This is a genomic window from Janthinobacterium rivuli, from assembly GCF_029690045.1.
Taxonomy (GTDB): Bacteria; Pseudomonadota; Gammaproteobacteria; order Burkholderiales; family Burkholderiaceae_D; genus Janthinobacterium; species Janthinobacterium rivuli.
Window position 1 is genome coordinate 1,823,886 of sequence record NZ_CP121464.1, and the last position, 457,570, is coordinate 2,281,455.

Below are 457,570 nucleotides of genomic sequence, written 5' to 3' on the forward strand. Positions count from 1 at the left end.
ATGTCGAGGATGCGGGCGCGCTGCGCCAGGCTGCGTTCGATCACATCCTGCAGCTGGAATTCATACGACAGCTGGATGTAGGTGCGCACCAGTGCCGTTTCCAGCGCCAGGCGGGCCATCTGCGATTCGGCCGACGCCATCTGCACGTCGCCCAGGGCGGCGGACAGGGCGGCGCGGTTGCGGCCCCACAGGTCCAGGTCGTACGAGGCCGTGACGGTGGCCTGGTTGCGCCAGGCGTAATTGCCGGCCAGCGGCGCCGGCGTGCTGCCGTGCTGGGAATACAGTTCGCGGTTGATGGAGATGGCCGCGTCGGCCTGCGGGCGGGTCTTGTCCTCGGCTGCGCCGGCCAAGGCCTCGGCCTGGCGCACGCGCGCCTGGGCGCCGCGCAGGGTGGGGCTGTCGGCCAGGGCCTGGTCCATCAAATGGTTCAATTGGGGGTCATGCAAGTCTTGCCACCATTGCGTGCGCGGCCATTCGATGGCGGCGCTGGCGGCGGCATCCATGGCCTGGCTCGCTTGCAGCTTGTTGGCGTCGAGCATGGCCGATTGCGGCGCGATATGGCCCATGTCGGCGCAAGCGCTCAAGGCAAGGATCAGGCTGGCGGCAAGCAAGCGGCGGTGCAGGGACATGCAGGAACTCCGGAAGGTGGTATTGGGGCGATGCTGACAGCTCGCCGCGGTGAGCGCCGGGAGTGGCCCGGCCGGGGTAGGCCCGGGTGCTGCGCCGCAACTGAGGTGTACTACTGTGTGACTGAAACCGGCTGACTGGTTTCTTATTGCACGACCTGCTTGATCGTATGCGCGATATCAAAGTCCGCTTCCGTTTGCGGGATCAGGCCTGCCTTGCGGGCGGCGTAGAACTCGGCCATGACTTGTTCGCGCGTCACCTGGCTGGCGGCGGTGGCCGGCGTTTTCGGATAGTCGACTTCGCTGGTGGCGATTTCGCCGGCGTTGCGGGCGCGGATGTATTCGGCCGTGACTTGCTCGCGCGTCAGTTGCTTGTCCGTTGGGGCAGGTGCGGCGCTTTGGGCGAAAGCCGAAGTGGCGGTGGTGATGGCAAACAATGCTGCGATGAGTGATTTGGCTTGCATGATAAGACTCCAAAATGTGCATGATGGCTGGGTGGATGGGCCGGATCGCCACGTACCGGTCGGTTCGTCGGCATGGCGCTGGTGGGCGCCGTGCCGGCGATGAAGCAGTTTCTGGATGAGAAGATGCTTACTTGAATTAACTATAGCAATGAATAGTACATTTGTGAAGTAATTTATGAAAATAGTTGTGCGCCGCCGCATTTGCCCCTTGGAAAATGCGGTGCAGGCGTGCGCCGCTGGCCGGGCCAGGGGAGTAAGCTGGTTTTTTGTTCAACGGGAGTCAACCATGAGCGGCAGCACACTCGATCCGGACAATTTGCCCGTCATCCCCGACCGCGTCCTGGGCAGCGGCCATGGCAAGGGCGCGCTCGGCCCCAGCGACAGTTCCGACAGCGGCAGCGACATGCAGGGCGTGCCCGGCCAGGATGCGGAAGCGCTCGACAACGACAGCGATGCGGCCGGCACCGGTGAGCGGGCCGGCGTGGAGCCGCGCAATACGGCGCCCGATGGCGGCGACATCGACGTCGACCATGTAGAAAGCATGGCGCCCGTCCGGCCGGCGGAGGAAGGTGGTGGCGAATCGCCCCCATGAATTACCGCCTCTCCTGCGGCATCAGCGTAAAATGCGGGCAAGGCGGCGTGCACGCCGCCATGGCCAGCCGGCCGGCACAGGATAGGATGTCAGAGGATGCAAACGCAGATGTCGGAAGAGAAAGAAAAAGACTTGATGTCGATGTACCGCGAGACGCGGCCGCGCGAGTTTTTTGGCGAAAAAAGTAACACCAATCACCTGGCCTGGAGCTTGCTGGTGATCTTGCTGGCGCTGGGATTCTGGCTCGTCGTGGCCCTGGCAGCGGCGGAAAACCAGCGCTATGCCCTGGAAACGAAGGCATGCCAGGATCATGTGTTTCCTGCGGAAATCGACACGTCTTGCCTGAAACAGGTCAAGTCGCGCGATCACTGGTGGCAGCACGTGGGTCACGCGCTGGTGCGCATGGGCGCCTGAGCCTGGCGCAAGCTGGCAGAACGGTCTGGCTGACCCTGCGGCGGCAAGTGCCGCTGCGGTGATTGTGATGGGTGATAAAGCGATAGTGCGGGAGGCGCCATGCCACGCGATCACTCGCGCGAGCAGCCGCAATGGCTGCTGGCGCGCCACAGTGCCTTGACGGCGCGCCAGTTGCTGCGCGCCTACGGCTTGCTATGCCTGTTTTCCCTCGTCATTGCCGCCGCTTTTGCACTGCGCGGCCTCTGGTACATCCCCGTTTTTTCGTTCGCCGAATTGATCCTGGTGGCCGCCGCCCTGCTGCATTACCTGCGCCACGCGCGCGACTATGAGCACATCGCCTTGCGCGACGGCGAGCTGGTCATCGAACAGGTCAGCGCCGGGCAGTGCCGGCGCCACCACTTTGCGCCTTGGTGCACGCGCATTGCCGTGCCGCAAGGGCCGCGCCAATTGATACACATCAACGATATGCGTGATGCTACCCGGCATGTGGCGGTGGGCGTCTTTGCCACGCCGGAACGGCGCCGGCAAGTCGCGCAGGAACTGGGCGCGTTGCTGCCGCCTTATTTAGGCCCGTAAAACTGGAAAGTCTTGACCACCAGCAAGGTGGCGGGGAAGCCCGTGAGGGTCTTGAATTCCTTGATGCCGGTAATCTTGTAGGCGCCGGCCTGAAACGCTTCGCCTTCCTCCCAGCTGTGGTCCTGCATGGCAAACTGCAGCAGGCGCTGGTCGTTGTAGCGGTAGCTGAAGATGGTGTAGGCGCCGACGCGGCTGGTGACGACGAAACGTTCATCCTGCGCGTCGGCGATCAGCAGGATGCCCGGATAGCGCCCGATGCCCGCCTCCTCGTTCTGGATTCTCAGGATCACATCGGTAAAACTGCATTCGGCGTCGCGGATCTTGTCGCGCTTCGTGGCGATCTTCATCACCTCGTCGTAGCTCTTGTTGTGCACGATCGACCAGCGCGGCGAGTCGCAATAATTGGCTGCGCGGACGTTGGCCGCGCAGGACAGCAGCAGGCAGAGGGCGATGGCGTGGATGGCTTGCATGGAACCTTGTGGTAAATGTTGAAAGGCGGCGGCAGTCTACCTGCCCGCTGCCGCCGCCACAAGCGCAGGACGGGTGATCAGGTGGCCCGCGACGGACCTTCCCACAGATTGATATGGCCTTCGCGCGCCTGCACGTCGATGGCGGCCAGCTCGTCGGCCGTGAACGACAGCTGCTGCAGCGCGGCCACGTTTTCGCGGATTTGCGCGCTGCTGCTCGCGCCGATCAGGGTCGAGGTGACGCGGGGATCGCGCAACACCCAGGCCAGCGCCATTTGCGCCAGGGTTTGCCCCCGCTGCGCGGCGATCTGGTTCAGTGCGCGCACGCGGGCCAGGTTTTCCGCGCTCAGGTGCTGTTGCGTCAGCGAACCGCCGCCGGGGCGGTTGACGCGCGCATCCTGCGGCACGCCATCGAGGTACTTGTCGCTGAGCAGTCCCTGCGCCAGCGCCGTGAACGTGATGCAGCCCATGCCTTCTTGCTGCAGGGTATCGAGCAAGCCATCCTCCTCGATCCAGCGGTTGAGCATGTTGTAGGCCGGCTGGTGGATCAGGCAAGGCACTTTCCATTCCTTCAGCAGGGCGGCCGCTTCGGCCGTCTTTTGCGGCGAATACGAGGACAGGCCCACGTACAGCGCCTTGCCTTGCTGCACGGCGGTGGCCAGCGCGCCCATGGTTTCTTCCAGCGGCGTGTCGGCGTCGTAACGGTGCGAGTAAAAGATGTCGACGTAATCGAGGCCCAGGCGCCGCAAGCTCTGGTCCAGGCTGGCCAGCACGTATTTGCGCGACCCGCCGCCCTGGCCGTACGGGCCCGGCCACATGTTCCAGCCCGCCTTGGTGGAAATGATCAGTTCATCGCGGTAGGGCAGGAAATCGTCGCGCAGCAGCTTGCCGAAATTGCTTTCCGCACTGCCATACGGCGGGCCGTAGTTGTTCGCCAGGTCGAAATGCGTGATGCCCAGGTCAAACGCCGTGCGCAGCATGTCGCGCTGCGAGGCCAGGCTGTTGCTGTCGCCAAAGTTATGCCACAGTCCCAGGGACAAGAGCGGCAGTTTCAACCCGCTGCGCCCGCAAGTGCGGTATGGCATGCTGTCGTAGCGGTTCTCGGCGGCGTGGTAGGTCATGGCATCTCCTGGTTGAATGAAGCGCTTATTTTCGCGCAAAATCAAGGTCCGTGTGCGTGCTCCTTGCGAGCGGCCGGACGCGCCTTACAATGGGCGTTCAGGAGTCTCGCAAGGAGCGGTCATGGAAATCGAATTGAAATTGTTGCTGGCACCGCAAGATGTGCCCCGTTTGCGCGCGCACCCGCTGCTGGCGCAGTATGCACAAGGTGAGCCGCAGCTGCTGCGGATGCACGATATCTATGTCGACACGCCCGATTTGCAGCTGTGCCGCCAGCAGGCGGGCTTGCGCGTGCGCCAGGTGGACGGGCGCTGGGTGCAAACGCTGAAGGCGGGTGGTACCGTCAGCGGCGGCTTGCACAGCCGCCATGAATGGGAAGGCGAGGTGCCCGGGCCGCAGCCGGACCTGGCCGCGCTCGATGCGGCCATCGGCCGCAAGCAGCCCATCCGCGCGCTGCTGCGCCAGGACGGCATCCGCGACGCTTTGCGGCCCGTGTTTACCACGCGCATGGAGCGCACCGTATGGCAGTTGCGCACGCCGCAGGGCGACGAGATCGAATGCGTGCTGGACCAGGGTGTCATTGAAAGCGGCGCGGACGGGGCGGATAGCGTCGTCCGCACTGTGCCCGTCAGCGAGATCGAGCTGGAGTTGAAGCAGGGGCAGGCGGCCAGCCTGTTCGACGTGGCGCTGGCCTTGTTGCAGGACGTGCCGCTGCAGCTGGGCCACATGAGCAAGGCGGAGCGCGGCTACCGGCTGGCCGCATCGCATCCCTTGCAAGCGGTCAAGGCGCAGCCTTTGGCGCTCGACGCGGCCATGTCCGTGGAGCAGGTATTCCTGGCCATCGCCGGCAATTGCCTGGAGCAAGTCAGCGGCAACCAGGATGGCGTGGCGGGCGGCGAGGACGTGGAAAGCGTGCACCAGATGCGCGTGGGCCTGCGCCGCTTGCGTTCGGCGCTGGGTATGTTCAAGTCCCTGCTGGCCTTGCCTGACGCCTTGAAGGGCGAACTCGAGTGGCTGGGCGGCGCGCTGGGCGAGGCGCGCGACTGGGATGTGTTGGCAGGCAATACCCTGGCGCAACTCGACGGCGAGGCGCAGGCGGATGCGGCGGCGCTGGCCGAGGCGGCGCACGCGCAGGCGCGCCTCAAGCACGAGCAAGCGGCCCAGGCCGTCACCTCGGCGCGCTACACGGCCTGCATGCTGGGCTTGCAACGCTGGCTGCAGGCGCGCGCCTGGCGCGACAATTGCTCCGTGCGCCAGTTGCGGCGCCTGGACGCGCGCGTTTCGCCGTTTGCCCGCGCTACGCTGCGCAAGGACCAGCGGCGCCTGATGAAGCGCGGCAAGGGCTTGCTGCATGCCACGCCGCCGCAGCGCCACCGGGTGCGCATCGCGGCCAAGAAGACGCGCTACGCGACGGAATTTTTTGCCTCGCTGTTTGCGGGCCGGGCCGTGAAACCGTATGTGGGACGCTTGTCGGCCCTGCAGGATGAACTGGGCTGGCTCAACGATGTGCAGGTGGCCGACCGCTTGCTGCAGCAATTGCCCGAAGTTCAGGCTGACCAGGCTGGCCAGCTTGATCAGTCGACCCAGGACGGGCTGCGGCTGCACGCGGCCTTCGTGCGCGGTTATCTGGCGGCACGCGCGCAGGCGCAGGGCAGCGATGGCCGCATGCACAAGGCGTGGCGGCGTTTCAAGGCGGCACGTTTGCCGGCCTGAACCTGGCTAAGCCAGCGGACGTTGCAACTGGCGCTCGAGGATGGCCAGCGGCGACTTCTGCGGGGCGGCCATGGCGTGCACGGGCAGCAGCCAGGTTTGCTCGAGCGCATGCTGTCCCCGCAGGGCCGCGTGCGATACGGCGTCGCTGAAGACGATCCACGTCTGGCCCGGCGCGAACGCATGGGTGTGCTGTTCCACCTGCGCCTGGTAACCGAGGTCGGCCTTCATGGCGTCGTGCAGTTGCAGCATGTAGTGATCGTAGGCCGTGCGCCGCGACTTGGTGATGCGCAGCCATTGCAGCAGGGCTGCCAGCACCGGTTGCGGACGCTTCGCGACGGGCAAGAAATGTTGCGCCACCTGCTCGAATGGCGCGCCCAGTTTCCACACGCGGGGCATGTCGCGCGGATGAATGTTGGTGAAGACGCGCAGGATGCGCCGGCCCTGCGTGGGCGAGGAGGGAAAACTGTCGACGTGCAGGCGCGTATCGTCCTTGCGCCAGGAACTCACGCGACCGGCGATTTCCACGGGACGAAAGCTGCCCTTGCCTTGCTGCAGATGGGGAACATAGCCAGGCAGCAAGCCGCCCAGCAGGCGCTGCGTGTGCCGCGCATAGCGCTGCATCAGCGCGGCCAGCAGGACCGCATCGCAGGCGTCGCCGTGGCCGCGCACGCCGCGCGCTGCTTCCCAGCTGATGTTCTTGGCGCTGCCGGCGCTACCCGCCGCGCCGTTCAGCAGGGCATGCTCTTCCTGTCGTAGCGAGAAGCCCAGGCGGGGCAGCAGCAGCACTTGCCCGTCTTCGAGTGCCTGCAGCGCCGCCGCCTGCTGCGCGGCGCTGCCGCTGGCGTCCCACTGGTCCAGGGAGATATCGATGAGTTTGCTCATGGCACAAACGGGAAAGACATCGGAGCGGTCAGTATGGGCGCTTGCCGCCCGCTCCCGTTTGCGCTGGCGCAGGTTCAGCTCACAGTTTGCTGTTCTGGCAGCCGGCGCTTACGCATTCGCGCACGCGGTCCTGCAGGAATTGCGCGCGTTCGATGGTGGTCTGGGTGGCGCAATCGAGGTTCACATAAAAGCCCGACGATTCGCGTTTGGAGCAATTCTGGTTGCGGTTGCTTATCCACGCCAGCTGGCCCGATTTCAGCTTTTGCTTGCCGCCGGCATCGAGCTGGGCGGCGAGTTTTTTGTAGTTGGCGTTAAGTTCCTTGTCCGCTTCCTGATACACCTTGTTGAGGCAATACAGACCGTCGAAGTCGTTGCGCGGCGTGTCGCAGGCCGAGTTGGCGAAGGCGGAACCGGAGGCAAACACGAGCAGGGCAAGCAGGCATTTTTTCATGATGTACTTTCAGACAGAGTGGTGGCGGGATCGGCGCAAGGCAGCGCTCTTGCGCATCCTACAACACTTCCCTGCCAGCGACGTCAATAGGCCAGGCGGCCCGGCACGCTCACTTCGATCTGCGTGCCGGCGCCGGGCCGGCTGTCGATGCGCAGGCTGGCCCCGATGCCGGCGGCGCGCTCGCGCATGCCGACCAGGCCCCAGTGGCCGGGCCGCTGGCCTGCCTGCGCCACGGCGTCGTCGAGGCCGCAGCCGTCGTCGCGCACGCGCAAGGTGAAGGCCTGTTCCGCATAGTCGAGTTCCAGCACGATGTTGGCCGCCTCGGCATAGCGCGAGGCGTTGAACAGCGCTTCGCGCGCGATCGCATAGATTTCGTCATGCACGCGCGGTTGCAGGCGCCGGCAGGTGCCGCTGACATGCACGGTGAACGCGTGCGCGCGGTGCTCGGCCAGGCCCTTGCCGAATTGCTGCAGCGCCAGGCGCAGTTCATCCGGTTCGGCCGAGGCGCGCAAGTCCATGATCTGGTCGCGGCCTTCGATCAGCAACTGGTCGGCCAGGTTGAGCGTGCCGTCGAGACGCGCCCGTTCGCGCGTGCCCTTGGGCAGCATGTCCGCATGCGCATGGAACGACAGGATCAAGCCTTGCACGCTTTGCAGCAGGGTGTCGTGCAGCGAGCGGGCGATGCGCGAGCGTTCGGCCAGGCGCTCCTGCAAGCGTTCCTGCAGCCGTTCCTGCATATTGCGCGTCAGGCGGCGGATGCGCAGCACATAGCCGCCATACAGCAGCAGCGCGGCGCCCAGTGCCAGCAGCACGATGAACCACGGCGTTTGCACGAAGGCGGGCGCGATGACGATGTCTAGCCCAGTCCCCTGCGTGTTCCACACGCCGTCTTCGTTGGCGGCCGTGACCTCGAAGCGGTAACTGCCGGGCGCAAGGTTGGTGTAGTAGGCTTCGCGGCGTCCCACGGCTTCCTGCCAGCCGGCGTCCACGCCCGCCAGCCGGTAGCGCAGGCGCACGCGTTCCGGCATCGACAGGCTCAGGGCCGTGAAGCCGATCTGCAGGGATTTGCTGCCCTGCGGCAGGTGCAGCGGCTTGGCATCGTCCAGCGCGTAACGCGCGCCATCGGCCAGCAGGCTGTGGATCTGCACGGGCGGCGCCAGGGCGTTGCGGCGGATGTGCAGCGGGTCGAGCATGCCGATGGTGGCCGAGGTGGAGAACCACAGCTTGCCATCGGGCGCATGGATCAGCGACGGCACGGGGCGCAGCTGCGAGGCATGGCCCTGCAAGCCGTCGAGCGCGTCGAAGCGTTCCGAGGTAACAGCGGTACCGTCGCGCATCCATGCGGCCAGGCTGGCGGCGCCGATATGGGCAATGCCTTCCGCGCCATGCAGCCACAGGTCGCCGTCCGGCAGCCGAACGATGCCCGACACGCCGCGAAACGCCGCGCCGCGCGCGCCGCGCAAGGTGTGGAAGCGGCCGGCGCGGTACAGCGCCACGCCGTTTTCGCCGCCGGCCCACATCGCCTCGCCATCGCGGTACAGCTGCAACACGGTGCCCACCTGCAGACCCTCGGGCGCGCCGAGCCGTTTGACGGCGCCCGCGCGCTGGCCATCGGCCACCAGGCTGACCGTATTGTCGGCATGGCCCAGCCAGACGGTGCCGGCGCCATCGATTGCCATGGCCGTCGTCAGCACTGCGGGCAGGCCGGACAGGCCGCCGTTGGCGATCCATTTTCCTTCGTTCAGGCGAAACAGGCCGCCGCCGGAAAACGAGGCCCACAGTGCGCCCGAGCGATCCTGCTGCAGCGCCTGCGGATCGAGTCCCTGCACGGGCGTCATCACGCGCGTCATGACGCCGTTGCGCGCGCGATGGTGCAGTTCCTGCTCGTTGCCCAGCCATAGCGTGCCGTCGGGCGCCCAGTGGCTGGCCGCCAGCGCCCCCTTCAAGATCACTTTTTTCATCCCGTCGGCCGTAAAGCTGCGCACGTCGCTCACGTAATCGCCGATCCACACGTCGCCATCGGGCCCCGGCAGCATGCCGGGATGGTCGAAGGGCACGGCAACGCTCAGGGTTGTCAGGCGGTTCGGCCGCAGCCGGTCCAGGCCCGTCGAGGTGCCGAACCACAGATTGCCTTCGCGGTCCTGGAACGAGGTTTGTGGTAGCGGGCCGCTGATGCCGTTCTGGCGCGTCAGGCGCTGGGACGGCAGGCTGGGGCCGGAAGGGTCGAACTTGCGTTCGATGCCATCGGGCTGCATCAGCCACATGGTGCCGGCGTGGTCGAAGCGGATGCTGTTGCCCCTGGCATCGGGCCGGATGGGTGCATCGCCGCGCGGCGCGCTGGTGCGCACGCGATAGTAATTGCTTTGCGCGTCGACGGCCCAGATGGCGCCATCGGGCGCTTCATCCATGCCGGTGAGGATGGTGCGCGGCCAGGCGTGGGAAAAGTGCGTCTCGCCCGGCCTGCGGAAATAAGCGCCGTGCATGGTGCCCATCCACTGCGTGCCATCGCGGGCGAACAGGATCTGGTAGACGCGCTTGTCGGGCAGGCCGACGTTGGCCGCCTGCGCAACGAAGCGGTCCGCGCCGGGCGCCAGGCGCGCCGCGCCATCGCGCGTGCCGACCCAGATGGCGCCGTCGGGCGCTGCCTCGATATGGAACACGGCGCCCGGCGGCAAGCCGTCCGCCTCGCGGTAGGTGCGCGCGCCATCCTTGCGAAAGACGCTGACGCCGCCGAGGCGGTAGCCGACCCAGACGGCGCCATCGGCCGGCGTGGCCAGGCCCAGCACATTGCTCGACGGCAGGCGGTGGCCGTACACGCTGTCGACCCTGTCGAAGCGCACGCCGTCATAGCGGTACAAACCGGTGGCCGTGGCGATCCACAGCCAGCCATCCTTGCCCTGGGCGAATTTCAGCACATCGACGGGCGCGCCTTGCAAGGCGCCCCAGGCGTTGTGGGTGTAGTCGGACAGCAGGGGCGATGGGGCGGCCGCGCACGCGTGCAGGTGGCACGCCAGCAGGGGCAAGATCAACAGGCGGCGCAGCAGGCGAGCGGACATCGGGGCAGGGGAGATAGCGGTGGCGGGGCAGTGATTGTAGCGCAGCGCCGCGCCTTTCAGCAGGCGAAAAAAAACCTGCGCGGGGTGGCGCAGGCTTCTTTTCGCCCTACGTTGACAGGAACTGGCGCTTACGCGAAGTTCTTGGCAACGAAGTCCCAGTTGACCAGGCCCCAGAACGTTTCCACGTACTTGGCGCGCAGGTTGCGGTAGTCGATGTAGTAGGCGTGTTCCCAGACGTCGCAGGTCAGCAGCGGCTTGTCGCCGGTGGTCAGCGGGCAGCCGGCGTTCGAGGTGTTGACGATGTCGACGGAGCCGTCGGCTTTTTGCACCAGCCAGGTCCAGCCCGAACCGAAGTTGCCCACGCACGACTTGGTGAATTCTTCCTTGAACTTGTCGAACGACGACCATTTCGCGTTGATCGCGTCAGCCACGGCACCGGTAGGCGCGCCGCCGCCGGCCGGCTTCATGCCGTTCCAGTAGAAGGTGTGGTTCCATACTTGCGCCGCATTGTTGAAGATGCCGCCCGACGATTTCTTGATGATTTCTTCCAGCGACAGGTTCTCGAACTCGGTACCCTTGATCAGGTTGTTCAAGTTGGTGACATACGCCTGGTGATGCTTGGCATAGTGGTATTCCAGGGTTTCTTTCGAAATATGCGGCGCCAGAGCGTCCATTTCATACGGCAGTGGTGGCAGAGTATGTTCCATGTGATGTCCCTTTATGGTGAGTGTTCGGAGTCTTCCAGCCTGTGGCCGGAGGGTTGAGCCTTGCGTGCTTGAACCAAGCATTCTTGCTGAACGAGCCACTATTGTAAAGCGGATGCGCCATTGCTGCAGATTCCCGCACGCGTTGCGGATGCCGTTGGCGTAGTGATTCTCGTTCAGCGCCAGGCCTAGCGAATACGCCGCGTGGTTTCCCGCACGATCAGCTCCAGGGGCGGTATTGCCGCCTGCACGGCTTCGCCATTGATCAGCCCCAGCAGCGCTTGCGTGGCGATGCGGCCGATGTCGTACAGGGGCTGGTGGATGGTCGTCAGCGGCGGCGTCGTGTAGGACGAGCCGGGCAAGTCATCGAAACCGACGAGCGAGATATCGTCGGGCACGCGGATGCCCTTGCGGTACAGGCACAGGCGCACGCCGTAGGCGGACAGGTCATTGGCGGCGAAGACGGCGCTGAATTGCTGCTGCGTATCGAACAAATGGTTCATGGCCAGCATCCCGCTTGCCTCGTGGAAATCGCCTTCCACCATCAGCTTCGGGTCGATGGCGATGTCCGCTTCGCGCAGCGCGCGCTGGTAGCCCGTCAGGCGCTCGGCCGCATCCGTGTTGTTGGCGGGGCCGGCCACGAAGGCGATGCGGCGGTGGCCCAGTTCCACCAGGTGGCGCACGGCCAGGTAGGCGCCGTATTCGTTGTCGAGCTTGAAGCCGATGGCGCTTTTCGTGGCCAGCAGGCGGCCCGTCGAGACGATGGGCCGCTGTTGCGAGAAATCGAGCACGCTCTCGTCCGAAATGCGCCCCGACAGCAGGATGATGCCGTCGACCTTTCTCGCCAGCAGCAAACGGATGCGGTCGGCCTCTTCCTGCGCATTCCAGTGCCCGCTGACGATGACGGAGGCATAGCCCGTGTCCTTCAATCCATCGTCCACGCCGCGCAGGCTTTCGTCGAAGAAGGGGCTGGAAATATCCTGCACCACGATGCCGATGGTCATCGAGCGGCCCTTTTTCAGACCCTGCGCCATCTGGTTCGGCGCGAATTTCATGTGCGCAATGGCCGCCAGCACGGCGTCGCGCTTGTCATCGGACACTTTGGCCGTGCCATTGAGGATGCGCGAGACGGTGCTGGGCGACACGCCGGCCTGGCGGGCCACGTCGAGCAGGGTGGAAGGGGGAGCAGCGTGGGCGCTATCGTTCAAGGTGATTCCTGGGTATCAAAATGGCTGGTTGTCAGTGCTCTGAAAACCTTTTCATCGAAAGATTACCATAAATGCCGAAAGGGCCGTGGGTCGGCGCTTGAAAACGTTTTCACGAAAAACAACAGCATCTTGAAATGGCGGATTTTTGCGTCTTTTCATAGGAGAAAACGCGCCATGGCATGCATCCCGCCACGCTGTCTTCAATAAAAATGACAACTTTTTCGATTGACTTGATTTTCTTTGCGGTGTTAAATGGACACATGTTGTGAAAACGTTTTCAAGATAGAAGACGCTCAATAAACGGAGATGAAATAATGAAGTCAAGCATCCTTGGCGCCGCCCCACTGGCGGCGCTGACCCTGGCCGCCAGCGTGGCCGCCGCGCCCGCAGCCGTTCCGCCGGCCGCCGTCCCGCCGGCGCTGGCCCCGGCCACGATTACCGTCGCCTCGTTCCCCGACCTGGACCGCGCCGTCAAGACGGCCTTGCCCCTGTGGGAAAAGCTGTATCCGCAAGTGAAGGTCAAGCTGGTCAGCCTGCAGATCGACGACCACCATAACTCGATGACGACGGCGCTGGCGGCCGGCGCGCGCCTGCCCGACGTGATGGCCATCGACTTCCGCTATGTCGGCAGCTTCGCCGAATCGAAGGGCATGGAAGACTTGCTGCAGCCGCCGTACGGGGCAGGGCAGTACCGCGCCCAGTTCGTGCCATTTACCTTTGTGCAGGCGACCAGTTCGCGCGGCACCCTGGGCGCCATGCCGGCCGACCTGGGACCGGGCACCCTGTTCTACCGCAAGGACCTGATGGACAAGGCGGGCATCAAGGAAACCGATCTGACGCAATCGTGGGAATCGTATATCGCCGCCGGCAAGAAGCTCAAGGCCGCCACCGGCACCTATCTGTTGGCCGGCGCCAGCGACCTGGCGGACATCGTCATCCGCGCCAATCTGAAAGATGGCGAAGGCATCTATTTTGGCGACAAGGGCCAGGTGCTGGTCGACTCGCCCCGCTTCGTGAAAGCGTTCGAACTGGCCAAGGCGGCCAGGGTCGCCGGCATCGATGCGCGCACCGTGGCCTGGACGGGCGAGTGGGCCGAAGGTTTTAAACGCGACAAGGTGGCCAGCCAGATGATGGGTTCGTGGCTCAGCGGCCACCTGGCCAAGTGGCTGGCGCCGGCGTCGTCCGGCCAGTGGCGCGCGGCGAACCTGCCGGCCGGCGCGCTGGCGTCCTACGGCGGCTCCTTCTATGGCATCCCGAAGAAAGCCGCGAATAAAACCCAGGCCTGGGAATTCATCAAGTTCATGACCGTCAACAAGGATATCCAGCTGCATTCGCTCAAAGAGATTGGCGCCTTCCCGGCCCTCAAGGCCGCGTACGCGGACCCGATGATGGACGAGCCGCAGCCGTATTTCGGCGGCCAGAAGACGCGTCTGCTGGCGCGCGACACGGCGGCGAAAATCCCCGTCATCCGCGTCGACAAGTTCGACGCCGTGGCGCGCGACATCGTCAACATGGAACTGGAAAGCGTGCTGGCGCAAAACAAGGATATCAAGACGGCGCTGGCCGACGCCAAGGCCCTGATCACCCACCGCGCGCGGCGCTAGGAGCAGCATGACTACCTCCATGCCTTGTACCGAGGGCGCGCCCGCTGCCGCTGCCGCGCGGCCCGCCAGGAAACGCTACAACATGAAGAAGTGGGCGCCGTATATTTTCATCAGCCCCTTCTTCATCCTGTTCGCCGTCTTCAGCCTGTTCCCGCTGCTGTTTTCCATCTATCTGTCGTTCAACCAGTGGGAAGCGGCCAGCGGCGTGGAAGCCATGCAGTGGGTGGGCCTGGACAACTACAAATACGCCTTGAGCGATCCGTGGTTTCTGCGCTCGCTGGGCAATACCGTGTGGCTGGCGCTGGCCTCGGGCGTGCCGCAGCACCTGGTGGCCATTCCGCTGGCAGCGTTCATCCACAACAGCTTCAAGCGCTCGCGCAACCTGGTGATCGGCATTTACTTTTTACCGTTCATCACGTCCAGCGTGGCCATCGCCATGGTCTTCAACACCCTGTTCTCGCGCGACTATGGGCAGATCAATGTGCTGATCCAATGGTGCGCCAGCCTGCCGCTCGTCGGCGGCCTGTTCCCGGCGGAATCGATCGACTGGCTGGGCAGCTCGCTGTTCATCAAGCCGGCCGTCGCCTTCGTCATTTTCTGGCGCTACCTGGGCTGGAACCTGGTGCTGTATCTGTCCGCGCTGCAGGTGATACCGAAGGATTTGTACGAGGCGGCCACCATCGACGGCGCGTCGAAACGCCAGCAGTTCTGGTACATCACCCTGCCGCAGCTGCGCCCGATGATCTACCTGGCCGTGACACTGACCATCATGGGCAATCTGCAGCTGTTCGAGGAGCCGTTCGTGCTGGTGGCCGAATCGAGCGGCGTGAGCCAGTCGGTGATGACGACGGCCATCTTCGTCTACAAGACGGCGTTTTCCTCGGGCGACTTCGGCACGGCGTCGGCCATTTCCTGGCTACTGTTCCTGATCATCGCCAGCACCACCTGGGTCAACAACCGCATTTTCAGCCGCAATGAACGCAACGAGCGCAAGGAGGTCCGATGAAAACCACCCGCTGGACGGCCTACGCCATGGTGGCCATCGGCGCCCTGATCATGGTCGCGCCGTTCTACTTCATGTTCGTCTTCGCCACGCACACGAGCGCCGAGATCTACAGCCTGCCGCCGCCGCGCTGGTTCGGCACGGCCCTGCTCAACAACATCGAACTGCTGCAGGAGCGCCTGCCGTTCTGGCGCAATATCGGCATCAGCCTGTACGTGGCCCTGATGACGACGGCGCTGACCTTGTTCTTTTGCTCGCTGGGCGGCTATGCCTTCGCCATGTACGAGTTCCGCTTCAAGCGGCCCTTGTTCACCCTGGTGATGGCGTCGATGATCATTCCCTCATTCATGAACATGATCCCGACCTTCATGCTGATGGATTTCCTCGGATGGCTGGACCAGCCGCGCGCCCTGTACGTGCCGGGAGCGGCCGGCGCGCTGGGCATCTTCCTGATGCGCCAGTACATCGGCACGGCCATTCCGAAGGACCTGATCGAGGCGGCGCGCATTGACGGCTGCGGCGAATTCGCCATCTACTGGAGAGTCGTGCTGCCGCTGATCGGTCCCGCCATGGGCACCCTGGGCCTGATCACCTTCATCAACTCGTGGAACAATTTCATCACGCCGCTGGTCGTCATGCGCTCGGTCGAGAACTACACGATCCCGCTGGCTCTGCGCAGCATGCAGGCGCCAAACAACACGGAATGGGGCGCGCTGATGACGGGCGCCGCCATCGCCGTGCTGCCGCTGCTGCTGATGTTTTTTGTCGCCTCGAAGCGTTTAATTGAAGGACTGACCCAGGGCGCCGTCAAAGGCTAGCACTTTTTTCATCCACTCACACTGACATGACCACCATGCATAACGACGACACCGATATCAACTTCCCCGCCACCTTCACCTGGGGCGTGGCCACCAGCGCCTACCAGATCGAGGGCGCCGCCGCCATCGACGGCCGCGGCCCCTCCATCTGGGATACCTTCAGCCACACGGACGGCAAGATCATCGACGGCAGCAATGGCGATGTGGCCTGCGACCACTACCACCGCTACGCGGAGGACGTGGAACTGATCGCCAGCCTGGGCGTGAACGCCTACCGCTTTTCCATGTCCTGGTCGCGCGTGCAGCCCACGGGTTCCGGCGCCTGGAACGAGGCCGGCTTCGATTTCTATGGGCGCCTGCTCGACGCCCTGGCCGCCAAGGGTCTCGATGCGCACCTGACCCTGTACCACTGGGACTTGCCGCAAGCCTTGCAGGACGAGGGCGGCTGGCTCAATCGCGCCACCTGCTACCACTTCGCCGCCTACGCTGCCGAAGTGGCGCGCCGCTTCGGCCACAAGGTCGCCAGCATCGCCACGCATAACGAACCGTGGTGCACGGCCGTGCTGGGTCACGGCACGGGCCAGTTCGCGCCCGGCATGGCCGACCCGGCCGCCGCCGTGCAAGTGTCGCACCATCTGCTGCTGTCGCACGGCCTGGCCATGCAAGCCATGCGCGTCGTCAATCCGCCCGCGAAACTGGGCATCGTGCTCAATCAATGGACGGCCACGCCGGCCACCGACAGCGCCCAGGACCGCGAACTGGCCGAACTCGAATATGCGCGCTCGGTGCAGTGGTATATGGACGCCATCTTCAAGGGCCGCTACCCGGCCCTGGCCCTGAAACACGTCGACGCTTCTGCTTTATCCATCTTTGAAAACGATTTCATAGATATCAAGCAGCCCATCGATTTCCTCGGCGTGAACTATTACACGCGCGCTTACATGAGTGCCGAGACGCCGCCGCGCAAGCCGGAATGCAAGCTCGGTGTCAACGACATGGGCTGGGAAACCTATCCGCAAGGCTTGACGGAACTGCTGGTCGGCCTGCACCGCGAATACCGATTGCCACCCGTCTACATCACGGAAAACGGCATGGCCGTGGCCGACAAGCCCGTCGACGGCAAGATCCACGATGCGCCGCGCATCGAGTACGTGCAGCTGCACCTGGACGCCTTGCGCGCCGTGATCGCGCAGGGCATCGACGTGCGCGGTTATTTCTACTGGAGCCTGATGGACAACTTCGAGTGGAACTCCGGCTACGCCAAGCGCTTCGGCATGCTCTACGTCGACTACGCCACGCAGCAGCGCAGCTTCAAGGACAGCGCCCTGTGGTACCGCGATTTCATCGCCGCGCAGCGTGCATCCCACGCCGCCGTCCTGGTCGAGGCGCACTGACATGGCCGCCATCTCCCTGCGGGGCATCCGCAAGACCTATGGCGATGGCCCGGAAATCGTCAAGGGCCTGGACCTCGATATCCACGACGGCGAATTCATGGTCTTCGTCGGACCGTCCGGCTGCGGCAAGTCGACCCTGCTGCGCATGATCGCGGGACTGGAAGACATCAGCGCGGGCCAGCTGCGCATCGGCGACTTGCTGGCCAACGATGTGGCGCCGGCCGAGCGGGGCATCGCCATGGTCTTCCAGAGCTACGCCCTGTATCCGCACATGACGGCGCGCGACAACATGGGCTTTGCCTTGAAACTGGCGGGCAAACCGGAAGCCGAAGTGCGCGCGGCCGTCGGCAAGGTGGCCGAGATTTTGCAGATCACGCACCTGCTCGACCGCAAGCCGAAAGCCCTGTCGGGCGGCGAGCGCCAGCGCGTGGCTATCGGCCGCTCCATCGTGCGCCAGCCCAAGGTGTTTTTGTTTGACGAACCGCTGTCCAACCTTGACGCCTCCTTGCGCGTGCAGACGCGCATCGAACTGGCCAAGCTGCACCAGGAACTGGGCACCACGATGATCTATGTGACGCACGACCAGGTCGAAGCCATGACACTCGGCGACCGGGTCGCCGTCTTCCATGGCGGCCACCTGGAGCAGGTGGGGGCGCCGTTGGACCTGTACCGCCATCCGGCCAGCCAGTTCGTCGCCGGCTTCATCGGCGCGCTGCGCATGAACTTCTTGCCGTGCGCCGCCGTCCCCGCGCTGGCCAGCCAGCTTGGCGGCGAGGCGGGCATGCTGGTCGGCATACGTCCCGAACACCTGCGCCTGGTGCCGCGCCACGAAGGCTATGGCGCCACGGTGACCCTGATCGAGCAGCTGGGCGATGCGCAGATCATCCACGCGACCCTCGATAACAGTCCGCATGCGGTGGCCATCAAGCTGCATGGCGAGGCGCGCCACGCGCTGGCGCAGGGCAGCGCCATCGGCTTCGCGCCGGAAGAGGGCCATGCCTTTCTATTTGACACGGCCGGGCGCGCCGTGGCTACCCATTGACCCCGCACGGAGGCGACATGACTTCAGATTGACACCCAAAAAATGTGCAGCAATAGCCAAAGAGCTATGTGATCATCAATCAACCAGCGGTACAGGAGACAACAACAATGCAACAGCTCAAACGCAACACCATCGCCCTCAGCCTCGCGCATGCGACCTTCGCCCAGTTCATCTTGCTGGGCAGCGGCGCCGCCATGGCCCAGGAGGCTGCAGCCACCGACGCGGCAAAACCGGCCGCCGAACAGATGGACCGCATCGTCGTCACGGCCACGCGCCGCAATACCTTCGTGCAGGAGACGCCGCTGGCCGTCACCGCCTTCAACCAGGACACCCTGCAAAACAACCAGGTCAAGGATCTGGCGTCGCTGGCGACCATGGTGCCGAGTCTCGTCGTCGAGCAGCATGGCGACTCGGGCGGGGTGCACGTCTACATGCGCGGCGTCGGTTCGGCCAACCACACGGAGCTGGGCGACCCGGCCGTCGCCTTTTATGTCGACGGCGTGTATTCGCCGCGTCCCCAGGGCGCCACGGCGCTGATGTATGACCTGTCGCACGTCGAGGTGGCGCGCGGACCGCAGGGCACCCTGAACGGCCGCAATTCGACGGCCGGCGCCGTCAACCTCGTCTCGGCCGCGCCAAGCACGGCCAAGTTCATGGGTTCGGCCGGCATCACCGTGGGCGACAAGCGCCATCTGCAGACGCAGGGCATGCTCAATATCCCGTTTTCCGACGACGTGGCGCTGCGCATCGCCGCCATCAAGGATAGCCATGACGGCACGGTGGACTTCCGCCGCGGCTCGAACGTCATGCCGGGCACGGCCAAGTATGGCGCCGGCGACCAGATGGGCGTGCGCGCCTCGCTGCTGTGGAAGTTCACGCCACAACTGCGCGGCACCTTCATCGCCGACTACTTCCTCGACCAGGGCGCCGGCAACGTCTACCTGGCGGCCGAACCGAAACGGGGCGAGAAGCTGCGCTCGGCCCTGATCGATACGCCGGGCACCCTGGACCAGTCGATTCTGACCTACAAGGGCAAGCTCAATTACAAGCCGACGGATGCGCTGGACTTCACCTACCTGGGCAGCTGGAGCCGCTACAAGCGCCAGAACAGCAACGATTCCGATGCCGGCCTGTTCCCGGGCTTCAAGTCGGAAAACCGCACCGACTGGGCGCAGTTCGACAGCTATTCGCACGAGTTGCAGGCGCGCTCGGACGACGATGCACCGTTCCAGTGGGTGGCCGGCCTGTTCCTGTTCAATGAAAAGAACAAGGTGCGCTTCGATATCGACCGCAGCCAGATTTCGCAGGCGGCCGTGCAGCAGGATATCGCCAACGGCGCCGTGATCTTCGTGCAGCCGACCGTGGGCCAGTATGCCTCGTCGATGTCCTTCATCCAGGGCGACCGCCAGCTCAAATCGAAGGCCGTGTTCGGCCAGGTCAGCCAGCAAGTGACGGACCAGATCAAGCTGACGGCCGGCGCGCGCTACACGAAAGACCATAAATTCGACGTCGGCGGCAAGAACTGGGCCTGCCCGAACTGGCCCGCGAACGCGCCGCTGGGCACCACGGTGCTCAATCCCGATCAGCTGGCGCAGCTGGTCAAGCCGGGCACGGGCCTGGCCAACACGCACAATATCGGCCCTGGCGGCGCCATCACGGCCGCCACCTGCGGCAATACGCCGGGCGACAACACAGCCGACCTGAAATACGGCCAGGCTACCTGGCTGGGCCGCATCGAGTACAAGCTGCGCCCGGACATTTTGCTGTTCGGTTCCGTGACGACGGGCTTCCATTCGCCGGCCATCGGCGATGGCGGCGCCACCACCAAGCCGGAAAAGCTGACCAGCTATGAAATCGGCTTCAAGTCGGACTTGCTGAACCGCGAACTGACCCTGAACCTCGACGCCTTCCTGATGAAGTACAAGGACAAGCTCGAGTCGCAGGTGGTCAACAGCGTGCTGGCCAACTTCAACGCGGCTGGCGCCACCGTCAAGGGGCTGGAAGCGGAATGGGTGTGGCGGCCAACGAAGGTCGACCGCCTGACGGGCAACGCCACCTGGCTCAAAGCCGTGTACGACGACTTCATGTCGTGCGACGTCGATGCGGCGCGTGCGAATGGCCAGTCCTGCGGTTCGACGGCGCCACTGGTGAACGTGGGCGGCAGCACCATGAAGCATGCGCCGAAGTTTTCCACGACCGTCCAGTACGAGCATGATTTCAGTGTCGCCGGCGGCCAGCTCACGCCGCGCGCCTCGGTGCACTATGAAACCATGTCGTATGTGGGTGCGGGCGCCTTCAACGGCGACGTGCCGGGCCACGCCGGCGTCAAGCGCCAGGAAGCCTACACGACCCTGGACCTGAGCCTGCGCTTCCAGCCGGCCAACAAGGCGTACACGGTTGAAGCGTTCGTGCAGAACGCCACCGACAAGGCGGTCAAGCTGGACGTCAATGAAATCTGCACGGACGTCGGCATGCCATGCCAGCCCACGCAGCAGATCTACGGCGCCTTCTACAACGCGCCGCGCACCTTTGGCGCGCGCGTGTCGATGAAGTTTTAATCAGGCCGTGTGAAAGAGCAGTTGCAGTAGCAGTCCACTCAGTAGGGAAGGTGTTGGGCCGGGGTTCTTCCCCGGCCTTTTTTATTCCAGCGCTTATTCCAGACTCGCCTGCACGCTGGCGATGCCGATCTGCGCGCTGCCTTCGGCCAGGCGCACATTGACATTCTGGCGCGCCTGCAGCTGCGCCGGCGAGCGCACGATATTTCCCTTTTCATCACGCAGGATGGCATAGCCGCGTTCCAGCGTGCGCTGCGGATTGAGCAGCTCCAGCTGCGCCGCCAGGCCGTCGAGGTGGTGGCGCCGCTGGCCCAGTTGCTGTGCCATGGCCGCGCCGCTGCGCCGCTGCATGTCCGCCAGGCGCGCGCGCAGCACCGTGACGTCGGGCCGCAGGTTGGCCCAGCGCGAGCGCAGGCGTTCCAGCGCGTACTGCGACTGGTTGATGGGCGCGCGCGCCGCATGCGTCATGGCCGTCGACAGGGCCAGCAGCTGCAAGCGCTGTTGCTGCAGCTGCGCTTTCGGGTTGAGCAGGCGGCGGCTGTGGCGGTCCAGCGTCTGCGCCGCATCGTCGAGGCTGCGGCGCATGGCGCGGCGCAGGTCGGCCGCATCGGCGCGCAGGGAAGCCATCCAGTCGGCGCGCGGCGTGGCCGCCAGTTCGGCCGCCGCCGTCGGCGTGGCCGCGCGCAGGTCGGCCGCGAAGTCGGCGATGGTGAAATCCGTCTCGTGGCCCACGCCGCTGATCACGGGCATGGAGCAATCGGCGATCGCATGGGCCACGGCTTCATCGTTGAACGACCATAAGTCTTCGATACTGCCGCCGCCACGGCACACCAGCAGCACGTCGCACTCGGCCCTTGTGGATGCCGTGCGGATGGCGTGCGCGATTTTTTCCGGCGCCTGCTGGCCCTGCACGGGCGTGGGATACAGGATGATGTTGACGTGCGGCGCGCGGCGCTTGAGCGCGATCAGCACGTCGCGCAGGGCTGCCGCCTGCGGGCTGGTGACGATGCCGATGCTGCGCGCGAACATGGGGATGGCGCGCTTGCGTTCCTGGTCGAACAGACCTTGCGCGGCCAGCTTTTCCTTCAGGCGCTGGAACGCTTCATACAGGGCGCCCACGCCGGCGCGGCGGATGGCTTCCACGTTGATCTGGTAATCGCCGCGCGCGCCGTACAGGGTGACGAGGGCGCGCACTTCCACCTTGTCGCCTTCGCGCGGCGTGAAGCCGGCAAACTGGGCGCGGCCGCGGAACATCACGGCGCGCACCTGGGCGCCATCGTCCTTCAAGGTGAAATACCAGTGGCCGGAAGCGGCGCGCGTGAAGTTGGAAATCTCGCCGGCGATCCAGGTCAGGGGAAACGAGCGCTCGAGCAGGCGCGCGACGGCCTGGTTCAGGGCGCTGACGGTCAGCACGGGCGGGGCGGCAAAGCCGCTGTCAGTTGGGGTATCGGTCATCATCTGGTGCTATGGGGGAGGGAACTGTCCACATATTATCGGCGAGGTCATGCTTATGTCATATATCGTGCAAAACAACAAGTTCTATTTCTAAGTATTTGATTTCATGATGAATTCCCGTATGCCTGATTTGCGTGCACGGGGAAAAAAACCTTTAATATCAAGCACATCAGTTCAGCCCCTGCCACTTACGCACAAAGTTATCCACAGAAAGTGTGCGGAACTTTTTGCCTGGAACAAACATGGCCCGGCAAGCCCACATCGACCGATAAAAGTGCCTTGCTACATTTTTGCGCACGGAAATAAAGTGTATAGGAATCAAGCGCTTAGTATGCCATGCATGGCCTTGCGCACAATCTTATCCACAAAAAATGTGCAGAACTCTGGCGCGGCGCCGGATTTATCCACGGGAAGGCCCATGGCATCGCTTGCCTGAATTTTGCGCAGCATAAAAATAGCCATATAAATCAAGGATGTAGCGTAAGGCCGTGCGCCTTGCTCACAATCTTATCCACAGAATGTGTGCAAAACTGCATAAACCGTTTCGTGGCTTGTCCGGGTTTTCCACCGCGTGAACACGCCGAATTGCTGCCTCATTTTTCAGCATGGAAAAAAACCCCTTTAAAATCAAGGCACTTGCATGGAGTCAATCGGCTTGCTCACAATCTTATCCACACTTTATGTGTGGAACTGCGCTGGCGGTGGAAAACTGCCGTTTGGAAGTGCAATCGGACGTGGAAAACCCCGCTTTCCGACCTCTGCCACATTTTTATGCATGGCAATAAAAACGATATAAATCAATGTACTTGGCGCGTATCCTTGCGCTTGCACACAATCTTGTCCACAGATTGTGTGCAGAACTTTGACCGCCTGTTTACCGCCGATTGCGCGCCGGCTGCCACTTTTTTACGCATTGATTTAATCTCCTTTAAAATCAATGACTTGATTGAATTCCTCGGCTTTGCGCACAATCTTGTCCACAGTAAATGTGCAGAACTCTTGAATGCTTGATTTTGTGACATTGACTAATGGCGATGAGCTGCTATGCCTGTATTTTTCGCAGTGCAGTAATTCTCATGTAAATCAAGGACTTGCATGCTGGACTTCATGCTTGCTCACAATCTTATCCACACAAAGTGTGCAAAACTGTGCGGCGGCAGCGTGCGCCCGACGCGCCGTGTGGACAAGTGCCATGCGGGCGCCACTTGCCGCCGGCGCGGCAACGCGCTACATTGCGCCATTCCCGCGCGCGCGCACCATCGCACTTCGGCGCTCGGTACAATACAGGCTGTTCGGGCGATTCACCGCCTTCCCTTTACCAGGAGTTCCTTTTGCTCGCTATATTTCAAGCCGCTGGCTGGCCCATCTGGCTGTTGTTGATTGCTTCCATCGTCGCCCTGGCCTTGATCATCGAGCGCCTGCTGTATTTGCGCCGCGCCAAGATCCTGCCCCGCAAGCTGTTTGATGAAGTGGTGCAGGTGTATCGCAGCGGCAAGATCACGCCGGACACGGTGGCCAAGCTGGAAGACAATTCGCCGCTGGGCGTGGTGCTGGCCGCCGCCCTGCGCAACGTCGACGCGCCGCGCGAGGTGATGAAGGAATCGATCGAAGAGGCGGGCAGCGGCGTGGCCCACACACTGGAACGTTTCCTGACCACCCTGGGCACGATCGCCACCCTGGCGCCGCTGATGGGCCTGTTTGGCACGGTGATCGGCATGATCGAGATTTTTGCTTCGCCCGGCGCCACCGCGTCGAACTCGGCGCTGTCGCACGGTATTTCCGTCGCCTTGTATAACACAGCGTTTGGCCTGGCCATTGCCATGCCGGCCCTGATCTTCTACCGCCACTTCCGCGCCCTCGTCGATAGCTTCGTCATTGACATGGAGCAGCAAGCGGTCAAATTCGTCGACATCGTCCACAGTGGCCGCAAATGAACTTCCGCAAAGGCAAGGGGCGTGAAGACCCCGAAATCAACCTGATCCCGTTTATCGACGTGCTGCTGGTGATCCTGATCTTCCTCATGGTCAGCACCACCTACAGCAAGTTTACGGAGTTGCAGATCACCTTGCCGACGGCCGACGCCGAGCAGGCCAAGGACAAGCCGCGGCAGATCGACGTCACCATCGATGCCAAGGGCAACTACACGGTCAACCGCGAACCGGTGTCGTTCCGCGACGTGGCCGGCCTGGCCGATGCCTTGCAGGACGCGGCGAAAGCGGCCAACGGCGGCAAGGCGCCGGCGCAGACGCCCGTCGTGGTGGTCAACGCCGATCAGTTCGCCATGCACCAGATGGTCATCCACGTGATGGAAGCGGCCCGCCTGGCCGGCTATGAAAAGCTGACCTTTGCGGCGCAAGCGGGTGGCAAGTAGGTCGGCTTAGCCGGCACGGCGTAAGCCGACACAAGCTGCAGCCAAGCATGTCGGATTACGCTGCGCCTGGCGGCGCAGCTAATCCGACCTACACCATTTTTACGTCTTCCTTCATGCCCACATCCTCCCCCGCCAAGCTTGAATCCACATTGACCCGCGCCTGGCTGACGCGCGGCCCGCTGGCGTGCGCGCTGTGGCCCGTGTCGCTGCTGTTCGGCGCCCTGAGCGCCGTGCGGCGCGGCCTGTACCGGGCAAACATTATCAAATCCGCGCGTCTGCCCGTGCCCGTCGTCGTCGTCGGCAATATTTTTATCGGCGGCACGGGCAAGACGCCGCTGACGATCTGGCTGGTGCAAGCCTTGCGCGATGCGGGCATGCGCCCGGGCGTCATTTCGCGCGGCCATGGCAGCGCCGACCGTTCGCCGCGCGCCGTCAGCGCCAGTTCCACGCCGCAGCAGGTGGGCGACGAGCCGCTGCTGATCTTCCAGCGCGGCGGCTGTCCCGTGATGGTGGGACGCGACCGCGCGCAAGCGGGCAGGGCGCTGCTGGCCGCGCACCCCGACGTCGACGTGCTGGTGACGGACGACGGCTTGCAGCATTACGCCTTGCAGCGCGACGTGGAAATCGTGCTGTTCGACGGCCGCGGCGCGGGCAATGGCTGGTTGCTGCCGGCGGGACCTTTGCGCGAATCGCCGCGCCGCCGGCGCGACGTGACGGTGATCAATGCGCCCGAGCTGGCGCCGGCACTGGTAGCCAGGGTCGCGCCGCAGGGCGGGCTGGTGGTGCAGATGCTGCTGGCCGGTGGCGTGGCCGAACGCATGGTGAACCGCAATGAGCGCATGCCGCTTGAATCCTTGGCGGCCAGCGGCCAGCGCATCGTGGCGGCGGCCGGCATCGGCAATCCCCAGCGCTTCTTTGCCATGCTGCGCGGGGCCGGACTGGACTTCATGGAACTGCCCTTGCCCGACCATCACGACTTCCTCGACCAGCCATTTGCGGCGCTCGACACGGATGTGATCTTGATCACCGAGAAGGATGCAGTAAAATGTGCGCAAATTGAACATCTCAAAGATGACCCGAGACTGTGGGTCGTCCCCGTCAGTGCGCGCATCGATAGCGCGCTGGCCCAACAAATTGTGGAGAAATGTCGTGGACGCTCGACTGCTTGATATCCTGGTCTGCCCTGTTTGCAAGGGTCCGCTTGAACACGATAAGAAGGCGCAGGAACTGATTTGCCGCGCCGACCGCCTGGCCTATCCTATCCGCGATGGCATCCCCATCATGTGGGCGGACGAAGCGCGCACCCTGCAAGACGCAGTGGAATAACGATGGCGTTCATCGTCATCATCCCGGCCCGGCTGGCCTCGACGCGGCTGCCGGGCAAGCCGCTGGCTGACCTGGGCGGCAAACCCATGGTGGTGCGCGTGGCCGAGCAGGCAGCCCTGTCGGGCGCCGCGCGCGTCATCGTCGCCACCGACCATGACAGCATCCGCGTAGCCTGCGCCGCGCATGGCGTGGAAGTGTGCATGACGCGCAGCGACCATCCGTCGGGCACGGACCGCATCGCCGAAGTGGCGCGCACGCTCGGCTTGCCGCCGGACGCCGTCGTCGTCAACCTGCAGGGCGACGAACCGCTGATCGATCCGTCCCTGCTGGCTGCCTGCGCGGCGCAGATCAGCGCCGCCGTTCCCATGGCCACGTGCGCGCATCCGCTGCACGACGTGGTTGACGCGTTCAATCCGAACGTGGTGAAGGTCGTGCTGGACAAGAACGGCCGCGCCTTGTATTTCTCGCGCGCGACGATTCCCTGGCACCGCGACGGCTTCGCGCAGTCGAAAGACAGCTTGCCCGCAGGCTATGTGCCGCTGCGCCATATCGGCCTGTATGCGTACAGCAATGCGTTCTTGCAAGAGTATCCGCAATTGTCCGCCTCGCCGCTGGAAGCCATCGAGGCGCTGGAGCAGCTGCGCGTTCTGTGGCACGGTGTTGCCATCGCCGTGCATGTCACGGACTCGGCGCCGGCCGCCGGCGTCGACACGCCGGAAGATCTTGCCCGGGTGCAAGCACACTACGGCGCCCTGTAAGCGCTACCCGTAAAACGGCAGGCGTGCAAATAAAGTTTTGTGCGCCTGCAGTAAAAACCACATTTTGAAACGTCTGCCGCGCGAATTGCTGGCTTTGATCAATCAGGGCATAGCAATTCGATAGCAAACTGGCGTTCCAGGGATTTTTTGTGGTAAGTTTCGTACGGAAAGATAGCCTTGGCAACACCATCTAAAAATAATTACACATACCACCATCCAAAATCTGTTTTTTAGGAACTTTTCAATGCGTCTGATACTTTTAGGAGCACCCGGTGCCGGCAAGGGCACCCAAGCTAATTTCATCAAAGAAAAATACAACATTCCACAAATCTCCACGGGCGACATGCTGCGCGCGGCGATCAAGGAAGGCACGGAACTGGGTCTGGCCGCGAAAAAAGTCATGGATGCGGGCGGCCTCGTGTCGGACGACATCATGATCGGCCTGGTCAAGAATCGCCTGCAGGATGCCGATTGCGCCAATGGCTACCTGTTCGACGGCTTCCCGCGCACCATCGCGCAAGCGGACGCCATGAAAGACGCCGGCATCAATGTCGACTACGTGCTGGAAATCGACGTGCCTGACGCTTCGATCATCGAGCGCATGGACGGCCGCCGCAGCCACCCGGGTTCGGGCCGCGTCTACCACGTCAAATTCAATCCGCCCAAGGTCGACGGCGTCGACGACATCACGGGCGAGCCGCTGATCCAGCGCGACGACGACAAGGCGGAAACGGTCAAGAAGCGCCTGGACGTGTACCACAACCAGACCAAGGTCTTGCTCGGTTACTACAATGACTGGGCAAAGTCCGGCCTGCCAGGCGCGCCGAAATACCGCCGCATCGCCGGCGTCGGTCCGGTCGAGCAAATCCGCGACAGCGCATTTGCCGCCCTGGCGGAATAAGCAGTATTGAAAAGCGGACCTGAGTGTCCGCTTTTTTTGTGCCCGCGCTTGAGGCGGGCGCCGTATCGTTTTCGTGGTTCAGGTTTTTTGCAGGTCGTGTTTTCCTGGCTGCGCGTGCCTACCCGGTGCGGTCTGCAGCTGTTGGCAATGACGTCGGATAAAAACAGAAGGGGACGATATGGCAGCCAGTTTGTGGTTTGCGGTAGCCTGCGGCGTGGTCGCAGTCATTTATGGTTTGGTGTCGCGCAGCTGGATCCTGCGGCAGGATCCCGGCAACGCGCGCATGCAGGAAATCGCGCTGGCCATCCAGCAGGGCGCGGCCGCCTACCTGGCGCGCCAGTACCGCACCATCGCCATCGTCGGCGTGGTGCTCCTGATCGCCATCTATGCGCTGCTTGGCCTGCATACGGCGCTGGGCTTTCTGATCGGCGCCGTGCTGTCGGGCGCCTGCGGCTTCATCGGCATGAATGTCTCGGTGCGGGCCAATGTGCGCACGGCGCAGGCGGCCACGCTGGGCATCAACCAGGCCTTGAACGTGGCCTTCAAGGGCGGGGCGATCACCGGCATGCTGGTCGTCGGACTGGGCCTGCTGGGCGTGACCCTGTTCTACTGGCTGCTGGTGACGACGGGCGCGCCCGGCCTCACGCAGCATGACCTGATCAAGCCTTTGATCGGCCTGGCCTTCGGCGCCTCGCTCATTTCCATCTTCGCGCGGCTTGGCGGCGGCATCTTCACCAAGGGCGCCGACGTGGGCGCGGACCTGGTCGGCAAGGTGGAGGCGGGCATACCCGAGGACGATCCGCGCAACCCGGCCGTCATCGCCGACAACGTGGGCGACAACGTGGGCGACTGCGCCGGCATGGCGGCCGACCTGTTCGAAACCTATGTCGTGACCCTGATCGCCACCATGCTGCTGGGCGCCCTGTTGATGGCCGAGGCCAGCGGCACGGCCATCATCTACCCGCTGCTGCTGGGCGCCGTTTCCATCCTCGCGTCCATCGTCGGCTGCTCGATGGTCAAGACCAAGCCGGGCGCGAAAATCATGTCGGCCCTGTACACGGGCCTGTGGTGGGCGGCCGGTCTGTCACTGGTCGGCTTCGCGGTGGTGACGTGGCTGCTGTGGCCCGACGACGCCATGCGCTACAAGATGCTGGGCGCGACCGTCGTCGGCATCGTCCTCACGGGGCTGATGGTGTACATCACCGAGTACTACACGGGCACGGACTTCAAGCCCGTGCGCCACATCGCTGAAGCGTCGACGACAGGCCACGGCACCAACATCATCGCCGGCCTGGGTGTGTCGATGAAGTCCACCGCGTATCCTGTGCTGGCCGTCTGCGTCGCCATCCTCGTCTCGTACCAGCTGGCGGGCCTGTACGGCATCGCCATCGCGGCCACGGCCATGCTGTCGATGGCGGGCATCATCGTCGCGCTCGACGCGTATGGCCCCATCACGGACAACGCGGGCGGCATCGCGGAAATGTCGGGCTTGCCCGACTCCGTGCGCGCCATCACCGACCCTCTGGACGCCGTCGGCAATACCACCAAGGCCGTCACCAAGGGCTATGCCATCGGCTCGGCCGGGCTGGCCGCGCTGGTGCTGTTTGCCGACTACACGCATGCGCTCGAATCCGTGGGCCAGCACATCACGTTTGACCTGTCGAACCCCATGGTCATCGTCGGCCTCTTCATCGGCGGCCTGATACCGTATCTGTTCGGCGCCATGGCGATGGAAGCCGTGGGCCGCGCGGCCGGCGCCGTGGTGGTCGAGGTACGGCGCCAGTTCCGCGACATCAAGGGCATCATGGAAGGCACGGCGCGGCCCGAATACGACAAGGCCGTCGATATGCTGACGGCGTCGGCCATCCGTGAAATGATCGTGCCGTCCCTGCTGCCCGTGGTCGTGCCCATCGTCGTCGGCATGCTGCTGGGGCCAGCGGCGCTGGGCGGCTTGCTGATGGGGACCATCGTCACGGGCCTGTTCGTGGCCATTTCCATGACCACGGGCGGCGGCGCCTGGGACAATGCCAAGAAATACATCGAGGATGGCCATTTCGGCGGCAAGGGTTCGGACGCGCACAAGGCGGCCGTCACGGGCGACACGGTGGGCGACCCGTACAAGGACACGGCCGGCCCGGCAGTCAACCCCTTGATCAAGATCATCAACATCGTGGCCCTGCTGCTGGTGCCGCTGCTGCCGGCCACGGGCTGGCTGGCGGTCAAGGCGCCGGCGCCCATCCACGCGCCCGTGCCGCCCATCCTGGCGCCAGCCACACCGGTGCAAAGCTTGCCGGCGCAATAAACTGGTCACTCCCTGCAGCCCCGTGGCCCGCGCCGCGGGGCTGTTTGCGTTTGTATGGGGCGCAGCTCCCGGTTGCCCTTGTTCCCGGCGTCTAAAAGGTGAGCAATTGTTACGGCAGCTTGGCTTGCGTCGCCCGTTTGCCAACAATAATGGAGAGAGGATGATGAAAGTCTTGCACGGCAGGAGGATGTCATGGACAGCAAGCACAAAAGACGTGGCCTATGGCTGGCGCTGCTGGTAGCGGGCCTGGTGCTGGCAGGCGATGCCTGGGCCACGCCCGGTGGCCATGGCGGCCACGGTCATTTTCACGGCCGCGTGCATGGCGGCGCATGGGCCGGCCATGGATGGCACCATGGCCACGGACCGCGCTGGTATGGCAATCCCTGGCATGGCTATCCCCGTGTTGGCTACTACGGCGGCACGGTCATCGTGCCGCCGCCCGTGTATCCGGAACCGGACGTGTGGTATTACTGCGCGCGGCCACGCGGGTACTACCCGTACGTGGCGCGCTGCATGACACCCTGGCGCGCCGTGGTGCCGGCCAGCGTGCCCTGAACGTCAGAAGCGCGACGTCAGGCCGACGAACATGCGCCGTCCCGGCACATAATAGTCGACCAGTCCATCGGCCATCGGGCCCTTCTTGAACAGGTTCTGCACGCCGCCACGCACGGTCCACTGCGGCGTGACCTTGTACGACACGACGGTGTCGACGATGGTGTAGGCCTTGTCGGCCAGCTTGCCCGCATCGAGTTCCTTGCCCGTGTACTGGGCCGACACTTCGCCGAACAGCTGGTCGTTGACTTGCCAGCCCAGCGCCGAGTACCACGACAGTTTTGGCGTGGAGAGCAGGTTGGCGCCCGTCGTCAGGTTTTTCGCTTCCGCCATGTAGGTGACGTTGTTACGCCAGTTCAGGTTTTTCGTCAGCGGGATGGTGGCCGTCGCTTCCAGGCCGCTGGTGCGCGCCTTCTGGATATTCGTCATCTTGGTCCACCAGCGCTGCTGGTAAAAGCCCAGCGGCGCATAGTCGATCTTGTTCTTGAAATCCGTGTGGAAGTAAGTCAGGCCCACGTCCCAGCCATTCTGTTCCCACGCCACGCCGATCTCGCCGGCCGTGCTCGTTTCCGGCTTCAAGTCCGCATTGCCGGCCATGTAGCAGGAACCGGTGACGTAGCCCAGCGGTTTCAGGCTGCCGCAACCGCGTCCGCCCGAATTGGTCGCCGCCGCCGGCGAGTTTTCCTTCAGGCTCGGGGCGCGGAAGCCTTGCGAGACGCCGCCCTTGATGGTCCAGGCGGGAGCAGGGTGGTACACCAGATACAGGCGCGGGCTGTAGTGGTTGCCGAACTTGCTGTGGTGATCGAGGCGCAGACCGGCCGTGGCCGTCAGGTTGTCGCGCAGGAACAGCTGATCTTCCGCAAACAGGGCCGACGTAGTGCCGGACAAGGTCGCGCCACTCACGGTGTTGCCCAGGTAATCGGTGGGCACGGTGCCGATGGTATTCGTGTTCGTCAGTTCCTGGTGCTTCCACTGGCCGCCCATCACCAGCATCTGCTCGATACCGCCCCAGCCGACCCGTTTTTCCAGGCTGGCATCGAGCGTGCTGTCCTTGGACTTCGCCACCGTGCCGACGTCCTGGTTATCGAAGTCGTTGTGATACAGGTTGACCGTCGTCTTGCCGAAGTCCCAGCGGCCTTCGTAGCCGAGGCTGACGCTCTTGCGTATCAGCTTGTTGGCGCCCCAGCTGTCGACCAGCGGTTCACCGTCCGCATCACGCGCGCTCGAAGTGCTGGCTTCCTGCCTGCCATAGCTGGCGTCCAGCGACAGGTTCTGTTTCTTGCCCAGCGCCCAGGTCAGCTGGCCCGAGACAGTCTGGTTGCGTTCGCCGCCCATGCTGCCCGCTTTATCGAAGAATTTTTCATCGGGATTCTGGCGCGTCTGGCTCACGCCCAGGCGCATGCCGACCGTGTCCGACAAGGGGCCAGCCAGGTTCACGCCCAGCTGGTGCGCCGTGCCGCGGCCGCTGTCCTGCGGCTGCGTGTAGTTGGCCGTGGCCGAACCGTTCCACTTGCCAGGCACCTTGCGCGTGATGATGTTGATCACGCCGCCCATGGCGTCCGAGCCGTACAGCGAGGACATGGGGCCGCGCACCACTTCGATACGTTCGATCATGTCGGGCGAAATCCAGTTCAAGTCCTGGCGGCCCAGGTCGGGACGGTACGCCGTGTCGGCCGAGCTGCCCACGCGCTTGCCATCGACCAGGATCAAGGTGTATTTGTCGGGCAAGCCGCGCAGCTTGATCTTCGACGCTTCGTCTTCGGTGCCGGTGCCGCCCGTCACGCCGGGGATGCGGCGCAGCAGGGTGTTGAGGTCATACACGGGCTGGCGCTCGATTTCCTCGCGCGTGATGACGCTGATGCTGGCCGGCGCATCCTTGATGTCGATGGCCGTGCCGGAGGCGGTGACGACCACCGTGTTCATGGTGGGATCGGCGGCCACATTGCCTTCGGCCCAGGCGCTGCTGACGGCCAGCGACAGCAGGCAGGGCAGGAGCAGGGCGGCGGAATGCATGGAGCGGACGGGAGTGGAAACGGGGGCTGCGAAGGTTGCAAAAGCGGGACTACGCTTGGTCATGGTGAACTTTCCGGATGTTGTTATTTCCTGGCTGCCTTCCGGGTGGCTCGGGTATGAATGAAAAGAGAATAAACTGCGCTCGAATTCTGATAATGAGAATAAGAATCGTTCTTATTGTAATGCCATGCTGGCAAGAAGGAAAGTGATGAGAGGAAATAAAACACCGTTGCAACATGTGCATGGTATCTGGCGCCGTGTGTGCCAATAATGAAAGCGGTAAGATCGATGCTTGGGGAGGTGGCATGAAGACGATGATAAAAACCATACCGGCGCTGGCCTGCGCCATCGTGCTCGCTGGCGGCCATGCATGGGCGCAGGAGCCGGCGGCGCCTGCTGAGTCCTTGCCTGAGCCTTTGCCCGTGTGCCAGCTCGACCCGCGCGACAGCGGCAAGCTGGCCGTGGAGCCATGCCGCCCGGCACCGCCCGTGCAGCCGCGCCGTTCCGTGGCACAGGTGATCGGCCGCATGCCGGCCCAGCCTGCGCCTCCCGTCGTGCCCATGGCGCCTCTGCCGCCCAGCCCGGCCGTGCCGATGCCGCGCGCGCCGCAGCCCATCGGCGCATGCGACACGGGCGGTTGCCGCGATGCGGCCGGCGCGCGCTACAACGGCGCGGGCAACGCCACGCTCGATGCCAACGGGCGCATCTGCCACCGCAATGGCGCATTCATCCAGTGTTTTTAACCCTGCCACTGGCTGGTGTTGCAAGTTTTCGCTCGGTGAGCGTAAAAATGGCTACAATTGTCGCTGACATTACGTTTACGTAAACGTAATGATGGCATCATGTGCCATGCAACTATCAGGCGCCGGGAACACGGCACTTATTACTCAGGAGATTTCATGCAGATTCAGGACAATGTATTCATCATCACGGGCGGCGCATCGGGCCTGGGTGCGGCCACGGCGCGCATGCTGACGGCGGCCGGCGGCAAGGTCGTGCTGGCAGACGTGCAGACGGAGGCGGGCCAGGCGCTGGCAGCGGAACTGAACGGCGTGTTCGTGCAGTGCGACGTGACGTCGGAAGATGACGGCCTGGCCGTGGTGGCGGCCGCGACCAAATTAGGTACCTTGCGCGGCCTGGTCAACTGCGCCGGCGTGGCGCCGGCCGTGAAAACCGTGGGCAAGGATGGCCCGCATCCGCTGGCCCTGTTCCAGAAAGTCGTCAACATCAACCTGGTCGGCACCTTCAATATGTGCCGCCTGGCGGCCGACGCCATGGCCAAGCAGGATGCCACCGCTGAAGGCGAGCGCGGCGTCATCATCAACACGGCGTCCGTGGCGGCCTACGATGGCCAGATCGGCCAGGCCGCGTATGCGTCGTCGAAGGCGGCCGTGGTGGGGCTGACCCTGCCGATGGCGCGCGACCTGTCGCGCAACGGCATCCGCGTGATGACGGTGGCGCCCGGCATTTTCGAAACGCCGATGTTGCTGGGCATGCCGGCCGAAGTGCAGGATGCGCTGGGCAAGATGGTGCCGTTCCCATCGCGCCTGGGCAAGCCAGGCGAATACGCGCAACTGGTGAAAGCCATCGTGGAAAACGTCATGCTCAATGGCGAGACTATCCGCCTGGACGGCGCGATCCGCATGCAGCCAAAGTAAGTTGGGCATGATTTGATGTAGGATACCCCCGTATGGGGCGTACAGCCTTGCTCGGCTGTGCGCCCTTTTTTTATCGGAGAATCCATGATCACATTGAAGCCGCTGGCGCTGAGCCTGACCTTGCTGGGAGCCCTGGCTGCCAGTCCCGCATTTGCCGAGGTGCCGCAAAAGGCGCCGGAAATCGCCACCGCGTATGCGGAAAAATCGGGCTGGGCGGCGCAGAAATTCATGGTCGCCGCCGCCAATCCGCTGGCCGCCGATGCTGGCTACCAGATGCTGAAAAAGGGCGGCAGCGCCATCGACGCGGCCATCGCCACGCAGCTGGTACTCACCTTGGTCGAGCCGCAATCATCGGGCATCGGCGGCGGCGCATTCCTGCTGTACTCCACGGCCAAGGGCGTGCAGGCGTTCGACGGGCGCGAAACGGCGCCGGCCGCCGCCGATGAACACCTGTTTCAGAATGCGGACGGCAGCCCCGTCTCGCGCGCCACGGGCGTGGTGGGCGGACGTTCCGTGGGCGCGCCCGGCGTGCTGCGCATGCTGGAACTGGCGCACAAGGAACACGGCAAGCTGCCGTGGGCCACCCTGTTCGGCCCCGCCATCAAGTTGGCGTACGGCGGCTTTCCCGTCAGCCAGCGTCTCAACGGCTTGCTGAACTGGGACCAGGCCCTGAAGCGCGACCCCGTCGCCGCCGCCTATTTCTATGACAAAGAGGGCAAGGCCTGGCCCGTCGGCCACGTGCTGAAAAACCCGCAGCTGGCGCGCACCCTGCGCGAGATCGCCCGTGGCGGCGCCGACGCCTTTTACAACGGCCGCATCGCGCGCGACATCGCCGCCAAGGTGGCGTCGCACCCGACCAATCCCGGCAAGCTGACGGCGCAGGACATCGCCGGCTACCGGGCCAAGGTGCGCGAACCCGTCTGCAGCGATTACAAGGCCTGGACCGTGTGCGGCATGCCGCCGCCATCGTCGGGCGGCATCGCCATCGCGCAGATGCTGGGCATCCTGGAAGTGAAGGATATCCGCCCGTATGCACCCGTCGACGGCGTGCTCGATGCGCAAGCGATCCACCTGTTCTCGGAAGCGGGGCGCCTGGCCTACGCGGACCGCAACCGCTACGTGGCCGACACGGACTTCGTGCCGCTGCCCGGCAACGGTATCGCCTCGATGCTCGATAAAACCTATCTGGCGCAGCGCGCCTCGCTGATCGGCGACAAATCCATGGGCAAAGCCAAACCCGGCACGCCGCCCGGCATGCAGGTGGCGTGGGGCATGGATAACGCGCTGCAGCGCCCGTCGACGTCGCACCTGGTGGCCGTCGACGCGTTTGGGGGCGGCTTGTCGATGACCACCAGCGTGGAAGACGCCTTCGGTTCGCGCCAGATGGTCGACGGCTTTTTGCTCAATAACCAGCTGACGGATTTCTCGTTCGATTCGCGCGATGCGGACGGTCCCATCGCCAACCGCGTCGAAGCGGGCAAGCGTCCGCGCAGCGCCATGTCGCCCACCCTCGTGTTCGAGAAGGGCACGCACAAGCTGGTGCTGGCGACGGGTTCGCCCGGCGGCTCGTCCATCATCAATTATGTCGCCAAGGTCCTCGTCGGCACCATGGACTGGGGCTTGAACGTGCAGCAGGCGATCAGCCTGCCGAACTTCGGCAGCCGCAACGGTCCGACGGAACTGGAAAAAGGCCGCGCGCCGGCCGCGCAAGTCGAGGCGCTGCAGGCCATGGGCCACGAGGTGCGCGTCATCGAACAGAACTCGGGCTTGCAGGGCATCATGCGCCTGAATGCGCATGGCAAGGATTTCTGGTTTGGGGGGGCGGATCCACGGCGTGAAGGCATGGTCAGGGGTGATTGACTTTTTGATTGCTACTGTTTAGCCCAAAGGCAAAAGCTGGGGTCAGACCCGACGGGTCTGACCCCGAATCTTTTCCACAAAGCATCCAGACCCTGCTAATCTGCCGGCATGGGAATGCAAAATAAAACAGGCTTGATATTGACGGGAGGAGGCGCCCGTGCCGCCTACCAGGTGGGCGTGCTGCAGGCGATTTCGGCGATACTGTGGGAAGCGGGCTGGGCGCCGGCGCGCAACCCGTTCGACATCATCTGCGGCACCTCGGCTGGCGCCATCAACGCCACGGCGCTGGCCTGCCGCGCCGACAATTTCGGCGAAGGTGTGCAAAAGCTGCTCGACGTGTGGCAGCACATCGAAGTCGAGCAAGTCTACCGCGCCGACTCGCTGGGCGTGATCCGCTCGGGCGCGCGCTGGCTGTCGTTGCTGTCGTTCGGCTGGCTGCTGCGCCAGTGGCATGCGTCGCCGCCCAGTTCCCTGCTCGACAATACTCCGCTGGTCAGCCTGCTGCACCGCATGCTCGACCTGCCGCGCCTGGACGCGGCCCTGGCCGACGGCTTGCTGCATGCGCTGGCCGTGACGGCGTCGTCGTATTCGGGCAGCCGCCACATGACGTTTTACCAGACTGCTGAGGATATCGCGCCATGGGTGCGCACGCAGCGCCTGGCCCTGCCGGACCAGATCGGCGTGGAGCACTTGCTCGCCTCGGCCGCCATCCCCTTCATCTTCCCCGCCGTGCCCCTGTACGTGGGCGGCCAGCGCGAATACTGCGGCGACGGTTCCATGCGCCAGCTGGCGCCGATCTCGCCGGCGATCCACCTGGGCGCGAACAAGGTGCTGGTGGTGGGCGCGGGGCGCATGACGGAACCGGCGCCGGCCGCGTCCGAAGCGGCGCGCTACCCGAGCCTGGCGCAGATCGCCGGACATGCGCTGTCGTCGATTTTCCTCGATGGCCTGGCCGTCGACATCGAACGCCTGAACCGCATCAACCTGACTCTGTCGATGCTGCCACCCGAGTTGCTGGGCAAGACGGCCTTGCGTCCCGTGGAGTTGCTCGTCATCGCGCCGTCCGAGCGCCTCGACGCCATCGCCAGCCGGCATATCGGCAGTTTGCCGCGTCCCATCCGCACCATGTTGTCCGGTATCGGCGCGGCCGAAGCGCGCGGCGCGGCGCTGGCATCGTATTTATTGTTCGAATCGACGTATACTAACGAGCTGATCCGTCTTGGACAGCGCGATACGCAAGCCCGCAAGGATGATGTCCTGGCGTTCTTTGGTTCCTGAGACGGCCCTTGGAGCGGCGTGCGGGTTTTTCGCGTTTTTTTTGACAGGACGACTGTGCTGGTATTTCGACGTGTTTGCGATGTGGTGTTGTTATTCAGTCTACTGTTGAGTGGCTGGGCCGCGGCGGCGCCCGCGCCCACCCTGCGTTTCGACCAGCTCAGCGTCGACCAGGGCCTGGCGCAGGAATCGGTGCTGGCCATCGCCCAGGACCGGCAGGGCTATATGTGGTTCGGCAGCCAGTCTGGCCTGAGCCGCTACGATGGCTACCGCATGGTCGTCTACAAAAATATCGAAGGCGACAAGACCAGCCTGGCCGACAACTGGGTGGGCGAGCTGCACGTCGATAGCCAGGGCCAGCTGTGGGTCGGCACCGACAATGGCCTGGACCGCTTCGACGCCGCCAGCCAGACCTTCATCCACTACGCCCCGGCCGAAAAGAGCAAGCGCGGCAATGGCAACCGGCATATCCACGCCATCCTCGACGATGGCGCGCGCGGCTTCTGGATCGCCACCTCGGACGGCTTGCAGCATTTCGACCCGGCCACAGGTACCTTCCGCACCTGGCACCATGAAGAAGGCAAGCCGCACAGCCTGGGCGACAATGAAATCAAGGCGCTGGCGCTGGACGCGCAGCAGCGCCTGTGGATCGGCACGGTCACGGGCCTGGACATGCTGGCGCCGGGCAGCGACCGCTTCGAGCACTTTGCCGTCGACACGGATCCTGGCTCGAAGTACAACGTCATCCAGTCGCTGCTGATCGACCGCCAGCAGAACCTGTGGATCGGCACCATGGCCGGCGCCGAGCGCTGGCGCCTGGGCGCCGCCGGCCAGGCACCGCAGTCGCGCCTGCGCCTGAATGAAAAACAGGGCTTTTCCGCCATCCGCGTGGCCAGCCTGTATCAGGATATCGACGCCACGGTCTGGCTGGGCAGCAATGCCGATGGCCTGTTCCGCTGGCTGCCCGAGAGCGACACCTTCCTGCAGTACCGGCACCAGATGGGCGACAAGTTCAGCGTCGCCGACAACCAGCTGTCATCCTTGTACCGCGACCGCGCCGGCACCTTCTGGGTCGGCTCCTGGTACAACGGCGTGAGCCGGGTCGACCTGGGCAGCGGCGGCTTTTCGCGCATGGCGCGCGCGCCCGGCGACGTGGGCGCGCTGGCGGACAAGAAAGTGCGCGCCGTGGCCGACGCGGGCAATGGCAAGCTTTGGCTGGCCACCAAGGGCGGCCTGAAACTGTACGACACGCGCGACGGCAGCTCGCGCCTGTTCGACCTGCGCAGTTCGCCCGGCATGTCGCGCGACGAGCAGGTCACCACCCTGTACAAGGCGCCGGACGGCGTGCTGTGGGTGGGCGGCTCGACGGGCTTGCACCGCTTCGATCCGGCACTCGGGCGTTTCTTTACCATGCGCTTTGCCGCCGGCGATCCGAACAGCGACACCATCCGCAATATCGTGAGCGACCGCAGCGGCATGCTGTGGGTCTCGACGCGCGGCGGCGTGCACCGCTTCGACCCCTCGACCAAGCGCTTTACCACCTACCGCCATGACCCGGCCAACCCGAACAGCCTGTCCGACAATATGGTGCGGCCCGTGCTGGAAGACGGCAAGGGGCGCTTGTGGATCGGCTCCTTCCACGGCCTGGACTTGCTCGACCGCGCCACTGGCCACTTCCGCCATTTCCGCCACGATCCGCAAAACCCGCAGAGCCTGAGCCACGACGAAGTGCATTTCCTGCACGAGGACAAGCGCGGCGTGCTGTGGGTGGGCACGGCCAATGGCCTGAACCGCATGGACGTCGACGCCAAGGGCGAGATCCGATTCCGGCGCTTCGTGCGCAAGGATGGCATGGCCGACGATGCCGTCGCCAGCATCCTCGGCGACGACAACGAGCAGCTGTGGCTGAGCACGAATAGCGGCATCACGCGGCTCGACATGCGCAGCGGCCTGTTTCGCAACTACGACAGCGCCGACGGCACCGTGGAAGGCTCGTACTTCGATGGCGCGGCCCTGCGCGCGTCCGACGGCACCATGTACTTCGGCGGCTTTAACGGCATGACGGCGTTCGTGCCGCAGGATATCCACGACAACCGCGTGCCGCCGCTGGTGTCCATCACGGAGCTGCAGATCTTCAACAAGCCGGTGGCCATCGGCCGCGGCGAGTTCGCGCACGTGCTCAGGACGGCCATCGACCATACGCGCCAGCTGGTGCTGACCAGCCGCGAAAGCGTCTTTTCGCTGGAATTCGCAGCCCTGCATTTCGCCGCGCCCCAGCGCAACATGTTCGCCTACCGGCTCGAAGGCTTCGACCAGGAATGGGTCATGACGGATGCGGGCCGGCGCTTTGCCACCTACACCAACCTTGATGCCGGCAATTACGTGTTTCGCGTCAAGGCGGCCAACAAGGACGGCGTGTGGAACGAGAGCGGCGCCACCCTGGCCATCACGATTTTGCCGCCGTTCTGGAAAACCTGGTGGTTCCGCACCCTGATGGCGGCGCTGCTGCTGGGCGCCATCTATGGCGCGTACCGCCAGCGCGTACGCGCGCTGCGGCATCAGCAGAATGAACTGGAAAAGCAGGTCAGCGAACGCACGGCCGAGTTGCAGAGCAAGGAAATCGAAGTGCTGGCCCAGTCGGAAAAGCTGGCGCAAGTGAACAGCAGCCTGACGAAAAACGAGGAAAGCCTGCGCCAGGCCAAGCGCAAGGCCGAGGATGCGACGCGCCAGAAGTCGGAATTTTTGGCCAACATGAGCCACGAGATGCGCACGCCGCTGGCCGGCGTGATCGGCATGCTGGGCTTTGCCCTGCGCGACGAGCAGCTGCACGACGCCACGCGCGAGCAGATCCTGCGCGGCCAGGCCAACGCCCAGTCGCTGCTGGTGATCATCAATGACTTGCTCGATTTTTCCAAGATCGAGGCGGGCAAGCTGAGTATCGAAAACATCGACTTCGCGCTCGGCGCGGCCATCGAGACGGTCGTCAGCCTGTTCGAGGAGCAGGCGGCTGCGCGCAGCATCGGTTTCTCCATCGATTTCGCGCCCGACCTGCCACCGTTCGTGGTGGGCGACCCGACCCGTTTGCGCCAGGTGCTGGTCAACCTGGTCGGCAATGCCTTCAAGTTCACCCAGCGCGGCGGCGTCAGCGTCTGCGTCGAGCGGGCCGGCGTGGCCAGCGGCAGCGGCGGACGGCGTGTCAACCTGATCCGCTTTACGGTCAGCGACAGCGGCATCGGCATCGATGCGGACGCGATGGCGCGCCTGTTCCAGAAGTTCGAGCAGGCCGACGCCAGCACCACGCGTCGCTACGGCGGCACGGGGCTGGGCCTGGCGATCTGCCGCCAGCTGGTCGAATTGATGGAGGGCGAGATCGAGGTGGCCAGCACACCGGGGCAGGGCAGCACCTTTGCCTTCACCTTGCCGCTGGCCGACGGCGTGGCGCCGCCGCTGGTGCCGCAGGTGGCGCTGGCGCCGCACAGCCACCAGTTGCGCGTGCTGTGCGCGGAAGACTTCCCCACCAACCAGATCATCATCCGCGTCATGCTCGAGGAACTGGGGCACCGGGTCGACGTCGTCGCCAACGGCGTGCTGGCGGTGGCCGCCTGCGTGCATACGCGCTATGACCTGATCCTGATGGACGGGCGCATGCCGGAGATGGACGGCGCCACGGCGACGCGCTTGATCCGCGTGGGCGGCTGGCCGGACCAGCCCGTGCGCGACCAGGAACTGATGATCGTGGCCCTGACGGCGAACGCCAGCGATGAAGACCGCAACCGTTATCTTGGCGTCGGTATGGATGATTTCCTCAGCAAACCGGTGGACGAGGCGGTGCTGCATGGCTTGCTGGCGCGCGCCATCGAGCGCCAGCTGCAGCGCGGTTTCATGTTGCCGCGCATGCCGTCGGATGCGCCGCGCGCCGCCGCGCGCGGGCAGGCCGAACTCGACGCCCTGTTCGGCATCGCGCCGGCGGTTCCCGTGCCGGCGCCTGCCCAGTCCATCCGCAGCGGCGAACTGCAACGGCGCATCCGCGTCGCCTTCCTCGCCGACCTGGAGGGGCGTTTGCGTGAACTCGACGCCGCCCTGGCGGCGCAGGACAAGGACAACGCCGGGCGCCTGCTGCACGGTTTGAAGGGCAGCGCCGCCTATCTCGATGAAACGCAGCTGCACATGCTGTGCACGGAAATGGAGGAGGCGGCGGACGGCGGGCGCTGGACGCAGGTGGCCCTGCATTTGCCGCAATTGCGCGCACTGTTGGCGCAAATAGCCGTTTCTGGCAAGGAAATGTAAAATAGGCAATGCCGGCCATCGAGCGCGCGGCCAAACTGGGTAGAATATGGCCAGGCACCGTGACGCTGCCGCCTATGGAGAAAGCAATGAAAGTACTGGTGGTTGACGATGATGTCGTGTCGCGCATGGTATTGATGCATCTGATCGACAGCTGCGGCGTGCACGATATCGTGGAAGCCGAAGATGGCGCGGCGGCGTGGGAGCAGCTTGAAGGCGGCTTGCGTCCGTCGCTGTGCTTCTGCGATTTGCGCATGCCGCGCCTGTCCGGCATGGAGCTGCTGCAGAAAATCCGCTCCGACAGCGCGCTCGATGCCATGCCGCTGGTGCTCGTGTCGTCGGCGAATGACCAGGACACGGTGCGCGACGCCGTGCAGGCCGGCGCCGCCGGCTACATCGTCAAGCCCTTCCAGCCGGAGCAGGTGCGCCAGCATATCGACGCCTGCTTCGACGTTTCCGCCTTGCCGGCCGAGGCGCCGCGCGACACCTTGCAGCGCCTGGGCATCGACAGCGAACGTCTGCTGGCCTACCTGACGGGCTTCCAGGGACAGATAGTCGCCGCCGGCGAACAGGTCGACGCCTTGCTGGCGCGCGGCGAACCGGCTCAGGCGCGCCAGCAGCTCGAACGCCTGCACCTCGGTTGCCGCACCCTGGGTCTGCACGGCGCGGAAGCGGGCATGATGGCCCTGCTGCAGGCCGCGGTGCTCGACGGCGGCCAGATACAAACGGCCCTGGCCGCGCTGGCGCGCAGCGTGGCGCAGCAGGCGCGTCTGGCACAGAAGCCGGACGGCGCTGGCTGAATCCGCTGTTTTCCGCTTGCCGGGAAAATACTTTAGGTTTAAAGTATCTTCTTCCGGGCCTTTGCACGCGCCCGTCACCAGCCAGGACGAGCATGAGCAGCGACCCTTCGCCTACCACCGCATCTCCCCGGGACGACTTCGCGCGCGCGCACTTGCCGCCGCGCGCGCTCTGGCCGCAGTTGTGCCTGGACTTGCCCGAGCTGCAGTATCCGGCGCGCCTCAATTGCGTCGCCGCGCTGCTCGATGCGGCCGTGGCCAATGGCGGCGGTGGACGCACCGCCATCCTCGCCGACGGCCAGCGCTGGACTTACGCGCAGCTGGCGCGCCAGGTCGACCGCATCGCCCACGTGCTGAGCGCAGACCTGGGCCTGATCCCCGGCAACCGCGTGCTGCTGCGCGGCGCGAATACCCCCATGATGGCCGCCTGCCTGCTGGCCGTGCTGAAGGCCGGCTGCATCGCCGTGCCCACCATGCCGCTGCTGCGCGCGCGCGAACTGTCCACGATTATCATCAAGGCGGAAGTGAACGCCGTGCTGTGCGCGCAAGGCTTGCGCGCGGAGCTCGATGGCGTGCCCGGCTTGCCGGCCATGCTGTGCTTTGGCGCCGATGACGCGGAACTGGAGCAGCGCATGGCGGCCCACGCTGCACCGTTTGCCGCGTGCGATACGGCGGCCGATGACGTCTGCCTGATCAGCTTTACCTCGGGCACGACGGGCGTCCCCAAAGGCACCATGCACATGCACCGCGACTTGCTGGCCATCTGCGACTGCTTTCCCCGCTCCATGCTGCAGGTGCGCGCCGGCGATATCTTCATCGGCACGCCGCCGCTGGCGTTCACCTTCGGCCTTGGCGGCCTGCTGCTGTTCCCGCTGCGCTTTGGCGCTTGTACCGTGCTGCTGGAAAAACTCACGCCCGAGGGCCTGCTGCGCGCCATCGGCGCCTATCAGGCCACCATCTGCTTCACGGCGCCCACCTTTTACCGCCAGATGGCGCCCCTGGCCGCGCAGCACGACGTGCGCAGCCTGCGTTTGTGCGTGTCGGCCGGCGAGGCGCTGCCGCTGGCCACGCGCGACGCCTGGCAGGCGGCGACGGGCCTGGCCATGACGGACGGCATCGGCGCCACCGAAATGCTGCACATCTTCATTTCCGCCACGGGCGAGGGCATCCGCCGCGGCGCCATTGGCAAGGCCATTCCCGGCTACCAGGCATGCATCGTCGATGAGGCCGGCGTGCCGCAGCCGCCCGGCGTGACGGGCCGCCTGGCCGTGAAAGGCCCCACCGGTTGCCGCTACCTGTCCGACCCGCGCCAGCGCGAGTATGTGCAGAACGGCTGGAACCTGACGGGCGACACCTTCGAGATGGATGCCGACGGCTATTTCTATTACCGCTCGCGCAGCGACGACATGATCGTCTCGGCCGGCTACAACATCGCCGGCCCGGAAGTGGAAGAGGCGCTGCTGCGCCACCCCGCCGTGGCCGAATGCGGCGTGGTCGGGCGCGCCGATGCCGAGCGTGGCCAGATCGTCGAAGCGCACATCGTGCTGAAAGACGGCTGCCAGGCCAGCGATGCGCTGGCGGCCGAACTGCAGGACTTCGTGCGCCAGCAGATCGCCCCCTATAAATACCCGCGCGCCATCCGCTTCCTGCCTTCCCTGCCGCGCACGGAAACGGGCAAGCTGCAGCGCTTCAAACTTCGCACGGATACGCCATGAATATTGTCTGCATCGGCGGCGGCCCCGCCGGCCTGTATTTCAGCCTGCTCATGAAAAAGCAGAACCCGGATCACCGCATCACCGTCATCGAGCGCAACCGCCCGTATGACACGTTTGGCTGGGGCGTCGTGTTTTCCGACCAGACCCTGGGCAACCTGGCCAACGCGGACGAGCCGACCGCGCGCGCCATCCTGCAGGCGTTCAACCACTGGGACGATATCGAGATCCACTTCAAGGGCCAGACCGTGCGCTCGGGCGGCCATGGCTTTTGCGGCATCGGCCGCAAGCGCCTGCTCAACATCCTGCAGGCGCGCTGCGAGGAACTTGGCGTGCAGCTGGTGTTCGAGACGGAAGTGCAGGACGACCAGGCCATCGCGCAGCAGTACGGCGCCGACCTGGTGATCGCCAGCGACGGCTTGAACAGCCGCATCCGCACGCGTTATGCGGCCAGCTACCAGCCCGAGATCGAGCAGCGCCAGTGCCGCTTCGTCTGGCTCGGCACGCGCAAGAAATTCGAGGCATTCACGTTTGCCTTCCGCCAGACGCCGCACGGCTGGTTCCAGGCGCATATCTATCAATACGATGGCGACACCTCCACCTTCATCGTCGAAACGCCCGAACACGTGTGGCGCGCGGCGGGTTTGGATGCCATGAGCCAGGAAGAGGGCATCGCCTTTTGCGAAGCGCTGTTCGCCGAGGAGCTCGACGGGCAAGGATTGCTGAGCAATTCGCCGCACTTGCGCGGCTCGGCGCAGTGGATCACCTTCCCGCGCATCGTTTGCCGCCAGTGGGTGCATGTACAGGACGGCGTGCCCGTCGTGCTGATGGGCGACGCGGCCCACACGGCGCATTACTCGATTGGCTCGGGCACCAAGCTGGCGCTGGAAGACGCCATCGAGCTGGCCCGCTGCTTCGGCCAGCATGCGGAAGCTGGTGCCGCGCTGGGCGCCTACCAGCAGGCGCGCGCGGTCGAGGTGCTGAAAATCCAGAGCGCGGCGCGCAATTCCATGGAGTGGTTTGAAAACGTCGAGCGCTACAGCGCCATGGAAGCGCCGCAGTTCGCCTATTCCATGCTCACGCGCAGCCAGCGCATTTCGCATGAAAACCTGCGCCTGCGCGACCCTGCGTATGTGTCCGATTATGAACGGTGGCTGGCGCGGCGCGCGGGCGAGCAGGCTGGAGTGGCGATGCGGGACGAGGCCCTGCCGCCCATGCTCACGCCCTTCCGGCTGCGCGGCGTGCTGCTGAAAAACCGCATCGCCGTCTCGCCCATGGCGCAATACAGCGCCGTCGATGGCGTGGCGGGAGATTACCATCTGATGCACCTGGGCGCGCGCGCCATGGGCGGCGCGGGTCTCGTGTTTGCCGAGATGACGTGCGTGTCGGCCGATGCGCGCATCACGCCCGCCTGCCCCGGCATGTACAGCGAAGCCCACACGCAGGCGTGGCGCCGCATCGTCGATTTCGTGCATGCGAACAGCGATGCGAAGATCGCCCTGCAACTGGGCCACGCAGGGGCGAAAGGCTCGACGCAGCCCATGTGGGACGGCATCGACCTGCCCTTGAAGAAAGATAACTGGCCGCTGCTGGCGGCCTCGGAACAGCAATACCTGGCCGGCGTGTCGCAGGTGGCGCGCGCGGCCACGGAAAGCGACCTGGCGCGCATCGAGCAGGACTTCGTGCGCGCCACCCTGGCCGCCGCCGTCGCCGGTTTCGACTGGCTGGAACTGCATTGCGCGCATGGTTATCTGCTGTCGAGTTTTATCTCGCCGCTGACCAACCGCCGCACGGACGACTATGGCGGCAGCCTGGAAAACCGCTGCCGCTATCCGCTGCGCGTGTTCCGCGCCATGCGCGCCGCCTGGCCGCAGGATAAACCGATGAGCGTGCGCATCTCGGCCCACGACTGGGTCGAAGGCGGCATCACGCCAGATGACGCGGTGCGCATCGCGCGCCTGTTCAAGCAGGCGGGCGCCGACCTGATCGACTGTTCCTCGGGCCAGGTGAGCAAACTCGAACAGCCCGTATACGGGCGCATGTTCCAGGCGCCGTTCGCCGACCGCGTGCGCAACGAGGCGGGCATCGCCAGCATGGCCGTCGGCTCGATCTTCGAGGCGGATCACGCCAACAGCATCATCGCCGCCGGGCGCGCCGACCTGTGCGCCGTGGGCCGGCCGCACCTGGCCAACCCCGCCTGGACCCTGACGGAAATGGCGCGCATCGGCTACAGCGGCGCAGGCGCAGCGTGGCCGAAACAGTACCGGCCGGGCCAGCAGCAGCTGGAACGCAATCTGCAGCGCGAGCGCCAGCTGGCCGCCGCCAATACGGGCCTCACCCCGCAACAGGTGGCCGCGCGGCTGCTGGAAGGATGACATGAGCAAGGAAGCATTGATGGACACGCTGTTAGAAAAACACGCGCTGGTGACGGGCGCCGGCAGCGGCATCGGCTTCGCGTGCGCGGGCGCCTTGCTGGACGCGGGCGCCAGGGTCACCCTGGCCGGGCGCGATGGCGCGCGGCTGGCGCGCGCGCGCATGCAGCTGGAAGAGGCGGGCCACGCGGGCAGGGTCGCCGTCTGCGTGCTCGACGTGGCCGTGGAAGCGTCCGTGCAGGCGGGCTTCGCGCAGGCGGCCGCGCATTTCGGCCGCATCGATATATTGATCAATAACGCGGGCCAGGCGCATGCGGCGCCCTTCGGCAAGACGGATGCCGCCATCTGGCAGCAGATGCTGGCCGTGAACCTGACGGGCGTGTATCACTGCTGCCATGCCGCCATGCCGGCCATGCTGGAAGCGGGCTGGGGCCGCATCGTCAACGTGGCGTCGACGGCGGGCCTGAAGGGTTATCGCTACGTCAGCGCCTATGTCGCCGCCAAGCATGGCGTGATCGGCCTGACGCGCGCGCTGGCGCTGGAAGTGGCGCCGCGCGGCGTCACCGTCAACGCCGTCTGCCCCGGCTACACGGAAACGGACATGGTGGCGCAGGCCGTGCAAAACATCGTGCGCAAGACGGGGCGCGGCGAAGACGCGGCGCGCGCGGAACTGGCGGCCAGCAACCCGCAGCAGCGGCTGGTGCAGCCGCGCGAAGTGGCCGATGCGGTGGCGTGGCTATGCCTGCCCGCGTCGGCCGCCATGAATGGACAATCGATCGCCGTCGCCGGCGGCGAAGTCATGTAACTGAGTGAAGACCATGGATAAAGAACCCGAAAATTTGCAGGACGAAGCCGTACCGGAAGAGCCGGTGCTGGACCTGGCGAGCCGGCTGACGCAGGACCACCACCAGTCGCTGAAATTGTGGCTGCGCATGCTGTCATGTACGGTCAAAATTGAAAACGAGGTGCGCACGCGCCTGCGCGCCACCTTCGGCATCACCTTGCCCCGCTTCGACTTGATGGCGCAGCTTGAACGCTTTCCCGAAGGCTTGCGCATGGGCGAACTGTCCCGGCGCATGATGGTCACGGGCGGCAATATCACGGGCATCACCGACCAGCTGGAACAGGAAAAGCTGGTGGTGCGCGTGGTCGACCCGAAAGACCGTCGCTCCTACAGCGTCAAGCTGACGCCGGCGGGCCGGCGCGCGTTCGACGAGATGGCGCGCGTGCACGAAGGCTGGATCGCCGAACTGCTGCACGGCGTGACGCCGGACGACAAAACCCGCTTGATCGACCTGCTGTCGCACATGAAACAGCAGTTGAATAACACCCCCATAAAGGACTGAGCATGCGCCATCTACCCGGCCAGCCGCAAGACCTGCCAGGCAACCGCGCCAGCCTGGCCGGCTACGCCGCGCGGCATTTTCTGTTTTCCGTCGACGCCGGCGTCGCCACCTTGACTTTGCACCGGCCCGAGCGCAAGAATCCGCTCACTTTTGACTCTTATGCGGAATTGCGCGAGCTGTTTCGCGCGCTGGCGCATGCGGACGACGTCAAGGCCGTCATCATCACGGGCAGTGGCGACAATTTCTGCTCGGGCGGCGACGTGCACGACATCATCGGCCCGCTGACAAAACTCGACATGCCCGGCTTGCTGGCCTTTACCCGCATGACGGGCGACGTGGTGAAAGCCATGCGCGCCTGCCCGCAGCCCATCATCGCCGCCATCGACGGCATTTGCGCGGGCGCCGGCGCCATGCTGGCGCTGGCCTCCGATATCCGCCTCGGCACGGCGCGCAGCAAGACGGCCTTTTTGTTTACCCGCGTGGGCCTGGCCGGCTGCGACATGGGTGCCTGCGCCTTGCTGCCGCGCGTGATCGGCCAGGGCCGCGCCGCCGAGCTGCTGTACACGGGGCGCTCGCTGACCGGCGCCGAGGGTGAACGCTGGGGCTGGCTCAACCGCCTGGTCGAACCCGAGGAGCTGGCCGAGGCGGCGCAGCTGTTCGCGGCCGGCCTGGCCAGCGGCCCCACCTTCGCCCATGGCATGACGAAAAAAATGCTGCAGCAGGAGTGGAACATGGGCGTCGACGAAGCGATCGAGGCGGAAGCCCAGGCGCAGGCCATTTGCATGGCCACCAACGATTTCCACCGCGCCTATCACGCTTTCGTGGCGAAGGAAAAACCACAATTCGAGGGTAACTGACATGCGTGACATGAGCTATCTGGACTGGCCATTTTTCGAAGCGCGCCACGCCGAACTCGAACGCGAGCTCGATGCCTGGGCGACGCTGCACCTGGACGACGCGCATGGTGCCGATGTCGATGCGGCTTGCCGCGCGCTGGTGGCGCAACTGGGGCAGGGTGGCTGGCTCGCGCACGCCACCGGCACCGACGGCAAGATCGACACGCGCACCATTTGCCTGATGCGCGAAACCCTGGCGCGCCACAATGGCCTGGCCGATTTCGCCTTTGCCATGCAGGGACTCGGTTCCGGCGCCATCGGCCTGTTTGGCAGTTTGGACAACAAGGCGCGCTATCTGCCGGACGTGGCCAGCGGCAAGCGCATCGCGGCTTTTGCCCTGTCCGAACCGCAGGCCGGCTCCGACGTGGCGGCCATGGCGTGCGCGGCGCGCCGCGATGGCGACGAGTATGTGCTCGACGGCGAAAAAACGTGGATCTCGAATGGCGGCATCGCCGATTTTTACGTGGTGTTCGCCCGCACGGGCGAGGCGCCCGGTGCGCGCGGCATCAGCGCCTTCATCGTCGACGCGGACAATCCCGGCCTGGAAATCGCCGAGCGCATTGCCGTGATCGCACCGCATCCGCTGGCGCGCCTGCGCTTTGCCAATTGCCGCGTGCCCGTGTCGCAGCGCCTGGGCGAGGCGGGGCAGGGCTTCAAGGTGGCCATGGCGACACTCGACGTGTTTCGCACGTCGGTGGCTGCCGCCGCGCTGGGCTTTGCGCGGCGCGCCTTCGATGAAGCGCTGCGCCACGCGACAAAGCGCCAGATGTTTGGCCAGACCCTGGCCGACTTCCAGCTGACGCAGGCGAAACTGGCGCAGATGGCGACCGGCATCGATGCGGCCGCCTTGCTCACCTACCGCGCCGCCTGGCAGCGCGACCAGGGCCGCAAGGTGACGAAGGAGGCGGCGATGGCCAAGCTGACAGCCACGGAAACGGCGCAGCAGGTAATCGACGCGGCCGTGCAGCTGTTCGGCGGCATGGGTGTGGTGAGCGACCATCCGGTCGAGCGCCTGTACCGCGAAATTCGCGCCTTGCGCATCTACGAGGGCGCCAGCGAAGTACAGCAATTGATCATCGCGCGCGAATTGCTGCGCGAGGCGGCGGACGCATGACCCGCATCAACAACGAGGAAAGCAATATGCAAGTGTTACAACCACCGGGATGGGCCAGGCCGCGCGGCTATGCGAATGGCGTGGCCGCCAGCGGACGCACGGTGTACGTCAGCGGCATGATAGGCTGGGATGCGCAGGGCCAGTTCCATACGGATGATTTTGCGGGACAGGTGCGCCAGGCCCTGCAGAATATCGTCGCCGTGCTGGCGGAGGCGGGCGCCTTGCCCGAGCACATCGTGCGCATGAACTGGTATGTGCTCGACAAGAAGGAATACGTGGCGGCGTATCCGCAAATCGGCGTGGCCTACCGCGAGCTGATCGGCAAGCATTTTCCTGCCATGACGGCCGTGCAGGTGGCCGGCCTGATCGAGGATCGCGCCAGGGTGGAAATCGAGGTGACGGCCGTGCTGCCGCCATGATGGCTGCAGTAAACTGTTGTATTAAGTGCATTTCAATTGAAATAAATTAATGCAATTAATGCATTTCCTTGTGCTATATTGATATGCCGAAAATTCGCGGTAATCACACAGGGGGAGCGATGCAACAACAAATCATGCTGAAAATCAAGGCGGTGCGGTCCGCCACCTTGCTCGCTGGCGCCTTGCTGTGCATCGGTAGCGTGCCTGCCGCGTCGGCGCAATCCTTGCTCAACGGCGCGCAGGAAGCGCAGCTGTCCGCCTGGCTGGGCGAAGGTCCGCTGGCGCTGACGGCCATCTACACGAAGTCGGCGGGCGACACCTCGCACGATTTCCATCTGGCGGCCGATGGCAGGGGACGCACGTTTTCCGTGATGCAGGCGAGCAACAGCGCCGGCCAGACCTGGCTGGTGGGCGGCTACAACCCGCAAAGCTGGAATTCGTCGGGCAACTACAACATGACGCCGGAAGACCGCGACCGCACGGCCTTCATCTTCAACCTGACTTCGGGCCAGCATTTCCGGCAAACGCCGAAAACCTATGCGCTGGACTCGGTGGGGTCGTATCAAACCTTCAATGACATCAACGCCGGCCCCACCTTCGGCATCGGCGCCGACCTGGGCATGTCGGCGGACCTGAGCACGAACGGCATTTCTTCGCGCTACTCGTACATCGACCCGGCCAATGGCATCTTCGGCGCAAGTTTGCTCGATGGCACGCCGTACGGCTCCTATCCCAACGTCACGTTTGGCGCCATGCAAGTATTTAGCGTCAGCGCCGTGCCGGAACCGGCAAGCTACGCGCTGATGCTGCTGGGTCTGGTGTCGCTGGCAGGCTGGCGCCGCAGGGCAGCCCGTGCTTGAGGATTGATCTTCGGTGATTTGCTTCAGGATGAATCGCTGGAGCGCGGCGCGGCAGGGCGCGGCGGCAGGTGTTTGGTCCCCCCGACTGGAATCGAACCAGTATCCCACGCTTAGGAGGCATGTGCACTATCCATTGTGCTACGGGGAGGACGCTCAGGCGTGGCAAGCTGCCATGCCGGATCCGGCGGCAAGGGGCGTGCAAGACGTCCCATGTGTCGCGAATCGAGCGCAATTATAGCCGACAGTTTGCAAGATATGCCTATGCTTGCGCGAGTATCGGTACAATGCGTGCTTCATTCATCTAATCGGCGGCTGTTTTGCACACCACGCGGTGTGCGCGAGACGGCGCCCGAGCACTCTTACTCATTATGGCTGTCATTTCTCTTTCATCGGCGCAACTTGCGTTCGGTCACGTCGCGCTGCTCGATCACGCGGAATTTTCACTGGAAACCACGGAGCGGGTCGGCTTGATCGGCCGCAACGGCACGGGTAAATCGTCGCTGTTGAAGGTTATTTCGGGCAAGTTCAAGCTCGATGACGGCTTGTTGGTCATGCAGCAAGGCATCAAGATCGCGTATGTGGAGCAGGAACCGCAATTCGACCCGGACATGTCCGTGTTCGACGCCGTCGCTTCCGGCATGGGCGAATCGCAGGCGTGGCTGAAGGAATACGATGCGCTGACGGGCCAGTTTGGCCAGGGCAATGACGACGAACTGATGGAACGCATGCACGACATCCAGGTCAAACTCGATGCGGCCGATGCGTGGAGCTTGCCGAACAAGGTGGAAACCGTGTTGGACCGTCTGAACCTGACGGGCGACATGGCCATGAAAACCCTGTCCGGCGGGATGCAAAAGCGCGTGGCGCTGGCGCGTGCGCTGGTGTCGGCGCCTGACGTGCTGCTGCTCGATGAGCCGACCAACCATCTGGATTTCAGCTCCATCCTGTGGCTGGAAGGCTTGTTGCGCGACTTCAAGGGCAGCGTGCTGTTCATTACCCATGACCGCTCCTTCCTCGACAACGTTGCCACGCGCATCATCGAACTCGACCGCGGCCGCTTGCTGTCGTATCCGGGCAACTTCACGGCGTACCAGACCCGCAAGGCGGAACAGCTGGAAATCGAGGAAGTGGAAAACGCCAAGTTTGACAAGTTCCTGGCGCAGGAGGAAGTGTGGATACGCAAGGGCGTCAAGGCGCGCCGCGTGCGTGACGAAGGCCGCGTGCGCCGTCTGGAAGCGCTGCGTCTGACGCGCAATGCGCGCCGCGACCAGCAGGGTCAGGTCAAGCTGGACGTCTCGGCCGGCGAACGCTCGGGCAAGATCGTGGCGGACCTGGAAAACGTCTCGAAGATCTATGGCGACAAGGTCATCGTCAAGGATTTCAGCGCCACCATCCTGCGCGGCGACAAGGTTGGCCTGATCGGCGCCAACGGTGCCGGCAAGACCACCTTGCTGAAGATGATCCTGGGCCAGGAAGAGTCGGACACGGGCAGCATCCGCCTGGGTACCAAGCTGCAAGTGGCGTATTTCGACCAGATGCGCACGCAGCTGAACGAAGAGGCGAACCTGATGGAAACCATCGCGCCAGGCAGCGACTGGGTCGAGATCAATGGCCAGCGCCGTCACGTGATGACGTATTTGAACGACTTCCTGTTCGCGCCGGAACGCGCCCGTTCGCCCGTCAAGTCGCTGTCCGGTGGCGAGCGCAACCGTTTACTGCTGGCGCGCCTGTTCGCCAAGCCAGCCAACGTGCTCGTGCTCGATGAGCCGACCAATGACTTGGATATCGATACCCTGGAATTGCTGGAAGAGTTGCTGGAAGAATACACCGGCACCGTTTTCCTCGTCAGCCATGACCGCACCTTCCTCGACAACGTAGTCACGCAAGTGATCGTCGCCGAAGGCGAGGGCAAGTGGCGCGAATTCGTCGGCGGCTACACGGACTGGGAGCGCGTGCGCACCTTGCCGATCGCCACGGCGCCCGCCAGCAAGCCGGCCGTGAAGGTCGAGGCTGCCGCGCCGGCCGCCAAGCAGAAAAAGCTCAGCTACAAGGAACAGCGCGAACTGGAAGAGTTGCCGAAACTGATCGCCAAGCTGGAAGATGAGCAGTCGGTGCTGGCCGCCGAACTGTCCCACCCGGACTTCTACAAGAAGACGCCAGCCGAAGGCAAGCGCCTGAACGCGCGCGTGGCCGAGATCGAAGGCGAACTGTTGGAAGCGCTGGAAAAGTGGGAACTGATCGAGGCGCGCACCAATAGTTGATGCTTTTTTGCATACCCTGTTGTAATTAAGTCAGGATTATTTGCCACGGCAACGGTTCAGCTTGATATAATTATATAATTATATTTATTACATCGGGGGATGCATGTTTGTCATGAAACACATGCGCACCGGACCACCGCGTCCGGCGCGTGGTGTCACCTCCGATGCGCAGCAGCATGTCTGACCGCGCCGCCTTGCCCCGGGTAGTGCCATTCCTGGCCTATCTCTCCTTCATAGTCATTGCCGACGTGCTCGGCCGCCTGGGCGTTGCCGCGCAGGACTTGCGCTGGCTGTACGCCGTCAAGATAGCCGTCGTGCTGGGCCTGTTGTTGTACTGGCGCCGCAGTTACACGGAATTGCTGTGGACGCCGTTGGGCGCGCGTGCCATTCTCGGAGCGCTGGTCAGCGGTGTTGTTGTTTTTCTGCTGTGGATCAATCTCGACGCCAGCTGGATGCGCATCGGCAATCCGGACGGCTTCGATCCCCGCACCGATGGCCGCATCGAGTGGAGCCTGGTGGTGCTGCGCATCGCCGGCGCGGCGCTGGTGGTGCCCGTGATGGAGGAGCTGTTCTGGCGTTCCTTCCTGCTGCGCTGGATCGACAGGCCGGACTTTTTGCGGGCCGATCCGCGACTGGCCAGCGCCAAGGCCTTCGCCATCAGCGTGTTGCTGTTTGGCTTTGAACATAATTTGTGGCTGGCCGGCATGGTGGCCGGTGCGGCATATAGTTTGTTGTACATGCGTAGCCAGTCCCTGTGGTCGCCTATCCTCGCGCATGGCGTGACGAACGGCGTGCTGGGGCTCTGGATTATTTCTGGTGGGCATTGGATTTACTGGTAGTATTGCCTATCAACTGTGTGATCTTTCAAAGACAAAACCATGTTGAATTCCTTGCGTAAAAAAGCCGTTGCCGCCGCCTTCATGGCCAGCCCGCGTTTGCCGGCTGCGCTGTTCCTCCTGGGCACCCTGGCCAGCGGCGCCGCCCTGGCCGACATCAGCGACACCATCAAGCCTTTCGTTGCCACCTCGTATTCGTACGACGACAACCTGATGCGCTTGCCGGACGACGTGCCCGGTTTTTCCGGTCCCCGTTCGGATACGTCGAGGATGCTGCAGGCGGGCTTCCTGTTCAACCGTCCCATCGGCCGCCAGGTACTGACGGGCCAGGCCAAGTGGTCGAAGGTGAGCTTCAACCGCTTCAGCCAGTTCGACTACGACGGCAAGGATTATCTGGCTGACCTGGAGTGGCACATCGCCAACCACCTCGAAGGCCATGTGGGCGCCAGTTATTCGCAGACCCTGACGCCGTTCAGCGATTTCCAGAGCTCTGTGCGCAATTTGCGCACGCAGCGCCGCGAGTACGTGAATGGCGCCTGGCGCTTCCACCCCAGCTGGCGCGTGCGCGGCGGCCTGTCGCGCGACCGTTACTCGTATGACTTGCCGTCGCAGGCGTTTTCCAACTGGACGGAAGATGCGACGGAGTTCGGCGTCGACTACCTTGCGCCCAGCAATAGCCGCATCGGCCTGCAATTGCGCCACCTGAACGGCAAGTATCCGAACCGCGGCGCGCTCGATGCCAGTGTGTACGGCAACGGCTATCGCCAGGACGAGATCAAGGCCAATGTCTTCTGGGAATTGAGCGGCAACACGCAGTTGGAGTTCCTTGGTGGCTGGGTGCGCCACCGCAACAACTTGCTGGTCGGGCGCGATGAGAGCGGCACCAATGGCCGGCTGAGCATGTACTGGAAGCCTTTGGGTAAAGTCAATTTCACGGGCATGGTCTGGCGCGAATTCGGTTCCGTCGACAATTCGCTGGTGACAAGCAGCCTGAACACGGGCGCCAGCCTGGGCGCTTCATGGGCTGCCACGTCGAAGGTGCGCGTCGATGCGCTGCTGCGCAAGGAACGACGCGATTTCGCCGCCATCAGCGGCCTGGTGCTGCCGGGCGACGGGCGCGACACCACCCGCACGGCATCGCTGGGCGCCACGTATGCGCCGCACCGGAAAATCCAGCTTGGCGTGCGTCTGTTCCACGAGCGGCGCGAAGGCGTCGCCATCATCGATAGCGGCAGCTATCGGGCCAAGGGCATTTCCTTCAATGGCAGCGTCCAGTTTTAAAGATCAACATGACTGTCAATGATATACCCCTGATTTCGTTTTTTCAGCGCGTCCTCGACCCGATCATCATCATGGGCTTGCTGTACCTGATGACGGTTTTGTCGGGCTCGCCATTCACCGGCTATACGCTGGTGCTGATGATACTGGCCGTCTTCATTTCGTCGACGGTGTACCAGCACGTCGACCCCTACCGTACCTGGCGCAGCGGCCGCATGCTGGCGTATGCGCGCGATATTCTCGTCGGCTGGACGATCGTCGCGCTGATCCTCATCTTCCTGGGCTCGGCCACGGGCCTGGCCTATCATTTCGATACCGAGGTGGTGCTGGCCTGGTTTGTCCTCACGCCCTTCGTGCTGCTGGCCGGGCACCTGGCCGGGCGCAGGTTCAGCCTGCGTCCGGACAGCGACAGCGAAGTGCGCTCGGTGGTCATCATCGGCGCCAATGACGCGAGCCTGAAGTTTGCCGCCACCGTCGAGCGCAATGCCAACCTGTTCATGCAGGTACATGGCTTCTTCGACGACCGCACGGACGACCGCTGGCCGGAAAAAATGCGCGAACCTATGCTGGGGCGCATGGACGATATCGCCTCCTACGTGCGCGAACACAATATCAAGATGATCTTCATCAGTCAGCCGATTTCGGCCCAGCCGCGCATCCGCAAGATGCTCGACGAGCTTGAAGATACGACGGCTTCCGTGTATTTCTTGCCCGATATTTATATCTTCGACCTGATGCAGGCGCGCTTCGACAACGTGGGCGGCATGCCCGTGATCGCCATCCGCGAATCGCCGTTTACGGGCTTTAACAGCATGGTCAAGCGGGGCAGCGACATCGTGCTGGGGCTGGTGATCCAGGTGCTGCTGCTGCCGGTCATGCTGGTCATCGCCATCGCCGTCAAAAGCACCTCGAAGGGGCCGGTGATTTTCCGCCAGCGCCGCTATGGCCTGTATGGCGAGGAGATCGTCGTCTACAAGTTCCGCTCCATGACGGTGGGCGAAGACGGCGATACGGTGGTGCAGGCCACCAAGAACGACCAGCGCGTGACGCGCGTCGGCGCCTTCCTGCGCCGCAGCTCGCTCGATGAGCTGCCGCAATTTCTCAACGTCTTGCAGGGCCGCATGAGCATCGTCGGCCCGCGTCCCCACGCGGTGGTGCACAACGAGCAGTACCGCAAGCTGATCAAGGGCTACATGCTGCGCCACAAGGTCAAGCCCGGCATCACGGGCTGGGCCCAGGTCAACGGTTTGCGGGGCGAGACGGAAACGCTCGACAAGATGGAGGCGCGCATCCATTTCGACCTCGATTACCTGCGCAACTGGTCGCTGTGGCTCGATCTGTGGATTATCGCGCGCACGGTGAAAGTGGTGCTGGCGCGCGAGAACGCCCATTGAGCGCCAGTATGCTGCCTGCAGGAAAAAATAGCGTTTGAATATACTTTGCACGGAGTCAATACGCGTTAAAATGGAGCATCTTTAGAGTACCAGCATAGAGCACCAGCGCATCACGCGACCACTCCGCGCTCACCCTGCCACGAGTCGTGCCGGCCATGCGCCATTACTTTCCTCTTGGAAAGGGTTCGACGAAGGGTGCAGTATCCGGCCTTGCCCCTGCCGGTCGTAGCGTCAGCCTGACGGGCAGCCGTCAGGGACGGCACGCGCCAACTATCATTGTTAAAGTCAGTCTGTACCGTGCAATACATAATTTTTTGCAATGAAGTAGACTGCGGAAATAGTTGTTTTTATATCTCATTAGTAGATTTTTAAGCAAATATTTTGCTTGTTGTCATGCATTGTGTGTATTATGTTTACAATATTATTAATTATTTGACGAATAACTATTTTTCGGGGGAATCTGAGCAGTGCAGCCTGGCCATGCAGCCGGCACACCGCGCCGGATTTTTCCAGCCGTCATACCCGTCATCCGAAGGAGCACGCTTGAACCACTTTATTCATTCCCGTCCCGCGCCACGTCTGTTGTGCGCCGCCCTGGTCCTGCTGGCCGCCGCTGGTCTGTCGGCCTGCGGCAACAAGGAAAAAAAGGCTGGCCAGGCGCTGGCCAGCGTGAACGGCGAAGAAATCACCGTCCTGCAGTTGAATGAAGAGTTGCAGCGGGCCGGCGTGCAGGCGCCGCAGCAGGCGGCGGCCAGCAAGCAGTTGCTCGAGTCGCTGATCGACCGCCAGTTGCTGCAGAACGAAGCGGCGAAGGAAAAGGTCGACCGCGATCCGAAAGTCATGCAAGCCATCGAGCGCGCCAAGGCGCTGATCGTTGCCCAGGCATACATGCAAAAGCGCATCGGCGCGGCCACCCGCCCGAGCAAGGCCGAGGTGGAAGAGTACTTCGCGAAAAACCCCCTGTTCTTCAGCCAGCGCAAGCAATTCGATTTGCGCGAACTGGTCATTCCGACGGCGGCGCTGAACGATGAACTCAAGGCCGTCATGGACCGCGCCAAGTCGCTGGAAGATGTGGCGCAATGGCTCGACGAACACAAGATCGCGTTTGGCCGCACCCAGGTGTCGCGCACCAGCGCCGACCTGGCGCCCGAACTGAGCGGCAAACTGCAGTCGATGCCGAAGGGCCAGCTGTTCATCGTGCGCGAAGGCGAGCGCAGCCTGCTCATCGCGCTGGCCGATATCAAGGACAGCCCGGTGGGACTGGACGCGGCCGCGCCGCAGATCGAACAATTTTTGGCCAGCAAGAAGAACAAGGATGCGGCCGAAGCCGAACTGAAGCGTCTGCGCGCCAGCGCCAAGATCGAGTATTTCAACAAGGATGCGGCGGCCTCGGCTTCGGCCAGTGCACCGGCAGCGGCGGCACCAGCGGCAGCGGCGCCGGCGAACAGCGCGCATGAAGCCAACGAGCGCGGCGTAGCGGGTTTGAAATAAGTGACGTATCAACAAGTAGTTAAACATCAGCAATCTACCAACGGGAATCTGTAATCATGAAACGACTCGCAAACTGGATGATGGCGGCCTTCCTGGCCCTCGCCGCAGGCATGGCCGGTGCAGCCGATGTCCCCCTCGGGGCTGGTGATGTGCTGAAAATTTCCGTCTACGGCAATCCGGATCTGGGCCTGGAGACGCGCGTCAGCGAAGCGGGGGAAATCACCTTCCCGCTGGTGGGCGCGGTAGCGATCGGCGGTTTGTCCACCTCGGCAGCGGAAAAGAAACTGGGCGGCCTGCTCGAAAGCGGCGGCTTCCTGCGCAAGGCGCAAGTGAACATCATCGTCACCAGCCTGCAAAGCCAGCAGGCGTCCGTGCTGGGCCAGGTGAACCGCCCGGGCCGCTATCCGGTGGAAGGCAAGCGCAGCGTGATGGACATGCTGGCCATGGCCGGCGGCGTCAGTCCTGACGGCGCCGACCAGATCACCGTGATCCGCAAGCGCGGCGGCACGGCCACGCGCGACGTGGCCGATATCCTCGACATCGTGCGCAACGGCGACCTGAAGGGCGACACGGAAGTGGGCGGCAACGACATCATCTACGTCGAACGCGCGCCGCGCTTCTATATCTACGGCGAAGTGCAGCGCCCGGGCGCCTTCCGCCTGGAACGCAACATGACCGTGCTGCAAGCCCTGTCCGTGGGCGGCGGTCTGACGGTGCGCGGCACCGAACGCGGCGTGCGCGTCAAGCGCCGCAATGCGGAAGGGCAGATGGAAGTGCTGCCGGTCAAGCATGACGACCTGCTGCGCGTCGACGATGTCGTGTATGTCCAGGAAAGCCTGTTCTAAGAGCAACTGGCTCCCTACCTTTTTGTATTGAAAGTTTCCAAATGAACCTCACCCAACTATTGCTGATTCTTCGGGCACGCAAGAAGATCGTGCTGCTGACCTTGATGATCACCGTGGCGCTGGCGCTGGGCGTCAGCCTGGTGCTGCCGAAGACCTACAAGGCCACCAGCACCTTGCTGATGAACTACAAGGGCGTCGATCCCCTGACCGGCATGACCATGCCGGGGCAGTTGCTGCCCGGCTACATGGCGACCCAGGTCGATATTATCGGCAGCAAGAACGTCGCCCTGCGCGTCGTCGACCAGCTGGAGCTGGCGCGCAGCCCCGCCGTGATCGCCCAGTTCAATGACGCGGCGCAAGGCAAGGGCACGGTGCGCGACTGGCTGGCCGACTTGCTGCTGAAGAAACTCGAAGTGATGCCGTCGCGCGAAAGCAGCGTGGTCGATATCAGCTTCAAGGGCGCCGACCCGCAATTCGTCGCGGCCGTCTCGAACGCCTTTGCGGAACAGTATCAAAAGGTCAGCATCCAGCTGAAGGTCGACCCGATGCGCAAGGCGACGACGTACTTCGATGACCAGACCAAATTGCTGCGCGATAACGTCGAGCGCGCGCAAAGCCGTTTGTCGAAATACCAGCAAGATAACGGCATCGTCAGCGTCGACAACCGCCTGGACGTGGAATCGAACCGCCTGAACGACCTGTCGGCGCAACTGGTGCTGGCGCAGGGCCAGGCCATGGAAGCCAATTCGCGCCAGCGCATGGCGCAGGGCGGCAACCTGTCCGAATCGCCGGACGTGGCGTCGAATCCGCTGATCCAGAGCCTGAAGCTGGGCCTGGGCAACGCCGAGGGTAAATTGGCCGAGCTGGGCCAGCGCCTGGACCGCAATCACCCGCAATATCAAAGCGCCAAGGCGGAAGTGGACAAGCTGCGCCGCGACCTGGCCGAGCAGACGCGCGCGACCTCGCAAAGCGTGGGCAACAATGCACAGATCCTGCAGCAGCGCGAAGGCGCGATCCGCGCCGCACTGGCGGCGCAAAAAGCCAAGGTGCTGGAACTGAACCGGACGCGCGATGAAATGGGCGTGCTGAGCAAGGATGTGGAAAGCGCCCAGCGCGCCTTCGACGTGACCTCGCAGCGCCTGTCGCAGACGCGCATCGAAGGCCAGGCAGAACAGTCCGATATCGCCATGCTGAACCCGGCCACGGCGCCGATCGAGCCGGACAGCCCGAAGATTCCCCGCAACGTGCTGCTGTCGATCTTCCTCGGCCTCATGCTGGGCTGCGGCATCGCGCTGCTGGCCGAATTGCTGGACCGCCGTATCCGTTCCGACCAGGACCTGAGCGAAGTGCTGCAGATTCCCGTGTTCGGCGTGGTCGACTGGAAACCGAAACAGCGCCGCATGCGCGGTATGCTGCCGCGCCGCTTGCGCCTGAACTGAGATGGAACCTATCATGACTTCAAGTCCACACCTTCTGAATACCACCGCACCGCTGGTGCGCGGCGCCGATTCCAGCATAGGCGGCCTGTTGCTCGAATCGGGCAAGATCACGCCGGAAAACGCCGAACGCGTGCTGCGCATGCAAAAGGAACTGGGCATCCGCTTCGGCGAAGCGGCCCTGCGCCTGGGCCTGATCACGGAAGCCGATATCGAGCAAGTGCTGGCGCGCCAGTTCGACTACCCGTATCTGCAGCCGGGCGCCGGCAAGTATCCGCAGGAACTGGTGGCCGCCTACCAGCCCTTCAGCCACCAGGTGGAAACCCTGCGCGCCGTGCGCAGCCAGCTGATGCTGCGCTGGTTCGCCCGCGGCAGCAAGTCGCTGGTGGTGCTGGGCATGGAGCCGGGCGACGGCGCCAGCCTGTTCGCGGCCAACCTGGCCGTGGTGTTTTCCCAGCTGGGCGAGCACACCTTGCTGGTTGACGCCAACCTGCGCGCGCCGCGCCAGCAGGAAATCTTCGACCTGAAGACACGCCAGGGCCTGTCCGACGTGCTGGCCGGCCGCGCCGAACTCGATATCATCGCCAAGGTGGAATCGTTTGTCGCGCTGTCGGTGCTGGCTGCCGGCACTTTGCCGCCGAATCCGCAGGAATTGCTCAGCCGGACCTCCTTCGTCACGCTCAACAAGCAGCTGGAAAGCCGCTACGACGTGGTGCTTTACGACGTGCCGGCGTATGCCACCGGTTCCGATGCGCTGGCCGTGGCCGCGCGTGCCGGCGGCGTGCTGCTGGTGGCGCGCAAGAACAAGACGCCGATGGCGGAAGTGGCGGCCATGGCCGAGCAAATGACGCATAGCGGCGCCCAGGTGGTCGGTTCCGTGATGGTCGACTTTTGATGACTGCGCCTGGCCATGCCATGCCGCCGGCACGGGCCGGCCGGTCCGCCGTGCCGGACTGGCTGCCTCTGGCGCTGGGCTTCCTGGCCATGCTCGCGCCCAGCCTGGTCGGACTGTTCCGCGGCATCTGGTCGACCGAAGAGCAGGCGCACGGCCCCATCATCCTGGCCCTGTCGCTGTGGCTGATCTACCGCAAATGGCCCGAGATGCTGGCGCAGAGCGCCGGCGCCCGTCCGGCCCGCGCCGGCTGGCCGCTGCTGGCCGCCGCGCTGCTGCTGTATGTGCTGGGCCGTTCGCAGCACATCCTGTCGCTGGAAATCCTCGCCCTGATCGGCACCGGCCTGGCCCTGCTGCTGCTCAAGCGCGGCTGGATTGCCGCGCGCGTGCTGTGGTTTCCCTTCTTTTTCATGCTGTTCATGGTGCCGCTGCCGCTGCCGCTGGTGACGACCCTGACCATGCCGATGAAAATGGCCGTTTCGTATGTGACCGAACACCTGCTTTTCCTGGCCGGCTATCCGATCGCCCGCAATGGCGTGATCCTGCAGATCGGCCAGTACCAGCTGCTGGTGGCCGACGCCTGCGCCGGCTTGCAGACCCTGCTCACGCTTGAAGCGCTGGGCCTGTTTTACCTGAACCTGGTGCGGCATACTTCGCCGTTCCGCAACATTGTGCTGGCCCTGCTGATCGTGCCGATTTCCTTTACCGCCAATGTCATCCGCGTGATCGTGCTGACCCTGATCACATATTACTTCGGCGACGCGGCCGGGCAGGGCTTCCTGCATGGCTTCGCCGGCATGGTGCTGTTCATTTCCGCGCTGCTGCTGATCCTCAGTGTCGACAGCCTGCTGCAGTGGATCGTGCGCAAGCGCCAGGCGGGCCGCGCGCCAGCCGTGGGAGCATCGACATGAACGCGGCGCTGCGCATGAACATGCTGCTGGGCGCCTTGCTGCTGGGCGCGGCCATCCTCAGCCACGGCGTGGCGCCGGGCGTGAAGCTGGCCGACCAGCGCCCGAGTTTTTCGCTGGAAACGGCGATACCGCAAGCGTTCGGCGAGTGGCGCGTCGACAGTTCCATCGTGCCGCTGCAGGTGGATCCGGAAACCCAGGAACGCCTGAACAAGATCTACAACCAGACCTTGTCGCGCACCTACATCAATGCGCATGGCGAACGGGTGATGCTGTCGATCGCCTACGGCGGCGACCAGAGCGACAACATGGGCGTGCACAAACCGGAAGTGTGCTACGCGGCCCAGGGTTTCCAGGTCGAGCGCGACGAATACGGCGAGCTGGCCTCGGCCTACGGCAGCCTGCCCGTGAAGCGCTTGTTGGCCGTGAATGGCAACCGCAGCGAACCCATCACGTACTGGATCACCATCGGCGACAAGATCAGCAAGGTCGGCATGCAGCAGCGCCTGGAGCAATTGCGCTACGGCCTGACGGGCACCGTCGCCGACGCCATGCTGTTCCGCGTCTCGAGCATCGATACGGATTTGCCGCGCGCGTACCGCTTGCAGGCCGATTTCGTCAATGGCTTGCTGGCCAGCATGCCGCCGGCGCAGCGTGGTCGCCTGATCGGCGCGCCGTCCCGTTGAGGCGCAGCGAAGCAGACAGCGAGAATCATGAGTAGCGACATCAACAAGAAAAGCGTCAGCGCCGTCAAGTGGGCGGCGATGGGCACGGTCCTCATGTTTGGCCTGCAGCTGGTCACGCAAGTGGTGCTGGCGCGCCTGCTGGGGCCGGAAAACTACGGCTTGTTCGCCATGGGACTGATCGTGCTGACATTTAGCAACTTCTTGGCCGATTTCGGCTTTTCCTGGGGGCTGGTGCAAAACCGCACGCTCAGCGAGGAAGACGTGCGCTTTACCGTGACGTGGCAGGCGCTGACGGGCCTGGCGGCCATGAGCTTGCTGTTTTTCATGGCGCCCTGGATCGCCGCGTACTTCAAGGAGCCGCGCATCGCGCCCGTGATCGCGTGGATGAGCCTGACCTGCCTGCTGAATGCGCTGACGGCACCTGGCAGCAGCCTGCTGCGGCGCTCGCTCGATTTCCGCTGGCTCAACATCATCCAGGTGAGCAGCTACGTCGTCGGCTACCTGCTGGTGGGCTTGCCGCTCGCGTATGCGGGCGCCGGCGTGTGGACCCTGGTGGCCGCCTGGCTGGGACAGTCGGCCACGGCGCTGGTGCTGACGTATGCGCGCACGCGCTTTTCGCTCAAGCCGCTGCTGTGGTACGAGGGCGCGCGGCGCTCGACGAATGTGGGCGTGACGGTATTCGTGACGAATCTGTGCAACTGGTGCCTGAACAATATGGACCGCGTATTTCTGGGGCGCTTCCTGAATGCCCACGCGGTGGGCGTGTATGCGGTCGGCTACAACCTGGCCAATACGCCCAATTCGCTGTTCCTGAGCGCCTTGCAGCCGGCGTTCCTGGCCACGGGCGCCAAGCTGCAGGACGATTTGCCGCGCCTGCGCGACACCTATCTGTCGGTGCTGGCGACCATCTGGATCATCATCCTGCCGCTGTTCGTGCTGCTGGCGATGACGGCGCCGGACCTGATCGGCGTGTTGTATGGCAAGGTGTGGCAAGAGTCGGGCATTGTGCTGAGCATCCTGGCGCTGGCCATGCCCGCGTACATCACGTGGGGCATGTCGACGCCGATTTTATGGAATACGGGCGGCAAGCACCTGGAAAGCCTGCTGCAACTGCCGCTGATCGTGCTGGCTGGCGCGGCGCTGGTGCTGTGGGCGGGGCAGGGCGGGGCGGTGGTCGCCATGATCGCCGCCGGCACCTTGCTGGCACGGGCGCTGGTGGTGGGCACGGTGGCGTGCCTGCGCCTGCAGGTGGGGCTGGGCGAACTGGCGCCACTGGCCGCGCGCGGCCTTGCGATGGGCTTGCTGGCCGCCGCCGGCAGCTGGGGTGGCGCCATGTTGGGCGGCCTGGGCGGCAGCCATCCGCTGCCAGCATTCCTGGGCGGCGCGCTGTTCGGCGGCCTGACCCTGCTGCTGGCCGTGCTGGCCTGGCCCGAACTGCTGGGCACGCGCGCGGTGGGCATGCTGGCCCGCTTCAGCCCGCCGCTGCCGGCCAGGGTGGTCTCTTATCTGCGCGCCCGCTGTGGCGCGCGCGACAACTTACTGGATACGCGAGAACTACATGAGTGAAATACTGTTTGGCCTGTTTGCTCTGATCAGCGCGCTGCTGGTGGTGTTCGTCATCGCCTTGAGCATTCATTGGGGGAATAAACGCGAGACGGGGCTGGTGCCCTACGTGTTCTATCCCGTCATGCTGTCGATCGCGTTGACGGCCATCCTGTCGAACCGCGACATCTCCGGCAACGAGATCCTGCTGACGGCGCAAACGGTGCGCCATCCGGTCGGCGTCTGGTTTGGACGCATGACTTCGCTGTTCGTGATCTTTGCCTGCGGCGAGCGCATCCTGCACCGTTTGATGGATCGCAATACGCTCAAACCGATGCCGATGCTGCTGTTCTGGGCGCTGTTCATTTATTTCCTGACGAATATTCTCAGCCCCGCCTTCCTGGGCAGCCATACCGATGTCTCGCATGAATACCTGTACATGTTCCTGGCCGGCTATGCCGCCTTGCTGATGACGCCGAAAGAGGTGGACATGAGCATCGTGTCGATGCGCAATGCGACTTTGCTGTTCCTGCTGATCAGCGCGGCTGTCGTGGCCTGGAATCCGAACATGGTCTTCAACAAGAATTACCACGGGCTGATTCCCTTCCTCAACGTGCGCTATGCGGGCCTGGCCAGCCATGCGAACGGACTGGGGCCGATGGCGGTGGCCTTCCTGCTGTGCCTGTGGCGCAAGCCGTATTCCTGGCGCGTGCTGAACCTGTTCGCCTGGACCCTGGGCCTGGCCAGCCTGCTGCTGGCGCAGTCGAAAACCAACTGGGTCGCCTGCATCCTGTGCTTTGCCTGCATCGCGTATTTCGGTTTTCGCGAGCAGATCAAGGAGCGCCTGTTCGACTACCGCCGCCCGCAATTGTCGATCATCGGCATCTTCTGTTTCATTTTGCTGTGCGTGCTGGCCATGTTGCTGGTGATGTTCGGCAATATCGACGCCAGGCTGGCGCGCTTTGCCTCCAGTAATGAAGGCTTCGAACTGCTCAGTTTTACGGGCCGCGACGTGATCTGGCAGGTGGCGGTGCAGGAGTGGCACAAGAACCCCGTGTTCGGCTATGGCTTGCAGATCTGGGATGAGGCCTTCCGCCTGAGCATCGGCATGCCGTACGCCACGCATGCGCACAGCCAGTTCTACCAGAGCCTGTCGAGCGCGGGCACCGTCGGTGCCGTCGGCCTGGTACTGTACGTGTTCGTGCTGCTGTACGGCGCGGTGCGCACGGCCAAGGTCAGCGGCGGCATGTCGATGGCGTTGTTCGTGCTGATCATCAGCCGCTCGTTCAGCGAGGTGCCCCTGTCGCTGGCCGGTTTCGCCGCCGAGGCGCTGACGCACCTGCTGCTCATCATCATCGTGGCCGCCTACTATCCGACGGCCGACAGGCAAGCCGTCAGGGCGCGCAAGGTACGCGTGCCGGGAATGGCCTAATGCTGTGCTCGGTCATCATCCCGCTGTATAACAAGGGGCCATACGTCGAGGCGACCCTGGCGTCGGTACTGGCGCAGACACATGCCGACTGGGAAGTGCTGGTGGTCGACGACGGCTCCAGCGACGATGGCGCGCAGCGCGTGCTGGCCTGCCCGGATGCGCGCGTGCGCCTGATCCGCCAGGCGAATGGCGGCGTCTCGCGCGCGCGCAACCGCGGCATCGCCGAGGCGCGGGGCGAACTCGTCTGTTTTCTCGACGCGGACGACCTGTACGCGCCCGATTACCTGCGCACGCAGGTGGGCCTGGCGCAGGCGTTTCCCGACGACTGTTTTTTTGCCACCGGCTACACCAGTTTCGCGCCCGGCAGCACGCCGGACATGGCGCGTGCCCCCGTCGCGCCCTCCCAGGCGCAGCGCATCGATGAATTCTTCACGCATTTCAACCAGCACTGGCCCTTCTTCTGCACCAATTCCGTCGCCGTGCGGCGTGCGTCGCTGGCCGCGCTGCAACCGTGTTTCCCGGAAGGCGAGCAATTCGGCGAAGACCTGGACTTGTGGTTTCGCCTGGCCGAGCATCATCGGCTGGTGCTGGCGGCGGCGCCCCTGGTGGCCTACCGGCGCGAAGTGGGCGGCAGCCTGACGGCCATCCAGGGCCGCGACGTGGTCTTGCCCGTATTTCTGCGACTCGAAGCATGTGCGCGCGCCTGGCCAGCCGGCAACCGGGCACGCCGGCCCGCCTTGCTGCTGGCGTCGAACGCGCGCGTGGCCGTGGTGCGCGAACTGCTTGAAAATGGCGGGCGCGGCGCGGCGCTGGCCGAACTGGCGCGCGCCGCGCGCCATGGCGTGACGCGCCACTGGTGGACGACGGCCGCCATGTGCCTGCTGTTTACACCAGGCATGACGCGGCGCTGGTCCTTGTGGCGTAAATCACGCACCCCCGTTTAATTCCAACGTTGCAGTAAGGCATTTCGGTATAATTCCATGGTGCGTCCGAGTTCTTCGGGCGCAGAACCTCCCCCACGAGTGTACGAAAGAACCGTACTGTTTGCGTTACGGTAACATTTTACAAGTTAAATAGTAACCAAAAGTCATTTTTATCGACGCTTAACCTGCCGCTCCGGCAAAGGAAGCCCCTGCCATGAAATCTAGCAAACGTCCCCTGCTGCGCGCCGCCTGGCTATTGTTGTTGCCGCTGTGCGGAATGGCCCAGGCCGACTGGGTCCAGTCGAGCGAAGCCCTTGCCGTTCGTCCGCTGCCCGACAATATGCAGTCGCAGCCGCAAAATCCGCCCACCTTCACCTGGTCGCGGCATGCGACCTTGCCGTCAGCCTATGTCGTCCAGGTGATGCAGGGCAGTGTCGTGTATAAAACCTTCAATACTTCGCGCAATTGGTATTTGCCGCCGAATTCATTTCCTGCAGGCAGCTACACATGGCGCGTGCGGCCATCCACCTCGCAAGAGTGGTCGAGCCCGCGCAACTTTGTCATTAGTAGTAACTCTCAGTTGTTCGAGGTGCCGGAAAATGCCACGCTGCGCAACACCATCCTGAAGAAGTCGCGGCCGCGTGCTTTGCCTAGCGGCACCAAGCTGTTCTCTGCCTGGACGTCGGCCATGCGCACGGATCGCACCCCGGCATTGAACGGCATGACGGGCGAAGTGAAGTACAACATGACGGCGCTCAAGACGGTGGCCGACAGCGAGTGGCCGCTGGTTTCCACCGGCGTCCGCACGGCCGCGCTGGTGGCGCAGGAAGTCAGTATCATGTCGCGCGTCAATCCGAACGCGCGCCAGCTGGAGGCCGCGGCACTGATGTACCGCCTGACGGGCGAGAAGATCTACCTCGATGAAGCGATCCGCCGCGGCGACCAGTTCAGCGCGCTGAACCTGGCCGGTCCCACCAGCTTCGTCAACCAGGACATGGCCAGCCGCGTCATGGCGCAAAGCCTGATCAGGGCTGTCGACACGCTCGGTAGCGCGCTGGTCGTCAATGGCGATGCGACGCGGCGCAACAAGTGGTTGTCCGTGGTGTCGGCACGCACGAATGCGCTGTACAAGGACTTGTCGGCCAATGGCGGACGTCTCGATCAGTACCCGTACGATTCGCACGCGGCCACCAGCATGGCCTACCTGACCCTGACCTCGACCCTGGCGCTGGGCGACATTCCCGAGGCGCAAACCTGGTTCGACTTCTCCTTCCGCGCGTTTGCCAGTTCCTTCAGCATCTGGAGCGGACCGGAGGGCGGTTTTGCCAACGGCACGGCGTATGGGGAATACGAGGCCGACTTCGCGCTGCAGATCTGGCCGGCGCTGGCCCAGGCCACGGGCGTGAACATGTTCGACAAGCCCTGGTCGCGCGGCTTCGCGCAATTCTTCATGCATTTCTTGCCGCCAGGCCAGCAAACCCACGTCTTTGGCGATGGTCACGAGAGGGCGCCCGAGTACCGTTTCATGAAGGGCTTCGCCTCGCGCTATGCCACGCCGCAGGCCGCCTGGTACGTGAAAAACCTGACGCGCCCCGACGACGTGCTGGCCACCCTGCAGTCGCCTTATCCGATGCCCGTCAACACCGTGACGGCCGCCGCCACGCCGCCTGCCAACGCCGCCTACTATCCGAGCATCGGCTGGACGGCCATGCACAGCAACCTGGCCGACAGTGGCCGCACCTCGCTGTACTTCAAGTCCAGCCCTTATGGCTCCTTCAATCACAGCCATGGCGACCAGAACGGCTTCGTGCTGTTCAGCGGCGGCGTGCCGCTGCTGACGGAGACGGGCTGGTACGACTGGTACGATTCGCCGCTGTGGAATTCCTGGTACCGCCCGTCGAAGTCGCACAATGCGCTGACCTTCGACGGCGGCATCGGGCAAAACGTGGCCGGCTATGAAGAGCCGCTGGCGCGCAATGGCCGCATCACGGCGTTTTCCACCACGCCGGCCGTCGATTACGTGGAAGGCGACGCCACCCTGGCGTATGCGGGCTTGCTGAAGTCGGCCGTGCGCAAGATCTGGTATGTGCGCGGCACCAATACGGCCGTCATCCTCGACCAGTTCTCGTCGGCCACGCCGCGCGTGTTCGAATGGAATTTCCATGGCTTTGCGCCGATTGTCGCCGACTCCGCCGGCAAGATCTCGGTCACCAACCAGGGCCGCAGCGTGTGCATCGTGCCATTGACCACCACAGCGCAGCGTTTCGAGCGCCGCGTGGGTCCGCCGCCGCAAGCGGGCACCTATGAAGATCATGGCGTGTTCGTCAAGGCGGCCGCGGCCATCAGCGGCGAATTCCTCACCGTGCTCGACGTGGGCTGCAAGAATACCGCCGTCAGGCTCGACACCAGCGGCGGCTTGCGCAAGGTGATCGTCGGCACGCAAACGTTGACGTTGCCATTGCCTAAGTAAGGGCCGCGCGCATCACCTGAAAAAGCAATGCCCGTCCCGGCATTGCTTTTTTTTGCGCCGCAGCATGTCGCGGTCATGCTGTTTTTCATGTAAGATGAATAATAAATTCATATCAGTATCGGGCCGTTCGGATGCTGCCCGAGCTTTGTTCCCCCTCTGACGCGCCAGCTAGACGGTTGCCCCATGCCCTTGAAAATTCTGCAATTTGTACCGGAAAGCCTGCCCACCTTCCGCGCCGACGTCGCCGTACTGTTCGGCAAATACCTGCCTCGCCATGGCGTCGAATGCGACATCGTCGGCATGCCTTCGCCCGATGCGCCGGCAGCGCAGCCGCAACCGGCGCAGGGCTTTCGCTCCGTGCGCAGCGGGCGCTTCCGGCACAACCGCATCGCGCGCGAACTGGGGTTTCAATGGACTTGCCTGCGTGCCTTGCTGGCGGCCCGGCGCGCCAACTGCGATGCGATCCAGGTGCGCGACATGGTGCCCACCGGCTTGATGGCCCTGCTGGCGGCGCGCCTGAAGGGCATCCCCTTTTATTACTGGGTTTCGTTCCTGATCAGCGAGGGGCGCATCGAGCGGGCGCGCAGCAGCCTGGCGCAGCGCAGCACCTTGCGCGCGCGCCTGGTGCTGTGCAAGGGCCTGGTCGAGCGCTGGCTGCTGTACCGGGTACTGCTGCCGCGCGCCGACCATGTCTTCGTGCAAAGCGCTGCGATGCTCGAACTGATGCGCGGACACGGCATCGCGGCGCAGCGCATGAGCGCCGTGCCGATGGGCGTTGATACGGAAGTGCTGGGCCAGCAATCGATCACGGCGTGCCGGCCTGCCGGCTGGGAAAGCGTGCCACTGCTGGGCTACCTGGGTACCCTGGACCAGTCGCGCCAGCTCGAACGCCTGCTTGACGCCTTGCTGATCGTGCGCCAGCAGGTGCCCGATGCCTGCCTGCTGCTGATCGGCGCCTCGGACACGCCGTCCGACGTGGATGACTTGCTGGCTTACGCGCAGGGCGTGGGACTGGCCGACGCCGTGCGCGTGACGGGCTGGCTGCCGTCGAGCCAGGCCTGGCCCTTGCTGGCGGGCACGGATGCGGCCCTGTCGTACTTTCCCCGCGCGACACTCGGTGATGTCTGCTCGCCCACCAAGCTGCTCGAATACCTGGCTCTGTGTCTGCCGGCCGTGGGCAATGACAATCCTGACCAGGTGCGCGTGCTGTCGGACAGCCAGGCGGGCTGGCTGACGGCCAGCACGCCGGCGGCGATGGCCGAGGCGATGACGGCGATCCTGCGCGATGTGCCGGCGGCGCGCGCGCGCGCCCAGGCCGGCGCCGCGTATATCGAAACGCAACGCAGTTACCGCGTGCTGTCGGCCGCCCTGGCACAGCGCTACCGGGCGTTGGCAGGCGCCTGACGGTATGTGTACAGCCAGCAAGTATTTGTTGCCGATTCAAGCCGTGGCGCGCAGAATGAAGCTGGACATGCTGCGTGAAAGCAACTGGGGTGTGGCCGGATCCGGGTAAAAATAGGTGCGTCCATAGCTAAATTACAAATTTATAACATATAATGTCAATATGACTACTGTAATGTTGCTTGGACCCGCACTCAATGCGGTCAGCGGGGTGACTACCCATTTAAATCAACTGTTTTCCTCTTCCCTGTCGCGCGACTTTCAACTGGTGCATTTCCAGGTGGGAAGTGAAGGCCGGCAAGAGTCGCGCCTGCACAAGCTGCTGCGTTTTGCCTGGAGTCCCGTGCAGTTCGTGCAGGCCGTGCGCAAGCAGCGTCCGCAGATCGTGCATATCAACACGTCCATGGAGTGGCGCAGCTATTGGCGCGATATCGTGTATCTGCTGCTGGCCAAGGCCATGGGCAAGCGCGTCGTGTACCAGGTGCATGGCGGCGCTTTGCCGCAGGTGTTTTTCAATGGCAAGCCATTGCTGACGGGCCTGCTGCGGCGCGTGCTGCGCGCGGCCGATGTGGTGGTGCTGCTGGCGCAATGCGAACTGCAGGGCTATCGCGACTTCGATCCCGCGCTGGCGCTCGACGTGATCCCCAACGCCATCGATGCGGGCAGCGACCCTGGCGACAGGCCGCTGGCGCCGCAGCGTCCGCTGTCACTCGTGTACGTGGGGCGCCTGGCGGAAAGCAAGGGCCTGTTCGATTTGCTCGAAGCGCTGCGCCTGGCGCGCGCCGCTGGCGTGGAAGCAACGCTGTCACTGGCCGGCAGCGGCCCCCTCGAAGGGGCGCTGCGCGAGCGCGTCGCCAAACTGGGCTTGCAAGAGGCGGTGCGCTTTCTCGGCCCCGTCTTTGGCGCCGAAAAGGAAGCCGTGTGGCGCCAGGCCGACCTGTTCGGTTTTCCCACCTTGCATCAGGAAGGCTTGCCGTATGCGCTGCTGGAAAGCATGGCCGCGCGCACGCCCGTGCTGGTGTGCCCCGTGGGCGCGATTGCCGACGTGATGCAGGATGGCGTGCATGGCGTGTTCTTGCCGCCGCGCAATCCCCAGGCGCTGGCGGACGCCATCGTGCGCCTCGACGGCGACCGCGCCCTGTTGCAGCGCATGGGGCAAGCGTGCCGCGAGCGCATCGAAAGCGCCTATACGGTCGAGCGCCTGGCGCAGGATTTCCGCCGCGTCTACCGCGCCTTGCTGGCGCCGCCGGCGCTCTAGCCGAATTCTTTTTTAAGCGAGCCTATATGTGCGGTATTGCCGGTTTGATCTTCCCCTCGTCCGTTGCCGGCCTGCCTGCCGCGCTCGACGCCATGGGGCGCGCCATCGCCCACCGCGGTCCCGATGACACGGGCGTGCTCCAGGCGGCCACGGCCGATGGCGCCTGGCAGGTGGGCTTGCTGCACCGCCGCCTGTCCATCATCGATATCGCCACGGGCCACCAGCCGCTGGGCAATGAGACGGGCGACGTGCAAATCATCTTCAATGGCGAAATCTACAATTTCCAGCCCCTGCGCGACGAGTTGATCGCGCTGGGCCACCATTTCCGCACGGCATCGGATACGGAAACCATCGTGCATGCCTACGTGCAATGGGGCGAAGAGTGCGTGCAGCATTTCCGGGGCATGTTTGCGTTCGCCATCTGGGATGCGCGCAAGAATTGCCTGTTCATGGCGCGCGACCCGTTCGGCAAGAAACCCCTGTTCCTGTGGCAGCACGAGGGCAAGCTGGCTTTCGGCTCGGAAATCAAGGCGCTGCTGGCCTTGCCGGACGTGGCGCCGCAAGCGGACGAGGCCGCCATCTGGGATTATTTCGCCTACCGCTACGTGCCGGGCCCGGCCACCTTGTTCCAGGGCATCCGCAAGCTGGCGCCCGGTTCCACGGCCACGTGGGAAAACGGCGTGCTGCGCGAGCGCGTGTATTACACGCCGCCCGACAGCCGGCCCCGCCTGACGGCGCCGCTGCCGGCCGACCCCGTCGCCACTTTCCTCGACAAGCTCGATGAATCGGTGCGCATCCGCATGATTTCCGACGTGCCCTTCGGCGCCTTCCTGTCCGGCGGCATCGACTCGTCGGCCATCGTGGCGCTGATGTCGCGCCATGCGGGCGTGCCCGTGAAAACTTTTTCCGTCGGTTTCAAGGAGGGCGGTTTCAGCGAACTGGCGTATGCGGCCGATATCGCGCGGCAATTTTCCACCGAACACCACGAACTGGAAGTGTCCGTCGACCAGGTCATCGCCTTGCTGCCCGACCTCGTGCGCTTCCGCGACGCCCCCGTGGCCGAGCCGTCCGACATTCCCATCTACCTGCTGGCGAAAGAATCGCGCAAGACCGTCAAGATGGTATTGACGGGCGAAGGCTCCGATGAAATCCTTGGCGGCTACCCCAAGCACGTGTACGAGCGCTATGCGGGTCATTACCAGATGTTGCCGGGCTTGCTGCGCCGCAGCGTGATCGAGCCGGCCATCGGCGCCTTGCCGTACCGTTTCCGCCGCGCCAAGACGGCCATCGTCAACCTGGGCCTGGAAGCGTTCGACGAACGCATGCCGCGCTGGTTCGGCATGATGTCCGACCAGGAACGCTCGCGCCTGGTGGCCATGCCGGCGCCGTCGCGCCAGCGCGATCCCGCGCTGGGCTGCGGCAGCGCCGGCAACAGCGCCTTGCGCCGCATCCTGTGCTTCGACCAGCTGAGCTGGCTGCCCGACAACCTGCTCGAACGGGGTGACCGCATGACCATGGCCGCCTCGCTGGAAGCGCGCATGCCCTTCATGGACCACGAACTGGCCGCGTACGTGTCGAGCCTGCCGGACGAGTACCGCGTGCGCGGCCGCACTACCAAGTGGATCTTGCGCGAAGCCATGAAGCAGTTGCTGCCGGAAAATATCCTGTCGCGGCCGAAAGTGGGCTTCCGCGTGCCCGTCAACGAATGGTTCCGCGGCCCCATGAAGGATTACCTGTACGAACACTTGACGGGCGCCGAGTCGCGCACGCGCCACTATTACCATGCGCAAGCCCTGCAGCAGGTGCTGGCCGAGCACGTGGCGGGGCGGCAAAACCACGAGAAGCTGCTGTGGAGTTTGCTCACCCTGGAAATCTGGCACCGCCAGTATCTGTGAGAAGTCCATGCTGAGCAACCTGTCCTGGAAACTGAACCGCTTGCGCGCCATGGGGGCGCCCGAGGTGGCGCACCGCGTGCGCGATGCCGTGCGGCAGCGGCTGCAGGCGCGCGGCTATGGCCTGGCGACGGTGCCGCCGCCCGCCGCGCGCCAGCGTTTCGGCGCGCCATGGCTGGGCTTGCCCATCGATGCCGCGCCGCACCTGGCGGCGGCCGAACGCATCCTGGCGGGCCGCTTCGACGTGTTCGCCCTGCGCGATGCGGAGCTGGGTTTCCCGCCCCAATGGAACCGCGATCCGAAGACGGGCACCGTGGCGCCGCTGGATTTTGGCAAGACGCTCAATTACCGCGATGAAACCGTGGTGGGCGACATCAAATGCCTGTGGGAACCGAACCGCCACCTGGCCGTGGCCGACCTGGCGATGGCGTACCGCCTTGGCGGCGACCTGCGCCATGCGCACGGCGCGCAAGCCTTGCTGGAATCGTGGTGGCAACAATGCCCGTATCCATTGGGACCGAACTGGAGCAGCGCGCTGGAACTGGCCTTGCGCCTGGTCAGCTGGTCGCATGCGTGGCATTTGCTCGGTGGCATCAACAGCCCCCTGTTTGAGGGCGCGCAAGGGCAAGCCTTCCTGCAGCGCTGGCTAGACAGCATCTACCAGCATTGCCACTTCATCGCGGGACACTTTTCGCGCCACTCGTCGGCCAACAACCACCTGTTTGGCGAATTGACGGGCTTGCATATCGCCGCGCTCACATGGCCGTGCTGGCCGGAAAGCGCCGGCTGGCTGGCGCAGACAGAACGCGAACTGGAAGCGCAGGCGCTCAAACAAAACGGTCCGGATGGCGTGAACCGCGAGCAAGCCATTTATTATCAGCACACGGTGGCCGACGAAATGCTGCTGTGCGTGCTGGCGGGCCGCGCGAATGGCCGGCCCCGCTCGGACGCTTTTTTGCGGCGCCTGGAAGCCATGCTGGAATTTCTGGCCGCCATGACGAATGTGGCGGGCGAGGTGCCGATGATCGGCGACGCCGACGACGCGCTGCTGGCGCACTGGGACAAGGCAGCGGACGCCAATCCCTACACCTCGCTGCTGGCCAGCGGCGCGGCCCTGTTCGGGCGCGCCGACTTCAAGGCCAGGGCGCGCACTTTCGACGAGAAAAGCGCCTGGCTGCTGGGCGAGGCGGGGAGCCAGGCGTTTGACGCCTTGCCCGACCTTGCGCCCGATACCTTGCCGCGCGCCTTCCCCGATGGCGGCTATTACGTGATGGGCGCCGGCTTTGGCACGCCCGGTGAAGTGCGCCTGATTGCCGATGCCGGCCCGCTGGGCTACCTGGGCATTGCCGCGCACGGCCACGCCGATGCGCTGGCGCTGACCTTGTCCGTGGCGGGCCAGATGGTGCTGGTCGATCCGGGCACGTATGCCTACCATACGCAAAAACAGTGGCGCGATTATTTTCGCGGCACCAGCGCGCACAACACCGTGCGCATCGATGGCCGCGACCAGTCCGAGTCCGGTGGCAACTTCCTGTGGCTGCGCAAGGCCAGCGCGCAGTGCCTGGCGTGGCGTGACGATGCCGATGGGCAATTCTGGAGCGCCAGTCACGATGGCTACCTGGGCTTGAAAGATGCCGTGCTACACCGGCGCGACGTGCGCGTGGCACCTGGCGCCGCGCGGATCGTCGTCGACGACGTGTTCGCATGCCAGGGCGCGCATGAGGTGGAGCTGTTCTGGCACTTCGATCCCCGCTGCCGCGTGCGGCTGGACGGCCAGGTAGTGCGGGTGGCGGGTGACGCCTTCGCGCTGGACGTGCATTTACCGCCGTTGCAGGATGCCTCCGTGCAACTGGTGCGCGGCAGCGACAATCCGCCGCTGGGCTGGATCTCGAACCGCTTCGATGAAAAACAGGCTGCGCCTGTGTTGGTCTGGCGCGGGCGGCTGCAAGGCGCGGCCACCTTGCGCACGGAGTTTCACCTGAGTTTGGCTACCCCTGATCTGTCAGAAAATACGAGGAAAACATGAAAATTAGCATATTTGGTTTGGGTTATGTGGGTGCCGTCTCGGCTGGTTGCCTGGCAACGGATGGACACGAAGTCATCGGCGTCGATCCGAACAGGACCAAGGTGGAGCTGATCAACCAGGGCACCACGCCCATCATTGAAAAAGACATCGGCGAGATGATCGCCGCCACCGTGAAAAGCGGCCATTTGCGTGCCACGGCGGACGTGCGCGACGCCGTCTTTGGCTCGGACATGTCGCTCATCTGCGTGGGTACGCCTTCGCAGCTCAATGGCAACCTGGACCTGAGCCACGTGCGCAAGGTGTGCCAGGAAATCGGCGCCGCCATCCGTGAAAAGGATACTTTCCACGTCGTCGTGGCGCGCTCGACCATGCTGCCCGGCTCCATGCGCTCGCTCGTCATCCCGACCCTGGAAGCGGCCTCGGGCAAGGTGGCCGGCGTCGATTTCGGCGTGTGCAACAACCCGGAATTCCTGCGCGAAGGCACGGCCGTCTACGATTACTACAATCCGCCGAAGACGGTGATTGGCGAATCCGACGAAAAGGCGGGCGCGCTGCTGGTGCAGCTGTATGAAAAGATGGATGCGCCGCTGGTGCGCACGGACGTGGAAACGGCCGAGATGGTCAAGTACACGGACAATACCTGGCACGCCGTCAAGGTGGCGTTCGCCAATGAAATCGGCAACATCTGCAAGGCCGTCGGCATCGATGGCCACACGGTGATGGAGATTTTCTGCCAGGACACCAAACTGAACCTGTCGCCGTACTACATGAAGCCGGGCTTTGCCTTCGGCGGCTCGTGCCTGCCGAAAGACGTGCGCGCGCTGACCTACAAGGCGCGCAGCCTGGACCTCGATTTGCCGCTGCTTAACTCCATCCTGGCATCGAACCAGAAGCAAGTGGAAAAAGGCATCAAGATGATCGTCGACAAGGGCGCGCGCAAGGTGGGCATCCTGGGCTTCTCGTTCAAGGCCGGCACGGACGACTTGCGCGAGTCGCCGCTGGTCGATGTCATCGAGTATCTGCTGGGCAAGGGCTACGAGCTGAAGCTGTACGACAAGAACGTCAACCTGGCCGCCTTGACTGGCGCCAACCAGGATTACATCCTGAACATGATCCCGCACATTTCCAAGTTGATGGTGGACAATATGCAAGACGTGCTCGATTTTGCCGATACCATCGTCATCGGCAACGGCGCGGCCGAATTCAAGAGCGTGCCAGGCAGCCTGCAGCCGCACCAGCATATCGTCGACCTGGTGCGCATCAGCAAAGAACAAAGTGGAGAGCAATATGACGGCATCTGCTGGTAACACCGTGGCAGGGCAGCCGCGGCGCGTGCTGATCCTGGTGGAAAACCTGCCGTCGCCGTTCGACCGGCGCGTGTGGCAGGAAGCGACCACCCTGCATGCGAATGGTTATGAAGTGTCGATCATTTGCCCGACGGGCAAGGGCTACGAGTCGCGCTACGAAGCCATCGACGGCATCCATATCTACCGCTACAACTTGCCGCTGGAAGCGGAAGGAGCCAAGGGATACCTGGTCGAATATACACTGGCGCTGTTCCACACCTTCCGCCTGGCGTGGAAAGTGCATTTCGCGCGCGGCTTCGACGTCATCCACGCCTGCAATCCGCCCGACTTGCTGTTCCTCATCGGCGGCTTCTTCAAGTTGACGATGGGCAAGCGTTTTCTGTTCGACCACCATGACATCAATCCGGAGCTGTACGAAGCCAAGTTCGGCCGGCGCGATTTCTTTTACAAGCTGATGGTGCTGTTCGAGCGCTGGTCGTTCCAGAGCGCCGACGTGTCGATCGCCACCAACGAGTCGTACAAGAAGATCGCCATCGAGCGCGGTGGCATGCGGCCCGAGGATGTTTACGTGGTGCGCAGCGGGCCCAAGTTGGACCGCCTGCGCGTGCTGCCGCCCGTGCCGGAACTCAAGAAGGGCCGCACTTACCTGGTCGGCTACGTGGGCGTGATGGGCGCGCAGGAAGGCATCGATCTGCTGCTGCAGGCGGCGCAATACATCGTGCAGACCCTCAAGCGCGAGGATGTGCACTTCGGGCTGGTGGGCGGCGGCACGTCGCTGGAACAGATGAAGCAGATGGCGCAGGACCTGGGCATCGCCGACTACGTGACGTTTACCGGGCGCGTGCCGGACCAGCAATTGCTGGAAATGCTCAACACGTCGGACGTGTGCGTGAACCCGGACGTGGCCAACGACATGAACGACAAGTCGACCATGAACAAGATCATGGAATACATGGCGCTGGGCAAACCGATCGTTCAGTTTGATCTGGTCGAGGGCAAGGTGTCCGCGCAGCAGGCATCCTTGTATGCCTTGAAGAACGACCCCATCGACATGGCGCGCAAGATCGTCGAATTGCTGGACGACCCGGCCCGCCGCGAGCAGATGGGCGCGTTCGGCCGCCATCGCGTGATCAACGAGCTGGAGTGGGAATATGAAGCGCCCAAGCTGCTGGCCGCGTATGCGCGCCTGTTTCCCGCCGCCGCGCCCGCCGTTTCCGTAACCTTGAGCAAGGATGGCCGCTGAAGTGCGTCCCACCCTGATGGAGCATGCTAGACGATGAAAGCAATGATACTGGCGGCAGGCAAGGGCACGCGCGTGCAGCCCCTGACCTATGATTTGCCCAAGCCGATGATTCCCATCCTGGGCAAGCCCGTGATGGCTTATCTGGTGGAACACCTGGCGCAGCATGGCGTGACCGACATCATGGTCAACGTCAGCTACCTGCATGAAAAGATCGAGGAGTATTTCGGCGAAGGCCATCAGTTTGGCGTGCGCATCGGATACTCGTTCGAAGGCTATACGAACGATGCGGGCGAGGTCGTGCCGCAACCGCTCGGTTCGGCCGGCGGCATGAAGAAGATCCAGGAGTTCGGCGGCTTTTTCGACGACACGACGATCGTGCTGTGCGGCGACGCCTTGATCGACCTCGACCTGGAAGCGGCCCTGCGCGAGCATCGCAGCAAGGGCGCGCTGGCGTCCGTCATCACCCTGGAAGTGCCTTGGGACAAGGTATCGAGTTATGGCGTTGTGGTCAGCGACGAAGACGGGCGCATCCGCGCCTTCCAGGAAAAGCCGGCGCAGGCCGATGCGCAGTCCAATTGCGTCAGTACCGGCATCTATATTATCGAGCCGGCCGTGCTGGACCTGATTCCCGCCGGCCAGCCCTTTGATATCGGTTCGCAACTGTTTCCCTTGCTGGTCGCGCAAGGCTTGCCCTTCTATGCGCAAAAGCGCCAGTACAACTGGATCGATATCGGCAGCATCAAAGATTACTGGGAAGTGCTGCAAAGCGTGCTGATGGGAAAAGTGGCCAATTTGCACGTGCCGGGCACCCAGATCGCCGATGGCGTGTGGGCCGGCCTGAATACGAGCATCGACTGGAGCGGCGGCACGCGCATCGAAGGCCCCGTCTACATCGGCTCGGGCTGCCGCATCGAGGCGGGCACGACCATCATCGGGCCGGCCTGGATCGGCCATGGCAGCCATGTCTGCGGCGGCGCCGAGGTGGTGCGCAGCGTGCTGTTCGAGTACACGCGCGTGCTGCCTGGCGTGCTGCTTGATGAAATGATCGTCTTCAAGGATTATAGTGTCGACCGTGCCGGCCAGATGCGCCATGTCTCCGACTATGAGAAAGATGCCTGGGGCAATGCGCGCGACCGGCGCAGCCTGCGCCGCGATGAAACGCCGCCGGCCCTGTATGCTGCCCAATAATGCTGCCCAATAAACTGTTTGTGAAATGAAACCATGAAAATTTACCCAGTCATCTTGTCCGGCGGTTCGGGCACCCGTTTATGGCCGCTGTCGCGCGCCGTGCTGCCCAAGCAACTATTGCCGCTGGTAACGGACAAGACCATGCTGCAGGAAACGGCGCTGCGCGTCACCAGCCTGCCCAACCGCCGTGCCGGCGATAGCGGACTGGCCGGTTTCGAGGTCATGCCGCCGCTGGTGGTGTGCGGCAATGAGCACCGCTTCATGGTGGCCGAGCAACTGCGCGAAATCGGCTTGCCGCCGCTGGGCATCTTGCTTGAACCCGTGGGGCGCAACACGGCGCCGGCCGTGGCCGTTGCCGCGCAATACCTGCTGGCCATCGACCCGCAGGCGCTGATGCTGGTCTTGCCGGCCGACCATGTCATCACCGACGTGGCCGCGTTTCACCAGGCCATCGCCGAGGCGGCACTGCTGGCGGCCGATGGCGCGCTGGCCACCTTCGGCATCGTGCCGACGGCGCCGGAAACGGGCTATGGCTACATCCGCAGCGGCGCGCCCGTCAGCCCGGGCGCCGTGGGCTGCAAGGTCGAGCGTTTCGTGGAAAAGCCGGACCTGGCCACGGCGCAGTCGTTCCTTGCCGCTGGTAATTATTTCTGGAACAGCGGCATGTTCATGTTCCGCGCCGAACGCTATCTGGGCGAGCTGGGGCAATTCCAGCCCGCCATGCTGGCCGCCTGTGAAACGGCCGTGCGCGACGGCTACCGCGACCTCGATTTCTGCCGCCTGGAAGAAAAGGCCTTCGCCGCCTGCCCCTCCGATTCGATCGACTATGCCGTGATGGAGCATACGGCGCATGCGGTGGTGCTGCCGGCCGCCATCGGCTGGAGCGATGTCGGTTCCTGGTCGGCCCTGTGGGAAGTGCAAGCTGGGGACGCCAACGGCAACGTGGTGCGCGGCGACGTGTATCTCGATGGCGTGCGCAATTGCCTGGTGCGCGCCGAGCGCCGCATGGTGGCCGTGCTGGGCGTGCAGGACTTGATCGTGGTGGAAACGGACGACGCCATCCTGGTGGCGCACAAGGACCAGGTGCAGCGCGTGAAACAGGTGGTTGACCACTTGAAGCAGGCGGGGCGCAGTGAACACGTGCAGCACCGCAAGGTGTACCGCCCGTGGGGCAGTTATGAAGGCATCGATATCGGCGAGCGCTTCCAGGTCAAGCGCATCACCGTCAATCCGGGCGGCAAGCTGTCCTTGCAGATGCACCATCACCGCGCCGAACACTGGGTGGTGGTCAGCGGCACGGCGCAAGTGACGTGCGGCGAGAAAGTGACTTTACTGACGGAAAACGAATCGACCTACATTCCCATCGGCATGACGCACCGGCTGGAAAACCCGGGCAAGCTGCCCTTGCACCTGATCGAAGTACAGTCGGGCAGCTACCTGGGCGAAGACGACATCGTGCGCCTGGAGGATGTCTACCAGCGCGCCTGATGGCGCTATAATCGGAGGGCAGCCGCGCCCTTGGCCGCCTGCCTCCGATCCCTCCCTTACCGGTGCACCGACCCTTGCGCAACTTCCTTTGTCTTTCGCTGGCGCTGGCCGCCGCCGCCCATGCCGAGCCTGTCGCACCTGTCCCACCTGCGGCCCCGCCCGGATTGCAGGCGTCGCAGCTGGCCATCGTCATCAACGACGCCGAACCGAACAGTATCGAAGTGGGCGAGTACTACCGCAAGGCGCACGGCATTCCGGCCGCCAATGTGGCGCACGTCAATATTCCCAACCGCCCCCGCAAGCTCAGCATCGACCAGTTCGCGCAGTTGAAGGAGCGCATCAATGCGCAGCTGAAACCCGAGATCCAGGCCGTGCTGATGGTGTGGAGCGCGCCATATGCCGTCGAATGCAATGCCATCACCTCGGCTTTTACCCTGGGTTATGACGCGGATCAATGCGCGAAAACGTGCGATCCCGGCAAGCCCAGCGCGTATTTCAACAGCGAAGCGGCGCAGCCCTACACGCAGCTGGGCTTGCGGCTGTCGATGCTGCTGCCCATCGATTTTGTGGAAGAGGCCAAGGCCGTGGTGGACCGCGGCGCCGTCAGCGGCTTTTCCGTGCCGGCCGCCAGCGCGTACTATCTGACCACCAGCGACGCGGCGCGCAACAGCCGGGCCGGTTTCTTTCCGCCCGCCGGCGTCGTGCGCCAGCGCAAGCTGACCGTCAAGAACCTCAAGGCGGACAGCCTGGAAGGGGCGCAAGACATCATGGTGTACCAGACGGGGCAGGCCAAGGTGGCCAAGCTGGAAACCCTGCGTTTCCTGCCTGGCGCCCTGGCCGACCATTTGACCTCGTTTGGCGGCGATTTGCAGGGCAGTAGCCAGATGAGCAGCCAGCGCTGGCTGGAGGCGGGCGCGACGGCCAGCTATGGCACCGTCAGCGAACCGTGCAGCTATTGGCAGAAGTTTCCCAATCCGACCGTCCTGCTGCGCCGCTACCTGTCCGGCAGCACGGCGCTGGAAGCGTACTGGGGCAGCGTGCTGTGGCCGGCCCAGGGCCTGTTCATCGGCGACCCGCTGGCCGCCCCGTATGCGGGCTTCCGGCGTTGATACCTGATTCTTTCAGGTAATAAAAAAGGCCCTTGCGGGCCTTTTTTTATGCTGCAATGTGCAACGTTATTTGCTCTTGCGGCGGCGCGCCAGGGCGACGAGGCCCAGTCCGGCCAGCAGCATGGCATAGGTTTCCGGTTCCGGCACGGCTGGGATTTCCGGTGTCACGGGGAGGATGCTGCCGCCCGTGAAGCCGCCACCCGAACCGCCGCCGCCGACACCGTTACTGCCTGTGGGCAATCCTTCGCCCAGCGACGAGGAAACGATCAGCGGCGCCTGGGTGTCGCCGCTGCGGCCCTGATACGAACGGCCCGGGCCACGGTAGCCGGCCGCGTCATCGAAGGGGCGGTTTTCTTCGGAAGCGACGAAGTCGCGCGTGGCAAAACGGAAGTCGCGGTCGCTGCTGGCGAGCGCCTTGCGCGGTTCGCCGGCATCGGCACCGGCAGGCAACTGGCGCGTGGCCAGGCGCTGATTGCTTTCGGCCGCGGGAGCCTTGCGGAATTCCTGGTCAGACGCGATGCCGTCAAATTCCGGCGTCTTGTTCGTGCCGTCGTTGGTGCGCGTGCCTGCGCCAATGAAGCCGTTGGACAGGCTGCAAGCGCTGTAGGTGCCATCGAGGTTGGCATCTTTCGTATTGCCATTCGCCGATTGCGTGCTGGCCTGGCAATTCTTTTCATTCTTTTGCGCAGGCGCGGCCGTTTGCGCCTGGACGCTGGCGCCGAACAGCATCAATGCTGCGGCCAGCAGCAAGGGACGGGAAGAGGCTGGCGTGAAAATTGGTGTTGGCATGATCGATCTCTCAAAAAGCATGGAAGGGTGCGCCGCTCGGCGCGTGTATCCACTGCGAATGTTGCCGCTCCCGTCCAGGCTACCGTTGCGAGCAAGGTGGGAGTGCGTTTCAAGGTCAGGCATGGATGGGGCCTGCACTACTGGGTCTGGTGATGCCGTTCAATTTATTGTCACGAACTAAACTTATTTGTTTGAATTATATCATATTGTGCGGCCGTGTAACGGCCGGGATTGCTTTGCAAGGCATGGCGTTGTTGAAAGGATACTGATGGCATGCGGCCGCCAGCCGTGCTCCTGGCTGCGCATTACTCCGTTCAGCTTAATGAAATGTCATCAACTCGTCATGCGGCCTGTTTAGTATGTACATTCGTATGTAAATCATAAGTTCGTTGTCATTTTACTGACCAGGAAAACCATGACTTCCCACCTTGCCGCCGTGTCCGTTTCACCCCTGTCCCTGGGCAAACCGCTGCGCCTGACGGTCATGGCCGCCGTGCTGGCCAGCCTGTCGCTGCCAGCCCTGGCCGCCTCCGACGTCGTCATCAGCCAGGTGTATGGCGGCGGCGGCAACACGGGGGCCGTGTACCGCAACGATTTCATCGAGCTGTTCAACCGTGGCGCCAGTCCCGTCAACCTGAGCAACTGGAGCGTGCAATACGCATCCGCCGCTGGCACGAGCTGGGCCGTGACGGCCTTGCCGGCTATCGATTTGCAAGCTGGCCAGTATTTGCTGGTTCAGCAAGCCAAGGGCACGGGCGGCACGCAAGACTTGCCCACGCCGGACGCCACGGGCAGCTTGCCCATGTCCGGCACGGCAGGCAAGGTATTGCTGAGCAATGGCAAGACGGCGCAAACGGGCGCCAGCCCCACGGGCGCGGCCGTCATCGACCTGGTCGGCTTCGGCACGGCCAACGGTTTTGAGGGCGCCGTGGCACAAGCCCCCTCGAATACCTTGTCTATCCTGCGCGCGAATGGCGGCTGCGGCGACACGGACGATAACAGCGTGGATTTTGCCACCGGCAGCGTGACGCCGCGCAATACGGCGTCAGCGCTGAATGTGTGCGGCGGCCCCGTCGTGCACCAGATCATTACCAGTTGCCCGGCCAGCCTGGCGCTGGCCGTGGGCAATGGCGGCAGCGCCGTGCTGCGCGCGTCCGACGTGGATGGCGTCGTGAATGCCGCCACCTTGAGTTCGTCCGCCGTGGCCGGCATCAGCCTGGCCAATTTCAGCGCGGCCGGCGTGGCGGGCGAGAGCGCCAGCGTGAACCTGCTGGTGGCCGCCGGCGTGCCGGTAGGCAATTATCCCGTCATCGTCAGCTTCAGTAATGACCAGCAGCAAAGCGCCAGCTGCAAGATCGATGTCGCCGTGCAAGGCCTGGCCGCTATCAGCCACACGATTCCGCAAATCCAGGGCAGCGCTGCCAGCAGCCCCTACGCCAACTCCGTGCAAACGACGGAAGGCGTGGTGACCCTGAAGGTGGGCACGGGCTTCTTCATGCAGGACGCGGCCGGTGATGGCGACCCATCGACGTCGGACGGTATCTTCGTGTACACGGGCGCGACGGCCACCACCGTGCAGCCGGGCGAGCTGGTGCGCGTGACGGGCACGGTGGTCGAATACACGCCCTCGGGCGCGAAAAACTCCTATACGGAATTCAAGGATGTGACGGCCATCCTCGTGCAAAGCGCGGGCCACAGCATCGTGCCGGCGAATGTGATGCTGCCGAACGAAAACCTGGCCGCCGTGGAAGGCATGCTGGTGCGCTTTGCGCAACCGTTGACCGTGTCGCAAAACGCCTATCTGGGCGCGCGCGGCGAGCTGAGCTTGTCGGCGGGACGGCGCGAAGTGCCGACCAACCGTTATCCGGCTGGCTCCGCCGAGGCGCAAGCCTTGATCGCCGCCAATGCAAACAACCTGATCGTGCTCGATGATGGCATTTTCGTGGCGCCGGCGACGATACCGTACATTGGCCAGGACAATACCGTGCGCAGCGGCGATACGCTGGCCGACTTGACGGGCGTGGTGGATTTCGGCGCCATCGGCGGTGGCGGCGCCGCCTACAAGTTGCAGCCGACGCAAACGCCGCAATTCTCGCGCGACAATCCGCGCACGGGTAGCCCGGAACTGCCATCTGGCAACGTCAAGGTGGCCAGCGCGAATGTGCTCAATTTCTTTACGACCTTTACGAATGGCAACAATATCTTTGGGCAAACGGGGCAGGGCTGTACCGTCGGCACTTCGACCACCAAGAGCAATTGCCGCGGCGCCGACAACCTGGCCGAGTTCGAGCGTCAGCGCGACAAGATCATCGCCGAACTGAAAGCCATCGATGCGGATGTGGTGGGTTTGATGGAAATCCAGAACAATGGCGAAATCGCCGTTACTTACCTGGTCGAACAGTTGAACGCTGCCATCGGCGGCGTCACGTATGCCGTCGTGCCGAAACCGGCCGCCACGGGCACGGACGCCATCCGCGTGGCGATGATCTACAAGCCAGGCAAGCTGGGCCTGGTGGGCGGCGCCTTGTCGGACGCCAACGCCATCAACAACCGCCCGCCGATGGCGCAAACTTTCCTTGCAAGCAATGGCGAGAAATTCTCGCTGATCGTCAACCACCTGAAATCGAAGGGCAGCTGCCCGTCGAGCGGGCTGGATGCGGACCAGAACGATAGCCAGAGTTGCTGGAACGCCACCCGCGTGCAGCAAGCCCAGCGCCTGGTCGGCAGCTTCGTGCCGCAGGTGGCGGCCGCTGCCGGCGACGCGGACGTGCTGGTCATCGGCGACTTGAATTCGTATGGCGCGGAAGACCCGATCCAGGCCATCACGGGCGCCGGCTTCGTCAATGAACTCGAGCGTTTCGTGCGGCCGTCCGGCATGCCGTACTCGTATGTATTCGGCGGCCAGAGCGGCTACCTCGACCATGCGCTGGCCAGCGCCTCGCTGAGCCCGCAAGTGGCCGGCGTGGCCGAATGGCATGTGAATGCGGACGAGCCGGAAGTGATCGACTACAACATCGATTCGGCCAAGCCGCAAGACTTGTACAACGGCTTGCCCTACCGCGCTTCGGACCACGACCCCGTCGTCATCAGCCTGGACCTGCAGCCTGCCTACCGCGACATCACGGCCGGCGTGGCGCAAGCGAGCTCGGGCCTGAGCTACAACCGCGCGACGCAAAAATACACGGGCACGTTCTCGTTCACCAATACGGGCACGAGCACGCTCAACGGCCCGTTCCAGGTGGTGTTTGGCGGCTTGCCGGCCAGCGTGACCCTGGCCAATGCCACGGGTAGCCATGCGGGCGCCGCCTACGTCACAGTCAACGCGGCCAGCCTGGCGCCGGGCGCGACGGCCTCGTTTGCCGTCAGTTTCAGCAATCCGTCGAAAGTGACGATCCATTATTCCGCCAGCATTTTCGCCGGCAACTTCTAAGGACCCCATCATGTTGACAACGACACTTAATCTGACTCTGCGCCGCGCCGTGCTGGCGGCCGTGCTGGCCGCCAGCTCCAGCGTGGTACTGGCGGACCCGCTCGGCTACCGCGTGGAAATCGACACGAGCCAGTTTTCGGGCGCCGGCTTCCTCGACTTCGCCTTTATCGCCGGTAACAGCCCCGTGCCCGGCGCCAGCGCCGTGCTGAGCAATTTTTCGGGCGCGTTCGGCGCGCTCGAATCGCTGGAAGGCAACGTCAGCGGCAGCGTGCCCGGCACCTTGACCTTTAGTAACAGCGGCGCCTACAACGACTGGTTTCACAACGTGACCCTGGGTGGCAAGTTCGGTTTCAACGTCGTCTTTGGCGGCGACTTCCTGAGCACGGCCGGCAACGCGGGAACGACGTTTGGCGTAGGCTTGCTCGACTACACCGGCACCACTTACCTGGGCAATGCGAATGGCAACCTCGTGCAATTTGAACTGACGCCGCTGAACGGCGGCTTGCCCGCCAGCATTACGGGCAGCACTTACGCCAGCATCGCGACGATCTCGGCCGTGCCGGAAGCGTCGGAATGGATGATGCTGACGGGCGGCCTGGCGCTGATCGGTTTTGCCCTGCGCCGCCGCCAAGCTGTCACACGCGCCTAGTCTATTTATTCGCAATAGCTATAAATCAGGAAACTAAATTGTATTGGCCACTGTTTTACGCTTGATGCATAGTCAAAAACTTGTCGGGCAGTCTAGTTTTTCATGGACTGCCGCCAACTTTTTTGGGAGATGCATCGATGCCTGGCCATATCCTGGTGCTGGACCCTGCGCCCGCCATGCAAGCGCTGCTGGCGCATAACCTGGCGGGGGCCGGTTACCGGGTCAGCTGCGCCGTGGATGCGCGCGGCGCGCTGGCGCTGCTGGCGGCTGACCCGCCCGACGTGCTGTTGCTGGAATGGGATCTGCCGGATGCATCTGGCATCGCGCTGCTGCGCCAGCTGCGCCAGGATGGCGTGCTGTGCGACTTGCCCATCATCATGGTCAGCGCCCGCGACAGCGAGCAAGACAAGGTGCTGGCGCTGGACAGCGGCGCCGACGATTATCTGTGCAAACCTGTCGGTCCCCGTGAAATGCTGGCCCGCGTGCACGCGCTGCTGCGCCGCCGCGCGCCAGCGGTCTTGCGCGCAGGCGCAGGCACGGCCGGGGCCATCGCCTTGCGCCTCGATCCGCACACCCGGCGCGTGACGGCCGGCAAGGTGCCAGTCAGCCTGGGCCGCGTGGAATTCAAGCTGCTGCATTTCCTCATGGACCATCCGGGCAGGGTGCATAGCCGCGCGCAGCTGCTGGACCAGGTGTGGGGCCATGCGGCCTATCTCGACGAGCGTACGGTCGACGCCCACGTGGGACGCTTGCGCCACGCCTTGCAGCCGGGCGGCTGCGGCCACCGCATCGAAACCGTGCGCGGCAGCGGTTACCGCTATCTGGCGCTGGATGCCCTTGACACCGCCGTGTGCGCCTGATGCTGCTGACGGGGCGGGAACAGGAATACTTGCTGCACGCCATACTCGGCGCGCATGGCATCGCCGTGCCCGGCGATTTTTTCCTGTGGAGCCAGGGGCCGCTGCAGGCGCTGCTGCCGCATGCCGTGCTCGTTTGTGCGCAACTGGGCGCAGATGGCGGCGTGGTGCGCAGCGCGGCCTGGCATAGCGCGGTGCTCACCGAGGCCGAGGTGCTGGCGCTGAGCGACCCGCGCCAAGGGCAGGTTGCACGACTGGCGCAAGCGTGGCGCGCAGGCGGGCGGCGCGTGGCCATCCTCGATGGCGTGTTGGTGCATGGCAGCGCGGCGGCGGGCGGCGGCAGTTTTTTTGCCTTGTTTGGCGTGCCCCGGACCGATCCGGCGCGCCAGGCCTATGTGCTGGAATTGCTGCTGCCCTGCATGCACCTGCATTGGCTGGCGCTGCCGGACGGCGCGCAGGCAGCACTCGCCGGCGTGGCGCGCGCGGCCAGTGCGCGCGAGCTGGAAGTGCTGCACTGGGTCAGCATCGGCAAGAGCAATGAAGAGGTGGGGCAAATTCTCGGCATCAGCGGCGGGACCGTGAAAAGCCACTTGCAGCGCATCTACAAATTATTGGGCGTGAGCAACCGCACGCAAGCCGTGTCGCGCGGCATCTCGCTGCGCTTGCTGGCCGCCTGAAGCCGCTTAGCGCTGGGGCCGGGGTGTGGCGGTCTGGTGCGTGCCGCCACCGTTGAACTGATCCTCGGTGCCGGGCGCGACGCGCGCCACGAGCGGGCTGGCGCGCAGGCGCGTGACTTCGTCCGGCGTCAGCAGGGCGGCAAAGCCGTTCAGCGCGGCCGTGTAATGATATTGCACCGTGGCATCGGGCACCAGCGCCAGCACGGCACGCCGGCCACTTTCCCGCTGCGCCTCCCGCTGGGCTTCCCTTTGTCCTGCATCAGACGGCGGGGGCAGTTGCAGGCTCAGTTCAACAATATATGGCTGTCGCTGCGGCGCCGCCGACGCGCCGGCAGGCAGCACGCTGGCAGCGGCCAGGATGGCAAGGCTCAAGCGGATTGCAGACATGCAAGCTCCTTCGGCAGGTGGCGGCATGGCCGCTCATGCGCCGATTGTACCCCTGCCGCATGGCGGCTGGCGCGCGACTTGCGTTAGTGCAAATCAGATGGTTTCCCCTGGAATTTTGTTGTTTTCAGTACAAAGAAAAGATTGTATTAACCATAAGCGGCATGGTAGCCTGCTAGGCATCAGGCAGGCGCGCGCCGTCTGTGCGCGGCCACTAGCGGCGCACATGGCGGCAATGTATTGAAGGTAGGCAAGAAGGAGTTACCGGATGCATGCAGCACACAGGCAGAACCTTGCGGCAACGCGCCATGCGCGCGGCTTTACCTTGCTCGAATTGCTGGTCGTCATCGTCATCATCGGCTTGCTGGCGGCCTATGTCGGCCCCAAATATTTCGCCCAATTGGGCAAATCCGAAGTGACGGTGGCCAAGGCGCAGATCGAGGCGTTTGAAAAATCGCTCGATACCTACCGCCTCGACGTGGGGCGCTACCCGACCACGGAAGAAGGCCTGGCCGCGCTGCTGGTCGCGCCGCCCGCCGCCGGTACACGCTGGAATGGACCCTACCTGAAAAAGGCCGTGCCGCTCGACCCGTGGGGCCATGCCTATCAATACCGCGCGCCCGGCAGCAAGGGCGAATATGACATCGTCTCGATGGGCAAGGATGGCCAGCCGGGCGGCAGCGGCGAGAACGCCGACATCAGCTCGCAATAACGCCAGCGCATTCTTTTTCCTACGGATAAGCCATCATGCAGTTCGAAGTACGCGCGCTTTCCACGGACCAGGCCGTAACTATCTTGCAGACGTGCGTGATCGACGGCCGCGACGAAGCCGACGCGCGCCGCCAGGCCGAGGCGCGCGGCCTGTTCGTCAGCGCCATCCGCCCGCTGCGGGCGACGCCGTTCAGCGCGGCCGGCCGCCAGCGCGCGCGGGCCTTGCCCCTGCTGCTGTTCAGCCAGGAATTGCTGGCGCTGCTGAACGCGGGCCTGGGCATCGTCGAAGGGCTGGAAGCCTTGCTGGAAAAGGAAGCGTCGCCGGCCACGCGCAGCGTGCTCACGCGCCTGCTGGAAGGCTTGCGCGAAGGCAAGCGCTTTTCCGCCGTGCTGGCAGAACAAGCGGAACTGTTTCCGCCCTTGTACATCGGCATCGTCAAGGCGGCAGAGGGCACGAGCGACTTGCCGCGCGCCTTGTCGCGCTACATCGACTACCAGCAGCGCATCGATACGGTGCGCAGTAAAATCGTCAGCGCCGCCATTTATCCCGCCATCCTGCTGGCCGTGGGCGGCGGCGTCAGCGCCTTCCTGATCAGCTATGTCGTGCCCCGTTTCGCCGAGGTCTACCAGGGCGCCGGGCGCAACTTGCCGTGGATGTCGCAAGTGATGCTCAGCTGGGGCCAGTTCGTCACCGAACACGGCGTGCTGCTGTTGCTCGGGCTGGCGCTGGCCGGCAGCGTCGTGTTCACTGCCGTGCGGCGCGTGCTGCGCCATGGCGGCGTGGCGCGCCTGCTGGCGAAGCTGCCCGGCATCGGCGAGCGCGTGCGCATCTATGAACTGTCGCGCTTGTACCTGACACTGGGCATGCTGGCCGAAGGCGGCATCACCATCGTGCAGGCGATCGCCACCGTGCAGGCGATGGTGTCGCCGGGCATGCAGGCGTCGTTGCAGCAGGCGCGCGGCGCCATCGAGGCGGGCCAGCCCCTGTCGTCGGCCTTTGAGCAGCATCGACTGACGACGCCGATTTCCCTGCGCATGCTGCGCGTGGGCGAGCGCACGGGCGACATGGGCCCCATGCTGACACAGTCTGCCGCCTTTTACGATGGCGAAATCAGCCGCTGGATCGACCGTTTTACGCGCACGTTCGAGCCGCTGCTGATGGCCGCCATCGGCCTGGTCGTGGGCGCCATCGTGATCCTGCTGTACATGCCCATCTTTGACCTTGCCGGCGATATTTCATGATGCAAACCGAAACCACCGTCGCCAGCGTGGCCATCGATCCTGCGCTGCTGCAGCGCGCGCGCATCCTGAGCCGGCAATCGAAGCGTAGCCTGGTCGAGGAATTGCAGCAGCTGAGCGGCATCGAGGCGCGCGCCGTGGTGCGCGCACTGGCGCGTCCGTTCGGCCTGGACGTGCTGGAAACGGCCGACATGCTGGCGCTGTCTCCCGCCTTCGACGTGCTGCCCCTGTCGCAGGCGCTGGCGCGCCACAGCGTGCTGCTGCGCGCCGCCGATGGCCAGCTGGTGGGCGTGATCGCCGACCCTTTCGACCTTGACCTGCAAACCTGGCTGAATGCGCGCGCGGGGCAGGGCGCCTTGACCGTGCGCCTGGCGCTGCAGGCCGACATCGGCGCCTATTTGTCGAAGCAGGAAGAATCGGCGCGCGCCGTCGACAGCCTGCTGCCCGGCGCCGCCACGGACGCGCGGCGCGACGGCAAGACGGCGGCCGTGCTGTCGTTTGCCAGCGTGTCGGAAGCGGCCAGCCCCGCCGTCAAGCTGGTCAACTCGACCCTGTATGACGCGCTCAAAGCAGGCGCCTCGGACATCCACCTGGAAAGCACGGCAGGCGGCCTGGCCGTCAAGTACCGGGTCGACGGCGTGCTCGATCATGCCACGTCCGTCAACGGCATCGAAGTGGCCGAACACATCATCTCGCGCTTGAAAGTATTGGCCGAACTCGATATCGCCGAGCGCCGCGTGCCGCAGGACGGCAGCTTCCGCGTCGAATCGGGCGGACGCGAAATCGACTTGCGCGTCTCCATCATGCCCAGCATCCATGGCGAAGATGCCGTCATTCGTATCCTCGACAAGCGCGCCATGATCGAGGCCTACGGCGCCCTGACCCTGGAAGCGCTGGGTTTTGATGCGCCTTCGCTGGAAGCCTTGCGCGCGCTGGCGCAGGAAGCCTACGGCATGCTGCTCGTCACCGGTCCCACGGGTTCGGGCAAGACGACGACCCTGTACGCGGCGCTGACGGAAATCCATAACGGGCGCGAAAAGATCATCACCATCGAAGACCCCGTCGAATACCAGCTGCCCGGCATTTTGCAAATCCCCGTCAATGAAAAGAAGGGGCTGACCTTTGCCAAGGGCTTGCGCTCGATCCTGCGGCATGACCCGGACAAAATCATGGTGGGCGAGATCCGCGACCGTGAAACGGCGGAAATCGCCGTGCAATCGGCCCTCACGGGCCATTTGGTGCTGACCACCGTGCATGCGAATAATGTCTTCGACGTGTTCGGCCGTTTTACGCACATGGGCATCGACCCGTATGCGTTTGTTTCGGCCCTGAACGGCATCTGGGCGCAGCGCCTGATCCGCACCAACTGCCCCCATTGCGCCACCGATTACACGCCCGACGATGCGGAACTGGCCAGCGTGGGCCTGGCGCGCGCCGACGTTACGCAGTATCAATTCAAGCAGGGCAAGGGCTGTGGCGACTGCCGCGGCACGGGCTACAAGGGGCGCCGCTCGATCGCCGAAATCCTCGTGCTGACCGATGAAATCCGCGAACTGATCGTCGATAAAAAACCGATCCGCCAGATCAAGGCGGCCGCGTATGCGAACGGCACGCGCAGCCTGCGCCTGGCGGCGCTGGAACTGGTCAAGTGGGGCGCCACCACCATCACGGAAATCAAGAGGGTCACCCTGCATGCGTAGAGGTTTTGGACAAGCCCTGCGCCTGGGCGTGGCGGCGGGCAAGGTGAGCCTGTGGCGCAGCAGCCGCTGGCGCGCACCTGCCTGGACGCCGCTGGGCGAAGCCGCGTATGCGCCGGACGATGCGCCTCATGGCGACTTTGCCGCCCTGGGCCAGGCGCTGGAACAGATTTTGCCAGTTGGCCAATACGCGCGCTGGCCCTTGTCCGTGGTGCTCGACGATGCGCTGGCGCGCCTGTGGCAGGTGGACATGCCGCAAGGCGCCGCGCGCCTGGCCGACATCGAGGCGGCCGCCGCGCTGCGCTTTCAGTCGCTGTATGGCGATGCACCGGGTCTGTGGCGCAGCAGCGGCGCCTGGGATGCGCGCGCGCCGTTTTTCTGCGCCGTGCCGCGCGCACTGCTGGCGCAGCTGACCCGCGTGGCGGCCGAACGCAAGCTGGCATTGATCTTTATCACGCCGCAATTCGCGCGCCACTGGAACCGCTGGCACGGCGCGCTGAAGCCGGGCGCCTGGTTTGGCCAGCTGCAGGAGCACGTCCTGACCTTGGGCGTGCGGCACGAGGGCCGTCTGCGCGCCGTGCGCGCGCTGCCCGTGCCGCCTGGCGCTGGCAGGGACTGGCTGGCGCAGACCCTGGCGCGCGAGGCGCTGCTGCAAGGCGTGCCCGCGCCGGTGCTGCTGCAGTTGTGCGGCGCGCCGCCAGCGGGCTGGCTGGCGCCGGCGCAAGCGTTCCACTGCCAGGTTTTCTCCACGCCGGACGGGGATGGCGTTTTGTCGCCGGCGGCCCGGCTGGCGCATAGCGGAGGTGTGGCATGACGCGCCTCGATATCGATTTTGCGCCGCCCAACTGGCGCCGCAGCCTGCACCGCGTACCCGTCTGGGCGTGGTGCATCGGTGCGCTGGGCGTGGCGCTGGCCGTCACGGCCGCCTACAGCGGCAGCGCCGCGCTGCAGCGCCAGCAGGCAAGCGAGGCGCAGTTGCAGCGCGCGCAGCAGCGCGTGCTGGCCGCCACGCAGGGGGCGGTGAGCGCACCGCAAACACCGATCGCGCCGGCGCAGGCGGCAGCCGTGAATGCGGCCATCCTGCAATTGAATCTGCCATGGCGCGACCTGCAGGATGCGCTGGCCAGCGCCACGCCGCCCGCCATCGCGCTGCTGGCGCTGGAGCCGGATGCGCGCAAGCGCGTGCTGAAGATCACGGCCGAGACGACCAATAGCGACGCCATGGTGGCCTACATCGCGCAACTGAAGCAGCAGGAGCTGTTCGGCACGCGCGTGCAGCTGCTGCGCCATGAAATTAACGCGCTCGATCCGAACAAACCCCTGCGCTTCCAGCTCGAAGCGCGCTGGGGCACGCCATGATGGCCATCGACCTCGCAATCGTGCGCCTGCGCGCGCAACTGCTGCTGCGCCGCCTGGGCGCGCCCGCCTGCCTGGCCGTGGCCCTGCTCGCGCTGGGCGTGGCAGCCTGGGCGTGGGCCTGGCAGCAGCGCGCCGTGGCGGCGCAACTGGAAGCGCGGCCCTTGCCGCGGCCAGTGCTGGCCGTCGCCATCGCGGCGCCGCCGGCGACGGCCAGCGAGAACCTGGCGCGCTTTTATGCCGCCCTGGGACAGCAGCGCCACGCGGAGCAGCAAGTCAAGCAGCTGTTCGACCTGGCCGCGAAAAATGGCTTGCTGCTGGCGCAGGGCGAATACAAGAGTGGCTACGACAAGGCCAGCAGGGTCGCGACATACCAGGTGAGCTTGCCGCTGAAAGGCAGTTATGCGGCCGTGTCGCAATTCGCGTTGCAAGCGCTGCGCGCCGTCCCCTTTGCTTCGCTCGACGAACTGAGTTTTCGCCGCGAGCAGATCGCCGATACGCAACTCGAAGCGCGCTTGCGCCTGACTTTTTATTTAGCTGACAGCGCGGGAGAAGCTCCTTGACCCCGCGCCATCGTCTCATGCTGGCCGGCGTGCTGGGTGCGGGCGCCTTGCTGCTGTTCGGCGAGCGCCAGCCCGTGGCCGAGGTGGCCGAGGCGGTCGAGCGGGCCGTCGCGCCCGCGCGCCATGCGGCCGCCAGGGCGCCGGCCGCGCAGCCGGCCATCCTGGCCCTGCTGCCGCGCAGCGAAGTGGCGGGCGAGGAGGGCGAGACCTTTGGCGGCGCCGGCGCTGGCGCTGTTTTTCAGAGCCAGAACTGGAATCCGCCGCCGCCGAAAATGGCAGCCGTCGCGCCACCGCCGCCACCGCCGCCGATGGCGCCGCCGCTGCCCTTCGTCTACCTGGGCAAGGCGGCCGCCGATGGCGCCTGGGAAGTCTTTTTGTCGCGCGCCGACAAGACGTATATCGTGCGCGCCCATACCGTCATCGATGGCGCCTACAAGGTCGTGACGATCGCGCCGCCCGTCATGACGCTCACTTATCTGCCGTTGAACCAGGTTCAGCAGCTCAACATTGGAGTTTCCGAGTGATGCCTCGTTCCTTTTCATCGGCGCTGCTGCCGGTAATGCTGGTGCTGCTGTCCGGCTGCGCTGGGCAGCAAGCCTACCGCGACGGGCGCGAGCTGATTGCGCAAGATCAGGTGCCGGCCGGCCTGCAAAAGCTGCAGGAAGCGCTGCGGCAGGATCCCGGCAACGCACAATACCGCAGCGCGTACCTGCAGGCGCGCGAACGGGCAACCGGCAGCCGCTTGCAGCAGGCCGAGCGCCAGGCGCAGGCGGGGCAGGGCGAGCTGGCGCGTGCTTCCTTCATGAGTGTGCTGGAAATCGATGCGCAGAACGAGCGCGCCAACAGCGGCTTGCGCGCGCTCGAGCGCGCGCAGCGCCAGGGGAAATTGCTGGCCGACGCACGCACGGCGTTTGATGCAAAACAATACGACCCCGCGCGCCAGCGCCTGAACGCCATCCTGACGGAGCAGCCGAACCATGCGGGCGCGCGTGCGCTGCTGCGCGAGGTCGATGAAAAGACGGCGCCGCCCGTCGTTGAATCGGGCCTGGCCAAGTCGTACAAGCAGCCGATCACCATCGAGTTTCGCGACGCGCCCTTGAAACAGGTGTTCGAGCTGATCGCGCGCCGTTCCGGCCTCAATTTCGTCTTCGACAAGGACGTCAAGGCGGATGCGAAAACGTCGATCTTCCTGAAAAACAGCACGGTGGAATCGGCCGTCTACTTCCTGCTGGTGACGAACCAGCTGGAACAGCAGGTGATGGATGCGAACACGATTCTGATTTACCCGAACGTGGCGGCAAAATTGAAGGAGTACCAGGAAGTGCTGGTAAAGACCTTCTTCCTGGCGAACGCGGATGCCAAACAGGTGGCCAACACGCTCAAGACCATTTTGAAGACGCGCGACGTGGTGGCCGATGAAAAACTCAATCTCGTCATCGTGCGCGACACGCCCGAGGCGATCCGCCTGGCCGAGCGCCTGATCGCGCTGCAGGACGTGCCGGAGGCGGAGGTCGTGCTGGAACTGGAAATCCTCGAAGTCAAGCGCAGCCGCCTGATGGAGCTGGGCGTGGCCTGGCCATCGAGCCTGACCCTGACGCCGCTTTCCACCTCGGGCGGGATCGGGCTGACCATCAACGACCTGAATAATCTGAACCAGCGCACCATTGGCGTGAGCAACCTGGCCGTGACGGCAAACGCCAACAAGACGGATGGCGACGCGAACATTCTGGCCAACCCGCGCATCCGCGTGCGCAACCGTGAAAAGGCGAAATTCGTCATCGGCGACAGGGTACCCGTGGTGACCACCACCATTTCGCCGGGCACGGGCGGCTTCGCGTCCGAGTCGGTCAGCTACCTGGACGTGGGCCTGACGGTGAACGCCGAGCCGACCATCTATTTGAACAATGAAGTGGGCATCCGCATTTCGCTGGAAGTGAGCAACCTGGGGGCGGCCACCACCACCCGCAGTGGCTCGACCCTGTACCAGATTGGCACGCGTCAGGCGTCGACCATGCTGCAATTGAAGGATGGCGAAAACCAGGTACTGGCGGGCCTGATCAACAATGAAGAGCGCAGCTCGGGCAACAAGGTGCCGGGCCTGGGCGACATCCCCGTGCTGGGACGGCTGTTCGGCAGCAGCAAGGACGACAGCCAGAAGACGGAAATCGTGCTGTCGATCACGCCGCACCTGGTGCGCACGGTGCAGCGTCCGGAAGCGAAGGAGTCGGAGTTTTCCGCCGGTACGGAAGGCAGCTTCCGCCGCCGGCCCGACATGGCGGCCAAGGCGCCCACGCAGATGCCGGGCACGGTGATCGTGCGTTCCGGCCCGTCGGCCGTCGGCATGCAGCCGGCGCCGGCGCAGCCGATGATGGCGCCCGGCCAGGTGCCAGCGGCCTTGCCGCAGAGCGTGCCGGCGCCGGACGTGGCGCCGTCGCCCGAGCCGGCCGCCTCTCCCTTGCCGATACCGGCTGGCCAGCCCGTGCCGCTGCAGGCGGCGCCTTTGCCGTTCTCGTCCAGCCAGCCGGTGCCGGTGGCGCCGCCTCCCGCCAAATGAGACTGGCGCATGCGCAAGGCGGGCAAGGCGGCTTCACCCTGATCGAGCTGCTGGTGACCCTGGCCATCCTGGGCGTGCTGGCCACCCTGGTGATCCCCGTCACGCAGGTGACGGTGCAGCGGCGCCAGGAGCAGGAGCTGCGGCGCGCGCTGCGCGAGATCCGCCAGGGGCTCGATGCCTATAAACGGGCCGGCGACGAGGGCCGCGTCCTGCGCGCGCCCGACGTCAGCGGCTATCCGAAAAGCCTGGAACTGCTGGTCGAGGGCGTGCCGGACCAGCGCAACCCGAAGCGCAGCAAGCTGTTTTTCCTGCGCCGCGTGCCGCGCGACCCGTTCAATGGGGACGCGGGCCTGAGCGATGCGCAAACGTGGGGCAAGCGCAGCTACGCCAGCGAAGCGGCCGAACCGCGCGAGGGCGACGATGTCTACGATGTGTACTCGACTTCCAACAAGACCGGCCTGAACAACGTGCCTTACCGTCTATGGTGAACCATGCCTGCCCATGACCGCGCCGCCCGCACGCGCGGCTTTACCCTGATCGAGTTGCTGGTGGTGCTCGGCATCGTGGCGCTGCTGCTGACCCTGGCCGTGCCCCGCTATTTTCCCAGCCTGGACAAGGCGAAGGAAACCGTGCTGGCCGATAACTTGCGCAACCTGCGCGCGACCATCGACCAGTTCCACGGCGATACGGGCCGTTATCCCGATACGCTGGAGCAACTGGTGGAAAAGAAATACCTGCGCGCCATGCCCATCGACCCCATCACGGATAGCGACAGCAGCTGGCTCATCGTGCCGCCGCCCGACGACACGCCGGGCCAGGTATATGACGTGAAAAGCGGCGCGCCCGGCAAGGACCGCAGCGGCACGCCGTTCGCCGACTGGTAGCGGCCATGCAACGTCCTGCGCGCCGCCAGTGCGGTTTTACGTACCTGGGCCTGATCATCCTGGTGGCCATCCTGGGCCTCGTGGGGGCGGCCGGGTTGAAGATGGGCTCCCTGCTGCAGCGTCAGGCGGCCGAGCAGGAATTGCTCGACATCGGCGCGCAGTTTGTCGATGCGCTGCAGAGTTACGCGGGCGCCACGCCAGCGGGCCAGCCGCAGCAGCCGCCGACTCTGGCCGCCTTGCTGCGCGACCCCCGCTTTCCGCAAGTGCGCCGGCATTTGCGCAAGCTGTATGTGGACCCCATCACGGGACGTGCCGAGTGGGGCTTGCTGTATCAGCCCGGCAGCCAGGGCATCATCGGCGTGCATAGCCTGTCGTCGTCCGCGCCTTTGAAAGTGGGCAATTTTGACGCCCGCTTCACCGGTTTTGAAGGCAGGTCGCGCTTGTCCGAGTGGCAGTTTGTCGCTGGCGGGCCCGTGCCGCCGGCGGGACTGGCCCTGGTGCCGGCAGACGCCGCCGCTCCGCCTGCCTTGTTTCCACCGCCACAAGCTGTCGCGCCGGCGTCCGAACCGGTACCGGCCGAGGTGGTGGAGCCGGAGGAAGAGACCGGCGCAGAACAAGAAGCGCGCAATCTGCTTTAACCATAAGTCAACAACGAGTATCCAAGGGTAACTATTTTCACCTGGAAATTCATCTTGACTCATAACCATTTCATAGAGAAAATACTTTCAATAAATGAAATTTCGATAAAATAATTACAAGTAATTTAATGTCTTTATGCTACCATTCCGCTTGGTACTTTCAGTACTAAAGCGATGGCTGGCCCACTTGGCGGCCATAAATTACTTTTAAGGGATAATTTATGAAATTGAAATTTATCGCGGCAGGCATTCTGGCTGCAGCATCGTTCAGCGCATCGGCGGCCACCTACAATCTGGGTATCCTGGACCCGAGCGGCTTCGATACGCGGGCATCGATCACCACCAATTTCGCCGCCAATTCGGTGGTCGATGATTTGTGGACCTTCAAGCTGCTGACCCCATCGTCGACCTCGTTTGGCGCCTTGCAAACGTTTTCCGTTGCCGAAGGCGCGATCAGCAACTTCGCGGCCACACTGGTGGGTTATGGCGACCTGACCCTGACGTCGGTGGCCGGCATCCAGAGCCTGAGCTGGGCCGGTTCCCTGGCTGCGGGCAACTACGAGGTGCGTGTATCGGGCTTGAGTGGTTTGCAGAATGGCCAGTACGTGGGCACGGTCTCCGCCTTGCCCGTGCCGGAACCGGAAACCTATGGCATGCTGCTGGGCGGCCTGGCGCTGGTCGGCTTCGCGGCCCGCCGCGCCCGCAAAGCTGCCTGATTTTTATTGGTTAGAATGACAAAACCCGCCGAGGCGGGTTTTTTTGTTTCTTGTTACGTGTGCGATTACGACAACATGCGCAGGACTAGGCGCCAAGTCGAAGACAGTACGCTAGTACGGCGAGACGCAGGCAACAACGTCCTGCGCATGTTGTTACGCGTGGCGCTTGAAGTCGCGGAAGCGGAAGCCAACGAGGAACAAGGTGGCAAAGTACGCCACGCCGCACAGGGCCACCACCAGGGCCAGCGCGCCGGCCCGCAGCAACGGATGGGCTTGCATGGCGATCCAGTCGATGCGCATGGCGCCAGCATACGCCACGCCGCCCATCACGATGAGTGCCGGCAGCAGGCGCAGGAAGAACTTGGCCCAGCCCGGTTTCGGCTGGTAGATGCCGCGCTTGCGCAAGCCCCAGTAGAGAAAAGTGGCGTTCAGACAGGCGCCCAGGCCGATCGACAGGGCCAGGCCGGCCACGGCGATGTAGGGCACGAACAGCAGATTCATCAGCTGCGTGGCGATCAGCACGCCGATGGCGATTTTCACGGGCGTGCGGATGTCCTGGCGCGCATAGAACGCGGGCGCCAGGGTTTTTACCAAGATGATGCCGATCAGGCCCAGGCTGTAAGCCACCAGCGGTTGCGTCGACATGGTCACGGATTCGGCCGTGAACTTGCCGTAATGGAAGAGGGTGGCGATCAGCGGCGTGGCCAGGGTTGCCATGCCCACGGCGGCGGGCAGGGCCAGCAGGAAGGTCAAACGCAAGCCCCAGTCCAGCAGGGCCGAGTATTCCGTCTTGTCGCCATCCACGTTTGCCTTCGACAGGCTGGGCAGCAAGATGGTGCCCAGGGCCACGCCCAGCATGGCGGTGGGGAACTCCATCAGGCGGTCCGCGTACGACAGCCAGGAAATGCTGCCTTCGGCCAGGCGCGACGCGATGCTGGTGTTGATCATCAGGCTGATCTGCGCTGCCGAGACGGCGAACACGGCCGGTCCCATCTTTTTCAGCACGCGGCGCACGCCGCCGTCGGACAGGCCGATGGCGGGATTGATCGACAGGCGCGGCAGCATGCCGATCTTCATCAGCGCGGGAATCTGGATCGCCACTTGCAGCAGGCCGCCGGCGAACACGGCAATGGCCATGGCGTAGATCGGTTGCGCCAGATGGGGCGCGAGGAATAGCGAGGCGGCGATGAACGACAGGTTCAGCAGCACCGGCGTGAACGCGGGAATCTTGAATTCGCGCCAGGTGTTCAAGATACCGCCGGCCAGGGCCACGAAGGACATGCAAGTAATATAGGGGAACATCAAGCGCGTCATCCACACGGCCGCGTCAAAGGCGCCCGGATCCTTGGACAGGCCCGTGGCGATCGCGTAGACGAACCACGGCGCGCCGACGATGCCGATGGCGGACACGAGCAGGGTGGCCCAGACGAGGGTGGTGGCCACATGGTCGGCCAGTTGCTTGCTCGCTTCCTGGCCATGCTGGTTCTTGTATTCAGACAAGATCGGCACGAAGGCTTGCGAGAACGCGCCCTCGGCAAACAAGCGGCGCAACAGGTTGGGGATGCGGAAGGCAACAATGAAGGCGTCCGTGTAGGCGCCGGCGCCAAAGGCGCGCGCGAACAGGCTTTCGCGCAATAATCCGGTTACACGGGACAGCATGGTCATGCTGGAAATGGCGGCGAGGGTTTTAAGCAAGTTCATGGGGGCAGATTATAGCCGGGCGCGGTACTGGCAAACGCTTAAAATATGGTAACAAGCGGGTAACAAGCGCCGCCTATTCGCCCTTGCCAGGCCCATTTTCACGTGTTTTTGGCGTGACACACGGTTTTTTGATTTGCCCCCGCTTGAAAATATCGCTATAATCGAAGGCTGTACAGAATTCTGTTACGCAGACACTAATGTTTGACAGGCACTGGTTTGGCACACATGGTTCGGCAGACGCACAGAACGCACCGGTTGGCAAACACTAATGTTTGCAAACGCACTTTGACCCTGTTTTAGGAAATTCCATGGCAAATACCGCACAAGCGCGCAAACGCGCTCGTCAAGCAGTTAAGCAAAACGCACACAATTCGTCCCAACGTTCGACCTTGCGCACGGCTATCAAAGCTGCTCGCAAAGCGATCCAGGGCGGCGACAAGGCAGCTGCTGCTGCAATCTTCCAAGCATCCGTGTCGACCATCGACCGTATCGCTGACAAGAAGATCATCCACAAAAACAAGGCAGCTCGCCATAAGAGCCGTCTGGCAGCTGCTTTGAAAGCACTGTCCGCTTAATATTCGCCAGCAGGCAAGCCACCACGGTGGCCTTGCCTGTGCCGGTACGCCGGCACTGGTTGAAAAGCAAAAACCCGCAGATTCATTCTGGCGGGTTTTTTCGCGTTCTTTTTCGCGGTTTTTTGCGGCCGTGTCCGCAGCGGACAGCGGCCACCGCCTAGCGCGCGGCCGGCAAGTTGCCGATGCTCATGCCTGGCTTGATGTTCTTTTGCTTGAACCAGCCCAGATGCATTTCCAGCGCATAGCGCACGGGCACGGTCTTCGTCGAGCAATGGCTGTCGAGCGTGTGCGGCTGCATGTCTTCGATGTTGACGATCTTGCCGCCGGCATCGATAAAGGCCACGGACAGGGGTAGCGGCGTGTTTTTCATCCACATGCATTGCGTCGATGGATTGCCAAAGACGAACAGCATGCCCGCATTGGCCTCCATTTTTTCACGGTACATCAAACCCTGTTCGCGCTGCGCTTCCGTGGCGGCCACTTCCGCCTGGATCAAGTGCATGCCAGCCGACAGTTGCACGCTCTTTGTTTGCGCTTGGGCAATGCCGGCGCAGGCCAGCAGGGCGGTGGACAGGATCAGACGGCGTAGGGAATTTTTCATGGGGGCGTGACGGTGGCTGCGAAGCGGCGATTAAGCCATGCTGGCGGCTGCCTGGTCAAGCATGCTGCCTGTCCGCACCGAAAGCGTGGGGTTACAGCAACATGGCTGCTGCCGTAACCCCGGGAACTGCACTTACTTCACGGGCTTGCCAGCTTCAGCGGCCGGCTGCTTCGTCTTGCGCGCCTGGGGAATCAGGCGTGGCGCATCGGTTGCGGCCGAAGCCTTGGTTGATGCGCCGGAACGCGCCGCATCCGTCGCGGCCGAAGCGTTGACGGTGGCCGAGGCCGGCGGCACCGGCTTGACGGCGTCGGTGGCGGCCGACGCATGGCTGGCAGCCGAGGCGGGTGGCGGCTTGACGGCATCGGTCGCGGCGGAAGCGTGCACCTTGGCGCCCGATTGCGCCAGTGCGGCGCCAGCAAACAGGGTAGCGGCCAGGGCCAGGATTACTTTTGTCATCATCTTTCCTTTTCTGTCATGTTAAGGTTGGATGATTTTAATGCATTATCTAAAAATAAATAGTGCTTATTGGCAAAATTCGATGACGAGGCTGTTTTTTCTTGTCCCGCTCACGCTTTTCCTATGTTCTCGGCCGGCACTTCGCACCATTCGCCGGGCAGCAAGGGATGGCTGGCCAGCGAGAACGGGCCGATGGCGCTGCGCACCAGGCGCAGGGTGGGCAGGCCGACGGCCGCCGTCATGCGCCGCACTTGCCGGTTTTTTCCCTCTTTTAAAGTGATTGCCAGCCACGCGGTGGGCTTGTCGGCGCGCGCGCGGATGGGCGGATTGCGGGGCCACAGCCAGTCCGGCTCGGCGATGCGCACGGCCTTGCATGGCTTGGTGATGAAGTCGCCCAGGTCCAGCGGCGCCTGCAGGCGCGCCAGGCTGGCCGCGTCGGGCACGCCGTCCACCTGCACCAGGTAGGTTTTCGCTTCCTTGCGGTCCGGGTGGCTGATCTCGTGCTGCAGGCGGCCATCGTCCGTCAGCAGCAGCAAGCCTTCGCTGTCGGCGTCGAGCCGGCCGGCCGGGTAGATGCCGGGGATGGTGAGATGGTCGGCCAGGGTGGTGCGGCCATCCTGCGGCGAAAACTGGCACAGGACCTGGAATGGTTTATTGAAGAGGATGAGTGGCATGCTGGATAAATTGATGCAAACGATGGTGGCTGCTGGTCGGCGCCGCAAAAGCGTGGCGCCCTGTAAGATACTGGTGCATAATGTGAAACGTTAGTCTTATGTCTTATAGAAGACTATGGCGCTGCGGTTCTTTGGCGACGCGGATGGTCCGGGTGTTCTTTCCCTGCTAAAGTGCGTTGTTGCCGCCTTGTTCGGACTTGTTTTTGTAAACTCTGCAATCGCAGAGCGCGTCGCCGGCCTGTGTTGCCCGCCAGCGGTGTGTCCCACTTCGGAGATCACGATGTATCAACATATCACTGTACCTGCTGACGGCCAAAAAATCACCGTCAACGCCGATTTTTCGCTGAATGTACCAGATAATCCCATCGTTCCCTTCATTGAAGGCGATGGCACGGGCATCGATATCAGCCCGGTCATGATCAAGGTAATCGACGCTGCCGTGGCCAAGGCCTATGGCGGTGCGCGCAAGATCAGCTGGATGGAAATCTATGCGGGCGAAAAATCGACGAATGTGTACGGCCCCGACGTGTGGCTGCCGGAAGAAACCCTGCAGGTGCTCAAAGATTACGTCGTTTCCATCAAGGGCCCGCTGACGACACCCGTGGGCGGCGGCATCCGTTCGCTGAATGTGGCCCTGCGCCAGCAGCTCGATCTGTACGTCTGCCTGCGTCCCGTGCGCTACTTTACGGGTGTGCCCTCGCCCGTGAAAGAGCCGGAAAAGACGGATATGGTGATTTTCCGCGAAAACTCGGAAGATATCTATGCCGGCATCGAATACCAGCAAGGCTCGCCCGAAGCCAAGAAATTGATGGATTTCCTCGTCAATGAAATGGGCGTGACCAAGATCCGCTTCCCGGCCACGTCGGGCCTGGGCATCAAGCCCGTCTCCATCGAAGGCACGGAACGCCTGGTGCGCAAGGCCATCCAGTACGCGATCGACAATGACAAGCCATCCGTGACGATCGTGCACAAAGGCAACATCATGAAGTACACGGAAGGCGGCTTCCGCGACTGGGCGTATGCGCTGGCGCAAAAGGAATTCGGCGCCGAACTGATCGATGGTGGTCCATGGTGCAAGTTCAAGAATCCGAAGACGGGCCGCGACATCATCGTCAAGGATTCCATCGCTGACGCGTTCCTGCAACAGATTTTGCTGCGTCCAGCCGAATACAGCGTCATCGCCACCTTGAATTTGAACGGCGATTACATTTCCGACGCGCTGGCGGCGCAAGTGGGCGGCATCGGCATCGCGCCGGGCGCCAACCTGTCGGACTCCGTCGCCATGTTCGAAGCGACGCACGGCACGGCGCCGAAGTACGCGGGCAAGGATTATGTGAACCCCGGTTCCTTGATTTTGTCGGCGGAAATGATGCTGCGCCACATGGGCTGGCTGGAAGCGGCGGACTTGGTCATTTCCTCGATGCAAAAATCGATCGCCTCGAAGCGCGTCACCTATGACTTCGCCCGTCTGATGGAAGGCGCCACGCAAGTGTCGTGTTCGGGTTTTGGCGCCGTGATGATCGAGCACATGTAATAGAAGGGCAGGGTGTTGCGCACCCTGCGGGCAAAAAAAAACCCCGCTTCAAGGAAACGGGGTTTTTCACATCTGAGGGCCGGCGATGCTTAGGCTGCTTGGATGTTGGAAGCTTGCTTGCCTTTAGGGCCTTGCGTGACTTCGAATTGAACTTTTTGACCTTCTTTGAGGGTCTTGAAACCGTTCATGTTGATTGCGGAGAAATGAGCAAACAAATCTTCGCCGCCATCATCTGGAGTGATGAAGCCAAAACCTTTGGAATCATTGAACCACTTAACTGTACCTGTTGCCATAAAAAGAACTTTCAAAATTAAAACAAATCACACGAGCCATAAAAGCAAGAAGCTTCTTGCCCCCTCCTCGACGTCTCACTTCTTATCAAGCTGTACATTACTGCAACAGTCGATACAGCATTGTTGGCGGAATAAATAATGAAGTCAAGCGCTTTTCCATCGATATTGCCAAATTCTTCACGGCAACCAAAAAAGCAACTCTTGATTTTGACGGCAAGGTCGCCATCTGCGCACTATTAAGAAAACGCGTAAGATTGAAAACAATTGGAAAGGCGTAGATATTGCGCATGACAACCACTGTGAAAGCATTAGAATAAGCGTATGGCAACCAAGCACGACACAGAAACCCTGCTGGAGCGGCAAGTGCTGAAGCCGCCACCGCTCTACCAGGTAGCCTTGCTCAATGACGACTACACCCCGATGGAATTCGTGGTGGCCATCATTCAGGAGTATTTCAACAAGGACCGTGAAACGGCGACGCAAATCATGCTCAGTGTTCATCGCTACGGCAAAGGAGTGTGCGGCGTGTTCTCTAAAGATATAGCGTGTACCAAAGTGGAGTTCGTTTTAACGCATGCGCGCAAGGCGGGGCACCCCCTGCAGTGCGTGATGGAGGAAGTATGATTGCGCAGGAATTAGAAGTAAGTTTGCACATGGCGTTTGTCGAAGCTCGGCAGGCACGGCACGAATTCATCACGGTTGAGCATTTACTGCTGGCACTGCTGGACAATCCCTCCGCTGCCGAGGTGTTGCGTGCCTGCGCGGTCAATATAGAGGACCTGCGCAAGACCCTCACCAATTTCATCGGCGATAACACGCCGACCGTGCCTGGCACGGGCGAAGTCGACACCCAGCCGACGCTTGGTTTCCAGCGCGTGATCCAGCGTGCCATCATGCACGTCCAGTCCGCCTCGAATGGCAAGAAGGAAGTCACGGGCGCCAATGTGCTGGTGGCCATCTTCGGCGAAAAGGATTCGCATGCGGTCTACTACCTGCACCAGCAGGGCGTGACGCGCCTGGACGTGGTCAATTTCATTTCGCACGGCGTGCGCAAGGACCAGTCGACGGAAAGCGCGAAAGCCTCCGAAGGCGTGGAAGAAGCGCCTGTCGATGGCCAGCCGAAGGAAAGCCCGCTCGACCAGTTCACGCAAAACCTGAACAAGGCCGCTGCCGAAGGCAAGATCGACCCGCTGATCGGGCGCGAGGAAGAAGTCGACCGCGTGATCCAGATCCTGTGCCGCCGCCGCAAGAACAATCCGCTGCTGGTAGGCGAGGCGGGCGTGGGCAAGACGGCCATCGCCGAAGGCCTCGCTTACCGCATCACGCAAAGCGATGTGCCGGAAATCCTGCAGAATGCCGTCGTGTATTCGCTGGACATGGGCGCCTTGCTGGCCGGTACCAAATACCGCGGCGACTTCGAACAGCGCCTGAAGGCTGTGCTCAAGCAATTGAAGGACAATCCGAACGGCATCCTGTTCATCGACGAAATCCACACCATCATCGGTGCGGGTTCGGCGTCGGGCGGCACCCTGGACGCGTCCAACCTGCTGAAACCGGCACTGGCGAATGGTCAATTGAAATGCATCGGCGCGACCACGTACACGGAATTCCGCGGCGTGTTCGAGAAAGACCATGCGCTCTCCCGCCGCTTCCAGAAAGTGGACGTCAACGAGCCGACCGTCGAGCAAACCGTGCAAATCTTGCGCGGCCTCAAATCGCGCTTCGAAGAGCACCATGGCGTGAAATACTCGGCCTCGGCCCTGTCGACGGCGGCCGAACTGGCGGCGCGCTTCATCAACGACCGCCATCTGCCCGACAAGGCGATCGACGTCATCGATGAAGCAGGCGCGGCGCAGCGCATCCTGCCGAAGTCGAAGCAAAAGAAAACCATCGGCAAGGCCGAGATCGAGGACATCATTGCCAAGATCGCGCGCATTCCGCCGCAAACGGTCAACCAGGACGACCGCAGCAAGCTGCAGACGATCGACCGCGATTTGCGTAATGTTGTCTTCGGGCAAGATCCCGCCATCGACGCGCTGGCGTCGGCCATCAAGATGGCGCGTGCCGGTCTGGGCAAGACGGACAAGCCGATCGGTTCCTTCCTGTTCTCCGGTCCGACCGGCGTCGGCAAGACCGAAGTGGCGAAACAGCTGGCCTTCATCCTCGGTATCGAGCTGATCCGTTTCGACATGTCGGAATACATGGAACGGCACGCCGTCAGCCGTTTGATCGGCGCGCCACCGGGCTACGTTGGTTTCGACCAGGGCGGCTTGCTGACGGAAGCGATCACCAAGAAGCCGCATGCGGTCTTGCTGCTCGATGAAATTGAAAAAGCCCATCCGGACATTTTCAATATCTTGCTGCAAGTGATGGATCATGGCACCTTGACGGACAACAATGGCCGCAAAGCCGATTTCCGCAACGTGATCATCATCATGACGACCAATGCGGGCGCGGAAAGCTTGCAAAAGACGTCGATCGGCTTCACCAACTCGAAGCAGGCGGGCGACGAGATGGCCGACATCAAGCGCATGTTCACGCCGGAGTTCCGCAACCGTATCGACGCGACCATCAGCTTCCGCTCGCTGGACCAGGAAATCATCCTGCGCGTGGTCGACAAGTTCCTGATGCAGCTGGAAGAGCAGTTGCACGAGAAAAAGGTCGAAGCCGTGTTTACCGAAAAGCTGCGTGCTTTCCTCGGCAAGAAAGGTTTCGATCCGCTCATGGGTGCGCGTCCGATGGCACGTTTGATCCAGGACATGATCCGCAAGGCCCTGGCCGACGAACTGTTGTTTGGCCGCCTGGTCACCGGCGGACGGGTCACCGTCGACCTCGACGACAAGGACCAGGTCTTGCTGGAATTCCCGGAACCGCCAGACGCGGCGCCGACGGCTGCGCCGGAAACGGTGGAAGTCGAGTAATCGCCACCAGCGCCAGCCGCGATCAAAAACCCGCCCACGCAAGTGGCGCGGGTTTTTTTCGTTTTTATGGGCAATAAAGAAGGTTTTAAGAAGGTTTTCTTTGGTCATAGTTATGCCAGAATTGCTATCCGGTATCGACATGGTGTCCATACCGCCTGACCGCCATCTGGATGTCCACATGAAAATTTCCCGTACTCTCGCCTTCCTGTTGTTTTCCGCCGGCTTGCTGGGTAACGCCGCCGCTGCCGCTGTTGCCGCCGTGCCTGCCGGCAGCTATTTTCGCTTTCCCGCCGTGCGCGGCGATACCGTCGTCTTCACGGCCGAAGGCGATTTGTGGAAAAGCAATCTGCGCGGTGGCGCGGCGCAGCGCCTGACCACGCATCCCGGCTATGAAACGAACGCGGCGATTTCGCGCGACGGCCAGTGGATTGCCTTTTCCGCCGCCTATGAAGGGGCGCAGGAAGCGTATGTGATGCCGCTGGCTGGCGGCTTGCCGCGCCGTATTTCGTATGACAATGGCGGCGTGTTGGTGCTGGGCTGGACGGCGCAGGGCGAGGTGCTGGTCAGCACGCAAAATACGGATGGCCCCGCTTCGCGCCGCATCGTCGCCGCCATCGATCCCGTGAAACAGACGCGGCGCGTGTTTCCCGTCGCTGACGCCAACGACGCCGTGCTCGACGACTCTGGCAAGACGCTGTTCTTCACGCGTTTCGGCCTGGCCATGACCAACGACAATGTGCGCAACTACCGGGGCGGCGCGCATGCGACCCTGTGGCGCTATGACCTCGATGGCAAGGGCGAGGCCGTGCGCATGCATGCGGAGCCTGCTGTGTTGGCTGGCAACAACAAGCGCCCCATGTGGTGGCAAGGCAGAGTCTATTACATCAGCGACGAGGGCGGCAGCGACAATCTGTGGAGCATGCTGCCGGACGGCTCCGACCGCCGCGCGTTGACGAGCCACACGCAGTGGGACGTGCGCAATGCGCAGCTGGGCGACGGCAAGATCGTGTATCAACTGGGTGCGGACCTGCAGGTGCTGGACCTGGCGGCAGGGACGGAGTCATCGCCATTGCCGATCAGCCTCGTGTCCGACTTCGACCAGCAGCGCGCGCGCCAGATCCGCTCGCCACTGGACACCCTCTCCAATGTGCAGGTGTCGGGCAAGGATGAGCGCATCATCCTCACCGCCCGCGGCAAGGTCAGCATCGCCGGCACGGGCAGTTTGCGCCGAGTCGATATCGCCATTCCCGAAGGGGCGCGGGCGCGCGACGCCGTCTTTTCCAGCGACGAGAAATCCGTCTTCGCCATCGTCGACACGAGCGGCGAGAATGAGATCTGGAAGTACGCCGCCGATGGTTCGGGCAAGGGCGAGCAGCTGACGACGCAGGGAGATAATCATCGCTGGAAACTGTATCCATCGCCGGACGGGCGCTGGCTGGCGCACACGGACAAAAAGGGCCGTTTCTGGCTGCTGGACCTGGCGACCAGGGGCAACCAGCTGATCGACGATGCGGGCAAGGCCGGCGTGGACAAGCATGACGAAGTGCAATGGTCGCCCGACAGCCATAACCTGGCCATCGTGCGCGTGGCCAGCAACGAGCAGCGCGAGCAGATCGGCTTGTACAACCTCGCATCGAAGCAGCTGCAATTCGTCACCAGCGACCGTTATACGTCCGGTTCACCCGTGTTTTCGCCCGACGGCAAGTGGTTGTATTTCATGTCGGCGCGCAATTTCCAGCTGGCCAACGGCTCGCCGTGGGGTGATCGCAACATGGGCCCCGTGTTCGACAAGCGCATCGGCGTATATGCGCTGGCGCTGCAGCCGGGCAACCGTTTCCCGTTCCAGCCCGACGACGAGCTGAGCCGTCCGGGAGTGAAACCGGCCGAAACGGATGGTGAAAAGGCGGCCGAACAGGCGGCGGAAAAAGCATTGGAAAAGGCCGGCGGCAAGGGCGCCGTGAAAAAGGCGCCAGCCGCCTTGCCTGCCATCGTCAGCCAGGGCCTGGCCGAGCGCCTGTATGAAGTGCCGCTGGCGGCGGGCAATTACAGCGCGCTGGCCGCTGACGACAAGCGCCTGTATTTCCTGGAACGGGAAAGTGGCGAGAACAAGTCCAGCCTGAAGACCTTGGCGATTGGCAATACCGGCTCCAAGCCGGAACTGCTGGTGGCCAATGTGCGCGAATTCGACCTGGCGCAGGATAAAAAGCATCTGTATTACCGTACTGCGGCCGCCACCGGCCCGGGCGAGATGCTGGTGATCGAGTCGGGCGCCAAGCTGCCGGCGGACCTGTCGAAGGCCAAGGTCAAGGTCGACGACTGGACGTTCGTGTCGAATCCGCGCCTGGAATGGAAGCAGATGTTCAACGATGCGTGGCGTTTGCACCGCGACTTCCTGTACGACGCGAAGATGCGCGGCGTGAACTGGAAGGCGGCGCGCGACAAATACGCGCCGCTGGTCGAGCGGGTCACGGACCGTGCCGAACTCAATGATGTACTCGGCATGATGGTGGCCGAAGTGGGCGCCCTGCATTCGCAGATCCGTCCCGGCGAATTGCGCCGCACGGAGCAGGAAGGCACGCCGGCGGGCCTCGGCGCCGTGCTGGCGCGCACCGGCGAGGGCTACCGGGTCGAACATGTCTACCGCAGCGAAGCGGAATTGCCCTCGGCGCGCGCGCCGCTGTCGCGCCCCGAAGTGGATGTGAAGGCGGGCGACGTGATCACGGCCGTCAACGGCAAGGACGTGCTGGCCGCGCGCGACATCAGCGATTTGCTGCTGAACCAGGCCGACAAGCAGGTGCTGCTGCAGGTCAAACGGAGTAATGGAAAAGGGGGCGCGCCGCGCGCCGTCATCGTCACGCCCGTGAACATGGCGAAACAGACGGCGCTGCGCTATGGCGACTGGGAACTGAGCCGCGCCGAGCAGGTGGCGGCCGCCTCGCAGGGACGCATCGGCTACCTGCATTTGCGCGCCATGGGCGCCAATGACATCGCCTCGTTCGCGCGCGATTTTTACGCCAACATCAACCGCGAAGGCTTGATCATCGACGTGCGGCGCAATAACGGCGGCAATATCGACAGCTGGATCATTGAAAAGCTGCTGCGCAAGGCCTGGGCCTACTGGGCGCCGCCTGGCGTGCAGCCGTCGTCGAACATGCAGAACACCTTCCGCGGCCATTTGGTGGTGCTGGTCGATGAACTCACGTATTCCGATGGCGAGACTTTCGCCGCCGGCATCAAGGCATTGAAACTGGCGCCGCTGGTGGGCAAGCGCACGGCCGGCGCCGGCGTCTGGCTCAGCGACAATACGCGCCTGGCCGACAATGGCATGGCGCGCGTGGCGGAAAACGGCCAGTTCGGCATCGACGGCCAGTGGCTGATCGAAGGCGTGGGCGTGGTGCCGGACGTCGAGGTGGAAAACCCGCCGCACGCCACCTTCAATGGCGCCGACCGCCAGCTGGAAGTGGCGCTCGACATGCTGGCGAAAAAGCTCAAGGAGCAGCCGCGCCCCGCTTTCCAGGCGCAGCCGATTCCCGCGCTGAAATAGTTCCGCTACAGGCCGCAGGCGGCCTTGAACTGCTGCGCGCGGCGGCGCGACACCTCGACCACGCTGCCGTCCTGCAGGTGCAGGGCTAGGCCATCGGCGGCATTTGGCGCCAGCCGCGCCACCTGTGCCAGGTTGACGATCTGGCGCCGGTTGGCGCGCAGGAACAGGGCAGGATCGAGCTTTTCTTCCAGCTGGTTCAGGGTGCGCAGCATCAGCGGACGCTCTGCACCGAAATGCACGCGCGTGTAGTTGCCTTCCGATTCCAGCAGGCGGATATCGTCAAACGCCACGAACCAGCAGCGTTCCCCGTCCTTGATGAAGACCTTGCGCGGCGCGGGCGGCGGCACGGCTTGCGCCCGCGCACCGGCACGCGCCAGCGCCGTGGCCAGGCGCGCCGCCTGCACGGGTTTTTGCAGGTAGTCGAGGGCGCTGACCTCGAACGCCTGCAGCGCGTACTGGTCGAAGGCCGTGCAAAAGATGACGTCGGGCGCATCATCGAGCGCGGCCAGCAGGTCGAAGCCGGAGCCGCCCGGCATCTGCACGTCGAGCAGCAGCAGGTCGGGGCGCAGCTTGCCGATCTGCGCGACGGCGTCGGCCGCGCTGGCCGCCTCGCCCACGATCTCCACGACGCCTTGCTGCACATGCGGCGCCAGCAGCCGCCGCAGCTCGGCGCGCGCCAGGCGCTCGTCATCGACCAGCATTACCTTCAGCGGCGATCCGTTCATGCCGGCTCCGGCAAGTCGATGGTGGCATATACCCAGCCCGCCTGCTGGCGCAGTTCCAGGCTGGCGCGCTCGCCGCAGGCCAGTTGCAGGCGCTGGCGCGCATTGCGCAGGCCGATGCCGGTGGAGCCGGATGCGCCGCGCAGCTCACCCGTATTGGCCACCTCGATCCGCAGCATGTCCGTGTCGGCGCCGCGGCGCGCCGCGATGCGGATGTCGCCGCCCTCGGCGCTCGCTTCGACGCCGTATTTGACGGCGTTTTCCACCAGCGTTTGCAGGGCCATGGGCGGCACGCGCGCGTGCTCCAGGCCGGGGAGAATGTCGAAGCTGACGCGCAGGCGTTCCTCGAAGCGACTCTGTTCGATGGCCAGGTAGGCGCGCACGGCGTCCAGTTCTGCCGCCAGCGGCACCGTGGCGTGCTGGCTGGACTGCAGCGCGTGGCGCATCAGGCCGGCCAGCTGGTCGATCATGTGCGCGGCCGCTTCGCGGTCTTCGAAGATCAGTGCGCGCACGCTATTGAGGCTGTTGAAGAAGAAATGCGGATTGACTTGCGCCTGCAGGGCGCGCAACTGGGCGTCCTTGGCCAGCACTTCCAGGCGCAGCGCCTCGGCCTCGAAGCGGCTGGCGCGGCGCAGCGACAGCGCGGTGAAGTAGAACACCGTCCAGGTCAGGAATACCCCGAACCAGAACAGCAGGGCGCCGGGCAGCCAGGCGATGCCGCGAATGGTGTGCGGCGGATACATGACGTGGAAGGCGCTCGCCACGCTGGCCGTCTGGATGGCGGCCAGCACGATCAGCGACGGCACGATGCGTGTCCAGCGCAGACCTTTCGCCGCCCAGCCGCGCCGCTGCAGGACGCCATGCCACAGGTGCGACAGCAGCAGCCCGCCCAGCGAGCCCCAGCCGGCAATCGTCACGACGGTGCGCAGCTGCGTGGAGCCGCCATACACGCTGTTGAACAGGGTGAGCGCGCCCCAGCCGGCCAGCTGGAAGGTCCAGTACCAGTTGATCCTGGCCAGCAGCGGCGGCCGTTGCAAGGGCGTGTTCACTGCCTAGTCCAGGAACTGTTCGATGCGCGCATGCATCCAGTCCGGCTGGTCGTACATGATGAAGTGGCGCGCCGTGTCGGCCAGCGCGACTTGTACGCCGGGCAGCTGTGCATACTGCTGCTGGAAGGTAGCCTCGATGGCGGCGCGCGGCGCAAAGTCCTTGTAGGCGATCCAGGTGCCCAGCACCAGGGTCGGCGATTTGATTTTCGCCACGTCCTGGCGCAGGTCGCTGGCCATCAGGGTGCCCATGGCCTTGATCACCGTCTCGCGGTCCGAGCGCTGGCCCCAGCCGATGATGCGTTCCACGTCGGCCGGCGCGCTGGCCATGCTGGTCACGGCGCGGCGCTGGCTGGCGGCGTAGGTGGCGCCATCCTGCGCGCGCATGGCCGATTGCATCTGCGTCGCCATGGCTTGCAGCTGGGGCGGCGTGATGGAGGGCAGTTGCGTCGCGCCCAGCGCCGGCAGCGAGTCGACGATCACCAGCTTGCCCGTTTGCGCCGGATGGTCGATGGCCATTTTCAGGGCCAGGAAGCCGCCCAGACTATGTCCGATGATGGCCGGCTGGCCCAGTTTTTGGGTGCCGATGTAGTCGGCCAGTTGCTGCTCCGCCTGCGCCAGCAAGTCGCCTTCGATGGGCGCCGCGCCGGCAAAGCCGGCCAGTGTCAGCACGTGGCATTGGCGTGCGGCTTGTGGGCCGCACAGGCGCGCCACCGTGCCTTGCCACACTTCGCCGGACGACGCCAGGCCGGGAATCAGGATCAGCGGCCGGCCTTGTCCGGTGACTTCGACCGTGAAGGCCTTGGGGGCGGCGGCCTGGCTGGCGCCTGCCGCCAGCAGGGCACTAGATAAGATCAAGGTTTGCAGTGTTCGTTTCATGGGGTACTCCTCCTTGACGACCATGCTAGCGGCACAGGCGTGCGGCTGCCAGCGCCGCGGGATGAACGGCGGCAGGGCGGGATGAGCGGTTCATATCCACACATCCTGGTCCTGGCAATGGTCGGGAAGGTAGGTCAGGTACTGCACCATGCGCGGCGCCGGGCCGTGGTTGGGCGTTGCGCAGTGGGGCAGCGCCTGGTGCCAGATGATGAAATCGCCGGCCATGCCTTCGACGGGCACGGGCCGCAAATTGTCGACGGCCCATTCGCGCGGCTGGCGGCCCGGCGGCACTTGCCGCAGCCAGCCGGCCATGTGGTGCTGGAAGCCGGGCACGCAGTGAAAGGCGCCGTGCTGCGCCGGACAGTCGCTCAGGTACAGCATGCCTTGCAGCTTGAAGGGAATCGGCAGTTGCAGGCTGACGTCCCAGTGCAGGGCGCTGCCAGGGAAGCTGTGCTGCGGCGTTTGCGGCGGATTGAAGCTGACCTTGTCGATGCTGGCGTAGATGCCGGTGCCAGTGCCAGTGCCGATGCCGGTGTCATATAGCTGCTGACAGGCGTGGCGGATGTGCGCATTGTGGCGGTTTTCCTCGAGGGCCGGATGGTCGGAAAACTGCAGCATCAGGCCCCGCTTGCCCGGGTGCGGCCGGTACCACGACGCGGCATCATCGGGACTGGCGTCCAGATAGTCCCAGATGGCTGCCCGGGCTGCCTCGCACTGCGCGCGTGGCACGGCGCCGCGCAGCACCAGATAGCCGTGCTCCTCGAAATGGCGCAGCTCGGCGGCGGACAGCACGTCCTGGTGCGCGCTGGCGGCGTGCGCCGGGCGCACGCGCGTGCGGCCAGCCAGCCACGCCTGGAAAGCTTCCAGGGTAGGGCGCTGCTGGAACAGGAACTGCATGGCGTCTTCCATGGAAATGCCGCGCGCGTACAGCGCCTTGATGTCCTGGTGGTCGCGCGCCAGTCCCTGGTTGCCGGTCGCGCCAGCGTGTCCCGTGCAGCGTTGCCATAATTCGTGCAAGTGAGGCCAGTCGTCCATGGTGTTTTGGGTATGGTTGAAAAATCAGCCGCTGCGCAGGCGGCGCCACAGGGTGGTGCGGCTGATGCCGAGGTAGTGGGCGGCGGCATCGCGGCGTCCGCCGAAGCGCGCCAGCACGGCGCTGGCGCTTTCGTCTTCCGGGCGCGGCGCGGCGGTCACAGCTGCGGCGGCCGGCGCCAGCGGCAGTGCCGTGCCGGCAGCGTTGCCCAGTTCCGGCGCCACGCCCAGCACGAAGGCGGGGGTGAGCGCCTGCAGCGGTTCGGCGGCCAGGAACAGGGCCAGGCGCTCGGCCAGGTTGCGCAGTTCGCGCACGTTGCCGGGCCAGTCGTAGCGGCGCAGCAGCGGCGCGCAAGCCTGGATTTCCGCATGCAGGTTGGGGTGCGGACGGGCACCCAGCGCGGCCAGCGCGTTTTTCAGCGACCACTCGGCGAGGCCAGGAATGTCGCTGGCGCGTTCGCGCAAGGCGGGCAAATGCAGGCGCAGCACGGCCAGGCGGTAGAACAGGTCGGCGCGGAAGCGGCCTTCGCGGATGCGTTGCTCCAGGTCGCAATGCGTGGCGCTGATGATGCGCACATTGATGGCGATGGGCCGCGTGCCGCCCACGCGCACCACTTCGCGCTCTTCCAGCACGCGCAGCAGGCGCGTTTGCAGGGCCAGCGGCATTTCGCCGATTTCGTCGAGGAACAGGGTGCCGTGGTTGGCCGCTTCGAACAGGCCCGCATGGCCGCCCCGGCGCGCGCCCGTGAAGGCGCCGTCCTCGTGGCCGAACAGTTCCGATTCCAGCAAGGACTCGGCGATGGCACCGCAATTGATGGCGATGAAGGGGCGGTTTGCGCCCAGGCTGCGCGGGCTTTCGCGGTGGATCGCCTGCGCCACCAGTTCCTTGCCGCTGCCCGTTTCGCCCTGGATCAGCACCGTCGCCGGCGAGCGGGCATACAGCACCACCGACTGGCGCAGCGCTTCCATCGCTTCCGATTCGCCGCGCAGATCGTGCAGGCCGTGGCGCGCGCGCAGGGTGTCGGCCACCACCGCGCGGCGTCCCCGGGTCGATTCGATCTGCGTCAGGCGCGCCAGTTCCAGCGCGTCGTCGAAGGCGCGCCGGATGGCCGTGGCCGAATACACGAAGACGGCGGCCAGTCCGGCCTCTTCGGCCAGGTCGGTGACGAGCCCCGCGCCGACGACGGCCTTGACGCCGGCCGCCTTGAGTTCATTGATCTGCGCGCGCGCGTCTTCCTCGGTGGCGTAGGTGCGCTGCGCGATCTGGAAGCCGAAGGTGGCGGCAAATTCGGCCAGTTCCGGCATCGGGTCCTGGTAGGTGACGACGCCGATGTGCGGCGAGATGCGCCGCGCGCGCGCCAGCGCCTGCATCACGTCGTAGCCGCTGGCCTTGGCGATGATGACGGGGACCGACAGCCGGCCTTTCAGGTAGGCGCCGTTGGAACCGGCCGCGATGACGGCGTCGCAGCGCTCGGTGGCCATGCGTTCGCGGATGTGGCGCACGGCGTCGTCGAAACCGAGGTTGATCGGTTCGATCGTCGCCAGGTCGTCGTATTCGAGCGTGATGTCGCGGAACAGGTCGAACAGCCGCGAGACGGAGACGGTCCAGATGACGGGTTTGTCGCGGTGGTCGAGCGGAGGTTGGGGAGGGCGGCGCATGCTTTATTCTAAACGATTTGTTTCATTTTCTTGCCATGCAACGCCGTTGCAACGATCGTGTTGCAAGTGGTCTGTGGCGTTTCAGATATTGCCAATAAGGAATATGAAAAAACCCGTGGAAACTGGTTTATGATCTAGCAGCACCATGATGCTTGGAAGAATATTTTCCCAAGCGCATGTTTATCTCGTCCCTAACCGTCCCATGGTGTCCATGAACCGCGTCCCCACCAGTCCCGATTTCATTGCCGATGCCTTGCAGCTGATCGCCTTGCCGGCCTGTGCCTGCGATGCCTGCGGCATGGTGGTGGCGGCGAATGGCGCCTTGCAGGCCTTGCTGGGCACAGATATTTCGGGGCGCTTGCTGACCGATTGCTTTACGGACGCCTATCGCGCGTCGAGCACGAGCATGCTGCGCGGCGCGCTCGGTGCGGCCGGACGCGAGCGGCAGTGGGACAGCAGCCTGCAAGGGGTATCGGGCGCCATCGCCGTGCAGGTCTGGTCCAGGCCGCTTCTGGTGGACGATGGCTTGCCCGGTGCGACCCTCGTGTTTGCCGACATCCGCGTGCAGCAGCGCGACCAGCAAGCCTTGCGCAAGACCTTGCTCGAGCAGCAGGCCATCCTGGAAAGCGCGGCCGTCGGCATCGTCTTTTCCAAGGGCGGCTTCATCGAGGAGTGCAATATCCGCGCCGCCGAGATGCTCGGCTATGCGCGCCACCAGCTGACGGGCATGCCGGGCGCGGTGCTGTACCGCTCCGCCGAGCATTGCCGCGCCCTGGGGCTGGAAGCGGCGCCGCTGCTCTCGAAGGGCAAGCCATACCGCACCGAGCTGGAATTGCGGCGCCAGGATGGCACGCTGTTCTGGAGCCGGCTGCACGGGCGCGCCGTCGATCCCCTCAATACGCATGACGGCACGGTCTGGATCATCGAAGACATCAGCGACCACCGGCGCGATGAAGACCAGCTGCGCCGCGCCATGCTGGAAATGCAGGCCGTGATGGATAACGCGCCGCTGGCCATCGGCTTCCAGCGCGACAAGGGCGTGCTGCGCTACAACCGGCGCTTCGCCGAATGCTTCGGCTTTGACGGCGACAGCGGTGTGGGCATGGCCGTCGCCGACCTGTATCCGTCGCGCGCGGCATATGACAATGTCGTGCGGCAGGCTTCGCCCCTGCTGCGGCGTGGCTTGCCGTTCCAGGGCGAGATGGAGATGCGCCGGCGCGACGGCTCCACGTTCTGGGCGCTGGCGTATGGCTATGTGCTCAATCCCGAGAGCCAGACGGATCGCGGCTTGCGCGACACGATCTGGCTGTTCGACGACCGCAGCGCGCAAAAGGCGGCCGAGGAGGCGACGCGCCAGCTGATGCTGGAGCAGCAGGCCATTCTCGACAATGCCTCCGTCGGCATCCTGTTTTCGCGTTCGCGCCTGATCCTGCGCTGCAATCCCCGCTTTGCCGAAATGTTCGGCTACGCGCAGGAAGAGATGACGGGCCTGCCCGCCGCCGAGCTGTTTCCTTCGCCCGCCGCCTACGAGGCGTTTGGCGTGCAAGCGACGCCGCTGCTGGGGCAGGGCTTGCCGTACGAGCAGGATGAATCGCTGTTCCGCCGCCGCGACGGCAGCCTGTTCTGGTGCCGCATCCGCGCCAAGGCCGTCGACCAGACGCACAGCGAGCAGGGCGCCATCTGGATCCTGGAAGACATCACGGCCAGCCGCCAGGCGCAGATGGAGGTGGCGGCCATCATGACGAATGCCTCGGTGAGCATCCTGTACACCAAGAACCGCCAGATCACGCGCTATAACCTGGGCTTTGCCGCGATGTTCGGCTACAGCGGCGACGAGGCGCTGGGCTTGCCCGGGCGTGCGCTGTATGTGTCGCAGCAATCGTACGAGTTGCTGGGTGCGGCGGCCTTTCCCTTCCTGTCCGTGGCCAAGCCCTTCCAGACGGAAGTGGAAATGATGCGCCGCGACGGCACGACCTTGTGGGCGCAGCTGATCGCCTATGTCGTCAATCCCGACGATCCCGCCGCCGGCACCATCTGGATCATCGAAGACCGTACGGAAGCCAAGCGCGCCGAAGAATCCCTGCGCAACGCGCTGCTGGAAAACCAGGCCATCCTCGACAGCGCCGTGCTGGGCATCTCGGTGATAGAGGGCGGCTACAATTTGCGCGCCAACAGCAAGATGGAAGAGCTGTTCGGTTATGGACCGGGCGAGATCAACGGCCTGTCGGTGCAGGCCCTGTACCCGGGCGTGGCCGCGTGGAAGGCGGCGCGCGGCGAGACGGCGCGCGATTTCGATGCGGGACGCGTGCACATGTCGGAATACCAGCTGGTGCGCAAGGATGGCAGCCGCTTCTGGGCGCGCCTGTCCGGCCGGCCGTTCGACCTGGCGCATGCGCATGGCCGTTCCGTGTGGCTGGTCGACGACGTCACGGCGCGCCGCGAGGCGGCCGAGGCGGTGCGCCGCGCGCGCGACGAACTGGAATTGCGCGTGCAGGAACGCACGGCCGAACTGGCCGGCGCCAACCTGCTGCTGCAGGGCGAGATCGCCGAGCGGCGCCAGGCCGAGGCGCGCGTGCATCACATGGCTTACCACGACAACCTGACGGGCTTGCCGAACCGCGCGCTGCTGTCGGACCGGCTGGAGCGGGCCATGCTGGCCGCGCAGCGCTCCGGGCGCAAGCTGGCCGTGATGTTCATCGACCTCGATCGTTTTAAAACCATCAACGATTCGCTGGGCCACATGACGGGCGATTTGCTGCTCAAGGAAGTGGCCGCCCGGCTGTGCGGCGCCGTGCGCGCCAGCGACACGGTGGCGCGCCTGGGCGGCGATGAATTCGTCGTGCTGGTGCCGGGCATCCGTGGCAGCGACGAGGCGGCGCGCGTGGCCGAGAAGGTCATCGAGGCGCTGACGCCCGCCTTTCCGCTCGACGGCCACGTGCTGCACGTGACGCCGTCGATCGGCATCTGCCTGTATCCGGACGATGGCGGCGACGTCGACGCGCTGATGCGCCATGCCGATGCGGCCATGTATCACGCCAAGGGCAATGGCCGCAACAACTACCAGTTCTTCACGCAGACGATGAACCAGGCGGCGGCCCTGCATTTTGATCTGGAAAGCAGCTTGCGCACGGCACTGGCGCTGCAGCAGTTCGAGCTGTTTTACCAGCCGATCATCGATATCGCCACGCGCCGGCTGCACGGCATGGAAGTGCTGCTGCGCTGGCGCCGCCCCGGCCACGGCCTGGTGCTGCCGGACCGCTTCATTCCCATCATGGAGGAAAACGGCTTGATCGTGCCGGTGGGCGAGTGGGTGATGCGCCAGGCGTGCGAGCAAAGCATGGCCTGGCAGCGCCAGGGCTTGCAGCCGGTGCCACTGGCGGTGAATCTGTCGCCGCGCCAGTTCATGCACAAGGGGCTGGTGGCGGCCATCGGCGCCGTGGTGCGGGAAACGGGCATCGATCCGGCGCTGCTGGAATTCGAGATCACCGAGACGGCGCTGATGCAGCACGGCGAGCATACGCTGGAGATTTTGCGCCAGATCAATGGCATGGGCTTGCGCCTGTCGATCGACGACTTCGGCACCGGCTATTCCAGCCTGGCCTATCTAAAGCGCTTCCCCGTGAAAAAGGTCAAGATCGACCGCGCCTTCATCAAGGACCTCGAACATAGCGCGGAAGACCGCGCCATCGTGGCGGCCATCATCGCGCTGGCCGACAGCCTGCAATTGTCGGCCGTGGCCGAGGGCGTGGAGACGGAAGAACAGTTCGCCCTGCTGCAGGCGAACGGCTGCCGCTATGCGCAGGGCTATCTGTTTTCCGCGCCAGTGCCTGCCGTGAACGCGCAGGCCTTGCTGGAGCGAATAGCTATTAGTTAATCAATCGTCGCCACGACAGGCGCATGGTCGGACGGCTGTTCCCACTTGCGGGGCACGCGGTCGATGACGCAGGCCGTGCAGCGGCCGGCGAGGGCGGGCGAGAGCAGGATATGGTCGATGCGCAGGCCCTTGTTCAGGCGGAAGCCCAGCTGGCGGTAATCCCACCAGCTGAACGATTTGTCGGCCTGCTCGAACAGGCGGAAGGCGTCCGTCAGGCCGATGTCGAACAGGCGCTGCAAGGCGGCGCGTTCCTTGTCCGAGACCAGCACCTGGCCGGCCCAGGCGACGGGATCGTGCACGTCGCGGTCGTCGGGCGCGATATTGTAGTCGCCGACGACGGCCAGTTGCGGGTGCTGCTGCGCTTCTTCGGCCAGCCAGTCGTGCAGGGCGGCCAGCCAGCCCAGCTTGTATTCGTATTTGTCCGAATCGACGCTCTGGCCGTTCGGCACATAGGCGCAGACGACGCGCACGCCACCGATGGTGGCGGCCAGGATGCGCTGCTGCGCATCTTCATAGCGCGGGTTGTTCTTGACCACGTCGGTGATCGGCAGCTTCGACAGGATGGCCACACCGTTGTACGTTTTCTGGCCGCTGAAGACCACCTGGTAGCCGGCCGCCTCGATCTCGGCGATGGGGAACTTGTCATCCGTCAGCTTGGTCTCTTGCAGGCAGAGTATGTCGACCGGGTTGTCTGTCAGCCACTGCAGCACTTGCGGCAGGCGCACTTTGAGCGAGTTGACGTTCCAGGTGGCTATCTTCATTTAATCAGTTCTTTCCTATGAGAGTTCGGTGGCATTTATAGTATGTATCACGTCCAGCTACCTATCTAGCTACCTATTTGCGACATGCTGCCGAGAGAGTATATGCTGGCAGTGGTGATGCGTGCAGAGCCGGGGCCGAGAACCTTCTTTTCCAGCTTTCCGGTATCCGCCCAGCGATTTACGGTGGAGCGGGAAATCCTGAGAGTTTCCATTGTCTCTGCAATGGTGTGGTACATCGGCAGTGTAGGGTGTTGCGAGTGGTGCAGGGTGTTCTGTGTGGACATGTTACCTCCTAGATGCTAGTTGAAATTCTCCTTGTAGAGTAGTACGGGCGTGACTAACCCGCAGTCGATTTTACGACCATGCGCGCATTCTACTGTGCAGATGTGCTCGGTTGCAAGGGGTGATAGGGGTAGTTGTTCACGGGATCTCGCATATACTTGGGGAAATACCGTTGGTACAACGACATGACAGGATATTGCTATGTACGGTCGGCAGGAGCAGCTTGAAAATTTACAAAACGTACTGATTGCGCGAGCTACTGGCGGCGCAGACTTGCAAGACGAAGCAGAGTACGCCCGGCTTCGTACCTCGCTTCTGGCGGATGCAAAGATTGCCACCATGTTACCGTCGTGGGTTAGGACGACAAGGACGCTTGACCAGTTCTGGCCGTTCATCAAACACAAGTTCCCTAGCTATGCAGAGCGGCGACAGTACATCTGGGCTGAGTTCCGGCCTGTGTTCGATCTTTTGGAAGGTGTTGGGGCTTCGCCATCGGATGCTGGTGTCACACAGGCCATTGCGAAATTCGACGGGGCGCACATCCAAGCGGCATGGCACAAGGCGTTGGAGCGCCGCACGACCGATCCAGAAGGAGCGATAACGAGTGCTAGGACTCTTCTAGAGTCGGTATGCAAGCATATTTTAGATGCATCCGGCACGCCGTACGACGATTCACCGGACATGAACAAGCTCTACCGCCAGACAGCGGAACGGCTCAACATTGCACCAACTCAGCACACGGAACAGGTGTTCAAGCAAATCTTGGGCGGATGTACGTCGGTGGTGGAAGGGTTGGGCGCTCTACGGAATCGGCTTAGCGATTCGCATGGCAAGGGTAAGGCTGCGGTGAAGCCTGCGCCACGACATGCAGAGCTTGCGGTCAATCTGGCCGGGGCCTTGGCAATGTACTTGCTCGCCACTTGGGAAGCTAAAAGTCACTAGGCTGAAAAACCTAAAAATTTAAGGTCGAATGCGATCGTTCGTAGGATATGGCGATACCTTGCTTCTGGCGTTCCCTATGTGTCTCGTAGTTTGCACGGCACTTGTATCTGCCGCAAAGTAGCAAAGGGATTCCGTTGGAGTCAGTATAAGTAGACTTTGGGCAGAACTGGAGGAGGGATGAGCAACAAGGACAGCACGTATGGCGTTAAGCACAAGGGTAAGGTGATCGGGGAGATTCCTAAAACGGGTAACACTAAAGCTGATTCTGCTGCGGCATTGCAGATGTTGAAAGACAAAGGATTATATGTGCCGACAACGCCGTTTCAAGCGATGTTCAGACAGGCACAATCATTCTGTACGACTGCCAGTTACCTATACAAAAAAGACTTGCAGGCGCAGCCAATAAATCAACATAGCATCGTTCCGTTTGTAGTCAATGCCGCATTTGCTATTGAGGTGTATTTAAAGGCGCTTTCCTCAGTGCACAATCAAAAGCTACACGGACACAAATTGCTTGAATTGTTCGATAAATTACCTCCCAAAGCGACTGCGGAAATTGAGGCGCAAAGCGCTGATGCGGCTGCTGGACATAAGGTTGAGTCAGGGAGATCGTTCCGAGACTGCCTACATGCGGTGAACAATGCATTTGTTGACTGGCGATACTTGTACGAGAAGGAATCAGCAGATGAAATTCGCATTAATGAGGTTATCTTCTTGCTAGACGCTTTACATCATGCATGTAGTGCTCACGATCCGCTAATGCCATAGTCAAGGATGTCTGTTGTGGCCTAAGGTGGCAAAAATAAAAAATGAGCAAGCGCGAATTCGGTACTGAACAGGTAGCTCGTTTCAAAAAGGCCCGGACTAGCCTTTTTTAAAATATCTGTGGGCGTCATTGCTGGCGCTGGTGGCATCTTGGTTTATCTGCTTAGCAAAGTGCATGGCGAGGTCTCTACGTCGTTTGGCTTGGCAGTGACAGCTGGCATGTTTGCAGGTAAAGTACTTTGATTGCAGAGTTTCGCGAGGTCAGAGGTCAGGTGAAAAGCGATTGGAAGTTCTTTCTAAACGAACTGTTTTGGAAGCGCTGGTAGATAAGCATGTGGCAGGAAGTAATTTCAAGGCCGAGAAAAATATTAAAACTGCGTTGGTGGCAAGCGACGGGAGGCTTGATGCGATGACTCCATATGACACGGGTATCGCCGCCGAGGCTTTTGAAAAATGCGAAGCAAGAGGAGTGATGGTGCCCTCTTTGCTTGACCATCAACCTGCGTGAGCGAACATGAGATAAAGTCCGTCAAAAAAACGGGCTTTTTTTCAGTTACTTTGACATTGGACCGCAAGCACCTTGACTTGCCAGATGCTAGCGTTTGAATAAGCTTAGATTTTGGCCTCGCGGAACGGAATTCTGCCTCACTGGTCTTGAGTAGAAACCTTCTAGGAGTGAATTACGTTGGATGATATTAAACTGATTAAAGTTACTTCCCTTGGTGAGTACGTTACGGAAGTGTCGAAGCTAAATGCTGCGGAAGAGGACAGTGCATGGTTCAGAGGGCATTCGTCGGCAACCCATCTTCTTGTGCCAAGTGTATTGAGAGACATCGTGCCGTATATGAATCAGTATTTCGAAAAGTTGAGAGGCACTGAATATTTGATGGCGAGTGGTTACAGCCTCACCGGCATTAATCCAGAGCGTATGTTGGCAGATTTTAAGCGCAAAGCATTGCCTTTCTTGGATTACGCTCCTAAAAATGACTTTGAATGGCTTTTCTTGATGCAGCATCACGGCGTCCCTACTCGGCTTTTAGATTGGACCACCAATGCGCTTGTGGCACTTTATTTTGCCGTGACCTCTGTGCCGTCCCTTAAGGCACCCGATTTGGAAGATTTGCCAAAAGAAACGGGAAGCTTGAATGAGTTGGATGAAAATTCCGTGGCAGTCATAGCTATGAATCCGAATAAGGTGAATCAAACCATACACGGAGATGAAATAGACGAGGTAGTTGATGTCGCGAGCGACTTCGATTACTGGCGCCCCTACAGCGCTCCGATGAGCTTGCGTCCTACCGACTACGATACAAATTTCCCGATATGTATTTCTGCGCCTCAAATTTCTCCACGAATACGAGCGCAATCGGGCCTGTTCACAATTCATGGGAGAGATGTCCGTGGCCTCGACCATTTCACCGTAATTAGGCCGCTCCTTACCAAAATACTGATCCCTTATGAGCATGCACGTGTAATACGCAAGGAATTGCGCCAGTTTGGCATTACTGAATCGTTTATTTATCCAAGTCTTGAAAGCGTATCGAGAGATGTCCTTGCTGATGAAATCCTTCGTCATAGCTGGGATGAGAAGAGATATCACCGTGAACTTGACTCAGAGGAAAGCATTAAAGCAGCCTCAAAAACTGTAGTGAAGCGGAAGGTGAGGAAAGCAGCTAAGAAATAGACGATTCGAATGATGAAACCGCGAGGTTGCCCCTTTGGCGAGGTCACTGGGGGCGTTCCTATGAGGTGCAAAGAGCTGTTGCCACCGTCTACATGCATCAGTAGTTTGTGTTTGCAGCTCCTATCAGGCCTAGGCTGCAGCCTTGAGGATACGATAGACACTTGCGATACCGATTGAACAAGCATCTGCAATTTCTTGCTTCGTCAATCCCTTACTGTGCAGCGCCAATACTTTTGTGGACTTAGCTTGTGCTGTCGGTGCGCGACCTAAGTACTTGCCGGCTTCCTTAGCTGCAGCTATTCCTACCTTCTGGCGCTCTAGCATGTTCTCACGCTCAAACTGAGCGATGCTGCCGAACAGGTTGAAGGTGAGTCGTCCTTGTGGTGTACTTGTGTCTATACCCATATCCAGGATTTGGATGGAGGCGCCAGCTGCCGTCACAGCAGCTTCGATCTCAATCATGTGAATCATCGAGCGTGCTATACGTGAAAGACTAGTGAATACTAGTACATCGTTCTTCTTGAGCTTTGCAAGTACCTTGGCGAACTCAACACGGTCAGTCATCTTTACGCTGCTGATCTTCTCTTGGTAGATCGTTTGATTGGTACAACCTGCGGCCAGCAGTTGTACAACCTGATCGGCCAATCCGGCTACCTGTTCAACAGTCGATGTTCTTGCGTATCCGTACGTAGTCATGTCAGTGCAATCCAACTTTAGATTCTAGAAGTAGTGATAATATCACTGGACTCTAGAGTGAACAAGCGAATTGATAGACTTTTCAGTGGCGCTGGCTGTCACTCTCTGAACCCTGCCCATTTGATAGATATTGGGGCTACTTGCGCAACATTTCCCAGAGTTCCATGCCAACTGCCTCTGATAGGCGCTCCATGTTGTCAACCGAAATGTTTCGCTCGCCACGTTCAACTTGGCCGATGTAAGTGCGATGTAGCCCTGCATACTCTGCTAGCGCTTCCTGTGAAAGCTTCCTTTCTTCTCGTGCACGGCGAAGCACCATTCCAAAACGTACTCTGGCTGGCTGCGGGTTGGGCGAAGGTAAGGAGGGTTTTTGCACAACTAGATCGTGCAGTTTTGATGACTTTGGGTCTACAGAGTTTAAGTAGCTATGTTACGATTAGGCATGAAAGTAATGCCATCGAGTGTCTGTAGCACTTAAAAGGTTCACTGTGCAGCGTAGTTGATTTTCAAATCCCTTGAAGTAGTTGCATGTGGCTTCGCATAATCAGAACTTTTCCATATATTGCTGGCGCTTGCCGAGAATAATTCGACCATGCCTATATTGTAGTTATTGATTTAGCAGTCGATAGTATTGTTATTTATTTGAAAAATTAAATGAAAGGTAATTGTGAGGAAAATTAGTTCATCTTCAAATATTGTCACAGCGTTAGCCGTCCTTTCCGTACAGTTTCTCTTACCTGTTGCGCACGCGGATGGTGAGATTGATGTTGCTGGACTTAAGGCGTGCGGTAGCATATATGGCTCCACAATGGCAACGAAAACCTTGCAAATGCCATTAAAGGATAGTGAGGTGGAGGTTGAGATAGGTCAAAGTATTATTTATACTTATAATATCTCTATAATGAATGGGGTTGAAAGTAAGAAGTTCGCTTTTGATAAAGAAATAAAATTTTCTGGATCTGCATTGGGAGCTAAATTTGATGTTGTTGTTCAGCCTAACTCTACAGTTCTGAGTGAGAAACAGACGAAATATAATCCAAGCGAGTATACTTTCAAGTACGAAAAAGATGCGTCACCAAGTGAGGGATTCTTTAAGCAGGCTCTACATATTTATCTGGATTTGCCGAGTGGGAATGTTTATGCTAAGGCAAGTAATTTTGGTGATCCTATTAAGATAGGACTGGCATCAATAACGACATCTGAAAAATGTCTGAAAAGAAGTGTGGATTCATTTAGAAAGGAATTAGTTTATTCAGGGGTCTCCAATGGATCAATTTCAGTATTGTATCGTGAATTTTATGATGACATGGCAAGACCAGCATTTTCGCAGGAGCTTCGCTATGACTTGAAGGACGGGGATGAGATAGGCTATAAGGGTTCTCGCTTCAAGGTAATTAAGGCTAGTAATACTGGCTTAAAGTACAAAGTTTTGAAATCCCTTGATTGATATGAAAAATGTTCCTATTGTGGAATTAACTTTTTCAATTTCCCATCTGATTCAATTGTGACGTCTTCTTCTTCTTCTTCTTTCTTTGTTTTGCAGATTGAAACCCGGCAGCTTCCCATTCCTTCCTAGGTGCTGTCTTATGGCTCCACTCGGAATGGGTCGCTTGCCATTCCTTGATTAAATGAAGGGGATAGGTAACTTCCTGGCCATCTGGCGTACGTGCTATGTAGTTTATTGGCAGTCCATTTCGAGTGGCTCGACAATAGCTATTTAGCTTTGTAAATCCAGATTGGTGACACCAAAGAATACCTAATTTATTGTACAGTTTAATATTCTCATAAGTGGGCCACACTGAAAAAACAATGATTTGAGATAGTGGTGGCAATTTTCGCTGTTGTTCACTGTGTTTGTATGCGCTGTTATTCCATGAATGCAGTTGTTCAAGCCATGGAACTGTTTGACCACGGGTGCGGTAGGGGTTGTTTTTTGCATCGTGTAGTGCCTTATCTGCCTGAAACTTTGTTTTATGGGAGTTTAAGCCGGATGTTTTAAATTCAACCATGCAATCTAATGGATCATACGGTATGAAGTCAATCTTAGCCTTGAAGGGCTGGCCTGATTGGTCGTGTAGCTCTGCATTAATGAATTCATAGTTTCCTGGCCGACGGTAGCCGAGAGGTTCGAAGAATTTTGCTGCTATAGATTCTGCTTTAGAGTCGTAATTCATAATTTCCATTGTAAAAGTTGTTGGAGTACTTCACTGCAAGAAGCGATGCACTTCGTATTAAGTAATAAGCTCATGCTTGATCGGAACGGGCAGAACTTTAATGTAAGTCATTGATTTTTAATGATTATTTCAGTACTTATGGTCGGAACATAGTCAGAACGTAGCCGTAACATGGTCGGAATAACGCTGCTTTACTTCGTACAGTTCCATGCCAATTTGGTAGTAAACGCTTTTCGGGCCAGTATCAAAACGCACTTTTTTATTCTCAAAACCAAGTTCACGTAATAGGTGAGGTAGTTGGTGAGGATTTGGTTTCCCCAGCGCCTCCGAGTCAAAGGCATTGTTTACATCCTTTGTGGTAAAGACTTTATTGTCTATCGTCCATTCCTTTAGGAATTTTGTATATATATTTTCTGATAGTCCAATCATCTGCAGCAAATTTTCACTTTGAGCTATATACTTAGGATTGAATCCGTCGAGCGAATAATCCATAAACCAATTGTAAACCTTATCAAGTGAGCCATCCAGCGCCAGCCAATCTGCAAGTTCTTTAATGAAAGACTGAGTTTCTTCTTTATTGAATCGATGTACCAGAGGTGCAGGACTCCACCATCGTCTTTCATTCGCATCAAGGCGTAAAGGTCGACTATCGTTACTTGCGAGAATAAATCGTGTATAGGTGTTTGTCATGCCACCTTGTAAGCCTTTCCGTTCAGTGTAGGCCCTCTCTTCAGATAGCATTGATTTCAGCTTGGTCTGCGTGTCGTCACTGCCAGCAGCTGGATCGTCTAAAAGAACTAAGAGATTATCTTCGAGTATAGTAGAAAATTGTCCTAAAACTTTCTGAAAACTATTTACTACGCTTGTGTGATGTAGCAGAGGGTGAAGAATTGATTCTATTAAGAAACCTTTCCCTGTTCCGACGTCTGAAATTAGAAGGATATGCCAGCTTGGCCGTTCGTTTGGTTGTTGGAATGTGTGGGCGATCCATTGCACAAATATATGCCGTTCGGCATCGTCCGGGATTAGGCGAATTAGATATTCAAGGAATAAGGGAGATACTTGTTTGCTATCGATGGAAGGTTCGTAAGATTTATATGTATTTACGAAATTGCATCCTGTTTTTGGTTCTTTGTAGATGGGCAAACCTTTTGGTACGAACTTAGTTCCTATGACATGTGGTAATGTTGAGATAATGTATGGTAAGTTTCGCTCATCACACACTTTATCATTACTGCGAAGCCAATCCGTCATGTCATTATTAATATACGACAGTGGGAGTGTGGTGCCATTAAAGCAGTTATATAATTGTGTGGTATTGCTCGATGAGTTATCAATTTTGCAAAAACCGCGCTCTTTCAATGATTTCGAGTACTCTATAAGCGTTGCTTTATTAGTGGGTGATAGTTCGTTTTTCTGCATACTTAATTGTCTCCAAAGCGGCAAGGCTCATATTGATGATTGTTGAAATGTTAGTGTTTTTTTCTTTTGCTAAATAATATAATCTCGCCCAAATAGTGGGTTTGAGATACATGTAGCGACGTTCAAGTTGCATTGACATGCTTGACTTCCTTGAAAAATTTTTCCACTCGAATGAAGTTGGCAAGGCGTGGCTTATTCCATGGAAGACCTGTCGGCGTCGTGAAGCCTGCCTCGTTTAGTGCTTCTGACAGGCTGCGAAGAGTGGATACTGGTCGTAGCTTGAAGATGTACGCTAATACTTCTGAATAGTAAGTATCTGGTTGGTGTTTGCCACCGAATGAAATGCGAAAGGCCATAGGTAGTGCTCCTAAGTGAAAAAGGCAAGTGATAAGATATTTGTGGGATTAACTGCGGGAGGGGGGGCGATGCATGTAGCTGGCACTACTGTCTCAGCTACTGCGTAGTATAGCATATTCGACAACATATGTCAATAGCTGATCACACTATCTTCTGTATGTCAAGTCGTAATTTTTGATTTTGTTGGCCTGTGGCATACTAAAAAGCAGGATGTTTGATTTGATTAAAAATCCAGTTTGATGTGCTTCTGCTTAGCAATGGATGAGAATTTCTATCTCTGTCCATTGTTTGGCAGCCTTCCGGTCTTGTCGAGGTGGGCTTCGACCAATCGTAATCGGGCGTATGCGCGCTGTTTCCTTTCTAGTCCAAGTGCGCTGTGTGTGGCTGTTCAGTAGCTAGTCTGTGACTTCGGTGTTTAAGTTAGTGTCGGGCTTCGGTAGCGAGGATGATGACATGATTTTCGCTCTTCGTGAATTTCCTACTTCCTGCGTAAGCAGGTCATGGAGTTTTTCGTGACCACCTACATCTATATAGTTGCCTTCTATATAGTTGGGGTCAAGGTTAGGAGAAAATCAGCCCACTTTTGCAGGGCAAGGCGCTTCTCTGGGATTTCCTCGCGGACATCGTAAATGCCGGATACACCACCGATAGCGTGGCTTAGCGCTCGTTCTGTATCGAATTCCGAAATGCCCAGGTTTCGCATGTGGCCCTTGGCTGTAGATCGGGTGTCATGTGGGGTGAATTTAGTAATCTTCAGTCGTCCCGTATCGAATGCGCGTGTGATAGCTGCCCAGAGGGTGCGCGTGGTGATGGGCTGACCTAGCTTGCGTGTGACGCGTGCAGGTAGGACGTAAGGAGAGTTGCCAGCCAATTCATGTAGTCGACGGAACCATGCTACAACTGGCGGAGTCAGTGGGACGAGAAAGCCTGTGCGAGTCTTGGTTAGTTCGTTGGGGACGAACCAGCTTCCATTTTCAAGGTCGATGTTCTTCCATTGGGCTGTGACAAGCTCGTTCGTCCTGACGCATGTGGCAAGCAAGATGCGTAGGGCTAATCCGTTTTCTGTGCCGAGTGTGTCTATCGTGGCAAGGAGGGTGCGTAGGTCGTCTTCGGACAGCATCACGCGTTTCTTGATGGGAGGGCGAGGGCCAAGCAGAGAGGTAAGGCTGACCCCGGCGCAGGGGTTTATTGCTATGATGTGTAGTCCTGCTGCGTGATCGAACAGCTTTGATGCGGTGGTGAGTACGCGTTTGGAGATAGTCCATGTATTGTCCGCGTCGCGAAGCATTTGTACAATTTCCTGTCCGGTAACATCGGGTACTGGGCGTGAGCCAAGCTTCGGAATGATGACATTGTTTAAATCAGCGTTGCGGTAGTAGAGTGTGCTGGCGGCAAAGGAGGCTGGGGTGAGTCGTTTTACTCTATAGTCTTCAGCAAGGCGCTTGATTGACCACTCAGGTGTGGATTCCTTCTGCTTCCTGCTTGCCTTTTCTTGGGCTGGGTCTGCGCCTCCGTCAATTGCTGCTCGGTGGGCGCTGGCAAGTCTGCGTGCGTCGGATAATGTAATGTCAGGGTAGTTGCCGAGTGTCAATTCTCGGCGCTTCTTGTTCTGGTAGTAGCGCAATGTCCACGATGCAGTGCCAGCGTTCGAAAGCGTGAAGGTCAAGCCATCACCGTCAGACTTGGCTACTGGAGCGCCTTGCTTCTTCCATTGGCGAAGTTGGATGTCAGTTAGGGTGTGTGTGTTTTTTGCCATAGCTACCTATTCTACTGGCTGGCTACCTATCTAGCTACCCGAAAATGCTGCGCTGCTGTGTCTATTTATGAATTGCGGTGACACAAGTCGGGTGCCTCTATAGAGGGAAGTGGGACATTTTTGACTATCTGAAAATTACCGTGAAGCATGAATGAAAATCGCAGGTGGCGAGTTTCATGGGAAAAATCCTTGCTTGAATAGGTGGCGATAGGCGCGAATCTTACCGCATGCGTGTCGATGGCGTCCTGCACCGCTTGCCCGGTATGGGCTTTAATGACTGGCCGCGAAAAAAGAGGAGGGATAAAATATTTATACTTAACCAATCGTGGCGCATGAATATTATGTTTTTGTGTATCATTGATCAACCCCTATGTTTGATTTGGCATAAGTGGCTGGCGCGGCAGGATGCGTCCCGCCGTTTAACGCGACAAAGGTGTAAAGTTTCTCGCTAAAACGCGATAAAAACTACTAAAATGGCACCGTGTAACAACTGTGTCATACGGCTTTGTTACAGCCAAGTGAAGAACCGAACAGGAAGCAGTTGTAATTAGTTGTAATTGCTATTCCGATTACATGACCACTGTGCCGGGGACGGAGTGTCAATTCCGTCTCTGGCACCGCCAGACTTGTTATATAAATTGCAGTACTATATCTATGAGACTGTTTTGCGACATCAATAGATGGTACTATTTTGAAATGTTGCAGTTTTAATAGTGAGACTTGCGCGTAGCATTTGCAAAGGAAGAAAATGCGAACTGCATTTGAAGCGTGGGCGCAGCGTGACGGCCACATTGTGCGGCGAAGAGAAGATAAACCGGATGAGTACCTGATTTTCGAGACCCAGCGCCGCTGGGTTATCTGGCAGGCTGCTCTGACGCATGGCAAGACGGCTGCCAAGCCGCGCGTGAGCGCGGCCGAGAAGGCGGCGAAAGCCCAGCGCGCGCTGGAAATGTCTTCCGATGAAGCGACCGTGCGCAACAAGGTGCTCAATGAGGTGCTCGACGCCTTCAGCGGCGCCGATGGCGCGGCCGGCATGGAAGGCATACTGAAAGTAATCCAGGGCCTGAAGCAGAAGCAGAAGGCACTGGCCGACGACAAGAGCGAAGATTCAACGGCTTGAGGGGACGGCGATGCGTTATCGGCACTATAAAGGCGGCATTTACGAACTGGTGTGCGAAGCCACGCTGGAAGCGGATCTGACGCCGATGATCGTCTATCGCGCCGCCGACGGTTCCATCTGGACCCGGCCGAAAGACGTGTTCTTTCAACTGATCGAAGTCGAAGGCGTCATGGTCCAGCGTTTCGCTCCCATCAACTGATGGCCGCCTGCGTGCGTGCCCGGGATTCTTTCATGCGTCAATTGCTGCCTGCCGCTCTGGTGCTGGGCTTTGCCTGCGCCGCGGCGCATGCCGAAACCATCGGTTCGGTCGATACGGTATTTAAACTGATCGGCCCTGACCACAAGATCGTCGTCGAAGCGTATGACGACCCGCGCGTCGCTGGCGTCAGCTGCTACCTGTCGCGCGCCAAGACCGGCGGCATCAAGGGCGCCGTCGGTCTGGCCGAAGACAAGGCCGATGCATCCGTGGCCTGCCGCCAGGTGGGGCCGCTGCAATTCAAGGGCAAGCTGCCGCGCCAGGAAGAAGTGTTTACCGAGCGCGCCTCGATCTTCTTCAAGCACGTGCGCGTCGTGCGCATGGTCGACAGCAAGCGCAATGCGCTGGTCTACCTCGTGTATTCCGACCGCCTGATCGAAGGCAGTCCGAAAAACAGCGTCACCGCCGTCGCCGTGCCCGGCGACCAGCCGATTCCCGTCCGTTAAGCGAGCTTCCCATGCGCGTGCCATCGTCTGCTGCCCTTGCCGCCAGGACGCTGCTGCTGTTTGGCCTGGGCGGCTGCGCCACCCTGACGGGCAACACCGAGCAAATGGTGCTGGTGCAAACCATCCAGGACAACCGCGAGCTGACGGGCGCCGGCTGCATCCTCAGCAACGACGTGGGCAAGTGGTTCGTCACTACACCCGGCCGCATCACTATCCGCAAGAGCCAGGAACCGTTGAAGGTCGATTGCCGCAAGCACGGTTCACCCGCCATCGCGACGGACGACCATATCGACCCCAAGCTCAATGGCAGCGTCTGGGGCAATGTCATCCTGACCCTGGGCGTAGGCTATTTTGTCGACCGTAACACGGGCGCCGGCTTTGACTATCCATCGATTCTGACCATCGTCATGCAAGACCCCGCGCGCCTGGCGCCGCCGTCCGCGCCCGTCGCCGCGAAGCCGCAGCCGGCCGCCGTGCCGGAAACGGTGGTGCAGCCCAAGGTGGCGCCGTCGCCTTTGCCCAATCCCGTCGTCTACTGATTACTACACACGAAAAAAAGCCGCCAGGGTCAGTGACCATGGCGGCTGTCTTCTTGCGTTATCTTACACGCGGTTGATCAGGAACGTCGTCAGCAGGGGAACTGGACGACCGGTCGCGCCTTTTGCGCCGCCCGATTTCCATGCCGTGCCAGCGATGTCCAGATGCGCCCAGGTGTACTTCTTGGTGAAGTTTTCCAGGAAGGCCGCTGCCGTCACCGAACCGCCGCCTGGCGTGCCGATGTTGGCCAGGTCGGCGAAGTTCGACTTCAGCTGCTCGTTGTACGCTTCTTCGATCGGCATGCGCCATGCCGTGTCGCTCGACTGCTTGCCCGCTGCCAGCAATTCGTTGGCCAGCTGGTCATGCGCCGCATCGCTGCGCGTAAACAGGCCGCTGTTGTGGTGGCCCAGGGCGACCACGCAAGCGCCCGTCAGTGTGGCGATATCGACCACGGCTGCCGGCTTGAAGCGTTCGGCGTAGGTCAGCGCGTCGCACAGCACCAGACGGCCTTCGGCGTCCGTGTTCAGCACTTCGATGGTCAGGCCATTCATGGAGGTGACGATGTCGCCCGGCTTGGTGGCGCGGCCCGACGGCATGTTTTCGCAGGCGGCGATGACGCCGATGACGTTCAGCTTCAGGTTCATTTCGCCGATGGCGCGGAAGGTGCCCAGCACCGAGGCGGCGCCGCACATGTCGTACTTCATTTCATCCATGCCAGGACCGGCCTTGATCGAAATGCCGCCCGTGTCGAAGGTGATGCCCTTGCCGACCAGGACGACTGGCGCATCCTTGGCCTTGCCGCCCATGTGCTTCAGGACGATGAATTTCGGCGGCTGCTCGCTGCCGTTGGTGACGGACAGGAAGCTGCCCATTTTCAGCGCTTCGAGCTGTTTGCGGTCCAGTACTTCGACTTCGAACTTGTAATCCTTGGCCAGCTGCTTGGCCGTGTTGGCCAGGTAGGTCGGATTGGCGACGTTCGCCGGCAGGTCGCCCAGCTTGCGCGTCAGGTCGGAACCGTTGGCGATGGCGATGGCTTGCGCCAGCGCGCCGCGCGTCGCTGCTGTTGCGGGAGCGGCCAGGACGATCTTGCGCACGCCGGCTGGCGCCGGATCTTTTTTGCTTTTTTGCGAGTCGCAGCGGTATTCGCTGTCGTGGGCGGCTTGCACCACGCAACGGATTGCCCAATTTACGTCGCGCTCTTTCACTTCAGCCAGCGGTAATGCGATAATGGCGTCCGCAGCGCCCAGCGAGCCGAAGGCCTTCAGTGCAGCTTGTACGCCGGTCGTGAAGCTTTTTTCGCTGACAGTATCATCGCTGCCCATGCCTACCAGCAGAACACGTTCGGCGGCGACGCCATCGACTGCGCGCAGCAGCAAGGTGCTGCCAGGCTTGCCGCTGATGTCGCCGGACTTCAGCGCAGCCGAAATCGCACCCTTGCTGTCCAGCGATTTTGCCGCTGGCGACAGTTTTTTGTTTTCGAATACCGCAACCGCGATGCATCCGCTTTTGGCCGTGCCGAGGGTGCTCTTGGTATCGAATGCTTTTATGCTAAAGTCCATTTGGTTCTCCGTTTTCATTTACTAGTAACGTGTTACTCAACTAACTGACCCGAATTATAAACTCCGAATGATCTTTCAACGCGCCCTTCGACGTGAATTGGCTAGTGCCGCCGGGGCCACCTTCACAGTTTTGTTCAGCATCCTGCTCACCTGGATGCTGATCGGTATTCTCGGCAAGGCGGCGGGCGGCAAGATCGCGTCGTCCGACGTCATGTCGCTGATGGTTTTTTCCGCCCTGATGCAGCTGCCCACCATCATCATCCTCACCGGTTTCATTTCGGTGCTGATGGTTGTCACGCGCAGCTACAAGGAGTCGGAGATGGTGGTGTGGTTCGCCTCCGGCCTGAGCCTGTCGCGCTGGATCTGGCCCGTGCTCAGTTTCGGCCTGCCGCTGGTGCTGGCTACCGGCGTCCTGAGCCTGTACGCCACGCCGTGGGCGCAAAAGAAAAGCGATGAGTATGTAGCGCGCTTTGAAAAGCGCGAAGACCTGCAGAAAGTCACGCCGGGCCAGTTCCGCGAATCGGCCGGCAGCAACCGCATCTTCTTTGTCGAGGGCGTCAGCGGCGAAAAGACCGTTGTGCAAAACGTCTTCGTCAATACCGTCGATGAAAAAGGCAGCGCCGTCGTCGTCGTCGCCAAGGAAGGCGTGATCAATACCGACGCCAAGGGCGAACGCTTCCTGGTGCTCAAGAGCGGCCGCCGCTACCAGGGCGTGCCGATGCAAGCGGACTTCCAGACCATGGAGTTCGAACAGTACATCATGCGCATCGAGAGCAAGCAGCAGGAGCTGGGCGCGGAACTGGGCGTGCGCGCCATGAGCACCATGGCGCTGGTCGCCAATGCGAATCCCTACACCATGGCCGAATTGCTGTGGCGGGTCAGCGCGCCCCTGATCGGCCTGATGCTGATCCTGCTGGCCATTCCGCTGGGCTTTGTCAATCCGCGTGCCGGCAGTTCGACCAACCTGATTATCGCCTTGCTGATTTTCTTTACGTACAGCAACCTGATCAAGGTCATCGAAGCGAGCGTGAAGCAGGGCCGCCTGAGCTTTGGCCTGGCTTGGTGGCCGTTGCACCTGCTGGCGGCGCTGGCCGTGGTGGCGCTGTTCGCTTGGCGCCTGAATGTGAACCACCGCTATCATCCGCTGGTCCTGCTGGCGGCTTTCAAGCGCGCGCGCCGCGCCGGCAAACCAAGTAAAGCGGCATCGAAATGAAGATTTTACAGCGCTATTTTGCGGTCTCGATATTCCAGGCGGTGCTGTTCGTGCTGCTCGCTTTTTTGGCACTGCAAGCCTTCATCGACCTGACGGGCGAGCTGCCCAAGGTGGGCCGCAACGGCTATACCATCCAGTACGCCTTCCTGTATGTGCTGGTACTGGTGCCTGGTCATGTGTACGAGGTGATGCCGATCGCGGCGCTGATCGGCACCATTTATACGATGGCGCAGTTTGCCGCCAGTTCCGAATTTACCATCATGCGCGCATCGAGCATGTCGACGGCGATGGCGGCCGGTTTCCTGTTCCGCATCGGTATCGTCTTCGTCGTCATCACCTTCATCTTCGGCGAGTTGATCACGCCGCGCACGGAACCGCTGGCCGAACGCCTCAAGCTGACGTCGCGCGGCGCGGCCGTGTCGAGCGAGTTTCGCTCGGGCCTGTGGACCAAGGACATGGTCAAGAGCGAGGGCCTGACGGGCACCGTCACTGGCTCGCGCTTCTTCAATGTCGGCGAAGCGCGTCCGGACGGCCAGCTGAAAAACGTCAAGCTGTATGAGTTCGACACCGACATGCGCTTGCGCACCCTGACCGTGGCCAAGGGCGCGACGTATCAGGGCAATAATATCTGGCGCCTGACCGAGGTGACGGAAACCTCGTTCTCGAACAGCGCGGCCACTTCGCCCGGCTTCGAGCCGAAGCTGTCGAACTACTATGGACAGGAAACGAGCCTGGTGCACACGGTGCAAAGCGCCAGCAAGGACATGACGTCGGAAGTGACGCCGAAGATCCTGACGGTGTCGGCGTCCGATCCGGAGCGCATGTCGGCCAGCGAACTGGCCGTGTACACGCGCCACCTGGCCGAGAACAAGCAGGAAACGGAGCGCTTCCGCATCGCCTTCTGGAAAAAGCTGATCGATCCGCTGGCCATTTTCGTGCTGATGGCGCTGGCGCTGCCGTTCGCCTACATGCATACGCGCAGCGGCGGCATCAGCCTGAAGATCTTCATCGGCATCATGATCGGCGTCAGTTTCATGCTGGTCAACACGCTGTTCTCGCACCTTGGACTGCTCAGCACCTGGCCGGCCTTCCTGACGGCGGTGGCGCCGAGCGCGCTGTACCTGCTGCTGGCGCTGGGCGCCCTGTGGTGGGTGGAGCGGCACTGATGGAGACGAACGTGAAACAGGCACTGATCTTGTTTGCCCATGGCGCGCGCGCCGCATCGTGGGCCGCGCCTTTCGAGCGCCTGCGCGACCTGACCCAGGCGCGCATGCCTGCCACCAGCGTGCACCTGGCCTTCCTGGAGCTGATGACGCCGCGCCTGCCCGAACTGGTGGCGACCCTGCTGGCCGAGCTGCCCGCCGGCGCCATCCTGGACGTCACCGTGGTGCCGGTGTTCCTGGGGCAGGGCGGGCATGTGCTGCGCGACTTGCCGCTGTTGCTGGAAGAACTGCGCCAGCAGCATCCGGCACTGCGCCTGAAGGTGGTCGAGGCGGTGGGCGAGAACGCCAGCGTGCTCGCCGCCATCGCCGATTACTGCGTGGCGGCGCCAGGCTCCAGCATTCTCCCTTGAGCGGCATCGACATCGTCTACCTGTGGGTGGACGGCGCCGATCCCGCCTGGCGCACGCGCCGGCAGCGCGCTTATGCCGCCTGGGCGCAGGCGCATCCCGGCCAGCTGGCCCTGCATGGCAACGTGGCGGGGCGCTACCGCGACAACGGCGAACTGCGCTACAACCTGCGCGCGCTCGAGCGCTTCTTCCCCGGCCACGGCCACATCTACCTGCTGACGGACCGGCAAGTGCCCGACTGGCTGCGCGCCTCACCGCGCCTGACGGTGATCGACCATGCGAGCCTGATGCCCGCTGCATCCCTGCCGGTGTTCGACTCGGGCCATATCGAATCGTATCTGCACCATATTCCGGGCCTGTCCGAACGCTTCCTGTATCTGAACGACGACGTATTTTTCGGCGCGCCGTTCGAGCCCGCGTTCTGGTTCGGGGAGGAAGGGGAGGGGTGTTTGAGTGTGTTCACGGAGAGCGCGCTGCACGATGATCTGCAGGACTTGCGCGCCGATGTGGCCGCGCCAGCCAACTGCGCCACGTTGTCGCGGCAATGGCTGTCGGCGCAGTACGCCGGATACCTGCATGAACCGCGCCTGTATGCGCATGCGCCGCGCCCCATGCTGAAAAGCGCGCTGCATGCATTGGAAGGGCTGGCGCCGGCCATGTTTGCCGGCGTGCGCGCGACGGTGTTCCGCTCGTGGCAGGTGCCGGCATTGCTGCCCGACCTGGTGCCGCGCTGGATGGTGCATCAGGGGATTGCGCGCTCGCGCATGCTCGACCCGCTGCATATCGCCAGCGGCGATGTGCAGGCGCCGCGGCAGCTGGAGGAACTGGCGGCGCGTTTCGGCAGCTTGCCGTTTTTCTGCATCAACGATACCTGCGACGAGGCGGATGATGACGACCCGCGCCTGCTGCGCGTGGCCGCCACCTTGCAGCGGCTGCTGCCGCTGCCATCATCATTTGAAGGCGCTTAAGCCGATTTCTTCTTCGGCGCCAGGCTGATACGGGCGGCGGCCGAGCTGTCGGACAGTGAAGCGAGGAACAGCAGCAAATAGGCGCCCAGTTCGAAGACTTCTTCGCCGAGCAGCGCGTAAGCGTCCGGCATGCCATGGAAGACCTTCTTGTCGAACGGCCAGCCAGCCACCATCAGCAAGCCGCCGATGGCCGTCAGGATGGTGATGCGCATGCTGAAAATCAGGCCGGCATGGGCGAAGACCTTGCGCGCGCGCGGCGCGAAGAAGATCAGCAAGCGTATCAGGATCAGCAATTCCAGCACGCGCAGGGCTTTTTCCAGTTGCGCCCACGCGGGCGCCGTGCCGAACTGGTCGATATCGAGTTCGCGCAGCAGAAAGCCGAACAGCAGTGCGCACAAGCCTGCGTGCATGAGGAAGCGCAGCGACTGGCGGTCAGTCTCTTGCCAGGCGCGCACGCCGTGCACGGTGCAGGCGAGGGCCAGGAACAGCGCCTGCAGCCACTCCAGCAAATGGTTTTCGTCGTCGATATTCGGAAACACTGTCCACAGGGCGATGGAGGCGAGCATGCTGAGCAGCACAGCGCTGGCGACGCCGACATTGCTGCGGCTGAGCGAAGTCAGGGCTTCGCGCACGGAGGTGAAATTCATGTGTGATCGTAAGGCTAAAGTTGCGCGGCGCGGTATTGCAGCCTGCGGGCGCAGCTTTTTTCGGGGAGATTGCCAGTGCTTCCCGTCAGCCGGGAAACCGCATGGCAAGCGCTATGGCGGGGCGAAGCGTGAATTTATTGCTATCACGCAACAACTTCTCGAGAAAAGATGCGTCAGCATCGTATCATGTTTCCTCTGAAGACGTCGGTTACTGACTTTAAAGTCGGTAAAATACGCTGTGTTTAATCAGGCATGGCGCGCCAGAAGAGCGGCCGTTTTGTCGATGGCCTGATGCGCGCGCGCGGCCATGGCGTCGCCCAGCATCACCAGCACGGGGCCGTGGGTATCGCCCAGGCCACGCGCCAGGGCGCTCAGCGGCAGGCGCACGATGTGCTGGTCCGGGCGGCTGCAGTTTTCAATCACCACCACCGGGGTATCGGCGCGGCGGCCTTGCGCCAGCAGGCGCTGCGCCGTGGCGATGGCTTCGCGGCCACCCATGTATTGCACCAGGGTATCGCAGTCGGGAATGCGCGTCTGGTCAGGTTCGCCTGGCGCCGTGCTGGAAGTAAAGAAGGCGACGCTGCGCGACACGCCCCGCTTGGTCAGCGGCTGCTGCGTGGCCGCTGCCGCCGCCAGGGCCGTGGTGATGCCGGGCACCACTTCCACTTCGATGCCCGCCTCTTCCAGCGCGCGCAATTCCTCGTCGGCGCGGCCGAACAGCATGGGGTCGCCCCCTTTCAGTCGCACGACGACGGCGTGCTTGCGCGCGTTGTCTACTAATTGCTTGTTGATGAACGCCTGCGCCGTCGACAACTGGCCGCAGCGCTTGCCGACCAGGATTTTTTGCGCTTGCGGGCACAACTCCAGCATCTCTTCGGTGACCAGCGCGTCGTGCAGCACGACGTCCGCTTGCGCCAGCAGGCGCGCGCCGCGCAAGGTCATCAGGTCTTGCGCGCCGGGGCCGGCGCCGATCAGGTAGACCTTGCCGGGGAGAGATGGGGAGCTGTTCATGTGGCTGCCTTTCCTGGACGATGCGGGGTTAGAGGCGAACCATGCCGGCCGCGACCGTCTGGTGGGTGACTTCATCGATCAGGATGAAGGCACCGGTGGCGCGGATATCGGCATACGCGTCGGCCGCCAGCGCCTGCTGCACGTTCAGGCTGATGCGGGCGATATCGTTCAGCTTGAGGCCTTCGGCTGGATGGCGCTGCTGCGTATTGATGTCGAGGATCGATTCGATCGCCGTCACCTTGGCCGCCGTCTGCTTGGTGCCGTGCTTGATCCAGTACTTGCGGCGCAGGTCCAGCGCATCTTCCGATAGCCAGCACACGTCGGCCACCACTGTTTTCAGCAGGGTGGCAGGGCGCTCGCTGCTCGCCAGCAAGTCGCCGCGCGAAATGTCGAGGTATTCATTGAGCAGCAGGGTCACGGACTGGCCCACCACGGCGGTGCTCAGCGAGCCGTCCAGGGTGACGATATCCTTGACGGTGGCCGTCTGGCCCGATGGCTGCACCACGAGGGTGTCGCCGATGCTGACCTTGCCCGCCTCGATGCGGCCCATGTAGCCGCGGAAGTCGTTCGCTTCGTGGCCGTTGTGGCGCGCCACCAGCTGCACCGGGAAGCGGAAAGGCGTGTCGTGCGATTCGTCGTAGACGGACAAGGACTCAAGCAGCTCGATCAAAGTCGGGCCCGTGTACCAGCCCAGCTTGTCGCCGCGCTCGACGACGTTGTCGCCGGTGAGTGCCGAAAGGGGGATTGGCGTGATGTCCTTCAGGCCCAGCGACTGGGCGAATTCGCGGTAGGCCGCGACGATACGGTTGTATACCGTTTCATCGTAGTCGACGAGGTCCATCTTGTTGACGGCGACGACCACGTGCTCGATCTGCAGCAAGTGGGCGATCGTCGAATGGCGTTTGGTCTGGATCAGCAATTCCACGCTGCCGTCGTCGCCGAGTTTAACTTTCGACACGTCGATCAGGATGATGACGGCGTCAGCCGTGGAGGCGCCCGTGACCATGTTGCGCGTGTATTGCTCGTGGCCCGGCGTATCGGCGATGATGAATTTGCGTTTCGGCGTGGCAAAGTAACGGTAGGCCACGTCGATGGTGATGCCTTGCTCGCGTTCCGCTTCCAGGCCGTCCGTCAGCAGCGACAGGTCGACCGTGTCGCCCACCGTGCGCTTGTGCTTGGAGCGCGACATGGCGTCGAGCTGGTCGGCGAAGATGCCCTTGCTGTCGAACAGTAAACGGCCGATCAGGGTGCTCTTGCCGTCATCGACGGAACCGGCCGTAATAAAACGCAACATGCCGCGCTCTAAACTGTCGGTGGAGGTGGTGTTCTGGAGTGCTGCGTTCATTAGAAATACCCTGCTTTCTTGCGTTTTTCCATCGAGGCTTCGGAAGTCTGGTCATCCATGCGGGTGGCGCCACGTTCCGTGATTTGCGTGATTGCCGTCTCGGCGATGATGGCGTCGACCGTCGCCGCGTCGGACGATACGGGGCAGGTGCACGAGATATCGCCCACCGTGCGGAAGCGCACGACTTGCGTTTCCACGGTCTCTCCTTCGCGCGGCGGCGTCAGATCCGTCAGCGGCACCAATAAACCGTTGCGCGGGATCACCTGGCGCTCGTGCGCGAAGTAGATCGGCGGCAATTCCAGTTGTTCGCGGGCGATGTATTGCCACACGTCCAGTTCGGTCCAGTTCGAGATCGGGAAGACGCGCATGTTTTCACCAGGATGCACGCGGGTGTTATACAGGTCCCACAGTTCCGGACGCTGGGCTTTCGGGTCCCAGGCGCCGAATTCGTCGCGGAACGAGAAGATGCGTTCCTTGGCGCGGGCTTTTTCTTCGTCGCGGCGCGCTCCGCCGATGCAGGCGTCAAAACCGTGTTCGGCGATGGTTTCCAGTAAGGTCACGGCCTGCGCCGCATTGCGCGAATCCGTGGCCGGGTTGCGCAGGCGCACGGTGCCGCGCTTGATCGAGTCTTCCACGGAGCCGACGATCAGGCGTTCGCCCAGTTCCGCCACTTTCTTGTCACGGAAGGTGATGACTTCCGGGAAGTTGTGGCCCGTGTCGATATGCACGAGGGGGAATGGAAACTTGCCTGGGCGGAAGGCTTTCTCGGCCAAACGCAGCAGGACGACGGAATCCTTGCCGCCGGAAAACAGCAGCGCGGGGTTGGCCGATTCGGCCGCCACTTCGCGCATGATGTGGATGGCTTCCGATTCAAGGCTGTCGAGGTGACGCTGGTTCAAAATATTGCTCATATGGGTGCTTTCTTGTTCTGCTGAGTCTGTTGTGTCTGTTCAGGCTGCCACGGATTTGATGCGTATCAACTTACCGTCCACCATGTGCAGGCCGCATTCCTTCGAATCCGGGTTTTCCCACCACCAGCGTCCGGCACGCACATCTTCGCCCGGCTGCACGGCCCGCGTACACGGTTCGCAGCCGATCGACGGGTAGCCTTGGTCATGCAATGCGTTGTAGGGCACGTCGTTGGCGCGGATGTAGGCCCATACGTCTTCTTCCGACCAGTCGGCCAGCGGATTGAATTTCGTCATCGCGTGCGCGGCGTCGTCTTCCTGCACGTGCAATTCGGCGCGCGTGGTGGACTGGGCGCGGCGCTGTCCCGTCACCCAGGCCTTGTTGCCAGCCAAGGCGCGGCCCAGGGGCTCGACCTTGCGGATGCGGCAGCATTCGCGGCGCATCTCGACGCTGTTGTAGAACGCGTTCAGGCCATTTTGTTCCACGTAGGCGGCGACGGCTTCCGGCTGCGGGCGGTACAGGGTGATGTCGTGGTCGTAACGGGTCTTGACCTTGTCGAGCACGGCCAGGGTTTCCTGGTGCAGCCGGCCTGTTTCCAGGGAAAAGATGCCGATGGGCAGCTTCGCCTTGAGTATCATGTGGGTCAGCACCATGTCTTCGGCTGCCAGGCTGGACGCGAACACGGCTGGCGAAAAATCCGCGGCGATACGTGTCAGCGTTTGCTCGGTGGCGTCAATCAAAGAAGTCAAATCGCTCATGATGGGTCCTCAGATGCCGGCCGCGTTGTCGAGGTCAGGATTCTGGCCTTCGCGCTGGTGGCGGCGGAACAGCGGCGACTTCTGATCCCACGATGCCTGGTAGGTTTCCGAAAAGACCGACAATCCTTTCAGGGCGTCGTGGATGCTGCGATCCGGGCGCGTCGCATACGCGTCAAAGCCGACCCGGTGCATGGAAAACAGCTGGTCGCGCAGCACGTCGCCAATCGCCCGCAATTCACCCTGGAAACCGAGGCGGGCGCGCAGGTTGAAGGCGATGGAATAGCCGCGGCCATCCGTGAATTTCGGGAAGTCCACGCCGATGACGGGCAGTTGCGCCACGTCGGCAGCCAACTCTTCCGGGCGCTCGTCGCTGGCCAGCCACACGCCGATGTCGGGCAGGCGGGCGGTCAGGGTCTCGCGCTGGGCTTGCCATACGGGCAGCGGCACGATGACCTTGCCGGCAGGCACGACCACCGTTTCCGGCGTGTCGGTTTCATCGAGGCGCAGCAAGCCCCAGGTATTTGGCACCACGGCGGCGTTCTTGATGATTTCTTCGCGTACTTCAAACATATTCGTCTTCTCCCACCAGGTTGCCGACCGTGATCGGCGTTGCATATACGTGTTCCTTGAACGGCGCCACGCCCAGGCGCTGGGCCGTGTCGACGAAGCGCTCGCCTTCGTGGCGGTCGCGCACGTAGACGTGCAGCAGGCGGCCGATGACTTCAGGCATCTGCAGGGAAGAGAACGAGGGTCCGATGATCTTGCCGATGGCCGCGTTGTTGCCTTGCGCGCCGCCGATCGACACTTGATACCATTCGCTGCCATCCTTGTCGACGCCGAGAATGCCGATGCTGCCCACGTGATGGTGGCCGCAGGCATTGATGCAGCCGGAAATGTTCAGTTCGATCTCGCCGATGTCGTGCTGGAAGTCGATGCTGTCGAAACGTTCCGCGATGGCGGCCGCGATCGGCAAGGACTTGGCGTTGGCCAGCGAGCAGAAATCGCCACCGGGGCAGCAGATCATGTCCGTCAGCAAACCGATGTTCGGCGTGGCCAGGCCGTGCGCCTTGGCTTCCTGCCACAGTGTGAATAGTTTCGACTGTTCCACGTCGGCCAGCACCAGGTTTTGCTCGTGCGTCACGCGCAGTTCGCCAAAGCTGTAGCGGTCGGCCAGATCGGCCACGAAGTCGATCTGCTCGGCCGTCGCGTCGCCGGGCGGCACGCCCGTTTTCTTCAGGGACAGCACCACGGCCACGTAGCCGGGACGCTGGTGCGGCTTGACGTTGCGCGCCAGCCAGTTCACATACGCCTTGTTGTCCGCGTGTTCCGTTTTGTAGTCGAGTTCCGGCAGGGCCAGGTAAGCAGGCGGATTGAAGAAGTCCGCCACGCGCTGCATTTCTTCGGCCGTCAGGGTTTCCGGACCATCTTTCAAGTCGACCCATTCCGCTTCCACCTGGCGCGTGAATTCTTCCACGCCGATGGCTTTCAGCAGGATCTTGATGCGCGCCTTGTATTTGTTGTCGCGGCGACCGTGCAAGTTGTACACGCGCATGATCGCCTGGATGTACGTCAGCAAATGTTGCCACGGCAAGAAGTCGCGCACGACGCTGCCCAGGATCGGCGTGCGGCCCATGCCGCCGCCGGCCATCACCTTGAAGCCCACTTCGCCAGCGGCGTTGCGCACGGCCGTCAAGCCGATGTCGTGCACGGCGATGGCGGCGCGGTCTTCCTCGGCGCCATTGATGGCGACCTTGAATTTACGGGGAAGGGCGATGAACTCGGGGTGGAAGGTGCTCCACTGGCGCAACACTTCCGCGTACGGGCGCGGATCGATGATTTCATCGGCCGCCACGCCGGCGAACGGGTCCGATGTTGTATTACGGATACAGTTGCCGGACGTCTGGATCGCGTGCATTTCCACGGACGCCAGGTCCGTCAGGATATCGGGCGTTTGTTCCAGCTCGATCCAGTTGAACTGGATATTCTGGCGCGTCGTGAAGTGGCCATAGCCGCGGTCATACTTGCGCGCGATGTGCGCGAACATGCGCATCTGCGTCGACGACAGCAAGCCATACGGCACGGCGATGCGCAGCATGTAGGCGTGGCGTTGCATGTACAGGCCGTTTTGCAGGCGCAGCGGAATGAATTCCTCTTCCGTCAGTTCATTGGCGATACGGCGCGCAACCTGGTCTCGGTACTGGGCGATGCGTTCTTTGATGATGAGGTGGTCGTACTGATCGTAATGGTACATATCAATTCCTAAAAAAGCCGGGGTGCTGGAAGATTGCCTGGGATTATGTTCTTGATACTGCTCTTGTCGCTCGTTCGGTATTAATAGATTAGCTTTACTGCCACGCCGGTCAAGGTCATCGCCAGCAGCACTCGTAAAAACTTTTCCGGCACGGAGCGGGCCACCCAGGAACCGAGCGTGATGCCGGGCAGGGAGCCGACCAGCAAGGAGGCCAGCAATTCCCAATGGATGGAGCCGAGCCACCAGTGGCCCAGGGCGGCGATGGCCGTCAGGGGCACGGCGTAGGCGATGTCGGTGCCCGCCACTTCCGCCGAGCTCATGCGTGGATACAGCATCACTAGCAGGGTCGCACCGATGGCGCCGGCGCCGATCGACGAGACCGTCACCAGCACGCCCAGCACGGCGCCGGAAATAATGGTCGCGGCGGCAAGCTTATTACCTTGCAATTGTTTCTCAGGGTGCGCGTTGATCCAGGCCAGCATGCGGCCCTTGAAAATCAGTGCCACGACGGTCAGCAGCACGGAGCCGGCGATCGAGTAGCGGATGATCTGGCCGATTTCCGGCGACAGGGTGCCGAACGATTTCAGCGCCAGGGTCGCGATGACGGCGGCGGGCAGGGCGCCGATGCACAGGCGCTTGACGATATCCCAGCGGATGGTGCCGCGCAGGCGGTGCGTCAGGGTGCCAGCGCTCTTGGTGATCGAGGCAAAAGCCAGGTCGGTACCCACGGCCACGGAAGGCGGCACGCCAAACAGCAGGGTTAACAGCGGCGTCATCAGCGATCCGCCGCCCACGCCGGTCATTCCTACGAGTAATCCTACGGCAAATCCTGAGACTATATAAGACAAAGTCATGCTTGCACCCCCAAAGTACCCGCAATAGTAATAAACTTAGTGTTTATTCCAAACTACTAAGTACGCATTTGCTTATATGCGATATGCGTATATGCATGAACGCAAAATCATGGGTGGGGCGGAAACTCGGCAAATCACGGCAATCTAGGGCAAACCAGCAATGAATCTCCATCAACTGCGCTTCGTGCGCGAAGCGGTCCGGCAGAATTACAACCTGACGGACGCCGCCAAGGCCTTGTTTACGTCGCAACCTGGCGTATCGAAAGCCATCATCGAGCTGGAGGAAGAACTGGGCGTGGATATTTTTACGCGCCATGGCAAGCGCATCCGCGGTTTGACGGAGCCAGGCCGCCTGGTGCTGGAGTCGGTCGAGCTGGTCATGCAGGAAATCGACAGCATGAAGCGCATCGGCAAGGAATTCGCGGCGCAGGACAGCGGCAGCTTTACCATTGCCACCACGCACACGCAGGCGCGCTACACCCTGCCCAAGGTGGTGCAAGCTTTCATGCTGAAGTTCCCGAAGGTAAGATTGTCTTTGCTGCAAGGAAATCCGCGCCAGATCGCCGAGATGGTGCAGCGCGACCAGGCCGATCTGGCCATCGCCACGGAATCGATCGCCGCCATCGATGGCCTGATTACCTTGCCATGTTATCAGTGGGAGCACGTGGTGGTGGTGCCGGTCGACCATCCGCTGCTCAAGTCGAAGTCCGTGACCCTGGAAGAAATCGCCGCCTTCCCCCTGATTACCTATGACAGCGCGTTCGCCGGACGCAACAAGATCGACCATGCTTTTGTGCTGCGCGGCCTGAAACCGGACATCTTGCTCGAAGCCATTGATGCGGACGTGATCAAGACTTATGTCGAGTTGGGCATGGGGATTGGTATCATAGCGGGTATGGCCTTCGATGCCGAGCGCGACAAAGGCTTGCGCGCCATCCCTGTCGGCCACCTGTTCGGCATGAATGTGTCGCGCGTGGCCGTCAAGCAAGGCGCGTATTTGCGCAGCTATATTTATACCTTTATCGAGTTGCTGACGCCGACCCTGAACCGCAAGCTCATCGAGCAGGCGATGAGCGGTGATAAAGAGCACTACGAACTATAAACAATGCAGGAAGTCGGCCGGGCGAGTTGCCTGGCCAAGATTATTTAAGAAGAGAAGAAACAATGATTACCGATCAGCTTGCCAAATATTACGCCACCATCGCGCAGCAGTACGAGCGCGTCTATGCCAAGCCCGAACGCCAGGAAGACCTGGAAGTGTTGCGCGACAAGGTCGCCGACGTGCTGGAAGGCCACACCGTGCTGGAACTGGCTTGCGGCACCGGCTACTGGACGGAAGTGGTCGCCGAGTCTGCCGACTCCGTGCTGGCCACCGATGTCAACGATGAAATGCTGGCGCTGGCCCAGTCGCGCGGCTTGCCGGACAACGTCAGTTTCGCCAAGCTCGACGCCTTTAACTTGCCCGACGATCTGCTGGGCAAGTTCACGGCCGTGTTCGCCGGTTTCTGGTGGTCGCACGTTAAGCGCGAAGACCAGGATAAATACCTGAAGCAATTGCGCAGCAAGCTGGGCAAGGACATCATGCTGGTGTTGATCGACAATTCCTATGTCGATGGCAGCAGCACTGTTATCGCGCGTACCGACCTGGAAGGCAACACCCACCAGTTCCGCACGACGGATGGGGGCGAGCGCTATGAAGTGCTGAAGAATTTCCCATCGGACAGCCACCTGCGCAAGAAGTTTGCTCACTCGGCCCGTGAAATCCGCATGAAGCGCCTGGAATACTACTGGCTGCTGAGCTGCCGCCTGAAATAAAGCTGATCTGTCTATATGGTAGGTCGGATTAGCGGCGCAGCCGCGTAATCCGACACCGCCGTCTTGCCAACAATGTTGTCGGATTACGCGTGGCCTTGCCACGCTAATCCGACCTACGGTAAATAGGCCTTGCCGCCGCATGAGCCGCCCTCGGGCGGTTTTTTTTCGCCTGTTGTTTTTATCTGACAAGATGTTGTGCCAAAAAACAACATCTTGTCGATGTCATATTGTTGAAGTATTTGGTGGGCATGATTCGGTTCAGCAGCTGAGCAGCACCATTCTTGTCCAACCTAATGTAGAGAATCTCAAGTGAAAAAAATTACTCTGGCAGCATTGATCATCGGCACCTTCGCAGCAGCTACGGCACAAGCACAATCGAACGTCACCGTGTATGGCCTGGTTGACCTCGGTATTGCCAAGACCACTGGCCAGCCGACGGTACAACGTGAAAACAACGCGTCGCGCCTCGGTTTCAAGGGTACGGAAGATCTGGGTGGCGGCCTGTCCGCAATTTTCAACCTGGAAAGTGAATTCCTGGCTGACACCGGCGCGCAAAAAGGCGTGTTGTTCGACCGTCAAGCTTACGTGGGCTTGAAAGGCGCGTTTGGTACCGCCATCCTGGGCCGCACCAAGAACCTGGTCGATGGCACCATCGCCCGCGTCGATCCATTCAACACCTATGGCGTGGTCGGCAAGAACAATGAAACCCTGCTGCGTTCGGGCGTCGGCTCGTCGCGCGTCAACAACGCCGTGACCTACAACAGCCCAAGCTTTGACGGTTTCGTGGGCAGCCTGCAATACGTGCTGAGCGAAGTCAACAGCGCTGACGCGGGCGTGATTGGCCTGGCAACCTACGACAACGGCCCGATCAGCTTGCACGCCGGCTACGAAAAAGCCGTACAAGCAACGGCAACGGCCGCCAAGCCTGACCTGTGGTCCATCGGTGGCGGCTATAAATTCGGCCCGGCCAAGATCACGGCCGCCTACTCGAAGGGCGACACCAAGGTAGCTGCCAACGGCGAATTCAAGTCCTACCTGATCGGCCTGAACTACACGGTTGGCGGCGGCGATGCCAAAGTGTCGTATGGCAAGCAAGAGCAAAGCAACAACAAGGTCAAGGATCAGGACACCATCAAGGAATTCGGCGTCGGCTACGACTACCACCTGTCGAAGCGTACCGACGTGTACGCTTACGCTGGCCGCGAGCGCGTCAAGTCGCTGACCTCGTACCAGATCGGTCTGGCACACAAGTTCTAAGCAGTATTCGATGTGACGAAGTAGAAGGCGCCTGCGGGCGCCTTTTTTATTGCATCGCCGCTGTTGCCGCTTCCGCATGCATGGGCAGCGAGATTTCGATGCGTGTGCCGCCCAGTTCGCTATCGGCACCGATATGGATGCTGCCATTCAAACCCCACACCCGTTCGCGCATGCCCAGCAAGCCCAGGGCCGTGGCTTTTTCCAGGTCGTGCTCGGCAATGCCGCGGCCGTCATCCTGGATGGTGATGGCCAGCGAGGAATCGATGCGGTGCAGGGCGATGGTGATGTGGCTGGCCTCGGCATGGCGCGCGATGTTCGTCAGCGCTTCCTGCACGATGCGGTAGATGGCCGTGCTGCGCGCATCGTCGAGCACGAGGTCGGCCTCGTCGGCCAGCAAGTCGAAATGGATGGCGCGGCGCAACAGAAAGTCGTGGCGCAGTTTTTGCAGCGCAAAATACAAGCCCCCTTCATCGAGCGCGCGCGGACGCAGATTGCTGGCGATGCGCCGCAACGAGGTGATGGCCGTTACCAGCAAGCCATCCATGCTGTGCAGCAACGCTTGCAGGGACGCGGTGGTGTCCGTGTGCTGGCGCACCAGGGTCAGGTCAACGCGCAAGGTGGCCAGCAGTTGCCCCAAGTCATCATGCAGTTCACGCGCGATATGCTTGCGCTCTTCTTCGCGGATCGATTGCAGCGCGCTCGACAGTTCGCGCAGTTGCGAAAAGGAGCGGGCCAGTTGTTCATGCATCTGCTGGCGCGCGCTGATGTCACGCACGATGATGGTAAATACGCTCTGGCCGTCTTCCAGCATGGCCGAGAGCGAGCCTTCGAGGGGAAACATGGCGCCGTCGCTGCGCCGTCCCGTCAGGGTGTAGTCGGTGGTGCGCCGGCCCGTCAGGCGCAGCTCCAGGTTGATGTCGCCAAACGGCGGATCGCCCTCGTGCTTGCCCAGGCCGCCCAGGGTGCGCAAGTCGCGCAGGATGTACTGGCCCAGGCGCATGCCGCGCATGCCGGCCGGCGTGTCGTCGAACAATCTGGCTGCCGCCGCGTTCGCATGCAGGATGATTTGCCGGCTGTCGATGCTGATGATGGCGTCGCTGGCGCTGTCGATGATGGCCTGGCCACGCGCCTGCCGTTGCCGGCGGGCTTTCAGGGGAGGAAACAAGCACAGCAAAAGCGCCGCCGCCATGCCCAACGGCAGGATACGCAGCAGTGTGGAACTGCCTCGGTCAGGCATGGGGCTCTCCTTGCAAACGTGAGCGAAGGCAGGCAAGACAGGAATGGCGGACAGGACTTTAGCCTATGCCTGTTGGCGCGGCGCGGCTTGATGTGGCGCAGGAAGGGGAAAGAAGAGAGGCATGCGCCGCGCCGGCCAGGGCCGGGCGGCGGCGGGAGACTTACATTTGCTTGAACAGGTGCAGGAAGCTGCGGCTTACTTCGAGCTTGTCGGACTTGCCTTTGATGAGCACCAGGTGGCGGCCGCGGATGTCGCGCGTCACGCCTTCGATGGCATTCACGTTGACCAGGGTGGCGCGGTGGATTTGCCAGAACAGCGAAGGATCGAGCTCTTCGGCCAGGTCGCGCACGGGCTTGCGGATCAGCGCCTCATACTTGGCAGTTTGCACGCAGGTGTATTTCTCGTCAGAACGGAAGAACAGGATTTCTTCCACGGGGATCATGCGCAAGTCCTGGCCGATGCTGGCCTGTATCCATTGCAAATAGGTGGGCTTGGCCGTGATTTTTTCCGCCAGCTGCGACAGCATGGCCGTGACGCTGCTGTTGACGTCCAGCGCCGGCTTGTTCAGGTGCGTTTTCAGGCGCTCCACCGTGACCAGCAAGCGCTCATGCTCGGGCGGCTTGAGCACGTAGTCGACGGCGCCCCGCTCGAAGGCTTCGACGGCGTGACTATCATAGGCCGTGACGAAGACGATATGCGTCTTGCCGCCGATTACTTGCGCCGCTTCCATGCCCGTCTTGCCCGGCATGCGGATATCGAGGAAGGCAAAGTCCGGCTTGAGTTGCTCCACCAGTTCGATCGCTTCGTCGCCATTCTTGGCTTCGCCGATGATTTCCAGTTCAGGCCAGGCCTGGCCCAGGCGCAGGCGCAGCTGGTCGCGCATCAGTCTTTCGTCGTCGGCAATAATAGCGGTAGGCATAGGTCTCAAGTGTGAACAGGCGAAGATTGATTATTCAATGATTTAGCGTTTTTATCAACTACTCTGTCTTATTTGGACAATTGATATGGCACTTCGATCACGGCGCATACGCCGGACGGTTGATTTGGCGTAATGGTCAGGCTGCCCTCATCGCCATGCAGCAGCTTCAGGCGCTCGCGGATGGTGGGCAAACCGAGGCCCGTGCCATCGCTGGGCACCACGCCAAAGCCGAGGCCGTCATCGGTGACCGTGACGCGCAGCTTGCTGTGCGCCACTTCGGCCACGATGCGCAGGGTGCCGCCTTCCGGTTTGACTTCCAGGCCGTGCTTGATGGCATTTTCCACCATCGATTGCAACATCATGGGCGGGAAGGCGGCGCTGCGCAGGCCATCGGGAATCTGGAAGTCGACGGTCAGGCGTTCTTCCATGCGCATTTTCAGCAGGTTCAGGTACGCTTGCACCATGTCAGCTTCGCGGCCCAGGTTGGTAATCAGGGCGTTGTCGCGCATTTGCGGCAGCACGGCGCGCAGATACTGGATCAGGCTGCGCTGCATCTTGGCCGCGCGCGGCGGATCGACCTGGATCAGGTGTTCGACGGAAGCAAGCGTGTTGAACAGGAAGTGCGGCTCGACTTGCGCCTGCATCATCTGCATCTTTGCTTCGCTGAGCTGGCGCTGCATGGATTCGCGCTCGGCCGCCTCATTCGCCGTGACGGTTTCCGCTTCCGCACGTTTCTTGCCGCCGACCAGGGCTTTCATGGCGAACAGGGCCAATACCAGCAAGGATACAAAGCTTTTGAACCAGGTCGAGGCTTGCTGGTGATAGCGCGAGACTTTTTGTTCCGCCGCATCATCGACCGCTTCTTCGATGGCATTCGACAACTCTTCACCGATTTGTGGCGGCAATTCGATGTGGACTTCTTCGCCCGAGGCATTCGTCGTTACTGGATAGCTGGGCTTGGCAGGAGCGGCCGGCGGCTCCGGTGGTTCCGGCGGCACGGCACTGGCTTGTGCGTCCGCCTCGGCGGCATCGGCTGGCTCGCTGGCTGCATCGGCCGCGCTGCTGCGCCGGTTCTTGCTGTTGCGGGGATTGAAGTGAATCCCCGTATCGTCGATCAGGATATTGGTTTCCCCCGAACCCTTGCTGCTGCGTTTATGCGACTTGATGACTACTTCTTCGTCCGGGTTGGACGAGAACAGCTCATCTTGCAAAATGGAACCGGCGATCAGGGCCAGCGCAGCGAACAGGAAGAATTTCCACCAGGACAGTTGGGTGACCCAGGTCGTCGTCGCGTCGAATGCCCGTTGCAACCAAGCGAGGATGGTTTTCAACAAGTGGGGCAGGCTGGAAATCGGAAGCATGGGAGCACTTTCAAGTACAAGAGTTAATCGACGCGGCGGGCAAGTTTAACCCCTTGTTGAGTAGCGTCAGAGTCTGATGTTGCCACTGTGCCTAAAGACCACGAACTACGCCAGCCGATTGCGACAGGCTGCACAAAAAGGCGCTTGAAGTGAAGACTATGCTTGCTGGGCGGTGAGGGCGGGAAAATAGCGCTTGCGGGGCGCGCGGAGCAGGGCTATAATTCGCCCCCTCGCTGAACGACGCATGCAAATGCCGAGTAAAGCAGGGTGAAAAAAGAAGGTTGACGAAATGCTGCAAACGCTTCATACTCTTCCTTCTTGGCAGCTGACAAACACAACGCTTTGTCGATAGCGCGAATGCAGTAACCGAATACAGTTCTTTAACAATTAACAGTCGATAAGTGTGGGCATTTGATGTAAGTGCAGCGTCAATCTTTGGATTGGCGTCTAACTTAAAATATCAAATGTTCACAAGAAATAATGAAATAGGATACTTCTTCGGAAGTAGCCTGTCAGTTTTTTGAGTGAGCGACCCGTCGCAAGACGGTGCCAATAAAATGGCAAAGTAACAGAGATTAAACTGAAGAGTTTGATCCTGGCTCAGATTGAACGCTGGCGGCATGCCTTACACATGCAAGTCGAACGGCAGCACGGAGCTTGCTCTGGTGGCGAGTGGCGAACGGGTGAGTAATATATCGGAACGTACCCTGGAGTGGGGGATAACGTAGCGAAAGTTACGCTAATACCGCATACGATCTAAGGATGAAAGTGGGGGATCGCAAGACCTCATGCTCGTGGAGCGGCCGATATCTGATTAGCTAGTTGGTAGGGTAAAAGCCTACCAAGGCATCGATCAGTAGCTGGTCTGAGAGGACGACCAGCCACACTGGAACTGAGACACGGTCCAGACTCCTACGGGAGGCAGCAGTGGGGAATTTTGGACAATGGGCGAAAGCCTGATCCAGCAATGCCGCGTGAGTGAAGAAGGCCTTCGGGTTGTAAAGCTCTTTTGTCAGGGAAGAAACGGTGAGAGCTAATATCTCTTGCTAATGACGGTACCTGAAGAATAAGCACCGGCTAACTACGTGCCAGCAGCCGCGGTAATACGTAGGGTGCAAGCGTTAATCGGAATTACTGGGCGTAAAGCGTGCGCAGGCGGTTTTGTAAGTCTGATGTGAAATCCCCGGGCTCAACCTGGGAATTGCATTGGAGACTGCAAGGCTAGAATCTGGCAGAGGGGGGTAGAATTCCACGTGTAGCAGTGAAATGCGTAGATATGTGGAGGAACACCGATGGCGAAGGCAGCCCCCTGGGTCAAGATTGACGCTCATGCACGAAAGCGTGGGGAGCAAACAGGATTAGATACCCTGGTAGTCCACGCCCTAAACGATGTCTACTAGTTGTCGGGTCTTAATTGACTTGGTAACGCAGCTAACGCGTGAAGTAGACCGCCTGGGGAGTACGGTCGCAAGATTAAAACTCAAAGGAATTGACGGGGACCCGCACAAGCGGTGGATGATGTGGATTAATTCGATGCAACGCGAAAAACCTTACCTACCCTTGACATGGCTGGAATCCCCGAGAGATTGGGGAGTGCTCGAAAGAGAACCAGTACACAGGTGCTGCATGGCTGTCGTCAGCTCGTGTCGTGAGATGTTGGGTTAAGTCCCGCAACGAGCGCAACCCTTGTCATTAGTTGCTACGAAAGGGCACTCTAATGAGACTGCCGGTGACAAACCGGAGGAAGGTGGGGATGACGTCAAGTCCTCATGGCCCTTATGGGTAGGGCTTCACACGTCATACAATGGTACATACAGAGCGCCGCCAACCCGCGAGGGGGAGCTAATCGCAGAAAGTGTATCGTAGTCCGGATTGTAGTCTGCAACTCGACTGCATGAAGTTGGAATCGCTAGTAATCGCGGATCAGCATGTCGCGGTGAATACGTTCCCGGGTCTTGTACACACCGCCCGTCACACCATGGGAGCGGGTTTTACCAGAAGTAGGTAGCTTAACCGTAAGGAGGGCGCTTACCACGGTAGGATTCGTGACTGGGGTGAAGTCGTAACAAGGTAGCCGTATCGGAAGGTGCGGCTGGATCACCTCCTTTCTAGAGTTTGCACGAATCAGGTAACTGGTTCACGCATCAAATGTTCACACTTATCGGCTGTTTAATTAAGAAGAAACAGTAGTCGTAGTAGTTCCGCGTTGGGGCTGTAGCTCAGCTGGTTAGAGCACCGTGTTGATAACGCGGGGGTCGTTGGTTCGAGTCCAACCAGCCCTACCAGCTAATTAGTAAAATCTCAGGGGGATTAGCTCAGCTGGGAGAGCACCTGCTTTGCAAGCAGGGGGTCGTCGGTTCGATCCCGTCATCCTCCACCAAAGTTTTACTCGAAAGTGCAAATGTAAGCCTCTGGGTTTAGATTTGATCTTTTAGCGATCAAAGCTGTTTCGTTCTTTAACAATCTGGAAGAAGTAAAGATTATTTATTGATCGGTTTGCCGTAAAAAGCGAATCGATGGGTAATGATTGTATGTATCAACAAACAAGCAACAACGTTGTACTTTCTTATCCCTGTAGCGCTCTTTTCGTTTGAAAGAATGAAGAGGCTAACGTTATAGGGACAAGCGAATAAGTGCACATGGTGGATGCCTTGGCGATTACAGGCGATGAAGGACGTAGTAGCTTGCGATAAGCTGCGGGGAGTGAGCAAACACACTTTGATCCGCAGATTTCCGAATGGGGCAACCCACCCTTTTAGGGTATTGCATACTGAATACATAGGTATGCAAGGCGAACGCGGCGAACTGAAACATCTAAGTAGCTGCAGGAAAAGAAATCAACCGAGATTCCCAAAGTAGCGGCGAGCGAAATGGGAAGAGCCTGTACGTGATAGTCGGACTGATAGAAGAATCCTCTGGAAATAGGAACCGTAGCGGGTGATAGTCCCGTATTCGAAATCAGACCGGTGATACTAAGCGTACGACAAGTAGGGCGGGACACGTGACATCCTGTCTGAATATGGGGGGACCATCCTCCAAGGCTAAATACTCGTAATCGACCGATAGTGAACCAGTACCGTGAGGGAAAGGCGAAAAGAACCCCGGAAGGGGAGTGAAATAGATCCTGAAACCGTGTGCATACAAACAGTAGGAGCGGACTTGTTCCGTGACTGCGTACCTTTTGTATAATGGGTCAGCGACTTACATTCAGTGGCAAGGTTAACCGCATAGGGAAGCCGTAGAGAAATCGAGTCCGAATAGGGCGATCAGTCGCTGGGTGTAGACCCGAAACCAAGTGATCTACTCATGGCCAGGATGAAGGTGCGGTAACACGCCCTGGAGGTCCGAACCCACTAATGTTGAAAAATTAGGGGATGAGCTGTGGGTAGGGGTGAAAGGCTAAACAAACTTGGAAATAGCTGGTTCTCTCCGAAAACTATTTAGGTAGTGCCTCAAGTATCACCATCGGGGGTAGAGCACTGTTATGGCTAGGGGGTCATTGCGACTTACCAAACCATTGCAAACTCCGAATACCGATGAGTGCGAGCTTGGGAGACAGACGTCGGGTGCTAACGTCCGGCGTCAAGAGGGAAACAACCCAGACCGCCAGCTAAGGTCCCAAAGATTGGCTAAGTGGAAAACGAAGTGGGAAGGCTAAAACAGTCAGGATGTTGGCTTAGAAGCAGCCATCATTTAAAGAAAGCGTAATAGCTCACTGATCGAGTCGTCCTGCGCGGAAGATGTAACGGGGCTAAGCCAGTCACCGAAGCTGCGGATATCCTTTATTGGATATGGTAGGAGAGCGTTCTGTAAGCCTGCGAAGGTGTCTTGTAAAGGATGCTGGAGGTATCAGAAGTGCGAATGCTGACATGAGTAGCGATAATGGGGGTGAAAAGCCTCCACGCCGTAAGCCCAAGGTTTCCTGTTCAACGTTCATCGGAGCAGGGTGAGTCGGCCCCTAAGGCGAGGCAGAGATGCGTAGCTGATGGGAAGCAGGTTAATATTCCTGCACCGTCGTATGATGCGATGGGGGGACGGATCGCGGAAGGTTGTCCAACTGTTGGAATAGTTGGTTTTTGGCTCATAGAAGGTACTTAGGCAAATCCGGGTACGGAATTCAAGGGGTTGAGACGAGTGAATTTATTCACGAAGCAATCGGAAGTGGTTCCAAGAAAAGCCTCTAAGCTTCAGTCATACGAGACCGTACCGCAAACCGACACAGGTGGGCGAGATGAGTATTCTAAGGCGCTTGAGAGAACTCGGGAGAAGGAACTCGGCAAATTGGTACCGTAACTTCGGGAAAAGGTACGCCCCGGTAGCTTGATTGGTTTACTCCATGAGGGTGAAAGGGTTGCAATAAACTGGTGGCTGCGACTGTTTAATAAAAACACAGCACTCTGCAAACACGAAAGTGGACGTATAGGGTGTGACGCCTGCCCGGTGCTGGAAGATTAAATGATGGGGTGCAAGCTCTTGATTGAAGTCCCAGTAAACGGCGGCCGTAACTATAACGGTCCTAAGGTAGCGAAATTCCTTGTCGGGTAAGTTCCGACCTGCACGAATGGCGTAACGATGGCCACACTGTCTCCTCCCGAGACTCAGCGAAGTTGAAATGTTTGTGATGATGCAATCTACCCGCGGCTAGACGGAAAGACCCCATGAACCTTTACTGTAGCTTTGCATTGGACTTTGAACCAATCTGTGTAGGATAGGTGGGAGGCTTTGAAGCGGGGACGCTAGTTCTCGTGGAGCCAACCTTGAAATACCACCCTGGTTTGTTTGAGGTTCTAACCTTGGTCCGTTATCCGGATCGGGGACAGTGCATGGTAGGCAGTTTGACTGGGGCGGTCTCCTCCTAAAGTGTAACGGAGGAGTTCGAAGGTACGCTAGATACGGTCGGACATCGTGTTGATAGTGCAATGGCATAAGCGTGCTTAACTGCGAGACTGACAAGTCGAGCAGGTACGAAAGTAGGACATAGTGATCCGGTGGTTCTGTATGGAAGGGCCATCGCTCAACGGATAAAAGGTACTCTGGGGATAACAGGCTGATTCCTCCCAAGAGTTCATATCGACGGGGGAGTTTGGCACCTCGATGTCGGCTCATCACATCCTGGGGCTGTAGCCGGTCCCAAGGGTATGGCTGTTCGCCATTTAAAGTGGTACGTGAGCTGGGTTTAAAACGTCGTGAGACAGTTTGGTCCCTATCTGCCGTGGGCGTTGGAAATTTGAAGGGGGCTGCTCCTAGTACGAGAGGACCGGAGTGGACGAACCTCTGGTGTACCGGTTGTCACGCCAGTGGCATTGCCGGGTAGCTAAGTTCGGAAGAGATAACCGCTGAAAGCATCTAAGCGGGAAACTTGCCTTGAGATGAGATTTCCCAGAGCCTTGAGCTCTTTGAAGGGTCGTTCGAGACCAGGACGTTGATAGGCTGGGTGTGGAAGTGCAGTAATGCATTAAGCTAACCAGTACTAATTGCCCGTACGGCTTGTCCCTATAACCTTAGCAGGTACAGAGGATAAGACGGTACAACGTTGCGTGTGTGTTGATACAACCAGTCATTACCCCAATCTTTGCTTCTTCCAGATTCAGGCTTTGTCGTCCTACAGGAGACAAATGCCAGTACAAGTTATGCCTGATGACCATAGCAAGTTGGTCCCACCCCTTCCCATCCCGAACAGGACCGTGAAACAACTTTGCGCCGATGATAGTGCTGCAACCAGTGTGAAAGTAGGTTATCGTCAGGCTTGTTATTCGCAGTAAGAGAAAAACCCGTCAAGTAATTGGCGGGTTTTTTTTCGTCTGGTGGTTTTGTTTGACGCTGGTGGTGGCGTCGGCTTACGCGCGCAGCGCTAAGCCGACCTACGGTCAGACCCCCTCGCCCGTTAGCAATGACCTTTACGTTAGCGGCATTGAGGGTCTGACCCCGGCTGTTCATTTCGCAGTTGGGTTCAGTTCCACCGGTTTTATCCATGCTGGCGATTGCCGGGTTTTTGAAAGGGATATCTTGTCTGCTGTGCATACACTGGAACAATTACGCGCCGGCCAACTGGCCGGCCTTCGCCGTCTGAAGCTGTCCTGCGGCTTGACGGAGTTCCCCTACGAAATCTTCGACCTGGCCGACAGCCTGGAGATCCTCGACCTGTCGGGCAATGCGCTGTCCACATTGCCCGACGATTTGCCGCGCCTGCACAAGCTGCGCATCATCTTTTGTTCGGATAACCTGTTCACCGTCTTGCCGGCCGTGCTCGGTTCCTGTGCTGCGCTGGAAATGATCGGTTTCAAGGCGAACCGGATTCGCCACGTGCCGTCCGCCGCCTTGCCATCCAGGCTGCGCTGGCTGACCCTGACCGACAATGCCATCGAAACCTTGCCGGATGAGTTAGGCAAGTGCAGTGAACTGCAGAAACTCATGCTGGCGGGAAATTGCCTCGACAGCTTGCCGGCGACGTTGGCGAATTGCCATCGGCTGGAACTGGTGCGCATCGCCGCTAACCGTTTCACGGCGCTGCCCGACTGTCTGCTGTCCCTGCCACGCCTGAGCTGGCTCGCGTATGCGGGCAATCCCTTTACGGAGGCGCGTGAGCTGGCAGCCCTGGCCGGTACGGGGGCTGCGGGCGTGGCCTGGCAGCGCCTGGAACTAGCGCAGCAGCTGGGCGAGGGTGCATCGGGCGTGATTTACCGTGCCCGCCTCGATGGCGTCGATGATGTCGCCGTCAAAGTATTCAAGGGAGCGATGACCAGCGATGGCTTGCCGCGCAGCGAAATGGCCGCCTGTGTCGGCGCCGGTGCACACGCTGGTCTGATTCCCATCCTCGGGACGCTCGCTGCGCACCCGCAAGGGGCGCTGGGACTCGTCATGCCGCTCATCGACGCCGCCTACCGCAACCTGGCGGGGCCGCCGAGCCTGGCATCGTGCACGCGCGACGTGTATGCCGATGGTGCGCGCTTTGCCCCTGCGCAAGCGCTGGCCATTGCCCATGGCATCGCCTCGGCCGTGTGTCAGCTGCATGCGCACGGCATCGTGCACGGCGACTTATATGCGCACAATATCCTGCATGCGGACAATGGCGCCTGCCTGCTGGGCGACTTTGGCGCGGCGTCGATGTTTGCGCCAGGCTCGCCGCAAGGGGAGGTGCTGCAGGGCATAGAGGCGCGCGCCTTTGGCGTGCTGCTGGGCGAGCTGATCGCGCATGGTGCGACGCCCGTGCCCGCCCTGCAGGCCATGCTGGAAGCTTGCCTGCAGGAAGAGATATTGCGACGGCCCAGGTTCGACGCGATCGAACGGGCCTTGCGGGACATGCTCCCCGCATAAAAAAATGGCGCAGCCTTCGCAGGCTGCGCCATTTTTATTTCAGGCTAGCAAGATTTAGCTTGCTGCCAGGATTTCTTTTTCCGGCAGGGCAATCTGGTTGTCGACGCTGAACTGGTAATCCTTGAAGACGTGTTCGGCCGTCAGGATCTGGTATTCGCCATTCTCCAGCTTGTGCGTGGTGTCCTTCAGGCGATATGTGTAATGGCCGCAGGTCCAGCAGTTGAAGTTGCGCATGTGCGTGCACAGGCACGTCTTGTCCATCACGACGACGGTTTTTTGTTCCGGATGGGCCGCCACTTCGCGGTTGTACGAGTTGATGTAGGCGCAGTTGCCCGTTGCATCGAGCAGGTAGCCATACGATTCGCAGCCTGGACGGATGCCGGCGCCGATGGCGGGCGTGTTCTTCAGCATGCGCATCGGGTAGCCCGTCGGCGAGACGCCATTGACGATGATGTCTTCTTCCGAGGCCTTGTAGTATTCCTGCTTGACCTTGTTTGGCAAGCCGCATTCATTCGTGACGGTAAAGCGCGTCGCCACTTGCACGCCAGCCGCGCCCGCTTCCAGGAAGGAGACGGCATCGCTGCCCGTGAAAATGCCGCCGGCGGCGATCAGCGGGATGTCCAGCTGTTCGGCCTTCAGGTAGGCCAGCAGTTCCGCAGTGATCGTGTGCAAGTCGTAATTGGCCCAGTCCATGCCGAAACCCAGGTGGCCGCCGGCCAGGGGGCCCTCGACGATGATAAAGTCGGGCAGGCGGTCCAGCTTGGCGTTCTTGCGCAGGAAAATTTGCAAGGCGCGCACGGACGAGACGATGATGCCCAGCTTGGCATCACGGAAACGTGGATGGTCGGCCATCAGGGCGAACGAGCCGAAGTGCAAGCCGGCGGACAGGGTGATGCCGTCGATGCCGGCGTCCAGCGCCGCATTCAGGCGCACGCGCAAGGTTTCGCGGGGGCCGTTCATGGTCAGCTTTTCCATGCAATTGACGAAGATCAAGCCATCGCCTTTTTTTGCTTCCATGGTGCGGCCGATATGCAGGCGCTGCGCTTCCGCCAGGCGGCCCAGGTCAAACTGCACCACGGCCTTGTCACTGTTATTGATGTTGAACTTGTACAGTTTCGTCTTGTCTTTGACGAAGGTGGTGTCGAAACGGCGGTCCGACACGTCTTCCACCATGGCATCGGAAATATGGCCGATACCGTTCAGCCGGGCCGCTTCCAGGGCCAGCTCCGACGTGGAAATATCCACACCCATTCCGCCTATCATGATGGGCACATATTCTTTTTTGCCAAATCGCAGGCGGAAATCATCAACACGTTTCATTGCTATCCTTAGACTACCGTGGTTATCACTGAGCCAGATGTACGGTCAAGCCCGCTGCCGGTCGGGCGCGCGGGCGCATGTAGCTGTGCGCAGCTTCAATTCTACCCCAAGCGGGCAGACGCTCCGAGGCAGCTTGCCGCCATGCCGGCGCAAGCGCAGGCCGGAGCGTGCGCAGCATCGAAATTAATCGCGGAAATTATTAAATTCCAGCGGCATGTCGGGCACGTCCTTGCGCAGCATGGCCATGGCCGCCTGCAGGTCGTCGCGCTTGGCGCCCGTGACGCGCACGGCTTCGCCCTGGATGCTCGCTTGCACTTTCATCTTGCTGTCCTTGATGACGCGCACGATTTTCTTGGCATCATCCGATTCGATACCATTCTTGATCTTGATGATCTGCTTGACCTTGTCGCCGCCGATCTTCTTGATGTCGCCTTCGTCGAGGAAGCGCACATCGACCTTGCGTTTGGTCAATTTATTGGTCAGCACGTCGCGTACCTGGCTGAGCTGGAATTCCGAGTCCGCAAACGCGGTCAATTCGTTTTCCTTGTGCTCGACGCGGGCGTCGCTGCCCTTGAAGTCGAAGCGGGTCGTGATTTCCTTGTTGGATTGCTCGACTGCATTCTTGACTTCGATCATATCGGCTTCGGAGACTACATCAAATGACGGCATGGTCTGTTCCTTTTCTTGTTAAAGCGAGCGCACGCTCGGTACGCTGGGCCTTGGCGGCTGATTCCGCGCCATGGGACGGCCCTGTTAAAGATGCGACATTTTAACGGACAACGGACGGCCTGCCCTTGTCTTGCGCTGGTTTTTTGTCGGTTTCACTCTATAATCGAACAAAATAATCGCTATCCCATGTCTGCAGAGCTCACCATCGAACACAATTACTCCCTCCAGCGCCTGAATACCTTCGGCATCACGGCCAACGCGGCCGCCTACGTACGCATCACTTCGCAAGCTCAATTGCAGGCCGCGCTGCAAGATCCGGCCCTGAGCAGCATGCCGCGCCTGATTCTGGGCGGCGGCAGCAATATCGTGCTGACCGGTGACTTTCCCGGCGCCGTGCTGCACATGGCCACGCGCGGCATGCGCCTGGCGCAGGCGGATTTCGAGACCATACTCGTCACGGCCGCGGCTGGCGAAAACTGGCACGATTTCGTGCAATGGACCCTGGCGCAGGGCGTCGGCGGGCTGGAAAACCTGTCATTGATCCCCGGCACGGTGGGCGCGGCGCCTATCCAGAATATTGGCGCGTATGGCGTTGAAATCAAGGATTATCTGCATAGCGTGAGCGTCATGCACAGCGCCAGCGGCATCGTCTTCGACATGGACCGCGACGCCTGCCGCTTCGCTTACCGCGACAGCATCTTCAAGCAGGCGGACGGACGCGAGCTGATCGTGCTGGAAGTGACGTTTGCCTTGCCGGCCGAATGGCAGCCGAACTTGCGCTATGCGGAACTGGCGCAGGCCGTGGCCGAGCGCAATCTTGCCGAGCCGACGCCGCAACAGGTGGCCGAGACGGTGATGGCGATCCGCCGGCGAAAATTACCGGACCCGGCCGTGATCGGCAATGCGGGCAGTTTCTTCAAGAATCCGGTGGTGTCGAAGGAGCAATGTCTTGCTTTGCTGGAACGTTTCCCTGCGCTCGTGCACCATGCGCAGCCCGATGGCACGGAAAAGCTGGCGGCCGGCTGGCTGATCGATCAGTGTGGCTGGAAGGGGAAAAACCTGGGGCCCGCGGGAGTGTATCCCAAGCAGGCGCTGGTTCTGGTGAATAATGGCGGCGCTCGTGGCGCGGACATTACCCGGCTGGCGGCAGCGATACAGGATGATGTAGAGGCGAAATATGGCGTGCGCCTGTCGCCCGAGCCTGTGTTTGTCTAATTAACCGAAGTGGCAGACGTAGTCGACGGTTTCGACGGTCTCGATGTCAAAATAGCTATTGCCCGGGATACTGAATTGCGTGCCCGCGCCATAGCTGTTCCACTCGCTTGCATCGGCCAGGCGTACCTTGCACAGGCCGCCGACGATTTCCATGATTTCCGGCGCGCCCGTGTTGAAGCGCAACGATGACGCGAAAATCACGCCCACGCTTTTTTTCGTGCCATCGGCCAGGATGACGTTGTGCGAGACGCATTTGCCGTCAAAATAAATGTTCGACTTCTTGACGACGCTGACATTGTCCAGTTGTGTGCTCATGCTTCACTTTCCTTGCTGTTAAAAATCAGTCCTGGACGTCATCGGCGCTCAGCACGCTGTTGCGTCCGCCGCGCTTGGCCGCGTACAGGGCCTGGTCCGCGCGGTTGATCAGTTGCTCCACCGTCGAGTCCGGCGACGGCACGATGGTGGCCACGCCGATCGAGATGGTGACGATGCCCGCATCTGCCGCCGGATTCTCGATCTGCAAGCCTTCCAGATGGCGCCGGCACGCTTCGGCGATCAGCAGTGCGCCGGCCGCTTCCGTTTCGGGCAGGATCAGGGCGAACTCTTCGCCGCCGTAACGGGCGGCCAGGTCGTCCGGGCGTTTCAAATGTTCCGTCAGTACGGCGGCGACTTTTTTCAGGCCCAGGTCGCCCGCCAGGTGGCCGAAACGGTCGTTATAGCTCTTGAAATGGTCGATATCGCAGAACAGCAGGCTCAACGGCGTCTTGTCGCGCTGGCCCCGCTGCCATTCGAATTCCAGGGTTTCATCGAAGCGGCGGCGGTTGGCGATGCCCGTCAAGCCATCGAGGGCGGCCAGTTTTTGCAATTCAATATTCGCGTCCGCCAGGTTCTTTTGGCTTTCGCGCAGGAAACGAAAAGCCTGGTCGCGCTGCAAGCGGCTGATGTGCGCGTTGGAATGGTAGCGTATGCGCGCCAGCAACTCCAGGCGATCCGGCAGTTTCACCACATAATCGTTGGCGCCGACGGCAAAGCTGTGCGCCTTCAGTTTCGGGTCATCCTTGGCCGACATCACGATCACGGGCACATGCGCCAGCGCCGCGTTTTCGCGGTACAGCTGGATCAGGCCGAAGCCGTCGATGCCCGGCATCACCAGGTCTTGCAGGATGACGGTCGGTTGCAAGCGCAGCGCCGTGTCCAGCGCCAGGGTGGCGTCGGTCGCGTAATGAAATTCGATATCCTGCTGGTCGCTGAGCATGCGGCGGACTGCCTCGGCAATGATCAACTGGTCGTCCACCAGCAGCACGCTGACCTTGAATTCGGTCAATGCGGGCTCAGGCTGGGTGAAGCTGGAGGAGAATTCTGGCATTGCATTCTTTTCAGATGTTAGGGGAGGGCTCCCACCCATTGTTGAGTTTGGCGCCCAGGCGGCTGCGCAGGCTCGCGCCTATTCTATCCAGAGGCAGGATTTGCTGCGCCGCATCGAGTTCGGCCGCCGCGCGCGGCATGCCGTACACGGCGCTGCTGGCCTGGTCTTGCGCGATCGTCGTCTTGCCGGCGCGGCGCATGGCCAGCAAGCCGTCGCCGCCGTCGCGTCCCATTCCCGTGAGCAATACGCCGATGGCGTCGCCGCGCCAGTGCTGCGCCACGCAGTTGAAGAAGACATCGACGGACGGGCGGTAAACATACTCGCGTGGTGCTGCATCGTAACCCAAACGATAATTTTGATCTAGCAGCAGGTGATCATTGGTCTTGGCGATCAGTACCGTGCCGGATACCAGTTCGTCGCCTTCGGCGATCACGCGCACGGGCATGCTGAGCTGGTCATCGAGCCATTTGGCGAAGTGCGAGGCGAAGGTTTCATCGATGTGCTGCACCACCACGATGGCGCAGCCGGGCGGCGCCGTCCAGCCGGACAGCACCTTGGCCACGGCCGACGGCCCGCCGGTCGAGGCGCCGATGGCCACCAGGGTCGATACATGGCCTTCGCCCCGTTCGCCGCCATTGCCGTTCGTCTGGCGCGGCGGCGGTGCTTCGGCGCTGTGGCGTATCAGCTTGCCGATGGTCTTGATCTTGGCCAGCAGTTCGCTGTCGCCACCCACTTGTCCCTGCAGCACGGGTGTGGCCGTGACGTCGAGCGCACCGGCGCCCAGCGCGCGGAAGACCTGGTTGACATTGTCTTGCGGGCGGCCCGTGACCACCAGGATGGCGCACGGGCTTTGCTCCATGATCAGGCGCGTCGCCTCGACGCCGTCCATCTCCGGCATGTTCAGATCCATCAGGATCAGGTCGGGGCGGTTGCCCTCGCACATGCGCACGGCTTCGAGCCCCGTGCGGGCAATCCACAGCACCTGGTGTTCCTGCGTGCTGGCGACCACGCGGCGCAGGGCTTCGGCGGCCATGGGGACATCATTGGCAATGGCAATTTTCATGAAGTACAACTCATAAGCGGGCATCTCCTATCAGGTCGGCCACCGCGTCGAGCAAGGTCTCGTCGTGGAAGCTGCCTTTGGTCAGATAATAGTCGGCGCCGGCGGACAGGCCGCGCGCGCGGTCTTCCGGACGGTCCTTGTACGACACGATCATCACCGGCAGCTTGTGCAGGTGCAGGTCCTTCTTGATCAGCGAAACGAGTTCGATGCCATCCATGCGCGGCATGTCCACGTCGGTGATCACCAGGTCGTATTCTCCGCTGCGCACCACGTTCCAGCCGTCGATGCCGTCGATGGCCACGTCGACGTCGAAGCCGCGCGCCAGCAGCAGCTTGCGCTCCATCTCGCGCACCGTCAGCGAATCGTCGACGACGAGGATGCGCTTGGCGCGGCGCTGCTGCGCATGGCCCGCCTGCGCCAGCTGGTGCAGGCCGCCTTCGTGCAGCAGCTTGTCGATCGACAGCAGCAAATCGGGCACGTCGAGGATCAGCACCGGTTCGCCGTCGTCGAGCAGGGCGGCGGCGGAAATGTCGCGCATCTTGCCGAAGATCGGATCGATCGCCTGCACCGCCAGGCTTTGTTCGCCGCGGATGGCGTCGACCACCAGCGCATAGCTTTGCTTGCCGCGCCCGATCACCACCACCGGTAAATCGTCGGCCTGGCTGGCCGCTTCGCCCAGTTCCAGCACCTGCGCCGCCGACACCAGGCCCAGATGCTCGCCCTTGAGTTCGAAGAACTGCTTGTTTTCCAGGGTATGGATGGCCGCTTGCGGCACGCGCACCACACTTTCCACCTTGACGATGGGGATGGCGTAGGCTTCACCCTGGATGTCGATCACCAGCGCGCGCACGATCGATTGCGTCAGCGGCAGGGTGATCAGGGCGCGGAAACCCCGCCCCGGTTCCGATTCCAGGCGCACCGTGCCGTTTTGCTGGCGTATCGTTTCGTGCACGATGTCGAGGCCCACGCCGCGCCCGGACAATTGATTCGCCTTTTCCTTCAGGCTGAAGGCGGGCAGGAACAGGAATTCCAGCAGCTCGCCCGGCGACAGCGCGGCGGCCATGGCGGGGCTGGCCATCTTGCGCTCGATGACGGACTGGCGGATTTTCTCCAGGTCGACGCCGCGCCCGTCGTCGCTGATCTCGATGCTCAGCATGCCGGCGCGGTGGCGCGCTTCCATGCGTATCGTGCCCAGCGCTTCCTTGCCCGCGTCGATGCGCTCGTACGGGCCTTCCATGCCATGGTCGATGGCATTGCGCAGCATGTGGTTCAGCGGGCTTTCGATTTTCGCCAGGATGTCGCGGTCGACCAGGGTATCTTCGCCTTCGATCTCCAGCTGCACTTCCTTGCCCAGGCTGCGCGCCAGGTCGCGCACCATGCGCGGGAACGCGTGGATGCCGTCGCGGAAAGGGCGCATGCGCAGGGCCAGCACTTCGTCGACCATGCCTTGCGAAACGGCCAGCAGGCGCCGTTCATAGGTTTCGATGTCGGCGATGTGTTCGAGCATGAACTGCTTCAGGGGCTGCGTCTTTTGCAGCGCCAGCAGCGACTTTTCCATCAGGCCCGCGTCGCCCGAGCGGGCGATGGCTTCGTGCAGGTGCTCGATGGCGGAAAACAGGCTGCTCTGGTTGCGCTTGAAGCGCTGCAGCGCGCCGATGAACGGGTGCATCTGGTGCGCATTGATGCGCGATTCGCTGGCCAGCGACAGCAGTTTGTCGAAGTTTTGCGCCTGGGCCTTGGCCGGTGCGCCCGCGCGCGGCGCGGCAGCGGCAGCCGGTTCTTCGCCGGCCAGGCCGCTGGCCATGGGAGCCTGCGCTTCAGCCACTGGCGGCGGCAAGGGCGCCGCGGTCGAGGGCAGGGCCGGCAATTCGGGCAATTCCGCGATGCCGGCGATGGCGTTCAGGGTCTGGTCGATCTGCGCCGCATTGGCGGCCAGCCACGCTTCGGCGCCCGCGTCGTCCAGGCGCGACAGCTGCACGATCAGGTCGACGCCCGACAGCAGCACGTCGACCCGCTCCGGCGTGAGTTTCAAGCGGCCATGCTGGGCGGCGACGAAGCTGTCTTCCATGCCGTGCGCCAGTTGCACCACCACTTGCAGGCCGACGATGGCGGCGGCGCCCTTGATCGAGTGCGCCGCGCGCATCATTGCTTCGACGGCCGCCGCGTCGCCCGCATGGCGCTCCATGGCCAGCAAACCATCGGTGAGAATCTGGGTCTGGCTGTCCGCCTCCATGCGGAACAGGTCCAGCATGGAAAAGGCACTCAGGTCGCCGTGCTGGTCCTGGCTCATCGTAATAGTCTCGCAAGTTGAAAGCCGATCAGCGCCGTGTCGAGGCAGCCGATGCGCAGGTCGCCCTCGGTGATGACACCGGACAGAAAGCGCGACAGGCCCTTGTTGATGGTGGCCGCCGGCGTTTGCACGGCGCCCGACGCGTAGCGCACGATGCCGTGCAGGTCGGCCACGGGCAGGGCGTAGGCTTGATCTTCCCAGCGCATCAGCAGCAGGCGCGCGAACGTGTGGCGGCCCTTGGCCGGCGGCGCGCCCTGTTCGTCGATGCCCAGCAAACTGGCCAGCGACATGCACGGATACAGCTTGCCGCCGATATTGACGATGCCCGCCAGGCCGCGACCGCTACGGTGCGGCAGCACGTGCGGCTTGGCTTGCGGCGCCACGGAGTCGAACACGCGCGTGGGCAGCGCCAGCCATTCGCGGCCGATGCGAAACACCAGCACCGAGCTGTCGCGCACTTCGCCGCCCGCATCGATCTGGCGGAAGTGGCTGGCCCAGTCGCGCTGGTAGTGTTCATCCACGGGCCGCTGCAGGTTGCGCTGGGCGGCGCCCGCATACACGTCGCAATTGCGGCAATGTACGTTGGCCGGTAGCCTGGGGCAGCTCTGGTCGCCGACCACGCCGATATGGTTCCAGCAGTCGTCGATGGCGGCGGGGGACTCGGTGGCGATGAGGTTTGTCATGCTTGCCCCTTAGTTGGACGCCTGGCGGCGCTGGTAGATGCGCGCCGCACGCGCCTTCAGGGTGGCGGCGGCCGTGTGGTTGCCATTGCGTTCGGCCAGCAGCGACAGGTGGCACAGCGCTTCGTAGTGGTCCGGCTGCAGGTAGATGCAGCGGCGCCAGTAATCGTCGGCCAGGTCCATCTTGCCGGCCAGTTCATTGATGATGCCCAGCATGAAATACGCTTCCGCCGCCTCGGGCGTTCGCGCCAGGTGGGCGTGGCATTTTTCGCCGGCTTCGCGCAGCTGGCCGCGGTCGGCCAGCAGGCGCGCCTCGGCCAGCAAATCGGCCTGTGCGGCTTGCGCGGCGGGCGCCGGCGATGGCACGGACACGGGGCGCGTGCGCACGGCCGCTGGTGCAATGGGGGAGGCGGGAGCGGCAGCGCGCCTTGGCGCGGGCGGCACGCTGCGCAAGGGCAGTGGCGCCACCTGCACCGGCCCGGCCGGCGCCGCCGTTTCCTTCTTCAGGGCGAAAGCCTGGCGGAACTGCAGCGTCGCAAAGCCGTTCTGGCAGAACGACGGCACTTCCGCATAGCCAGCCAGCAGCATGCCGTCGTCGGCCAGCAGGGCGGACAAATTCTCGATGGCGGCGCGCGTGGTCGGCTTGTCAAAGTAGATCAGCAGGTTGCGGCAAAAGATGACGTCGTAGTGGCGGCTGTAGGTGGCCGTGTCGAACTGCAGCAGGTTGCCTTGCCTGAAGGTCACCTGTTCGCGCAAGGAGTCGATGATGCGGTAGGAATCATCGGCCACGTGCGTGAAATAGCGCTCGCGAAAGGCCACGTCCTGCGCGCGGAAGGCGTTGCGGCCATAGATTCCCGCCTGCGCCCGCTCGATGCAGCCGGGGCTCAGGTCGTAGGCGTCGATGCTGAACGCCTGTTTCGGCACGCCGCCGTCGCGCAGCGCCATGGCCATCGAATACGGTTCCTCGCCGCCCGCGCACGGGATCGACAGGATGCGCGTGGCGCGTCCCCGTGCCCAGCGCTCCTGCACCAGTTCGACGGTGGCGTAGAAGGCCTGCGGGTCGCGGAACAGCCACGATTCCGGCACCACCACCAGTTCGATCAATTGCGTCATTTCGGCCGGCGTGAGCGCCTGCAGGTAGGCCTCGCTATCGCTGAAGCCCGTTTGCTCCATGCGCTGGCCGACGGCCCGTTCGGCCACGGACTTGGAAACGGACAGGCCGGTCGCGCGGCGCAGCAGGGCTTGCGCCGTCATGCCGCACCCGCGTCTTGAAACAGCAGCGCGCGCACGTCCGGCGGCAGCAGGTGCTCGAGTTCGACCAGTTGCACGATGCCGTCGGCGTCGCTGGCCACCTGGCCCAGGAAGGGCGCCGTCGCCACGCCGCTATCCTCGAGCTTTTCCGCAGCGATGTCGGCGATGCCGCGCACCTGCGTGGCCATCAAGCCCAGCGCATGCGTGGCGCCGCCGGGCGCGCGGTAGTCGACGATGACGATGCGCGTGTCGAATTGCGCGGCGGCGGCCGGCAGCCCGGCCAGACGCGACAGGTCGATCACGGGCACGGGCGTGCCGTGCAAGTCCATCAGGCCGGCCACGTAGTCTGGCGTGAGCGGCAACTGTTTCAGCTCCAGCAGCGGCAGGACACGCACGATGCCGGCCAGGGGCAGGCCATAGCGGTCGCGTCCGATGTGAAAGAGCAGCACTTTCATGGGATCAGATGGTGACGGCGAAGGTCGACACGCTCGACTGCAGGTCGCCCGCCGCATATTGCAGCTGGTGCACCGCTTCGCTGGTGGCTTTCAGCGATTCCACCGTTTGCTGGGTAGCGTCGTTGAGCTGCATCATGGTGTCGGAAATTTGCGAGGCGCCGATCGCCTGCGACTGCATGCCTTGCAGCACGGCATCGAATTGCGGCGTGAGTTTTTGTACCTGGTCCATCACGGACGACAATTGTTCCGCCACTTGCCGCACTTCGCCCACGCTGCGGCGAATTTCTTCCGAGAATTTATCCATGCCCATCACGCTGGCGGACACGGCCGACTGCATTTCCTTGAGCATTTGCTCGATATCCCACGTGGAAACGGAGGTCTGGTCGGCCAGGCGGCGGATTTCCGTCGCCACGACGGAAAAGCCGCGGCCCGCCTCGCCCGCTTTTTCCGCCTCGATGGCGGCGTTCAGCGACAGGATGTTGGTCTGGTCGGCCACCTTGGTGATGGTGATCAGCACGCTATTGATATTGCTGGCTTTTTCCGACAGGGCCGCCAGCTTGGCGTTGATGGAATCGGTGGCCGAAACCATGTGCTGCATGGTCGAGTCCATGCGCTTGAGGTTATTTTGCGCTTCGGCAGTGGCATTCGTCGTGTAGTCGGCCACGGCGGTGGCGTCTTCCATTGTTTTGAGCAACTGGCTCGTGTTGGCCGAGATTTCCTTGGTGGTGCTGAGAATTTCCACGCTCGTTTGTGCTTGCTCGATGCCCGTGGCTTCCTGCTGGCGTGCCGAGGCGGCGATTTCCGTGGCGGACGTCGTCACCTGGATGCCGGCCTTTTGCACATTGTTGAGCAGGCTGCGCAGATTTTCGAACATCTTCGCCAGGCCGTTGCCCAGCTGGCCGATGGCGTCGCTGCCCGTGATGCCGACCTTGCCCGTCAGGTCGCCCGAGGCGGCCTTCGAGACCACTTCCAGCAGCGAATCGACCTTGGCCCGCAAGGTGTTGGTGGCGGCCAGTTCGTTTGCCTGGTTGTCCTGGATGGTTTGCGCCATGCGGTTGAATTCTTCCGTCACCTTGCCCAGCTCGTCGCGCGAGAGGATGGCGGCGCGCGCGCTCTGCTCGCCACCGGCGATGCGCCCGACGGCATCCGTCAGATTGTTCAGCGGGCCGAGGATGGCACGGCCGAGCAGGTAGGCAATACCCAGCGCCAGCGCCACGCACAGCAGGCCGCCCAGCGCCAGGGTCAGCATCATGGTTTCCTGCAACTTTGCCGTGGTGGCCGTGCGTTCGGCCAGCAAGCGCGATTCTTCGGCGGCGACTTCGTCGAGCAGCTTGTTGGCCTGCTTGACGGCAGGGTAGCCGCCGGGCGGCATGGTGCGCGCCACCGCTTCCGTGGCGCCCGGCGCATTGCCCAGCGCGCGGCGTTTTTCGATCAGGGGAGCGATCCACTCCTTGACCCAGGTGGCGGTCAGCGCGTCGATCTTGCGGAAGCGCTCCGACTGCACCTTGTTGTCGACCGTCATGGCGATGGCTTTTTGCGTGTGCTGGCTCAGCACCGCCATTTCATCGGTCTCCGGTGTCAGCGACGTTTCACTGCCTGTGAGGATGAAACCGCGCGCTTCCACCTGGATTTGCAGGATGGAATTGTGAATCCTGTCGATCTCGACCAGCACTTCCATCGTGTGGCGGTCCCAGGCATTGGCTTCCGACAGGCGCGAAAAGCTGTTGTAGGCCACGCCCAGCAGGATCAGGATGATGGCCACGATGGAGCCGAAGCCCAGGTACAGTTTATTCTTGATACTCAGGTCTTTGAACATGGGAGGGCTCCGGAAGCGGGAAGGTCAGCACAATTGCACTGTAGCATTTTGCCATGCGGACAGCAAAATGGGGGGCGTGCCGGGGCGTAAATCGCGGCAGAGTGCGCTGTAAACGAAAAAAGCCGCCCGTGGGCGGCTTCGGTGGATGCGGGAGGTAGTGCCTCCCGGCAACTAGTTACTTCTGGCCGCGCTTTTCGCGGGCGATGGCGGCGATGCGCATGCGCAAGGCGTTCAGCTTGATGAAGCCGCCGGCGTCGGCCTGGTTGTAGGCGCCGCCGTCTTCGTCGAAGGTGGCGATGTTCATGTCGAACAGCGAATCCGTCTTCGAATCGCGCGAAACGACGATGACATTGCCCTTGTACAGCTTGATGCGTACCCAGCCGTTCACGGTTTCCTGCGTGTGGTCGATCAGGGTTTGCAGGGCAACGCGCTCAGGCGCCCACCAGTAGCCGTTGTAGATCATCGACGCGTAGCGCGGCATCAGGTCATCTTTCAGGTGGGCCACTTCGCGGTCCAGGGTGATCGATTCGATGGCGCGGTGGGCTTTCAGCATGATGGTGCCGCCCGGGGTTTCATAGCAGCCGCGCGACTTCATGCCGACATAGCGGTTTTCCACCAGGTCCAGGCGTCCCACGCCATGCTTGCCGCCAACTTTGTTCAGTTCGGCCAGCACGGTGGCAGGCGACATGCGCACGCCGTTGATGGCGACGATATCGCCTTTTTCGTATTCGATGTCCAGGTATTCCGCTTCGTCCGGGGCGTTTTCCGGGCTGACGGTCCAGCGCCACATCGTTTCTTCTGCTTCGGCGCTCGGGTTTTCCAGGTGGCGGCCTTCAAAGCTGATGTGCAGCAAGTTGGCATCCATCGAATACGGCGCGCCGCCGTTCTTGTGCTTCATGTCGATTTCGATGCCGGCGTCTTCCGCGTACTTCAGCAGTTTTTCGCGCGACAGCAGGTCCCACTCGCGCCATGGCGCGATGATTTTCACGCCTGGCTTGAGGGCGTAGGCGCCCAGTTCGAAACGCACCTGGTCGTTACCCTTGCCGGTCGCGCCGTGCGAGATGGCGTCGGCGCCGGTGGCGTTGGCGATTTCGATCAGGCGCTTGGCGATCAAAGGACGGGCGATCGAGGTACCCAGCAGGTACTCGCCTTCATACACGGTGTTGGCGCGGAACATCGGGAAGACGAAATCGCGCACGAATTCTTCGCGGACGTCTTCGATATGGATGTTTTCCGGCTTGATGCCGAACTTGATTGCCTTGGCGCGCGCCGGTTCCAGTTCTTCGCCCTGGCCCAGGTCGGCCGTGAAGGTGACGATTTCGCACTGGTAGTTATCTTGCAGCCACTTCAGGATGACGGAGGTGTCGAGTCCGCCGGAATAGGCCAGGACTACTTTTTTAATGTCGCTCATATTGCTTCCAGTTGTCGTTGTCGATGTATGTGTTGCGATGCTGCCGGGAGTTCTGCAGTTCCAGGCGAATTATTGGATTTTACCGAGTAACAGGTATTCAATCAGCGCTTTTTGCACGTGCAAGCGGTTTTCCGCCTCGTCCCACACCACCGATTGCGGACCGTCGATGACTTCGGCGGCCACTTCCTCGCCGCGGTGGGCAGGCAGGCAGTGCATGAACAGGGCGTCGGGCGCGGCGCGGGACATCTTCGCGCCATCGACGATCCAGCCGTCGAAGGCGGCGATACGGGCCGCGTTTTCCGCTTCGTAACCCATGCTGGTCCACACGTCCGTGTTGACCAGGTGCGCGCCTTCGCAGGCGTCCGACGGGTTGGCGAAGAAGGTGTAGCGCTCGGTTTTGACTTGCGACAGGTCGATGTCGTAGCCCTTTGGTGTCGACACGTTGACGTGGAAGCCGAACACTTCGGCCGCCTGCAGCCACGAGTACAGCATGTTGTTGGCGTCGCCGATCCAGGCGACGACCTTGCCGGCGATCGAGCCGCGGTGTTCGATGTAGGTGAAGATGTCGGCAAAGACTTGGCACGGGTGGTGTTCATTGGTCAGTCCATTGATCACCGGCACGCGCGAATTGGCGGCGAAACGCTCAATGATTTCCTGGCCGAAGGTACGCACCATGATGATGTCGCACATGCGCGACATGACCTGGCCCGCGTCTTCCACCGGCTCGCCGCGGCCCAGCTGGGAATCGCGCGTGTTCAGGTAGATGGCGGCGCCGCCCAGCTGGTGCATGCCGGCTTCGAACGACAATCGCGTGCGGGTCGAGTTCTTTTCAAAGACCATCACCAGGGTGCGGTCGATCAATGGATGGTAGATTTCGTAGTTCTTGAACTTGCGCTTGATCAGATGGGCGCGTTCGATCACATATTCATACTCTTCCAACGTGAAATCGGAGAACTGGAGGTAGTGCTTGATCGGTTTTTTTGTCGACATAATGACCACTTGAAGATGCGCAGGCCGCCGGCGGCGTGCCTTTCCCGCCGGGTTGCATCAGCGTACAACATCTCGTCTGATGACTGCCTCGCCCGGCGCGCTGCTGTGTTGATCGGTGCCCGTGCCTGTTTGTCGCGCGGGTCGATGCGGTTTGCCAAGTTGTAAATCATGCAATGGCAGGGACTTCAGCCGTTCAATTATAAGGGTTTTGCTTTTAGATTGGAAAGACTGGCCGGACGCGTACTTGTATAGGCAAGCCTGCGCCCGGGCAAACGGTGGTGGTTAATAGATGCTGGCGGGCGCGGCGCCGTCCAGCTGCGGCGCTTCCAGCGGCAAGTCCAGGGTGAAGCGCGTGCCGGCGGGGCTGCTGGCCACCTGGATGGTGCCGCCCAGCAGGGCCGTGACGATGTTGTAGCTGATCGACAAACCCAGGCCGCTGCCGCCCTGGCCCAGCTTGGTGGTAAAGAAGGGGTCGAAGATGCGCGACAAATGCTGTTCGGCGATGCCGCCGCCATTGTCCTCGAAGACGATGTGCACGCGCGCCGCCTCCATCGTGGCGGACAAACGCATGCAGCCCGTGCCGGCGCCGCCATCGTTGGGCGCGGGGGCGAAGGCGTGCAGCAGGGCATTGTTGATCAGATTGGTGATCACCTGGCCAAACGGACCCGGATAGCTGTCCATGGCGATGCCGAAGGCTATCTCCACTTCGATGCGGTGGCCCGAACTGCGGATGCGGTTCATGACGGTGGCGATGATTTCATTGCTTACTTGTTGCAAGTCAAACCGGCGCCGCTGCTCGGTGGTGCGGTCGACGGCTACCTGCTTGAAACTGTTGACCAGGTCGGCCGCGCTGCGCAGGCCGCGCATCACCAGCGCCGACGCCTTGCCCGCATCGTCGATGAAGGCGGCCAGGTCCGAGCGGCGCAGGCCGGGACCGTTCATCAGGCGTTCCACGTCTTCCGTCTTTTGCTGCATGGTGCTGGCGATTAATAAACTGTTGCCGATCGGGGTATTGAGTTCATGCGCCACGCCGGCCATCAAGGAACCGAGGGCGGCCAGTTTTTCCTGCGATACCAGTTGCGCCTGGGCATCTTGCAATTGCCGGTAGGCGCTGGCGTTGTCGAGCGCGATGGCGCCATACGCGCACAGGGTACGGAAGATCAGCCGCTCGCGTTCGCCATACGCATTGGCGTGGCAAGCTTGCACCGTCATCACGCCCAGCACGCGTTCGCCCACCATCAGCGGTACGTACAGCACGCTCTGGTTATGCAGGGTGCCGGGCACCGTGTAGGCGTGGCGGCGCGGCGGCACCTGGTCGATATACACTTCGCGCCGGCCCAGCAGGCAGCGCACGGAGTAGGCGCGTGGATTGTTCAGTGGAATGGCGTTGTCGGACAGGGGCCGGCCCGCTTCCATGCCATGCGCGCGGCGCAGCGCCGTGCCCGCCGCGTCGAGCATGTAGACGGCAAAGGTGTTGACTGGCAGCAAAGCGTGCACGTGGCGGTCGAGCACCTGGAACACGGCGCTGGCATCGAGGTGGGTGGTGATTTCCTGGCCGATGGCCGACAACCGTTCCAGGGTGTCGCTGGTCTGCTGCAGCACTTCGGCGCGGCGCGCTTCGGAGGCGGCCAGCTCGCGGTGGTGATAGCCTTCCGAGCGCGCATGTTCCGTCTGGTGGTAGACCTGCATGGCGGTGGCGCGGTTGCTCGCCTGCTGGGTGTGGCTTTTTTCGCGCGCCATGCCCGCATCGAGGGCGATATCGTAGGCGCGCGCATAGTCGCCCGCATGCGCGTATTCGCGCGCCAGCGCATCGAGCAGTTCGCCGGGCGGCGAATAGCCGTCGATGGAGGCGGCCACCTGCAGCGCCTGGTGCAGGAAATGCAGGGCGGGATTACGTTCCAGCATGCCTGCGGGCGGCGGCAGCTCATGGCGTGCATGCAGCATGGACAAGACGCGCAGCGCCGCCACTTGGTGCATGGCGTCGCCTTGCGCGGTGGCCAGCTGGCAAGCCCGTTCGGCCGCCTGCAGCGCTTCGTCCGGGCGGTCCAGGTAGGACAGCGCGTGAGCGCTGCCGCGCTGGGCCATGCTGCGGAAATCGGCCTGGCCCAGCGCTTCGGCCCGCTGCGCCAGCCGGCTGAAGGCATCGAGCGCCGTGTCGTAGTCGCCCTTGTCCAGGCTCAGTTCGCCCAGGTGGAACAGGGCGTTGGCATAGGTGCGCGCGCCCGACATGGGCGCCAGCAGGTGCAGCGCCTGGCGCAGCAAGTCTTCGGCCGTGGCCAGACGTCCCAGCTTGCGCATGGTTTCGGCCGTATGCGTCTGGCAGGCGCCGATGCTGCGCGGCCAGCCGGTGGGACGCGCCAGATCCAGCGCGCACTGCATCCATTCGAGGGCCGATTCGTTGTCGTTAAGGCTGGAAAAACAATCGCCGATATTGATGGCGGCCGTGATGGCGCCGCGCAGCTGGCCGCTTTCCAGCGCCGCTTCATAGCTTTGCATGTAGTGGCCGGCGGCCGTGCCCAGGTCGCGCGAGGTGTGCGCCAGCAAGCCGCGGAAGTCATGCACCCAGGCAGCGAGCGGCGCGGGCAGCTTGCCGCTGGCGCAGTCGGCCTGGAATGCGGCGCCCCAGCGCGCTTGGGCGGCCGGCGCATCGCGCAACACGGCCCAGCGCGCCGTGGCGGCGTCGGCCAGGCTGGCGCGCATCGCATCGCCGGCGCTGCGCGCTTGTCCGGCAGCGGCCAGCAGTTCGGCATCGCAGCGGACGTGGTCGCCCCGGTCGACGGCAATCGAGGACAGCAGCCAGTGTGCATCGGCGCAGGCGGCGCCGTCGCCGTGCGCGCACAGGATGGCGTGCGCCGCCATCGCCAGGCTTTCGGCCGCATCGAGCGCCCCTTGCAGCCAGGATATTTCCGCCTGCACCAGTTGCAGACGCGCCTGCGCGATGGCCAGGGCGTGGTCCGGCAGTTGGGCCTGGGGCAGCAAGGACGCCGCTTCGGCCGCATGGTGCAGCGCCTGCGCGCAGTTGCGCTGGCGCAAATGCCATGCCAGCAGCATCAGCAAGGGCAAGCGCTCCAGGGCGCGCAATGGCCGCAGTGTGTCTTCCCACTGTGCAATGTCATGTTCGAGTGCGAACATTTCCATCCGAAATCTCCCGCAAGGCGATGGTGTTGGCCCGCGGCCAGTGACACCTTATTGGATCGCATTGTAAGCTGCATTCGGATGCAGTTGTTTGGCTGACTCGACAGTATTTTTTGCGCATACCCGTTCGGACTGCGCAAAGCAGGCGGGGCGTGCACCAGCCCCTGCCGGCTGATGCACGCCCCGTGGGCAGGCTGGCGACGGCTTGCCTGCCGGTCGCCATGTGTCTGCTTAGCGGCCGGCGAAGTGCACGCTGCCGGCCGTTTCGCCCGCCTTGGCGATGGCGCCCGGAATATTGTTCAGTCCGGTGATGGCGATGACGTCGCCATCGTTGCGAAATTCCATGCGGGTGCCGCTGGCCGTTTCAAAGACGCCAGGTGCGCGGCCGAACAGTTCTACTTCGGGCTGTCCCTTGATTTGCGTGAAATAGCGGTTGACTTGCTGGCGCAGCAGCAAGGTATCGCCCGTGTCGAGCTGGTAGCGATTGCCATACTGGCTGAATTCCTGCGGGGCCAGTTTGTAGACCTTGCCGGAGACCTGCACCTTGTCCTGTTCGCCGATTTCCAGCGCGCTGGCGCTGAGGCAAGACAGGCCGAGGACGAGGGCGGCGCTACCGAGGGCCAGGGTACGCGAGAACGATGCTTTCATGATTTCACCTTGTGATCAAATGCGGGTTGGAGTTAGACCAATGTTGTCTCCAGCAGGTTCGCTGGCGGGGACAATGCCAAGGTAGCAAGTGGATGGGCGCCATGCCAGCGCAAAGCGATGAAACGCCGGAATCCGGCGCTGAAACGCGAAATCGGGCGATGGATGGTTTTGGAATGAATGGGGGAAAGCGAGCTGTTCAGCAGAATTTAATTCTGTTTAGCTTGTAATATTGGTTTTTTTGTCGGTTTGGCGCCCGCGCCGATGGCGGGCGCCAGGCGCGTTCAATACAGCGTTTGCGCCGACTCGTGCAGCAGCTGGCCGTACAGGGTATGGCGCATCTTGGCGATCTTGCCTTCAGACAAGGCTTGCAGGATGGCGCATTGCGGCTCGATCAGGTGGCGGCAGTTATAGAACTTGCAGCCGCCCAGGTAGGGCTGGAATTCGCGGAAGGCCCGCTCCAGCATACCTTCGGACAGGTGGTACAGGCCGAATTCCTGGAAACCGGGCGAATCGATGATGGAGCTGTTCGCGCCCAGTTCATCGAGCTTGTACAGGCGCGTAAAGGTCGTCGTGTGCTTGCCCGTGTCGAGCGCGGCCGAGATTTCGCGCACGGCGATGTCGGCGTCCGGCACCAGCAGGTTGATCAAGGACGACTTGCCCATGCCCGACTGGCCGATGAGGATGGACGACTGGCCCGCCAGCAACGGCGCCAGGGTGGCCACGGCGTGCTCGGGTTCGGCGCGGGCCGACACTTCATCGACGGGATAGCCCATCGAGGAATACGGCAGCAGGCGTTCGCGGGCGCGTTCCAGCGAAGCGGTCACGTCCGTTTTGTTGAGGATGATGCGCGCCTCGATGCCGGCCGCGTCGGCCGCCACCAGCGAGCGCGAGATCAGGTCGTCGGCAAAGCCCGGTTCCGTCGCCACGACGATGAACAGCTGCGTCAGGTTGGCGGCCAGCAATTTCGATTTGTACTGATCCGAGCGGTACAGCAAGGTCTTGCGTTCCTCGATGCGGTCGATGACGGCCTGGTCGTTGGAAGTGCGCGTCAGGTGCACGATGTCGCCCACGGCCACATTGGTTTTCTTGCCGCGCGTCACGCATTGCAGCTTGGCGCCGTCCACGTCGGCCAGGTAATGACGGCCGTGGGCGGCAATGATGACGCCTGTCAACTTGCCTTCGCTCATGCGGTCACCTGGCTGCTCTGGTAGATGAGGTCTGCCTTGGCGGCGCAGATGAAGTCGTTTTCGGACAGGCCGCCGGCGCCCTGGTTGACCGAGTGCGTGTCGTAGCGCACGGCGCAGGTTTTGTAAGTAATGATGAGCTCCGGATGGTGGTCTTGCGTATGGGTCATATAGGCCAGGGCGTTCACGAACGCCAGGGTCTGGTAGTAATTCTTGAAGCCGAAGTCGCGGCACAGCTTGCCGTTTTGCACGCTCCACTGCGGCAGCAGGGCGTGCAAGGTGGCGATGTCCGAGTCGCCCAGCGCCTGCTGGCGCGGCGTGCAGCTCAGTTGGGCCAGGTCCTGCGAAGTCGATGGCGTATTCATGCGGAAGCCCCTTTCAGGTGGCGGATGCGCACGCTGGCCGGCGGGTGGCTATCGTAAAAGGCCGAGTGCAGCGGGTCGGGCGTCAGGGTCGACGCATTGTCTTCATACATTTTGACGAGCGCCGAGACGAGGTCGTCCGCCTGCGTGTGCGTGGCGGCAAAGGCGTCCGCTTCGAATTCGTGCTTGCGCGAGCTGAGCGAGGTCAACGGTCCCAGCAGGAAAGTGAAGACGGGCAAGGCCAGCATGAACAGCAGCAGGGCCAGCGCGTCCGTCGGCTGGCCAGTGAGCGCCAGCGCGACAGGGTCGACACCGAGGCCCGCGTAAAACCACGGCTGCGTCTTCAGGAAGCCCAGCAGCGCGAGGAAACCGAGCGAGATGACGAACATCATGGCGATGCGCTTGACGATGTGCTTGAGCTTGAAGTGGCCCAGTTCATGCGCCAGCACGGCTTCGATTTCCTGCGGCGCCAGGCGCGACAGCAGGGTGTCGAAGAAAACGATGCGCTTGTTGGCGCCAAAACCCGAGAAATACGCATTGCCGTGGGCGCTGCGCTTCGAGCCATCCATGACGAACAGGCCTTTCGAGGCAAAGCCCACGCGCTGCATCAAGCCTTCGATGCGGCTTTTCAGCGCTTCGTCGGCCAGCGGCGTGAATTTGTTGAACAGCGGGGCGATGACGGTGGGGAACAGCACCATCATCAGCAGCTGGAAGCCGCTCCAGACGAACCACGCGTACAACCACCACAGGCCGCCCGACTTGGCCATCAGGGTCAGCACGACCCAGATCAGCGGCAGGCCGATGACGGCGCCCAGGGCCACGCCCTTGAGCATGTCCGTGAAGAACAGCTTGCGCGCCATGGTGTTGAAGCCGAAGCGCTGCTCCAGCACGAACTGGCGGTAATAGTCGAAGGGCAGGTCGATCAGGCCGGAAATGGCGGCAAAGGCGGCGATCAGGCCGATCTGGTACAGCATGGGCGAACCCGGCCCCATCCATTCATTCAGGTGCAGCGCCAGCCATTGCAGGCCGCCCAGCAGGGTAAAACCGATCAGCACGGCATAGTTGACCAGCAGGGTCAGCAGGCCAAATTTGGTCTTCGCCACCGTGTAGTCGGCCGCCTTCTGGTGCGCGGCCAGCGGGATTTTTTCCGCGAATTCGGGCGGGACAACGGCGCGGTGCGCCAGCACGTGGCGAATCTGCCGCGAAGCGAGCCAAAAGCGCACGGCGAGGGTCAAAACGAGGACGGATACAAACAAAATCGAAAACGCGAGTGAATACATTCTGTGCCTGTGAGAAAATGGCTGATTATTTAGTTTGATTAGGCCAAGAGAGAATTATGTCACAAGCGACCGACTTATCTGCACCCACCTCTGCATCCACTCCCGCACCCACGGTGCCGGCACGTCCAAACGAGATGAACCTGGTCTGGGTCGACATGGAAATGACGGGCCTGGAGCCCGATACCGACCGCATCATCGAGGTGGCGGTGGTGGTGACGGACATGCACTTGAACCTGCTGGCCGAAGGCCCCGTGTTCGTGATTCACCAGTCGGATGAAACCCTGAACAAGATGGATGCCTGGAACAAGGGCACGCACGGCCGCTCGGGCCTGATCGACAAGGTGAAAGCGTCGACCGTGACGGAAGCGCAGGCGGAGGCGGAACTGATCGCGTTCCTGAAGAAATACGTACCGGCAGGCAAGTCGCCCATGTGCGGCAACACCATCGGCCAGGACCGCCGCTTCATGGTGCGCGGCATGCCGAAGCTGGAAGCGTTCTTCCACTATCGCAATGTCGACGTATCGACACTCAAAGAACTGTGCAAGCGCTGGAAGCCTGAAATCGCCACCGGTTTCAAGAAGCACCAGAAGCACACGGCGCTGGCCGATATTCTGGAATCGGTCGAAGAGCTGAAATACTACCGCGAGCACTTCATTAAATTGTAATGTGTTGTCGGCTTACGCGCTGCGCGCTAAGCCGACCTACGGGGCATTACCTCCGCTTTCGTAGGTCGGCGTTGGTCGGCGTAGGTCGGCTTAGCGCCCTGGCGCGTAAGCCGACACATCCACCGCCTCAAAGACAAGACTGTGCCAAGCCTCATCCTCATCCTGCCACTCCAGCGCAAACGCCCCCGTTTGCCGTAAAGCCGTGATCCAGCGCACTTCGCCAGGCTGGCGGAAATATGCCGCGCACTGGCCGAACCCCTGTTCCAGCCGGCAAATCACCAATCCTTCTCCCGCCACGGCGCACCATTGTTCATGGCCATCGATCAAGGCCACGGCAGGATCGCCATAGAACTCGCCCACGCTGGCTTGCCGGCCATCGGCCGCCGTCACCGTGGCGTGTTCGTATTCATGCTGGACACTATATTCGGCGCTGCGCGCCAATTCCTGCTGAGTCATGCGGTCTCCACTATTGGCCAGACGGTTTCCTGGTCGGCGCGCGCCTCGGCGATCAGCCATTCGCAGAAGGCATGCACGAGGGGCCGTGTTTCCGCCTGGGGCGAGCGCAGCAGATAATAGCAGTGGGGGCCGCGCACGGCGTGTTCGAACACGCGCACCAGCCGGCCCGAGCGCAGGTCGTCGCCGATCAGGGGGCTGGCGGCGATGGCCACGCCCTGGCCGCTGGCGGCCGCGTCCAGGCACAGATAGGTGTGCGAAAAGCGCGCGCCGCTGTTGCCGCTATTGCCGCTGTAGTGCACGCCGCAGCTGTGCAGCCAGCGCGTCCAGTCGATTTCGCCGGGCAGATGCACTTCCGGCTCGTCGTGCAGCAGCGGGTAGCGCAGCAGGTCGCCGGGCTGGCGCAGGCTGGCGGCGTTGGCGCGGAAATCGGGGCTGCAGACGGCGGAAAACCATTCTTCCATCAATAAATCCACTTTGAGGCCCGGATAGCGGCCCGGTCCCAGGCGGATGGCCACGTCCACGCCATCGCGCGCCAGGTCGACCGGATGCATCGACGCCAGCACGCGCAGCTCGATCTGCGGATAGCGGTCGCGCAGGCGGCCCAGGCGCGGCATCAGCCAGCGCGAGACGAGCGAGCTGGTGGCCGTCACCGTCACCACCTTGTCGTCGCCCTGGCGCCGCGCCTGCTCGGACACGTCGGCCAGCTGGTTGAGGATCGGCCCCAGCGAGGCCGCATAGCGCTGCCCAGCATTGGTCAGCACCACGCCGCGCGGCAGGCGCTGGAACAGCACGATGCCGAGCCATGCTTCCAGCTGTTTCACGTGGTGGCCGATGGCGCCGGCCGAGACGTGCAATTCTTCGCCCGCGCGCTGGAAGCCTTCATGGCGGGCGGCCGCCTCGAAAGCGTGCAGGGCGGCGAGTGGGGGCAAGGGACGTGACATGGCACTCTCAAGAGAATTGAGCCTCAGTAATATTCGGCCTATCCGTGAAGAATATTGGTTTGTTTCATTTTGCGCAAGCGAATATGATGCCGCTTATGTGTGAAGCGACCCGCAATAGGATTCACGCATGTATTTCACGTACGCATCACCTTCCAGCCTTGCTTGGCATTAATATTTACAACGCCTGGGAAAACCGTCGCGAGCGGCAGTGATTTGTGGCCGAGAAGCGCAACCGTACTTCAGTACGGTGAGCATCGCCGGCCGCAAAGCGCGACGCGCAGCAGGTTTACCCTGGCGTACTCAAAGAGGTTTAGTCATGTCTGATCGCCGCGCTGTTGCGCTGGTGTTGCTGTCGGCCGCCGGTTTCGGCAGTTCCGCAGTGTTTGCCAAGGCGGCATATGCGTCCGGGGTCAACCCGTCGACCATGCTGGCCTTGCGTTTCGTCATCGCCGCCATGCTCTTGCTGCCGCTCGTGTGGCTCGGTGGCTGGCGCTTGCCGCGCGGCCGCCTGCTGGCCGGCTACATGCTGATGGGCCTGATGTACACGGCCCAGTCGCAAGGCTATTTCAATGCCCTGATGTATGCCAGCAGCGGCCTGTGCGGCATGTTGCTGTATGTGTATCCCGTGCTGGTGACGATCCTCGCGCTGGCGCTGGGCTGGGAAAAGCTGGACCGCCGCATGCTCGTGCTGATGGCGCTGGCCATTGCCGGCATGGCCATCACCCTGGGCGGCAAGCTGCAGGGCCAACCCATCGGCATCGCGCTGGCATTGATGGCCGCCGGGGTGTATGCCGTGTACATCCTGTTTGGCAACAGCCTGTCGAAAAGCCGCGAGAATATTCACCCATTGGCCGCCTGCGTGGTGATCCTGGGCACGGCCGGCCTGTCGAACAGCGCGATTGCCTTGTGGCAAGGCGTGTCTTTGCCGGGCACGGCGACGGGCTGGCTGGCCGTCAGCGCCATCGCCCTGTTCTCGACGGCCATCGCGATTGCCGCCTTCTTTGCCGGCGTGGCGCAAATCGGCGCGGCCAAGGCGTCCATCATTTCCACGTTTGAACCCGTCATCACGATGGCGTTCGGCGTGACCTTGCTGAAGGAATCCGTGAGCGGCACGCAATTGCTGGGCGGCGCCATGGTGCTGGCCGCCGTCGTCTTGCTGGCGCAGCGTCCCACTGCCAAGCCGGTCTCCATGCCGGCCGTGCAAGCGAGCGCCTGACCTTTTTTCCCGAACTGATCGGTTGTATTGATCGGTCTCCTTTGCGCCGCGACGGGTTTCCTGTCGCGGCGCTTTTTTTTGGCCGCGCACAAATAACTCTTGATTGCGAATGATTCTCATTTATAATTGATTTCAAGATTCCCCACCACCAGCCAGCCCATGCCAGCCAGTGTTCGCCTTGAAAGGAGACACCGTGACGAGCATGCCCCCTATTTGCAACACCGAGCTGGTCGCCAGCGAATTTGCCCGCCTGCGCCGCGAAAAGAAAGCCCGCCACCGCGACATCGCCGAGGAACTGGCCATTTCCGAAGGCGAGCTGATCGCCGCGCATGCGGGCCTGTCGCTGGCCGATGGCGCCTTGCTGGGCGCCGAGCGCCTGCAGGCCGACTGGCCCGCCATCGTCCAGGCGCTGGAGCCGCTGGGCGAAGTCATGGCGTTGACGCGCAACGCTTCGTGCGTGCATGAAAAGACGGGTGTCTATCGAAAAGCTAGTCACAACAACCACGTGGGCCTGGTGCTCGGCGGCGACATCGACTTGCGCGTGTTTTACCGCCAGTGGGCGCATGGCTTTGCCGTTCGCGAGATGGGAGAAAAGGAAGTGCAGCGCAGCCTGCAATTTTTCGATGCTGCCGGCCACGCCGTGCACAAGATTTTTCTCAAGCCGCAAAGCGACGTGGCCGCCTACGATGCGCTGGTGACGCGCTTCGCCGACGCGGACCAGGCGGCCGGCATCGCCGTGACGGCAGCGGCGGCGCCGCCGGCCGAATTGCCCGACGCGCAGATCGACGTGGCCGGCTTTCGCGCCGCCTGGGCCGATTTGCGCGACACGCATGAATTTTTCACTTTGCTGAAAAAATATTCGGTCTCGCGCCTGCAAGGCCTGCGCCTGGCCGAGGCGCGCTTCGTGCAGCAGCTCGACAAATCCTGCGTGCTCGACCTGCTCAATAACGCCGCCCTCGAAAAGGTGGCCATCATGGCCTTCGTCGGCAATGCCGGCATGATCCAGATCCATTCGGGGCCCGTGCACAAGATCGCCGTGATGGGGCCGTGGATCAATGTCCTCGACACGCGCTTCAACCTGCATTTGCGCGAAGACCATATCGCCAGCGCGTGGGTGGTGAAAAAGCCGACCGTCGATGGCCTGGTGACGTCGGTGGAACTGTTCGACGCCAAGGGCGACACCATCGTCATGTTCTTCGGCGAACGCAAGCCGGGCGTGCATGAACTGTGCGAATGGCGCAACGTCGTCGAGCGCGTGCTGCAGGAGGGCGAACTATGCGCCGCATGATCGCCGCCAGCGTGGCGCGCCGCATCGCGCTGAAAAAAATGGGGGCGGGCGCGCTGGCGCTGGCCGCGCCGATGCAGGTGCTGGCCGCCGTGTCCGACGCGGCCAAGCCGGTGATCAAGGCGCGGCGCATCGTCAGCGTCGGCGGCGCCCTGACGGAAATCGTCTATGCGCTCGAGGCGCAGGGCGAACTGGTGGGCGTCGATACCACCTCGCTGTATCCGGCCGTGGCGCAACAGCTGCCGCAGGTCGGTTATGCGCGCACCCTGTCGGCCGAGGGCGTGCTGTCGCTGGCGCCCACGCAGCTGATCGCCACCGAGGAAGCGGGACCGTCGGCGGTGCTGCGCCAGGTGCGCGACGCGGGCGTGCCGGTGGCGGTGCTGAACGCGAATAACCAGTTCGAAGGTTTGATTGAACGGGTCAAACAGGTGGGCCAGATCATGGGCCGTGCCGACCCCGCCGCGCGCCTGGCGCAAGCCTTGCAGCAGCAGTGGGACGGCGCCCTGGGCAAGGTGCGCCAGCGCCAGCATGCACCCGTGCGCGTGCTGTTCATCCTCGCCCATGCGCCGAACCAGGTGATGGTGGGCGGGCGCGAGACGGGCGCCGACGCCATGCTGGCGTATGCGGGCGCCGTCAACGTGATGGGCGGGCAGGGTGGATTCGCCGGCTACAAACCGCTGACGCCCGAAGCCGTGATCGCCGCGCGGCCCGACGTCGTGCTCGTCACGGACCAGGGCTTGAAGGCCTCGGGCGGCGTGGACGGCATCCTGAAACTGCCAGGCCTGGCGCAGACGCCGGCCGGGCGCAAGCAGCGCATCGTGTCGCTGGAAGCCATGCTGCTCTTGGGCTTCGGCCCGCGCATGCCGCAGGCGCTGGCGGAACTCGACGCCGCCTTCGCGAAAGCCATGACTGCATGAACGTGCGCGCGATGACGCCGGCAGTGTCCTGGCCACGCTGGGGTGCTGGCGGCATGCTGGCTGTGGCGTTGTTTGCCGGTCTGCTCATCGCCGTGCAGGCGGGCGCCGTGTCCGTGACGCTGGCCGACTGGCTGGCGCCGTTTCAAGCGGGCGACGATGCATTGTCCGGCGGCGCGTATGTGCTGTGGCATATCCGTTTGCCGCGCGCCCTGTTCGCCATCCTGATCGGCGCCGCGCTGGCGCTGGCCGGCGGCCTGACGCAAGGGCTGTTTCGCAATCCGCTGGCCGATCCGGGGCTGCTGGGCGTGAGCAGCGGCGCCGCCTGCGCGGGCGCGGCCACCATCGTCTTCGCCGCCAGCCTGCACGTGGCGCCCGAGCTGCGCGTGTGGCTGCTGCCGGGGGCCGCGTTTGGCGGCGCCATGCTCATTTGCGTGCTGCTCGACCGGGTCGCCCGTTGGGCCACCCCCGGTTCCATCGTCGGCCTGCTGTTGACGGGCGTGGCGCTGAACGCCATCACGGTGGCCGTCATGGGCCTGTGCATCTACCTGGCCAGCGACGACCAGCTGCGCACCCTGACTTTCTGGACCCTCGGTTCGCTGTCGGCCGGCAGCTGGCGCCAGGTGGCGGCTTTGCTGCTGGTGCTGGCCGGCGCGCTGTGGGCCACGCGCTTCCTGATGCGCTCATTGAACGCGCTGGCGCTGGGCGAGGCGCAGGCGCTGCATGTGGGCATCGACGTGGGCCGGCTGCGCACGCAGGTCATCGTGCTGGTGGCCGTGCTGACGGGCTTTGCCGTCGCCTGGTGCGGCGGCATCGGTTTTATCGGCCTGATCGCGCCGCACCTGGTGCGCACCTGGCTGGGCGCCGACCAGCGCCGTGTGCTACCGCTGTCCATGCTGGCCGGCGGCTTGCTGCTGCTGTTGGCCGACACCCTGGCGCGCACGGTCGCCATTCCCGCGGAAGTCCCCGTCGGCATTTTCACGGCCTTGCTGGGCGGGCCATTTTTTCTGATGCTGTTGCGGCGCTTCCGCCACGGCACCGCCTAGAGGTGAACATGACGCCCCTGCTGGAACTCTCCTTCGCCACCACCCAACTGGGCCAGCAGTATTTCGGCCCCTTCAATGTGCGGGTGGCGCCCGGCGAACGTATCGCCATCCTCGGCCCCAGCGGCGCCGGCAAGTCGACCCTGCTCAAACTGATGGCGCGCGAACTGCAGCCGCAGGCGGGCCAGGTGGCGTTCGCCGGCCGTCCCCTGGCGCAGTGGCCGCTGGCCGACCTGGCGCGGTGCCGCGCCGTGTTGCCGCAAGGCTCGCACGTGGCCTTCGGATTGCAGTGCGAACTGGTGATCGGCCTGGGAAGAGTGGCGCGCCTGGTCGACCCGCAATTGGGACGGATCGTGCAGGACGCCGCCGCCCTGGCGCACGCCGGGAATTTGCTGGGCCGGCGCCTGGACACTTTATCCGGCGGCGAACAGGCGAGGGTGCAGCTGGCGCGTATCTTCGCGCAGATGTGGGATGTCAAAGATGGCTTGATACTCGTCGACGAACCGCTGGCGGCGCTCGATCCCGGCCTGCAGTTCGATCTGCTCGACAGCCTGCAGCAGTTCTGCACCGCACGCGGCCACGCCGTCATCGCCATCCTGCACGACATCAATCATGCCTTGCTGGGTTTCGAGCGCCTGCTGCTGGTGCGTTCGGGCCAGTTGGTCGCCGACATCGCCAGCGATGCCGGCGCCGTGCCCGCCCTGGCCGCGCTGTACGGCATCGCCCTGACGACGGCCACCAGCAGCGATGGCCACGTGTGCGTCATCCCTGCCAGAAGCGCCGTGCGCCGGGCCGCCTAGATTGCTACCACACGTCCACCGCGCGCGGCCGCGCCATCTGGCCGCTGCCCAGCAGCCACACCATCAGGGCCTCGGCCTGTTCGCGCGTGGCCGCCACTTCCTGCAGGATGCCGAAGGCTTTCATGGCGCCGGCCGCCATCGCCTGCAGGCGCGCGCGCCGTTCCGCATCCGCCTCGATGGACACGAGGCCCCGGCAAAGGGTGGCCAGCGCCACCTTGTTGTGCTTGAGCCACAGGCCGCGCCGCTTGCGGTCGACGTGCGCTTCATCGCTGCGCTCCTCTTCGAACAGCATGACGAACGGTACACCATGACGCAGCAGGGCGTCCATGTCGTTTTCCCACAGCGGGGCATAGCCGGTGACGGCCGTTTCAGGGCGAAAGCGCACGATGGGAAAGTCGCTGACGTCGTGGATGGAAAAATGGGCGGGATTCGGTTTCATGGCGTGCTTCCTTGTGAGGTGCTTGAAAAGGCTTGCCAGCCGCCGCCCAGCGCCTTGTAGACCTGGACCAGCGACAGCGAGGCGGTGGCGCGGCTGTCGACCAGCGCCGCTTCGTTGTTCAATAAGGTGTTTTGCACGTGCAGCACATTGATCAGGTCCGTGCCGCCCTGGCGGTATTGCAGCTCCGCGCTGCCCAGCGCGCGTCGTCCCTGCTTGACGGCTTCATCGAGGCTGGCCTGGCGGCGCTGGTTCGCCTGGTAGCCAGACAGCGCGTCTTCCACTTCGTGCCAGGCGGCCAGCACGGTCTGGCGGTAGGCGATGGCCGCTTCCTGCTGCTGCGCCTCGCGCAATTGCAGCTTGCCGCGCAGACGGCCGCCATCGAACAGGGGCACGCTGAAGCCGGGACCGAAGGCAAAGCGTTTGGCGTCCCAGCCGATGTCGGACAGCTGCATCGCTTGCAGGCCGATGCTGCCCGAGAGCGTGATGCGCGGATAAAAATCGCCTTGCGCCACGCCGATGGCGGCCGTGGCCGCGTGCAGCTGCGCTTCGGCGCGGCGGATGTCGGGCCGCCGCTCGGCCAGGCTGCTGGGTACGCCCAGCTGCACCTGCATGGCCACAACAGGGATCTCCTTGCTGGCCGCCAGTTCCGCCCGCAGCGACTGCGGCGGCAACGCCAGCAAGAGGGCGAGGGCATTGCCCAGGCGCGCTTCGCGCTGCTGCAGCGGCGGCAACCGCGCTTCGATGGTGGCGACATGGGCCGCCGCCTCGGCCTCGTCGAGCTGCGTCGCCGCGCCTTCGCGCAGGCGGATGCGGGTCAGGTTCAAGGTATGGCGGGCGATATCGAGCAGCTGCTGCGTGATGGCCAGGGTCTGCTGCGCGCCGCGCAGCTCGATGTAGTCGCGCGCCGTCTCGGCCAGCACGGCCAGCAGCACGCCGCGTTGCGTTTCCTGGGCCGCGTCGACGCGCGCGTCAGCCGCTTCCACTTCGCGCCGCACGCGGCCCCACAGGTCCAGCTCCCAGGCCGCATCGAGATTGCTTTGCCACAGGCTGTAGGCGGACTGGCCGTTGTTGCGCGACGGGTCGCTCAAGCCTTGTTCGCTGTTACGCGCGCGGCCATAGCTGCCATTTGCGCCCAGCGACGGGCCTTGCGCGGCGCCGATGACTCCGCGCGCGGCGCGACTCTGTTCCAGTCGGCTGGCGGCCGCCAGCACGTCGAGATTGGCGCCGGCGGCGCGCTGCAGCAGGGACGACAGAGTCGTGTCGCCAAAGCTGTCCCACCAGCGCTGCTCGATGGCGCCATCCTGTGCCGCCGCGAAGCGGGCATCTTCCGCCTGACGCCATTGCTGACCCAGGTCATGGTGCGGACGCTGGAAGTCGGTGCCGACGCTGGCGCAGCCGGCCAGACCCAGGGCCGTGATGAGTATCAGTGCTTTCATCGCGCGCTCACCTGTGTCAATGCTTGACGGCGCATGGCTGTATCGATGCGCACTTCGGCCGACATTCCCACGCGCAGGCGCTGTTCGCCATCCTGGCCCGGATCGAGCGCGATCCGCACGGGGATGCGCTGCACCACCTTGGTGAAGTTGCCGGTGGCGTTTTCCGGCGCGATGGCGGCAAACGTCACGCCCGTGGCGGGCGCGATGCTGTGCACCGTGCCGTGCAGGAGTGCGCCCGGGTAGGCGTCGACGGCGATGCTGGCGCGCTGGCCCTGGCGCACGTGCGTCAGCTGGGTTTCCTGCAGGTTGGCGACGACGAAGCTGCGGTTCAGGGGCACCACGGCCATCAGGCTGGCGCCAGGCGCCACGAGGGCGCCGACGCGCACGGCGCGGCGTCCCACGATGCCGTCGATGGGGGCGTGCAGCTGCGTATGCGACAGATCCAGTTCGGCCCGTTGCAGGCTGGCCTTTGCGCGCAGCAGGGCCGCTTCGGCCGCGCCTTGCTGCGCTTGCAAAATGTCCGTCTGCTTGCGCGTGGCGACGAGGGCGGCGCGGTTTTGCGCCAGGCGCGCGCGGCTCACGTCGAAGCGCGATTGCGCCTGCTGCGCGTTCTGCACGCTGCCCGCGCCCTGGCCGGCCAGGTGCGTTGACCGGGCCAGTTCCTGCTGCGCCAGTTTGTCTTCCGCCTGGTTGGCGTCGACCAGGGTGCTGGCTTGTTCGATCACCGATTGCTGGCGCTGCACCGTGGCGCGGGCAGTGGCCAGCTGCGCTTCGGCGCCCGCGACTTCGGCGCGGGCCGAGGCGGCGGCGGCCTGGTAATCTCGGTCGTCGATGCGCGCCAGCAGCTGGCCCGCCTTGACAGCCTGGTTGTCTTCCACCAGCACATCGCGCACGATGCCGCCCACCTTGGGCGAGAGCACGGTGTAGTCGGCGCTGACGAAGGCGTCGTCGGTGCCTTCTTCGCTGGGGGAAAACAGCAGTTGCCAGGCGCAGAAGGCGAGGGCGCCGGCCAGCAGGGCCAGGCCGAGAAGAAAGGCGCGCGAGCGTAGTATGGGTTTTTGCATGGTGAAGCTCTTTCGTAAAATGAAAATCAAGCGGCGCGCGGCGGATAGACGCGCGTCGGCAGGATGGGGATGATCACAATCATGGCCAGCGCGATGGCGGCCACGGTGAGGTACAGGTCGGACGAGGTCAGGGTGACGACTTGCGCGTGCATGCGCTGTGCCAGCCCTGGCACATCGACGGCGTCCGGCAGATTGCCCAGGCGTTCGCTGAGCACCGTCGAATGAAAATGGTTGCGGCGCGTGATCAGCGCATCGAGCACGCCGGTGGCGACGACGGCCGACATGCCCTTGATGGTGTTGAACCAGGCCGAGGCGAACGGGCCATCCTGCGGCGCCAGGCCCGTGGTGGCCAGCAGCAGCAAGGGAATCACGGCCATTGGTTGCGCGAAGATCTGCACCGCTTGCAGCAGGTAGAAATGCGTGCGGATCCAGTCGGGCGACATGCGCGCGCCGAGCACGCAGGAGACGGCCAGCATGCCCAGGCCGATGGCCAGCACCCAGCGGCAGTCGACGGCGCGCAGATTGCACAGGGCGGCCACCAGCGGCAGCGCGATCAGCTGCGGCAGCGCCACCATCAGCATCACGGGCGCCGTTTGCAGCGGGCGGTAGGCATGTACCTGCGCCAGGTAGGACGAGGGGATCAGGATCACGGCCAGCAGCACGAACAGCACGCCGCCCAGGGTCAGCAGGGCATGACTGAGGTTGCGCCGCGACAGCAGCTGCAGCTTGAAGAACGGCAGCGGATGCGACCACTCGTTGATGAAAAACAAACCCAGCAGCACGGCGCCGCCGCCCAGCAGCACGCAGATCAGCGGCGAGGCGAACCACGCCAGGCGTTCGCCCTGCAGCAAGCCGACCACCAGCATGCTGATGGCGGGCAGGCCAAGCAGCAGGCCGCGCCAGTCGAACTGGCGCAAGCGTTCGAGGCGCAGCGGGTCTTGCGGTAAGCCCCAGGACACCATCAGCAGGGCGACGATGCTGCCCGGGACGACTTGCCAGAAGGCCCATTGCCAGCCCAGGTATTCGGTCCAGAAGGCGGCCAGCGGCGTGCCCAGGCTGGGGCCGAAAGTGGCGCTCAGCGCATAGCCGCCCAGGCCATACAGCTTGATGTTGGGCGGCAGGAAGCGCAGGGCCACCGTCATCAGCATGGGCGGCAGGGCGCCGCCGGCCGCGCCCTGCACCACGCGCAGAACCATCAGCACGGACAGGTTCGGGGCGAATGGGCACAGCAGGCCGGCGGCCATGCAGACGATGATGGCGGCTGCCGTCAGGCGGCGCAGCGAGAAGGTGACGGAACACCACGGCGCGAACGCCATGGCCGACACCGAGGCGGCCGCATACAGGGCGACGAGCCAGCTGGCGTCGTCGCGCGCGATGTCCATGGCGCCGCGGATGTCGGCCAGCGCGACCTTGGTGATGTTTTCATTCAGGCCGGACACCAGCACGGCCAGCAGCACACCGGCCAGGCCGGTGGCCAGGCGCAGGCCGAAAGCAGGTGGGACGGGAGGCGCGGCCGCAGGGGCGGCGCCGGGAAGGGGTACAGCGGACACAGGGAACTCCGTGGATGAGGATCAGTCCACGCAGTATAGGTAGCCGTTAATATTGTGAAAATTGATAATTAAGGAAGTCTGAATTGCGTCTGACGCAATGATGGGTGAGTTCAGTCCCTAGGTACCTGGCAGCGCGCTGCCGCACAGCTCCTTGATCATGCGGCGCAGCCAGCGGTGCGCATGGTCGTGGTCGAGGCGCGGGTGCCAGGCCTGGAAGACTTCCACGCTGTCGACGGGAATCGGCAGTTCGAAGGTGCGCAGCTTCAGGCCCAGGCGCTCGACGATGGCCAGCAGCGGTGTGGGCATCAGCGGCAGCAGCAGGCGCGAATCGGCCACGGCGAAGATGGCGGACTGGAAGTTGGGGCTGATCAGCGAAACCCGGCGCGTGTAGCCCCGCTCGGCCAAGGCCGTATCGAACGGGCCGCGCGCCAGGCCGCGCCGCGAGACGCTGATATGTTCGTACTCGGTAAAGCTGTCGAGGTTGATGGGGCCGTCGAAGATCGGGTGGTCGCTGCGGGCGATGCCGACAAAGCCGCTGGTAAACAGCTGCTGCAGCTTGATGTCGGGCGCAAAGGCGCGCCGCGCGCTGATATACAGGTCGACGCGGCCCGCGTGCAGGGCGTCGTTTTCCGTGGCGCCATCGCCTTCGGGCACGAAGCGCAGCACCGTGTGCGGCGCGTGCACGGCCAGCAGGTCGCGCAGCTTGCCGCCGTAGGCGCCGACAAACACGTCGTTGGCGCACAGGCTGAAGGTGCGTTCCAGGGTGCGCAAGTCGATTTCACGACCGGACGTGAAGATGGCGTGCGCCTGCTCCACCACGCCGCGCACCTGCTCGCGCAATTCCAGCGCGCGCGGGGTGGGCGCCAGGCCGCGCCCGGAGCGCACGAAGACGGGGTCGCCGATGGCGTCGCGGATGCGCGCCAGGGTGCGGCTCATGGCCGGCGCGCTCAAGTTCATGCGCCGCGCGGCGGCCACGGCGCTGCCTTCCTCGAGCAGGATGTCGAGGGCGACGAGCAGGTTCAGGTCGGGGAGTTTCATGCGCCGATTATAGCCCGGGGGCCAGCGCCGGCGCTGCGCCGGCAGGACGCCGGCGCAACAGGGATGCTACTGCGCGATTACTCGGCTGCCGGCTCGGCGCCGCAGCATTTCTTGAACTTCTTGCCGCTGCCGCAAGGGCAGTCGTCGTTGCGGCCCACTTTCGGCTCTTCGCGCTTCATGGTTTGCACCGGTGCCTTGCGGCGCGGGACCCAGAAACGGTGGATGGCCGGCAGGTTCGCTTCCAGTTCCTGCGCCAGCTTGTGCGCCTTGACCGGGTCTTCCACCAGTTTCAGCTCTTCTTCCTTGATTTCGTCGGCGCCCAGCAGGTAGATAGGCTGCATCAGTTCGGCCACTTCGGAATCCCAGATCTCGTTCCACGAGCCCGGACGCAGTTCCATGCCGTCCCAGAAGCCCCAGCACCACGCTTCGGCGTCGATCAGGGTCTGGCCTTCGTAGTCGTGTTCGACGAACAGCGCTTCGAACTCCTTCGGCGCCACTTCGAATGTCACCAGCACTTCGTTCATGAAGCGCATGATCAGGTTGACGATGCGCTCTTCTTCCTTGCTGTTCTTGAATTTTGGCGCATCTTCGGCGTTTTCGCCCCACACGCGCGGCAACCATTCGGCCGGCATGATCGGTTCCGGGCCGATGGCGACGGCCGTCAGATAGCCGTGCAGCATATCCATGGTCATCGCGTCCTCGGAGCAGCGCTCCGACAACAGGAATTGGTCTAATTCGTCGAATTCTTTTTCTGATAATGGCTGTTCGAGTTGCATGGCTTGCTCTTTGATTGAATGTAAGGCGTCAGTATACGCCTTGCTGCGGCTTGCCGCCGAAGTGTTTGCACCGGCGGCCCGCGCGCGCCTTACAATGTCGCTTATGCACAATGAAAACCAGCCGCACGAGGACGACCGGCCCGTCCATCCCTTTTCCGCCCTGAGCCCTGATTGCGTGCTCGACGCCCTCGACAGCGTGGGCTTGCGCGGCGATGGCCGCCTGCTGGCCCTGAACAGCTATGAAAACCGCGTCTACCAGGTGGGCATCGAAGACAGCGCGCCCTTGGTGGCCAAGTTTTACCGCCCCGCGCGCTGGACCGATACGGCCATCCTGGAAGAGCATGCGTTCGTGTCCGAGCTGGTCGAGCGCGAAATACAGGTGGTGCCGGCGCTGTCCATCAACGGCAGCACCCTGCACCAGTACCAGGGCTTCCGCTTTGCCGTCTTCCCCCGCCACGGCGGCCGCGCGCCCGAACTGGACGACCCGGCCACCCTGGAATGGATAGGGCGCTTCATCGGCCGCATCCACGCCGTCGGCGCGCTGTCGACCTACAAGGAGCGGCCGGCGCTCGACCACCAGACGTTTGGCGTCGAGCCGCGCGAGTTTCTATTGGAAGGCAATTTCCTGCCGCCCGAACTGCTGGCCGCATATTCCAGCGTGGCGCAGCAGGCGCTCGACGGCGTCAAGCGCTGCTATGACCGCGCGGGCGACGTGGCCATGTTGCGCACGCACGGCGATTGCCATGGCGGCAATGTGCTGTGGACGGACGCCGGCCCCCATTTCGTCGATTTCGACGATAGCCGCATGGGCCCGGCCATCCAGGATCTGTGGATGATGCTGTCGGGCGAGCGCAGCGACCAGGTGCGGCAGATGAGCGACATCCTGGCCGGCTACGAAGATTTTTGCGATTTCGACCCGCGCCAGCTGTACCTGGTCGAAGCGCTGCGCACCCTGCGCCTGATCCATTATTCGGCCTGGCTGGCGCGCCGCTGGGACGATCCCGCCTTCCCCGTCGCCTTCCCGTGGTTCAACACGCAGCGCTACTGGCAGGACCGCATCCTGGAATTGCGCGAGCAGGTGGCGTTGATGGATGAAGCGCCTTTGTGGCCCATTTGACCTAAACGCCCGAAAAGGGCGGTAAACATCCTTCTTCTTGCTGCGCTGATTTGTGCATGCCTGTTCGATAATGGTGGTAATAAATTCCTAGAAGCAACGGAATTCACCCGAACAAGCGAGAAATCATGCAAGCACAGCAAAATCAGCGCCAGGCCGCCTCCCTTACCGTCGCGTATTGCGCCGACGACGAGTTCGACCAGGACAGCATGGTCTCGCTGCATGATTTCAAGGACCTGGAAAGCAAGGCGGAAGCGCCGGCCCCGGTCGCCATCGCCGCACCCCAGCCGCAAGCCGAGCCGGCAGCCGAAGCCGATGCCAAGGCGCCCGCCGCGGAACGCCAGAAAATGGAATTGAAAGCCATCCACGAGGCGATTGCCCGCGTGGAAGCGGAAGCGAAGGCCACCTGCGCTGCCGAAAGCCGCGCGCTGGCCGAAGCGCGCGTGCGCTCGCTGGCCGAGGACCGTGCCGCCATCGACGCGGCCGCCGCCGCCGCCGCACAGCAAAATGCGCAGGCCGCCGAAGAAGCGATTGCCGCCAACCGCGAACGCCTCGACACCATGCGCGCCGCCGCGCAAGCGAGCGTGGCGCGCCTGGAAGCCGTCAAGCAGGAAACGGCCGAACTGCGTGCCCGCGTGGAGTCCGATAATGAAATCCGCCTGGCCGCCGAACAGCGTTCGCGCGCCGAGCAGGAAAGCCGCTTGCGCGCCAGCGAGCAAGTGGCGGTGCAGTCTGAACTGGCCGAGCAAGCCGCCCGCGCCGCCGAGGAATTGCAGGTGCAGACGGAGCAGGCGCGCCTGCAGGCCGTCGAGCGCGTCGCCGCCGTGCAGGCAGCCAAGGAAGAAATGGTGGGCATCGCCTCGGCCGACGCCAGAGTCGCCGTGCTGGCGCGCGAACGCGAGCGCCATGCCCACGGTGCGCGCCAGACGGCGCAGATGCTGGCCGAAGCGGAAAGCGAAGCGCTGGACTTGACGGTGCAGCGCGAGCGCGCCGACCAGATCGCGCTGGAATCGGCCTTCAACCGTGCCGCCGCCGAAGTGCGCGCCCTGGAAGAAGCGCGCGCGCTGGCGCACCTGGAACAGGAACGCGAAGCCATCGCGCTGGCGCAGGCGGAATCGGAACGCCATGCGGCCCAATCGCTGCGTTTGCGCCTGCAGACGGAAAAGGAATTGCGCGACGCGGCCATCCACCGCGAGCGCCTGGAAATGGTCGCCGTGGCCAGCGCGCAGGCGCGCCGCGATGCCGACGTGCGCATCCTGGCCGCCACCGAGGCGCGCATCGAGGTGGACCGCCAGCTGCGCGCCGTGGCGCTGGCTCGCGTGACGGCCGAACAGGATGCGGAAATCGCCGGCCACGCCAAGCTGGAAGCGGAAACGGCCGCACTCGAACAGACCAAGGCACGCGAAGCGGCCGAACAGGCAGCCGCCGTGGCGGCAGCCCGCGAACTGGAAGAGCAGCAGCGCGCCGCCAGTCTGGCGCACGAACGCGCCGAACTGGCGCGCCAGACGGCGGAACTGGCCGCCAGCCAGAACGCAGCCGAGCAGGCCGAAGTCGATGCCGGTAAGGCGACCTTGGCCGCGCAGGAACAGGCATCGCAACTGGCGCAGGAAAAAGCCCGTCAGGCAGAGCAGCTGCTGCAGGCGGAGCAGGAGCGCCTGGCCGCCGAACAAGCCGCCATCGCCGCCCTGAAAGAAAAACTGGAAGCGGAAGCGCTGGCGTGCAACGCGGCGCAGGAACGCATCGCCGCCGAAGGCGCGCAAGCGGAACTGCTGCGCGGCCAGCACGCGGCCGAACAGGCTTTGCGGGAAGCGGCGCAAAAGGAAGCGGACGCCATCCGCATCCTGATGGACCAGGCGCTGGTCGAAGGTGAAAAAAAGGCCGCTGCCGCGCAAGCCGTGCAGGCGCAGGCGCGCCTGGCCGTGGAACTGGGACAAGTGCATAGCGAGCGCGCCCGCGTGGAAGAAGACAAGGCGCAAGCGGCCGATGCGCTGCTGGCGTCAGAGCGCGATTTCGTCGCGGCCGAACGCGAGTCGCTGGCCCTGATCGCGCAAAAACTGGTGCAGCAGCGCCAGACCAGCAGTGCCGAAGAACGCGCCTCGCAAGCCATCGCCGGCCGCCTGGAAGTGGAAAAGCAGGCGACGGCGGCAGCCGAAGCGCGCGCCGCCATGGAACAGCAGGCGCTCGACGCCATGCGCCAGCGCGAGCAGCTGGAACTGGCCGCGCAGCGGGCCGCCAGCGAAAAGCTCGACGCGCAGCAAGCCTTGCTGGCCAGCGCCCAGGCCCATGCCGCCCTGCAGCGCAAGGCAGCCGAGACGACGCGCGCGATGGCCGAGGCCAAGCAGCAATTGCTGGAGATGGAAACGGCACGCGCGCAGCAGCAGGAACGGGAACTGGCCGCCCTGCGCGCCAGCCTGGAGCAACCGCAAAGCGCGTTTTCCAGCTCCCTGACCGCCGCCCGCGCGAAAGCCGAACAGGTGAGCTCGGCCAGTTTGACGCGTGAAGTGATCGAGAGATTGACGCAGCCGAATGAGTCAGCCGGCGCCGTATGGCGTTCGCGCTAGGCTCGAACGTTTAAAACTTCCTGCCCACGCCCACCAGCAACACATCCGCATCGCGGTGGTAATCCGTTACCACCCGGTTCCACGCCACTTGCGCCAGCCAGTGGCGGTTGACGTGGTAGCGGGCCACGGCTGACAGCAAGCCTGTCAGGCGCGTGTCGTGGCCCTGGGTGTCGCGGCCGTCCCAGGCCACGTAGGGCCCGGCGCCCATGCCGAATTCCACCTTTTCATTGAGCGAGCGGATCAGCCACAGCTGGGCCGCCGCGCCGCGCCGGTGCGCCAGCACCGTGCTGCCTTCATCGAGCGCGCTGACCGTCCAGTCCACGTATTTTCCCGCCGCGCGCCGGTATTCCAGGGTGAACGGGCGCGAGGACTCGGAGCGCAAGCTGTTGACGATGGTGTGGCCGGTCGATAAGGTCAAGGTGTCGTCGTACGCCCAGTTCTGCAAGTGCAGCTTGGCGCCCGGCACCCCATCATAGCGGTAGCCGGCGCCGATCAACAGGTGCGTGGTGTTGTCCTTGCCATCGGGCTTGATACGGTTGAGCTGCGCTTGCGCATACCAGCGGTTGTCGAACTGCCAGCGCGCCTGCAGGCTGACGATGGAAGCCCAGCCGTGGTCATTGTCGAAATTGTGCGGCGCTTCGTCCGTCCTGGCCGTGTCGAAGAAAAAATAGCGGCCCACGCCGGCGCCCAGCATCAGCCCCTGGGCCACGTTTTTCGTGCGCAGCCAGACCTGGCCCGCCATGCCGTCGCGGTGATGGTCGTCCGGGTGCCCTTCGTTGATATATGACAGGCTCAGCGCATTGTAATTGCCCACGGGCTGCGTGTAGCTGATGGCGCCGACAAAGGTGCGCTCCCTGGTCGAGTGTACCTTCAGGGCGCCGGCCATGCCGGACAGGTCCTGTGCCTGGGCGGACAGGGGGAGTGAGGCGGCCAGCAGGGTCAGGAAGGTGGCTTGTATGCGCATGACGTTTCCAGTGACAGAGGTGAAGACACGCTAACGGTCGTCTGGCGGCGCATCATGCGATTGCGCAAGCATCTTGCGGTTTGATTACATTTGTAAATGGTTTAGCCAGAATGCGGCACACGAAGACATTGAGGGGGGGGGGAGGCGCCGGCCTGGAAAGGCTGGCCGGCGCGATGTTTCTGAAGTTACTGGACTTGCGGTATTACTGGCTCAATACGACTTTATCGGCAAAATATTCCGTCTCGCCGAAGCATTGCGTGGGCACGCCCTTGTGCTGGCTGTAGGTGACGAGAATGCGCTTGCCGGCGGCGGCCGACAGTTGCTTGGCCACCTCTTCATCGCGCACGCTGAACTGGAATTTTTCCGGGATGGTGCCCGGCAGCGCGGTGAGCAGTAATTCACCCTCCCATGTCTTGCAAATCCAGCCCCGCTTGGAGAACTTTTGCAGGTAGCCCGCCCGTTCGCCTTCCGAGTACGAGAAGCTGAGGGCCATCCACGTGTAGGCTGCCAGCAGCAGGAAGCCGGCCACGAGGAAGATGGCGAAGGCGAAGGTGACTTTTTTGGTCGTAGGGGTCATGGTAGGGTTGTTTAGGTAAAAGGATCAGTCCTTGCGGCCGGCTTTCCAGTTCAGACCAAAGTTATATCTTTCGTCCATGGCCTGGTGCGCCGTGATTTTACCTTGGCCGCCGAAGTATTCCACCAATTTTGTCACCTGCAGGTTGCCGCCGTGGTTTTCCAGCATGGCGATGGCGCACATGGCGTGCTGGCTATCGCTGTCGAGGCGCACTTCGACGGTCGGCTGGCCGGGAATTTCGATCGTCACGACGCCATCCGTGGCGGCCCAGTTCGGCACGCCTTCGTAGATGAAGGCGTAGACGAGCACGCGCTTGATCTGGTCGAAATGGGTGCCGTTGATGAAGATGTTTTCGCCGCTGCTGATGCTGCCCGTGCGGTCGTCGCCTTCCAGGTGGATATACGGCGGACGGTCGTAGGCACCCCAGCTGTTGCCCAGCGCCTGCACGGCGCTCTTGGCCCCGCCGCTCATTTCGAACAGGCAGCCGATATCGAGGTCGATGCCGCCCGAACGGCCGGCCGGTTTGTTGAACAGCTTGCCGAGGAAGCCCGTGTCCAGCTTCGAGGCGGGCGCCTGGCCTTGCGACGCGTTCTGATTCCAGTTCAGGTTGACCCGGATGCGGCCATAGCCGCCGCTGTCGCGCTTGTCGAGCGAAATCTTGTCGCCGCGTTTTTCCAGGCGAATTTTCGACAGCGAGATTTTATTCGCCGGTGGCGGGGCCGCTGGCGCAGGCACGGAAGCCGGCGCTGGCGCCGGGGACGACGAAGCCGCCTCGCTGCCGCCAAAGTGCTTCAGCAGCGCCGCCAGGCCGCCCGCGAAACCCTGGCCCACGGCGCCGAAGCGCCAGCTGCCGTCGCGGCGATACAGTTCGCCGATGATGACGGCTTTCTCGTCCTGGAAGTCATTGCCCGTGAAGGCAAACGTGGCCGCCTGGCCCAGCGCCATGCTGGAGTTGCCCAGCGCGCGCATGCTGCCCTGTTCCGTCGCCGCAGTAAACACCAGCTTGTCGATCGAGGCGGGCAGGCGGGCCAGGTCGACCTGGAAGGTGGAGCGGGGGCCGTTCAAGTCCACCGTGATGGCGTTGTCCGGCGCGCTTTTCTGGTTGAAGAAGACCATGTAGCGGTCGTCCGACAGCTTGCCGGCCGCATCGACGCCGAAGCAGCTGACGTCCACTTCCATCGAACCCGAAACGATATCGAGCGTGACGGCAAACGGGCCATTCAAGCCCAGGTCCGCCAGTTTGCCTTTTTGTCCGCGTGTGAAATTGGTCATGGTCGTGCAATCCCTTCGTCGCTTGAGAGTTGAATCAATGAGGTAGTCGGATGGTGCGCGGCGGCGCCATCGGCCGCATGGCGGATGCCGAACAGGCGCGCTTGCTCGATGATGCGCAGCGCCCAGCTACTGTGGGTCGCCACTTCGCACATCGATTCCTGCATGCGGAACACGGCCGGGCTGTCCGGGTCGATGATGCGCAGCGCCAGTTCGATGTCCGACTGCGCCACCTGGTAGTGGCGTTCGATCTGCGGCACCTGGTCCGGGTGGATGGCCGTCTTGGCGATCATGCCGTGCGCCATGTCCTGCGCCACTTCGGCATCCAGCCAGCTGCCTTGCGACAGGTGCTCGAAGACGGGCGCCGTCAGCTGGAAGCCGTGCGGCTTGAAGATGGTGACCAGGCGGCCGATGACCTGGCCCAGCGGCGTTTGATAGATGGTGCCGCTGGTGGGGCGGCGCAGTCCCAGCAGAGCCAGCAGATCGTTGCCGCCGATGCGCAGGGCCAGGATGCGGCGGCGCACTTCCGGCGCCGACAAAATGATGCGGAACTGCTTCATTTCCTCGTCGTCGAACACTTCCGCCGTTTCCAGCGTCGGCATCAACAGATGATGCGTATGGCGCACCAGCTCGAAATACGCGCTGAAGTTGTGGCGCGTGGATTTCGGCAGCACGAAGCCGCTCAATTTGTCGGCGCCGGGCATGCCCAGCACGCGCGCCAGCACCTCGAGATTGCGCACGCGCACGAAGCGCAAGGTATCCGATTCGTCGCACATGTTTTGCAGCGCCAGCGACAAATTGAACAGCGCGTAACTGAGGTCGCGTTCCGCGATGGCGTCTTCGGTGCAAAGTATGACCGAACGCAAATGGCTGAATTTGTCGCCATTGGCGATCGCCAGCAAATCCTTGTGCGTGGTCGGCACGTACATGGAGGCGCCCAGCGCCGCCTTATGCTCACTTTGTGGGTGTAGGGAGTTGTTATCCATCGACTGCGCTCCTGATAAGGGCGACCGCCTGGTAAGGCAGCGCCGGTTCTACTGTGACGGGTATGGCTTTTTCCTGCGCCAGAAGCAGCAAATGTGCCACGTCCGGCGCATTCGTGTCGCGCACGATCAGGCGCTCGGGCACGCGGCGCAGCAGCACGCGCGTCGCTTCGCCGATGCCTGGCTTGATCAGATTGATGTCGCTGATGCCGTATTCCTGCTGCGCGGCGGCCATGTAGGCTTGCGAGCGGGCCGCCATGGCTGGCGCATCGCTCGCTTCGGCCAGAGGGATGCCGCTGCTGGCGGCAATCGCCACGGCGTCGGCCACCAGGCCGTCGGCGAAAGCGCGCGACTGGTCGTGCGCTTCGAACTGCGCGTAGTACACGCAGCCATGGAAGTCGCCGGGGGCTATGGCATCATTGAGCACGGAGCGGCTGACCAGGCCCGAGACGGTGGCATTCAAGATGCTCGACGGGATCAGGTAGTCGCTGGCCGAGGCGGCGCAGGCGGCCGTGCCGGCCAGGTCGGACAGCACGAACAGACCGCCGTCGATCGCCGTGCCATGCGCCGCATTGAAGTCGTTGACCGTCTGGCGCAGTTCGCGCGAAATCACGCCCTTGCCCGTCCAGCCGTCGACGAAGACGATGGAGTCGGCCGCATGGCCGTGCGCCAGGATGTGGTGCAGGGCATTCGCGTCGATGCCGCGGTCGCGGATGATGGAGACGGAATAATGGCTGCACTCGCGCTGGAACACCTGGCGCAGCAGGTGACCCAGGATGACTCCCACGGGCGTGCCGGCGCGCGCCAGCGACACCAGTGTGATGGGGCCCGTGCGGCGCGCCGCGATCAGGGCCGCCAGGCGCAGGCAGTCGCGCGCCATTTGCAGCCGGTTGGCCGCGAACGCGCTCTGGAACAGCGCCAGGTAGGCGGGCGAAGGCAAGGACTCTGGCGACAGCATTTCGCTGTAGTGGCGCTGGCCCGACTGGATCAGGCGCTCTTTTTCGGCCAGGTCGAGGATCGGTTCAAGCGCCATGGGCGTCAGCAGAAACTCCACGTCTTCCTGGCGGTAGCTGCCGCTGAAATGCTGCTTGCCGTCGGTCATAGCGCCGCCACCGTGAGTGCCGCCAGCTGGGTGCCGTTGGGGATGATGGCGTAGTCGCAGGCGGCCATGAAGCGCGCGTCCGAGCGGCTGTCGCCCATGCCGAAGCTGACGATGGGGCCATGTTCGGCTTCCAGTTCCGCGCGCAGGTAGGCGACGGCGCGCGCCTTGTTCAAGGTCTTCGGCAGCACGGCCAGGTTGTTGCCATTGCGGTGGATGAAGTAGTCGGCGCCTTCGGTTGCGATCCACTGCTGCAGCACTTGTTCTTCGATGTCGGCCAGGCGTTCGCCGCGCGCTTCATGGTCCTTGACGACGATGTAGAACGGCGTGTTGTAGTCCTCGATCAGGCGCGCGCGCGAGGGCATGCCCGTCTTGACCTGGAAATCGTCGATGATGCGCATGGCGTCCCGCAGACCGGGCAAGGCCGTCTGCATGTCGTTCTGCATCAGGGACAGCCAGCCCGCGTCGAGCGCGCCGCCCGGCTGCAGCACGATGCCGCCGTAATCGAGCACGCTGTAGCTGGTGAACGGCAGGTCGACGCGGCGGAAGGCGTCGCCATTTCTCGCCGTGGCGGGGATCAGGGTCATGCCGCTTTGCGCGAATTCAAAGAAGGCGCGCTGGCGTGCCGTCGTAAACGAGCAGGCATCGCCATTTTTCAAATACGCGGCCGCTTGCAAATCGGTCTCGCCGGGGCATTTCTTAGGGGTCTGGAACAGTGTGTCGTCCAGATCAACAAACAGGAATTTCTTCAATTTTGGTCTCTGACTGAAAGTGGAACAGGCGGCCATTCAACTGGCCGGCGAGTTGCATGAGGGCCGGGCTGGCCGGGGTTTCATGGCAGATGAAAACGTGCTGGTACTGGCCAGGCGCCACGTTGTACAGGTAATTGGCGATGCCTTCGCCGTAGTTGTCGTCGCAGTTGACGATGTGGCTGACGGAGCCCCATGACAGGATCGGCGAGCGCGTGGTCGACTGCACCACGACGTTCTTGCCCAGCGCTTCGAGTTCGCGCGCCAGCAGGAACGACGGGTGCATGAATTCGCCCGTGCCCAGCACCAGCACGGAGTCGCCGGCGCCGATTTCCTGCGCCAGCTGCACCGCCAGGCCTTGCGGCGGCGTCAAGGCGCGTCCCACGCCGATGCGGCCGAACGCCGGGCTGGCGCCCCGTTCCGCATTCGCTTCGAAACGCTGCGCGCTGGCCGCCACGGGAGCAGGCGCAGCGCCGGCCTGGAAGGCGTAGTGGCCAGACAAGGCTGCGCCTATGCTGGTGGGCAGGCCTAAACGCTCACTCAAGCCCGCGTTGGCGGCCTGGCCCATGAAATTGGTGATCACGCCCAGGTGCAGCTTTTCCAGCTGCGGATAGCGCGCGCGGCACACTTGCACCAGGTTGGCGAAGGTGTTGCCGGTCGACGCTTCATCGTCGATCAGCACCAGGCTGCGGGCAGTGGGAAACAGCGCGCTGGCAGCGTCCGACAAATGCAGAAACTGGCGCGGCGCGTGGCTGTGCGATTCTTCGAATTCGAAGAAGGGCACCGTGCCCACGCGGTAGCGCGAGCTGTGCAAAAACAGCGCTTTTCCGTTCGGATTGGCGCGCAGCCACGCTTCGAACACGCCCTGGCCCAGGCCGACGGCCGTTTCCGCCATGGCGATGAAGACGACGGGACCGGGCAGGCTGGGAGGAATCTGCGCGGCCAGGTCGTCGTGGATGGTTTGCATGGCGCGCGGCGTGACGGGCCAGTGCTTGCCCAGCACCTTGGACAGGAACAGGAAGCCCCGCTTGGCGTTGGCGCGCGCGGCAAAGCCGATCAGCCAGTCCAGCGGAAAGCGCGCCTCGTCCACCTTCAAGGTCAGTTCGCCCGTGGGCATCTGCTGCCTGACGATGTTCATGGCAGCTCCACGGCGTAGGCGGCTTCGCCCACGCGCATGCCTTCGGCGATGGCGGGCACGGTGAGCTTGTCAAAGCCCTGGTCGAAACCGGCCAGCGCCAGGTAGGGCAGGTTGGGGCCGGCCGCGCACGCCATGCCGATGCCGCCCGACATGCGCGGATTGATCTCCAGCAGCGCCAGGCCATGCGCGCCTACACGGAACTGGATGTTGAAGACGCCATTCAAGCGGTAGTCGCGCGCCAGTTTGTCGCAGGCCGCCAGCAGGTCGTCGCGCAGTTCGATCAGCTGGCCGCTGCCGCCTCCGTTTAGCTTCTTGCGCGGCACGGCGCACACGAGCGTGCCCTGGTCGGCGACGCAGTCGGCGCTGTATTCGTGGCCATCGAGGTATTCCATCAGCAGCAGGGTCTTGAACGATGCCATTTGCGCGAGGCCCGTGCGCAGCTCTTGCGCATTGATCTGGTAGGCGGCGCCGGCCAGCAGCAGCTGCGCGCTGCTGCGTTCTTCATCGAGAATGGCAAAGCCCAGGGCATACACGGATTCGGACGGTTTGATGCACAGTTTGCGATGCAGCGGGCGCAGCTCGGCGTAGGCGGCATCGTATTCTTCGATGGTGGTCACGGCGCGGTAGTCGGCCGGGCGCGCCATGGGCAGATCGAGGCCGGCGCAGAAGCGCGCCTTGTCGTGCATCAAATTCAGGGTCTCTTCGCTGGCCACGCTGAGTACGCGCGTGCCGATGGCGGCGAAGCGCGCGCTGGCGCTGCCGATCAGGCCCGCTTCCTTGCCGGGCCAGAAAATCGTGATGTTGCGCTCGCGGCAAAATTCCAGGCACCACTCGACATAATTGAGGCCCGTGAGGCCCGATGGTTCGACCGCGTATTCGTGCGCCGACAAAAAGGCGGCCGCATGCGCGTTCGTATTGCTGCACACGATGTGGTAGCGCGGCTTGCCGCCGGTGGCGGCCATGTCGGCCTCGCGGATCAAACGCATGGCCGTGCCGACCGAGGAAAATGTTTTGTTGAACCAGACTCTTTGCATGTACGGGGACCGGGTGGAAATAGGGGAAGCCGCGCGCAGGTGCGCGCGCGGGGAGTCTAAACGACCAGACTTAACCTGGCCTTAGAGGGAAGGGGTCAGCCGGCTTTGCCCGACGCCGTCCACTTCAGGAACGCATCGCGGTTGCGCGAGCAGATGAACACCTTGCCCGAGCCGGAAAAGCGCAGCACGATGCCTTCGCCGCTGGTCACGCTATTGACGATATTGCCGAGGAAGCCGCCGATGCCGCCGCCGCTGGCACCGCCGCCCGTGGTGACGGAAATCTCGTATTTCAGGCTGTTGTCCCAGCAGACCACGTGGGAATTGTCGATCACGACATCCTTGCCCGGCTCGACGTCGAGCTGGAACATGGAGCCGAAGCCCGACACCACCACTTGTCCCGTGCCTGCCGTCTCCATGACGAAGAAGCCGCCCGACTGGGCGAACAAGGCGTTGCCGATGCTTTGCGTGCGCACCTTCATCTCCGTGCCCGAGGTGGCGGCGACAAAGGCGCCGTCGTTGAGCAGGTACTGGCGCGCGCCCACGTCGACCACTTCGATGGCGCCCGGCAGGGTGGGCGAGAGCAGGCAGTCGCCGCTGCCGCGCACCGCTTCGATGTGCTGCTGGAAGAACGATTCGCCATTCGCGAAGCGGCGCATGATGGCGCTACCCAGGCCGCCCGTCATCTTGCCCTTCAAGTCCAGCGCCGTTTCCATCATCACCATCGCATCGGATTCGCAATAGATGGTTTCGCCCTGCTTCATGCTGACGTGGAGGAAAGGATCGACGTCGCCCGTGACACTAAATACTGGCATGATAAATCTCCAAAAAAAAGCCGCCTGAATACGTCCAGGCGGCTATGTTTAGCGCATAAAACGTTTAGGCATTGACGCCGAACGAGCGAGCCAATGGGCCCAGGCCGCCGTTGAAGCCCTGGCCGATGGCCTTGAACTTCCATTCGCCGTTGTAGCGGTAGATTTCGCCAAAGATCATCGCCGTTTCCGTCGAGCTGTCTTCGGACAGGTCGTAGCGGGCGATTTCTTTTTCGCCTTCCGCGTTCAGGCAGCGGATGAAGGCTTTCGAGACCATGCCGAAATTCTGGCGGCGCGCGTCGGCGTCGTGAATGGTGACGGTGATGCTGATGCGGTCGATATCGGCCGGCACGCGGGTCAGGTCGATTTCGATGCGCTCATCGTCGCCTTCGCCTTCGCCCGTCGTGTTGTCGCCAGTGTGGACGACGGAACCGTCGGTCGACTTCAGGTTGTTGTAGAAGATGAAGTCAGAGTCGCCACGGACTTTGCCGTCGCTTTTCAGGAGGAAAGCACTACCGTCAAGGTCGAAGGTGGCGCCGTCCGTCGAACGAGGATCCCAGCCGAGGCCGACGATGATCTTCTTCAGGTTCGGTGCTTCCTTGCTCAGGTTGACGTTGCCGCCTTTTTGCAAACTGATTGCCATGTGGTGCTCCTTTAGTAATTAAGTGCAAACATTCCTTCATGGGATGAGCGCTAGGGCGCTCGTGCCATTACTCTTTCAATTGGGGGCGAAACCCCCGATTTCAAGCTTGCGCCGCGTGCCGTTTGCGATAACGCAGCGACGACCACAGCGAGACCAGGATGAAGGCCACGCCCGACAGGCCCGTGAACCACTCCGGAATATGGTACTTGACGGACGCCAGCATGATCAAGGCAAGGATGCCGATCGCATAATGGGCGCCGTGCTCGAGGTAGACGAATTCGTCGAGGGTGCCCTTGTGCACCAGGAACACCGTCATCGAGCGCACGAACATGGCGCCGATGGCCAGGCCCAGCATGATGATGACGACGTCGTTGGTGATGGCAAAGGCGCCGATCACGCCGTCAAAGCTGAACGAGGCGTCCAGCACTTCCAGGTACAGGAAGCCGCCGATACTGCCGCGCGCCACCGTTTTCACGAGGTCGCCATTGCCGTTTCTGGCTGGCGCGGCGCCTTCTTCCGCCTCATCCTGCAAGTCCGGTTCGCCTTCTTCCAGCAAGCCGCTGATCCAGTTCACGCCGATGTAGACGGCGATGCCGACGATGCCCGACGCGAGCACGCTGTATTTTTCGTCCGCAGGGCCCATGGCCACGCAGGCGGCCACGGCGCCCATGGTGATCAGCACGGCCAGGCTTTCGGTGCCCAGCGCGTTGACTTTTTCCTCGGCCCAGCCCAGCCAGTGCAACTCTTTTTCATCGTCGAACAGGAAGTTCAGGAACACCAGCAGCAAAAAGGCGCCGCCGAAGGCCGCCACTTGCGCATGGTTGTCCGTCAGGTGCTTGGCATACACATCGGGCGTCGTGGTGGCCATGGTCCACACGTCGACCAGGCCCAGGCCCGTGGCGACGGAAACGATGACCAGCGGGAACAGCAGCCGCATGCCGAAGACGGCCACGAGGATACCGACCGTCAGGAACAGTTTTTGCCAGAATTCATTCCAGTGGCGCAAGACCGAGGCATTCACCACGGCATTGTCGAACGACAGCGACACTTCCATGATGCCCAGCACGCCCGTGATCCACAGCGCCTGGATCATGCCGGCCATGCCGCCATGGCTGTAACCCCACCAGCCCGACACCGCCATCAGGATAAAAGTGACTAAAAAGGAAATTCTGAAATGCCGCATGAGGACCCCGTTGCAAGTATGAAAGACGTTTGATTATCCGCGCCGCTGTGCGCGCCGCACTCAGTGTTGATATACGTCAATTGTTGTATATGCCATGATTTTATATGATCGCCGCCGCCGGCGGCGTTTTTATGGACTGGCGATAGACAGTTCTGCTGGCGCGGATGATCTGCGATAATTGCGGCGCACCTGTCTGGCTGCCGCAGCCCCTGACACACTCTCTACATATATAAGAAGGAATACCCCGTGGATATCGCTTACCTCGTCACGCCCCTGATCGCCTGGATCCTGGTCGGTCCGATCAAATTCCTGATCAACAGTGTCCGCACGCGGCAATGGGCGTTCGGCCTGGTCGGCAACGGCGGCTTTCCGAGCAACCATAGCGCAGTCGTTTCCAGCATGGCAACTTTGATCGCCTTGCGCGAAGGTATCGGCCATCCAGCCTTTGGCGTGGCGGTGACCTTGGCCTTCATCGTCATCATCGACGCCAACAGCCTGCGCCAGCACGTGGGCAAGCAGGCGGCCGCCATCAACCGCCTGGCCGGAGAAGCGGCCAGCGCCGCGCACAAGACCTTGCGCGAGCGCATGGGTCATACCCTGGTGGAAATCGCCGGCGGGCTGTGCACGGGCGTGGCCATCGGTTTCCTGATCAACACCGTGTTTGCCCGCTAAGTTCGCTTCTCCTGAAACGCAAAACCCCGCTTGAAGGCGGGGTTTTGCGTTTCAGGGCGTAAAAACTACGTTTCATCCATTCATTAAAGCATTACAGGAAACCGCCGATTGACATGCCCGGACACGCTCATGGATACTTTGGCGCTTGTGGTTTTAATAAAAAAATTATGCCTGCTATCGCTTGCAGCCCTATCCGGGCCGCGCGGACGGTAGTGGTGCTATCTATCCGGAGAATTACCCATGTTGCGCAAAACCCTGTTTGTTCTGGCAATCGCTTCTGCCCTGGCCGCCTGCGGCAAAGAGTCCAAAGACCCCGGCAAGGGCGGCAAGAATGCCAAGGAACAGGCGAGCGCTGCCGTCAATTTGCTGGTATCCCCGGAAGACTTGCTGACCATCCAGAGCAATGCGCTGGCGTCGGGCCCCGTCATCACCGGTTCCGTGCAGCCTGAGCGCAACGCGGACTTGCGCGCTGAAGTGTCGGCCGTGGTGCTCCAGGTCCTGAAGGAAAACGGTGAAGTCGTCAAACGGGGCGACGTGCTGGTGCGCCTGGATGAAACGTCCATCCGCGACAGCCTCAACTCGGCCGAGGAAGCCAGCCGCGCCGCCAGCCAGGTGCTGGAACAGTCCGAACGCATGTTCCAGCGCATGAAAACCCTGCGCGCCTCGGGCATGACGTCGACGCAGGCGCTGGAAGACGCGGAAATTCGCCGCAACAATGCACAGAGCGATTTGTCCGCCGCGAAAAGCCGCGCCGTGCAAGCCCGTCAGCAGCTGCAGCGCACCCTCGTGCGCGCGCCGTTCGACGGCATCGTGAGCGAGCGCAAGGTATCGAATGGCGATACGGCGCAAATCGGCAAGGAATTGATCAAGGTCATCGATCCAACCAGCATGCGCCTCGAAGGCCTGGTGTCGGCCGACAAGATCGGCGTCGTCAAGGTGGGCCAGCCCGTGCTGTTCCGCATCAATGGTTATCCAGGCCAGGATTTCGCGGGCAAGGTGCGCCGCGTCGATCCTGCCGCCAATACCGTCACGCGCCAGGTGGCCGTGCTGGTCGATTTCAACGACAAGGAACAGCCGCGCGTGGCCGGCCTGTACGCGGAAGGGCGCATCGAGACGGAAACCGTCAGCGCGCTGATGATACCCGACTCGGCCCTGGTGAAGGCGGGCGACGTTACGTACACGTGGAAAGTCAAGGACAAGGCTTTACATAAAGTCAACTTGCGCATCGGTGCGCGCGACGTGCGCACGGGCCAGTGGGAAGTGCAAAGCGGTCTGGCCAGCGGCGACACCGTGCTGCGCACGCCGGGCTCGACCTTCAAGGATGGACAGAAAGTGGAATTGACGGCAGCCAAAGCCGTGCCAGCGGCCGCCGTGGCCAGCAGCAGCACCGCCGTTGCCGGTAAAGGAAACTAAGCCATGTTCCTTTCCGATTTCAGTATCAAGCGGCCCACCGCCACCATCGTCCTGATCCTGGCCATGATGTGCGTCGGCTTGCTGGCGCTCAAGAAATTGCGCGTCAACCAGAATCCGGACGTCGAAGTGCCGTTCATCGTCGTCAGCATTCCTTATCCGGGCGCATCGCCCGACACGGTCGAGCGCGAAGTGGTGAACCGCCTGGAAAAATCATTGCAAAGCATTTCCGGCGTGACCGAAGTCAACAGCGATTCGAATGAAGGTTCGGCCAGCATCTTCCTGAAGTTTTCCTTCAATACCAATTTGATCGAAGCGTCCGACAATATCCGCAATGCGATTGCCGCCGTGCGCTACAAGTTGCCGACGGAAATGCGCGAGCCCATCCTGCAGCGCATCGACCCGGCCGCCGAACCGATCATGCAGCTGGCGCTGTCGTCGAATGCGCAAAGCCATGCGGAAATTTCGCGCCTGGCCGAAGACGTGCTGTCAGACCGCTTTCGCACCGTCGATGGCGTGGCGCTGGTCAACGTGGGCGGCTCGCTGAAACGCGAACTGTCCGTGCTGCTGCGGGCGGAAAAATTGCGTGAATACAATGTGTCCGTCAGCGACGTCGTGACCGCCTTGCGCAACCAGAACACGAATGCCCCGGTGGGCAAGGTGCGCGGCACCCTGGACGAGAAAAGCATCCGCCTGGTCGGCCGCATCGAGTCGCCAAGCGACTTCGAAAAAGTGGTGATCAAGCGCCGTGGCGAGGAAATCGTGCGCCTGGCGCAAGTGGCCACCATCGAGGATGGCTTTGCCGAAGTCAACAGCCTGAGCATGCGCAGCGGCAAGCCCAACGTGGGCATTTCGATCACCCGCGTGCGCGACGCCTCCACCGTCAGCGTGGCCAACAAGATCCGCGACATGGTGGCGGAAATCAACAAGACCTTGCCGAAAGGCACGATCCTGCAAGTGACGCGCGACGGCGGCGAAAACGCCCAGCATAGCTTGAACAATGTGATCGAATCGCTGGTGCTGGGCGCCGTGCTGACGATTTTCGTCGTCTACGCCTTCCTGAACTCGTGGCGTTCGACCCTGATCACGGCGCTGAGCCTGCCGACGTCCGTGATTGCCGCCTTCATTGCCGTGTGGCTGTGCGGCTTCACCCTGAACTTCATGACTCTGCTGGGCCTGTCGCTGGCCATTGGCGTGCTGATCGATGACGCCATCGTGGTGCGCGAAAACATCGTGCGCCACATGCAGATGGGCAAGGATCGCCGCACGGCCGCGCTGGAAGGCACGGCCGAGATCGGCATGGCCGTGGCCGCCACGACGTTTTCCATCATCGCCGTCTTCATTCCCGTGGCCTTCATGCCTGGTATCTCCGGCGAATGGTTCCGTCCGTTTGCCTTGACGGTGACGTGCTCGGTGCTCGTCAGCCTGGGCATCTCGTTTACGCTCGACCCGATGCTGTCGGCCTACTGGGGCGACCCGGTCGAGGAACACTCGGCGCCGAAAAAGGGTATTGGCCGCGTGCTGGAAAAATTCAACCACTGGTTCGACCATCAAGCCGACCGCTATGGCCGCGTGATCGCCTGGGCCCTGCATCACCGCCGCTGGATGGCCGTCATCGCCTTCGGCAGCCTGGTGGGCGCCATCGTCCTGCACTCCACGCATGGCGGCACGAGTTTCTTGCCGGCATCCGATTCGGGCAACTTGATGATTAATGTGCGCACGCCATCATCGAGCAGCATCGAGTATTCGCGTCTGAAACTGGAAGCGGCGGCCGTACTGGCGCGCACCTTGCCAGAAACCAAGGATACCAACAGCTCCATCAACGCGGGCGGCGGAAGAGTGTATGTCGACATCGGCAAGCGCAACACCCGCAAGCGTTCGGCCAAGGAAATCGCGGTCGAGCTGCGCGAGAAGATGTCGCGCCTGGTGGGCGCCGAATACGTGGTGCAGGATGACTTGAGCAACGGTTCGCAAAAGCCGATCCAGGTAGAATTCACGGGCCCGGATTCGCGTAAACTGATGGAAATCACGAATGCCTACATGGACAAGCTGCGCGCCATTCCCGGTGCCGTCGATGTGGGCTTGTCCGAGCAGGATCCGAAAAACGAGCTGCAGATTGAACTGAACCGTGGCTTGGCCAACTCGATGGGCATTTCCGTCAATGACGCGGCGCAATCGTTGCGCGTGGCGTTTGCCGGTGTGGAAGTGGGCGACTGGGTCGATCCGACGGGCGAGACGCGCGACGTGGCCGTGCGCCTGCATCCCGATGACCGCGTGGCGTCGGAAAACATCGAGCGCCTGCCGATCAGCGTGACGGGCACGTCGCAAATGGTGCCGCTCGACCAGATCGCCACCATCACCATGGGCAAGGGTCCGTCCGGCATCGAGCACAAGAATGGCAAGCGCACGATTACTGTGTCGGCCAATGCGCAGGGCCGCTCAAATGGCGAAGTGACGAGCGACGCCATGAAGCTGGCCAACTCCATCGACTTCCCGCCCGGCTACGGCCTGGCGCTGGGCGGCGCCGGCCAGGATCAGCAAGAACTGTTCACGGAAATGCTGATCGCGCTGGTGATGGGTATCGGCCTGATGTATTTGATCCTGGTGATGCAGTTCGGTTCCTTCACGGCGCCGGTGGCCGTGATGATGTCCTTGCCGCTCAGTTTGATTGGCGTGGTAGTGGCGCTGGTGATCACGAACAATACCCTCAACCTGATGAGCTTTATCGGCATCATCATGCTGATGGGCCTGGTCGCCAAGAACGCCATCCTGCTGCTCGACGCGGCGCGCAAGCGCGAGGAAGAGGGCCATGGCCGCGAAGACGCGCTGATGTATGCGGGCCGCATGCGTCTGCGCCCCATCCTGATGACGACGTTCGCGCTGATCGCCGGCATGTTCCCCGTGGCGCTGGGCCTGGGCGAGGGCGGCGAGTTCTATCGTCCATTGGCGATCGCCATCATCGGCGGCACCATCACGTCGACGATTCTGACCTTGCTGGTCGTGCCGACCTTTTACGACAGCATCGAGATCGCCCGCGATGGCGCCGTGGCCAAGTTCCACCGCCGCGCCGCGCGCATGCCTGTGGCCGTGGCCATGATATTGACCTTGCTCGAATGCGTGCTGACCTTGCTGATGGTGCGCTTCGTCTACCGCATGCTGAAGAAGGCCGTGCTGTTCCTGATGGGACGCCGCACGCCGAAGGCGACATCGGTCAGCCTGCAAAAGTAATACCGGGCCAAGGCGCAGCTTACGCTGTGCCGTGGTATTTCAAGAGCCTTCCTCGGAAGGCTCTTTTTTTGCCAGGCCAGCCAGCCAGGGCGCGCTAGCTGTTGCGCGGTGGTGGCGTGGTGCCGGTCCCGGTCCCCGTGCCAGTTCCCGTACCAGTCCCGGTTCCCGTGCCGGGCGTCGTTCCTGTGCCGGTGCCAGTTCCCGTGCCGTTATTGGGCGTGGTCGTGCCATCGGGATTGGTGGTGGTGCCCGGTGTCATGCCCGGCGTGGTGCCTGGCGTGGCCGGCGTGGTGGTGTCCGGATTGGTCGTGCCCGTGGTGCCGGATGTGCCGCTGGTGGCGGGCGGTGTCGCCGGCGCGGTGGCGGCGGGCGTAGCGGTGGTGTTGGTGTCGTTGCGTTTGTTGCAACCGCCCAGCAGCGCACAGACGATGGCGCTGCTGAGGACGAGCTTGCTGGTGGTCAGGAGTGTAGCCGTCATGATGATTCCTTTTCAGTGAAAGACTGTCGTGGAAACGCATGCCTCGCCAGATTGCGTATCTGGAACAAGGCTGGCATCGCTTGCAAGAATTAGAGTAGGTGGGATGGCACAGGTTCACCCGAGTTGCCCGTGCTGGGTGCTGGCGGAGGCGGGGAGAGCGCTGCGTTTGATGTAGCGCAAACCCGCATGGGATACGAAAACGGCCAGAGCAGGATGCCATGGCCGTTTTCGGGTGGTTTATTTGGCGGCAGGGGCCTTGCTCACTTCCACTTCCCAATCCACGCCCGATTCGATGTGATGCTTGGCAGCAAAGTCACCCTGGCTGATGGCGACGGCCACGTCGAGCAGGCTGTTCAGGTAGACCAGCGGCTTGCCCTTGGCGACGCCGCCAAACGTGTGCTCGAATGGCGCCGTCACCTTGGCCACTTGCTTACCTTTGTGCAAGATGCGTACTTGCAGCGGATCGTGCAGTTTTACTTGCAATTCGTCGAGCAGCGATTTCGGAATATTCGTCCACACATTGCCATATTTGACGTCGAGTACGGGCACGATGCCGCGGATGGTATTGCCGTCGCGTACAGGTTTTTGATACGCAATCTTGACCACCGATTCACTCGGCAATTGCGGGCCTACCTGTTCATACGTGATGGCGCCTGACGCCAGGCGCGCACCGACATACGCGTACACGTCGCGGCCATGGAAAGTGTACGACTCGGCGGAGCCGGCCAGGCGGTTGACCTTTTCATCGATTTCGCGCAGTTCGGCCACGCCGTCGCGTTCGGCGATCAGGGTGAACAGGCCATTGTCCGGCCCCACGAAGTAGCGTCCTCCCTTGGTTTTCAGCACCACCGACTTGCGATTGGTCCCCACGCCCGGGTCGATAACGGACACAAACACCGTGCCTTGCGGCCAGTAATTGGCCGTCTGATACAAGCGGTAGGCGCCCAGCCAGATGTCGTAGTCGGGAATCTGGTGCGTCAGGTCCGAGATGGTCAGTTGGGGATCGACGCCATAGGCCACGCCATGCATGGCCGACACGGCACCATCGGCCGTGCCGAAGTCCGTCATCAGCACCAGCGGAGATGCGGCTTGCGCTGCGGACAGCAGAAGGGCGCTCAGGCAGGCGCCGGCGACGAGGTGGGATATTTTCTTGATGATCATGTGAGCTTTCCGTGTCTTAGAAGGTGTAGCTGAGCTTGGCGTAGAAATACGCGCCGTTCACGCCGATGGGGTTGATGAAATTGTAGGGCAGGGCGCCGCCATACGTGGCGTTATTCGTTTCACGCACGCGCTGCGGATAGCGGTCGAGGATGTTGTTGCCGCCCACGCTCAAGGTCAGTTGCTTGCTCAGTTTCAATTGGCCTTCCAGGTCCAGCGACCAGACGGCGCCGAAGCGCTGTGCGGGGATGCCGTCGATCAGGGGCGCATCGCTGTCGTACGAAAAATCTTTCAGCTCGCCAAAGCGCGTGGCGCGCGCTTGCACGCCCCAGCCGGCCGCCTGCCAGTCGGCGCCGAGTATCAATTTGCTGTTGGGGGACGCATGTTTGATGCGGAACAAACTCGTCTCCGTCAGCAGGGTCAGACTTGGATCGATATTGGACAGCGCGGCGGCACTCTGGCGTACCTTGTCGAGGCTGGTCTTGTTCAGGTTCAGCGCCGCGTTCAGGTTCAGCTTGCCTGACGTGAACGACAGGTCGTGGTTCAGCACCACGTCCAGGCCCTTTGTGCGCGTGTCGAGCAGGTTGGCCAGGTAGGCGACGGACTGGATGTCGCTGCGGCCATTCGCGGCCAGGTAGGCCGTGACGGCGTCGCTTTGCAAGTCGCTCGAGCGCGTGATGCGGTCGCGGATGCGGATCACGTAGGCATCCACCGTCACGCTGGTGGCGGCGGCCGGTTTCCAGGCCAGGCCCAGCGAGACGTTGGTCGATTTTTCAGGTTTCAGCTGTTGCGCGCCGAAGCTGCGCGCCAGTGGGTCGCTGGCCGGCAGCAATGCCGCCGTTTGCAGGGCCGTGCCATCGGCGTTGAAGTTCAGTGTGGCGAAGCGGAAGCCCGTCTGCACGAGGGCCGGTGCGCGGAAGCTGTTCGACAGCGAGCCGCGCACGAGGAAATTATTCGTTACTTTATAGCGCGTGGACAGCTTGCCCGTGCTGGCGCTGCCGAAGTCGCTGTAGTCGGAATAGCGTGCGGCGGCGCCCACCAGCAGGCGCGGCGTGAGGTCGCTTTCCACGTCCGCATACACGGAGCGGATTTGCCGGCTGCCGTCATAGGCGTCCGATGGACGCAGGCCCGGTCCCGCCTGCGCGCCCGGTGGCGCATCCGTGAGGCTGCCGGCCGCGTACGAGGCAGGGTCGCCGGCCGAGCTGGTGTAGGTTTCGCGCATCCATTCGGCGCCCACCGCCACGCTCAAGGGGGCGGGCAAGCCGATGTCGATGCTGCGTGTGGCATCGATGTTCAGGGCGTTCTGGCGGAAGTCGAAACCGGCCAGCTTGAAACGCGTGGGGCTGGCCGCGCCCAGCGAGGCGTTGACGGAGTGGCTCACGCCGTAGTCAAAGCGGTCGCTGCCGTGGCGCGCGCTGGCGTCCCAGTTCCATTCGCCCGCGCTGCCGCGCACGCCGGCCACGATGCTGAGGTCGCGCTTGTCGCCGTTGGTGACGGGGCGGTAGCCGTTCGGATGCAGGGCCAGTACATTCGACGGGTCGCCCGGATAGCGGAAGTAGGCGCTGCCGTCCGACTTGCGTTCGTTCAAGGTGGCAAACGAGTACAGGTCCAGGCCGTTGGCCAGGGTGAGCTGGGTGTTGTAGAACAAATAGTTATTGCGCTGGCGCGAGTCGCCCGACTTGAACACGACCTTGCCGTCGAGCGCCTGGTCGGCTGGCGTGAAGTTGTAGGACGTCCAGCCCGCATCGCTGGGGCCGGCCCGTTCCGTGGGCGAGCGGCGCCGCGTTTCCGCGCCGAAGCGGAAGAAGCCCGCCTCGCCCAGCGGCACGCCATAGTCGGCGTTGACGATGACGGTCTGGCCATCCGTCAGGGTTTGATCGGTCGGCTCGAAATGCGTGTGGTTGGCGCCATAGCTGACGGAAGCGGCGCCGCCCGTGCGCGCCTTTTTCAGCACGATGTTGATGACACCCGCCACGGCATCGCTGCCGTACTGGGCGCCGGCGCCGTCGCGCAGGATTTCGATGTGGTCGATGGCGTTCGGCGGGATGGCGTTGATGTCGACCGGCACGGTGCCGGCGAAGCTGCTTTCCGTGTCGAGCACGGCGCTCGTGTGGCGGCGCTTGCCGTTGATCAGCACCAGCACCTGGTCGGGCGCCAGTCCCCGCAACTGGATGCCGCGCACCGAGTCCGACGCGCCGCTCGACTCGATGCGGGGGAAGTTGATCGACGGCGACAGGTTTTGCAGGGCCGCGCCCACGTCGCCCGTCGACAGCGCATTGCTCACTTCGCGCGCGCCGAAGCGGTCGATGGGCACGCTGCTGTCGAACACCGTGCGGTTGCGCGCGCGCGAACCGACGACGGTGACCTGGTCGATGCTGGCGCCGGCCGTTTCAGCGGCGCCGCCGGTGGTGGTCTGCGCGTCCTGGGCCCAGGCGGGCGCGGTGCCCAGCATGGCGCAGGCCAGCACGATGGCGCGCAGCGGCGTGGCGGGAAGGGAAGGCGTGGTGGTTGAATGGCGCGGATACAAGGCGGTGTCCTTTGGGCTCGATTAGTGTTCGTGTGGAAACAGTTGCAATGAGCTTAAGGGAGGCACGCGCCGGCGCTAACGATTCTTTCTGGATATGCTTATGCTGTTGTTTTTATGCCGCCAGATTGCGCAGCAGGGCGGGAATCTCGGCCGGAATTTCGCGTGCCAGATAGCCGAGGATGCCGAAGCGCAGGGCCAGCTGTTCGCCCGCCAGCGCATGCAGGGCGATGCCCCAGGCGCAAGCTTGTTCCAACGGCGCGCCGCGCGCGGCCAGGCCCGTGATGATGCCGGCCAGGGTGTCGCCGGAACCGGAAATGGCCAGGCCGATGTTGCCGCCCGCATGTGTCCAGCTGGTGCCATCGGGCATGGCGAGGACGGTCAGCGCGCCTTTCAGGGCGACGACGGCGTTCCAGCGCCGCGCCGCGTCCATGGCGCAGGCATGCGGGTCGGCCAGCACGGCGTCTTTCGACAGGCCCATCAACTGGGCCAGTTCACCCGCATGCGGCGTCAGCAGCACGGGCTGCTCGAAGCGGAAGTGCGGGGGCTTGCGCACGACCTGCATGGCGCAGGCGTCAAGGATCAGGCGGCTGCTGGCAAACAGAGGCAGCAGATGGCGCATCAGTTCGCAGCTGGCGGCCGTGTCGCACATGCCTGGCCCGACGAGCACGGCGTCCACCTTGCCGGCCAGCGGCGCCAGCTGATGTTGCGCTTCATGGCGGAAGCCGCCCAGCGCCGTTTCGTCCAGGCCGATGACCCGCGCTTCGGGCATGGCGACGGCCACTTGCGCCGCCACCGATGCGCCCGTCGCCAGGGTCAGCTTGCCCGCGCCCGCGCGCAGGGCGGCCGTGGCTGCCAGCAGGATGGCGCCCGGCATTTCCGTCGAGCCGGCGACGATCAGCAAATGGCCGCGCACTTCCTTGTCGCCATCGGGCTGAGGCATGGGCAGGGGCCAGGAACGCAGCAGGGAAGCGGTGATGTCGGTGGTGTCCATGCATAGCCTCCGAAAAAACTAGGATTTGGGCGCGGCCGGCATGTCGGGCTGGGCCGTGACGGGTGTGCCCGATTCGACCAAAGGCGCGACGAAGTTGCACAGGTCCAACTGCAGCTTGCCGTGCTTGCCCAGGGCGGGTTTGAAGGCGTACGAGGTGACGCCGCAGTTGGGCACGTCGGCCGCCTTGTCGATGGCCAGGATGGCTTGCTCGTCGCAGCGTTCCAGCAGATAGCGGAAGCAATTGACGATGACCTGGTGGCCCACGATCAGCACCCGTTCGCCCCGGTATTCGCGGGTGATGGTGTCGAGCACGCTGCGCAGGCGCAGGATGACGTCGCACCAGCTTTCGCCGCCTGGTGGACGGAAATAAAACTTGCCCACGTGCTGGCGCTGCTCGTGCAATTCCGGGTATTTGCTGGCGATGCCGTGCACGGTCAGCCGGTCGAGGATGCCGAATTCCTTTTCGCGCAGGCGCTCGTCGGCCACCACGGAGTTCAAGCTGTCCGCATTGATGCGCGCCAGCACGGCTTGCGCCGTCTGCTGCGCCCGCACGTACGGCGAATACAGCACGACGGTCGGGTGTTGTTCAGGGGGGAAGGTGGCGAACCAGTCGCCGAGGGCTTGCGCCTGGAGCGTGCCCAGTTCGGAGAGGGGGACATCGACATCGCGCTCGGCGATAGCGATCAACAACTGCTTTTCCGCTTCGGCGGCATCGCGCGCCACGTTGCCGGCACTTTGGCCGTGACGCACGATCCAGATTTGCTGCGGCCATTTCTGTTCCATTGCCTTGCGCCTTCCTCTGCATTTATTGTTGATAAATATAGAGGAAAGCGGCAAGGCGCGGCGCGCCGCTGGATACGTTCTTAGGCGGCGTGTTCCGCTTCGTCCAGGTCCGGCGCATCGTCGCTGTTGTAGACGGCCAGGTCGGTCTGTCCCATGACCCGGCTGGTGACGGTACCGGCCGTGATCGAGCCGCTCACGTTCAGGGCCGTGCGGCCCATGTCGATCAGCGGTTCGACGGAAATCAGCAAGCCGGCCAGCGCGACGGGCAAGTCCATCGCCGACAGCACGATCAGGGCGGCAAACGTGGCGCCGCCGCCTACGCCGGCCACGCCGACGGAACCGATGGTGATGATGGCCAGCAAGGGCAGCAGGAAGCTGATCGTGAACGGGTCGACGCCGACGGTCGGGGCGATCATGACGGCCAGCATGGCCGGATAGATGCCGGCGCAGCCGTTCTGGCCGATGGTCGAGCCGAACGAGGCGGCGAAGTTGGCGATGCCTTCCGGCGTGCCCAGGCGCTGGGTTTGCGTCTGCACGCTCATCGGGATCGAACCGGCGCTCGTGCGCGACGTGAACGCGAAGGCCAGCACGGGGAAGACTTTTTTCACGAAGCGCAGCGGGTTCAGGCCCACGCCGGCGATGATGGCCAGATGCACGAGGAACATCAATATCAGCGCGCTGTACGAAGCGACGACGAAGTTGATCAATTTTAAAATGTCCGTGTAGCTGGACGAAGCGACCACTTCAAACATCAGCGCGAACACGCCGTACGGGGTCAGGCGCAGCACCAGGGTGACCATGCGCATGACGATGGCGTGCGCCACTTTCATGAAGTTCTCGAACGAGGCGAAGATTTCCGGCTTTTTCGCGGCGATGCCGGTGGCCGAGATGCCGATGAAGATGGAGAACACCACCACGGCGATGGTCGACGTCTTGCGCGCGCCCGTCATGTCGAGGAAGGGGTTGGTCGGCACGAAGCTGACCAGCAGTTTCGGCAGGGACAGGGCTTTCGCCGTTTCCAGCGAGCCTTGCAGCTGCACGCCGCGCGCCACTTCGGCGGCGCTCGAGGTCAGGCCGACAGCCGTCAGGCCGAACAGCTTGGCCATCAGGATGCCCAGCGCGGCGGCGACGGTCGTGGTGATGAGCAGGGTGCCGATGGTCAGCGCGCTGATCTTGCCCAGCGAACTTGCGTCCTTGAGTTTCAGGATGGCGGAGATGATGGAAACCATGATCAGCGGCATGATGATCATCTGCAGCAGTTTGACGTAGCCGCTGCCGACGATGTCGATGTATTCATTGGTGCCCGCAATGATGGGCGAGCCGGCGCCATACAGCCACTGCACGGCCGCGCCGAGCAGCACGCCCAGGCCCAGGCCCGTGAAGACGCGCACGGTAAACGTCGCGTGTTTGCGTTGCTGGTGGAACATGAAGGCGAAGACGAGCAACGCAACGAGCAGGTTCAGGATGATGTTAATTGCCATGAAGGGGCCTTATCTTGGTTTTATTCGAGACTGCACGGAGCACATAAACTGTACTACAACTGACAGCTGCCCCAGCCCGGGGCGGAAGGGCAAGCACTGTACAGTACTATGGTGGCGTTTTGCGCAATACCGCTGCGAATATTACGCTATATAAATATGCTTCACAGGTATAAGCCTTGTGGCTGATTGTGAATTTAGCTATTTCGTGCAAGCATGCTTTTCCCGTTTGCTAATATGCGCCAGACTATTTGATAGGAAGAAGATGAATGCATTAACTGAAGTACAAGTGCTCGATGCGGAAGAGCGCTTGCGCCTGGCCATGATGGCCTCCGACGTGGCCGCGTTGAATGTCTTGCTGGCCGACGACTTGTTGTTTACCAATCACCTGGGCCACTTGCTGAGCAAGCATGCGGACCTGGCCGCGCACGAGCAGCGCCTGCTGGCCATCACGGATCTGCGCGCGTCCGAGCGCCATGTGCGCATCAGCGGCAACGTGGCCGTCGTCTCCGTGCGCATGCAGCTGACGGGCAGCTATCACGACGTTGAAACGCATGGCGACTTCCGTTTTACGCGCGTCTGGGCGCAGGATGGGGCGGGCGCGCTGCAAGTGGTCGCCGCCCATTCCGGCGTCGTGGCTTGAGGGGTATCAGTGGATCATCGTTCCAAAGGGCAGCTGTTTGAAGCTGTCATCGCCGCCGGCCCGGCCACCCTGGCCATCACGGCCGGCTATCCTGTGCTGTTGTACAACCTGGTGCGCACCTGGGCCGACGCCCCCGGCGCCAATGCGCTGGCCGCGCTGCTGCTGACGGGCGGCGTGTGGGCCTTGCTGGAATTCTGGCGTATCGCGCTGGCGACCGTGGCACGCAAGGCGTATGCGTTCAACTGGCGTTTCTGGCTGGCCATCGCCGGTTTCCTCGGCTGCTTCGTGCGTTTCGTGCCGGACATGCCGGCCGGACTGATGCTGTTGTTGATGGTGCTGCCGGCGCTGGCGTGGACGCATTTCATCTTGCTGCAGCTCAAACGCCCGCCCAATTTGTAAGTTTTATTCTGCCTCTTCGGCTTCCACTTTCAGCCAGGCTATCCGCCCATTGCCCGCTTCATGCAGATGGGCGAGCAGGGCGGTGGCCGCTGCTTCCGCCAGGCTGAAGTCGAACAGCACATGCTCGCCGTGCTCCACGTTCAGCAAGGTGGCGCCGGCGCCATCGAGTTCGCGGCGCAGCATGCCTTCCATCGCATACGGCACTGTGCAGCGCAGGGTTCGCTGGCGCACGATGGCCGTCTTTTCCGCCTGCAGCAGTGCCTGCGCCACGCTATCCGTGTAGGCGCGCACCAGGCCGCCCGCACCCAGCTTGATCCCGCCAAAGTAACGCACGACGGTCGCCAGCACGCCTTCCAGGTCCTGGTGGCGCAGCACGTCGAGCATGGGCCGCCCGGCGGTGCCGCTCGGTTCGCCATCATCGACGGCCGCCGACTGCCCGCCCGCCAGCAGCGCCCAGCACACATGGCAGGCTCCCGGATGCTGCGCCTTCAAGTCATTGACCACCTGCTGCGCGCTGGCGCGGTCCGTCATTGGCTGCACGCAACCGATGAAACGGCTTTTCTTGATGATCAGTTCGCTGTGGACGGGAGTGGCAATGGTAAACGGCATGGCGGGTGCGAAGGCGGGCAAAGCAGCATGATAGAGGAAATGCGCGCCGGGGACGAGTCAGTCCGCTCGCGCTGTGGGGGCGGCCACCAGTTCGCGCAGCGCCGCATCGCGCACTTGCACGATATCGAACAGTCCCAGCGCGTGCAGAGCGGGCAAGGCGTCAACAATGTCGCGCTCGGCGACGGCCTTTTCGTCGATGCCGCTGGACTCGTCCAGCCATAGCCGGGCATTGGCCAGGAAGGCGCCCACCGTGCCCTTGCGTACGGTCACGCCATTGAACTGGCCCTGGTTTTGTTGATCCGGCAATACGTCTTCTGCGCGCATGGTGAACTCTTGAATGTTGGAAAGACTTCACTGTATGATGGCAAGATTGTCTTGCCTGCGTTGTTTATGTCATTCAATACGTCAAATCCGCCAATCTTGTCGCCATCGCTGCCGCTGCGCGCCATGCATATTTCCCAGCCGCAGCAGCGGGTGACGGCGGCGCACCGCCACGCCAGCGGCCAGCTGTTCGGCGCCATGCGGGGCTTGCTCTCCGTTGCCGCCGACAGCGGGCAATGGGTGGTGCCGGCCAGCCACTGCGTGTGGATGCCGCCCCATCACGTCCATGCGTTGCGTTCGCATGGCCCGTTTGCGGGCTGGAGCGTGTATGTGGACGAAACCAGTTGCGCCGACTTGCCCGCCGCGCCGTGCGTGATGCGCGTCTCGGGCCTGCTGCGCGAAGCGGTGGGCCGCGCCAGCGCCTGGGACGATGGTCCGCTCGACGCGCGGCAGGAGCGGGTCGCGGCCGTGATACTCGACGAAATCGCCGCCGCGCCGCACGAGCCCTTCGGCTTGCCCCTGCCCACGGACCCGCGCCTGCTGCGCGTGGCGCGCGCCATCCTCGATGACCTGGCCGACGAGCGGGGCGTGGAAACGCTGGCCGCCTGGGCCGGCGTGTCGCCGCGCACCCTGACGCGCCGTTTCACGGCCGAGACAGGCTTTACACCATCCGCCTGGCGCCAACGCGCTCGCATCCTGCGCGCCCTGGAGCTATTGGCCACCGGCCAGCCCGTCACGATGATTGCGCTGGACCTGGGCTATGACAACGTCAGCGCTTTCATTGCCATGTTCAAGCGGGTGATGGGGATGACGCCGGGGAGGTATGGGGAAGGGCATGGCAGTGAATCGAGCAATATCGGTGTTTGATACAGCGCCACTTGCTGCAGATAGAGACGGCCAAGGCTGAAATCGTGTACGAATGCCGGACTTGACCCGATCCATTTTTTATTGGTAGTGTGCGTTGAGTAAGATTCTCTGTCTCATTGCGGAATTTTTCAGGAATAGTTGTTGCACTCTGAATTTGTAAGGCGCTTTCTGTACTGGCGTGCTAGGTTCTCTTTCGCTGCGATGCGAGTATTTTTGATATCGCTGATGTGATTGGTTTTAAGGTTGGTGTGTTAGTGATCCAAGTTTCAGGGGGCACCCTTGATACCGTAATGGGTTTTGGCGATAATTCATAACCAGCCATAATTTTCATGGCAGCTTCTTTTGTGAAGTAACGGAGTGTGTGTTGTTGTAAAACAATTTTGGTTGGACTTAAGGATCTAGCGAACAGAAGATCATAGGCTTCTTCTTTTTCGCTGGTGTTTAAATAATCGATTTCATCTATTTTAAGAAAAGCTTTTGCAATATGTTCCCAGATTCGTATTTCTGGTTCAGGTTTCTTGTCGCGAGAGAAGGACTCATGCCATCCTTCCTCACATTCTGGAAAGACTTCATGCAGAATGTGGCTGACGATAGATATTCTTTCTTTTTGAGTTTTGCTTAAAATGGTGGTGCCAATAGGTAGCTGTACTATTTCTTCATGAGGGATTGAAAAAATTTCACCGTACTTTTCCTGATATTGGTCATTTATTGGAGGTTCTGGTTCTTGTGTTGTTATCAGATCAACCGAAATAATGGGTCGGTCATGCTGACGTTCAGTGTTTAAATTGGAGCAGACCTCAAAAACAATTTGTCTCGCTATCTTTGCCGGAATTCGGAAAAATTCTCGGGAATTATTTACGCGAAAAGCGGCTAGGCGGCGATGCACTATGCTTTCTGCAGCTCTGCAGTCCGCAACACTGCATGCAAATAGAACATCAAACGGTTCTGGTACTCCAGTTGCTCCTGAATACAGTTGTTTTGCTCGGGAGTTGGTTTGTTTTTTTGTCATTCCAATCTTCAAAATGTTTCTTTGGAAAGACTTGTTCTTTAGAATGTATAGTTGGCTCGAGTCCATATTTTAACGTGTTGGAATAGATAAAAAATGGAGTATATCAGCTAACGTTGCTTATTTTTTACTTTGCTTTCTGTTCTGATTTTTTCTGATAAGGCGCAATAGGTCAGAAACAAAAAAGCCAACCGCGAACGGTTGGCTTCTCTGAAGTATTTGGTAGGCCGTGCGGGATTCGAACCTGCGACCAACGGATTAAAAGTCCGCTGCTCTACCAGCTGAGCTAACGACCCAAAAACTTTTACAACTGAACTGCGGTAACACTGTGTCGTATCAGCATGCTTACATGATGACGACTGAATCTTGGTAGGCCGTGCGGGATTCGAACCTGCGACCAACGGATTAAAAGTCCGCTGCTCTACCAGCTGAGCTAACGACCCAAGGGCGGCTATTATGACGTCCAGCGGCGGTTTTGGGAAGGGCGGGGATGGAAAAAACCTTGCGCAGCGCTCGGAGGTGCACTAATATAGGTAGATAGTCTACCTACTTATATATTCCCATGCCCACTACCGAAGACCTTCCCATCCCCGAGCGCGCGCTGGCGCTGTCCGATGAATTGCGCACAGCGTTCAAACGTTTGCTGCGCTCCATGCAGCGCGAAGGGGGCGAGCTGGAGGGCGGCGTGTCGATGATGCAATACATGCTGCTGGCCCTGATTCACGAGCAGCCCGGCATCGGCGTGGCCGCGCTGGCGCGGCTGCAGAACGTGCGCGGTCCCACCGTCAGCGCCCAGGTCAAGTCGCTGGAAGAAGCGGGACTGGTCGAGCGCGGCGCGCCCGATCCGCAAGACCGGCGCCGCTCGGGGCTGCAGGTGTCCGCGCAAGGCCTGGCGATACTCGAAACCCTGCGTGCACGGCGCCGTGATGTGCTGGCGCAGCGCATTGCCCGTCTGACGCCGCAGCAGATCGATGCACTGGAAGCGGCCATGCAGCCGCTGCTTGAGATAGGCCAGGCATGAGTGGCCACGATCACGCCGCCGGCGCAGAAAAAGTCGCGGCCAAGCCCGTCACCGAACGCGAAGTGCGCGCCGTCTACCTGGGTCTGATGGCCGTGCTGGGACTCGGTGCGCTGGACCAGAGCATCGTCGCCACGGCCTTGCCGCGCATCGTCGATGACCTGGGCGGCATGGCGCACCTGTCGTGGGTGGTCACGGCGTACGTGCTGGCCTCGACGGCCACCATGCCCCTGTACGGCAAGCTGGCCGATCAGTACGGCCGCCGTCCCATGATTTTCACGGCCTTGCTGACCTTTCTGCTCGGCTCCGTGCTGTGCGGGCTGGCGCAGAACATGACGGAGCTGATCATCTTCCGCGCCATCCAGGGCCTCGGTGCGGGCGGCTTCATGCCGCTGGCGCAAATCATCATCGGCGACATCGTGCCGCCGGCCGAACGGGGCAAGCGCCAAGGCATGGTGCCCATCGTGTATGCCGTCACCAGCGTGCTGGGGCCCGTGCTGGGCGGCGTGATTACGGATGCCTGGTCGTGGCACTGGATTTTTTATGTCAACCTGCCCATTGGCGCGGCTGCCTTTGTCATCATCGCGCGCGCCATGCGCAAACCCGTGCGCACGCATGCACACCAGATCGACTATCTTGGCTCGGCATTGCTGACGGGCGCCGTCACGGCGGCCCTGCTGGTGCTGGCGCTGGGCGGCACCGAGTGGCCGTGGGATGCGCTGGCCATCAAGGTGTGCGGCGGCGTCGCCGTGCTGCTGGGCCTCTGGCTGGCCGTGCACGTGGGGCGGGTGGATGAGCCCGTGCTGCCGCCCGACCTGTTCGAGAACCGCACCTTCAATATCGCCAGCCTGGTGATGGCCGTGACCTTCATGGGCCTGATGGGCGCCAGCGTCTTCTTTCCCCTGTTCTTCCAGCTGGTGATGGGCACGAGTCCCGCGGAGTCCGGCGTGATGACGGTGCCGATGATGGTGGGGCTGGTGGCCTCGTCGATCTTCAACGGCCGCGTGCTGTCGCGCTCGGGCAAGTACAAAATGGTGCAGGTGATGGGATTGGCCGTGGCGCTGCTGGCGTTTGCCGTGCTGGCCTGGGGCATGGAAACGTCGCGTGGTTACTGGGTCATCGAGCCGGCCATCTTCCTGCTCGGCACGGGACTGGGACTGGTGATGCCGAACATGACGATTGCCGTGCAAAATGCCTTGCCGCTGGCGCGCCGCGGCGTGGGCACGGCCATGCTGGCCTTTTTCCGCTCGCTGGGCGGCTTGCTGGGCGTGACGGCGTCCGGCGCCATCCTCGCGCATCAGCTGCACAAGCACGGCGTGGAAGCCGTCTCGGCGCTGGGCTCGCAGGCTACGACGCAGACGGTGGAGGTGTACCGCCATGCGATCGCCAGCGTGTTTGGCGCCGGCGCCGTGCTGCTGCTATTGGGACTGGTCTTCTTGTTGTTCCTGCCGGAATTGCCCCTGGAGGGGCATCCGGCAACGGTCAAGGACGATCAGTAGCGCTCGAGCCAGTGCGCGTACGGCGCCGGCAGGGTCCACGAGGCGCGTTCCACGCCGAGTTCCTTGGCGGCAAAATATGCCCAGTGCGGATTGGCCAGGTGTGCCTTGCCGACCATCACCACGTCGAGCTGTTCTTCCTTGACGACGCGCTCGGCAATGGCTGGCGTGCCGAAGCCCCAGGCGGACGAGACGGGCACACTCGCTTCGCGGCGCACGCGCTCGGCAATCGGGCCCATGAAGGCCGGACCCCATGGAATCGATACGTCAGGAATGGTAAAACCTATGCTGACGCTGATCATATCCATGCCAGCATCCTTGAACTGGCGCACGAGGCCGATCGATTCGAGCAGGGTTTGCTCGTCGCGGCCGTCGAATTCCAGCACGCCAAAGCGGATCGTCAACGGCAGGTGTTCGGGCCACACTGCGCGCACGGCTTTCAAGGTTTCCAGCAGGAAGCGGCTACGGTTTTCCAGGCTGCCGCCATAGATATCGTCGCGCTGGTTCGAGTGGGCGGAAAAGAAGCTTTGCGCCAGGTAGCCGTGGGCGAAGTGCAGTTCCAGCCATTCGAAGCCCACTTCGCGGGCGCGCACGGCCGCGTCGACGAAGTTCTGTTTCACGCGGGCGATATCGTCGAGGTCCATGGCGCGCGGTACTTTCGGCAGGCCGCCGCCAAAGGCGATGGCGGACGGGGCGATGGTTTGCCAGCCGCGCGCGTCGCCTTCAGGAATGTGGTCGTCGCCTTCCCATGGGCGGTTGGCGCTGGCCTTGCGGCCCGCGTGGGCGATCTGTATGCCGGGCACGGAGCCGGCCGCCTTGATGGCTTTGACGACAGGCACGAAGGCTTGCGCCAGGTCATCGTTCCAGATGCCCGTGCAACCTGGCGTGATGCGGCCTTCCGGCGCTACGGCCGTCGCTTCGACGATCACCAGGCCAGCGCCGCCACGGGCCATGCCCGCGTAATGCGACAGATGCCAGTCGTTGGCGACGCCATCGACGGCCATGTACTGGCACATGGGCGGCACGGCAATGCGGTTGCGCAGGGTGACGTTTTTGAGGGTGTAGGGCTGGAAGAGGGCGGACATGGTGGCCTTTGTTGATGGTGGTGTATGGAAAGTATGGAAATGCTGATTCGGTAGTTCGTAAATATTCGAAGAATGGAATTAGTATAGCGCATGCTGTATGATTCTGCTCATGCGCCCACACAAACATCCTCCCGCCAGCGAATTCGTCCTTGAAAGAGTGCTGTACGCCTTGAGCGATTCCATTCGCCTCGACATCGTGCGCCACCTGGCCAGAGTGGACGCGGCCGCCTGCGGCGACCTCGACGGCGGGCGGCCGAAGTCGACCGTCTCCCACCATTTCAAGGTCTTGCGCGAAGCGGGCCTCGTCTACACGGAAAACGCGGGCACGACGCACATGAACACCCTGCGCCGCGCCGATATCGAGAGCCGTTTTCCCGGCTTGCTCGACGCCATCCTGGCGCAGCAGCCAGTGGCGCCCGAGGCGCCGGACGCGGGCGGACAGGCAGTCTAGCCGCCTGCCGTGCCCCGCCATTTGCCAGGCTCGGCTATGATGTCGGCCTTTCGGTAAATCCTCAGCCGCGCGCCTGTTGCGCGATGGGCTGGCGACACTACCTGGCACGGCAAGGATAGGGAATGACGGCAGCAGCAGTGGTATCACAGGCGGACCTGGCACATCGTCCGCAGTTTGGCTGGATCAATGGTTTGAAGGCGGGCGCGGCGCAATTGATCGTGTTGCACCACCTGGCGTTTTACGGACCCATGTCCGACTACGTGCAGCCGCTGTGGCCCGAGTTGCTGGGCTGGCTGGGCGGCAGCGCGCGCATCGCCGTGCAAGTGTTTCTCGTCATCGGCGGCTTTCTGGTCGCCAAATCGCTCTCTCCCGCCGGCCGTCCCGGCATTGCCACCCCGCTGCAAGCGATCTGGCGCCGCTATGCCAAGCTGGCGCCGCCTTTCCTGGCTGCCACCTTGCTCGCCGCCGTGATTACGCCGGTGGCCGGCATCTGGATGCAGCACGACTCCATGTCGGCCGCCGTCACCCTGGGCCAGCTGAGCGCCCATGCCTTGCTGCTGCATGGCGTGCTGGGCTATGAATCGCTGTCCGCCGGCGCCTGGTACGTGGCCATCGATTTCCAGCTCTACCTGCTGACGGTATCGCTGCTGTGGCTGGGCGGCCGCGTGGCGGGCCATCGGCGCCGGCACTGGCTGATGCCGCTGGCCGTCACCTTGGGCATCACTTTTTCTTTGCTGTATTTCAATCTCGACGCGGACTGGGACAACTGGGCGCCGTATTTCTTCGGCAGCTACGGCCTCGGCATGCTGGCCTGGTGGGCCAGCGATCCGACCCGCAAGCCCGGTGCCATGACTGTGCTCATGGCCATGGCCGCCGTGCCCGTCCTGCTGGCCCTGGCCGTCGACTACCGCAGCCGCATCGCCCTGGCCCTGATCGTCGCCTGCGCCCTGTTCCTGTTCGGCCGTGCCCGCACGCCGTCCCAGGGCGCCGCCTGGAACATCATCAATACCCTCGGCCGCATCTCGTATGCCGTGTTTCTCGTCCACTTTCCCGTCAGCCTGCTGGTGAATGCGCTGTTTATCAGCTATGTCCCGCTCGAGCCGGAGTGGCAGGCGCTGGGCATGCTGACGGCCTGGGGCGCCAGCCTGGCTGCCGGCGCCGCGTTTTACCGCTGGGTGGAGGTACCGCTGGGGCGGGTGATGGGTGGCGTGGTGGCACATCTGGCCGGGCGGCCGGCGCTGGTGTCGCGTTAAGGGTGGCGATGTAGCAGTCCCGATGGCGCCCTTGCCCGTGAAATAGGGCTGGCTGTTTCTATTATTTGTTACTACAATAAATAATGAGAATCACTTTTGATGCTGCCAAGCGTGAAAAGACGCTCAGGGAGCGTGGTCTCGACTTTGCCCGTGCGCACGAAGTGTTTGACGGGCTCACCATTACGCTGCCGGACCAGCGCCAGGACTATGGAGAACCCCGCTTCATCACTGCAGGCTGGCTCGACGAGCGTCTGATTGTATTGGTCTGGACGCCGCGTGGCCTGGCGCGCAGGATCATCAGCATGAGGAAGGCAAATGAACGCGAAAGCGCAAAATACTGGCAAAGCCTGGGTTGATCCCGATGATGCGCCTGAATTGACGGACGGTTTTTTTGAGCAAGGCGTCTGGCAAGTGGGCGACAAGCCCGTTTCCCGCCCCGAGGCGCAGCAAGAAATGGCGCGTCGTCGCGGCAGGCCTGCTGGTAGCGGCGGCAAGGTCAGCACGACCATACGCTTCGACGCTGAAATTCTCGACGCGTTCAAGGCCACCGGTGATGGATGGCAAACGCGCATGAATGATGCGCTGAAGGAGTGGCTGCGGGCGCGGCGGGTGTAGTGGCTTACTTTGGTACTCGCAAGGCTGGGATCCCGCGTTAAAAGCGGTGTTCCGTATGGCAGAGAGTATTGTTGCTCAGGGATATAGTTGCCGTGTATGCATGACAGCCGTCAGTCTGTGGCGTGACGATTTTCCTCAGTTGCGCCATGACTGTCTCGTGCGAGGCGGTGGGGCGATCATCATTGAGTGACGTCAGCACCTTTGCGCGAAACCAGTGGTCATAGGTTTCGGCGGCTTCCGTTGTCGCAACTTCGGACGTGGTCGAGGATGAGGTGGCGTTCATGGTGGTCTGATTATACGACAGTCCGACAGATACGTAGCGCGGGTGATAAGGCGTTTGATTTGTATCAGGGATGGCATCGCGTGCAATTGATGCTGCTGAAAACAAAAAAGCCAACCGCGAACGGTTGGCTTCTCTGACGTATTTGGTAGGCCGTGCGGGATTCGAACCTGCGACCAACGGATTAAAAGTCCGCTGCTCTACCAGCTGAGCTAACGACCCAAAAACTTTTTACAACAACTTCGGTAACACTGTGCCGTAAAAAATGCTTGCTATAACAACTCGCAAGCAGATCAGTACTGCGTATTCGTGGTAGGCCGTGCGGGATTCGAACCTGCGACCAACGGATTAAAAGTCCGCTGCTCTACCAGCTGAGCTAACGACCCGAAGAAGAAAGATTATAGGGGGTGCCCGGGATTCTGTCAAACCTAACGGGCAACTTTTTCCCCGCTTTTACTTTTTACCGGCCCGTTCCTTGGCCGCTTGCGCCGCGCTGGAGTCCGGGTAGCGCGAGATCAGCGCGTTCAGCGTCTTGGTCGCGTTCGGCTTGTCTTTCAGCTCCGTGTAGCAGCTGGCGATGTTGAGCATGGCGTCGGGCGCCTTCGGACTGTCCGGGTAGTGTTTCAGCACTGCCTGCTGGGCCGTGATGGCGCTCTTGCAGTCGCGCTGGGCGTAATAGGCGTTGCCCAGCCAGTATTGCGCGTTGGCAGCGTAGGCCGATTCCGGATAGCGCTTGACGAAGCCGTCCAGGGCCGTGACGGCGCCCTTGTAGTCGCCCGACTTGAACAGGCCGAACGCGGATTCGTATGAACTTTGCTCGGATACGCCCACGGCCGCTTCCTGGCCATCGATGGTGACCTGGCGCGGTTCGAGCTTGCGCAGGCGCGCATCGATATCGGTGTAGAAATCCTTCTGGCGCTTTTGCACATTCGCCAGGTCGTTGCCCAGCACTTCGATCTGGCCGCGCAGGCGGGCGATCTCTTGCATGGTCTGGTCGTGCTGGTTGATCAGGCTCAAGGTGCTGGTCTTGTCCGCCTTGGCGTCGACGCGGCTGTTCAGGTCACGCGCCATGGCGTCGACCTTGGCGCGCAGCTCGAGGATGGCCTTGCGTGCTTCGTCGTCATCGAACAGGGCGGCGTTGGCGTGCAGGGGCAGGTAGGCAAACGCGGCCATCAAGGCGGCGGCTACGCCGGCTTTCGAGAATGTCATCATGGGTCGGGCTTTCTAAGGTTACGCAAACATGCAAACGGGGCGCCGGGCGGTGAATCACCGCGCTGCGCCCCATTATTATGCCTATGACTGGCCAGTTAGGTAAGCGTCAATGCTGCCGCGCTCACCTGTCAACATCAATAAACGATGTCAGCGCGGCGGTTTTCTGCCCATGCTGCTTCGTTGCTGCCTTGTGCTTTAGGCTTTTCTTTGCCCAGCGACACGGCTTCCATTTGGCCTTCTGGTACGCCCAGAGCTGCCATCGACTTGCGCACGGCTTCAGCACGTTTCTGGCCCAGGGCCAGGTTGTACTCAGCGCCACCGCGTTCATCGGTGTTACCTTGGATCAGGATCTTGCGGCTAGGCGTTTTCACCAGGTAGCCAGCGTGGTTTTGCACAACTGGGGTGTCCGCTTCGCGCACGACGTATTTGTCGAAGTCGAAGTAGATGCTGCGGTTAGCCAGCACGCCTTTTGGATCGTCCAGTGGATCGACCGATGCGGTCGTCACTGGCTGAACTTGACGGGTGTCAACTGGAGCTGCGACTTTTTCAGGAGCGCGCTCAACCACTGGGGTCTCGGCTACTTTGACTGGGGTGCTGCAGGCGGACAGCAGAGCTGCGGTAGCGGCGATGAAAGCCAAACTTTTAAAGTTACTCATTTTTATTCTCCGGGTCATGGTTAAAGGTGAAACTGTACAGCATTTACTTCATAAAAGGACCCCAGGTGGGCTCCTTGATATTGCCAGCTTGCGTAGTCAAACGCTGTTTGACGCGGCCATCCACCGATACCACTGCCAGCGACTTGCGTCGTCCGGATTCGGTCGCGTACATGATATATTTCCCGTTGGGCGAAAAGCTCGGTGATTCGTCGTTGGCGGTGTCCGACAGGCGCAGTTCCTGGCCACTAGCCAGGTCGAGCGCGTAGAGCTGGAAATTGCCGTCGCGACGGGAAATATAAGCAAGTGTCTTCCCGTCGGACGAAATCCGCGGGCTGATGTTGTAGGAGCCGCCAAACGTCACGCGCTTGGCTTCGCCACCGCTGCTCGACATGCGGTAGATTTGTGGTCCGCCGCTGCGATCGCTGGTGAAGTAAATGCTTTGGCCATCGGCCGAGAATTGGGGTTCCGTATCGATGCCGCTGCTGGTGCTGACGCGGCGCAAGCCGCTGCCGTCGGCATTGACGGTATAGACCTGGGTATGGCCGTCGCGCGACAGGGCCACGGCCAGGCGCGAGCCGTCCGGGCTCCAGCTCGGCGCGGAATTGCTGCCTTTTTCATTCGAAACGATGGTGCGCTGGCGCGTCACCAGATTCTGTACGTAGACGATCGGCTTTTTCTTTTCAAACGACACATACGCGACCTTGGTGCCGTCCGGCGACCATGACGGCGAAATGATCGGCTCGTTCGAGCGCAGGGCGACCTGGATGCCTTCGCCATCGGCGTCGGCGATTTCCAGGCGGTATTCGCGGCCCGATTGCGTGACGTAGGCGATGCGCGTGGCGAACGCGCCCTTGACGCCCGTCAGCTTTTCATAGATGTCATCGGCGATCTTGTGCGCCAGCAGGCGGTTGAACTGCGGCGCGGCCGCATTGTTCATGCTGGAAATCTGCGCGCCCTTGATGGTGTCGAACAGCTTGTAGCGCACGTCCAGGCGGCCATCGGCCATGCTTTGCACGGTGCCGGCCGCCAGCGCGTCGGCGCCGCGCGATTTCCACTGCTCGTAGCTGACGGGCGCCGTTTCCGATACGGGCGCATCGGCGTCGATCAGCTTGAACACGCCGCTGCGCGCCAGGTCGGCCTTGATAATGCCCGACAGCGATTGCGGCGCGGCCGATTCATTGACGAAGCTGGCGACAGCCACCGGGATCTGGTTGCTGCCGATCCCCGTAATCTCCACGCGCAGCTGTGCCTGGGCGCTTGACGCTCCCAGCATCAGGCCGGCGCAGAGCACGACATAGCTCATTTTTTTCATGGTCATCATTTAGGCAAATCCTTCATCTCGAATATGAGTTCAATCTCGCGTTCCACGGTGCCGTCTTTTTTCTTCGGCAGTGGCGACGATTTATTAATGGCGTTTTCCACCGAGCTGTCATACGCCGGCAGGCCGCTACTTTTAATCTTTCGGACCGAAATAATTTCCCCAGTTGGCAGTTGCTCGATCTTGAACACGGCGCGCGGGTTGCCCGGCACGTCCGTGCTACCGCTGTACGCGATATTGCTCTTGATCTTGCTCGTCAGGGCAGCGACATAGCCGCTGTCCTTGCGTGGCGCGGTCGATTTCTCGGCCGTGCCTGTCGTGCCGGCGCCCGCCGCACCCGTGATGCGGCTCATTTCCGCAGCACGCGCCTTGTCGGCGGCTTTTTTCTCTTCCGCCGCTTTTTTCGCCTTGGCCGCTTTTTCGGCCGCCGCTTTTTTATCGGCCAGTTCTTTCTCGGCTTTTTCTTCCGCCGCTTTCTCTTTGGCTTCCTTGGCTTTCTCCAGCTTGTCGGCCTTTTCTTTCTCCAGCTTGTCAGCCTTGTCTTTTTCTTTCTGCTTCTGTTTTTCCAGTTCGCGCTTTTCTTCCTCGCGTTCCTTCAATTCCTGCTTGCGGCGTTCTTCCGCTGCCGCTTTGTCTTTTTCTTCTTTCAGCTTGGCCTTCTTGCGTTCCAGGGCGATCTCCGCTTCGCGCAGGTCGACCTTCGGCTCGGGCGCGGCCACGGGCGGCGGTGGCGGCGGGGCCGGCTGTTCCACTTGCGGTTGCGGCGGCGTTGGTGTCGGCTCCGGTTCCGTCGCCACTTCGGGTGGCGGTGCGGCCGTCTGCACTTTCATGTCCCACACTTCCGCTTCGACGGCGACAGGTTCCGTATTTTGCCAGTGTACGCCCACCCACAGGAAAAACAGCAGCCCAAGGTGCATCGCCAGCGCCAGGCCCAGCGAGGGCCAGCGGCTGCGTTCGCGCGGCACGCTGTAGGGCTTGCCGAGTACATGGTCGATTTGTTTGTTCTGCAAAGTCTAGTCTATCTAAAAACGGTCAGGTCTGGAAACAGGGTGCTGCGTTTACTTGGTGGCCAGGCCGACTCTGGTAATGCCCATCTTTTTCGCTTCCGAAATGAGCTGGATCACATCGTCGTACTTGCTTTCCTTGTCGCCCGCGATCATCACGGGATAATCGGGATTGCTTTCATGTAAACCGCGCAGCTTGCGCAGCAGGGCGTCGCGGTTCGGTTCCGTTTCCGGCGACAGCTGTTCTTTGCCGATGACGCCGATCGACAGCGAACCATTCGGTTTCAGCACGATCTGAATATAGTCATCGGGCGGTTTCGCCGATTTCTCCGCGTTGGGCAAGTTCACCACGCTGGGATTGTTCGACGACGGCATCACCATGAAAATGATCAGCAGCACCAGCATCACGTCGATGTACGGCACGACGTTGATCTCGGACTTGAACTTGCGGCCACGGCCGCCGCGCATGCCGCCGCTATTGAATGAGGAACCCATGGACGCTGCTCCCTCTTAGCGCGACTGGCGCTGCAAGATGTTGGAGAATTCCTCGACGAAGCTTTCGAAGCGGATCGCCAGGCGGTCGATATCATGCGAAAAACGGTTGTAGGCGACGACGGCGGGAATCGCGGCGAACAGGCCGATGGCGGTGGCGATCAGCGCTTCGGCAATGCCGGGCGCGACGGCGGCCAGGGTGGCTTGCTGCACGTTGGCCAGGCCGCGGAAGGCGTTCATGATGCCCCAGACGGTACCGAGCAGGCCGATGTACGGAGAAACGGAGCCGACGGAAGCGAGGAAGGCCAGGTGCGATTCGAGCACGTCCATTTCACGCTGGAAGGCGGCGCGCATGGCGCGGCGTGCGCCGTCGAGCACGGCGCCGACGTCCAGCGCTTCACGCGAACCGTAGGAAGCCTTGCCCTTGATGAATTCGCCCATGCCGGCATCGAAGATGCGGGCCAGCGCGCCGCTCTGGTCGCGGTTGCCGCTGGCGTTCTGGTGCAGCGCATGCAGGTTGCCGCCGGCCCAGAAGCTGCGTTCGAATTCGATGGTTTGCTTGCGCGCCTGGCGCACGGCAAACATCTTGCGGAAAATGTAGGTCCAGCTGGTCAGGGAAATCAGCAGCAGCAGGGCCATGATCAGTTGCACGATCAAATGGGCATTGGAGATGAGCGCGAGGAAAGAAAGATCTTGTGTAACGTTCATTGGCTGGCAGTCTGTTGGGTGAATTGTCCGGGGGTGGCGGGTAGGGCTCAGGCGGCGCGCATGCGGGCCGCGACTGCATCAGGCACGGCGCGCGGGCGCAGTGCCGAATCGACGCAGCCGATCTTGACGCGGGCCGTGTTGAGCAGGCGGTCGCCGCACCAGGCTTGTTGCAGGAAAACGATGGAGGCGCGCCCCATTTTTTCTATACTTAAGGTTAATCTTACCGTGTCATCGAGCCTGGCTGGCGCATGATAGTCGGCGTTGACGCTTTTGACAACGAACATTGCATCGTGCTGCTCCAGCAATTCCTGCTGGCCCACGTCGATGGCGCGCAGCCATTCGGTACGCGCGCGTTCGAAGAATTTCAGGTAGTTAGCGTAATAGACGATGCCGCCGGCGTCGGTGTCTTCATAGTAGACACGTACGTTCCAGGTAAAGACTGAAGGCATGTTTATTGCGCCAGTAGTGAGATTGAGCAACATTTTACGCGATTTTTCTTCTTGTGACTGTGGGCGCTTGCTGGAAAGCCATGCAAAAGCTGCATATAAGTTGCACCGCAGCATTGTAAATCCGGCGTGTGCAATGGCAAGCTTCGTAACATACGCTTACATGCCATGGCCAGGTTTAAGTCCAGCTTAAAAGCCGCAGCCATGCCCCGGGGCAGCTTGTGGCCGCACCCTGGCTGGGGTGGCGCGCGGCGATTATAGCCGCACGGTTGCATTCCTTGCTCAATTTGGGCACTTAACTTACAATTTGGCTTCCATTACGTCTCACGTGACTGGCGAAAAGTCGGGCGATCTCCATGAGTGGAGATCGGCAAACCGGCGAAAGGTGGGCATCCACCGGGAAACGTGAGATTTTTCATCAGCCGTTCGCCTGGGTAGCCACTATGGAAAAGCACGAAGAGGCTGCCTGTCCAATGTTGTTATTCACTTAACGCCGGCTCCCCTCATTCGATCCAACCTGCCAGTACAAGCACCCTCATACTTGGAGTTTTTACATGTTTGCAAAAGATCACAACCTCGCCAACGTCGATCCTGAATTGTTCGCCGTCATTCAAAAAGAGAACACGCGCCAGCACGACCACATCGAACTGATCGCGTCGGAGAACTACACGTCGCCAGCCGTAATGGAAGCGCAAGGCTCGCAGCTGACGAATAAATATGCTGAAGGCTATCCAGGCAAGCGCTACTACGGTGGCTGCGAATACGTCGACGTGGCCGAGCAACTGGCCATCGACCGTGTCAAGCAATTGTTCGGCGCCGAATGCGCGAACGTGCAGCCGAACTCCGGTTCGCAGGCGAACCAGGGCGTGTTCTTCGCCATGTTGAAACCAGGCGACCTGATCATGGGTATGTCGCTGGCCGAAGGCGGCCACCTGACCCACGGCATGCCGCTGAACATGTCCGGCAAATGGTTTGACGTCGTCTCCTACGGCTTGACGGCGGAAGAAGACATCGACTACGAGGCGATGGAACGCCTGGCCCGCGAACGCAAGCCAAAACTGATCATCGCCGGCGCGTCGGCGTTCTCGAAAAAGATCGACTTCGAACGCTTCGGCAAGATCGCCAAGGAAGTTGGCGCCTACTTCATGGTCGACATGGCCCACTACGCCGGCCTGATCGCCGCCGGCCTGTACCCGAACCCGGTGCCGTTCGCCGACTTCGTCACTTCGACCACGCACAAATCGTTGCGCGGCCCGCGCGGCGGCATCATCCTGATGAAGGCCGAACACGAAAAAGCCATCAACTCGGCCATCTTCCCTGGCATCCAGGGCGGCCCGCTGATGCACGTGATCGCCGGCAAAGCTGTCGCCTTCAAGGAAGCGCTGAGCCCTGAATTCGTCGAATACCAGAAGCAAGTGATCAAGAACGCCGACGTGCTGGCGAAAACCCTGATCAAGCGCGGCCTGCGCATTGTTTCCGGCGGCACCGAATCGCACGTCATGCTGGTCGACCTGCGCGCCAAGAACCTGACGGGCAAGGAAGCCGAAGCCATCCTCGGTTCCGCGCACATCACCTGCAACAAGAACGGCATCCCGAACGACCCGCAAAAACCTTTCGTCACCTCGGGCATCCGCCTGGGCAGCCCGGCGATGACGACGCGCGGTTTCAAGGAAGCGCAAGCGGAAGAAGTGGGCAACCTGATCGCCGACGTGCTGGACAATCCGCATGACGCCGCCACCATCGAGCGCGTGAAAGCGGCCGTGAAAGTGCTGGCCGACGCGCACCCTGTGTACGCTGCATAATTATTTGTCCAGAATGTGTCATACGGAGTAAGATTCTGTATGACACATTCCTTCGTGCCCAAGGGCGCCCGGAGTGATTCGGGCGCCCTTTGTACAAGAGCGGCGATTTCCCGTAATTATTACTATAAAGTTGTAGCCAGCCCATGAAATGTCCATTTTGCCAGCACGGCGACACCCAGGTTCTCGATACGCGCGTATCGGAGGAAGGGGATGCCATTCGGCGCCGCCGCCGCTGCGGCAAATGCGACAAGCGTTTTACCACTTACGAGCGCATTGAACTTATCATGCCGGCCGTCGTCAAAAAGAATGGCAGCCGGACGGAGTTCGCTGCGGATAAGTTGCGCGGCAGTTTGATGCTGGCCTTGCGCAAGCGTCCCGTCGCGGCCGCCTCCGTGGATACGGCCATCGCCTCCATCCAGGAAAAACTGCTCACCAGCGGCTTGCGCGAAGTCGATTCCGGCTATATCGGCGAACTCGTCATGCAGGAATTGAAGCGCCTGGACAAGATCGCCTACATCCGCTTCGCCTCCGTCTACAAGAACTTCGAAGACCTGGCCGAATTCCAGGACGCGATCGCCGAAGTGGGGCAGGCGCGCAAGCCCTGACGTTCTGCTTCTTGCTCGCCTTCTTGCTCACCACGCCAAGGTTCGCCTGGCAAGCGGCCTGATCAACACCAACGCTGTTCTTCTCACCTTATCGCCGTGCTGTTTGCGCTAGCGCAGACACGGCTTTTTGCGCACGCCTATCTTGTAGCTGGGCCGCCTGTTCTTGCGACTCTGTCTGCGGAAGGGAGTAGCGCATGGGCAAGGGCGGTCGCACTATGTTTCCTGCGGGTGGCAGCAGCCTCGTCGAGGTGCTGGTGTCGCTGCTGCTGTTGGCGCTGGGTCTGCTCGGTGCCAGCATTTTGCAACTGAACTCCCTGCGCGCGCGCCATGAGTCGGCACTGTTGTCGGCGGGCGTGCAACTGGCCGCCGGCATGGCCGAACGCATGCGCGCGAACAGCGTGCTCATGCATGGCCCGGATACGGGCAACCCCTACCTGAACGTGGCATACACGGCGGCGGACGGCGCGGAAGCGGGCGGCGGCGCGCCCGACTGCCTCGGCGTTGCCGCCTGCAGCGCGGCCGAACTGGCGCAATTCGATATCGCCGAATGGCAGCAGCGGCTGCATGCGGCCTTGCCCGGCGCGCGCCTGCGCATTTGCCGCGACACTTCCGCGTGGGATGCCGTCGGCCAAGGCTTGCAGTGGGCCTGCAGCGGCGGCAAGGGCGCACCCATCGTCATCAAGCTGGGTTGGCGCGGCCGCTTGCCCGATGGCTCGCCCGCCGAGAATGCGGCAGGCGAGTCGCTGCCCAGGCTGGCATTCCAGCTGGGCGGAGGCGGCGCATGAATACTGTCCTGCGCCGGCAGCGTGGCATGAGCCTGGTCGAATTGCTGGTGTCCCTGTCGCTGGGCGCGCTGCTGATGCTGGCCGCCAGTAGCGTGCTGCTGGCGGCCAGCGGCAGTTATGGCGACCAGTCCGCCAGCGCGCGCCTCGACGACAACGGCCGCTATGCGCTCGACACCATCGCCCGCGCCGTGCGCCAGACGGCGTACGTGAACTGGGACAGCAGCGCCGCGCCCGTCGCCCATGCCGATTTCGACAGCGCCAACGTCGCCGGGCTCGACGCGCGCATCCTGGGCAAGAACAGCGAAGGCATCAGCGGCGCTTTGCCCGGCGCCCTGCATGGCAGCGACGTGCTGGCCCTGCGCTATTACGGCGCCGGCAAGGAAGAGGGCGGCGACGGCTCCGTGCTCAATTGCGCGGGCTTCGGCGTTGGCGCCGCGCAAACGCAGGCGCAGCGGGGCTGGAGCATTTTCTATGTGGCCCAAGGTACCGATGGCGAGGGTGAATTGCGTTGCAAATACCGGGGTGCGAACGGCTGGGGCGCGGACGCCATCATCCGTGGCGTCGACGGCTTCCAGGTGCTGTATGGCCTCGACACGGATACGCCGCCCGATGGCGTGGCGAACCGCTATGTCAACGCCAGCGCGCTTGACGCCGACGATGCGGCGCTGGTGCTGGAGGGGGCGGATGCGGCCGCGCGCCAGCGTGACTTTCACCGCCGCACGCACTGGAAGCGCGTGGCCAGCGTGCGCGTGGCGTTGTTGTTGCATGGCGAGGCGGGCCAGGCGGACAAGATGGCGGAACTGGGGCCGGCGCAGTTCGACCTGTTCGGCAAGGCGTATGCCGAGGCGCACGGCGCCGGCGACACGGGCGTGCGCATCGCGCGCGCGTCCCTGCCTGCCGCGACGCGCTCGCGGCTGCGGCAACTGGTGCAGACGAGCATCATGCTGCGCAACGGACCGGCCTAGGCGGGCGACGCGATGGCCGACGCGGGCGTCCGCCGTTGCCTACCTTGTTGCGCATCTTGTGCGCGCTGCGGTGGCGCCACGCTCGTATATGTGCTGTGCCTGCTGGTGATCATTTTTCTGCTGGGCATATCGGCGGCGCAGATGGCCTTGCAGGGCGAAAAGGCGGCACGCGGCGAGCGCGACCGGCAGATCGCGTTTCAGGCGGCGGAGGAAGCATTGATGGATGCGCAGAACGATATCGAAGGCTTGCCCGGTGCGCCCGGGCGCAGCAGCCTCTTCGCGCCAGGCAGCGCGGCCGGGTTCGCGGACGGCTGCGGCGAGGGAGGCGCACTGGGCCTGTGCCTGCCCGCCGCGCCGGACGCTCCGGCGCTCTGGTTAAGTACGGACCTCGATGGCGCCGAAGCGGGTAGCCGCACGGTGCCGTATGGCCAGTTTACGGGCGCCGTCATGCAGACGGGGCAGGGCTTCCTGCCATCGCGCCGGCCCCGCTACCTGATTGAACTGCTGCCGTTTCATCCGCCTGGCGCGCAGGCCACGGCGGTCGCTGGTGGCCTGGTGGCGGAAAGCTATGTGTACCGCATCACGGCCATCGGTTTTGGCGCGCAGGAAAGCACGCAAGTCGTGCTGCAAAGTTATTACCGCAAGCAGGCGATGGGAGCGGGGCCATGAGGGCTTTGCCGTTTGCCTGGCTGCCGCTCTGCTGGATTTTCCTCGTTTGCGGCGGCGCCCTTGCCGCGGCCGCACCTCCTGTGGCGCTGGCGCGGGCCGACGCGGGCTTGTACGGCGCCCGCGTGCCGCCGAACCTGCTACTCAACCTGTCTTTCACGCATGCGGTCGCCGCGGCCGCGCATGGCGGCGAGTATGCACCGCAGCGCGAGTACTTCGGTTACTTTCATGCGCGCATGTGCTACAGCTATCCGTACCGCAGCAAGGACGGCGCCATGCTGCCGGACTTGCGCGTAGCGACCGCTTACTTCTCCGTGCTGAAAGCGGCCGATGCGCTGCACGGCTGCGGCGGCGACAGTTTTAGCGGCAACTTTCTCAATTGGGCCAGCACCAGCATGCTCGACCTCGTCCGTTATGCCCTGACGGGCGGCGACCGCGTCATCGACGAAGTGCGCAAGACGGTGCTGCAGCGCGCCTACCTGCCCGATGCCGACAGCCCCATCGACTTCTTTGCCCACCCCGTCTTTTTCCCGCGCAAGGTTCTGCAGAAAGGCGTGGCGGCGGCGACACCGTTTGCGCTGGCGCAACTGGCCATCGTTTCCTGCCGTAACCGCCTGCTGTTCGGCGACGCCAGCTTGCCTCCGGGCGGCAATTGCGACGCGCCGGGCGTTGCTGCCACGCACGGCGTGTTCCTCGCGCGCGTGCGCGTCTGCGACGCGGAAGAAGGACCGCTGCGCGACGATTTATGCCTCACGTACGGCAAGAACTACAAGCCGGTGGGCGCCGTGCAGCGCCATGGCGGCAGGGTGCGCGTGGGCGTGTTTGGCCATTTGAACGGCGTGAGCTCCGGCGCCGGCGCCGTGTATGGCGGCGTGCTGCGCGCGCCATTGGCTCACGTGGGCACGCAGCGCTGGACGGGGCCTGATTTTATGCCGCAAGACAATGCCGGCGAGGAATGGAATCCCGCCACCGGTGTGTATGCGTTCCAGAGCGCCGGCCCTGGCGGCGGGGTGACCGCTTACATTAATGGCCTGGGCCGCGGCAACGCCGGGCATCCTGGCACGTACGCCAGGGCGGCGCCACTGGCCGAATTGCTGTACGAATCGCTGCGTTACCTGCAGGGGCGGCAAGCAAGCGCCGTCGTGCCACCCGCCACGGCCCCGCCCGCCATCGATGACGGCTTGCCGGTCGTGATTGCGTGGAGCGACCCGCAAACGGCCAGTTGCCAGCGCCATGTCGTCGTCAGTCTCGGCGATGCGGGCATAGCGGGCGACCGTTACGTGCCCGGCAATGTCCCGCACACTCCCGCATCCAACGGTGACCGCGCCCGCGCCGCCGATGGCTTTGCGCCGCCGCCCTTCGATGCGATGGCGTGGACACATGCGGTGGGCAGCCTGGAAAGCGGCGGCGTGCAAGGCAATCCCGCGCCACGGCCGGACCTAGCTGCACTGGAATGGCTGGCCGACGGAGCGGGCGGCGCCAGTTATCATGCGGCAGGGCTGGCCTACTGGTCGCACGTGCAGGCCCTGCGTCCCGGCAAGAACGATGGCCTTGCCAAGGTCGAGCACTATGCGGGCGACTTGCGCCAGGGCGACCCGGCGGGCGAATCTGCCGCCACTCCCGTCACCACACCCTTGCTGCTGGCGGCCAAATATGGCGGTTTTCTCGATGCGAACGGCGACGCCAACCCATTCAAGAGCGCAACTGGCAGCGCGTTCGATGAATGGAGCCTGGACGGCCGCTGGCCCGCCCATTACTTGCCCGGCAGCGATCCGGCCGCCCTGATCGCGGGACTGCGCGCGGCTTTTGCGGCCGCCGACAAGGCTACCTTGCCAGCGACGCTTGCTGGGCCGGCCCTGATGGCGCTGGCCAGCGGGACGGAAGAGGCATACTGGTTCCAGACGCAGCTGCGCCTGGCCGATGGCGGCATGACCTTGTCGCGCACCGCGTTTGCCGTGGGCGCCGATGGGGCACTGCTTCCCGGCAAGCCATCGTGGACCGCTGGCGGACAAGAGAAGCCGGTGCCGGATGGCACGCCCGCGTCCTTGCGTCTCGTCTACACGCCCGACGCCAAGGGCGCCCTGATGCCGCTGGCCTGGAAGCGGCTCGATGCGGAACAGCGCGGCGCATTCGACGGCGGCGATGGGCGAGGGGAGGCGCGCCTGGCGTACCTGCTGGGCCAGCGCACGCACGAGGTGGGCCAGCCGGGCGGATTTCTGCGGCGCAGGTCAGGCAGCCTGGGCGCGGCAGCCTACGGCAATCTGCTGTACGTGGGCGCGCCGGGACTGGGCATGCCTGGCGCCGGCTATGGCTTGCACCGCCAGGCGCTGCTGCAGCGGCGCAAAATGCTCTACCTTGGCGCCAACGACGGTTTGCTGCATGCCTTCGATGCGCGCACGGGCAGCGAAGTGTTTGCCTATCTGCCGCAGGCCCTGCTGCAACTTGCTCCAGCCGCTGCGAGCACTCACTACAGCCCCGGTCCGCTGCTCGATGGCGCTGCAGCCACGGCGGAAGTGCTGGCGCTGGGGCGCTGGAAGACGGTGCTGGTGTCGGGCATGGGCGGCGGGGCGCAAGGCGTGTTTGCGCTCGACATCACCGATCCGGCCCGCTTCGCGCAAGACGGGGCACTGTGGGAGTTTACGGACCGCGACGACAGGCTGATGGGTAACGTGCGCACGCCGCCTGCGTTTGCCCGCATCAACATGGGCGGCAAGGAGGGGGCGCCGGCCTACCGCGACTTTGCCATCGTCGCCAGCGGCTACAACAACCATGTCAACGACGGCAAGGACACGACGGCGCCCGCCGCGGCGGCCGCCATCTTCCTGCTGGCGCTGGACAAGGCGCCCGGCACGCCATGGACGTTGGGAAGTAATTACTTCCGTCTCAAGGTGCCTGTGGCCAGCGGTGGCGGTGGCGGCCATGATGCGGGCGCCGATGCCGTCCCCCACGCGCTGGGTCCGCCCGCCGTGGTGCCGGGTGGCGACGGCGCACTGGCTTATTTGTATGTGGGCGATTTGCAGGGCAATATCTGGCGCCTCGACATGACTGGCGGACCGCCGTGGAAGGACGGGCAAGGACGCAAGCTCGTCTTTGTTGCGCGCGATACCCAGGGCCGGCGCCAGCCCGTGACGCAGCAGTTGAGCGTGGCGTACGCACCCGGTGGCGGCTATGTGCTGCTGTTCGGCACGGGCAAGCTGGTCGAAGCGGCCGATACCTGGCCCGACGCCTTCCTGTCGCAGTCGTTTTACGCCGTTCACGACGATGTGCGGGCAAGTTCGCCCACGCGCAGCCGGGCCGACCTGGAACAGCGCAGCTTGGGCGAAGCGCTGGGCGGCCTTCGCGTCGACGGCGCCGAGCTGCGCTATACGGGCAGCGACGCCATGCGCGGCTGGTACCTCGATTTTATGGATACCGCGCAGACGGGCGAGCGCAGCATCAGCAGTCCCGTATTGGCTGCCGGCAAGGTGCTGTTCAACACCGTCCTGCCGGGGCGCGATCCTTGCGCCAGGCCGGCCACGCGCCTGTACGTGCTCGACGTGCTGAGCGGCTTTGCCGCCGATGGCGCCGGTGTCGTGCAAGCGGGCGAGCAGACGGGACGCTTGTTCGATGGCCTGGCGCGCGCGCCGCCGCTGGCGCTGGAGCTGAACAGCACGGTGGGTGCCGCCACGGCCACCGGGCGGGCCGAGGGGCGCAAGGAACTGGCCGTGCTGCAGCCTGGCTTGCCCGGCGCGACCAGCGGTGCGGGGCTCAAGGTCGTCAGCGCGCCGCTGCCGGCCCGGCGCCTGAGCTGGCGCGAAGTGGCGAACTGGCGCGAATTGCACGAGGCGGCCAAGAAAAAATAGGCCCAGGCAAGGCACGCGCATCGTACCGGCTGGCGCTTTTTGGGAAAGAGGGAGATCGCATGGGGACGCTGGCAAGGCGGAATGGGTTCGCTGCGAACGGTGGAACTCCTGCTGCCAACCCGCAGGGCTTCAGCCTGATCGAGCTGCTGTCCGCGCTGGCGATCATGAGCCTGCTGCTGGCGCTGGCCGTGCCCGCTTATCACAGCCATGTCGTGCGTGCCAAGCGGGTGCAGGGACAGGCGGCCCTGCTGCGCCTGATGCAGCAGCAGGAGCGCTATTACTCGCAAAATAACCGCTATCTGGCCTTTTCCTCGGCATCGCCGGCGCAGCAGTCGCAGCAATTTCCATGCTGGTCGGGCGAAGGGGGCGCGGCTGGCAGCGCGTATGAAATCGAGGCGCTGGCCTGTCCCGGCCTGACGATCGGGCAATGCGTACTGTTGCGCGCCATGCCGGGCACGTCCAAGGTTGATGCGCAGTTCCAGGATGCCGATTGCGGCGTGTTGTCCTTGAACAGCACGGGCCAGCGCGGCAGCAGCGGCCCCGCCAGCCATTGCTGGCCCTAGGCCATGGCCATGTGCAAGCGGCTACCGAGGAGCAGGCACAAATTCGGGCGCACCCTCGGCCGCACCCTCGGGCACACCATGCTCGAATTGCTGGCCGTGCTGGCGATTGCCGCGCTGCTGGCGGCCGCTGCCATGCCCAGCTTGCAGCATCTGCTGGCGCGCCAGCAGGTGCGCGCGGCGGCGACCGACTTGTTCTCGGCCATCGAACTGACGCGGGCGCAGGCGATGGCGCGCGGGCAGCGCGTGTTGCTGATGCCGGCCGGGCCCGGTGGCACGGACTGGCGCACGGGCTGGCAGATATTCATCGACCGCAATGCCAACCTCGTGTTCGATGGCGATGACGAATTGCTGTTCCGCCAAGGGCCGCTGCCGGAGGGCATCACGGCCCAGTTCGTGTTTTCGTCGGCCACGGCGCCGTTTTATATCGCCTACAATGGCGCAGGACGCAGTTGCAGCGCGACCAATAGCCTGGCGGCGCGCTGGGGTACCTTGTCCCTGGCTTTGGGAAAGCAGGTGCGGCATATTAAAATCAATATGCTGGGCAGGGTGCGTGTGTGCGATCCGCAGCAGCAGGCGGCCAATTGCAGCGGCGTGGCCGACAGTTCGTAGCACGACTTATCAATTACTCACCTTCAAGCAAAGAAGCCCGTGGAAATACTCAACGATATTGATGGCATGCGCCTGGCGCTGGAATGGGCGGCGCGCGGTTTGTACACGACCTCGCCCAATCCCCGCATCGGCTGCGTCATCGTCAAGGATGGCCAGGTGATCGGTGCCGGCGTGACGCAGGCGGCCGGGCAGGATCATGCCGAGGTGCAAGCGCTGGCCAATGCGGCGGCGCGCGGCAACGACGTGCGCGGCGCCACCGCCTATGTCACCCTGGAGCCGTGCAACCACCACGGCCGCACGCCGCCATGCTCCGATGCGCTCGTGCGCGCGGGGCTGGGCCGCGTCGTGGCCGCCATGACGGACCCGAACCCGCTGGTGGCGGGGCAGGGGCTGGCCAAGCTGCAAGCGGCCGGCATCGCCGTCACCACGGATGTGCTGGCCGATGAGGCGTATGAAATGAATATCGGCTTCTTTTCGCGCATGCAGCGCGGCAAGCCGTGGGTGCGCATGAAAACGGCGGCCAGCCTGGACGGCATGACGGCCTTGCACAATGGCCAAAGCCAGTGGATCACGGGGCCCGCAGCGCGCGCCGATGGCCACGCGTGGCGCGCGCGCGCCTGCGCCATCCTCACGGGCATCGGCACTGTCAAGGCGGACGATCCGCAACTGAATGTGCGCGCCGTCGAGACGCCGCGCCAGCCGCGCCGCATCGTCGTCGACAGCCGGCTCGACATCAGCCTCGACGCGCGCATCTTGCAGGGCGGCGGCACGTGGATCGTGGCGGCCGTTGCCAATCCGGAAAAGGAAGCGCAGCTGCGCGCCTTGGGCGCGGAAGTCATCCTGCTGCCGAACGGGGACGGCAAGGTCGACCTGGCCGCGCTGATGCTGGAACTGGGACGCCGGCAATGCAATGAAGTCCACGTCGAGGCCGGCGCCAAACTGAACGGCTCGCTGATCCGCGAAGGCTGCGTCGACGAGCTGCTGGTCTACCTGGCGCCCACCTTGCTGGGAGACGCGCAAGGCATGTTTGCCTTGCCCGCCTTGACGGATATCAAGCAACAGCGCACTTTGCAATTTCACCAGGTTCAGCAAGTGGGCGAAGATGTGCGTATCCTTGCAAGATTCGCCCAGCGCAATTAATACTTCACACTTTTATAGGGTTAGTTCATGTTTACAGGAATTGTTGCCGCCATCGGCAAGATTGAAACCGTGCAAGCACTCGACGGCGGCCTCGACGCAGGCGTGCGCCTGAACATCCATGCGGGCGGCTTGCCGCTGGCCGATGTGGCCCTGGGCGACTCCATCGCCATCAATGGCGCCTGCATGACGGTGGTGGAAAAATCGGACACGGGCTTTGCCGTCGATGTCTCGCGCGAAAGCCTCAATTGCACCGTGGGTCTCGATACCACCACGGAAGTCAACCTGGAAAAAGCCCTGACCCTGGCCGAGCGCCTGGGTGGCCATCTGGTGTCCGGCCACGTCGACGGCCTGGGCATCGTGCGCAAGTTCGAAGCCGTGGGCGAATCGTGGGAACTGGTGATCGAAGCGCCGCACGAGCTGGCGAAATACCTGGCCTTCAAGGGTTCCGTCGTCGTCAATGGCGTGTCACTGACCGTCAACAGAGTAGAAGACCTGGGCGCGGGCGCCGTCAACGGCTGCCGCTTCTCGATCAACCTGATTCCGCACACGATCGCCATGACGACCTTGAAACACTTGACGGTCGATGGCAAGGTCAACCTGGAAATCGACCTGATCGCCCGCTATGTCGAGCGCATGTTGTCGCTGGACAAGGCTGCCGCCTGACACGGTAGCTGAAAAGAGCAACACACCTGCCGGCCTTTGCGCCCTGCCAAGCGTGTGTTGCTTTTCTTGCAGACGCGCATACTATGAAGCTTTCCGCAGTGGAGGCTAGCCATGGACCCGATTTCGCGCGCAACCGTGCCCAACACCATCCCGGCCACGTCCCGCGTGGGCGAGACGGTTCCGCTGGCACCCGCGCAGCCCGTGCCGTCCTCCGGCGCGGCGGCGGCCCTTGCCATCCTGTCATCGACCCAGGTCGATATCTCCCCGCTGGGCCAGTTCCTGTCCGGCGTAGCCTTGTCGCGCCGGCAACTGCTGGCCCTGCAGGGCGCCACGGAGGAAGCCAGGGCCGCCAATACCCCCGTGAATGTCAATGACGACTTGCTGGCGCTGGCGCGGCAGCTGACGGAATCGTTCGCCCAACTGCAAACGAGCGGCATCGACGCCAGCCAGCTGGCGACGGCCGGCGACACGCCGGGCAGTCTGGCGCAGCGCTACGATTTATTGTCGGGCGATGGCACGACGGATGCGGCCGCCGCGCTGGCGCAGGACGGCAGTCTGCTCACGCAAGCGCAACTGGCCCGCATCGGCATCGATTTGCGCAATGAAGATGTCGATGCGACAACGTTGCAGGCCGCGTATGCGGCCGACAGCAATGCCACCCTGGACGCCTTGCAACAGGGAACGGACGTGCTGGCGCAGGTGGGTGCCGTGCTGGCCCGGCAGCAGGGCGCGCCGCTAGCGGCCAGTGTCGAGGCGGATTTGACGGGCGAAGCACTGCCGTCCAGCGCCGTGCAAGCCGCGCAGCCGCAGGTCGTCGACGAGGCGCCGCCGCAGACGATCGCCATTGCGCAGCGGCAGCTGGAACTGCAGCAGCAACTGGAAGCGGAAGAGCTGAACCTGGACTTGCAGGAGCTGCGACCGCAGCCTTCGGCGCAAGCCGCCGATGCAGCGGAACTACTGCAGACGCAGCGCGCGGACAATCAGCGCGTCAATACTCAGCGCCTGGAGGCCGAACGGCTGGACAGCGAACGCATCGATACCGATCAGCAGGCGCAGCAGCAGGACGCAGAACGGGTGGATGCGCTGCGTCAGGGACAAGTGCAGCAGCAGGGCTTGCAGCAGCAGGCGCAAGCGGCGGCGGACGATGCGGCGCGGGCGCAGCTGGCCGCCAGCGACGCGCAGATGGCGGCCCAGGCGGCCAGTGAACGGGCGCAGTCGCTGGCGCGTGCGGCGCAGGGGCAAGCCGATGCGGGCTTGGCGACGGCGCAAGCCCAGCTGGCCCAGAAAAATGCCCAGGCTCAAGAGCTGGCTGCGCAAAACGCGGGCATGGCCGTGCCGCCGCCTTCGTCGCAAGATCCGTCCGTGGCGGCGGCCATCGCCGCCTATAACCTGAACAATGCAGCCTTGAACCCCGGCTTGATGAACCGCCCATTGCCGGCCAGCGACTCGCGCCTGCCGCTGGTGGCGCCGGTGGCCCCTGTGGAGCCCGTCAAGCCCGTGCCGAAAATCTAGGGCAGCAGGGTCGCGTCCAGGGTAATGTTGGCTTTCAGCAGCTTCGACACGGGGCAGCCGGCCTTGGCCTTGGCCGTCAATTCATCGAACTTCGCCTGGTCGGCGCCAGGGATCTTCGCTTTCAGAATCAAATGGACGGCCGTGATGGCGAAACCGTCGTCCACCTTGTCGAGGGTCACTTCGGCCGTCGTTTCCATCTTTTCCGCCGTCAGGCCCGCTTCACCGAGGATCAGCGACAAGGCCATGGTGAAGCAGCCCGCATGCGCGGCGCCGATCAATTCCTCGGGATTCGTGCCGGGCTTGCCTTCGAAGCGGCTGGCAAAGCCGTAGGGATATTCCTGCAAGGCACCGCTGCGCGTGCTGATGGCGCCCTTGCCGTCCTTGATGCCGCCTGACCAGATGGCCGATCCGTTGGTTTTCATGTTGCCGCTCCTGTGTGGGGTGTCGCTGCGAGTGGGGTATCAGCGCCGTGGCGGTGACCGGCTGATCTTATGCTCTTTGCAAGGCCGGCGGCGCGCGCCTTGCCTCCGCCGTGTGCCCTGGATCGGGGAAGCGGCGCTTTGTGATGCAGACTACGGCATCCGTGCCGCAAAGCTGTCTTATTTCAGGTCTGCAAGCGCTAAATCCTTTAAAATAGCAGGTTATAAGAAAATTCCCGGAAATCTGAGGAATATTCGCACTTGATGTTGCAGTTTTTAGTTTCACTAACAACGCCCGGCAAAACCGACGCGCAGCAGGTTTCGCCAGGCGTCATAAGAGGATGAACAATGTCTATTTCAAGCACCGAAGAGATCGTCGCTGAATTACGCGCCGGCCGCATGGTGATACTGGTCGATGAAGAAGACCGGGAAAATGAAGGCGATCTGGTGCTTGCCGCCGATTTCGTGACGCCTGAAGCCATCAATTTCATGATCACGCATGCGCGTGGCCTCGTCTGCCTGACCCTGACGGAAGAGCGTTGCGACGAGCTGAACCTGTCGATGATGACGTCGCGCAACGGCACTGCCTACGGCACCAACTTTACCGTGTCCATCGAAGCGGCCGAAGGCGTAACGACGGGCATTTCCGCCGCCGACCGCGCCAAGACCATCCAGGTGGCCGTGGCCAAGGGCACGCAGCCCAGCGATATCGTCCAGCCCGGCCATATCTTCCCGCTGAAAGCGCAAAAAGGCGGCGTGCTGATGCGCGCAGGCCATACGGAAGCCGGTTGCGACCTGACGGCCATGGCCGGCCTGACGCCCGCATCCGTGATTTGCGAAATCATGAAGGACGACGGCACCATGGCGCGCCTGCCGGACTTGCTGGTGTTTGCCGAGCAGCATGGCTTGAAAATCGGCACGATTGCCGACCTGATCCATTACCGCAGCCAGACGGAGTCCCTGGTCGAGCGTGTTGCCGAGCGCACCCTGCACACGGCGCACGGCGAATTCCGCCTGATCGCCTTCCGCGACAAGCCTAGCGCCTCGGCCCACTTGGCCCTCGTGCATGGCGACCTGGCGCCCGGCCTGGAAGCGCTGGTGCGCGTGCATCAGCCCGTTTCCCTGCTGGACGTGCTGGAAAGCGAAGCGACCACCCACTCGTGGACGGTGGCCGCTTCGATGGCCGCCATCAAGCAGGCAGAGCGGGGCGTGATGGTCTTGCTGAACTGTGGCGAGACGTCGAGTGAACTGTTTGCCCAGTTCGCCGCCCTGGACACGCCGCAAGCCAAGCCGAAAGGCCGCGCCGCCAGCATGGACTTGCGCAGCTACGGCATCGGCGCGCAAATCCTGCGCGACCTGGGCGTGAGCAAGATGCAATTGCTGGCCAGCCCCCGCAAGATGCCGTCGATGGCCGGTTTCGACCTCGAAGTAACGGGTTTTCAGTGCCATCCTGGCCAGCAGTAATTAATTAACACTATTCAGCAGCCTGGCGCATGGCGCCGCCGCTGATCACTTATAAAGAGGCATATGATGACCGTAGGAGCATACGAAACCAATTTTGCCGGCGAAGGTTTGCGCGTCGGTATCGTCCAGGCACGATTCAATGAAATCGTCGGTGGTGGCTTGCTGTCGGCATGCCTGGAAGAGTTGAGCAAGCTGGGCGTGGCCGATGAAGATATCCTGCACGTGACCGTGCCGGGCGCCCTGGAAATCCCACTGATTCTGCAAAAAATGGCGGAAACCGAGCAATTCGACGCCCTGATCGCACTGGGCGCCGTGATTCGCGGTGAAACCTACCACTTCGAGCTGGTATCGAACGAATCGGGCGCGGGCATCACGCGCGTCGGTCTCGATTACGGCATCCCCATCGCCAACGCAGTGTTGACGACCGAAAACGACGAGCAGGCGGAAGTGCGCATGCTGGTCAAGGGAGCCGAAGCGGCACGCGTGGCAGTGGAAATGGCCAATCTGGCGCAAGCGCTGGAAGAGTTGCAAGACACAGACGAGGACTAATCGTGCTTGCGCCGCAGTGTGCTGCCTGGCAGCACACCGTGGTATTCGTCACTATCTGCAGTACATACGTATTTAAAAACAGGTAACAATCATGACTGAGAAAAATTTGCTCGCCAATCCCAGCAAAAACCGCACGCCGCGTCACCGCGCGCGCGAGTTTGCGCTGCAGGGCTTGTACCAGTGGCTGCTGAACAATGAAGACGCGACTACCGTCGTGAACAATATTCGCGCGGCGCATGGTTTCGACAAGGCTGATGGCGATCATTTCACGGTGCTGCTGTACGGCGCCATCAAGGATTCGCTGGCGCTGCGCGAAAGCATGGCACCATTGATCGACCGCAATATCGCGGAACTGTCGCCCATCGAACACGGCATCCTGCTGATCGGCGCATTCGAGCTGAAGAACAACATGGAAATCCCGTACCGCGTCGTCATCAACGAAGCGGTCGAGCTGGCCAAGTCGTTTGGCGGTATCGACGGCCACAAGTATGTGAACGGCGTGCTGGATAAACTGGCAGTGAAATTCCGCGAGGAAGAAGTGGGCGCCAACAAGCGCAAGTAATATACAGAGTAGTTCCTGCGGCCGCTGCCGCAGGGCAATGAAAAAGCCACCGGCACTTGCGTGCGGTGGCTTTTTCATTGGGTGCTATTTTCGAGTGCTGCTTTTTGGATGCCCCTGTGAGGGCTTTTAAAGGGTCACAGGCCGGCGATCTCGTTGTGAGGCAGTACTTTGATGGTGATGCCGCTTTCCGCTGCAGGGGCCTTGGCTGGTGCTGGCGTGTTCGATGCCATCACCGGTGTCGTGGTCGGCACGCGCTGGCCGGCGGACACTTGTTTCAGGCGGCGGTATTCGGCCAGCACGCGCGAGCCGTAGCCCGAGTCGGTGGCGAAGTTGGCGGCGCCGACATAGGTTTTCAAGCCCGCTTCGACGGAACCGCCACGCGTGACGTAGTCTTTCAGGATCAGGGAGCCGACGCGGATGTTGGCGACCGGGTTCAGGGCTGCTTGCACGCCGCCCATTTCCTGGAAGCGCTCATGGTGCACTTTCGACATGACTTGCATCAAGCCTTGCGCGCCGACGGGGCTTTCCGCGAATGGATTCAAGCCCGATTCGATGGCCATCACGGCCAGGATCAGCAGCGGGTCCAGCTTGATTTCACGGGCCGTCAGGTAAGCCGTCGAGACGAGCATATTGGTCGCGTCGTTGGCCACGCGGTAGCGCTTGGAGAGCCAGTTGGTGACCCATTGCTGCTGCTTTTGCGTGCCCAGCAAGGCTTTTTCTTCCTTGCTCAGCGGCGCGTCGCTGGCGGCGGCCGTTTGCACGGAAGCGGGCGCTTCCATCAGTGCCGACAGGGCCGGCGCTTCAACGGCTTGCGCTTCCGCCATCGGCAGCGGGAACAGGCTGTGCGTCAATTGCTTGCCCAGGTCGGGGCGGAACATCAGCAGGGCGATCAGTGCCAGGGCGGAAATGCCGAAGACTGTCAGTGTGTGTTGTGCCGTGGTCAAAACGCCACGTGCCGAAATGGCTTGTGCGCGGGCGCGCAAACGCGCCAACGCTGGCTGGCCAGCCACGGTTGAAGCAGGCAATGCTGCTTCAGTGCTACGATGAGTCATAGAGTTCCCCGAAATGTCGCGTCAACAGGCAGTCCCTCCGCGGTGTCGCGGTGTTGTGGGTACTGCCAATGCCGTGCATCAGAAATATCATCGTTTCCGCCGCGTATGGATGCGTGCGAGAAACGCCGTCATTGCTTGCTTGAGCTGATCGGTCCCGTTTTGGTATTGGATCAGTCGCAATACAACTTTTACCGGGGGTAAGGCAGACGCCTTTTGAAAACACTCCTTAAAATGTCATGTGGAGCCCCGACTCCGTGAATGAAAGAGAAACGCTAAAATCAAGCTCTGGGCCGGCGTGCTCTTTCAAGTTGGGCGAATTGTAGAAGCCGTTTTATATCAAGTCAATACTAACGAATCGTTTCTTTATTACTTTTATGTCTTACTTTTTGACTTGCATTGTGCCAAAAGCCAATAAAATCAATTACTTGGCATAGATCCTTCAGCAACGGCGTCCGACGTCAAAAAAAATTAAAAACACATGAAATATTCAGATTTGCGAGATTTTATTTCTCAACTGCAACAAATGGGTGAACTTAAGCCCATTTCGACCCCCATTTCACCGATTTTGGAGATGACGGAGGTATGCGACCGCACCTTGCGCGCAGGCGGACCGGCCTTGCTGTTCAATAATCCCACGGGACACACCATGCCGGTGCTGGGCAATCTGTTCGGCACCACGCGCCGCGTGGCGCTGGGCATGGGCGCGGAAGATGTCAGCGAGCTGCGCAAGATCGGCCATGTGCTGGCGCGCCTGAAGGAGCCGGAACCGCCGAAGGATTTCAAGGATCTGCTGGGCCTGGGGTCGCTGGTGAAATCGGTGTGGGACATGTCGCCGAAAGAATTGCGCGGCGCCAAGTGCCAGGAAATCGTCTGGGAGGGTAACGACGTCGACCTGGCGCGCCTGCCGATCCAGCATTGCTGGCCTGGCGACGTCGCCCCCCTGATCACCTGGGGCCTGGTGATCACCAAGGGTCCGAACAAGAAGCGGCAAAACCTCGGCATCTACCGCCAGCAGGTATTGGGGCGCAACAAGGTCATCATGCGCTGGCTGGCGCACCGGGGCGGGGCGCTGGACTTCCGCGAGCACGCCATTCAAAGCAAGGGCAAGCCGTATCCGATCGCCGTCGCGCTCGGCGCCGATCCCGCTACTATATTAGGGGCCGTCACGCCGGTGCCGGACAGCCTGTCCGAATACCAGTTCGCCGGCTTGCTGCGCGGCAGCCGCACCGAATTGGTAAAAGCGATTGGCAGCGAGCTGCGCGTGCCCGCGTCCGCCGAGATCGTGCTCGAAGGCCATATCTATCCGGACGAAAACCATCCGAGCGGCTACGAGCACGCGCTGGAAGGGCCGTATGGCGACCACACGGGCTACTATAATGAGCAGGACAGTTTCCCTGTGTTTACCATTGACCGCATCACCATGCGTCGCGACCCGATTTACCACTCCACGTATACAGGCAAACCGCCGGACGAGCCGGCCGTGCTGGGCCTGGCCCTGAACGAAGTGTTCGTGCCGCTGCTGCAAAAGCAGTTCAGCGAAATCACGGATTTCTATCTGCCGCCCGAAGGTTGCAGCTACCGCATGGCCGTGGTGCAGATCAAGAAGCAGTACGCGGGCCACGCCAAGCGCGTGATGTTCGGCGTGTGGAGCTTCCTGCGCCAGTTCATGTATACCAAGTTCATCGTGGTTGTCGATGAAGACGTGAATATCCGCGACTGGAAAGAAGTCATCTGGGCCATCACCACGCGGGTCGACCCGATTCGCGATACGACCCTGGTCGACAACACGCCGATCGACTATCTGGACTTCGCCTCGCCGGTCAGCGGCCTGGGCAGCAAGATGGGCATCGATGCGACGAATAAATGGCCGGGCGAGACAACGCGCGAGTGGGGCACGACGATTGCCATGACGCCGGAAGTGAAGGCGAAGGTGGACAGTATCTGGCAAGAGCTGGGCCTGTAGAACGGCTGGGGTCAGACCCTCAACACCGCTGACGCAAAGGTCATTGCCAACTTGACCGGGGGTCTGACCCCGGATTTCAGCTTGCTTCCCCAATCTTGCGCAGGTCGGTTATAATTATCCCCGGCGGGCCCCTGCGCATCGTGGCATGGCTAACCTGGTCAGGTCGGGAACGAAGCAGCCACGGCTATTAACCATGAGTGCCGCAGATCAGGCTCGCCTCCTTCGGGAATGTTTTTTCAGGATCAACAATCAAGCTGCCATGGGCAGCTTTTTTGCTTTTACGGCCCCGTTTTCTTGCCGACCCGTAGCATTGCCGGGCTTGCCGTGTTTTCCCTGTTTCTACCTGGCCATGTTATACAATTGCTGCTTTGCCGCGTTTGCCATATTGGAATGGCCCGGCCATGAGGCTTGCGCCCGCCGCGCAGGATCACCCGCAAAATCGCATGGTAAAATCTCAGCATGTCCTATCAAGTCCTCGCCCGTAAATACCGCCCCAAGAATTTCGAGACGCTCGTCGGCCAGGAGCACGTCGTGCGCGCGCTCACGCATGCCTTGCACAGCGGCCGATTGCATCACGCCTATCTGTTCACGGGCACGCGCGGCGTCGGCAAGACGACCCTGTCGCGCATCCTGGCCAAGTCGCTCAATTGCATCGGCCCCGATGGCACGGGCGGCATCACGGCCCAGCCTTGCGGCGTGTGCGAAGCGTGCACGGCGATCGATGCGGGACGCTTTGTCGACTATATAGAGATGGATGCGGCGTCGAACCGCGGCGTCGATGAAATGGCGCAGCTGCTCGAGCAAGCCGTGTATGCGCCAAGCAATGCGCGCTTCAAGGTCTATATGATCGATGAGGTGCACATGCTGACGAACCACGCGTTCAATTCCATGCTGAAAACCCTGGAAGAACCGCCCGAGCACGTCAAGTTCATCCTGGCCACGACGGACCCGCAAAAGATTCCCGTGACCGTGCTGTCGCGCTGCCTGCAGTTCAATCTCAAGCAGATGCCGCCCGGCCACATCATCAGCCACCTGGACAATATCCTGGGACAGGAAGGCATCGCCTTCGAACAGCCGGCCTTGCGTCTGCTGGCCCAGGGCGCCCACGGTTCCATGCGCGACGCGCTGTCCCTGACGGATCAGGCCATCGCGTATGCGGCCGGCGAAGTGACGCTCGACGCCGTGCAAGGCATGCTGGGTGCGCTCGACCAGTCTTACCTGGTGCGTCTGCTTGACGCGCTGGCGCAGCAGGATGGCGCCGATTTGCTGGCCGTGGCTGACGAGATGGCTTCGCGCAGCCTGTCCTACAATGGCGCCCTGCAAGACCTGGGCACCTTGCTGCACCGCATTGCGCTGGCGCAAACCGTGCCCGCCGCCTTGCCGCAGGATTTGCCGGAATACGCGGACATCGTGCGTCTGGCCGCCGCGTTTGACGCGGAAGAAGTGCAGCTGTTTTATCAGATCGCCGTGCATGGCCGCAATGAACTGGGCCTGGCGCCCGACGAATATGCGGGCTTTACCATGACCTTGCTGCGCATGCTGGCCTTTCGGCCCGGCATAGGCGGCGCCGATGGCGTGCCGGCGGCAGCACCAACATCGGTACCGGGCAACCGTCCCGCTGCCGTGGCCGCCGCGCGCGCCGCGGCAGGGGCATCCGCACCGGCAGCCCGCGCCGCCACGAACAGCGTGGCCAGCCACGCGGCCGTGACCCCGCCCGCCGTGGTCGCGGCCGCTGCCGCCAGCATGGCGCGCAGCGAAGCGCCGCCGCCACGCGCAGCTGCTCCGGCACCGGCACCGGTAGCCGCCCCGGCGCCAGCACCAGTGCCGCCGCCTGCCGCTGCTCCCGCTGCGGCGGCCCCGGCAACCTCGGGCGCTCCGATCAGTTCCGCCCGCGCCGCCATCAATGCGGCGCTGGAAGCGGCCCGTGCCGCCTCGAAAGGCCGTCCGGGCAGCGCGCCATCGGCGCCATCGTCGGCGCCCAAGCCAGCCGCACCGGCACCTGCAGCGGAACCTGCCGCCGTTGCGCCAGCTCCGGCTGCACCCGTCCAGGCCGCGCCGCCGCCACCGCCCGCCGCCGCGAAAGCACCTGCGCCGTGGGACGATGCGCCACCGGTCGCCGTGATGGAGGCTCCCGTGCAGCAGGCGCGTCCCGCCGCACCGCCGCCACAGCAGGCGCCCGCCGACGACGACTTGCCGCCGTGGGTCACCGAATTTTCCGACGACAGCGCTTCGGCCGCCGTGTCGGCGCCCGCCGCGCAAAGCAGCGAGCAGCCGGCCGTCATCATGCCGCAGCGTGCCGCCAAGCAAGCCGCGCCCAGCGGACCGTATGTGATCACGCCCGTGCCGGGCCTGGACTGGGACGGCAACTGGCCGGCCGTCGCCGCCGTGCTGCCCCTGCGCGGGATAGCCCAGCAGCTGGCCGTGCAGGCCGAGCTGATCGAATGCCTGCACGACGGCCACAGCACCACGTTCCGCCTGCGCGTGCCGATCGACACGTGGCGCAGTCCGGCCAACGTGGAAAAACTGGCGGCCGTGCTGAGCGAGCGTTTCGGCCGCAAGGTCAATGTCGACACGGAACTGGGCGCCGTCTGGTACACGGCCAGCGCGGAAGCGCAGGCCCACCGCGAGGCGTGCCAGCTGCAAGCGGAAGAAACCATCGCCAGCGATCCCTTCGTGCTCGACATGAAGCGTGCATTCGACGCTTTTGTTGTGCCGGGAACGATTACCCCTGCACCGGCCGGCTCCGCCGCGCCGACCCTGCATTGATGATTAACAAAACTCACAAACTGAATTGAACGGAGCATTCTCATGATGAAAAATCAACTGGCTGGCCTGATGAAGCAGGCGCAAGCAATGCAAGACAACATGAAAAAGGCCCAGGAACAACTGGCGCTGGTGGAAGTGGAAGGCCAGTCCGGCGCCGGCCTGGTGAAAATCGTCATGACGTGCAAGAACGACGTCAAGCGCGTGTCCATCGACCCGTCGCTGCTGGCCGACGACAAGGACATGCTGGAAGATCTGGTGGCCGCCGCCTTCAACGACGCCGTGCGCAAGGCGGAAGCGACATCCGCTGAAAAAATGGCAGGCTTGACTGGCGGCATGAACTTGCCAGCCGGCTTCAAAATGCCATTCTGATGCACTACCGCATGCGCTCGATCTGTGGCACGGGGCAAGGTTGATCCATGTCCAAGTCGCTTGAATTCTTGACCGAGGCGCTGCGGCGCCTGCCCGGCGTCGGCCCCAAGTCGGCGCAGCGGATGGCTTTTCATTTGTTGCAGCACGATAGGGAAGGCGCGGCCATGCTGTCGCGCGCCCTGTTCCAGGCCGTCGATGCCGTGCATCACTGCGGCCTGTGCAATACCTTTACCGAACACGAAGTGTGCGAGACCTGTCTCGACGAAGAGCGCGACAAGCGCTTGCTGTGCGTGGTGGAAACGCCCGCCGACCAGCTGATGATCGAGCAGACGCTCACCTACAAGGGCCTGTATTTCGTCCTCATGGGGCGACTCTCTCCACTGGACGGCATCGGCCCGAAAGATATTCACCTCGAAAAATTACTGAACCGCGCCAACGATGGCGTGGTCGGCGAAGTGGTGCTGGCCACCAACTTCACGAATGAAGGCGAAGCGACGGCCCATTACATCAGCGAAATGCTGAAGGCACGCGGCTTGCGCGTGAGCCGCCTGGCCCGCGGCGTGCCCGTGGGCGGCGAACTGGAATACGTCGACGCGGGCACGATTGCCCGTGCGATGCTCGACCGCAGGGCAACCTGAACTGATCTCTATGACTGAACCCTCCGCGAATACTGGTCCTTTAAAAGGTATCAAAGTCCTTGAACTGGGCACCCTGATCGCGGGGCCTTTCTGCGCCCGCATGCTGGCCGAATTCGGCGCCGACGTGATCAAGATCGAAGCGCCCGATGGCGGCGACCCCATCCGTACCTGGCGGGTGCTGAAGGATGGCACCTCGCTATGGTGGTCGGTGCAGGCGCGCAACAAGAAAAGCGTCACCCTGAACCTGAAGTCGCCCGAAGGCCGTGCCATCGCTCGCCAGCTGGCCCTGGAAGCGGACATCATCATCGAGAACTACCGCCCCGGCGTGCTGGAAAAGTGGGATCTCGGCTATGAACAGCTCAAGCAGATCAAACCGTCCCTGATCATGGTGCGCCTGTCCGGCTTTGGCCAGACGGGGCCGATGAAGGACTTGCCCGGTTTCGGCGCCATCGGCGAATCGATGGGCGGCTTGCGCTATGTCTCCGGCTTTGCCGACCGTCCGCCCGTGCGCGTCGGCGTATCGATTGGCGATTCCGTGGCGGCCCTGCACGGCGTGATCGGCGCCATGATGGCCTTGCGCCACCGCGACGTGACGGGTGGGCGCGAGCACGGGGAAGGGCAGATGGTCGACGTGGCCCTGTATGAATCCGTGTTCAATCTGATGGAGTCGCTGGTGCCCGAATACGACCAGGCGGGCGTGGTGCGAGAGCGCACGGGCGGCTCGCTGCCCGGCATCGTGCCATCGAATACCTACACGACGGGCGACGGCGAAAACATCGTGATTGCCGGCAACGGCGACGCCATCTTCAAGCGATTGATGCTGGCCATGGGCCGCATCGACATGGCGGGTGACCCGCAACTGGCGCGCAACGACGGCCGGGTGGCGCGCACGCAGGAAATCGACGACGCCATCGGCGCCTGGTGCGCCACGCACACCATCGATAGCGCGCTGGCCGTGCTGAAAGCGGCCGACGTGCCGTCCGGCAAAATCTACTCCGTGCGCGACATGATGAGCGACCCGCAATTCCTTGCCCGCGAGATGTTCGAACAGCACCAGTTCCCCGACGGCACGCCCGTCAAATTGCCCGCCATCAGCCCGAAACTGTCCGCCACGCCGGGCAAGACCCAGTGGCTGGGGCCGACCCTGGGCCAGCACAACGACGAGGTGCTGGCGTCGCTGGGCTATGACGCTGCCGCCATTGCGCGGCTCAAGGCGGATGGGGTGGTGTAATTTTTCGGGGTCAGACCCGTCGGGTCTGACCCCAGCTTTTATTTCTGGGTTCAATTAATTTCGGAATCAACATGCCTCAACCGTTCCACCGCCTGCGCACCGCGCTTGCCCTGGCGTCTGCCGCCATCCTTCTTTCCGCCTGTGCCAGCTTCCCCCAAGACGCGCCGGTCACGGGCCTGCGTCTGATCGGCGAACAGCGCATCGCGCTCAAATACGCGTTCGAGGGCACTTCGGTGGGCGGCCTGTCCGGCATCGATTACGATGCGGCCAACAACAGCTGGGTGATGGAAAGCGATGACCGCTCGGCAATCAATCCGGCCCGTTTCTACCGCGCCGTGCTGCACTACGACAGCAAGGCGTTTACGGGCGTGACCTTGAACAGCGTGCATTTCTTCACGCAACCCGACGGCAGCCGCTATCCGAACCTGGCGCATGCAAAATTGGAGCAGGGCGACCAGGTGGCCGACATCGAAACCATCCGCGTCGATCCGCAGGACGGCAGCCTGTGGTACGGCAGCGAAGGCAACCGCAAGGTGGGCTTGCACCCGTTCGTGCGCCATGCCGATAGCGGCGGCCACTACCTGAGCACCTTGCCCACGCCCCCCATGTTCAAGGTCTCGCAGGAAGCAACGGGATCGCGCAACAACATGAGTTTTGAGGCGCTGTCGTTCTCGTCGGATGGCAAGAGCTTGTGGCTGGGCATGGAAGCGGCGCTGTACCAGGATGGCCCGCTGGCCACGCCCGATAACGGCTCCGTCGTGCGCATCACGCGCCTGGATCGCGCCGGCACCGTGCTGGGCCAGTATGCATATCCGATTGAACCAGTGGCATCGCGGCCGGCGCCGGGCAAGGAAGCGGACAATGGCGTGTCGGAAATCCTTGCCGTCAACGATCACCAGTTGCTGGTGGTGGAGCGGGCTGGCGTGGAACATGCGGACGGCGTGTATACGAACCACGTGCGCGTGTATGCAATGGACACGGATGGCGCCACCGACATTCAGACCATCCCCGCCCTGGCGGGCGCGGCCTACGTGCCGGCGCGCAAGCGATTGTTGCTGGACCTGGAAAAGACCGGCCTGGCCAGAATCGACAACATAGAAGGCATCAGCTGGGGGCCGCGCCTGGAAAATGGCCGCCGCAGCCTGGTAATGATTTCCGACGACAATTTCAACGCCCAGCAAGTCACGCAAATCCTTGCCTTCGAAGTGCTCTAGTTTCCAGGCTGGCCAGCTGGCCCCTCTGCCTGGCCAGCATGGCCGTGATCGTGTCGTGCGGCGACGGGTGGCCCAGAAAGTATCCCTGCGCCATGTCGCAGCCGTATTCTTCCAGCATCAGCAGTTGCTCGTCCGTCTCCACGCCTTCGGCCACCACCACCATTTTCAAGCCATGCGCCATGGCGATGATGGCGCGCGTGATGGCCGCGTTTTCCGTATCCTGCGGCAAGCCGGCGATAAAACTCTTGTCGATCTTCAATGCCCGCACGTCGAAGCGTTTCAAATAATTCATTGAAGAATATCCTGTGCCGAAGTCGTCGATGGAGAGATATACGCCGATGCCGCGCAATTGCTCCAGGGTCACCATGGTGGCGCGCGCATCGTCCATCAAGGTCCCTTCCGTCAATTCCAGTTCCAGCAGGCGCGCGTCGAGGCCCGTGTCGGCCAGGGCCGAGAGCACGATCTGCATCAGGTTTTCATCCTTGAATTGCTTGGCTGACAGATTGACGGCCATGCGGATGGCGCGCCCGCCATCGTTCTGCCACGCCTTGGCCTGGTTGCACGCCGTGCGCAGCACCCATTCGCCGATGGGCACGATCAAGCCCGTTTCCTCGGCCAGCGGGATGAATTCCGTGGGCGAGATGATGCCCCGTTCGGGATGGCGCCAGCGGATCAGCGCTTCCACGCCGACGATCTGCGTGCTGGGCACGTCGATCTGCGGCTGGTACAGCAGGTACAGCTCGTTGTTCTGCAAGGCTTTCCTCAAGCCCACTTCCATCTTGACGTGGCTCATGATTTCCATCGTCAGCGAAGAACTATAGAGCTTGGCGTTGTTCTTGCCGCAGTTCTTCGCGTGGTACATCGCCGTGTCCGCATATTTGAGCAGCGAGTTGCAGTCCTCGCCATCTTCCGGATACAGCGAAATGCCGATACTGGCCGTGACGAAAATCTCGTGCCCCTCGATCATGAAGGGCCGGCGCATGGCTTCCTTGACGCGATGCGCCACGTTCAGCGCGTCTTCCACGCGCTCCAGGTCGGGTATCAGGATCGTGAATTCGTCGCCGCCCAGGCGCGCCAGGTTGCTGCCGCCGAAGACGGCTTCAAACTCGTGTTCGGCGCGCAGCACCAGGTCGCTGGGGCGGATGGTTTCGCGCAGGCGCTCGGACACCACCTTGAGCAAATGGTCGCCCACGTCGTGGCCCAGGGTGTCGTTGATGCGCTTGAAGGCGTCGAGGTCCATGAACAGCACGGCGAATTTTTTGTCGTATTCTTTCGAGCGCAGCAGCTCGCGCTCCAGCGTTTCCAGGAACGCTTGCCGGTTGGGGATGCCCGTCAGGCTGTCGCAATAGGCCAGGCGGCGGATCTGCTCTTCCGTGCGCTTGCGTTCGCTGATGTCGCGCACCAGGCCCAGGACTTCATTGGCCCCCGTCGCCACCAGGCGCGCCTCGAAATGGCGCGTGCTGTCTTCGTGCGTGAGCGTGTAGTCGACCGAGCCGATATGCTGCGTGGCCAGCACGGCGTGCGCCTGGTCGAGCAGGCGCGCGGCGATTTCGGGCGGCAGCACGTCGCGGATATGGCTGCCCACGCAGTCGGTGATGGAAAAGCCGGCGCTGGCGTCGTGGCCCTGTTCGTAGTCGAGATAAAAGCCTTCGCGGTTCAGGCGAAAAAAGGTGTCGGGGATGGCGGCCAGCACGGCGCGGTTGTGCGCGTCGGCGATGCGCAGGCGGGCGATGGCGTCGCTGGCGCGCAGCACGTACAGCACGCGGTGCCCGAGGATGGGCCAGTTGATGGGCTTGGAAATGAAGTCGGTGGCGCCCACCTCGTAGGCGCGTGTGACGGCTTCGAGTTCGTCGCCGCCCGTCACCATGATGATGGGCACCGTGCCGCCCACTTCCTGGTGGCGGATTTCGCGGCACACGGCAAAGCCGTCCATGGCCGGCATGTCGACGTCGAGCATGACCAGGTCCGGGCCGCTGTGCTTGTAGCTGGCCAGCGCCTGCACGCCGTCTTCGGCCTCGATCACGTCCAGGCCCACCTGCGTGAGCATCTGCCGCATCAGCAGGCGCATCACGGGATCGTCGTCGGCCACCAGCACCAGGCCGCGGGGAGGGGAGAGGGGCGCTGTCATGTCAGTGTTCCTTCACGAGGATGGCGTTCAGCGATTCGCGTACGGCCAGGAAGGTTTGCTGCATCTGCAGCAGCAGGGGAGCCGCGCCCTCGGTGCTGCCGGCGCGGCCCAGTTTTTCCATCTCCTTGCACAGCTGCGCCAGGCCGTCGGCGCCCACGTTGGCGCTGCTTGACTTCAGGCTGTGCGCCACCTTGCGCAGCGCTTCCGCATCGGCGCCGGCAACCGCTGCGCGCATGGCGCTCAACTGGCGCGGGGTCTCGCCGACGAAGGCCTGGATGACCCGTTCGAGCAGCGCATCGCCATCCGTGCCGGACAGGGCGCGGATGTTTTCCAGCGCTTGCCGGTTCAGCGGCTGGCCGGCTGGCGTTGGCTGCGGCGCGGGAGGCGTCTCTGGCGGCGTTTGTTGCTCTGGCACTTCGCTGTGGTGCACGGTGGCCGCGCGCGGCAGGGTGATCCAGCGCGCGATCGTGTGGCCCAGGTCCTGCTGCGTGAACGGTTTGCTCAGGTAATCGTCCATGCCGGCCGCCAGGCACGCTTCGCGGTCGCCCTGCAGCGCATTGGCCGTGATGGCGACGATGGGCAGCACGCGCGCGTGGCCGCAGTGCTGTTCGTGGCGGCGGATTTCCGCCGTGGCGGCAAAGCCATCCATCACGGGCATCTGGCAATCCATCAGGATCAGATCGAAATCCTCGGCCTGCGCCGCCTGCAAGGCTTCTTCGCCGTTGCGCGCGCAGACGACATCGAGGCCCAGGCTGTCGAGCATGGCCAGCGCCACTTCCACGTTGACCGGATTGTCCTCGGCCAGCAGCACGCGGCGGCGCTGGCGCCGGCCCACCTGACGGGGGGCGTGCGGCGGATGGATGCGCATGCCCTCGCTGACGCGCGGCGGCGTGACGATGCAGTCGAACAGGTCGCATTCGCGGGCCGGCTTGATCAGCTGGTAGGCCACGCCCGCCTCGCGCCGCTGCACCGGGTCGGCCGCCGCCTGTTCCGTGCTCAGCAGCAGCAGCCTGAGGTCGGCCAGCAGCGGGTCGCTCTTGATGTTGGCGGCCAGGGCCAGGCCGCTGGTGCGCGGCAACTCCATGTCGAGCAGGGCCACGGCATACGGCGTGCCCGCCTGGGCGGCCGCGCGCAGCTTGCCCAGGCAGTCGCTGGCCGTGCCGGCGCTGTCGCTGACGATGTGCCAGCTGGCCAGTTGCCGCTCCAGCACGGCGCGCGTGGCGGGTGTGTGGTCGACGATCAAGGCGCGTAACCCTCGCGTGGTTTTCAGGTTGAAGGACGGGTCATCGCTGTCGACCCGCCGCTTATCGAAATTTACTTCGAACCAGAAGATCGACCCTTGCGTTAAAGCATTATCAACGCCGATAGTGCCACCCATCAGCTCCACCAGCTGTTTCGAGATCGTCAGTCCCAGGCCCGTGCCGCCGTGCTTGCGCGTGGTCGAACCGTCCGCCTGCGAAAACGATTCAAAGATGCGCGTCTGCGCTTCGCTCGACACGCCGATGCCCGTGTCGTGCACCTCGAAACGCAAGCCCACGCTGGGCGCGTCTTCGCTGCAGACGGTCACTTTCACGGTGACCTTGCCCGTTTCCGTGAACTTGATGGCATTGCCCAGCAGGTTGACGATGATCTGGCGCAAGCGGTTCGGGTCGCCGCAAATGGCGATGGGAATGTCAAACGCGATGTCGAATTCCAGGCTGATGTTTTTCGCTTCCGCCTGTGGCGCGAACACGTGTTCTATGTCGTCGAGCAATTCGCGGAAATTGAAGCGGATGTATTCCACGCTCAGCTTGCCCGCCTCGATCTTGGAAAAGTCGAGGATGTCGTTGATGATCACCAGCAAATTCTGTCCCGAACGCTGCACCATGCTCGTGTAGTGGCGCTGCTGCGGCGTCAGTTGGCTGGCCAGCAGCAGCTCCGTCATGCCCAGCACGCCATTCATCGGCGTGCGGATTTCATGGCTCATGGTGGCAAGAAACGCGCTCTTCGCCTGGCTGGCCGCCTCGGCCGCGTCCTTGGCCTTTTCCAGCTGCGCCGTGCGCACGCCCACCTGGCGCTCGAGCTGGTCGCGGTAATTGGCCAGGGTGCTGTCGCGGCTGTCGATCTGCGCCAGCATGTCGTTGAAACTGTCGATCAGCACGCCCAGCTCGTCGCTGCGCTGGTGCGCGATGCGGTGGCTGTAGGTCTGGCTGCTCGACACTTTTTGCGCCGTGTCGATCAGCTTGGTGATCGGTTCGGCGATCACGCTTTTGAAGCGCCGCGCCAGGAAGACGGCGATCAGGAAGGACAGCACGGTGGCGCCGCCGATGGCGCCCACGTGGCGGCCGATGTCGCGCCACATGTGGTTCAGGTCCGCCTCGATCAGCACGGCGCCGATGATTTGTTGCGGCTCGCCTGGCCGGTAGACGGGACGGTACAAGCGCATGGCCGGCGCCAGGGTCGTGCCCGAGCCTTGCGTGACGGGCTGCACGGCCATGTCGGCCAGCAAGGCAGGGTCCATGTCTTCCGGCGCCGCCAGGCGTTCCGCGTGCTGCGACGCGCGGTACAGGGCGAACAAACGCCCGCCCTTGTCGAACAGGGCCGCCTGGGCCACCTCGTCGCGCGCGGCCAGCGCGGCCAGCACCTGTTCCGCCTGCGCCTGCGCCGATTTTCCTGCCAGCAATGGCGCCGCGCTGGCCGCGCCGATCACGCTCGCCAGCGACAGCAGCTGCTTGCCTTCATCGCTCTTGTGGCTGAGCACGGACGTCAGCGCAAACGCCACGAACACCAGCAGCAGCGCGCAGCCCGACGACAGTACCGAAATAATGGTCAGCTTCTGGCTGATGCTGGAGCGTTGGAAATTGAACATGAATTCGCTGCTTCCCCGGTCGCCCGTTGACTTTTATTTAATTCCTATTGGAAAAATATAGACGCGAAGACACACCCTGATATTGATGTGGGTCTAAGGGAGGAGAGGGGAGGGGAACTTACTGAAGATGAAACAACGAGGGCGCAACAATGGGGGCAGACCCGGCGGATCTGACCCCAGCACTTATATTAGCAACACCCTCCGCGTTTTCCCGCGCCACCATAGCGCGCTTCCTGCCGTTCGCGGAAAAACTCTTCATACGTCATCATCGGCTCGCCGGGATGGGTCACTTCCCGGTGCGCCACATAGGTGTCGTACTCGGGCAAGCCGCACATGAGCCGCATGCTTTGCCCCAGATACCGTCCAGCCTTGATGATTTCGTCGATCATCATTGCACCGTGGGCAAGGCCTGGAACGGCGTTTCCTTGGTGCTCGGCTGGCTGTCGGCGCGCGCCTTCAGAATCGTGCGGACGCCGAAGAACAGCACGCTGACGACGACGATGACGAAGAAGGCGGCCAGGCCGGCGTCCAGGTAATCGTTGAAGATGATCTGCTGCATCTGCGCCACCGACTTGGCTGGCGCCAGCAGGGTGCCTTCATCGAGCGCCGCCGAATATTTCTTGGCGTGCGCGAGGAAGCCGACGCGCGGATTGGCGTCGAAAATCTTTTGCCAGCCCGCCGTCAAGGTGCACAGCAGCAGCCAGATGGTCGGCGTGATGGTGACCCACGCGTACTGGCCACGCTTCATCTTGAACAGCACGCAGGTGCCGAGGATCAGCGCAATCGCGGCCAGCATCTGGTTGGCGATGCCGAACAGCGGCCACAAGGTGTTGATGCCGCCCAATGGATCGACCACGCCCTGGTACAGGAAGTAGCCCCAGGCCGCCACGCACAGGCCCGTGGCCAGCAGGTTGGCGATGACGTTTTCCGTCTTTTTCAGGCTAGGCACGAAGCTGCCCAGCAAGTCTTGCAGCATGAAGCGGCCGGCACGCGTGCCCGCATCGACGGCCGTCAGGATGAACAGCGCTTCGAACAAAATCGCGAAGTGGTACCAGAAAGCCATCATGGCCTTGCCGCCGATGGCGCCGGAGAGGATCTGCGCCATGCCGACGGCCAGGGTCGGTGCGCCGCCGGCGCGCGAGATGATGCTGTGCTCGCCAACGTCCTTGGCCGTCTGCGTCAGCATTTCCGGCGTGACATAGAAGCCCCATTGCGAGATCGCCTGAGCGGCGGACTCGGCCGTGGTGCCGATCAGGGCGGCCGGGCTGTTCATGGCGAAATAGATGCCTGGCTCGATGGTCGAGGCGGCCACCAGGGCCATGATGGCAACAAACGATTCCATCAGCATGGCGCCATAGCCGATGAAGCGGGCGTGGCTTTCGTTTTCAATCATCTTCGGCGTGGTGCCCGAGGAAATCAGCGCGTGGAAGCCGGAGACGGCGCCGCAGGCGATCGTAATGAACAGGAAGGGGAACAGATTGCCCGACCAGACAGGGCCGGAGCCGTCGATGAACTTGGTCATGGCCGGCATTTTCAGGTACGGCGCGACGACGATGATGCCGATGGCCAGGCCGAGAATCGTGCCGATTTTAAGAAAAGTCGACAGGTAGTCGCGCGGCGCCAGCAGCAGCCACACGGGCAGGACCGAGGCGATGAAGCCGTAGCCGATCAGCATCCACGTCAGTTCCGTGCCGGTAAACGTGAACATCGGACCGAGCACGGCGTGTTCCTGTACGTACTGGCCGCCGATGATGGCCAGCATCAGCAGGACGAAGCCGATGATGGAAATCTCTCCGATGCGGCCGACGCGGATGAAGCGCGAATACACGCCCATGAACAGGGCGATGGGGATCGTCGCCATCACGGTGAAGCTGCCCCATGGGGAGCCGGTCAGCGCCTTGACGACGATCAATGCCAGCACGGCCAAAATGATGACCATGATCATGAAGCAGCCCAGGAGCGCGATCATGCCGGGAATTTCACCCAGTTCAGCCTTGATCAGGTCGCCCAAGGAGCGGCCATCGCGGCGCATGGAAATGAACAGCACGATGAAATCCTGCACGGCGCCGGCAAACACGACGCCAGCCAAAATCCACAGCATGCCGGGCAAATAGCCCATTTGCGCGGCCAGCACGGGGCCGACCAGCGGGCCGGCGCCGGCAATCGCCGCGAAATGGTGGCCGAACAGCACATATTTGTTGGTCGGCACGTGGTCGAGGCCATCGTTGTGCTTGAAGGCCGGCGTCATGCGGCGAGCATCCAGGCCCAGCACCTTGTCGGCGATGAACAGGCTGTAGAAACGGTAGGCGATCAGATAGACGCAGACGGCGGCGATGACGATCCAGATCGCGCTGATCGGTTCGCCACGTTGCAGGGCGACGACGCCCAAGGACCCGGCGCCTGCCAGCGCAAGCGCTGCCCAGCCGAGCTGTTTGAAAATGCGGTTCATGCTTCCTCCAGAGATTGACGGGCGCTGTGCCGTGCGATGATGTGTGCTGCCGAGCCTGGTCGTCGCCAGTTTGGGGGTGAATTGGGTGTATCTGCAGCTTATGGCGAGTATTCAGGAATCGTATAATCGATGCAAGCGCACGACTACGCAGTAACGCTCAGTATTACTACGCAGACCGATTGCCGCGCCGCGACGTAAAATCACGCATTCCCACCAGCATCGACGCCGCCGGAGCGCGCAAGGCCATGAAACTCAGACAGAAAGTCATCTTCCTGGCCATCACGCCGCTCATCCTCGCCCTGTGCGCGATTGCGTTTGCCGTGCGGCATCAGGCGATTACCCTGGCCGAGCAGCAGCGCGCCACCATCCAGCAAGCGTACTTGGCCAGCAAGGAAGCCGAGCTCAAGCATTACGTGACCCTGGCCAGCCATTCCATCGCCTCCCTGTACCAGTCGGGGCGCAAGGATGACGCCACGCAAGAGGAGGCCAAGCGCATCCTGTCGGCCCTCAGTTATGGCGACGATGGCTATTTCTTCATCTATGATTTACAGGGCAAGTCGCTGATGCATCCGCGCCAGCCCGAGCTGGTAGGGCAGAATCTGTGGCAATTGCGCGACGCCGAGGGCAATCTGACCATCCAGCGCCTGATGCAGCGGGCCAAGAGCGGCGGCGGTTTCGAACGCTACAACTGGATCAAGCCGTCGAGCAACAAGTCCGCGCCCAAGCTCGGCTATGTGATCCTGATGCCGGAATGGGGCTGGATGATGGGTACCGGCATTTATATGGATGACGTGGACCAGGCGCTGGCCAAGGTCGACGCCCAGCAGTCGCGCAATATCCGCTCGACCATGGAACTGATCGCCGCCATCGCCATCCTCGGCTCCCTGCTGGTGGCCGCTTGCGGCCTCGTGCTGAACTTGCGCGAATTGCGCGTGGCCGACGCCAAGCTGAAAGTGCTGGCGCAGAGGGTGGTCGAATCGCAGGAAGAAGAGCGGGCGCGGCTGTCGCGCGACTTGCATGACGGCATCAGTCAGTGGCTGGTGTCGATCAAACTGCAGATCGAGGCGGGCATCGCGCGCCTGGGCGGCAATGCAGAACAGAAAGACAAGGCGCCCGCCACCTTCGAGCGTGCCGCCGAGCAACTGAACAAGGTGCTGGGCGAAGTGCGGCGCATTTCACACAACCTGCGCCCGGCCATTCTCGATGACCTGGGCCTGGCCGCCGCGCTCGATCACCTGGTGCATGAATTTAACGACAGCAGCAGCGCGCAAGCCAGTTTCACGGCCAGTCCGGCGGCGGCGGGCGAGGGCTTGCCCGATATGGTGAATACCGTGCTGTTCCGCATCGCCCAGGAAGCGCTGACCAATTGCGAGCGCCATGCCCACGCGCGCGGCGTGGAAGTGAGCTTGCTCGAAGCGGGCAAGGCCGTGGAATTGCGCATCCAGGATAATGGCGGCGGCTTCGATTTCGACGGCATCGCCCTGCATCCGCAGCGCGGCATCGGCCTGCGCAACATGACGGAACGCATGGAAGCCATCGGCGGCAGCCTGCGCATCACCTCGTCTCCGGCCGGCACCGTGGTGCTGGCGCGGCTTGAGCTTTCCTCCACATTAAAATAGAGAACCATGACCGAGAAGATCAACATCCTGCTGGTGGACGACCACCCCCTCGTGCGCGACGGCTTGCGTGCGCGCCTGGAAGCGGTGGCGCATTTCGACGTGGTGGCCGAGGCGGGCGGGGCCGACGAGGCGCTGGCACAGGCGCGTCTCCACCAGGTCGACCTCGTGTTGATGGATATCAATATGCGCGGCATCAACGGCATCGAAGCGACGGCGCTGTTCAAGCAGGCGTTTCCGCAGATCGCCGTGCTGATCCTGTCCATGCACGACAAGCTCGAATATGTGTCGCAAGCCATCGCCGCCGGCGCGCGCGGCTATGTGCTCAAAGATGCTCCTGGGAAAGATATCGTCTTCGCCATCGAGACGGTGATGTCCGGCGGTATCTATTACAGCGCGGCCCTGGCGCGGCAGCTGTCGCGTCCGCAAGTGCACGACTCCTTCCTCACCACGCGCGAGCAGCAAGTGCTGCAGCACATCGCGGCGGGCCAGTCGAACAAGCAGATCGCCCGCGCGCTGGACCTGAGCGTGCGCACGGTGGAGACGCACCGGCTGAACATCAAGCGCAAGCTCGGCATCGAAGGGCAGGCCGAATTGATCAAATATGCGGTCGAGCACGCGCATGGCGGCAGCGCCTGAGCATGCGTGCGCCATGCCGGGTTTTTGCCACACCCGCATGACAGGCGGGTCTCGCGGGGGAATGTTCTTTTTGAACATTTATTGCCAAAATTAAACTGTTTCGCAGGTGAGATTCGGATAGAATGATTCTCGCTGTCGAGGGCATCCCTGTCGGGCCAGGGTTGCCAATGCTGGTCAGTTTATTTACTATGGCGCCCTACCCACACTGAGATACCGATGTCAGCGTCTGAATCAAACCTGTTTCCGTTGGTGGGATTACAAGCAGTGGCCAATGCTCATAACGAGTGGGTCGCTGTCACCCTGCATGGTCCGCAGGCCTGGACGGCGCCGCTGCTGGCGGCGCTGGCCGCCGCCGATGCGTATGCCTTCCTGGCGCCGCTCGACTGCATCATTCCCCTGGCCGACCCGCATGGCGTGGACGAGGCCGTGCTGGCGCAACTGGCGCCGCAACGCACCATCTTCCGTTTGCCGGCCCATCTTGCCGGCGACAAGCAACTCCAGAAAAAATGCCAGCAATGGCGCGACGCCGGCTACCGCATCCTTCTCGATGGGGCCGAAGCCGGTCCCGTGACGGCGGCGCAAGTTGACGCGCGCGCGCTGAGCTTTGATGCGTCTGGCCCACGCCCGGCCCTGCACCAGTTGCTGCCCCTGGCGGGGCCGCACCTCGCCTACAACATCGCCGACGCGGGGCAGTTTGCTGCCTTGCAAGAACTTGGCGTCAGCTGGTTTGCCGGCGATTACGCCCTGCACCATGCGCGCCAGCAAAGCGAGCCGGAAGACGCCACGTCGCGGCGCCGCCTGCTGGCGCTGCTGGGCTTGCTGGCCCGCGATGCCGATGCGCACGAGCTGGAAGTGCCGCTCAAGCAAGACCCATCGCTCAGCTATCATTTATTGAAACTGGTCAATTCAGCCGCCTTTGGTTTCACGGCGCCGATTAGCAGCTTCAGCCAGGCCATCACCTTGCTGGGCCGGCGCCAGCTGCAGCGCTGGCTGCAACTGCTGCTGTATGCGCGGCAACAGGACGACGGCAAGATCCACGCGCTGCTGCCGCTGGCGGCCGTGCGCGCGGCGCAGATGGAAGCGCTGTGCCAGCTGCGCGGCGGCGACCGCGACGCGCAAGACCTGGCCTTCATGGCGGGCGTGTTCTCGCTGCTCGACGTCCTGCTGGGTATGCCGATGGACGAGATCATCGCCACCCTGAACCTGGCGCCCGCAGTGAGCGCCGCCTTGCTCGAACGCAATGGCGAGCTGGGCACCTTGCTGGCGCTGGTCGAAAGCGCCACGCCGCCGCCCGAAGGCTTGCGCCGCGCCGGCATCGATGGAGAAACCTATTGGCGCAGCCTGCTGCAGGCCTACCAATGGGCCATCCAGGTCAGCCGGAACCTCTAGCATGACCCTGTTTCCGGTGTCGGATTTCCTTGGTGACAGCGCCGCCCTGTGCGACGCCGTCGTGCGTTTGCGCGGCCCCGCGCTGGTCACTGAGCTGGGCCGTATCGCCAGCGCCGTGATGGTCAGTCCGCATGGCCAGTTCCTGCCCGCGGCCAGCACCGATGGCGGCGCTCCGCCCGCGCCTTTCCCCCGCGATACGCCTGCCTTGCTGCAGGAAATCAGTTTCGATGGCCATTGCTTCGGCCATTACAGCGTGGCGGGACGCAGTGTGTACAGCGACGCCGACCGTCGCCACCTGGCCAGCCTGGCATCGCTGACGGCTGGCGTCTTGCAAGTGCATTCGCTGGCGCAACGTTCCACGCACGCCTACGCGCAAGTGGAAGCCTTGCTGGCGCAGCAGACGCAAATCCTCGACCAGTTGCACGAATCCGTGCTGACGATGGATTTGACCGGTTACATCACCAGCTGGAACAAGGGCGCCGAGCGTCTGTTCGGCTACACCTCGGTGGAAGCCGTAGGGCGCAACATCCTGTTCCTGTACGACGACGAAGACACAGGTTTCCACGACGCCTTCCTGGAGCAGGGAGGGCGCCTGATGGAGGTGCGCCGCCGAAAGAAGTCGGGCGAGATCTTCTGGGCCAGCCTGTCCCTGTCTCCGCTGCAAGACCTGGACGACAAGCCCATCGGACTCATCGCCTACCTGACGGACATCACCGAGCGCAAGCTGGCCGAAGAGCGCTTGCACCACCTGGCCTATTACGACCCGCTGACCAGCCTGCCCAACCGCACCTTGCTGGCCAAGCTGGTCGACCAGGCACTCTCCGTGGCACAGCGCAGCAAGATGCTCGGCTGCGTGCTGTTCATCGACCTGAACCGTTTTAAACTGATCAACGACACCCTGGGCCGGCGCATCGGCGACGAACTGCTGCGGCAAGTGTCGCTGCGTTTCCGCCATGCCTTGCGCGACCAGGACTTGGTGGCGCGCCTGGGCGGCGACGAGTTTGCCGTCGGCCTGTTCGACATCGGCCAGCATTTCGAGGCCAGCATGGTGGCGCAAAAGCTGCTGGCCTCGCTGGTGGAGCCGTTCCTGATCGAAGGCCACGACTTGCGCGTGGGCGCCAGCATCGGCATCAGTGTCTACCCGCAAGACGGGCAGGACGCGGAAACCCTGCTGCGCCTGGCCGACATCGCCATGTACCGTGCCAAGCAAGACAGCGGCGGCGAAGCGGAAAGTGTGGCCTTCTACAGCCAGGACATGAACCTGGGCATGCAGGCGCGCATGCGCCTGGAAACCGGCTTGTGCCAGGCTTTATCCGAGCAGCAACTGCTGCTGCACTACCAGCCGAAATACGCGCTGGGCAGCGGCCGCATCATCGGCGCCGAAGCGCTGGTGCGCTGGCACCACCCGCAGCACGGCATGATCCCGCCGGCCGAATTCATCCCCCTGGCCGAATCGACGGGCCTGGTGGTGCAAGTGGGAGAATGGGTGCTGGAAGCGGCCTGCGCCCAGGCGCAAGCGTGGAAACTGGCCGGCCTGCCGCCGATCCGCCTGGCCGTCAACGTCTCCGCCCGCGAATTCACGGCAGCCTTGCCCGCCAGAGTGGCGGCGACCCTGTCCCGCTACGGCCTGGAAGCGGCCTGGCTGGAGCTGGAGATCACGGAAAGTACCCTGATGCACAACATCGAGAGAGTCATCGGCATCATGGACCGCATCACGGCCCTGGGCGTGGCGCTGTCCTTGGACGATTTCGGCACCGGCTATTCGAGTCTGTCTTATTTGAAACGCTTCCCCATCGACACGTTAAAGATCGACAGGTCCTTCACCACCGGCATCCCGACCGACGCCAGCGACTGCGCCATCGCCAGCACCATCATCAGCATCGCCCAGCAGCTGCACCATAAAGTGATCGCGGAAGGCGTGGAAACGACCGAGCAGCTGGCCTTCCTGAAGAGTTCGGGCTGCGACGAAGTGCAAGGCTATCTGTTCTCGCGCCCCTTGCCAGCGGTGGAGTTCGAGAAGGCGCTGCGGGAAAACTGGGGCCTGTAAGGCTCAGTTTTGCTGTGCCAGCGCAGGCGTTGCCCCCGCAGGCGAAGAGCCGTGGGTGTTCTCCTGTCCGCTTCGCTGGGGGAAATAAGGCCACGGGAGTGCTAGCCATTGGTAAGCCACTGACCTTTATGTATAATGCTGCCATCTGGAAGCGTGGCCGAGTGGTTGAAGGCACTAGTCTTGAAAACTAGCGACGGGTTAAACTGTTCGTGAGTTCGAATCTCACCGCTTCCGCCAAGTACATAAAAAATTCGTGTGTATACTCAACCTATACACCACCGAATTTCCTTGAAAATCAACGAGTTAGCTTGATTTTCATCCCTCTGAATCGCAGATTCGGAGACATCCAAAAACCTTCCCACAGAATCACGTGTAGGCTGATTTGTAGGTATGATGCGGTTTTTCTCAAAAACCGTACCTACAGGATTCCGCATGGCCATCAATACGCTTACCGATACAGACTGCCGTCGTGCAACGCCGAATGACGGCAAGCTGCGCAAGCTCTTCGATGGCCACGGCCTGATGCTGGCCGTCCTGCCGAGCGGCAACAAGATTTGGCGCATGGCCTATCGTAACGACCAGGGCAAGCAGCAAACTGCCGTGATTGGCCCGTATCCCCTGATCGGCCTCAAGGAGGCCCGTGACCGGCGCGACGCCTTGCGTTTGAAACTGCTGGATGGGGAGGATCTCAAGTCCAAGCGCAAAACGAGCGCGTCCATAGTCCTTGATGCCGCAATCGATACCTACTGGCAAGGGCGCACGGACATCAGCGCCGGCTATAAGGCAAATGCACTGCGCGCGCTGGCCATGTACGTTTCGCCGACGCTGGGCGCGAAAACTGTGCGTGAAATTACCAAGGAAGATCTGATGGACGCGCTGCGCCCGATGGATGCCGCCGGCCTGTCCGTGTACGTCCGGCGCGTGCGCATGTGGGTGGGCCAGGTGCTCGACTGGTCCGTTCAGCATGGCCACTGCGAAGAGAACCCCGCATCGAACATCAACTCGAAGGTCGCCTTTTCCCGCAAGCCGCGCGAAGGGTTTGCCGCCTTGGCATTGGCCGAGGTGCATCCGTTCATGGAGCGCCTGGCCCTTGAAGATGAAATTCAGTCTGTGCTGGCCTGTAAGCTGCTGGCGTTGACGTGGACGCGCACGGACGAGCTGCGGCGCATGACCTGGGCGGAAGTGGAGGGTGATGTCTGGCGGATACCGGGCAAGCGCATGAAGAAGGGCCGTGAGCATCTGGTGCCGCTGTCATCCCAGGCGCTGGAACTGCTGGCTGAAATGAAGCTGCGTTCGCGGGGTAGCATCTACGTTTTCCCGAATGACCGGGGCGGTAGCCGCCCCATGAGTGAAAACTCGATTCTGTACCTCATTCACCGTATCGGCTTCAAAGGCAAGATGACGGGCCACGGCTGGCGCAAGGTCGGTTCCACCTGGGCCAACGAGCACGAATACAACTCAGATCACGTCGAGGTGCAACTCGCGCACAAGGACGGCGGCGTGCGCGGGGTCTACAACTCCGCGGAGTACCTGAAGCAGCGCCGGGTCATGCTTCAGGCCTTCGCTGACTGGCTGTTAAAGTAGCCTTATCCCAGCGGCTTGGAGCGTTGACAGGCGCCATCCCAGCGTGCGCTGGGTTATGGCAACGTCCGCTGGCGGCAGCTTGTTCTCCTTGACCCATCTGCGCAGCGTCTCCGAAGTGACGCCCAGCATTTTGTATAAGTCCTGACGGTAGATAATTCGGTCTTCGTTCATTATTTGAGTCCTGTCGTGGTGGGGTTTTTCTTGCGCTGGGCTGGTTCTATATGGCCGGCTTTGCTTTGCACCACCAAGGCGAATGCTTCGGCCTCGGTGTGGTGCGGTACTTCGACGCCAGGCTTGCGGTAGTCACGCAGCCGGCAGAATTCTTTGTATTGGTCCATTTGGATACTTTGTAGTTCGCTTGATAGTTTTACTCGTCTGCCAGTGCTCTCCGTAATGCTGGCACTTTGGTCACTCATGTCACCTCCATTACCGACTCGATAAAGATGCGCGCCTGTTCCGCGTTGATCGCGTTGCCGTAGGCGCGCAGGCGTCCCACTCGGGCGGTAGCCCCATCAGCCAGCGGGAATGTGCCGGGTTCAACTGGCCGCCACTTGCCATCCCTGCAATGCAGCCAGTCAGCATCTCTCCATATGCCGTTAGTCGGGCCGCGCAGTTGCTCGTCAATGGCACCATCTCTGTCAGATAGCCACTCGTCCGATTGGTCGCTGCGCGGCTGGGCCGAAGTCCCTTCCTGTCGATCACGTCCAGCGTGTTGGGCGTTGGCCAGCCCGAAAACAGTGCCGCATGATTGAGCGTTATGTTGTGCGTGGTGAAGCTCTGGCTTGGCGTGCGCACCGAGTCCGTGCGGGTTGGCGTCGGCCAGCCGCACAAGTACGCTTGCCTGGGTAACTGATCCACCCGATCCTTTCCATCCCGTTGCGCCACCATTCCCGGTGTGTCCTTCCAGTCCCGCGCCGCTGGCGTTACCCAGCCAGTAGATGCGGTCCCGGATATGCGGAGCACCGACGCTCGCAGACGGGAACGCAAGCGCCCCGAAGGCATAGCCCAAGGCTTCCATGTCAGTTTGTACAAGGTCGAGCCAAGTATCTGCGTCCTTGCTCGCAACTTGCTCTCCAAGGATGACTGGAGGCCGGAGCTTCTTCCGGCGACACCCGTCAGCGTGTTCGCGGATAAGGTGGTGGAATGCTGGCCACAGGTGCCGCTCGTCAGCGAACCCAGCGCCGCCGCCTGCCGAGCTGAAAGGCTGGCACGGGCACGAGCCTGTCCAGACTCGTCGCGAATCGTTCCATCCTGCGCGACGAAGAGCATAGGACCAAACTCCAACGCCAGCGAAAAAGTGGCATTGCGTGTAGTCGACGAGCTCGTCGGGACAAATATCTTCGATCGATCGTTCATCCACAATTCCCGGCGCTATGTGGCCGGCCTTTATCAGGTTGCGCAGCCATGCGGCTGCGTATGGGTCAATTTCATTGTAAAAAGCACTCACCGGGACAGCCTTAACTTGCGAGTGCCGCGCACGGCGCAGCGGCGCCTGCAGACTGCAGCGCGGCAAGGGGGACAGCGCGGAACATGCCCGGCCACTGGTGGTCCAGCTCCACCCAGGCGTGCAGCTCGCCATTGCCCACGTCACGGCGCAGGTCGTTGACGGTGCCGGCTTGGTAGCCTTCGTCGGTATCGAATGTCACGCGGTCGCCCAGGGCGATTTGCCGCGTTGAATTGGTCAGGGTGTTCAGCATTGCGGTGCTCCTTTCAGTTTGGCGGTAACGCCGCACACGCCGTAGCGGTCGATGGCGGCGTCGATCACGTCACCGCTGGATGCGGCAACCTCAAAAAATTCAAAGCGTTCGGTTTGGGTGCGAACGATCACGGCATAGGTGCTCATGTGCCATTTCCTTCATGGGGTGGGGTGTCGGGGACGATCAGCCGGGGATACGGGCAGGCGTTAACGGCCGCCCAAGCTGCAATCACGGCTGTTTTTGCCTCGTCGGGTAGGTCAGGCACGGGCGCCGCCGACGGCGTGGCCGGGGCAGGGCGGTCGGGGTGCGTACAGTTATTTACACGAGTCCGAGGAACGGCAACCCCAACAGCCACCCCGCGCCCGCCTGTGGCCTGTACCGGCGTCCACGTATGGCGCACGGACTTGAAGACCACCCCAATCAGATCGCTGCAGCGCACGCCGTAGGGCGTGGTGCGCAGCGTTTCGCCATAGCGGCCGATGACGGTTTTTTCATCCTTCGCCAGCGTGACGACCAGTTCCTTGCGCGGCACCAGGGCGCCGCCTTGGGCGCGCAGGTACTCGGCCCAGCAGGCGCGCTTCTCGCAGTCGATCTTTTGCACGGCGTCCCAGGCGCGGCGCATGGCGGCCGGGGCTTCGTTGAGCATGCTTTCCTCGATGCGGCGCAGTTCACGCCACACGGTGACGGGCGCGCCGCCCCATTGCTGGAATTGACGGATGCCCCAGCACGCGGCCCAGGACTCGACGCGCGCCGATGGCGTCAGCTCGACATCGCCTTCGGTGTCGGCCGTGACGACATAGCCTTCTTTCGTCTTGTGGTCGGCCACGCCGTCGATGTTCTTGGCCACGTACTTGGCGATGTAGCCGGCGGCGCTGCCCTTGGCCCAGTCGATGCGTTTGACGTCCAGGCGGCGCGCGAAGGCACCCGGTTCGCCACGATCCACGCGCCAGGCGTAGCGCTTCATGATGCGGATGGCGCGGCCGGCCACGTCCTGCAGGTGGGCCGTCTTGTATTTCGCGGTGGGCCGCACGAACAGCAGCAGATGCCAATGTGGACAGCCATCGTGATGCGGCTCGGCGATGCGAAAGCCGTACAGGCCGATACCACGGCGCGCGAGTGCGGAGCGGCACAGCGATGTCATCTTGCCCAGGTAGGCGTTGGCCTCGCGCGGCGTGGAGCCGTCGAATTTGTCGTTTGCCTTGCCGCTGTGCTGCATGGCGTGGAAGCGCGATGGGCACGTCCAGGTGATGAAAATACCCTGGTCGCCGCACTCGCGGGCGATCTGCTCAAAGCCGTTGATGCGCAGCATCAGTTCGCCGCGCCGGATGGCCTTGTTCGCGGTGGTCTTCTCGGCCAGCTCGGCGATGCTGAATTGCTGGCCGTTCTCGTTTTGCACAAGAGTAGCGGCCAGCGCTGCCGCGTTGCGGCGGTTTTGCGCCAGGCGCGACAGCACGGCATCGTTGCTGGCGTAGGGTTCGCCGCGATAGTTCACATAGCCCAGGCGGATATTGCCGGCTTCGAAGGCGCGCTTGACGCGCTTGCGCAACTGCCGGCGCCACCAGTGCGCATCCACCAAGCGGGCGATGGTGTCGGTCAGCGCGTCGAACTCGGGCAGCTCGATGCCATACGAGGCGCATTCGTCTTCCATGATCTGCAGGGCGTGCGTGTCGGATACTGCCATCCACAGCATTTTGGTGACGCCGGCCGCCGCGCGCTCGGCGGTGGCCACGATGTCGGCGTCGCTTTGCGACAGGTCGACGCCGGCCGGCACGTACTGTTCGGCGAACTCGCGCACAAAGCTGGTGGCGACGGATTCATAGACTTTGTACCAGGACGACCAGGCCATTTTTGCCATTGCGGCCGTGATGACGCGGTTGCGCCACTTGAACGGGATACGGGCCAGCTCGGGTGCGAATTGCGCGGATCGTAAAAAGGCTTCGTGACGCTGGGCGTCAGGCAGCAGGATTTGTTTAGATTGCATTCAACAGTCTTTCGTACACACGGATAGCGGCAGAGGTGGCGGCGCGCAGCGCGATGCGCTCTTCCTCGGTAAATGAATGGATGGGCGATTCCCAGCGGTCGGCGTCCATGCCGGCGGCGATCAGCACGGAACGGCGCGCGCCACGCGGCGACAATCCCCACGCCTGGGCCATGAAGGGCGCCAGGTTGCGCGGCTTGATGCTGCGCAGCTGGGCCTTGGCTTCGGCGATGGCAGCCAGTGCATGCCCGGCGCCTGGTGGCGTCGGCATGTCCTTGTCGCGCGCGGCCAGAATCTCGGCGGCAGGCTGGAAGGACAGGTGATTGTCGATAAGGGACGCCGGCATGGTTCAGTCCTTGATGGCGCCAATGGCCCGCAGTACGCTGGGGGTGATGAGGATCAAGATCGACAGCAGCCAGATGCCGCAGGTTTTGGCCAGGCGCAGCATCAGCGTGCCCCAGCCTTGAGAAAATGCTCGGCCCAGTACGGGAGCGTATGCGATGCGCCGCAGCAGTGCCGGGAACCCGCTTCAGTGGCGAAAATGTAGTTCACCTCGATGGGCAGCTTGCCGACCAGGGCGCGTTGCTTGGCTGGCGCGAAAAAGCCGTCACGTTCCAGTGCCTGCCCATCGCTGACGATGAAGGTCAAATTGGCAGCGCCGTAGGCGTGATAGGTCTTGGCGATCTCATGGATGTGGGCGGTCAGCGCCGCGATGCCGATGCCCGCGCCAGCTCGCAGCAGAAAACACGTTGGCGCCACGGGGACAATACAATTTTGCAAGGTCGGGCGGGTCGTGCTTGATACCATGGATTGGTCGGCATGACTGGCGGCGTGCAGCGTGTTTTCCATCGGTTTTCCTTATTTCAGGTTGAACGAATCCCGCACGCTCAAAAGGGAGCGCTGCAGGGCACAGCAAAAGAGGGGAGTTACAGCGGCCGGGCTACGGTGGCGCGAGGATCGGGATAGTCATCAGCAGCCCGCAGTCAGGTCCAGGGCCAGCTGGCTGGTGGCTGCCGCGCGCGCATGTTGGGACATCGGGATGCGGATATCCGGCTTGGGCATGGCGGACAGCGAGAGGGTGCGCAGGACTTCCAGGCCAGCCACGAAGGAGTGCCCGCAGTCGGGGTTCTGGCACATGTAGGTGATTTCCTTGAACATGGCGGACATCATGCGGCTCTTGACGGCGCGGACGGTGTATTCGCAATGCGGGCAGGGCAGGCCGATGACTCTCATTTCAGCTTTCTTTCCACTTGGTACAGGGCGCGACCGCGACCTGTCATGTTTTTCGACTGTATGCGTAAGCGCGACTTGACGAGCCATTCGGCCGCTTGCTCGATACTTGCCAGCCCCTGGCGTTGACGCACGAGTTCCAGCACCGCGCGCTCTTCGTCATTGAGGTTAATTTGATGGTCTGGCATTTTCTGTAACTTTAGAGTTGCTCAAAAGTGACTCGGTTTAAACACTACGACGCTGTACGCTGTCGATAGTGGCGTCATCCAAGGCAATCACGGCCAGGGCTTCACGCATCACGATCTGGCGCACCAGCACCGCAAGCTCTTCGCCCTGGTAGTTGGCGATCGAGGAAACGAGCTGGTGCTCATAGTCGTCGAGACGCAGCATGACGCGGTGGCTGCGGATACGTTTTGCATCGGGGTACATGACGTTGTCCTTAGTGGGTAGTTTTGGATGCGAGTTCGCGCTTGTAGTCTGCGAGGCCGCGCAAGATCAGGAGGCGAAGGAGCCATGCGCGTGATCGCTGTTGAGCTGCGGCAAGAGTTTCGATTTCCTTTACCTCGTCAGGAGCCAAACGAACGCCAAGCGGCTGGGAGGTGACGCCTTTGGTAATGCGTCCGACTTTTGACAAGTTTTTCATAATGTTATGATGTGTAATCGCTACGGTATGGCGTAACTATAGCTCTCAAATGAGAGCATTGTAAAGAAAAATTTGAGCACAAATGAGATCAATTGGTGAAATACTAAAAGAGGAACGCCAACGGCTGGGCATGAATCAGGATGATTTTGCTGCAGTGGGTGGACTAAAGCGGCGTGCCCAGACGCTCTATGAACAGAACGAGCGGGCGCCAGACGCTCTTTACTTGCGGGCGCTGGCAGCAATAGGGGTTGATGTAAATTACATACTGACAGGCGAAAAGATGCTTTCCGCTCTGACCTTGGAAGAAAAAGAATTGCTTACGGGCTATCGTGGTTTGGATAGTCGTGGAAAAGCGGGAGTGTTGGGGATGATTGGCGGAATGGCCTCAGCCCAGAGCGGGGCGGCGCCGAGTGGGAGCGTTTCGAACGAGCCGTCGAAGTACGCAATCAATCCTGTGTTCCACGGTGATGTTGGGCAGACGATTTACGGAGATGTGACATCTCCGAATACAGTCAATATGCCAAAGAAAGACAAAAAGAAGTAACTTATGAGATTGTGGTTTCAATGCTTTTTTTCCCTGGCGCTGCTCAGCCCTGCATCAATCGTTCTCGCTGATGTTGCTACCTGCAACAGATCAAAATGCGAAGGGGGAACGGCACTTGTCTATTCACCAGCTGATGAACCTGCAATAGCATGTGACGATCTCAATGTGTGCTCATACGTCAGCTTTTATTTGCTTGTCGATTCTATGGTCAAGGCTGGCGAAGCAAACGAGAACGACCCACAGGATATGCTGGTACTGGAGCGAAAAATGCAGCGAGCAGGGCTTGCAAGCTTTCAAGATGCTGCAAATAGCTATCGTTGGGCAACGCATCGGCAGCGAGTGAAAATCAGTACCATGAATTTTAAGGAGGAATTGGCATATGTAGAGCCAATTCAAGGCGGAAACGGGTATTGGATCGGCTTTGAAAGCTTGACCCCCGTTGCGCGGACCGCCAAAGACTATCCTTTTTCTGGAAAAGTGACACCGGGATCCGTAATTGTGGCATCGCTAGTCAATGCGGGCACTGGAGTTTACGGAGTTAGGTCCATAGAACGCGAAATTAATGCAGTACTACCGCAAAGTTTCGACGAACGTATATCGTTTTCGCTCGACGGACATACGTCAGGAGGCGGACAAATTTTTATTTGTTCCTCCAAGAAATTTTGCGACTCGATCCACGGCTATTTTACATTGCTGACTTCTTTAGCCGGCCCATACTTATTTCGATCAAAGGATGGAAAGATCGTTGCTCAACTTAATAGCAGTTTGCCACCTGAAGCGGCCCTTTTTTTTGAGTCTGCGATGTTGCGAATTGGGCAATAAATTAAATGGTGAATTAAGGATGTAGTTTGAATGTCAAGTAAGAACGAATTTTCTGGTGATGTAGGTCAGGCTATTTTTGGTAATTTGAATGAATCGCCAAGGTTGAGCAACGTAGTGACGCTTCATGTGGGCGAGAAGGAAAAGCCCGCCAATCTGATTACCCCGTATCAGCGTACAAGCATCAAGTTGCTTGTAGATGAGCTTGCCATGTTAAGTGGCGACGAAGACATGAAGATTTATCGGGGACTCATCACCGATTATGGACTGCATCGATTTAAGGAATTGCCGCGAAGCAAATACCGAGAAGTCAAAGCGACTTTAGAGCAGCGGATTGATCAGGCAAGTAACCCGCCAGCAGCACCATCGGTTGCACCCCCAAGTGCCAAAAATGCCCCGGAGGCACCCCATCATCCCTACACTTTGTTACCTTGCCTGGCGTGCGTCGAAAAGTCTTTAAGTTTTTCACGTCTACAGCTCACGGCACGCATTCAACTTGGCGCATTGATTACGTGCTTGGCGGTTTGTGGTTGGTTACTCTACAAAATGCAGGTGGCACCTGCAGTGCACGGCTCTCGTTCGGCAGTAGACGGCAAGTGCTATATCGCGGGCAAGGCTTACTCGGTGGGACATATTGAACGGTCGCGTGGCAGGGCAGTGGAATGCGTCGGGCCTATTGGTGATATGCCAGCGGTGTGGCTTGACGTCAATCGGAGTCATTAGATCATGAATGCACAATAGCTCGATATTTTTTTAAAAATTCAAAGAAAGCCCAAAATGCCATTGATTTGTTATAAATGTATCGATGATGTTGGACTAAAGAAAATAATTGAAAAGGTGGGTAATGTTGGACATTGCTCTATCTGCGAAGGTGTGAAAAGAGTGGCAGTTGAAGCTAGGGAGCTTGGAAAAATAATAGAACCTACACTCAGGAAACTCTACTCTATAGGAGAGGAACAGCCAAGGTACTCTCTTGAAGCGGATGGAGTGTATTACCAACAGCAGGGAGAGTACCTAGAGGAAATTATTGAGTCGATTTTGGAGCAAGAGCTTGACTGTGTAGACGAGATTGCCTCAGGCGTAATTGAAGCAGACAACTATTGGCCTCAAGACGGGGAGTACGGATTCTGGGACGATACCAGTTGTTATGAAAGAAACCTATACCATGGCCAAGGGACGGGTTTCTCTTGGGAAGCTACTTTAGCTGAGCTAAAGCATAGTCGGCGTTTTTTTAGTCCATCAGCGCAGACGCTTTTTACTGAATTATTTGCAGGGCTAGACACCTTGAGAGTGTTGAAGGGAAGAAAATCTGAACCGGTAGTGACGACATTGCCCGAGGGTTCGCTGCTTTATCGAGCAAGAAGCTGTCGTATAGAGAGTGAAGCTAAAACGATCTGGGAAAACCCTTTAGCTTTCGTCGGACCGCCGCCATTAGATAAAGCGCGCGCAGGGAGAATGAATGCAGAAGGTGTTGTTGTACTTTATTGTGCCAAAGATATTGAAACATGTTTGGCCGAGATGCGCCCTGCACTGGGCGGAACACTTGCATTAATAACTTTGAAAACTAGAGAGCCTCTTCGTATTTTGGACTTTTCATTGCTTGAAAAGCGCTTTGTTGGTGGGCCTGGGAGCGTTTTTGAACCGAACTATTTTGAAGAATTAGAGCGTAGACAATTCTTGAAGCGTCTACATCATTTAATCTCGCAACCGATAGTGCCTGGTCATGAAGCTGATTATTTGATTACGCAGACCATGGCCGAGTATCTTGCTCATGTTCATGATGTACAAATTGATGGAATATCGTTTTCATCGGCACAGCGCGCATCAGGTGTGAACGTAGTACTTTTCCCATCGAGAGACTTACTCACTGACAGAGTGCAGGATAAGTTCGGAGTTGAGTATGTCGAGGGCAGTATTAAAGGCTTCAAAACGGAGAGTATCCGATATCGTCATTCGGAAGTTGATGTGGAGAAAAGAGTTGACGGATCATTTTCTCTGGCTTCAAAATACGATCCTGATCTGGATTTTTAGTGATGGCTAATAATTTTATAGAAATTATTGGCCCTCGATTCTCTTTCTAATAGATGGCCGAATCTGCGTTCTCTTTGATGATTTCTCGCACTTCCTTGATATGCTCCCAAGCCATTTTTGCCGCCCGCTTGGCACCGTGCTTGCTCTTATAAAGATGCTCCAGCGTCTTGAGCGTGCCTGCGGCGCCGGCTTGCTCCTGCCCTGCCTTTTTCTTCTTCGCCGCCACGTCCTTCCACTTGGCCACTACCCCGGTAATGCCGTCGTCCGGGTCTTTCTCCGCCTCGCGCTCGGCCTCAAACGCTCTTGTGCGGCTGGCGCAGAGCTAGTAGCTTGACTGTAATTTATTGGCAACTTAGTAAGCTATTGTCATAGGTGAAAAAAGTAACCGTTCGATATCCAACAGCATAGGCACCGTCTCCGGTCTGGCGCAATTTGCCGTAAGTAGACAATCGCTTCAAACGTTCTGCTTTAGTGAGGTTCGGAGCGCAATGATCGGGGCCGGCCTCTGAGGAAGTCTCCGTCTGCGCCTCAGCCGCCGGTAACTCGGTGTTCAAATTCCACTGAACGTCCAATTTTGAAAAGGACGCGTACGTTGCCACATTCATATACTCGTCGGCCTCAAAACTCAATCCAACGGCTTTTCCTGTGGAATCAACGATCCTACTCATGCTGCTGAGCGGGATCGATTTCGAGAAGATTTTGAACCCATCCTTGTCCACGAAATTCAAAAAGAACCCTTTGCTCTCGTCTTGGCGTGCCGCAATGAGTTGGTATTTCATATATGGAGGCAGCGAGTCTGTGGTAACAATCATGTGGAGGCGCCCGTCCACCATTTTCGTACGGGCATCCAATGAAAATTGAAGAATGGAATTTAGATCGGAAGTCCAATTTTTAGCAGTCTCGTATTCTTTTGCTTGTGTCTTTTGCCAATAGTAATAACCAGCAGTCCCTAATCCTAAAATTACTGCCAGCGCAAAAAAGGAAAGAAACAGCGCAGTTGCCAAACGCATTGTTGACTTCAAATACGCAATTATCTTCATAGGTAGTTCCTGCAAGTAGAGAGGGATCAACCTCGTATTCTAAATTGAGTTTGGCTCCGAACGTCAATCTATTATAGATAAAGCAGTATTTTGCGCACGCGCTTCATGTAACACACACGACGTTGACCGGGCGCGCTTGCGAACGATTCTGACCATACCATTGTCAACCCGGTCAGGAGTGCACGGATTACCTGCTTGAATTACACAATTGCCCTTACGCCTAGCGGGCGGACCGCTGCTATGGGGCGAAAGCAGTCGTTGAGCTGAAGTGGAGGGCACAGGTTTATGCCGCTTCTGCGCCTGCTACCGTCTGCGTAGATTCCCAGGGTTCCTCGCTGTTCTCGCGGATGATGTCCCGGACTTCCTCAATGCGCTTCCACGCATGCAGCGCCGCCCTTTTTGCGGCCTGCTTGCTCTTGTAGGTGTGCTCCAGCGTCTTGAGCGTACCCGAGGCTCCGGCTTGTTCCTGTCCCGCCTTTTTCTTCTTCGCTGCCACGTCCTTCCACTTGGCCACCACGCCCGTGATGCCCTCATCCGGGTCTTTCTCGTCCTCGCGTTCTGCCTCGACCGCTTCCGTCTTCGTTTCAAATTCCACGCGCGTGGTAAAGCCGTTGCCGCCCAGGCTGTGCGTGACCTTGACCGATAGCCATTCGGTGGCATCGATCTCGGGCTTGAAGCCTGTCACGGTGACGGGCGATTGCGGGAACACGGCCGGGTTGCCCAGGGCCAGGCTCATTTCAAAGGTGGCCAGGCCGCGCAGGATGCGCTGCCATTCGGCCACGGCCGCCGCGCGCGCGTCGGTTTCGTTGGCAAAGGTGGTGCGCAGGCGCTTGCTGTTGCCGGGCACGCCGGCCACGACGCTACGGCGGCGCGCGTAGCGTTCGTCATGCCAGAAGGCGCGCACGCCCGTGTAGGCGTCGCTTTCGGCGCTGTGGTAGCGGTGGCCGTCGCCCAGGGCGCGCGTGATGGGAATCACGGGCAGCGCCTTGCCGCTGGCCGTGCGGCTCTGGTTGATGGGGATGAAGAGCAAGATGTCATTCTTGACGGTGGCCACCGCGTCGTATTTCCTGCCCAGCCGGCGCAAGAAGGCCGCATCGCTTTCATGGGTCTGGTCGATGTGCTCGATGGCGATATCGCGCAGACGCACCGACACGCCCGACGCCAGCTCGTTGCGAAAGGCAATCGCCTCGATGATGGCGCCGAGGGTGGTCTTGTGGAAGCTGTGTTCCTGCTGCTGTTTAAACGTGTCGATCAGGTTGGCCGACCTGGCGCGCAGGGTGATGGTGTCGGGCGCGCCGCTGTGCTCCACCTCGTCGACTGTGAACTTGCCCATGTCCACCAGGCCGGACGCTTGCCAGCCTAGCGCCAGGGCGATCTGCGCGCCGCGTGGCGGCATGGCCAGCTTGCCGTCGCTGTCATCCAAGGAAATGTCGAGTTGGTCGCTCTCGTCGCCACGGCACAGGGTCAAGGTCAGATTGATCAGCCGCGGCGAGACGATGGCCGTCAAATCCTTGTCCTCGATGCTGACCCTGAAGGCGGGGATATGCTCGCTCATTTGAACTTGTCCGCCGCGCTGCCGATGGCGCCGCTGATGCCGGCGCCGATCTTGTCTTTTATTTCGCTGACCACGCCGCCGTATTTCGACGTGATGCCACCGACCACATTGCCGACCACGCTGCCCACGGCATTCCTGGCTGCGCCCGCGATGCTGCTGGTCATGCCGTCGATACTGAGCATGTTTTTCAGGTCGCCGATGTCGCCCAGGCCGACCATGGCCAGCACGCCATCGTCGTCGCGCTTGAGTGCAATCGAGAACTCGACGCGGCGCGCGCCGCCGCTGCCGTCCAGGATGGTGCGCCCCTCGGTCATGCTGGTGATGCGGTACGAGCCGAGAATGCGGCCCGTGCCCTGGATCAGAATCCACGATTTACCTGTGTCGGCCATCATGCGTAGCGCATCGAGCGAGTACAGGGAGCCGGTCAATTCCGGCGCCACCCAGCCCGACAAGGTGATGGTGTCGTCGCCGGGCCCCACGTACTGGTGCGCGTCGCGCAGGCCCACGCGCGCCGTGCTGGCGTGCTTCCATTCCGTTTGCCGCTGCAGCTCGTGATAGGCCAAGGTCGGCAGGCTGAACACGAACATTCCTAAAATCATCATCATGGTGGAGTTTCTTTCTTAATCGTGGTCGCGCAGCGACGAGCGGATGCGTGCCGCTTTTTCGCGGTCGCGCTGATCGAGCGCGACGCTCACCGCGCGGGCGATGGCCTGTGGATCGGTGCCGGCCTGAACGTTGAAACTGATTTCGATCTTGTCGCCTTGAATCGTCATGCCGGCGCCAAACCCGCCTTGGGACAGCGGCGCGCGCATGTCGAAGGCGCTGGCGGGCAGGGCGGTGGCTGTGCCGATGGCGATGCCCGCGCCCAGTTGCGTCAGGCGCTGCGCCAGGCCGGAAACCTTGGCAATCGGCGCGCCTTCGCTGCGGTCCAGGCCTACCGCCAGGCCTTGCATGGTGTAGTCGCCCAGCTGGGCAAACACGCGGCTTGGGCTGTGGATACCCAGCTTTTCCTTGAACCAGGCAATGGTGCTGGAACCGGCATTGCTGATGGCGTCCTTGACGGCGCCCATGGAACCCGTGATGCCGTTGACCAGGCCGCGCAGGATATTGGCGCCGAACTCGGTGAACTGGGCCGGCAGATGGATACCGAACCAGCTCATGACGCCAGCGAAGGCCTGGTAAAACACGCCGACCGGCGACCAGTTGAGAATCAGCGCGCTGATACCCGCCAGGCCGCCGGCACACGTCGCCTTGAGTTGCGACCACACGCCGGCAAAGAACGTCTTGACCGGCTCCCAGCATTGATAGATGACGTTTAAGCTGCTGGTGATGCCGCTGGCCATGCTGCGCAGCAGGCCGCTGCCGAAGTCGCTGAACTTGGCGGGCAGCGCAATGCCGAACCATCCCAGCACGCCGGCGAAGGCGCGATAGAAGATGCCCAGCGGCGACCAGTTGACGATCAGGGCGCTGACGCCGCCAATGCCGCTGGCAAACGCCGTCTTGACGTGCGACCAGACGCCGGTAAAGAATCCCTTGATTGGCTCCCAGTATTTATAGATCAGGAAGGCGGCGCCAGCGATGACCGTGATGGCGATGCCAATCGGGGTCATCAGAAGAGCGCGGCCCAGCCACAGCACGGCCCGGCCCGCCCACATGAAGGCGCCGCCCAAGCCGCGCAGGATAGGCGTGAGCACGCCGCCCGTCACGCCGATTTTGGCGAACATGACGTGCAGCATGGCGTACGGGCCGATCAGGGCGGCGATGCCCAGCATCAGCGGGCCGAGCACCAGCAGCAGGCCGGCCAGCACGGCAAACGCGGTAATCATGACCTTGGCCACGGTCGGGTTGCGTTCCATGAAGCCATTCAGGCGCGTGACGGCGGCAATCGCCATTTCCAGCCCCTGCGCGTACAGCGGCAGGATTTTCTCGCCCATGGTGAGCTTGAGGTTGGCCAGCTTCGATTGCGTTTCCAGTTCCTTGCCGGCGGCCGAGTCGCGGCCCAGTTTTTCCAGCTTGCCGATATCGGCGGCGCCACGGTTGAGCTTTTCATTCTTGTGGATTTGCCCGCGCTGCAAGTACATCTGCGAATACAGGTTCGACGCCGTGCGGTTGGAAAAGATGCTGCCGATGGCGTCGAGCACCTGGTTTTTGTCTTTGATGCCTTTCTTGGCCAGTTGCGGCAACAGCACCTTTTCCATCCATTCGAACTGGTTTTCGCGGAATAGCTCGGAACCCAGCAGCGCGCCAGGATTGAGGAAGGAAAGTTGTCCCGCTTTATCATGCGTGACCTTGCTCTTGTCGCCGATCAAGCCGAACTCTTCCAGTTTTTTTGCTGAGCGTTTGGTGGTGCGGCCCTGGTACAGGTTCTGGTACGCGCTCATCAGGGACGTGCCGACGCGGTTGCCGCTCATTTCCTGCACCAGCGGTTCCATCTGGTAGTAAAAGGCGTCATCTTTCAAGCCCTTGGCCGCGATGCCGCCCGTCTTGATCATGTTCAGCCATTCATTCGGGCCGACGCGCCCGCCCGTGGCGGTAATCACCTGCTGCACGATGTTGGCCTGGGCTTCGAATTTTTCCTTGCTCTCCAGGCCGCCGCGCAGCTCGATGACCTTGAGCATGTCCATGAACTTGCGTTCGTTGTCGGCGCCTTCTGCTTCGCCGAAAAATGCATGGTTGGAAAATTTCATCTTGGCCAATATGGGTGCCACCATTTCCGCGTGGTGCACATCGGCAAAGGCGCTCATGCCGTCGCGCATGAGTTGCAGGTTGTCGAGCTGGCTGGTGCCGTAGGTCTTCATGTTGCGGGCGAAGGCGACGGCCTCGGCTGATACCTTGTCGCCCAAGCCCAGGGCGTTGACCCTGCCTACTTCCGTTTGATAGTGCTTGGCCTCGTTCAGCCCCTTGACGACGGGCGCGCCGATGACGGCGCCCGTGGCGGTCGCGCCAGCGCCGGCCATGGCCAGGTTGCCCGCCTTGTTGCGCAGCTTGTCGGCATGCTGGGTGGCGTTGGTGACGCGCTGCTGCTTGGCGGCGGAGGCGGCCAGGCGCTTTTGTTGCGAGGCCAGTTCAACGTTCGTCAACTGGATACTGTTTTTTAGCCATTCCTGCGCCTTGCCCAACTGGCGCGTGTCGATGCCTGCGTCTTTCAGGCTGGTGCGCAGGACGCGGAATTGCTTGCTCTGTTCTCGGCCTTTAAGCGTCAAGGCCTGCGTGACCTTCGTCGCCGCCTTCAAATCACGCGTCATGGCGCGTGTAGGAGACTTGGTCTGTTTTATGCTTGCGGCCAGCTCTTTTACTTTTTTTTGAGCTTCTTTCAGCTCAACCCCCGTTGTTCGAATGCCGCTATGCAGTTCGCGGAATTTCCCCAGGTTTCTCTGCTGGGTGTTCAGATCGCGCAAGCGGTCGCTGGTGGCCTTCAAGGCCTTGGCCGTGTCGCTGGAACCGCCCATGATCTTTTTCAGCGGGCCGGTGATTTTGTCCAGCGCTGCAAACACTACCTGTAACTTCAAATCCCGACCAGCCATCTATTCCGCTCCGCTTCGCAGCCGGGCGCGTTCGCGCCAGGCCATCAGTTCATCAATCGTAAAGCCGTCCATCGCTGCCGGCGTCCAGTGGAAGACGCCGGCAATGTCGGCCATGGCGTCTTCTACTTCGCCGGGGATACCGAAAGGCGATCTGCTTTGCTCGCCAAAAAACCGGCAACCTCGGCGCCCACGGCCAGCAGGTCGGCCGGGTCCATGTTGGCGATGTCGTGCGCGGTCAAGGTCGGCTCGGTGATGCGCGGCAGCACGATCTGCAAGGCCGACACGTTCAGGTTGGCCAGCTCGATCAGGGAAATGCCGCGCAGGGCACCCGCCTTGGGTTTACGCACGGTAAGGGAGGTGATGAAGGTGTCGCCGCGCTTGATCGGGTCGTCCAGTTCGATGACGGCTTGGTTTTGGGTATCGTTGTGCATGCTGTGTTCCTTGTGGTGGTGTGATTAAAAAAGGGGATTACAGGCCGATGGCCTTGCGGATGGCCGCATTGGTGTCGCCGCCGCCAAAGTTCTCGGTGCCGCTCATGAAGTCCAGTTCGATGACGGTGGCGCCGTCGATCATCAGCTTGTAATAGCTGCAAGCCATCGTGTATTTGTGCGTCGTGTCGTCGCCCATCTTGGCCGCACCCATGTCGATTTCCTTGTAGCGGCCGCGCACGACGACCTCGACGGCGGCGACGCTGCCGTCATCGTCGTTCTGATAAGCGCCGGCAAAGCGCAGTTGCACGGCGCCATGCGTGTGGGCGCCGTACTGTTTCAGGGCTTCGGCGATCAGGCCGCCAGCGCTCCATTCCAGCGACAGCGCCTCATTGCCGAAGTCGACGGACACGGGGCCGCTCATGCCGCCGGCGCGGTACTCTTCCATCTTGCGGCTCAGTTTGGGCAAGGTGACTTCGGGCACCATGCCCATGAACAGCACGCCGTTTTGAAATACATTGAATTGCTTGAGTTTGTGGGGCATGCCCATAGTGTTCTCCAGTGGTTAATTGCACCCGCGCGCGGCGGGCACTTGGGATTAAGCGGCGATGCGCGAGGCGAAGTCGGCCAGGTAGCGGTCGGTAATGCGCTGCTGGAATTTCAGGTTTTCCAGCGGCGGCACGGGCGTGTAGTCGTAATCGATGGCCAACTTGCCGTCTTTCAGCGCCGTCTTGTCGTTGTATTGCTCGTCATACCAAGCGTGGCCGTCGATGATGTAGCCCTGCAATTTCAAGTCGCGGAACTTGGCATTGATGCTTTCCAGCAGGTCGCGCACCAGGGATGGATGCAAGGGCACGTCGACATAGGCGAAGTGCGCCTCGGCAATGGTGTCGGCCAGCACCTGGGCCGTGCGCGTGTAGCTTTCAAAATAGAAGAAGCCGCCCGGTTCCTCGCAGGTACGCGAACCCCAGAAGCGGTAACCGCCCATGTTAATCAGGGTGGTCACTTCCTTGGCGTTGAGCACGCCGGCGTCGGTGGCCGGGTCTTGCAGATCGAAAAACACGTCCTTGGTGATGCCGGTAGGGCCATTCACAACGACGTTGGACAGCGTCTTGTGCCAGCCCGTTTCCTCGTCGATCTTGGCGCGCAGGCCCATGGCGTAAGCGACGGCGGACATGCTGGCCTCGGCATCGATGGCGGTATCCCAGTTCACAAAATCCGGCCAGATGATCATTACCTCACGCTGGCCGAACTGGCCGCGATAGGTGGTGGCCGCCGTGACGGTGGCGCAGCCATAGGCGGATGCGTACACGAAGCCGCGCAGGCGCTGTGCCACGCTGGCCAGAGCATTGGTGACGGCCTGGGTATCCAGCCCCGGCGCGCCCAGGATGCGAGGCTTCACGCCCAGTTTACTTTGCGCGGCCAGCAGCGCCTGGGCGCCCAGGTACTTGCCATCGGGTGAGGTGCCGCCGACGGCGTTGCTGGTGGTTTCCGCCTCCGTCTCGCCTTCGGCCACACGCACCACGACCGTCAGGGGCTTGGTCTGTGCGGCAATCGCTTCCAGTGCGCGGTACAAGGTGCCGGTCTTGCCGGCCTTGCCCATGGCGGCCAGCACGTTGGTGACGAGCACGGGCGTGTCGAGCGGGAAGGCGGCCGGGTCGGCATCGTCGGCCGTGGCGATCAGGCCCAGCACGGCGGTGGACACGGTGCGGATGGGGCGCGAACCCTCGTTGATTTCGATGACGCGCACGCCATGGTGGTAGTCGGTAGCCATGTTGCTCTCCTGGTAGGTGGTGAATGTCGGGGGGTGTTACTGGGTGTTGCCTGCATCATCGAAGGCGCGCCGGGCCTCTTGCGGCAAGGCGTCGGCGATGCGCTGGAATTCGGCGCTGACGGCCGCTTGCAGGGCGTCCATATCCTGCGCGGCGGCGACTGTCGGGCAGATGGTGATGTCGAGCAGGCAGGTGCGCGCCGTGGCGATGGCTTGCGCGGTTGCCGCATCGCCGCTGGCCATGGCAGCAAAGCCGATACCGGCTAGGCGGTTGAGGATGCCGTCACGGCGCGCGCGAACGGTATTGAGGTAGACGGCGCACACCTGGCCATAGGGAATGGCAGGGGCCGGCGTGATGCGCAGCGCCCCTTTGACAAACTTGAAGGATCCGCCGGATGCGCGGGCGGTATGGGCGGCCAGGTGATCCGCCTCGGATACCTCAAACACATCGGACGGGATGTCCTGGTACTTGATGTTGACGGGGTAAAAAAAACCTGTGCTCGGGGAATATCTGACGGGCATGATTAGTTTCCAATCGCAAAATAGGAGGGGGTGATGCCGGCCGAAAGCGCATTCCCGTTGTAGGTGTACAGGCGGAAGCCCGTTTTTGTCCTCATACCGGCGTTGATATTGCTGGGCAGACTGGACCCGCTTCCACCTTGCCCTTCATATCCACTGAAGACGTGAAAACACGCGTTTGGAAACGGAATCGGAAAGATCACGTCGACATAGCCGGATTCCGGTGTCTGCGCTCCGCCGCCCCATTGCAGGATCATGCCGCCGGGTTGTTTCTGGTAGCCGCTCGAAGACAACATTGCCGCAAAGTCGGCATTGCGCCACAGCTCGGCGGTCGATTCGATGACTTGCCAGACTTTTGGCCCGGTCGCCATGAGGGTCAGGAATTGCCCAGGCTTGATCGTGATGCTCGGCACACTGCCGACATCAAATCCAATGTTCACGCCCGGCGCGGCAAGAATGGTGCCGCTATTGAACAGCCCGAAGAACTTGACGCACTTGCCGGAATTGTTGGGAATGCCAAGCGATACCGGGTCGGGAATGGTGATGGCCTTGCCCGCAGTCGGGAAGTACAGGGCGCAGCCCATATCCTCGGCGGTGAGCGAACGGCTTTCAGTGACGTCGGCATAGCGAACCATGTTTCCTTGTGCGCGCTGCACAAAGTCGGCATTGACCAGCTTGCTCGACGCGTCGAACTTCGGCAGTGTCGCCACTTCCTTCATGCTGTATTGCGGATGCGGATCTGCCGCCGCTGCGTGCTTGGCCAGTTGCTGGTCGCCATAGGCGCGTGCGCTGGTGTCCTGTTGATCGACATAGGCGACCTTGGCCAGCAGCGGGTGCGGGTCAAGAGCCGCCTGATGCTTGGCCAGTTGCTGGTCGCCATAGGCGCGCGCGCTGGTGTCCTGCTGATCGACATAGGCGACCTTGGCCAGGAGCGGGTGCGGGTCAAGAGCCGCCTGATGCTTGGCCAGTTGCTGATCGCCATAGGTGCGTGCGCTGGTGTCCTGCTGATCGACGTAGGTGACTTTTGCCAGCAGCGGGTGCGGGTCGGCGGCCGCCTGGTGCTTGGCCAGTTGCTGATCACCATAGGTGCGTGCGCTGGTGTCCTGCTGATCGACGTAGGTGACTTTTGCCAGCAGCGGGTGCGGGTCGACAGCGGCCAGATGCTTGGCCAGTTGCGCGTCGCTGTAGGCGCGCACAGTAATGTCCTGGTCATCGACATACTTGCGCGTGGCCAGAACGATGGACGGGTCGATTTTTAGCTCGATAGCGGCCGTGCTGGCGACGATCAGTACGATACGCACCACCTGCATGCGGCCGCTACCTTCCGCCATCAGTGGCTTGTAGCTGGGCGGGCAGTTGGCCACGGCGCACAGGTCGCCCGCCTCGTCATAAATGCCGAGTTCGCGCATCCACCAGCCGCCCACGTTCTCGGGTAAGACTTGCTCGGCAATGATCTGGCTGGTGTTGTCCGGGTCTTTGTCCAACTTGTTCAGGTCGGCGCGGTGCACCTCGCGCACAAGCGCCTTTTGTCCTCGGTCGGGAACCGGTAGGGTGCCGTTGCCGTCACCTACGCCCATTTTTTTGAGTTTCAGGGTTTGGCCCAGGGCGATAGCATTGGCCAGCTTGGCCTCGCCCACCTGCGTCAGAATTGCGAAATATGTGCTCATGGATAGATGGTCATGGTGTCGATGGTATGGGATGCGCCGGCCTGCAACAGCGTGCCGCGCACTTCGATGGTTTCCGCGATCCAGGGATACACGGTCACGACGTCGCCGTGGTATGCGGCAATGCCTGTGTAAACGGTGCCGCGAGTTTCCAGATACAGCGCCAGGCCCGTCATGTGACGGCTAACGGGTTTGGCGTCGGCAATCAGGCGCTCCATTTCCTGAAACATGGCGTCCGTGATGCCCGTGTCCAGCACGCCCACGTCGAGGCGGAAAGTACCCGGCACGCCCGGTGGCGTCGTTTGCCACCATTCGGTAATGCGGATCAGATAGCCCAGGGACTCGACCACGCGGCGCACGGCGGCAATCGTGCCCTTGTGCTTGTGGATGAAATAGGACGCCTTGATCGTGCCGCGCTTGGTCGACTCGGGCCAGGCGTCATCCCAGCGGTCGACGGAACAGGCCCAGGCCAGAAATGGCAGCAAGTTGACCGGGCAGCGGTCGACGCTCCACAGGTCGCGCAGCGGCACGGGCACGTTGACCAGCTCGGCGCAGGCCACGGCAATGGCGCGTTCCAGCGCGGTAGTGTTGGGCGGCAGGGTGGGCACGAGCTTATTCATCGAGTACCACGACATTGAGCTTGATGGCCGTGCAGCGCGCGGCCTGGGTGGCGTTCAGTTCGATGTCCGCCGCCGGGCTGGTCAAGACGACCTTGCGCACGCCTTCGACATGCACGGCGGCGCTGCAGGCGGACCGGTAGATGCTGTGGCCCAGGGGGCGGCGCGGCTGCGACACGCGTACGGCGTTGGTGCGCGCGGCGGCCAGCAGGATCGGCACTTCCGGGCCGACGCCGATAAACAAGGTGGCCTCGATCTGGTAATCGATGACCTGGGCGGCCTGCACGGTCAGGCGGTCGCCCAGGGGGCGCACTTCCTCGGCATTGAGCGCGCGCGCCACGGTGGCCAGCAGCGCGGCGTCGGCGATGCCGGAGTCGTTGTTGGCCAGCACCGTGACGATGACGTGCGCCGGCGCGGGGCTGGTGGCGCTTGCGTCCTTGACGCGGCCGTCGCTGCTGCGGGCGTGGAATTCGTAGGAGGCTTTCGGGCCGGCCACGGACAGGCCATCCGGCGCTTCCTGGATGCGCAGGCGGTAGGCGTCGTTGTCTTCCATGACGGCGGCCACGGGTGGCAGGGCGTTCGGATTGGCCGGCGTGATGACCAGGCGCGCCACGTTGACGTTGGCGCCCAGCTGATCGAGGTCGCCATCGAGGGCAAACGCCAGCATGACGGCCTTGCCCGCCTCGTTGACGCGGTTGCGCAGGATGGTCTCCTGATAGGCGTTTTCTTCCAGCAGCTTGGTGGCTGGCTCCGATTCCAGTTCAAGCAAGGCCGTGACGGCGGCGCGCTCGGTTTCCGGCAGCAGGCTGACAAGGTGCGTCTTGCGGCCAGCCAGGATGGTTTCGAAGTCCAGTACTTCCACTACGCTGGGCGCCGGCAATTGCGTCAGGTCGATGGGCGTGCTCATACGCTACTCCCTTGCTTGACGGGCACGGCAAGGGTGATGCCTTGGCCATTGGCCGTGCCGTCCAGCAGCAGGGCGATGGCGCCGTCCGTGTCGCGCGTGAGCTGTACGCTGGCCAGTTGCAAACGCGGCTCCCAGCGGCGCAGGGCAAAGGCGGTGGCGGCGTAGATGCGCAACTGCGTGGCGCTGTTCAAGGGCTGGTCGATCAGCTCGGGCACTTCGGAACCATAGCGGCGGCGCCGGATGCGCGAGCCGATGGGCGTCGTGAGAATGTCGGTCACGGACTGGCGCAGGTGGCCCAGGCCCGTCAGGCTGCGCCCGGTGGTGGCGTGCATGCCCATCATGGCAAAGGCCCGTCCGACTGGTCACCACCTTGCTTGACACCGCCGTGCGGATGCTTGAGCAAGCTGATGGCGCCGGCCAGCACGTCCTCGCTGGCTTTGATCGTCCCTTGCACGGCCATGGCCACGCCGCCAGCAGCGCCGGCCTTGGCATTCACGCCGCCGTTCAGCGCGGTAGCACCGTTGACGGTGGCCGCCTGCATGACGATCAGGTTTTTCATGACGGTCAGGTCGCCGGTGCAAATGGTGTTCGGTGCGTTCGATGTGACCTTGTCGGCCGTGATGGTGGCGGTGCCGCTGGGGAGCACTGCCGTCAGCGCGTGGGCCGCGTGGTCATACTGCACCAGGGCGCCGTCCGGGTAGTGCGTGGTGTGGATGCTGTCGCTGGTGTCGGGCGCGTCAAACGCCTGCGAGTACAGCGCCGGCAGGATGATGCCGCGCGTCAGGTCGCCGCCGGGGGAAAAGACGATGACCTGTTCGCCGACAGTCGGCGCCGACCAGGTGCGCGTGCTGCCGGCGCGCCGTGTGGCCCAGTTCAGCCATTCGGTGGTGAGTGTCGGGCCGAGCCGCACGCGCGCCTTGGTCCCTTTGACCTCGGCAATGGTGCCCAGGCGGATCAGGTTTTGCAGCAAGCGGAGGAGGTCGGACAGGTCGGCGTTCATGCAGTGCATGTTGCCGAAGTCCGCGTGCGGATGCACGCGGGGGCGGGTTGATATACGGCTTAATGGCCACGGCTATTGTTGAAGCACTAATTTAGATGGCGGTAGTGCCGCTTTTTTCAAAATGGATTGTTCTAACATATTTTGAATAATTCATTCATGACTTCGCGAGATTTTCAATATGGGCGCCGTTGTATATCAATAAAATTTTTATGCAATATATGCACGTGAATTTATGTGGTGGGTAATTTTTCTTCCAAAGATAGCGCTTGGGCAGCCTCAATTATTTGACGCTTGCCATCTGCGTACTTCTTTTCAAATTCTTTTCGCTCCGTGGCTTTGTTTTTTAGAGCATCCGAAAGCCTACCATGGCAATATTCGGAACGTTCTTGATATTTCACAGCGCGTTCAAGATATACGCATGCTTCTATCGACAGTCCCTTGTTTATTAAAAGATTGCCGATATTTCCAATAATCCACTGATCGGGGGCGTCAATTTTCATTATTTTCTCTGCTTTTCGATAAGCCGCAAGTGCAGTATCTTGCATATCAAGCTGAAGGCAACTATTTCCTAAATATCCCCAGTATTCAATATTTTCGGGTTTTTCTTCTGTTAAATCTATAAGTAGGCACGCAGCAATATTGTGAAGATCGAGTTCCTGGGCGAGTCGAGCGTATTTGAATCGAAGTTCGGTGTGGCGAGGAAATTTAATATGGCAGCGTTGAATAGTCTTCAGTGCATCGTTCATCCTATCTTCTCGTTCAAAAGCTGATGCGAGGTCAATTGCAATTTCTGGCGAATCATCTGGAGTGGCGTGCAATAACTTTTCTATGGCAAGAAGATTATTTTCATTTTCCACGTAGCAAGCTGCAAGAGCTTGCGCGATTTTTGAATCATTCGGCAAAGATAATTGCACCGAGGAAAGAAATTGAATTGCTTCCGCGATATAGCCTTCCCGGCGAAGGAACATGCCCACACTTGATTGTACTATCGGATCTTTGGGGTATGTATTTGCGAAATCTGTAAGCAATTTAGTATTAGGTATTTTTTCTAGCTTAAAGTCACAATATGCTAGCCAACTTTTCGAAATGATTGCTTCTTCTCCAGATTGAGCAGACATTTGTTGTTCAAGGGTTATTTTCGCTCTTTTATAATTTCCCTCTACAAAATCAATGATCCAAAAATTCTCTTCATTTTTTTCGACTACCCCACCATCGTTACTAGCCTCCACGACTATTCGACCTGGAACGACGCCAAGGGATTTAATTTGGTTTCTGATTTGGTGGCAAACAGGTCCGGTGCCGGCTTTTAGAAGGCCATCAGATCGTGTTGAATCGTATTTCCCCGGAGTGATGCCAAGCAAATCCGTTGGGATGTGGAGTTCGCCCCCGTGCGGTACTAGAAAAAAAACCCGCTCTCGGCCAAGTTTTCCAATAAAAAGTCCAAGCTCAAACAATACATTATCACGAATAATATTGACAGTCTCTTTCCTGATGGTGGCTAAATCGTCAGATGAAAAAATAAATATGGCAAAGTCGCTGTCTCGAAGCGCATCAGTTAGTGATTCCATTGTGGTGCGCGAGAGTTGAAAAACATCTTGATCCCATACCGTAACCTCGGCATCATGAAAAAGATTCTGTTGAACTGCATAAGAAACGTTAAGTCCCTCTACTGAGGATCCAATGAATATGCGAGGCTTTGTCATTTTTAAATTAGTTTATTCTGAGTGGTATTAATATTTAATGTAAGAAATTACGTGTATTTCTAAATCCGGATGCTAAAATTTAACTATTTTTAATAAATATAGTGGTGAAAAATTTAAGTATTTGTATTAAGATTTTGAGGAATTAAATGATGCCCGTTATTTTTAGATGGCAAAAATTTTATGTAACTGTAACTCAAACGACAACAATTGTCAGTTGAAGTTTCCGTGAATCATGTCAGGTTTGCGCCAAATGGGTTAGCAAAGATTCACGTACCAACGTTCGATCCTCTTCACTGAATCCCAGCAGCGGCCGGGCCGGGTAGCTGTATTTTGGGCCCTTCTTTGAGACGCTATCCGTCAAGCCCTCATGATGCACCCGTGCGATGTGCATCACCTTACCTACGAAGCCGACAGTCAACTGGCCAGGGTCGGCATGCACCTTGAGGTATTTCGCCGTACGAATCTTGGCAAACATCGCCGCCTTCTGTCGCTTGATGCGCCCATTCTTCCCTTTGAATTCCTTGCGCCGCTTGCGCGCCGGATAGGCTGCGCCGTCCGGTCCCTGCTGCGCCTTGATGCGTTGCGCCTGGCTGCGACGCAGGTCGATGGCCACTTTGTGATTGACGGCGCGGCGCTGGGCCGGCTGCAGCTTGGCAAGCAGGGCACCGGCCCAGGCTTCCAGTGCGTGCAGGTCGTCGCTCACGGGGTAGCCTTGGGCGTGCGCCATTCGGCCAGCAGGGTGTCGCCGTCATACAGCTTCCAGAATTCGTCCGCGTAGGCCGGCATGTGCTGTATCTCGGCCAGGTGCTTGATGTCCAGGCGGCCCGCCTCGCCGGTCTTGACGGCCACGCGCTCGGTCAGGTCCAGCTTGATGGAAATGTCGACCGTTTCATGGTTATTAAAATCGACTTCGAACGCGATGCCATGCTTGCGCGTTTCCTCGTTGGCCATCAGGTCCAGCTGGTGGACTTTCAGCCAGGCGATCAGGGCCACCATGATGGCATCGGCGTCGCCCGTGTAGTCGGTGACGATCAGGTTGAGCTTGAAGCGGTATTCGAAGGAGAGGGAGGCGGTGGCCGACGCCACCACGTTGCCCTCGTCGGCGAAGACCAGCAGGCGGTCGGGGTCGCGCTGCAGGTCGGGGATGGCGCCGGCCAGGTGCTGGCGCAGGCTATTCGGTTTGTACATGGTAGGTGTCTCGTACTAGGTTGTAGGCATCGATACAGGCGTTCAGTTGGCGGGTGGCGTCGTCGCCGTCGCCGGCAATGGCGTCAAGAGCTGCCGCAGTCGCCGGGTCAAGTTCGGCACGCGTTTCGTGCCGACGGCCTGCGGCAGCGGTGGCATCTGCAGTTGCGGCGCAGTTGCCGCTGGCAACGGGGATTGACAGGCGCACAGCGCCGCTGCGCACGTCAGCATTGAAACGGTCACGCTCGGTTTTCGCATGGTCTTGCTCCTGGGTGAGGTGGTCGGCGCGCTGGGCCAGGGTGGCGCCGGCGGCGCGCTCCAGGGTGAGCACGCGGGCGGTGGCCTGGGCCAGCGCGGTGGCGGCGGTGCTTTTACTGGTGGCCGCCGCCCGTTGCAGTTCGGCGATGCTGGCGTCCTTGCGCCAGCCCTGCGTCGTCCAGCCCGCGATGGCGCCGCACATGAGAACGGCGGCCAGCGGGCGCCAGGTGGTGGTCACATGGCCACCCGTTCCTTGATCCAGCCGAACAGAAAGCGGCGCTGGCTCTTGTTCGCTTCCGTGATTTCTAGATAGCGCGCCGCCTGCAGGCCATTCAAGGCGCGCAGCAGTACGGCGGCGCCGTCCTGGCCGCGCCATTTCAGGAAGGATGCAAGGGCGCCCAGCGACTGCGTGCCCAGGCGGCCGTCGACGAACAGGGCGGGGTAGCGTGTGCCCGTGTCGTTAAAACCGTTCAGCCAGCGCTGCAGGAACTCGGCCGCGCGGTGCGGCCCCATGTTCACGCCCGTGTCGATCAGCTCGGCGCCGATACCGGCATGGGTGGCCAGCACCTGGTCGAACTTCGGTTCCGTGATGTAGCGCGCCGTGTAGATGGCGCGCGCCACCGTCACGGGCAGATCGCGCATCGGACCCGTGTAGCCGTTGGCGCGCGCCACGGCCACTGTGATGCCGAAGTTGGTTTCGCCGCCCTTGTCTTGCGGGTCGTTCACATAGCCGCCTTCGGCACGCAGGATGGCGTCGATGCTCCGTGCGATCAGGGGGGGGTCTGTGGTGGCCATCACTGTTCCTTCGCGTCTTTGACCAGCTCGGCGATGTCCTTGTCGCTGCGTCGCTGGAACCACAGGGCCACGGCGCGCGATACCCACCAGCCGGGCGCGCCCACGATCAGGTCGATGGCGGAAGCGTTGACCATGGCGCCGATGGCGGGGAGCTGGGCGCACAGCAGCTGATACACGGTGCCGCCCAGCAGGCACGAGAACACGCCCGCGCAGGCCAGGCGGGCGACGAATTCGCCCTTGTTGAAGGTGCCGTCGCTGTTCAGCGGTGGTAGCACGATGTACAGCATGGCCGCGCCGACCATGCCCAGCGCCGCCTTGAAGCCGTACAGTTTGACCAGGGTGGCGAAACCACCAAACGATTCTGCGGACATTGCTTGATTCTCCGGGGTGAGGGGTGATAGATTTTTCATGATGGATAAAAGGGTGAATACCAGCGTTAATCCCATAGCTGCACAATGTCCGCGGCCTGGCTCGTGCTGGGCGCCGGCTCGGGCAGGGTGACGACCAGGCCGGCAGGCAGCACGGAGCCGTGGCGCGCCAGCGCGGGATTTATTTCCAGGGTTTGCTCGACGTATCCCGCGCCGTCGCCCAGGTAGCGCCACACCAGGGCGTCTACCGTGTCGTGCTGCCGCGTGCGCACCTGCATCAGATCAGTTCCACGGTGAGGTGCGTGCGCCCGACCATATCGGCAATGGCCCATTGCGCATTGCGCCGCTGCGCGCCGGGTGCCTCGTCCAGCCATTCCATGCTTTTCTTGTCACTGACGGACGTGGCCGTGCTGTCGTAGTCGCGGTAACGCTCGATCAGATCGGCCTTCGCCGTGCTGTAGACGGCGCGCCGGTACTGCGCCAGCAAGCGGGATTCGCGGTTGATGCGCGTGGCCGGCACGTCCACCAGGGCGGTGATACCGGTAGCAGCTTGCTTGCCCTGCCAGTCGGCTAACTCGCGGTTGACCTGCAGGATGGCATCGACCACGGCTTGCACGAGGCGTGCGTCGGTGACGGTGCCATCCAGGCGCATGGCGTCGCGCATATCGGTCAGCGCAATATCGGGAAACCAGCCGTCGTTCTCGATAATGCCAGGGGCAGGCGCTGGCGTCGCCGGGGAGGTGCCGGGCGGGATGGACGGGGGGAGGGCCATGAAGGACATACGGGACGCTTTCAAAATGGGGCGGTGGACGGGGTTCATCAGGTCGATGGTTCGGCCAGAATTCCCCCGTGCCGCCGTGCTGCGGGGGATGCTCTTACGCGGAACCGGCCGCGCGTTTGATGCGCCGCTCCAGCCGTTCCATATCTTTCTTGACGCCGCACGACTCGGACAGGGCGCGCGCACGTTTCAGCTGGGCCATGGCCGTTTCCGCTTGTGCCACCAGCGCCGGTGCGATGTCCGTGTCGTCCGCCTGATCGAGCACGGCGATCATGGCCAGGCCGATGGCCTTATGCAGCTTGGCGCGCGCCTGGTCGGGCGCGTCGCTGGCGGCCGTCAGCCGTTCGACAGTGCCCAGCACCTGCACGGCGTGCTGCGGATCGGCGGCCAGCTTGCCGTGCAGGTAGCCTTCGGCAAATTCGTCCAGCATCAGGGTGGCGATGTCGCGGCTGTAGCCATCGGGCAAGGTGAATTTGTGCGCCAGCGCATATTCGGCCATGACCAGGGCGCGCTCGTATTCGCCCGTGTCGATGTGCCACACCAGCAAGGTGGCGAACACGTCATCCTGTGCACCCTTGCCGCCGGCCAGCACGCCGTCGATCCACTGCGCATAGTCCGGCAGCAAGGTGGCCTTGACCTCGATCTTGCGTTCCACCGACTGATATCCTTTCAGGCGGCGCCGGTCGTCGGCCAGCTTGTAGAGCATCATTTCGTAGGCCGTGCCGGTGGTGACGCCCAGCGGCGCGGCGGCGCCGGCCGTGCGCTCGGCCAGCATGCGCGCGCGGTGGCGCAGGGCGGGGGACTGGTTGGCCATCATTTGTCTTTCAGCTCGATGTTTTCCACCAGCGCGGCCAGGCCCAGGTCTTCGATCACGTAGGCGTCGTTCGACGACTCGTAATTCTCGATGCGGTCGCGCTTGGGCACGTCCTCGACGCGGCGGCGGCGCGCACCTTCCTGGAAGTAGATCGACAGATTGTCGAAGCGCGTAATCAGGATGGCGTTGTCCGGGAAGTAGGGCACCCGCGCGGCCGGCAAGCCGCCGATACGCTTCTGGCTGATGATGATGTCGGCCGCCAGGGTTTCCGTGGGCGCCTGCTTGGTGTTGACCAATGGGAAATACTTGTCGTTCAACAGCTTGCGCCCGACGATGGCCACCAGATTGGTGTCTTCCTGATACCACGGGTCCAGCAGGTTGACGGCGTCGGTGACGGCCGCGTCCAGGTTGGCATAGTCGGCGCCTTCCACGTCGCCGATGATGACCTTGCCCGGCATGCCGGCGGCCACCAGGCCCAGCACGCGCTCGGGCGCCAGCTCGCGCAGGTGCTGCAGCCAGCCCTTGTTCACGTCCTGCAGCAGGGGATTGGCGTCCAGATCGGTGTCAGCCATGGCTTTCACGCCATTGAAACCGATGACGATGCGATCTAACGCCTGGCGCGTCAAAATGGCATTGGCCACGCGCGACTGGAAGTCGGCGAACTTGGCCCAGGCGTCCAGCTTGGCATAGTTCAAATGCGTATCAAAATTGGTTTGCTCGCAGCGGTATTTTGTGCCGTCCAGGGTGGACAGGTCGCGCGTCTTGCGTTCCTTGTCCTTGGTGTTGGTGCGGCCGGCAATTGGGCCGGATACGCCCAGGCCCAGTTTTTCGCCTTCCTGCTCGGTCACGCCAATGATGTTGACCTTCGACAGGAACTCGCTCGATTCCTGCATCTTCGTTTCCAGCTTTTGCTGCACGCTGGGCGTGACGCTGAAGGTCTTGGCCACGTTGTCCGTGTCGTTCAGTTGGCCCAGGCGGGTTTCATATTGGCCAAAGACCTGGCGCGTTTGCTTTTTCATAAATCAGTGCTCCGTTGTTGATGGGGTGTGAGGGATGGCGCGGGCGCTTAAAACTCGGTCTGCACGGCGCCGTCGTTGCCGGTGGCGGCCGGGCGGCGCGGGCCGTTGCCGGGCGCTTCGTCCATCTGCGCCTTGAAGGCGGCCAGCTCGTCCTGCGTGGCTTTCAATGCCGTTTCGGCTTTCTCCAGGCGCATCACGGCATCCGCGTAGTTGTCGTTGGCGGTGACGACGTGGCCGGCCAGCGCCTGCACGGCTTCGCTGATGTCGGCGAACTGCGCGGCGTCGGCGCCGGATTTATTCGAAAAGCGCGACAGCAGGTTTTTCACGGCATCGGCCAGCTTGATGCCTTGCGGCTCGTCAAATTCCAGCGTTACCTCGACGGCCGAAGTAAACAGGTTGGCAGCTTGCTGCTTGCGGCTGGCCGAGAATTGCAGCGCCTCGGTGCCGAGGCTGGCCGGGCTGTCGGTGACGCCCAGGCCGACCAGGTAGGGCTGCGACGAGTCGGCAAAATCGGGCTGGATTTCCAGGCTGGTGTACAGCTTCTGTTTCGCCTTGTTGATGGCCACCAGCTCCGGCGTGGGTTCGATCTGCGCGAACAGGGCCAGTTTCTTGCCGCTGTCGGTGTCCACCTCTTCGGCTTTCACCGCGATCACGTCGCCGTAGGCTTTAAATTGGCTGTCGGGCAGGATGCCGCGAATGTGCTCCAGCCAGATGCGCGCGCCGTAGGTCTTCGGGTTGTAGGTGGCGGCGATCTGCTCGATGGTGGCGCGGTCGATATTGCGGCCGTCCGTGGTGGCGCCTTCGGTGGCGACGCGGAAGAATTTCGATTTGGACATGGTGGGCGTTCTCGGTTGATCGGATAACGCCATGGTCAACGTCTTGGCGCCGCGATTCAATGCGGTGCGGGTTGCTATGGGCCATAGCGACTTTTGCCTTCTCCCGTTCCGCGCGCGCGCGGCCTACGCTGGCGGCATGCTGACAATCGAGAAAAAAAGCGAACAAACGGCGGACGAAAAAATCGCCGAATTGGCCGTGCCCGAATCCGAGCCGCGCCGTGCCGCGCGCGCCCTGTACTGGAAGGGCTGGCGCATTTCGTCCATCGCCCGTCACCTGGGGATCAAGCGCAGCACCATCAATAGCTGGAAAGAGCGCGACGAATGGGACAAGGCGCAGGCCATCGAGCACGTCGAAGCGTCGGCCGAGCTGCGCCTGGTCAAGCTGATCGAAAAAGAGGTCAAGAGCGGCAGCGACTACAAGGAAATTGACCTGCTGGCGCGCACCATCGTGCAGATGGCGCGCGTGCGCCGCTACGAGCAACCGGGCGGCAACGAGGTTGACCTCAATCCCAAGCTGGCGAACCGCAACGCCGGCCCGAAGAAGAAGCCGACGCGCAACGACTTCAGCGAAGAGCAGAAAATCCAGCTGCTCGACGCCTTCCAGGATTCGCTGTTCGACTATCAAAAGGTCTGGTATCGCAACGGCGACCAGCGCACGCGCGCCATCCTCAAGTCCCGCCAGATCGGCGCCACCTGGTACTTCGCGCGCGAGGCGCTGGCCGACGCCATGGCGACGGGCCGCAATCAAATCTTCCTGTCCGCATCGAAGTCGCAGGCCCACGTCTTCAAGCAATACATCGTGCAATTCGCGCGCGAGGCGGCCGGCATCGAGTTGACGGGCGACCCTATCGTGCTGCCGAACGGCGCCCACCTGTATTTTCTGGGCACCAACGCGCGCACGGCGCAGGGCTACCACGGCAATTTCTACTTTGATGAATTCTTCTGGACGCAGAATTTCCAAGAGTTGAACAAGGTGGCCTCGGGCATGGCCATCCACAAGAAATGGCGCAAGACCTACTTTTCAACGCCATCCTCGACCACGCACCAGGCTTACCCATTCTGGACGGGCGAGCTGTTCAACAAGCGCCGCGCCAAGGCGGATCAAGTCAACATCGATGTGAGCCACGGCCGCCTGTCGTCGGGCTTCACGGGCGAGGACAAGATCTGGCGTCAGATCGTCACCATCCTGGACGCCGAGCGCGGCGGCTGCAACCTGTTCGACATCGACGAGCTGCGCAACTTCGAATACAGCCCGGACCAGTTCGACAACCTGCTGATGTGCAATTTTATTGACGACTCGGCCAGTGTCTTCCCCTTGGCCGAGTTGCAGCGCTGCATGGTTGATTCCTGGGTGGAGTGGGACGACTACAAGCCGTTGCTGGGCCTGCGCCCGTTCGGCAACCGGCCCGTGTGGATCGGCTACGACCCGGCCTTGAACGGCGACAGCGCCGGCTGCGTGGTGCTGGCGCCGCCCATGACGGCCGGCGGCAAGTTCCGCATCTTGGAGCGCCACCAGTGGCGCGGGCAGAGCTTCGAAGACCACGCCGACGCCATCCGCCAGATGACGCAGCGCTACAACGTCGAATACATCGGCATCGATACCACGGGCATGGGCATCGGCGTGCTGCCCATCGTGCGCAGCTTTTTCCCGGCCGTCACGGCCCTGAACTACTCGCCTGAAGTCAAAACCCGCATGGTCTTGAAGGCCAAAAACATCATCAGCAAGGGCCGGCTGGAATTTGACGCCGGCTGGACGGACATCGCGCAGTCCTTCATGGCCATCCACAAGACCCTCACCCCTAGCGGGCGGCACGTGACCTATGTCGCCGGCCGCAGCGACGAAACCGGCCACGCCGATCTGGCGTGGGCCTGCATGCACGCCCTCGATCACGAGCCATTCGAAGGCACCACCGACAACCACCACTCTTTCATGGAGATTTATTCTTGAGAAAAGCACGACACTTGCGCGCCCGCGGCCAGCAGGCCGGGAGCGCACCACCACCCGCCACGGCGCCGGCCGCTGCCGGCATCGAGGCGTTTTCCTTCGGCGATCCGACGCCCGTGCTCGAGCACGCCGATATCCTCGACTGCTTCGAATGCTGGAAGAACGGCCACTGGTATGAACCACCCGTCAACTTGGCGGGCCTGGCCAAGTCCTTCAATGCCGGCGTGCACCATAGCAGCGCGATCCACTTCAAGGCCAACGTGCTGACGTCCACCCTGATGCCGACGAAATACCTGTCGCGCGATGGATTCAAGCGCATGGCCCTGGACTATCTGACCTTTGGCAATGCCTACCTGGAAGACCGGCCCAGCCGCAGCGGCAAGGCGCTGGCATACCAGCACGCGCTGGCCAAGTACATGCGGCGCGGCGTCGATCTGGATACCTACTTTTTCGTGAACGGCTACCAGGCCGTGCACCAGTTCGACAAGGGCCGCGTGTTCCACCTGATGGAGCCGGACGTGAATCAGGAGCTGTACGGCGTACCGCAGTATCTGAGCGCCCTGCAATCGGCCTGGCTCAACGAGGCGGCCACGCTGTTCCGCCGCAAGTACTACAAGAACGGCTCGCACGCCGGTTTTGTTTTCTACATGACGGACGCCGCGGCGAACACGCAGGACGTGGACAACCTGCGCCAGGCTATGCGCGACAGCAAGGGGCCGGGCAACTTCCGCAACCTGTTCATGTACGCACCGAACGGCAAGAAGGATGGCATCCAGATCTTGCCCGTGTCGGACGTGGCCGCCAAGGACGAGTTCTTCAACATCAAGAGCGTCACGCGCGACGACCAGCTGGCCGCGCACCGCGTGCCGCCTCAGCTCATGGGCATCCTGCCGAACAATGCCGGCGGCTTCGGCGCTGTCGAGCCTGCCGCGCGCGTGTTCGCGCGCAACGAGCTGGTGCCGCTGCAGGCGCAGTTCGAAGCGATCAACGAATGGGCCGGCGTGGAAGTGGTGAAGTTCGCCCCGTATGACCTGGGCCTGGGCAAGGAGACAGCGCAATGAGCGATCACATCGACAACACGGACAAGATCATCTTCGCGGAGGTGGCGCGCGGCTTGGCCGCCGTGCGCTGCCGGCCCGCCCTGGTGGCGCACGGCTGCTGTCATTACTGCGACGAGGCGCTGGCGCCCGCGCTGCTGTTCTGCGATGTGGACTGCCGCGACGACTACGACAAGGAGCAAGCGGCCAAGGCGCGCGCCGGCCGCACAGGATTAATCACATGTCAGTGAGTGATCTGGGAAGTGACTCAACTTGAATTTTTTCAATTCTTGTGTAACGGACTCTACAAGACGTTGAGGTTCTAATAACTTCTTGATGTCACGCTCCCAGCCTGTAGCTCCCCCTACGTGTTGGGTTACACCTTCCGGCCATCCCTGCAAGATGAGTTTGTAATAAGCAATACGTTCGGCGACCCTTGCCTCCTTTTTGCACCAAGCCAGCAACAAGACATTGTCGGTCATGGCTTGTATCGGGAAGTTATGCGCACTTGCTACAGCATCTTGATACAGGGTGTCCAGCGTGGAGCAGGTAAGTGTGTTGAGAAATGCAGTAGGGCATTGCAATCCAAACCGTTCAACTAGTTCATCGAACTTGGTTGAGTGGCGCAAGGGACTTATTGACTCATCTACGCCTTTACCATTCAGTAAAGGACTCGGTGTGGCCAGCGAAACTACAGGAAACGGCGTCATCAGTGAGTGCGTGTGGAACACGGGAACATAGTGTTCCTCGCCATACACGGGTTGTAGATAAATGCCAGTCAGTAGAGGGCCGTTACGCTTCAATAAGTGAAGTGGCTTATATATTTCATACGCACCAATCGCTTCTTTCCAGTCTTGAGTAATCGCCTTCTTTTCTGTCGCCGTCATCTTTTTCATAAGGTGTCTCAGGGTATATCGCTGTCTGCAAGGAGGAGTTGTCGAGAGGTTATCATTGTTGGCCTCCGATTGTACGCTGGTCCGTCACTCCGCTACCCGTTCCTTCCGCACCAGGATGACCGCCACGCCGCTATAGTCGGCAGGGCGTGGCCCCCACACTTCCTCCACGCCGGAGTTCTCCTCCCACTGTGCAAGCCGCCCATGAGGCGGCTTTTTCACGTCCCGACGATTGGTATTGCCATGGAAGTAAGAAAAAGCCCCATTTCGGCCCGGCGCGCGCAGTTGTCCCCCCTCCACACCTGCCCGCTATATAGGGCTGTTTTGACTCAAATTTGCGCCATGGCCGAAGGCGCATAGGGACTGACGCGGTGGGGCGAAAAGTGGGGCATCCGATTTGACGCATTTTGACGCACTTTGAGCGCTTTTTTGTTCGCATGGCGCATCGGCGTGGGGGCGACATTGTTTTCGTGCTGAGCTGCATTCTGGCGTGGTTCTGGCTGTGTTTTGTCGGTAAGAAGCCGCTGCCAATGTCGGAAGGCCGGTAGAATAATTTGCACGTGTACCGACCATACTCCCTGTAATTGTTGCGATCTACCGTGATGTCTCACGAGCTTTATTTGTCTTGAAATATTGATTTTTGGACACATATTGGGTCGGAAGTAAGAGTTTCTCTCTTACTTTTAAACACAAAAAAGGAGAATCAATTGGCTTTTTATGACGACGAAAAAAAAGTACGTAAAACCACCGAGGCGTACCAATACCAAGTGGAACGCAAGCCGGGGTCGAAACCTGGCGGCCCAGGAATTTACAAGTGTCAAGCTTGTGGCTATGAAGACGTAATTAATCGTGAATGCGGGACTCTTCCTCCTTGTTCAAATTGCAATGGCAAGCCGCACACGTGGAAGTTTCTGGTAAAAGCTGTAGACAAGTGAACTTCCCACTGTGGGAGGGACTAAGGGGCGGCAATTTTCCGACTCTTTAAGCGATGTAGGTGCAATAGTAGGTACATTTTTAACTAATGCGCTGAAAGTGGCATGGAATAAGCTTATTCGCCTCTCACCGCTTCCGCCAGGAAATAAAGAAACCGCCTTCGGGCGGTTTTTTATTGCCTGGCGGAAGCGAGCAGGGCGCCTTCGCGCCCTGCGTGTGAGATTCGAAGGGCTGGGCCTACCGGCCCAGCCCGCCCCGAATCCTCCAACTGCTGCCGCTGCGCGGCAGCCCCGCGCGCCGCAGGCGCGCGTTCGTAATTTCACAGCTTTTCGACTGAGCCAGCTTTCACAGCACCTACGCCTCAGTCCGTGTCTGAAATCCGGACCTGACCCTCGCGTCCTAATGTCGGGCATCGGCCAATATCAGAAGTGTCGCACCACCATCTCTGTTAATCTGCTGCTATCAAAATATTCTTGTGATATTTTGCGTATTTTTATCATGATATGAGTGTTATTCTAAGCTTCTTTCGAAACGGGTGTGAGCTTCTTGATGGCGCCAATACAGAACTTGAAATGCGCTTAAAGTTAGTGAAACCGATAACGCACTTGTTGAGAAAAACGTTACTCATATTATTTCATTGCATTAAATGTAATATCAATTGTGCTGATTCGTTCATAAAAAACTTTCACTACTTTAGGACTCGCATGAAGCAAAGCTGGTCTACAGACAAGCTGATCTGGAGCTATATTGGTGTGCTTATCGCTGTTTCTGTAACGTCATGTAGCTGGGGGCTTCTTGCACCGTTATTGAGGTTGAACGAGAACCAGATACTCTACTTGTTCTCGACTTCGGCTCAAGTCATCGCTGCGATATATGGACTAACGCTGACTGGCTTTCTTTTCTTCAGAAACGAATTGAACCGTGAAGCAGCGGAAGATGAGACCTTGGTGGAAGCAATCGAGCAGCTCAAATCAAGATATTTCTCTTTGCTCGTATTCATCACGGTAATAGTTGGTATAACTTTGTTACTGTCTAACGCCGCCATCTCATACGAAGCAGATGCTCGGGCTAACGTCATAACGCTCCTAATCAACGCGGGCCAGTCCTTTCTTGCTGTGTCATTTGTAGCGATTGCGGCATTCGTATTTGATGTAATTGCTCCTCAGCGCATCCAGAAGGCAAGTCAAAAGTTGAAGGATGAACTAGACCCAACTACAAAGCGCGAACTGCGGGGAAGCCTAGAAAGCTTCCTCACGAACTACAACCGAATTGAATCTTTGCTAATAGATGCTGGCTCACTCTATCAAGCTGAACCTATTTCTAATTATGAGTCAAGAGTGCCAAGACGTATGTCAAACGCACGTCTGGCTGAGATTTTGGTGCGAAGCGAACGAATAGACAAGACGCTTTTCGATAGGCTCCGGGAATTGATAACTTTACGTAACGCAATTATTCATGGAGCAGAACCTGTCGTCAGTAAGGAAATTGTCGATATGTCGGCGCAGGTACTTCGTGACCTTCAGGTAGCATTAGAATCGGAGGCTCCTCGGTGAGATCTAGCTCTTCGATCGAGAGAATGCTTTCCGGTGGCGTGTCAGGTCTGCCATTCGGACACGATCTCAGACTTGGCGTCCAGACTCACCGCAAAATGTGATGTACTAATTATCAATACGGCACGACTAACTATGCTGCGTACGTATTGACACTGGGCTTACGCAGAGACTTCAGCTTGGGGATTCGCATAGCTGGGCCCGTGTCGGAATGGCAGACCTGACCCTCAAAGGCTCAAACGTGTGATCCTCAAACGTGTTTTTATATCGTTATCTGGCTGTTTAAAATAGGACTTATGATGACTCTGAAAGATGCCCTCCATTCCGAATACTTAACTATGGGCCCTAGTCTTGCTCGTCTACAACGGGTGATGGTTGAGCAATTGGAACGTTTAGTGGAAACTTGCAGCCTAACCCTTGGTGTTCCGATTGAAAGCCGGGTAAAGACTTGGGATTCTATTGCAGAAAAGCTTGAAAGAAAGGGCCTGAATTCGAAGAAACTCGACGAGATCGAAGATCTTCTTGGCGTCCGTGTTATTTTTCTATTTCAGCGGGATTTGGAGCCATTTCACGCTCAGATCGAGAAGATTTTCAAGGTGCTTTCAGTGGAGGATACTTCTCACCGGCTAGCGGATGCGCAGTTTGGCTACAAATCTCGTCACTACATGCTTACCATACCTGCTGAGTGGGACGGGGTCCCAAGCATGCAAGGGCTGACTGGGCGAAAAGTAGAGGTTCAGGTTAGGACGCTGGCGCAACATATTTGGGCGGCTGCCTCGCACAAATTGCAATACAAACATGAAGAAAGTGTGCCTCCTCCGATACGTCGATCAATTTATCGCGTTTCCGCTCTACTTGAGACAGTTGATCTAGAGTTTACACGCGTGCTCGAGGAGCGCGAGGAGTATGTCAAGACTCAAGCGATGCGACCGGTTGAACAAGATAAGTTAGATGTAGACATTGTTGAAGCAGTTCTTGACGAACTGCTTCCTGCACAAAACAAAGACCTTGGTGCAGAGGACTACTCCGACTTGCTGAAGGATCTACAGCACTTTAACATTGAAACGCGTGGCGCTCTTACTTCATTACTATTGGAGCACAAGCGTGCGATTTTAAGCGCTGATACGGATGAGGCTGGGACCCGGAGTGTTTATGATGATGATGAGTTTCCTGATGAAAAAGGAGAGCACATTTCGAACCGCCTCGCTCGTGGTGTTTTCTTTACGCATGTTGGTCTCGTTCGCCAAGCTCTCGGTGAACAGTTTGGAGAGGAAGTTTTTCGGAATTGGCAGTTATCAGACGACGATAGTTCCCAATAGTTGTTTCGATGTGGAAACACCGCCACATCTCACCTCGACCGGACCAAGCGAGAGTACTCCAGTGGTTTTTATTTCGCTCACCACTAAACGACGCTTTTCTCCCGCTGGTCCGCCGAAAGCGCAGTTCGTCGCAAGCTGTTAGTTCTTTGTCGCCATCCTCGTTATCTTCCTTGTTGAGCTGGCGCGAACGGTCGCGCTGCCGAGCCTTTCAACGGGGATGTCCACATGCTGAAACTTCACACGCGTCGCCTCGCCTCACCGCTGCTGCTGACACTGCTTTTACTGCTGCAAGCTCCTGCCAGCCAGGCTGACTCCGTCTCCACCGTCTCCACCGCCACCGCTGCTCCCGCACTTGGCGAAGAAGAGGCGCTGGCCGCACGCATCAACAGCGAGATCGCGCCCCTGTTCAAGGCCAACGAGCCTGGCGCGACGATTATTGTCACGCGGGATGGCCTGACCGTGTTTCGCAAGGCCTATGGCATGGCCGATGTGGCCAAGGGCTTGCCCATGACCCCGGACACGGTGATGCGCATCGCCTCAATCACCAAACAGTTCACTGCCACGGGCATCTTGATGCTGGTCGATGAAGGCAAGCTGGCCCTGGGCGACGACATCCACAAGTTCTTTCCCGACTACCCCAGCGGAGGCCAGCGCATTACGATCGAACATCTGCTGACCCATACGTCGGGCATCGCCAACTATACGAACAAGCCGGGCTTTGAGGCGGGAATGAACACGGATCTGACCGTGAGTCAGATGATAGACAGCTTCAAGAACGATACGCTCCAGTTCGAACCAGGTACCCGCTACGCGTACAGCAATTCAGGTTACTTCTTGCTGGGTGCGATTCTCGAAAAGGTATCCGGGGTATCGTATGCAAAGTTCGTCGAACAGCGCATCTTCGTGCCGCTCGGTATGGTCAACAGCGCTTACGATGGACATGAACGTGGCAGCGCGATGCGCGCCCAGGGCTATACGCGCAGCAGTGCCGGCACTGGCTTTGAACCAGGCAAGGCGGTCAGCATGACGTTGCCGTATGCGGCCGGCGCACTCGTGTCCACAGTGGACGACCTGGCGCGCTGGGATGCCGCCGTCAGCGCAGGCAAACTGCTTCAGCCTTCCACTCAGCAGAAAGCGTTTACCGCCTATGTCCTGGCCGACGGCAAAAGTGTCCCCTATGGCTACGGATGGAGCGTGCGCGAGATGCGCGGTATGCCAATGCAGTCACATGGCGGCGGCATTCCCGGCTTTTCTACTTACGCTTTGCGTCTGCCCGAGAAACAATTGTATGTGGCCGTGCTGAGCAATGCCGACAGGGGCCTTCCTGGGGCCGAAATGATCGCGTTGAAGGCGGCGACTATCGCAGTTGGCCATGTTTTTTCCGACTAGATGGCGCCTCTGCCCGAAGCCGGGGTATTTGATGAGTACGCAAAGCCTTTTTTGTACCGATGCCTTTGTGTAGGTAGGTTAGTAGGTACGGCTTTTGTTGGGGACGAAGGCATCCATAAACCTGGTTCGCCCCGTCTCCTCGACCTTGCGCTGCGGAGGCAGGGGGCCACCCGGTGTGAAGGATCCGTCCGCACCGCCGCCTGCAACGCATGCGCAATCTGCCAAAAACGTGGCCTTTTATTCCCGGCCAAGCGCGGAAAACAGATGGCAAAATTCTCATCTTGCATGGTTTTCAACTAGGACATTTTGTCCCAATGTATGGATATTGTTTTCAAGTAGTATGCATCAGAGCGTGCAGCAACACCGTCCTTGTATGGCAGTCGCTGACGTTTTCGCCTCTCTCATCTGCATATGGCAAATCACTGCGCCCGATGCCATTGTTATTTCATCGGTAGCTATAATGACAGAGTCAAACAGGGTGCCTGGGAGATGGTTGGAACAGCAGCTGCTGATGCAGCGTTTTGAGGTGGTGCTCCTCACGATAGATAGTGTCAAGTAATAGACTGGAAATACTCAAAATGACGGATTTGGATTGGACCCCTATAGTCTTCGTGACATTCAAGGCTCTCGTGCTCGGCACGGGCATGTTCTTCGCCATCAAGTGGCATTACGATCAAGGGAAGAAGGACAAGGATAAGGCGAAGCAGAATCGCGCGGTGCTGCGCGCGAGCGGCAAGGTGGTCACAGTCTTCGTGCTATTGCTCGTGGGCCTGGGGATCGCCACCTTCTTCCTTATCAGGATGGGCGGTCTGGAGTTGGACTTGACCCTCCCTTGATGGCAAAGAATAGTCGGCCGAGATCCAGTGGTACGGCAGCAATTCCCCGATGCGGCTCGTGGGGGAACTGCCCCTCGCTTCGGTGCTGAAAAATTCCTCCCGATGTGTCTTGTTTGTGCAGAAGTACTGTGTAAAAATACAGTATCAACGTTCAAAAAGGACACCTCATGATCAAAGGCAGCTGCTGCTGTGGCTCAGTAAAGTTTGAATTGGCCTCACCCCCAGGCATGATGGGCATGTGTCACTGTTCGCGTTGCCGGAAGGCCGGGGCGAGTGCCCTGGCCTTCGTGGATAAAAATGCATTTACCTTGCTGGAGGGGCGGGAATTTATTCAACGATATGAGCCAGAGGCTCCTTTTAAATACGCTAGAACTTTTTGCAAGAAATGCGGGACTTCTTTGGGGGAGATTGGCTCAGAGAGCGATTCATTTCCAATATCGCTTAACTGCCTGGATGATGACCCTGAGGTAAGAATACAATTTCATGTGCATGTTGGCTCCAAGCCTGCATGGTATGAAATTTGTGATAATGCCAAACAGTTTCAAGAAAGTCCGACATAATAAAAAAACCAGTCATTTGACTGGTTTTTTATCGCATTCATGACACTCCGAAGAATTCCGATGATCGGTTGCTGTCAGGATGGCTCCTCCAGCCATACCCTCGCGCGCTGATCATTTATGCGCCACCGGCCCCTTGGCGATCGGCACAAACACTTTCCATTTATCTTGTATCGTGGGTTTGACCGTCTTGGCGCAACTCACAGCAACATTCGGTCCGGTCAGGCCATGGCTTTTCGGAACCCATTGCACACGCAACGCTACCGCGCATTTCGTTACCAGAATCTTCCGGTTCGGCTCCAGGACTTGCCAGCTTGTTCCATTTTTTGCATTTTCAGCTGCCATGAACTGTACCGCTGCATCCCTGATCTCAAACAAGCCATGGATGTCACCGCGTGTCCGGTCTTCGTCAAGCGTGCCAGCGAGTGCTGATGAGGCACCAGCAACAAGAAAAAGGGCGGCAACAAAGGAGGTGTACATGCGTTTATTCAATCGTAACGGTACCCACATATTTACAATCCTTGCCAAGTCTGTTTGAGATCAGATAGAGATATGGAAGGTTCCACATTTCCAGTGTGTGCATTGTCACACAAGCTACCGTAGCTTGTTCGTTTGCTTGCCGGATTCCTGTTTGATTGCGAGGTGGCGTATGAAGGCCAGCGTTTTCTGAGGTTCCGGGCATTTGACTGAACGCCAGATGCATGGCGGGGACGGGAACAGCCATTCTCCGTCGCAACTGGCATACTATTCAATGCATATGCCGATATGAGCAATGTTTGCAGAAACAAGCTGCGTCCAATTACCTGCCACCTTTAAACCCATGAAAAACATCAGCGTAGAATATCGTCACAACTTCCCCCTCGATCCGCTCGATGTCGTGCGTGTCTTCGATCAATCCGGAATCAAGCGTCCTACCGACAATCTCCCGAGAATCGCGCGCATGTTCGCCGCGCCTTGCCTTTTGCTGTCGGCCTGGGTGGATAATGAGCTTGTGGGTCTGGCCCGGTCGCTGACGGACTATGCCTACTGCTGCTATCTGTCGGATCTGGCCGTCAACAAGCAGTACCAGGGGCTGGGTATCGGCAAGGAACTTGTCAAGCGCACCCAGGCCATCATCGGCGACGAAGTCTCCTTGATACTGCTCTCCGCCCCGGATGCCATGTCTTACTATCCGACGCTCGGTTTTGAGCCTGCAGGCAATGCCTACGTCATCCGGCGCAAATATTGAGCGCCCTATGAAACCCGTCTACACCCTTGCTGAAGCCCTGGCAAAAGACCCCAGCCGCGTTGCCAAAACCCAGTCCCTCACCCTCGACAGTTCCAGACCCCACATGGGCCTGAAAGGCAGTCACGGCCTGTTCGCTTCCGAAGCCTGGTGGGAAAGCATCGAGGCCAGGCGCCTCCAGACGCAAATCGTGACGGGCAGCATCGAACGAACGTATTTCGCGGGCCAGGACAGCCGCCGTGGCGATCAGGTCAACAGCTTCACCTTGCGCCTGGCGGATGGCTCGACAGTCGACGAAAGCATCTACACGAATCACAAGCAGGACACCAGGCTGTTCGTGCCTGGCGCCATGGTGACGATGGTCTACGTGCTGGATGAGCTGAAGGCACAGCCGGCTGTCGACGGCGGTGTCAATTACGCGAGAACCGTGCTGGAAGTGGCCGTTTTTACGCAGTAAGGCAATTATGTCCAGTTGATACAGCTCCCCCAAGCTCCTGTTTCCTGTCAAAACCATCCCTCTAATTTGCATTAAATTAAGGATATTTCAGGGGGAGGCGAGATGGACGACGAACTCAGCGGTGAAAAATGGGGGCGGAAATTTCCAGGTAGCACCAACACGAGGGATTTATCAGGAAATTTTCGTTTGGCAGTAGAAGATTTTCTATATGCAATGAAAGAGGCGGGGATCAGGGTTGCAATCAATGCCACCTACAGACCACCACAGCGCTCTTACCTGATGCATTATGCGTGGAGACTCGCAAGAAAACAGCTGGATCCCCAACACATCCCAAAAATGGCGGGTGTGAATATCGAGTGGGATCACGGTGAAATTGACGCATCGGTCAAGGCTGCAAAGGCGATGTTGATTGTTTTACAGATTCATCATTTGCCCATCAAACCTGCACTACGCTCGCAACACAATTCTGGTCTTGCGATTGATATGGATTTGCTGTGGAACGGAACGGTAGAGGTGAAAGATGCGAGCGGTAATATGGTGAAGATTGCCACTTTGCCGAGGACCGGCATGAACAGGCAACTTATCGCGGTCGCTGCAACGTATGGTGTCAAGAAATACAACGGGCCTGGAAGCGACCGGCCACATTGGTCTAATAACGGCTATTAAAGGAATCCATGCGAGATTTTTTTCTGATGGTGCCAGTTTACTTTGTTTGCTCTTTTGCTTTTTCAGCCGAGCCACTCCCCAAGGATGTGAGCAGGTTTATCTACAACGCAGAAGCATGTGAGCACTTGGCGGGAGAGTTTGATGGCGAGCTACCGAGGAGGCAGCAGGATGACATTCTCAAGAACATACATAAATACTGCAAGGCGGCGAAAAATCAGCTGAGAATTCTCGAGATGAAATACCAAGGCAACGCCAGGATGATGAAGGTCATCAAGAGTAATGCGAATGATGCGGTGACCAGTTATGAACGGGAGTGATGCTTATCTCTGGACGGCATTCATTGGCCTCCTGGGTAAGCGCGAGGCGCAAGCTGCCGCCACAGCAATTTTCGTAAATTTGACCTATGCGAATTTCTCACCCGAATTCGTTTGACCTCCCCCCGCGCCAGGTCTAGAGTCTACAAGGAACCCTCAACCGACCACGATCGCCTCCCATGGCCAAGCCTTTTCCCTTGAATCCCAAGAACCCCGAACGCATCTGCTGGGGTTGCGACAAGTATTGTCCGCCGGACGCCATGCGCTGCGGCAATGGTTCCGAACGCACGCAGCATCCGATCGAGCTGTTTGGCGAAGGCTGGAATGACTGGGGACTGGCGGCGGCCGACAAGGCCGACCAGGACGAGAACAAGCCTTGACGGCAAGCGCACCACGCGGCGCGCCGCTACAATCGCCTCATCGCCCATTCATTGGAGCCGAGTAAATACCCATGCAAGAAACCCTGTCCCGCTGGCTGGCAAGCAGCGCCGGCGATTGCCCATTCGTCGAGCACCCGGCCGTGCACACGATCGATGAAGCACTGGTCCACGTGCCGGCCATGCCTGGCCTGATGGTCAAGAATCTATTCGTGCGCGATGAAAAGGGCCGCCGGTATTTCCTCGTCATCGTGCCCTTTGACAAGCGCATCAACCTAGCGGCGCTGGGGCGGCTTTTGCCAGCCAGTAAGTTGAGCATGGCCTCGCCCGAACGCTTGCTGCAGCACCTGGGCATCATGCCTGGTTCCGTCAGCCTGTTTGCGCTGATACACGACAGCGCGCAGGCTGTGGAACTGGTGCTGGACCAGGCCGTATGGGAAGCTGATTCAGTGCAAGCCCATCCGCTACGCAACACGGCGACGGTGGCGCTGTCGCATGCCACGCTGGTCAATTTCCTCGCGCAGACGGGCCACGTGCCCCGCATTCTGAGCGTGCCGGCGGCGAGCTGAAAGCTCCGTTTCAATGTCCGGCCACGGGCGTGCCGCCGCTGCGCCGTCCCGGCCGGAAACCGTGTTCGCGGGCCGACCAGGCGACAAGGAACCCCAGCAGTAGCAAGCTCACCATCGCCCACGGGAAAGCGCCCACGCCCCAGGTTTCCAGCAGGGCGCCGCCCACCACGCCCGCGGCGGCAATCGCGCCATTCCACGCCACCACATTCATCGACAAGGCCACGTCGGCGCCGCTGCCGGCCGTGTCCGCCAGTGCCGTTTGCAGCAGGGTGGCCGCGCCACCGAAGCTCAGGCCCCAGACGGCCATGCCCAGGTAGATCACAAAGGGGAGGTGCGCTGCGAGGCCCAGCACGAGGGCCGTGGCGGCGAACACGGCCAGGCTGGCCAGCACGGTGGCGCGCAAGTGGTGCTCGACTAGCCGGCCCGTGATCCAGATGCCGGCCATGGCGGCGGCGCCGAAGACGAGCAGCACCAGGTCGATTCGCTGCGTCAATCCTGCCGGCGCTACGAACGGGGCGATGTAGGTGTAGAGAATGTTGTGCGCCAGCATCCAGGCGATGACGACGGCCAGCACGGGGCGCACGCCCAGCGTCGTGAAGACGCGGCGCAGGGGCAGGCGTTCATGCACGGACTGGCCCGGGTAGTCGGGCACCTTCGCCAGCACCCAGGCGATCAGGATCAATGTCAGGGCGGAAATGATCCAGAACGCGGCGCGCCAGCCGACCAGGGAGCCGAGCAAGGTGCCCAGCGGTACGCCCAGGGACAGGGCGACGGGCGCACCCACCATGGCCAGCGCCAGGGCGCGGCCTTGCTGATGGGGCGCCACCATGCGTCGCGCGTAGCCGGCCAGCAAGCTCCACGCCAGTCCGGCCGCCATGCCGGCAAAGAAGCGGGCCGCCAGGGTCAGCCAGTAGTGGGACGACAGGGCCGTGACGGTATTGAACACGAGAAAGCCAATGATGGTCAGCAGCAGCACGTTGCGGCGGCGCCAGCCGCGCGTGGCGATGGTGAGCGGAATGGCTGCCAGCAGGGAGCCGAGCGCGTAGGCCGTGACCATTTGCCCGGCCAGCGCGGCGCTGACGCCGAGGCCCGCGCTGATTTGCGGCAACAAGCCGGCGGGCAAGGTTTCCGTGACGATGCAGATAAAACCCGTCATGGCCAGAGCCAGCAGGCCGGCGACGGGGAGGCGATCGGCCAGCGCAGGGCTGGTTCCGGTGGTGAGCGTAGCGTGATTCACGGCAAACATCCTTGTCAAGTAATCGGGCGCAGGAATCCCCCGACCGTTATGGCGGTACATATGTATCGATCGGTATAAATATAGGCGATGGCGTGCCGCGTTGTCAACGACTTCTGTATCGAGTAGTATGTAAGTAGCGTATGAGCAGATGAGAAGGAGCGATGGATGGCGCAAATGGGACGGCCGCGCACGTTCGACCGGCAGGCAGCGGTCGAGCAGGCCATGTTTTTATTCTGGCAGCAGGGGTATGAATCGACGTCCTTGAGCCAGCTCAAGGCGAGTCTGGGCGGCGGCATTTCCGCGCCCAGCTTTTATGCGGCGTTCGGCTCGAAGGAAGCGCTGTTTCGTGAGGCGGCGCAATGCTATCTGGACACGTTTGCCCGCGTGACGGAATGCTTGTGGGACGATGGCCTGGCGCCGCGCGCGGCCATCGAGCTGGCCTTGCGCCAGTCGGCCCGCATGCAGTCCGAGCCGGGCCATCCGCCCGGCTGCATGGTGGCGCTTGGCTGCATGAGCGCGCCGACGGCCGAGCATGCGGCCGTGGCTGCACCGCTGACGGCTTCGCGCGCCCGCACCCGCGCCGGCTTCGTGCGCTGCGTGGAGCGGGGCATGGCCAGCGGCGAATTGCCGGCTGACACAAATGCGGTCGCGCTGGCGTCCGTCTTCGACAGCTTTTTATCGGGCGTGTCGATTCAGGCCCGCGATGGCGTTGGCTACGCCGTGTTTGACGCTGCTATCACGCACATCATGCGCGTGTGGGATGCCCACCGTTTGACCGCTTAGGCCGTAAAGCGAAACTCCAGCACATCGTCGCCATACTTGTCCGTCTCGCCCGTCGCCGTCCAGCCCAGATAGCGGTAAAAGCCGTAGGAGCGCGAGGCGGGATCGCTGGAACAGCCGAGGAACAGCCGCTGGTGACCCTGCGCGCGCAGTTCCGTCATGATCAGTTCCAGCAAGGTTTTGCCGATACCGAGGCCTTCGAATTCCGGCAGCAGGGCCAGGACGATGATTTCGCCCGTGTCGCGCTCGCCAAAGCAGTAGCCGACCAGCTGGCCGTCGTGATGGCAGACCTGGCCAGGCAAGCTGCCCGAGCGCATCATTTCCGCCCAGGTGGCGGCCGTGATGCCCACTTCCGCCAGACGTTCTTTTGGGATGGCGTTTTGCCGCGTCTTGCCGCGCAATGCGATGAAGGCCGGCGTGTCTTCCGCTTTGGCGGCATGAAAAGTAATCGATGCTGGATGTGTCGTCATGTGTTTTATTTATTCAATGGTGTCGGATGGCAGGATAAATATCATTCCCAGGGTTTGCGCATGGTTTGCGCGTGACGCTGCCAGTCATATGCTTTTACGTTGTCAATGGCCTGCTGGCCGGGATTGCCGCTGTCGATGATTTCATCCTTGACGATGGTCAAGGCGTCTTTTTCATTCAAACGATATTCCCGATAGCGCTCGCAATCCTGTTCGCGCCGGGCGGTGGCGATTAATTTGTCAGCCCGCCATGCATAGCTGTCTTCATAAAAGCATTGCGCTGCGCAGCCGCAATTGGGGATGCCGCCTTTGATTCCTTGATCGGCCATGCTGATATCCAGATTCGGAATCGCTGACAAGGGTTGATTGAAACGGTATTGCTTCGCCGGCGCATCCCATAGCCACACATCGGAACAGCGGATGCGCCCCTGGCTATCCGTGTAACCGGTCACCCACAGGTCGGCATGGCCGTCGAAATTCATGTCGACCAGCAGCGCGTGCAAATTGCCCGTGCCGCTAGTGCTGCAACTGCCATTGATCCACTGCCTGCCGACTTTCAGCTGGTACGTTTGTTTTTCATCGTGATTCGCATAACGGATATCGGCCGCTTGCCGCACTTTTCCTGTGGCGGCTTTGTCCAGGTGCAAGGTGCCGCAATAAGCCGAGGTGGAAATCAGGGATAAAAGCAGCGATAAGGACAAGACAGTCAATTTCATGGCGATATTCTTGGGCGGGTACTGGGAGCCAATGTGGGGCACAATGCCCCGATTGCATCAGGCGGAGAATGATGATAACGCATGATTTGGGCAATGCGCCACACCGTTTCCTATCGTGCATTCTGCGCGGAACAGTGCTGTGTACAATGCCCAAAAATCCCCGAATAAGGAATTCTGATGACATCCTCTCCTGAAACTTTGAATGAAGCGGGCATCCTCGCGTATAACGATCATAATTACACCGAGGCGTTCAGGCAATTCGACGCGGCCGCGCGCACCGGCGATCCGGCCGGCCAGCATTTATTGGCCAGCCTGTATTACCAGGGCCATGGCGTGACGCAAGACTTGCCGAAAGCGGTGGAACTGTTCACGGCCGCCGCGCAGGCGGGCTTTCCGCCATCGCTGGCCAATCTGGCCCTGATGTATGCGAGTGGCGATGGCGTCGCGCAAGATACGGCGCAAGCGCTCGCGTATGGCCGCCAGGCGGCCGAGGCGGGCGATGGCCAGTCGCAATTCAACCTGGCGCAGGCGTACCGCAAGGGCGATGGCGTGTCGCAAGACTTTGCCGAGGCGGCGTTCTGGTACAAGCAGGCGGCCGAAGCCGGTTCCCTGTCGGCGCAGAATGAATACGGCTTGCTGTACGCGCAAGGGCAGGGCGTGGAGCTCGATTACGTGCAGGCGTATGCGTGGATCGCCATGCCGGCCGAGGCGGGCAGCGCGCAATCGGTCAAGAACCGCGACCAGTTGCTGGAAATCCTCACGCCGTCACAGCAGCAAGCGGCGCGCGCGCTGGCCGCCGAGTATGCGGCGCAGTATGGCGTCAATCCCCACTAGATTTCTTTGCCGGCAGCTTGCTCAGCACACCGGCCGCATCGAGTTCATAGCTGTCGAAATCGCGTGCGAGGAATAGTTCGCCCGAGTAATGCAGCCGGGCCTCCGCTTCCAGCTCGGCCATGCCTTCCGCATGGTGATAGCGGGCGCTGAAGTGGGTGAGGATCAGGTTCGGCAAGCGCACCGCTTCGGCGAACTGCGCCACGCGCTGCACGGAGCTGTGCGTGGGGCCGGGCCCCACTTTCTGCAACATCGCTTCCGTGTAGGTGGCTTCATGCACGAGCAATTGCGCGCCGGCACAGGCGTCCGTCAGCAACGCTGGCGTGTCGTTGTCGCCGCCGATCACTACCGTGGCGCGCTGCGTGTCCGTCTGGCGGAAAGCGCCGGCCGCCAGTACCGTGCCATCGTTCAGGATCGCATCCTGGCCCGCTTGCAACTGTCCCCAGGCGGGACCGGGCGGCACGCCGGCCGCCAGCAAGGCCGGTTTGTCCAGCTTCCACCGGCTCGTTTCCAGCGCAAAACGATAGCCCACGCTCGGCGCACGGTGCGACAGCGCATGGCGTGAGATGGTCAAGCCCGCTTCCTCATGCACGACTGGCGCGCTGTCCACGTCGATGTGGATCAGCGGATACGTCAGGAACAGTTCCGTGTGCAGCAGGGTGGCGTCGATCCAGGCCTTGATGGCGGCCGGGGCGATCAGCAGCAAGGGCTTCTTGCGCCCCGTCATGGAGGCGCTGGCCAGCAGGCCCGGCAACCCATAGCTGTGGTCGCCATGCACATGGGTGATGCAAATGCCCACCAGGTCGTGCACGGACAGGGGGATGCGCTGCAGCCGGTGCTGCGTCGCTTCGCCGCAATCGATCATCCACCAGTCGCGGTTGTGCGTGGTTTGCAGGGCCAGCGACGTGACGTTGCGGTGGCGCGTGGGCACGCCGGAAGACGTGCCGAGAAAAGTCAGTTTGAACATGGGCGCATTATGCGGCAGGCGTGCCCGCTTGCCAATGTTCAGCCCACCGGTGGCACCTCGTCTGCCGTGTAATCGACAAAGCCGTCGCGGCGGCAAAAGCTGGCCAGTTGCATGCCGGCCTGGCGCGCGATGCGGATGGCCAGCGAGGTGGGCGCCGAGATGGTGGCGACGAGCCCGATATGCATGCGCGCCGACTTGCGCACCAATTCATAGCTGGCGCGGCTCGACAGGAAGACGAAACCGTCGTGCATGGCGATGCGGTGCAGCGCCAGGTAGCCGATCAGTTTATCCAGGCCGTTATGACGGCCCACATCCTCGAACACTTTCACGATGGCGCCCTCGGCCGTGCACCAGGCGGCCGCGTGTACGCCGCCCGTCTTGTGCATCAGTTCCTGGTAGGGCAGCAGTTCGCGCGCGGCGCGGCCGAGGATGGCGCTGCTGGCGACCAGCGGCGGCAAGGGGCGCGTGATTTTTTCCGGTACCAGATCCAGTAAGGCCAGGCTTTCGATGCCGCACACGCCGCAGCCCGTGCGTCCGGTCAGCGCGCGGCGGCGGGCCTTGAGCTTGATCAAGTCCGGCTGGGCGATGGTCAGCCGCACTTCCGCGCTGTCCGCGCCGCAGCACACGTCGAGGTCGTAGATGTCGCGCACGCTGCCGACGATGCCTTCGGTCAAGGTAAAGCCGACGGCGAATTCCTCGAGGTCGCGCGGCGTGGCCATCATCACCGCGTGGGCGATGCCGTTGTAGACGAGAGCCACGGGATATTCCTCGGCCACCATGTCGTGGCCCGCCGTGGCCACGCCGGCCTGGTGGCGCACCATGGGAACTTCCAGGTAACCGTCGCGTTCGATGGTGGTGATGTCGCATTCCATGATGTTCTCCTTGTAACGCCTGACCAAACCTACTGCGCGTCGCGATTTGCGGCCTGCGATGCTCACTGTGCATTCGCACAGCTGCGCTTCTCAGCCACAACTCCCTTCCGCTCGCTACGGTTTTGTCATGCGTTATTAATTAATTAAATTAATCGATCTGATAGCGCGGGCAAGGCCGTATCGAAGGCGGCAGCGGGTCGCCGTTCAATTCCAGCAGCGAGCGTTCCGTTTCCCGCGTCATGGCGTTCAGGGCCAGGCAGTTGGGCGCGAGGCCGAACGGTTCAGCGATCTGTTGCGCGATGGCTTCCAGCGCAAACAGGGTGTAGGCGACAAAGACGGAAATGAGGGGCGTGGCCACGCCGATGGCGTCCACCAGACCCAGCGGCAGTAAAAAACAGTACATGTAGACGGTGCGGTGCACCAGCACGCCGTACGGATACGGAATCGGCGTGTTCTTGATGCGCTCGCAGCCGGCCACGGTGGCGGCCAGGTCGTTGAGCTGGGTGTCGAGCATCCACAGCAGCTGGGTCTGGCCCGGCTGGCGCTGCACGGCGTCGTACAGCATGGCGCGCACGGAATGGAGCACGGCGACGGGCTTGAAGTTGACGCCCTGCAAGCGCTGCATGTCCTCGGCCGGCAGGTAGCGCGCCAGATCTTGCTGCGGGTCCGTCTGGCGCAGCTGGTGCTTGAGCGCATACACGAAAGCGATCAGGCGGCGCAGCAGCAACTGGTGATCGAGGCCGCTCGTCTCCTGCGGCAGATACGTGAGCGCCTGCGAAGCGAGGGCCCGCGCGGCGATCAGCAATTGCCCCCAGATATGCCGCGCCTCGACAAAGCGCGCATAGCTGGCATTGTTGCGAAAGCCGAGGAAGATCGCCAGGCTGATGCCGACCATGGGAAACGGCGCCGTATCGAGCGGAATCTTGACGCCGAAGATACGGCCATCCGTCAGCAGGGCCAGCGAACTGACGACCAGCATCAGCAGCAATTGCGGGATGATGGCTTGCAGCACCGAGCCATCCCAGACGAACAGCATGCGGAACCAGTTGGTGGTGGGGCGGATAATCATGATGGAAGACGCATGCCGTGGTGCCGGTTAATGTTTCCGGGGCACGACTTTGCCCTCGAAGACGTAGTATTGGAACAGGTTGTAGCCGATCATGATCGGCAGCATGGAACCCATGCCGATCAGCATGAAGATCAGGGTCGGCTCATCGGACGCAGCCGCCGCGATGCTCAGCTTGCCCGGCACGAGGTCGGGGAAGAAGCTGATGGCCAGGCCCGCAAACGAGGCCAGGAACAGCACGATGGCGCCGCGGAACGGTCCGCGCACGCCGTTCACGTGCACGGCCCACAGGATGTAAATAAAAGCGCTGGCGGCGATGGCTGCCAGGGCCAGCAGCACGCCGAACACGCCCGGCTGCGCCCAGCGGTCGTGGCCGATGGCGCTGAAGACCATGGTGCCGGCCGACAGCACGATGGCGGCCGCGACAGTCGCCAGCACGCTGGCCGTCGCATAGCGGCGCGCCGCCGCTTCCAGCTGGCCGCCCGTCTTCTTGATCAGGTAAGTGCTGCCCAGCAGGCAATAGCCGGCGACCACGCCCAGCGCCGTGCAGGCCGTGAAGACCGCACTCAGCGGGCCCGGCTGCAAGCCCGTGATGACCTCGCCCAGCACCACGCCTTGCGCCACGGCGGCCAGCAGGCTGCCCACGCCGAAGATCAGGTCCCACAGGCGCTTGTTGCCGGCCGCATGGCGGAACTCGATCGAGGCGCCGCGCATGATCAGGCTGGCGATCAGCAGCATGATGGGAATGTACAGCTGTTCCAGCAAGGTGGCGTAGGCGCTGGGGAAGGCGCCGAACAGGGCGCCGCCCACTACCACCAGCCAGGTTTCATTGGCGTCCCACACGTGCTCGATGGACTGGAAGATCAGGTTGCGTTCCTGCTCGCGGCGGGTGAACAGGCTGAGGATGCCCACGCCCAGGTCGAAGCCGTCCGTGACCACGTAAAAGATCAGCATCAGGCCGATCAGGCCGAACCAGGCATTGCCCAGCATGGCATGCGAATTGATATCCATTACAAACTCCTTGATTGGTTGGGGCGCACTTCAGTACCCCGCGGCATGGGCAGCGTCCGGCAGCGGCAGCGTCACATCCGGGCCTTGTTGCAGCCATTTCTTGGCAAATACAAAGAAAGTGACAAACAGCACGATGTAAAACACGAAGAACATCAGCATGCTGCCGGCCACGGCATGGGCCGCCACGTCGGAGACGGCGTCGCGCGTGCGCAGCAAGCCGTACACGACCCACGGCTGGCGTCCCACTTCGCGCACGATCCAGCCGCACTCGACGGCGATATAGGGCAACGGTATCGTCAGCACCCAGGCCAGCAGCAACTTGCGGTTGCGCACGAACTCTTCCACTCGGCCGCCTACCTTGCGCCAGGCCACGAAGGTCCAGAACGACAGCAGCACGAACCACATGCCGATGCCGGCCATGGCGCGGAAGGCGTAGTACAGCAGCGGCAGCATGGGCGGCTGGTCTTCGCGGGCGATGTCGGCCAGGCCCGTGATCTTGCCCGTGGCGCTATGCGTGGCGATCACGCTGAGCATGCCGGGCACTTCGATGGACCAGTCATTCTTTTGCTCCGCCTGGTTGGGCCAGGCCAGCAGGGACCAGGCCGCGCCTTCGCCATCGGGATTCGTGTGCCAGTGGCCTTCGATGGCCGCGCCCTTGGCGGGCTGGGTCTTGAAGACGTCGACGCCGCTCGAATCGCCGAGCCACACTTGCAACGGTGCAATGACCAGCAGCAGCATCAGCGCCAGCTTGAACGAGCGGGCGAAGAAGGCCGGTTCGCGGCGCTTGAACATATACCAGGCGGAAATCCCCGCGATGACGAACAAACCCGTTTCCACGGCGGCCACCCACATATGGCCCACGGCCCAGGCCATGTCGGGATTGAAGATGGCGGCCACGTAATCGGTGACGATGATCTTGCCGTCGACCACGCGCACGCCGGCCGGCGTCTGCATCCAGGAATTGGCGACCATGATCCAGAACGAGGAAATGCTGGAACCGAGCGCCACCATGCCGGTGGCAAACAGGTGCACGCCTTTCGGTACGCGGCCCCAGCCGAACATCATGACGCCGATGAAGCCCGCTTCCAGCATGAAGGCCATGGCGCCTTCGAAGCCGAGGATGTTGCCGATAAACTGGCCGGAATGGTGCGAGAACGGCGCCCAGTTGGTGCCGAACTGGAATTCCAGGGGAATGCCGCTGACGACGCCGACGGCAAAGTTCAGCACCAGCAGCTTGCTCCAGAAGCGCGCGTGGCGGTAGTAGACGGGGTCGCTGGTGCGCAGCCACAGCGCCTCGACAACGAACAGGAACAGCGACAGGCTGATCGTCAATATGGGCCACAGGATGTGGAAGATGGCCGTCATCGCAAATTGCGCGCGCGACAGGTCCAGGGTATCGAAACCGAACATGGCGTTCTCCTGATCAGCTGAGGGCGGCGGAAGGCGATAGCAGCACGGGGATGGATTTGAAGGTCGGCGTGCGCGAGCCTTCGCCCACGCTGTCGAGCGGCACCAGCGGATTGGTTTCCGGGTAGTAGGCGCCGATGCAGCCGCGCGGGATGTCGTACTCGACCAGCAGGAAGCGGTCGGCGCGGCGTTCGATGCCGTCATGCCACACGCCGATCAGGTCGACCCAGTCGCCGGCCGCAAAGCCCAGCATGGCCAGGTCATCCTTGTTGATGAAGACCACGCGGCGCTGGCCGAACACGCCACGGTAGCGGTCGTCCATGGCGTAGATCGTCGTGTTGTACTGGTCGTGCGAACGCGTGGTCATCAGCACCATCAGGCGCTCGCCATATTGCTGGCGCGCACGGTGGATCGGCGTGTCCAGTTCCACGGCATTGACAAGGAATTGCGCCTTGCCGCTTTCCGTCTTCCACACGCGTTCGCGCGAGGCGATTTTCAGGTGGAAGCCGCCCGGCTTGGCTATGCGCAAGTTGTAGTCGAAAAAGTCGTCAAAAACTTGCTCGATGGAGTCGCGCAGCAGCGCATAGTTGCCGGAAAAGCGCAGCCAGTCGATCTTTTCGCTGCCCACGGTCGCTTGCGCCATGCCTGCCACGATGGCGATTTCCGAGCGCAGATTGGGCGAGGCGGGCTGGTTCATGCCGAACGAGATGTGCACCATGCTCATCGAATCTTCCACCGTCACGCCTTGCGCCACGCCTTGCTGCACGTCGATTTCCGTGCGTCCCAGGGTCGGCAGGATCAGCGCATCCTTGCCATGTACCAGATGGCTGCGGTTGAGTTTGGTGGCGATATGCACGGTCAGGTCGCACGAGCGCAGCGCGCCCCAGGTGCGCGGCGTGTCCGGCGTGGCCATCGAGAAATTGCCACCGAGCGCGACAAACACTTTGACTTTCTTTTCCAGCATGGCTGCTATCGTGCCGACGGCGTCATAGCCGTGGTGGCGCGGCGGCTCGAAGTTGAAGACCAGACCCAGGCGGTCGAGGAATTCCTTGGTCGGCTGTTCCTCGATGCCCATGGTGCGGTCGCCCTGCACGTTCGAGTGGCCGCGCACCGGACACAGGCCCGCGCCGCGCTTGCCGATATTGCCGCGCATCATCATCAAGTTCGACAGGATTTGCACGGTGGCCAGCGAATTCTTGTGCTGCGTCACGCCCATGCCCCAGGTGGCGATGACGGCCTTGCCCTTCACATAGATCTGCGTGAGTTCCTCGATCTTGTCGCGCGCCACGCCCGATTCGGCCAGCAGCAAGTCCCAGCTTTCGGCGCGCAGGTCGGCGGCGAACGCGTCGAAGCCTGCCGTGTGCTCGGCGATGAAGGCGCAGTCGAGCACGCGCTCCTGGTCGTGGGCGATGGCTTCGTCATCGAGCTCGACGACGCGCTTGGCCATGGCCTTGATCAGCGCGAAGTCGCCGCCCAGAGTGGGGCAGATGAACAGCGAACAGATGTTCGTGCTGCCGCCCGTCAGCATTTCCAGCGGATGCTGGGGGCTCGTGAAGCGCTCCAGGCCCCGTTCGTGCAATGGGTTGATGGACACGATGGTGGCGCCACGGCGCGACGCTTCGCGCAATTCTCCCAGCATGCGCGGGTGGTTGGTGGCCGGGTTCTGGCCGAACAGCAGCAGGGTGTCCGCATGTTCGAAGTCGTCCAGCAGCACCGTGCCCTTGCCGATGCCGACGGTTTCCGGCAAGCCACGGCTGGTCGCTTCGTGGCACAGGTTGGAGCAATCGGGGAAATTGTTGGTGCCGTAGGCGCGCACGAACAGCTGATACAGGAAAGCGGCTTCGTTGCTGGCGCGGCCAGACGTATAGAAGGCGGCCTGGTTCGGGTCGTCCAGCGCGTGCAGGTGGTGCGCCACGAGGGCGAACGCGTCGTCCCAGGAAATGGCCTGGTATTTGTCGCTGGCAGAGTCGTATACCATGGGGTCCGTCAGGCGGCCATGTTGCTCCAGATCATAGTCCGACTGCTCCATCAGTTCGGTGACCGTGTGCTCCTGGAAAAACTCGGGACGCACGCGCTTGCTTGTCGATTCGGCGGCCACGGCCTTGACGCCGTTTTCGCAGAATTCAAACGTCGACGCGTGTTCGCGGTCGGGCCAGGCGCAGCCGGGACAGTCGAAACCGTCGGGCTGGTTTTGCTCGAACAGCGAGCGGTAATTGCCCGCGCTGACTTTTTCCTTGAACAGATTGATGGCCACGTACTTGAGGGCACCCCAACCGGCCGCGGCATGGGTGTAGGGCGCGATGCGCGCGTCGGACTTTGGCTTGCTCATGATGACTCTCCTGGTGATATGCGATGGGACAATCACATGGTAGGGGCGGCGGCTTGCCCCGTAGGCGCACAGTTCCGGCTAAAAAAACAGAGTACAGATGGCAAGACGACGATGCCGGTCGCGCTGGCGCCGGCCGTGATTTATGATGTGGACAAGGAGAAAAACATGCACAAGGAAGACAAGGAAGACGGAGTCGACGCGGCGCTGATCGCGCTGCTGGCGCTGCTGTGGCAAGCGCGGCAGGAGGCGCCGGAGAAACCGTGGTCGCTGGCCAAGCTGGCCAAGCGGGCAGGAGTACAGATGAGCACTTTGCTGCGCCAGCTCAATGCGTTGTCCAGCGCGGGACTGGTGCTAGTTACCACGGCGGAGAGCGGCGGTGGCAGCGCGCTGCTCAGCGCGGCGGGCGCCGAGCTGTGCGCCAGCATGTTCGCACCACCGCCAGCAGAGTAAAGCCGAATCTGTACTCTATCGGCTGGCGCCGGACTGTACCTCATTGAGTGTCTGCATTCGTCCTATGCTACTTCCAGACGAACGCAATCAAGGGGGAAGCACAATGAACACCATCATGTATCCGCAGCCAGCCACCTGGCAGCCAGACTATAGTGAACCCTGCGTGGACATGCTGGGCCGCCCCCTGACGGACTTGCGCATTTCCGTCATCGACCAGTGCAACTTCCGCTGCACCTATTGCATGCCGGCCGAGCTGTACCCCAGCGATTACCCGTTTCTTCCCTCCAGCGAGCGCCTGTCCTTCGCGCAGATCGAAACGCTGGCGCGCGCCTTCGTGCGTCTGGGCGTGGATAAAATCCGCATCACGGGCGGCGAGCCGCTGCTGCGCAAGAACCTGGAGCAGCTGATCGAGACGCTGGCGAAGCTCACCACGCCGGACGGGCGCGCCGTGAGCATCGCGCTGACGACGAATGGCAGCTTGCTGGCGGCCAAGGCGCGCTCGCTGAAGGATGCAGGCCTGGACCGCGTCACCGTCAGCCTCGACAGTCTCGATAACGGCATTTTCCAGCGCATGAATGGTGTCGACTTTCCCGTAGAGAAAGTGCTGCACGGCATAGCGGTGGCGCAAGCTGTGGGCTTGCACCCCGTAAAGGTCAACATGGTCGTGCAGAAAGGCGTCAACGACAGTCAGATCGTGCCGCTGGCGCGCCATTTCCGCCACACGGGCGTGATCCTGCGCCTGATCGAATTCATGGACGTGGGCGGCATCGGCGCCTGGTCGCGCACGCACGTAGTCACGTCCGAGGCGGCGCGCGCGCTGATCGCCGCCGAATTCCCCCTCGTGTCGCTGGGCGAAGGCAAGCCTGTCCTGCACGAGACGGCCAGCCGCTACCGTTATCTCGATGGAGGCGGCGAAGTGGGTTTCATTTCCAGCGTGTCGCAGCCGTTCTGCGGCGACTGCAGCAGGGTGCGCGTGTCGTCCGATGGCAAGCTGTTTACTTGTTTGTTCGCCCACGACGGCCTCGACCTGCGGCCCCGGCTTGACTCGGCGCAAGGGCTGGAAACCCTGCTGCGCCAGCACTGGCAGCGGCGTGGCGACCGTTACTCGGAAGTGCGCGGTGCACTGGCCCAGCTTGGCGGGCGCAAGCAGTATCCCACCGTGCGCATGTCGCTGGTGGGCGGGTGAATGGTCTACAAAAATTCGGTGATGAGTTTGCCGAGCAGAATGATCGCCTGTTCTACACCCACGCTCCACGGATAGCTGTAGTTGAGGCGGATGCAATGCTTGTAGGCCTGGCTGACGGAAAACATGCGCCCCGGACCCACCGTGATCTTGCATTCCAGCGCGCGCCGGTACAGCTGCATGGAGTCTATGTCGCCGGGCAATTCCACCCACAGCACGTAGCCGCCCTGCGGGTGCGAGATTTTCGTGCCAGCAGGAAAGAAGCGCTGCACGGCGGCGGCCATGATGCGCGCTTGCTGGGCATAGGCCTTGCGGGTGCGGCGCAGATGCTGTTCGTAGCCATCGTTTTGCAGGTATTCGGCGATGGCCAGCTGCGGAAACGAGGAGGTGGCCAGGGTGTTGAGGAATTTGAGTTCCTCCACCTTGCCCCGGTAGCGCCCGGCCAGGGCCCAGCCCACGCGCTGCGCGGAACTGAGGCTCTTGGAAAACGAGGAGCAGTGCAGCACCATGCCCTTGCGGTCATAGGACTTGAGCGAGGACGGGTGGGCGTCGCCGTAATACAGTTCGTTGTAGACGCCGTTTTCGATGGCGGGCACGTCGTGCTGTTCCAGCAGTTGTACCAGGGCCCGCTTGCGCTGGTCGGACATTTGAAAACCCAGCGGATTCTGGAAGTTCGGCATCACCATGACGGCGGCGATCGGTTGCTGGGCCATGATGTCGGCCAGCGCTTCGATGCTGATGCCATCGTACGGATCGGTGGACACTTCCACCACCTTCATGCCCAGCCGTTCGACGGCCATCAGCATGGCATAGAAGGTGGGCGACTCGACGGCGATGGTGTCGCCCGGCTTGGCCACGGCTTGCAGGCACAGGTTGATGGCTTCCGTGGCGCCCACGGTGACGATGATTTCATCGGGATCGACGGCCAGACCGTTTTCCATGTAGCGGCGGGCGATTTCGCGGATCAGCTGCGGGTTGCCCGGCGGCAGGTCATCCGTCATGTTCCACACGCGGTTGCGGCGCGCCACGGCGCCCGCATACTGGTTGATGCGTTCCCAGGGAAACAGCGAAGGGTCGGGGTAGGGCGAGCCCAGCGGTATGGCGTCATGCAAGCCGATCGAGCGCAAGGTCGACAGCACCAGGCGGCTGACGTGCACTTCCGCCGGCACGGGGCTGGGGTGCGACGCTTGCATGCACAGGCCGGCGTTCTGTGCATCGCTGGTGCGCGGACGCACGAAGTAGCCGGACTGGGGCCGGCTTTCGATCACGCCCATGCCTTCCAGCTTGACATAGGCGCGCAGCACCGTGGTGATGCTCAGCTTGTGCTGCTGGCTGGTCTGGCGCACCGAGGGAATGCGTTCACCGGGCAGGAGCACGCCCTTTTCCACCAGTTGCTCGATGTCGCTGACGAGCTTTTCATACAATTTCATGCAATGGTATCCATTCTTATTCTTGCTCTACGTCATTGCATTATCGTCCAATTCATGACTACCTATAGTTACAGTTATCGCATGTTGCCGAAAGCATGTTGCCTAAATGAAACTGCCATCCGGCACTTCTGATTTAAGATCCACATAGAAAACAAAAAGAGGAATATTGGTTATGGCAATTCCACAAAGCATGTTGTCGGTCGTCGCGCGCGACGAAGTGCATTTGCAGTTCAAGGTAAAGGCCGGCGTCGATATGCGGCAGTTGTTCAAGTTGCTGGGCAAGCTGTGGGAATCCGAAGTCACGGGCATCCTCGATCCCACGCTGAACCGCCACCATCAGTTGACGGGCGGCACTGCCAATGTGGTGCTGGGATTCAAGCCCGAGCTGTGGCGCGCCGCTTGCCCCGGCTGCGTGCCGGACAACATGGCATCGTTTGCGCAGGACCTGGTGGGCGCCAACGGCAAGACGGCGCCGGCCACGCAGCACGATTTCTGGGTCTGGATCACGCAGTCGAACGCGGCCACCCTGTACGACAGCATGCGCACGACGCTCACGCTTTTGAGTCCCTTCGCCGAGCTGGCCAGCGAGCAGGTGTGTTTTCCGTATCATAATAATGTGACCTTCGACGGCTTTGCCGACGGCGTCGCCAATCCGAATCCGTTTCGCGCCAACGGCGTGGCCATCATTCCGGACGGCGAGGCGGGCGCGGGCGGTTCGACCGTGCTGCTGCAAAAATGGCGCATGGACGTGGAGCGCCTGCGCGCCTTGCCCGTGCACGCGGCCGAGCAGGTATGGGGCCGCACCAAGGCCGGCAGCCATGAATTGTCGCCGCTGCCCGTCGATTCCCACGTGGGCCGCAACCAGTTCATCCGCGATGGCGAGGAAGTCGATATCGTGCGCCGCAATGCCAATTACGCCAATGCCGGCGAGGCGGGCGTCATGTTTGTCGGTTTCTGCAAGGACATCACGGTGACCATGGGCATGCTGCGGCAAATGTACGGCGTAGGCTATGATGGCGTCACCAAGACGGACAGGTTGCTGGATTTTTCCACGGCGCTGTCGTCGGCGATCTATTTTGTGCCCAGCATCGACGCCTTGCTGGCCGTGGGTATTTCGCCGGCGGATCCCGGCTAAGGGCCGCCCCGGCGGTTCCGATTTTTACTTTCACTAGGAGTTTTTCATGCGTATTCGTCCCGCCACCTTGCTGTCCGCCCTGATCTTCGGCAGCGTCGTCTTCAGCGCTTCCGCTTCCGCCGTCGGCCTGGGTTTCCTGGCCGATACGCCGATGGCCTACCTGAACAAGAACGACAAGCCCGTCTTCGTGAAAGCCGTCACCGACGTGCTCAATGACAAGCAAGATGGCGAAGCCGTACAGTGGAGCAATGAAGGCTTGCGCAATTCCGTGCGCATCGCCGCCGAGATCACGGCCAGCGATACGCAAAAGACGGAGGCGCAAACCTGCCGCAAGGTGCAGGTAGCCTTGAGCGCCAAGGGCCAGGAACAGACGCTCAAGCTGAAGGTCTGCAAGGCTGGCACGAGCGCGTGGAAAGTGGCGAAGAGCTGATCGTCCGTGCAGTTCCCTTGCCGGTTCTGTGCCGGCAAGGTGCGACTTTCCTCTAGGTAAGTCTGGCAGCGGTTAGAATCACGCTTTACCCTCACTTTTCTCACCTGCATGCAGCAAAGTCGCCTCCTGTTCTTCCGCCTGGCCGGCCAGTTTCGCCGCTATGGCGCCATCGTTGCCGCCACCTTGCTGGCCGTGGGCGTGGCGTCCGCCACCGATGTGTTGTTAATCCGTCAGTTGCAAAACGTCGTCGACGCCATGCGCGCGACGGCCAGCACGCAGGTCGCGCCCGCGTCCGGCGTGATGGGCATGTTGCAGGGCTGGATCGACCGTTTCTTGCCGGCACAGGCGGGGCAGGTGGACTTATGGGTGATTCCCGCCACCATCCTGGGCCTGGCCGTGCTGCGCATGGTGTCGAGCTTTGCCGGCGATTATGGTTCCGTCTGGCTATCGAGCCGGGTGCAGGCCGATTTGCGCGAAAAAATGTTCGCCACCATCATGCGCCTGCCCAGCCGCTTTTTCGATACCACCACCACCAGTTTGACGCAGTCGCGCGTGGCCTTCGACGCCAGCCAGGTGTCGCAGGCGGGCTTGAACGTGCTCAACGTGATGGTGCGCGATTCCGTCGCCACCATCGGTTATCTGATCCTGCTGTTCAGCATCGACGTGAAACTGGCCCTGTTCTGCATGGCGTCGATGCCCATCGTGGCCATCGTCGTGACTCTGGCGGGACGCCGCATGCGCCACCTGAGCAAGAGTTCGCAGCAAGCCGTGGGCGAGCTGACCTCCGTGCTCGACGAAAGCATCGGCGGCCAGCGCGTCGTGAAAATCTTCGGCGGCCAGGATTATGAACAGGCGCGCTTCGTCGACGTGGTCAAGCGCAACCGCCAGCTGGCCGTCAAGCATGCTGCCACCTCGGCCATGAATTCCGGCTTCATCATGATGCTCGTCGGCATCACCCTGTCATCCGTGATCTATTTCGCCATGCTGCGCGCGCAAAGCGGCGCCATCACGCCGGGCGCCTTCGTCGCCTTCATGGGGGCACTGATGGCGATGCAGTCGCCGATCAAGAATCTGACGAAGATCAATGAACCGCTGCAGCGTGGCCTGGCGGCGGCCGAGTCCGTCTTCGGCCTGATCGACACGCCGCTGGAACCGGACCCGGGCGCCATCGCGCCCGTCACGGTGCAGGGCAATCTGTCCTTGCAGAACGTGCACTTCCGCTACAACAGCGACGATCCCGATGCGCCTACGGCCTTGAGCGACATCACGCTCGACATCCGCGCCGGCGAAACGGTGGCCCTGGTGGGCGGCTCGGGCGGTGGCAAGACAACCTTGCTGGGCTTGCTGCCGCGCTTCTATGACGTCAGCGGCGGCCAGATCCTGCTAGACGGCGTCGACCTGCGCGACTACGCGCTGCTGGCCCTGCGGCGCCAGTTCGCCCTCGTCAGCCAGGACGTGATTTTGTTCAACGACACGATGGCGGCGAATATCGCGTATGGCGACCCGGCCCCGGACCAGGACAGAATCGAAGCATCGGCGCGCGCCGCCTATGCGCACGACTTCATCATGCAGTTGCCGCAGGGCTACGCCACCCAGGCGGGGCAGAATGGTTCGCGCCTGTCGGGCGGACAACGCCAGCGCCTGGCGATCGCCCGCGCCCTGTACAAGGACGCGCCGATTTTGCTGCTGGACGAAGCGACCAGCGCGCTGGACACGGAGTCGGAGCGTTCCGTGCAGGCGGCGCTGGAAGTGCTGATGCGCAACCGCACCACCATCGTCATCGCCCACAGGCTGTCGACCATCGAAAGTGCCGACCGCATCGTCGTCATGCAGGGTGGCCGCCTGGTGGAAGCGGGCAGCCACACGGACTTGCTGCGGCAGGGCGGCGCGTATGCGCGCCTGCATGCGAGCCAGCTATCTCCCATCAAGGATGGCTTGGGCTGAAACTGCGCACGCGCACGCGCACCCGCCAGGCCGGAGCCGGATCAGCAGGTTCGTCCCGGCCTTTTTTCATGGGGCGGCAATCGTGCCCATGGCGAACGGCGCTTGCCTTTATGATGGTGGCCGCAAAGCAATATGATCAATGGAGCAACATGAAGAATCAACAGACGATGCGCTGGCTGCTGGCCGCCGCGCTGGGCATGGGTGCAGCCCTGCCACTGGCGGCACAGGAGCAGTCCGCGGCGCCAAAACCAACGCCCACACGACAGGAGGAAGACCAGGCCATGTATCTGGATGAAAATTTCATGCCGAGCAACCAACGCCGCGCCGTGTATGCGCTGCGCACGCCGCCCGTACGCGACGAGGCGCTGGGCGCCTGGCACGTGCGGCTGGAATTTCCCGACACGCCGGGCGTGCTGGCCTTTGAAACCTACACCACGGACCTGGACCTGAGCCAGGTCAGGTTCGTGCGTTTCCGCAAGTATTACTACGAGAATGGCCAGTTGCTGCGCGAAACCTACTTCAATGCCCAGGGCGAGGAGTTGCTCGGCGGCTGCGTGTACTTTGAAAACGGCCAGGTCAAGCAAAAGGTGACGGCCTTGCCGAACGGGCGTGACAGCATCTCGGAAACGTATCACGAGAATGGCCAGCTGATGAGCCGCACCTTGTATCACGGCGACGAGATGGCCGATGGCGAGCATGTGTCGTATGCCGCGAATGGTGCCGTCAGCAGCCGCTCGTATCGACGCAATGGCGAGATGGATGGCGTGCAGGAATCGTTTTATGCCGATGGCAAGCTGTTCCAACGGGGACAGTTCGTCGATGGCAAGCGCGAGGGCGAGTTTGTCACGTATGCCGAGGACGGCAGTGTGATGGCCAGGACCGTGTGGGTGCACGGCAAGCCTGACGGCTGGTCGTTTGAAAGCCATGGCAATGGCGTCATGTCGAACAAAACGCTGTACCAGAAAGGCGCCGTGCTCAGCTTGCAAACGTGGGGACCGAGTGGCCGGCCCGTGTTTGCGTGGCAGAAAGACGCGCAGGGGCGCGACCATGGCGATACGACGGACTGGCATGCCAACGGCGTGCGCGCCAGCGTGACCCCGTTTGTCGAAGGCCAGCGCCACGGCTTGCTGCAAACCTGGTACAGCGATGGCAGCCTGCGGCAGATCGTGCCGTACGAGCACGGCAAGAAGCACGGTATCGAGCGTCAGTGGGACCAGGCCGGCAAGCAGGTGCTGGAGCAGGCATGGCGTGACGGTCAGCCCGTAACAAGCAGTTAGTTCCGCGCCGCCATTGCAGGTATCATGCAGGGATTCCGGCCCGCCAGCAGGCGCGAAGCCGGTGGGATAACTGGAGGCAATGGTGGTGGAAGCGGAAGTTTCGGCGTTGGCCAGGGCGCAAGGCATGGCCTTGCAAAACATGCGTGTCGTCATGCGCGCGGCGCAGCGCCACTCGGCGCAGATCGAGAAACAATGCGGCGTGTCGGGCGCGCAATTGTGGGTGATGCAGGAATTGCTGGAGCGGCCGGGCCTGCGCATGGGCGAGCTGGCCAGCAAGATGTCGATCCACCAGACGACGGCCAGCAACCTGGTCGAGGCGTTGGTCAAGAAAGCCTATGTGCGCAAGGCGCGCGACCAGCCCGATCAGCGCGTGGTCACCCTGACCCTGACGGCGGAGGGGCAGGCCGTGATCGCCGGCGCGCCGCAGCCGGCGCGCGGTTTGCTGCCCAGTGCGCTGGCTCAGCTGGACCCCGACAGCCTGGCGCACCTGAACCTGGGCTTGAGCGCCTTGCTGGCCGTCGTCGCTCCCGATGACAGGCAGGCGGGCATGCAGCCGTTTCCGTTTACGATGTAGCTCCCTGAGTTTCCCGGCCCGCTTGCTGCTGTGGCAACCGTTGCAGCTGCAATTGCGCCAGCGCCCCGTACAGCGGTTCGCTCAGTACGCGCGAAACCGTGCTGGCGACGACGGCGCAGGCCATCAGGCTCAGCACCATGCCGTGGCCATCGACCATTTCCATGACAATAATAAAAGCCGTCAGCGGCGCCTGCGTGGCGGCGGCCAGGAAGCCCACCATGCCCAGCGCGATCAGCGCGGGCGCGTGCGGATAGTGCAGCAGCACGGCGATATCGTGGCCGATGCCGGCGCCGATGGCCAGCGATGGCGCGAAGATGCCGGCCGGCACGCCCGACCAGACGGTCAGCCACGTGGCCACATATTTGAAGGCAACAAAGGCGGGCGCCACGTCGGACGAGCCTTCCAGCATGGCGCGCGTGGCCACGGTGCCGCTGCCGAACGTGGCGCCATGGCTGGCGATGCCGATGGCCGCCACCAGCACACCGCAGACGGCGGCGAACAGCACGGGCCGGCCCTTTCTCCACGCGGACAGTTTTCCCAGCGGATTGCCACGGGCGGAGGCCAGCAGCAGCCGGGCAAACAGGCCGCCCGCCACGCCTGCGATCAAGGTGACGAGTAAACCCGGCAAGGCCAGCGCCAGGCCGATGGGGCCGGGATGGATGATGCCGAAGTGCGTGGCGTTGCCGTGGATCGACACGGCCATCATGCCGGCCAGCACGATGCCGGCCACGATCAGGCCGCTGTTGCGCTGCTCGGGCGAGCGCGAGAGTTCCTCGATGGCAAACATGACGCCCGCCAGCGGCGTGTTGAAGGCGGCCGCGATGCCGGCCGCGCCGCCGGCCACCAGCAGCGAATGGGCGCTCACCTGCGAGTGGCGCGGCAGCCAGCGGCGCGCGGCCAGCATCACGCCAGCCGCAATTTGCACGGACGGGCCTTCGCGCCCCAGAGACAAGCCGCCCAGCAAGCCCCCCGCCGTCAGGCCGATTTTCGCGGCACTGAGTTTCAACGAGACAAATAGCGAGCGCTGCTCGGGCGCCACGGCCGGATCCAGTGTCGCCATCACTTGTGGGATGCCGGAACCGGCCGCGCCCATCGCGTAGCGGCGCGTCAGCCAGACCAGCAGGGCGGCGCAGGCTGGCGTCCATAGCAGGGCGAACCACCAGGCCTTGCCGTTAAAAAAGAGAAACAGGTCCAGCGCTTCCTCCGCCAGCCACGTAAAACCGACGACGACGAGACCCGCGATGGCGGCCATGCCGACGACGACGGCGCGCGACCACCACAGGCGCGGGTTGGCAAATTCATGCTTGAAGGCAGAGGGAATATCGTGCAAGTGCTTCATTGCGGCAAGTCCAGGAAGGGGCGCGCAGGGCGTCGGGGAGACTTGCCATTATATAGATGTATTTGTTCAAATGTATTTGCGGGATTTAATTTTGGTATTGCAGTTGCGGAACTGCTACACGAACAGCTCGCGCCGCGCGCTCTGGCTGATGGCGATGGTGGCCGGGTGGCTCAGGCGCCGTTCCGTGGTGATCGCATACACCTGCTCGACGAGGCTGTCGACCCGGCCCAGTGCCACCACGGCGTACTGTTCGCAGACCTGGGGCGCGATGACGGTGGGCGCAAAGAACAGGCCGGCGCCGGACTGGCCGAAGGCTTTCATCATGGCGCTGTCGTCGAACTCGCCTACGATGCGCGGGTGCAGATTGTTGTCGCCCAGCCACTGCAGCAAGCGCCCGTAAATGGCGAAGTCTTCGCCGGGCAGCAGCAGCGGCGCGCCGTCCAGGCATTGCGGAAAGCCCCCTGTCAGGGTGGCGGCCAGCGCTGGCGTGCCGAACAGGGTCATGCCGCTTTCGCCCAGTAAATGGTTAAAGCCGCGCACGCTCAAGTGGGCCGGCATGGGGCGGTCCGCCATGATCAGGTCGAGCCGGTGCACTGCCAGGTCCGCCAGCAGGCTGGCCAGCCGGCCTTCGCGGCAAATGATGCGCAGCGGCTCGGCCAGTCCCAGCGCGGGCGCGACGAGGCGGCAGGCGATCAGTTTCGACACGGAATCGGCGCAGCCCACGCGGAAGGTCGTCGTCGTGGTGCGCGATTGGTCGCGCACGATTTCCAGCAATTCATCGCCCGTGCTGAAGATGCTTTCGGCATGGCTGAGGATGCGCCGCCCCGTGTCCGTCAATTCCAGCTGGCGCCCGCTGCGGCGGAACAGTTCCACGCCCAGGGTGTCGGCAAACTCGCTGAGCTGTCCGGAAATCGATTGCGGCGTCAGGTGCAGCTGCTCGGCCGCGCGCGCGATGCTGCCTGTCTTGGCCACCATCCAGAAATAGCGCAAGTGCTTGAAGTTGAGTGTAGACATGATATTTCCCGGTAATAAATACATCGAGTTTTTCGATGTATTCTTAAATTATATTCGATTTGTTCGATGTTTATATTCAGACTATGATGGCTGCTCAATTCATGCAAGGAGAGTGCCATGGACTTCAGGATACAAACAGACAGTTGCGGAGGCCGCCGATGAACGGCCTGGAAAGTATTGCTACGGCACCCATGTGGGCCGGCTTCATCGCCTTTGTCCTGGTGATGCTGGCGCTGGACTTGTTCGTCTTCGGCGGCAACAAGGCGCACAAGGTCAGCGTCAAGGAAGCGGCGACGTGGTCGCTCGTGTGGGTCAGCCTGGCCCTGCTGTTCAACGGCGGCCTGTGGTGGTATCTGAACGGCACGGCCGGTCCCGAGATCGCCAACCAGAAGGCGCTGGAGTTTTTCTCCGGCTACCTGATCGAGAAAGCCCTGTCGGTCGATAACGTGTTCGTCTTCCTGCTGATCTTCAGCGCCTTTCAGGTGCCGATCCAGTACCAGCGCCGCGTGTTGATTTATGGCGTGCTGGGCGCGATTGTCATGCGCGCCGTGATGATCATGGCCGGTGCGTGGGTGGTGAGCGAGTTCAGCTGGGTGCTGTACCTGTTCGGCGCCTTCCTGTTGATTACCGGCATGCGCATGCTGGTGGCGGCCGATGCGGAGCCGGACGTGGCGAACAACCCGGTGCTGCGTTTTGCCCGCCGCCACTTGCGGGTGGCCGATGGCGACCACGGCGAACGTTTCTTCGTGGCAAAGGGCGGTTTGCGTTATGTCACGCCGCTGTTCCTGGTGCTGATCCTGATCGAGGTGACGGACCTGGTCTTCGCGGTGGATTCGATCCCGGCGATTTTCGCCATCACGACGGATCCGTTCATCGTCTTCACGTCGAACCTGTTCGCCATCATGGGATTGCGCGCCCTGTACTTCCTGCTGGTGGACGTGGCTGACCGCTTCCACATGCTCAAGTACGGCCTGGCCATGGTGCTGGTGTTCATCGGCGCCAAGATGCTGATCATGCCGTGGTACCACGTGCCGGTGGAAGCATCGTTGCTGGTAGTGGCAGTGCTGATCGTGTCGAGCTGCGTGGCGAGCGTGTTCATCACCCGCAGCGACAAGAAGTAAATGCGGTACGGCGCGCCCCGCGTGGCGGTGGTGCGCCTTTTAATTGACTAATAGAAAGAGTAGAAAATCATGCGTACGTATGAAGTAAATAGTCCCTAGGCAGCGGGACGTATCCTGGCCCTGATGATGGTGGTCGATGGCAACCTGGCCAGCGCCGAGCTGCAAGCGATGCACCGCAGCAAGATCCTCGAGCATATCGACCTGGAACCGGCCGCCTTCCAGCAACTGCTGCAAGACCTGTGCGACGACATGCTGACGTCGACCGTGCATGGCGCCGTGCAGCTGGCCAATGGCGTGATCGACAGCCTGCTCGACGAAATCACCGATCCCGACTTGCGCCGCAAGCTGCTGCAAGCCATGTGGAAGATCGCCGACGCGGACGACTGGCTGGCCGATGGCGAAGCCGTGTTGCTGGCCCGCGCCAGCGCGGCGTGGTCGGCGGAAACGAACTTCCGCGCGCACGCTGCCTGAGGCACATCAAGCCGTCTTGTGCCCCATGGCAATGACGGCGGCGCCGGCCAGGGCCAGGCCCACGCCGGCGATGTCGGTCCAGGCGGGCGTGACGCCATCCACCAGCCACAGCCAGCCCAGCGCCGTGGCGATATAGATGGCGCCATACGTGGCATACACGCGGCCGCTGGCGGCTGGATGCAAGGTCAGCAGCCACACGAAGACCAGCAAGCTGATGGCGGCCGGCAACAGCAGCCAGGCGCTGCCCTTGTTGCTCAGCCACAGCATGGGCAGGTAGCAGCCCAGCAGTTCGGCCACGGCCGTGACGGTAAACAGCCCGAAGGTGCGGGCCAGTCCTGTCCATTCAATGGCGTCGTTCATTGCATTCCTGTTTTTTCAGTCGAGCCGCCATTGTAGACGGGCGAGCCTTCATTGAGCTGCAGGGCAACATACAGCAGCAAACGGTCATCCGTCTCATCCAGGTCCAGCCCCGTCAGTTCGGCGATCTTTTGCAGCCGGTAATCGAGCGTGTTGCGGTGGATGTGCAGGGCCCTGGCCGTGGCCATCGGGTGGCTGTGGTGGCGGAACCAGGCGGCCAGGGTGCGCATCAGGGTGCCCGACTTGCGGTCGTGCGCCTGCAGGCGCGCCAGGGTCTGGTGCAATTGTTCCGCCTGCCAACCGGCTTGCAGGCCGGACAGCAGCACGGGCAGGCTCAGTTCCAGATAGGAAAAAGTAGCTTGCCCGGCATCGCGGGCGCGCCCCACGCGCGCCGTCTGCTTTGCCGATTCATACGAGGCCGTCGCGCCATCGAGACCCGGCAAGGCCACGCCCATGGACAGGGTGGCGCTCGGCGTGAGCGCCTGCTGCGCCACCTGGTGCAGTTCGAGCAGGCGCTGCCTGGCCTGCGCTGCGCGCGCCTGCTGCGGGCCGCTGGCGGGAAAGGCGTCGAGCAGCACCAGTTCGCCCGGCGAGACGACGGCCATCAGCAGTGACGGCCAGCGGGCCGACAGGTCGGACTGTACTTGCTGCAACTGCGTCAGCACCTGGTCGAGCCGCTCGCCCGGGCCGTCTCCCGCAGCGGGTATTTCCAGCACGAACATGGCGCGCGGCACGCGCAGATCGACGGCCAGGCGCGCCGCCCACGCCTGCATGCTGGCGTCCGAAATGCCCGTGCGGTAGACGAGCTGGAACACGAACTCCTCGCGGTAGCGTTTTTCGTGCTGCAACTCGTTGACCAGCCGCGCCTGCTCCAGCATCATTTCCGCCATGGCGCGCACCAGTTCGCCGAACTGGCGCACGGCGTCCGGTTCGCCCGTCAGGCCCAGCACGCCGCAAATCTCGCCGCGCACCGTCAGGGGCAGGTTGATGCCGGCCCGGGTGCCGGGCAGCCGGGCCATGTCGGCCGCGTTGATTTCCACGCTGGCGCGCCGGGCCAGCGCCAGTTGCGCGCCCGGATGCAGGTCGCCCACGCGCTGCGGGTCGCCGCTGGCCAGGATCACGCCGCGCGCATCGATGACGTTCACGCTGAAGGGAATGATGTGCATGGTGCGCCGCACGATGTCTTGCGCTAGGGGAAGGTCGATGTTCGGCATGGGGTGGTCCGTTTTGTGCATTTGCATGGAATCATCGTATTCGGCACTGAGTTTCTTCATGCATCCGCACGATGACTGTTTCTGCCGTCGATTGTACGATGGGCTGGTCGCATCCCATAAAAAATAGTCAGGAGACACCCATGACCACCCAACCAGGCGCCAGCCTGTCCGCCGGCGCGTCCGCGCAGGACCGCGTGCGCGAAGGCGCCTACCGCAAGGTCACCTTGCATTTGATCCCCTTCATCTTCATCTGCTACCTGTTCAATTACCTGGACCGGGTGAATGTCGGCTTTGCCAAGCTGCAAATGCTCGATGCGCTGCAATGGAGCGAGAGCGTGTACGGCCTGGGCGCGGGCATTTTCTTCATCGGCTACGTGGCCAGCGGCGTGCCCAGCAATTTGCTGCTGCACCGTCTGGGCGCGCGCAAGGTCATCGGCACCCTGATGATTGCCTGGGGCATCGCTTCGGCCTGCCTGATGTTCGTCACCACGCCGGCCGCGTTTTACTCGCTGCGCTTCATCACGGGCGTGTTCGAGGCGGGTTTCTTCCCCGGCATCGTGCTGTACTTTACGAACTGGTATCCCGCTTCGCGCCGGGGCCGCATCATGGGCCTGTTCATGTCGGCCATTCCCATTTCCGGCTTGCTGGGCAGCCCCTTGTCGGGCTGGATGATGCAATCGTTCGCGGGCCATGGCGGCCTGGCCGGCTGGCAATGGATGTTCCTGCTGCAAGGCATACCCACCGTGCTGCTGGGCTTTCTCGTGTATGTGCTGCTCAATGACGGCATCGCCCAGGCGAAGTGGCTGACTACGGAAGAAAAGCAGCTGCTGCGCGCCGACCTCGACGAGGACGAACGCCAGCGCCGCAACAGCGCGAATACGGCCGACACCTTTGCCAGCGTGCTGCGCAACAAGCACGTGTGGATGCTGGGCCTTGTATATTTCTGCATCCAGATGGGCGTGTACGCGATCAACTTCTGGCTGCCCACCATTGTCAAGTCGCTGGGTTTCGCCAGCCCCGTCGCCGTGGGCTGGGTCAGCGCCATTCCCTACCTGTGCGCCAGCATCTTCATGATCTGGGTGGGCCGTTCGGCCGACAAGCACAAGGAACGCCGCTGGCATTTGAGCGGCCCCCTGCTGATGGCGCTGTGCGGCTTGCTGCTGGCGACCCAGGCGCACGGCAACGTGGTCATCGCCCTGATCGGCCTGTCGCTGGCGACCATGGGCGCGTTGTCCGGCCTGCCCATGTTCTGGCCTTTGCCGACGGCGTTTCTCGGCAGCGCGGCGGCGGCCGGCGGCTTGGCGCTGATCAACTCGCTGGGCCAGGTGGCGGGCTTCGTCAGCCCCTTCCTCGTCGGCTGGATCAAGGATGCGACGGGCGGCACCGACGTGGCCCTGTATATTCTTTCCGCAGTCATGCTGCTGGGCGCCATACTGGTGCTGCGCGTTCCCGCGCGGATTGTGAATCGTTGAGTGAACCGCTGATGCCATCGAACCGGAGGAATTGACCATGACGACGACCCCACCGCCGCGCGCCTTGCTGCAAGCCATGTTCCAGGCCGCCATCGCTGCGGCCCAGCCATCGCACTGCATCCCGCCCCATTTGCCGCCAGCGCCCAAGGGCCGGCTGATCGTCATCGGCGCCGGCAAGGCGTCGGCCGCCATGGCGCAAGCCGTGGAGCAGCACTGGCCGGGGCCGCTGTCCGGCCTCGTCGTCACGCGCTACGGCTATGCCGTGCCGTGCGAGCGCATCGAGATCGTCGAAGCGTCGCACCCCGTTCCCGACCAGGCCGGCATGGACGCGGCGCGGCGCATGCTCGAGCTGGTCGGCAATTTGCAAGCCGACGATACGGTGCTGTGTCTGATTTCGGGCGGGGGCTCGTCCTTGCTGGCCTTGCCCCTGGACGGCATTACTTTGGCCGACAAGCAGGCATTGAACCGCGCATTGCTGGCGTCGGGCGCCACCATCGGCGAAATGAATTGCGTGCGCCGCCATTTGTCCGCCATCAAGGGGGGCAGACTGGCGGCCGCCTGCCATCCGGCGCAAGTCATCACTTTGGCCATTTCCGACGTGCCTGGCGACAAGCTGGGCGACATCGCATCCGGCCCCACGGTGGGCGACGCCACGACGTGCGAGGATGCGCTGGCCATCGTGCGCCGCTATGGCATGGATTTGCCGGACAGCATAAGAAAAACGCTGGAAAGCGGGCGCGGCGAATCCGTGAAACCCGATGACCCGCGCCTGGCCCGCACGCGCACGACCCTGATCGCCACGCCGCAGATGGCGCTGGAAGCGGCCGCAGCGGTGGCGCGCGCGGCCGGCGTCACGCCATATATATTGGGCGATAGCCTGGAAGGCGAGGCGCGCGACGTGGGGAAAGTCATGGCCGGCATCGCGCTGCAAACGGCCGTTAGGGGCCAGCCGTTTCCCGCTCCGTGCGTGCTGCTGTCGGGCGGCGAAACGACGGTCACCGTGCGCGGCAATGGCCGCGGCGGGCGCAACGTGGAATTCCTGCTGGCGCTGGGCATCGCGCTTGATGGCCACGCGGGCATCCACGCGCTGGCCGGCGACACGGATGGCGTCGATGGCCAGGAAGACATCGCCGGCGCGGTGCTGGCGCCCGATACCCTGCAACGGGCCTGGGCGCTGGGCATCAAACCCCGCGACAGCCTCGACAACAACGATGGCCACGGCTTCTTCCAGGCGCTGGGAGACGCCGTGATCACGGGCCCGACATTGACCAACGTCAATGATTTCCGGGCCATATTGGTTACCTGATTACTGGAAATTTTCCAGCACGATCTTGCCTTTTGCCGCGTTGCTTTCCAACAGGGCATGCGCGCGTTTCAGATTCGCCGCATTGATCGTGCCGAAGCGCTCGGCCAGGGTGGTCTTGATGACACCCGCATCCACCAGCTGCGCCAATTCATCGAGCAATTCATGCTGCTTGACCATGTCGGCCGTCTGGAACAGCGAACGGGTAAACATCAGTTCCCAGTGCAGCGACACGCTCTTGCCCTTGAACTTGCGCACGTCGATGTGCTCGGGATCGTCGATCAGGGCGAACTTGCCCTGCGGCGCGATCAGTTCGACGATTTGCTCGAAATGCTTGTCGGTCTGGTTCAGGCTGATCACATAATCGACGGGCGGCAAACCCAGGCGCGTGATTTCCTGTGCCAGCGGCAGGCTGTGGTCGATTACGTGGTGGGCGCCCAGTTCCTTCACCCAGTCGGCCGTTTCCGCGCGCGACGCCGTGCCGATGATGGTGACACCTGTCAATTGCCGGGCCAGTTGCACGAGCACGGAACCGACGCCGCCTGCCGCGCCGATCACCAGCAGCGACTTGCCCGTCAGGCTCTTGTCGCGGCTAATTTGCAGGCGGTCGAACAGCAATTCCCAGGCCGTGATGGCGGTTAAAGGCAGGGCGGCGGCCGGAGCAAAGTCCAGGCTGGCGGGCATGTGGCCGACGATGCGCTCGTCGACCAGCTGGAATTCGCTGTTGCTGCCGGGGCGGTTGATGGCGCCCGCGTACCAGACCTTGTCGCCGACCTGGAACAGGGTCACATCGGCGCCGACGGCGGTGACGACGCCGGCCGCATCCCAGCCCAGCACTTCCGGCTGGCCCACTTTCGGCGCGCGGTTCTTGCGCACCTTGGTGTCGACGGGATTGACGGAAATGGCGTGCACGGCGACGAGCAGGTCGCGTCCCGTGGCGACGGGTACGGGCAGCTCGATGTCAAGCAGGGCGTTGGCATCCGTGATGGACAGGCTGTGATGGTAGGCGATGGCTTTCATGTTCTTCCTTGGGGAAACAGTGTGGGGTAGGCGTAGGTCGGAATAGGTCCGAAGGACCGTAATCCGACACCATTGTTGGCGTGGCCATACGGGCTTGACGTATCATGGCCATTTTCTCGCCAAGGTAAAAGTGGGCGCGTACCGAAACACTTTCAAAGGAATGCTGAAAATTGCTGCGACTCGATGACTTGCAGGTATTTGTGCGCACGGCCGACCGCGGCAGTTTGTCGGCGGCCGCGCGCGAGCTCGGCATTTCGCCCGCGCTGGCCAGCGCCGCCGTCAAGCGCCTGGAAGGGGAACTGGGCTTGCGCCTGCTGGCCCGCACGACCCGTTCGCTGAGCCTGACGCCGGAAGGCACGCAATACCTGGAGCACGCGCGCGAAGCCTTGCGCCTGCTGCGCGCAGGCCACGATGCGCTGCTGGCGGGCAAGGACAGTTTCGGCGGAACCTTGAAAATTGCCATGCCCTCGGACCTGGGCCGCAACCTGATGCTGGGCTGGCTCGACGAATTCCAGCTGCGCCATCCGAAACTGCACTACCAGCTCAGCGTCAGCGACCGGGTGGCCGACATGGTGCGCCAGCAAGTCGACGTGGCCATCCGCTATGGCCAGCAAGATGATTCGAGCCTGATCGCCATGCCGCTCGCGCCCGCCAACGACCGGGTGCTGGTGGCGTCACCCGCCTACCTGCGCGAGCATGGGCCGTTGCTCGCGCTGGAAGACTTGCCGCAGCGCAATTGCCTGCGCTTCGCGCTGGAAGACGGCTTGCATGACCGCTGGACCTTTTACCGCCTGCCCCAGCGCGAGCAAGTGACGGTGTCCGTCAGCGGCAACCGCAGCGCCGACGATGCTGACCTGGTGCGCCGCTGGGCCGTGGCCGGGCTGGGCATCGCTTACAAATCGCGGCTCGACGTGGCTGGCGACCTGGCCGCCGGCCGTTTGCAAGCGCTGTTGCCCGAGGTGGCGGGCGAGGCGACGCCCTTGCACCTGGTCTGCACGCACCGGGCGCAGGTGACGCCGCTGGTGCTGCAGCTGCGCGATTTCCTGCGCGATCAATGCGCGCAGCTATTGAAGCAGCATGATTGACCGGTTCTTCGCGGGGCGCCCGCCGCAGCTATCCATCATCGATTTTTTAAAATCACCTCACTCATGTATTGATTCAAATCGCGAAAATCCTTTACCCGCCAGGCATATGGCGCGATCTTGACGCCATTCTCTTTCAAGGTCTTTGGAATCAAATCGCCATTCGGACGCAGTATGACCGACGATACAATCACGCCAGGATAATCCTTCAGGCGTTTTTTGAATGCGGCGCTTGTCAGATCCGGTGTGGGAGGGTTGCTTTTATTCGCCAATGGCCCGGTGCCCTTGATCTCCGCGCCATGGCACACGGCACATCGCTGCACATACAGCGTTTTCCCATTCAGATTCTCCGCCAGGGCTGACGGCGTTTGAATCAGCGATAACATTCCTAATGCAGCGATAAATAATATTTTCATTTCTTTTAAATGTGGACGTATTGTATGGATAATGTCTGGGTCGAGAGAAAATACGCAACTGCCCTTGCAATACGCAATTCTCCCGATAACATTTTATCCGAGATTATTCATCATCATATGCCCGTAGCCGTGAGCGCTGGGCTGGCGAACAATCCTGCTTGATTACAACTCGTTGCAAATGGCAATCATGCGCGGGTCAACCTGGGCGTACCCTCAAGCATTCTGCATGAAACCGCTTGAAGGACCGCCATGACCTCGCACCGACTATTGCCGACGACCTTGATTTCCCTGCTCTTGCTGGCCGGCTGCGCCGCGACCGGACCTGCCGTGCAGGCCGATCATCGCGCGCAGACCAGTTCCGCACAAAGCAGTTCCGCACAAGACATCGCCATGCTGGAACGGGTCAGCTGGGGCGTGAACGGAGTCAGCGTGCGCCAGGTGCAGGACAAAGGCTGGAACGCGTGGCTGCGGGCGCAGTTGCACCCAGGCAAAGCCAGCTTGCCGCCCGCCGTCCAGGCGCAAATCGACGCCATGACCATCAGCCAGGTGCCGCTCGATCAATTGGTGGTTTCTATGGAGCAAAAGCGCAAGGATGCGGCCGGCGTGATGGATGACATGGCAAAGCAGCAGGCGCAAAAGGATTACCAGCAGGAACTGAATCGCCTGGCACGCGAGGCGGCCACGCGCTCGCTGTTGCTGGACGTGTATTCGCCTAACCAGTTGCAGCAGCAACTGAGCTGGTTTTGGCTCAACCATTTCAGCGTGCATCAGGGCAAGCACAACTTGCGTGCCATGGTGGGCGATTACGAGGCGAACGCCATCGCGCCACATGCTCTGGGGAAATTTCGGGACTTGCTGGGCGCCACGGTCCACCATCCGGCCATGCTGCGCTACCTGGACAATGAAGCCAACGCCGTCAAGCGCATCAATGAAAACTATGCGCGCGAGCTGATGGAGCTGCATACCCTGGGCGTGAACGGCGGCTATAGCCAGACGGATGTGCAGGAGCTGGCGCGCATCCTGACCGGGGTGGGCGTAAACCTGGGAGCGGACACGCCGAAAGTCAAGCCGGCGCTGCAGTCGCAATACGTGCGCCGGGGCTTGTTCGAGTTCAACCCGAACCGCCACGATTATGGCGATAAACAATTCCTCGGGCAAACGGTGAAGGGCCGGGGGCTGGCCGAGCTTGATGAAGCGCTGGATCGCCTGAGCCGCAGTCCCGCCACCGCGCACTTTATCAGCGGCAAGCTGGCCCAGTATTTCGTCGGCGACAATCCGCCCGCGCCTTTGGTGGCGCGCATGGCGGCTACCTTCCAGCAGAGCGATGGCATGATCGCCGACGTGCTGCAAACCATGTTCAGCAGCCCGGAGTTCAAGCAATCGCTGGGCAAGAAATTCAAGGACCCCATGCATTACGTGGTGTCGGCCGTGCGCCTCAGCTATGACGACAAGCCCATCCTGAACGCGGGCCCCATGCTGAGCTGGCTTTCGCGCATGGGCCAGCCCCTGTACGGACGCCAGACCCCCGATGGCTATCCGCTGACGGACGCCTCCTGGGCCAGCCCAGGGCAGATGACGACGCGTTTCGATATCGCCCGCACCATCGGCTCGGGCAGCGCCGGCCTGTTCAAGACGGAAGGCCCGCAGCCGCAGGAAAAGGTCGCGTTCCCGCAACTGGCCAGCGCCCTGTATTACCAGTCGCTGCAGCCAGGCTTGAGCCCGGCCACGCGCCAGGCCCTGGAGCAGGCCGCCTCGCCGCAGGAGTGGAACACCTTCCTGCTCTCGTCACCAGAAATGATGCACCGCTAAGTTGAAACTGAAGGAATTGCCATGAATCGTCGTGACTTGCTGAAAGCCCTGGCCGCCGCGCCCTTGTTCACTCACGCGGGCAGTCTGCTGGCCGCGCCCGCCACGGATGCGAAGCTGCTGTTCGTCTTCCTGCGCGGCGGCTATGACGCGAACAACCTGCTGGTGCCCGTCGGCAGTGATTTTTACTATGCGGCGCGGCCGAATATCGCCATCGCGAAACCGGGCGAGGACAACGGCGCGCTGGCCTTGAATGCCGACTGGGCCCTGCATCCGGCCTTGCGCGAGACCATCTATCCCATGTTCACGGGCGGCGAGGCGGCATTCATTCCGTTCGCGGGCACGACGGATTTGACGCGCAGCCATTTCGAAACGCAGGACAGCATCGAACTGGGACAGGAGATCGGCGGGCGCCGCGATTTCCGCTCGGGCTTCCTGAACCGGCTGGCGCAAAGCCTCAATGCCAGTCAGGGCAAGCACGCCATTTCCTTCACCGACCAGCTGCCCCTGATCTTCCAGGGCGGCGTGCAAGTGCCGAACATGGCGCTGCGCTCGGTAGGCAAGTCCGGCATTGATGCGCGTCAAAGCCAGATCATCGCCGCCATGTACCGGGGTACGCCCCTGCAGCAACCGGTCAGCGCGGGCTTTGTCGTGCGTGACGATGTGACGAAGGAGTTGACGGGAGAGATGCAGGCGGCCAACCGCAACGCCATCAGTACCAAGGGTTTTGAACTGGAAGCGCAGCGCATCGCCCGCTTGATGAAGGATAAATACAACATTGGTTTCGTCGACGTGGGCGGCTGGGATACGCACGTGGGGCAGGGCGGCGCCAACGGCTACCTGGCGGGGCGCTTCGATGAGCTGGGGCGGGGCCTGGCCGCGTTTTCGCAGGAAATGGGCAGCGCCTGGCGCCATACCGTGGTGGTGGTGGTCAGCGAATTTGGCCGCACCTTCCGCGAAAACGGCAACCGCGGCACGGATCACGGCCACGGCAGCGTGTTCTGGGTGCTGGGCGGCGGGATCAAAGGCAAGCAGGTGGCGGGCGAGCAGGTGGCGATTTCGCAGGCGACGCTGTTCCAGAACCGCGACATGCCCGTGCTGAATGAATACCGCGCCGTGCTGGGCGGCTTGCTGCGCCGCACATTCGGCTTGACCCCGGCGCAGCTCGACCATGTGTTTGCCGGCGTGAAACCGGTAGAGCTGGGGCTGGTGTGATGCAGCGAACCTCCGTGTTACGCTATGCCTGCGCAACTGGCGCGTAGCCCAGCACCTATCAAAACCTACTGCGCGTCGTAATGTGCGGCCTGCGATGCTCACTGGCTCGGCGCCCCCGTACCTTCGTACAGTTGCGCTTCTCAGGCCAACGGGGGCGCCGAGCCTTCCTTCCGCTCGCTACGGTTTTGTTAGGCGCTATAAGCCTGCACACCTTTACAGTGTGCGGGGCACGAATGGAGTGGCATGAACGATACCCAGCGCGACATTGTCAGCGCAGGCTTTTCCCTGGCCTTGATCGCCGTGACGGCCTTCGTCATGCAGCGTTTCTTTTTGCCGCTCGTGTGGGCCGGCATCCTGTGCGTGGCCACCTGGCCACTGTACCTGCGCGTGCGCGCGTCGCTGGGGCAGCGCACCATCGTCGCGGCAGCCGCGCTGACCCTGGCGTTTGCCTGCATCTTCATCATACCCGTGCTGTCCGGCGTGGCGCAGGCGGCGCGCGAAGTGCCCGTGCTGGCCGATTTCATCGTGCATGCGAATGCCGACGGCTTGCCTGTGCCGCACTGGGTGGCGCATATTCCGCTGGCCGGTAGCGCCATCGGCGACTGGTGGCTGGCCACCCTGAGCCAGCCTCACGGCCTCGGCCACTTCTTTGCGGGCAGCGCCGTGGGCGGCTTTCATTCCGCGCGCGACATGCTCAAGGTGCTGGGCGCGGACGTGTTCCACCGCCTGGTCGACTTTGGTTTGGCCTTCTTGTGCCTGTTTTTCTTTTACAAGGATGGCGAAGCGCTGACGCGCCAGATCACGGCTGTCGGCAGCCATTTCCTGCGCCCCGAACGGTGGGGCCGCTATGCGCAAAAGATTCCGACCGCCATCCGCGCCACCGTCAACGGCCTGGTGCTGGTGGGCCTGGCCGAAGGCGTGCTGATCGGCATCGCCTACGCCATCGCCGGCTTGCCGTCGCCGGCCCTGTGGGCTTTTGCCACGGGCATCCTGGCCATCATCCCGTTCGGCGCGCCGCTCGCTTACCTGTGCGCGGCCGCCTTGCTGGTCTTCCAGGGCAATGTGGGCGCCGCCATCGGCGTGGCTGCGTGGGGCACCATCGTGCTGTTCGTCGCCGACCACTTCGTGCGCCCCGGCATGATCGGCAACGCTACCCGCTTGCCCTTCCTGGCCGTGTTGTTCGGCATTCTGGGCGGCGTGGAAACCCTGGGCCTCGTGGGCCTGTTCATCGGCCCCGTCGTGATGGTGCTGTTCGTTACCTTGTGGTACGAAGCGAATGTGTCTGACCGCGTACCGCCTGCCAATGTAGCTGCCAACGCGCTTGCCGGCGCAGCTGCTGAAACACCTGCCAGCCCGGCCGCGCCGGAACGCACACAGTAGTGAGGGGTCGGCCAGCGCTGTTGCCGCTGGCCGGTACTGAGGCGTTCCCGGCGTGGCCGGACGGAGCACCTGGACCGCTACGCGGTTAAGGTGAACTTAATGCGCTTTAGATAAGATCAACAACCAACGGCGCATCAGCAGCACTTCAACATAGCCCGGCTCGATGCCCGTACCGCACTCGATCAAGGGATTGACGGTGTAGTAGCGCTTGCGGAAGTCGCGGCAAACGAGGATTTCGCGCTTGCCCATGCGGACGAGGAAAGAGCTTGGGGCGTATTCCAGGCCGAACCGTGAGCCAAAACCGCTATTCAATGTTGCCATGACAATTCCTTTGAGGGAGATGTGTTGAACGAGTCATCAGAATAGCATAACTACTGTATGAATACACAGCTACTGTATGAATAAACAGTATTTTTTTACTGGTGTGGTTTTTTTGATCATCACCAGGGACATGAAAGAGAGATGAGTTTGCAAGAGAAAAATGACATGGGCATGACCACGGGCTGGACCACGAAACTGCGCCGCTTCGTCGAGGCGCGCCTGTCGCCCGAGGGCGAGCTGGGCCTGCATATGACGGTGGGCGTGGCGCTGATGCTGGTGGCCATCGTCGTGTTCCACGAGATCGCCGAAGCCGTGATGGGCATGGCCCAGATCACGGTGATCGACTTGCAGGTGGCGCACTGGTTCAACCAGCATGCCGTGCCGTGGATCACCAGTTGCCTGCTGGTCGTCACGCACATGCATGGCGTGATCGGCGCCGTCACCCTGGCCCTCTTGCTGGGCTGGTATCTGCACCGCAAGGGCGCCGATTACTGGCTGTTTACCCTGGTCATCACCATGCCGGGCGTCATGTTTTTGAACCTGCTGCTAAAGTACATTTTTGTCCGCGCGCGGCCCAGCTTTGACGAGCCCATCCTGCAGACGGCCTTGAGCACCTACAGCTTTCCGAGTGGCCATACGGCCACCTCGACAGCCCTGTACGGCTTGCTGGCCGCCTACCTGATTTGCCAGACGGCGCCGGGCGCCTGGGGCAAGCGCATCGCCATCGCGCTGGGCGCTTTCCTGATGGCGTCACTCGTGGGTTTCAGCCGCATCTACCTGGGCGCGCATTACCTGAGCGATGTGCTGGCGGCCATGGCGGAAAGCTATGGCTGGCTGGCCATCTGCATCGCCGGCGTGTCGACCCTGCGCCGCCGCCGGCATATCCGGCAAACCAAATAAGGGGAATGATCCTGAGCAAGATTGCAGTCATCATCAACGGGGGCGCCGGTTGCGGCTATGCGCCGGACTGGGCGCAGCAGCTCGAAGCGAAATTCGCCGCCGTGGGACTCGACGCCGCCATCACCCTGGCGCAAAGCGGCGCCGAGATGATCGCCACGGCCGAGCAAGCGCTGCGCGATGGCGCGCCCATCGTCGTGGCCGGCGGAGGCGACGGCACCATCAATGCCGTCGCCTCCGTCGTGGTCGGCAGCGGCACGCCGTTTGGCGTCTTGCCGCTGGGTACCTTGAACCATTTCGCCAAGGATTTGAATATTCCGCTCGAGCTCGATGCGGCGATCGCCAACGTGGCGCAGGGCGTGCCGCACCAGGTCGACGTGGGCGAAGTCAATGGCCGCATTTTCCTGAACAATTCCAGCCTGGGCCTGTATCCCGACATCGTGCGCGACCGCGAAAAGCAGCAGCGCCGGCTGGGGCGGGGCAAGTGGCTGGCCTTCAGCTGGGCGTTGGTGGCGGCCTTGCGCCGCTACCCGTTTCTCAGCGTGCAATTGACACTCAACGACGCCGTGCATGCGCGGCGCACGCCTTTCGTCTTCATCGGTAATAATGAATACCTGATGGAAGGCTTGAATATCGGCGAGCGCGAGCGGCTCGATGGCGGCCAGCTGAGCTTGTACGTGGCGCAGCGTCCGGGCCGATTGGGCTTGCTGAAGCTGGCCCTGCACGCGCTGTTCGGCAAGTTGTCGCAGGCCAAGGATTTTGATGTGCTGACGGCCACCGACCTGGAAATCGCCACCAGGCACCGGCGCCTGCGCGTGGCCACCGATGGCGAAGTGACGGTCATGAATACGCCGCTGCAGTACCGCATCCGTCCGGCCGCGCTGGACGTGATCGTGCCGGCACCAGTCAAGGAGTAGGCCATGCGTACCATCGTGCATTTGTCCGACTTGCATTTTGGCCGGGTCGATGCGGCCCTGCTGGCGCCCTTGCGCGCGCTGGTCGAGCGGCTGGAACCGGACGTGGTCGTGGTCTCGGGCGACCTCACGCAGCGCGCCCGCAGCGCCCAGTTCCAGGAAGCGCGGCATTTTCTCGACAGCTTGCCGGGGCCGCAGATCGTGGTGCCGGGCAACCATGACGTGCCCCTGTACAACGTCTTTTCCCGCTTTTTGACACCGCTGGTGAAGTACCGGCGCCATGTGACGGACGATCTGTCGCCCGAATATGTGGACGAGGAAATCGCCGTGCTGGGCATCAATACGGCCCGCTCTCTGACCTTCAAGGATGGCCGCATCAGCCACGAGCAGATTGATTTCCTGCGTCAACGCCTGGGTAGTTTGCCGCCCGGCTTGACGCGCATCATCGTCACGCATCATCCGTTTGACTTGCCGGAAAACTTCGACAAGGATGACCTGGTCGACCGCGCCCCGCAGGCGCTGCAAATGTTTTCCGAATGCGGCGTCGATCTGCTGCTGGCAGGACATTTGCATGCCAGCGTGGCGGGCAACACGGCCGAACGCTACAAGATCGCTGGCTACGCGGCCCTGATGGTGCAAGCGGGCACGGCCACGTCCACGCGGGGCAGGGGCGAGTCGAACTCGTTCAATGTGCTGCGCGTGGAAAACAGTTGCATCCGGGTCGAGCGCTACAGCTGGAATGAAGACAGCGCCGACTTTGAAAAGGTCAGCACGGAAGCGTTCGAGCGTCAGGGCGGTGTGTGGGCCAGCTTGCGGCCGTTGTAGGTCGGATTAGCGCGGCAAAGCCGCGCGTAATCCGACAATATTGTTGGCTTTGGTAATGGCTTTGGTAATGGCTGTGGTGATGTCGGCTTACGCTGCGCTAAGCCGACCTACGCCGACCTGCCGGGGCACACTTCTGTGGCTTATAGCCAGTAGTTCATGAAGCGCGCCGCCCACTCCTTCATGCGGTCCGAGATGGGCCGCGTTTCCCATTTCGCTTTGGTGATTTCTTCCGAGTCGCGCAAGTCTTCCTGGAAGGCGTTTTCCATTTCGCGCCCGAAACTGTCCCCCAGCACGATCACATTCAGTTCGCTGTTGTGCAGGAAGCTGCGCATGTCGATATTCGTCGAGCCGACGGTCGACCAGGCGCCGTCGATGACGGCCGTCTTGGCGTGCAGCACGGCCAGTTTCAAATGAAAGATGCGGATGCCGCCGGCCAGCAACTGGTCGTACAGCGCGTGTCCCGCATGGAACACGAGGCCGCTGTCGGACACGCCGGGCAGCACCACGGTCACGTCCACGCCCCGTTTGGCGGCCGCGACCAGCGCGTCGACCGTCTGCTGGTCGGGCACGAAATAGGCGGATGTGATGTGGATCGATTTCTTGGCTTCCTGGATGGCCAGGATATAGGCCTTGTAGATTTCAAAGCCACCGTCCGGTTCGCTGGCCACGACGCGCACCAGCTTGTCGCCCACTTCGGAAAGTACAGGGAAATAATTGGCGTCCGGCAAGTCGGCCTGGTCTTGCTGGGCCCAGGTGCGGATGAACAGCCACTGGAAAGCGGCCACGGCCGGGCCTTCCACTTTCACGTGGGTATCGCGCCAGCCCACGTCCTTCTTGTCGGTCGCTTTCGATTTTGAGCGGAACAGCGAGCTTTTCGCATAGGTATCGCTGATATTGATGCCGCCCGTAAACGCCATCTTGCCGTCGACGATCAGCACCTTGCGGTGGTCGCGGTTGTTGATCTTCCAGTCGTCGCCCTTGAGCTTGGCCGGATTGACGGGATTGAACGCCACCAGGTGCACGCCGGCCGCGCGCATGCGGTCAAAGAACGCTTGCGGCACGCCGATGGTGCCCACGCTGTCGTAGATGACGTTGACCGTCACGCCCGCTTGCTGCTTTTCGATGAGCATGTCGGCAAATTTGAGGCCCAGCGGATCCTGGTCGAAGATATACGTTTCCAGGTTGATGCTGTTCTTCGCTTCGCTGATGGCCTGGAACATGGCGGCCATGGTTTGCGGGCCGTCAAACAGCAGGGTCACTTTGTTGCCCTTGATCAAAGGCACGCCCGTGGCTGCCTCTTCCAGCGCGGCCTGGGCCTTCAGATCCATGCCGGACTTGGCCCAGCGCTTGTTGAGCAGGGCGGCGCGGCTGTTGACGTTCAGCAAGGCGCCCTTGCCCGTGATCACCTGGGGCTTGGCCACCGGCTCCAGGGTGGTATTGAGGTTCTTGACATCGGGCAGCGAGGCGCATGCAGCCAGGGTCCAGCACAGCAGTAGGGCGGTGAGGCAGGGTTGCATGCGCCTGATGGTCATTTTTGAGCCTTGTTCGTCAGTGACAGGTTTGCCGACTCGTCGACCAGCGCCAGCGGTGGCGGGTTTTTCGAGCCGAAGAAGAAGACGATGGGCGAGCGCAGGAAACGCTTGCCCAGAATCTTCAATAATTGCATGCCGTGCTTGAAGCGCACCTGGCGCGAGCGCAGTGCCACCCACAGGGCCAGGCCGAAACTGACCAGCAGATTGGCCGTGCCGATGGCGAAGATGCCCGACAGCGACTTGACGGCCAGTTGCCAGCTCATGTTGTGATCGAGGCCCACCAGGGCCGTGGCGAAGTTGGCGGCCGAGAAGGTGATGTGGCGGATATCGATGGGCAAACCGATCAGGAAACCTAGGGTGCCGATGGAGCCGAGCAGGATACCGAAGTAGAAGTTACCCATCAGGCCACCGAGGTTGTTTTCCAGATACATGCCCAGCCGCTGCAAGCGCTCCTGGCCGATGACCCGGCCCAGGCCGCGCAATTGCGCGATGCGCTGGGCCCAGCGCGTGTACAGGGCCTGGTTGTCATAGTAGCCGGAAATCAGGCCCGCCACGAACAGGCACACGCCGGCGATCATGGCGTAGAAGATGGCGGGGCTGCCGATGGGGTCGATATCGTGCAGCAGATGCATGGCTTTTTCCGGCGTCACCAGGTTGTGGCCCGTGATCGCCTTGTAGCCGAGCGCGATCAGCCAGGCCGTGGGGATGGCGGTCGCCAGGTTGCCCAGCACGGCCATGTTTTGCGTGCGGAAGACCTTGTTGATCAGTTCGGCCATGCTGTCGAGGTCGATGTTCCGGCCATCCTTGCTGTGCAGGCCGGCGGCGATGCGCGAGGCCGTCATGGCCGGTTGCTTGGTGGCCACCGTGAAATGCAGCAAGTGGATGAACATGAAACCGATCGAGTAATTCATGCTGAACATGAACGCTTCGACCAGCGGCGCCGAGCGCAAATACGACATCAATATCTTGAACAGGGCCATGAAGCCGATGATCACGCCCGCGCCCGCGGACGAGAGGAACATGGCGCCCATTTCGCGGCGGTTTTCCGCGATGTAATGCTCGCCCGTGCGGCTGGCGTTTTCCGTCACATTGCGCGCCAACAAGTTGATATTGTCGGAAAACAGGTCGCTGACCTTGTACTTGTGGTTATGCGCGCGTATCAGTTCCAGCGCCAATCCGACGGCGCCCGCGCGGCGGCGGCTGACCGGTTGCGGGTGCAGCAAATCCTGCGTGGCGTCGACCGTGATGGCGGCGATGTCCACGTTGTTCGATGCCGGCAGCTCGCCGCTCGTGTCGACGAGGAACAGCAGCTTGCGCAGGCGCTCGATGCTTTGCGCCAGCGCCACCAATAAATACGTGAGGGGAATGCTGGTGCCCTGGTACAGCGCTTTCTTGCGGATCTTGGCGATGACGGCGTCGCACTGGTCCAGCATCACCAGCAGATGGCGCGCATCCTCGATGTGCTCGATGTCGCCTTGCAGCAGATTCGTGTAGGCATCCAGGTAGGCGTTCACTTCCGTGTTCTGCACCATGAACGGTGACTGGAATACTTCGATTTCATTGTGGAAACGCGTCAATTCCGGTTCCAGACCCATGGCGCAGACGCGGTAGGACAGGGTGCGGATGGCGTCGAGCATGCCAGGCAGCATGATGTTGCCATCGCCGACGGCCAGTTCGATGTCGTCGCTGGTGAGCACGTCGAACAGTTCCAGCCAGTCCGTGGCGGGCACGTTGCTGATCCACAAATAATCGGTTTTCAGGTACAGCACCTGGTCGAGCGCGTCGTTCAGGTATTCGTCGCCGAGGGCGGGCGGCAGCATGCGGTAGGCGATGCGGCGTTTCAATTCCGTGAAGAAACCGCTGTTCGACAGCACGCCGATGTCGGTGTACAGGCTGGCATGGCGGCGCGCGGCCAGCACGCGCAGCACGTATTCGTGCAGGGCGCGCGCCTGGGCGGGGTTACCTTTGAGAAGCTGGCGCAGGGTGCGCACGTTGGCAATCGCGGTAGCGCTGTCGTGGGAGCGCTTGGGACGCAGTGAGTTGAATAATTCCACCAGCAAGTCGATATTGCTGGAGTTGGGGTCAATGCGTTCGAGGATAGCTAGCATGCAGAAAAAACGGGCGAGCCGCTGTCGGTAAAACCAGTAGTGTACCGCCTGCGTCAAATCGCGCAACGTTCGCCACCGAACATTGCTTTACGGCAGGGCCTGCATTTCACGCCATTTTGCCGCAAATTAGCTGAATCATGGTCAATATTGCGTGTTGTCAGTGCGCGACGTGTTTCCTGGGGCTAAGCTGAAGTTTCTGTTGTACAACGCACGGACGCTGGACAAAAAGCGGGGATAAGGTAACACTGAGATCAGACACACAGCGCATGTCCTGATCAATACCGGGAAGTTTCATTCACGTTGCCGAGATATTTATCATGAAGACCTCGTATTTTGCGCTTGCTGTGATAGGGATGGGGCCTTTCGCGCTGGGCGCGACGGCCCAGGCTGCCGATGGCGCAGGCAGTGCCGCCTCCAGTAACGTTGCCGTGTACGGCGTGCTCGACGCGGGCATCGTGGCCGAGCGGGGCTGCGCCGCCAATTGCGCCGGCGCCAAGGTGTCCGGCGGCGTCGCCTCCGGTTCGCGCCTGGGGGTGCAGGGCCGCGAGGCGCTGGGCAATGACGTCACGGCCGTGTTTACCCTGGAAGCAGGCATCCAGAACGATACGGGCCAGTCGGAAGAGGGCCGGCTGTTCGGCCGCCAGGCCTATGTGGGCCTCGACAGCCGCCTCGGTGCGCTGACCCTGGGGCGCCAGTACAACCTGCAATACCTGACCCTGACCGACGTGGCCGACCCGTTCAAGGGCGGCATGGCCGGCAGCGCCGGCAACCTGGCCGGCTACAGCGTGAAACGCTATGACAATACCGTCAAATATGTGACGCCGGCCTTGCGCGGCGTGACCGCCAGCGCCATCTACAGCTTTGGCGAGTCGCCGTACAGCAACGCCAACAACCGCGCGTATGGCGCCACCCTCGGCTATTCGGCCGGCGCCGTGAATGTCAGCGTGTCGCACCAGCGCAAGAACAACTTCATCCTCGCCTCCGGCACCTTGCCCGCCATCGACATGTCGGCCCGCAACACCCTGATCGCGGCAAATATCGACCTCAAAGTGGCCACCGCCTTTGCCGCCGTGGGCGTGAACAAGGGCTATGGCAGCTCGCCGTGGGATCCGAACAATGCCTATAGCTCGCTGGCCCTGTCGATGTCGTCGTCGGACAGCCGCGACACCTTGCTGGGCGTGTCCGTGCCCGTGGGCGGCTTCAAACTGCTGGCGTCGTGGGTGCGCAAGGATGACCGCGACCTGGCCAACCGCGACGCCAGCCAGGTGGCAGTCGGCCTCACGTATTCGCTGTCAAAGCGCAGCGATTTCTACGCGTCCTACGCGAAGATCCACAACAAGAACGGCGCCCGCTACACGGTGGGCAACGCCAGCGATGCGGGCCGCGGCGACGCCGCCTTCAACATGGGCTTTCGTCACGGTTTCTGACCAGCAGCGGTTGATGGCGCAGGGCACGTTGCTCCCAGCCACTTGCCGTTGCTCGTCACATTCACCTGTTCCGGCGCACCGCGCGCGCTGGTGGTCACCGCCAGCTGCATGCTGAACGCCTGCTCGCCCGTGAACATCACCTTGCCTTCGCCGCTCGATTTCGGATTCGCGCACGTGAACGACACGTGCATGCCGCCCGCGATGTCCGTGTTTTTCGATTTGCAATCGCCGGGCTGGCCCGTGGGAATCTGCCTGCGCGCCGCCATGTCCGGCGTCACGCAGGCCGTCACGCGCACGGCGCCATCGGCGCCCACGGTGGGCATGGCCATGCCGCGGCTGGCGGCCATGCTTTCCAGCTGCTTGCGTTGATCGGGAGGAAGGTTGCCCAGCTGCTGCAGCACCATGGACATGGCGTTGTCGGTGGCGGCGTCGGGCGAGGCCATCTTGCTGTCGACTTGCCACAGGCCCGGCTTGATGGTGGCGGCTGGCGAGGCGGCCTGGGCGCCGGCGTGGCTGCCCAAGGCGGCGCAAGCCAGCAGAGTCAGGCGTAGCAAAGAATGTTTCATGTTGGCGTCTCCAGAAAAGGCAGACCCCAGCATACGGCATGGCAAGCGGGGCACGCTTGCCATTGTGTTACAAACTGTGATCGGGTTCGATGCGGCGCACGTCCACGCTGGCGATGCGGCGCTCGTCCGCTTCGAGGATTTCATAGCGCAAATCATCGAGTTCCAGTACTTCGCCCACGGCCGGCATGTTTTCGAAGTGCGCCAGCAGGAAGCCGGCCAGCGAGTTGTACTCGCCGTCTTCGCTGACCAGGGTTTCCGTCTCGAACACTTGCTCCAGGTAATGCAAGTCCGTCGCGCCATCGATGCGCCAGTGGCCGGGGCCCAGCACTTCCACGTCGGGCTGTTCGTCCTCGTCGGGGAATTCGCCGGCGATGGCTTCCAGGATATCGATCGGCGTGAGCACGCCTTGCACGGTGCCGAACTCGTCGACCACCAGCACCAGCTGGCCGCGCGAGCGCTTTAATGTTTCCATGGCTTTCAACACGCCGGCCGCTTCCGGCACGACGACGGCTTCGCGCATGCTGGCCGGGTCGATCTTGCCGCGCGAGACGAGGTCTTCGATGAGGTCCTTGCTGCGCGCGATGCCGACCACGTTATCCAGATCATCATTGCAGACAGGAATCATGCTGTGCGGCGTCTCGCGCAGCAATTGCAGCATCTTGTCGCTGCTGTCGTTCAGGTTGACCCACGACACGTCGCCGCGCGGCGTCATGACGGAGCGGATCGAGCGCTCGGCCAGGGTCAGCACGCCGCTGACCATGTTGCGCTCTTCCACGCCGAAGGCGGAGACGTCGGGCGTTTCCTTGACTTCGTGCTCTTCCACGGCTTCGCGGCCCTTGCGTCCGCCCAACAGGCTCAGCACGGCTTGCGCCGTGCGGTCGCGCAGCGGGGCGTTCGACTGCAGCTTGAGGAAGTTGCGGCGCGCCAGCTGGTTGAAGAACTCGATGACGATGGAAAAGCCGATGGCGGCGTACAGATAGCCTTTCGGAATGTGGAAGCCCAGGCCTTCGGCCACCAGCGACAGGCCGATCATCAGCAGGAAGCTCAGGCACAGCACGACGACGGTGGGGTGGGCGTTGACGAAGCGCGTCAGCACCTTCGAGGCCAGCATCATGACGACGATGGAAATGACGACGGCCGCCATCATCACGTACAGGTTTTCCACCATGCCGACGGCCGTGATGACGGCGTCGAGCGAAAAGACGGCGTCGAGCACGACGATCTGCGCCACCACGAGGCCGAAGCCGGCGTAGACTTTCGGGCCCGTCTGGGCGTGCGTGACGCCTTCGAGGCGCTCGTGCAGTTCGCTGGTGGCCTTGAACAGCAGGAACAGGCCGCCGACGAGCAGGATCAGGTCGCGCCCCGAAAACGAGAATGTCAATATGGAAAACAATGGCGTGGTCAGGGTGACCAGCCAGGAAATCAGCGAGAGCAGGCCCAGGCGCATGACGAGGGCCAGGGTCAGGCCCAGCACTCTGGCCTTGTCGCGCTGGTGCGGCGGCAGTTTCTCGGCCAGGATGGCGATGAAAATCAGGTTGTCGATACCCAGTACGATTTCCAGTACGACCAGCGTCAGCAGGCCGACCCAGATTGTCGGGTCAAATAACCATTCCATGTGTGTAACCTTGTAAAGTCGATCAGTGTAAAGCGTGCCCGGCGGCTAAAGCCCCGGACGCGTGGGTGCTGCATGCATGTCTTCAGAGGCGGACGCGCGGCGGCCGGGTGGCCAGCCGCACGTCCGCTTCGGCAAGTGCGCCCGGTCCCGCTTGCCAAATGATGGCGTAAAACGGCACGGCCTGGCGCGAGCTCGGGTACAGCGTGATGGGGTCGTTGTCGCATTCTTCAGTATCGCAGCTGTCGCCAGGCAGGCCTGCATGGAGGCTGGCGTCGGCACAGTCGATGCTGAAGGCGGGCGTGGCGGTAGCGCCGGCCGCGATTGCATGCTGGAATGGGGAAGGGCTGGCGTAAGCCATGCTGGCAAACGCCTGGGGTAAAGCGATGAAAACAAAAAGGCAGAGCAGGACGAGAGCTCGTCTCATATACAGGCAGATAGTTCTGGAACCGTGGAGTATAACACGGGCAGATAACAGCTTGATGACAGGGACTTGCGCAAGTGACAAGCATGCCGTAAATTACGAGAGCAATAATTTCACGTGGCGGCGAAGACGCAGCGCGGGCCCCGTGATCATTCTTGCACTCAGTATGTAGTCCATGGCGCTTGCTGTTGCGCCTTGCCCGATCATGTAGTGTTACCAGGAATTTGCCTTGAAACCCATTACCGCCCTCCTGCTTGCCGCCGGCATTCTCTCGCCTTCGTTCATCCTTGCCGCCACCCCCGTGGAAGCGGCGCCGACCCAGAAAACCGGCAAGGCTGCTCCCAGCCGCGCCGCCGTCAAAGTCACATCCGTCGAAGGCATCACCGAATACCGCCTGGCCAACGGCTTGCGCGTGCTGCTGTTCCCCGATGCCAGCAAGCCGACCCTGACCACCAACATCGTCTACCTGGTCGGCTCGCGCCATGAAAACTATGGCGAAACGGGCATGGCCCACTTGCTGGAACACTTGCTGTTCAAGCCCAGCGCCAACTTCGGCGTCAAGAAGGGCACGAAAACCCCGGTCGAGATCCTGAACTCGACGGGCGCCCAGTTCAACGGCACCACCTGGTACGACCGCACCAATTACTACGCCACCTTCCCGGCCAACGACGACAACCTGCGCCAGATGCTGGCCATGGAAGCGGACCGCATGGTCAACGCGGCCATCGACCAGAACGACCTGTGGAATCCGAAGACGCAGAAGGGCGAAATGACCGTCGTGCGCAACGAGTTCGAGATGGGCGAGAGCGACCCGATCGGCGTGACGAGCGAACGCATCCAGGCCATCGCCTACGACTGGCACAACTATGGCAAGTCGACCATCGGCGCCCGTTCCGACATCGAGCAGGTGAACATTCCCCGCTTGCGCGCGTTTTATCATAAATATTATCAGCCAGATAATGCCGTGCTGATGGTGGCGGGCCGCTTCGACGAAGCCAAGGTCTTGAAGCAGATCAATGAGCTGTTCGGCAAGATCCCGAAACCGACGCGCGTGATCGAGCCGACCTACACGGCCGAACCGGTGCAGGATGGCGAGCGCGCCGTGACGGTGCGCCGCAGCGGCGGCACGCAGTTCGTCGGCGCCGGCTACCACGTGGCGCCGTCCGGCAACCCGGACGCCGTCGCCATCGAAGTGCTGGGCCACGTGCTGACGGATGCACCGGCCGGCCGCTTGCACAAGGCGCTGGTGGAAACCAAGCTGGCCAGCAAGATTGAATACAACTCGGTGAGCAACCTGGAGCCGGGCTACAACCTGTTCGGCGCGCTGGTGCCGCTCGATGGCAACCTCGATGCGGCGCAGACGGCCATGCTGAAGGTGCTGGAAGAGCTGAAATCGCAGCCCATCACGGACGCGGAAGTGGCGCGCGTGAAACAGCAATTGAACAAACAGATCGAACTGGCCACTTCGAACACGGCCAGCCTGACGATCGCCCTGACGGAGTCCCTGGCGGCTGGCGACTGGCGCCTGTTCTTCCTGCAGCGCGACCAGCTCGACAAGCTGACGACGGCGCAGGTGCAGGCGGCGGCCGAGAAATACCTGAAGAGCTCGAACCGCACCCTGGGCCGTTTCATCCCCACCGATGCGCCGGACCGCACGGTCGTGCCGGCCTACGCCGACGTGGCGCCGCAACTGGCCGGCTACACGGGCCGCGCGGTCGTGGCGCAGGGCGAAGCGTTCGATCCGAGCCCCGACAATATCGAGGCGCGCACCACGCGCTTCACCTTGCCGAACGGCTTGAAAGGCGCCTTGCTGCCGAAGAAAACCAAGGGCAGCACCGTCAGCGTCGTGTTGAAACTGCAGATTGGCAGCGAAGAGAACTTGCGCGGCAAGGCGCAAGTAGGCGTCTACACGGCCAATCTGTTGTCGCGCGGCACGGATAAACTGTCGCGCCAGGAAGTGAAGGACAAGTTTGACCAGCTGGGCATGCAAGTGGCGATTTCGGGCGGCGCCGAAGGCGTGACCGCCATGCTGACAGGCAAGCGCGAGAACTTGCCGGCCGCCATGGACTTGCTGGCGCAAGTGCTGCAAAAGCCGGCCCTGAACGAAACGGAATTCCTGGAATTGCAGCGCGAGCGCGTCGGCCGCGCGGAGCAGGAATTGCCTGAGCCGCAGCCGCTGGCCGTGAACGCCTTCCGCCGCCTGCTCGACGCCACGCCGGAAGGCCATGTGCGCCATGTCAGCACCTTGCCGGACGAACTGGCGGGCTGGAAGGGCGTCAAAGTGGCGGATGTGAAAGCTTTCCATGGCGCCTACTATGGCGCGGCGAACGCGACTTTTGCCGCCGTGGGCGACTTCGACCCGGCCGCGCTGAAGGCGCAAGTGGCGAGCCTGTACGGCAACTGGAAGGCGCAGCAGCCGTACGTGCGCATTCCCGACGCCGTCAAGCCCGTCAGCGGCGAGAAAGTCACCCTGGAAACACCGGACAAGGCCAACAGCGTGCTGTTCGCCATCCAGCCGATTCCCCTCAAGGATGACGCCGCCGGCTATCCGGCCTTGCTGATCGCCAATCACATGCTCGGTGGCGGCGCCTTGCGCAGCCGCCTGGCCGACCGCATCCGCCAGAAGGAAGGCCTGTCGTACGGCGTCGGTTCGCAAGTGAGCGTACCGTCGCGCGAACCGGCCGGCTACTGGATGGCGTACGCCATCAGCGCGCCGCAAAACACCGTCAAGGTGGAAGCGGCCCTGCGCGAGGAAATCGCCAAGGTGCTGGCCGACGGCTTCACGCAAGAGGAACTGGCCGAAGCGAAGAAAGGCTGGCTGCAATCGGAAGAAGTGGGCCGCACGCAGGACAGCGGCCTGGCGCGCGGCCTGGCCGATTACCTGGCGCAAGACCGCACCATGGCTTACGACAAGGACCTGGAAGCGAAAGTGGCCGCCTTGACCCTGGCGCAAGTGAACCAGGGCCTGCGCGAATACCTGAAGCCAGCGGCCGTCTCGGTGGTGGTGGCGGGCGACTTCGCCAAGGTGGCGAAAGAGGGTGAAAGCGGCGCCAAGGCAACGACGTCGAAATAAGCTGTTTTACATGGAAAAAACCCGCCGGCAAGTTACCTTGCCGGCGGGTTTTTTATTGAAACATGTCAACTTAGCGCGGCGCCATTTCGGCTACGTAGATTTCCACGCGGCGGTTGCGTGCGCGTCCCGATGCATCCGCATTCGAGGCGATCGGCTCGCGGGCGCCGCGGCCTTCCGTGACGACGCGGGTCGGCGAGACGCCGCGCATGGACAGGTAGTCGCGCGTATGGGCGGCGCGTTCCACCGACAGCGGTTCGTTGATGGAAGCGCTGCCCGTGCTGTCCGTATGGCCGATGATGCTGACCGTGGTGTTCGGGTTTTCGTTCAGGGTGGCGGCAAAGCGGTCGAGGATGGGGCGGAAGTTGCCCTTGATGTCGGCGCGGTTGGTGTCGAAGGAAATGTCGCTTGGAATTTCCATTTTCAGGCGGTTATCGGCCGTTTGCGACACTTGCACACCAGTACCCTGTGTCGCTTGTTCCATCGCGCGCTTCTGGTTTTCCATGCGGTTCGACCAGATATTGCCGACCACGGCGCCAGCTGCCGCACCCAGCAGGGCGCCGCCGGCCGTGCGGCCGCTGCTGCCGCCACCGGTGGTGCCGCCGATCAAGGCGCCCAGGCCCGCGCCGATGCCGGCGCCCGTGGCCGTGCCACGTTGCGTCGAGGACATATCCGCACAGCCGCTGGCGGCCAGTGCGATCACCAGCATGCCGATCAGGGATTTGGCGCCAGGGCCTTTTTTGAATGTTTCTTTCATGGATTTTCTCCTTGTTTTGTTATTGGGACATACCCAGGACTACCCGTACACGTTACTGCAAAATGGGCCTGCTTGCCAGCGCACGCAAAAGGGCGGCGCCCGTTCGCACGCGCACCGCCCCTCTGGCCAGTCAATTGGCCTCTATAAACCGCGCCCGCTGATCAGGCGCAGCAGCACCATGATCACGGCGACCACCAGCAGGATGTGGATGAAGCCGCCAATGGTATAGGAAGTTACCAGGCCCAGCAGCCAAAGAATAATGAGTACGACGGCGATTGTATACAGCATGATGTGTCCTCCGAGAGTAATGTGTGGATGACGGCGACTGCCTTGGCCTTGCAGGCGCTGGCGCGTGGCGCCGTCATCGGTTCTTGTCATTGCGCGGCGACCGGGTCGCTGAACGCTGATGCCATGACTAAGTGTCTACTTTGTTTCCCTTGCCTTCTGTACGCTGTCGTACACAAGGCTCAACTAGCGCGAGCGGTCGGCGTGTTCATCGGCCATGCCCGGCACCCATGCCAGCATGCCGGCCATGCCGACGGCGCCCGCCAGGCAGCTGACCATGCCGCCCGTCAACAGCAGCATGACGCCGAACACGGGGCCGCCCGCTTGCGGCGCCAGGTCCAGCGCGCAGAAGCCCAGCGCGGTGGCCAGCAAGCCGCCGCCAATAAAGCCCAGCCAGATCCTGTTGCTGCCTGCCTTGTCGTCTTGCATGGCTACTCCTTGATGACGTTTCGTTGAACTTTCCTGAATGCATCATCTCGCGCGACGGCAAGCTCATCTGTACGCCAACGAACATTGTTAAAAAGAAAACGCCCGGACAGGCCGGGCGTGTATTCAGTTTGCAACGCATCGCGGCGCTGCGCTGCCTTGGGCAACTTAGCCGATGGCGCGCAAGCCGCCGTTGACGACGCGCACGCGGTCGCCCTGGCGCCAGTTCGGCGCAGCGCTCTGATGTAGCGTGCGCGTCTTGCCGTTATCCAGGCGCACGACGATGTTGTAGCTGCGCGTGGCGCGCACGCTGCCTTCGATCTGGTTGCCGGCCACTGCGCCGCCGACGGCACCCAGCACGGTAGCCAGCTGCTTGCCGTGGCCGCCGCCGACCTGGTTGCCGAGCAAGCCGCCGACGACGGCGCCGCCGGCCGCGCCCACGCCGCTGCCTTCGGCGCGCGTATTGACTTCATGGATGGCTTCGATCACGCCACAATTGCTGCATACCTGCGGCGCCGGGGCGGCCGCATATTGTGGCTGTGGCTGCGGCTGGCGCACCGGCTGCTGCTGTGGTTGCTGTTGCTGCTGTGGCGGCAGGGCGGCCAGCGGCTGCGCGCCGGACGCTTGCAAGTTCGCTTGCGGCTGGTTCGCCTGCAGGTTGGCCATTTGCTCGGCCGAGGTGCTGGCCGCCAGCGGCTGGCTATCGCCCTGGGAGGAAGGCAGCCAGCCCATCAGGGCAGCCGTGCCGACGCCGCAAAACAGCAGGACGGCGACGGCGGCGGCAAGCACCAGCGGATGGAGGGATTTGGTGGTGGTGGTCATGGAAGGCTCCTTGGTTTTTTTAAAATAATAAAAAGGGTGATGCGTGTTCTGCGTGTTATTTGCGTCTGTTGCCAGTGTGCTGTGCCGCTTGCTCCGCTTCCGTGCGTCACCGTACATACAGGGCCGGTACTGCACCGTAGGCTAAGTAAAAATTATGTCGAGTTGTAACGACACCAAGGAAAAGCAATGCCACTAACGAACGCCAGCACGACCCTGTCCCGCGATACAGGCCGATCCGGCCTGGGGTCGCCTGCGGGCGCGCCTGACGCCGGCAACCGCTTGCTGGCCAGCCTGCCCGAGCACGACTTGCGGCACCTGACCGCGCTGTTCGATAGCGTCACGGTCGAGGTAGGCGAGGTGCTGTACGAACCGGGCCAGCCTATCGGCCACATCTATTTCCCCGGCGATTGCCTGATTTCGCTGCTGGCCGTGGCGGAAGGCCGCATGACCCTGGAAGTGGGCTCCGTCGGCCGCGAAGGCGTGCTGGGCGCGTCCGTCGCGCTGGGTCATGACCTGGCGCAAGTGCGTGCCGTGGTGCAACGTTCCGGTACGGCCAGCCGTATCGCGCGGGCCGACTTCTGCGCCGAGTTCGCCCAGCTCGAGTCCCTGCAGCGTTTGCTGTACCGCTACACGGACACCCTGCTGGCGCAAGCCATCCAGATTGCCGTGTGCAGCCGCTTCCACGTGCTCGAAGCGCGCCTGGCCCGTTCGCTGCTGATCACGCGCGACCGCCTGCAGTCCGAAAAATTTCACCTCACGCATGAATTTCTCGCCCACACCCTGGGCGTGCGGCGGGTCGGCGTGACCAAGGCGGCCAGCGCGCTGCAACAGCAAAAACTCATCACCTACAGCCGCGGCAATATCGAGATCCTCGATTCTGCCGGCCTCGAAGCCGTTTCCTGCCGCTGTTACGAGCTGGTCAAGGATAGCGGCGCCATCGGCATGGCCAACGTCTTCGTCTGATTCTTCCCGCTTGCCTGCCTCAGGCTGGCCTTCATCCTTCCTGCTTTGATCCTTGTGCAGCAGACGCAAAAAAGCGGGGCGGGCGCCTGCGCACCCACCCCGCTTTCTCGATCAACAATTACTTCGGCTTGACCTGGTTACCGATCACGCCGCCGACGGCGGCGCCGCCGACTGCGCCGATGGCGCTGCCGCCCGTCAGCACGGAGCCGGCAACGGCGCCGACGCCAGCGCCGATGGCGGTGTTTTTATCCTGACCGGACATGTTGGCGCAAGCCGTCAAGCTCAGCAGCAGGGCGGCAACGGAAGTGGTAGCGGCGATTTTTTTAATGATTTGCATGATAGTTCTCCTATGAATTCGGACCTCGTGGCGCCGGCATGGTATGGGCCGGTAAGACTTCGTATCGCCACGTCTTGGGTGTTTCAGGCACGATTACAGAATAGGATTGTGGCAAGGCAGGGTCTGTTCGGCAACGCACATAGGGGTGTAACAATTGTAATCGTGCACGGCTGCGTATTTCTCAACGGCTTTTGCGCGGCGCCTTGCCCGGTTTCGGCGCCACCGGTTTCACGCGCGCCTGGGCCAGCAGTGCCGCGCATTCGCTATCTTCGACGGGGCCGGCATTGACCAGCGGCAGCAGCGCCGCCACGGGCGCCACCACGGCCAGCGCCAGTGCGCCACCGGCGCGCAGGGCCAGCACGCCCTTGTCCACGCTCACGTCGGGCTTGCTGAACGTGCCATGAACATACAGGGGCGAGCGCAGCGAAAAGACGCGCAAGCCCTTGCTGTCCGGCCGCAGGGTCAGGTCCAGCCGTTCATCGGCCAGGTTCACCGTGCCATCGATATTCAGGACGGCGTCATCCGTGTCGACGATGAACTGGCGTGTGCGCATCAAGCCCTTGGTGACGGCGAAGTCGGCGGCCATGCAGTTCAGCCTGACCTGCTTGTCGCCAGACAGTTTGGCCAGCACGACACTGCCGATATTCAAGCCCATTTCTTCCAGCAACAGTTTGCTGATGCTGCCCCGGTTGATCAGCGCGCGCACTTCGCCGTTCGAGCTGCCCAGCAGGGTGGCGACGGAATTGCCCGTGGCCGACAGCGATGCATCGCCATTGATCTCGCCCACGCTCGCTTGCAGGGCGGGCAGGCGGGGAAACAGTTGCTGGATGTGCAGATGGCGGGCGCTGGCCTTGAGTTCGGCCGCGATGCCGTTGGCGATAACTTTGCCGCTGCCGTCGAGCTTGATTTGCGACGTCAGGGTGCCGCCCGCCACGTTGAAATTCAGGGGCGTGAGCGAGAGCACGCCGTCCGTCAGCACCACATGCGTGTCGAGCTTGCTGATCGGCAAATCAGCGTCGCGCGTGATCTTGTCGGCCGTGTAGCGCACGTCGGCGTCCAGGCTGGTCCAGCGCTCCGTCTTGAAGGTTTCCACCGGCAGCACGCGGCCGGCCGGCTGCGTCGACGGCACGCCCCGTTCCTTCTTGCTGGCGCTGGAATCGGCACCCACCAGCGGACCGAGGTCGGAAAATTGCAGCAGGCGCGAATGGACTTCACCCGTCAGGCGCTTGCGCGGCGTGCTGGCGGAAAAGGCCAGCTTGCCGCTGATGTCGCTGGAGCCCACATTGCCGCTGAACTTGTCGTACACCCACTCGCCGCCGCGCGGCGCCAGGGTGCCCGTCAAATGGCCTTCCGTGCTGAAATGCGGCGTCTCCGGCAGCAGCACGCCCGTCAAGGGATACAGGCGGGCCATGCTGGGTCCGGATAGCTTCAGGCGCACGTCGAGCGCGGCCAGGTCTGTCGGGCGCGTCAGGGTGCCTTCGATGGCCACGCTGCTGCCGCTCGCGCGCATGTCGGCCTGGATGGGGAAGGGCGTGCCTTGCCGCTGCAGCGACAGCACGCCGCCCGCCTTGCCGCCGCCCTTGACGGTTTCGCCGCGGTAGGTGCCCGACAGCGTCCACGCGATGCCATAGCGCGCATCGTCCGCGATGGTGTCGACATCGGCGCGCATCGCCGTTTTGCTGACGCCATCGTCCAGATAGACGGTGCCCTTGCTGAAGACTACGCTTTGCAATTCCAGCTGCCACGGCGATGGCTGCTCCTGCTTGTCGAAGGTCCAGTTGTTTTTGCCATCCTTGCTGCGCAGCAAGCGCACCTGCGGCGTGTCGAAGCGCAATTGCGGGATGATGATTTTCTTGTCCAGCAGGGCCAGCGGGTTGAGCGAGAACGCCAGCTGGCTGACGGTGGCCAGCTGCGCCTGGCCATCCGTGTCCGTCATCGCGCTCGGGTTGCCCAGGCGCACGTCCTTGGCCTGCAGGTGCGGCCAGGGCAGATAGTCGCGCCAGGTTTTTTGCCCCGCGGTACCGGCTGGCTGATGCCACGTCAGCGCCAGGTCGCCGTCGATGGCGAATGGACGTCCCAGCGCGTCGCTGGCGCGCGCATTGAGCCAGGGCTTGGCGCGGTTCCAATCCATGTTCGACAGGACGATGGCGGCGGTGACGGGCAGGGCGATGAGCACGGCGGTGCTGGCGAGGGCGATTTTCTGACGGCGGGAGAGCGGCATAAGCTGATTCTTTCTGTACAAGTAGTTGCGATGCTACAGGAATCGCTCCAAGGCCGGGCCTGTTTCAGCTTTTGCTGGCGGACACGTGCGCTGGCGCACGTTGCCAATGCAAGTATTGTCGATTTCTTACCCTATGTGCGGCACCGAACGGATATGCGGGGAGCCGGAGCCTATAACGTCATACATCAAACGCAGTTCCTGATTCCAGATGCACAGCATCTAACCCTCACGCTTAACATTCTCCAGGAGAAGAAAAATGACAAACCGAGATTTCAAGATGTCCCCATTGGCCGCCTTGGCCGCCTGCGCCACCGCCGTTGTCCTGATGACGGGCTGCTCCAGCCTGAAAACGCCTGCCACGGCCGACGTCGCCGTCTCGCGCGCCGCCGTCGATAACGCCGCCAGCGCCGGTGCCGCCGACCTGGCACCCGATGAAATGCGTTCGGCCCGCGAAAAAATGCGCATGGCTAACCAGGCCCTGAAAGACCGCGACTACAAGATGGCGCGCGACCTGGCCGACCAGGCGCAAGCCGATGCCAAGCTGGCGCAAAGCAAGGCCAACTCGGCCAAGGCCACCAGTGCCGCCGATGAAATCAACGAGAACATCCGCGTCATGCGCGAAGAGCTCGACCGTGCCAATCAGCAAGCCCCAAAACAATAAGCCACAACAATAACTAATAACAGGATTCCATCATGAAAAAAGCTACCTACACCACCATTCCCGGCCTGCTGGCCATGGCCGCCTTTGTTGCCGCCTGCAGCTCCGCACCGACCACCACCAGCCTGCTCGACCAGACGCGCGGCGACTACATGGCGGCGCAATCGAACCCGATCGTGTCGACCTATGCGCCACGCGAATTCCGCGAAGCGAGCGCTGCGCTGGAAGCGGCGAACGCGGCCGCCACGCGCCAGGAAGATAGCGAAAAAGTCGACAAGCTGGCCTACCTGGCCAAGCAAAAGATAGCCACGGCGCAGGAAGTCGCCAAGCAGAAGGCGGCGGAAGCCGATATCGCCAACGCCGGCAAGCAGCGCGATCAGTTGCGCCTCGATGCGCGCACGCAGCAGGCTGACCAGGCCACGGCCCGCGCCCAGTCGGCGCAAGCGGATGCGGAAGCGGCCAAGGCCCAGGCGCAAGCGGCCGAAGCGTCGGCCCGCGATGCGCAAGCCCGCGCCGCCGGACTCGAAGCGCAGCTGGCCGATCTGGCCGCCAAGAAAACCGAACGCGGCATGGTGATCACCCTGGGCGACGTGCTGTTTGGCACGGACAAGGCGAACCTGACGGCCGATGGCGCGAATACGGCGCGCAAGCTGGCCGATGTGCTGAAAAACAATCCGCAGCGCACCGTGCTGATCGAAGGCTTTACGGATAGCACGGGCGGCTCCGCGCACAACCTGGAATTGTCGCAACGCCGCGCCGAATCCGTGCGCAACGCGCTGCTGGAGCAAGGCATCAGCCGCGACCGCATCGCCACCAAAGGCTATGGCGCCGCCTATCCGGCCGCCGGCAACGACACGGCGGCAAACCGCCAGCTGAATCGCCGTGTGGAAATCGTCTTGTCCGAGGACAACACGGCCATTCCCGCCCGCCGCTAAGCCGCGTCCGTTGACGCGGGAGTAGAAAGGCAGCACCGGCCGAAGCTTGGCCGGTGGATACCCATGCAAGACTTGAAAGGAAACATCATGACCCAAACATCTGTTGAGATTCCAGCTGGCATCGATACGGCAGCCATCCGCGCTGCCGCCAAAAACCTGGACGACGGCGCCGTGACGGCCGGCTACCAGGCCGACCGCCAGGAGTTGATCACCCTGTTGAATGGGGCGCTGGCCACCGAACTGGTGTGTATTGCGCGCTATAAACGTCATTACTACACCGTGAGCGGGCGCGACAACGGCAGCATCAAGGCCGAGTTCCTGGAACATGCGCAGCAGGAGCAGGAGCACGCCGACTGGCTGGCCGAACGCATCGTGCAATTGAATGGCAAGCCAGATTTTAATCCTGCAACATTGCTTGCGCGTAGCCATGCCGAGTATGATGACTCTGAAGACGTGCAAAGTATGGTGCGTGCCAATCTGATCGCGGAACGGGTAGCGATCGAGTCGTATCGCCAGATGATCGTGAAAATCGGCGACAAAGACCCGACCACACGCCATTTGTTGATCAAGATCATGGCTGTCGAGGAAGAGCACGCCGATGATATGCGCGATCTGATGGAATAGTGTTTTTGAGTAAAGTAGGTATAGTAACTACATTCATCCACAGCTAAGGAGCTAAACCATGTTGGAAAACAATATCACCACCGTCAATAACGATGTCAAAACCCTGGTCAAGGATGCGCAAGCCCTGTTCAGCGCCGCTGCCGCCCTGACGGGCGAAAAAGCCGACGAAGTGCGCGTCAAGGGCATGAAAACCCTGGACGCCGCCCTGGCCAAGGCGCATGAAGCGCAGGCGTCGGCCATCGTTGCCACCAAGCAGATGGCTGCCCAGGCTGACGGCTATGTCAAGGAAAACCCATGGCGCACCGTGGCTGTCGCCGCTGGCGTCGGCGTGCTGGTCGGCTTCATCCTGGGCCGCAAGTAATCCACTGTCAGGAGCGATATGGACAAGTCTGCTTCGTCTCACCAGGGGCCGGGATTGATCGGCTCGGTTGCCGGCCTGGCCAAAAACGCCGTCGGACTGATGTTGTCGCGGCTGGAACTGGCCACCATCGAACTGTCGGAAGTGCGCAATCACATGCTGCAGCTGATTGTCATTTTCGCGCTGGCGACCGTGGCGGGCTTGTTTGCCATCGCTTACGGCAGCGTGCTGATCGTCTTCCTGGCCTGGGATAGCCTGGGCTGGAAGATCCTGGCGATCATGACGGTCGTGTTCGTACTGCTGGCCATCGCGCTGGTGATGTATGCGCGCGCCATGCTGCGTCAAGGAAAGCTGTCCATGCCGGCCACCATGGCGGAATTGAAGGCTGACCGCGACATGCTGATGTAAGCGGCCTCACGAGGAGAATTCATGTCGGAAAACGACAAACTGGCGGCGCAAGCCGCCCGCAAGCGCCTGCTGATCGCCCAGGGCGAAATGTACCGCGTGGGCATCGTGCATGCGCGCGCCAACGTGGGCTACGCATTGCGTCCCGAGTCGATGCTGCAGGGCGTGGTCGAGACGGCGGTCGGCTTTGCCGGCCACCGCGTCGAATCCCTGCTGGCGCCGGGCGGCATGCGTTTGCAAGGCGCCATGCCTTACGTGCTGACGGCGCTGTCCTTTATCGGACGCAAGAAACTGGTCAAGCCGGCCCTGGTCCTTGTGGCCGTGGCCGCCGTTGCCGCCAGCTGGCTGCGCCGCAAGCGCTGAACGCCAGCCGTGTTGCACAGGAACGCCGTCATTGACGGCGTTTTTTTTGCCCGTACCCAAGGTCCGGCGCAGACAGGCGCAATCCCTTACAATGATTTACGCTGCACCCGCGCGGCGGATAGAGGGCCATCTTGATGACGAATTCGAAGACACCGATCAATCAGTTAAATCCCTCGCGCCTGCGCATCGTGCTGGTGCTGCAGGGCGGCGGCGCACTGGGCGCCTACCAGGCCGGCGTCTACCACGCGCTGCACGAGCATGGCCTGGCGCCCGACTGGGTGGTGGGCACCTCGATCGGCGCCATCAATGCGGCCATTCTGGCCGGTAACAAGCACGAAGACAGGCTCGTGCGTCTGAAAGAGTTCTGGCAGCGCGTGGCGCACCGCGACAGCATCGACATGAACCTGGTCTCCGACCAGCAGCGCCGCTCGAACATCTGGCTGGCCACGCTCGATACCGTGCTGCGCGGCGTGCCCGGCTTTTTCAAGCCGCGCACCTTCAGCCTGTTTCCCGCTGGAATCGCCGTCAAGCCGGAAGAGGCCAGTTTTTATGACACCAGCGAGCTGGCCGGCACCCTCGAGGAACTGGTCGATTTCGATTACCTGAACCAGCCCGGCGGCATGCGCCTGACGGTCAACGCCCTGCGCGTCAAATGCGGCAGCCTCACCAGTTTCGACAGCCAGCAGCAGCCGCTGACGGCCGATCACATCCGCGCCAGCGGCGCCTTGCCGCCCGGTTTTGCCGGCGTGCGCGTCGATGGCGATTTATACTGGGATGGCGGCCTGTACTCGAATACGCCGCTGGAAACCGTGCTTGACGACACGCCCCACGTCGACACCCTGGTCTTCATGGTCGACTTGTGGAGCTCGGAAGGGCCGGAACCGACCACCCTCGACGAAGTGCAGACGCGGCAAAAGGACGTCACCTTCGCGTCGCGCTCGAAGCGGCATATCGCCGATTACGTCAATACGCACACCTTGCAGCGCAAATTGCGCGAACTGTACGCCGGCCTGCCCGACACCAAGCACAACCGCCAGCAGACGCAAGAGCTGGTGGCGTTGGGTTGCGACAGCACCATGCACATCGTGCGCCTGCCGTACGCGGGGCGCGACTGGCACATGGCCGCCAAGGACATCAATTTCTCCAAGGGCTCCATCGAGTGGCGCTGGGAGCAGGGCTACCAGGATGGCTTGCGCGCAATCAAGGCGGCCGGCTGGCTGGCTTTTGTCACGGAAGACACGCCGCTGGTGGTACACGAGTTGCCGCCATACGAACGCGACGCTGCCTGATCATCACTGCGGATGCGCCGCCTCGCGCAGCTTCTCCGCGTTTGCCATGTCTTGCCGATACGTGTCTTGCGCATCCTTCAGGCAGGTGGCGCGCGCGGCCGATGGTTCCGAACGGCAAGCTTTCTTGGCCTCGGCCAGGGCGGCGGCGATTTCCTTGCGCAGGGTGCGCAGCTGGGCTTGCGCCGTGCTGTCTTCCTGGTACCAGCGTTGCGGGTCGCCCGGCTGCGGCGCGGCAGTCTGCGCCAGCACGAATGGCGCCAGGCTGCAGGCGAGCAGGGTGGCCAAGAGTGTGTTGTGGATAGTCATGATATTTCCTCCTTGAAATAAAAAAGGCGCCGTAGCGCCTTTTTTTACAACCTGCCCGTCAGTAATAGCAGGATCAGTATCACTACGACCAGGCCGGCGATGCCGCTGGGACCGTAACCCCAGTTGCGGCTATGCGGCCAGGTGGGCAGGACGCCGACCAGGGCCAGGATCAAGATGATCAGAATGATGGTGCCCATGGTATCTCCTTGTTGGTGCATGGTCCGGCGCAGGCTTGCGGACAAGCCCGGCCAGCGGATTAATAGCGGTAGACGCGGCCGTCAACGACGCGCACGCGGTTGCCCGGGCGCAAATCATTCGCATTGTCCTGCACCACGGTGCGGTATTCGCCGTTGTCGAGGCGTACGCTGATCTGGTAGGCCTGCGCTTGCTGCCTGCGGCCTTCGACCTGGTTGCCCACGACGCCGCCGGCAACGGCGCCCGCCACGGTGGCGGCCGTGCGTCCGCCGCCCGAGCCGATGGTATTGCCCAGCAGGGCGCCGGCGATGCCGCCGACCACGGCGCCGGCGCCGCTGGTTTGTCCGCCGCCTTGCACGATCTGGATGGAGTCGACGGTGCCGTACATGGCAGATTCAGGCTGGTTGGCCGGGTAATATTGTTGTGACTGGGAAGGACCGGTGGCGCAACCGCTCAGTGCGGCGGTGGCGGCGAGCATCAGTGCAGCCAAGGTGGCGTTGGTTTTCATTTTATTCTCCTGACGAGGTGAGGGTGTAGTGCCATCTTAGTCATGCCCCTGTTTCCGGTCTGTACGCTGCCGCACGTAGTTATTTGCTGCCAAAAATGGTATTTTTTACCGTGGCGATCCACCAAAACGTTGTTATTTATCCCTGTATCCCTTCCGCTTTCAAAATAAATTACTTGTGTACGGCAGCGTACAGAAGAGAGGCGGCGATCCACGTAAAACGGTAGTCATGCCAAGCAGACATGCTTGCTACCACCAGGGAGAAACACAATATGAACAAGAATAAGCTTTTCACCGCCATCGTCGTCAGCCTGGCATGCGCCGCCTGGGGCGGTCAGGCCGTGGCGGCCACGCCGGAAGCGAAAGCAGCCTACAAGGCGGCCAATGAGCAGGCTGGCCTGAACTACAAGCTGGCACATGCCGAGTGCGAAAAAATCACGGGCAACCCGAAAGATGTCTGCGTTGCCGAAGCGAAAGCCGTGCGTGCCTACGATGAAGCGGTGGCCCAGGCGCAATACACGAATACCCTGCGTGCCTACACCAAGGCGCGCATCAAGATTGCCGATGCGAACTACGACGTCGACCTGACGCGCTGCGATGCGCTGACGGGCAACGACAAGGATGTCTGCGTCAAGCTGGCCAAGTCCACCAAGGTGGCGGCCCTGGCCGATGCCAAGGCGGACAAGAAAGTCATCGAAGCGCGCAGCGATGCGCGTGAAGCAAAAAGAAAAGCCGAGTACAAGGTCGCGACAGAAAAATGCGATGCATTAGCCGGCGCAGCCAAGGATGACTGTATCAAGGCTGCAAAAACCCAGTTTGGCTACTGAGCTCCCTCCGGCGCGCAGTCACCACACTGGTATAAGAAGCTCATTGTGAGCACATTGATTGACCACTCCTAAGGAAAAAACCATGAAATTCACTAAATCTATCGCTACTGGCCTTTTCATCGCTTCCCTGTTCGCCGTTGCAGGTTGCGCTTCGACCCCAACCAAAGAAGGCACGGGCGAGTACATCGACGACGCGGCCATCACCACCAAAGTGAAAGCCAGCATCTTCAATGAGCCTACCCTGAAATCGACGGAAATCAACGTTGAAACCTTCAAGGGCGTGGTTCAGCTGAGCGGCTTCGTGGCCCAGCCGTCGGATGCCTCCAAGGCAGGCGAAGTCGCCCGTGGCGTCAAGGGCGTGAAGTCGGTCAAAAACGACATCCGCGTCAAGTAATGGCATGACCTGCCGCAGCGGCCAGCCCCACGGCTGGCCCTGTGGTCCACCACCGACCGTCGCGGGAATCGCATGCATATCCAGCCTAAAGATACCCCGCCCGAGCCGGTGGCGGCTGCCTCCACCGAGCCTGCCGGGCCACCTCCCGGCACGCCTGTGGAGCACCCCGATTCATCCTTGCGTTTGCCGCTGCACGTCAATGCGCGCGGCTTGGCGCTGGGCATCATCGCCACCGTCAGCTTCATTTATGCGCTGCAGTGGGCACAGAAATTCCTCATTCCCGTCATTTTCGGCATTTTCATTGCCTATACCCTCAATCCCGTCGTCGCCTGGCTGGAAAAGCTGCGCCTGCCGCGCGCAATCGGCGCCACGGCCGTCACGGCCCTGATCCTGTTCGGCTCCCTCGTCGTGGTCGAGCGCGTGCAGGGCGAATTCGAATCCATCGTTGAAGAATTGCCGGCCGCCACGCATAAGCTGTCGCGCCTGATCGCCGCCAATACGGGCGGCAAGAACAGCACCTTCCAGAAGATGCAGGCCGTGGCCAATGAAATCGAGCAAGTGGCCGCCGGCGCCGAAGCGCGCCGCAACAACCGCCGCGCCGCCGCGGCCGAGGCGCCCAATTTCAAGATCATGGACTGGGTCTGGGCTGGTTCGCTGGGCCTGGTGGGCTTCCTCAGCCAGGCCACCATGGTCATCTTCCTCGTGTTTTTCCTGCTGCTGTCGGGCGACACCTTCAAGCGCAAGCTCGTCAAGCTGACGGGGCCGTCGCTGAGCCGCAAGAAGGTTACCGTGCACATCCTGGAAGACATCAATACCTCGATCCAGAACTATATGTTCATGCTGCTCGTCACGAATGGCTTGCTGGCCGTCCTGATGTGGATCGCCCTGCGCGTGATCGGCCTGGAAAATGCGGGCGCCTGGGCCATCGTGGCCGGCTTGCTGCACATCATGCCGTATTTCGGCCCCTTGCTCATCACCATCGCCACGGGCCTGGTGGCCTTTTTGCAGTTCGAATCGCTGGAAATGGTCTTGCTGGTGACGGGCACGTCGATGGCCATCGCCACCCTGGTGGGCACCTTTGTCACCACCTGGATGACGGGGCGCATCGCCCGCATGAATCCCACGGCCGTGTTCATCAGCCTGCTGTTCTGGGGCTGGCTGTGGGGCGTCTGGGGCTTGCTGCTGGGCGTGCCCATCATCGTCATCGTGAAAGTGGTGGCCGAGCGCGTGCAGGGCATGGAAGTGGTGGCGGAACTGCTGGGCGAATAGCCTGCGGTACAGCAAAGAAAACGGCGCCCGCGGGCGCCGTTGTTGCATGCAGACTGATGACTTACGACTGGTGGCGTTTCAATATCTTGACTTGCACATCGCCGTCGTCCGTCTTCGGCATATCCTTCATGCTGCCCAGTTGCAGGGCGAACTGGCGCGTGAATTCAGCGCCCAGGAAGAAGATTTGTGCCGAGTAATACACCCACAGCAGCAGGGCCACCAGCGAACCGGCCGCGCCATAGCTGCTGGCCACGCCGCTATTGCCGATATACACGCCAATTGCATACTTCCCCAATGAAAACATGAAGGCCGTGCCCACGGCGCCGATCACCACGTCGCGCCAGGACAGGCGCACGCGCGGCAGCATTTTGTAGATGACGGCAAACAGGCTGGCGATGACGGCAAATCCGATCAGGTTCGACAGGATGGTAAACAGCACGGCCGTGTCCTTCCACACGCCTTCCCAGAAGTTGGCGAGGATGGCCATGGCCGCATTGACCACCAGCGACACCATCAGCAGGAAGGCCAGCACCAGCACCAGGCCGAAGGACAGCAAGCGCGTGCGCAGCATGTCCCAGGCGCCCGCTTCCTTCAGCGGCGGCACTTGCCAGATTTCATCGAGACTGGCTTTCAGCTCGGCAAACACGCTGGTGGCGCCAAACAGCAGCAGGGCGCTGGCGATGAGGGTGGCGATGCGGCCCTGTTCATGGTTCTTCGCGCCGGCCAGCACCAGCTGGATGGCTTCGGCGCCCTGCGTGCCCAGCAAGCCCTGCAGTTGTCCCATCAGCTCGCCGCGCGCGGCGGCCGGGCCATAGAAAAAGCCGGCGATGGCAATCACCAGCACGAGGATGGGGGCGATGGAAAACAGGGTGTAGTAGGCGAGGGCGGCGCCCTTGCTTGAGGCGCGGTGTTCCAGCCATTCGGTGACGGAACAGACGATGACGCTGCGCATCTGCTTGCTGAGCGGCGCCAGGCCGGCCAGCTTGGGATAGCGGGTAGAAATATTCATGATGGCTTTCAATGCAAAAAAGGGGCGCGAGCCCCTTTTTTTATTCACAAGTGGCGTACCACTGTTGAGCTTACTGCACGCGGCGTTCGATGGTGATTTGTTCCACTTCAACGCGGCGGTTTGGTTCCAGGCACTTGATCAGGTCGGCACGTTTCTTGTTGTCGCAGGTGACGACAGGATTGGTGGAGCCCTTGCCTTCGGCCGTCAGACGGTTGGCGGCGACACCATGACCGACCAGGTATTCCTTGACTGCATCAGCGCGCTGCTGCGACAGTTTCAGGTTGTACTTGGGCGAACCGATGCGGTCGGCATAACCACTGATGACGACGTTGTTGACGTCTGGTGCGGCGTTCAGCACGCGGGCGATTTCGTCGAGCTTGGTCTGTGTCGGGCCCAGCTTGGCGCTGTCGAACGCGAACAGTTCCGTTGCCGCCATCGTCACTTTTTCAAAGCGTGCTGGCGGTGGCGGCGGTGGTGGCGGCACGACCACGACGACTTCTTCACGCGCTGGCGGCGGTGGCGGTGGTGGCGGCGGTGCAGCTGGTTTGTCGAACGCGAAGTTCAGGCCCACGGTGACATAGTAGTTGTTGGACTTGCTGCTTGGGTCGAACGTATTGCCGCGCAGGAAACCGTGCACATTGCGGATGTCAGCCTGGAACGACAATTGATCGTTGATCGTGGACTGGAAGCCCAGACCGACACTGGCGTAAGGCGAGCTCTTGCTGCGTTCGCCGAAAGCGAAGCTGGTGTCCTTGTCGCGCTGCATGCCGGCACCAACGAGCAGGAAGGGGCGGAAGGCTTTGCGCGAGAACATGTACAGACCGTCTACGCCCAGCGTATTTTGCTGGTAGCGCTGACCGCCATCCTTGGAGCGGGCATACGTGGTGCCCAGCTGGATATCCCAGTCCGGCGAAACGGGTTTACCGAAACGCAAGCCTGCGCCATAGCCGGTTTTATCCGTGGCGAAGTCGGAATCTGGCTTGAGTGCGTTGAGGCTGGGTTGAATGTACCAGGAGGGATTGATTTCCTGGGCCTGTGCGCCGAGGGCGGAGCACAGTACTGCGGCGGCAACGGCGATTTTTTTTAGATTATTCACAAGTAACTCCCAACGTTGATAAGAGATTTTCTCTACTGCATCAATGCGACAACTGCCAGACATGCTATTGCTAGAGATAGACAGCAATTCCAGGTGCGCTTTCTTGCGATAAATGCACTGCTGTTGGAGTAGAGAATACGGTTGCAGGTTCAAGTGGTCGGTGCGATAGCGCACAAAGCATTGCGGTATATCAATGGTGTTGCAGATTCACGACAAATACTTTGGTGTTGAAAAAAACTAATTCGCCTCGGCAAACTTTTGCAATCACGGCCACATCCTGGCGCCGCGACTGGAGGCAATCGTACGACTTGTTACCAGCGTGCCACTGTATATTAGCAACAATGATGAGCTTGATAACTAATATTACATTGATGTTGTATTCCTGCCGCGTTCGCTTGCTTTGCCGGGCTTCTCTCGGGCAACTTTTGCGCGCAGCAGCCAGCTCCGCCACTTTTCATCAAGGAGTCACCTGTGCCTGACCACCCCCGTGCTGTTTCTTCCCCGCCATTTGGCAAAATGGGCCCGCTATGTCTGTTGCTGTCGCTGGGCATGGCTCTGCCGGCCTGGGCCGATAGCGGCGTGTCCCTGTTTTCACCGAGCGGCACGGTCAAGGCCGTGCGCCAGGTGCGGGCCCAGTTCGCCACGCCGATGGTGCCGTTCGGCGACATGGGCTTGCCCGCGCCATTCGCCATCGATTGCGGCAAGGCTGAACCCGCCGTCGTGGCGGGCGCGGGGCGCTGGGCTGACGAGCGCAACTGGAACTACGATTTCGAGCGCGATTTGCCGGCTGGCGTGGCGTGCAGCTTCACCTTGAAGCCTGGCCTGAAGGACCAGGCCGGCAAGCCCTTGCAGGGCACGGCATCGTACCGTTTTACCACGGGCGGCCCGGCCATCGTCGAAGCCGTACCGTATGACGGCCAGCCGTATATCGATGAGGACCAGATCTTCGTGCTGGGCCTGGACGCCGCGCCGAACGAGGCCAGCGTGGCCACGAACGCGTATTGCCGCGCCGACGGCATCAATGAAAAAATTCCCGTGCGCCTGCTTAAAGGCAAGGAGCTGGAGCAGGTATTGACCCTGCGCAAGAGCTTTCTCGACCGCTACCTGACCGTGTATTTCAAGAAGCGCGGCACGGTCTGGAAAGTGGGCATGCCCGTCGCCAGCAAGGGCGCGCCGCCGCTGCCCGTTACCGTGCTGCAATGCAAGCGCAGCTTCCCCGCCAACGCCAAGGTGTCGCTCGTGTGGGGCGAGGGCATCGCCAGCGCCAGCGGCATCGCCACGGACAAGGCGCAAACGCTGCAGTTCAAGACGCGCCCCGATTTCACGGCCAAATTCAGCTGCGAGCGCAGCAATCCGAAGGAGCAGTGCATCCCCTTCCTGCCCATACGCGTGCAGTTTTCCGCGCCCGTGAGCGCGGCGCAGGTGCGCGCCATGAGCCTGAAGGGCGGCGGCAAGACGTATGCGCCGACGATTTCAAAAGAGGAAGAAAAGGCCGAGTTCCTGTACAGCGCCGCCTTCAACGGCCCCTTTCCCGTGCAAGCCAGTTTTGTCTTGAGCCTGCCGCCGAAACTGACGGATGACGCGGGCCGCGCCTTGCTCAACCGCGCGCGCTTTCCCATGACGGTGCGCACGGGCGAACAGCCGCCGCTGCTCAAATTCCCGGCCCCGTTCGGCATCATCGAAGCCAAGGGCGACGGCTTGCTGCCCGTCACCGTGCGCAATATCGAACCCGTGCTGTCGGGCAAGGAAGTCGCCCAGCCATCGGCTGCCGCCACGGGCGCCACCTTGCGCGTGCCCGACAATGACGACAAGTTCATCATCGAGTGGATGCAGCGCCTGGCCGGCAATGGCGACGGCGGCGAATACTGGCAGCCGTATGCGCAATATGCGGGCAATATGAGCAAATCCGTGCTGGCCGGGGCTTCCGGCACGCGTCCCATCAGCCTGCCGCGTCCCGATGGCAAGAAAACCTTTGAAGTGATCGGCATTCCGTTGCAAAAACCGGGCTTTTACGTGGTCGAGCTGGCCAGCCCCATCCTCGGCACGGCGTTGCTGGGCAAACCGACGACGGCCTACATCCGCACGGCCGCGCTGGTGACGAATCTGGCGGCCCACTTCAAGCATGGCGCGCAATCGTCGCTCGTGTGGGTGACGTCGCTCGACAAGGGCGCGCCTGTTGCGAAAGCGCAAGTGGCCGTGCGCGACTGCGCCGGCAAGCTGCTGTGGCAAGGCGCCACGGGGGCGGACGGCGTGGCGCACATTCCCGGCGAGCTGGCCAATTCCAGCTGCAAGAACAATGGCCGCTACTTTATCAGTGCGCGCAGCGGCGGCGACATGACGTTCACCCTGTCGGACTGGGTGGGCGGCATCGAAGCCTGGCGTTTCAATTTGCCGACCGACGATACGCGCGCCGACAACACCCTGCTGGCGACGGTATTCGACCGCACCTTGCTGCGCGCCGGCGAAACCGTGCACATGAAGCATTTCATCCGCAAGCACACGGGCGAGGGCATGAGCCTGGTCGACAAGAACAACGGTCCCGGCAGCGCCACCTCTGTTGTCATCACGCACCAGGGCAGCGACCAGAACTATCAATTGCCCCTGCGCTGGTCCGCCAGCGGCACGGCGGAAAGCGACTGGGTCATTCCCGCCGACGCCAAGCAGGGAGAATACAGCGTCACCATGGCGGGACGCCCTTCCGGCAGTTTCCGCGTCGAAGCGTTCCGCGTGCCGACCATGAAAGCCGTGCTGCAAGGGCCGAAAGCGCCCGCCGTGCAGGCGAAGCAGCTGGCCCTCGATGCACAAATCACCTACCTGGCCGGCGGCGCCGCCACGAATGCGCCCGTCAAGCTGCGCACGGTGCTGCAAGACAAGAGCGTGACGTTTGCCGACTATCCCGACTATAGCTTCAGCAATGGCGACGTGAAGGAAGGTCTTGTGAAACAAGGCACGGGCTATGACGACGATGAGGGCGAATGGCAGGATGAAGGCCATGGCGCGGGTGGCCCCGGCGCCACGGCCGCGCGCACGCAAAGCTTGAGCCTGGACAAGGCGGGCGGCGCGCGCATCGTCATCGACCAGCTGCCGCAGCTGTCCACGCCGCGCGACCTGGTGGCGGAAATGGCTTTCCAGGATGCGAATGGCGAGACGGCATCGGTCGCCACGCGCGTACCGCTGTGGCCGTCAAACTATGTGATCGGCATCAAGCCCGATGCATGGGCCTTGAGCAAGGATGCCTTCAAGTTCACGGTGGCCGTGCTCGGCACCAATGGCAAGCCCGTGGCGAATGCCCCGGTCGCCGTCGACTTCTTCCAGCGCAACAGCTATTCGCACCGCCGGCGCCTGATCGGCGGCTTCTATGCGTATGAAAACAGCAGCGAAGTGGTCAAGCTGGGCCCTGCATGCTCGGGCAAGACGGATGGCAAGGGCTTGTTGATCTGCGACGTGAAGGCGCCCGCCAGCGGCAATCTGATCTTGCGCGCCAGCACGCAGGATGCATCCGGCAACGCGGCCGTCGCCAACCGCGAAACGTGGGTGGCCGGCAGCGGCGACTGGTGGTTCAACGCCAGCGACAATGACCGTATCGATGTGCTGCCGGAAAAGAAACGCTATGAACCGGGCCAGGAAGCGAGCTTGCAAGTACGCATGCCGTTCCGCGCGGGCACGGCCTTGATCACGGTCGAGCGCGAAGGCATTCTCGACACCTATGTGCGCCAGCTCAATGGCCGGGAACCAGTGGTGAATATCCCGGTCAAACCGAACTACGCACCGAATGTGTATGTGTCCGTGTTTGTCGTGCGGGGCAGGGTCGATGGCGTGCAGCCGACGGCGCTGGTCGACCTGGGCAAGCCGGCCTACAAGATGGGCATCGCACCGCTGAACGTGGGTTGGCAGGCGCATGAGCTGAACGTGATGGTGGTGTCCGACAAGGAAGTGTATAAAACGCGGGACAAGGCGGAAGTGTCCGTGCGCGTGCGCCGCGCCGATGGCAAGCCGTTGCCGGCCGGCGCAGAAGTGGCGCTGGCGGCCGTCGACACGGGGCTGCTGGAACTGATGCCCAACGATAGCTGGAAATTGCTCGACACCATGATGGCACAGCGCAGCCTGCAGGTGGAAACGGCGACGGCGCAGATGCAGGTGATCGGCAAGCGTCACTTTGGCCGCAAGGCCTTCCCGGCCGGCGGTGGCGGCGGCAAGGGCGCCAGCCGCGAATTGTTCGACACCTTGCTGTTCTGGAAGGGCACCGTCAAGCTCGACGCGAAGGGCGAAGCGGCGGTGCAAGTGCCGCTCAACGATTCCTTGACAGCGTTCCGCATCGTCGCCATCGCCAGCGCCGGCAAGGAATTGTTTGGCACGGGCAGCACGGACATCCGCAGCTCGCAAGACTTGATTTTGATGTCGGGCTTGCCGACGCTCGTGCGTGAAGGCGACCAGTTGCGTGCCGGATTCACGGTGCGCAACACCTCGGCCGCGTCCTTGAGCGTGGACCTCAACGCCAGCGCGGCCGGCAAGGCCTTGCCGCGCCAGAGCTTGAGCCTGGCGGCGGGCGAAGCGCGCGAGGTGGGGTGGGATTATCAGGTGCCGCTGGGCGCGCAAACGGTCGTGTGGGATATCAGCGCGAAAGCGGGCAGCGGGCTTGGCAACACCTCCGATAAACTGAAAATCACGCAAAAGGTGGGCCAGGCCACGCCCGTACGCACGTACCAGGCCACCTTGCAGCAGATCGACAAGCCCATCAATATGTCCGTGCAAATGCCGGCCGGCGCCTTGCCGGGCCGGGGTGGTATCCAGACCAGCTTTGTCGCCAAGCTCGGTGGCGAACTGCCTGGCGTGCGCGAGTACATGGCCGCGTATCCGTACACGTGCTTCGAGCAAAACACGTCGAAAGCCATCGCCCTGCAAGACCAGGACGCGTGGAACAAGCTGGCCGCCAGCCTGCCCGCCTACCTGGACAGCGATGGCATGCTGAAATACTTCCCCATCATGGAACAGGGCAGCGACAGCCTGACGGCGTATGTGTTGTCGGCAACCCGGGAAGCCGGCTATGCGATTCCCGAGCAGACGAAAAACCGCATGGAGGCAGCCTTGACGGCCTTCGTGCAGGGCCGCATCGTGCGCCGCTCCGCGCTGGACACGACCGACCTGGCCGTGCGTAAACTTGCTGCGCTGGAAGCACTGTCGCGTTCGAACAAGGTGCCGCCCGATGCGCTGGAGAGCATCAGCATCAACCCGAACCTGTGGCCTACCTCGGCCGTCATCGACTGGAGCTTGTTGCTGCAACGCACGCCAAGCCTGGCGCGCCGCGATGCGCTGCTGGCCGAAGCGCAGCAGATATTGCGTTCGCGCCTGAATTTCCAGGGCACGACCATGGGCTTTTCCACCGAGCGCAAGGATAACTGGTGGTGGCTGATGGTCTCGGGCGACGTCAACGCCAACCGTCTGCTGCTGGCCGTGATGGACAATCCGGCGTGGAAAGACGACATCGGCCGCCTCGTGCGCGGCAGCATGGGCCGCCAGAAGAAGGGCCGCTGGGATACGACGGTAGCCAACGCCTGGGGCACCCTGGCCATCAACAAGTTTTCGGCCAAATTCGAATCCACGCCCGTGACGGGCGCCAGCGCCGTCAAGCTGGGCGGCGATACGCAAGCGCTCGTGTGGAATGGCGCGGCGAAAGTGGGACCCGTGCTGCAGGCGTGGCCGAAGGGCACGGATACCCTGGGCCTGGCGCACAGCGGCACCGGCAAGCCTTGGGCTACCGTGCAAAGCCTGGCGGCCATCCCGCTCAAGGCGCCCGTGTCCAGCGGTTACACGATCAAGAAAACCATTACGCCGGTGGAACAGAAGACGGCGGGTGCCTGGTCGCGCGGCGACGTCTACCGCGTGCGCCTGGATTTGTCGGCGCAGGCGGACATGAGCTGGGTGGTGGTCGACGACCCGATTCCCGCCAGCGCCACGGTGCTGGGCAATGGACTGGGCCGCGATTCGCAGCTGCTGACGGCCGGCGAAAAATCCACGGGCTGGGTCTGGCCGACGTTCGAGGAACGGGCCTTCGACGCCTTCCGCGCGTATTACGCCTTTGTGCCGAAGGGTAACTGGAGCGTGGAATACACGGTGCGCCTGAACAATGCAGGTGACTTCAGCCTGCCGGCCACGCGCATCGAGGCCATGTATTCGCCCGAGATGTTTGGCGAGTCGCCGAACGCGAATGTGAAGGTGGGGCAGTGAGGAGTGTCATCGTTGTCATGGGCTGCCTGCTGGCCGGCCCCGTCTTCGCCGAGGCGGTCTTGACGCCGGCCCAGGTGCAAGCCGCCTACCGCAGTTCGGAAGCACAATTGCTGGACCGCAGCGGCACACCGCTGCAATCCCTGCGCGTGGACATGAAGGTGCGGCGCTTGCCGTGGGTGCCGCTGGTCGATATTTCACCGGCCGTGCAGCAGGCCGTGCTGCTGGCGGAAGACCAGCGCTTCATGCGCCATGGCGGCGTGGATGTGTCCGCGCTGGCCACGGCCGCCTGGGACAATCTGTTTTCAAAAAAGCCCCGGGGCGCTTCTACCATCACCATGCAGCTGGCGGGCCAGCTCGATGCGGATTTGCAGGCGTCCTCGGGCGGACGCAGCCTGCGCCAGAAATGGGACCAGATGCGCGCCGCCCAGGCCATCGAAGACAGCTGGAGCAAGGCGCAGATTTTTGAAGCGTATTTGAACCTCGTGTCGTTCCGCGGCGAGCTGCAGGGCATCGCGTCCGCCTCGTACAGCCTGTTTGGCAAGGCGCCGTCCGGACTGAACCAGACGGACGCCATCATCCTGGCCAGCCTCGTGCGGGCGCCGAACGCGCCGCCTGCCACCGTCACGCGGCGTGCCTGCGCGCTGGCGCAAGAGTGGCGCATGGACAGCAGTTGCCAGCTGATCGGCCAGCGCGTGCAGACGGCCCTGCAGCGCAACGCGTTGTATGCGGAGCTGGCGCCGGCGCCGCAAGTGGCGCAGCAGCTGCTGAAGCAGCCGGGCGCGCAAGTCGCCAGCACGCTCGATGGTCCCTTGCAGCGCTTTGCACAGGAAAATCTGCGCCAGCAACTGGCGTCCTTGCGCGAGCGCAATGTCAACGATGGCGCCATCATCGTGTTAGACAACCGCAGCGGAGAAATCCTCGCTTATGTGGGCAATGCGGGCGGCAGCCACGTCGATGGCGTGACGGCTCTGCGCCAGGCCGGTTCCACATTAAAACCGTTCTTGTATGAACTGGCCATCGAGCGCCGCTTGATGACGGCCGCGTCCGTCATGGACGACTCGCCGCTCGACGTCGCTACGGCGTCCGGCATGTATGCGCCGCAAAACTACGACCGCAATTTCAAGGGTTACGTCAGCGCCCGCACCAGCCTGGCCAGCTCGCTGAACATTCCCGCCGTGCGCACGGTGCTGCTGACGGGGCAGGACGGCTTTTATAACCGCCTGAAGGACGTGGGCCTGTCGAGCCTGACGGAAGCGGCCGAATACTATGGCCCTTCGCTGGCGCTGGGCTCGTCGGAAGTCACCTTGCTGGAACTGGCCAACGCCTACCGCGCGCTGGCCAATGGCGGACTGTACAGCACCGCCAGCCTGCAGCCGGGGCAGGCTGGCAAGGATAAACGCCGGGTGATGGAGCCGGGCGCCGCCTTCATCGTCGGCGACATCCTGGCCGACCGCGCCGCGCGCAGCATGACGTTTGGCCTGCGCAACGAGCTGGGGACGAATTTCTGGAGCGCCGTCAAGACGGGCACCAGCAAGGACATGCGCGACAACTGGTGCATGGGCTACTCGGCGCGCTACACGGTGGGCGTCTGGGTGGGCAATTTCGATGGCAAGCCCATGTGGGACGTGTCGGGCGTGACTGGCGCCGCGCCCGTGTGGCGCGACGTGATGGATTACCTGCACAAGAACGTGCCCAGCCATGCCCCGAAAGCGCCGCCCGGCGTGCTGCAGCAGATGGTGGCGTACCAGCCCGCGCTGGAAGCGCCGCGCCGCGAATGGTTTATCACCGGCACGGAAAGCCCCGTCATCGCCGTCTTGGGCGACACCTTGAAGCCGCCCGCCATCGTGTATCCGGCCGAGGACAGCATCCTCGCCATCGACCCCGACATCCCGCCCGCCCTGCAGCGCGTATTCTTCCAGGCCCAGGGCAGCCGCGACTTGCGCTGGGTGCTCGATGGCAAGGACATGGGCGCGGCGCTTGACAGCATCAGCTGGCGCCCCGTGCCGGGCAAGCACGCGCTGGCCCTCGTCGATGATGCTGGCAAGACGGTGGCGAAGGTGGCGTTCCAGGTGCGGGGGAACGCCTTGGCGCCGCTTGCTGCGCACTGAGATCAGTTCGCCGGATAATTCGCCGGGTCGATGGCCGGCGTGACGTGGTGCCGCAGCACATCGCCGCCGTGCGGGTGTTTTTGCGTGCGGCATTTTTCGTCCGACGGCGGGCTGACCAGCACGATGGTCGCTTCGTCCGGGTTGCGCAGGTTCACCACGGCGCTGACGCCGCCATCGCGGTAGCTGCCCATCACGGCGATGGCCATCTGCACGAACAGGGTGGCCGCGCCCGTGTTGCCCAGGCGCTGGTCCGTGTCGATCCACTGCGCCGTATTGCCGCTGTCGAGTTCCGTGCCGCCATCTTCCGCATGGCTCAGCAAGGTCTTGTGCAGCGCCACCAGCTGCGCCTGATTGCCACCGGTGGCGGCGACCAGACGCGCCGGGGCAGCGGGGCGCTCGGCTTCCGGCAAGCTGCGCAAGGCTTGTTGCCAGCCCGCCTGCAAGGCTTGCTCGCGCTGATCGCGCCGCGTCAGGGGCTTGCCGTGCTCATCCGTTATCCTGACAAACGTGGGCCGGTGGATGAAACCGAAGGTCGGCAGGCGGTCCAGCTGCGCCAGTTGTTCCTTGTTGAAGGGCAAGGGAAACCAGGGCGTGGGTTGCCAGTCTTTGGGCGGTTGGTAGGTCTTGTGCTGGAGCCTGTCGAGCATGCTGAAGCTGCCCGTGCCGCGGATATCGGAGCGCTGCGCGAATTGCGCGGCGACGGGGAGCCATTCGGCGATTGAGGGCTGACGCTGGGTGAATGCACTCGGGTCTTCTTTTTTGTCTGGATGGGGCACTGCTCGCATCAATTTGTCATAGGCCAGATACAGGCGCCGCGCCACGCCGTAGGTGTTGAGGTCATCGACGCTGTCCTCGGGCGGCGCATCGTCATATGCAAACTTCCGCACGGCGTCGATGCGCTCACGCCGGGCCAGCACGAACAGAGCGGAGGCGTCGGGCATTTCGGGGATGTAGTAGCCATCTTTGAGCAATTCGGGAGTGTTGGGACTGCGATTGATATCGCGCGATTCCATGCCATCATGCGAATTCAAGATGATGTATGGCACGTCAGGATGGGCGTCAAAAAATGCGAAAACATCTTCTAGAATATGCTCGGGATGTTCCTCGAAGCGTCGTGGTCCGGCCACAAATAGATGCCAGTGCATGCCGGAAGAGGCGGTGCTGCCTGCCAGACCCATAATGGGCGAGTGTGGTGTATCTTGCAGCGCAGGATCTGCAATGGGGCCTTCGGCGTTAAATATGGGTACGGCAAAATACATTGGCGTATTCAGCGCGCCATTTTCGAGTGAGTCGCCTGCACGCCCCCCACTGGTGCCTGCTTTGTCCAGGCTGCTCCATGGATATTTCTTCTTATCTTGTTCGCGGATGCTGGCATAGGCATTTCCCTTTTGCAGGGCTTCCCACAATTTCCCTTGTCGGTATTTGTCCAGGGTGACGCCGAGACCGATAACCTCCAGCACATATTCCCGCTTTTCCTGTTCGCTGGGTACCATCTGCTGCACTTGCGGCTTTGCGACGACCATAGGCTTGGACGAGTGCAGCCAGCGTGAGCCTAGCAATGTGGCTGCCACGAGAGGCGGGATCAGCAACAGCCCATGCAGGTACTTCAAGACTTTGCTGCTCATCGTGGACTCCAGCAAGAAAGGTGATGGGCTGATCAGTAATGACCAAAGCAATAGCAGTGCCAGTACGCTGGCGACTGCATACAGCGGATATTGCAAGCGGAGGAATAAGCTTTTCATCTTGGTATTTCGTCGCTGGCTTTATGGACGACCGGCGTGACGACTGAATCAGTACGCCTGCCGTTGACTATTTCACATACAACGGTGGAAGGCAGGCCCTCATGTAGGGCGGGAATACAAGCGGGAAGTTCTCCCGAACTGTAATAGCGCGCATTACCTACGATGATCGCTTTACGCGCCGCAGGCTCGGCAGACAAGTAGACTGCGAAATTTTTTGCAAAGGTATCCCATTTCAATATGGATGGACGTGGTATTTTGTCATCTGTTTTCAGCCGCCAATCCGCCACCGCACACAAATACCGATAAAAACTCGGATCGCTGCTCGCCTTGCCCCCGCCGATGGCCACGTCATACGCCGTCACGTTGCGATGGTTTTCCGCGTTGCCGATGATGGCCCCGTGGAAGGATTTTGGGCTGACCTCGTTTTGCCAGCGCTTGCGTGCCTCGTTCGGGGTTTCTTCGCGATTCACAAGCAGATTGTCGCCACCACCCGGATGGCGCGAAACGCGGTCTATCCTGCATTGGTCGCCCGCTTCCTTGCCTAGGTTCAAGGCTTTTTCCACTTGATCGCGCTCGCCCGCGCCGAACATGCCGACGCCGTACTCGGGAATGCGATGCTTGAGCGGCCGCGGATCGGCAATGATTTCCTGCTTGCGCATGCGCAAACCTTTCTTGCTGGTCACCGCGATGGCTGCATCGATTGGGTCGACTTCCTCGCACGGTCCTTGCTGGTCGCGCGGCAGCCTTGCCTGGTCGGAATCCTTCGGGAATTGCCCAGGGCGGATCTCGCCGCCGTCGAGCACGGCTTTCCCGGGTACGCGCAAGGCTTCGCCATTGATCGTGCGCAAGCCTTCGCGCCGACCCGCTTCCGTGGAAAAGATATTCCATTTGCTGGGTTTGACGGGCGGCCATGGCGCCTCGTCGTGGTTGCCGCGGTGGCCCCGGTTGGCGCCGGCCACGTGGGCATGGTCGTCCTCGCCTTCCAGCCGCAGGGCGAAGTCGTGCGGCGGCAGGCCTACCAGCACCGGCCCATTGTTTTTGCCAGCCGCATCGGGGCGCTGTTTGTTGGTAAAGACACGCTGGTAAAATCCTTTACCCAGTTCCGCTAGCGGTTGCCGGCGCTGGAAATCCTTTTGCCAGTAGGTGGGGCCATCACCCCAGATGCTTTTGTCCGTCTTGCCCTTGGTTTTGGACAGGCCATGGCCATCGATGTGGTCGGGTATGCCTTGCCAGCCGATGCCCTGCATATTATCCAGCGCTACAGTCATGTCTTCGGGGCAAAAGTACAGGTAGACCTTGCCCCGGTTGTCGCGGTCCGCTTCCGCGCGCCATGCCGCGCCCGCCATCCCATGGCAGACGGTGTGATCCTTGATTTGTGTAAAGGCGGGCGTGGCATGCCTTTTTGCCACCACGCCTTGTACGATCTGCGCCAGGGTTTGCAGGCGCGCATGCAGCGTCTGGCGGTTGTTGATGGCGTCGTACTGGCTTTCCATTACCGCATCCCGGCCGCCGCCAAAGATGCGGCTCGATTCCGCCGCGCCGAAGAACATGGTCGTGTCTTCCACCAGGCTGTAGGGCGGATGCGTGAGGATCAGCGTGTCGGCGGGTCGCTTGCCTTCGTCGAGCAGGAAGGCTTGCGCCAGCAGCGAGATCAAGCAGCCCTGGCTGTGCGCGACGATGGAAACCACGTCGTCGCTGTCGTAATCGCGGATCATGGCGATGAGCGCGGCCAGGCGCTTGGCCGCCAGCACCATGTACATGCGGCCCGGCGCCGTCGTCAAAGGGCGTACGGGGTCGCCGCCCACGTCGTACGGAGAGAATAATCCCTTGTTCCACATGTCGGGCAGGGTATTGGTGGCATTGCCGAACGGGCCGCCGTTCTTCGACATATCCTTGTCCAGGCGGTTGCCATAGCGGTCCGTGTTCTGGCCGTTGATCACTTTGCTGGCGTTGCTGCGTTCGCGAAAGCCCCAGTAAAACGGGATGACGGGACTGTACGTCGTGTCATCATGCTTGCGCTTGAAGTAGACCGCGTCCGGATCGGCGATTACTTCACGCTTGTCGGCCTCCTGCGGCAAGCGGTAGGTGGCCGGGGTGAACACGTGCCCGCCGCCATACATGCGCGCATCGAGTCCCTGGCAGAGTCCTTTTTCCACGGCGCCAAAACTGGTGCCGACGTCGTTCACGCCATGGATGACGATGATGTTGCCTGGCAACTCAGGGCGGATGCGCACGATGGCGTCGTTGAGGCGGCCGCAATGGAGCAGGGCGCTACTCTTGCCGCTGGTGTAGGGAAGTTTGGGATACGCCATCGCCGCTCCATGCTGACCAGACAGGACAGTGTAGAGGGGCGGGACGGCGGCTTAATTGCGTTTACGCAAGCATTACGGAGAGAGAACCGCCTTATGGCGCGCTGAGGATCTTCGTCAGCGCAATCCGATACGCGGGCTGCACGTCGCCATCCTTGTCCAGCTTGTCCGTCATGATCACGCCGAAACCCTGCGCGTACCACACGTATTCGCCGCTTTTGCCTTTGCTTTTGCCGCCCACGTCATGCAGTTCGAACTTGCAGGCGTCGGGGAAGCGGCGGCCGCCCAGTTCCAGGCGTTCCCAGCCGAGGAAGGTGATGGAGAAATTGCGCTCGTCCGTGCGCGTCGAGGTCGTGATCTTGTCTGACAGGCCCGCCAGCGGGTAGTGGGTGCTCGTTTGCGTGTCCGAGAATTGCACGCGCACTTCCTGGCCGGGGCGCATGTTGGCGGGGATGGCGGACTGCGGCGTGTAAACGTTCTTGCTGCGCACGGTGCCGTCTTCATTGTAGTGGACGTTGCCCGTGAGGAATACCTGGCTATCGCGGATGTCCTGGTAGGACGTGGCCAGCAGCACGCCGCCGTTGAGGATCAGCTGCGTGCCCTTTTGTTTCTTGCCTTCGAACAGTTCCTCGACGTTGACTTGCGCGTCGCCATTGTTCTTGCTGAACTTGATACCCGTCGTCAGTTCCATGCACTCGCCCACCGTGGGCGCCGCCTGTACGCTCGCGGCCGTCAATACCCCTGCCGCCATCATTCCACACCATGCTGCTTTCATTGTCTTCCTGGCTATCTTGTAAAGGCGCGATGATAGCGTGCCTGAAAGCAACGTGGCGCAGCGCTGGACTTATTTCGTGGGGGCGACGGGGATGCTGGGCACCGCTGGCGTCGACGCTGGCGGCTCGGTTGGCGCGCCGGAGTGGGCCTTGTTTTCCGGGTTGGCTGTCGGCTTCCCGCGCCGCGTGCGCTTGTCCGTGCGAGTTTTGCTGGTCTTGCCGTCGTGGATCAGCTTGCCTTTGTTGTCGAGCTTGTCGGAGGCATCCGATTGCTGGCCCGGATCCCTGGCATTGTTGGTGTGGTTGCCCGTCTGGTTCAGATTCGTCGTCGACTGGGCTTGCACCCAGGCGCCGCCAACGGTCATCAGGGTGGCGGCCAGCAAGAGAGCGGGAGTTTTCATGGTGCGTGTCCTGTGTAGAAAGTTGGAAGTTGCTGTCGAGACTCGATTGTCACATGCGTGCCGCCGTTTCCAAGTAGGAATATGCCGCATGCGTGTGTGAGCATATTGCCAGTGTTCACGCATGCTGGATCGCACGCAAGCGCAGGCGCCGCGCGCTCAGGCCGTCGCGCACGCACCACGCCAGCGAGATGGTGCCCATGGCGGCCAGCCACTGGCCGGGGCCGCCGGGCGGCAGGACTTGCATGGCCGTCGGCAGGGCCAGCCAGCCGGGCAGCGCCTGCAGCAGCAAGGTGGCGATCACGCCCAGGTTAATGAATAGCAGGACGTGCAGGATGCGTTCGGGTACGGGCAAGCGGCGCGTGTCGCCTTCGACCACGGTGTCGCGCAGCGAGACGAGTATTTCCGCCAGCAGCAAAGCCACAGGCCAGCAAGCGAGCCAGCCATGCCAGCTGAACAGGCCCAGCGAGGGGAACAGCAGGCCGAAGATGGCTTCGCGGGCGCTGTGCAGGCGCTGCTCGGCGGCCGCACCCGGGCGCGACGGCAACCGCACGAGCAACTCGTGGTTGAGGATGACGTCGGCCCCGCCCAGCAGGCCGTGCAGCAGCAGCGCGGCCTGCAGCGCCTTCATGGCTATCCCGTGCCGCGTTGCCGGCGTTTAGCGGCCAGGCTGGCGCGGCGGTACCACGCCCGTGTTGCCCGACGTGCCAGAGGTGCCGGTATTGCCGGAAGTTCCCGATGTCCCCGATGTCCCCGACGTGCCTGTACCGCCCGTATTGCCGTTCATGTTTTGCGTGCCGCTGCGCGCGGCGTTGCCTGCGGACTGGCCAGCGCTGCCCGGGGCGCCGCCGCCCGAGTTGGTGCCGCTGGTGGGTTGTCCCGCGCTGGTCGATTGTCCCGTATCGTGGCTGCGCGATTTGCCGGATTTCTTGTGCTGTTTCTTGCCATTCTTGCGCGTCGTCGTCGCGTCGTCTTGCGATGTGTTTTGCTGCGCGGACGTACCGGTGTTGCCAGTGCCCGTCGATTGGGCCTGTGCCAGGGCGCTTGCACTAGCGAACAGCAGGATGGCCAGCATCAATGCGGATGGTTTCATGGGAACTCCTTCTCTTGGCAGGAAGTGGAGTCACGATTCTGGCATGCGCGGGCAGGCCGGCAAGTAGGAGCGCGCCGCCCGCGGCTGTGGGTGCATGGCTGGCCGCGGCGCAGGCCTCAGCGGAACTGCTCGGTGGAAATATCGAAGCGCTTGAGCTTGTCGTACAGGGTTTTCTTCGGGATATTCAGGCTGGCCGCCGCGTCGATGACGTTGCCGTTGTGGCGGCGCAAGGCTTCCTCGATGATGGAAATCTCGAAGGTGTCGACTTGCTCGGCCAGCGACGCTTCGCGGCAGCCGGCCGGGCTGAGGGTGTCGTCAAGCAAGCCCAGCACGAAGCGGTCGGCCACATTGTGCAGCTCGCGCACATTGCCGGCCCAGCGCTGCGCCATCAGCGAGGCGATCAGTTCGCCGCTGACGAGGGCGGCCGGCTGGCCATAGCGCAGCGCCGCCTGCAGCACGAAAAATTCGAACAGCAGGGGGATATCTTCGCGCCGGTTGCGCAGGGCAGGCAGGGTCAGGCTGGCCACGTTCAGGCGGTAATACAGGTCGGGCCGGAATTTGCCCTGTTCCGCCAGCACATTCAAGTCTTCCTTGGCGGCGGCGATGACGCGGAAATTGACGGAAATCAGTTTATTGGAACCGAGCCGCTCCACCTGCCGCTCCTGCAGCACGCGCAGCAGCTTGACTTGCAGGGCCAGCGGCATGCTTTCGATTTCGTCGAGAAACAGGGTGCCGCCGTTCGCGTACTCGATCTTGCCGATGCGCTGGCGCTGCGCGCCCGTAAATGCCCCTTCCTCGTGGCCGAACAGTTCCGACTCGAAGATCGATTCGGGCAGGGCGCCGCAGTTGATCGCCACGAAAGGGTGGTCGCGCCGTTCGCTGAAGTCGTGCAGGCAGCGGGCGATGAGTTCTTTTCCTGTCCCCGTTTCGCCCAGGATGATGATGTCGGCAGACTTGGGCGCCAGGTTCAGCACCAGCTGGCGCACCTTGGCCATGGCCGCGCTGCGGCCCACGATGCGCGCTTCGATGCCGACCCGCTGCTCGAGCTGGCGGCGCAAGTTCATGTTTTCCAGCACCAGGTGGCGTTTATCGAGGGCGCGGCGGCACACTTCCACCAGCAAGTCGGCGGAAAATGGTTTTTCGATGAAATCGTAGGCGCCACGGCGCATGGCGCCCACGGCCATCGACACGTCGCCGTGGCCCGTGACGAGGATGACGGGCAGACTGGCATCCTGCGCCACGGCGATATCGAGCAGTTTCAAGCCATCCATGCCGGGCAGCTTGATATCGCTCAATAAAATGCCGGCAAATTCGGGCACCAGGTAGGGCAGCGCTTCTTCGGCCGTGGCCACGGCCGTCACTTGCAGGCCTGCCAGTTCCAGCGATTGCCGGGCGCCCTTGCGCACGACGGCATCGTCTTCCACCAGCAGCACTTGCATGCCTTCAAAATTATTCTCGTGCATTCCCTATTCCTTCGTCTCTATCTTATTCTCCCCCGGGGCGCAGCTCAGGGTGATGGTAAATTGTGCGCCGCCCCCTTCCTGCGCGCTGCGGTTGCGCACGGCCAAGGCGCTGCCGGCCGCGCGCAGTATGCCAGCGCTGATCGACAATCCCAAGCCCAGCCCGTGTTCCTTGGTGGTATAGAAGGGGTCGAAAATCTTGTCGAGCGAGGCCAGCGGGATGCCGGGGCCATTATCGGTGATATGCAGCACGGCGAGGTCGCCTTCGCGGCGCACCTGGAACCAGATTTGCACGGGCTCGCTTTCCGGCACGGCATCCATGGCATTCGTGATCAGGTTGGTAAACACCTGTTCCAGGCCGATGGCGTTGCACAGCACGATGATGTCGTCCTCAAGCCAGCTTTCATGCAGGGTCAGGCGCTGCGAATGCTTGCGCGTGCGGATTTGCAGCATGGTTTGCGCAAATGCCTGGCGCACGCTGACGGGCTTGCGCGCATCGTCGCTGCGCCGCGCAAAGCCCTTCAATTGCGACGTCACATAGCCGAGCCGCTTGACGAGGTCGGAAATGGTCGACAGATTATCGAGCGCATCGTCGATGCGCCCGCGTGCCAGAAACACCTTGGCATTGTCGGAAAACGTTTGCAGGGCGGCCAGCGGCTGGTTCAGTTCGTGCGTCACGCCGGCCGCCATCTGGCCGATGGCGGCCAGCTTGCCGCTTTGCACCAGTTCCGCCTGGGCATAGCGCAGGGTCTGTTCGGCCCGCTCGCGCTCGGCCACCTCGGCTTGCAGGCGGCCATTCGCGTGCACCAGGTCGGCCGTGCGCTGTTCGACCTTGATTTCCAGCTGTTCATAGGCGCGCGCCAGGGTTTGCTGCGCATTGAGCTTGTCGGCGATGCGGCGCCGGCGCTGGCGCGCATACATCAGGGCCAGCAGCAGCAAGGCCCAGCCCAGCGCGGCGGCGATGGCCGCGTTGCGCGCCGCCTCGTCGACCTGGTCGAGTTCGGCCAGCACGGTGATTTGCCATTGCAGCGGGCCCAGGGCGCGGTTCACGGCCAGATAGTCTGCGCTGCCGGACAGGGCGGGCGTATCGCCCGTCTGCGGACGTTCCAGGGTCATCACGCTGGCGCCATCGGCGAACTGGCGCCGCAGCCGGTGCGGCAAGATGGGCAGGTTTTCTTGCAGGAACTGGCGCTGTTCGCTGATGTTGTTCTTGGCATCCGCCGACAGCGGGGCCAGTGTCTTGAACTTGAAGGCGGGTGTGGTGGCCAGGATCAGCACGCCATTCGCGTCCTTGACCCAGATCTGTTCGCCCGCGCCCGGTGTGCGCCACGATTGCTCGATCCAGTCCAGGTTGACCTTGGCGGCGACGATGCCGATGATGCGCCCGTTGCGCTGCACGGGTTGCGAAATGAAATAGCCGGCCTCGAAGGTCGAGGCGCCGATGCCGTAGAAGCGGCCGATGCCGCCCGCGAACGCATCCTTGAAATAGGGCCGGAAACCGTAGTTGACGCCGACATACGAGCTGCGGTCTTGCCAGTTGCTCGACGCCAGGGTCGTGCCCTTGTCATCGAGCACGTAGACGGCAAAGGCGCCCGCGCGGCGGTTCATGTCGACCAGGTAGGCGTTGATCTGCGTGACCTTGTCGGCGCTGGGCTGTTCCAGTAATTGCGCCACGGCATCGCTCTGGGCCACGGCCAGGGGCAGGAATTCGTACTTGTTGAGGGCGCCGCCGATGGATGCCGCATACAGTTCCGCGCGCGAATCGAGCGTGCGGTGCAATTCATCGAGCTGGCGCTGCTTGACCCAGGCATACGACGCCCACGTCAGCACGACCAGCGATCCCACGGCCAGCAGGGGGCCGAGCGCGGGTCTCAGGGTCCGTTTGCCGAATGCCATGGTGCTCCGTGTGTCGGGTTAAGCGCGCGAGGGCCGCCAAGGCGGTATTGTAGTGTACGGTGGGATTCGCCTTGAATCGGCGAATCCTGATCTATATATGACATGCAAATATTCGGCGTCTGACAAAACCGTAGCGAGCGGCGATGATTTGTGGCCGAGAAGCGCAACCGTACTCTAGTACGGTGAGCATCGCCGGCCGCAAAGCGCGCCGCGCAGTAGGTTTGGTCAGACGCTACCAGCCACTAATCGGCGGTACTTGCCATGGTTTCCGCATTGTGATGACGCTGCTGCTCTTCCATCACCATCTCGCCCAGCATGCGTTTCAAGCGGTTGAACTCGGGGTCGCTCGGATCGCGCGGGCGGGGCAGGTCGATGGCCACGTCGCGCTTGATGGTGCCGGGACGGTAGGTCATGACGATGGTGCGGTCGGCCAGGTAGATCGATTCCTCGATCGAGTGCGTCACAAAAACGATGGTGGTGCCGAAGACTTTCCAGATTTTCAGCAATTCATCTTGCAGGTTGCGCCGCGTCAAGGCGTCCAGCGCGCCGAACGGCTCATCCATCAGCATGATCGGCGAATCGAGGGCCAGCACGCGGGCAATCGCCACGCGCTGGCGCATGCCGCCCGACAAGTCTTTCGGGTAGCGGGCGCGGAATTCCGTCAAGCCCAGCATGCTCAGCAGCATGTCGACTCGTTCCTTGATCTCGGCCGGCGTCTTGCCGGCGATTTCCAGGCCGAATGCGATATTGCTCTCGATGGTCATCCAGGGGAACAGCGCGTATTCCTGGAACACCATGCCGCGGTCGGGACCTGGCTCGGTGATCAGCTTGCCGCCGGCCAGGATCTGGCCCGACGTCGGCTGCGAAAAGCCGGCGATGGCGTTGAGCAGGGTCGACTTGCCGCAGCCGGATGGTCCCAGCAGGCAGATGAACTCGCCGCTGGCGATTTCCAGGTTGATATCCTTCAGGGCGATGACGTCCGCGCCGCCCGTGGTGAAGATTTTATTGACTGCATTGATATTGATCGTGGTCATGGCCGTTCCTCTCAGTGTTCCAGGCCGCGGTGCCACTGCAGCAAATGATTATTCAGGGCATTCATGGCCATATCGATGGCCAGGCCGAACAGACCGATGGTAAACATGCCAGCGATAATCTTGTCGGACCAGAAGTACTCGCGCGCTTCCAGGATGCGGAAGCCGAGGCCGCTATTCACGGCGATCATTTCCGCCACGATCACGACGATGAAGGCCGTGCCCATGCCGATGCGTGCGCCGGCCAGGATATACGGCGTGGCTGCAGGCAGGATGACGCGGCGGAACATGGTCATCTGGCTGGCGCCCAGGTTGCGCGCGGCGCGGATGTAGATGCCGTCGACCTGGCGTACGCCGGCGATGGTATTCATCAGCACGGGGAAGAAGGAACCGATGCTGATCAGGAAGAAGGCGGGCGGGTTGCCCAGGCCGAACCACAAAATTGCCAGCGGAATGTAAGCGATCGGCGGAATCGGGCGCAGCACCTGCACCAGCGGATCGAACAGTTTATAGATGGTCTTGTTGGTGCCCATCAGCAGGCCCAGCGGCAAGGCCAGGCCGGCGCCGATGGCAAAGCCGCCCAGCACGCGCGACAGGCTGGCCCAGGCGTCATGCGGCAGTTCGCCGGAGAACATCCACACCAGGTAATTGCCCGCTTCGGGCGTGTACGCTTCCATGGGGATCAGGTATTCATACCATTTCACGACCACGGCGACGGGCGAGGGCAGGATTTGCGGGTTGATCCAGCCGAACGTCGACATGGCTTGCCACAGCAGCAGCACGGCGACGGGCACGGCGGCGCCGTGCGCGAAGCGTTTCATCATTTGAATATTCATCGTGATACTTTCAGATTAGCGAGGTGCGTAGGATTTCTTGGCTTTTTCCAGCAGATCCAGCTTGACCCAATCCTTGGCGGCAGGCGCTTTGGCCATGCGGCCCACGCCGAATTTCACCATGTAGTCGGTGGTCAGCTGCACGTGGCTTTGCGTGATGTCTTCCGTGAAGATGGCGTTGTCGATGGCGTCGCGGTAATCGTCGGAGGTGATCTGGTTCTTGAACATCGATTCGCGCACGTATTTTTCCGCCAGTTTCGGGTCGGCCAGGAAGGCGCGCGTGGCGGCGACGAAGCAATCCATGAAGCGCTGGGCCACGGCCGGCTTTTCCTTGTACATTTTTTCCGTCATCACGAGCGCGCGCACGGGCTCGCCCAGCGGCGTGTCGTAAGGCTTGAGGATGGCCGCGCCGTATTTCTTGTGGATCGCCTGGGTGGAATATGGCTCGGACTGGCTCATGACGTCGATGTCCTTGGTCAGCAAGGCCTGGTTCAAGTCAGGGTAGCCCATGTACAGGATCTGCACGTCCTTGCCCGGCTTGTCGGACCAGGTCAGCTTGGCCTTGGTCAGTTCGGCAAACAGCAGGATTTCCTGCGGGCCGCCACGCGTGACGCCGACTTTCTTGCCTTTCAGGTCGGCGATGCCCTTGATGTTCAGGTCGGGACGGCCGACGATCTGCACGCCGCCCTTGGCGAAGCCGCCCACCAGGTACACGGGCAAGCCCGTGGCGCGGCCCGTGATGGCCGCTTCCAGCGCGCTGGCGGACACGTCGATTTCGCCGGCGATCATGGCTGGCACGATGTCGAGGCCCTTGGCGAAGATGCGCTCTTCAATTTTCAAATCGTATTTCGGCGCGATTTCCTTCATGTAGGCGACGGCGCCGTAATGGGCGAATTTCAGGTTGCCCAGGCGAACCAGGTCGGCCGCATGGACGGCCAGCGGGAATTGCGCGGCCAGGGCGACGGCCACGGCCAGTGCCTTGGTGTTCAGGAAGGACGAGATGCGGAAGGTGCGTGCCATGCTGTTGTCTCCAAAAGGTAGATGGTTTTATATAGTGGGTCAGGCTGCCGCTCTGATGGCGGTTATGAAAATATAAAAGCATCTTCCGTGCCAGTGGAGCGTATTTTGGCGTTTATTGCAAGTGATTGTTTATAAAGGTTTAATTTGAATCCATTGAAAATGGGAAATGGCGGGATTCCGCTTTTCCGCACGGCGAGGGGAAAGGCTGTGCGGATAGCCGCATTTCCGGTGGCCGCTTCGAGGTTGGCTGGCGGGGCCGCATGCCGGTGAACCTTCAGGGCGCGGCCGACTCCAATCGTAAAAAAACGCGTTGCAAACAGGCTGGCAACGCGTAACTCCCCCGTGGAGTAGGGGCGGCGCCGCGCGGGCGCCTGATGGATAGCTCCGTCTGCCGGGCTTACTTTGGCGCCGTGGCCGGTGGCAGGGCGGGCGCCGTGGCGGGATCGGTCAGCGGCGCAGGCGGCGTCGTGCTGCCAGGGTCTGTGTCTGGCGTGGCTGGCGTGACGGGGGCCGGCATTACTTGTGGCGCGGAACTGGGATTGGGCGCCGTTTCGGGCAGGGGCGCCTCGGCCGGTTTTTTACAGGCGGACAGGCTGACGAGCAAGGCGGCGGCCAACAGGGCAGGTATTTTCATGATGTTTCCTTTGCAAGAGTCGAAGGATCGCGATGCGGGCGGCAGGCGCTGCGCGCGAAGCTTGAATTTATTGCAATGGCGCTTGCGCTTCTGTTCGCTATTTCACTTTGCGCCATGAATGGGAGCACACGGTAGTCATACAGGGATTTTAGATGTCATTTTTAGATGCCATGCGAGAAATGATTCGGTAGGGCAATATTTTTCACTTTCTTGCTTCTAATGTTCGTTAACGCACAGACCGTAGCCGCCGACACAGGCATTCTGTGCCCAGACGCTCAGGATTCGTGGTGTTCTGGTATAAAAATTGCCAAGAACTTAACAATTCGGGCTACCGGCAATCTGTTTAAAAGGAGTATTCAAATGCATGCAATGACTCAGTCTCACGTGAAGAGCGAATTAAAGGCAGCGCACCAGGAACTTCGTAGCCCCGAAAAAGGCTCGCAAATGGTAGAACGCGCAGCACCCATCCCCCCGGAACGCATGAACCCCATTTCCATGGCACCGATCGAGCGCGTGCGTTCGACGTCGGCAACCCTGCGCCGCATCGAAAACATGCAAAAGCTGATCGGCGAATTGTCGCTGCACGAGATGCTGGCCGATGAAATCGCCTGGTTCCTCAAGTTTTCGCCATCGGGCGCCCGCAAATACATCCGCGACCTGCGCGAAGCGGGCGTGATCGAACTGGCCCGCTACATCGAAGGCACCGCCACCTACCTGGGCAAGGCAGTGTACCAGCTGACGCCAGACCCTGAGCGCGTGCGCGCCTTCCTGGCCGCCATCGTCCAGCCAAAACGCGAAGGCGCGCCACCGCGCAAAGACCGTCCAGGCCTGCGCGAGCAAAGCATGGCAGGCAGCGGCCGTCACTTCCACATCCTGGCCGATGACACGCATTACGCCATCCGCGTCAACCGCGGTCCCGTGACGCGCGATCCGCTCGTCGCCGCCTTGTTCGGTGCGCCACAGCAAAAGTCGGCCGAGTAACACCTGACGGTTTAGTCAGGCGTTGTGAGCTTGTAATGAAAGCCGGGTTACGCCCCGGCTTTTGGCGTTGGCGCAGGCCGTTTCACGTAGTCTGATTGAAAAGACTGCAAGCATCCCCATGTGGGCTGGACTGTTGCCCGCGACGCGGGTTCACTTGAAGGAGCTTGTCCTTGTCTGCCTACGCCGTGTCCCTTTGCCCCATTGGCCTGATTGTCCCGCAGCGGGCCGCCGCATGAACCCGCTGCTGTGGATCGCCCTCGTCACGGCCGCCATCGTCTTGTCGCTGTGGTTTCCCCGCTGGCGCCTGAAGCGGGCGCTGTCCAGGCCCTTGCCGGCTGAAGGCCTGGCCGTGCTGGAAAAGAATATCCCCGTGTATCCGCGCATGCCTGCGCCGCTGCAGGAGCAGTTGCGCCGCCTCGTCGTGCAATTCCTGTATCAGAAGAAATTCGTCGGTTGCGGCGGCCTGGAGATCACGGACGAGATGCGCTACACCATCGCGGGACAGGCTTGCTTGCTGCTGCTGAACCGCCAGACGCAGGTGTATCCGGAACTCGACACCATCCTCGTGTATCCCACGGAATTCATCGTCACGCGCGATGAAGTGGGACCGGGCGGCGTGGTGACGCCATCGGCGAATGGTTTATTGGGCGAATCCTGGGGCGATGGCAGAGTGGTGCTGGCCTGGGATCACGTGCAGCGCGGTGCGGCCGACTGGACCGATGGCCACAATGTCGTGCTGCATGAATTCGCCCACCAGCTCGACAGCGAATCGGGCGCCGCGAATGGCGCACCTTATCTGCCCAGCGTATCGAGCTACCGCAGCTGGGCCACGGTGCTGTCGCGCGACTTCGACAACCTGCGCCACGACGCCATCTACCAGCAGCACAGCGTGATGGACCATTACGGCGCCACGAATCCCGCCGAATTCTTTGCCGTGGCCACGGAAACCTTCTTTGAAAAGCCATACCAGATGGCTGAGCACCACGAGGAGCTGTACGCGCAATTCTTGCAGTACTACAAGGTCGACCCGCGCGACTGGATGGCGCCGCCCGTGGAAGCCGAGCACATGGCTTCGCCATTTCCCAATTTTGCCCAGCACTGGTAAGCGGGGACTTTAGCCCAGCAGCCGCTGTTTCAGCGCGGGATAGCTGCCGCGCGACACGGGGATGCCCGTGCTCGTCTGCGTATCGAGCGCATACTTGCCGCCTGCCGCGATCTGCAGCCGCTTGAAACCGAGGCTGTTGACGATGTAGGAGCGGTGCACGCGCAGGAAGTGCGGCGGCAGCAAGGCCATGAGCTTGTCGATGGCCAGGTCGTGAAAGCACTGTTCGCCGCTGCGCAGCACGATATTGCTGTAGTGGCCATCGGCTTGCACGTGGTCGATGTCGGCCATGGCGATCCATTCCAGTGCGCCCCGTTTCTTGACGGCCAGCGAAGCCGCGTCCGTGTGCCGCTCCGTGTAGCGTTGCAACGCCTTGTGCAGGCGTTCGCGGCTGAACGGCTTGGCAACGAAGTCGAGCACGCCGAACTCGAAGGCCGTGATCGAGCGTTCCGCGTGGGCCGAGACGATGATGGTCTGCAACGGAGCCTTTTGGGCCAGACGCAGCAGCTCATAGCCGTCGGCGCCGTGCAAATTCAAGTCCAGCAGCAGCAAGTCGACTTGTTCCTGGGCCAGCGCAGCTAGCGCTTGCGGCACATTGTCATGCAGCGCGAGATTGCCGAGACGCTTGCCGAAATGCGCGCGCACCTCGCGTTCGAGGCCTTGCGCGATCAGCGGTTCATCTTCCAGTATCAATACATTCATGGCGCCGCCGGCAAGGAAAAGGTGAGGCGCCAGCCTGCCTGCTGCCGTTCGCTGGCATAGTGGGCCATGTCGCCAAACACGGCGTGCAGGCTGGCGCGGATGTATTGTTCGCCCACGCCGCCGCCCGCATGCGGGCGCGCTTCGCCTTCGGGCAGGAGCACGGTGAGCACCTGCGTTTGCGCATGTCGTGCGATACGCAGGATAAAGGCCGCGCCGTGGCGGTAGCGGTTGTGGCTGAACGCGTTTTCCAGCGCCGTCAGCAACAGGGCGGGCGGCACGGTGATGCCCGCCGCTTCGCCGTCGAGCTGCAGGCTGCACGGCTGCTGCAGCCGCGTGCCCATGATGCTCAGGTAATTCTGGCACAGGGCCAGTTCCTGCGTCAGGGCGATGCTGGGCTGCTGGGCGAATTCATTGAGCATGCGCAACTCGGCGCCCAACGCCTCGATGAAGGTTTCGGCCGTCTGCGGCGATTGCGCGTTGAGTTCGCTGATCAGGCTCAGGGAATTCATCAGGAAATGCGGCTGCATGCTTTTGCGCAAGAGCTGGTTTTCCAGCTGCTGGGCACGCGCCGCCTTGCTGCGCTCGCGCAGCAGTTGCGCCAGCAATTGCGCGCATAAAGGCAGCAGCAAAAAGCACACGACGAGGGCGAAGCCGCCTTCGGCAAACTGGCTGCCCGTCAGCAGGAACAGGGCGCACGAGGCCAGCGCGATCAAGGCGCCGCCACGGCTGCCCGGCAGACGGCGCCACACGGCGCCCAGGCTGAGCGCCAGGCTCGCTGCCAGGCCCGTCAAAAACATCAGCCAGCAGCGCGCGTCGAAATGCGCGGGCAGTGCGCCGGCCAGCGCGATGCATGCCAGCAGTAACACCGCCGCCAGTGGCCAGCGCGGCAGGCGGTAGGCCGTATAAAAATACAGGGGCAGCAAGGCGGAAAACAGCCAGGTCAGGGCGCTGACGGCGTACAGGCGCGGCAAATGCATGGGATAGGCATAGCCGGCAAAGCTGCGCCAGAGTTCCGCCACCAGCAGCAGCGCCGCCACCAGGCACAGCGCGGCAAACATGGCCCAGTGCCGCTGCCGCTGGTACAGCGCCGTCAAGGCGAGAAACAGCAGGGCGACGGCGCCCAGCGCTCCGGCCAGCAGCAGCGGCGGCAGCCGGTACCAGGCCAGCCCCGCGCGGTAGTCTTGCCGGTCGACCAGGTACAGCGCATAAAAGGGCGACGTCAAGTGCGCCGGCACCTGCTGCGTCGACAGCAGCAGGCGCAGGTGGTGCGTGCCCTTGGTCAATTGCTGGGGCGTCAGGTGGATGGCGAAATCGATGTCGCCCGCGCGTTCCCCGCTGGCATGGCGGGCCGGCTGGCCATTGTTGCCGATCAAGTCGCCGTCCAGCCACAGCTCGCTGGAAGCCAGCGCCGACAGCACCAGCAGCTGCGTCGACGAGGGCGTGGCGGCCAGGGTGACGTCGCGCTCCACGCACAGCAGCAGGCCCGGCCGCACCAGTTGCTGCAGCGTGGCGGCGGGCGCGGACGGCGGGTTGCCGCAGGCGCGCCAGCCTTCGTCCAGCCAGAGCGGAGTCATGGCGCAGGCGAAACAGGGCAAGGCCAGGCAGCACAGCAGAAGGCAGCGGAAGAAGGAGGACATGGCGGGCATTGTAGCTTCTCATTTACCAAGCATTTGCAACATTTTCATCCACTTTGGTGTCGTTCGTGCGTGCTGCGTGCATTTCGTGCACGGCCTGCCAATAGTGTGCGAAAGACACTTACCATGCATCAGCGCCGTGCTGTGCACACGGCCCTCACCATGGAATCTTGACTATGCAAAGCAGCAAATACTACGGTTTCGCCGGCGCGCTGGCCCTGTTCTGCGGCGTGGCGCAAGCCGCTTCCGCGCCCGCTGCTGTTCCTGCTCCTGCGCTGGCCGCGCGCCTGGCCGACTTCGACGGCTGGGTCGCCCAGCGCATGGGCGCGGAACGCATTCCGGGCGTGACCGTCGGTTTCAGCCAGGGCGACGTGCAATGGGTAAAAGGCTATGGCTATGCGGACCTGGAAAACCGCGTGCCGGCCACGGCCCACTCCAGCTACCGGCTGGCGTCCGTCACCAAGCCGATGACGGCGGTGGCCATTTTGCAACTGGTGGAACAGGGCAAGATCGACCTGGATGCGCCCGTGCAAACCTATGTGCCGTACTTCCCCGTCAAAGGGTTCCCCGTGACGGTGCGCCAGCTGCTGGGCCACCTGGGCGGCATCGACGCCTACCGCAACAGCCAGGTGGAACAGCATTTCAAGGAGCACAAGGATACGCGCCAGTCCATCGCCGTCTTCGAGCAGTTCGACCTGATCGCGGAACCGGGCACGCGCTTTCGCTACACCAGCTATGGCTACAACTTGCTGGGCGCCGTCATCGAGGGCGCCTCGGGCGAAAGCTATGGCGGCTACATGCGGCGCCACGTGTGGGGCCCGCTGGGCATGGACGCCACCGTGCTGGATGATCCGGACGCCGTGATCGCCCACCGCGTGCGCGGCTACCGGCTGGCCGGCAAGGAGTGGAAGAACTCGGAATTCGTCGACATCAGCAGCCGCTTTTCGGCCGGCGGCACGCGCGCCAGCGTGCCCGACATGCTGGCGTTCGGCAGGGGTGTCCATGCCGGCAAGATACTGTCGGCGGCCAGCGTGGCCGCCATGGTGCAGCCGATGGCCACGCGCGCCGGCCGCTTGACGAACTATGGCATGGGCTGGGAAATCTTCCCCACGGGCGGGCGCTACGCCATTGCCCACAGCGGCCAGCAGCCGGAAACCGTCACCTATCTGTACAGCTTTCCCTCGCGCAAGCTGACCCTTGCCGTCGCCTCCAATCTGGAGCGCGTCAATCCGGAAGCCTTCGTGCAGCGCCTGTTCGAGGTGGTCACGGGCGAACCGTGGCAGCTGACCACCTATATCGCCGATGCGGGCGCGCAGCGCGCGTACCAGGTGGCGCAAGGCTTGTTCGAGGAAGGCAGGGCATATGCCGAGCGCACGGATCAGCCATATGCCGATGCGGCCGCCACGCGCGAGGCATTTACGCAAATCAACCAGCAAGCGCTGGCGCCTGACGCGAGGGCGGCGCGCGCCTACATCGACGTGGCCCGCCATCCCGCAGGTGGCCGCGTGTTTCTCACGGCCGGCGCCAGCATGGCCAGGCAATTGCGCGAGGCGGGCGTCGACCTGAATCAATATGCGCGCGGCGGCGCGCTGGCATTTGCGCGCGACTATGTCCTGTTGTCGCAAGGGACAAAGGCCGGCGCCTTGCCCCGTTTTGAGGCCGCTTTCGAGCAAGCCATCGTGTCCCTGGCCGGCAGCTGGGACCGCACGGCCGCCATCGCCTGGCCGGCAGCGCCCGTCCTCACGGCAGCACGCGATAGCCAGCTGCGCGCGGCCTTCCGCGGCCAGCGCGCCTATCCCGATTTCGTGCCCGAGTTGCAGGAACTGGCGCAAGCATCGGCCGCGCGCGGCGAGACAGACGCGGCGCTGGCGGCCAGCCGCCTGGCCGTGGAACTGTATCCGCTCAGCGACCGCGCGCATGCGCTGCAAGGCTTGACCTTGCTGCGCGCCGGCAAGACGGAACCGGCCGTCGCCGCGCTGCGCCTGGCGCTGGAGCGCGACCCGCTGGGCGCGGCCAGCCCCGCGGCGCTGAATCTGGAAGCGTATCGACTGAAAGGCAGCGGTGCCGTGGCGCAAGGCATGGCCGTGCTGCAGGCGGCCGTCAGCCTGCATCCGCGCGACGCGAATCTGCAGGACAGCCTGGCCGAGTTTTATGTCGAGCAAGGCTTGCGCCCGCAGGCCGTCGAGGCCTATCGCCAGGCGCTGCAGCTTGACCCCCGCTATCCGGGCGCCGTGGGCGCCAGGGCGGCGATCATCCGCCTTAGATGAATTCTTCATATGCAAGGCTGAAAAGATTCCTTTTTGGAAATAAGCGTGCCGCGGTCTAATGGCGGCATTCGTTATCCACCAGAGGAATTCCATGCAGACCCGTCTTCACTTCGCCGCGCTTCTTTTCACTTCCATCGCCTTTGCGCAGGTGGCGCAAGCGGACCAGCTGGCCGCCATCAAGGCGAAGGGCGAGCTGGTCTGCGGCACCCTGGGCACGGACGAGCCGAACAGCTTCATCGACGCCAGGTCGCGCCAACTGGTCGGCTATGAAGTGGACCTGTGCCGCGCCATCGCCCAGGGCCTGGGCGTCAAGCCGGTGATCAAGCAGCTGGCCGTGGCCGCCCGCATTCCCGAATTGCAGCAGGGCCGCATCGATATCCTGACGGCGTCCCTGACGCACAACAAGGAACGCGAAGCGCTGATCGATTTTTCCCTGTCCACGTTTTACACGGGCCAGCGCGTGCTGGTGAAAAAAAGCAGCAATATCACGACGGTCGCTGGCCTGGCCGGCAAGAAAGTGCTGACCGTCAAGGGCGGCACGCAGGAGCCGAATATTCGCAAGGCCGTGCCCGGCGTGGACGTGGTGACGTTCGAGACGGCGGGCCAGGCTTACCTGGGCTTGCAGCAGGGAAAAGGCGTCGGCTATGTCGACGATGAAGTCTCCTTGCTCAACAACTACGCCAAGCTGGGCGCCGCGCAAAAGGATTACATTGTGCTGCCGCAAAACATCAGCCAGGAAGTGTTTGCCTTCGGCATCCGCAAGGGCGAGACGGGCGTGAAGACAGCCGTCGACCAGGTGCTGCGCGGGCTGGAAAAATCGGGCGAGGCGGAAAAACTGTTTTTCAAATGGTATGGCCCGACGAGCAATGTGAAGTTCCAGAAACGCAATTTCAAGATCGAATCGGACAAGATCGACGCCTGAACCTTGCCTGACGCTTGCGCATGTTTGATCTGAACTTTCTGCTGGCCGGCGACTACCGCGACTGGTTGCTCTCCGGCCTGCTGCTATCCCTGCAACTGCTGGCCATCACCTTGCTCTTGTCTCTGCCGCTGGCGTGCGGCGTGGCCATGCTGCGCCTGGCGCCGTCGCGCCTGCTCAATGGGCTGGGCGCCGCGTATGTCGAGCTGATCCGCAACGTGCCCTTGCTGGCGCACTTCCTGTTCTGGTATTTCGGCGCGCCCGAATTGCTGCCCGACACGTGGAAGGAACGCTTGTATGCCGGCAATATCGAAGCCGTCAGCGCCATCACGGCCCTGACCTTATATACGGCCGCCTACATGGCGGAAGATATCCGCAGCGGCATCCGCGCCATTCCTGCCCAGCAATTCGAGGCGGGCAGGGCGCTGGGTTTCAGCTTTCTCGCCACCATGCGCCTGTGCATCGTGCCGCAGGCGCTGCGGCTGGCCGCGCCGCCGCTGCTGTCGCAAACCCTGAACCTGTGGCAAAACACCAGCATCGCCACCGTCATCGGCGTGGCCGAGCTGATGTACCAGACGCAGCGCGTGGAAGCGGCCTCGTTCCGCAGCGTGGAGGCGTTTGTCTTCGCCAGTGCTGCCTATCTGGTCGTGTCGCTGGTGATCGCGGGCCTGGCGGCCTGGCTGCAAAAGAAGGTGTCCTGATGCTGGAACTGCTCCATGATTACTGGCTGTATTTTCTCGTCGGTCGCTATCCCGAGGGACCTTTGGGCGGCCTGGCGCTGACGGTGCTGCTGGCCAGCCTGGCGCTGGTGCTGAGCCTGCCGTTCGGCTTGCTGCTGGGATTGGCGCGTCTGAGTCCCTGGCGGCTGCTGCGCTGGCCCGTCGCCGCGCTGATCCACGTGGTGCGGGGTATCCCCTTGCTGCTCGTCATCTTCTGGGCCTACTTTTTCCTGCCCAGCATCACGGGCCATGAAAGCGGGCAATTCGGTACCATGCTGGCGGCTCTCGTCATCTTCGACGGCATTTATCTGGCGGAAATCGTGCGTGCCGGCGTGCAAGCCGTGCCCACGGGCCAGGTGGAGGCGGCCCGTTCGCTGGGCTTGAACTATCTGGACAGCATGCGCCAGGTCGTGCTGCCGCAGGCGCTGCGCCACATGCTGCCGTCCCTGGTCAACCAGTTCGTCTCGACCATCAAGGAAACCTCGCTGGGCACCATCATCGGCCTGGCCGAAGTGTCGTTCATCGCCTCGCAAGTGAACGGCCTGGTGCTGACGAAACCCGTGCAAGTGTATTTTTTGCTGGGCATGACGTACTTTGTTTTATGTTTCAGTCTGTCGCGCGCCGCCTTCTGGCTCGAGCGGCGCCAGGCGCGTCTTTTGAAAGCGGCAGCATGATTACCTTTGACAACGTCAACAAATACTATGGCGACTATCACGCCTTGCGCGGCATCAATGAACACGTGGCCAAGGGCGAGGTGCTGGTCGTGTGCGGGCCGTCCGGTTCCGGCAAGTCGACCCTGATCCGCACCATCAACCGCCTGGAGGCGATCGCTTCGGGCCGCATCACGGTGGCCGGCCAGGACATCCACGTGCCGGGGCTGGACGTGAATGCCTTCCGCTCGCACATCGGTTTTGTGTTCCAGCAATTCAACCTGTTTCCGCATTTGTCCGTGCTGGACAATTGCGCGCTGGCGCCGCAGCGCTTGCGCGGCCTGACCCGGCGCGAGGCGGAAGAGCGGGCGCTGGCGTTGCTGGACCGGGTGGGCCTGGCGCACAAGGCGCGCGCCATGCCGGCGGCCCTGTCGGGCGGGCAGCAGCAGCGCGTGGCCATTGCCCGCGCGCTGGCCATGCAGCCGCCGCTGATGCTGTTCGACGAGCCGACCAGCGCGCTGGACCCTGAAATGGTGGGCGAGGTGCTGCAAGTGATGCGCGACCTGGCTCAGGGCGGCATGACGATGGTGTGCGTGACGCATGAAATGGGCTTTGCGCGCGAAGTGGCGGACCGCGTCTGGTTCATGGACCACGGGCAAGTGCTGGAACGGGCCACGCCCGAGGAATTTTTTACGCGGCCGCAACATGCGCGCGCACAACAATTCCTGTCCGATATCCGCAGCCCGTTCAGCGCGGCCGCATGATTGGCGGCTGTGTGCGCAAGCGAACGGTATTTCGCCGGCGGCAGGCGCACGCTAGCCAGGCAAGCGGCGCATGGTGCGCCAGCAGCCGATCAGGAGGGCCGTATCATGTCACGCATCATCGCAGGTCATTTTCAGTTGCAGGAACAGATAGACGCCGCGCGCGCGGCCCTGAACCAGGCGGGCTTTCCCGACAGCCGCATCAGCGCCTTCTTTGTCAACCAGCCGGGCCAGCACGACTTGCACGCGCTCGGCGGCGACCGCGACATGTCGCCGGGAGCGAAAGAGACGCCGGAAGGCGTGGTCGAGGGCGTGGCTGTCGGGGCCGCCGTCGGTGCGGGCATCGGCGCGGCCACCACCCTGGCGACAGGGCCGCTGGGCCCGGTGGTGGGGGCGCTGGTGGGCGCGCACGTGGGCTCGCTCTACAGTTTCAACAAGATGAAGGACGCGGGCGAGCCGGAAGCAAATGGCGAGGGGAACGCCGAAAACCGCCGCCAGCCACGCCATCCGGGCATGCTGATCGCCGTCGCGCTGGGCGGCCCCGACGAGCGCGAACGGGCGCTCGAAGCGTTGCACCGGCTGGGCGCCGAGCATATCGAGGAAGCGGAAGGCACGATCGCCAATGGCGACTGGCATGATTTCGACCCGCTCAGCATTCCCGTGCTGGTGGCGTGAATTCATAAATTCCGAGCTGCATGAAATTTAGGTATGATCCTTGTTAGTATTAGTAATTATTGGTAAATAATGCCGACAGGGATAGTTTCCGCGCGCCCGAAGTGAAACAGGACCAAGGTGACTGCCCGTAGTACTTGCCTCGCATGCTAACGAGTATGGATAGGAGGGCGCGTCATGACACAGGCATGGTTCATTCTGACACGGGCCGATGGGCGCGACATCTGCGCGCCCTCGCCGGCACAGCTGGCTGATGCGCTGGCCGAGGTCTACCGCGGCGGCGCCACGCAGGACGGCAGCCCGGCCGCCGTCTTGTTGCGCTTTGGCTACGACGATGGCCTGATGTATCAGGTCGAGGTCGCTAGCGGAGGCGAAGTCACTTTCGAGGAGTGGTCGGACCGTGATTGTGAAATCGCCCTGGCCACGCCGCGTCACATGTCGGCCCTGCCGCAGGACGACGCGCTGCAGCTGTGGCAGTGGCTGGCGCAGCGCCAGGTGGCGAAGATCCGCAGCCAGCCCTGGCAGGGCGGCTAACCCTGCCGTTTTTCCAAAGGTCTAGTGTGCCATCAGCACGGGGATCGTCATGCTTTGCAAAATCGTGCGCGTGACGCCACCGAGGATGGTTTCGCGCAGGCGCGAATGGCCATACGCTCCCATCACCAGCAAATCGGCCGACAGGTCGGCCGCCTGCGACAGCAGCGCTTCGCCGATGTCGCCGCGCCGCACGCCACCGCCATCGAGCAAATGCAGCCGCGCTTCCACGCCGTGGCGCGCCAGGTACTGCGTCAGTTCGGCGCCCGGTTGTTCGCCGTGCTCGGCCGCATGCACCTGGGCGTCGAAGATGGCCACGTGGACTTGCCCGGCGCGCTGCAGCAGGGGCAGGGCGGCGCTCACGGCGCGGCTCGCTTCCTTGCTGGCATTCCAGGAAATGAGCACATTGCGCGCCGCTGCCGGCGGCGCCAGCAGGGGCAGCGGCGGCGCATACGGCACGATCAGCACGGGACGGCCCGAATGCAGCAGCACATAGGCGGGAAAGTCGCGCATCACGGACGGCGATTTATCCTTGGCATTGTATTGGCTGATGACGACCAGGTCCGCATAGCGGGCCAGCAGGCTGATGCCGCCCGCCGCCTCGTCGTCGAGCACGCGCTGCTCGAACGAGGCGACGCCGGCCGCGCGCACCTGTTGCTCGAAACCGTCGAGGGCGCGCGTCGCCCGTTCCCGCAGGAAATTCAGATGCAAGCTCAGGTTCGGGTCGGCATCGAGGTCGGGCTGGTTCTGGTACAGCAGCCGCGACACGCCCGTCAGCGCCACGCCCGTCAGGTGGCCGCCGCAAGCCTGGGCGATGCTGGCGGCCGCGTCGATGCGGGCGCTGCGCCCGGCGCTGTCGTCGATGTGGAGCAATACGGTTTTATATGTCATGGCCTGTCCTCTCGCTGTGCGGTAGCGGTCATTCTGGCACAGACGGGGAGGCGGCCGCGCACGCATGCGCCATTCTTGACAGGCTGGGCACTTGATTTGGCGCAAGGCTGCCAATAAAAACTGCTCCTACACTTGATGCCACGCAGAACAACCATAACAAGCGGGGAGAGACAGTCATGAAGGAACAAAAGGTAGCGCTGGTCACGGGTGGCATGGGCGGCCTGGGCACGGCCTTGTGCCGCCGCCTGCATGGGGCGGGCTTTGCCGTCGTGGCGGCGCATACGCCGGGCAATGCGCGGGTGGCAAACTGGCTCGAAGAGCAGCAGGCGCAGCAGTATTATTTTCATCCGCTGTCCCTTGACGTGACGGATTTCGCTGCCTGCAGCGAGGCCGTGGCCAGCGTGCTGGCGCAGTTCGGCAGGGTTGACGTGCTGGTCAATAACGCCGGCATCACGCGTGACCAGAGCATGCGCAAGATGGAATTGCCGCATTGGGCCGAGGTCATGCGCACCAATCTCGACAGCCTGTTCAACATGAGCAAGCAGGTGCTCGAACCCATGCTGGCCAAGCGTTGGGGCCGCATCATCAATATCTCGTCCGTCAACGGCCAGAAGGGCGCGTTTGGCCAGTGCAACTATGCAGCCGCGAAGGCGGGCGTGCATGGCTTCAGCAAGGCGCTGGCGCTGGAAGTGGCGCGCCACGGCATCACCGTCAACACCGTCTCGCCCGGCTACCTGCGCACGCAGATGGTGACGGCCGTGCCGGCCGATATCCTGGAAACGAAAATCCTGCCGCAGATTCCCCTGGGTCGCCTGGGCGAGCCGGACGAGGTGGCGGCCCTGGTCGCTTACCTGGCATCCGATGAGGCGGCATTCGTCACGGGCGCGAACATCGCCATCAATGGCGGACAGCACATGAGTTAAGCAAGCGTGCCGCTTGCACAGAGGCATTGGCAGTAGAGGAGACCCGTCCACCCAGCCGGCGCACAGACGCTGGCGCAGGACGGAAGGCAATGGCAGTCACGCTGGAAAACACGGGGCAGGGCAGCGATGCCTTGCCCTTTGTTGTTGCGCCGCCGTTATGCTCTCCTCACGGCACCGAGCGCCGGACTTTTTCCAGCCGCGTCTGGCAATCGATGCACAGCCGCGCTTCGGGACGCGCGTTCAGGCGCGACAGGCCGATGGCTTCGCCGCAGTTGTCGCACAGGCCATAGCTGCCATCGGCAAACCTGGCCAGCGCATGCTTGATGATGGTCAGCTGGGCCAGGTTGTGCTCGGCCGCTTCGCTGACGAGGGCGTTCAAGGTGCGCACGCTGGCGTTGTCGGCCGGCGAGGCTTCGACTTCATTGAGCAGCGAGGCGCGCGCGTCCGCTTCGGCCGCTTCGTTCCCGATCTGTTCCAGCAACGCCAGCTTGCGTTGCTCCAGCACGCCCTGCAGGCGCTGCAGCTGGTCTTGCGGCAATCCATTCATGGTTGTCACCCGGTAGAGGTTACTTCCATCATGGTAGTCCAAGATTGGCGGCTCTGCTTGCGCTACCACCCGCGCCGCGTTTGACGCGGCGCAGGCGGGCGGGGGCCATTCTATGCTGGTTCTTTGAGGCAGTTGACCATCCAGGCGACGCCGAACTGGTCTTTCAGCATGCCGAAGCGCTTGGCCCAAAACGTTTCCTCCAGGGGCATCTGGATGTTGCCGTCACGCGCCAGCGCGTCGAAGACCCGTTCCGCCTCTTCCGGCGTATCGACGGTCAGGCAGATCGAGCTGCCGTGCATGCCCTTGGCGCCATCTTCGCTGCAGCCGCCGTCCGAGCCCATCAGCATGGTTGGTCCCAGCTGCACCGAGCCGTGCATGATCTTGTCATACCAGTCTTCCTTGACTTGCTCCTGCATCGGCGTGCCGCGATACGGCATCAGGCACAGGTCGGTGCCATGCAGGTGCTGGCGGTAGTATTCCAGCGCTTGCGCGCAGTTTCCATCGAATTGCAAATACGGTTCGATACGCATGTTGGTCTCCTCTGGTCGTCCCGCAGGCACGATTGCCCGGCGGGGACGTCCCAGTATAGGCGCTCGCCGGCCGATTTCAATCAGTCCGGCGCCATCTCTTGCAGCCGCTCACGCACCTTGCCCAGAGTACCCAGGATGCGTTCGGGATTGCCAGCAAGCACGGCGCTGCCCAAGTGCAACAAGCTCGTCGCCAGGCTGATCCAGTGCCGCACGTCGTCGTTGCGGGCGATGCGCAGGCGCACCGTGTCGAGCAGGCCGCTGAGCTGGCGCTGCGCCGTGTCCAGGCCGGCCACCGTGTGCCCGGCCGCATCGGCATACAGCTGGTTGGCTTGCTGGCGCAAGGCCACTTCCAGGGCGAAGACGGCTTGCGCCTGGCTGTGGCTGATGCCATTTTCTCCCTGGCTGGCGCGCCTGCGGATGGCGCGCATGACGGCGCCGTGCAGGGTGACGGCCGCCTGCGACAGGCTGTCGGCCAGTTGCTCGACGCGCATGGCGCTGCTGAGAGCCGCTTCGCGCCGTTCGCTGCTGCTGGTGCCTACCGATCCGTCCATCTTGCCTCCGTGGTGGTGAGGGCGGCGGCCAGCTGCGCGTGTTCGCGCCCCAGTGCCGCCAGTTGCCGGCGCGCCAGGGTATGGCGCAAGCCAAGCAGGCGGTATTCCTCGGTTTTGCTTTGCTGCATGTTTTTCGCCAGCACGGCCAGCAGGCGCTGCGGCGGCGTGTCCGCATACGCGATTTCCACGTCGAGCAAGCCGAGCACCATGTCGCGCTCGTTATCGCCGCTCTTGTCGTACAGCGCCAGCAAGCTGTCGAGCGCGGCCAGCAGGGCTTGCAGCGGCGCGTCGCCCTCGTGCAGCACTTGCGCCAGCTGCGCCCGCTGGCTGGCCGCGCCGCCCAGGCGCGACAATTGCTGCAGCAGCAAGGTGTAGGCGCTCACATGGCGGTCGTCGATGCCGCTGCCCGGCCAGGCGCGGATGGCGGCGCCGGCGCCGGCCAGTTCCGGCCGCACGTCATATGCATCGGCATCGGCCAGCCGGCCCAGCGCCTGCAGGTACAGGCGCACGGCTTGCGCCAGGCGCGCCACGTCCGCCTGCGCGGCGCGGCGCTGCGCATCGAGCAGGCGTTCGCGCGCGTCTTCGGCCGGCGACAGATAGGGGCGGGCGCGCTGGTAGCTGTCGACGTGGCGCTGCGACAGTTCGCCGAAGGCCGTCAGGGCATCGGTGCCGGCGGCCAGGGCGCGCACCTGCGCCAGCTCGGGGCGCGCGGTGGCGCAGCCGCACAGCAGAATCGCCAGGCAAAGGTTGATGCAATGGACGCGGCAATGGCGGGCGGGCAGGGCAGACACGTCACCTCTCGACAGGAAATACTGTATGGAAAGGTATTGTCGTGCCGGCTTGCGCCGCCCGCCTTGTGCGGGCGCAAGCGCGCTGCGATCAGCTGCCCGCGCTGGCCGTCAATTGCTCGCGCCAGCCCAGTCCGGCAACGGTGTCGCTGGCGGGACGGTATTCGCAGCCGACCCAGCCAGCGTAGCCGACCTGGTCGAGCAGCTTGAACAGATGGCGGTAGTTGATCTCGCCCGTGCCCGGTTCATGGCGGCCCGGCGTATCGGCGATCTGGATGTGGCGGATCAGGGGCAGCAGGGCGCGGATGGTGTTGCTCAGTTCGCCTTCCATGCGCTGCATGTGATAAATGTCGTATTGCAGGAAGATATTGTTGCGCTGGCAGTCGGCGATGATGTCGGCCGCCTGCTGGCTATGATTCAGAAAGTAACCGGGCATGTCGTAGCGGTTGATCGGCTCGATCAGCACGTTGATGCCATGCGGACGGCAGGCGTCGGCCGCAAATTGCAGGTTGCCGATCAGGCTTTGCCGCGCCCGCTCCAGGCTCATGCCGGGTGGCACGATGCCGGACATGCAGTGCAGCTGTTTCGCCCCGAGCGCCAGCGCATAGTTGAGCGCCAGTTGCACGTTGTTGCGGAATTCCTCGCCGCGCCGCGGATCGCAGGAAATGCCCCGCTCGCCGTGCTCCCAGTCGCCGGGTGGGAAGTTGAAGACGGCCAGCTGCAGATGGTGGCGTTCCAGCCGCATGGCGATCTGCCGCGCCTCGACGGCATAGGGAAACAGAAATTCGACGGCATCGAAACCCGCTTCCCTGGCGGCGGCAAAGCGGTCGAGGAAGGGCAGTTCGGTAAACATCATGCTGAGGTTGGCAGCGAAGTTCGGCATGGCGGCACGCAGGTCAATAGGATGGACACTATCCTAGCCCAAATCGGCAATCGGTGGCGTGCATAAAAAAACCGTTCCAGAAGCAAGTCCTGGAACGGTTTTTATTGCTGCGATACGCTTACCCGTGGGTATTAGCGGCCGCGGCCGCCGGAGCGATGATTGGCCGCCGAACGCGGCGCATTGCCCGAACGGTTGCCGCCGCCACCGCCGCCCGCTGGGCCGGCGCTGCGTGGCTTGGCGCCGCTGCCGCCGGTTTTCACGCGCACCACGGCGCCGGCTGGCGCGCGGCTGTTGTTGCGGTGACCGCCGGTACCGCTGCGCAATTGCACAGGCTGGGCGCGGGCGTTCAGGTCGGGCTCGAAACCTTCGATGACTTCGCGCGGCAGGGTTTGCTTGATCAGCTTTTCGATGTCTTTCAACATTTCGTGCTCATCCACGCAGACCAGCGACACGGCTTCGCCCTTGGCGCCGGCACGGCCCGTGCGGCCGATACGGTGCACATAGTCTTCCGGAATGTTCGGCAAGTCGTAGTTGACGACGTGCGGCAACTGGTCGATATCGATACCGCGCGCGGCGATGTCGGTGGCGACCAGTACTTGCAAGGTGCCATCCTTGAACTCGGACAGCGCGCGCGTGCGTGCCGACTGGCTCTTGTTGCCGTGGATGGCCAGGGCGCCGATGCCGTCCGCGCCCAGTTGCTCGACCAGTTTATTCGCGCCATGCTTGGTGCGCGTAAAGACCAGCACTTGCGTCCAGTTGTTCGACTTGATCAGGTAGGACAGCATCGGGTGCTTCTTGTCGCGGTCGACCGGATGGATCTTTTGCTTGATCACTTCCACGGTCGAATTGCGGCGCGCCACTTCGATCATGGCTGGCTTGTTCAGCAAGCCGTCGGCCAGGGCCTTGATCTCTTCCGAGAAGGTGGCCGAGAACAGCAGGTTCTGGCGTTTTGGCGGCAGAACGGCCAGCACTTTCTTGATGTCGCGGATGAAGCCCATGTCGAGCATGCGGTCGGCTTCGTCCAGGATCAGGATTTCCACTTTCGACAGGTCAACCGTGCCCTGGCCCATGTGGTCCAGCAAGCGGCCCGGCGTGGCGACGAGGATGTCGACACCATGCTTCAATTGCTTGATTTGCGGGTTGATGCCGACGCCGCCGAAGATCACGGTCGAGTTCAATTTGGTGTACTTGCTGTAGGCGCGCACGCTTTCCTCGACCTGCGCGGCGAGTTCGCGCGTCGGGGCCAGGATCAGGGCGCGGATCGGGCGCGTCGAGGTGTTGCTGGTGATGGACGCGCCATTGGCGTCCGTCGACAGGCGGTGCAGCACGGGCAGGGTGAAGCCGGCCGTCTTGCCGGTACCGGTTTGTGCACCGGCCAGCAAGTCGCCGCCAGCCAGCACGGCGGGAATCGCCTGCGACTGAATCGGGGTCGGCACGGTGTAGCCGTGTTCGGTAACGGCACGTACGATAGCGTCGGACAATCCGAGGGAGGAAAAGGACATGGTAACTTTATTGTGAGATCGGCCTGTCGCCATCGTGAGGCGCCAGTCGCAGGCAATCAGATTAGGGGTCGAAAGACAGCGGCAAGGGGACTGGTCATATGTGCCGCACACGCGAAGTATAACAGCATGGCAAAAACGCGCCTGTTTTGTTTCAGCTTTGCAATGCCGCAAGTAAAGAAAAGTCAGGCCAAGGCGCGCTGCCGTCCTGGAAAGCCTCAGCCATACGATAGGGAAACGGGGCAGTGGCGATGTGATCACGGGCATGGCTGCCTTTCGCCGCCACCTGGACATGGCGTGCCCGAGCGCAAGACGCGCGGGAGGCGTTTTAGCGCATGTGACAGTTGTCGCACATAGCGCTTGCGTGCGTGTGACTCTTGTCGCATAATTGCGTCAATAGTCACTAAAAGGATGCACCATGAGCACGCCCTCCGTCACCGAACTGTCGTTATTGAAAGCCTTGTGGAAAGACCACCCGCTATCCGCGCGCGAATTGCACGCCAGGGTGGAAGACGAGCTGGGATGGTCGTTTTCATCCACGCGCAAGACGCTTGAACGCATGCTGGACAAGGGCATGCTGCTGCAGCGCAGCGTGCATGGCGTGCTCGTGTATGAAGCGAACGTGGACAAGGTGGCCACGCTGGCCGCGTTCGCCCACGACTTTGGCCGGCGCGTGATGGAAATCGACAGTCCCTTGCCGGTCAGGTACGTTTACGGGCAGCAAACTCGTGGACCAGCAGGAGCTGGCGGCGCTGGAGCAATTGCTGCAGGACTGGCCGCTCGAGGGAAAGGACTAAGCGATGCTGCTGTTTTCCCTCACACTGTTGCAGGCCAGCGTCGCCTGTCTCGTGACCGGTCCGCTGCTGTGGGCATTGCTGAGCCTGGCGCAACGGCGCTGGCCCGCGCTGGCGGCGCAGCGCAGCGTGTGGCTAGTCGCGCAACTGGTGCTGGCCGCCGTGTTCGTGCTGCCGCTGCTGCCTGACACGCGGCAACTGAGCGTGGTGCCCGAACTGAGCGTGCCCGTTTCGCTGGCCGGCGCCGCGCCCGACGTGCAGCTGGCCATGGCTGGGCCAGCTGCCGGGCTGCCACCCACTGCTTCCTGGCTGGCCCTGGTGCCATCCGCCTGGGGTCTGATCTACCTGCTGGGCGTCGCTTGCGCAGCCTGGCGCTGGCAGCGTGGCCACGCCATGTTGCGCAGCTTGCTGCAACTGGCGCAGCGCCGCCGCCTGCACGGCATGGACGTGCTGGAAGTGGCGGCGCCGATCTCGCCGATGCTGGTGGGCGTGTGGCGGCCGCGTCTGCTGTTGCCGGCGCACCTGGCGCAATTTACGCCGGAACAGCAGCAACTGGTGATCGCCCATGAGCTGACCCATGCACGCCGGCGCGACCCCGTGCTCCTGCTGCTGGCCAACATGCTGCAGGCGCTGCTGTGGTTCAATCCGGCCGCGCGCTGGCTGGCCGGCCAGCTGGCTTGGGCGCAAGAGCTCGGTTGCGACCGCCAGGTACTGGCTGGCCGGCCCCCGCGCCAGCGCCAGCAATATGCGGCGGCCCTGGTCAGGCAACTGGGCCTGCAGGCCCAGCCGCTGCCGGGGCTGGCCTTTGGCGGCGGCGGCATGGCCGAGCGCCTGCTGCGCATGCGTGACGGGCAGGCGCGCCCATCCACGGCCCTGCGGGTGCTGACGGCGCTGCTGCTGTGCGCGATCGGCGCGGCCAGCCTGGCGCTGCAGCCGGCACTGGCGTGGGCCGTGGCAGCCGCGCCGGCAAGCATGCTCGCTGCGCCGGCGACGGCGCCAGCTCTCTTGCGCAATCCCCTGGACAGCATGCGCGTGACCGGCTTCTTTGGCGTCGTGCGCGAGTTGACACCGCAAGGCCATCGCGGCATCGATCTGGGCGCCAGGCGCGGCACGCCCGTGCATGCGGCGGCCGACGGCATCGCCAGCGTCAGCGAAGATGCGCGCCTCGGCAAGGCCGTGCGCATCGACCATGGCGCTGGCGTCGCGTCGCTGTATGCCCATCTCGACCGGGTCACGCTGACGACCGGCATGGCCGTCACGGCAGGGCAGGCCATCGGCACCGTGGGCGCCACCGGTCTGGCGACGGGGCCGCATTTGCATTTCGAGGTCACCCGCGACGGGCGCTTGCAGGATCCGCGACAGTGGCTGGCCGGCCTCGATGCCAACGCCACCGCGCGCGCCCTGCGCATGCGCAAGGAACAATTCGGCCATTAGCGTGAGCTGGCCACGGGGCGGCTGAGCGCGGGAACGCGCCAGCCGACACCACCACAGACCTTTCAGGATTTCCCATGCGATTGAGTATTGTATTGTGCAGCCTTGCGCTGCCCTTGACGGCGCACGTGCGTGCCGAAGACGTCCTGCCTTCCGTGACGGTCACTGCGGGCAAGGTGGAGCAGCGCCGCAACGACACCGTCGCCGCCATCGTCGTCGGCCACGAGGAATTGATACGCCAGGGCGACCGTGCCCTGTCCGACGCCCTGAAACGCCTGCCCGGCATTACCATCGGCGGCACGGCTTCGGGCACGGCTGGCGGGCAAATCCAGCTGCGCGGACTGGGCCAGGGTTACACCTTGATCATGCTCGACGGCGTGCCCGTGCCGCCCGGTTTTTCGCTCGACTCGCTGGACCCGGAACTGGTCGAGCGCGTGGAAATCATGCGTGCCGCCACGGCGCAATTTTCCGCCCAGGCGATCGCCGGTTCCATCAATATCGTGCTGAAAAAATCGGGCAAGCGGCGCGAACGCACCTTCAAGCTGGGGGCGTCCGGCAGCCACGGCATGCCCGCCGGCAGCGCCACCGTGCAGTGGGCGGACAAGGACGGCCGCCTGTCGTATGCGCTGGCCGGCACGCTCGCGCACACGGGGCGCCGGGGCTTGCTCGACGAATGGAACCGCGCATTTGATGGCGAAGGCAGGCCCACGGTGGTGCGCCATATGCCGCTGACCGAGCGCGTGACCAGTGATACGTTCGAGCTGGCGCCCCGTTTGCAATGGGCGCTGGCGGGCGAAGACAGCCTGGCCTGGCAAAGCCTGGTCAGCTTGCGCCGCCTGGCCAGCCGCCGCCAGGTCGTGGAAACGGCTTACCTGGGCAGCCATACCGACTATCCGGACAACGACGCCGCGTTCACTCAGGACAGCGGCACCGTGCGCAGCGATCTGCACTGGCTGCGCAAGTTCGGAACAGGGGATAGCCTCGACATGAAACTGGGCCTCGATGCCAATCACCGTGGCAGCGACTATCTGTTCCAGGGCGTCAGCGCCACACCCGGGCCGGCGAATGTGCGCCGGGTCGATGCGGGCCTCGATGATGTGGGCGTGCAGACCAGCGGCACCTATCGCCGGGCTCTGGGCCAGGGACATGCGCTGGCGGCGGGCTGGGATGCGGGCAGCCGGCGGCGCACGGAGTTCCGCCGCGAACGCCAGCTGTCGCCGGGCGGGCCACCCGTGCTGCCGGACGAAGACTATGCGGCCACGGTGCGGCGCCTGGCCCTGTTCGCGCAGGATGAATGGGATATCTCCGCGCGCTGGTCGCTGTATCTGGGGCTGCGCTGGGAAACCTTGCGCACGGCCAGCGCCAATGGTGGCGCGCAGCGCCGCGTCGACGTGCGCGCGCAGGTATGGAGTCCCGTGCTGCAAAGCCTGTGGAAGCTGGCCGGCAAGGATCAGGTGCGCCTGGCCGTCACCCGCACCTACAAGGCGCCGCAGATTTTCCAGCTGATCCCGCGCCCTTATCTCAACGACAACGGCAATAGTCCCGTGAACCCCGACAACCAGGGCAACCCGGCGCTGCGCCCGGAACTGGCGTGGGGTCTGGATGCGGCCTATGAATACTATCTTGGGCAAGGCGCCATGCTGGGCGCCAGCGCTTCGCTGCGGCGCATCGACGACGTAATGCTGGACCGGCTGTATCAGGACCAGGGGCGCTGGGTGGCCACGCCCGTCAATCAGGGCAGGGCGCAAGTGCGCGGCTTCGAACTGGAAGCGAAGCTGCCGCTGTCGGCGCTGTGGGCGGGCGCCCCCGCGCTGGACCTGCGGGCAAACGTGGCGCGCAACTGGTCGACGCTGGACGCCGTCGCCGGCCCGGACAACCGCCTCGATGGACAGCTGCCGTGGAGCGCCAACCTGGGCGCCGATTACCGGCTGGCCGGCCAGCCCTTGACCCTGGGCGGCAATCTGCATTACCAGGGCGGTGGACCGTCGCGCGAGTCAAGCCAGCTGCTGGCCTGGCAGGGCACCCGGCGCGAACTGGATCTGTACGCGTTGTGGACCTTCAGCGACCAGCTGCGCCTGCGCGTCTCGGGCGCCAATCTGCTGCGCCAGCCTGAGCGCACGCGCAGCCTGTATGCGGATGGCGGCGGCGGCCTGCTGCGCACGGTCGATACGGGCAGTTACCGCACCCTGCGCGTCATGCTCGAAGGCGCCTTGTAGGTTTTATTCAGTCGTCGATCTCGTCGACGGCATAGCGTACGCCCTGCGCATCGAGCCAGGCGCGCACGGCCTCCAGGCCGTGCCACGGGTCCGGGCGCAGGTGCTGGCACACATACAGGCCGGCATCCGTCAGCCTGGCCTCGGTGTCAGGCATGGCGCCGCCGGGCGGGCGCGGCGCCGGAGCCACCAACTCTGGCAGCTGTGCAAGGTGCTGGCGCTGTTCCTGCGTCAGGCTGGCCGTGATCCTGAATTCAAATCCCATGTTTTCTCCTTGATGTGTCGCTTGCTGTTGCGGTCATTTTCCATTATCGAAAAAATTGCACATAGCTTGGCATTCTTTCCGTTTTTGTTTTCAAACCATCTCGTCCATACTGCATAGCACTGGCCCGGCACACACAGCGTGACGCAAGGGCAGGAGCAGCAGCACCGTATAACGATCTCTCTTTTTTTATATTCAATTATTTTCACTAAGGAAAACATCATGCCTATCGCCACCGCCCAAGCCGCACAAAAACTGCTGACCCCGAACGATCATACCCTGATCATGATCGACCACCAGTCGCAAATGGCCTTCGCCACCCGTTCCATCGACCTGGCCCTGCTGCGTAACAACGCGGCCCTGGTGGCCAAGGCGGCAGCGGAATTCAAGGTGCCGACGATTTTGACGACGGTGGCGGCGAAATCGTTCTCCGGCCCGATCTTCGACGAGATCCAGTCCGTCTTCCCGGACCAGGCGCCGATCGACCGCACCAGCATGAACACCTGGGAAGATGCGCGTATCGCCGACAAGGTGAATGGCTACGGCAAGGGCAAGATCGTGCTGGCCGGCCTGTGGACTTCCGTGTGCATCGTCGGCCCTGCGCTGTCGGCGCTGGAGCAGGGTTTTGACGTCTACGTGATCGCCGACGCCAGCGGCGACGTCTCCGACGAAGCGCATGCGATGGCCATGCAGCGCATGATACAGGCGGGCGCGCAGCCGCTGACGTCCGTGCAATACTTGCTGGAACTGCAGCGCGACTGGGCCCGCGGCGAGACCTACAATGAAACCGTGGCGACGGCCGTGGCGCACGGCGGCGGCTATGGCCTGGGCCTGATCTACGCCAAATCGATGTTCAACGCCAGCGAAGGCCATTGATTTTTCGCTGATTTTGGCTCCGCCGCCCGCCGGCGGGGCCGTGTTTTCATTTGATTGGGGAGTTCCCATGCACGCACACACGATCTTGCTCAACGGCCGTTTCCACACGGTCGACAGGACGCAGCCGCTGGCGTCCGCCGTCGCCATCGCCGATGGCAAATTTCTCGCCGTGGGCGATGTGGAAGACGTGATGCGCCATCGCGGTCCCGCCACGCAGGTGATCGACCTCGATGGCCGCACGGTGATTCCCGGCCTGAACGATTCGCACCTGCACCTGATCCGCGGCGGCTTGAACTACAACCTGGAATTGCGCTGGGAAGGCGTGCCGTCGCTGGCCGACGCCTTGCGCATGCTCAAGGACCAAGCCTTGCGCACGCCGAATCCGCAATGGGTGCGCGTGGTGGGCGGCTGGACGGAATTCCAGTTCGCGGAAAAGCGCATGCCGACCCTCGATGAAATCAATGCGGCCGCGCCCGACACGCCCGTCTTCATCCTGCACCTGTACGACCGCGCCCTGCTCAACCGCGCCGCCCTGCGCGCCGTCGGCTACGACAAGAACACGCCGAATCCGCCCGGCGGCGAAATCGTGCGCGACGCGGCCGGCAATCCGACGGGCTTGCTGATCGCCCGGCCGAACGCCATGATTTTATATGCGACCCTGGCGAAAGGCCCCAAGCTGCCGCTCGAATTGCAAGTCAATTCCACACGCCAGTTCATGCGCGAATTGAACCGCCTCGGCATCACCAGCGCCATCGACGCGGGTGGCGGCTTCCAGAATTATCCCGAGGATTACGCCGTCGTCGACGAACTGGCGCAAAAGGAGCAACTGACGATACGCATCGCCTACAACCTGTTCACGCAAAACAAGGGCGCGGAACTGCAGGACTTCCAGAAGTGGACCGGCATGGTGAAACCCGGCGACGGCACGGATTTTTACCGCCACAATGGCGCCGGCGAAATGCTGGTCTTTTCCGCCGCCGACTTCGAGGATTTCCTCGAGCCGCGCCCCGAGCTGGCGGCCGGCATGGAAGATGAGCTGGAAAAGGTCGTGCGCCACCTGGTCGAGCAGCGCTGGCCGTTCCGCCTGCACGCCACCTATGACGAATCGATCAGCCGCATGCTCGACGTGTTTGAAAAGGTCAACCGCGACACGCCGTTCGCCGGCCTGCACTGGCTGTTCGACCACGCGGAAACCATCAGCCCTCGTAATATCGACCGGGTCAGGGCGCTCGGTGGCGGCCTGGCCATCCAGCACCGCATGGCCTTCCAGGGCGAGTACTTCGTCGAGCGCTACGGCGCGGACGCTGCCAAGGCCACGCCGCCCGTGCAGCGCATGCTCGACGCGGGCGTGCCCGTCGGCGGCGGCACGGACGCCACGCGGGTCGCCAGCTACAATCCGTGGACGGCGCTGTACTGGCTGGTGTCGGGGCGCACCGTGGGCGGCCTGGCCCTGACGGATGCTGCGGGCAGACTGTCGCGCGACACGGCGCTGGAACTGTGGACGGCGGGCAGCGCCTGGTTCTCCAGCGAACAAGGCAAGAAGGGGCGCATCCGCGAGGGCATGCTGGCGGACCTGTCCGTGTTGTCGGCCGATTATTTCACGGTGCCGGAAGAAGCGATCAAGTCGATCGAATCCGTGCTGACCATCGTCGGCGGCAAGGTCGTCTACGGCCAGGGGCCATTTTCGGCCCTGGCGCCGCCTTTGATTCCCGTGCTGCCCGAGTGGTCGCCCGTGCGTACGGTGCCCGGCCATTACCGGCCCGTGGCGACGCCGGCGCAGGCCGCCATGCCGCACCAGTGCGCGGGCGCCTGCGGCGTGCATGCGCACGCCCATGACCGGGCGCGCAAATCGGCCGTGCCGATCAGTGACTTTTCCGGCTTCTGGGGCACGCTCGGCTGCAGCTGTTTCGCCTTCTAGCCGGTGGCGGGCCTTATTTGGAAATGCGCAGGATGGCCGAGGCGAGCCGCGTGAAACAGGGACTCAGCTCGCTCTCGGTGGCCGCATAGCAGTACAGGCCCACGGGTTCGGCCGGCTTGCGGCAACGGTTTGGTGCATCCGCCGTATTGGCCATGCAGCGCAGCAAGTCCTCGCCGATTTCATTGTCCGGCCCGGCCTTGGCCTTCAGTGCGGCGCCCATGCCCAGAGTAAATATGTAGGTATTTTCCAGGCGTGCCTTGCTGGCCATCGCCTCTGCCAGGTTGCGCGATGCACGGTGCATATTGGTCCACTGGAGTTTTCTGGTGGACATATCTTTGCTCACCGCACGCGGCGTAGTGGTCACGATGGGGAATTCGCGTGCCGTCGGATCGTCGGCCTGGGCGGGAAGATTGTGCGCGTTATACCAGGTCGGCAATTCACTGATCAGGTTTCTGGTGCAATAGGTCTCGGGCGTGAGCTTGGCGCTGCTTGCATTGATACGGTACAGTCCATCTGTCGCAAAACCGCTCGATGGTAAATCATCGTACACGGCCAGCGCTCCCGCTTTCGTGCAATTGCCCGTGGTGGCGGGGAAAAAGTAAGAGGAAAAGGCGGACGGAGATCCATCGGAAAAGAACACGATGACGCGCAGGCTGGAGCGATTGTTCTGGCTGATGCTATTGAGCTGATCCTGAGCATTCCACATGCCTTCCGAGTAATTCGTGCCGCCTCCGAACTTGTAGCCATTGATGGCATTGCCAGCCTGCGTGCGATCGAAGCCGCGATCGCTTGTCTTGATCGGCAGATCGAGCTGCGCGCCGCTGGCAAAATGCAGCAAGCCGACGCGGTCAACGGTGGAATTGAATTTATTCAGGAAGGACTTGCCCGCCGCCCGCACGGCGTCGGCATTGTTAGCCAGCGAGCCCGAGGTATCCATCACCAGCACCATGTCCAGATCCTTGCGGATGGTTTGCGCGGTGGCGGCCACGTTCAAGGTCTTGAAGCCGAGTACGCCCATCAGCGAGACGGGCAGCGAGGCGGTGGCAGAGACGTCGATGGTGACGATGCCCTTGTCGAACGTGACGCCGACGGGGTTGAGGGTCGGCGTCGACAGCAGGAACTGGTCCGGATAATTGATGTCAAAAAATTCCTTGGCCGACTGGCGCGCATTGGTCCGTTGTTCCTCTTCCGAGCTGCCCGCCGTGACGCCGCGCGCCGCCGCCAGGCTGGCCGAGTCGACGGCCGCGTTGAGCTTGGCCTTGACGAAGTAGCCGAGGGCCGAATCGACGGCCAGGCCCACCGAGGCGATCAAGACGACGGCCGACAGCGCCACCATGATCAGCACTTGCCCGCCTTGCCGCTTGTGTGGAATGCGCATCAGAATACCGTCATCGAAGTGAGGTTGGGGCCCAGAACGGGCGTCGTGCTGTTGCCAATTTTCAAGGTGCCGAACAGCATGTCGAAATTGTAGAAAGTTTCCACGGCGTAGATCAGTTCGCCGTCGGACAGCTGGTCCCGCATCAACGCCACCGTGGGGGCGGACTCGTCCTTGGCGATGCCCGTGCACGCGCCATTGCTCCAGCTGCCGCATTGCCACACCTGGCTGGCGGGCTGGTAGCCGCTGGCCTTCGCGCCCGCATCCCAGCGGTACTGTTCCAGCACGATGTTGCGCATGCCGCTCTTGGCCGTGTAGCCCATGATCTTGGTGATATAGATCATGCCGCGCTGGTTCATGTCCAGCGGCGGCGTGCTGGCCGCCAGCGCATTCATGATGGCCTGGCTAGATCCGCTCAGGTCGGAGGTGGAGCGCGAGGCCAGGTTGGCGCCTTCGCGGCTGATGTTGAGCAGGATGGTCTTGGCCTGGATGGCGCGCGACAGATCGACCACCATGAACAGCAGCAGCGCCAGCAGCGGCAGCACGATGGCAAATTCCACGGCGGCGATGCCGCGCGCGGCGCGCGCAGGAAAGTAGCCGCGCATCACAGGCCGCCAAAGCTTTCATTGCGCATGGTGGCTGCCACGACGAAATGCGCCTGGCCATCGCGGAACAGGGCACGGATCATGGGGGTGGCAAACGCCCAGCGGCAATCGACGGTAATGACGACGATATCGCCGGCCTGGCCGAACATGGCGGCGCCGACCGCATCGCTGCCGTTGACGGAGATCACGGGGCTGACCTTGTCATACATGCCCATGGAGCTGTCGCGTATTTTTTGCATCACGGCCTGGTAACGCTGCTGGTTGGCGCTGTCGGGGTCGAGGTCCTTGGCCCCCGTGACGGCATAGCGCGCGCCTTCGCGCACCGCGTGCTGCATGGTCATATTGGCAAAATAGGCCATGCTCAATTCGATGATGCCGATTATCAGCATGAGAAAGACCGGTGTGATCAGGGCCAATTCAAGCAGCGTGGTGCCGCCTTGTCCGTCGTGCTTGCGGAATATGCGGGAATCGGCCTGTTTTAAACGCATGGGAATAATCCGGTTAAGTTCCGCGATGACGAATGTCGGGCGGATGGCATTGCGCCATTTGACTGGCGATTATTCTATATCGATTTTCAATGGCGTGTCCGCCATTTAAATTATTACAGGTCAAGATAATCGTAATTAACTGCCTTATTTCAATTGTGCCGGCCCCTTCCCCTCAGGGCCGGGAGTAATATGCGCGGGTAGGAAAACAGGCCTGGTGTCAGGATTGTCCTGCGTGCAGGCAAGGACTTGTTTTGCAAGGTGATGCAACAAAATGCTGCAATGTAAGCAACAGCAGCGGTGGCAGCTGCGATGGCGCACTCGCGGTGCGTCCGCCCTGGCCACGCTGCCCCTCCATCGGCACACGCCCGCCATGCGGCGTCCGCTGGCCTGGGTCACGCACCGCGTGTGCGCGTGCCGGACCAAGGCCTCTTCCTTCGTGCCCCCATGACTTTTTCCCCCTGCGCGCGGCAGCAGAAGGCGCGCGCGGACGAGGCAGGCAACCCGATTCGGATCAACAACATTCCCCGAGGGGAGTGGGCTTCAAGTAAAGAGGTAAAGCATGTCAACAAACAATGTCATCCGCGTCATGCTGGTGTCGGACCACAAGACCTGGCTGTGGGGCCTGGAGCAGTTGTTCGCCAGCGCCCAGCCGGCGATGCAGGTGGTGGCCAGTTCCACCGAGATCGACAGCGCGCTGCTGCTGGCGCGGACCCTGTGCCCCGACGTCATCGTGCTGGACGCCGACCTGGGCTGCGGCGGCGCCTGCGCCATCGATTACCTGCCGCAGCTGCTCGGCAATGGCGTGTCGCGCGCAATGCTGTTCAGCGGCACCCAGGACCAGGCCGCCTGCGGGCGCGCCGTGCGCAGCGGCGCGCGCGCGGTGGTGGGCAAGGAAACGCCCGTCAAGCAAATGGTCGACGCCATCGCCCGCCTGCATCAGGGCGAGTTGTGCCTGGATCCGGCGCTGCTCGACAGCATGCTGGGCGTGCTGAACAAGCCGGAAGCGGCGCCCGATCCGGAAGAGCAGCGGATCGCCAGGCTGACGCTGAAGGAGCGCAAGATCGTTGCCATGATGGTGGAAGGAAATGGCGCGCTGAACCGCGCGATCGCCCAGCGCGCTTTTATCTCGGAGCAAACCTTGCGTAATCATCTGACATCGATCTACAGCAAGCTCGACGTCACTAACCGCCTGGAATTATATGTGTACGCCACCCGCAACCGGCTGGCCGAGCCCATCCATGCGGAATGACAGTACATATGTCCTGATTATAGACAAAAAATTAAGATGTTTTGTACTGCGCATAAAATGACTTTTCTCTGATTCGATTTTATGTTTGTTTATATAAAATACACGCATCAGAAATTGGCAAATAAAAACAAGGATAATGTTTTTATTTTCAGACTGTATTTTCAGTTTTTATCATTTTTAAAACTTGACCTGAAAGGGAATAATATGAATTTCATTAAAAACTTTATCGCCGAAGAAGATGGCGTGACTGCGATCGAATATGCGCTGATCGCGGCGCTGGTGGCTGCGGCGCTGGTCACGGCCGTCGGCTATTTCACCACCGGCCTCGATGGCGCCTTCAAGGCGATCGGCACCAAGCTGACGGGCGCGGCGATTTAAAACGCCTGCCCACCGCGCTGCACCCGACAGGCCGGCTGCCCATGCGCACCGGCCTGCCGACTTCCCGCCCAACGATGCGCATGCTGTCATGCGCTCGGCTTGCATCAGGTACACGATGGACCCTCATTCTTTCTGGACGTTCAGCCCCGCCATAGCCTTGTGGGGGCTGCTTGCCGCGGCTGTCTGGCATGACGTGCGCCGCCGGCGCATTCCCAACCGGCTGGTGTTTGCCGGCGCCGTGCTGGGCGTGCTGCTCAACAGCCTGGCCTTGCCCGGGGTGACGCCGGCCGGACCGTGGCTGGCGCTGGGCGGCCTGGCCGTCGGCCTGGGCTTGCTGTTGCCCATGCATGCGCTGAAGGCGCTGGGCGCGGGCGACGTTAAGCTGATGGCGATGGTGGGAGCCTTTCTGGGGCCCCGCGCCACCGTGTTTGCCGTGCTGTGCAGCCTGCTCGCCGGCGGCGTGCTGGCGCTGGCCGTGGCCTTGTACCAGGGCACGCTGCGCCAGTCGCTGGGCAATGCCCGTCAATTGCTGCTGCAAGGCTGGCTGCGCGCCGCTGCGGGCGAGGCGCCGCAGCTTGACGCGCCCGCCGCGCCGGGCGGCAACTTGCCGTACGCGATCGCCATTGCCGCCGGCACCGCCATCTGGCTGGCCCTGGCGGCCGGCGGCCAGGCATGACGCGTCCGTCCGGAAACCCCAGTTTTACCAAGAGGAAAAACAATGAGAAATAGCCGCGTTGCGATCGTGCTGCTGCTGGCGTTGCTGATGGCGGGGGGCGCCGTGCTGGCGGCCGCGCGCTGGATGTCAGGGCAGGGCGCGCCAGCCAGCCAGACGGTGATGGTCGCGCTGGTCGATATCGGCGTGGGCGCGAAGGTGACGCCGGCCATGCTGCGCGGCATGGACTGGCCGGCTGGCGCCATGCCGCCCGGAGCGTTCGGCGAGGCCGGCCCGCTCGACGGGCGCATCACGCGCAGCGCCGTCAGCAAGGGCGAGCCTGTGCTGGAAAGCAAACTCGCGCCGCCCGGCGCCACGGGCGGCCTGTCGGCCATCGTGGCGGCCGGCAAGCGCGCCATGACCGTGCGCGTCAATGACGTGGTGGGCGTGGCCGGCTTCGCCCTGCCGGGCAATTTCGTCGACATTCTCGTGCATACGCAGGATGACCGCGCCAGGCAGGCGGGCGGCGAGCCGCTGGCCATTTCCAAGATCGTGCTTGAACGCATACTCGTGCTGGCCGTGGCGCAGGAGTCGGGCCGCGACGACAACAAACCCAAGGTGGTCAACGCCGTGACCCTGGAGCTGACGCCGGAGCAGGTGGAAAAGCTGGACCTGGCGCGCAGCGTGGGCAGCCTGTCGCTGGTGCTGCGCAACCAGGTCGATCCCGAACCCGTCAACACGGGCGGCGCCACCAAGGAGTCGCTGCTGGAACTGAAGGCGCCGGCACCGGCGGCCGCGCCGGTGCGCGCGGCGCGGCGCCAACCGGCCCCGGCACGCGCCGCCGCGCGCGACAGCATCACCGTCATCAAGGGCATGGATACAAGCGTCCAGCAATTTTAAAAATCAGCAGGCAAGCGAGCAAGGATGATCGATGAACACATTTCGTAAGCACGCCACGAGTGCGGGCATGCGCCTGGCCCTGGCGGCAGCACTGGCCTGGCCAGCCATCGCCATCGCGGCGGCGCCGGCCAGGCAAGCCGTCATGTCGCCGGTGGCGGCGCCGGCCATGTCGCTGGGCGCCGATATCGCCCGACTGGGCGAGCCCGTGCGCATCGCCGTGGGCAAGTCCACCTTGCGCAAGCTGAGCTTGCCGGTGTCGCAGATCGCCGTCAACGATGCGAGGGTGGCCGGCGCCAGGATGCTGGGCTCGTCCAGCCAGCTGTTCGTCTGGGGCCTGGCCCCGGGCAGCACCAACCTGATCCTGTGGGACCGGCAGCAGCGCCCCGTGATCGTCGATATTGAAGTCGAGATCGACGTCGAAGGCTTGCAGGCGCAGCTGGCCTATGTCTTTCCTGGCGAGCGCGCCGTCAAGGCCGGTGCGGCCGGCGGCAGCATCGTGCTGTCGGGGCAGGTGAGCGACGGCGTCAAGGCCAGCCAGATCCTCGAGATGGCGCAAGCCTATGCGCAGCGCGGCGTGGGCGAGGCGGCTGCACCTTCCGCAGCGGCCGACGGCGCCGCCAGTGCGGGCGGCGGCGTCAAGGTCATCAATATGCTGACGATCGCGGCGCCGCAACAGGTCATGCTGGAAGTGAAGATCGCCGAAGTGTCGAAGACGCTCGTCGACCAGCTCGGTGCCAGCGTGGGCCTCAGCGGCACGCGCGGCAACTGGAGCTACGGCCTGCTGTCGAACCTGCTCAGCGGCAACCCCAGCCAGCTGGGCGCCGTCAACGGCAAGAATGGCAACGGGCTGACGCTCGATGCGCAAAAGCGCGATGGCCTGGTCAAGGTGCTGGCCGAGCCGAACATCATGGCCATCAGCGGCCAGGAAGCCAGTTTCCTGGCGGGCGGCAAGATTTTCATACCGGTCGCGCAAGACAGCACGACCAACAAGATTACGCTGGAAGAAAAGGAATTCGGCATCGCCGTCAAGTTCACGCCCACCGTGCTGGAAGGCGGGCGGATCAACCTGAAGGTGGCGCCGGAAGTGTCTGAGCTGAACCGCGAAGGCATCGGCATCACCACGGGCGGGGGCGCCGCCGCCAATGCGGTGCTGCCGGCCTTTACCACGCGGCGCACCACCACCACGGTGCAGCTGTTCGATGGTCAGAGTTTTGCCGTGGGCGGCTTGATCAAGAACAATGTGACGACCAACATCAAGGCCTTGCCCTTCCTGGGCGAGATTCCCGTGCTGGGCGCGCTGTTCCGCAGCAGCGATTTCCAGACTGACCGGACCGAGCTGGTGTTCATCATCACGCCGCACCTGGTCAAGCCGCTCGACACCGCCGATGGCGCCGATATCGTGTTGCCGACCGACGCCTACGTGGCGCCGAGCCGCGGCGAGTTCTTCTTGCAGGGAAAAATGGAAGGCGCCGCCGCGCCACGGCCACGCCAGGAAGCGGCCGCGCAGACACCGGCGCCCGGTCCGGATACTCAATAGGAGCACATCATGCAGCATTCTTTTTACTTTCCCGTGCTGCTGGCCGCGCTGGCCGCCAGCGGCTGCGCCGCCACGCCGAACCTGGACCGCCAGTTCGGCCACAGCGTCGCGCAGCTGCGCGCGCGGCAAGTGCTGTCGCCGCAGGCGGGCGCGAACCGCGACCCCGTGGCCGGCATCGACGGCAAGGCCGGCCAGGCCGCCTACGCGGCGTACCAGAAAAGCTTTGCCGCGCCCGCGCCGCAAGGGGCCGCCTTTACCATCGGTGTCGGAGCGCGTCCGTGAACCTGGCACCGTCACCACAGAATCAGCAAGGCATATCGTGAAAATCGCCATCCATTCCAGGGATGAAAAAACCCTGTCCGAACTGGGACGGTTGCTGCGCAGCCGCAACCGGCTCGACGAGATCAGCGCTGGCGGCGACTCGCTCGAACCGCTGCTGGCGGCGCAGTCGCTGCCCGACGTGCTGATCTTCGACCGTCCGTCGAACGACGGCGCCGACCTGGCCGCCATCGAGCGCCTCAGCAATCTGCATCCGCGCATGGCCTTCATCGTGCTGTGCCACCAGCAGGCGCCCGAGTTCCTGCTGCAGGCCATGCGCGCGGGCGTGCGCGACGTGCTGCCGTTTCCCGCCGCGCCGGCCAGCCTGTATGCGGCGCTCGAACGCATCGAGGAAAAGCTGGAGCGGCGCGAGCATGGCAACGGCAAGGTGCTCGCCTTTATTTCCTGCAAGGGCGGCAGCGGCGCCACCTTCATTGCCAGCAACCTCGGTTATGCGCTGGCCGCCGGCGGCCAGCAGCGCGTTGCGCTGATCGACATGAACCTGCATTTTGGCGACGCCTCGCTCTTCGTTTCCGAGAACAAGCCGCTGGCCACCCTGTCCGACGTCACGCGCGACATCCACCGGCTCGACTCCTCGTTCCTCGGGTCGAGCATGCTGCACATCCTGCCCAACTACAGCGTGCTGGCCGCGCCCGAGGATCCGGCCCACGCCAGTGAAGTGGCGCCCGAGCACATCGACGCCATCATCCGGCAAGCCAGGCGCCAGTACGATTTCATCGTGCTCGACGTGGGCCGCAACCTCGACGCCGTCAGCGTGCGCGCGCTCGACCACGCCGACATGATCTTTCCCGTGCTGCAGGCGACCTTGCCGTACATCCGCGACGGCAAGCGCCTGCTGGGCATGTTTCGCTCGCTCGAATACGCGAAGGAAAAGGTGCACATCATCGTCAACCGCCACGACAAGGGCGGCGAAATCCGCCTGCGCGACCTGGAAGCGGCGTATGGCACGGCCGTCTACCGCACGGTGCCGAATCACTACGCTTCGGCCGCCGCCTCCGTCAACCAGGGCATGCCGATTTTGCAGCTCGACAAAGCCAGCCCGATCACCCGCTCGCTGCAGGAGTTCGCCGCCAGCCTGGCCGGCGGCGCGGCCAGCACGGCGCGCCAGGGCTGGCTGGGCCGTGTTCTGCGGCGCGCCTGATTCACCTTTTAAACAGGAGCATTTCATGGCTAGTTCCCCCACCGCCGCCTTGTCCATCCGCGAACGGCTCGGCAGCGCCAAGATCGCCGCGCTCGCGCCGCAACGCGCGGCCGCCATCGACAACCACGGCTACCGCGACCTCAAGCTGCGCATCCATGGACTGCTGCTGGAAAGAGTCGACCTGGAAAGCATGCAGCGCCTGTCGCAGGAGCGCATCCGCGAAGAATTGCGCGGCCTGGTCGAGCGCCTGCTGGACGAAGAGGCGGTGGTCATCAACGACGCCGAGCGCCGGAGCCTGACGCGCGACATCCAGCACGAGATGCTGGGCTTCGGACCGCTCGAAACTTTGCTCTCGGACGCCAGCGTATCGGACATCCTCGTCAATGGCCACAAGCAGGTGTATGTGGAACGCGGCGGCCGGCTGGAGCTGACCGACATCTGCTTCGACGATGATGCCCACTTGATGAAGATCATCGACAAGATCGTCTCGCGCGTGGGCCGGCGCATCGACGAATCGAGTCCCATGGTCGATGCGCGCCTGCCCGACGGTTCGCGCGTCAATGCCATCATCCCGCCGCTGGCCATCGACGGCCCCGTGATGTCGATCCGGCGTTTCTCCGTCGATCCGCTGCGCCTGGCCGACCTGGTCGCCTACCGCAGCATGACGGCCGAGATGGCCGAGGTGCTGCAGGGCCTGGGCAAGGCGAAGATGAACATCCTCATTTCCGGCGGTACGGGCAGCGGCAAGACGACCATGCTCAACGTGATTTCCGGCTTCATCGGCCATACGGAACGCATCGTCACGGTGGAAGACGCGGCCGAGCTGCAATTGCAGCAGCCGCACGTGGTGCGCCTGGAAACGCGGCCCGCGAATATCGAAGGCAAGGGGGAAGTATCGCAGCGCGCGCTGGTGCGCAATGCCCTGCGCATGCGTCCGGACCGCATCATCCTGGGCGAGGTGCGCGGCGCCGAGGCGCTCGACATGCTGGGCGCGATGAACACGGGCCACGAAGGCTCGATGGCCACCATCCACGCCAATACGCCACGCGACGCCATCACGCGGCTGGAAAACATGATCAGCATGGCGGCCGCCAACCTGCCCAGCAAGGCCATCCGGCAGCAGATCAGCTCGGCCGTGTCGGTGGTGGTGCAAGTGTCGCGCCTGATCGACGGCAAGCGCAAGGTCACGTCGATCCAGGAAATCACGGGCATGGAAGGAGAGGTCATCACGATGCAGGAAATCTTCAGTTTCAGGCAGACGGGCGTGGCAGAGGGCGGCGCCGTGGTCGGGCATTTCTCGGCCAGCGGCATCCGCCCGCGCTTCCTCGAACGCCTGAACAGCTTTGGCATCGGCGTCTCGGCCGCCCTGTTCGAGCCCACGGCGGCGGGGCGCTGACCGCCATGCTTTCCTACCTTGTCTATGTGTTCCTTTTCCTGGCCGTCCTGCTGCTGGTGGCGGGCGTCTGGCTGGCGTGGCAAGCGGCGCGGGGGCCGGGCGCGGCGCGGGTGGCGCGGCGCTTGCAATCCATGTATACGGCCAGCGATGGCGAACAGGCGCTGTCGATCACCAAGCAGCGCCCGCTGAGCGTCTATCCCTTCCTGCAGGGCGTGCTGGAAGGCTTGCCCGGCGCGCGGCGCGTCGAGCAACTGCTGCTGCAGGCGGGCATGCGCTGGCTGGTGGCCGGCTTCCTCGGCTATTGCGCACTGGGCGCGACGGTTGGCCTGCTGCTGGCCGGCGCGCTGCCGCTGCCATGGTATGTGCGCCTGGGCCTGGGCGCGGGCGGCGCCGCGCTGCCGTATCTGCTGGCGCGCCGGGCCAGGAGCCGGCGGCTGGTGCGCATCGAGCAGCAGTTGCCGGACGCGCTTGACCTGATGGGCCGCGCCATGCGCGCCGGCCATGCCTTTCCCACCGCGCTGAAAATGGTGGGCGAGGAGATGACGGGGCCGCTGGCCGACGAGTTTCGCGCCGTGTTCGACGAAGTCAGTTTCGGCGTGGCGATGGCCGATGCGCTGGGCAACCTGGCCGCGCGCGTGCCCAGCACGGACTTGCGCTATTTCGTCATCGCCGTGCTGATCCAGCGCGAGACGGGCGGCAACCTGACTGAATTGCTGGGCAGCATCAGCGCCATCATCCGCGACCGATTGAAACTGCTGGGCCAAGTGCGCGTGCTGTCGGCCGAAGGGCGCATGTCGGCCTGGGTGCTGGGCTTGCTGCCGTTTGGCGCGGCGCTGATGATGCACGTGATGAATCCGCAGTTCATTGCCGTGCTGTACACGGATGCGGGCGGGCGCAAGATGGTCGGCGTGGCGCTGGGCTTGCTGATGGTTGGCGTGCTCGGCATCCGAAAAATTATCCATATCCGGGTGTGACATGAAAGAAAAGACACGATGAGCGGCATGAGTGCGGCGCAGTTGGCTTTGCTGGGCCTGCTGTTCCTGATTGTTTTCGCGCTGGCCGTGCTGGTGCTGCGCCTGTTCGCCGGCAGCGCCGTGCAGGAGCGGCTGCAGGCGCTCGGCGATGCCGCCGCCGGCGACCGCGAGCGCCATGCCAGGCGGCGCTGGGTGGCGCACGCCGTCAGCCTGACCCGCCCGCTGGCCAGGCTGTCGCTGCCGGACGAGGGCTGGGAACGTTCGCCCATCCGCAGCCGCTTTGTGCATGCAGGCTGGCGCAGCCAGGCCGCGCCGGCCCTGTTTTATGCGGCCAAGACGGGCCTGTTCGTGGGCTTGCCGCTGCTGCTGTATTTTCTGCTGCGCCAAGGCGGGCACAATATGCCGTTGTGGCTGCTCGCGGCGGCGGCCCTCGGCTATTACCTGCCCAATGTCTGGCTGTCGCACTGCCTGAAACAGCGTCAGCGCGAAGTGTTCGAAACCTTTCCCGATGCGCTCGACCTGATGACGGTGTGCGTCGAGGCGGGGTTGGCGATGGATGCGGCGCTGGCGCGCGTGGCGCAGGAAATCGGCCTGAAAAGCGCGGTCCTGGCCGAAGAGCTGCAACTGGTGACGCTGGAGTTGCGCGCCGGCAGCGCCAAGGACAAGGCCTTGCGCAACCTGGCTCTGCGCACGGGCGTGGAAGACGTCGATGCGCTGGTGACCTTGCTGATCCAGGCCGAGCGCTTCGGCACGAGCATCGCCGCGTCGCTGCGCGTGCAATCCGACCAGCTGCGCACCAAGCGGCGTCAGCGCGCCGAAGAAACGGCGGCCAGGATTGCCCTCAAGCTGCTGTTCCCGCTGATCTTTTTCATCTTCCCGTCGCTGATGGTCGTGCTGATGGGCCCGGCGTTCCTGCAGATTTACCGCGTGCTGCTGCCGGCCATGCGCGGCAATTGAAAGATCGCTGAGAGGCGAAAAAAAAGCTGCCGGAGTTTCCTCCGGCAGCTTCTTTACATCATCAGCCCTTGCCTGGCAATCAGGCGAATGGCGTCAGCAGCGTGATCATCTGGCCAAAGATCTTCGGGCTGGCGGCGATGACGTCGCCCTTGTACAGGTAGTCCGATTCGCCGCTGAACTCACCGACGATGCCGCCCGATTCCGTGATCATCAGGGCGCCGGCGGCGATATCCCAAGGCTTCAAGCCTTTTTCGTAGAAGCCGTCCAGGCGGCCGCAAGCGACGTAGGCCAGGTCCAGCGCGGCCGAACCGGCGCGGCGCACGCCCTGGCTGCGTTCGCCCATGATCGCGTACATCTTCAGGTATTCGTCCAGCGCGCGGGCGCTGCCGGCCACGTAGCCGGTGCCCAGCAGGGCGTTCGAGATGCGGTCCAGCTTGGTGACGCGGATGCGTTTTTCGTTCAGGTAGGCGCCAGCGCCCTTGGTGGCCGTGAACAGGTCGTTGCGGACCGGGTCGTAGATAACGGCTTGCGTGACGACGCCGCGATGCGCGAGAGCGATCGAGATGCAGTATTGCGGGAAGCCGTGGATAAAGTTGGTGGTGCCATCGATCGGGTCGATGATCCACTGATATTCATTCTCGTCGTGCGAGTTGGCGGAAGCTCCCGATTCCTCAGCCAGGAACGCGTGGTCCGGGTAGGCTTTGGACAGCACCTCGATGATGGCTTGTTCGGCCGCCTGATCGACGTCGGTGACGAAATCGTTATGTTGTTTTTCCGTGACGACGACGCGGTCGAGGTCAAAAGAGGCGCGATTGATGACGGCGGCGCCGCGGCGGGCGGCTTTGATCGCCGTGTTGAGCATTGGGTGCATGTGAGCTTCCGTTAAAAGCACGCGACCGCCCAGCGTCGCCTTTCGGCGCCGGTACGATAGAGTGCAAGAATGAATTAAAGAGCGGAGCGGTGCCGAAGTGGTTAAAATCCCGGCCTGGAGTCAGCGTTTTGTGACTCCGTTTCCCGAAATTTCCTGTATCGATACCGCGCAATAGCGCTATTTTAAATGAATCTGCCCGAAATCAACACGTCTCTTTTCAAACGCCTGCGATTTATTCTTGTCGAAACTAGTCGACCTGGCAACATTGGCGGCGTCGCGCGCGCCATGAAAACGATGGGTTTTTCCGATCTGGTGCTGGTCAATCCCCGTTTTCCCGACGCCTTGACGGATGCGGAAGCGGTGGCCTTCGCCAGCGGCGCGCAGGATATTTTGTCGGGCGCGCGCATCGTCGGCTCGATCGCTGAGGCGCTCGAAGGCTGCAATTACGCGGCCGCCGTGTCGGCCAGATTGCGCGAATTCTCGCCGCCCGTCACGGCCCCGCGCGCCATCGCGGCCCAGTTGGCGGCCAGCGAAGAGCTGCACGCGGCCGTCATCTTCGGCAACGAGCGCTTCGGCTTGCCCAACGAGATCGTCGAGCAGTGCAATGTGCTGATCAACATTCCCGCCAATCCCGAGTATTCTTCGCTGAACCTGTCGCAGGCGGCGCAAGTGGTGGCTTATGAATGCCGCGTGGCGGCCCTCGGCGATGGGCAAGCCGCCAGTCCCGTCGGTTTCCATGGCGACGCGGCCAGCCTGGCGCAGGTCGACGGCATGTATGCGCATCTGGAACAGGCGCTGGTCGCCATCGATTTCCTCGACGCCGACAATCCGAAAAAGCTCATGCCGCGCCTGAAACGCCTGTTCTCGCGCACGGGGCTGGAAACGGAAGAAGTCAACATCCTGCGCGGCATCGCGCGGCATATCCTGGCGGTAGCCAAAAAAGGCCCATGATAGAGACCCGGCTGCTGCGCCAGTTCATCGCCGTCGCCGAGGAACTGAACTTTCGCCGCGCGGCCGAACGGCTGCACATGGCGCAGCCGCCGCTGTCGCAGGCGATACTGCGGCTGGAAGACTTGCTCGGCTACCCTGTATTCGAGCGCACGAACCGCAAGGTTGCCTTGACGCCCGCCGGCAGCACGTTTCTGGCCACGGCGCGCCAGGTGCTGGCCAGCCTGGAAGAGGGCGTGGCCGCTGCGCGCCGCGTGGCGCAGGGCGTCGAGGGGCACTTGCGGCTGAGTTTCATCCACATCACGCCCTACGCCCACGTGCTCGATGCCTTGCGCGCTTTCCGCGCCGCCTCGCCCGCCGTGCAATTCACCTTGCGCGAAGCGTCGACGCAGCAGCAGGTCGAGTGGCTGGAAAAGAACGAGGTCGATATCGCCCTGCTGCGCGCACCGGGCCGCAGCACGCCGCTCTTGCGCTTCGAGCGCCTGTCCGGCGAAGACATCGTCGTGGCGCTGCCCTTGAACCACCGCTGCGCGGGCCAGGCGCGGGTGGACCTGGCGGAGCTGGCCGGTGATGATTTCGTCGCTTCGCCGCGCGAACTGGGCCAGGGTTTCCATGGCCAGCTGGCCAGCCTGTGCCTGCACGCGGGTTTTGTGCCGCACGTGGCGCAGCAGGCGCGCCGCTTGCAAACGGTGCTGGGACTGGTGGCGGCCGGCTTCGGCGTGGCCCTGCTGCCGGCCAGCCTGGCGGCATCCAGGCCTGCCGGCGTCGTCATGCTGCCGCTGGCAAGCAGCGCGCCCGAAGCGCTGCGCCAGCTCGACCTGTACATGGCGTGGGATCCGCAGCGCACGTCGCCCGTGCGCGAGCGGCTGCTGGCGCAGTTGCGGCTGTCTGCCTCGCATTGAGACTTGCAAGATCTCATTTCAAGATAAATAAGATATTTTACAGATGATGGCCCAGGGGCCAGCATGGCGTTTTTGATTGTCAGGAACTGCCATGTCCACCATGTCCTCGCGCACAGTGCTGCCGTCCGCCACGCTGCCATTCTCCATTTATCTGCTCTCCCTGTGCAGCTTCGCCTTTGGTTTATCTGAATTCATCGCCGCCGGCCTGCTGTCTCCCATGGCGCGCGACTTGCACGCCAGCGTGGCGGCGGCCGGCGGCGCCATTGCCGCGTATGCGCTGGGGGCGGCCATCGGTGCGCCGATCCTGACGGCCATGCTGGCGCGCCGGCCCACGCGCCAGGTGCTGGTGGCCACCATGCTCGTGCTGGCCGTTGGCAGCGTGGCCATGGCGGCGGCGCCTGCACTGGGCGCGCTGCTCGGTGTGCGCTTTACCGTGGGCCTCGCGCATGGCGTGTTCATGGCCGTCGCCTCGCATGCGGCCACCAGCCTGGTCGACCCGTCGCGCGCAGGAAGAGCGTTGTCCGTCGTCTGGCTGGGCCTGACCCTGGCGCTGGCCGGCGGCGTTCCGCTGGGGACGTGGCTGGGCGCCGTCTCGTCGTGGCGCTGGGTATTTGCGGCCATCGGCGTGCTGGCCTTGTGCGGCGGCGCCGGCTTGTGCTGCGCCATGCCCGCCGCGCGCCAGCAGCTTGCCGCCGTATCGGCGCTGGCCAGCCTGCGCGCCATCTTGCAGCCACCCCTGCTGATGGCGGCCGGCGTGGCTGCGCTGGTCAGCGTGGCTACGTTCAGTTTCTTTACGTATGTGTCGCCCTTCCTGCTGCAGCTGGGCGGACTCGATGCGGGCTGGCTGGGCGCCGCCATGCTGTGCTTTGGCGCGTGCGCCATCGGCGGCAACCTGCTGGGCGGCTGGTGCGCCGATCGTCCCCATGCGCTGCGATCCACCGTGCTGACCCTGGCCGCGCTGGCGCTCAATTTGCTGGGCTTTTATATGTTGCGCGCCCAGCCCCTGGCCATGCTGGCCCTGTGCGGCACCCTGGGCTTGCTGTTCTTTGCCCTCGTCACCCTGTCGACCATGCGGCTGCTACGCCTGGCGCAGCAGCATTGCCCGGCCAGCGACGCCGTGGCGGCGGGCTTGAATATCGCCGCCTTCAATGCGGGTACGGCCGTTGGAGGAGCGCTCGGCGGTGCGCTGATCGTCGCCTTTGGCTTGCCCAGCATCGCCATCGGCGGCGCGCTGGCGGCGCTGCTGGCCGTGCTGCTGCTGTGGTTTCAGTCGCGCAAACTAGACTCTGCGCTCTAGTTTTTGCGTTCAAACGCCCACTGCCTTTGGCGTACACTGGCCTGCAAAAGGCCGTACAAAACAAGGGGAGACATGGGGATGCAACGCAGATCGTTTCTGAAACTGGGCTTGCTCGGCGCCGGGGTGCTGGCCGCCGGCGGCGGCGCCTACCGTCTCGTGCGCGGACCGGCGCCGCCTGGCCGCTTCATGCTTGATGGCGGGGCGCGCGCGGCGCTGGCGGCCATCGTGCCGGCCATGCTGGGCAGCGCGCTGCCGCAGGAAGCATCCGCGCGTGCCACTGCGCTCGACGGCGCCATCGCTGGCGTGGACACGGCCATTCGTGGCTTGCCGCTGGCGGCGCAGCAGGAAGTGCAGGATCTGTTTGGCCTGCTGGCGCTGGCGCCCGCGCGGCGTTTCGTCGCCGGCGTGCATGGCGGCTGGCTTGACGCGGATCCCGCCCAGGTGGCGGCCTTTCTGCAGTCGTGGCGCACGCACCGCCTGGCGACACTGCAGACGGCCTACCTGGCCCTGCACGACCTGATCCTCGGCGCCTGGTATGCCGATGCCGCCCACTGGGCCGCCATCGGCTATCCGGGACCGCTGCCCGAACTGAGCGCATAAGGCATCCATGAGCACATCTCCCATTCCTGACCCCATCGCCATCGGTGTGGCCGCCGGCTGGAACGTCACGGACGCCAGTACATTGAGCGCCGACCGCAGCTTCGAGGCCGATGTCGTCGTCATCGGCAGCGGCGCCGGCGGCGGCGTGACGGCGGAAATCCTCGCGCTGGCCGGCTTGAAAGTGCTGATCGTCGAGGAGGGCGGCCTGAAGTCCTCGCAAGACTTCAAGATGCGCGAAGCGCAGGCTTATCCTGCCCTGTACCAGGAATCGGCCGCCCGCAAGACGCGCGACAAGGCGATCAATATCCTGCAGGGGCGCACCGTCGGCGGTTCGACCACCGTCAACTGGACGTCGAGCTTCCGCACGCCGCCCGGCACCCTCGAATACTGGCGCAAGCATTTCGGCTTGTCCGGCTATGGCGTCGATGCCATGGCGCCGTGGTTCGCCATGATGGAAAAGCGCCTGCACGTGAGCGACTGGGCCGCGCCGCCGAATGAAAACAACGACTTGTTACGCCGTGGCGCGCAGGCGCTGGGCATACCCACGGCCGCCATCCGGCGCAACGTGAACGGTTGCTGGAACCTCGGCTACTGCGGCATGGGCTGCCCGACCAACGCCAAGCAGTCGATGCTGGTGACGACGATCCCGTCGGCGCTGGCGCTGGGCGCGGGCCTGCTCGTGCATGCGCGCGCCGAGCGCTTTACCTTCAAGGGCGAGCGCGTCGACAGCTTGCAGGTGACGGCGCTCGACGCCGCCGGGCAAGTGCCGACGGGCGTGCGCCTGACGCTGCGCGCCAAGCACTTTGTGCTGGCCGGCGGCGCCATCAACTCGCCGGCGCTGCTGTTGCGCTCGCAGGCGCCCGACCCGCACGGCTTGCTGGGCCGGCGCACCTTTTTGCATCCGACGGTGGTCTCGGCGGGTCTGTTCCCGCAGAGGGTCGACGCCTATGCGGGCGCGCCGCAGACGATTTATTCCGACCATTTCCTGCATACGGCGCCCATCGATGGCCCCATCGGCTACAAGCTCGAAGCGCCGCCGTTGCACCCGCTGCTGATGGCCACCACCATGGGCGGTTTCGGCGATGAACATGCGCGCACGATGCGCGAATTCCCCCATGCGCACGCCTTGCTGGCCCTGCTGCGCGACGGTTTTCACCATGATGCGGCGGGCGGCAGCGTCTCCATCGACAGCTTCGGCGCGCCCGTGCTCGACTATCCGCTCACGCCGTTTATCTGGGATGGCGTGCGGCGTGCGCTGCTGTCGATGGCGGAAATCCAGTTCGCGGCTGGCGCCAGGAGCGTCTATCCCGTGCACGAAATGGCCAGCCACTACACGAGCTGGGCGCAGGCGAAACAGGCCATCGGCGATTTGCCGATGAAGGCCTTGCTGGCGCGCGTGGTGTCGGCCCACGTGATGGGCGGCTGCACCATGTCGGACGATGTGCGCCTGGGCGTGACGGCGAGCGATGGCCGCTATCACGGCGTGCGCAACCTGTCCGTGCACGACGGCTCGCTGTTCCCCACCTCGATAGGCGCCAATCCGCAGCTGACGATTTACGCGCTGGCCGCGCGCCTGGCCAGCGGCCTGGCGCAAGCGCTGACGGGCAAGCCGGCGCCCGTGCCCGTTCCGGCGACGGCATGATCGCGCGCATCCTCAAGTGGCTGATGCTGCTGCAAGTGCTGGCCGTGCTGGGCGTGGCTTACCTGGCCATGCACGCGTGGGGCGTCGCGTCGCCGCTGCTGGCCGTGCTGCTGGCGCTGGCCACGCTGCTGGCCGTGCGCGCGCTGGTCGTCGCGCGCAACTTTTGGGAAAGCCGGCGCCTGGGCAGCCCCGTGCCGCCTGAATACCAGCTGGGCGCCATGGGCGCCGCGCGCCTGTTTTCCGGCGAACTGCGCGCCACCCTGTGGACGTCGTCGTGGGGCATGCTGCGTCCGCGCCTGCATGCGGCCGACAGCATCCCCGGCCAGGGCCTGCCGGTGCTGCTGGTGCACGGCTATGTGTGCAACGGCGGCTACTGGACAAAGCTGAGCGGGCAACTGGCACGGGCCGGTATCGTGCACAAGGCGATCGATCTGGAACCGATCAACGGCGACATCGAGGCGTTCGTGCCGCAGGTCGAGCAAGCCATCACCGAGCTGTGCACCCGCACGGGCAGCGACCGCGTGATTCTTGTCGCCCACAGCATGGGTGGCCTGGTGGCGCGCGCCTGGCTGCGCCGGCATGGCGCGGCCCGCGTGGCCCGCATCATCACCATCGGCACGCCGCACCACGGCACGGCGCTGGCCAACCTGGCGGCGGGGACGAATGCGCGGCAGATGAGCCGTATCGATGGCGCGCCGAGCGGCTGGCTGGCGCAACTGGCCGCCAGCGAGACGGCAGAGACGCGCGCCCTGATCACGTCGATCTATTCGCATCACGACAATATCGTCGCGCCGCAAGCGTCCGCACAGCTGCCCGGCGCGCGCAATCTCGCCTTCGGCGGCATCGGCCACGTGGCGCTGGCCAGCGATGCGCGCGTGCTGCGCCAGCTGCTGGAAGAAATCACTATCAAGAACGAAGTCGCCCAACCCCCATCTACTCCCCATTTTGCCTGAGTCCTGTTGTGTTTTGTCTGCATGGCAAGACTGTCTGTTTTGACTCTGCTGTTGCCCCTGTTTAACAACGCACGGGGCAGAAAATGCTGTTTTCCACTGGCGTACTGTATTAAGCTAACGTCAGAAGACAGCCGGCGAAAATTTTTTGCTGGGGCCGCTTGCGCCGTTCCGCCGGCATCTTGTGGACAGATATTTTTCTGGATGTATGGCAAGATGTTGTAGGATTGTTATGTAGATCGCGCAAACGGAAAGTTGAACGCAGGCAGAAAATGAGTCCATGCAGTTTTTATTGGGGGCGCTAATTGTCCGCACGTATCCTGATTATTGAAGATAACGCCACCAATATGGAATTGATGGTGTATTTGCTGCGTGCCTTCGGGTACACGCCGCTGGCCGCCTATGACGGCGAAGAGGGCGTGCGCATGGCGCGCAGCGAACTGCCGGACTTGATCATTTGCGACGTGCATTTGCCCAAGCTCGATGGCTATGGCGTGGTGGCGGAGCTGAAGAAAGACCCGCAGCTGCGCACCATCCCGGCCCTGGCCGTGACGGCGCTGGCCATGGTGGGCGACCGCGAGCGCCTGCTCGAAGCGGGCTTCAATGGCTACATCGGCAAGCCGATCGAGCCCGACCTGTTCGTCGCGGAGCTGGAGTCTTTTTTACCCGGGGCGCCGTCGACGCCAGTTAAAAACGACATAGCCACCATCCTCATCGTCGATGATCATGTGCTGAACCGCGAGTTCCTGACCGCGCTGCTGGGCTACGGCGGCCACCGCCTGCTGGAAGCGGCGAATGGCGCCGACGCGCTGGAAATATTGCGTACCGAGCGGCCGGACCTGATCATTTCCGACATCCTCATGCCGAACATGGACGGCTACGAATTCGTCACGCGCGTGCATGCCGATCCCGCGCTGACCGAGGTGCCCATCATCTTTTATACGGCCACCTACCGCGAGCAGGAAGCGATCCTGCTGGCGCAGGCGTGCGGCGTGCGCTGGGTGCTGCCCAAACCGTCCGATCCCGAGGTCATCGTGCGCACCGTCAACGAGGCGCTGGGGCTGATGCCGGCAGCGGCCCAGGTGCCGGCGGCGCCGGGCGCGGGCGGCGGTGAGGCCCCTCCCGCCACGGGCAAGCTGGCCGGCATCGAGCACCAGGTCAGCGGCTATCTCGATGAACTCGAATCGAGCAGCCAGCAGATTTCGCAGCTGGCCAGCCAGCGCGAGGGCCAGGCCGCCATTCCCGAAGACCTGGGCGTCATGACGGAGCGCCTGTCGCGCTCGCTGTCGAGCCTGCAGGCGGTGAGCCTGCGCCTGACGGCCCTGATCGAGCTGGGCATCGAACTGGGCGCCGAACGCGATCCGCGCGCCCTGATCGAGGCGGGTTGCAAGGTGGCGCAGAATATCTGCGTCTCCAGGTACGCCTGCATCGGCGTGCTGGAAGAGGGCGCCGAAAAACTCAGCTATTTTTCCTCGTGCGGCGCCGAGAAAAACCTCGAGCGCATCGCCAGCGCGCCGCGCACGGGCATTTTGAACCGCTTGCTGGAACAGCGCCAGCCCTACCGGGTCAATGGCTTGAAGGGTGATCCCGGCGCGCTGGGCCTGCCCGACACGCACCCGCCCGTGCATTCCTTCCTGGGCGTGGCCATCGCTTCGCGCGAGCGCAGCCACGGCTGGCTGTACCTGGTCGACAAGCTGGGGGCGAATGAATTTTCCGAAGTCGACGAGCGGGTCGCCGCCACGGTGGCGGCGCAGATCGCCGTCGCCTATGACAACCTGCTGCTGTACGACGAAATCAAGCGCCACCACGAGCAGCTGACCCTGGACATGGCGGCGCGCATCCGCCTCGATGAAGACTTGCGCCGCTTCCGTCTGGCGATGGATGCCACGGCCGACGCGATTTTCCTCGTCGACCGCGCCGGCATGTGCTTCGTCGACGTCAACCAGACGGCTTGCCGCATGCTCGGTTTCGAGCGCGAGGATTTCCTGCGCGTGGGGCCGGGCCGCGCGCACGAGGGAGAATCCCAGCTGGAAGAGCTGTACAACAAGCTGCTGGCCGGCGACCAGGGCGGGCCGATGGCGGAATTGCAGCTGCAGCGCAAGGACGGCTCGCCCCTGTCGGTGGAAGTGCAGCGGCGCACCCTGCGCTCGGGCCAGAGCTGGATCCTGGTGGCCGTGGCGCGCGACATCACCGAGCGCAAGGATGCCGAGCAGCGCCTGATGAAGCTGGCCCATTTCGACACCTTGACGGGTTTGCCGAACCGCAGCCAGTTCTACGCCTCGCTGACCCATTCGCTGTCGCAGGCGGCCGAGCACCAATGGGCCGTGGCCGTGCTGTTCATGGATATCGACCGCTTCAAGAATATCAACGATACGCTGGGCCACACCATCGGCGACGACCTGCTGCGTCAGTTTTCCAGCCGCCTCGTCGATTGCCTGCGCGTGCGCGACACCATTGGCCGCTTCGGCGGCGATGAATTTGCCACCATCCTGGTGCTGCCCGACGGCGCCCAGCATGCGGTGGGCGTGGTCGACAAGATCCGCGAAGCGATGCGCAAGCCCTTCGATTTGCAGGGCCATGAAGTGACGGTGACGGTCAGCATCGGCATTTCCGTGTACCCGGACGACGGCGTCGATGCGGACACCCTGATTCAATATGCCGACACGGCCATGTACCGCGCCAAGGAAGCGGGCCGCGACGCCTTCCGCTTCTTCACGGCGGAAATGAATGCGCAGTCGATGGCGCGGCTGGACATGGAAAATGCCCTGCGGCGCGCCATCGACAACGAGGAATTCGTGCTGTTCTTCCAGCCCAAGGTGAACATCATCTCGGGGCGCATCAGCGGCGCCGAGGCGCTGATACGCTGGCGCCGCCCTGGCCACGGCATGGTCTCGCCGGCCCTGTTCATCCCCCTGCTGGAAGAAACGGGTCTCATCGTGCGCGTCGGTAACTGGGTGCTCGACGAAGCGTGCCGGAAGATCAGCGAGTGGGGCGCCAGCAGCATCGGGCCCGTGCACCTGTCGGTCAACGTGTCGGGCATCCAGTTTTTCGTCGGCGGCCTGGAAGAGGAGGTGCTCAAGGCGATCCGCAAATACGATATCGCGCCCGAACTGCTGGAGCTGGAGCTGACGGAAAGCTCGCTCATGTCGAACGCCGAGGAAACCATCGCCGTGCTGCGCAACCTGAAGGCGCTGGGCATCCAGATTTCCATCGACGATTTCGGCACCGGCTATTCCAGCCTGGCTTACCTGAAGCGCTTCCCCATCGACAAGCTGAAGATCGATATCGCCTTCGTGCGCGAAGTGACCAGCAATCCGGACGACGCGGCCATCGTGCTGGCCATCATCAGCATGGCGCACAGCATGAAGCTGGAAGTGATCGCCGAAGGCGTGGAAAACGATGCGCAGCTGGCCTATCTGCGGCGCCACGGCTGCGACGAGATGCAGGGCTATTATTTCAGCCGCCCCGTGCCGCACGAGGAATTCGAGCAGATGCTGATGAAAGGCCAGCTGCTGCAGGCGCCCGAGGATGCAGGCAGCGAAGAACAGCAAACCTTGCTGATCGTCGACGACGACGTCTTCATGCTCGACGTGCTCAGCGACTTCCTGGCGCAGGACGGCTACCGCATCCTGACGGCGCAGACGGCCGCCGAGGGCTTCGACATCCTGGCGCGCCACAAGGTGCAGGTGATCCTGTGCGACCAGTGCATGCCGCTCATGAGCGGCACCGAATTCATGGAGCGGGTCAAGCACCTGTGCCCCGACACCTTCCGCATCATGCTCTCGGCCTTTGCCGACCTGACGCCCATCATGGCGGCCATCAACCGCGGCGCCGTCGACCGCTTCTACACCAAGCCGTGGAAAGGCGCCGTGCTGCGCGAGAATATCCGCGAAGGCTTCCGCCTGCACAAGCTGCTGCACGGCCAGGTGAAAGCGGCGGCATAGACGCTCGCCCTGCCGCGCAACTGGCCGCCGCGTGCGCTGGCGCACCTTGCGCAGCCGTTTTCCATCGAATTAGACTCCCGTCTCTAGTTTTGCTCTCTAGAATAAAACGCATCCATGAGTGGCATGGCCTTTCACATGACGGGAGCTGGCGATGGTGAAGAAATTGAAGGAACTGGCGGAAGACGCGGAATTGGCGAACGCCGTGCGCTCGTCCGCGCAGCAGATCTGGCAAGCGGGCCTCGGCGCTTTCGCCAAGGCGCAGGAAGAAGGGGGGCGCGTGTTTTCCCGGCTGGTGAAAGAAGGCACGGAATTCCAGAAGCGCGCCGAAGACAAGGTGGCCGACGTC

At 62.4% G+C, this 457,570-nt stretch carries 428 protein-coding genes, 8 tRNA genes, 3 rRNA genes, 1 other RNA gene and 1 riboswitch (2 of these 441 only partly in view); of the genes, 234 read left to right on the forward strand and 206 right to left on the reverse strand.

The features are described from left to right. Together P9875_RS08295 and P9875_RS08300 are read right to left on the reverse strand one after the other, a co-directional pair. Positions 1–629, reverse strand: partial view of an efflux transporter outer membrane subunit gene (locus P9875_RS08295; RefSeq protein ID WP_099400983.1) — the beginning only. It extends 784 nt beyond the left edge of the window; only the first 629 of its 1,413 coding nucleotides appear in the window; its start codon is at positions 627–629; its stop codon lies off the left edge, out of view. A gap of 143 nt (positions 630–772) precedes the next feature. Further along, entirely contained in the window at positions 773–1,090 is a 318-nt protein-coding gene (locus P9875_RS08300) for a DUF4148 domain-containing protein (RefSeq protein ID WP_158300054.1), read from the reverse strand. Between the two features lie 286 nt (positions 1,091–1,376). On the opposite strand from P9875_RS08300, the gene P9875_RS08305 reads away from it, so the two are divergent. The 3 genes from P9875_RS08305 (at position 1,377) to P9875_RS08315 (ending at position 2,672) form a co-directional block, all read left to right on the forward strand. Then, positions 1,377–1,682 (forward strand): hypothetical protein, encoded by a 306-nt coding sequence (locus P9875_RS08305; RefSeq protein WP_099400985.1) that lies wholly within the window; start codon positions 1,377–1,379, stop codon positions 1,680–1,682. A 96-nt stretch (positions 1,683–1,778) separates the two neighbouring features. Further along, on the forward strand, positions 1,779–2,096 hold the full coding sequence (locus P9875_RS08310) for a hypothetical protein (RefSeq protein ID WP_099400986.1): 318 nt from the start codon (positions 1,779–1,781) through the stop codon (positions 2,094–2,096). A gap of 99 nt (positions 2,097–2,195) precedes the next feature. Continuing rightward, entirely contained in the window at positions 2,196–2,672 is a 477-nt protein-coding gene (locus P9875_RS08315) for a DUF2244 domain-containing protein (protein WP_099400987.1), read from the forward strand. Here the strand turns inward: P9875_RS08315 and P9875_RS08320 are convergent. After that, positions 2,657–3,142 carry a hypothetical protein gene (locus P9875_RS08320; RefSeq protein ID WP_099400988.1) on the reverse strand — a complete coding sequence of 162 codons (486 nt, stop codon included), beginning with the start codon at positions 3,140–3,142 and terminating at the stop codon, positions 2,657–2,659. The two genes, P9875_RS08315 and P9875_RS08320, sit on opposite strands and share 16 nt — an antisense overlap. A gap of 77 nt (positions 3,143–3,219) precedes the next feature. Continuing rightward, positions 3,220–4,260: an L-glyceraldehyde 3-phosphate reductase gene (mgrA, locus tag P9875_RS08325; protein WP_278318089.1), complete on the reverse strand. Its 1,041-nt coding sequence runs from the start codon at positions 4,258–4,260 to the stop codon at positions 3,220–3,222. A gap of 121 nt (positions 4,261–4,381) precedes the next feature. Between mgrA and P9875_RS08330 the strand changes: the two genes are divergently transcribed. Next, complete coding sequence (locus P9875_RS08330; RefSeq protein WP_278318090.1) at positions 4,382–5,971, forward strand: CYTH and CHAD domain-containing protein; 1,590 nt, start codon at positions 4,382–4,384, stop codon at positions 5,969–5,971. 6 nt (positions 5,972–5,977) lie between these two features. Here P9875_RS08330 and P9875_RS08335 read toward each other — a convergent pair whose 3' ends face one another. From P9875_RS08335 to P9875_RS08355, 5 genes are all read right to left on the reverse strand, one after another. Continuing rightward, the gene (locus P9875_RS08335; RefSeq protein WP_278318091.1) at positions 5,978–6,853 is read right to left on the reverse strand and encodes a Kdo hydroxylase family protein; all 876 of its coding nucleotides are present in this window, start codon (positions 6,851–6,853) and stop codon (positions 5,978–5,980) included. A gap of 79 nt (positions 6,854–6,932) precedes the next feature. Then, a complete protein-coding gene (locus P9875_RS08340; RefSeq protein WP_035825730.1) occupies positions 6,933–7,304 on the reverse strand; it encodes a lysozyme inhibitor LprI family protein in 372 nt (123 codons plus the stop codon). Positions 7,305–7,387: 83 nt separating this feature from the next. Then, complete coding sequence (locus tag P9875_RS08345; RefSeq protein ID WP_278318092.1) at positions 7,388–10,360, reverse strand: sensor histidine kinase; 2,973 nt, start codon at positions 10,358–10,360, stop codon at positions 7,388–7,390. Positions 10,361–10,488: 128 nt separating this feature from the next. After that, on the reverse strand, positions 10,489–11,067 hold the full coding sequence (locus tag P9875_RS08350; RefSeq protein WP_070224622.1) for a superoxide dismutase: 579 nt from the start codon (positions 11,065–11,067) through the stop codon (positions 10,489–10,491). A 185-nt stretch (positions 11,068–11,252) separates the two neighbouring features. Continuing rightward, positions 11,253–12,272 (reverse strand): LacI family DNA-binding transcriptional regulator, encoded by a 1,020-nt coding sequence (locus tag P9875_RS08355; RefSeq protein ID WP_035825735.1) that lies wholly within the window; start codon positions 12,270–12,272, stop codon positions 11,253–11,255. Positions 12,273–12,586: 314 nt separating this feature from the next. Between P9875_RS08355 and P9875_RS08360 the strand changes: the two genes are divergently transcribed. The 6 genes from P9875_RS08360 (at position 12,587) to P9875_RS08385 (ending at position 20,691) form a co-directional block, all read left to right on the forward strand. Then, positions 12,587–13,876, forward strand: coding sequence for an extracellular solute-binding protein (locus P9875_RS08360; protein ID WP_099400992.1), 1,290 nt, complete (start codon positions 12,587–12,589; stop codon positions 13,874–13,876). A 7-nt stretch (positions 13,877–13,883) separates the two neighbouring features. Continuing rightward, the gene (locus P9875_RS08365; protein ID WP_035825745.1) at positions 13,884–14,882 is read left to right on the forward strand and encodes a carbohydrate ABC transporter permease; all 999 of its coding nucleotides are present in this window, start codon (positions 13,884–13,886) and stop codon (positions 14,880–14,882) included. Beyond that, the gene (locus P9875_RS08370; RefSeq protein WP_070282696.1) at positions 14,879–15,697 is read left to right on the forward strand and encodes a carbohydrate ABC transporter permease; all 819 of its coding nucleotides are present in this window, start codon (positions 14,879–14,881) and stop codon (positions 15,695–15,697) included. Before P9875_RS08365 ends, P9875_RS08370 begins: the two co-directional genes overlap by 4 nt. 26 nt (positions 15,698–15,723) lie before the next feature. Next, the gene (locus P9875_RS08375; RefSeq protein ID WP_278318093.1) at positions 15,724–17,091 is read left to right on the forward strand and encodes a GH1 family beta-glucosidase; all 1,368 of its coding nucleotides are present in this window, start codon (positions 15,724–15,726) and stop codon (positions 17,089–17,091) included. Position 17,092: 1 nt separating this feature from the next. Further along, positions 17,093–18,133, forward strand: a complete 1,041-nt coding sequence (locus P9875_RS08380; protein ID WP_219313082.1) for an ABC transporter ATP-binding protein — start codon at positions 17,093–17,095, stop codon at positions 18,131–18,133. A gap of 107 nt (positions 18,134–18,240) precedes the next feature. Continuing rightward, on the forward strand, positions 18,241–20,691 hold the full coding sequence (locus P9875_RS08385; RefSeq protein WP_176388671.1) for a TonB-dependent receptor: 2,451 nt from the start codon (positions 18,241–18,243) through the stop codon (positions 20,689–20,691). Positions 20,692–20,784: 93 nt separating this feature from the next. On the opposite strand, the gene xseA is transcribed toward P9875_RS08385, so the two are convergent. After that, complete coding sequence (gene xseA / locus P9875_RS08390; RefSeq protein ID WP_278318094.1) at positions 20,785–22,146, reverse strand: exodeoxyribonuclease VII large subunit; 1,362 nt, start codon at positions 22,144–22,146, stop codon at positions 20,785–20,787. A gap of 333 nt (positions 22,147–22,479) precedes the next feature. Here xseA and P9875_RS08395 point away from each other — a divergent pair, with 333 nt between their 5' ends. The 9 genes from P9875_RS08395 (at position 22,480) to P9875_RS08435 (ending at position 30,356) form a co-directional block, all read left to right on the forward strand. Then, entirely contained in the window at positions 22,480–23,154 is a 675-nt protein-coding gene (locus P9875_RS08395; protein ID WP_278318095.1) for a hypothetical protein, read from the forward strand. Positions 23,155–23,474: 320 nt separating this feature from the next. Next, on the forward strand, positions 23,475–24,077 hold the full coding sequence (locus P9875_RS08400; RefSeq protein WP_035825764.1) for a MotA/TolQ/ExbB proton channel family protein: 603 nt from the start codon (positions 23,475–23,477) through the stop codon (positions 24,075–24,077). Beyond that, on the forward strand, positions 24,074–24,514 hold the full coding sequence (locus tag P9875_RS08405) for an ExbD/TolR family protein (RefSeq protein WP_278318096.1): 441 nt from the start codon (positions 24,074–24,076) through the stop codon (positions 24,512–24,514). Before P9875_RS08400 ends, P9875_RS08405 begins: the two co-directional genes overlap by 4 nt. 113 nt (positions 24,515–24,627) lie before the next feature. After that, on the forward strand, positions 24,628–25,683 hold the full coding sequence (lpxK, locus tag P9875_RS08410) for a tetraacyldisaccharide 4'-kinase (RefSeq protein WP_278318097.1): 1,056 nt from the start codon (positions 24,628–24,630) through the stop codon (positions 25,681–25,683). Continuing rightward, complete coding sequence (locus P9875_RS08415) at positions 25,664–25,840, forward strand: Trm112 family protein (protein ID WP_010395789.1); 177 nt, start codon at positions 25,664–25,666, stop codon at positions 25,838–25,840. The genes lpxK and P9875_RS08415 overlap by 20 nt, the downstream gene beginning before the upstream one ends. Before the next feature lie 2 nt (positions 25,841–25,842). Then, positions 25,843–26,598 carry a 3-deoxy-manno-octulosonate cytidylyltransferase gene (gene kdsB / locus P9875_RS08420; RefSeq protein WP_278318098.1) on the forward strand — a complete coding sequence of 252 codons (756 nt, stop codon included), beginning with the start codon at positions 25,843–25,845 and terminating at the stop codon, positions 26,596–26,598. A 244-nt stretch (positions 26,599–26,842) separates the two neighbouring features. Beyond that, the gene (gene adk / locus P9875_RS08425; RefSeq protein ID WP_035825772.1) at positions 26,843–27,499 is read left to right on the forward strand and encodes an adenylate kinase; all 657 of its coding nucleotides are present in this window, start codon (positions 26,843–26,845) and stop codon (positions 27,497–27,499) included. 178 nt (positions 27,500–27,677) lie between these two features. Beyond that, a complete protein-coding gene (locus tag P9875_RS08430) occupies positions 27,678–29,801 on the forward strand; it encodes a sodium-translocating pyrophosphatase (RefSeq protein ID WP_035825774.1) in 2,124 nt (707 codons plus the stop codon). 192 nt (positions 29,802–29,993) lie between these two features. Beyond that, positions 29,994–30,356 carry a hypothetical protein gene (locus P9875_RS08435; RefSeq protein WP_278318099.1) on the forward strand — a complete coding sequence of 121 codons (363 nt, stop codon included), beginning with the start codon at positions 29,994–29,996 and terminating at the stop codon, positions 30,354–30,356. 3 nt (positions 30,357–30,359) lie between these two features. Here P9875_RS08435 and P9875_RS08440 read toward each other — a convergent pair whose 3' ends face one another. Next, positions 30,360–32,429 (reverse strand): TonB-dependent receptor domain-containing protein, encoded by a 2,070-nt coding sequence (locus P9875_RS08440; protein WP_099401000.1) that lies wholly within the window; start codon positions 32,427–32,429, stop codon positions 30,360–30,362. A 242-nt stretch (positions 32,430–32,671) separates the two neighbouring features. On the opposite strand from P9875_RS08440, the gene P9875_RS08445 reads away from it, so the two are divergent. The 14 genes from P9875_RS08445 (at position 32,672) to P9875_RS08510 (ending at position 50,959) form a co-directional block, all read left to right on the forward strand. Continuing rightward, the gene (locus P9875_RS08445) at positions 32,672–33,109 is read left to right on the forward strand and encodes a hypothetical protein (protein ID WP_099401001.1); all 438 of its coding nucleotides are present in this window, start codon (positions 32,672–32,674) and stop codon (positions 33,107–33,109) included. Between the two features lie 156 nt (positions 33,110–33,265). After that, entirely contained in the window at positions 33,266–34,024 is a 759-nt protein-coding gene (locus P9875_RS08450) for a 3-hydroxyacyl-CoA dehydrogenase (protein ID WP_278318100.1), read from the forward strand. 84 nt (positions 34,025–34,108) lie between these two features. Beyond that, the gene (ggt, locus tag P9875_RS08455; protein ID WP_278318102.1) at positions 34,109–35,884 is read left to right on the forward strand and encodes a gamma-glutamyltransferase; all 1,776 of its coding nucleotides are present in this window, start codon (positions 34,109–34,111) and stop codon (positions 35,882–35,884) included. A 108-nt stretch (positions 35,885–35,992) separates the two neighbouring features. Next, positions 35,993–37,162, forward strand: coding sequence for a patatin-like phospholipase family protein (locus P9875_RS08460; protein WP_034751717.1), 1,170 nt, complete (start codon positions 35,993–35,995; stop codon positions 37,160–37,162). A 105-nt stretch (positions 37,163–37,267) separates the two neighbouring features. Then, complete coding sequence (locus P9875_RS08465; RefSeq protein WP_278318103.1) at positions 37,268–41,446, forward strand: hybrid sensor histidine kinase/response regulator; 4,179 nt, start codon at positions 37,268–37,270, stop codon at positions 41,444–41,446. 86 nt (positions 41,447–41,532) lie between these two features. Next, entirely contained in the window at positions 41,533–42,243 is a 711-nt protein-coding gene (locus P9875_RS08470; protein WP_035828776.1) for a response regulator, read from the forward strand. 92 nt (positions 42,244–42,335) lie between these two features. After that, positions 42,336–43,955, forward strand: coding sequence for an AMP-binding protein (locus tag P9875_RS08475; RefSeq protein ID WP_278318104.1), 1,620 nt, complete (start codon positions 42,336–42,338; stop codon positions 43,953–43,955). Beyond that, positions 43,952–46,327, forward strand: coding sequence for a bifunctional salicylyl-CoA 5-hydroxylase/oxidoreductase (locus tag P9875_RS08480; RefSeq protein ID WP_278318105.1), 2,376 nt, complete (start codon positions 43,952–43,954; stop codon positions 46,325–46,327). The genes P9875_RS08475 and P9875_RS08480 overlap by 4 nt, the downstream gene beginning before the upstream one ends. A gap of 19 nt (positions 46,328–46,346) precedes the next feature. Further along, positions 46,347–47,129 carry an SDR family NAD(P)-dependent oxidoreductase gene (locus P9875_RS08485; protein ID WP_423221825.1) on the forward strand — a complete coding sequence of 261 codons (783 nt, stop codon included), beginning with the start codon at positions 46,347–46,349 and terminating at the stop codon, positions 47,127–47,129. A 13-nt stretch (positions 47,130–47,142) separates the two neighbouring features. Beyond that, on the forward strand, positions 47,143–47,670 hold the full coding sequence (locus P9875_RS08490) for a MarR family winged helix-turn-helix transcriptional regulator (RefSeq protein ID WP_176388659.1): 528 nt from the start codon (positions 47,143–47,145) through the stop codon (positions 47,668–47,670). Positions 47,671–47,672: 2 nt separating this feature from the next. Continuing rightward, positions 47,673–48,527 (forward strand): enoyl-CoA hydratase family protein, encoded by an 855-nt coding sequence (locus tag P9875_RS08495; protein ID WP_176388658.1) that lies wholly within the window; start codon positions 47,673–47,675, stop codon positions 48,525–48,527. A gap of 1 nt (position 48,528) precedes the next feature. Continuing rightward, positions 48,529–49,680: an acyl-CoA dehydrogenase family protein gene (locus tag P9875_RS08500; protein ID WP_278318106.1), complete on the forward strand. Its 1,152-nt coding sequence runs from the start codon at positions 48,529–48,531 to the stop codon at positions 49,678–49,680. Between the two features lie 26 nt (positions 49,681–49,706). Further along, positions 49,707–50,099 (forward strand): RidA family protein, encoded by a 393-nt coding sequence (locus tag P9875_RS08505; RefSeq protein ID WP_035828787.1) that lies wholly within the window; start codon positions 49,707–49,709, stop codon positions 50,097–50,099. 119 nt (positions 50,100–50,218) lie between these two features. Then, on the forward strand, positions 50,219–50,959 hold the full coding sequence (locus P9875_RS08510) for a PEP_CTERM-anchored TLD domain-containing protein (protein WP_278318109.1): 741 nt from the start codon (positions 50,219–50,221) through the stop codon (positions 50,957–50,959). A 73-nt stretch (positions 50,960–51,032) separates the two neighbouring features. Here the strand turns inward: P9875_RS08510 and P9875_RS08515 are convergent. Next, a tRNA-Arg gene (locus P9875_RS08515) sits at positions 51,033–51,107 on the reverse strand. A 220-nt stretch (positions 51,108–51,327) separates the two neighbouring features. On the opposite strand from P9875_RS08515, the gene P9875_RS08520 reads away from it, so the two are divergent. The 23 genes from P9875_RS08520 to P9875_RS08630 all read left to right on the forward strand — a co-directional run bounded on the left by P9875_RS08520 (position 51,328) and on the right by P9875_RS08630 (position 82,265). Beyond that, complete coding sequence (locus tag P9875_RS08520; protein ID WP_099401010.1) at positions 51,328–53,220, forward strand: ATP-binding cassette domain-containing protein; 1,893 nt, start codon at positions 51,328–51,330, stop codon at positions 53,218–53,220. Positions 53,221–53,396: 176 nt separating this feature from the next. Continuing rightward, positions 53,397–54,059, forward strand: coding sequence for a CAAX prenyl protease-related protein (locus P9875_RS08525; RefSeq protein WP_257626497.1), 663 nt, complete (start codon positions 53,397–53,399; stop codon positions 54,057–54,059). 39 nt (positions 54,060–54,098) lie between these two features. Beyond that, positions 54,099–55,337 (forward strand): XrtB/PEP-CTERM-associated polysaccharide biosynthesis outer membrane protein EpsL, encoded by a 1,239-nt coding sequence (gene epsL, locus P9875_RS08530; protein ID WP_278318111.1) that lies wholly within the window; start codon positions 54,099–54,101, stop codon positions 55,335–55,337. Positions 55,338–55,345: 8 nt separating this feature from the next. Further along, complete coding sequence (locus P9875_RS08535) at positions 55,346–56,728, forward strand: undecaprenyl-phosphate glucose phosphotransferase (RefSeq protein ID WP_278318112.1); 1,383 nt, start codon at positions 55,346–55,348, stop codon at positions 56,726–56,728. 543 nt (positions 56,729–57,271) lie between these two features. Beyond that, positions 57,272–58,219 carry an EpsD family peptidyl-prolyl cis-trans isomerase gene (locus P9875_RS08540; protein WP_278318113.1) on the forward strand — a complete coding sequence of 316 codons (948 nt, stop codon included), beginning with the start codon at positions 57,272–57,274 and terminating at the stop codon, positions 58,217–58,219. Positions 58,220–58,275: 56 nt separating this feature from the next. After that, a complete protein-coding gene (gene epsE / locus P9875_RS08545) occupies positions 58,276–59,064 on the forward strand; it encodes a polysaccharide export protein EpsE (RefSeq protein WP_099401014.1) in 789 nt (262 codons plus the stop codon). A 41-nt stretch (positions 59,065–59,105) separates the two neighbouring features. Next, on the forward strand, positions 59,106–60,503 hold the full coding sequence (gene epsF / locus P9875_RS08550; RefSeq protein ID WP_278318114.1) for a chain length determinant protein EpsF: 1,398 nt from the start codon (positions 59,106–59,108) through the stop codon (positions 60,501–60,503). A gap of 13 nt (positions 60,504–60,516) precedes the next feature. After that, entirely contained in the window at positions 60,517–61,395 is an 879-nt protein-coding gene (gene epsG, locus P9875_RS08555) for a chain length determinant protein tyrosine kinase EpsG (RefSeq protein ID WP_035828798.1), read from the forward strand. Continuing rightward, positions 61,395–62,303 carry an exosortase B gene (xrtB, locus tag P9875_RS08560; RefSeq protein ID WP_278318115.1) on the forward strand — a complete coding sequence of 303 codons (909 nt, stop codon included), beginning with the start codon at positions 61,395–61,397 and terminating at the stop codon, positions 62,301–62,303. The genes epsG and xrtB overlap by 1 nt, the downstream gene beginning before the upstream one ends. Further along, positions 62,300–62,986 (forward strand): exosortase-associated protein EpsI, B-type, encoded by a 687-nt coding sequence (gene epsI / locus P9875_RS08565; protein ID WP_278318116.1) that lies wholly within the window; start codon positions 62,300–62,302, stop codon positions 62,984–62,986. Before xrtB ends, epsI begins: the two co-directional genes overlap by 4 nt. Before the next feature lie 27 nt (positions 62,987–63,013). After that, positions 63,014–64,552, forward strand: coding sequence for a lipopolysaccharide biosynthesis protein (locus P9875_RS08570; RefSeq protein WP_278318117.1), 1,539 nt, complete (start codon positions 63,014–63,016; stop codon positions 64,550–64,552). Beyond that, a complete protein-coding gene (locus P9875_RS08575; protein WP_278318118.1) occupies positions 64,545–65,960 on the forward strand; it encodes an O-antigen ligase family protein in 1,416 nt (471 codons plus the stop codon). Before P9875_RS08570 ends, P9875_RS08575 begins: the two co-directional genes overlap by 8 nt. Next, the gene (locus tag P9875_RS08580) at positions 65,960–66,904 is read left to right on the forward strand and encodes a glycosyltransferase family 2 protein (RefSeq protein ID WP_278318119.1); all 945 of its coding nucleotides are present in this window, start codon (positions 65,960–65,962) and stop codon (positions 66,902–66,904) included. Before P9875_RS08575 ends, P9875_RS08580 begins: the two co-directional genes overlap by 1 nt. Before the next feature lie 193 nt (positions 66,905–67,097). Next, a complete protein-coding gene (locus P9875_RS08585) occupies positions 67,098–69,353 on the forward strand; it encodes a DUF4962 domain-containing protein (RefSeq protein WP_099401019.1) in 2,256 nt (751 codons plus the stop codon). 183 nt (positions 69,354–69,536) lie between these two features. Next, complete coding sequence (locus P9875_RS08590) at positions 69,537–70,757, forward strand: glycosyltransferase (RefSeq protein ID WP_278318120.1); 1,221 nt, start codon at positions 69,537–69,539, stop codon at positions 70,755–70,757. A gap of 208 nt (positions 70,758–70,965) precedes the next feature. Continuing rightward, entirely contained in the window at positions 70,966–72,012 is a 1,047-nt protein-coding gene (locus tag P9875_RS08595) for a glycosyltransferase family 4 protein (RefSeq protein ID WP_278318121.1), read from the forward strand. Positions 72,013–72,038: 26 nt separating this feature from the next. Beyond that, positions 72,039–73,907 carry an asparagine synthase (glutamine-hydrolyzing) gene (gene asnB, locus P9875_RS08600; protein ID WP_278318122.1) on the forward strand — a complete coding sequence of 623 codons (1,869 nt, stop codon included), beginning with the start codon at positions 72,039–72,041 and terminating at the stop codon, positions 73,905–73,907. A 7-nt stretch (positions 73,908–73,914) separates the two neighbouring features. After that, positions 73,915–75,930: a heparinase II/III family protein gene (locus P9875_RS08605; protein WP_278318124.1), complete on the forward strand. Its 2,016-nt coding sequence runs from the start codon at positions 73,915–73,917 to the stop codon at positions 75,928–75,930. After that, positions 75,927–77,237, forward strand: coding sequence for a nucleotide sugar dehydrogenase (locus P9875_RS08610; RefSeq protein WP_278318125.1), 1,311 nt, complete (start codon positions 75,927–75,929; stop codon positions 77,235–77,237). The genes P9875_RS08605 and P9875_RS08610 overlap by 4 nt, the downstream gene beginning before the upstream one ends. Then, on the forward strand, positions 77,218–78,480 hold the full coding sequence (locus tag P9875_RS08615; RefSeq protein ID WP_099401024.1) for a glycosyltransferase family 4 protein: 1,263 nt from the start codon (positions 77,218–77,220) through the stop codon (positions 78,478–78,480). Before P9875_RS08610 ends, P9875_RS08615 begins: the two co-directional genes overlap by 20 nt. Positions 78,481–78,513: 33 nt before the next feature. Beyond that, complete coding sequence (locus P9875_RS08620) at positions 78,514–79,668, forward strand: NDP-sugar synthase (RefSeq protein ID WP_278318126.1); 1,155 nt, start codon at positions 78,514–78,516, stop codon at positions 79,666–79,668. A 33-nt stretch (positions 79,669–79,701) separates the two neighbouring features. Beyond that, positions 79,702–81,156 (forward strand): mannose-1-phosphate guanylyltransferase/mannose-6-phosphate isomerase, encoded by a 1,455-nt coding sequence (locus P9875_RS08625; protein ID WP_278318127.1) that lies wholly within the window; start codon positions 79,702–79,704, stop codon positions 81,154–81,156. A 74-nt stretch (positions 81,157–81,230) separates the two neighbouring features. Next, positions 81,231–82,265: a TIGR03790 family protein gene (locus tag P9875_RS08630; RefSeq protein ID WP_278318128.1), complete on the forward strand. Its 1,035-nt coding sequence runs from the start codon at positions 81,231–81,233 to the stop codon at positions 82,263–82,265. Positions 82,266–82,331: 66 nt separating this feature from the next. Here P9875_RS08630 and P9875_RS08635 read toward each other — a convergent pair whose 3' ends face one another. Further along, the gene (locus P9875_RS08635; RefSeq protein ID WP_278318129.1) at positions 82,332–83,054 is read right to left on the reverse strand and encodes a PEP-CTERM sorting domain-containing protein; all 723 of its coding nucleotides are present in this window, start codon (positions 83,052–83,054) and stop codon (positions 82,332–82,334) included. Positions 83,055–83,469: 415 nt separating this feature from the next. Here P9875_RS08635 and P9875_RS08640 point away from each other — a divergent pair, with 415 nt between their 5' ends. From P9875_RS08640 to P9875_RS08655, 4 genes are all read left to right on the forward strand, one after another. After that, positions 83,470–86,484 carry an ExeM/NucH family extracellular endonuclease gene (locus tag P9875_RS08640; protein ID WP_278318130.1) on the forward strand — a complete coding sequence of 1,005 codons (3,015 nt, stop codon included), beginning with the start codon at positions 83,470–83,472 and terminating at the stop codon, positions 86,482–86,484. A gap of 10 nt (positions 86,485–86,494) precedes the next feature. Next, a complete protein-coding gene (locus tag P9875_RS08645) occupies positions 86,495–87,133 on the forward strand; it encodes an NF038129 family PEP-CTERM protein (RefSeq protein WP_278318131.1) in 639 nt (212 codons plus the stop codon). 137 nt (positions 87,134–87,270) lie between these two features. Beyond that, positions 87,271–87,993: a winged helix-turn-helix domain-containing protein gene (locus P9875_RS08650; protein ID WP_278318132.1), complete on the forward strand. Its 723-nt coding sequence runs from the start codon at positions 87,271–87,273 to the stop codon at positions 87,991–87,993. Beyond that, positions 87,993–88,667 (forward strand): LuxR C-terminal-related transcriptional regulator, encoded by a 675-nt coding sequence (locus P9875_RS08655; RefSeq protein ID WP_035828814.1) that lies wholly within the window; start codon positions 87,993–87,995, stop codon positions 88,665–88,667. Before P9875_RS08650 ends, P9875_RS08655 begins: the two co-directional genes overlap by 1 nt. Positions 88,668–88,673: 6 nt before the next feature. Here the strand turns inward: P9875_RS08655 and P9875_RS08660 are convergent, their stop codons facing one another. Next, positions 88,674–89,054, reverse strand: coding sequence for a protease inhibitor I9 family protein (locus P9875_RS08660; RefSeq protein ID WP_158300057.1), 381 nt, complete (start codon positions 89,052–89,054; stop codon positions 88,674–88,676). A gap of 265 nt (positions 89,055–89,319) precedes the next feature. On the opposite strand from P9875_RS08660, the gene gspG reads away from it, so the two are divergent. From gspG to P9875_RS08720, 12 genes are all read left to right on the forward strand, one after another. Further along, entirely contained in the window at positions 89,320–89,763 is a 444-nt protein-coding gene (gene gspG / locus P9875_RS08665; RefSeq protein ID WP_034751618.1) for a type II secretion system major pseudopilin GspG, read from the forward strand. 35 nt (positions 89,764–89,798) lie between these two features. Beyond that, on the forward strand, positions 89,799–91,004 hold the full coding sequence (locus P9875_RS08670) for a type II secretion system F family protein (protein ID WP_035825847.1): 1,206 nt from the start codon (positions 89,799–89,801) through the stop codon (positions 91,002–91,004). Next, positions 91,004–92,701, forward strand: coding sequence for a GspE/PulE family protein (locus tag P9875_RS08675; RefSeq protein WP_278318803.1), 1,698 nt, complete (start codon positions 91,004–91,006; stop codon positions 92,699–92,701). The genes P9875_RS08670 and P9875_RS08675 overlap by 1 nt, the downstream gene beginning before the upstream one ends. After that, on the forward strand, positions 92,694–93,512 hold the full coding sequence (locus P9875_RS08680) for a hypothetical protein (RefSeq protein ID WP_099401033.1): 819 nt from the start codon (positions 92,694–92,696) through the stop codon (positions 93,510–93,512). Before P9875_RS08675 ends, P9875_RS08680 begins: the two co-directional genes overlap by 8 nt. Beyond that, positions 93,509–94,057: a hypothetical protein gene (locus tag P9875_RS08685; RefSeq protein WP_099401034.1), complete on the forward strand. Its 549-nt coding sequence runs from the start codon at positions 93,509–93,511 to the stop codon at positions 94,055–94,057. Before P9875_RS08680 ends, P9875_RS08685 begins: the two co-directional genes overlap by 4 nt. Next, complete coding sequence (locus P9875_RS08690; RefSeq protein ID WP_278318133.1) at positions 94,054–94,617, forward strand: hypothetical protein; 564 nt, start codon at positions 94,054–94,056, stop codon at positions 94,615–94,617. The genes P9875_RS08685 and P9875_RS08690 overlap by 4 nt, the downstream gene beginning before the upstream one ends. Beyond that, the gene (locus P9875_RS08695) at positions 94,614–95,141 is read left to right on the forward strand and encodes a hypothetical protein (protein WP_278318134.1); all 528 of its coding nucleotides are present in this window, start codon (positions 94,614–94,616) and stop codon (positions 95,139–95,141) included. The genes P9875_RS08690 and P9875_RS08695 overlap by 4 nt, the downstream gene beginning before the upstream one ends. Next, positions 95,141–97,171: a secretin N-terminal domain-containing protein gene (locus tag P9875_RS08700; RefSeq protein WP_278318804.1), complete on the forward strand. Its 2,031-nt coding sequence runs from the start codon at positions 95,141–95,143 to the stop codon at positions 97,169–97,171. The genes P9875_RS08695 and P9875_RS08700 overlap by 1 nt, the downstream gene beginning before the upstream one ends. After that, positions 97,168–97,659 carry a type II secretion system protein gene (locus tag P9875_RS08705; protein ID WP_278318135.1) on the forward strand — a complete coding sequence of 164 codons (492 nt, stop codon included), beginning with the start codon at positions 97,168–97,170 and terminating at the stop codon, positions 97,657–97,659. Before P9875_RS08700 ends, P9875_RS08705 begins: the two co-directional genes overlap by 4 nt. Before the next feature lie 3 nt (positions 97,660–97,662). Continuing rightward, the gene (locus tag P9875_RS08710; RefSeq protein ID WP_278318136.1) at positions 97,663–98,055 is read left to right on the forward strand and encodes a type II secretion system protein; all 393 of its coding nucleotides are present in this window, start codon (positions 97,663–97,665) and stop codon (positions 98,053–98,055) included. Between the two features lie 5 nt (positions 98,056–98,060). Continuing rightward, the gene (locus tag P9875_RS08715; RefSeq protein WP_278318137.1) at positions 98,061–98,693 is read left to right on the forward strand and encodes a type II secretion system protein; all 633 of its coding nucleotides are present in this window, start codon (positions 98,061–98,063) and stop codon (positions 98,691–98,693) included. 221 nt (positions 98,694–98,914) lie between these two features. Further along, complete coding sequence (locus tag P9875_RS08720) at positions 98,915–99,409, forward strand: FxDxF family PEP-CTERM protein (RefSeq protein ID WP_035825867.1); 495 nt, start codon at positions 98,915–98,917, stop codon at positions 99,407–99,409. Between the two features lie 153 nt (positions 99,410–99,562). Here P9875_RS08720 and murJ read toward each other — a convergent pair whose 3' ends face one another. Then, entirely contained in the window at positions 99,563–101,110 is a 1,548-nt protein-coding gene (gene murJ, locus P9875_RS08725; protein ID WP_278318138.1) for a murein biosynthesis integral membrane protein MurJ, read from the reverse strand. Between the two features lie 308 nt (positions 101,111–101,418). On the opposite strand from murJ, the gene rpsT reads away from it, so the two are divergent. Continuing rightward, a complete protein-coding gene (rpsT, locus tag P9875_RS08730; protein ID WP_010395935.1) occupies positions 101,419–101,685 on the forward strand; it encodes a 30S ribosomal protein S20 in 267 nt (88 codons plus the stop codon). A 157-nt stretch (positions 101,686–101,842) separates the two neighbouring features. On the opposite strand, the gene P9875_RS08735 is transcribed toward rpsT, so the two are convergent. The 3 genes from P9875_RS08735 to P9875_RS08745 form a co-directional block, all read right to left on the reverse strand. Next, positions 101,843–102,286 (reverse strand): DUF192 domain-containing protein, encoded by a 444-nt coding sequence (locus tag P9875_RS08735; protein WP_035825877.1) that lies wholly within the window; start codon positions 102,284–102,286, stop codon positions 101,843–101,845. A 132-nt stretch (positions 102,287–102,418) separates the two neighbouring features. Then, positions 102,419–102,745 (reverse strand): hypothetical protein, encoded by a 327-nt coding sequence (locus P9875_RS08740; protein ID WP_278318139.1) that lies wholly within the window; start codon positions 102,743–102,745, stop codon positions 102,419–102,421. A 107-nt stretch (positions 102,746–102,852) separates the two neighbouring features. After that, positions 102,853–103,416, reverse strand: coding sequence for a pseudouridine synthase (locus P9875_RS08745; RefSeq protein ID WP_035825881.1), 564 nt, complete (start codon positions 103,414–103,416; stop codon positions 102,853–102,855). 280 nt (positions 103,417–103,696) lie between these two features. On the opposite strand from P9875_RS08745, the gene icd reads away from it, so the two are divergent. Continuing rightward, positions 103,697–104,950: an NADP-dependent isocitrate dehydrogenase gene (icd, locus tag P9875_RS08750; RefSeq protein WP_035825883.1), complete on the forward strand. Its 1,254-nt coding sequence runs from the start codon at positions 103,697–103,699 to the stop codon at positions 104,948–104,950. A gap of 89 nt (positions 104,951–105,039) precedes the next feature. On the opposite strand, the gene cspE is transcribed toward icd, so the two are convergent. Further along, positions 105,040–105,243 carry a transcription antiterminator/RNA stability regulator CspE gene (gene cspE, locus P9875_RS08755; protein ID WP_010395943.1) on the reverse strand — a complete coding sequence of 68 codons (204 nt, stop codon included), beginning with the start codon at positions 105,241–105,243 and terminating at the stop codon, positions 105,040–105,042. 321 nt (positions 105,244–105,564) lie between these two features. Between cspE and clpS the strand changes: the two genes are divergently transcribed. The 3 genes from clpS (at position 105,565) to P9875_RS08770 (ending at position 111,708) form a co-directional block, all read left to right on the forward strand. Next, positions 105,565–105,867: an ATP-dependent Clp protease adapter ClpS gene (gene clpS / locus P9875_RS08760; protein ID WP_034751577.1), complete on the forward strand. Its 303-nt coding sequence runs from the start codon at positions 105,565–105,567 to the stop codon at positions 105,865–105,867. Then, positions 105,864–108,164, forward strand: a complete 2,301-nt coding sequence (clpA, locus tag P9875_RS08765) for an ATP-dependent Clp protease ATP-binding subunit ClpA (protein WP_035825884.1) — start codon at positions 105,864–105,866, stop codon at positions 108,162–108,164. Before clpS ends, clpA begins: the two co-directional genes overlap by 4 nt. A 178-nt stretch (positions 108,165–108,342) precedes the next feature. Beyond that, positions 108,343–111,708 (forward strand): S41 family peptidase, encoded by a 3,366-nt coding sequence (locus tag P9875_RS08770; RefSeq protein ID WP_278318140.1) that lies wholly within the window; start codon positions 108,343–108,345, stop codon positions 111,706–111,708. 5 nt (positions 111,709–111,713) lie between these two features. Here the strand turns inward: P9875_RS08770 and P9875_RS08775 are convergent, their stop codons facing one another. From P9875_RS08775 to prpR, 5 genes are all read right to left on the reverse strand, one after another. After that, a complete protein-coding gene (locus P9875_RS08775) occupies positions 111,714–112,433 on the reverse strand; it encodes a LytR/AlgR family response regulator transcription factor (protein WP_278318141.1) in 720 nt (239 codons plus the stop codon). Then, complete coding sequence (locus P9875_RS08780; protein ID WP_278318142.1) at positions 112,430–113,479, reverse strand: sensor histidine kinase; 1,050 nt, start codon at positions 113,477–113,479, stop codon at positions 112,430–112,432. The genes P9875_RS08775 and P9875_RS08780 overlap by 4 nt, the downstream gene beginning before the upstream one ends. Positions 113,480–113,482: 3 nt before the next feature. Beyond that, positions 113,483–114,355: an alpha/beta fold hydrolase gene (locus P9875_RS08785; RefSeq protein ID WP_176390388.1), complete on the reverse strand. Its 873-nt coding sequence runs from the start codon at positions 114,353–114,355 to the stop codon at positions 113,483–113,485. Between the two features lie 90 nt (positions 114,356–114,445). After that, a complete protein-coding gene (locus P9875_RS08790; RefSeq protein ID WP_278318143.1) occupies positions 114,446–115,390 on the reverse strand; it encodes a phytanoyl-CoA dioxygenase family protein in 945 nt (314 codons plus the stop codon). Positions 115,391–115,414: 24 nt separating this feature from the next. Beyond that, positions 115,415–117,046, reverse strand: a complete 1,632-nt coding sequence (prpR, locus tag P9875_RS08795) for a propionate catabolism operon regulatory protein PrpR (protein ID WP_278318144.1) — start codon at positions 117,044–117,046, stop codon at positions 115,415–115,417. A gap of 211 nt (positions 117,047–117,257) precedes the next feature. Here prpR and P9875_RS08800 point away from each other — a divergent pair, with 211 nt between their 5' ends. Next, positions 117,258–120,920 (forward strand): sensor domain-containing protein, encoded by a 3,663-nt coding sequence (locus P9875_RS08800; protein ID WP_278318145.1) that lies wholly within the window; start codon positions 117,258–117,260, stop codon positions 120,918–120,920. Here P9875_RS08800 and xth read toward each other — a convergent pair. Next, complete coding sequence (gene xth, locus P9875_RS08805) at positions 120,917–121,681, reverse strand: exodeoxyribonuclease III (RefSeq protein ID WP_278318146.1); 765 nt, start codon at positions 121,679–121,681, stop codon at positions 120,917–120,919. The two genes, P9875_RS08800 and xth, sit on opposite strands and share 4 nt — an antisense overlap. A 65-nt stretch (positions 121,682–121,746) precedes the next feature. Next, positions 121,747–121,965 (reverse strand): helix-turn-helix domain-containing protein, encoded by a 219-nt coding sequence (locus P9875_RS08810; protein ID WP_278318147.1) that lies wholly within the window; start codon positions 121,963–121,965, stop codon positions 121,747–121,749. Positions 121,966–122,164: 199 nt separating this feature from the next. Here P9875_RS08810 and P9875_RS08815 point away from each other — a divergent pair, with 199 nt between their 5' ends. The 4 genes from P9875_RS08815 (at position 122,165) to P9875_RS08830 (ending at position 125,354) form a co-directional block, all read left to right on the forward strand. Further along, on the forward strand, positions 122,165–122,905 hold the full coding sequence (locus P9875_RS08815) for an abortive infection family protein (protein ID WP_278318148.1): 741 nt from the start codon (positions 122,165–122,167) through the stop codon (positions 122,903–122,905). Between the two features lie 177 nt (positions 122,906–123,082). Further along, positions 123,083–123,673 carry a hypothetical protein gene (locus tag P9875_RS08820; RefSeq protein ID WP_278318149.1) on the forward strand — a complete coding sequence of 197 codons (591 nt, stop codon included), beginning with the start codon at positions 123,083–123,085 and terminating at the stop codon, positions 123,671–123,673. A gap of 280 nt (positions 123,674–123,953) precedes the next feature. Further along, on the forward strand, positions 123,954–124,178 hold the full coding sequence (locus P9875_RS08825; RefSeq protein ID WP_278318150.1) for a hypothetical protein: 225 nt from the start codon (positions 123,954–123,956) through the stop codon (positions 124,176–124,178). A 177-nt stretch (positions 124,179–124,355) separates the two neighbouring features. Beyond that, positions 124,356–125,354, forward strand: a complete 999-nt coding sequence (locus P9875_RS08830) for an FRG domain-containing protein (RefSeq protein WP_278318151.1) — start codon at positions 124,356–124,358, stop codon at positions 125,352–125,354. Positions 125,355–125,483: 129 nt separating this feature from the next. On the opposite strand, the gene P9875_RS08835 is transcribed toward P9875_RS08830, so the two are convergent. Further along, positions 125,484–126,050: a recombinase family protein gene (locus tag P9875_RS08835; RefSeq protein WP_278318152.1), complete on the reverse strand. Its 567-nt coding sequence runs from the start codon at positions 126,048–126,050 to the stop codon at positions 125,484–125,486. 136 nt (positions 126,051–126,186) lie between these two features. After that, complete coding sequence (locus P9875_RS08840; RefSeq protein WP_278318805.1) at positions 126,187–126,369, reverse strand: helix-turn-helix domain-containing protein; 183 nt, start codon at positions 126,367–126,369, stop codon at positions 126,187–126,189. A gap of 489 nt (positions 126,370–126,858) precedes the next feature. Here P9875_RS08840 and P9875_RS08845 point away from each other — a divergent pair, with 489 nt between their 5' ends. Continuing rightward, positions 126,859–127,497: a hypothetical protein gene (locus tag P9875_RS08845; protein WP_278318153.1), complete on the forward strand. Its 639-nt coding sequence runs from the start codon at positions 126,859–126,861 to the stop codon at positions 127,495–127,497. A 34-nt stretch (positions 127,498–127,531) separates the two neighbouring features. Here the strand turns inward: P9875_RS08845 and P9875_RS08850 are convergent, their stop codons facing one another. From P9875_RS08850 to P9875_RS08865, 4 genes are all read right to left on the reverse strand, one after another. Next, a complete protein-coding gene (locus P9875_RS08850; protein ID WP_278318154.1) occupies positions 127,532–128,224 on the reverse strand; it encodes a hypothetical protein in 693 nt (230 codons plus the stop codon). A gap of 153 nt (positions 128,225–128,377) precedes the next feature. Next, on the reverse strand, positions 128,378–129,646 hold the full coding sequence (locus tag P9875_RS08855) for a primase-helicase family protein (RefSeq protein ID WP_278318155.1): 1,269 nt from the start codon (positions 129,644–129,646) through the stop codon (positions 128,378–128,380). Positions 129,647–129,768: 122 nt separating this feature from the next. After that, on the reverse strand, positions 129,769–130,002 hold the full coding sequence (locus P9875_RS08860) for a hypothetical protein (RefSeq protein WP_278318156.1): 234 nt from the start codon (positions 130,000–130,002) through the stop codon (positions 129,769–129,771). A 542-nt stretch (positions 130,003–130,544) separates the two neighbouring features. Beyond that, positions 130,545–131,759 (reverse strand): tyrosine-type recombinase/integrase, encoded by a 1,215-nt coding sequence (locus tag P9875_RS08865; RefSeq protein WP_278318157.1) that lies wholly within the window; start codon positions 131,757–131,759, stop codon positions 130,545–130,547. A 748-nt stretch (positions 131,760–132,507) separates the two neighbouring features. Between P9875_RS08865 and P9875_RS08870 the strand changes: the two genes are divergently transcribed. The 4 genes from P9875_RS08870 to P9875_RS08885 are packed head-to-tail and all read left to right on the forward strand — an operon-like array spanning position 132,508 to position 134,120. Next, a complete protein-coding gene (locus tag P9875_RS08870) occupies positions 132,508–132,879 on the forward strand; it encodes a hypothetical protein (RefSeq protein ID WP_034751548.1) in 372 nt (123 codons plus the stop codon). A 10-nt stretch (positions 132,880–132,889) separates the two neighbouring features. Then, positions 132,890–133,078, forward strand: coding sequence for a DUF1653 domain-containing protein (locus P9875_RS08875; RefSeq protein ID WP_034782199.1), 189 nt, complete (start codon positions 132,890–132,892; stop codon positions 133,076–133,078). A gap of 32 nt (positions 133,079–133,110) precedes the next feature. Next, positions 133,111–133,581: a CreA family protein gene (locus P9875_RS08880; RefSeq protein WP_176390383.1), complete on the forward strand. Its 471-nt coding sequence runs from the start codon at positions 133,111–133,113 to the stop codon at positions 133,579–133,581. A gap of 11 nt (positions 133,582–133,592) precedes the next feature. Further along, positions 133,593–134,120, forward strand: coding sequence for a hypothetical protein (locus P9875_RS08885; RefSeq protein ID WP_278318159.1), 528 nt, complete (start codon positions 133,593–133,595; stop codon positions 134,118–134,120). Between the two features lie 63 nt (positions 134,121–134,183). On the opposite strand, the gene P9875_RS08890 is transcribed toward P9875_RS08885, so the two are convergent. Then, positions 134,184–135,677, reverse strand: coding sequence for a leucyl aminopeptidase (locus P9875_RS08890; RefSeq protein WP_219312960.1), 1,494 nt, complete (start codon positions 135,675–135,677; stop codon positions 134,184–134,186). A gap of 67 nt (positions 135,678–135,744) precedes the next feature. On the opposite strand from P9875_RS08890, the gene lptF reads away from it, so the two are divergent. From lptF to P9875_RS08910, 4 genes are read left to right on the forward strand one after another with little or no spacing between them, the layout of a single operon-like run. Then, positions 135,745–136,890, forward strand: coding sequence for an LPS export ABC transporter permease LptF (gene lptF, locus P9875_RS08895; protein ID WP_278318160.1), 1,146 nt, complete (start codon positions 135,745–135,747; stop codon positions 136,888–136,890). Further along, complete coding sequence (gene lptG, locus P9875_RS08900; protein WP_035825911.1) at positions 136,887–138,056, forward strand: LPS export ABC transporter permease LptG; 1,170 nt, start codon at positions 136,887–136,889, stop codon at positions 138,054–138,056. Before lptF ends, lptG begins: the two co-directional genes overlap by 4 nt. Then, on the forward strand, positions 138,056–138,463 hold the full coding sequence (locus P9875_RS08905; RefSeq protein ID WP_099401049.1) for a sirohydrochlorin chelatase: 408 nt from the start codon (positions 138,056–138,058) through the stop codon (positions 138,461–138,463). The genes lptG and P9875_RS08905 overlap by 1 nt, the downstream gene beginning before the upstream one ends. Further along, positions 138,460–139,428 carry a stealth family protein gene (locus P9875_RS08910; RefSeq protein ID WP_278318161.1) on the forward strand — a complete coding sequence of 323 codons (969 nt, stop codon included), beginning with the start codon at positions 138,460–138,462 and terminating at the stop codon, positions 139,426–139,428. Before P9875_RS08905 ends, P9875_RS08910 begins: the two co-directional genes overlap by 4 nt. On the opposite strand, the gene P9875_RS08915 is transcribed toward P9875_RS08910, so the two are convergent. The 8 genes from P9875_RS08915 to P9875_RS08950 all read right to left on the reverse strand — a co-directional run bounded on the left by P9875_RS08915 (position 139,425) and on the right by P9875_RS08950 (position 147,203). Next, positions 139,425–140,075, reverse strand: coding sequence for a hypothetical protein (locus P9875_RS08915; RefSeq protein ID WP_278318162.1), 651 nt, complete (start codon positions 140,073–140,075; stop codon positions 139,425–139,427). The two genes, P9875_RS08910 and P9875_RS08915, sit on opposite strands and share 4 nt — an antisense overlap. A gap of 246 nt (positions 140,076–140,321) precedes the next feature. Further along, positions 140,322–141,086 carry a uroporphyrinogen-III C-methyltransferase gene (cobA, locus tag P9875_RS08920; protein WP_278318163.1) on the reverse strand — a complete coding sequence of 255 codons (765 nt, stop codon included), beginning with the start codon at positions 141,084–141,086 and terminating at the stop codon, positions 140,322–140,324. Positions 141,087–141,114: 28 nt separating this feature from the next. Continuing rightward, positions 141,115–142,431, reverse strand: coding sequence for a sulfate adenylyltransferase subunit 1 (locus P9875_RS08925; RefSeq protein WP_099401052.1), 1,317 nt, complete (start codon positions 142,429–142,431; stop codon positions 141,115–141,117). Further along, a complete protein-coding gene (gene cysD / locus P9875_RS08930; protein ID WP_034782216.1) occupies positions 142,431–143,342 on the reverse strand; it encodes a sulfate adenylyltransferase subunit CysD in 912 nt (303 codons plus the stop codon). Before cysD ends, P9875_RS08925 begins: the two co-directional genes overlap by 1 nt. A 39-nt stretch (positions 143,343–143,381) precedes the next feature. Next, a complete protein-coding gene (locus tag P9875_RS08935; RefSeq protein WP_278318164.1) occupies positions 143,382–144,098 on the reverse strand; it encodes a phosphoadenylyl-sulfate reductase in 717 nt (238 codons plus the stop codon). A gap of 9 nt (positions 144,099–144,107) precedes the next feature. Then, positions 144,108–144,668 (reverse strand): DUF934 domain-containing protein, encoded by a 561-nt coding sequence (locus P9875_RS08940; RefSeq protein WP_225243245.1) that lies wholly within the window; start codon positions 144,666–144,668, stop codon positions 144,108–144,110. Then, on the reverse strand, positions 144,661–146,349 hold the full coding sequence (locus tag P9875_RS08945) for a nitrite/sulfite reductase (protein ID WP_219312946.1): 1,689 nt from the start codon (positions 146,347–146,349) through the stop codon (positions 144,661–144,663). The genes P9875_RS08940 and P9875_RS08945 overlap by 8 nt, the downstream gene beginning before the upstream one ends. An 80-nt stretch (positions 146,350–146,429) precedes the next feature. Then, positions 146,430–147,203: a sulfite exporter TauE/SafE family protein gene (locus P9875_RS08950; RefSeq protein WP_034782225.1), complete on the reverse strand. Its 774-nt coding sequence runs from the start codon at positions 147,201–147,203 to the stop codon at positions 146,430–146,432. Between the two features lie 160 nt (positions 147,204–147,363). On the opposite strand from P9875_RS08950, the gene P9875_RS08955 reads away from it, so the two are divergent. The 3 genes from P9875_RS08955 to P9875_RS08965 all read left to right on the forward strand — a co-directional run bounded on the left by P9875_RS08955 (position 147,364) and on the right by P9875_RS08965 (position 150,275). Further along, positions 147,364–148,305 carry a CysB family HTH-type transcriptional regulator gene (locus tag P9875_RS08955; RefSeq protein ID WP_035825933.1) on the forward strand — a complete coding sequence of 314 codons (942 nt, stop codon included), beginning with the start codon at positions 147,364–147,366 and terminating at the stop codon, positions 148,303–148,305. Positions 148,306–148,367: 62 nt separating this feature from the next. Continuing rightward, positions 148,368–149,018, forward strand: a complete 651-nt coding sequence (locus P9875_RS08960) for a class I SAM-dependent methyltransferase (protein ID WP_099401054.1) — start codon at positions 148,368–148,370, stop codon at positions 149,016–149,018. A 309-nt stretch (positions 149,019–149,327) separates the two neighbouring features. Then, positions 149,328–150,275: a porin gene (locus P9875_RS08965; protein WP_099401055.1), complete on the forward strand. Its 948-nt coding sequence runs from the start codon at positions 149,328–149,330 to the stop codon at positions 150,273–150,275. A 46-nt stretch (positions 150,276–150,321) separates the two neighbouring features. Here the strand turns inward: P9875_RS08965 and P9875_RS08970 are convergent, their stop codons facing one another. The 3 genes from P9875_RS08970 to P9875_RS08980 form a co-directional block, all read right to left on the reverse strand. Then, positions 150,322–151,512 (reverse strand): PAS domain-containing sensor histidine kinase, encoded by a 1,191-nt coding sequence (locus P9875_RS08970; RefSeq protein ID WP_035825937.1) that lies wholly within the window; start codon positions 151,510–151,512, stop codon positions 150,322–150,324. A 160-nt stretch (positions 151,513–151,672) separates the two neighbouring features. Beyond that, positions 151,673–152,431: a LytR/AlgR family response regulator transcription factor gene (locus P9875_RS08975; protein WP_035825940.1), complete on the reverse strand. Its 759-nt coding sequence runs from the start codon at positions 152,429–152,431 to the stop codon at positions 151,673–151,675. A gap of 68 nt (positions 152,432–152,499) precedes the next feature. Next, positions 152,500–153,792 carry a sensor histidine kinase gene (locus P9875_RS08980; RefSeq protein WP_278318165.1) on the reverse strand — a complete coding sequence of 431 codons (1,293 nt, stop codon included), beginning with the start codon at positions 153,790–153,792 and terminating at the stop codon, positions 152,500–152,502. A gap of 577 nt (positions 153,793–154,369) precedes the next feature. On the opposite strand from P9875_RS08980, the gene P9875_RS08985 reads away from it, so the two are divergent. The 6 genes from P9875_RS08985 to P9875_RS09010 all read left to right on the forward strand — a co-directional run bounded on the left by P9875_RS08985 (position 154,370) and on the right by P9875_RS09010 (position 161,106). Further along, a 16S ribosomal RNA gene (locus P9875_RS08985) occupies positions 154,370–155,900 on the forward strand. 100 nt (positions 155,901–156,000) lie between these two features. Next, positions 156,001–156,077, forward strand: a tRNA-Ile gene (locus P9875_RS08990). 19 nt (positions 156,078–156,096) lie between these two features. Continuing rightward, positions 156,097–156,172, forward strand: a tRNA-Ala gene (locus P9875_RS08995). Between the two features lie 239 nt (positions 156,173–156,411). Continuing rightward, positions 156,412–159,287, forward strand: a 23S ribosomal RNA gene (locus P9875_RS09000). A 138-nt stretch (positions 159,288–159,425) separates the two neighbouring features. After that, a 5S ribosomal RNA gene (rrf, locus tag P9875_RS09005) occupies positions 159,426–159,538 on the forward strand. Together the 16S, 23S and 5S rRNA genes with 2 tRNA genes alongside form the textbook arrangement of a ribosomal RNA operon. Positions 159,539–159,807: 269 nt before the next feature. Next, entirely contained in the window at positions 159,808–161,106 is a 1,299-nt protein-coding gene (locus P9875_RS09010; RefSeq protein WP_278318806.1) for a leucine-rich repeat-containing protein kinase family protein, read from the forward strand. A 54-nt stretch (positions 161,107–161,160) separates the two neighbouring features. Here P9875_RS09010 and P9875_RS09015 read toward each other — a convergent pair whose 3' ends face one another. Continuing rightward, positions 161,161–162,426, reverse strand: a complete 1,266-nt coding sequence (locus P9875_RS09015) for a nitronate monooxygenase (protein ID WP_035825945.1) — start codon at positions 162,424–162,426, stop codon at positions 161,161–161,163. 183 nt (positions 162,427–162,609) lie between these two features. Continuing rightward, the gene (locus P9875_RS09020) at positions 162,610–163,095 is read right to left on the reverse strand and encodes a YajQ family cyclic di-GMP-binding protein (RefSeq protein WP_034759416.1); all 486 of its coding nucleotides are present in this window, start codon (positions 163,093–163,095) and stop codon (positions 162,610–162,612) included. 186 nt (positions 163,096–163,281) lie between these two features. Here P9875_RS09020 and murB point away from each other — a divergent pair, with 186 nt between their 5' ends. Continuing rightward, a complete protein-coding gene (murB, locus tag P9875_RS09025; RefSeq protein WP_278318166.1) occupies positions 163,282–164,310 on the forward strand; it encodes a UDP-N-acetylmuramate dehydrogenase in 1,029 nt (342 codons plus the stop codon). On the opposite strand, the gene P9875_RS09030 is transcribed toward murB, so the two are convergent. From P9875_RS09030 to P9875_RS09100, 15 genes are all read right to left on the reverse strand, one after another. Continuing rightward, positions 164,311–164,625 carry a pyrimidine/purine nucleoside phosphorylase gene (locus P9875_RS09030; protein ID WP_035825949.1) on the reverse strand — a complete coding sequence of 105 codons (315 nt, stop codon included), beginning with the start codon at positions 164,623–164,625 and terminating at the stop codon, positions 164,311–164,313. It lies immediately after the preceding gene. A 25-nt stretch (positions 164,626–164,650) separates the two neighbouring features. After that, entirely contained in the window at positions 164,651–165,676 is a 1,026-nt protein-coding gene (locus P9875_RS09035; RefSeq protein WP_278318167.1) for a GGDEF domain-containing response regulator, read from the reverse strand. Between the two features lie 10 nt (positions 165,677–165,686). After that, positions 165,687–166,739 carry a chemotaxis-specific protein-glutamate methyltransferase CheB gene (cheB, locus tag P9875_RS09040; RefSeq protein WP_278318168.1) on the reverse strand — a complete coding sequence of 351 codons (1,053 nt, stop codon included), beginning with the start codon at positions 166,737–166,739 and terminating at the stop codon, positions 165,687–165,689. Positions 166,740–166,749: 10 nt separating this feature from the next. Continuing rightward, positions 166,750–169,029 carry a hybrid sensor histidine kinase/response regulator gene (locus P9875_RS09045; RefSeq protein ID WP_278318169.1) on the reverse strand — a complete coding sequence of 760 codons (2,280 nt, stop codon included), beginning with the start codon at positions 169,027–169,029 and terminating at the stop codon, positions 166,750–166,752. Beyond that, a complete protein-coding gene (locus tag P9875_RS09050; RefSeq protein ID WP_099404094.1) occupies positions 169,026–169,712 on the reverse strand; it encodes a chemotaxis protein CheW in 687 nt (228 codons plus the stop codon). The genes P9875_RS09045 and P9875_RS09050 overlap by 4 nt, the downstream gene beginning before the upstream one ends. A gap of 9 nt (positions 169,713–169,721) precedes the next feature. Next, on the reverse strand, positions 169,722–170,963 hold the full coding sequence (locus P9875_RS09055) for a CheR family methyltransferase (RefSeq protein WP_278318170.1): 1,242 nt from the start codon (positions 170,961–170,963) through the stop codon (positions 169,722–169,724). After that, the gene (locus tag P9875_RS09060; protein ID WP_035825958.1) at positions 170,960–171,415 is read right to left on the reverse strand and encodes a chemotaxis protein CheW; all 456 of its coding nucleotides are present in this window, start codon (positions 171,413–171,415) and stop codon (positions 170,960–170,962) included. The genes P9875_RS09055 and P9875_RS09060 overlap by 4 nt, the downstream gene beginning before the upstream one ends. A 4-nt stretch (positions 171,416–171,419) precedes the next feature. Further along, positions 171,420–173,231, reverse strand: coding sequence for a methyl-accepting chemotaxis protein (locus P9875_RS09065; protein WP_278318171.1), 1,812 nt, complete (start codon positions 173,229–173,231; stop codon positions 171,420–171,422). A gap of 175 nt (positions 173,232–173,406) precedes the next feature. Continuing rightward, the gene (locus P9875_RS09070) at positions 173,407–174,642 is read right to left on the reverse strand and encodes an argininosuccinate synthase (RefSeq protein WP_035825961.1); all 1,236 of its coding nucleotides are present in this window, start codon (positions 174,640–174,642) and stop codon (positions 173,407–173,409) included. A gap of 69 nt (positions 174,643–174,711) precedes the next feature. Further along, positions 174,712–175,632, reverse strand: coding sequence for an ornithine carbamoyltransferase (argF, locus tag P9875_RS09075; protein WP_099404090.1), 921 nt, complete (start codon positions 175,630–175,632; stop codon positions 174,712–174,714). Positions 175,633–175,914: 282 nt separating this feature from the next. Continuing rightward, complete coding sequence (locus P9875_RS09080; protein ID WP_278318172.1) at positions 175,915–178,764, reverse strand: ATP-binding protein; 2,850 nt, start codon at positions 178,762–178,764, stop codon at positions 175,915–175,917. Positions 178,765–178,998: 234 nt separating this feature from the next. After that, positions 178,999–179,415, reverse strand: a complete 417-nt coding sequence (locus P9875_RS09085) for a hypothetical protein (RefSeq protein WP_099404088.1) — start codon at positions 179,413–179,415, stop codon at positions 178,999–179,001. Positions 179,416–179,696: 281 nt separating this feature from the next. Continuing rightward, entirely contained in the window at positions 179,697–180,602 is a 906-nt protein-coding gene (gene rsgA / locus P9875_RS09090; RefSeq protein WP_034785059.1) for a ribosome small subunit-dependent GTPase A, read from the reverse strand. Beyond that, positions 180,599–180,964, reverse strand: coding sequence for a 4a-hydroxytetrahydrobiopterin dehydratase (locus tag P9875_RS09095; RefSeq protein WP_278318173.1), 366 nt, complete (start codon positions 180,962–180,964; stop codon positions 180,599–180,601). The genes rsgA and P9875_RS09095 overlap by 4 nt, the downstream gene beginning before the upstream one ends. Further along, on the reverse strand, positions 180,961–182,241 hold the full coding sequence (locus tag P9875_RS09100; protein WP_278318174.1) for a M48 family metallopeptidase: 1,281 nt from the start codon (positions 182,239–182,241) through the stop codon (positions 180,961–180,963). The genes P9875_RS09095 and P9875_RS09100 overlap by 4 nt, the downstream gene beginning before the upstream one ends. 56 nt (positions 182,242–182,297) lie before the next feature. Here P9875_RS09100 and orn point away from each other — a divergent pair, with 56 nt between their 5' ends. Further along, entirely contained in the window at positions 182,298–182,906 is a 609-nt protein-coding gene (orn, locus tag P9875_RS09105) for an oligoribonuclease (protein WP_200880321.1), read from the forward strand. A gap of 90 nt (positions 182,907–182,996) precedes the next feature. On the opposite strand, the gene P9875_RS09110 is transcribed toward orn, so the two are convergent. Both P9875_RS09110 and gcvA read right to left on the reverse strand, forming a co-directional pair. Beyond that, positions 182,997–183,362 (reverse strand): hypothetical protein, encoded by a 366-nt coding sequence (locus P9875_RS09110; protein WP_099404085.1) that lies wholly within the window; start codon positions 183,360–183,362, stop codon positions 182,997–182,999. Continuing rightward, entirely contained in the window at positions 183,359–184,303 is a 945-nt protein-coding gene (gcvA, locus tag P9875_RS09115) for a transcriptional regulator GcvA (RefSeq protein WP_099404084.1), read from the reverse strand. Before gcvA ends, P9875_RS09110 begins: the two co-directional genes overlap by 4 nt. Before the next feature lie 316 nt (positions 184,304–184,619). Here gcvA and P9875_RS09120 point away from each other — a divergent pair, with 316 nt between their 5' ends. The 5 genes from P9875_RS09120 (at position 184,620) to P9875_RS09140 (ending at position 189,561) form a co-directional block, all read left to right on the forward strand. Continuing rightward, positions 184,620–185,519, forward strand: coding sequence for a DMT family transporter (locus tag P9875_RS09120; protein ID WP_058051029.1), 900 nt, complete (start codon positions 184,620–184,622; stop codon positions 185,517–185,519). A 202-nt stretch (positions 185,520–185,721) separates the two neighbouring features. Beyond that, entirely contained in the window at positions 185,722–186,807 is a 1,086-nt protein-coding gene (locus P9875_RS09125; RefSeq protein WP_278318807.1) for a hemin-degrading factor, read from the forward strand. Next, a complete protein-coding gene (locus tag P9875_RS09130) occupies positions 186,795–187,721 on the forward strand; it encodes a heme/hemin ABC transporter substrate-binding protein (RefSeq protein WP_278318175.1) in 927 nt (308 codons plus the stop codon). The genes P9875_RS09125 and P9875_RS09130 overlap by 13 nt, the downstream gene beginning before the upstream one ends. Next, positions 187,718–188,764: a FecCD family ABC transporter permease gene (locus P9875_RS09135; protein WP_278318176.1), complete on the forward strand. Its 1,047-nt coding sequence runs from the start codon at positions 187,718–187,720 to the stop codon at positions 188,762–188,764. The genes P9875_RS09130 and P9875_RS09135 overlap by 4 nt, the downstream gene beginning before the upstream one ends. Before the next feature lie 8 nt (positions 188,765–188,772). Beyond that, positions 188,773–189,561 carry an ATP-binding cassette domain-containing protein gene (locus P9875_RS09140; protein WP_278318177.1) on the forward strand — a complete coding sequence of 263 codons (789 nt, stop codon included), beginning with the start codon at positions 188,773–188,775 and terminating at the stop codon, positions 189,559–189,561. A 4-nt stretch (positions 189,562–189,565) separates the two neighbouring features. On the opposite strand, the gene P9875_RS09145 is transcribed toward P9875_RS09140, so the two are convergent. The 6 genes from P9875_RS09145 to P9875_RS09170 form a co-directional block, all read right to left on the reverse strand. Further along, positions 189,566–190,000: a hypothetical protein gene (locus tag P9875_RS09145; RefSeq protein WP_278318178.1), complete on the reverse strand. Its 435-nt coding sequence runs from the start codon at positions 189,998–190,000 to the stop codon at positions 189,566–189,568. Then, positions 189,997–191,436 carry an efflux transporter outer membrane subunit gene (locus P9875_RS09150; RefSeq protein ID WP_278318179.1) on the reverse strand — a complete coding sequence of 480 codons (1,440 nt, stop codon included), beginning with the start codon at positions 191,434–191,436 and terminating at the stop codon, positions 189,997–189,999. The genes P9875_RS09145 and P9875_RS09150 overlap by 4 nt, the downstream gene beginning before the upstream one ends. Next, on the reverse strand, positions 191,433–192,500 hold the full coding sequence (locus P9875_RS09155; RefSeq protein WP_278318180.1) for an HlyD family secretion protein: 1,068 nt from the start codon (positions 192,498–192,500) through the stop codon (positions 191,433–191,435). Before P9875_RS09155 ends, P9875_RS09150 begins: the two co-directional genes overlap by 4 nt. Before the next feature lie 26 nt (positions 192,501–192,526). Beyond that, positions 192,527–194,050, reverse strand: a complete 1,524-nt coding sequence (locus P9875_RS09160) for an MFS transporter (RefSeq protein ID WP_278318181.1) — start codon at positions 194,048–194,050, stop codon at positions 192,527–192,529. Between the two features lie 117 nt (positions 194,051–194,167). Continuing rightward, positions 194,168–195,088 carry a LysR family transcriptional regulator gene (locus tag P9875_RS09165; RefSeq protein WP_278318182.1) on the reverse strand — a complete coding sequence of 307 codons (921 nt, stop codon included), beginning with the start codon at positions 195,086–195,088 and terminating at the stop codon, positions 194,168–194,170. A gap of 77 nt (positions 195,089–195,165) precedes the next feature. Further along, a complete protein-coding gene (locus P9875_RS09170; RefSeq protein ID WP_035825997.1) occupies positions 195,166–195,864 on the reverse strand; it encodes a UPF0149 family protein in 699 nt (232 codons plus the stop codon). 103 nt (positions 195,865–195,967) lie between these two features. On the opposite strand from P9875_RS09170, the gene P9875_RS09175 reads away from it, so the two are divergent. Together P9875_RS09175 and P9875_RS09180 are read left to right on the forward strand one after the other, a co-directional pair. Beyond that, complete coding sequence (locus P9875_RS09175) at positions 195,968–196,981, forward strand: serine/threonine protein kinase (protein WP_219310721.1); 1,014 nt, start codon at positions 195,968–195,970, stop codon at positions 196,979–196,981. Positions 196,982–197,106: 125 nt separating this feature from the next. Beyond that, entirely contained in the window at positions 197,107–199,539 is a 2,433-nt protein-coding gene (locus P9875_RS09180) for a hypothetical protein (RefSeq protein WP_278318183.1), read from the forward strand. A gap of 10 nt (positions 199,540–199,549) precedes the next feature. Here P9875_RS09180 and P9875_RS09185 read toward each other — a convergent pair whose 3' ends face one another. The 11 genes from P9875_RS09185 to P9875_RS09235 form a co-directional block, all read right to left on the reverse strand. Beyond that, entirely contained in the window at positions 199,550–200,503 is a 954-nt protein-coding gene (locus P9875_RS09185) for a hypothetical protein (RefSeq protein WP_278318184.1), read from the reverse strand. A gap of 202 nt (positions 200,504–200,705) precedes the next feature. Then, positions 200,706–201,080, reverse strand: a complete 375-nt coding sequence (locus tag P9875_RS09190; RefSeq protein ID WP_070224711.1) for a hypothetical protein — start codon at positions 201,078–201,080, stop codon at positions 200,706–200,708. A gap of 24 nt (positions 201,081–201,104) precedes the next feature. Then, positions 201,105–202,349 carry a TerD family protein gene (locus tag P9875_RS09195; RefSeq protein WP_278318185.1) on the reverse strand — a complete coding sequence of 415 codons (1,245 nt, stop codon included), beginning with the start codon at positions 202,347–202,349 and terminating at the stop codon, positions 201,105–201,107. Continuing rightward, a complete protein-coding gene (locus P9875_RS09200; protein ID WP_278318186.1) occupies positions 202,346–203,332 on the reverse strand; it encodes an HpcH/HpaI aldolase/citrate lyase family protein in 987 nt (328 codons plus the stop codon). Before P9875_RS09200 ends, P9875_RS09195 begins: the two co-directional genes overlap by 4 nt. Beyond that, on the reverse strand, positions 203,325–204,431 hold the full coding sequence (locus tag P9875_RS09205; RefSeq protein WP_278318187.1) for a cysteine protease StiP family protein: 1,107 nt from the start codon (positions 204,429–204,431) through the stop codon (positions 203,325–203,327). Before P9875_RS09205 ends, P9875_RS09200 begins: the two co-directional genes overlap by 8 nt. After that, entirely contained in the window at positions 204,428–205,180 is a 753-nt protein-coding gene (locus P9875_RS09210; protein WP_099380495.1) for an HAD family hydrolase, read from the reverse strand. Before P9875_RS09210 ends, P9875_RS09205 begins: the two co-directional genes overlap by 4 nt. Next, positions 205,158–206,315 (reverse strand): phosphoribosyltransferase domain-containing protein, encoded by a 1,158-nt coding sequence (locus P9875_RS09215; protein WP_278318188.1) that lies wholly within the window; start codon positions 206,313–206,315, stop codon positions 205,158–205,160. The genes P9875_RS09210 and P9875_RS09215 overlap by 23 nt, the downstream gene beginning before the upstream one ends. Continuing rightward, positions 206,312–207,349 carry an ATP-grasp domain-containing protein gene (locus tag P9875_RS09220; protein ID WP_278318189.1) on the reverse strand — a complete coding sequence of 346 codons (1,038 nt, stop codon included), beginning with the start codon at positions 207,347–207,349 and terminating at the stop codon, positions 206,312–206,314. Before P9875_RS09220 ends, P9875_RS09215 begins: the two co-directional genes overlap by 4 nt. A gap of 95 nt (positions 207,350–207,444) precedes the next feature. Then, entirely contained in the window at positions 207,445–208,161 is a 717-nt protein-coding gene (locus P9875_RS09225) for a TIGR00266 family protein (protein ID WP_035826041.1), read from the reverse strand. Positions 208,162–208,225: 64 nt separating this feature from the next. Beyond that, positions 208,226–208,801, reverse strand: a complete 576-nt coding sequence (locus P9875_RS09230; RefSeq protein WP_046682304.1) for a TerD family protein — start codon at positions 208,799–208,801, stop codon at positions 208,226–208,228. Positions 208,802–208,901: 100 nt separating this feature from the next. Beyond that, a complete protein-coding gene (locus P9875_RS09235; protein ID WP_219310730.1) occupies positions 208,902–209,984 on the reverse strand; it encodes a DUF475 domain-containing protein in 1,083 nt (360 codons plus the stop codon). 246 nt (positions 209,985–210,230) lie between these two features. Between P9875_RS09235 and P9875_RS09240 the strand changes: the two genes are divergently transcribed. From P9875_RS09240 to P9875_RS09250, 3 genes are all read left to right on the forward strand, one after another. Continuing rightward, complete coding sequence (locus P9875_RS09240; protein WP_035826045.1) at positions 210,231–210,656, forward strand: divergent PAP2 family protein; 426 nt, start codon at positions 210,231–210,233, stop codon at positions 210,654–210,656. Between the two features lie 240 nt (positions 210,657–210,896). Further along, positions 210,897–212,069, forward strand: coding sequence for an efflux RND transporter periplasmic adaptor subunit (locus P9875_RS09245; RefSeq protein WP_035826047.1), 1,173 nt, complete (start codon positions 210,897–210,899; stop codon positions 212,067–212,069). 3 nt (positions 212,070–212,072) lie between these two features. Then, positions 212,073–215,294 carry an efflux RND transporter permease subunit gene (locus P9875_RS09250; protein WP_035826049.1) on the forward strand — a complete coding sequence of 1,074 codons (3,222 nt, stop codon included), beginning with the start codon at positions 212,073–212,075 and terminating at the stop codon, positions 215,292–215,294. A 94-nt stretch (positions 215,295–215,388) separates the two neighbouring features. Here the strand turns inward: P9875_RS09250 and P9875_RS09255 are convergent, their stop codons facing one another. The 6 genes from P9875_RS09255 to P9875_RS09280 all read right to left on the reverse strand — a co-directional run bounded on the left by P9875_RS09255 (position 215,389) and on the right by P9875_RS09280 (position 222,712). Continuing rightward, positions 215,389–215,772 (reverse strand): hypothetical protein, encoded by a 384-nt coding sequence (locus P9875_RS09255; protein WP_278318190.1) that lies wholly within the window; start codon positions 215,770–215,772, stop codon positions 215,389–215,391. 237 nt (positions 215,773–216,009) lie between these two features. Continuing rightward, positions 216,010–216,933, reverse strand: coding sequence for an SAM hydrolase/SAM-dependent halogenase family protein (locus P9875_RS09260; RefSeq protein WP_278318191.1), 924 nt, complete (start codon positions 216,931–216,933; stop codon positions 216,010–216,012). Positions 216,934–216,949: 16 nt separating this feature from the next. Beyond that, positions 216,950–219,457, reverse strand: a complete 2,508-nt coding sequence (locus tag P9875_RS09265; protein WP_278318192.1) for a TonB-dependent receptor plug domain-containing protein — start codon at positions 219,455–219,457, stop codon at positions 216,950–216,952. A 112-nt stretch (positions 219,458–219,569) separates the two neighbouring features. After that, entirely contained in the window at positions 219,570–220,448 is an 879-nt protein-coding gene (locus P9875_RS09270) for an NAD(P)H-hydrate dehydratase (protein WP_278318193.1), read from the reverse strand. An 18-nt stretch (positions 220,449–220,466) separates the two neighbouring features. After that, on the reverse strand, positions 220,467–221,231 hold the full coding sequence (locus P9875_RS09275; protein ID WP_278318194.1) for a histidine phosphatase family protein: 765 nt from the start codon (positions 221,229–221,231) through the stop codon (positions 220,467–220,469). Between the two features lie 80 nt (positions 221,232–221,311). After that, entirely contained in the window at positions 221,312–222,712 is a 1,401-nt protein-coding gene (locus tag P9875_RS09280) for an L-cystine transporter (protein WP_077401256.1), read from the reverse strand. Positions 222,713–222,974: 262 nt separating this feature from the next. Here P9875_RS09280 and P9875_RS09285 point away from each other — a divergent pair, with 262 nt between their 5' ends. Next, positions 222,975–223,352 carry a nuclear transport factor 2 family protein gene (locus P9875_RS09285; protein WP_278318195.1) on the forward strand — a complete coding sequence of 126 codons (378 nt, stop codon included), beginning with the start codon at positions 222,975–222,977 and terminating at the stop codon, positions 223,350–223,352. Between the two features lie 9 nt (positions 223,353–223,361). Next, positions 223,362–223,751, forward strand: coding sequence for a hypothetical protein (locus P9875_RS09290; protein WP_139090857.1), 390 nt, complete (start codon positions 223,362–223,364; stop codon positions 223,749–223,751). Between the two features lie 3 nt (positions 223,752–223,754). Here P9875_RS09290 and P9875_RS09295 read toward each other — a convergent pair whose 3' ends face one another. Together P9875_RS09295 and P9875_RS09300 are read right to left on the reverse strand one after the other, a co-directional pair. Continuing rightward, a complete protein-coding gene (locus P9875_RS09295; protein WP_278318196.1) occupies positions 223,755–224,360 on the reverse strand; it encodes an IMPACT family protein in 606 nt (201 codons plus the stop codon). Between the two features lie 57 nt (positions 224,361–224,417). After that, a complete protein-coding gene (locus tag P9875_RS09300) occupies positions 224,418–224,684 on the reverse strand; it encodes a hypothetical protein (protein WP_035826065.1) in 267 nt (88 codons plus the stop codon). 93 nt (positions 224,685–224,777) lie between these two features. On the opposite strand from P9875_RS09300, the gene P9875_RS09305 reads away from it, so the two are divergent. Continuing rightward, entirely contained in the window at positions 224,778–225,548 is a 771-nt protein-coding gene (locus tag P9875_RS09305; protein ID WP_423221847.1) for an AraC family transcriptional regulator, read from the forward strand. Positions 225,549–225,729: 181 nt separating this feature from the next. Here the strand turns inward: P9875_RS09305 and P9875_RS09310 are convergent, their stop codons facing one another. The 3 genes from P9875_RS09310 to P9875_RS09320 all read right to left on the reverse strand — a co-directional run bounded on the left by P9875_RS09310 (position 225,730) and on the right by P9875_RS09320 (position 226,997). Next, the gene (locus tag P9875_RS09310; RefSeq protein ID WP_423221826.1) at positions 225,730–226,557 is read right to left on the reverse strand and encodes a GIY-YIG nuclease family protein; all 828 of its coding nucleotides are present in this window, start codon (positions 226,555–226,557) and stop codon (positions 225,730–225,732) included. A 217-nt stretch (positions 226,558–226,774) separates the two neighbouring features. Further along, positions 226,775–226,850: transfer RNA gene (locus P9875_RS09315), tRNA-Lys, on the reverse strand. Positions 226,851–226,921: 71 nt separating this feature from the next. Next, a tRNA-Lys gene (locus P9875_RS09320) sits at positions 226,922–226,997 on the reverse strand. A 119-nt stretch (positions 226,998–227,116) separates the two neighbouring features. Here P9875_RS09320 and P9875_RS09325 point away from each other — a divergent pair. Both P9875_RS09325 and P9875_RS09330 read left to right on the forward strand, forming a co-directional pair. Then, entirely contained in the window at positions 227,117–227,575 is a 459-nt protein-coding gene (locus P9875_RS09325; protein ID WP_278318198.1) for a MarR family winged helix-turn-helix transcriptional regulator, read from the forward strand. Continuing rightward, positions 227,572–229,071, forward strand: a complete 1,500-nt coding sequence (locus tag P9875_RS09330) for an MDR family MFS transporter (protein WP_278318199.1) — start codon at positions 227,572–227,574, stop codon at positions 229,069–229,071. The genes P9875_RS09325 and P9875_RS09330 overlap by 4 nt, the downstream gene beginning before the upstream one ends. On the opposite strand, the gene P9875_RS09335 is transcribed toward P9875_RS09330, so the two are convergent. Next, positions 229,065–230,153 (reverse strand): NADH:flavin oxidoreductase/NADH oxidase, encoded by a 1,089-nt coding sequence (locus P9875_RS09335; RefSeq protein WP_278318200.1) that lies wholly within the window; start codon positions 230,151–230,153, stop codon positions 229,065–229,067. The two genes, P9875_RS09330 and P9875_RS09335, sit on opposite strands and share 7 nt — an antisense overlap. 109 nt (positions 230,154–230,262) lie before the next feature. Here P9875_RS09335 and P9875_RS09340 point away from each other — a divergent pair, with 109 nt between their 5' ends. The 4 genes from P9875_RS09340 (at position 230,263) to P9875_RS09355 (ending at position 232,472) form a co-directional block, all read left to right on the forward strand. Then, on the forward strand, positions 230,263–230,604 hold the full coding sequence (locus tag P9875_RS09340; protein WP_176389310.1) for an ArsR/SmtB family transcription factor: 342 nt from the start codon (positions 230,263–230,265) through the stop codon (positions 230,602–230,604). A 122-nt stretch (positions 230,605–230,726) separates the two neighbouring features. Then, positions 230,727–231,857, forward strand: coding sequence for an acyltransferase family protein (locus tag P9875_RS09345; RefSeq protein WP_278318201.1), 1,131 nt, complete (start codon positions 230,727–230,729; stop codon positions 231,855–231,857). Positions 231,858–231,940: 83 nt separating this feature from the next. Continuing rightward, on the forward strand, positions 231,941–232,213 hold the full coding sequence (locus tag P9875_RS09350) for a BrnT family toxin (RefSeq protein WP_278318202.1): 273 nt from the start codon (positions 231,941–231,943) through the stop codon (positions 232,211–232,213). Continuing rightward, positions 232,173–232,472, forward strand: coding sequence for a BrnA antitoxin family protein (locus tag P9875_RS09355; protein WP_278318203.1), 300 nt, complete (start codon positions 232,173–232,175; stop codon positions 232,470–232,472). The genes P9875_RS09350 and P9875_RS09355 overlap by 41 nt, the downstream gene beginning before the upstream one ends. 37 nt (positions 232,473–232,509) lie before the next feature. On the opposite strand, the gene P9875_RS09360 is transcribed toward P9875_RS09355, so the two are convergent. The 10 genes from P9875_RS09360 to ybgC all read right to left on the reverse strand — a co-directional run bounded on the left by P9875_RS09360 (position 232,510) and on the right by ybgC (position 238,591). Beyond that, positions 232,510–232,755 carry a stability determinant gene (locus P9875_RS09360; RefSeq protein WP_278318204.1) on the reverse strand — a complete coding sequence of 82 codons (246 nt, stop codon included), beginning with the start codon at positions 232,753–232,755 and terminating at the stop codon, positions 232,510–232,512. A 143-nt stretch (positions 232,756–232,898) separates the two neighbouring features. Continuing rightward, positions 232,899–232,974: transfer RNA gene (locus P9875_RS09365), tRNA-Lys, on the reverse strand. 88 nt (positions 232,975–233,062) lie between these two features. Beyond that, positions 233,063–233,138, reverse strand: a tRNA-Lys gene (locus P9875_RS09370). Positions 233,139–233,205: 67 nt separating this feature from the next. Beyond that, positions 233,206–233,964, reverse strand: coding sequence for a tol-pal system protein YbgF (ybgF, locus tag P9875_RS09375; protein WP_278318205.1), 759 nt, complete (start codon positions 233,962–233,964; stop codon positions 233,206–233,208). A gap of 134 nt (positions 233,965–234,098) precedes the next feature. Then, positions 234,099–234,620, reverse strand: a complete 522-nt coding sequence (gene pal / locus P9875_RS09380) for a peptidoglycan-associated lipoprotein Pal (protein WP_046682322.1) — start codon at positions 234,618–234,620, stop codon at positions 234,099–234,101. 43 nt (positions 234,621–234,663) lie between these two features. Further along, positions 234,664–235,932: a Tol-Pal system beta propeller repeat protein TolB gene (gene tolB, locus P9875_RS09385; protein ID WP_423221848.1), complete on the reverse strand. Its 1,269-nt coding sequence runs from the start codon at positions 235,930–235,932 to the stop codon at positions 234,664–234,666. Between the two features lie 5 nt (positions 235,933–235,937). Continuing rightward, positions 235,938–236,948, reverse strand: a complete 1,011-nt coding sequence (gene tolA / locus P9875_RS09390) for a cell envelope integrity protein TolA (RefSeq protein ID WP_225243579.1) — start codon at positions 236,946–236,948, stop codon at positions 235,938–235,940. Between the two features lie 48 nt (positions 236,949–236,996). After that, a complete protein-coding gene (locus tag P9875_RS09395) occupies positions 236,997–237,437 on the reverse strand; it encodes an ExbD/TolR family protein (protein WP_223278896.1) in 441 nt (146 codons plus the stop codon). Between the two features lie 15 nt (positions 237,438–237,452). Next, entirely contained in the window at positions 237,453–238,142 is a 690-nt protein-coding gene (gene tolQ / locus P9875_RS09400; protein ID WP_034759183.1) for a protein TolQ, read from the reverse strand. A gap of 47 nt (positions 238,143–238,189) precedes the next feature. After that, positions 238,190–238,591 (reverse strand): tol-pal system-associated acyl-CoA thioesterase, encoded by a 402-nt coding sequence (gene ybgC, locus P9875_RS09405; RefSeq protein WP_046682324.1) that lies wholly within the window; start codon positions 238,589–238,591, stop codon positions 238,190–238,192. 315 nt (positions 238,592–238,906) lie between these two features. Next, positions 238,907–239,031, forward strand: a riboswitch (ZMP/ZTP riboswitch). A 111-nt stretch (positions 239,032–239,142) separates the two neighbouring features. Between ybgC and glyA the strand changes: the two genes are divergently transcribed. From glyA to P9875_RS09460, 11 genes are all read left to right on the forward strand, one after another. Continuing rightward, positions 239,143–240,390 carry a serine hydroxymethyltransferase gene (gene glyA, locus P9875_RS09410; protein ID WP_035826086.1) on the forward strand — a complete coding sequence of 416 codons (1,248 nt, stop codon included), beginning with the start codon at positions 239,143–239,145 and terminating at the stop codon, positions 240,388–240,390. 143 nt (positions 240,391–240,533) lie between these two features. Then, a complete protein-coding gene (gene nrdR / locus P9875_RS09415) occupies positions 240,534–240,995 on the forward strand; it encodes a transcriptional regulator NrdR (protein ID WP_034759169.1) in 462 nt (153 codons plus the stop codon). Positions 240,996–241,210: 215 nt separating this feature from the next. After that, positions 241,211–241,780, forward strand: coding sequence for a type IV pilus modification protein PilV (gene pilV, locus P9875_RS09420; protein WP_278318206.1), 570 nt, complete (start codon positions 241,211–241,213; stop codon positions 241,778–241,780). After that, positions 241,777–242,745: a PilW family protein gene (locus P9875_RS09425; RefSeq protein WP_278318207.1), complete on the forward strand. Its 969-nt coding sequence runs from the start codon at positions 241,777–241,779 to the stop codon at positions 242,743–242,745. Before pilV ends, P9875_RS09425 begins: the two co-directional genes overlap by 4 nt. Positions 242,746–242,850: 105 nt before the next feature. Then, positions 242,851–243,414 carry a pilus assembly PilX family protein gene (locus tag P9875_RS09430; protein WP_423221827.1) on the forward strand — a complete coding sequence of 188 codons (564 nt, stop codon included), beginning with the start codon at positions 242,851–242,853 and terminating at the stop codon, positions 243,412–243,414. Beyond that, positions 243,411–247,253, forward strand: coding sequence for a pilus assembly protein (locus tag P9875_RS09435; protein WP_278318209.1), 3,843 nt, complete (start codon positions 243,411–243,413; stop codon positions 247,251–247,253). Before P9875_RS09430 ends, P9875_RS09435 begins: the two co-directional genes overlap by 4 nt. A gap of 59 nt (positions 247,254–247,312) precedes the next feature. After that, positions 247,313–247,816, forward strand: coding sequence for a type IV pilin protein (locus P9875_RS09440; protein WP_278318210.1), 504 nt, complete (start codon positions 247,313–247,315; stop codon positions 247,814–247,816). 78 nt (positions 247,817–247,894) lie between these two features. Next, the gene (locus P9875_RS09445; RefSeq protein WP_099404036.1) at positions 247,895–248,425 is read left to right on the forward strand and encodes a GspH/FimT family protein; all 531 of its coding nucleotides are present in this window, start codon (positions 247,895–247,897) and stop codon (positions 248,423–248,425) included. Between the two features lie 39 nt (positions 248,426–248,464). Further along, complete coding sequence (gene ribD, locus P9875_RS09450; RefSeq protein WP_035826103.1) at positions 248,465–249,565, forward strand: bifunctional diaminohydroxyphosphoribosylaminopyrimidine deaminase/5-amino-6-(5-phosphoribosylamino)uracil reductase RibD; 1,101 nt, start codon at positions 248,465–248,467, stop codon at positions 249,563–249,565. A 27-nt stretch (positions 249,566–249,592) separates the two neighbouring features. Then, the gene (locus tag P9875_RS09455) at positions 249,593–250,228 is read left to right on the forward strand and encodes a riboflavin synthase (protein ID WP_035826106.1); all 636 of its coding nucleotides are present in this window, start codon (positions 249,593–249,595) and stop codon (positions 250,226–250,228) included. Between the two features lie 111 nt (positions 250,229–250,339). Next, positions 250,340–251,740, forward strand: a complete 1,401-nt coding sequence (locus tag P9875_RS09460; protein ID WP_278318211.1) for a hypothetical protein — start codon at positions 250,340–250,342, stop codon at positions 251,738–251,740. Here P9875_RS09460 and P9875_RS09465 read toward each other — a convergent pair. After that, positions 251,737–252,162, reverse strand: coding sequence for an OsmC family protein (locus P9875_RS09465; RefSeq protein ID WP_099404033.1), 426 nt, complete (start codon positions 252,160–252,162; stop codon positions 251,737–251,739). The genes P9875_RS09460 and P9875_RS09465 overlap by 4 nt on opposite strands. Before the next feature lie 345 nt (positions 252,163–252,507). Between P9875_RS09465 and ribBA the strand changes: the two genes are divergently transcribed. The 3 genes from ribBA to nusB all read left to right on the forward strand — a co-directional run bounded on the left by ribBA (position 252,508) and on the right by nusB (position 254,734). Beyond that, positions 252,508–253,623: a bifunctional 3,4-dihydroxy-2-butanone-4-phosphate synthase/GTP cyclohydrolase II gene (gene ribBA / locus P9875_RS09470; RefSeq protein WP_035826115.1), complete on the forward strand. Its 1,116-nt coding sequence runs from the start codon at positions 252,508–252,510 to the stop codon at positions 253,621–253,623. A 66-nt stretch (positions 253,624–253,689) separates the two neighbouring features. After that, positions 253,690–254,172 carry a 6,7-dimethyl-8-ribityllumazine synthase gene (gene ribH / locus P9875_RS09475; protein ID WP_034759563.1) on the forward strand — a complete coding sequence of 161 codons (483 nt, stop codon included), beginning with the start codon at positions 253,690–253,692 and terminating at the stop codon, positions 254,170–254,172. A gap of 91 nt (positions 254,173–254,263) precedes the next feature. Further along, positions 254,264–254,734 carry a transcription antitermination factor NusB gene (gene nusB, locus P9875_RS09480; RefSeq protein ID WP_034786595.1) on the forward strand — a complete coding sequence of 157 codons (471 nt, stop codon included), beginning with the start codon at positions 254,264–254,266 and terminating at the stop codon, positions 254,732–254,734. A 134-nt stretch (positions 254,735–254,868) separates the two neighbouring features. On the opposite strand, the gene P9875_RS09485 is transcribed toward nusB, so the two are convergent. After that, the gene (locus P9875_RS09485; protein ID WP_171984962.1) at positions 254,869–255,786 is read right to left on the reverse strand and encodes a lytic transglycosylase domain-containing protein; all 918 of its coding nucleotides are present in this window, start codon (positions 255,784–255,786) and stop codon (positions 254,869–254,871) included. A gap of 478 nt (positions 255,787–256,264) precedes the next feature. Between P9875_RS09485 and ubiD the strand changes: the two genes are divergently transcribed. The 7 genes from ubiD to P9875_RS09520 all read left to right on the forward strand — a co-directional run bounded on the left by ubiD (position 256,265) and on the right by P9875_RS09520 (position 263,967). Then, positions 256,265–257,749, forward strand: coding sequence for a 4-hydroxy-3-polyprenylbenzoate decarboxylase (ubiD, locus tag P9875_RS09490; protein ID WP_278318212.1), 1,485 nt, complete (start codon positions 256,265–256,267; stop codon positions 257,747–257,749). 122 nt (positions 257,750–257,871) lie between these two features. Then, an RNA gene (gene ffs / locus P9875_RS09495) (signal recognition particle sRNA small type) lies at positions 257,872–257,970 on the forward strand. Positions 257,971–258,208: 238 nt separating this feature from the next. Then, positions 258,209–260,515: a DNA polymerase III subunit gamma/tau gene (dnaX, locus tag P9875_RS09500; protein ID WP_099404030.1), complete on the forward strand. Its 2,307-nt coding sequence runs from the start codon at positions 258,209–258,211 to the stop codon at positions 260,513–260,515. A 42-nt stretch (positions 260,516–260,557) separates the two neighbouring features. Beyond that, the gene (locus P9875_RS09505) at positions 260,558–260,884 is read left to right on the forward strand and encodes a YbaB/EbfC family nucleoid-associated protein (RefSeq protein ID WP_034759121.1); all 327 of its coding nucleotides are present in this window, start codon (positions 260,558–260,560) and stop codon (positions 260,882–260,884) included. 47 nt (positions 260,885–260,931) lie between these two features. Then, positions 260,932–261,522, forward strand: a complete 591-nt coding sequence (gene recR / locus P9875_RS09510; RefSeq protein WP_034786598.1) for a recombination mediator RecR — start codon at positions 260,932–260,934, stop codon at positions 261,520–261,522. Between the two features lie 10 nt (positions 261,523–261,532). Then, the gene (locus P9875_RS09515) at positions 261,533–262,753 is read left to right on the forward strand and encodes a CaiB/BaiF CoA transferase family protein (protein ID WP_278318213.1); all 1,221 of its coding nucleotides are present in this window, start codon (positions 261,533–261,535) and stop codon (positions 262,751–262,753) included. A gap of 71 nt (positions 262,754–262,824) precedes the next feature. Further along, positions 262,825–263,967 (forward strand): esterase-like activity of phytase family protein, encoded by a 1,143-nt coding sequence (locus P9875_RS09520; protein ID WP_278318214.1) that lies wholly within the window; start codon positions 262,825–262,827, stop codon positions 263,965–263,967. Here P9875_RS09520 and P9875_RS09525 read toward each other — a convergent pair. The 4 genes from P9875_RS09525 to P9875_RS09540 form a co-directional block, all read right to left on the reverse strand. Next, positions 263,936–266,095 (reverse strand): putative bifunctional diguanylate cyclase/phosphodiesterase, encoded by a 2,160-nt coding sequence (locus P9875_RS09525; protein WP_278318215.1) that lies wholly within the window; start codon positions 266,093–266,095, stop codon positions 263,936–263,938. The two genes, P9875_RS09520 and P9875_RS09525, sit on opposite strands and share 32 nt — an antisense overlap. 1 nt (position 266,096) lies before the next feature. Next, a complete protein-coding gene (locus P9875_RS09530; protein ID WP_278318216.1) occupies positions 266,097–268,943 on the reverse strand; it encodes a hybrid sensor histidine kinase/response regulator in 2,847 nt (948 codons plus the stop codon). Positions 268,944–269,131: 188 nt separating this feature from the next. Next, complete coding sequence (locus P9875_RS09535) at positions 269,132–269,332, reverse strand: YbdD/YjiX family protein (protein WP_010396213.1); 201 nt, start codon at positions 269,330–269,332, stop codon at positions 269,132–269,134. Continuing rightward, a complete protein-coding gene (locus P9875_RS09540; protein ID WP_278318217.1) occupies positions 269,332–271,392 on the reverse strand; it encodes a carbon starvation CstA family protein in 2,061 nt (686 codons plus the stop codon). The genes P9875_RS09535 and P9875_RS09540 overlap by 1 nt, the downstream gene beginning before the upstream one ends. Positions 271,393–271,637: 245 nt before the next feature. Here P9875_RS09540 and P9875_RS09545 point away from each other — a divergent pair, with 245 nt between their 5' ends. From P9875_RS09545 to P9875_RS09570, 6 genes are all read left to right on the forward strand, one after another. Continuing rightward, on the forward strand, positions 271,638–273,011 hold the full coding sequence (locus tag P9875_RS09545) for a cache domain-containing protein (RefSeq protein ID WP_176388548.1): 1,374 nt from the start codon (positions 271,638–271,640) through the stop codon (positions 273,009–273,011). Positions 273,012–273,017: 6 nt separating this feature from the next. Next, complete coding sequence (locus P9875_RS09550) at positions 273,018–273,647, forward strand: response regulator transcription factor (protein ID WP_035826133.1); 630 nt, start codon at positions 273,018–273,020, stop codon at positions 273,645–273,647. Positions 273,648–273,911: 264 nt separating this feature from the next. Continuing rightward, positions 273,912–275,036, forward strand: coding sequence for an EAL and HDOD domain-containing protein (locus P9875_RS09555; protein ID WP_341353822.1), 1,125 nt, complete (start codon positions 273,912–273,914; stop codon positions 275,034–275,036). A 1-nt stretch (position 275,037) separates the two neighbouring features. Then, positions 275,038–277,083 (forward strand): putative bifunctional diguanylate cyclase/phosphodiesterase, encoded by a 2,046-nt coding sequence (locus tag P9875_RS09560; RefSeq protein ID WP_278318219.1) that lies wholly within the window; start codon positions 275,038–275,040, stop codon positions 277,081–277,083. Between the two features lie 147 nt (positions 277,084–277,230). Beyond that, positions 277,231–277,320, forward strand: a tRNA-Ser gene (locus P9875_RS09565). 195 nt (positions 277,321–277,515) lie between these two features. Beyond that, positions 277,516–278,667, forward strand: coding sequence for a tyrosine-type recombinase/integrase (locus P9875_RS09570; RefSeq protein ID WP_278318220.1), 1,152 nt, complete (start codon positions 277,516–277,518; stop codon positions 278,665–278,667). Between the two features lie 170 nt (positions 278,668–278,837). Here the strand turns inward: P9875_RS09570 and P9875_RS09575 are convergent, their stop codons facing one another. The 11 genes from P9875_RS09575 to P9875_RS28725 form a co-directional block, all read right to left on the reverse strand. Beyond that, positions 278,838–279,083, reverse strand: coding sequence for a hypothetical protein (locus tag P9875_RS09575; RefSeq protein ID WP_278318221.1), 246 nt, complete (start codon positions 279,081–279,083; stop codon positions 278,838–278,840). Continuing rightward, the gene (locus tag P9875_RS09580; protein WP_278318222.1) at positions 279,080–280,114 is read right to left on the reverse strand and encodes a DNA cytosine methyltransferase; all 1,035 of its coding nucleotides are present in this window, start codon (positions 280,112–280,114) and stop codon (positions 279,080–279,082) included. Before P9875_RS09580 ends, P9875_RS09575 begins: the two co-directional genes overlap by 4 nt. A gap of 10 nt (positions 280,115–280,124) precedes the next feature. Then, complete coding sequence (locus P9875_RS09585) at positions 280,125–280,364, reverse strand: hypothetical protein (RefSeq protein WP_278318223.1); 240 nt, start codon at positions 280,362–280,364, stop codon at positions 280,125–280,127. Beyond that, positions 280,358–280,510, reverse strand: coding sequence for a hypothetical protein (locus P9875_RS09590; RefSeq protein WP_175539401.1), 153 nt, complete (start codon positions 280,508–280,510; stop codon positions 280,358–280,360). Before P9875_RS09590 ends, P9875_RS09585 begins: the two co-directional genes overlap by 7 nt. Next, positions 280,507–282,345 (reverse strand): replication endonuclease, encoded by a 1,839-nt coding sequence (locus P9875_RS09595; protein ID WP_278318224.1) that lies wholly within the window; start codon positions 282,343–282,345, stop codon positions 280,507–280,509. The genes P9875_RS09590 and P9875_RS09595 overlap by 4 nt, the downstream gene beginning before the upstream one ends. After that, a complete protein-coding gene (locus P9875_RS09600; RefSeq protein ID WP_278318225.1) occupies positions 282,335–282,688 on the reverse strand; it encodes a hypothetical protein in 354 nt (117 codons plus the stop codon). Before P9875_RS09600 ends, P9875_RS09595 begins: the two co-directional genes overlap by 11 nt. A 101-nt stretch (positions 282,689–282,789) precedes the next feature. After that, positions 282,790–283,191 (reverse strand): hypothetical protein, encoded by a 402-nt coding sequence (locus P9875_RS09605; RefSeq protein ID WP_278318226.1) that lies wholly within the window; start codon positions 283,189–283,191, stop codon positions 282,790–282,792. 120 nt (positions 283,192–283,311) lie between these two features. Then, positions 283,312–283,575, reverse strand: a complete 264-nt coding sequence (locus P9875_RS09610) for an ogr/Delta-like zinc finger family protein (protein WP_278318227.1) — start codon at positions 283,573–283,575, stop codon at positions 283,312–283,314. Next, positions 283,572–283,760 (reverse strand): hypothetical protein, encoded by a 189-nt coding sequence (locus P9875_RS09615; RefSeq protein WP_058050298.1) that lies wholly within the window; start codon positions 283,758–283,760, stop codon positions 283,572–283,574. Before P9875_RS09615 ends, P9875_RS09610 begins: the two co-directional genes overlap by 4 nt. 37 nt (positions 283,761–283,797) lie before the next feature. Beyond that, on the reverse strand, positions 283,798–284,001 hold the full coding sequence (locus P9875_RS09620; protein WP_035820909.1) for a hypothetical protein: 204 nt from the start codon (positions 283,999–284,001) through the stop codon (positions 283,798–283,800). Between the two features lie 10 nt (positions 284,002–284,011). Continuing rightward, a complete protein-coding gene (locus tag P9875_RS28725) occupies positions 284,012–284,215 on the reverse strand; it encodes a ribbon-helix-helix protein, CopG family (protein WP_423221828.1) in 204 nt (67 codons plus the stop codon). A gap of 82 nt (positions 284,216–284,297) precedes the next feature. On the opposite strand from P9875_RS28725, the gene P9875_RS09625 reads away from it, so the two are divergent. Genes P9875_RS09625 through P9875_RS09640 form a run of 4 tightly spaced genes read left to right on the forward strand, consistent with a single transcriptional unit; the run spans position 284,298 to position 287,609 of the window. Continuing rightward, on the forward strand, positions 284,298–284,759 hold the full coding sequence (locus P9875_RS09625) for a helix-turn-helix domain-containing protein (RefSeq protein WP_278318228.1): 462 nt from the start codon (positions 284,298–284,300) through the stop codon (positions 284,757–284,759). Between the two features lie 3 nt (positions 284,760–284,762). Beyond that, positions 284,763–285,581 (forward strand): hypothetical protein, encoded by an 819-nt coding sequence (locus P9875_RS09630; RefSeq protein ID WP_278318229.1) that lies wholly within the window; start codon positions 284,763–284,765, stop codon positions 285,579–285,581. A gap of 30 nt (positions 285,582–285,611) precedes the next feature. Beyond that, positions 285,612–286,301: a hypothetical protein gene (locus tag P9875_RS09635; RefSeq protein WP_278318230.1), complete on the forward strand. Its 690-nt coding sequence runs from the start codon at positions 285,612–285,614 to the stop codon at positions 286,299–286,301. A gap of 54 nt (positions 286,302–286,355) precedes the next feature. Next, on the forward strand, positions 286,356–287,609 hold the full coding sequence (locus P9875_RS09640; RefSeq protein ID WP_278318231.1) for an RES domain-containing protein: 1,254 nt from the start codon (positions 286,356–286,358) through the stop codon (positions 287,607–287,609). 46 nt (positions 287,610–287,655) lie between these two features. On the opposite strand, the gene P9875_RS09645 is transcribed toward P9875_RS09640, so the two are convergent. From P9875_RS09645 to P9875_RS09770, 26 genes are all read right to left on the reverse strand, one after another. Next, entirely contained in the window at positions 287,656–287,835 is a 180-nt protein-coding gene (locus P9875_RS09645; protein WP_278318232.1) for a hypothetical protein, read from the reverse strand. A 115-nt stretch (positions 287,836–287,950) separates the two neighbouring features. Further along, positions 287,951–288,649 carry a hypothetical protein gene (locus tag P9875_RS09650; protein WP_278318233.1) on the reverse strand — a complete coding sequence of 233 codons (699 nt, stop codon included), beginning with the start codon at positions 288,647–288,649 and terminating at the stop codon, positions 287,951–287,953. 283 nt (positions 288,650–288,932) lie between these two features. Further along, complete coding sequence (locus P9875_RS09655) at positions 288,933–290,204, reverse strand: phage late control D family protein (protein ID WP_278318234.1); 1,272 nt, start codon at positions 290,202–290,204, stop codon at positions 288,933–288,935. Then, on the reverse strand, positions 290,201–290,809 hold the full coding sequence (locus P9875_RS09660; protein ID WP_278318235.1) for a phage tail protein: 609 nt from the start codon (positions 290,807–290,809) through the stop codon (positions 290,201–290,203). The genes P9875_RS09655 and P9875_RS09660 overlap by 4 nt, the downstream gene beginning before the upstream one ends. A 15-nt stretch (positions 290,810–290,824) precedes the next feature. Continuing rightward, the gene (locus P9875_RS09665; RefSeq protein ID WP_423221829.1) at positions 290,825–293,728 is read right to left on the reverse strand and encodes a phage tail protein; all 2,904 of its coding nucleotides are present in this window, start codon (positions 293,726–293,728) and stop codon (positions 290,825–290,827) included. Then, on the reverse strand, positions 293,729–293,842 hold the full coding sequence (locus tag P9875_RS09670) for a GpE family phage tail protein (protein WP_071653863.1): 114 nt from the start codon (positions 293,840–293,842) through the stop codon (positions 293,729–293,731). It abuts the gene before it with no gap. A gap of 8 nt (positions 293,843–293,850) precedes the next feature. Next, positions 293,851–294,159: a phage tail assembly protein gene (locus P9875_RS09675; RefSeq protein ID WP_046682354.1), complete on the reverse strand. Its 309-nt coding sequence runs from the start codon at positions 294,157–294,159 to the stop codon at positions 293,851–293,853. A 37-nt stretch (positions 294,160–294,196) separates the two neighbouring features. Beyond that, positions 294,197–294,706, reverse strand: coding sequence for a phage major tail tube protein (locus tag P9875_RS09680; protein WP_278318237.1), 510 nt, complete (start codon positions 294,704–294,706; stop codon positions 294,197–294,199). A 48-nt stretch (positions 294,707–294,754) separates the two neighbouring features. Continuing rightward, the gene (locus P9875_RS09685; protein ID WP_278318238.1) at positions 294,755–295,930 is read right to left on the reverse strand and encodes a phage tail sheath protein; all 1,176 of its coding nucleotides are present in this window, start codon (positions 295,928–295,930) and stop codon (positions 294,755–294,757) included. Between the two features lie 36 nt (positions 295,931–295,966). Beyond that, positions 295,967–296,449, reverse strand: coding sequence for a hypothetical protein (locus P9875_RS09690; RefSeq protein ID WP_278318239.1), 483 nt, complete (start codon positions 296,447–296,449; stop codon positions 295,967–295,969). A 2-nt stretch (positions 296,450–296,451) separates the two neighbouring features. Continuing rightward, entirely contained in the window at positions 296,452–298,113 is a 1,662-nt protein-coding gene (locus P9875_RS09695) for a phage tail protein (RefSeq protein ID WP_278318240.1), read from the reverse strand. Continuing rightward, complete coding sequence (locus tag P9875_RS09700) at positions 298,110–298,730, reverse strand: phage tail protein I (RefSeq protein WP_278318241.1); 621 nt, start codon at positions 298,728–298,730, stop codon at positions 298,110–298,112. Before P9875_RS09700 ends, P9875_RS09695 begins: the two co-directional genes overlap by 4 nt. After that, a complete protein-coding gene (locus P9875_RS09705) occupies positions 298,723–299,634 on the reverse strand; it encodes a baseplate assembly protein (RefSeq protein WP_278318242.1) in 912 nt (303 codons plus the stop codon). The genes P9875_RS09700 and P9875_RS09705 overlap by 8 nt, the downstream gene beginning before the upstream one ends. Beyond that, positions 299,631–299,975: a GPW/gp25 family protein gene (locus tag P9875_RS09710; protein WP_278318243.1), complete on the reverse strand. Its 345-nt coding sequence runs from the start codon at positions 299,973–299,975 to the stop codon at positions 299,631–299,633. The genes P9875_RS09705 and P9875_RS09710 overlap by 4 nt, the downstream gene beginning before the upstream one ends. Beyond that, entirely contained in the window at positions 299,972–300,643 is a 672-nt protein-coding gene (locus tag P9875_RS09715; protein WP_278318244.1) for a phage baseplate assembly protein V, read from the reverse strand. The genes P9875_RS09710 and P9875_RS09715 overlap by 4 nt, the downstream gene beginning before the upstream one ends. Before the next feature lie 221 nt (positions 300,644–300,864). Further along, positions 300,865–302,337: a TIR domain-containing protein gene (locus tag P9875_RS09720; protein ID WP_278318245.1), complete on the reverse strand. Its 1,473-nt coding sequence runs from the start codon at positions 302,335–302,337 to the stop codon at positions 300,865–300,867. 235 nt (positions 302,338–302,572) lie between these two features. After that, the gene (locus tag P9875_RS09725) at positions 302,573–303,040 is read right to left on the reverse strand and encodes a phage virion morphogenesis protein (protein WP_278318246.1); all 468 of its coding nucleotides are present in this window, start codon (positions 303,038–303,040) and stop codon (positions 302,573–302,575) included. After that, complete coding sequence (locus tag P9875_RS09730) at positions 303,037–303,525, reverse strand: phage tail protein (RefSeq protein ID WP_278318247.1); 489 nt, start codon at positions 303,523–303,525, stop codon at positions 303,037–303,039. Before P9875_RS09730 ends, P9875_RS09725 begins: the two co-directional genes overlap by 4 nt. After that, positions 303,509–304,018: a lysis system i-spanin subunit Rz gene (locus P9875_RS09735; protein ID WP_278318248.1), complete on the reverse strand. Its 510-nt coding sequence runs from the start codon at positions 304,016–304,018 to the stop codon at positions 303,509–303,511. The genes P9875_RS09730 and P9875_RS09735 overlap by 17 nt, the downstream gene beginning before the upstream one ends. Further along, positions 304,015–304,575 (reverse strand): glycoside hydrolase family 108 protein, encoded by a 561-nt coding sequence (locus P9875_RS09740; RefSeq protein WP_278318249.1) that lies wholly within the window; start codon positions 304,573–304,575, stop codon positions 304,015–304,017. Before P9875_RS09740 ends, P9875_RS09735 begins: the two co-directional genes overlap by 4 nt. Beyond that, on the reverse strand, positions 304,575–304,946 hold the full coding sequence (locus P9875_RS09745) for a hypothetical protein (RefSeq protein ID WP_278318250.1): 372 nt from the start codon (positions 304,944–304,946) through the stop codon (positions 304,575–304,577). The genes P9875_RS09740 and P9875_RS09745 overlap by 1 nt, the downstream gene beginning before the upstream one ends. A 65-nt stretch (positions 304,947–305,011) precedes the next feature. After that, entirely contained in the window at positions 305,012–305,221 is a 210-nt protein-coding gene (locus P9875_RS09750; RefSeq protein WP_278318251.1) for a tail protein X, read from the reverse strand. After that, positions 305,221–305,724, reverse strand: coding sequence for a head completion/stabilization protein (locus P9875_RS09755; RefSeq protein WP_278318252.1), 504 nt, complete (start codon positions 305,722–305,724; stop codon positions 305,221–305,223). Before P9875_RS09755 ends, P9875_RS09750 begins: the two co-directional genes overlap by 1 nt. A 94-nt stretch (positions 305,725–305,818) precedes the next feature. After that, a complete protein-coding gene (gpM, locus tag P9875_RS09760; protein ID WP_278318253.1) occupies positions 305,819–306,538 on the reverse strand; it encodes a phage terminase small subunit in 720 nt (239 codons plus the stop codon). Beyond that, on the reverse strand, positions 306,535–307,554 hold the full coding sequence (locus tag P9875_RS09765; protein WP_278318254.1) for a phage major capsid protein, P2 family: 1,020 nt from the start codon (positions 307,552–307,554) through the stop codon (positions 306,535–306,537). The genes gpM and P9875_RS09765 overlap by 4 nt, the downstream gene beginning before the upstream one ends. Positions 307,555–307,601: 47 nt before the next feature. Then, the gene (locus P9875_RS09770; protein WP_278318255.1) at positions 307,602–308,390 is read right to left on the reverse strand and encodes a GPO family capsid scaffolding protein; all 789 of its coding nucleotides are present in this window, start codon (positions 308,388–308,390) and stop codon (positions 307,602–307,604) included. A gap of 136 nt (positions 308,391–308,526) precedes the next feature. Here P9875_RS09770 and P9875_RS09775 point away from each other — a divergent pair, with 136 nt between their 5' ends. From P9875_RS09775 to P9875_RS09785, 3 genes are read left to right on the forward strand one after another with little or no spacing between them, the layout of a single operon-like run. Beyond that, positions 308,527–310,338, forward strand: a complete 1,812-nt coding sequence (locus P9875_RS09775) for a terminase ATPase subunit family protein (protein ID WP_278318256.1) — start codon at positions 308,527–308,529, stop codon at positions 310,336–310,338. Next, positions 310,335–311,396 carry a phage portal protein gene (locus tag P9875_RS09780; protein WP_278318257.1) on the forward strand — a complete coding sequence of 354 codons (1,062 nt, stop codon included), beginning with the start codon at positions 310,335–310,337 and terminating at the stop codon, positions 311,394–311,396. Before P9875_RS09775 ends, P9875_RS09780 begins: the two co-directional genes overlap by 4 nt. Continuing rightward, positions 311,393–311,623 (forward strand): hypothetical protein, encoded by a 231-nt coding sequence (locus P9875_RS09785; RefSeq protein WP_278318258.1) that lies wholly within the window; start codon positions 311,393–311,395, stop codon positions 311,621–311,623. Before P9875_RS09780 ends, P9875_RS09785 begins: the two co-directional genes overlap by 4 nt. On the opposite strand, the gene P9875_RS09790 is transcribed toward P9875_RS09785, so the two are convergent. Continuing rightward, positions 311,606–312,268 (reverse strand): hypothetical protein, encoded by a 663-nt coding sequence (locus P9875_RS09790; protein WP_278318259.1) that lies wholly within the window; start codon positions 312,266–312,268, stop codon positions 311,606–311,608. The two genes, P9875_RS09785 and P9875_RS09790, sit on opposite strands and share 18 nt — an antisense overlap. Before the next feature lie 1,634 nt (positions 312,269–313,902). Here P9875_RS09790 and P9875_RS09795 point away from each other — a divergent pair. The 5 genes from P9875_RS09795 (at position 313,903) to P9875_RS09815 (ending at position 318,852) form a co-directional block, all read left to right on the forward strand. After that, the gene (locus P9875_RS09795) at positions 313,903–314,751 is read left to right on the forward strand and encodes a hypothetical protein (protein ID WP_278318260.1); all 849 of its coding nucleotides are present in this window, start codon (positions 313,903–313,905) and stop codon (positions 314,749–314,751) included. Positions 314,752–315,044: 293 nt separating this feature from the next. Continuing rightward, positions 315,045–316,067 (forward strand): GTP pyrophosphokinase, encoded by a 1,023-nt coding sequence (locus P9875_RS09800; RefSeq protein ID WP_278318261.1) that lies wholly within the window; start codon positions 315,045–315,047, stop codon positions 316,065–316,067. A gap of 225 nt (positions 316,068–316,292) precedes the next feature. Further along, positions 316,293–317,456: a serine hydrolase domain-containing protein gene (locus P9875_RS09805; protein ID WP_278318262.1), complete on the forward strand. Its 1,164-nt coding sequence runs from the start codon at positions 316,293–316,295 to the stop codon at positions 317,454–317,456. A gap of 578 nt (positions 317,457–318,034) precedes the next feature. Then, positions 318,035–318,292, forward strand: a complete 258-nt coding sequence (locus tag P9875_RS09810) for a hypothetical protein (protein WP_035826142.1) — start codon at positions 318,035–318,037, stop codon at positions 318,290–318,292. Between the two features lie 167 nt (positions 318,293–318,459). Then, entirely contained in the window at positions 318,460–318,852 is a 393-nt protein-coding gene (locus tag P9875_RS09815; RefSeq protein ID WP_081922738.1) for a GFA family protein, read from the forward strand. Positions 318,853–318,963: 111 nt separating this feature from the next. Here P9875_RS09815 and P9875_RS09820 read toward each other — a convergent pair whose 3' ends face one another. After that, entirely contained in the window at positions 318,964–319,329 is a 366-nt protein-coding gene (locus P9875_RS09820) for a hypothetical protein (RefSeq protein ID WP_278318263.1), read from the reverse strand. 340 nt (positions 319,330–319,669) lie between these two features. Here P9875_RS09820 and P9875_RS09825 point away from each other — a divergent pair, with 340 nt between their 5' ends. From P9875_RS09825 to P9875_RS09850, 6 genes are all read left to right on the forward strand, one after another. Next, positions 319,670–320,077: a GNAT family N-acetyltransferase gene (locus P9875_RS09825; RefSeq protein WP_176388580.1), complete on the forward strand. Its 408-nt coding sequence runs from the start codon at positions 319,670–319,672 to the stop codon at positions 320,075–320,077. 7 nt (positions 320,078–320,084) lie between these two features. Then, entirely contained in the window at positions 320,085–320,531 is a 447-nt protein-coding gene (locus P9875_RS09830; protein ID WP_278318264.1) for a hypothetical protein, read from the forward strand. 102 nt (positions 320,532–320,633) lie between these two features. Continuing rightward, positions 320,634–321,197, forward strand: a complete 564-nt coding sequence (locus P9875_RS09835) for a peptidoglycan-binding domain-containing protein (protein ID WP_158300171.1) — start codon at positions 320,634–320,636, stop codon at positions 321,195–321,197. Between the two features lie 8 nt (positions 321,198–321,205). Further along, a complete protein-coding gene (locus P9875_RS09840; protein ID WP_099402545.1) occupies positions 321,206–321,514 on the forward strand; it encodes a hypothetical protein in 309 nt (102 codons plus the stop codon). A gap of 176 nt (positions 321,515–321,690) precedes the next feature. Further along, positions 321,691–321,891: a DUF3079 domain-containing protein gene (locus P9875_RS09845; protein ID WP_035826151.1), complete on the forward strand. Its 201-nt coding sequence runs from the start codon at positions 321,691–321,693 to the stop codon at positions 321,889–321,891. A 71-nt stretch (positions 321,892–321,962) separates the two neighbouring features. Continuing rightward, positions 321,963–322,457 carry a prolyl-tRNA synthetase associated domain-containing protein gene (locus tag P9875_RS09850; protein ID WP_278318265.1) on the forward strand — a complete coding sequence of 165 codons (495 nt, stop codon included), beginning with the start codon at positions 321,963–321,965 and terminating at the stop codon, positions 322,455–322,457. A 10-nt stretch (positions 322,458–322,467) separates the two neighbouring features. On the opposite strand, the gene P9875_RS09855 is transcribed toward P9875_RS09850, so the two are convergent. Further along, on the reverse strand, positions 322,468–323,703 hold the full coding sequence (locus P9875_RS09855) for an MFS transporter (protein WP_423221830.1): 1,236 nt from the start codon (positions 323,701–323,703) through the stop codon (positions 322,468–322,470). A gap of 156 nt (positions 323,704–323,859) precedes the next feature. Between P9875_RS09855 and P9875_RS09860 the strand changes: the two genes are divergently transcribed. Next, positions 323,860–324,477 (forward strand): TetR/AcrR family transcriptional regulator, encoded by a 618-nt coding sequence (locus P9875_RS09860; protein WP_278318266.1) that lies wholly within the window; start codon positions 323,860–323,862, stop codon positions 324,475–324,477. Here the strand turns inward: P9875_RS09860 and P9875_RS09865 are convergent. After that, complete coding sequence (locus P9875_RS09865; protein WP_278318267.1) at positions 324,474–324,944, reverse strand: GNAT family N-acetyltransferase; 471 nt, start codon at positions 324,942–324,944, stop codon at positions 324,474–324,476. The genes P9875_RS09860 and P9875_RS09865 overlap by 4 nt on opposite strands. Positions 324,945–324,985: 41 nt before the next feature. Beyond that, a complete protein-coding gene (locus P9875_RS09870; protein WP_278318268.1) occupies positions 324,986–325,657 on the reverse strand; it encodes an XAC2610-related protein in 672 nt (223 codons plus the stop codon). A 177-nt stretch (positions 325,658–325,834) separates the two neighbouring features. On the opposite strand from P9875_RS09870, the gene P9875_RS09875 reads away from it, so the two are divergent. After that, positions 325,835–326,491, forward strand: coding sequence for a tetratricopeptide repeat protein (locus P9875_RS09875; RefSeq protein ID WP_278318269.1), 657 nt, complete (start codon positions 325,835–325,837; stop codon positions 326,489–326,491). Here the strand turns inward: P9875_RS09875 and P9875_RS09880 are convergent. The 6 genes from P9875_RS09880 to P9875_RS09905 all read right to left on the reverse strand — a co-directional run bounded on the left by P9875_RS09880 (position 326,478) and on the right by P9875_RS09905 (position 334,140). Then, a complete protein-coding gene (locus P9875_RS09880; RefSeq protein ID WP_278318270.1) occupies positions 326,478–327,455 on the reverse strand; it encodes a ribonuclease Z in 978 nt (325 codons plus the stop codon). The genes P9875_RS09875 and P9875_RS09880 overlap by 14 nt on opposite strands. Before the next feature lie 38 nt (positions 327,456–327,493). After that, positions 327,494–328,327, reverse strand: coding sequence for a formate dehydrogenase accessory sulfurtransferase FdhD (fdhD, locus tag P9875_RS09885; protein ID WP_374106439.1), 834 nt, complete (start codon positions 328,325–328,327; stop codon positions 327,494–327,496). Positions 328,328–328,475: 148 nt separating this feature from the next. Next, positions 328,476–329,396, reverse strand: coding sequence for a bestrophin family protein (locus tag P9875_RS09890; RefSeq protein ID WP_099402553.1), 921 nt, complete (start codon positions 329,394–329,396; stop codon positions 328,476–328,478). Positions 329,397–329,423: 27 nt separating this feature from the next. Further along, entirely contained in the window at positions 329,424–330,404 is a 981-nt protein-coding gene (locus P9875_RS09895) for a cytochrome d ubiquinol oxidase subunit II (protein WP_176388592.1), read from the reverse strand. A 30-nt stretch (positions 330,405–330,434) separates the two neighbouring features. Next, entirely contained in the window at positions 330,435–331,814 is a 1,380-nt protein-coding gene (locus P9875_RS09900) for a cytochrome ubiquinol oxidase subunit I (protein ID WP_278318271.1), read from the reverse strand. Between the two features lie 13 nt (positions 331,815–331,827). Continuing rightward, entirely contained in the window at positions 331,828–334,140 is a 2,313-nt protein-coding gene (locus tag P9875_RS09905) for an FdhF/YdeP family oxidoreductase (protein ID WP_099402556.1), read from the reverse strand. 111 nt (positions 334,141–334,251) lie between these two features. Here P9875_RS09905 and P9875_RS09910 point away from each other — a divergent pair, with 111 nt between their 5' ends. Beyond that, positions 334,252–334,590: a helix-turn-helix domain-containing protein gene (locus P9875_RS09910; RefSeq protein ID WP_341353823.1), complete on the forward strand. Its 339-nt coding sequence runs from the start codon at positions 334,252–334,254 to the stop codon at positions 334,588–334,590. 115 nt (positions 334,591–334,705) lie between these two features. Further along, positions 334,706–335,776, forward strand: a complete 1,071-nt coding sequence (moaA, locus tag P9875_RS09915; protein ID WP_278318811.1) for a GTP 3',8-cyclase MoaA — start codon at positions 334,706–334,708, stop codon at positions 335,774–335,776. Positions 335,777–335,781: 5 nt separating this feature from the next. Here the strand turns inward: moaA and P9875_RS09920 are convergent, their stop codons facing one another. Next, positions 335,782–337,203 carry a PLP-dependent aminotransferase family protein gene (locus P9875_RS09920; protein WP_278318272.1) on the reverse strand — a complete coding sequence of 474 codons (1,422 nt, stop codon included), beginning with the start codon at positions 337,201–337,203 and terminating at the stop codon, positions 335,782–335,784. A gap of 172 nt (positions 337,204–337,375) precedes the next feature. On the opposite strand from P9875_RS09920, the gene P9875_RS09925 reads away from it, so the two are divergent. The 5 genes from P9875_RS09925 (at position 337,376) to P9875_RS09945 (ending at position 342,563) form a co-directional block, all read left to right on the forward strand. Then, positions 337,376–338,338 carry a Dyp-type peroxidase gene (locus tag P9875_RS09925; protein ID WP_099402559.1) on the forward strand — a complete coding sequence of 321 codons (963 nt, stop codon included), beginning with the start codon at positions 337,376–337,378 and terminating at the stop codon, positions 338,336–338,338. A gap of 46 nt (positions 338,339–338,384) precedes the next feature. Beyond that, positions 338,385–338,768 carry a hypothetical protein gene (locus P9875_RS09930; protein ID WP_099402560.1) on the forward strand — a complete coding sequence of 128 codons (384 nt, stop codon included), beginning with the start codon at positions 338,385–338,387 and terminating at the stop codon, positions 338,766–338,768. A gap of 108 nt (positions 338,769–338,876) precedes the next feature. Next, on the forward strand, positions 338,877–340,712 hold the full coding sequence (gene msbA, locus P9875_RS09935; protein ID WP_099402561.1) for a lipid A export permease/ATP-binding protein MsbA: 1,836 nt from the start codon (positions 338,877–338,879) through the stop codon (positions 340,710–340,712). Positions 340,713–340,861: 149 nt separating this feature from the next. Then, positions 340,862–341,989 (forward strand): toxin-antitoxin system YwqK family antitoxin, encoded by a 1,128-nt coding sequence (locus tag P9875_RS09940; protein WP_158300173.1) that lies wholly within the window; start codon positions 340,862–340,864, stop codon positions 341,987–341,989. Positions 341,990–342,068: 79 nt separating this feature from the next. After that, positions 342,069–342,563 carry a MarR family winged helix-turn-helix transcriptional regulator gene (locus tag P9875_RS09945; protein WP_099402563.1) on the forward strand — a complete coding sequence of 165 codons (495 nt, stop codon included), beginning with the start codon at positions 342,069–342,071 and terminating at the stop codon, positions 342,561–342,563. Here P9875_RS09945 and P9875_RS09950 read toward each other — a convergent pair. Next, on the reverse strand, positions 342,553–343,902 hold the full coding sequence (locus P9875_RS09950) for a chloride channel protein (protein ID WP_278318273.1): 1,350 nt from the start codon (positions 343,900–343,902) through the stop codon (positions 342,553–342,555). The genes P9875_RS09945 and P9875_RS09950 overlap by 11 nt on opposite strands. A 114-nt stretch (positions 343,903–344,016) precedes the next feature. Next, positions 344,017–344,916 (reverse strand): transcriptional activator NhaR, encoded by a 900-nt coding sequence (gene nhaR, locus P9875_RS09955; protein WP_099380075.1) that lies wholly within the window; start codon positions 344,914–344,916, stop codon positions 344,017–344,019. A 158-nt stretch (positions 344,917–345,074) separates the two neighbouring features. Between nhaR and P9875_RS09960 the strand changes: the two genes are divergently transcribed. Both P9875_RS09960 and P9875_RS09965 read left to right on the forward strand, forming a co-directional pair. Next, on the forward strand, positions 345,075–346,037 hold the full coding sequence (locus P9875_RS09960) for a TerC family protein (protein WP_035826186.1): 963 nt from the start codon (positions 345,075–345,077) through the stop codon (positions 346,035–346,037). 123 nt (positions 346,038–346,160) lie between these two features. Further along, positions 346,161–346,508: a TerB family tellurite resistance protein gene (locus tag P9875_RS09965; RefSeq protein ID WP_278318274.1), complete on the forward strand. Its 348-nt coding sequence runs from the start codon at positions 346,161–346,163 to the stop codon at positions 346,506–346,508. 6 nt (positions 346,509–346,514) lie between these two features. Here the strand turns inward: P9875_RS09965 and P9875_RS09970 are convergent, their stop codons facing one another. Further along, complete coding sequence (locus tag P9875_RS09970) at positions 346,515–346,868, reverse strand: YnfA family protein (protein WP_099402567.1); 354 nt, start codon at positions 346,866–346,868, stop codon at positions 346,515–346,517. Beyond that, on the reverse strand, positions 346,865–348,106 hold the full coding sequence (locus P9875_RS09975) for a sugar diacid recognition domain-containing protein (protein WP_278318275.1): 1,242 nt from the start codon (positions 348,104–348,106) through the stop codon (positions 346,865–346,867). The genes P9875_RS09970 and P9875_RS09975 overlap by 4 nt, the downstream gene beginning before the upstream one ends. 113 nt (positions 348,107–348,219) lie before the next feature. On the opposite strand from P9875_RS09975, the gene P9875_RS09980 reads away from it, so the two are divergent. Continuing rightward, the gene (locus P9875_RS09980; RefSeq protein WP_099380079.1) at positions 348,220–349,551 is read left to right on the forward strand and encodes an MFS transporter; all 1,332 of its coding nucleotides are present in this window, start codon (positions 348,220–348,222) and stop codon (positions 349,549–349,551) included. 37 nt (positions 349,552–349,588) lie between these two features. Then, positions 349,589–350,857 carry a glycerate kinase type-2 family protein gene (locus P9875_RS09985; protein ID WP_278318276.1) on the forward strand — a complete coding sequence of 423 codons (1,269 nt, stop codon included), beginning with the start codon at positions 349,589–349,591 and terminating at the stop codon, positions 350,855–350,857. Here P9875_RS09985 and P9875_RS09990 read toward each other — a convergent pair whose 3' ends face one another. Next, entirely contained in the window at positions 350,858–351,874 is a 1,017-nt protein-coding gene (locus P9875_RS09990; RefSeq protein WP_278318277.1) for a zinc-binding alcohol dehydrogenase family protein, read from the reverse strand. Between the two features lie 170 nt (positions 351,875–352,044). On the opposite strand from P9875_RS09990, the gene P9875_RS09995 reads away from it, so the two are divergent. Next, positions 352,045–352,959: a LysR family transcriptional regulator gene (locus P9875_RS09995; RefSeq protein ID WP_278318278.1), complete on the forward strand. Its 915-nt coding sequence runs from the start codon at positions 352,045–352,047 to the stop codon at positions 352,957–352,959. A gap of 35 nt (positions 352,960–352,994) precedes the next feature. Here P9875_RS09995 and P9875_RS10000 read toward each other — a convergent pair whose 3' ends face one another. Then, the gene (locus tag P9875_RS10000) at positions 352,995–353,372 is read right to left on the reverse strand and encodes a c-type cytochrome (RefSeq protein WP_099402572.1); all 378 of its coding nucleotides are present in this window, start codon (positions 353,370–353,372) and stop codon (positions 352,995–352,997) included. Between the two features lie 249 nt (positions 353,373–353,621). Here P9875_RS10000 and P9875_RS10005 point away from each other — a divergent pair, with 249 nt between their 5' ends. The 3 genes from P9875_RS10005 to P9875_RS10015 all read left to right on the forward strand — a co-directional run bounded on the left by P9875_RS10005 (position 353,622) and on the right by P9875_RS10015 (position 357,773). After that, the gene (locus P9875_RS10005) at positions 353,622–355,181 is read left to right on the forward strand and encodes a DUF1800 domain-containing protein (RefSeq protein ID WP_278318279.1); all 1,560 of its coding nucleotides are present in this window, start codon (positions 353,622–353,624) and stop codon (positions 355,179–355,181) included. A 21-nt stretch (positions 355,182–355,202) separates the two neighbouring features. Continuing rightward, positions 355,203–356,393, forward strand: a complete 1,191-nt coding sequence (locus P9875_RS10010) for a DUF1501 domain-containing protein (protein WP_278318280.1) — start codon at positions 355,203–355,205, stop codon at positions 356,391–356,393. 243 nt (positions 356,394–356,636) lie between these two features. Beyond that, positions 356,637–357,773: an AI-2E family transporter gene (locus tag P9875_RS10015; protein WP_278318281.1), complete on the forward strand. Its 1,137-nt coding sequence runs from the start codon at positions 356,637–356,639 to the stop codon at positions 357,771–357,773. Between the two features lie 96 nt (positions 357,774–357,869). Here the strand turns inward: P9875_RS10015 and P9875_RS10020 are convergent, their stop codons facing one another. Further along, the gene (locus P9875_RS10020) at positions 357,870–358,094 is read right to left on the reverse strand and encodes a hypothetical protein (protein WP_010396348.1); all 225 of its coding nucleotides are present in this window, start codon (positions 358,092–358,094) and stop codon (positions 357,870–357,872) included. A gap of 141 nt (positions 358,095–358,235) precedes the next feature. Between P9875_RS10020 and P9875_RS10025 the strand changes: the two genes are divergently transcribed. From P9875_RS10025 to P9875_RS10035, 3 genes are read left to right on the forward strand one after another with little or no spacing between them, the layout of a single operon-like run. Continuing rightward, the gene (locus P9875_RS10025; protein WP_278318282.1) at positions 358,236–358,994 is read left to right on the forward strand and encodes a phosphatase PAP2 family protein; all 759 of its coding nucleotides are present in this window, start codon (positions 358,236–358,238) and stop codon (positions 358,992–358,994) included. Positions 358,995–358,999: 5 nt separating this feature from the next. Continuing rightward, a complete protein-coding gene (locus P9875_RS10030; protein ID WP_278318283.1) occupies positions 359,000–359,908 on the forward strand; it encodes a diacylglycerol/lipid kinase family protein in 909 nt (302 codons plus the stop codon). 3 nt (positions 359,909–359,911) lie between these two features. Next, on the forward strand, positions 359,912–360,730 hold the full coding sequence (locus P9875_RS10035; RefSeq protein ID WP_099402577.1) for a metallophosphoesterase family protein: 819 nt from the start codon (positions 359,912–359,914) through the stop codon (positions 360,728–360,730). A gap of 140 nt (positions 360,731–360,870) precedes the next feature. Here the strand turns inward: P9875_RS10035 and cls are convergent, their stop codons facing one another. Together cls and P9875_RS10045 are read right to left on the reverse strand one after the other, a co-directional pair. Then, positions 360,871–362,247: a cardiolipin synthase gene (gene cls, locus P9875_RS10040; protein WP_423221831.1), complete on the reverse strand. Its 1,377-nt coding sequence runs from the start codon at positions 362,245–362,247 to the stop codon at positions 360,871–360,873. 11 nt (positions 362,248–362,258) lie between these two features. Beyond that, a complete protein-coding gene (locus tag P9875_RS10045) occupies positions 362,259–364,370 on the reverse strand; it encodes a site-specific recombinase (protein WP_035826217.1) in 2,112 nt (703 codons plus the stop codon). A 317-nt stretch (positions 364,371–364,687) separates the two neighbouring features. Between P9875_RS10045 and P9875_RS10050 the strand changes: the two genes are divergently transcribed. Beyond that, on the forward strand, positions 364,688–365,797 hold the full coding sequence (locus P9875_RS10050; RefSeq protein WP_099402579.1) for a porin: 1,110 nt from the start codon (positions 364,688–364,690) through the stop codon (positions 365,795–365,797). Here P9875_RS10050 and P9875_RS10055 read toward each other — a convergent pair. The 3 genes from P9875_RS10055 to P9875_RS10065 all read right to left on the reverse strand — a co-directional run bounded on the left by P9875_RS10055 (position 365,785) and on the right by P9875_RS10065 (position 368,336). Continuing rightward, entirely contained in the window at positions 365,785–366,363 is a 579-nt protein-coding gene (locus P9875_RS10055) for a DUF3617 domain-containing protein (RefSeq protein WP_278318284.1), read from the reverse strand. The two genes, P9875_RS10050 and P9875_RS10055, sit on opposite strands and share 13 nt — an antisense overlap. 67 nt (positions 366,364–366,430) lie before the next feature. Continuing rightward, entirely contained in the window at positions 366,431–367,978 is a 1,548-nt protein-coding gene (locus P9875_RS10060) for a TerC family protein (protein ID WP_035826230.1), read from the reverse strand. An 82-nt stretch (positions 367,979–368,060) separates the two neighbouring features. Beyond that, positions 368,061–368,336, reverse strand: a complete 276-nt coding sequence (locus P9875_RS10065) for a hypothetical protein (RefSeq protein WP_035826233.1) — start codon at positions 368,334–368,336, stop codon at positions 368,061–368,063. A 292-nt stretch (positions 368,337–368,628) separates the two neighbouring features. Between P9875_RS10065 and P9875_RS10070 the strand changes: the two genes are divergently transcribed. Next, a complete protein-coding gene (locus P9875_RS10070; protein WP_278318285.1) occupies positions 368,629–371,472 on the forward strand; it encodes a M16 family metallopeptidase in 2,844 nt (947 codons plus the stop codon). Between the two features lie 70 nt (positions 371,473–371,542). On the opposite strand, the gene P9875_RS10075 is transcribed toward P9875_RS10070, so the two are convergent. The 4 genes from P9875_RS10075 to P9875_RS10090 all read right to left on the reverse strand — a co-directional run bounded on the left by P9875_RS10075 (position 371,543) and on the right by P9875_RS10090 (position 373,759). Next, positions 371,543–372,178, reverse strand: coding sequence for an OmpA family protein (locus tag P9875_RS10075; RefSeq protein ID WP_035828878.1), 636 nt, complete (start codon positions 372,176–372,178; stop codon positions 371,543–371,545). A 189-nt stretch (positions 372,179–372,367) separates the two neighbouring features. Further along, positions 372,368–372,514, reverse strand: coding sequence for a lmo0937 family membrane protein (locus P9875_RS10080; protein ID WP_010396376.1), 147 nt, complete (start codon positions 372,512–372,514; stop codon positions 372,368–372,370). 183 nt (positions 372,515–372,697) lie between these two features. Then, complete coding sequence (locus P9875_RS10085) at positions 372,698–372,940, reverse strand: hypothetical protein (protein WP_278318286.1); 243 nt, start codon at positions 372,938–372,940, stop codon at positions 372,698–372,700. A gap of 165 nt (positions 372,941–373,105) precedes the next feature. Then, positions 373,106–373,759, reverse strand: coding sequence for a glycine zipper 2TM domain-containing protein (locus tag P9875_RS10090; RefSeq protein ID WP_278318287.1), 654 nt, complete (start codon positions 373,757–373,759; stop codon positions 373,106–373,108). Positions 373,760–373,945: 186 nt separating this feature from the next. Between P9875_RS10090 and P9875_RS10095 the strand changes: the two genes are divergently transcribed. Next, complete coding sequence (locus P9875_RS10095; protein ID WP_255206177.1) at positions 373,946–374,722, forward strand: Crp/Fnr family transcriptional regulator; 777 nt, start codon at positions 373,946–373,948, stop codon at positions 374,720–374,722. A 118-nt stretch (positions 374,723–374,840) separates the two neighbouring features. Here P9875_RS10095 and P9875_RS10100 read toward each other — a convergent pair whose 3' ends face one another. After that, positions 374,841–375,059, reverse strand: coding sequence for a glycine zipper 2TM domain-containing protein (locus P9875_RS10100; protein ID WP_077401543.1), 219 nt, complete (start codon positions 375,057–375,059; stop codon positions 374,841–374,843). A gap of 181 nt (positions 375,060–375,240) precedes the next feature. Further along, the gene (locus P9875_RS10105; protein WP_278318288.1) at positions 375,241–377,280 is read right to left on the reverse strand and encodes an AsmA family protein; all 2,040 of its coding nucleotides are present in this window, start codon (positions 377,278–377,280) and stop codon (positions 375,241–375,243) included. A 256-nt stretch (positions 377,281–377,536) separates the two neighbouring features. Between P9875_RS10105 and P9875_RS10110 the strand changes: the two genes are divergently transcribed. The 7 genes from P9875_RS10110 to P9875_RS10140 all read left to right on the forward strand — a co-directional run bounded on the left by P9875_RS10110 (position 377,537) and on the right by P9875_RS10140 (position 381,912). Continuing rightward, positions 377,537–377,941, forward strand: a complete 405-nt coding sequence (locus P9875_RS10110) for a DUF4398 domain-containing protein (protein ID WP_051959496.1) — start codon at positions 377,537–377,539, stop codon at positions 377,939–377,941. A 32-nt stretch (positions 377,942–377,973) separates the two neighbouring features. Further along, positions 377,974–378,873: an OmpA family protein gene (locus P9875_RS10115; RefSeq protein WP_034758945.1), complete on the forward strand. Its 900-nt coding sequence runs from the start codon at positions 377,974–377,976 to the stop codon at positions 378,871–378,873. Positions 378,874–378,960: 87 nt separating this feature from the next. Beyond that, complete coding sequence (locus tag P9875_RS10120) at positions 378,961–379,497, forward strand: ferritin-like domain-containing protein (protein ID WP_099402792.1); 537 nt, start codon at positions 378,961–378,963, stop codon at positions 379,495–379,497. A gap of 58 nt (positions 379,498–379,555) precedes the next feature. Continuing rightward, positions 379,556–379,858: a DUF883 family protein gene (locus P9875_RS10125; protein WP_035826246.1), complete on the forward strand. Its 303-nt coding sequence runs from the start codon at positions 379,556–379,558 to the stop codon at positions 379,856–379,858. Positions 379,859–379,876: 18 nt separating this feature from the next. After that, on the forward strand, positions 379,877–380,263 hold the full coding sequence (locus P9875_RS10130) for a phage holin family protein (protein ID WP_034758936.1): 387 nt from the start codon (positions 379,877–379,879) through the stop codon (positions 380,261–380,263). A 21-nt stretch (positions 380,264–380,284) separates the two neighbouring features. Further along, positions 380,285–380,623 (forward strand): hypothetical protein, encoded by a 339-nt coding sequence (locus P9875_RS10135; protein WP_035826249.1) that lies wholly within the window; start codon positions 380,285–380,287, stop codon positions 380,621–380,623. A 134-nt stretch (positions 380,624–380,757) separates the two neighbouring features. Further along, positions 380,758–381,912, forward strand: a complete 1,155-nt coding sequence (locus P9875_RS10140) for a patatin-like phospholipase family protein (RefSeq protein ID WP_035826254.1) — start codon at positions 380,758–380,760, stop codon at positions 381,910–381,912. 3 nt (positions 381,913–381,915) lie between these two features. On the opposite strand, the gene P9875_RS10145 is transcribed toward P9875_RS10140, so the two are convergent. From P9875_RS10145 to P9875_RS10155, 3 genes are read right to left on the reverse strand one after another with little or no spacing between them, the layout of a single operon-like run. Further along, entirely contained in the window at positions 381,916–382,218 is a 303-nt protein-coding gene (locus P9875_RS10145; RefSeq protein WP_278318289.1) for a hypothetical protein, read from the reverse strand. Between the two features lie 44 nt (positions 382,219–382,262). Further along, entirely contained in the window at positions 382,263–382,415 is a 153-nt protein-coding gene (locus P9875_RS10150; RefSeq protein WP_010396415.1) for a DUF3309 family protein, read from the reverse strand. Between the two features lie 59 nt (positions 382,416–382,474). Continuing rightward, positions 382,475–382,921: a glycine zipper 2TM domain-containing protein gene (locus P9875_RS10155; RefSeq protein ID WP_034786328.1), complete on the reverse strand. Its 447-nt coding sequence runs from the start codon at positions 382,919–382,921 to the stop codon at positions 382,475–382,477. A 269-nt stretch (positions 382,922–383,190) separates the two neighbouring features. Here P9875_RS10155 and P9875_RS10160 point away from each other — a divergent pair, with 269 nt between their 5' ends. The 3 genes from P9875_RS10160 to P9875_RS10170 all read left to right on the forward strand — a co-directional run bounded on the left by P9875_RS10160 (position 383,191) and on the right by P9875_RS10170 (position 385,408). Beyond that, positions 383,191–383,745 carry a hypothetical protein gene (locus tag P9875_RS10160; RefSeq protein ID WP_035826256.1) on the forward strand — a complete coding sequence of 185 codons (555 nt, stop codon included), beginning with the start codon at positions 383,191–383,193 and terminating at the stop codon, positions 383,743–383,745. 82 nt (positions 383,746–383,827) lie between these two features. Next, positions 383,828–384,139, forward strand: coding sequence for a BON domain-containing protein (locus tag P9875_RS10165; protein ID WP_035826258.1), 312 nt, complete (start codon positions 383,828–383,830; stop codon positions 384,137–384,139). A 72-nt stretch (positions 384,140–384,211) separates the two neighbouring features. Beyond that, positions 384,212–385,408 carry an AI-2E family transporter gene (locus tag P9875_RS10170; protein ID WP_402720674.1) on the forward strand — a complete coding sequence of 399 codons (1,197 nt, stop codon included), beginning with the start codon at positions 384,212–384,214 and terminating at the stop codon, positions 385,406–385,408. Positions 385,409–385,469: 61 nt separating this feature from the next. Here the strand turns inward: P9875_RS10170 and P9875_RS10175 are convergent, their stop codons facing one another. Continuing rightward, positions 385,470–386,417, reverse strand: a complete 948-nt coding sequence (locus P9875_RS10175) for a YihY/virulence factor BrkB family protein (protein ID WP_278318290.1) — start codon at positions 386,415–386,417, stop codon at positions 385,470–385,472. A gap of 70 nt (positions 386,418–386,487) precedes the next feature. Beyond that, the gene (locus tag P9875_RS10180) at positions 386,488–387,513 is read right to left on the reverse strand and encodes an OmpA family protein (RefSeq protein WP_035826268.1); all 1,026 of its coding nucleotides are present in this window, start codon (positions 387,511–387,513) and stop codon (positions 386,488–386,490) included. Positions 387,514–387,984: 471 nt separating this feature from the next. Here P9875_RS10180 and P9875_RS10185 point away from each other — a divergent pair, with 471 nt between their 5' ends. Together P9875_RS10185 and pbpC are read left to right on the forward strand one after the other, a co-directional pair. Then, on the forward strand, positions 387,985–393,738 hold the full coding sequence (locus P9875_RS10185) for an alpha-2-macroglobulin family protein (RefSeq protein WP_278318291.1): 5,754 nt from the start codon (positions 387,985–387,987) through the stop codon (positions 393,736–393,738). Positions 393,739–393,755: 17 nt separating this feature from the next. Beyond that, entirely contained in the window at positions 393,756–395,846 is a 2,091-nt protein-coding gene (gene pbpC, locus P9875_RS10190) for a penicillin-binding protein 1C (RefSeq protein ID WP_278318292.1), read from the forward strand. 2 nt (positions 395,847–395,848) lie between these two features. Here pbpC and P9875_RS10195 read toward each other — a convergent pair whose 3' ends face one another. The 12 genes from P9875_RS10195 to P9875_RS10250 form a co-directional block, all read right to left on the reverse strand. Continuing rightward, a complete protein-coding gene (locus P9875_RS10195; protein WP_278318293.1) occupies positions 395,849–397,588 on the reverse strand; it encodes a type VI lipase adapter Tla3 domain-containing protein in 1,740 nt (579 codons plus the stop codon). Next, a complete protein-coding gene (locus tag P9875_RS10200) occupies positions 397,585–399,900 on the reverse strand; it encodes a T6SS effector phospholipase Tle3 domain-containing protein (protein ID WP_278318294.1) in 2,316 nt (771 codons plus the stop codon). The genes P9875_RS10195 and P9875_RS10200 overlap by 4 nt, the downstream gene beginning before the upstream one ends. 91 nt (positions 399,901–399,991) lie before the next feature. After that, positions 399,992–400,672 carry a hypothetical protein gene (locus tag P9875_RS10205; RefSeq protein ID WP_278318295.1) on the reverse strand — a complete coding sequence of 227 codons (681 nt, stop codon included), beginning with the start codon at positions 400,670–400,672 and terminating at the stop codon, positions 399,992–399,994. Positions 400,673–400,741: 69 nt separating this feature from the next. Next, a complete protein-coding gene (locus P9875_RS10210; protein WP_278318296.1) occupies positions 400,742–401,071 on the reverse strand; it encodes a hypothetical protein in 330 nt (109 codons plus the stop codon). Positions 401,072–401,186: 115 nt separating this feature from the next. Beyond that, the gene (locus P9875_RS10215) at positions 401,187–401,699 is read right to left on the reverse strand and encodes a hypothetical protein (RefSeq protein ID WP_278318297.1); all 513 of its coding nucleotides are present in this window, start codon (positions 401,697–401,699) and stop codon (positions 401,187–401,189) included. A gap of 27 nt (positions 401,700–401,726) precedes the next feature. Next, complete coding sequence (locus P9875_RS10220) at positions 401,727–402,161, reverse strand: hypothetical protein (protein ID WP_099402592.1); 435 nt, start codon at positions 402,159–402,161, stop codon at positions 401,727–401,729. A 116-nt stretch (positions 402,162–402,277) separates the two neighbouring features. Next, positions 402,278–403,624, reverse strand: a complete 1,347-nt coding sequence (locus tag P9875_RS10225) for a sigma-54-dependent transcriptional regulator (RefSeq protein WP_034758888.1) — start codon at positions 403,622–403,624, stop codon at positions 402,278–402,280. Between the two features lie 3 nt (positions 403,625–403,627). Continuing rightward, positions 403,628–405,517, reverse strand: a complete 1,890-nt coding sequence (locus P9875_RS10230; protein WP_278318298.1) for a sensor histidine kinase — start codon at positions 405,515–405,517, stop codon at positions 403,628–403,630. Between the two features lie 242 nt (positions 405,518–405,759). Then, on the reverse strand, positions 405,760–406,551 hold the full coding sequence (locus P9875_RS10235) for an ABC transporter ATP-binding protein (RefSeq protein ID WP_034786306.1): 792 nt from the start codon (positions 406,549–406,551) through the stop codon (positions 405,760–405,762). Between the two features lie 11 nt (positions 406,552–406,562). Then, positions 406,563–407,372, reverse strand: a complete 810-nt coding sequence (locus P9875_RS10240) for an ABC transporter permease (protein WP_423221832.1) — start codon at positions 407,370–407,372, stop codon at positions 406,563–406,565. A 27-nt stretch (positions 407,373–407,399) separates the two neighbouring features. After that, complete coding sequence (locus P9875_RS10245) at positions 407,400–408,401, reverse strand: ABC transporter substrate-binding protein (protein ID WP_035826308.1); 1,002 nt, start codon at positions 408,399–408,401, stop codon at positions 407,400–407,402. Positions 408,402–408,798: 397 nt separating this feature from the next. Then, positions 408,799–409,035, reverse strand: coding sequence for a hypothetical protein (locus P9875_RS10250; RefSeq protein WP_278318300.1), 237 nt, complete (start codon positions 409,033–409,035; stop codon positions 408,799–408,801). Between the two features lie 480 nt (positions 409,036–409,515). Here P9875_RS10250 and P9875_RS10255 point away from each other — a divergent pair, with 480 nt between their 5' ends. Beyond that, on the forward strand, positions 409,516–410,016 hold the full coding sequence (locus P9875_RS10255; protein ID WP_223278908.1) for a winged helix-turn-helix domain-containing protein: 501 nt from the start codon (positions 409,516–409,518) through the stop codon (positions 410,014–410,016). A 232-nt stretch (positions 410,017–410,248) separates the two neighbouring features. Further along, a complete protein-coding gene (locus P9875_RS10260; RefSeq protein ID WP_035826313.1) occupies positions 410,249–411,121 on the forward strand; it encodes a zinc-dependent peptidase in 873 nt (290 codons plus the stop codon). 9 nt (positions 411,122–411,130) lie between these two features. Here the strand turns inward: P9875_RS10260 and P9875_RS10265 are convergent, their stop codons facing one another. Together P9875_RS10265 and P9875_RS10270 are read right to left on the reverse strand one after the other, a co-directional pair. Continuing rightward, the gene (locus tag P9875_RS10265) at positions 411,131–411,820 is read right to left on the reverse strand and encodes a LytR/AlgR family response regulator transcription factor (protein WP_278318301.1); all 690 of its coding nucleotides are present in this window, start codon (positions 411,818–411,820) and stop codon (positions 411,131–411,133) included. Further along, entirely contained in the window at positions 411,817–413,466 is a 1,650-nt protein-coding gene (locus tag P9875_RS10270) for a histidine kinase (RefSeq protein ID WP_278318302.1), read from the reverse strand. The genes P9875_RS10265 and P9875_RS10270 overlap by 4 nt, the downstream gene beginning before the upstream one ends. 164 nt (positions 413,467–413,630) lie before the next feature. On the opposite strand from P9875_RS10270, the gene P9875_RS10275 reads away from it, so the two are divergent. The 7 genes from P9875_RS10275 (at position 413,631) to P9875_RS10305 (ending at position 419,976) form a co-directional block, all read left to right on the forward strand. Beyond that, positions 413,631–415,721: a serine hydrolase gene (locus P9875_RS10275; RefSeq protein ID WP_278318303.1), complete on the forward strand. Its 2,091-nt coding sequence runs from the start codon at positions 413,631–413,633 to the stop codon at positions 415,719–415,721. Positions 415,722–415,812: 91 nt separating this feature from the next. Next, complete coding sequence (locus tag P9875_RS10280) at positions 415,813–416,643, forward strand: transporter substrate-binding domain-containing protein (protein WP_099402600.1); 831 nt, start codon at positions 415,813–415,815, stop codon at positions 416,641–416,643. A gap of 14 nt (positions 416,644–416,657) precedes the next feature. Next, positions 416,658–417,341 carry an amino acid ABC transporter permease gene (locus tag P9875_RS10285; protein ID WP_278318304.1) on the forward strand — a complete coding sequence of 228 codons (684 nt, stop codon included), beginning with the start codon at positions 416,658–416,660 and terminating at the stop codon, positions 417,339–417,341. Beyond that, positions 417,341–418,033, forward strand: a complete 693-nt coding sequence (locus P9875_RS10290; protein WP_278318305.1) for an amino acid ABC transporter permease — start codon at positions 417,341–417,343, stop codon at positions 418,031–418,033. The genes P9875_RS10285 and P9875_RS10290 overlap by 1 nt, the downstream gene beginning before the upstream one ends. Next, positions 418,030–418,773, forward strand: a complete 744-nt coding sequence (locus tag P9875_RS10295) for an amino acid ABC transporter ATP-binding protein (protein ID WP_278318306.1) — start codon at positions 418,030–418,032, stop codon at positions 418,771–418,773. Before P9875_RS10290 ends, P9875_RS10295 begins: the two co-directional genes overlap by 4 nt. Before the next feature lie 105 nt (positions 418,774–418,878). Beyond that, on the forward strand, positions 418,879–419,445 hold the full coding sequence (locus P9875_RS10300; protein WP_035826331.1) for a glycine zipper domain-containing protein: 567 nt from the start codon (positions 418,879–418,881) through the stop codon (positions 419,443–419,445). Between the two features lie 174 nt (positions 419,446–419,619). Beyond that, positions 419,620–419,976 carry a hypothetical protein gene (locus P9875_RS10305; RefSeq protein WP_278318307.1) on the forward strand — a complete coding sequence of 119 codons (357 nt, stop codon included), beginning with the start codon at positions 419,620–419,622 and terminating at the stop codon, positions 419,974–419,976. Positions 419,977–419,997: 21 nt separating this feature from the next. On the opposite strand, the gene P9875_RS10310 is transcribed toward P9875_RS10305, so the two are convergent. After that, positions 419,998–420,864 carry a universal stress protein gene (locus P9875_RS10310; protein ID WP_278318308.1) on the reverse strand — a complete coding sequence of 289 codons (867 nt, stop codon included), beginning with the start codon at positions 420,862–420,864 and terminating at the stop codon, positions 419,998–420,000. A gap of 176 nt (positions 420,865–421,040) precedes the next feature. Here P9875_RS10310 and phbB point away from each other — a divergent pair, with 176 nt between their 5' ends. Further along, positions 421,041–421,787 (forward strand): acetoacetyl-CoA reductase, encoded by a 747-nt coding sequence (gene phbB / locus P9875_RS10315; protein WP_278318309.1) that lies wholly within the window; start codon positions 421,041–421,043, stop codon positions 421,785–421,787. Positions 421,788–421,953: 166 nt separating this feature from the next. Here phbB and P9875_RS10320 read toward each other — a convergent pair whose 3' ends face one another. The 6 genes from P9875_RS10320 to P9875_RS10345 form a co-directional block, all read right to left on the reverse strand. Continuing rightward, positions 421,954–422,334, reverse strand: a complete 381-nt coding sequence (locus P9875_RS10320) for a TraR/DksA family transcriptional regulator (protein WP_278318310.1) — start codon at positions 422,332–422,334, stop codon at positions 421,954–421,956. A gap of 110 nt (positions 422,335–422,444) precedes the next feature. Beyond that, positions 422,445–422,864, reverse strand: coding sequence for a VOC family protein (locus P9875_RS10325; RefSeq protein WP_035826338.1), 420 nt, complete (start codon positions 422,862–422,864; stop codon positions 422,445–422,447). Between the two features lie 80 nt (positions 422,865–422,944). Next, complete coding sequence (locus P9875_RS10330; RefSeq protein ID WP_099402609.1) at positions 422,945–423,415, reverse strand: hypothetical protein; 471 nt, start codon at positions 423,413–423,415, stop codon at positions 422,945–422,947. After that, a complete protein-coding gene (locus P9875_RS10335) occupies positions 423,400–424,206 on the reverse strand; it encodes a hypothetical protein (protein ID WP_278318311.1) in 807 nt (268 codons plus the stop codon). The genes P9875_RS10330 and P9875_RS10335 overlap by 16 nt, the downstream gene beginning before the upstream one ends. 88 nt (positions 424,207–424,294) lie before the next feature. Next, positions 424,295–425,086, reverse strand: coding sequence for a 2-oxo-tetronate isomerase (gene otnI, locus P9875_RS10340; protein WP_278318312.1), 792 nt, complete (start codon positions 425,084–425,086; stop codon positions 424,295–424,297). Positions 425,087–425,217: 131 nt separating this feature from the next. Beyond that, complete coding sequence (locus P9875_RS10345) at positions 425,218–426,588, reverse strand: DEAD/DEAH box helicase (RefSeq protein ID WP_035826342.1); 1,371 nt, start codon at positions 426,586–426,588, stop codon at positions 425,218–425,220. 415 nt (positions 426,589–427,003) lie between these two features. Here P9875_RS10345 and P9875_RS28730 point away from each other — a divergent pair, with 415 nt between their 5' ends. The 3 genes from P9875_RS28730 (at position 427,004) to P9875_RS10360 (ending at position 431,026) form a co-directional block, all read left to right on the forward strand. Continuing rightward, on the forward strand, positions 427,004–427,567 hold the full coding sequence (locus P9875_RS28730) for a BlaI/MecI/CopY family transcriptional regulator (RefSeq protein WP_423221833.1): 564 nt from the start codon (positions 427,004–427,006) through the stop codon (positions 427,565–427,567). After that, positions 427,458–428,813 (forward strand): M56 family metallopeptidase, encoded by a 1,356-nt coding sequence (locus P9875_RS10355; RefSeq protein ID WP_423221849.1) that lies wholly within the window; start codon positions 427,458–427,460, stop codon positions 428,811–428,813. The genes P9875_RS28730 and P9875_RS10355 overlap by 110 nt, the downstream gene beginning before the upstream one ends. A gap of 74 nt (positions 428,814–428,887) precedes the next feature. Beyond that, positions 428,888–431,026, forward strand: coding sequence for a TonB-dependent receptor plug domain-containing protein (locus tag P9875_RS10360; RefSeq protein ID WP_278318314.1), 2,139 nt, complete (start codon positions 428,888–428,890; stop codon positions 431,024–431,026). Between the two features lie 7 nt (positions 431,027–431,033). Here P9875_RS10360 and P9875_RS10365 read toward each other — a convergent pair whose 3' ends face one another. Next, entirely contained in the window at positions 431,034–431,288 is a 255-nt protein-coding gene (locus P9875_RS10365; protein WP_278318315.1) for a hypothetical protein, read from the reverse strand. Between the two features lie 219 nt (positions 431,289–431,507). Here P9875_RS10365 and P9875_RS10370 point away from each other — a divergent pair, with 219 nt between their 5' ends. Together P9875_RS10370 and P9875_RS10375 are read left to right on the forward strand one after the other, a co-directional pair. Further along, complete coding sequence (locus tag P9875_RS10370) at positions 431,508–432,161, forward strand: hydrolase (RefSeq protein WP_035826352.1); 654 nt, start codon at positions 431,508–431,510, stop codon at positions 432,159–432,161. A gap of 67 nt (positions 432,162–432,228) precedes the next feature. Further along, complete coding sequence (locus tag P9875_RS10375) at positions 432,229–434,079, forward strand: amidohydrolase (RefSeq protein ID WP_278318316.1); 1,851 nt, start codon at positions 432,229–432,231, stop codon at positions 434,077–434,079. Positions 434,080–434,092: 13 nt separating this feature from the next. On the opposite strand, the gene P9875_RS10380 is transcribed toward P9875_RS10375, so the two are convergent. Genes P9875_RS10380 through P9875_RS10390 form a run of 3 tightly spaced genes read right to left on the reverse strand, consistent with a single transcriptional unit; the run spans position 434,093 to position 436,547 of the window. Next, positions 434,093–435,457, reverse strand: a complete 1,365-nt coding sequence (locus tag P9875_RS10380; RefSeq protein WP_278318317.1) for a vWA domain-containing protein — start codon at positions 435,455–435,457, stop codon at positions 434,093–434,095. Next, entirely contained in the window at positions 435,457–436,059 is a 603-nt protein-coding gene (locus P9875_RS10385) for a TadE/TadG family type IV pilus assembly protein (RefSeq protein WP_278318319.1), read from the reverse strand. The genes P9875_RS10380 and P9875_RS10385 overlap by 1 nt, the downstream gene beginning before the upstream one ends. Then, positions 436,059–436,547, reverse strand: coding sequence for a TadE/TadG family type IV pilus assembly protein (locus P9875_RS10390; RefSeq protein WP_051959502.1), 489 nt, complete (start codon positions 436,545–436,547; stop codon positions 436,059–436,061). The genes P9875_RS10385 and P9875_RS10390 overlap by 1 nt, the downstream gene beginning before the upstream one ends. Before the next feature lie 559 nt (positions 436,548–437,106). Between P9875_RS10390 and P9875_RS10395 the strand changes: the two genes are divergently transcribed. The 10 genes from P9875_RS10395 to P9875_RS10440 all read left to right on the forward strand — a co-directional run bounded on the left by P9875_RS10395 (position 437,107) and on the right by P9875_RS10440 (position 446,070). Beyond that, positions 437,107–437,796, forward strand: a complete 690-nt coding sequence (locus P9875_RS10395) for a LuxR C-terminal-related transcriptional regulator (protein ID WP_099402619.1) — start codon at positions 437,107–437,109, stop codon at positions 437,794–437,796. Positions 437,797–438,000: 204 nt separating this feature from the next. After that, positions 438,001–438,174 carry a Flp family type IVb pilin gene (locus P9875_RS10400; protein WP_071650303.1) on the forward strand — a complete coding sequence of 58 codons (174 nt, stop codon included), beginning with the start codon at positions 438,001–438,003 and terminating at the stop codon, positions 438,172–438,174. 115 nt (positions 438,175–438,289) lie between these two features. Then, complete coding sequence (locus tag P9875_RS10405; protein ID WP_099402620.1) at positions 438,290–438,850, forward strand: A24 family peptidase; 561 nt, start codon at positions 438,290–438,292, stop codon at positions 438,848–438,850. Between the two features lie 42 nt (positions 438,851–438,892). Further along, the gene (gene cpaB / locus P9875_RS10410; RefSeq protein WP_278318321.1) at positions 438,893–439,726 is read left to right on the forward strand and encodes a Flp pilus assembly protein CpaB; all 834 of its coding nucleotides are present in this window, start codon (positions 438,893–438,895) and stop codon (positions 439,724–439,726) included. A gap of 31 nt (positions 439,727–439,757) precedes the next feature. Then, on the forward strand, positions 439,758–441,263 hold the full coding sequence (locus P9875_RS10415) for a type II and III secretion system protein family protein (protein WP_278318322.1): 1,506 nt from the start codon (positions 439,758–439,760) through the stop codon (positions 441,261–441,263). Positions 441,264–441,272: 9 nt separating this feature from the next. After that, positions 441,273–441,545, forward strand: a complete 273-nt coding sequence (locus P9875_RS10420) for a hypothetical protein (RefSeq protein WP_278318323.1) — start codon at positions 441,273–441,275, stop codon at positions 441,543–441,545. A 37-nt stretch (positions 441,546–441,582) separates the two neighbouring features. Continuing rightward, the gene (locus tag P9875_RS10425; RefSeq protein WP_035826382.1) at positions 441,583–442,743 is read left to right on the forward strand and encodes an AAA family ATPase; all 1,161 of its coding nucleotides are present in this window, start codon (positions 441,583–441,585) and stop codon (positions 442,741–442,743) included. 49 nt (positions 442,744–442,792) lie between these two features. Next, positions 442,793–444,139 (forward strand): CpaF family protein, encoded by a 1,347-nt coding sequence (locus P9875_RS10430; RefSeq protein ID WP_099402623.1) that lies wholly within the window; start codon positions 442,793–442,795, stop codon positions 444,137–444,139. A 5-nt stretch (positions 444,140–444,144) separates the two neighbouring features. Next, positions 444,145–445,113 carry a type II secretion system F family protein gene (locus P9875_RS10435; protein WP_278318324.1) on the forward strand — a complete coding sequence of 323 codons (969 nt, stop codon included), beginning with the start codon at positions 444,145–444,147 and terminating at the stop codon, positions 445,111–445,113. 18 nt (positions 445,114–445,131) lie between these two features. Then, complete coding sequence (locus P9875_RS10440) at positions 445,132–446,070, forward strand: type II secretion system F family protein (protein ID WP_257626348.1); 939 nt, start codon at positions 445,132–445,134, stop codon at positions 446,068–446,070. A gap of 79 nt (positions 446,071–446,149) precedes the next feature. Here P9875_RS10440 and P9875_RS10445 read toward each other — a convergent pair whose 3' ends face one another. Continuing rightward, positions 446,150–446,932, reverse strand: coding sequence for an inositol monophosphatase family protein (locus P9875_RS10445; protein ID WP_035826389.1), 783 nt, complete (start codon positions 446,930–446,932; stop codon positions 446,150–446,152). Positions 446,933–447,127: 195 nt separating this feature from the next. On the opposite strand from P9875_RS10445, the gene P9875_RS10450 reads away from it, so the two are divergent. The 8 genes from P9875_RS10450 to P9875_RS10485 all read left to right on the forward strand — a co-directional run. Continuing rightward, positions 447,128–447,892, forward strand: a complete 765-nt coding sequence (locus tag P9875_RS10450; RefSeq protein WP_035826392.1) for an RNA methyltransferase — start codon at positions 447,128–447,130, stop codon at positions 447,890–447,892. Beyond that, positions 447,889–448,791: a LysR substrate-binding domain-containing protein gene (locus P9875_RS10455; protein WP_278318325.1), complete on the forward strand. Its 903-nt coding sequence runs from the start codon at positions 447,889–447,891 to the stop codon at positions 448,789–448,791. Before P9875_RS10450 ends, P9875_RS10455 begins: the two co-directional genes overlap by 4 nt. A 91-nt stretch (positions 448,792–448,882) precedes the next feature. Further along, positions 448,883–450,088 carry an MFS transporter gene (locus P9875_RS10460; protein ID WP_278318326.1) on the forward strand — a complete coding sequence of 402 codons (1,206 nt, stop codon included), beginning with the start codon at positions 448,883–448,885 and terminating at the stop codon, positions 450,086–450,088. A 72-nt stretch (positions 450,089–450,160) separates the two neighbouring features. After that, positions 450,161–450,688, forward strand: coding sequence for a hypothetical protein (locus P9875_RS10465; protein ID WP_278318327.1), 528 nt, complete (start codon positions 450,161–450,163; stop codon positions 450,686–450,688). Positions 450,689–450,695: 7 nt separating this feature from the next. Next, a complete protein-coding gene (locus P9875_RS10470; RefSeq protein ID WP_278318328.1) occupies positions 450,696–452,330 on the forward strand; it encodes a GMC family oxidoreductase in 1,635 nt (544 codons plus the stop codon). Next, complete coding sequence (locus tag P9875_RS10475; protein WP_278318329.1) at positions 452,327–453,283, forward strand: esterase/lipase family protein; 957 nt, start codon at positions 452,327–452,329, stop codon at positions 453,281–453,283. The genes P9875_RS10470 and P9875_RS10475 overlap by 4 nt, the downstream gene beginning before the upstream one ends. 302 nt (positions 453,284–453,585) lie before the next feature. After that, on the forward strand, positions 453,586–457,224 hold the full coding sequence (locus P9875_RS10480; RefSeq protein WP_278318330.1) for an EAL domain-containing protein: 3,639 nt from the start codon (positions 453,586–453,588) through the stop codon (positions 457,222–457,224). A gap of 151 nt (positions 457,225–457,375) precedes the next feature. Beyond that, a protein-coding gene (locus P9875_RS10485) for a phasin family protein (protein ID WP_278318331.1) crosses the window boundary here: on the forward strand, positions 457,376–457,570 show its 5' portion. It continues 411 nt past the right edge of the window; 195 of the gene's 606 nt are visible here — the first part of the coding sequence; it begins with the start codon at positions 457,376–457,378; the stop codon falls past the right edge of the window.

Coding starts and splice junctions, on each gene's coding strand:
- P9875_RS08300 (WP_158300054.1), bottom strand. CDS start 1,090: ATGCAAGCCAAATCACTCATCGCAGCATTGTTTGCCATCACCACCGCC.
- P9875_RS08305 (WP_099400985.1), top strand. CDS start 1,377: ATGAGCGGCAGCACACTCGATCCGGACAATTTGCCCGTCATCCCCGAC.
- P9875_RS08310 (WP_099400986.1), top strand. CDS start 1,779: ATGCAAACGCAGATGTCGGAAGAGAAAGAAAAAGACTTGATGTCGATG.
- P9875_RS08315 (WP_099400987.1), top strand. CDS start 2,196: ATGCCACGCGATCACTCGCGCGAGCAGCCGCAATGGCTGCTGGCGCGC.
- P9875_RS08320 (WP_099400988.1), bottom strand. CDS start 3,142: ATGCAAGCCATCCACGCCATCGCCCTCTGCCTGCTGCTGTCCTGCGCG.
- mgrA (WP_278318089.1), bottom strand. CDS start 4,260: ATGACCTACCACGCCGCCGAGAACCGCTACGACAGCATGCCATACCGC.
- P9875_RS08330 (WP_278318090.1), top strand. CDS start 4,382: ATGGAAATCGAATTGAAATTGTTGCTGGCACCGCAAGATGTGCCCCGT.
- P9875_RS08335 (WP_278318091.1), bottom strand. CDS start 6,853: ATGAGCAAACTCATCGATATCTCCCTGGACCAGTGGGACGCCAGCGGC.
- P9875_RS08340 (WP_035825730.1), bottom strand. CDS start 7,304: ATGAAAAAATGCCTGCTTGCCCTGCTCGTGTTTGCCTCCGGTTCCGCC.
- P9875_RS08345 (WP_278318092.1), bottom strand. CDS start 10,360: ATGTCCGCTCGCCTGCTGCGCCGCCTGTTGATCTTGCCCCTGCTGGCG.
- P9875_RS08350 (WP_070224622.1), bottom strand. CDS start 11,067: ATGGAACATACTCTGCCACCACTGCCGTATGAAATGGACGCTCTGGCG.
- P9875_RS08360 (WP_099400992.1), top strand. CDS start 12,587: ATGAAGTCAAGCATCCTTGGCGCCGCCCCACTGGCGGCGCTGACCCTG.
- P9875_RS08365 (WP_035825745.1), top strand. CDS start 13,884: ATGACTACCTCCATGCCTTGTACCGAGGGCGCGCCCGCTGCCGCTGCC.
- P9875_RS08370 (WP_070282696.1), top strand. CDS start 14,879: ATGAAAACCACCCGCTGGACGGCCTACGCCATGGTGGCCATCGGCGCC.
- P9875_RS08375 (WP_278318093.1), top strand. CDS start 15,724: ATGACCACCATGCATAACGACGACACCGATATCAACTTCCCCGCCACC.
- P9875_RS08380 (WP_219313082.1), top strand. CDS start 17,093: ATGGCCGCCATCTCCCTGCGGGGCATCCGCAAGACCTATGGCGATGGC.
- P9875_RS08385 (WP_176388671.1), top strand. CDS start 18,241: ATGCAACAGCTCAAACGCAACACCATCGCCCTCAGCCTCGCGCATGCG.
- xseA (WP_278318094.1), bottom strand. CDS start 22,146: ATGATGACCGATACCCCAACTGACAGCGGCTTTGCCGCCCCGCCCGTG.
- P9875_RS08395 (WP_278318095.1), top strand. CDS start 22,480: ATGCATGGCCTTGCGCACAATCTTATCCACAAAAAATGTGCAGAACTC.
- P9875_RS08405 (WP_278318096.1), top strand. CDS start 24,074: ATGAACTTCCGCAAAGGCAAGGGGCGTGAAGACCCCGAAATCAACCTG.
- lpxK (WP_278318097.1), top strand. CDS start 24,628: ATGCCCACATCCTCCCCCGCCAAGCTTGAATCCACATTGACCCGCGCC.
- kdsB (WP_278318098.1), top strand. CDS start 25,843: ATGGCGTTCATCGTCATCATCCCGGCCCGGCTGGCCTCGACGCGGCTG.
- adk (WP_035825772.1), top strand. CDS start 26,843: ATGCGTCTGATACTTTTAGGAGCACCCGGTGCCGGCAAGGGCACCCAA.
- P9875_RS08430 (WP_035825774.1), top strand. CDS start 27,678: ATGGCAGCCAGTTTGTGGTTTGCGGTAGCCTGCGGCGTGGTCGCAGTC.
- P9875_RS08435 (WP_278318099.1), top strand. CDS start 29,994: ATGGACAGCAAGCACAAAAGACGTGGCCTATGGCTGGCGCTGCTGGTA.
- P9875_RS08440 (WP_099401000.1), bottom strand. CDS start 32,429: ATGACCAAGCGTAGTCCCGCTTTTGCAACCTTCGCAGCCCCCGTTTCC.
- P9875_RS08445 (WP_099401001.1), top strand. CDS start 32,672: ATGAAGACGATGATAAAAACCATACCGGCGCTGGCCTGCGCCATCGTG.
- P9875_RS08450 (WP_278318100.1), top strand. CDS start 33,266: ATGCAGATTCAGGACAATGTATTCATCATCACGGGCGGCGCATCGGGC.
- ggt (WP_278318102.1), top strand. CDS start 34,109: ATGATCACATTGAAGCCGCTGGCGCTGAGCCTGACCTTGCTGGGAGCC.
- P9875_RS08460 (WP_034751717.1), top strand. CDS start 35,993: ATGGGAATGCAAAATAAAACAGGCTTGATATTGACGGGAGGAGGCGCC.
- P9875_RS08470 (WP_035828776.1), top strand. CDS start 41,533: ATGAAAGTACTGGTGGTTGACGATGATGTCGTGTCGCGCATGGTATTG.
- P9875_RS08475 (WP_278318104.1), top strand. CDS start 42,336: ATGAGCAGCGACCCTTCGCCTACCACCGCATCTCCCCGGGACGACTTC.
- P9875_RS08480 (WP_278318105.1), top strand. CDS start 43,952: ATGAATATTGTCTGCATCGGCGGCGGCCCCGCCGGCCTGTATTTCAGC.
- P9875_RS08485 (WP_423221825.1), top strand. CDS start 46,347: ATGGACACGCTGTTAGAAAAACACGCGCTGGTGACGGGCGCCGGCAGC.
- P9875_RS08490 (WP_176388659.1), top strand. CDS start 47,143: ATGGATAAAGAACCCGAAAATTTGCAGGACGAAGCCGTACCGGAAGAG.
- P9875_RS08495 (WP_176388658.1), top strand. CDS start 47,673: ATGCGCCATCTACCCGGCCAGCCGCAAGACCTGCCAGGCAACCGCGCC.
- P9875_RS08500 (WP_278318106.1), top strand. CDS start 48,529: ATGCGTGACATGAGCTATCTGGACTGGCCATTTTTCGAAGCGCGCCAC.
- P9875_RS08505 (WP_035828787.1), top strand. CDS start 49,707: ATGCAAGTGTTACAACCACCGGGATGGGCCAGGCCGCGCGGCTATGCG.
- P9875_RS08510 (WP_278318109.1), top strand. CDS start 50,219: ATGCAACAACAAATCATGCTGAAAATCAAGGCGGTGCGGTCCGCCACC.
- P9875_RS08520 (WP_099401010.1), top strand. CDS start 51,328: ATGGCTGTCATTTCTCTTTCATCGGCGCAACTTGCGTTCGGTCACGTC.
- P9875_RS08525 (WP_257626497.1), top strand. CDS start 53,397: ATGTCTGACCGCGCCGCCTTGCCCCGGGTAGTGCCATTCCTGGCCTAT.
- epsL (WP_278318111.1), top strand. CDS start 54,099: ATGTTGAATTCCTTGCGTAAAAAAGCCGTTGCCGCCGCCTTCATGGCC.
- P9875_RS08535 (WP_278318112.1), top strand. CDS start 55,346: ATGACTGTCAATGATATACCCCTGATTTCGTTTTTTCAGCGCGTCCTC.
- epsE (WP_099401014.1), top strand. CDS start 58,276: ATGAAACGACTCGCAAACTGGATGATGGCGGCCTTCCTGGCCCTCGCC.
- epsF (WP_278318114.1), top strand. CDS start 59,106: ATGAACCTCACCCAACTATTGCTGATTCTTCGGGCACGCAAGAAGATC.
- epsG (WP_035828798.1), top strand. CDS start 60,517: ATGACTTCAAGTCCACACCTTCTGAATACCACCGCACCGCTGGTGCGC.
- xrtB (WP_278318115.1), top strand. CDS start 61,395: ATGACTGCGCCTGGCCATGCCATGCCGCCGGCACGGGCCGGCCGGTCC.
- epsI (WP_278318116.1), top strand. CDS start 62,300: ATGAACGCGGCGCTGCGCATGAACATGCTGCTGGGCGCCTTGCTGCTG.
- P9875_RS08570 (WP_278318117.1), top strand. CDS start 63,014: ATGAGTAGCGACATCAACAAGAAAAGCGTCAGCGCCGTCAAGTGGGCG.
- P9875_RS08575 (WP_278318118.1), top strand. CDS start 64,545: ATGAGTGAAATACTGTTTGGCCTGTTTGCTCTGATCAGCGCGCTGCTG.
- P9875_RS08580 (WP_278318119.1), top strand. CDS start 65,960: ATGCTGTGCTCGGTCATCATCCCGCTGTATAACAAGGGGCCATACGTC.
- P9875_RS08585 (WP_099401019.1), top strand. CDS start 67,098: ATGAAATCTAGCAAACGTCCCCTGCTGCGCGCCGCCTGGCTATTGTTG.
- P9875_RS08590 (WP_278318120.1), top strand. CDS start 69,537: ATGCCCTTGAAAATTCTGCAATTTGTACCGGAAAGCCTGCCCACCTTC.
- asnB (WP_278318122.1), top strand. CDS start 72,039: ATGTGCGGTATTGCCGGTTTGATCTTCCCCTCGTCCGTTGCCGGCCTG.
- P9875_RS08605 (WP_278318124.1), top strand. CDS start 73,915: ATGCTGAGCAACCTGTCCTGGAAACTGAACCGCTTGCGCGCCATGGGG.
- P9875_RS08610 (WP_278318125.1), top strand. CDS start 75,927: ATGAAAATTAGCATATTTGGTTTGGGTTATGTGGGTGCCGTCTCGGCT.
- P9875_RS08615 (WP_099401024.1), top strand. CDS start 77,218: ATGACGGCATCTGCTGGTAACACCGTGGCAGGGCAGCCGCGGCGCGTG.
- P9875_RS08620 (WP_278318126.1), top strand. CDS start 78,514: ATGAAAGCAATGATACTGGCGGCAGGCAAGGGCACGCGCGTGCAGCCC.
- P9875_RS08625 (WP_278318127.1), top strand. CDS start 79,702: ATGAAAATTTACCCAGTCATCTTGTCCGGCGGTTCGGGCACCCGTTTA.
- P9875_RS08635 (WP_278318129.1), bottom strand. CDS start 83,054: ATGCCAACACCAATTTTCACGCCAGCCTCTTCCCGTCCCTTGCTGCTG.
- P9875_RS08640 (WP_278318130.1), top strand. CDS start 83,470: ATGACTTCCCACCTTGCCGCCGTGTCCGTTTCACCCCTGTCCCTGGGC.
- P9875_RS08645 (WP_278318131.1), top strand. CDS start 86,495: ATGTTGACAACGACACTTAATCTGACTCTGCGCCGCGCCGTGCTGGCG.
- P9875_RS08650 (WP_278318132.1), top strand. CDS start 87,271: ATGCCTGGCCATATCCTGGTGCTGGACCCTGCGCCCGCCATGCAAGCG.
- P9875_RS08655 (WP_035828814.1), top strand. CDS start 87,993: ATGCTGCTGACGGGGCGGGAACAGGAATACTTGCTGCACGCCATACTC.
- P9875_RS08660 (WP_158300057.1), bottom strand. CDS start 89,054: ATGTCTGCAATCCGCTTGAGCCTTGCCATCCTGGCCGCTGCCAGCGTG.
- gspG (WP_034751618.1), top strand. CDS start 89,320: ATGCATGCAGCACACAGGCAGAACCTTGCGGCAACGCGCCATGCGCGC.
- P9875_RS08670 (WP_035825847.1), top strand. CDS start 89,799: ATGCAGTTCGAAGTACGCGCGCTTTCCACGGACCAGGCCGTAACTATC.
- P9875_RS08675 (WP_278318803.1), top strand. CDS start 91,004: ATGCAAACCGAAACCACCGTCGCCAGCGTGGCCATCGATCCTGCGCTG.
- P9875_RS08680 (WP_099401033.1), top strand. CDS start 92,694: ATGCGTAGAGGTTTTGGACAAGCCCTGCGCCTGGGCGTGGCGGCGGGC.
- P9875_RS08685 (WP_099401034.1), top strand. CDS start 93,509: ATGACGCGCCTCGATATCGATTTTGCGCCGCCCAACTGGCGCCGCAGC.
- P9875_RS08690 (WP_278318133.1), top strand. CDS start 94,054: ATGATGGCCATCGACCTCGCAATCGTGCGCCTGCGCGCGCAACTGCTG.
- P9875_RS08700 (WP_278318804.1), top strand. CDS start 95,141: ATGCCTCGTTCCTTTTCATCGGCGCTGCTGCCGGTAATGCTGGTGCTG.
- P9875_RS08705 (WP_278318135.1), top strand. CDS start 97,168: ATGAGACTGGCGCATGCGCAAGGCGGGCAAGGCGGCTTCACCCTGATC.
- P9875_RS08710 (WP_278318136.1), top strand. CDS start 97,663: ATGCCTGCCCATGACCGCGCCGCCCGCACGCGCGGCTTTACCCTGATC.
- P9875_RS08715 (WP_278318137.1), top strand. CDS start 98,061: ATGCAACGTCCTGCGCGCCGCCAGTGCGGTTTTACGTACCTGGGCCTG.
- P9875_RS08720 (WP_035825867.1), top strand. CDS start 98,915: ATGAAATTGAAATTTATCGCGGCAGGCATTCTGGCTGCAGCATCGTTC.
- murJ (WP_278318138.1), bottom strand. CDS start 101,110: ATGAACTTGCTTAAAACCCTCGCCGCCATTTCCAGCATGACCATGCTG.
- rpsT (WP_010395935.1), top strand. CDS start 101,419: ATGGCAAATACCGCACAAGCGCGCAAACGCGCTCGTCAAGCAGTTAAG.
- P9875_RS08735 (WP_035825877.1), bottom strand. CDS start 102,286: ATGAAAAATTCCCTACGCCGTCTGATCCTGTCCACCGCCCTGCTGGCC.
- P9875_RS08740 (WP_278318139.1), bottom strand. CDS start 102,745: ATGATGACAAAAGTAATCCTGGCCCTGGCCGCTACCCTGTTTGCTGGC.
- P9875_RS08745 (WP_035825881.1), bottom strand. CDS start 103,416: ATGCCACTCATCCTCTTCAATAAACCATTCCAGGTCCTGTGCCAGTTT.
- icd (WP_035825883.1), top strand. CDS start 103,697: ATGTATCAACATATCACTGTACCTGCTGACGGCCAAAAAATCACCGTC.
- cspE (WP_010395943.1), bottom strand. CDS start 105,243: ATGGCAACAGGTACAGTTAAGTGGTTCAATGATTCCAAAGGTTTTGGC.
- clpS (WP_034751577.1), top strand. CDS start 105,565: ATGGCAACCAAGCACGACACAGAAACCCTGCTGGAGCGGCAAGTGCTG.
- clpA (WP_035825884.1), top strand. CDS start 105,864: ATGATTGCGCAGGAATTAGAAGTAAGTTTGCACATGGCGTTTGTCGAA.
- P9875_RS08770 (WP_278318140.1), top strand. CDS start 108,343: ATGAAAATTTCCCGTACTCTCGCCTTCCTGTTGTTTTCCGCCGGCTTG.
- P9875_RS08775 (WP_278318141.1), bottom strand. CDS start 112,433: ATGAACGGATCGCCGCTGAAGGTAATGCTGGTCGATGACGAGCGCCTG.
- P9875_RS08785 (WP_176390388.1), bottom strand. CDS start 114,355: ATGAAACGAACACTGCAAACCTTGATCTTATCTAGTGCCCTGCTGGCG.
- P9875_RS08790 (WP_278318143.1), bottom strand. CDS start 115,390: ATGGACGACTGGCCTCACTTGCACGAATTATGGCAACGCTGCACGGGA.
- prpR (WP_278318144.1), bottom strand. CDS start 117,046: ATGCGCCGCCCTCCCCAACCTCCGCTCGACCACCGCGACAAACCCGTC.
- P9875_RS08800 (WP_278318145.1), top strand. CDS start 117,258: ATGAACCGCGTCCCCACCAGTCCCGATTTCATTGCCGATGCCTTGCAG.
- xth (WP_278318146.1), bottom strand. CDS start 121,681: ATGAAGATAGCCACCTGGAACGTCAACTCGCTCAAAGTGCGCCTGCCG.
- P9875_RS08810 (WP_278318147.1), bottom strand. CDS start 121,965: ATGTCCACACAGAACACCCTGCACCACTCGCAACACCCTACACTGCCG.
- P9875_RS08815 (WP_278318148.1), top strand. CDS start 122,165: ATGTACGGTCGGCAGGAGCAGCTTGAAAATTTACAAAACGTACTGATT.
- P9875_RS08820 (WP_278318149.1), top strand. CDS start 123,083: ATGAGCAACAAGGACAGCACGTATGGCGTTAAGCACAAGGGTAAGGTG.
- P9875_RS08835 (WP_278318152.1), bottom strand. CDS start 126,050: ATGACTACGTACGGATACGCAAGAACATCGACTGTTGAACAGGTAGCC.
- P9875_RS08840 (WP_278318805.1), bottom strand. CDS start 126,369: ATGGTGCTTCGCCGTGCACGAGAAGAAAGGAAGCTTTCACAGGAAGCG.
- P9875_RS08845 (WP_278318153.1), top strand. CDS start 126,859: ATGGCAACGAAAACCTTGCAAATGCCATTAAAGGATAGTGAGGTGGAG.
- P9875_RS08850 (WP_278318154.1), bottom strand. CDS start 128,224: ATGAATTACGACTCTAAAGCAGAATCTATAGCAGCAAAATTCTTCGAA.
- P9875_RS08855 (WP_278318155.1), bottom strand. CDS start 129,646: ATGCAGAAAAACGAACTATCACCCACTAATAAAGCAACGCTTATAGAG.
- P9875_RS08860 (WP_278318156.1), bottom strand. CDS start 130,002: ATGGCCTTTCGCATTTCATTCGGTGGCAAACACCAACCAGATACTTAC.
- P9875_RS08865 (WP_278318157.1), bottom strand. CDS start 131,759: ATGGCAAAAAACACACACACCCTAACTGACATCCAACTTCGCCAATGG.
- P9875_RS08870 (WP_034751548.1), top strand. CDS start 132,508: ATGCGAACTGCATTTGAAGCGTGGGCGCAGCGTGACGGCCACATTGTG.
- P9875_RS08875 (WP_034782199.1), top strand. CDS start 132,890: ATGCGTTATCGGCACTATAAAGGCGGCATTTACGAACTGGTGTGCGAA.
- P9875_RS08880 (WP_176390383.1), top strand. CDS start 133,111: ATGCGTCAATTGCTGCCTGCCGCTCTGGTGCTGGGCTTTGCCTGCGCC.
- P9875_RS08885 (WP_278318159.1), top strand. CDS start 133,593: ATGCGCGTGCCATCGTCTGCTGCCCTTGCCGCCAGGACGCTGCTGCTG.
- P9875_RS08890 (WP_219312960.1), bottom strand. CDS start 135,677: ATGGACTTTAGCATAAAAGCATTCGATACCAAGAGCACCCTCGGCACG.
- lptF (WP_278318160.1), top strand. CDS start 135,745: ATGATCTTTCAACGCGCCCTTCGACGTGAATTGGCTAGTGCCGCCGGG.
- lptG (WP_035825911.1), top strand. CDS start 136,887: ATGAAGATTTTACAGCGCTATTTTGCGGTCTCGATATTCCAGGCGGTG.
- P9875_RS08905 (WP_099401049.1), top strand. CDS start 138,056: ATGGAGACGAACGTGAAACAGGCACTGATCTTGTTTGCCCATGGCGCG.
- P9875_RS08915 (WP_278318162.1), bottom strand. CDS start 140,075: ATGAATTTCACCTCCGTGCGCGAAGCCCTGACTTCGCTCAGCCGCAGC.
- cobA (WP_278318163.1), bottom strand. CDS start 141,086: ATGAACAGCTCCCCATCTCTCCCCGGCAAGGTCTACCTGATCGGCGCC.
- P9875_RS08925 (WP_099401052.1), bottom strand. CDS start 142,431: ATGAACGCAGCACTCCAGAACACCACCTCCACCGACAGTTTAGAGCGC.
- cysD (WP_034782216.1), bottom strand. CDS start 143,342: ATGAGCAATATTTTGAACCAGCGTCACCTCGACAGCCTTGAATCGGAA.
- P9875_RS08935 (WP_278318164.1), bottom strand. CDS start 144,098: ATGAGCGATTTGACTTCTTTGATTGACGCCACCGAGCAAACGCTGACA.
- P9875_RS08940 (WP_225243245.1), bottom strand. CDS start 144,668: ATGTTTGAAGTACGCGAAGAAATCATCAAGAACGCCGCCGTGGTGCCA.
- P9875_RS08945 (WP_219312946.1), bottom strand. CDS start 146,349: ATGTACCATTACGATCAGTACGACCACCTCATCATCAAAGAACGCATC.
- P9875_RS08950 (WP_034782225.1), bottom strand. CDS start 147,203: ATGACTTTGTCTTATATAGTCTCAGGATTTGCCGTAGGATTACTCGTA.
- P9875_RS08955 (WP_035825933.1), top strand. CDS start 147,364: ATGAATCTCCATCAACTGCGCTTCGTGCGCGAAGCGGTCCGGCAGAAT.
- P9875_RS08960 (WP_099401054.1), top strand. CDS start 148,368: ATGATTACCGATCAGCTTGCCAAATATTACGCCACCATCGCGCAGCAG.
- P9875_RS08970 (WP_035825937.1), bottom strand. CDS start 151,512: ATGCCTGACCGAGGCAGTTCCACACTGCTGCGTATCCTGCCGTTGGGC.
- P9875_RS08975 (WP_035825940.1), bottom strand. CDS start 152,431: ATGCCTACCGCTATTATTGCCGACGACGAAAGACTGATGCGCGACCAG.
- P9875_RS08980 (WP_278318165.1), bottom strand. CDS start 153,792: ATGCTTCCGATTTCCAGCCTGCCCCACTTGTTGAAAACCATCCTCGCT.
- P9875_RS09015 (WP_035825945.1), bottom strand. CDS start 162,426: ATGAAACGTGTTGATGATTTCCGCCTGCGATTTGGCAAAAAAGAATAT.
- P9875_RS09020 (WP_034759416.1), bottom strand. CDS start 163,095: ATGCCGTCATTTGATGTAGTCTCCGAAGCCGATATGATCGAAGTCAAG.
- murB (WP_278318166.1), top strand. CDS start 163,282: ATGTCTGCAGAGCTCACCATCGAACACAATTACTCCCTCCAGCGCCTG.
- P9875_RS09030 (WP_035825949.1), bottom strand. CDS start 164,625: ATGAGCACACAACTGGACAATGTCAGCGTCGTCAAGAAGTCGAACATT.
- P9875_RS09035 (WP_278318167.1), bottom strand. CDS start 165,676: ATGCCAGAATTCTCCTCCAGCTTCACCCAGCCTGAGCCCGCATTGACC.
- cheB (WP_278318168.1), bottom strand. CDS start 166,739: ATGAAAATTGCCATTGCCAATGATGTCCCCATGGCCGCCGAAGCCCTG.
- P9875_RS09045 (WP_278318169.1), bottom strand. CDS start 169,029: ATGAGCCAGGACCAGCACGGCGACCTGAGTGCCTTTTCCATGCTGGAC.
- P9875_RS09050 (WP_099404094.1), bottom strand. CDS start 169,712: ATGACAAACCTCATCGCCACCGAGTCCCCCGCCGCCATCGACGACTGC.
- P9875_RS09055 (WP_278318170.1), bottom strand. CDS start 170,963: ATGACGGCGCAAGCCCTGCTGCGCCGCGCGACCGGCCTGTCCGTTTCC.
- P9875_RS09060 (WP_035825958.1), bottom strand. CDS start 171,415: ATGAAAGTGCTGCTCTTTCACATCGGACGCGACCGCTATGGCCTGCCC.
- P9875_RS09065 (WP_278318171.1), bottom strand. CDS start 173,231: ATGTTCAAAGACCTGAGTATCAAGAATAAACTGTACCTGGGCTTCGGC.
- P9875_RS09070 (WP_035825961.1), bottom strand. CDS start 174,642: ATGAGCGACATTAAAAAAGTAGTCCTGGCCTATTCCGGCGGACTCGAC.
- argF (WP_099404090.1), bottom strand. CDS start 175,632: ATGTCGACAAAAAAACCGATCAAGCACTACCTCCAGTTCTCCGATTTC.
- P9875_RS09080 (WP_278318172.1), bottom strand. CDS start 178,764: ATGTTCGCACTCGAACATGACATTGCACAGTGGGAAGACACACTGCGG.
- P9875_RS09085 (WP_099404088.1), bottom strand. CDS start 179,415: ATGAAAGCATCGTTCTCGCGTACCCTGGCCCTCGGTAGCGCCGCCCTC.
- rsgA (WP_034785059.1), bottom strand. CDS start 180,602: ATGAGCGAAGGCAAGTTGACAGGCGTCATCATTGCCGCCCACGGCCGT.
- P9875_RS09095 (WP_278318173.1), bottom strand. CDS start 180,964: ATGAATACGCCATCGACTTCGCAGGACCTGGCCCAACTGAGCTGCACG.
- P9875_RS09100 (WP_278318174.1), bottom strand. CDS start 182,241: ATGTATTCACTCGCGTTTTCGATTTTGTTTGTATCCGTCCTCGTTTTG.
- orn (WP_200880321.1), top strand. CDS start 182,298: ATGTCACAAGCGACCGACTTATCTGCACCCACCTCTGCATCCACTCCC.
- P9875_RS09110 (WP_099404085.1), bottom strand. CDS start 183,362: ATGACTCAGCAGGAATTGGCGCGCAGCGCCGAATATAGTGTCCAGCAT.
- gcvA (WP_099404084.1), bottom strand. CDS start 184,303: ATGTCACGTCCCTTGCCCCCACTCGCCGCCCTGCACGCTTTCGAGGCG.
- P9875_RS09120 (WP_058051029.1), top strand. CDS start 184,620: ATGTCTGATCGCCGCGCTGTTGCGCTGGTGTTGCTGTCGGCCGCCGGT.
- P9875_RS09125 (WP_278318807.1), top strand. CDS start 185,722: ATGCCCCCTATTTGCAACACCGAGCTGGTCGCCAGCGAATTTGCCCGC.
- P9875_RS09130 (WP_278318175.1), top strand. CDS start 186,795: ATGCGCCGCATGATCGCCGCCAGCGTGGCGCGCCGCATCGCGCTGAAA.
- P9875_RS09135 (WP_278318176.1), top strand. CDS start 187,718: ATGAACGTGCGCGCGATGACGCCGGCAGTGTCCTGGCCACGCTGGGGT.
- P9875_RS09140 (WP_278318177.1), top strand. CDS start 188,773: ATGACGCCCCTGCTGGAACTCTCCTTCGCCACCACCCAACTGGGCCAG.
- P9875_RS09145 (WP_278318178.1), bottom strand. CDS start 190,000: ATGAAACCGAATCCCGCCCATTTTTCCATCCACGACGTCAGCGACTTT.
- P9875_RS09150 (WP_278318179.1), bottom strand. CDS start 191,436: ATGAAAGCACTGATACTCATCACGGCCCTGGGTCTGGCCGGCTGCGCC.
- P9875_RS09155 (WP_278318180.1), bottom strand. CDS start 192,500: ATGCAAAAACCCATACTACGCTCGCGCGCCTTTCTTCTCGGCCTGGCC.
- P9875_RS09165 (WP_278318182.1), bottom strand. CDS start 195,088: ATGAAACTCCCCGACCTGAACCTGCTCGTCGCCCTCGACATCCTGCTC.
- P9875_RS09170 (WP_035825997.1), bottom strand. CDS start 195,864: ATGCAACTCGAACAGCCATTATCAGAAAAAGAATTCGACGAATTAGAC.
- P9875_RS09175 (WP_219310721.1), top strand. CDS start 195,968: ATGCACAATGAAAACCAGCCGCACGAGGACGACCGGCCCGTCCATCCC.
- P9875_RS09180 (WP_278318183.1), top strand. CDS start 197,107: ATGCAAGCACAGCAAAATCAGCGCCAGGCCGCCTCCCTTACCGTCGCG.
- P9875_RS09185 (WP_278318184.1), bottom strand. CDS start 200,503: ATGCGCATACAAGCCACCTTCCTGACCCTGCTGGCCGCCTCACTCCCC.
- P9875_RS09190 (WP_070224711.1), bottom strand. CDS start 201,080: ATGACCCCTACGACCAAAAAAGTCACCTTCGCCTTCGCCATCTTCCTC.
- P9875_RS09195 (WP_278318185.1), bottom strand. CDS start 202,349: ATGACCAATTTCACACGCGGACAAAAAGGCAAACTGGCGGACCTGGGC.
- P9875_RS09200 (WP_278318186.1), bottom strand. CDS start 203,332: ATGGATAACAACTCCCTACACCCACAAAGTGAGCATAAGGCGGCGCTG.
- P9875_RS09205 (WP_278318187.1), bottom strand. CDS start 204,431: ATGACCGACGGCAAGCAGCATTTCAGCGGCAGCTACCGCCAGGAAGAC.
- P9875_RS09215 (WP_278318188.1), bottom strand. CDS start 206,315: ATGAACATCGTCAGGCAGCAGATGCCCACGGGCGAACTGACCTTGAAG.
- P9875_RS09220 (WP_278318189.1), bottom strand. CDS start 207,349: ATGCAAAGAGTCTGGTTCAACAAAACATTTTCCTCGGTCGGCACGGCC.
- P9875_RS09225 (WP_035826041.1), bottom strand. CDS start 208,161: ATGCCAGTATTTAGTGTCACGGGCGACGTCGATCCTTTCCTCCACGTC.
- P9875_RS09230 (WP_046682304.1), bottom strand. CDS start 208,801: ATGGCAATCAGTTTGCAAAAAGGCGGCAACGTCAACCTGAGCAAGGAA.
- P9875_RS09235 (WP_219310730.1), bottom strand. CDS start 209,984: ATGCGGCATTTCAGAATTTCCTTTTTAGTCACTTTTATCCTGATGGCG.
- P9875_RS09245 (WP_035826047.1), top strand. CDS start 210,897: ATGTTGCGCAAAACCCTGTTTGTTCTGGCAATCGCTTCTGCCCTGGCC.
- P9875_RS09250 (WP_035826049.1), top strand. CDS start 212,073: ATGTTCCTTTCCGATTTCAGTATCAAGCGGCCCACCGCCACCATCGTC.
- P9875_RS09255 (WP_278318190.1), bottom strand. CDS start 215,772: ATGACGGCTACACTCCTGACCACCAGCAAGCTCGTCCTCAGCAGCGCC.
- P9875_RS09260 (WP_278318191.1), bottom strand. CDS start 216,933: ATGATCATCAAGAAAATATCCCACCTCGTCGCCGGCGCCTGCCTGAGC.
- P9875_RS09270 (WP_278318193.1), bottom strand. CDS start 220,448: ATGGACACCACCGACATCACCGCTTCCCTGCTGCGTTCCTGGCCCCTG.
- P9875_RS09275 (WP_278318194.1), bottom strand. CDS start 221,231: ATGGAACAGAAATGGCCGCAGCAAATCTGGATCGTGCGTCACGGCCAA.
- P9875_RS09280 (WP_077401256.1), bottom strand. CDS start 222,712: ATGGCAATTAACATCATCCTGAACCTGCTCGTTGCGTTGCTCGTCTTC.
- P9875_RS09285 (WP_278318195.1), top strand. CDS start 222,975: ATGAATGCATTAACTGAAGTACAAGTGCTCGATGCGGAAGAGCGCTTG.
- P9875_RS09295 (WP_278318196.1), bottom strand. CDS start 224,360: ATGCCGTTTACCATTGCCACTCCCGTCCACAGCGAACTGATCATCAAG.
- P9875_RS09300 (WP_035826065.1), bottom strand. CDS start 224,684: ATGCGCGCAGAAGACGTATTGCCGGATCAACAAAACCAGGGCCAGTTC.
- P9875_RS09310 (WP_423221826.1), bottom strand. CDS start 226,557: ATGACAAAAAAACAAACCAACTCCCGAGCAAAACAACTGTATTCAGGA.
- P9875_RS09325 (WP_278318198.1), top strand. CDS start 227,117: ATGCCCACTACCGAAGACCTTCCCATCCCCGAGCGCGCGCTGGCGCTG.
- P9875_RS09330 (WP_278318199.1), top strand. CDS start 227,572: ATGAGTGGCCACGATCACGCCGCCGGCGCAGAAAAAGTCGCGGCCAAG.
- P9875_RS09335 (WP_278318200.1), bottom strand. CDS start 230,153: ATGTCCGCCCTCTTCCAGCCCTACACCCTCAAAAACGTCACCCTGCGC.
- P9875_RS09340 (WP_176389310.1), top strand. CDS start 230,263: ATGCGCCCACACAAACATCCTCCCGCCAGCGAATTCGTCCTTGAAAGA.
- P9875_RS09345 (WP_278318201.1), top strand. CDS start 230,727: ATGACGGCAGCAGCAGTGGTATCACAGGCGGACCTGGCACATCGTCCG.
- P9875_RS09350 (WP_278318202.1), top strand. CDS start 231,941: ATGAGAATCACTTTTGATGCTGCCAAGCGTGAAAAGACGCTCAGGGAG.
- P9875_RS09355 (WP_278318203.1), top strand. CDS start 232,173: ATGAACGCGAAAGCGCAAAATACTGGCAAAGCCTGGGTTGATCCCGAT.
- P9875_RS09360 (WP_278318204.1), bottom strand. CDS start 232,755: ATGAACGCCACCTCATCCTCGACCACGTCCGAAGTTGCGACAACGGAA.
- ybgF (WP_278318205.1), bottom strand. CDS start 233,964: ATGATGACATTCTCGAAAGCCGGCGTAGCCGCCGCCTTGATGGCCGCG.
- pal (WP_046682322.1), bottom strand. CDS start 234,620: ATGAGTAACTTTAAAAGTTTGGCTTTCATCGCCGCTACCGCAGCTCTG.
- tolB (WP_423221848.1), bottom strand. CDS start 235,932: ATGAAAAAAATGAGCTATGTCGTGCTCTGCGCCGGCCTGATGCTGGGA.
- P9875_RS09395 (WP_223278896.1), bottom strand. CDS start 237,437: ATGGGTTCCTCATTCAATAGCGGCGGCATGCGCGGCGGCCGTGGCCGC.
- tolQ (WP_034759183.1), bottom strand. CDS start 238,142: ATGAACGTTACACAAGATCTTTCTTTCCTCGCGCTCATCTCCAATGCC.
- ybgC (WP_046682324.1), bottom strand. CDS start 238,591: ATGCCTTCAGTCTTTACCTGGAACGTACGTGTCTACTATGAAGACACC.
- glyA (WP_035826086.1), top strand. CDS start 239,143: ATGTTTGCAAAAGATCACAACCTCGCCAACGTCGATCCTGAATTGTTC.
- nrdR (WP_034759169.1), top strand. CDS start 240,534: ATGAAATGTCCATTTTGCCAGCACGGCGACACCCAGGTTCTCGATACG.
- pilV (WP_278318206.1), top strand. CDS start 241,211: ATGTTTCCTGCGGGTGGCAGCAGCCTCGTCGAGGTGCTGGTGTCGCTG.
- P9875_RS09425 (WP_278318207.1), top strand. CDS start 241,777: ATGAATACTGTCCTGCGCCGGCAGCGTGGCATGAGCCTGGTCGAATTG.
- P9875_RS09435 (WP_278318209.1), top strand. CDS start 243,411: ATGAGGGCTTTGCCGTTTGCCTGGCTGCCGCTCTGCTGGATTTTCCTC.
- P9875_RS09440 (WP_278318210.1), top strand. CDS start 247,313: ATGGGGACGCTGGCAAGGCGGAATGGGTTCGCTGCGAACGGTGGAACT.
- P9875_RS09445 (WP_099404036.1), top strand. CDS start 247,895: ATGCTCGAATTGCTGGCCGTGCTGGCGATTGCCGCGCTGCTGGCGGCC.
- P9875_RS09455 (WP_035826106.1), top strand. CDS start 249,593: ATGTTTACAGGAATTGTTGCCGCCATCGGCAAGATTGAAACCGTGCAA.
- P9875_RS09460 (WP_278318211.1), top strand. CDS start 250,340: ATGGACCCGATTTCGCGCGCAACCGTGCCCAACACCATCCCGGCCACG.
- P9875_RS09465 (WP_099404033.1), bottom strand. CDS start 252,162: ATGAAAACCAACGGATCGGCCATCTGGTCAGGCGGCATCAAGGACGGC.
- ribBA (WP_035826115.1), top strand. CDS start 252,508: ATGTCTATTTCAAGCACCGAAGAGATCGTCGCTGAATTACGCGCCGGC.
- ribH (WP_034759563.1), top strand. CDS start 253,690: ATGACCGTAGGAGCATACGAAACCAATTTTGCCGGCGAAGGTTTGCGC.
- nusB (WP_034786595.1), top strand. CDS start 254,264: ATGACTGAGAAAAATTTGCTCGCCAATCCCAGCAAAAACCGCACGCCG.
- P9875_RS09485 (WP_171984962.1), bottom strand. CDS start 255,786: ATGACTCATCGTAGCACTGAAGCAGCATTGCCTGCTTCAACCGTGGCT.
- ubiD (WP_278318212.1), top strand. CDS start 256,265: ATGAAATATTCAGATTTGCGAGATTTTATTTCTCAACTGCAACAAATG.
- dnaX (WP_099404030.1), top strand. CDS start 258,209: ATGTCCTATCAAGTCCTCGCCCGTAAATACCGCCCCAAGAATTTCGAG.
- P9875_RS09505 (WP_034759121.1), top strand. CDS start 260,558: ATGATGAAAAATCAACTGGCTGGCCTGATGAAGCAGGCGCAAGCAATG.
- recR (WP_034786598.1), top strand. CDS start 260,932: ATGTCCAAGTCGCTTGAATTCTTGACCGAGGCGCTGCGGCGCCTGCCC.
- P9875_RS09515 (WP_278318213.1), top strand. CDS start 261,533: ATGACTGAACCCTCCGCGAATACTGGTCCTTTAAAAGGTATCAAAGTC.
- P9875_RS09520 (WP_278318214.1), top strand. CDS start 262,825: ATGCCTCAACCGTTCCACCGCCTGCGCACCGCGCTTGCCCTGGCGTCT.
- P9875_RS09525 (WP_278318215.1), bottom strand. CDS start 266,095: ATGACAGCGCCCCTCTCCCCTCCCCGCGGCCTGGTGCTGGTGGCCGAC.
- P9875_RS09530 (WP_278318216.1), bottom strand. CDS start 268,943: ATGTTCAATTTCCAACGCTCCAGCATCAGCCAGAAGCTGACCATTATT.
- P9875_RS09535 (WP_010396213.1), bottom strand. CDS start 269,332: ATGATCGACGAAATCATCAAGGCTGGACGGTATCTGGGGCAAAGCATG.
- P9875_RS09540 (WP_278318217.1), bottom strand. CDS start 271,392: ATGAACCGCATTTTCAAACAGCTCGGCTGGGCAGCGCTTGCGCTGGCA.
- P9875_RS09545 (WP_176388548.1), top strand. CDS start 271,638: ATGAAACTCAGACAGAAAGTCATCTTCCTGGCCATCACGCCGCTCATC.
- P9875_RS09550 (WP_035826133.1), top strand. CDS start 273,018: ATGACCGAGAAGATCAACATCCTGCTGGTGGACGACCACCCCCTCGTG.
- P9875_RS09560 (WP_278318219.1), top strand. CDS start 275,038: ATGACCCTGTTTCCGGTGTCGGATTTCCTTGGTGACAGCGCCGCCCTG.
- P9875_RS09570 (WP_278318220.1), top strand. CDS start 277,516: ATGGCCATCAATACGCTTACCGATACAGACTGCCGTCGTGCAACGCCG.
- P9875_RS09575 (WP_278318221.1), bottom strand. CDS start 279,083: ATGAGTGACCAAAGTGCCAGCATTACGGAGAGCACTGGCAGACGAGTA.
- P9875_RS09585 (WP_278318223.1), bottom strand. CDS start 280,364: ATGCTGAACACCCTGACCAATTCAACGCGGCAAATCGCCCTGGGCGAC.
- P9875_RS09590 (WP_175539401.1), bottom strand. CDS start 280,510: ATGAGCACCTATGCCGTGATCGTTCGCACCCAAACCGAACGCTTTGAA.
- P9875_RS09595 (WP_278318224.1), bottom strand. CDS start 282,345: ATGCAATCTAAACAAATCCTGCTGCCTGACGCCCAGCGTCACGAAGCC.
- P9875_RS09600 (WP_278318225.1), bottom strand. CDS start 282,688: ATGCCGGCGTCCCTTATCGACAATCACCTGTCCTTCCAGCCTGCCGCC.
- P9875_RS09605 (WP_278318226.1), bottom strand. CDS start 283,191: ATGGAAAACACGCTGCACGCCGCCAGTCATGCCGACCAATCCATGGTA.
- P9875_RS09610 (WP_278318227.1), bottom strand. CDS start 283,575: ATGAGAGTCATCGGCCTGCCCTGCCCGCATTGCGAATACACCGTCCGC.
- P9875_RS09615 (WP_058050298.1), bottom strand. CDS start 283,760: ATGCCAGACCATCAAATTAACCTCAATGACGAAGAGCGCGCGGTGCTG.
- P9875_RS09620 (WP_035820909.1), bottom strand. CDS start 284,001: ATGTACCCCGATGCAAAACGTATCCGCAGCCACCGCGTCATGCTGCGT.
- P9875_RS28725 (WP_423221828.1), bottom strand. CDS start 284,215: ATGAAAAACTTGTCAAAAGTCGGACGCATTACCAAAGGCGTCACCTCC.
- P9875_RS09625 (WP_278318228.1), top strand. CDS start 284,298: ATGAGATCAATTGGTGAAATACTAAAAGAGGAACGCCAACGGCTGGGC.
- P9875_RS09630 (WP_278318229.1), top strand. CDS start 284,763: ATGAGATTGTGGTTTCAATGCTTTTTTTCCCTGGCGCTGCTCAGCCCT.
- P9875_RS09635 (WP_278318230.1), top strand. CDS start 285,612: ATGTCAAGTAAGAACGAATTTTCTGGTGATGTAGGTCAGGCTATTTTT.
- P9875_RS09640 (WP_278318231.1), top strand. CDS start 286,356: ATGCCATTGATTTGTTATAAATGTATCGATGATGTTGGACTAAAGAAA.
- P9875_RS09650 (WP_278318233.1), bottom strand. CDS start 288,649: ATGAAGATAATTGCGTATTTGAAGTCAACAATGCGTTTGGCAACTGCG.
- P9875_RS09655 (WP_278318234.1), bottom strand. CDS start 290,204: ATGAGCGAGCATATCCCCGCCTTCAGGGTCAGCATCGAGGACAAGGAT.
- P9875_RS09660 (WP_278318235.1), bottom strand. CDS start 290,809: ATGATGATGATTTTAGGAATGTTCGTGTTCAGCCTGCCGACCTTGGCC.
- P9875_RS09665 (WP_423221829.1), bottom strand. CDS start 293,728: ATGGCTGGTCGGGATTTGAAGTTACAGGTAGTGTTTGCAGCGCTGGAC.
- P9875_RS09670 (WP_071653863.1), bottom strand. CDS start 293,842: ATGGCCGACATTGCCGGCGTCTTCCACTGGACGCCGGCAGCGATGGAC.
- P9875_RS09675 (WP_046682354.1), bottom strand. CDS start 294,159: ATGCACAACGATACCCAAAACCAAGCCGTCATCGAACTGGACGACCCG.
- P9875_RS09680 (WP_278318237.1), bottom strand. CDS start 294,706: ATGGGCATGCCCCACAAACTCAAGCAATTCAATGTATTTCAAAACGGC.
- P9875_RS09685 (WP_278318238.1), bottom strand. CDS start 295,930: ATGGCTACCGACTACCACCATGGCGTGCGCGTCATCGAAATCAACGAG.
- P9875_RS09690 (WP_278318239.1), bottom strand. CDS start 296,449: ATGCCCGTCAGATATTCCCCGAGCACAGGTTTTTTTTACCCCGTCAAC.
- P9875_RS09695 (WP_278318240.1), bottom strand. CDS start 298,113: ATGAGCACATATTTCGCAATTCTGACGCAGGTGGGCGAGGCCAAGCTG.
- P9875_RS09700 (WP_278318241.1), bottom strand. CDS start 298,730: ATGAATAAGCTCGTGCCCACCCTGCCGCCCAACACTACCGCGCTGGAA.
- P9875_RS09705 (WP_278318242.1), bottom strand. CDS start 299,634: ATGAGCACGCCCATCGACCTGACGCAATTGCCGGCGCCCAGCGTAGTG.
- P9875_RS09710 (WP_278318243.1), bottom strand. CDS start 299,975: ATGATGGGCATGCACGCCACCACCGGGCGCAGCCTGACGGGCCTGGGC.
- P9875_RS09715 (WP_278318244.1), bottom strand. CDS start 300,643: ATGCACTGCATGAACGCCGACCTGTCCGACCTCCTCCGCTTGCTGCAA.
- P9875_RS09720 (WP_278318245.1), bottom strand. CDS start 302,337: ATGACAAAGCCTCGCATATTCATTGGATCCTCAGTAGAGGGACTTAAC.
- P9875_RS09730 (WP_278318247.1), bottom strand. CDS start 303,525: ATGTACAAACCGAATAGCCTGCGCCAGCACCTGGCCGGCGCCATCCCC.
- P9875_RS09740 (WP_278318249.1), bottom strand. CDS start 304,575: ATGGCCACCACAGACCCCCCCCTGATCGCACGGAGCATCGACGCCATC.
- P9875_RS09745 (WP_278318250.1), bottom strand. CDS start 304,946: ATGTCCGCAGAATCGTTTGGTGGTTTCGCCACCCTGGTCAAACTGTAC.
- P9875_RS09750 (WP_278318251.1), bottom strand. CDS start 305,221: ATGCAGGTGCGCACGCGGCAGCACGACACGGTAGACGCCCTGGTGTGG.
- P9875_RS09755 (WP_278318252.1), bottom strand. CDS start 305,724: ATGTCCTTCATGGCCCTCCCCCCGTCCATCCCGCCCGGCACCTCCCCG.
- gpM (WP_278318253.1), bottom strand. CDS start 306,538: ATGATGGCCAACCAGTCCCCCGCCCTGCGCCACCGCGCGCGCATGCTG.
- P9875_RS09765 (WP_278318254.1), bottom strand. CDS start 307,554: ATGAAAAAGCAAACGCGCCAGGTCTTTGGCCAATATGAAACCCGCCTG.
- P9875_RS09770 (WP_278318255.1), bottom strand. CDS start 308,390: ATGTCCAAATCGAAATTCTTCCGCGTCGCCACCGAAGGCGCCACCACG.
- P9875_RS09775 (WP_278318256.1), top strand. CDS start 308,527: ATGCTGACAATCGAGAAAAAAAGCGAACAAACGGCGGACGAAAAAATC.
- P9875_RS09785 (WP_278318258.1), top strand. CDS start 311,393: ATGAGCGATCACATCGACAACACGGACAAGATCATCTTCGCGGAGGTG.
- P9875_RS09790 (WP_278318259.1), bottom strand. CDS start 312,268: ATGAAAAAGATGACGGCGACAGAAAAGAAGGCGATTACTCAAGACTGG.
- P9875_RS09795 (WP_278318260.1), top strand. CDS start 313,903: ATGAAGCAAAGCTGGTCTACAGACAAGCTGATCTGGAGCTATATTGGT.
- P9875_RS09800 (WP_278318261.1), top strand. CDS start 315,045: ATGATGACTCTGAAAGATGCCCTCCATTCCGAATACTTAACTATGGGC.
- P9875_RS09805 (WP_278318262.1), top strand. CDS start 316,293: ATGCTGAAACTTCACACGCGTCGCCTCGCCTCACCGCTGCTGCTGACA.
- P9875_RS09810 (WP_035826142.1), top strand. CDS start 318,035: ATGACGGATTTGGATTGGACCCCTATAGTCTTCGTGACATTCAAGGCT.
- P9875_RS09815 (WP_081922738.1), top strand. CDS start 318,460: ATGATCAAAGGCAGCTGCTGCTGTGGCTCAGTAAAGTTTGAATTGGCC.
- P9875_RS09820 (WP_278318263.1), bottom strand. CDS start 319,329: ATGTACACCTCCTTTGTTGCCGCCCTTTTTCTTGTTGCTGGTGCCTCA.
- P9875_RS09825 (WP_176388580.1), top strand. CDS start 319,670: ATGAAAAACATCAGCGTAGAATATCGTCACAACTTCCCCCTCGATCCG.
- P9875_RS09830 (WP_278318264.1), top strand. CDS start 320,085: ATGAAACCCGTCTACACCCTTGCTGAAGCCCTGGCAAAAGACCCCAGC.
- P9875_RS09835 (WP_158300171.1), top strand. CDS start 320,634: ATGGACGACGAACTCAGCGGTGAAAAATGGGGGCGGAAATTTCCAGGT.
- P9875_RS09840 (WP_099402545.1), top strand. CDS start 321,206: ATGCGAGATTTTTTTCTGATGGTGCCAGTTTACTTTGTTTGCTCTTTT.
- P9875_RS09845 (WP_035826151.1), top strand. CDS start 321,691: ATGGCCAAGCCTTTTCCCTTGAATCCCAAGAACCCCGAACGCATCTGC.
- P9875_RS09850 (WP_278318265.1), top strand. CDS start 321,963: ATGCAAGAAACCCTGTCCCGCTGGCTGGCAAGCAGCGCCGGCGATTGC.
- P9875_RS09855 (WP_423221830.1), bottom strand. CDS start 323,703: ATGTTTGCCGTGAATCACGCTACGCTCACCACCGGAACCAGCCCTGCG.
- P9875_RS09860 (WP_278318266.1), top strand. CDS start 323,860: ATGGCGCAAATGGGACGGCCGCGCACGTTCGACCGGCAGGCAGCGGTC.
- P9875_RS09865 (WP_278318267.1), bottom strand. CDS start 324,944: ATGACGACACATCCAGCATCGATTACTTTTCATGCCGCCAAAGCGGAA.
- P9875_RS09870 (WP_278318268.1), bottom strand. CDS start 325,657: ATGAAATTGACTGTCTTGTCCTTATCGCTGCTTTTATCCCTGATTTCC.
- P9875_RS09875 (WP_278318269.1), top strand. CDS start 325,835: ATGACATCCTCTCCTGAAACTTTGAATGAAGCGGGCATCCTCGCGTAT.
- P9875_RS09880 (WP_278318270.1), bottom strand. CDS start 327,455: ATGTTCAAACTGACTTTTCTCGGCACGTCTTCCGGCGTGCCCACGCGC.
- fdhD (WP_374106439.1), bottom strand. CDS start 328,327: ATGGAATGCGACATCACCACCATCGAACGCGACGGTTACCTGGAAGTT.
- P9875_RS09890 (WP_099402553.1), bottom strand. CDS start 329,396: ATGATTATCCGCCCCACCACCAACTGGTTCCGCATGCTGTTCGTCTGG.
- P9875_RS09895 (WP_176388592.1), bottom strand. CDS start 330,404: ATGGATATCAATTCGCATGCCATGCTGGGCAATGCCTGGTTCGGCCTG.
- P9875_RS09900 (WP_278318271.1), bottom strand. CDS start 331,814: ATGTTCGGTTTCGATACCCTGGACCTGTCGCGCGCGCAATTTGCGATG.
- P9875_RS09905 (WP_099402556.1), bottom strand. CDS start 334,140: ATGAGCAAGCCAAAGTCCGACGCGCGCATCGCGCCCTACACCCATGCC.
- P9875_RS09910 (WP_341353823.1), top strand. CDS start 334,252: ATGCCGGTCGCGCTGGCGCCGGCCGTGATTTATGATGTGGACAAGGAG.
- moaA (WP_278318811.1), top strand. CDS start 334,706: ATGTATCCGCAGCCAGCCACCTGGCAGCCAGACTATAGTGAACCCTGC.
- P9875_RS09920 (WP_278318272.1), bottom strand. CDS start 337,203: ATGAAATTGTATGAAAAGCTCGTCAGCGACATCGAGCAACTGGTGGAA.
- P9875_RS09925 (WP_099402559.1), top strand. CDS start 337,376: ATGGCAATTCCACAAAGCATGTTGTCGGTCGTCGCGCGCGACGAAGTG.
- P9875_RS09930 (WP_099402560.1), top strand. CDS start 338,385: ATGCGTATTCGTCCCGCCACCTTGCTGTCCGCCCTGATCTTCGGCAGC.
- msbA (WP_099402561.1), top strand. CDS start 338,877: ATGCAGCAAAGTCGCCTCCTGTTCTTCCGCCTGGCCGGCCAGTTTCGC.
- P9875_RS09940 (WP_158300173.1), top strand. CDS start 340,862: ATGAAGAATCAACAGACGATGCGCTGGCTGCTGGCCGCCGCGCTGGGC.
- P9875_RS09945 (WP_099402563.1), top strand. CDS start 342,069: ATGGTGGTGGAAGCGGAAGTTTCGGCGTTGGCCAGGGCGCAAGGCATG.
- P9875_RS09950 (WP_278318273.1), bottom strand. CDS start 343,902: ATGAAGCACTTGCACGATATTCCCTCTGCCTTCAAGCATGAATTTGCC.
- nhaR (WP_099380075.1), bottom strand. CDS start 344,916: ATGTCTACACTCAACTTCAAGCACTTGCGCTATTTCTGGATGGTGGCC.
- P9875_RS09960 (WP_035826186.1), top strand. CDS start 345,075: ATGAACGGCCTGGAAAGTATTGCTACGGCACCCATGTGGGCCGGCTTC.
- P9875_RS09965 (WP_278318274.1), top strand. CDS start 346,161: ATGATGGTGGTCGATGGCAACCTGGCCAGCGCCGAGCTGCAAGCGATG.
- P9875_RS09970 (WP_099402567.1), bottom strand. CDS start 346,868: ATGAACGACGCCATTGAATGGACAGGACTGGCCCGCACCTTCGGGCTG.
- P9875_RS09975 (WP_278318275.1), bottom strand. CDS start 348,106: ATGCAAATGCACAAAACGGACCACCCCATGCCGAACATCGACCTTCCC.
- P9875_RS09980 (WP_099380079.1), top strand. CDS start 348,220: ATGACCACCCAACCAGGCGCCAGCCTGTCCGCCGGCGCGTCCGCGCAG.
- P9875_RS09985 (WP_278318276.1), top strand. CDS start 349,589: ATGACGACGACCCCACCGCCGCGCGCCTTGCTGCAAGCCATGTTCCAG.
- P9875_RS09990 (WP_278318277.1), bottom strand. CDS start 351,874: ATGAAAGCCATCGCCTACCATCACAGCCTGTCCATCACGGATGCCAAC.
- P9875_RS10000 (WP_099402572.1), bottom strand. CDS start 353,372: ATGAAAATATTATTTATCGCTGCATTAGGAATGTTATCGCTGATTCAA.
- P9875_RS10005 (WP_278318279.1), top strand. CDS start 353,622: ATGACCTCGCACCGACTATTGCCGACGACCTTGATTTCCCTGCTCTTG.
- P9875_RS10010 (WP_278318280.1), top strand. CDS start 355,203: ATGAATCGTCGTGACTTGCTGAAAGCCCTGGCCGCCGCGCCCTTGTTC.
- P9875_RS10015 (WP_278318281.1), top strand. CDS start 356,637: ATGAACGATACCCAGCGCGACATTGTCAGCGCAGGCTTTTCCCTGGCC.
- P9875_RS10020 (WP_010396348.1), bottom strand. CDS start 358,094: ATGGCAACATTGAATAGCGGTTTTGGCTCACGGTTCGGCCTGGAATAC.
- P9875_RS10025 (WP_278318282.1), top strand. CDS start 358,236: ATGAGTTTGCAAGAGAAAAATGACATGGGCATGACCACGGGCTGGACC.
- P9875_RS10030 (WP_278318283.1), top strand. CDS start 359,000: ATGATCCTGAGCAAGATTGCAGTCATCATCAACGGGGGCGCCGGTTGC.
- P9875_RS10035 (WP_099402577.1), top strand. CDS start 359,912: ATGCGTACCATCGTGCATTTGTCCGACTTGCATTTTGGCCGGGTCGAT.
- cls (WP_423221831.1), bottom strand. CDS start 362,247: ATGCAACCCTGCCTCACCGCCCTACTGCTGTGCTGGACCCTGGCTGCA.
- P9875_RS10045 (WP_035826217.1), bottom strand. CDS start 364,370: ATGCTAGCTATCCTCGAACGCATTGACCCCAACTCCAGCAATATCGAC.
- P9875_RS10050 (WP_099402579.1), top strand. CDS start 364,688: ATGAAGACCTCGTATTTTGCGCTTGCTGTGATAGGGATGGGGCCTTTC.
- P9875_RS10055 (WP_278318284.1), bottom strand. CDS start 366,363: ATGAAACATTCTTTGCTACGCCTGACTCTGCTGGCTTGCGCCGCCTTG.
- P9875_RS10060 (WP_035826230.1), bottom strand. CDS start 367,978: ATGGAATGGTTATTTGACCCGACAATCTGGGTCGGCCTGCTGACGCTG.
- P9875_RS10065 (WP_035826233.1), bottom strand. CDS start 368,336: ATGGCTTACGCCAGCCCTTCCCCATTCCAGCATGCAATCGCGGCCGGC.
- P9875_RS10075 (WP_035828878.1), bottom strand. CDS start 372,178: ATGCTGGTGATCGCACTGGCCGCCAGCGGCTGTGCGGATATGTCCTCG.
- P9875_RS10080 (WP_010396376.1), bottom strand. CDS start 372,514: ATGCTGTATACAATCGCCGTCGTACTCATTATTCTTTGGCTGCTGGGC.
- P9875_RS10085 (WP_278318286.1), bottom strand. CDS start 372,940: ATGCAAGACGACAAGGCAGGCAGCAACAGGATCTGGCTGGGCTTTATT.
- P9875_RS10090 (WP_278318287.1), bottom strand. CDS start 373,759: ATGACCACCACCACCAAATCCCTCCATCCGCTGGTGCTTGCCGCCGCC.
- P9875_RS10095 (WP_255206177.1), top strand. CDS start 373,946: ATGCCACTAACGAACGCCAGCACGACCCTGTCCCGCGATACAGGCCGA.
- P9875_RS10100 (WP_077401543.1), bottom strand. CDS start 375,059: ATGCAAATCATTAAAAAAATCGCCGCTACCACTTCCGTTGCCGCCCTG.
- P9875_RS10105 (WP_278318288.1), bottom strand. CDS start 377,280: ATGCCGCTCTCCCGCCGTCAGAAAATCGCCCTCGCCAGCACCGCCGTG.
- P9875_RS10110 (WP_051959496.1), top strand. CDS start 377,537: ATGACAAACCGAGATTTCAAGATGTCCCCATTGGCCGCCTTGGCCGCC.
- P9875_RS10115 (WP_034758945.1), top strand. CDS start 377,974: ATGAAAAAAGCTACCTACACCACCATTCCCGGCCTGCTGGCCATGGCC.
- P9875_RS10120 (WP_099402792.1), top strand. CDS start 378,961: ATGACCCAAACATCTGTTGAGATTCCAGCTGGCATCGATACGGCAGCC.
- P9875_RS10125 (WP_035826246.1), top strand. CDS start 379,556: ATGTTGGAAAACAATATCACCACCGTCAATAACGATGTCAAAACCCTG.
- P9875_RS10130 (WP_034758936.1), top strand. CDS start 379,877: ATGGACAAGTCTGCTTCGTCTCACCAGGGGCCGGGATTGATCGGCTCG.
- P9875_RS10135 (WP_035826249.1), top strand. CDS start 380,285: ATGTCGGAAAACGACAAACTGGCGGCGCAAGCCGCCCGCAAGCGCCTG.
- P9875_RS10140 (WP_035826254.1), top strand. CDS start 380,758: ATGACGAATTCGAAGACACCGATCAATCAGTTAAATCCCTCGCGCCTG.
- P9875_RS10145 (WP_278318289.1), bottom strand. CDS start 382,218: ATGACTATCCACAACACACTCTTGGCCACCCTGCTCGCCTGCAGCCTG.
- P9875_RS10150 (WP_010396415.1), bottom strand. CDS start 382,415: ATGGGCACCATCATTCTGATCATCTTGATCCTGGCCCTGGTCGGCGTC.
- P9875_RS10155 (WP_034786328.1), bottom strand. CDS start 382,921: ATGAAAACCAACGCCACCTTGGCTGCACTGATGCTCGCCGCCACCGCC.
- P9875_RS10160 (WP_035826256.1), top strand. CDS start 383,191: ATGAACAAGAATAAGCTTTTCACCGCCATCGTCGTCAGCCTGGCATGC.
- P9875_RS10165 (WP_035826258.1), top strand. CDS start 383,828: ATGAAATTCACTAAATCTATCGCTACTGGCCTTTTCATCGCTTCCCTG.
- P9875_RS10170 (WP_402720674.1), top strand. CDS start 384,212: ATGCATATCCAGCCTAAAGATACCCCGCCCGAGCCGGTGGCGGCTGCC.
- P9875_RS10175 (WP_278318290.1), bottom strand. CDS start 386,417: ATGAATATTTCTACCCGCTATCCCAAGCTGGCCGGCCTGGCGCCGCTC.
- pbpC (WP_278318292.1), top strand. CDS start 393,756: ATGGGCTGCCTGCTGGCCGGCCCCGTCTTCGCCGAGGCGGTCTTGACG.
- P9875_RS10195 (WP_278318293.1), bottom strand. CDS start 397,588: ATGAAAAGCTTATTCCTCCGCTTGCAATATCCGCTGTATGCAGTCGCC.
- P9875_RS10200 (WP_278318294.1), bottom strand. CDS start 399,900: ATGGCGTATCCCAAACTTCCCTACACCAGCGGCAAGAGTAGCGCCCTG.
- P9875_RS10205 (WP_278318295.1), bottom strand. CDS start 400,672: ATGAAAGCAGCATGGTGTGGAATGATGGCGGCAGGGGTATTGACGGCC.
- P9875_RS10210 (WP_278318296.1), bottom strand. CDS start 401,071: ATGAAAACTCCCGCTCTCTTGCTGGCCGCCACCCTGATGACCGTTGGC.
- P9875_RS10215 (WP_278318297.1), bottom strand. CDS start 401,699: ATGAAGGCGCTGCAGGCCGCGCTGCTGCTGCACGGCCTGCTGGGCGGG.
- P9875_RS10220 (WP_099402592.1), bottom strand. CDS start 402,161: ATGAAACCATCCGCATTGATGCTGGCCATCCTGCTGTTCGCTAGTGCA.
- P9875_RS10225 (WP_034758888.1), bottom strand. CDS start 403,624: ATGCACGAGAATAATTTTGAAGGCATGCAAGTGCTGCTGGTGGAAGAC.
- P9875_RS10230 (WP_278318298.1), bottom strand. CDS start 405,517: ATGGCATTCGGCAAACGGACCCTGAGACCCGCGCTCGGCCCCCTGCTG.
- P9875_RS10235 (WP_034786306.1), bottom strand. CDS start 406,551: ATGACCACGATCAATATCAATGCAGTCAATAAAATCTTCACCACGGGC.
- P9875_RS10240 (WP_423221832.1), bottom strand. CDS start 407,372: ATGATGAAACGCTTCGCGCACGGCGCCGCCGTGCCCGTCGCCGTGCTG.
- P9875_RS10245 (WP_035826308.1), bottom strand. CDS start 408,401: ATGGCACGCACCTTCCGCATCTCGTCCTTCCTGAACACCAAGGCACTG.
- P9875_RS10250 (WP_278318300.1), bottom strand. CDS start 409,035: ATGAAAATACCTGCCCTGTTGGCCGCCGCCTTGCTCGTCAGCCTGTCC.
- P9875_RS10255 (WP_223278908.1), top strand. CDS start 409,516: ATGAACCCCATTTCCATGGCACCGATCGAGCGCGTGCGTTCGACGTCG.
- P9875_RS10260 (WP_035826313.1), top strand. CDS start 410,249: ATGAACCCGCTGCTGTGGATCGCCCTCGTCACGGCCGCCATCGTCTTG.
- P9875_RS10265 (WP_278318301.1), bottom strand. CDS start 411,820: ATGAATGTATTGATACTGGAAGATGAACCGCTGATCGCGCAAGGCCTC.
- P9875_RS10270 (WP_278318302.1), bottom strand. CDS start 413,466: ATGCCCGCCATGTCCTCCTTCTTCCGCTGCCTTCTGCTGTGCTGCCTG.
- P9875_RS10275 (WP_278318303.1), top strand. CDS start 413,631: ATGCAAAGCAGCAAATACTACGGTTTCGCCGGCGCGCTGGCCCTGTTC.
- P9875_RS10280 (WP_099402600.1), top strand. CDS start 415,813: ATGCAGACCCGTCTTCACTTCGCCGCGCTTCTTTTCACTTCCATCGCC.
- P9875_RS10290 (WP_278318305.1), top strand. CDS start 417,341: ATGCTGGAACTGCTCCATGATTACTGGCTGTATTTTCTCGTCGGTCGC.
- P9875_RS10295 (WP_278318306.1), top strand. CDS start 418,030: ATGATTACCTTTGACAACGTCAACAAATACTATGGCGACTATCACGCC.
- P9875_RS10300 (WP_035826331.1), top strand. CDS start 418,879: ATGTCACGCATCATCGCAGGTCATTTTCAGTTGCAGGAACAGATAGAC.
- P9875_RS10305 (WP_278318307.1), top strand. CDS start 419,620: ATGACACAGGCATGGTTCATTCTGACACGGGCCGATGGGCGCGACATC.
- P9875_RS10310 (WP_278318308.1), bottom strand. CDS start 420,864: ATGACATATAAAACCGTATTGCTCCACATCGACGACAGCGCCGGGCGC.
- phbB (WP_278318309.1), top strand. CDS start 421,041: ATGAAGGAACAAAAGGTAGCGCTGGTCACGGGTGGCATGGGCGGCCTG.
- P9875_RS10320 (WP_278318310.1), bottom strand. CDS start 422,334: ATGAATGGATTGCCGCAAGACCAGCTGCAGCGCCTGCAGGGCGTGCTG.
- P9875_RS10325 (WP_035826338.1), bottom strand. CDS start 422,864: ATGCGTATCGAACCGTATTTGCAATTCGATGGAAACTGCGCGCAAGCG.
- P9875_RS10330 (WP_099402609.1), bottom strand. CDS start 423,415: ATGGACGGATCGGTAGGCACCAGCAGCAGCGAACGGCGCGAAGCGGCT.
- otnI (WP_278318312.1), bottom strand. CDS start 425,086: ATGCCGAACTTCGCTGCCAACCTCAGCATGATGTTTACCGAACTGCCC.
- P9875_RS10345 (WP_035826342.1), bottom strand. CDS start 426,588: ATGTCCTTTTCCTCCCTCGGATTGTCCGACGCTATCGTACGTGCCGTT.
- P9875_RS28730 (WP_423221833.1), top strand. CDS start 427,004: ATGAGCACGCCCTCCGTCACCGAACTGTCGTTATTGAAAGCCTTGTGG.
- P9875_RS10360 (WP_278318314.1), top strand. CDS start 428,888: ATGCGATTGAGTATTGTATTGTGCAGCCTTGCGCTGCCCTTGACGGCG.
- P9875_RS10365 (WP_278318315.1), bottom strand. CDS start 431,288: ATGGGATTTGAATTCAGGATCACGGCCAGCCTGACGCAGGAACAGCGC.
- P9875_RS10370 (WP_035826352.1), top strand. CDS start 431,508: ATGCCTATCGCCACCGCCCAAGCCGCACAAAAACTGCTGACCCCGAAC.
- P9875_RS10375 (WP_278318316.1), top strand. CDS start 432,229: ATGCACGCACACACGATCTTGCTCAACGGCCGTTTCCACACGGTCGAC.
- P9875_RS10380 (WP_278318317.1), bottom strand. CDS start 435,457: ATGCGCATTCCACACAAGCGGCAAGGCGGGCAAGTGCTGATCATGGTG.
- P9875_RS10385 (WP_278318319.1), bottom strand. CDS start 436,059: ATGCGCGGCTACTTTCCTGCGCGCGCCGCGCGCGGCATCGCCGCCGTG.
- P9875_RS10390 (WP_051959502.1), bottom strand. CDS start 436,547: ATGCGTTTAAAACAGGCCGATTCCCGCATATTCCGCAAGCACGACGGA.
- P9875_RS10395 (WP_099402619.1), top strand. CDS start 437,107: ATGTCAACAAACAATGTCATCCGCGTCATGCTGGTGTCGGACCACAAG.
- P9875_RS10400 (WP_071650303.1), top strand. CDS start 438,001: ATGAATTTCATTAAAAACTTTATCGCCGAAGAAGATGGCGTGACTGCG.
- P9875_RS10405 (WP_099402620.1), top strand. CDS start 438,290: ATGGACCCTCATTCTTTCTGGACGTTCAGCCCCGCCATAGCCTTGTGG.
- cpaB (WP_278318321.1), top strand. CDS start 438,893: ATGAGAAATAGCCGCGTTGCGATCGTGCTGCTGCTGGCGTTGCTGATG.
- P9875_RS10415 (WP_278318322.1), top strand. CDS start 439,758: ATGAACACATTTCGTAAGCACGCCACGAGTGCGGGCATGCGCCTGGCC.
- P9875_RS10420 (WP_278318323.1), top strand. CDS start 441,273: ATGCAGCATTCTTTTTACTTTCCCGTGCTGCTGGCCGCGCTGGCCGCC.
- P9875_RS10435 (WP_278318324.1), top strand. CDS start 444,145: ATGCTTTCCTACCTTGTCTATGTGTTCCTTTTCCTGGCCGTCCTGCTG.
- P9875_RS10440 (WP_257626348.1), top strand. CDS start 445,132: ATGAGCGGCATGAGTGCGGCGCAGTTGGCTTTGCTGGGCCTGCTGTTC.
- P9875_RS10445 (WP_035826389.1), bottom strand. CDS start 446,932: ATGCTCAACACGGCGATCAAAGCCGCCCGCCGCGGCGCCGCCGTCATC.
- P9875_RS10450 (WP_035826392.1), top strand. CDS start 447,128: ATGAATCTGCCCGAAATCAACACGTCTCTTTTCAAACGCCTGCGATTT.
- P9875_RS10455 (WP_278318325.1), top strand. CDS start 447,889: ATGATAGAGACCCGGCTGCTGCGCCAGTTCATCGCCGTCGCCGAGGAA.
- P9875_RS10460 (WP_278318326.1), top strand. CDS start 448,883: ATGTCCACCATGTCCTCGCGCACAGTGCTGCCGTCCGCCACGCTGCCA.
- P9875_RS10465 (WP_278318327.1), top strand. CDS start 450,161: ATGGGGATGCAACGCAGATCGTTTCTGAAACTGGGCTTGCTCGGCGCC.
- P9875_RS10470 (WP_278318328.1), top strand. CDS start 450,696: ATGAGCACATCTCCCATTCCTGACCCCATCGCCATCGGTGTGGCCGCC.
- P9875_RS10475 (WP_278318329.1), top strand. CDS start 452,327: ATGATCGCGCGCATCCTCAAGTGGCTGATGCTGCTGCAAGTGCTGGCC.